We start from the raw sequence: 461,373 nt of genomic DNA, 5'->3' as shown, positions 1-461,373 counted from the left end.
CCAGCAAACGGATGGCATTGGTGAACCAAACGTTGGAATTTTCCCCGGTCTCACCGACCCATATGGGAACATTGTACTGGTCGCGGTAGCGGATCATGTAACTGATCGCCTGCTCGTTGTTGTAGTTCCAGTATTTGTGAAAGCTGAGCACCATGTTGCTGTCCCACGGCGGCAATACCCCATTGTAATTATTGCCCCAGCCATTGCCTTCAATGATCACGATATGCCGCTGATCGGTTTCGCGGATGGCTTTGGTGATCTCCATCATCAACCGGCGCAGGGGTTCGTTTTTCGTTTCTTTGATGCCGTTTTTGTCGTTCACCGGATCTTCGAACCCGAAGTTCGGTTCGTTGATGATATCATAAGCCGCAATCCAGGGCTCGTCCTTATAACGCGCCGCCACCTTGCGCCAGAAGGCAACCGTGGCTTGCTGATGGGCTTCATTTTCCCAGAGCGAGGGCTGGCTGCCGTCGCGGTCGGCGATGTTGAGATCGTTGCCCTGCCCGCCGGGGGCGGCGTGCAAATCCAGGATGAGGTACATCCGGTTGGCTTTACACCAGGCCAGCAGGCTGTCCGTAATCGTAAAACCTTTTTCCGTTTCATAGAGGCGGTAATGCATCGGCAGGCGCACAGAGTTGAAGCCCCAGGCTTTCATGGCATCGATATCTGCGCGGGTGGTATGATTGGCGAGCCAGGCCTCGTAAAATTCATCTGTTCTCTCTTTCCCGATCAGTTCCTCCATACGGGCACGGATTTTATGCTGTTGGCCCTGGCGGTACACTTTCAGCATATACCCTTCCTGCAGCATCCAGCCGCCGAGGCCTACGCCCCGCAGCAGTACGTTGTCTCCTTTTTCATTGACGATGCGCGTGCCGGCGGTCCTGAGGAAACCCTGGGCATGGGAAGATAAAAACACCAGCATGGCGGCTGCAAGGGACAAGATCGTTTTCATATACTGAGAACATGGAATTTTAAGGCTTCCAAAATAAACAAATTCCGTTTCCTTTCCCATAACCGGAAAGTTTGTCCGGAACCGGACAGTTTTTTTCTTATCGACCTCCGCAAGTTGCTGTAAACGAAGCAGATGAGTTTGGCACCCCGATTGAAACACTATGGCACATGGACAAAGAGATTTCCCCCGCCGAACTGAATCGCGCCAGAAGAAAGCGCCTCCTCATTGCGGCCGCCTGTGCGGTTGTGCTGATAGCCGGCTTTCTGATCTTCCGCTATGCCGTTAAACCATCCCTCAAGGCATCATCCTTTACCACCGCCGTGGTGGAAAAGGGAGATGTCGACAATACCATCAGCGCCACCGGCGAGATACTGCCGGAATTCGAAGAAGTGATCACCAGCCCTATCAACGCCTCCATCCGCGAAGTGCACCTCGATGCCGGCAACGCGGTGGCCAGCGGGCAGTCCATCCTTCAGCTCGACAAAACGGCCGCGCAAACGGAATACGAAAAAGGCAAATTCCAGCTGGAGTCCAAACTGAACAATCTCCGCAAACTGAAGCTCGAGCTCGGCAAAAGTTATTTCGACCTGCAATCGAACAACAGCATCAAACAGCTTCGCATCAACAGCCTGCGGGCCGATGTGGAAAACGCGCGCCGCCTCTTCAAAGCCGGCGGCGGCACCCGCGAGGACGTGGAGCAGGCCGAAATGGAACTGAAGGTGGCGGGCTTGGAAAAGGAGCAACTGGACAACGAGGTCAGGAGCAAACAACAAACCATGCAGGTGGAAATACGGGAATCCGAGATCGCCATCGCCATCCAGCGGCAGGAACTGCAAACCCTGCTCCGCAAGCTGGAACAGGCCAGCATCATAGCTACCCGCGGCGGTGTGGTGACCTGGGTGAACCGCAACATCGGCGCGGCCATCCGGGAAGGAGAAGAACTCGCCCGGATTGCCGACCTCCGCAGCTTCAAAGTGACCGGCAGCATTTCAGACACCTATCTCAGCCGGCTGTACAGCGGCATGCCCGTGCTGGTGCGGGTGAACAACGAAGACATCCGCGGCACCATCGCCACCATTCACCCCGCCGTGCAGAACGGCGTGGCCACTTTCGACATCACGCTCAGGGAGCGCAACCACAAAGCCCTGCGGCCCAAAATGAAAACGGATGTGTTCCTCGTTACCGCCACCGCCGGCAATGTGCTGCGGGTCAGCAACGGGCCCGCCTTCAAGGGCAGCGGTACGCAGGACATTTTTGTGGTGAGCAACGGCAAGGCCTACCGCCGCCGCGTGCATACCGGCATGAGCAATTTTGATTACGTGGAACTGAAAGACAATGTGCGGGCCGGCGAGGTGGTGATCACGTCCGATATGACCGAATACAAACACGCCAGGGAAATCGATATACAATGAGAACAGCACTGACCGGCATATGCATCATCATCGGCTGCTCCGCCAGCGGGCAGGACACACTCCGGCTGGGCCTCCGGCAGGTGGTGGACATGGCGAAAGCAGGTTCCATCGCCTCCAAACAGGCGGCTACCGTAAAGGAAACCAGATACTGGGAGTGGCGTACCTATCGCTCCAACTACCAGCCGCAGCTGGCGCTCAACGGCATTTTACCCGGCTACCGCAAAACGTTCGAAAGCGTGCGCCAGCCCAACGGTACCGTGGAATTCAAACCCGTGCACAATAACAACTCCTCGCTGAACCTGTCTTTCAGCCAGGGCATCACCGCCACCGGCGGAAAAATATACGGCGCCACGGAGCTGCAGCGGTTCGATGATTTCGACCGGAAAAACACGTCCTATAACGGCGTGCCCTACACGATCGGGTATTCGCAGCCGCTGTTCCAGTTCAACACCCTGAAGTGGGATAAAAAAATAGCACCCCTGAAATATGCCGAGAGCCGGCAGCAGTACATCGCAGACCTCGAAGTGGTGGCCGTTACAGCCAGCGGCTACTTCTTCGACCTGCTGCTGGCGCAGGTGAACTACCAGATCGCAGAGACCAATCTTGCCAATACCCGCCAGATCCAGCGCATTGCCGATGAAAAATATGCGCTGGGCAAAATCTCCCGCAACGAAATTCTCCAGTTGCAGCTGGAGTATCTGAAAGCGGAGAAGTCGGCCGGCAAGGCCCGCCGCGACATGGAGATCGCCATGCTCAACCTCCGCTCCTATACAGGGTTGCAGGAGGCCGGAAAAATTGCGCTGGATGTGCCGCCTGCGGAAATCAACATGCAGGTGTCGGCCGGCAAGGTACTGGAAGAAGCGTACGCCAATAACGCCGATGCCATCGCCTTTGTGCGGCGGCTGGTGGAAGCCAGGCGCGACGTGGCGCAAGCCAGGGGAAATACGGGATTGAATGCCACCCTCACCGCCAACCTCGGCGTTTCCAACAGTGCCGCTACCGTCCCCAAGATCTACCAAAGCCCTCAGCAACAACAGCTCCTGCAGCTGGAGTTTTCGGTGCCCATTCTCGACTGGGGCCGTTCCCGCTCCAGGACCAAAACGGCGGAAGCGAATATGAAGCTGGTGGAATACATGGTGGAACAGGACAAGCTCAACTTCGTGCATGCCATCACCACGCAGGTGACCCTTTTTGATATGATGAAGGGACAGGTGATACTCACCGCCGAGGCAGACAGCATCGCCACCGAAAAGTACCAGATCGCGCAGGAGCGTTATGTGCTGGGCAACCTGAGCATCACCGACCTGAGCATCGCCTTCCAGGAAAAGGACCAGGCGAAACGCGACTACGTGCTGGCGCTGCGCGACTTCTGGGGAGCCTATTATGAACTGCGCAGCATTTCCCTGTACGATTTTGAAAAGAACCAAAAGATCATTTATCCATAAATTCACCATATGATCCGCTTACAAAACATAGAAAAGGTATATCGTACCGACACGATAGAAACCCAGGCGCTGAACAACATCAGCCTCAACGTGGCCAAAGGCGAATTTTTGTCGATCATGGGGCCCTCCGGCTGCGGCAAAAGCACGCTGCTCAATATCATGGGCCTGCTCGACGCGCCAACCCGCGGCGACATCCGGATTGCGGAGAACAGCACGTCGCAATTGTCGGATAAAAAACTCGCGCAGTTCCGGAACCGGCAGATCGGGTTTATTTTCCAGAGTTATCATCTCATTTCCGACCTCCAGGTGCTCGACAACGTGGAGCTGCCCCTGCTCTACCGCAAGTCTACCGCCCGGGAAAGAAAGGAGCTGGCCAGCGCCGCGCTCGGTAAGGTGGGCCTCAGCAACCGCATCAAACACTTCCCCACGCAGCTTTCCGGCGGGCAGAAGCAGCGTGTGGCCATTGCGCGGGCCATCGTGGGCAAACCGCAGATCATCCTCGCGGATGAGCCCACCGGCAACCTCGACAGCGGCATGGGCAACGAAGTGATGGAAATACTGCTGCACCTCAACCGTACCGAAGGCACCACCATCGTAATGGTGACGCACGATGAGCAGATGGCCCGCAAAACGCACCGCCTCGTGCGGCTTTTCGACGGCGCACAGGTACAATAACCCTTTAAAAGTTCCTTATGCTTAAAAACTATTTTAAAATAGCCATCGCGGTGCTGCGAAGGAGGAAATTCTTCACTTTCATCAGCCTGTTCGGCATCAGTTTTACGCTGGCCATCCTGATCGTGCTCACGGCATTTTACGACCACCTGGTAAGCCCGGCCTACCCGGACCATCAGCGCAGCCGTTCCTTGTATCTCAACTCCATCGAACTGAACCACCGGAAAAAACAAAGCCACAACCAGGGGCCGCCGAGCTTGTATTTTATGAACAAATTCGTAGCCACGCTGAAAACGCCGGAGAAGGTAGCCATATCGTCCATCTTCGGGCCCACCAACACTTATGTGAACAACCGCAAACTGGTGATCAACGTCAAATACACCAACACCGCCTACTGGGAAGTGCAGGAATACGACTTCCTTGAAGGGAAACCCTATTCCATGCAGGATTTGGACGCGGGCAGCCGTGTAGCGGTTATTTCCAGAGAAACGAAGGAAAATTATTTCGGTGACGCGCCCACCGTAGTGGGCCGCTACATCAACACCAACAACGAGCAGTTCAGGGTGATCGGGGTGGTGGACAATGTGCCGAAAACCATGCTCTATTCCTATGCAGACATGTATCTGCCGTACACCCTTTCGAAAACCGAAATGGCCAACAAATCGTACAACAGCAACTTCACCGCCATCCTGCTGGCCCGTTCTGAAAAAGATCTGCCCGCCATCCAGTCAGAATTTGCAGCGATGATCCAGAAAGTGCCGCTCGACAGTGCGCAGTACGACGAGATCAAGGGCTCCGTGGATTCTTACGTCGCCAGCTTCACCCGTATTTTCAACGGCGGGGGCAGCAGCGCCGCAGCCGTACGGCGCCTGATCGTGTACGTGAGTATTTTTGTATTCCTCTTTATGCTGCTGCCCACCATCAATCTCGTAAACATCAACACCAGCCGCATCATGGAACGTTCTTCCGAGATCGGCGTGCGCAAGGCATTCGGCGCTTCGTCCGGTACGCTGGCCATCCAGTTCATCGTCGAAAACCTCATCCTCACCTTCCTGGGCGGGATCATCGGGGTACTGCTCAGCTGGGCCGTACTGTCGATCGTGAACGGCAGCAGGCTTATCCCGAACGCCCATCTCGGCATCAACTTCACCGTGCTGGGGGCCAGCGTGCTTGCCTGTATCGTATTCGGCCTGCTGTCCGGCGTATTTCCCGCCTGGCGCATGAGCCGCATGCAGGTTGTCACCGCCTTAAAAGCCAATTAAAACAACATCCCATGCTGAAACATCTCTTCAAACTCATATGGAATAAAAAGAAGCAGAACTTCCTGCTGATGACGGAAATATTTTTTTCTTTCCTCATCATGTTCGCCGTGTTCACGCTGGCCGTGTACAATTACCAGAACTACCGGCGCCCGATGGGCTTTACCTACGACGATGTATGGGCACTGAGCTACTACAGCAAAGACCGTAGCGACATGTCCGAAGATTCTCTCAACCTGTTTTACGAAACGCTGAAACAGGCCATCGGCAATGCGCCGGAAGTAGCGGCCGTTTCGTATGTCAGCAATAATAGTCCGTTCAGTATGTCGGAGAACAGTTCCACTATCAGCAGCGGCAAGCAAAACGTGATGACCGACCATTATTCCGGCGATGACGACTATCCCCGCGTGCTGCAGCCCGTACTGCTCAGCGGCCGCTGGTTCGGCCGGGAAGACGATGGCGCCAAGCTCGCTCCGGTCGTGATCAACCAGGCCCTGAAAGAAGAGTTTTTCCCGGGGGAGGACGCAATAGGGAAAGTGATGAAGGTAGGCGATCGCGAAGTGCGCATTACCGGGGTGGTGCAGAACATGAAAGACAAAGGCGATTACAAGTCCGTGCGGCCCGCCATTTACCAGCGCACGGGCAAAGGTTCCTACGCCTGGCTGAGCCGCATGCTGATCAAAGTAAAACCCGGCGCCGACGCCGGTTTTGAGAGCCGGTTGTACAAACAGGTGGCCGGTATCATGCAGGATGCCAACGTGGAAATCGAGCACCTCACCGAAAAACGCGTCGTAAAAAACAGCATCACGCTCATTCCGCTGATCATATTCGGCGTAATTGCGGGATTTCTGATCATCAACGTATCGCTGGGCCTGTTCGGGGTATTGTGGTACACTATCAGCAAACGCAAGGCCGAGATCGGGCTCCGGCGGGCCATGGGTGCCACCGGCGGGGCCATCACCAGGCAGGTGGTGAGCGAAACGATGGTGCTCACCAGCATTTCGGTAGTGACGGGGCTGATTTTCGCCGTGCAGTTCCCGTTGCTGAACGTGTTTTTTATGCCGAAGGGCGTTTACATCATCGCCATCGTGCTGGCGGCGCTGTTCATTTATGCGCTGGCGGTGCTCTGTGCCCTGTATCCCGGCAGGCAGGCCGCCAACATTTATCCGGCGGTGGCGCTGCATGAAGATTAATTAATCCTATTTTTACCTCGTATGATCCTGATTATCGACGATGATGTAGCTGTAAGAACCTCCCTGCTCCTGCTTTTGCGGCAGGAAGGGCACGAAGCCGCCGGTGTGCGGCTGCCGGATGAAGCGATGGCCTTCCTTGAAAAAACGCGGCCTTCGCTCATTCTGCTCGACCTGAATTTTTCCCTCGGCACGAGCGGGCAGGAAGGCATGGAACTGCTGCAGCGCATCCGGCGGCACGATGCCTCCATCCCCGTCATCCTCATCACCGGCTGGGGAAGCATCGCGCTGGCCGTGCAGGGCATGAAGCTCGGCGCGAACGACTTCATCACCAAACCCTGGAGCAACGACAATATGCTGCAATCCATCCGCACGCTGCTGGACCTGCAGGATAAAAAGACCAAACCCCTCTCCCGCCGCCAACTCGACGAAACCTATCAGTTCCATCATATTCTGGGCGACGACCCGGCGATGCTTCGCATCCTCGAAACCATCGGCCGCGTGGCCGATACCGACGCACCCGTGCTCATCATGGGCGAAAGCGGCACCGGCAAGGAGCTCATTGCAGAGGCCATTCACCAGAACAGCCGGCGGCACAACAAGCCGTTCATCAAAGTGAATCTCGGCGGTATTTCCACCACGCTGTTCGAAAGCGAAATGTTCGGGCATATGCGCGGTGCGTTCACCGATGCCCGCTTCGACCGGGTGGGGCGTTTCGAGCTGGCTAACAAAGGCACGATCTTCCTCGACGAGATCGGCGACCTGGATGCCGGCAGCCAGGTGAAACTGCTGCGGGTGCTGCAGGATAAAACATATGAAGTACTCGGCAGCAGCCGCACCAAAACCACCGATGTACGCGTGATCTGCGCCACCAACAAACCGCTCGGCGAAATGGCGGCGCTCGGCACTTTCCGTGAAGACCTGCTGTACCGCATCAACCTCATCACTATCCAGTTGCCGTCGCTGCGCGAAAGGCCCAAAGACATTCCCCTGCTGGTGAACGGCTTCATCCGTAACCTTCGTGAAATCTACAACCGGCCGGGCCTGTCGGTCACAAAAGCCGCCATCAAATGGCTGCAGCAGCTGCCCCTGCCCGGCAACATCCGGCAGCTGAAAAACCTGGTGGAAAGAACCATTCTCGTGAGCAAAAACGATGTGCTGGACGTGGACGATTTCAGCCGCCAGCTGGAGCTGTCGCCCGTCAAAAAAGGCAGCCTGCAGCTGCCAGGCGTAGGCCTGGTGACGCTGGAAGAGCTCGAAGTGGAAATGATCCGGAAAGCCATGCAGTTCCACCAGCACAGGATAGCCAAGGCCGCAGTGAGCCTCGGCCTCACCCGTAGCGCATTGTACCGCCGCCTTGAGAAATACAACATTCCTTATGATGAAACTGCGGACTAAATACATCCTGTTTGTGGGCATCCTGCACGGGCTGGCGCTCATGCTTTCCTATTACATTTTCCGGGAGAACATGGCGCTTTTCTTTTTCTCGGAAGTCGTCATCCTCCTTTCCCTGGTAGTGGCATGGCGGCTCTACGGACAGCTGCTGCAGCCGCTCAAAACGCTGATGCAGGGGATTGAAGCCATGCAGGATAAAGACTTTTCCGTGAAGTTCCGGAAAACCGGTTCACTGGAAATGGACCAGCTGATCGATGTATACAACCGGATGATGGACGAACTGCGGAAAGAAAGGACCCTGCAGGAACAGCAGCATTTTTTCCTGGAGAAACTCATCCAGACTTCTCCTACCGGCATCATCATCATGGACTTCGACGACCAGGTGGTGCAGGTGAACCCGAGGGCGGAACAGCTGCTGAAAAAAGACCGTTTCCTCGAACAGGTGCGGGCCCTGCGATCCGGCGAGTCCGGCATTCTCTCTTTTTCCGGTGTGGATGCTTACAAAGTGCAGAAGTCGCACTTCATCGACCGCGGCTTTCCCCGGCATTTTGTGATGATCGAAGAGCTTACCGGGGAGATCCTGAAAGCGGAGAAAAAGGTGTACGAAAAAGTGATCCGGATGATGGCCCATGAAGTGAACAACACCATCGGCCCCGTGAACTCCATCATTGCCTCCACGCTCAGGGCGCCCGCATCGCTCGACGTGCAGCATACGGAAGCGCTGGAAGTGGCCATTCACCGCAATCAGCACCTGAATACCTTTATGCGCAATTTCGCCGAACTGGTAAAACTGCCCGCTCCTTCGAAAAAACCGACGGACCTCGGCAGGGTGCTCTCGTCCGTCGTAAAACTGATGGAGCTCAAAGCGGCGGAACACGAGGTGCGGTTTGTGGCGGAACTGCCGCAGGAAGGGGAATTGATGCTCATGGCCGACGAATTGCAACTGGAACAGGCGCTCATCAATATCCTGAAAAACAGCATTGAAGCCATGGACGGCAAAGGCACCATCCACATCACCGCCACCCAACGGCAACTGGTGATCACGGACACCGGCAAAGGCATTCCGGCCGGAGAGGCTGCACATATCTTCTCTCCCTTTTACAGCACCAAACCGAATGGACAGGGCATCGGCCTTACCTTAGTGCGCGAAGTGCTGCTCAGCCACGGATGGGTATTTTCGCTGGAAACGGCAGCGCCCGGCGATACCCGCTTTACCATTCAATTCCCATAAAAAAACCGCCCCGTGTATTCCCGGGACGGCCGTTGATCATTCATTCAACTGTTGCTGAAAAAGTTCGCAGTGGCCGCAAAGATATTAATAATATTTAAAATACAATATACCCCATCGCCCGGCACGGTATTTTCGGGAGGAAAGGAAACATTGCGTCATGGAAACAACCGTCATCACCGTGTACATTGAGAACAAGCCCTACCGCTTCAACGTGGCCGTGGACCATGAAGAACAGAAAACCACCTATTATGTGGATGCGGAAGAGTCGGAAGACTATATTCCCCAAACCCTCGAATTCAACGAAAACGGGAAGGTGTCTGAAAAGTTTGCCTTAAAAACGGTGGAACAGGAACAGATTGCCCGCCTGGTGTGGCAGGAAATCATCAACAAGATGAAGCCGCAATAAAAACAATGTGGCGGATTCGCGCGATGTCCCCTTTAACTCAGCGGGCGGCATCCATTGTCACGAAATTGAAGAAACGGAAATAAAAGTAAAGGCCGGCCATCATCAGCCGGCCTTTTTCAACCTACTCCGTACCCCCGCCGAGGGCCCTGTACAGCTCAATAGTCCCCAGGAAAACGTCTTTCCTGTATTGAGCCAGTGCCAGTTCGGCTTCCAGCACACTTTTCTGGGTATTGATCACTTCCAGGTAATTCGCGTAGCCGGTGGCGAACAGGTCCCTGGCGGTAGATACGGCCTCTTTTAACACAAGTACTTCCTTTTCTTTGAGCGCAAACGCGGTCTCTGCGTTCTCCACGCGATGCAGCGACGTTACCACTTCCTGGTAGCCGTTAATGATGGCCTGCCGATAATCGTAAAAGGCGCTGACGCCTTCCGCCGTCGCGATGCCGTATTGCGCTTTTAATTGCTTTTTATTGAAAACGGGCGCGGTTACACCGCCCAGGATATTATATGCGATCGACGCCGGGTTAAACAGCAGCTCCGCCTTGAACGCATTGTAACCCAGCGCCGCGGTGAGGTTCAGCGAAGGCAGGAAAGCCGCTTTCGCCGCTTTTACGTCCGCTTTCGCCGCCTCCAGGCCCAGCATGGCCTGCTGCACATCCGGCCTGCGTTGCAGCATGGCGGCCGGGATGCCGGTTTTGATACCGGTGGCGAGGGGTGCGTCGAGCAACGAACTGCCGCGTGCAACAGGCTGCGGGAGCCTGCCGAGCAGGGTGTTCAGCTGGTTTTCCAGTTGTATCCGCTGCTGCTGCACACCATAAGCAAGACTGCGGGTATTGAGCAGCTGCGCCGTGAACTGCTGCACCGCCAGCGAATTGGCGCGGCCGGCCTCCTGCTGGATTTTGACCGTACCCACGGCGGCTTCCTGGAGGGCGATGTTCTGACGGATCACTTCCCACTCGTAATCGAGCGCCATGAGCTGATAATACATGCCGGCTACCTGCGCCGCCAGCTGGGTGTGCACAAGCCGAAGCCCTTCGCGGCCCGCCAGGTACCTTGCATATGCGGCCCGCTTTTTATGCTTCAGCCGGCCCCACAGGTCGATTTCCCAGGAACTTTGCACGCCGGCGAAATAGTCGGGCACCGGGCCGGGAATGCGCTGGTCTTTGTTGATATTGGGCGACAGGTTCGTGTCGTAGTTGCCGACCCCGTCGATGGTATAGTCGCCGAACTTGGTCACGCCTCCCCTGATCACAGCGTCGAGCGAAGGCAGCCAGGCTTTGGAGGCCATCGTGAGCTGCGCTTTGGCGACCTGCATGCGCTGCAGGGCCACCAGCGCATCGCGGTTATTGCGCATGGCGGTGTCGAGCAGGTTCCGTAAATGCGGGTCGGCAAAAAAGGTATTACGCGGGAGGCCGCCGATGCCGGCCGTGGTGTCCGCGGCGGGGCCTTCGAACGCGGCGGGTAATTGGGTTTGCTCCGGCAGCTGCAATTCTTTCGGCATGCCGCAGCCGGCGGTTGTCAATGCCACCAGCAGTACAACGGTATGCACCGGTTTTATTTTCATTTTCTTCTTTTTGACTTTCATCACGGCAAACAACACATATAACCCGGGGATCACGATCACCCCGAAGATGGTGCCGATCAACATACCGCCCGCGGCGGCCATACCGATGGAACGGTTACCCATGGCGCCCGCGCCGGTGGCGATACATAACGGGATAAGCCCGGCCACAAATGCAAACGACGTCATGAGGATGGGCCTTAAACGGCTCACCCCGCCTTCGATGGCGGCCTTCAGCACCGTCAGCCCCTGTTTCTGCCGCTGAATGGCGAACTCCACGATCAGGATGGCGTTTTTACCGAGCAGGCCGATGAGCATCACCAACGCCACCTGTGCATAGATGTTATTTTCGAGGCCGGCCACTTTCAGGGAAATGAACGCCCCGAAGATACCTGCAGGCAATGACAGCAACACCGGCAAAGGCAGGAGGAAACTTTCATACTGCGCGGCCAGCAACAGGTACACGAACAGCAGGCAGATGCCGAAAATGTATATGGCCTGGTTGCCGGAGAGCACCTGTTCCCTCGTCATGCCGCTCCATTCAAAACTGAAGCCGCGCGGCAGCACGGAGGCGGCCGTTTCCTCGATGGCTTTAATGGCCTCGCCGCTGCTGTAGCCGGGCGCGGCGTCGCCATTGATCATGGCCGAGGTGTACATATTGTAACGGGTGAGCTGTTCGGGGCCGTATACCCTTTCCAGCCTGATGAAGTTGGAATACGGCACCATTTCTCCCTGCTCGTTTTTTACATGCAGCTTCAGCACGTCTTCCGGCTGCGTGCGGAAGTTGGGTGAAGCCTGCACCATCACTTTATACATCTGCCCGAAGCGGATGAAGTTGGAGGCGTAAAAGCTGCCCAGCAGCGTTTGCAGGGTGCTCATGGCATTGTCGATGCTCACGCCTTTTTTCGCCGCCATGGCCTGATCCACATGTATCATGTATTGCGGGAACTCGGGGTCGAAGCTGGTGAAAGCGCTGCCGATTTCGGGGCGTTTGGTGAGCGCGGCAATGAACGCCCGCGTTACATCGGCGGTTTGCTGCAGATCGTCGGCCCCGGTGCGGTCGAGCACACGCAGCTCGAAACCGCTCGCGTTCCCGAAACCGGGTACGGTGGGCGGCGGGAAATATTCAATGCTGGCGTCTTTGATATGTTTCGTTTTTTCCTGCAATTCGGTGATCAGCTGGTCGACCGACTTTTCACGCTCATCCCAGGGCTTCAGATTGATCATGCCCATCCCGTAAGATGCGCCGGCCACATCGTTCACGAGACTGAAACCTGCGAGCGTGGACACGGATTCCACCGCCTCCATGCCGTCGGCGGTTTGCTGCACATCATCGAGCACGGCCGACGTTCTTTCCACCGTGGCCCCGTTCGGGGTGGTCACGTTCACGTAGATCATGCCCTGGTCTTCCATCGGGATGAAGCCGCCCGGCAGGATGGCCGAGGCGCCCCAGGTGAGGGCAAAGAAACCCACAAGGAGCACCAGCGTGAGGATGCGGCGCCCGGCGATGCGGCCTACAAAACGTTTGTAGCCGTTTTCTGTGGTGGTATACCCGCGGTTAAACGTATTGAAGAAACGCTGCAGCGGGTTTCGGCGCAGTTGCGCACCCGGGTCGTGCTTCAGCATCAGCGCGCACAACGCCGGTGTCAACGTCAGGGCGTTGATGCCCGAAATAATGATCGCAAAGGCGAGCGTGAGCGAGAACTGGCGGTAGAACACCCCCACGGGGCCGGACAAAAAGGCCACCGGGATAAATACGGCCGACATCACCAGCGTAATGGCCACCACCGCCCCGCTGATCTCTTTCATGGATGCCAGCGTGGCCTGCATGGCGGGCAGATGGGTTTCCATCATTTTGGCGTGCACCGCCTCCACGACGACGATGGCGTTATCTACGACAATACCGATCGACAGCACCAGGGCGAACAACGTCAACAGGTTCAGCGAAAAGCCCATCAGCTGCATAAACGCAAAGGTACCGATGAGCGCCACCGGAATGGCCAGCGTGGGAATGAGCGTGGAGCGGAAATCCTGCAAAAACAGGAACACCACGATGAACACCAGCACAAAGGCCTCGAACAGCGTAACCACCACTTTATTGATCGACGCGTTGAGGAAGCGCGACACGTCGTAGTTGAAGTTATAGGTCATGCCCGGCGGGAAAGAAGTTTGCTGCAACTCTTCCATCCGGAGCTTCACATTTTTGATTACCTCCTGCGCGTTGGAGCCGGGGCGCTGTTTGAGCATGATGGAGGCCGAGGGTTTGCCGTCGGTTTTCGACACCATACCGTAGGTGAGTGCGCCGAACTCCACATCCGCAATGTCTTTCAGGCGAAGAACGGAGCCGCTTTCGTCCGCACGGATGATGATGTCCGCATACTCTTCCGGTTTAAAAAACTTGCCGGTGTACCGCAGCACGTATTGCAGCATCTGCGGTGACTTATCGGAGCTTTCGCCGGTTTTGCCGGGCGCCGCCTCGATATTCTGTTTGCGGATAGCCTGCACCACTTCATCCGCCGATACGTTGTAGGCCAGCATCCGGTCGGGCTGCAGCCAAACGCGCATGGCGTATTCCTTCGCACCCATGATCTCGGCAAAACCAACGCCGTCAATCCTTTTCAGTTCTTTCAGCACATTGATGTCCGCGAAGTTGTAGATGAAGTTTTCGTCGAGCCCCGGGTCCTCGCTCATGATGTTGAGGTACAGGAGCATGCTGTTCACTTCCTTTTCGGTAGTCACCCCGGCCTTGATCACCTCTTCCGGCAATTCGTCGATGATGGTGGACACGCGGTTCTGCACGTTCACGGCAGCCTGGTCGGGATCCGTGCCTACTTTGAAGAAGACGGTAATGAGCGTAGTGCCGTTGTTGCTCGACACGGAGGTCATGTACGTCATGCCCGGTACGCCGTTGATGGCTCTTTCGAGCGGGATGGCCACGGCGTTGGCGCACACTTCGGCGTTGGCGCCGGTATATTTCGCCGTTACCGTCACAGACGGCGGCACGATATCAGGGAACTGGGTGACCGGCAGGCCAAGAAGCGCCAGCAGGCCCAGCAATACAATAAATAATGAGATCACCAGCGACAACACGGGCCGCCTGATAAAAGTATCCAGCATACTGTTTCAGATTCGTTTTACAATGAAAAATTCCGCACCGCCTACAAGGCCTTTACAGAGTCCACCTTTACCAGCAGCGGCCTTATCCGCATGCCTTCGCGGAGGTTGCGCACGCCTTCGTACACAACCTTTTCGCCCGGCTTCAGCCCGCCCTGTACGATGTAGGAGTGCTGAATGCGGGCCTGTGGCTCGAAACTTTTCATTTTAACATGATTGGCTGAATCCAGTATATACACATAGTTTTTGTCCTGCATCTCGAACACGGCCTTCTGCGGCAGCAGCAACGCGTTTTCGAGGTGGTTGGTGAGCACCACCTTGCCGCTTGCGCCATGCCTGAGGAGCTGCTTCGGGTTGGGGAACTTTGCCCGGAAAGCGATGGAGCCCGTGTTTTCCTCGAACTCGCTTTCCACCGTTTCTATTTTGCCGGCATAGGCATACGGGCTGCCGTCGGCCAGGGTGAGCTGCACCGCGCGGTCGTTATTGGACGCCTTGCTCCGGGAATATTCCAGGTATTCGGTTTCCGATACGTTGAAGTAGGCGTACATTTCAGCGATATCGCTGACGGTGGTGAGCAGGCTGCCTTCCGTTACGTAGCTGCCCGTTTTGAGGGGGATGCGGTCCATCACCCCATCAAACGGCGCGCGGATGCTGGTGTATGATAATTGCGTGGAAGCATTGCTGATTTCGGAACGGGCTTCCTCTATTCTCGCGTTGAATGCGGCGAGGCGGGCCTCCGCCACTTCCAGTTCCGTTTTGGCCAGTACTTTTTTATCGGTGAGCAGTTTCACGCGGTCTACCTCCAGCTGCGCGGCCTTGGCTTCGGCAATGGCGCTGCTGAGAGCAGCTTTGGCGCGGGCGAGGCCGGCCTGCAGTTCTTCATCGTTGAGGCTAAAGAGGAGCTGCCCTTTTGTAACACGCTGTCCCTCGTCTACATAAATTTTATTCAGGAAACCGTTGATGCGGGCGCGCACTTCCACGTTCCGTACGGCCTGTATGTCTGCCACATAGTGATGGTGCAGCACCGTGTCTGTAACGGTCAGCTGCACCACCGGGAATGATTGCACATCGTTTTCACTATTCACTGAGCCCCCTTTTGTAACACAGCCGCCGAGGGTGGCGGTCAATCCTAATATCGTAAGCGCGGTTAAATGACGCATGAGCACAATAGTATTTTGTGCGGCCGGGTTGGGCCGCAAAGGTGTAATAGAATAATTATCAGCACCGGTCAATGCCGGTACAGTACATGTTTGGGAAGGATGGAAACGGGTGGAAAGAGGTCAGCTCAAAACAGGGTATACCGGAAGAGGAAGGTGTAATAAGCCGGTAGAAATGCGTCCTGGTGCTGGTACACACCGGCTTTGTTTTCCTGTGCAATGAGCGCATGGGAATGATCGTACTGGAAATGTACGGCCCTGGCAGCGAAATTGAACTGCTGGCTGGAAGCGGTCTGGTAAAAGCGGAGCCTGCGGCGGCTTTGTGCGTTGCGGATGCTGGCCTGATCGTCCTCCGTACCCGCGGGGAGCAGTTGGGGAGGCAGGTGGAATGCATCCTGCAGATCGAGCAGCAACGGCGCGACCTGGCTGCGCTTCATACAGGCCTTCGCTTCCATCGACGCAGAAAGCCCCGGTATAAAGCCGGTTGCGTGCTGCACACAGATGAAGAAAAATAAGAACAGCACCTTTTGTAAGATGAGCCTGCCTGTTGTCATGTCAGTTAGCGAAAAATTAGATCCGATGCAAAGCTATAAGAACCAACGTAGAAATAAAAACAGGAAAATGACGAGCGGTAGTTTTTAACATTTTATTAAATCACCTCCGCGCGGTATTTTTTACCGGCAACCTGTGTAAAATCCTACACACGTCATACCGCAACTACGGCCATTTTTCCTGATAAACGCGTTCTTTACGCCCGGTACGGTTTTACCGGAACGGGCGGAAGACCCATAACCGATTCAGTGTGCAGGTTTCTTTTTCTCGAAACTATACAGGAGATAAAAGAGGGCCGGCAGAATGAACACGCTCCCGATCAGCAGTGCCCAGGCCAGCGCATCGATGGTTCTGTCCTGCCCCTGATGTTCGAGCAGCGACAGGTATCCCCCGCCCTTCATCAGCACAATATTTGGGAAATGCCGGTAAGTGGCGGCGAACAGGATCATCGTGATTTCAAAGCCGGCCATCAGCCGGATGAGGATGGGTTTTCCGTTTTCGAGGCCATACCAGAGAAAGGGCAAAGACAGGCTGGCGAGTGAAATGGCGAGAATACCACCGGGTTTCCCGAATATCCATTCAATCAGCGGCACCCCCTGTATGGAAGCGGCAATGAATACGAGCGCGCCGCACCCTACCGCAGCCACTATCATCCATTTGGCCTTCCTGGTAAAAAAGAGGCGGTCCTGCTCGTTGTTCGTTTCACCGATAATGAACACGGCTGCCAGAAAACCGCAAATGCTCACGGTAAAAAATCCTACCGTCACCGAAAACCAGTTCAGCCAGCTGAAAATGTAAGCCTCCACAAAATTCCCGGCCGCGGGGTCTACCTGGCCCGATACGGTGCTGGCGGCGATGATACCTAGAAAAAAAGGCGTGATCACACTGGAATAGATAAATATCCGGCTGTACACTTTTTGCAGATCGTCTTTTACGGCGTCGTAATTCCTGAACACAAAGGCCGTTCCTCTTGCGATAATGCCGAGCAACATGGCCGTGAGGGGAATATGCAGGTATACGGACATGGTGGTGTAAATCTTCGGGAAACCGACGAACAGGATCACGATGGTAATGATGAGCCACATGTGATTGGCTTCCCACACGGGGCCGATGGCCTGGTACATGGTCCTCCTGGTGCGGCTGCGGTTACCGGGCGAGGTGAAAAACTCAATGATGCCCGCCCCGAAATCGGCTCCTCCCAGCAGGAGATACAGCAGGATGGCCGTCCACAGATATATAATTACAACGTACAGCATCAGTTATATAATTTATCTACCATTTTGATCTGGCGGTACAGTAAAAAAGCAACGATGACGGATAACGAGATGTACACCGCCGTAAAGATGTAAAAGGAATAAACGATGCCCGGCATGGGCGTAACGGCGTCGGCTGTACGCATAATGCCGTTGATGATCCAGGGCTGGCGACCGACTTCGGTAACCGTCCACCCCGCTTCCACGGCGATGAACCCCATGGGCGTGGCGATCACAAACAGCTTCAGCAGCCAGCGGCCCCGCAGCCAGTTCCGTTTTTTCCAAAGGGCGATGAAATACAGCAGCGCAATCAACACCATGGCCATCCCCAGCCCTACCATGATCTGGAACGCGTAGTGGGTCACCGCTACCGGCGGACGGTCCTGCACAGGCACCTGGTCGAGCCCCTTTACCTCCGCGGAAAAATCACCATGCGCCAGGAAACTCAGCATCCGGGGGATGCGAAGGGCATAGTCGACTTCACCTGTTTTTTCATTGGGGATACCGCCGATGATCAGCGGTGCCTTTTCTTCCGTATGAAAATGCGCTTCCATTGCGGCCAGTTTGGCGGGCTGACGCTTCGCCACATCTTTGGCGGAGATATCGCCGCTGATGGGCTGCAAAACGGCTGCTACCGCACCGAAGATGGCGGCTATCCGGAAAGCGCGGGTATGAAAAGCCACGTTTTTGCCTTTCAGCATCATCAGCGCATGAATGCCGGCCACAGCGAACCCGGTGGCCACAAAGGCCGCCACGGACATGTGCAGCGCCTGCGAAAACCAGGCGTCGTTGAACATGGCTTTGATGGGGTCGATATTCAGGTATTCTCCGTTGACGTAGTCGAAGCCGCCCGGACTGTTCATCCAGGCATTGGCCGCCACTACGAGGATACCCGATACGAGGCCGCTGACACCTACCACTACGCCTGTTACCCAATGGAACCAGCGGTTGAAGCGGTCCCAGCCGTACAGGAAAAATCCCAGGGCGATGGCCTCAATAAAAAACGCCGTTCCCTCCAGCGAAAACGGCATTCCGAAAATGGGTCCGGCATGTTCCATAAACCGCGGCCAGAGCAATCCCAGTTCAAAGGACAACACCGTGCCCGATACGGCCCCAGTGGCAAAGAATATCGCGACGCCTTTGCTCCAGGCTTTGGTAATGTGTTTGTAAACCTCGTCGCCTGTTTTAAGCCATTTGTAGTGCGAAACGGCCATGAAGAAGGGCATAACCATGCCGATGCAGGCAAAAATGATATGAAAGCCCAGGGAAAGGGCCATTTGGGATCGAGCGGCGAAAAAATCATCCATATGACAAAAGTAATAAGATTGGGGGAAGATGATATGACGATTGTCAGCTCCGGCACCTGATTATGGTTAGGAAACGGTAAAGTATAATTTGTGGAATAAACACCACATTCCTTCCTCATGTAACGGCGACAGGGACGATGGCACGCAATTGGCCGTATATTTCCCAAACAGACCGGTATGAAAGAAACGCAAACACTGGTGGCCGAATCTACCGTAGCCATTGATACCACGCCTGCACAGGTATGGAAGGCCATTACCACTCCCGAGATCATTCACCGTTACCTGCTGGGCACCACTGTAAAGGGCGAGTGGCGGGAAGGCGGCTGGCTCACCTACGAAGGGGAATATGAAGGGAAAAAGTATAAAGACAAAGGTGAGATCCTGAAAATGGAACCGGAAAAGGTATTCCAGAGCAGCTTTCTCAGCGGCACGATGGAAGACAAACCGGAAAACTACCACCTCGTAACGTACAATATCTGGGAAAAAGACGGCCAGACGATGGTCACCCTTTCGCAGGACAACATCCACTCCGAAAAAGAGCTGGAGCATGCTTCGTCCACCTGGCAGAAAGTGCTGGAAAAACTGAAGGAAGTGCTGGAGGAGGAAGAGGTGTAGCGTAAATCGCCCGGTTTCCCTATTTTTATAGGTATGAAACCGATGCAGTTCCTCCTGTTTTTCTGCCTGCTGTTTACCGCCGCGTGCACGGAAAAAGAACCCGCGAAACCATCTTCCGGCGAAACGGTGCGCCTCACCAACGTGGCGTATGGCCAGCATGCCCGGCATAAAATGGATGTGGCATTACCTGCCAACCGCAGCGAACAGACGCCGGTTGTGGTGTTGATCCATGGCGGCGCCTGGATGGCGGGCAACAAGGAAGATATGAAGGGTTTCCAGGATTTCCTGCTGCAAAACGGCATTGCCAGCATATCCATCAACTACCGGTATGCAGACGCCAGTCTTCACTACGCCGCATTAATGGAAGACGTGCACAAAGCCGTCAGCTTATGCGCCGCCAACGCCGCCACATGGGGCATCCGCAATACCCGTTTCATCATCTGCGGCGCCAGCGCGGGCGCTCACCTGTCATTATTATACGGTTATAAATACGACAGCGGCGGGCGTATCAGCGGCATCATCTCGATGGCCGGGCCCACCGATCTCACCAATATCACCATGCTGAATTACGCGGCCTCCGTGGGCCTGGGCACCGCCATCTTCAATATCGTGGGCGCAGCCTACACCGGGAGCCAGCCCCTGGCGCCGCAATTCGCGGAAGCCAGCCCCGTTCACCAGCTGAAAAACATCCCCACCCTGCTCATTCACGGCACCGCCGATAACGTGGTATTATACAGCCAGGCGGAGATACTGACGGCCAAACTGCAGCAGCAGACGGTGACATATAAACTCGTCAGTCTTCCCAACGAAGGGCACGACCTTGGTCTTGGCAAACCCGCAGTCTTACAACTGGTTACAACAGAAATCATCAACTGGATAAACAAGTATGGCAAATAATCACAGCGAGCTCATCGGTATTACAACAGCATTCGTACAACAGGAACTGGCGGAAGCCGAAGGCGGCCACGACTGGTGGCACATTTACCGCGTATGGCAGCAGGCACGCCATATTGCGGCGGAAGAAAATGTGGACTTGGTGGTGGTGGAGCTCGCCGCGCTCCTGCACGATATTGCGGACCCCAAATTTCACGGCGGCGACGAAAGTATCGGCCCCGCGAAAGCCGCCGCGTTCATGCGCGCGCAGGCCGTGCCAGAAGAAACGGCATGGCACGTGGAAAACATCATCCGTTACATGTCGTTTAAAAATGCACTGGAGAAGCGCGTATTTTATTCTCCCGAAATGGGCGTGGTGCAGGATGCTGACCGGCTCGACGCGATGGGCGCCATCGGCATCGCCCGTGCATTCAACTATGGCGGGTTTAAGAACAGGGCGCTCTACGACCCTGCCGTGGCGCCTAACCTGCAGATGAGCAAAGAGGAATACAAACATTCCTCCGCCCCCACCATCAACCATTTCTACGAAAAACTGCTGCTGCTCAAAGACATGATGAACACCGCCACCGGCCGCAGACTGGCCGCGGAACGGCATGCGTACATGGAAACCTACCTTGAAAGGTTTTACAAAGAGTGGGAAGGCGAATGGTAGTTATTGACAGCTTTGCCGGAAAAATGCCTTAAATTTATCTACAGGGCCATTTAACCATAAGCTGATTGATATGAAGACATACTTCAGGCTGTTATCTTTTGCGAAACCGATCGGGAAATACGCCATACCATATATCATATTCACTTTTTTTGCCATTTTATTCGGCACACTCAATCTCGCCTTGCTGGCGCCTTTGCTCAACACGCTGTTCAGCCAGCACGACGCCACGGAAGTAGTTACCAAACCCAACAGCCCTTTCGATGTATTCCGGCTACTGAATTATTACTCCAGCCTGGCGCATCACCGCTACGGACTGGAGCGTACGCTGCTGTATGTGTGCATCACGATCGTGACCTCTGTGCTGCTGGGCAACATTTTCCGCTACCTCTCCGAACGGACGATGGAAGACCTGCGTATCAATACCCTGCTGAACCTCCGCCGCTCCGTATTCGACAATATCATGGGCCTTCACCTTGGCTTTTTCAACAACGAGCGGAAAGGTGAGATCATCTCCAAAGTAGCCTCAGACGTGCAGGTGGTGCAGTACACCGTTACGGGCACCCTGCAGGTGATCTTCAAAGAGCCGCTTACCCTCATCGTTTATCTCGTACTGTTATTTATCATTTCCTATAAGCTCACGCTGCTGTCGATGCTGGTGATACCGGTTTCGGGGCTGATCATCTCCCGGATCGTAAAAAGACTGAAGCAGCAGGCCATCGAGTCGCATATTTCATACGGTAATATGATCAGCTATCTTGATGAGGCGCTCGCCGGCGTCAAGATCATCAAGGCCTTCCGCGCCGAAAACTTTATCAAAAACAGGTTCAATAAAGAGAACGAGCACTACTCCAATATCGTGCGCGCCATGGCGCGACGGCAGCAGCTGGCTTCCCCGGTGTCTGAATTCATGGGCATCACCACCGTATCGCTGATCGTGCTGTATGGGGGCTCGTTGGTATTGTCCAACGAAGGGGGACTGAACGCCGCTGAATTCATTGCCTACATCGCGCTGTTTTCGCAGATCATGCGGCCCGCCAAGGCCATTTCCGGCGCTTTCAGCAGCATCCATTCCGGCATTGCCGCGGGGGAAAGGGTGCTGGCACTGATCGACGAAAAACCGCAGATCACCGATGCCAAAGACGCCAAACCCGCCAACGGATTCCATGAAAGCATCCGGTTCGACGATGTATCGTTCACCTACACCGGCGCCGATGTATTGCAGCATATCAGCCTGGAAATCCCCAAAGGCAAGTCTGTAGCGTTGGTGGGGCCTTCCGGGGGCGGCAAGTCTACCCTGATGGACCTTATCCCCCGTTTCATACAGCCCCGCGAGGGCCGGGTGCTGCTCGACGGGGTGGACATACGGTCGCTCACCACCGATTCCCTGCGCGCCCTGATGGGCATCGTAAACCAGGAATCCATTCTTTTCAACGATACGATTTTCAACAATATCGCTTTCGGGCAGCCCGGCGCCACGCAGGAACAGGTGGAAGCCGCCGCGCGTATCGCCAACGCGCACGAATTTATTATGGCCACCGAAAAAAAATATCAGACTAATATCGGGGATAAAGGCGTTAAATTATCCGGAGGGCAGCGGCAACGCATTTGCATCGCGCGCGCGGTACTCAGCAATCCGCCGATCATGCTGCTCGACGAGGCCACTTCGGCATTGGACACGGAGTCGGAAAAGATGGTGCAGGAGGCGTTGAATAACCTGATGAAAAACCGCACGTCTCTCGTCATCGCCCACCGCCTCAGCACGGTGCAGGACGCCGATCTGATCATCGTATTGGAAAAAGGCCGCATCATCGAGCAGGGCACGCACCAACAGCTGATGGTGGCGAACGGGCTTTATCGCAGGCTGATAGATATGCAGACTTTCAGTTCAAATTAAATTATTACCAATACGTTATCTGGAACGTTATATAGACAGTAGCAAGGAAAACACCATATTCGACAAACCGGAACAGGAACCAAAAGAACGGAAAATCGGGAACCGGCGCGCCAGTAGCGAGCGCGCGGTAAAATCACGCATGTAAATAAAATATAGACAGTAGCAACGAAAAACACCATATCGACAAACCGGAACAGGGAACCAAAAGAACGAAAATCGGGAACCGGCGCGCCAGTAGCCAGCGCGCGGTAAGATCACGCATGTAATAAAAGGCAACTAGAAACCGGACGCCTCCTGACCAGGGCGCCGCCATGACTTACATTGAAAAACGGAATAGAATGAAAAACAGGAATTTCACTGTGGGCATTCTCGTGTCCACTTACAACTGGCCGCTTGCACTCGAACTGATTTTTAAGAGCATCATGCAGCAAACCCATCAACCAGACGAGATACTGGTGGCCGACGATGGCTCCGGCCCGGAAACAGCTGCATTGATAGCGCAGTACCGGAGCATCTTCAACATCCCGCTCAAACACGCCTGGCAGGAAGACGCCGGGTTCCGCAAAAGCAAGATCCTCAACAAGGCCATCAAGCTGGCCGAATCCGACTATATCATTGAAATAGACGGAGATATTTTACTGCATCCCGGATTTATCGAAGACCATGTGCGGCACGCACGCCGAGGCATATTCGTGCAGGGCGCGCGCACGATGGTGAGCGAAAACAAAACCCGGGAGATCCTGGCGCACGGACGGACCGGCATCGGCTTCTTCAGCCGCGGCATCCGCAACCGTTTCAATTCGCTGCACCTGCCGTCGTTATCTTTCCTGATACGCGCCAACTCCCGCAGCTCGCAGAATATCAAGGGCTGCAACCTCGCCTTCTGGAAAGATGATTTCATCGCCATTAACGGCTACGACAATTTTTTTCATGGCTGGGGCTCGGAAGATTATGAATTTGCCGCCCGGCTGATCAACAACGGTATTCTGAAAAGAAGGCTGAAACTGGCGGCCGTTTGTTATCACCTGCATCACTCCTGCAATTCGAGGGAGCAACAGGTGGTGAATGAACGCCGGTACAGTGAAACGGTGGTGCGGCAGCTGACGGTGTGCTCCAACGGCTATGCCCAGGCCTGAGGCCTTACGACGGCGTGCGGCACATGGCCACCGCGATGGCCAGCACCGGGTATAACAGCCATTTGACCGTTCTGTAGGTGTTGGAATGATAGAAGTTGATTTTCTGGATGCGGCCGTCGTCGTGAAAACGTTCGCCGATACGGAAGAATTGCCCGCGCCGTAATTTCCCCCACAATACGCCGGTATCCTGCGCCAGCCGCAGCAACGCAGTGTAGTATACGGCAGCGGCGCTGCTGCCGGGGTATCTTTTCAGCACCTGTACGGCATTTGCGATCAGTTCGATGCATAACACACCGCCCATGAGCACCAGCACGGAAACGGTCCAGCCCGGCACTGGCAGCAACAGGCAAAGCAGCAGCAAGGTTTCGGGGGTGTTTAAAAAATCGTAGTAGGTGAACTGGGGATGCAGCGTTCCCAGCAGGCTGTTGCCGATGCCGTAGCGGAACGGCCTTTTGTAGCCCGGGCGGCCATTGTTCCACCAGGGATGCTCCACGGCCGCGCCCGGCACGCAATACAGCCGCTGGCCCTTATTGCGCGTCATCAGGTTCAGGAAAAAATCCACGTCCTCTCCCCCGCCCGATGCGGGAAAAGCGGAGGAAAAACGGATCTCGCCCATGGTGCGGCGCCGCACCATCACATTGGCCGTGGCCGCCCAGGCAAACGTGGGCCGGCGCTCCGCGATGCTGAATATGTCCATGGAACCGCTGGCCAGCACCGCCTCGCAAAACCGGGAGCAGGCCTCGGGAAACCGCACCAGGCCGATAAACCCGGTAGCGGTGGAGAAAGTTTTAATGGCATGCGCGTATGCTTCCAGCAACACTTCATCGGGCAACACATCATCGTCGAGCAGCAGCAGCCACTCACCGGACGAAGCGGCAATGCCCCGGTTGCGCGCCCCGGCGGCGCCCAGGTTTTTATCGTTGATGAGCAGAAAAACAGTCTGATTGTCCACCAGGCCGCGGATACTGTCCGGCACCGCCGCACCGGGATCGTCTATCACCAGGTAGAACCTGATATCCGTACCCGCAGGACGTTTCAGACGAAGCACCGGTAAAAGGTAACGTTCATCAGGCCGGAAGGATGGTATGATTACGTCTATGCTCGCTGTCATGGTGGATACTCAAGATAACTAAATCCTGTTGTTCCATGAAAACGAATTTTCGCTGCCCGCGTGGAATCTTGCGGCGGCGCTCCTGCGCCAGGGCAGCGGCGGGAGCAGGGCATACGGCAGATACCTTTTACCCGCCCGGGTCCCAGAAATCCGGTTCGCCCTGCCATCTTTTTTTCAGCTGTTTCCACCGCATCCTTATGTACATGCCCCATCCCATGTGCTGCCGGATGAGCTGGAGTTTGTCGTGCTTAAACGCCATATCATCGCTGGCCGCGGAAAACCCCGTCATATTATACCGCACGATGGTGAAGGGATGGAATTCTTTTTTAAACGCACCGTCGCCCCACAGCTGGATATTCAGCGCATAATCTGCATACACGCGGTATTTGAGATTGTAGCGGTATTTCTGAAAAGCGGCGGCAGGATAAAGAATGGCCTGGTGGTTCATGCAGTGTTTGGCGAGGCGGTACGGGCTGAATTTCCCGCTGAGCAACTCCATCGCCGGCGGCTGATCGCCATAGAACGGTTCGCTGTTGCCGTAATACACGGTGGATGGCTCTTTCAGCCGTATGGCCAATTCGCTGAACCCCGGCAACAGGCGGTCGTCGGCCCCCATAAAGTACAGCCATTTGCCGCGGGCCAGCCGGATGCCTTTGTTGAGCGCATCGTAAATACCTTCGTCGGGCTCGCTGATCCAGCGAAGCTTCGGCATGTTCAGCGATTGTAATATGTGTTGCGTGCCGTCGGTGCTGCCGCCGTCGATCACCCATACTTCCATATTCCGCACGGGTTGCGCCGCAATGGAAGCCAGGCAGGCCTCCAGCTCCGCACCGGCGTTGTAGGTGGCGATGATGATGCTGAGCAATGTCTGTTCTGTTGTAGCGTCCATTCCTGTTAAAATAAAAAACTTATCTTTAATAAGCGAAGCCGGAAAAACCTGTTCCTTAATAGTGCAAACCATATGCAGGCTTATATTGTTCAGTCGCCCATATTATTTCTCATTTTCAACCGCCCGGATTTAACGCAGCGCGTCTTTGAACAAATCAGGGCGGTGCGTCCCCCACGTTTATATATTGCGGCGGACGGGCCACGCGATGACCATGCAACGGATGCCATATTATGCGAACAGGCGCGGGCTGTGGAAAAGCAGGCAGACTGGCCCTGCACGGTGCGCACATTGTTCCGCGAACGCAACCTGGGCTGTAAGGAAGCAGTGTCCCAGGCCATTACCTGGTTTTTTGAGCACGAAGCGGAAGGCATTATTCTTGAGGACGATTGCCTGCCCGGCAGCAGTTTTTTCGGCTTCTGCGATGCACTGCTGCAAAAATACCGCCATGAAGATCGTGTGCGCATCATCACCGGCTCCAATATGCAGAACGGCCGGCAATGGGGCGATGCGAGCTACTATTTTTCGCGGTACGGCAATATCTGGGGATGGGCTACATGGCGGCGGGTGTGGGACCGGTACGATGCCGGGCTCTCGCAATATACGGAAGCAGATGCCGCGCGGCATCTGCGGAGAATTTTCGATGATCCGTTCCTGGTAGCCGCCTGGGAAAAAATATTCGCCAATCAGAAGGCCGGCAATATCGATACCTGGGATTACCAGTTGCAGTTCATCACTTTTTTCGAGAATGGCCTTTGCGCCACGCCGAACGTCAACCTGGTCAGCAATCTCGGTTTCCGCGCCGACGGCACGCATACTTTCGACCCGGCGAACCATGGCTCCGGCGTGCCGGTCGGGGAACTGACGATACGCACGCATCCCGCCGGGTTTACGCCCGAAACGGAGGCCGATTATTACTTCATGGCCAGGGAATACGACCTCGCACAGCAGTGGCGGCGGCACAGGAAGTGGAAAAACCGGATGAAAAGATGGATGAAAAGCCTGTTTCAATGAAAGTCAACTACGAAAAAGATTATTCGATTGTGATATGCGCCTACAATCCCGACGAACGGATTCTGACGAGGTGCCTGAAAGCCGTGGCTGCACTCGATACGGCCGGGCTCCAGACGGAAGTGATACTGACGGACAACAACAGCAGGATCCCGATACGGGACCTCTCCTACGTTAAGGCCTGCACGAAGGACTTGCCTTCCTTCCACCTGCTGGAAGTGCCCGAGCAGGGCGTTAAATATGCCCGCATGGCCGCGATTGAAAAAGCACGGGGAAAATTCATCGTATACATCGATTCCGACAACGAGCCAGCGCCGGATTATCTGCAGGAGCTCAAAAAACTGAATCACCGGTTCCCGCAGGTGGGCGCCTGGGGCCCTGGAGAAGTGAACGTTGAATTTATGGACGGTATAGACAAAAAGATCGAAGCCTACGCCCGGCATGTGTTCCAGGAAAGGCATGATACAACGGACGAGTTTGCCAACGAACGCGAATGGCAGCCGTGTTACCCATATGGCACCGGCCTCTGCACCTATACATTTTTACTGAAGGAATATATCGCGCTGGCCAGGCAGGGCGCATTTACCCAACCCGGGCGGCAGGGCGGCGCACTCACCAGCGGGGAAGATACGCAGATGGTGCTGCTCTGCATCCGCAAAGGTTATTCGGCAGGCGTGTCGCCTTCGCTGCGCCTGTCTCATCTCATTCCGCGAAGCCGCGCCAACCGGAAGTACCTGCAGCGGATCACCTGGGGCACCGGCATTTGTTACGAAACCTGCATGCTGGAGGTGTTCCCCGAGCGCAGGCCGCAGCTGCTGAAGCGGCTCATGTCGGAGTCCAAATTCAGCCGCCAGGCGTTGAAGCGGATGCTCAACGCCACCTGGCACCGCAACCCGATGAAACAGTTTGAACTGGTGCGTTTCCTCAGTCTCAATGCGGGCATCTACGCCGCGCTGGGCAAACCGCTGCCGGCAACGGTGGCCGGCGTCATCAAATTTCTGAACCTGGCATAAACGCATGGAAATAAAAGTATCCGTCATCATCTGCTGCTACAACAGCGCCGCCCGCCTACCACAAACACTGCGGCACCTCGCCGAACAGCAGGCGCCGCCGGGGTTTGCCTGGGAAATAATGGTGATCAATAATGCATCCACCGACAACACCGCGCAAACCGCGGAACAATGCTGGGCGGATTTCGGGCCCGCCGGAACGCCGCTCCGGGTGATCGACGAGCCGGTAGCGGGACAGATGCATGCCCGCAAAAGAGGCGCGCTGGAAGCCCGCTCGGAATGCCTCGTTTTCTGTGACGATGACAACTGGCTGAATGAAGTGTACGTAGCGCTCGCCTGGGAAATGATGCAGGGCGACCCATTATTCGGGGCCGGCGGCGGCATGAACGTACCGGTAACGGATGCGCCCGCCTACCCGGAGTGGTTTGAGGAGTACAAAGACAAATACGCGATCAGCATCCGCTTCGGCCCTTCGGGCGACGTAAGCCAGCGCGGCCTCGTACTGGGCGCAGGGCTCGTCACCCGCCGCTCGCTCTTCCTCGCCGTCAACGATGAAAAATATCCTTCGCTGCTCAATGGCCGCGATGGGCAGCACCTCAGCACGGGCGACGATTTCGAATACTGCAAACGCCTGCTGCTCTGGGGCTACAAACTGTACTACGACGAGCGCATGCAGCTGCAGCATTTTATTCCCGCGCAACGGCTCACCCTGCCCTACCGCGAAAAACTGATGGCGGGCATTGATGAAGCAGGCAGGGTGCTCGACGAATACGACCTCGCCATCCGCCTGCATCGGAAAAACAAAACAAAAAACCGCTGGCGGTTATTGCTGCTGGCGCCTTTCAGGATACTGCTCTGCCGAATGGGGCTGACAGACCGGGTGCTGGGCGACGAACGGCTGACGCTCTATTACCTGTGGCCGCAACATACGGAAAGCGGCACAACAAGAGCACGGATCAAAAAATTCATATACAGGCAATAACAAAAATTCAGCAGCATGTTCTTCAGGAAAAAACACCGGGAGCAGTCCCTCTTCAAAATATTTTCATTTTACAACCAGCACGTCAATCCCGATGTGCCGGTGTTCCAGAAAGCCGTGTTCGAAAAGTTCGGTTTCAGCATCAACCATGTATTCGATAAACGTTTCAGCCATGGTGACTTCCTCAACCACATGTGCCGGAATGTAACCGATACCGACTACCTCATCTGTTTCGACATCGACTGTATCCCCACCACGCCGCAGTGGATGCAGCTGCTGCTGAACGACCTGCTGGAGCCCCGCACCATCGTGGGCGCGGCGCAAACCGCCAACCACCTCCGCGATGCGAAAAACCTGTACGTATCACCGTTCTTCTTCGCCATTTCCACGGCATACCTGAAGGAGCTCAATTACCCCGACATGAACATGACCGCCGACATGGACGCCGGCCAAAACCTGACGGAGCGCATCCTCGCCGGTAACGGGCAGGTGAAATACTGGTGGCCGACGCATATCGAGGAAGAAAAATGGTACCTGCACCACCCCGAGCATAACAAATTCGGATTGGGCACTACCTATAACGACGCCATTTATCACGCCTTTTATTCCCGCGACAATATCTCGGCACGGTTCATTGAAAAATGCAGGGCGGTACTGGAGGGATAACATTTAAAGGGAGAGATCTGAAAGCCACTTCCGTTGCCGGCTCAGGCTGGTGAAGATATCTGAAAGCACATTCAGCCCCTGCATGCCTGCTTTACGACAAACATCAGTCTTTCAGGTGCAGAAACGTTCTGATATACCCGAGCATTTCCATTTTTTGCGCATCCGTGGCACCGTCCCACATATCGTTATGACGGGTGGCCGGCAGTTTCACCACCTGCATCCGGTACCGCGCCAGTTCTGTTGCGCCGGGGATTACGCCGCTATCCGCCGGCTGGTCGCTCGAGCGGAGGGATAAGATGCGGGGCCTTGATGCGCGTGGAAAGGGCATGCGGCGGTTGTCGAGAGAAATTACGTTGGCCACCAGTTGCGGATGTTCCCGCGCAAACAGCATGCTCATATCGCCGCCATTGGAATGGCCGATCAGTAGCATGTTTTTATAATCCAGGCCGGGCTGTTTTTCCTTCAGGTCGTTGATCACAAAAAGAATGCTCTCCGCGCCCCTTTTCCAGAAAGGCATCCTGACTTCATAGGGTTTGCCCGCGGTGGGCATAGCCGTATCGCCCGGGAGATCGTGCTGGATACTGATCACATAATAGCCGTTTGCAACAAGGTACTCCGCGATGAAGGCATATGCACCATACCCTCCGCCATACCCGTGGCTGATGATGGCGGGCCGTAGTTTGTCCGTTTGGCCGGCGCCGTAGATGAGCAGCGGGATGGGGCGCCGGCGGGCGGCATCATACAGACTGTCGGTTACCGGTACTGTTTTCTGCAGCTGGGCCGATGCTGTCAGGCAATTGAAAATAACAAAGGCAAGGAGGAAAAAGCGGCATGATTGCATGCATCGAAATTATAGGAAAAAACACATTCCGGTGCCTATTTTTTACAGTTGCGGCCAACCTGTCGTGATGGGTTGGAACACCCTGTTATCTTGCGCCGGATCCGGCTTTTCTTCCATTGCGCATCCGTCAGGCCCCCCATGCCCAGATTGTCCGGCGGCCTGTTAATCCTCCCGCAGCCGCTCATCGGTATAGGTGATGGCGGTTTTACCGTGTGGCGCGGGCACTCCGTTCCCGTCCACGCTTACGAACACGATCTTGTCGATGGTGAGGATGGTTTTGTGGGTGATTTTGTTCCGGACCTGGCAGGTAAGCGACAAAGAGGTGCGGCCGAAATGCGTGGCCTTGATGCCCAGTTCCACGATATCGCCCTGGCGGGCGGAGTTGATGAAGTTGATCTCCGACATGTATTTGGTCACGCAACGGTTGGTGCCCAGCTGGATGATGGCGTAAATGGCCGCTTCCTCGTCGATCCATCGCAGCAGGCTACCGCCGAACAGCGTGCCGTGCGCATTGAGGTCTTCCGGCTTCACCCATTTCCTGGTATAAAAATTCATTATATATGATTTGAATGCAGCGCAAAATTAGCTAAAAATTACGGGTGCGGCACCGGCCGGAAATGGCTTATCTTTGCAAAAATTTATTCATGGGAATTGCAGATAAACTCTTTCAGATGAAAAACGAAAAGGCAGCAGCGAACTTAAAAGCGGGACAGGAATTCCTGGCCGCCAACCAGCAGAAACCAGGCATCGTAACGCTCGACAGCGGCCTGCAATACGAAGTGCTGAAAGAAGGCGACGGGCCCAAACCCTCCGCCAGCAGCAAAGTAACCTGTCATTACCACGGCACCCTCATCGACGGCACCATATTCGACAGCTCCGTACAGCGCGGCCAGCCCGCCACTTTCCCCCTGAACATGGTGATCAAGGGCTGGACGGAAGGCCTGCAGCTGATGCCGCAGGGCAGCAAATGGCGCTTTTTCATCCCGCCGCACCTGGGCTACGGCGACCGTCAGGTGAGCGCGCAGATCGGCGCCAACAGCACCCTGATTTTCGATGTGGAACTGCTGGGGATCAGCTAAACCGTTTACGCCTCCTCACGGCGTATTGACCTTCGAACCATATGGCCCCGCCATTACATAAACAAACAGCCTGCGCTCCATGGGAACGCAGGCTGTTTGTTTTTTATGATCACCGCCGGGTTTATGCCGTGGCGGCTTCCTTGTTGTATTTGTTGCGGTATTCTATCGGCGAAAGGCCGGTCACGCGTTTGAATACGGTGCGGAAGGCTTTGGTGTCGGAATAGCCCACATCGTACATCAGTTCGTTCACGCTCTTGCGGCTGGTTTCGAGGGCCTTTTTGGCCGCTTCCATTTTCACGCGCTGAATGTATTCCACCACGGTGTTGGACGTCGCCTTTTTGAACCGGCGCTCCAGGTTGCGGCGGCCCAGGGCGAACATGGAAGCCAGCTGGTCGACCGTGATCTTTTCCTGCCAGTTTTTCTCGATGAACTCCTGCGCTTCCAGAATGGGCGTGTCTTCATGCTCTTTCTGCCCTTTGAAGATGATGAACGGCGACTGGCTGTAGCGGTCGGGGTCGATCATGAAGGTTTTGGAGATCAGCACCGCCACATCGCGGCCGGCGTATTTTTCGATCAGGTAAATGAGCAGGTTGAGGAACGAATACGCGCCGCCGCTGGTATAAATGCCGTCTTCTTCCGTCATGATGCGGTCGTCCACCACATTCACATCGGGGAACATCTGCCTGAAGTCGTTCACCATTTTCCAGTGGGTGGCGCATTGCCGGCCTTTCAGCAAGCCCGTGCCGGCCAGGAAAAAGGCGCCCACGCAGAAGGTGGCGATTTCAGCGCCGCCCTTGTACTGGTCGATTATCCAGGGGATGAATTCCTTATTCAGTTCCATTACAATATGCGGGGGATCCTGCGTGGCGGGAATGATGATCAGGTCCGTTTTTTTGACGTCTTTGATCAGCAGGTCCGGCGTAACGGTAAAAAGGCCGTTGCGCTGGGTGGCTTCTTCCGAAATGCCTACCAGCTGTACTTTAAAGAGGGGATCCCGGTCGAGGGAGGCCAGGCAGTTATTCACTTCGGAGAGGATGTGATAAGTGCCTTCCATGTTAACAAGGCTTGTATGCCCGCGTGGAACAAGAATGGATACGTGTTTCATATCGTAAATGTAAAACAATTTATTGTCGCAATCAACCCTTACAAATGCCGTTTTTGCACCACATCCTGCACCTTTTTCTCTTTTAGCCGGAAGTAACCGCCGGTGAGGCCGCCCATCGATGCGGCAGCCATGGATAACGGCAGCGCTGCGGCGGCATAGGCGGCGAAATGAACGGGACTGTCGATACAGATCAGCACGATGCCGAAGAAAATACCCAAAGGCCAGGGCCGGAACAAACGGTAACGGATACGGCGGACTTTTTCAACAGGCGCAACATACAGGAGAATGAGCGCGGCCAGGAAACTCACATAAAACGGCGCGGCCACGGTGAAGATCACGCCCGGCGTGTCCGGCCCTTCCCAGTCTACGGCGCATCGCATGATCCACCCGATGAGCAGGGGAACAACGATGCAGATCAATACCTGGGTTGTCCGGAGAATCGGTTTCATAGCGACTCTCAATGTAATGAAAATCCGTCACTCGTGCAGCTTCACCCATTCGTTCACCACTTTTTCCAGGGCTTTTTTCTTGGCCTTCACGTCTGCCATGTCTTTGAAATACGCCATGCGGCGGTCTTTGTAATCTCCTTCCAGCAGCCCGTCGCTGTCGTGGATCATCGCGCCGTCGTGAAACACGAACACCAGGTGCACATGTTTGGTGGCGCGGGTGTGAAAGGCGGCCATGTCCTTTTTGTAAAAGAAGCTGGGCGCATTCCATTTCACACGTTCGGCGATCTTTTTATTGGCCTTCATGATGATGGCCCGTACGGCTTCGATTTCGGGTTTCAGCGGATGCTCGAGATCTTTCAGCAGCGCATTGACTTTTTCAGTGTCGTTCATATGTGGCGGATGTGAGGTTTTTAATATCGCGCACCAGCTCCGGCAAACCGCTGCTGAAGAGGTGGCCCTGGTTTTCAAATACCCGGATTGTAGCCCAGCGCAGGTCTTCGCCGTAATGTTGCACATGTTCGAAGGGCACTACTTCGTCGTTCCGGCTATGGTACAAAAAAATCCGCGGAATCCGGGGCAGTTTGCCGGCGAAATTGTCCGTGAGCATGTATTCTTCCACCTGCCAGTCGGGACTGCCCCAATACGGCGCCGCCACAATGCACAGGCCGGCAATCGGCTTTTCACATTTTTCTTCGGACAGGAATTTGAGGATCACGGAACCGCCGAGCGAATGACCTACCAGCACCACCCCATCGTCCGCCTCGTCTATTTCCCTGCCGATCCGCTCTTTCCATAACGCGTAAACGGGAAATTCGGGGTCCGGCATCTGCGGGTACGATACGGCGTACCCCGGCCCCAATGCTTCCTGCAGGCTGCGCACCAGGTCGTTACTTCCTTCATGCGGCCCCTGCGGGCCGCCGCTGTGCAGGAACAATACTTGTTTTTTCTTCATAGTTACCCTCGGTTTAAGGAGGCCTGGCCTCCTGCCCTTCCAGGTACAAATTTAAACCGATGACGGGTGCTTTATGACGTGTATTTGCGGCAAAATGAGGGGTGATTCCGACAGGGGAATCCAGGGCGGTTTCCGGGCTTCATTTGACGGATAAAGCATACCGGAAGGTGCAGCAAGACCGGCCCGCCGGAGGTCAATTCGGAAGACCTGGCGAACAAAGGGCGCCATAAATAAATGATAATCAAATCAATACCACCACGATACCCGCTGAAACCGGCCATCCTTCAGTGATCCTTCGTCGATCCTTCGGTCAAACACCGTCAAATCCGCCAGGGTCGTGGTCACGGTAGGAGAATCGCTATAGGATCGCTATAGGATCACCGAAGGATCACAGGAGGATGACACATCTGTTCCAAACGCGTTTGCGTGTTCGTGTTGTACACTGAAAAGGGCCGGCGAGTTGGTTTCCAGTCACCCCGGACGAGGAAGCACGCGTATCTCACAGGAGGTTGCGCGGCTACGGTTTCGCATTGAAATAGTTATGCATGAACAGCAGCTGGTGCTGCACCGCGCCGGTCCAGTATACCCAGTTATGCGCCCCGGGACGAACGTAATAATCGTGGGGGATGTTGCGGTAACGCAGTTCTTCGTGCAGCTTTTCATTGACCTTGAAGAAAAAGTCCTCCGTTCCGCAGTCGATGATCAATGCCAGCGCATTGGGCGTGAGCAGGTGGAGCATATTGATGACCGTATGGCTCTCCCAGCGGGCGGGCTGTTGGGCGTATGTGCCGAGGCGTTTGGCCATGTCCCAGTTATTGGGGAACGGCCGGATGTCTACCCCGCCGCTCATGCTGCCTGCCGCCCCGAACACATCCTGGTGCCGGAGCGCCAGGTACAGCGCGCCGTGGCCGCCCATACTGAGACCGGTGATGGCCCTGCCTTTGCGATTGGCGATGGTTTTGTAATGACTGTCCACCCACGCCACCAGCTCCTTTGAAACATAGGTTTCGTATTGAAAGGCCGGATCTGCGGGACTGTCCCAGTACCAGCTGCTGAAGCCCCCGTCGGGACAAACGATCAGCATGTTGTACCGGTCCGCCGCTTCCTGCACACCGGTGGCTTTTTTCACCCAGCCGGCATAGTTGTCGCTGTACCCGTGCAACAGGTATACCACCGGGTAATTTTTGGAGGCATTGTAGCCTTCCGGTTTGATCACAACGGCTTTGATATTTTTTTTCATTGCCGCGCTGTAGGTTTCCACCGTGTCTGTCTGAAAAGCCAGGGCGGCCATGGTGTTGAAGAGGCCTGCGGCGGCCAGCAACAACGTCCTGCAATAATGTGGCATCCGTTTCATGCTGTGGACGGGATTGAGTTTATCCGCCCAAAATACATATTATTTGCCGTAGATGTTATAGTAGTTGTAATCCGTCATGGGTGCATCCGTGAATCCGAGGTTGCGCCCGATGGTCACGATCTGTCCGCGGTGATAAGTACTGTGGTTCATCACCTGCACCACATAGTCGAAACCCGGGAAGTTGCATTCGAACCAGGGGTTCACCACTTTCAGCGGGGCGCTGACAAAGTCTTCCGCGAGGCCGTTGATATAATCCGCCATTTCTTCCGAATGCGCCACGATGCCGTCGAGCACTTCTTCGAGCGAACCGTTGAACGGCTCCGCATGCGGGTTTTCTTCCTGGCGGAGCACTCCCAGCCAGTAGCGCTGCGTTTGCCAGATGTGCTGCAGGGTGAGCTGGATGGTAGGGAAGCTCGAAGGCACTTCCCTGGTAAGAAGCTCCGAGGGTTTGGTGCGCAGCCAGTTGACGAGGGTTTTATTGGCCCAGTGATTATAACTCGCGTAGTTGCGCGTCAGGTAAACGATGGAGGAGCCAGGGGCAGATACAGTTAAGTTTTCAGGTTGCATGAGTGTTGTTTTTTTTATTCTGATACAAAGTAACGCAGAAGAAATGACAGCCTTATGTCAGCAGTATGAAAAAAAAGTAAAAAGATATGCCCTCGGGGAGAATTGGCGATTTTTCGCGATATTCGGCAGGTATACATTTTTAACCCTGCAAATGAATACCATGAAAAAAGCGATCGCGGCCCTGTTGCTTTTAACTGCCTTCCCGTTGTTATCTTTCGCCCAGCAGGCGGATGCCGTGGTGGGCAACTGGCTCAACGAGGAAAAAGACGCCAAAGTGCAGATCTACCGCTCCGGCGATAAATACTTCGGGAAACTTGTATGGATAGCCCGCGCGTTTGAAGACGACGGCAAAACGCCCCGGAAAGACAGCAAAAACGCCGACGCCGGGTTACGCCAGCGGGGACTGATGAACCTCGTCATACTATCCGGCTTCGGATACGACGATGGCGAATGGACCGACGGCAAAATCTACGACCCCAAAAGCGGTAAAACCTACAGCAGCAAAATGAAGCTCAGCGGCCGGCAGCTGAACATCCGCGGATATGTGGGCGTGTCGATGTTCGGGCGAACCACGGTATGGACAAGGGCCGATTAAACCCTCTCCTCTCCGGGATGCGGGTAAAAAACTACAAACAATTGTGAAAATCCGGGTAGATAAGTTTTGATATTTTCAGGACTTTTATGCAAACGTTTTATTTCAACCAAAGTAGAAATTCCACAGACGAACCAAAGACCGCTGGTTTATTCCGTTATGAAAGAAAGGCCCCTATACAAAGGCCGGTGCTGCATTGTAGTTTCTCCTTTATTTACCAATTCGCCAGACCTGATTTGTTGATGCAAGGCAACGTGTGAGCAGTCTATTTTTTTGAAAAGTACTGCAAACGATTGCAAACAAACATGTGATTGTTTGCAGCGTCGTGTATCCCGATTGTACGTTATGGAAGTCACCTTTTAATCACCAAAATTTCACACAACCAGGCACACAATTTTCCAGGTTTTTTTATTCCGCTTGTCCGTGTAAACGTGCATCCGCGTTATGATTCCGCCGTTGCCGGATCCATTCTGCCATGAGGAAAAACGCCTGGGGATTTTAGAGACAAGAAAAAACATACAAATGAAAAGAACACTCACCATGTGCGTTTGTGGAGTGATGGGCCTTTTATTGCCCGTTACGCAACACGCGCGGGCTGCAGCACCGCACCCGGCGGCAAAAGCCGGCTCCCCTGCCCACGCAGTACGCTCCCTGCCTGTATCAGGCGCTCCACGTGAAATGCTGAAACTGAACAAAGAGGTTCGCGGCCAGGTTTCCGACAGTACCGGCGCCGCCATGCCCGGCGTTACCATCCTGGTAAAAGGCATGCCCAGTATCGGCACTACCACCGACATCAACGGCAAGTACATACTGGAGGTGCCGGACAATGCGGTAGTGCTTATCTACAGCATGATCGGCTTCACATCCAAAGAAGTGCCCATTAACGGCCGGAGCGTGATCAACGTATCATTGGCCCCCGCTAACAACCAGCTGGGTGAAACCGTGGTGGTGGCGTTCGGCAAACAGAAAAAAGAATCGGTGGTGGGCTCCATCACCACCATCAACCCGGCCGAGCTGAAGGTGCCCTCGAGCAACCTGACGACGGCGCTGGCCGGCCGCATCGCGGGCGTTATCGCTTACCAGCGCAGCGGCGAGCCGGGCATGGACAACGCGGAATTTTTCATCCGCGGCGCCACCACGTTCGGGTACAAAAAGGATCCGCTCATTCTCATCGACGGTATCGAATATACAACCACCGAGCTCGCCCGCCTGCAACCGGACGATATCGCCAGCTTCTCCATCATGAAAGACGCCACCGCCAACGCCCTCTACGGCGCCCGCGGCGCCAACGGCGTTATTCTCGTCACCACCAAGGAAGGGAAAGAAGGCAAACCCAGGCTGAACATCCGCCTGGAGAACTCCGTTTCCGCGCCCACCCGCAACGTGGAACTGGCAGACCCGGTGACGTATATGAAACTGAACAACGAAGCGGTGCTCACACGTAACCCGCTGGGCGTGCAGCCTTATCCGCAAAGCAAGATCGATAACACCATCAGCGGCCTCAACCCGGTGGTGTTCCCGCAAACGGACTGGCGCAATATGCTGTTCAAGGAACGCACCATGAACCAGCGCGGCAACTTCAGCGTAAGCGGCGGCGGGCAGATCGCCACCTATTACGTGTCCGGCAGCCTCAATAAAGACAACGGCATGCTGAACGTGGATAAACGCACCAACTTCAACAACAACATCGATCTTAAAACATATACCCTCCGTTCCAACGTCAACCTGAAGATCACCAAAACCACCAGCGCCATGGTGCGGCTGCACGGTACCTTCGACGACTACAACGGACCGATAGACGGGGGCGAGATCACCTATGCCAAGGTGATGCGCTCCAACCAGGTGAAATTCCCGGCTTATTATCCCGTAGATAAGGACCACGAGTTCACCAACCACATCATGTTCGGGAATGCGGACGAAGGCCAGCACCTCAACCCGTATGCGGACATGGTGCGCGGCTACAGGGAATCGAGCCGTTCGCTGATGCTGGCGCAGTTCGAGTTGAAACAGAACCTCGACTTCCTGGCCAAGGGCCTCTCCTTCCGGGCGATGATGAACACCAACCGCTCCGCGTCGTTCGACGTTGTGCGCGCCTACCGGCCGTTCCTCTACACCGTAGGCAGCTACGACCGCCCGAGCAATACCTATAAGATCTACAACATCAACCCGGAAACCGGCTCCGACTACCTGAGCTGGGAGCCTGGCGCCAAAAACGTGCACGCCACCTTCTATGTGGAATCGGCCGTGGATTACAGCCATTCTTTCAACAGCAAGCACAACGTGGCGGGCATGCTGATTTTCATCGCCCGCAATAGACTCGACGGCACCACCACCGCCAACCTGCAGCGTTCGCTGCCGGCGCGCAACCTGGGGCTCAGCGGCCGCTTCACCTATGCGTACGACAACCGTTATTTCCTCGAAGCCAACTTCGGTTACAACGGCTCCGAACGTTTCTACAAAACGGAGCGTTTCGGCTTCTTCCCCACCATCGGCGCGGCCTGGCTGGTGAGCAACGAAGACTACTTCGAGCCGTACCGCCGCGTGGTGAGCAAACTGAAGCTCCGCGCCAACTACGGCCTGGTGGGTAACGACGCCATCGGCAACGAGGAAGAGCGTTTCTTCTACCTGTCCAACGTAAACATGGACGCCGCCGCCAAAGGCGCCCGCTTCGGCACCGACGGCGGGTATTACCGCAACGGTATTGCCATCAGCCGGTACGATAACCGCGCCATCACCTGGGAAACGGCCAAAAACTCCACCTTCGGCGTGGAATTCAGCCTCTTCGGCAAGTTCGACGCGATCGTGGAATACTTCATCGAATCGCGGTACAACATCCTGATGCCCCGCGCATCCATCCCCAAATCGATGGGCCTGCAGGGCGAAACGCCACAGGCGAACGTAGGCCGCGCCAATTCCCGCTCGCTCGACGTTACGCTGGATTACAACGCCAACATCACGAAAGACTGGTACCTGGGCCTGCGCGGCAACTTCACCTATGCGCGCAATATCTACGAAGCCTACGAAGAGCCGATGTATAACGAGCCCTGGCGTTACAGGAAAGGCCATTCCACCGCCCAGAACTGGGGTTACATCGCCGAGCGCCTCTTCATCGACGACGAGGAGGTACGCAGCTCGCCGGAACAGCGTTTCGGCGGTTTCATCACCCGTGCGGGCGACATCAAGTTCCGCGATATCAACGGCGATAAGGTGATCGACGAACGCGACCAGGTGCCCATCGGATTCCCCGACCGCCCCGAGATCGTGTACGGTGCGGGCCTTACCACCAAATACAAAGGCATCGATTTCTCGCTGTTCATGCAGGGCTCGGCCCGCTCTTCCTTCTGGATCAATGTGGGACAAACCTCGCCCTTCTCCACCGGCGCATATACTGTGGGCAGCCGGTTTATTCCGGGTGAAACGCAGCTGCTGAAAGCATATGCCGATAATTACTGGTCGGAAGAAAACCGGAACCTCTACGCCCTCTGGCCGCGCCTGAGCCCGCAGATCAACACCAACAGCGCGCAGCAGAATACCTGGTTCATGCGCAACGGCGCGTTTCTCCGCCTCAAACAGGTGGAACTCGGCTATTCACTGCCCGCGCACCTGAACCGGCGTTTGCACATGCAGAACCTGCGGCTGTATGTGACCGGCACCAACCTTTTCACCTTCAGCAAATTCAAGCTCTGGGATATTGAAATGGCCGGCAGAGGTTTGGGATATCCCGTTCAGCGTGTATTTAACATCGGCCTCCAGGTTGGTTTCTAAAACAATTTAACTGTTGAAAAGATGAAAAAGATATATAAAAAATTGTACCTGCTGTTCGTCCTGGGAGCGCTCGGCGCCTGTAATTACCTGGATGTGGTGCCGGACAATATCGCCACGATAGAAAACGCATTCACCCTGCGTACTTCCGCTGAAAAATTCCTGTTCACCTGTTATTCGTACATGCCCATGCATGGGCATTTCAACGACAACCTCGGGTTTATGGCCGGCGACGAGATCTGGCACGACGATCCGCCGAGGGATATCCAGGTGACGTTCTTCAACATCGCCCGCGGGCAACAGAGCGTGGGCTCCCCGCTGGGCAACTACTGGTCCGGCGGCCAGCGCGGCGAAGCGCTTTTTGTGGGGCTGCGCGACTGCAATACCTTCCTCGCCAATGTGGACCGCGTGCGCGAGCTCACCATGTTTGAAAGGGAAAGATGGATAGCGGAAGTAAAATTCCTCAAGGCTTATTATCATTTTTATCTGTTCCGGATGTACGGCCCCATTCCGCTGATCAAAGAAAACCTGCCCATCGCCAGCGGGCCCGATCAGGTGCAGGTGAGCCGGCAGCCGGTAGACAGCTGCGTGAACTACATCGTATCGCTGCTCGACGAATGCATCAACAGCGAATATTTACCCGAAAGGATCAACGGCACCGAAGGCACGGAGCTGGGCAGAATCACCAAACCCATCGCCTACGCCCTGAAAGCGAAAGTGCTCATCACCGCCGCCAGCCCGTTGTTCAACGGCAACCCGGAGTACGCCACGTTCAGGAACAAGGGCGACAAGGCGGAGCTTCTCTTCCCGCAGGCCTACAGCGCGGAAAAGTGGCAGCGCGCCGCCACCGCCTGTAAAGAAGCCATCGATTTCTGTCATGAGATGGGATACGAACTGTACAGGTTCCCCGGCAACAGCGGTTATAAAGTCAACGATACCATCCAGAAACAGCTCGACTACCGCGCGGCGCTGACCTCCACCTATAACAACACCGAAGTGATCTGGGCCAACACCAACAGCATGGCTACCGATATGCAGCGCTGGAGCATGCCGCTGATCGCCAACGGCGTGAGCACGGCCGGGCCGAAAGGCATCCTTGCGCCTACCATCAAGACGGTGGAAATGTATTACAGCAAAAACGGCGTACCCATCCAGGAAGACGTGACGTACGATTTCAACCGCCGTTATAACCTGCGCAAGGCAGTACCCGCCGAAAGGTTCTGGGTGAAAGACAACGAGGAAACCGTGGCGCTGCACTTCGACCGCGAGCCGCGCTTTTACGCCAGCGTTTCGTTCGACCGCGGCACCTGGTTCGGCAACTGGGTGGACAACTACGATTGCACCAAGCCTCTCCTCTATCCCCAGCTGCGCGCCACGGAGTTCTCCGCCCGCCGCGCCATCAGTAACTATTCCGTGACCGGCTACGGCATCAAAAAACTCGTGAACATCGAAACCGTGTGCGCTACGGACGGCAACATGACCAATAACATCATCACCTATCCCTGGCCCGAAATCCGCCTTGCGGACATTTACCTGCTCTACGCCGAAGCGCTCAATGAAGTGAACGGGTACAGCGCCGCCACCACGGAGTACCTCAACAAGGTAAGGGCAAGGGCCGGCTTGAAGTCTGTAGAAGAATCCTGGAGCAACTTCTCCCGCGAGCCGCAGAAATACACCAACAAGGAAGGCCTGCGCGACATCATCCACCGCGAGCGCTGCATCGAGCTGGCTTTCGAGGGTAGCCGCTACTGGGACATCCGGCGCTGGAAAACGGCGCACATCGAGCTGAACCAGACCGTGAGGGGCTGGGACATCACCCAGAAATCAGCGCCTTCCTATTACAAAGACAGGCTGCTGTTCAACCAGCGGTTCCAGATCAGGGAATACCTCTGGCCCATTGAACTGAACGAAATCACCATCAATAAAAACCTTGTTCAGAATCCCGGTTGGTAATTCCTCAAAGATTTTGAATTCATTATGCAAAAACGTGCTATTATGAAACAGTTATTCCTCCTGCTCCTGCTGGCCGTGGCCATTTATGCCTGCAAGGAAGATACGTTCTCCCCGATTTCAAAAGACGACACCATTCCCAAGCAGGTCAGCAACCCCACGGCGCAACCGCTGCCTGGTGCGGCGAAGATCTCCTATGTGCTGCCCGACGATAAAAGCCTGGCGTATGTACGGGCCGAATATGAAGTGAACGGTCAGAAGAGGGAAACCAAATCATCGTTCTACCAGCGTTCCGTTTTACTGGAAGGTTTCGGTAACACGAACGAATATACGGTGAAGCTGTACAGCGTGAGTTACGGCGAAAAAGCCTCCGCCCCGGTAGAGATCAGGGTGAGGCCGCTTGAGCCCGCCATCGATACGGTGCGGCGTTCGCTGCAGATCGTGGAATCGTTCGGCGGCATCAATACGCGCTTCCAGAACCCGTACAACGCCAACATCATGATCGGCGTGCTTCGCTGGGACGAAGCCCAGAAAGAATGGGTAAGCATCGGCGCCAACTATACCGCCCTCGACTCCGGCAAATTTTCCGTGCGCGGCCAGAAAGCCGAGCCTATCAAATTCGGGATTTTTGTGCGCGACCGCTGGAACAATCATACCGATACCCTCCAGGTGGTAAAAACGCCGATTTACGAAGAGGAGCTCGACAAAGGCAAGATCAAGGACGGCCGCGGCAAAAACTGGCCCGTTCCCCAGCGCGAGCCCCTGCCCAAAAACGGCACGCCCGTCAAAGAGCCAACCAATTTATCGAGCTGGAAATTCGACGCCATGTTCGACGGCACCATCGGCAACAACGGCTTCCATACCACCGAAAACAAGGAGGTGCCCATCTGGATACCGATGGACCTTGGTGTAAAGGCGCGCCTCAGCCGCTACAAAATCTGGCAGCGCCAGAGCGGGTATATCTATAACCACGGCAATCCGCACCAATGGGAAATCTGGGGCACCAATACGCCCACGGACCCCAACAGCTGGATCCTGCTGGACGCACAGATCATGATCAAACCTTCCGGCCGGCCCACCCTCAACGACAACAGCACCGAAGACACCGAGGTGGCCGCCAACGGGCAGGAATACGAATTCCCCATCGATGCGCCGCCGGTACGGTACATCGCCTGGAAGCACATCGACAGCTGGGCATCCGTGGAAGGGTATTACGGCCACTTCCACCTGTCTGAAATGACCATCTGGGGCCAGATTAAATAACCATCAACTCAAGCATCATGCGACTAAGGACATATATTTTGGGCATCCTGGCCTGCGGCCTGTTTGCCTCGTGCGAAAAAATGAACGACCGGCACGAAGCGTACCTGAAAGACGGGGTGATCATCTACACGGCCAAGGTGGATTCCCTCAAGGCCTTCCCCGGCCGCAACCGCGTGGCCCTCAGCTGGCTGCTGGTATCCGACCCGAAAATCGACAAATGCCGCGTGTACTGGAACAGCGGGAGGGATTCCCTGAACGTGCCCGTGCAGCGCACCGGCGGGGTAGACACCATCCGGGTAACGCTCGACAATCTGCTGGAAAACATCTACACCTTTGAAGTGTATACGTACGACAATGCCGGGCATTCTTCCGTGAGAGAAAACGTCATCGGTACGGTGTACGGCGCCAACTACGTCGCTACCCTCTACAACAGGCCGCTGCGTACCGCGAAATACATCACCGCTTCCAAATCCGCGCAGATCGCGTGGTTCGGGATAAGCCCGCAGGCGGTTGCGGTGGATATCGAGTACACGCATATCAACGGCAGCACGGTGAGCAAGCGGGAGATAGCCGTAAGGCCGGACCCCTTCAAACCGGCCGCCTTCGCCGATACCACGTTGCTGCCCAACTATAAACAGGGCACCAATATCCGGTACAGGACCGCATTCAAACCGGTACCCACTGCCATCGACACGTTTTTTACCGTGTACGATACGCAGCCCGTTCAATAGACTGAGCGGCCACCCCGAACGGCGGCCGCTCCCCTGCTTATGTAACAGCACCCGAAACCGGCCTCCATGGCCGGTTTCTTCTTTTCCCGCCCCGCCCGTGACCGCTCCCGTTCACACGTTATGGCTACAATTCAAAGGCATTCCTCCACAATTCAACGGATAATTGATGGCGCCCCGGCAACGGGAGCGCACTTTTGCGTTAAATGCCATTTTGAATGAAACTTTTAATGAACCTAATCATCATGAGCGCGCTTTTCATACAGCCACTGTTTGCCCGGCAGCCGCTGGCCGGCGAGTTTAAACTGGTTAAACAGGCAGATAATATCTTCCTGTACGAACGCTGGATCGACGCGCCGGCCACAGGAAAAGTGAGGGAAATCAAAGCCGTGTTCCTCGTCAGAACGAATATCCCTTCCATCGTACGCCTGCTTAAGGATCCGGCGCGCGGCAAAGAATGGAACGCCAACGCCAAAGACTACCGGATCATGCCGCAGCCGGAAGAAAACCGGTGGATCAGTTATATCCAGTACGATATCCCCTGGCCCTTCGACGACCAGGACGCCTGCCTGGCTTTTCATTACCAGAACAACGAAGTGAGCTTCGAAAGCACGCAGAACGCCGCCTTCCCCGTGGCGGACGGCATGAGCCGCATCACGGGCACGCGGGGCAAATGGGTGATGGAAAACATGCATTCCGGCAACGTGAAAGTGACTTATTTCATCACCACCGACCGGAGCAAAAAGATCCCCCGCTGGGTGTCTGACCCCATCGTTCATAACAACCTGTTCAAAACCATGGCCCAGTTCAAAAAGCTGGCGGAACGGTAAGCTCGCCTAAGGATGGGTGATGAAAATGGGGACATTGAGCATGCGCATCATATTGCGGGCGTTACCGGGGTTAAAGAAACGGGAAAAGGTATTGCGGCCGTAAGCGCCCATCACGGCCACGCAGTCTTTTTTATCCTGCAGGTACCGCCTGATCTCCGCATCCGGCAGGCCGTTGAGCACCAGGAAGGTGACGTCGGTGAAATAAAAACGCAGGTAATCATTCAGCAGCTGCTCGTTCGGGATAATCGGGATGCCTTTTTCGGGGACATAGATCACGGTGGCCTTTTTGCCGTTGAGGTGCGGGAACAGCTGCATGAATTCGCGGATGGCGTATACGGAGGAGTAGCTCCCGTTGTAGGTGAACACCACTTCTTTAAAAAGCCCGGTTTCCGCCGGCAGCACCATCACGGGGCATTGCGCATCGGCCGGCACATCCTTGATGAAACCGGGCACATCCGCGTCGTACAGGTTGTTCAGCGACGTTTCCCGGTCAATGAGCAGCAGGTCCGCAAACCGGCTTTCCCTCACGATCTCTTTCAGGGCGATGCCCCTGCCCCGTTGCAGTTCCGCTTCTATCCCCCGTTCGCCGCACTCGCGCTGCAGCGCGGTGAGGTCTGGCAGCGGCGCATCCGGGGCGGGCGTGTTACGGCCGGACTCCCCATCCAGCAACAATACTTTTAGCCGCCCCTTCAACAGTCCCGTAACGTATTGAAAAGCATCCAGTTGCTCTTCCCTGAAATGCAACGCGTCAACAACGGCTACTATCCTTTTCATATAATTCGTGCAATGGTTTAATTCCACTGCCAAATTAGGTAGCCGCCTCCCCGTCAGCAATGATGCCCGACAAGGGTTGACGTGACGGTCATCATCAGTTCATCATCCGGCCCAGTTTACGGAGGTCGGTCAGGTGGATCTCGCCCTCCTTGATATCGATGAGTTTTTCGTCGCGGAAGTCGCCCAGCGTGCGGATCAGCGACTCTTTGGCCACCCCGGCCACGGCGGCCAGGTTATCGCGGCTGATGTCTATGCTGAAGTGGGCACTGTTGCCCGGGTTGTATTTGGTGTTCAGGAACAGCAGCGCGTCGGCCACTTTTTTCCGGAGGGAGTTATAGGCCACGCTCAGCAGTTGCCGCTCGTTGTCCGCGATGTTGCGGGCCAGCAGGTGCATGAACTTTTTCATGACGTCGATGCTGTTGAAGGCCAGCTCTTCGAAATCTTCCCGGGGAATGACGGCCAGCTCCGTTTCTTCGAGCGCTTCGGCGTTTTCCTTGTAAATCCCCGCTTCCAGCAGGGCGGTATATCCCAGGAAGTCGTTTTCGTTGTAGAGGCCGGTGATGATTTCCTTGCCGTCGTCGTTGCGCTTGCAGGTTTTCACCTTGCCTTTGAGGATGAAGAACAGGTAGGCGGGATGGTTGCCTTCGGAATAGATCACTTCTTTTTTCCGGTACCGGTTGATGTTGCGGCCTTCCTTGAGGTCTTCCAGCAGGTCTTTCCCGTTCACGGTATGCATCAGCGTATTGAGGCCGCTGAGATCTTTGGTCAGTTCCTGTTTGAGGCGGGTGGCTTTTTTCAGCCGGCCTTCGATGGCGTTGAGCAGCTCGATGGGGTCGAAGGGTTTGGTGATGTAATCGTCCGCACCCATTTCCATGCCCCTCCTTACCTCCGACCGTTCTGCGCGGGCGGTGAGGAAAATAAAGGGGATACTGCTCATTTCTTCGTTTTTGTTCAGCAGGTGCAGCACGCCGTACCCGTCGAGCACCGGCATGGTGATGTCGCATATCACCAGGTCCGGTTTATGTTCCATGGCCAGCTGCACGCCTTCTTTGCCGTTGGCGGCCGTCAGCACTTCGTAATTGGCCATTTCGAGAATTTCCGCGGTGTTGGCGCGGATGTCGGAATTGTCTTCTATGACTAGGATCTTTACAGGCATAAAAAAGTTATAGGTTGAACAGAACTGTAAATGTGGTACCCTTCCCCAGTTCGCTTTCACAGGTAATGCTGCCGTTCATGAGCTCGGCGTATTTGGCCACGATGTGCAGCCCGAGGCCGGTGCCCTGCACATCGTCCGCATTGCTGCCCCTGAAAAAGCGTTCGAACAGGTGCTGCTGGTCCTCTTTGGAAATACCCGCGCCCCTGTCCCGGATCTTTAAGCTGAATTGTTGCCCTGCGCACCGGGTATCGACCTGGATCAGCGTGCCGGACGGGGAAAACTTGATGGCGTTGGACAGCAGGTTCATCACGATGTGTTTGAGCAGCGCCGGGTCGAGGGACAGCTGCACATCGCCTTCGTGATGATATTCCACCAGTTGCTGCGCCTTGCGGAGGCCCTGCATTTCGGCAATGATATTGGTGACATGCTGTTTCACGTCGAAATCCGCATACCGCACCTGTATCTTCCCTTCCTCGATCTTGCCGACGGAAAGAAAATCATTCAGGATGTCTGTCAGCATATTGACGGAGGACACGATGCGCTGCGTATGTTTTTCGCGTTGTTCCTGCTCCTCGGCCCTTTTATACCGCGACACGAGGAAGGTGGACGACAGAATGGTGCTGAGCGGCGTCCGGAATTCGTGTGAAGCCAGCGATACGAAGCGGGACTTCAGTTCGTTGAGCTCCCGTTCTTTTTCGAGCGCCAGGCGCAGCTCGTTTTCCGCCTGTTTACGCTCCGAAATATCGATGGCGATGCCCAGGTAACCGCTGATGAGCCCATCGCCGTCGCGCAGGGCCGATACGGTGAGCGTAACGGGGAAACGGCTGCCGTCTTTGCCGAGGTACTGCCATTCCAACTCGCTGGGCAGGTTCTGGCGGGCTTTGGCCACGATGGTATCGAATCCGGGCAGCACTTCCTGTTTCAGCTGCGAAGAAAAGAGCGCGGCCCTTTCCGCCACTTCGCCCTCGTCGTGAAAAAGGGTCAGGCTGTGGCGGTTCACCACTTCTTCCGCCGTATACCCCAGCTGCTGCTGTGCGGTGGGGTTGAACAATTTGATAATGCCTTCATTGTCGGTGGCGATGATGATCGCTTCCGCGTGGTTCCAGATGCTGCTGAGAAAACCGTTGACGCGCTGCAGTTCGGAATCTTTCGCCTGCACCTCTTTCATCTGTTCGCCCAGCTTTTTGACGGTTTCCGAAAGCGATTCGGTGCGTTCCGCCACTTTCATCTCCAGCTCCGCGTTGAGGCGTTTCAATTCGTTTTCCGATTCCTTGCGGTAGGAAATGTCGCTCACAAACGCGATCACATAATCGCCGTTGCCGGTGTTGTATGCGCCCAGGCTTACCTCTACCGCAATTTCAACACCGTCTTTTTTCACGCCGAACAGTTCCAGCCCGGCGCCCATGGGACGACTGCGGGGCTGTGAATGGAATTTTTCACGATGGCCCACATGCCGGTGACCGAAACGGGCCGGTATCAGCTTCTCTACCAGCTGGCCCACCAGCTCTTCTTCCGCGTACCCGAACTGCGTCAGCAAAAAGGGATTCGTCAGCACGATCTTCCCGTGCGCATCCGTCACCAGGATACCGATGGTCGCATTTTTGAACAAAGCGTCAAAACTGATCAGACTTTGTGTTTCTTGCTGCTCCGCCATTGTTTTGTTAATCGTTAGTAAAGGTAAATCTAGTATTTTTTTATAACACGTGCCGGTTTGAACACGAGCGCTTAACAATAAAACAGCCGCATCGGCCATTTACGGCTGTTTTGCGCGGTGAAGGTACCCGGGGCCCCATGCCGGAAAAATGACGATCGTTATGCCTGAAACTGATTTTAATTGGTTAACATTGCAGTCCCACCAGCCCGGTGAGTGCTTCGAGTCATAGGCCGCATATCCATGAATGACGACCTTTATAACACAAACGAATTTGCATATGGCTTCCGCACATCCAACCACTCCGGGCGCAGGGAGGCGGCCGTGGATATTACCACGGACATTCACTCAGGCAGGCATTATTTATCCAGCGCACCGGCATTACCACATCCCGAAAAGTTACGGCCTGTTTATTGCTGGTAATTTATGATATTGATTTACCATTAAACCCTGTTTATATGCGCACGGAGCAATTTCAAATTAATGTGAACTATGATGGCAAAGACCTGCAATTACCCGTAAAAATTGCCAAGGAAGGCCTGTATTATGCCATCAGCGTGGAGGTAGACGGGGCGGAGATATACTTCTCCCACGACGGCCGCCATGGCCTCCGTCCATTATGCCATCGCGAAGATTTCGACCCCCAGTTCTTATATTTACTGGGAAAGGAAATCGAACACCAGAGCTAGTCATCCAACCATAAAAAACGGGCCTTAGCGGCCCGTTTTTATTTCTTTCACCAACACCATGGTACAATTGGCGGTAGACCGTATCCTGATCTCCTTTGCCGCCCGGTATTCAGGGTCGTCATAACACGCCAGGGCCGCCTCCTCCGACGGAAACTGTATCACGGCATTCATCGTCCGCGGCGTGCCTTCCACCGCCCTTCCTTCCGTATCCGCCGCCAGTACAACGGCCCCGTAGCGGTACATCACCGGCAATGCCGCCGGCGGGTAAGTACTGAACAGTTCCGGATCGGTAATGTCGTAACTGTTGACATAATAGACTTTCATCTTAATAAACGTATTCGGGTGGTGTAATCTGGTTGCAGCGAAGATAGGTAACCGCCTGCCCGCGGTGATGGGCGATGTGGTGCAACGTGCTGTGGAAGCCGTTTACAGCCGCCTCGTCCATTTTTTTGCCCTTGACGGATTGTTCCAGCGCCCAATACGCCTCCTCCAGGGCTGTGCGTATGGCTGTTTTACCGCGTTCCGGCGCCGGCGGCGCCCATTCCGTTTCTTCCATGCGGATATAATTCTGTTCCCACCAGTGAATGCCGTAGGCAATGTGGTGCATTAATTCCCCAAAATTCCACACCTGCTCCACAGGTTTGAACCCGTATTTTGAGGCAGGCATAGCGTCGGCTACGTCGAGGGTGAATTGCCGTGAAGTTTTTAAAGTCTCCAGCATTTGTGCGTTCATAAAATAAGCGGTTTGGTTACGGCACAAAATTACCGGGGCGGGCCGGCGGGGAACTAAGGAATCTTGCTCATTTTAAATGCGGGCGCAGCGGGCGATGGATGGATGGGACGGGCGGAAAGCGAGGCTGGTGCGGAGCATCGTCACCTGAAAAATGAGACATCGGTTTTTAATGCAGACGAAGTTCTTGCGCGGCGATAGTCCGAGGGCGAGCAGCGATACCGCTGGCGGAATGCGGCCACAAAATGCTCGGCGCTGTTGAAACCGCTGGCAAAGCCGATATCCGCCACCGGCTGAAAGGTGTTCTGCAACAGGATGGCGGCGTTTTTCAGGCGGATGGCCGTGAGGAACTGATGCGGCGAACAACCCGTAAAGGATTTGAAGATGCGGCTGAAATGAAAGGGGCTGATATGACAGTGCGCGGCCACTTCCTGTAACGAAACGTCCTGCACAAAGCGTTCGCTCATATAAGCCTTCGCTCTTTCCACGGTTACGAGATGGTTCTTTTTGAGGCGGTCGTTCAGCTTTTCGTTCGGGCGGTACAACGTAATGCTGCCCAGTACCTGCTGCGCCATTTCCAGCACCAGCTGGTCGATCTGCAGCTGGTTGCGCTGCCTGGCCTGCAACAATTGCAGGATGTGAAAATGGGTGTACTCCAGTTCAGGGGAAGCCTGCAGCAGGGTGGAATGAAGGTCGTTGCTGCGGAAGAAACGCGTGCGACCGTACAGTTCCCGGATCTCCCGGTAAGCGCCGTCCGAAAAATCGAAGATGGTGCATTCGTCGGGCACCGTGTGCACATGCGTGACGGTACGGTCGTAACCCGGCTTGGTGATGAGGAAGCAGCCGTTATAGGAATCCAGGGAATTGCGGAACACATTAAACAGGAAGTTCCCCGTTCTGACGAAACTGATGGTGAAGGTATCGGACTGTTCCGGCTTTGACGTATGGCATTCCGTACACCGGCATTTAAAATCCAGTATCCGGTACAGGCCCGATGTAAAAAGCGTATGGATATCAGCTTCCATGTATCAAAATTACAGAATATATCGCAGGATAATTTCCGCGGGCCTTACGGCTCAAAAACCAGCACGCTGCCTTTAAGGTGCTCCAGTTTGGTAAAAGCGGCGGTTTCGGTGAAACCCGCATCGAGCCACGGTTCTTTGCACTGCGGGTTGGCGTACAGCACTTTCAGGCGGCGCGGCCGGCGGTGAAGGGAGGCCATCACCTGCGCGATGAAAATGGCCATCATGTCGTCCGTAAAAGGATTGAACAAAAAGATGACGCCCACCGTGTCCGGCACGGCATAATCGCGCACGTTCATACAGATCACTTCGGCCGAGAGTGCCGGGTGCCGTGCCTGCAACTCGTCAACGAGGCGCATGGCCGCGGCGCAGAGGCGCGGGGAAAAATCAATGCCGGTTATTTTCGTGAAGCCATGCGCGGCGGCGATCGCCAGCACCCTTCCCTTGCCGCAGCCGACGTCTAAAAAATGGACGGAGATATCGGCGGGCTGCAACTGGCCGAACAACCAACCGGCGGAGTAATAATTCACCGGCTCGTACCAGGTGGCATGCCGGCGGTCGTCTTTGGAGAGCGCGTCTTTCAGATTGTACGTGCCGGTGGTGTGGATGCCGTACTGCCGCTCGCCGGCCATTTCGTGCCTGATCACGAACCAGGCCAGGTTAAAATTCCAATGCCAGCCGATATACAGGAAATAATAAAAATACAACATGGCAGCCATGGGTTTAACTGACCGAATATACTGTATTTCAACAAGATGAAGACCGCTACATACAAACCTCTGCGATTATTTGTATTTTACCGGTACAAATGCCGCCCCATGAACTTTCTCAATAAACTCTTCGGCAAAGCGCCCGTGCAAATCCGTACCTACGACGAATTCTGGAAATGGTTCGCCGCGCATGAAAAACAGTTCCATAAAACCGTCAGGAAAGGCGAACAGATCGAAACGCTTTTTTTTGACAAACTGAGCCCGGTACTGCACCAGCTGAATGAGAACTTTTATTGCCTCACCGGTATGTACGACGATGATACGGCGGAGCTGGTCATTTCCGCGGAAGGGGAAATCAAGGCATTTGTGTTTGCGGAAGACCTGGTTGCTGCCGCACCGCCAATGCGCGGCTGGCGGTTCACGGCCCTGAAACCGGCCATCGGCCTCGATACCGGCATCCGCATGAGCGGCTACGAGTTCAATGCCGGCAATATCAGTTTTTATAATAGCGGGGATGATGCATTTCCCGACGAAATCGACATCACCTTCGTGCACCAGGAGTACGACGAGGACAATAAGGACACCATCGGCAGCGGTATCCAGATATTTCTCGAAAACGCGCTCGGCGAACTGACGGCCAGCATGCAGATCGACAGCATGCGGTTTGGCGCGGCCAACGGCAACACCCTGATCCCCGTTGCTAAATTATCGGAATACCTTACCTGGCGCGAAGCGGAATTCGTAGAGAAATACAAAAACACCCAATGGGACGGCGACGGCGCTTTTTCGCTGCTGGAGGCGCAAGACGAATACAATATGCCCATTTTCGCAGCGCTCAACACCAGCCTGCTGCAGTGGCAGCACAAACCCTCCCACCCCTGGCTGCTGGTGCTGGAAATCGAATACGCCTATGATGAAAACGGCCTGCCGAACAATGCCGCGCTCGACTTATTGAACCAGCTGGAAGACGAACTGCTGGCCCGGCTCGAACCGGCCGGCGCGCCGCTTTACCTGGGCCGCAAAACAAACGGCGGTTCGCGCATGATATATTTCGCCTGCCGGGAATTCCGCGAAGTGTCCCGGCAAACAACCGCATTCATCCGCCAACACCCTGAGCATACCATCCATTACAGGATTTTCAAAGACAAATACTGGATGACGATGGATATGTTCGACATCTCCCCGTGAAGGGCATACGTCTGATGCCGTTTACAGTGCGGCTGCAACCTGGCGGATGATCGTGAATCAGTTCAACATTCCCCCATGAGCGCCCTCCGGGGCACCATATTTGTATTCTGGAACCCAAAAAACACCATGTATGAAAAGCATCAGGCGCAATATCTCCACCGGCATTCCCGCCATGCAGGCATATGCCAGGTTTGTACATGAACTGAACAACTGGTGGCCCCGGCAATATACCTGGGCGCAGGACAAACTCCAGCAGATTTCCATCGACGGCTGCCGCGGCGGCTTCTGCCACGAAACGGGGCCATACGGGTTCCGCTGCGACTGGGGCCGGGTGATCGACCTCGACGCGGGCGACCACATCGTCTTCAGCTGGCAGATCAGCCCCAAACGTACACCGGAACCGGACCCCGATAAAGCCAGCGAAGTCAGTGTGCGTTTTTTACCCGAAGCGGTGGAATTCGAGCACCGGTATTTTGAACGGCACGGCGAAGGCGCGGAGGAATATTTCAAAGGCATGGATTCCCCGGAAGGATGGGATTATATCCTGAAATGTTTCGCCGATTACTGCAAAGCCAAACCGGAAGTGCCGGATATCGAATAGCGTAGTTTACGCCAAGCCGCCATTGCCGTCACTGATAAAAGCCTGCCATGAAAAGACCCTACAAGAAAGCAGATCTTCCCGTATCGGACATTCGCCGCTTCCTGGAGCCGGGCCCTGTCGTGCTCGTCAGTTCGCACTACAAGGGCAAAAACAACATCATGACTATGGGCTGGCATACGGTGCTGGAGTTTTCCCCATCGCTGATCGGCTGTATGATCACGGCCGCCAATCACAGTTTCGGGATGATCCGCCAAAGCGGGGAATGCGTCATCAATATTCCTACGGCAGATATGATCGGCACCATCATCGGTATCGGCAACACCCACGGCACACGGGTCAACAAGTTTAGAAAATTCGGATTGACGGCAGAACCCGCTGCTACCGTAAAAGCGCCGCGGATCAAAGAATGTTACGCCAACTTCGAATGCCGGCTGGCAGACAGGAAGATGCTCGACGATTATAACTTTTTCATTTTGGAAGTATTGAAAGCGCAGGCCGCCACTTACCCCCGATACCCTAAAACCGTACATTACAGGGGCAATGGCGTGTTTATGATTTCAGGAAAACACGTGGCGTTCCCGGAGAAGTTCAAACGGGGGAATCTATAAACCGGCTCGCTTCCGGATTGTTCTCCGGACAACAGGGCGCGGCCCTGTCCCGTCATCCGCATTGCCCTGTTTCCCTCACATTATATTGTATAACTACTTCATGGCAACCATGAAACAACCGTAAGCATGGGTGTAAACTGCCCTGTTTCCCCATATTACATTATATACCCACTTCACCGCCCCCATGAAACAACCGTAGATGCACCGCAACCGCCTTTTCCCTGCGAAACAACCGCACTTTAGCCCAAATCCGGCCAAAATCACCAACGGCGGTCATTCCCCGGCTGACGGCCGTCACCGTTTTCCGTCCATGTACCATGTTCGTGTCAGGATGAGGCTCATCCAATCCTTTGACAGCCGTCCTTTTTTACGGCTCCCCACGGATCTATCTTTGTGTCATAATGATTGAGTGAAGTAAGTACGAACAACAAGACCATCACGGTCTCACACCACAAGTTAGGATTTTCCACACCCCGATTTCCGATGGTTCCTCCAAAAGAGCTGCGATAGCGGCAAGGGACCTTATTTTTTCAACACTTTTACAAGCCATTTCCATGAAAACAATTGCAATCTGCCTTGGTGCGGCCCTGATGACGTATGTCCTTTCAAGCTGTTCAAAAGAACCCCTCGAACTGAGGGAACCTCCGAAAGCCACAGCCATCGCTGCTGCGGCGCCCGATTCCGTATTCGCATTCGATAATAATATCAATAAAGACCTGCTGCTGGAAATGATCAACGCAGTGCGTGCGAAAGGTTGCAATTGCGGTAAAACTTACATGCCGCCCGTACCGCCCCTTACCTGGAACGAAAGGCTGGAAAAAGCGGCCTGGCTGCACAGCAAGGAGATGCGCGACAGCAGCTACATGAGCCATACCGGCAAAAACGGCAGCACTGCCGGCGACCGGATCAAAAAAATGGGATACTACTACAAAATGTACCGCGAAAACCTGGCGCTGGGCGTGTTGACGGAGAAAACCGTGATCGAGGGCTGGATGGGCAGCGAAACGCACTGCCTCTCCATGATGAACGCAGACATTAAAGAAACCGCCGTGGGCAAAGTGGCCAATTTCTGGACGCAGGAGCTCGCCGTCGCCAAATAGTTACCTATGAAAAACCTACAATCCGAACATCGATTATTCACCTAAACAATCTGCCTATGGTAGTATGAAAACTCAAAACAGGTACACCCCGATTTTTTAATAGTCGCGAAATATACACCTATATTGTACCTCCCTATCCCTGTGAAACCCTGTTTATCCTTATACTGGTCCTTAAGTTTCAATAGCGGGTGTACCTGTTTTTTTCCGGATTCGAACTGACTTTATTTTCCGCCCAGCTTGCCCGGGCTTATTCCAAACTTCTTTTTAAACTCGTTACTGAAATGTTGCAAAGTACTATAACCAGTCTCGTACGCTACTTCCGTAGCCGTTTTTCCGCCGCCCAGCAGGAGTTGCCGGGCCAGCGTCAGCCGGTAGTTTTTCAGGTAACCGAAAACGGTATTCCCGAACACTTCCTTAAACCCGGTCTTCAGTTTGTATTCATTCAGTCCCGCGATTCGTGCAAGCGCCGTTAGTGACGGAGGATGCTGGATATCGCACAGCAAGGCTTCGCGGGCCTGGTGCACTTTTCCGATCTCATCAGGCCGCAGGCCACGGGGTTTGTTTGCTGTGTTTTCCAACTGCTGGCACTGTAGTGCCAGCAGTTCCAGTGTTTTGGCCTGCAGGTAGAGATGCTGCCACCCGCCATCGTTGCGAAACTGCAGCATCTCGTCGATCAGCGTTTGCATACGCGGCGTAACCGGCAGGTTTTCTTTTTCCTCGTACGGCCTGCCTTCCACCCCCCTGGCCATTTGTCCCATAAGCGGTCCCGCATGGGCCGCTTGCGCCTGTATCGCATCGCTGCCGGCATATAACCCTTCATTCCTGCCTTTCCTGTACGCTGTATCCATAAAAATCCGTTTTACACAAGTTTTAATCCGTTTTCTGCAACCCGCTGCCGCCGGATTGTCGTCTCTTTGTACAAAATAGCAGCAGCGCGTCATCAACATAACGGCATTCAGGGACATTCCCCCTATGTCGCGGGTAATTTCGCGTTCCTTTAACATATATGCCATGCTTTACTTTGTGTTATATAAAATTCTGCGCTACCGCTATGCGGTGGTGCTGCAAAACCTCTCCCGCTCGTTTCCCGAAAGATCGTATGCAGACATCAGCCAGGTGGCGGCCGGCTTCTACCGCCACTTCTGCCGGATATTCCTTGAAATGGGCATGATGTTTTTCGTATCGGAACGGAAGATGAAAAACCGGGTCAGGGTCAAAAACCCGGAACTGCTGGAGCAATTCCATGCGAAGGGGCAGAACATCATCATCATGCTGGGGCATTACGGCAACTGGGAGAGCCTGAACATTCTGCCGCGTTATTTCAACTTTAACCTCTACGCCGTATACAAACCCCTCTCCAACGCTTTTTTCAACCGGGTGATGCAAAGGCTGCGGTCCCGGTTCGGGCTCCGCCTGCTGCCCATGCACAAGGTGGGCAGGCATATGCTCACGAAAAAAGCGCAGGCGGGCGCCTACATTCTTGTGTCTGACCAGTTTCCGCCCAATGAGGCGCATACGGTCCGTTTCCTGCACCAGCCCACCCGCGTCATCACCGGCGCGGAAAGGCTGGCCAAAACGACCGGTGCAACCGTGGTTTATGCATCGGTCAAAAAAACAGCGGGGCCCGCAGACTGGGAAATCTCGTTTCGCCTGATCTGCGATGCCCCCGCTGTTTCACTACCTTATGAAATCACGCACAAATTCACGGAATACCTGGAAGAAGACATCCGCGAAAACCCGCAGTACTGGCTGTGGACGCACCGCCGGTGGAAACAGCAGTAACACTGTGTGGACGAATTTCCGCACCTGCCCGGGCACATCCCCGCGGCAGCGCGGGAGGCGCGGTCAGGAACACATTTTGTGCGTTTTTCCCCGGAACAAAAATTACTACCATGAACACAAACCTTGCAAGACGGAACAGGTCATTCCCGGCCAACGACCCGTGGCGTGACTTCCTGAACCTGGAGAGTTTCTTCCCTGATTTTTCTTCCAAGCGTACCCAATTGCCGGCCGTAAATATTTCGGAAGATGAAAAAAGCTACCAGCTCGACGTGGTGGCGCCGGGTTTTAAAAAAGAAGACTTCAAAGTAAACGTGGAAGATGATACGCTGACCATCAGCGCGGAAACCCAACAGGAATCGACCGACAACGGCAAACAATACAGCCGCCGGGAATACAGCTACAACGCCTTCACCCGTTCTTTCCAGCTGCCGGACAATACGAAAGACGGAGAGATCAAGGCCAGCTATACGGACGGCGTATTAAAACTCACGATTCCGAAAAGCGAACAACAAACGAAAGCGACCAAGGAAATAAAAATAGGATAACAAAAAAGGCGCGCCCGAACCGGCAGTGGCGCGCATCAAAAAAAACGTGCAGCCGCGGGATGCAGCTGCACGTTTACTGTTTTTCAACCGACCTGTAGACTAATAACCGGGATTCTGTACCAGGTAACCCGGCAGAATGCTGGAGCCATCGATCTGGCTTTGGGGGATCGGGAAGATCCTTTTCTGTTTATCGGTGTTGTTCTTTTCCGTCCAGGTGCCTTCGTATTTACCGAAACGGATCATATCGGTGCGGCGCTGCGATTCCCAGTAGAATTCAAACCCTCTTTCGCGCAGCAGCAGATCGAGGTTGATGGTGGTGAGCGGCGCGGGCACGATGCGTGCGGTCCTGGAGGCCCTTACCGTGTTCACATCCGCCAGCGCGGTAGCGGCGGCATCACCTCTTCTGAGTTTGGCCTCGGCGCGCATCAGGTAAGCATCCGCCAAACGGAGGATCACGATGTCGTGCTCCCCGAAGTTACGGCCGCTCACGGAGGTTTTGCTGAATTCGTATTTGGACACGCGGTAGCCTGAATTATAGTTGCTGCCGGGCACGGTGAAGTCTACCTGCTCGGTGAAGTCAACAAGCAGCGTCGGTTTGCTGCGGGTATCGTGCACCAGCTTCCGCAATTTCATAAACCCGTTATCGCATTTCAGGAACACCCCGCCCTGGCGGACAAGGCCGTATTGCTGGCCGCGGAGGATGCCGCGGTTGATGTTGAACTTGGACGCTTCCACACAGGAATCGTTGGGATTGGTGTAAATGGAGAGGTTCTGCTTGAAGAAGCGGCCGTCTGCCTGTGCAGGGTCCAGCGGTGCGGTGGAATTGGCCCAGGCGCGGTAAAAGTCGGGCGTAATGGCCGGCCCGTCGGTGCCGTTGGCGCCGGTATAGGCGGGCAGCGGGAACATGTCGCCGGACAGGGAAAAATACGCCATACGGTTATGCCCGTTCAGATCCGCGCGCTGGTCTACCGCGAAGATCAGTTCCTTGTTGGTATGGTTCGCATCGTCGAAGAGGGCGAAATATTCGGGAGAAAGGCTGTACTGGCCGCTGGAGATGATCTTGTCGCAATACTCCACCACCTTGTCCATATCTTCCTTCTTGAAGTCGAAAGTGGCGGCATACCGGTCGCGGTACACGGCGGCGTTGAGATACAGGCGCGCCAGCAGGCCCCAAACGGCGCCCTTGGTGATGCGGCCCGGGCCCGTGGTGCTTTCCACAACGGGCTCAATAGCCAGCAGTTCGGATTTGATGTATTCCAGCGCTTCGGTGCCGCGCAGTATTTTGGATGTTTTTTCCGCATCCTCTTTCACGAACACCAGGCCGAACAGGTCGAAGGAAAGCATGGAATAATACGCCGCGATCCCCCTCGCCTCCGCCAGGAAGAGGGGCGCATTCGGGTCCTTATTGGTCTTTAACGCTTCCATAGCGGTGAATGCCCTCGAAATTCCCTGGAAGATGTGATTCCAGGTATTGCGCACATTCGGATCGGTGCTGGTGGTTTCGTGCCGGTGCAGGGACAAATAAATCCCGTTATCACCCCAGTCCGTACCGCCACGGTACGGAAGAATGGCTTCATCCGTGGAGATTTCCTGCAGCGCGAAATAGGTGGTGTGCTGCCAGATGTCCGGCAGCTTCGCGTAAGCGGCCGAGGTCACCCCTTCCGCCACTTCTTTTTCCGTCTGCTGCGTGATCAGTATTTCGTCGAGCACCTCTTCGTTGAGCTTCGTACAGCCGGAGGTCACCGCGATGCCTGCAAAAGCGAGGAGTATGTAGGATTGTATCTTTTTCATGTGTGTTAGCGCTTAGAATGAAACATTTAAACTGAAAAGCACGGATTTGGCTTTCGGATAACTCATGAAATCGATGCCGTAGGAGTATACGCCATTGATCTGTTTATCCGCGTTCACTTCCGGATCGTACCCGTCGTATTTGGTAGACACCCACAGGTTCTGGCCGGTTACAGCCAGGCGGAGCGTTTTGATGTAGTTGTTGATGCCCAGGGACCGTGTATTGAAATTGTATCCCAGCGTAACGTTGTTGAGGCGCAGGAAAGCGCCGTCTTTCAGGTAGCGGGTGCTCACGGGAGCGGCGTTGTTCACCGACTCTTCCGGGTATTTCAGCGCTTCGCGGGTAGCGTTCACATTCTTCGATAAACGCAGTTTGTAGAAATTGGCGTTCGCGGTGTTGTCGTAAATCTTGTTGCCGGCCACGCCGTTGAAGTTGAACGTCAGATCCAGTCCCTTGTAGTTCACGCCACCGTAAAAGCTGTACATTTTGTCGGGCAGCGCGGTACCGGCCGCGATACGGTCTTCGTCGCTCACGATGCCGTCTTTGTTCGTATCGCGGTAGGTGCTCAGGCCGTTGGCGTCGAAACCGCTCCATTCTTTCAGGAAGAAGGTGCCGATCGGTTCGCCATTCACATAACCGTTGATAGTGGCGGAGGTCAGGCCGGCGCCGGTAGCAGTGCCGGAAGGAATGACCTTGAACGGCGATTTTTTCACTTCATTGCTGATGAACGTCATATTGCCGCCCACATTGAAACCGAAGCCGGAAGAAAGCGTTTTCCGGTAGTCCAGGTCTATTTCCAGCCCCTTGTTGGTGATCGTCATGTCTTTCACGTTCGTCCAGTAGTCAGCCGTGGGCGAAACGGGGTCGGCGGCGATCACGAGCAGCAGGATGTTGCTGGAAATCTTGTGGAAATAATCCACCGTACCGGACAGCGAACCGTTCAGGAAACCGAAATCGATACCCACATCGGTTTGTTTGGATACTTCCCATTGAATGTCCGGGTTGGCGAGGCGGGCGAATGCCGTACCGGCGATAGCGGGACCGGTGGGATACAGCGGATAGCTGTAACCTCCGCCCACCTGCGAACGGTAGCGGGCCTGGGTGATCTTCGCGGGAATTTCCTGGTTGCCCGTCTGGCCCCAGCCTGCCCGCAGCTTCAGGTTGCTCACCACGGAAGAGCCTTTCAGGAAAGGTTCTTCAGATACGCGCCAGCCGAGGGAGAAAGACGGGAAATAACCGTACTTGTTATTGGCCCCGAACTTGGAAGAACCGTCCATGCGGAAGTTCACGGTAGCCAGGTACCTGCTGTCGTACTGGTATGTAATCCTTCCGAAGAAAGATTGCAGTTCATTCGTCTGCGCATACCCGCCCGGGGCGTTGGCGCCCAGGGTCAGCTCCTGCCCCAGCCCGGGGTTGTAGATGGGATCGATGGGGCCGATGGGGAATTTGTTGATGCTCGTGTTCCGGCCCTGGATGAACAGCTTCTGGTAAGAGTGGCCGGCCAGTGCGGACAGATTATGTACGCCGCTTTCGTAGTTGTACGTAATATAGTTTTCGATCAGTGTGTTCCTGTTATAGTTATACCAGGTTTCGAGGCGGCCGTCGCGCTGTGGAACCGCGTTGGCTTTGGACACGATGTCGCGGTTGCTGTTGGAGTGGTCTATGCCGAAGTTGAGTTTATACACCAGCCCCTTGATGATGCGGAGCGAGGGAGAGATATTCCCGGTGATGCGGGTGATGTTGCCCAGTTCATAATCCAGGTCGAAGTACATCAGCGGGTTGGTCAGGTTCTGGTATTTGGCCCACTTGCCATCCGGACCATATGCCGGGTAAGTGGGGTTGTTGCTGATCGCATCGCCGATCACCGAAGTAATGGGCGGGCGGAGATTTTTGGTATTGGTCACGCCGAGGTTCACATCCACCACCAGCCTGTCGTTATCCCAGAATTTCTGGGTGGCGTTGAAGCGGCCGGTATAGCGCGTCATTTCATTGTTCTTCATGATACCCTCCTGGCGCTGCATCCCGAACGAAGCGTAATACACCAGTTTCTCGGTGCCGCCGCTCAGGGCCGCGTTATGGTTCTGCGTAAAAGCGGTGCGGAACACTTCTTTCTGCCAGTCGGTATTGCCGCCCTTATCGTCGAGCGTGCCGCCGAGTTTGGGCACTTCCGTACGGAACTCCGCCGCCGTGAGCACGGGCAGCGCCCTTGCTATTCTGGAGAAGCCGATGTTGGAAGAAAGCTGCAGGTTGGAAGCGCCTGATTTTCCTTTTTTGGTGGTGATGAGTATCACGCCGTTCGCGCCGCGCGCACCGTAAATGGCGGTGGCCGACGCATCTTTCAGCACGTCGATGGACTCGATATCCTGCGGGTTGATGGAGTTCAGCGGATCTCCGCCGCCAGTGCTGGCGTTATCCAGCGGCAGCCCGTCGATCACGAACAAGGGCGTACTGCCCGTGCGGATACCACCCGGCCCGCGTACCGTTACGCCCAGCAAACCGCCCGGCTCACCGCTCACGGAGGTCACGTTCACGCCGGCCATTTTGCCCTGCAGCAATTCCTGCGGAGCGTTGATGATGCCTTTGTTGAATGCTTCCGCTTTCAGCGACTTCACCGAACCGGTCACATCTTTTTTCTGCTGGGTGCCGTACCCTACCACCACTACCTGCGTGAGGTCCGTAGCGGATGCCTGTAACGCAATATTCACCTGCGTTTTGCCCGCCAGCGCCACTTCCTGCGTTACATACCCGATGAAACTCACCACGAGTGAAGTGGCATTGTCCGGCGCAGCGAGTGAAAACTCGCCCTTTACATTCGTGCTGGTGGTTCTGGCGATCCCTTTGATGCCAACTGTGGCACCCGCCAGCAACTGGCCCGTGGCCGCATCCCGGACGGTGCCCGTGATGGTTTGCTGCTGCTGCACAGCCATGGCGGTACCGGGCGCATACGAGGCATAGGCGTGACCCTCGACGAAGAAAGTACCGCAAACGAGGGAAGCGACAACCACCGGCAGTTTACGCTTGTTGAGGTAAAATTTGTTCATGTAAAGCAATTGATTTGTTTACGTAATAAAGAAGACAAAGAAAACAACCCCTTGTTATCGGATCGTTATGTGGAATGAAAGGTATTGTTATGTTATTGTATCAGATTTCTGGTTGATATGCAAGTAATTATAACGGTAATTTAAAGGGTTTTATACACATGCGCGGCGATTTTTACGAAACCGTTTTCGCTGTATTTCATCGTCATCCGGCATGACCGTATTCCGCCGCTATCCCCCTCCTATAAAGCGTTTCAGCGACATTTAAAAATTTCCCGCGTACAATTCACAGACGCGCCGGACGGCTCGGCGTGTATTATATAATTGTTAACGCCCACACCGGGGTTTCGTTCGATTTGAAATGTTTTCGTTTGGTTAATTACACAGGTTTGTTTGTATTGTATGTATACGGGTAAATCATACATTGGGGTTGCGTGCGCCGATATATCAGCCCGCGTGCGGCTGCAAATATGTATACGCGATATCATTCACCGCGGTTGCGTGCTCCGATATATCAGCCCGCGTGCGGCTGCAAATATGTATACGCGATATCATTCACCGCGGTTGCATGCGCCGATATATCAGCCCGCGTGCGGCTGCAAATATGTATACGTGATATCATTCACCGCGGTTGCGTGCGCCGATATATCAGCCCGCGTGACGACAAAAAAGAAGGCCGGCCCTTTACAGGCCGGCCTCATTGACAGGATAAGTTTTCGCAGTCGGATCAACGCTCCCGTTTCCAGTAAACGCCCAGTCCGTCTATATCGATAATTTCTTCGGTAATGCCGTGCTTTTCGCGATAGTCGAGCACCGCTTTGCGGCAGCCTTCCACCGCGCCCCAGTCGTCGACGATCAGGAAGCCGCCTACGGACAATTTGGGATACAGGCTGTTCAGCGCGTCGATGGTGGATTCATACATATCACCGTCGAGGCGGGCTACCGCCAGCTGTTTGATCGGTGCGGTGGGCAGCGTGTCCTTGAACCAGCCTTTCAGGAATTTCACCTGGTTGTCGAGCAGGCCGTACTTCTTAAAGTTGTATTGCACGGATTCCAGGGGAATCGCCAGTTCTTTGTGGTATATGTGGTGTATGTCGCCCTTGTCCGCCTCATATTTCGCTTCGTCCGGCTTCGGCAGCCCCTCGAAAGAGTCGGCCACCCACACGGTACGGTCGGTCACGCCGAATGCATACAGGATGGCCCTCATGAAGATGGTGGCCCCCCCGCGCCAAACGCCGGTTTCGATCAGATCGCCGGGCACGTTGTTGCGGATGACTTCCTTCACGCAGTATTCGATGTTCTCCATCCGTTTCAAACCGATCATGCTGTCGGCGTTCACCGGCCAGTCGCGGCCCGTCAGGCGCTGATCAGGCGTGAATTTCACCTCTTTGCAAACGGCCATGCCGTATGATTTCATCCATTTATCCAGCACTCCCCAGACTTTCTTTTTGCCGAAGAGGGTCATTTTGGCGACCGGCAGATATTCACCTTTTTCAATCCGGTGCATATCTATCAGTACGTTTTTCATCAGATCGATGTACTTCTCGTTAATGGCTGTCATTCTTTTGAATTAGGGTGCTAAAATAACAAAGAAAAGATTAATTCAAAATTTGATGCTTATCACGGGGTTCCCCGGCAGACCCGGAATTTTATGGATATACGCCTCCCCTTCGGCATCTTGCCGTCCGTTGAGGGAAGCCTGCCGGCTGAACATCAATAGCCGGACAGGCGGGCACCGACCGGCGGGGTGCCGGTGCTGGCATCGCAGCGGCCGGTGCAGCCATCTCCCGTCATATCGCTATTCGTTAGCCGGCAGGATGGATTTTTTCACGTCCACCACGTAGGTATCCGACCATTTGTCCTGCCAGGGATAACAGGGATTACCGAGCGCGCTGAAAGCGTTGAACGGGATGGCGCGGATGATGCCTCGTTTGAATGCGGTGCCCATGCTGATGGTGCTGCCGTCTTCGTTCACCGCCCTGGTGCCCGTGAGCAGCTTGCCGAGCGTGCGCCCTTTAAAGACCGCTTCCACCGTGCCCATGTAGAGCCCGTACAAAAGCAGCGTCACCAGCCGGTCGAGCAGGTCCACGCCCGCAGAGGCATTCTCGAATACGTCGAAAAAAGTGGGATTGAAGATCACGATGATCAGGCTCAATGCAAAAATGAATGCATAAAAACTGGCAATGTCGATGAGATAATTGGCAAAGCGTTTTCCGCTGGAGGCCATTTCAAGATTCACGACGGCTTCGTCGGCAAGCAGGTGTTCCTGGGTAGATTCCATAGTAAAGGATATAGGTTAAAAAAAGTTCGCAGAGAAAAAATAATTCATTTATCCGACAACACATAACATCTTCCGCCCGATTTCCGGAGCGACGGCTGCGTTTTCACTATCCTCCGGCCCCGTCGTTTCCCACCCCGGATACCGGTCATGTACAGGGCCGTGCCAAAGTGCATGCACCGTAAAAGACGAACCTACAACGAACCTTCAACGAACCTACAACGTATCTTCCCTTTTGGGCGTAGGTTCGTCTTTCCCCCAGTGTAGGTTCGTTGTAGGTTCGTCTTTTACCCTCAGAATCTCCACTCAGATCAAATTTTTGTCCATTCGCGTACAATTTCCGGCCGGAAGCGGGCCTTCGGGATAACATGACGAACCCGGGGCGATTTTTGCCCGGATTCTGCACTCATGCACATTTTTTCTGCACTCATGCACATTTTGACCGGCTCAGGGCCGGTTGTACCGTTTTTCCCGGGTCTGGTCCCGGCAGGCCGTTAACCGCCCGGTTTCTGCCCTGTAGATGGCGGTGGCGGGGTTGCCCTGGCGTCAGCCGGATGTTTCCTGGTAAACAGCAACACGGCCAGTATGATGATGGCAACCGCCAATGCCGCTATCAGCAGCTTTTTACCCGGGCGCGGTTTTTCGCCCGTTGCCGGTGCCGGTATCGCTTCACCCGGAATTGTTTTTTGCGCCGCAGTTGCATGGATGGGCCGTTCGCCCATAGTATAGGCGTCCCTGATGGCCTGTTCCCGCTTTTTATACTCCTCTTCGAACATCCGCTCCAGCGCCACCTCCAACCGGCGCAAATCGGCTGCATTCATGCCCGACGAGCGGTAGTGGCGCAGCTTTTCATCATATGCTTTTCTTTTGCCCGCATCGGACAGCACGGCATAGGCTTCCAGGATCGATTTGAACCTTTCTTCGAAAAAACGCCGCCCGTTGTTTTTATCCGGGTGAAATCTGTGGGAGAGTTTTCTGAAAGCTGCTTTGATGTCGGCTTCGGTTGCATCCGGCGGAATACCGAGGATGTAATAATAGTCGCGCATGTTTATATATAGGGATATAATACTATGTAATTTACATGAAATCCATCAACATATAGCGAAAATCCTTTTTATTTGTGGGTTCCTGCCCAATCGGTATCTTTGAAATCATTCTAACCCCTTTATAATCAATAGTCGCCCCCGAGGCGTTTGTAACTTCAAAACTGCACATCATGACAAAATCAGTAACCGATTTGGTGAAAGAAGCCAAACAACAAATTGAGAACCTGACGCCGGAGCAGGTGAAAAATGAACTGGCGGCAGGCGCCAGGCTCATCGATATCAGGGAGAGCGAAGAGCTGGTGCAAAGCGGCCAGATCCCCGGTTCCGTACACGCTCCGCGGGGCATGCTGGAATTCTACGCGGACGCCACCCAGCCTTACCACAAACCGGAATTCGACAAAAACAGCCGGCTGATACTGCATTGTGCCGGAGGAGGCCGTTCCGCGCTGGCCGTGCAAACGCTGAAACAGATGGGATACGACAATGTAGCGCATCTCGACGGCGGCATCAAGGCCTGGAAAGAAGCCGGCCTGCCCACCCAATAAAACCGCCAACAGCACTGTTGTAATGATCCTATCAAAACCCGCTCAGGAAAGCGGGTTTTGCCATATTAAAATGCCCGGCGTGAAATTTGATCCGCCCCTGTACGCAAAAACCTGACTGATATGCAACGATTCGACCACCAATCCGGCACACACCTGCAGACGAACGGCGCTGAAATTTATTACGAAGTGCATGGCGGCAACGATCAGCCTGTGCTATTGCTGCTGCACGGCGGCTTTGGCAATATGGAAGACTTCAACAGCATATTGCCCTGGCTGGGGCCGAAGTATAAAACCATCGGTATCGACAGCCGCGGGCAGGGAAAGTCCACGCTCGGCGAAAAAGGGCTCACCTACGAGATGATCGCAAAAGATGTGGAGCAGGTACTGACGGCGCTCCAGGTGACTTCCCTGAGCATCCTCGGCTTCAGCGACGGTGGCATCGTGGCCTACCGGCTGGTACAGAACACGCCTTTTCATATCGAACGGGTGGTGACGGTCGGGGCCGACTGGCACGCGAGGAACCAGGAGCCGCTGCGGGAACGTTTCATGCAGATCACGCCGGACAGCTGGCGGGAAAAATTCCCCGAAACATACGAGGCCTACCAGGCCCTCAACCCCGCCCCTGATTTCGACCGGCTGACCGAAACGCTCGTGAGCATGTGGCTCGATCCCGGGGAGCACGGCTATCCCGGCGAATCCGTGACGGGCATTGCCTGCCCCCTCGTGATCATGCGCGGCGAAAAAGACCACCTGTTTTCTGCCGATAGCGCGGAGGCGCTGCGCAGGCGGGTGAAAAATGCGACACTGGTCACCGTGCCCGGCACCGGGCATATGCCGTTCGCAGAGCGGCCCGAAAGCTTTATGAAGGCATTGAACGGGTTTCTCTGATCGAAACAGCTACCGTTTGACTAACGGCCGGGAAACGTGACGAAAAAGATGAACTGGTTTCTCTGGTCGAAACAGATACCCTTTACCGGACGGCTCCGGAAACATGACAAAAGAGCTGAACGGATTTCCCTGATCGAAACAGCTACCGTTTGCCGAACGGCTCCGAAAAACAGAATGAAAGAGCCGAACGGATTTCTCTGATCGAAGCCGATACCGTTTGCCGCATTCCTACCGTGCATCCCGCTGACCGAAAGCGGTAAAACATACCAATGCGATGACGAAGCATTGGCGAAAGCGCGGAAAGCACTGTTTCCGCACGGGGAAACATCAAACATAAAAAGCCCCTGAAGCAGCAGCTCCAGGGGCTTTTTACCTGTTATGACAAATCTATTTTATTTTTTTAGCCAGCGCCTTTCCGGCCATGGCATACGCTTCGGAGATACGCTCGCCGGTATCGAAATCGTTGCCCCAGAAACTTCTGCCGGGCGATTTTTCGATGGTGGCTTTAGCGACTACCTTGCTTTTGTCGGCCGTCTCCACGATGGTGATCTCCCCGTCGATATAAGCGTTCTTTTTCATCACGCCCACGTTAAAACCCGGCTCGGTGAAGGTGGTATTGAAGATGATGGTGTACTTCGCCTTGTTAGCCAGCGTCATGTCCGCCGTTTTGGTGAACAGTTCGTCGAATTTGGGCTCGAACCGGTCTTTTCGGTCGGCCTCCCAGGCTTTGGCCCAGGTATCGCCGCGGCCGGATTCTTTCTTGTTCAGTTCTGCCGTTCTGCTTTTCACATATTCAGCTTCGGAATCGAATTTGCCCACTTTCATGTTGCTGTAGGAATACTCGATGTTGATGTCTTTTTCATTCTTCAGTACATCCAGGCTGCCATCAGTGACCCTGATGCGCTGGGCATGTACGTTGGCGGCCAGTGCGGTTGCGGCAGCCATCAGCATAATGGGGCGGAAAAACTTCATGTTACCTTGTTTTTTGGTGTTTACAATGCGCAAGTATAGGTATTTTTTCTAATACACAATCAATTTACCTGTCCCAGGTGTTATAACGCGCTGTTGAATCGTACGAACCGGCACATCCATCATACCTTTTACATCAGGATGTTGTGGATGGGCGCAATGGCCGGCGGCAGTTCCGTTTCGCCGAGCATTTCACGCAGATCGATCTCGATGGTGCGGCTCATGGAAGTGATGGGCGTGTCGTTCGCGCTGCCTTCAAAAGGATTTTCGGTGGATTCGCCCACCTGCTCGAGCCCCATGAACACCCAGCCCACCAGCACCGAAAAAGGCACCGTCAGCCAGACGCCCCAATGGCCCAGGCGGGAAAATTCATTGAGCAAACCGAAAGGCAGCAACCATATCAGCAGCTGGATGCAATAGGTGGCGATGCTGGAAAACTGGCGCGGGTAAGGAAAGTTTTTGATGCGCTCGCTCCTGCCCTGGTAATCATACAGGTCTTTGAGCACGTTGACCATTTCCACATAACACAATTCCGACAGCTGCCCGCCCTTTTGCAATTCTTTCAGTTGCGCCGACTGGAGGGCGATGAGCTGTGTGGCGCGGTTCTTTCTGGCAAGCACGTGGTTGATCTCTTCTTCGGACAGGTAAGCCGGCAATTCATCGGCGAGGCTGCTTTCCCATTCCGGCACTTTATAATGTTTCGCGTATTCGATGTTGTTGCTTCTTGTTTTCATATTCTCCCAGGTACGTGGCTCACGCAGCTGGAAGCGCAGGGCGGTAAGCCAGCCGATGTGCCGGTATACGAGTTGCCGGTGAATGTCTTTTTCGTTGCCGCCGCGCACATAATCTTTCACCATGATGCCCCAGGTGCGGCTGCTGTTCACGATGCTGCCCCAGATCTGGCGCGCTTCCCATGCGCGGTTATACACCTGTGTATTGCGGAAACCGACGATGAATGCCGCGGCTGTACCCACGAGCGCTACGGGCACCCAGGGAATGGCTATCCAGGTCCAGCCCAGCAACGAATATATCGCGGTGGGGATGGCTGCGATGAGCAGCAGTTTATAAATGTTCCGGCGGGTCCAGAGGAGGAACTCCGTGATGGTGTAGCTGCGGCCTACGTTCATATGTGTTGGAAGGATGGTTGTTGATGGGCTGAAAATAGAATTATTTTTCGGATAATCGGCGGGGCATGGTGCTTCACCCCCACCTCAAAAATGATTATTATTGCAATACGATGAAAAAGCCCTTCCTCCTGTTTTTGATGATATGGCCGGCTATCCTCCCTGCGCAGGAAAAAAAGCGCGCGCGGGACTATGGGGTGGTGATCGGTGTGATGCGGCCCGGACCGCTGAACAGCATCACCGATGTGGCCGGTGTTAAAGTGGGCCATACCACGCTCATCAAAGGAGATTCTGTCCGCACCGGTGTCACCGCCATTCTTCCACACGGCGGGAATATTTTCCAGGAAAAAGTGCCGGCCGCGGTTTATGTGGGCAACGGCTTCGGGAAACTGGCAGGCAGCACGCAGGTGAATGAACTGGGGAATATCGAAACGCCCATCGTGCTGACCAATACCCTCGGCGTACCCACCGCCATGAACGCGCTGATCGGTTATACCATGCAGCAAAGCGGGAATGAAAACGCGCAATCCGTGAACGCCGTGGTAGGCGAAACCAACGACGGTTACCTGAACGATATACGCGGCCGGCATGTAAAAGAAGAGGATGTGATCGCAGCGGTCGGCAACGCCCGCGGAGGCCCCGTGGAGGAAGGTGTTGCAGGCGCCGGCACCGGCACCATCTGCTTCGGGTTCAAAGGCGGCATCGGCACCGCCTCCCGCAAACTGCCCGCCAGCCTCGGCGGCTATACCGTAGGCGTGCTCGTGCAGAGTAATTTCGGAGGGGCGTTACAGGTAGACGGTGTGCCGGTAGGGGAACAATTAAAAAAATTCGACTTCAGCGACCGGCTGCTGCAGGATGTGGACGGCTCCTGCATGATCGTGGTAGCGACAGACGCGCCGCTCGATCACCGCAATCTTCTACGGCTGGCTAAAAGGGCCATGCTCGGGTTAGGGAAAACGGGCGGCATCGCCTCCAACGGCAGCGGCGATTACGTTATCGCATTTTCCGTTGCGGAGGGCTTGCGCATTCCTCACTCCGGCCAGTCGTCGACCGTCAGCCAGACCCTGCTGCAGAACGATGCGGTATCGCCCCTGTTCATGGCCGTGATTGAAGCGACCGAAGAAGCGATCATCAATTCGCTGTTCACCGCCCGGCATACTACAGGACGGAACGGCCGCCAGATGGAAGCGCTCCCGCTCAACAAAGTAATTCCCATTCTCCAACAGCACAACAGCATCCGGCCATGAGCACTTATGCCATCATCAACGGCGCCTTCGTGGCGGAAGAAGCAGCAAAGATCCTGGTCAGCGACCTCGCCGTGCAACGCGGTTACGGCATATTCGATTATTTCCGGATCACCGCTAACCGCCCCGGCTTCCTGGACGATCACCTCGACCGGTTTTACCATTCCGCGGCCTTCATGCACCTGCCGGTGGCGGAAGACCGGGCGCAGCTCAAACAACTGATTACAGGGCTGATCGAAAAGAACAACCTGCCCGATGCAGGCATCCGCCTTACTTTAACGGGCGGTTATTCGGACAACGGCTACACGCCCGCCCAGCCCAACCTGCTCATTACCCAGTCGCCGTTTATTTTCGATGCCGGCGCCTTTCACAAAGGGTTGCGCCTCATCACCCACGATTACCAGCGGCAACTACCGGAAGTAAAAACCATCGATTACCTGCAGGCCATCTACCTGCAGCCGCAGCTGAAAGCCCGCGGCGCGGACGATGTGCTGTACCACCAGCAGGGCGCGCTACGCGAGTGCCCCCGGGCCAACTTCTTCATCGTCACGAAACAGGGTGAAATACTCACACCCGCCAGCAACATCCTGAAAGGCATCACCCGCAAAAAAATACTGGCCTATACCGATCTGCCCGTGCGGGAAGCGGACCTTCAGCTGCAGGACCTCGACGACGCCGCCGAAGCCTTTATCAGCAGCACCACCAAAGAAGCGATGCCTGTGCTGCAAATAGACGGGAAACCGGTGGGCGACGGCAGGCCAGGCAAGATCACCACGGAGATTTTCACACGGCTGCTGACGGCCAGGAGGCACCAATAACGTCAGGCGGTTTTCTTCCGGTATAGTTCCTGCAGTTTCTTCAGCACTTCCGACGCGCTTTGGGAAATAGCCTCCACTCCTCCCGTTGCGGGCCGGTACAGGATGTTCCGGTCGCAGGGCCCGATGCTCAGTTTCCCGTTCTGCAGCTTGCCGAAAATGATCCACTCCTCCCCTTTGCCGATATACATATCGCAGCTGGAGCCTTTGGCCATCTCCAGTATCTGCGTGCGCTGCCGGCCTTTGAAAAGGCGCACGACCTTGAAGCGCAGCACGCCTGGCTGCCCGTTTCCGTTGAGCGTTTTATGGTCGCCGTCGTCGATGATCCTGACGCGGGCGATGAACTGGTAGTCTTTCAGTTGGGCGAGGCTGTCGAGCCGCGGCATCTCCCTGCATTTACAGGCCATTACGGGCTGCAGGCTTAACAGGGCGGCGGTGAGCAGGAGGAGATATTTCATGATGACGTATTTGTTTCAACAGGATGCCCGTAAGGTACGAATTCCATAAGGATGGTTATCTTTAACCGCATGAAAACGATCGACGGACTGGTGGATTGATCTCTTGCCGATTTTTGTTATCTTTAGTATAACTAAAACCACATCTTATGGCCAAATTTGTTATCACCCCAAGCTCCAACGGAGAGCACCGTTTCAAACTCAAGGCCGGCAACGGCGAAACCATTCTCGTCAGCGAAAGTTATACATCCAAATCCGCCTGTAAAAACGGGATTGAGTCCGTACGGACAAATTCCCAGGTGGACGAGCGTTACGAGAAACTGACCGCTAAAGACGGCCGGTATTATTTTAATCTGAAAGCAGCCAATGCACAGGTGATCGGCACCAGCGAAATGTACGACAGTTCGTCCGGCAGGGAAAACGGGATTGCATCCGTCAAAGCGAATGCACCCGGCGCTACGGTAGAAGAATAAAACGACGCGCAACATTTCGCCGTTCTCCCAGGGGAACGGCGTTTTTTTATCCCATACGGTTCCTGCCTTTCTGTTTCGAAGCAAACACCCTCCTGCATTACCGTTGAAACGGATAGCCGCCGGGCGGGTTTCTCCTGCTCATTCTCGTTGCGCTGATGAAATTTTATCCCCTCTTTCCGGTAACGTACACAATTCAGGTATAATTTCTCAAACTCCCTGCCTGCACACATAAAAGTGACAGGAAAAAGATCCTGCGGATTAATATTTTGATTATTTTCGGGTACGTTACCGGGCAACCCGGAAAATTCCCGGGATGTGAATGCGCGATGGTCTGTATGTCCCGCAATGCAGGGAGATACTCCTGTTCCCGTTCTCAGGTTACGGCAAATATGGTTCCGGTTGATTTTTTGCTATTTTCGGTACCAGATCATTCCTAACCGCAAATGCTATGAAGTCACCCAGAAAGGATCAAAAAGGACTGCAACTGCCGGGCATCAAAGAAATCGCCAGGCGGGCGAATGTATCGATTGCCACGGTAGACCGTGTGATCCATGACCGGCCGGGGCTGGCGCCGGGCACGAAAGAAAAAGTGCAGCAGATCATCCGTGAGCTGAACTACCAGCCCAACATCCACGCAAGGCGGCTTTCCCTGGCCAAACAGTTCAGGATCGCCACCCTGGTGCCCGCCAGCTCCAAAGAAACCAGTTTCTGGGAAGGGCCGCTGAAAGGCATCGATATGGCGGCCGCCGAAATCGGCCAGCTGGGCGTGGTGGTGGAAAAGTTCTTTTACGACCAGGATTCCATCCGCTCCTTCCGGCAGCAGGCGCAACTGGTGCTGAAAGCAAAACCGGACGGGCTGCTGTTCGCGCCTTCGTTCATGGAAGAGTCGATCGCGTTTGTGCAGAAGTGCCGGCAGCAGCATATCCCGTATGTGCTGATGGATTCCGACCTGCCGGATACGGACAGCCTGGCTTACATCGGCCCCAACCTGCAGGCCAGCGGCGGACTGGCGGCGCACCTGGTGAGTTACCTCATCGGTAAAGACGACAGTATTCTTATCGTGAATATTTCAAAGGAGCTCGACGACCAGCACCATCTGCTGAAAAAGGAAGAGGGGTTCAGGGACTATTTCCGGACCCACCGCTGGGATAACCAGATACTGAAGATCAACATCCATCAAACCGACCCGAAATCGATCGAAAAGGAGCTGGCGGCCGTATTCCGGCAGCAGCCCAACATCCGGGTGGTGTTTGTGACCAACTCCAGGGTATCGAATGTAGCGCCTTTCATCGGGCAGCTCGACCGGAAAGTGATACTCATGGGATACGATTTTGTGACCGAGAATATCGAGTATATCGAAAAAGGCGTGATCGATTTCCTGATCTGCCAGAAACCGCTGGAACAGGCGTATAAAGGGGTCATGACGCTTTACCGGCACCTGGCCGCAGGCGCGCCGGCAGAGAAGGTCACCTTTATGCCGATCGATATCATAACAAGGAAAAACTACAGCTTCTATAATTTTTGAGATGAACGGGGTATGCCCGTATTGTGTTGCAGGGAAACCGTTACGGCTTTCATGAGATGAATGGGTTGCGCCCGTATTGCATTGTGCAGACATTACAGCTTTCTATTTGAATTGAGCGGGAGACCTGTCTGTGCGGGAGAAATGACGGCGCTGCATGCGCATGAAAGCTCCTCTCCTGCCTGTACAGCCAACAACGATTTACAATTTTCAGGACGTGGGATATGAAAGTGCTTTTGGTCCAATTACGGTAACGTTACCGGATTACGAAAAGAAGATGCTGTTCCCGACATCACGGCATCTGTGCTTTATTGAATGACCAGCAGACCATGGCACCTTATTTACTTTGAAGGATCAGGCTTTAATCCAGGATGAAGGGCATCGTTTGCAGTAACTCCGGTAACGTTACCGGGAAATGAATGTACCCTTCACGCGCTAATATTTCTGAAAACCAAAATTTAATGCTCTATGGCCGTCAACGTTTCGTTGCGAACGGGTTGTTTTGGCTTCGCCACCCGCTCTCTTCTGCTCATCAAAAATCACCTGCTGCGGCAAAAGCTGCTCACAGCACTGTGCTGCCTGTTTTTCGCCGCCGGCACGGCTTCGGCGCAACCGGCCCCTGCCGCTAAAGACATCCCGGTAAAAGGCCTCGTGACCGGCGAAGGCGGCATACCATTGCCCGGCGTCACCATCGTGCTGAAATCAGGCAACCGCTCCGCGCTTACCAACGAAGCGGGCCGCTTCAGCATCAACGTTCCGCCCGACGGCATCCTGCTGTTTTCCTATACCGGCTACCAGCGAAAGGAAGTGTCCGTCAACAGCCAGGCGGAGCTCAACGTGCACCTCGAAACGGCCGTGCGAGCGCTGGAAACGGTGGTGGTAACGGCCCTTGGCCTCGAGCGCAAGAAAAGAACGCTTACCTACAGCACACAGGGCGTCAGCACGCAGGAACTGACCGAAGCGCGCGAGCTGAACATGATGAACGCACTGCAGGGAAAGGTGGCCGGGCTCAATATCAACTCCGGCTCCAGCGGCGTGGGCTCCCAGGCGAGGGTCACCCTGCGCGGCAACCGCTCCATCAGCGGCAACAGCCAGCCCCTGTATGTGATCGACGGCGTGGTGGTAAGGGCCAGTCCCGCCGACATCAACATGGACAACATCGCCTCCCTCAACGTACTGAAAGGCGCCAATGCCGCCGCGCTTTACGGCAGCGCGGGGCAGAACGGCGTGATCGTCATCGAAACCAAACGGGGGAAATCCGGTGTCAATGTGAGCGTCAATTCCACCTACATGGCCGAGCGCGCCATTCATTCCATCCCCTACCAGTATGCGTACGGCCAGGGCGTTTCCGGCAACTACCTCAAAACCTCCGAATCGTCGTGGGGTGGCAAGCTCGACGGGCGCGAAGTGGACACCTGGAGCCTCGACCCGGCCGATGCGGATAAAAAATACGCCTACAGCCCTCATCCGGACGCGCGGGAGAACATGTTCCGCACCGGCCGCAACTGGGCCACCAACGTGGCCGTGAGCGCAGGCAACGAAAAGGCGCGCACGCTGTTTTCCTACACCTATACCAACGGCGAAGGCATTCTGCCGGAAAACGCACTCACCCGCCATAACGCCGCGCTCCGCATCACCAACCAGCTTACGTCCAAACTGACCATGGACGTGAAACTCGATTACATGAAACAAAAGATCAGCAACCGCCTCGACGAAGGGGAATCCAGCTTCAACCCGCTGCGCCAAATGGCCACCATGCCCGCCAGCATCAGCGACGCGGCCGTGCGGAAATTCGAGTTCAAGGACCCGGTGCTCGGCGTTATGCGGCAGAACTACTGGAGCCCCGGCACCATCACGGGCGCCAACCCATACTGGACGCTCTACCGCAACCTGCGCTACAACAAAGCCGACCGGCTCATGGGGCTCGCCTCGCTCAGCTACCAGTTCTCCCCCGCCTTCCGCGCCACCGCCCGCGGGTCGTTCGACGGGGAAGCCACCGCCCTCGAAGAAAAATCCTACTACGGCACCTACCGCGACCCATCCGGCCGTTACGCCGTAGGGAAAGGCTCTTCCCTGCTCGTGAGCGGCGACGTGCTGCTGAGCTATACCAAAAAACTGCATGCGGACTGGGCCCTGACTGCCAATGCCGGGGCGGAGATCCGCCACACGAAAGACGACGCCCTCACCGCCAACACCGGCACGGGCATGAGCATTCCCAACTTCTTCGCGCTCTCCAACGTGGCCCTCGCGCCCGCAGCGGTGTATACGCCCGGCGTGGCCATGGAAACGCAATCGGTATACGCCAATGCGCAAATCGGCTGGAAAGACGCGCTGTTCCTGGAGCTGACGGGTCGCAACGACTGGAGCTCCACACTCGCCGCCAACAGCCGCTCGTATTTTTATCCCTCGGCCGGTATCAGCGCCCTTATCTCCGAACTGGCGCAACTGCCCGCCGCCATCACTTACCTGAAGGTGCGCGGCTCCTGGGCGCAGGTAGGCAACGGCGCCTCGCCCGGCCTGCTGCAACGGTATGCCGCCAGCGTGGCGGGCGGGAACACGGGTTACCTGTCGCTCAACACCACCCTGCCCAACAAAAACCTGAAACCGGAAATCACGCGTTCGCTGGAAGCGGGTCTGGAACTGCGTTTGCTGCACGACCGCATCGGCCTGGACGTGACCGCCTACCGCACCAACACCAGCAACCAGATATTTTTACAGGCGCTCCCCGTGGGCAGCGGCGCCCTGAATTTTTATACCAACGGCGGCGATGTGGAGAACCGCGGCATCGAAGTCATCCTCAACACCACGCCCGTTAAAACCGCCGACTTCACCTGGGACCTGAACCTCAACTTCGCCCGGAACACGAACACCGTGCGGGAACTGTCCGCCGACATTCCCACGCTCATCGTGGGCGGCGACACCTACATGCGGAATTTTGTGCTGGAAGAAGGGCAGCCCTTCGGGCAGATTTACGGAAAGGGTTTCGCGCGCGACAGCAAAGGCCGCATCACCGTCAGCGCCAACGGCCTGCCCATCACCACGCCCGGCAAAACGGTGCTGCTGGGCAATGTGAACCCGGACTGGACGGGTGGCGTAAGCGCCAGTTTCACGCTCAAAAACTGGTCCGCCGGCTTCGTGATCAGCCATAAACAGGGCGGCGACATCGCCTCCTTTACCGACGCCATCCTCTATGGTGAAGGCCTCGTGAAAGAAACGCTGCAGGGCCGCGAAGGCGGGCTCGTTTTCGGCAAAAACATCCTTTCGCAGTACCCCGCGTACAAGGCGGACGGTTCCGAAAACAACATCCCCGTTACCGCCCAGCAGCTGTGGCAATTCCTCGGCGGCCGCACCGCGCCGGTGGGTGAAATGTTCGTGCGTTCCGCCACCAATACACGCCTGCGCGAGTTTACGCTCGGTTACCAGCTTCCCGAAAAACTCTTCGCCAAAGGCCCGCTCGCAGCGGTGCAGGTGTCGCTCGTAGGCAGGAACCTGTTTTTCCTGCACCGCGCCGCCCCCGGCCTCGACCCGGACTACACCGAAGGCACCGGCACGATCTCGGAAGGTTTCCAGTCGTTCGCATTGCCCCCTTCCCGCGCATTCGGCGCCAACATCAAAATCAACTTTAAATAGAAGACGATGAAAAAGCATATCCAATCTCTCCTCATATGGCTGCTGCTCTGCCTGGCGGTTACGGGCTGCACCAAACGGTTCGACAAACTGAACACGCCGGAAAACCTTTTGCCGGAAGACGACATCTCTCCCGCCCTGATCGGACAGGCGTTTGCGTTTTCGCAGTACCACGGGCTTTGCGCCGTATATGTGGAAGTGGGGCAAACGTTGCATGCCGACATGTACGCCCAGTATTTCACGAGCGTGCCGGCCAGCTTCAGCACCGACCAGTTCGTGCCGAACGGCTCGTGGGTGGATCTGTTCTGGAAGGACTTTTATACAAAGGCCGCTCCGCAGCTGTTCCTCACCGAAAAAGTCACCGCGGAAAATAACCTCCCCGTAGCCAATGCCATCGCGAAAATATGGCGCGTGGTGCTGTACGGCAGGATGACCGATTATTTCGGGCCGGTGATCTATTCACATTTCGGGGAACAGAGCAACAGCGTGGCTTTCGACAGGCAGGAAGATATCTACGCGGATTTCTTCAAAACGCTCGACGAAGCGGCCGCCGTGCTGAAACAGCACCCCACAGCCAATGGCTTCGGCACGCACGACCAGGTATATGCCGGCAGCGCCGCCAGGTGGCTGAAGCTCGCCAATTCGATGCGGTTGCGCCTGGCGCTGCGCATCGCTTACGCCAACCCGTCTACCGCCAGAACGCAGGCGGAAAAAGCCGTCGCGGACGGCGTGATCACCACCAACGACGATAACGCCCACGTATTGTCCACCACCAACAGCGTGAATATATTATCGCGCATCACCTACCTGATCGACTTCCGCGCCAGCGCCACCATGATCAGCGCGCTCACCGGGTATAACGACCGGCGCATGCAGGAATACTTTTCCCCTTCCGTGACCGGCGGTAAATTCACCGGCCTGCGCAACGGGCTACCCGCCTCCGAAAGAGGCAGCCAGCTGGCCAATGTAACGTCGTTCGTTGGCGCCAAATGGCTCTCCCCCGACCGTAAAGGCACCCTCACCCCCAACCGTGTGCTGAGCGCCGCGGAAGTGGCCTTTCTGCGCGCGGAAGGTGCGCTCCGGGGCTGGAACATGGGCGGTACTGCGAAGGACCTGTACAACCAGGGCATCGCCCTCTCGCTGTCTGAACGTGTAGCCGCTACCGGTACGGAGATCACCGACTACCAGAACCGCACTACCACGCCCGCAGCGCTGGCGGACAAATGGAACAGCCCGGCCATGAGCGACATTCCCGTCAAATACGACGATGCAGGCAGTTTTGAGCGCCGCCTCGAACAGATCATCACCCAGAAATGGATCGCCCTTTACCCCGACGGCTGGGAAGCCTGGGCCGAAAGGAGAAGGACCGGTTACCCCAGAGGATATGCCATCATCGCTACCGAAAGCCCCAACATTCCGCGGACCGGGCTGGTGCGGAGAGTGACCTATCCGCCCGTGGAAATATCCACCAACCGGGCGGCGTATGATGCCGCAGTAGGCATGCTGGGCGGGCCGGACGAAAACTTCACGAGGCTCTGGTGGGATAAAAAACCGCTGGCGGAATATCCCGTTCCGACGAACTGATACGAAGCAGCCGGTGATCGATGATACCGGCTGCTTTATTATATTTGCATTCCTGTGGAATTCAACATACACGTTGCAGATCCATCACAGGTATGATCTGCAGGAAAAGATTGACCCAATGGAATTTCTCATCTGGTTATTGTTAGTACTGCTGGCGCTGGTTTTCGGCATTCAGTTGTAATAAAATGTCCGCCACGCAATGCGGCGGACATTCCTATTTAAAAGCGGCTATCGTTTAAAACAATGTCAAGGGCGTGCCGTTGGTATCTTCTTCCAGCTCCCGGTAAGCCACTTTGGTTTTAGGCGCCGGCGAGGCTTTAAAATCCTTCCCGATCGTATAGGCATCCATCATCTCGCTCCGCTGCTGGTGAACGGCGAGCTCGCGGATGCGTTCTTCGCTCATGTTCGTATGCATCAGCCATTCCTCGGCCAGTGCCGGCGGAAGGATAACGGGCATGCGTTTTTTGCTGTTGTGGATTTTCGATAACAGCTCGTTGGCGTCCGTGGTGACGATGGAAAAGGTATCGGTCATCTCTCCCGTTTCCTGATCCGTCCACGTTCTGCTGATACCGGCCAGGTAGAACACCGGCTGCTCCCGCATGTAGATGAAATGCGGGATGGAAATATGTGTTTTCAGGCGCTGCCCTTTTTTTCCCATCGGGTAATGATGCATCCATTCGTAGAAACCGTTGGCAGGCACCAGTACCCGTTTTTCGAGTGCCGCGCCGCGGAATATCTTCCGGGGCAGCAATAGTTCCTCTCCCCTGGCGTTCAGCAACGGGTTGGGCATTACGAACTGTCCCGACACGTCCTTATAGCCTTTCCGCATTTGTGCGGCGGCGGTGGCGTTGCTGATATAGCCGGGTAAAAAGCCCCAGTGCTGGGCGGTCACTTCGTAATCGTCTTTGCCTTCGGTTTTGGCGAGTACATTCACCTGCGGGAAATTGAGCCCGTCGATCACCGGCTCCAGCAATTCGGGATGATCTTCGAGGGAGAAAGTTCTGCCGGCCATGGGGTCGCGGCCCAGTTCGGGAAAGTCGGCACTGAAACTATAGCACATCGGCTTGTTTTTAATGCCGGCAAAATAGTGAAATTCCCGGGAAATGAGGCAGCAGTGGCAAGGAGGAAAACGTTATGGCATACACTTTGCGCCTTTGTTGGCATGTCGTTCCAACGCCGTCATATACAGATACTCTCGGCGCCGTCTATACTGGGATTGCGCCATTCGGGAGTAGAACTGCTGGCCCAAAGCCTGCTGCAGGCGGGGCTGGCGGAACAGCTGAACGACCAGTTGCCCGTCATACATGTCCCCACACTCAACGACCGGTACAACCCCAAAAGAGATCCGGTCACCCAATGCCTGAATCCCGGCACGCTCCGCGAGTTCTCCTTGCAGTTGGGAGCGGCTGTTGATGAAACGGTACAAAGAAACCGGTTTGTGCTTGTTTTAGGCGGCGATTGCAGTATCCTGCTGGGCATCCTGAGCGCCCTGCAGCCATACGGTCCTAACGGCCTCATTTTCATCGACGCGCATGCCGATTTCTACAGCCCGGAAACTTCCGTAACAGGCGAGACGGCTGATATGGACCTCGCGCTGGTCACCGGCCACGGCCCCTCCATTCTGACAGATATCAACGGCAGGGAACCGTATATACAGGAAAAAAACGTCATCCACATCGGCCAGCGCGACGAAGAAGAAACCATACTTTACGGTTCCCCGGACATCCGCGAAACAGCCATCCGCCGCTTCCCGCTCCAAACCATCCGCGAGCAGGGCATGACGGCCGTGACCACGCAGGTGCTCGGGCAGATAGATGCATCGCCCCTCAAAAACTACTGGATACATTTCGATATGGATGTACTGTCCGATGAATTGAACCCCGCTGTAGACTACCGGTTGCCGGGAGGGCTGCGGTTTGATGAGGTGGAGCATCTCCTCCGGCAATTGCTGCTCACCGGAAAAATCACCGGCATGAGCATCACCGTTTTCAATCCCCAGCTCGACGAGCACGGGCTCATTGCCGCGGCCATAACGGAAAGCCTCGGCCGTGCTTTCCCCTGAGCCGTTATTTGTACAGGTGCTGATCTTTCAGGTAGTCGATCCCGTTTTCTTTCAGGTAATCAATGCCCCATTCGCTCAGGAATGCCGTGAGCGGCGCAAGGGAACGGCCGCGTTCCGTGAGGGTGTATTCCACGCGGTAGGGTTTGGCCGACAGAACGTTTTTCATCAGCAGCCCATCCCCTTCCAGTTCCTTCAGCTGCTGCGCCAGCATCTTCTCCGACACGCCCGGCAGGTTTTCGCGCAGGTGACTGTAACTGCTTTTTTCAAACTGATGCAGGTGACCCAGTATCAGTATTTTCCATTTGCCGTTTACAAACGACAGGGACACATCGATGGGACAGGTATATGTTTTATCGCGGAGCGTGATCATGATCGGGCCTACTTTTCGGTAAGTTATTTTTTGCCGCCGCTAATTTCGATAACATTGCGGCAGTCAAATATACGAAAATGAAAACGCTCGCTTTTATGCTGATGATGCTCATCACCCACACCGCATTCGCTCAAAAAAACAATACCATGCCAGACAGCAGGACGCACTCCGTAGAGATCATCCGGTACAAAGTACCCGCAGACAAACACAAAGAATTCGAAGAAGCCTATGCCGCCGGCGGCAAACATTTACAGGAATCGCCGTATTGCCTGTTCTATGAAGTAGTGAAGGGCGTGGAGGAACCCGACCGCTACATCGTGCGCATTCACTGGACGTCCAAAGACGATCATGAGAAAGGATTCCGGCAGAGCGCTCCGTTTCGCAGTTTCTTTAATTACGTGCGGCCGTTTTTTGGTAACATCGAGGAGATGAAGCATTATGAGGAAACGGGGATTGGGTGGAGGAAGGGGAAATAGACGGCGTATTTACGGCAATGCCAAACCGGAGGGCTGCATCCCCTTTGAATGAAACCACGCGCGCACACAGCAACGATCGTTTGCAGTGTGCGTGCCGCTTCCGTGATTTTTTACGTTAACGATTATCAGGAGTTTTTGAGCAGGAGCAGGTCATTCAACAGATAACGCTCCATCAATCCGGCCGGTCTGCTACCCATCAACATAACAAAACTGCTATTGCTGATTGATACCGGAGCCCGAGTGCCGGGTGCCGGCACTGATATGGCAGGCGACTACATCATCACAACCCAATAAGGAGCTTGTACTCATATATATTGTTCAGCTAACTTCTTCAATTCAGTATTCCCCTGCCAGCCCTCGCTTTCAAGCATGGCAATAAGCAAATATTTTTTTGCCTCTGCCAAATTCGTAGCGACACCTATCACTACCGCATTTTTCCAGGGTCTTTTGTTTTCCGGCAACAAATATTCAAACCGATATTCACCAAAACTCGAGGCCAACACCTTTACATACCAGTCAGATTTCCAATCATCTTTTGGCAATATGACCAAGTCGTAATGCGAAGTCAGTCCCCAAAGCGCTGTTTCAACAAATAACTGGTCGATCATATCGATCAGGATTAACATTTGCTGACCACCTACTCCTGAATTGTCCTCTGATGAAACCTCAGTATAGAATTCTTTTAAGGATTTGCTTGTTTGGGCGGAACATCTACAGATCGGCATAGTGGAGATTATAATAGCAATTTACCTTTTTCATAACAAAAAAGGCCACCAGAAAACTGATGACCTTTAAAGCTTGTCGGGACGACTAGATTCGAACTAGCGACCCCTTGCACCCCATGCAAGTGCGCTACCGGGCTGCGCTACGTCCCGAAACCGGTACCGGCAGTTTTCACTGCCGCCGCTGCAACAAAGACGCTTCGTTTACAACGGGATGCAAATGTAAACATTAATTTCATTTTATGAAAAATTTGTGCACTTTTTTTAACAATCCCTCCAAAATTCCCTCCCGAAACGGGCATACGTATGAAAGCATAAATGCTTACATTTGCCCCTGATTGGGATAAAATTATACAATGCAGATTTTAATCAAAAGCGCAAAAATCATCGCTCCTCTCTCCCCTTTGCACGGGCAAACTCAGGATATCTTCATTCAGAACGGCGTCATCACCAATATTGCAGACAATATTGCTGCTGCGGACGGCGCCAAAGTGATCACCGGCAATAACCTGCACGTTTCCTCCGGGTGGATGGACGTTTTTGCACAATTCTGCGATCCGGGCCAGGAATACAAGGAAGATCTCAGCTCCGGCGCCAACGCCGCAGCCAAAGGCGGCTTCACCACCGTCATGATCGTCCCCAACACCCAGCCTGCCCTCCACACCAAAACCCAGATCGAATACGTGCTGAGCAAAACCCGCTACGGAGCCGTTACCGTGCTCCCCATCGGCGCCATCAGCAAAAACCTGGAAGGCACCTCCCTGGCGGAAATGTACGAAATGCGCCAAACGGGCGCCATCGCCTTCTCCGACGGCCTCAAACCGGTACAGGCCTCAGGCATCATGCTCAAAGCCCTCCAGTACGTGAAAGCCTTCAACGGCACCGTTATACAGCTGCCGGACGATACCAGCATTTCCGGCCACGGCCTCATGCACGAAGGCATCTTCTCCACCCAGCTGGGCATGCCGGGCAAACCGGCCATCGCGGAGGAGATCATGATCCGCCGCGACCTGGAACTGGCGAAATACACCGGCTCCAATATCCACTTCACCGCCGTCAGCACCCGCAAAAGCGTGGAGCTCATCGCCGCGGCCAAAGCGGACGGCATCAAGGTAACCTGCTCGGTGACACCCTACCACCTGCTGTTTACGGAAGCGGATATGGTCACCTACAACAGTTTCCTGAAGGTGAACCCGCCCCTCCGCTCGGCAGACGACGTGCAGGCGCTGAAAGACGCCATCAAATCCGGTATCGTGGACTGCATCGCCACGCACCACCAGCCGCAGGACTGGGACGCCAAACAGGTGGAGTTCGAATACGCCAAAAACGGCATGACCGGCCTCGAAAGCTGCTTCGGCGCACTGCGCAAAGCGCTGCCGGACGTTCCGCTGGACAGGCTCATCACCATGCTCACCACTTCCCCCCGCGCCATCTTCGGCCTGCCGGAAACGGCCATCGCCAAAGACGCCATCGCGGACCTCACCTGCTTCGAACCCGACGAAAAATATACGTTCACCGATCAGCATATCGGTTCCAAAAGCCGCAATACACCCTTTCTGGGAATGGAACTCACAGGTAAAGCAAAAGCAATCGTTCACAACAAACTACTATTCGAAAATCACTAAAACGATCTTCCTATGAAGAACAAGAACCATTTACCTTTCGCCCTTGTCGGCTCCCTGATCATCATCGTCCTGGCGTTTATCCAGTATTTTGCGGGAATCTCTTCCCAGAACGGCCTGTTCAAATGGCTACCCACACTCGTTTTGGCGGGTACCATCATCTGGGGCTGCATCAACTACAGCAAAATCAACGACGCCGATGTGACCTTCGGCGAAGTGTTCGGCAACGGGTTCCGTATCACGGCCATCATGACGCTGATCGCCATCGGCTTCATGCTGCTGTTCGTTACGCTGTTCCCGGATTATAAAGAAAGACTGATCGAAGAATCCATGCAGGCGGCTGCCTCCAGTGGTCGCGGCGGCTCGGAGGAGGATACGGAAAAAGCGATGGAAATGGTCCGCAAGAACTTCATGCTTTTCATGATAGCCGGCGGCCTGTTCATGTACCTGCTGATCGGCGTGGTTTCTTCCCTCGTTGGTGCAGCCGTAGCAAAAAAGAAAAAACAATAAATGCAGAATCTCGATATATCCGTAGTTGTTCCTTTAAAAAACGAAGAAGAGTCGCTGCCGGAGCTGGCCGCCTGGATTGCGCGCGTGATGGAAGAAAATAACTTCTCTTACGAAGTGTGGATGGTGGACGACGGCAGCACCGACGAATCGTGGAAGGTCATCCGGCGCCTCGCCGCTGAAAACCGCTGCATCAAAGGCATCAAATTCCAGCGCAACTACGGCAAATCCGCCGCCCTCAACGAAGGCTTCCGCAAAGCGCAGGGCCGCGTGATCATTACCATGGACGCGGATTTGCAGGATAGTCCCGACGAAATCCCCGGCCTTTACAGTATGATCGTCAACGACGGTTACGACCTCGTGAGCGGCTGGAAAAAAGTGCGGTACGACAATACCCTCACCAAAAACATTCCCTCCAAGCTCTTCAACTGGGCGACGGTGAAAATGAGCGGCATCAAGCTGCACGACTTCAACTGCGGCCTCAAATCGTACCGCAAGAAGGTGGTGAAAACCATCGAGGTCTACGGCGAAATGCACCGCTACATCCCCGTCATCGCCAAATGGAGCGGTTTCCGCAAGATCGGTGAAAAAGTGGTGGAGCACCGCAAACGCAAATACGGTACCACCAAGTTCGGGCTCGAACGTTTTCTGAACGGATTCCTCGACCTGGCCTCCATCACCTTTGTAGGCCGCTTCGGCAAACGCCCCATGCACTTCTTCGGGGCGCTGGGCACCCTGTTTTTTATATTCGGTTTCCTGATCGCGGGGTACCTCACCTTCGCGAAATTCTTTTTCATGCAATATAAAATGACGGAACGCCCGATCTTTTACCTCGCCCTGTTGTTGCTCATCATCGGCTCGCAGCTGTTCCTCACCGGCTTCCTCGCGGAAATGGTAGGCCGCAACGCGCCGGAACGGAACGCATACCTGGTGGAAGAAACGCTGGAAAATACATGATCCGCAACCAGAAAATAATTATCCTCGGTCCGGCCCACCCCTTGCGGGGCGGGCTGGCCGCTTTTAACGAGCGCCTGGCGGAACAGCTCACCGCACAGGGGAACGACGTGGAAATACACACCTTTTCGTTCCAGTATCCCGCGTTCATGTTCCCGGGCAAAACGCAGTACGCCACTGGCCCGGCCCCGGCAAATCTCCGCATCAAACGGAGCGTGCATTCCATGAACCCGCTCAACTGGTTCCGCACCGGCCGCGCCATCGCGAAGCAGCGCCCGGATATCGTGATCGTGGCGTTCTGGCTGCCGCTCATGGCCCCCAGCCTGGGCACCATCGCGAAAATGATCCGCAAAAACGGGCATTCCCGCATCATCGGGCTGGTACACAACCTCATCCCCCATGAAAAACGGCCGGGCGACGTGCCTTTTACCCGGTATTTCGTGCGGCAGTGCGATGCCTTCATCACCCTCAGCCGCGAAGTGGAAAACGACCTGAAACAGTTCACCAAAGCGCCGGTAGCCTTCGCCCCGCACCCGGTGTACGACAGCTTCGGCGACCCCGTGCCGCAGGAAACCGCCAGGAAACACCTGGGCCTCCACCCACAGCACCGCTACCTGCTGTTTTTCGGCTTCATCCGCGCCTACAAGGGGCTCGACCTGCTGCTGGAAGCCTTCGCAGACCCGCGGCTGCAGGCCATGGACAACCTGCACCTGCTGGTGGCGGGCGAGTTTTATGAAGACAAAAAGAAATACGAGCCCCTCCTCACACCCCGCGTACAGCTGATCGAAGATTTTATCCCGAATGAGGAGGTGAAATATTATTTCTCGGCGGCGGACCTGGTGGTGCAACCCTACAGAACGGCCACCCAAAGCGGCATCTCACAGATGGCCTATCATTTTGAGAAACCCATGCTGGTCACCAACGTGGGCGGCCTGCCGGAAATTGTGCCGGACGGCAAAGCGGGCTATGTTACGGAACCTTCGCCCAAAGCCATTGCGGACGGCATTCTGCGTTTCCTGGACCAACCCTCCGGCGTTTTCAGTAACTTTATACGGGAGCAGAAACAACTGTACTCCTGGGATCACTTTACGGACACGCTCGGTTCTCTGACACAATAATCGGCGCATTTTACTGTTATTGCACTATGAAGCACATTATTGCCATACTTTTTAGTTTTCTGACAATTACCGTTCACGCACAGCGCATCAGCAAACCCGCCATGGATACGCTGAACACCCTGCAGGACACGCTTCGCGAGCTCAGTTACAACATCATCCACGGCAAGGAAGAAACCGTGCGCGAGCGCACCAACGACGAGTTCATCCCCAAACTGGTGAAAGCGCTCAAGACAAAACACTCCTACTACTACCCTTTCGATTCCATCGCCACCATGGCCAAGGTATACCCGGCAGACAGCTCTTTCCGCATCCTTACCTGGCCGCTGGAAAAAGACAACAGCACCTTCCGGCATTATGGGGTGATCCAGATGAACACGAAAGACGGTTCGCTGAAAATATTCCCCCTCTTCGATAACTCGGATTTTTCGAAAAACACCGACACCGTCACCAACCACAAAGGCTGGTTCGGCTGCCTGTACTACGCCATGATACAGCGCCGCTATTTCAACGCCGAATATTACACGCTCTTCGGCTGGGACGCCAATTCGCAGACAAGCCAGAAAAAGGTCATGGAAATGCTCACCTTCAAAAACGGCGAGCCTGTGTTCGGCGGCCCCTACTTCAGCTTCGCGGAAGACACGGTGCGCAGGCCCACGCGCAACCGCTTCATCATCGAATACAAACGCGATGCGGTAGCTGCTCTCAACTTCAATGCCGAGATGGACATGGTGGTGTTCGACCATCTCATTTCCGAAACCGGCGAAGAGCATAAAAAATATACCTACGTGCCCGACCTCGACTTCGAAGGTTTCAAATGGAAGGCCGGCAAATGGGTGCACGTGGAGAAAGTGTTCCACGATGCGCTGCAGCTGGGGAAAGAGCCCATTGTTGCCCCCATCGACCGGAAACGGGTGGATATGAAGCGCCCCCGCACCGCCGAGGATATCATGGCGGAAGAGGCGGAAAAAGCGGCGCAGAAAGGCAAAAGGAAGAAAAAGGATTAGGGGCCGGGCAGCGGGATGGTGATTGGGCCGCCGTTGCGTCGCACTCTTCAACAATCGATCAATACCGGACTATATGCAAACTCCCCTCTGCAACAAAAAATACCAATTACAGAAATTCCCCGGCAAAGGCGGCTGGACGTACGCCCACATCCCGGAAGCCAGCAACGGCAAACGGAAAATATCCGTCTTCACCAAAGTATCGGGCACCATCGACGATTATGCCATCACCAACGCCACCCTCATGTCGATGGGCGAGCGCCGCTATTTTATCCCCGTCAACGCCGCCATCCGCAAACAGATCGGCAAAGAGGCGGGCGACTGGGTGAAGATCGTGCTGCATATCCAGGAAGCCGGCGCACCGGTGGCGGCGGATGAATTTACCACCTGTCTCAAAGACGAGCCCGCGGCCTGGGAGCATTACAAAACCTTCTCCAAAACCGAACAACAGGCCTGGATACGCTGGGTAAACGAGCCGGCGGAAGAAAAAACACGCGTGGAGCGCATCGCCGACGCCGTGACTAAAATTGCGAAGGGGAAGAAATTTTCCTGAACGGAGTTGCAGAAATGAATTGCGGGAAATTCACCGGCCTGGAGAGCCTGGATTTGCCTGCACATAAAAAATGCCGGGCTTTCACCCGGCATTGATCATTATCGTTAGTTAGTGCAATTCTCCCGGAGCACCGCCTGCTCGATCACAAAACCAGCATAAAAAATGCCGGGCTTTCACCCGGCATTAATCGTTATCGTTGGTTAGAATAATTCTCCCTGAACATTTCCTTCATCTTCCGGCGGCGCCTCTTCTTCCTCTTCATTCACCAGTTCCACGCTGACGAAGTCTTCCCCGGCTATCTTCGTGCCCACGGCCTTCCAGCCGGTCACTTCATATGCTTCGGCCAGCGAGATCTCCTCTTCCTCAGGGTCACGCTTTTTGCCGGTCCGCAGCACCACGATCGGGTCTGCCTGTGTAGTCACCAGTTCGAGGTAGTTGTTCGGCCCTTCCTTGATGAACAGGAACTTGTTGTTCAGCGTGGCCGTCTCGATTTTGAAACGTTTGACGTTGAACTGTTTTTTGTCCGCGTCGAAATAAATAGCCGTCACCAGCTTCTCGGGGCTGAACTTCTCAATATACACGGCGTCGTTCGATTCGTAACGGTTCGTGATCTCGTAGTTCGTCAGCTCGTAAGTGCCGTTTTTGTAGAACACGAGGATCTTGTCGTCCCCTTCGAACGAGCCTACATACAAACCGCGTTGTTCGGTGTTGAGGCGGCCCACCGTATCGTCGTACCAGATTTTGATACCGGATAAGGTGGATGCCCCGGCTTCCTTGAACTTCACGGATTTGATGGGATATTTTGTCACCACGTTGCCCATGGAGCCGCGGCCCTTGATGGGGATGGTTTCAAAGTAGAAGTCGAATTCCTTTTTCTTAGCGGGACAGTTCGGGCTCAGTTTCACCGTCACCACTTCGGCCTCACCGTTGGAGTTGGCAGTGAAATAATGCACCTTGGAGCCTTTATCGCTTTTGGTGAGGTTGTACTCCTTGTCGCGCGTAATACCGGTTACGTTGAAGCGTTTGGCCAGGCTGTAGCCGGTTTTACCGTCTACGTAAATCATGTTGTAGATCATGCGCTCGTCGCCTTTGCGGAACACATCCACATGGATGATGTCCTTGCCCACGAAGGTTTTGTCGGCCACCTTGGTCACCAGCATCACCCCGTCGCGGCGGAATACGATGATATTATCGAGGTCGGAGCAGTCGGCCACGAACTCGTCTTTTTTCAGCGAAGTGCCGATGAAGCCGTCCGCCCGGTTCACATACAGTTTGGTATTGGCGATGGCCACCTGCTGCACCTGGATGGTGTCGAACAGCTTGATCTCCGTTTTGCGCTCGCGGCCCTTGCCGTATTTCTTCAGCAGGGTTTCATAGTACTGCACGGCGAAGTCCACGAGGTTGGCGAGGTCGTGTTTGACCTGTTTGATGTCGGCCTCGATGGACTTGATCTGTTCGGTAAGTTCATTGATGTCGAGGCGGTAGATGCGGCGCACCGGTTTCTCCGTGAGTTTCAGGATGTCTTCTCGGAGAATTTCGCGGCGGAGTTGTTTCTTGTAAGGGGCAAAACCTTTATCGATGGCTACCAGTACGGTTTCCCAGTCTTTGTGCTTTTGCTCCAGTTCCTTGTATATCCCTTTTTCGAAGAAGATCTTTTCCAGCGAGGTGTAATGCCATTTGGCTTCCAGTTCGTCCAGTTTGATTTCCAGCTCGCGTTTGAGCAGGTCTTTGGTAAAGTCGGTGGCATGCCGGAGCAGGTCCGCAGCGCCGATGAAGCGCGGCTTGTCGTCGATGATCACGCAGGCGTTCGGGGAAATGGACACTTCGCAATCCGTGAAAGCGTAAAGCGCATCGATGGTGATGTCCGGGGAAATACCGGGCGCCAGCTGCACTTCGATTTCCACGTCTTTCGCCGTGCTGTCCACCACCTTCTTGATCTTGATCTTGCCGTTATCATTAGCCTTTACGATGGAGTCCATCAGGGCCGTGGTGGTCACGCCGTACGGCACGTCGCGGATGATGAGCGTCTTTTTGTCTTTCTCCTCGATGTGCGCGCGCACCCTCACTTTGCCGCCGCGGCGGCCGTCGTTATAGTTGGTCACGTCTACCATGCCGCCGGTCATGAAATCCGGGTACAGTTCGAATTTCTTGCCGCGCAGGTATTTGATGGACGCGTCTATCAGTTCGATGAAATTATGCGGTAATATTTTGGTGCTGAGGCCTACGGCAATCCCTTCGGCGCCTTGCGCCAGCAACAGCGGGAACTTCATGGGCAGCGCCAGGGGCTCGTTTTTCCGGCCGTCGTAGCTGAGCTGCCATTCGGTGGTCTTGGCATTGAAGGCTACGTCCAGTGCGAACTTGGAAAGGCGCGCCTCGATGTAACGGGCGGCGGCCGCATCGTCGCCTGTGCGCACATCGCCCCAGTTACCCTGGGTTTCGATCAGGAGGTCTTTCTGCCCCAGGTTCACGATCGCATCGCTGATGGACTGATCACCGTGAGGGTGGTACTGCATCGTTTGCCCGATCACATTGGCCACCTTGTTGAAACGGCCGTCGTCCATTTCTTTCATGGCGTGCAAAATACGCCGCTGTACAGGTTTAAGGCCGTCTTCCACGCCCGGAACGGCACGCTCCAGGATTACGTAAGAGGCATAGTCCAGGAACCAGTCCTTGTACTTTTCATCCACATGCTCCATCCCGTGCAGTGACTCGTCCGCTGATTCGTCGTTTATAGTACTCATATGATCCTTTAAAAAACTTTCGGTGTAATTGTGATTATCGCTTGCCTCTCAGAAAGTCATCGCGCCATACCCGCACGGAATCCATCCGCACATCTTCCATCGTGTTCAGCTCCATGAAAGAACAGTCGGTCACCGCCACCAGCTGGTGCCAGATGCGGATGGGGATTTCCACGCGCGCCGGTGCTTCCACTTCCACCGTTCTCAACACGGTTTCTTCGATGGGGCACCAGTGAATGGCCGCTTTGCCGCTCAGCAGGTACATGATCTCGGGATTCTTGTAATCGCTGGCGCCGGTATGGTAATGCTGGCCGCTGCTGCTGCCGGCGTTGCGGTAGCAGAGCACGAAGGTGCCGGTACGGAAGGTCTGCCATTCGTAATTCCGTCCTCTCTCGTCTTCCCCTCTCAGCTCGAGCGGTGTAATGATGATTTCTGACATATTCAACGCTTATTCGGCTACTTCTCCTTCGGGAGCATTCCCGCCGGGCAGTTTCACCTCGTAATCTTTCATGGTTTTCAGTTCGCCGCGGGCTTCGATTTTCCCTTCGCGCACCATTTCCTTCAGGCGCCAGTTCAGGTACTGGTCCATCACCGGGTATTTGAATTTCCCGGTTACCTGGCCAATCACCTTGTTCGCTTTCTGGAACTCCTGCGTAAGGGGCTGCAACAGGTCTTTATCATAAAAACCGGCTGCTTCGCCGCGTATCTTTTTGCCGCCTTCCAGCAGCCTTACACCGGCGTTTTCATTCATGAGGCGGCGCCATTCGTCGCCGTCCAGTTCAAACTCCGCCAGCGATACTTCCCGCGCCAGTTTTTTGGCCTTCAGGAATTCTTTCGGTAATATCTGGTGCAGGTGCGTGGGATAAAACACCGCGTTCTTTTCGTTCAGGAAAGGCAGGTTGTTCAGGTAGATGAGATGAATGCGGCCGGAGAAACGGTCCAGCTGGCTGATAAGCCAGTAATACCCGCAAACATCCGCGGCGTTCTGGCCTGCCCAGATCCATATCGTCAGTTCTTCTTCCTCGCGCAGGCGTGCTTTCAGCGCGCGCACGGGGTCTACGTCTTCCACCACGGTAGCCACCGTTTCCGCGGCGGGCTCCTGTTCAACGTCCAGCGCCACCTGTGTGCCGGCCGCGGCGGGTCCGGCGGCCTGCATGGTTGTCCACCACTCCTTGCGCGCCCTGCGGCCGTCCGGCGTGTCCAGTATAAACAACGGGCCTACCGATAAATCGTCGTCAAAACACATCATCTCGCCGTCCAGGTTCGGGTCCAGCTCAAAAGCGGCCTTCAGGTTGGCGGCGGACGCCTGGCCAAATACGATATGCAAAATCATTCCTTAACTCGCAATTTCTTCCGCCAGATCTTTTTCGTAGCGGAGGTTATTAATAATAAAATCCTGCCTGTGCTGGGTGTTCTTGCCCATGTAATACTCCAGTATTTTGGCTACCGGCATGTCTTTCGACGGGATGATGGGCGACTTGCGCATATCATCGCCGATGAACTGCCCGAACTCCTCGGGGGAAATCTCACCCAGGCCTTTGAATCGGGTAATCTCGGGCTTGTTGCCGAGTTTGCGCACCGCTTTCTGTTTTTCTTCCTCGCTGTAGCAGTAAATCGTTTCCTGTTTGTTGCGCACGCGGAACAGCGGCGTTTCGAGAATGTACACGTGCCCGTTTTTCACCAGGTCGGGGAAAAACTGCAGGAAGAACGTCAGCATCAGCAAACGGATGTGCATCCCGTCCACGTCCGCATCGGTGGCGATCACGATATTGTTGTACCGCAGCCCTTCGAGCCCTTCTTCGATGTTGAGGGCGTGCTGCAGCAGGTTGAACTCTTCATTTTCGTACACGATCTTTTTGGTAAGGCCGTAGCAGTTCAGCGGCTTGCCGCGCAGGCTGAACACCGCCTGCGTTTCCACGTTGCGCGACTTGGTGATGGAACCGCTCGCGGAATCACCTTCCGTAATGAAGATGGTGGTTTCTTTCTGGCGGCTTTCCATTTCTTCCTTGCCTTTGCCGGAATATTCCTCGTTCATGTGCACCCGGCAATCGCGCAGCTTTTTGTTGTGCAGGTTGGCTTTTTTGGCCCTGTCGTTCGCCAGTTTCTTGATACCGGCCAGTTCCTTCCTTTCGCGCTCGCTCTGTTCGATGCGTTTTTTCAGCGCATCGGCCACGGACGAGTTCCGGTGCAGGTAATCGTCGAGCTGCTTGCTGAGGAATTCCAGCACGAAGGCTTTCATCGACTGCCCGCCTTCCGATACCGTGAGTGAGCCCAGTTTGGTTTTGGTCTGGCTTTCGAACACCGGCTCCTGTACCCTTACGGCAATGGCCGCACAGATGGACGCGCGGATGTCGGTAGCGTCGTAGTCTTTTTTATAGAAGTCGCGCACGGTTTTCACGAAGGCCTCCCTGAACGCCGCCAGGTGCGTACCGCCCTGGGTGGTGTGCTGGCCGTTCACAAAGGAGTAATATTCTTCGCCGTACTGGTTTTCGTGGGTGATGGCCACCTCGATGTCGTCCCCTTTCAGGTGGATGATCGGGTAGCGCAGGTCGTCCGCCGTGGTTTTACGCTGCAACAGGTCGAGCAGGCCGTTTTTGGAAATATATTTCTGGCCGTTGAAGTTGATGGTCAGCCCGGCGTTGAGGAAACAGTAGTTCCAGATCTGGTTTTCCAGGAAGTCCGGGATATAATGGTAGTTCTTGAACACCGTATCATCCGGCACAAAAGTCACCAATGTACCGTTCGATTCTTTGGCATCGGCCTCGCGATGGTCTTTGGTGAGCACCCCCCGCTCGAATTCGGCGGCTTTGATGCGGCCGTCGCGGAAAGAGGACACTTTGAAGTAGCTCGACAGGGCATTCACCGCTTTGGTACCCACCCCGTTGAGGCCCACCGACTTCTGGAAGGCCTTACTGTCGTATTTCGCGCCGGTGTTGATCTTGCTCACCACGTCCACCACCTTGCCCAGGGGAATGCCCCGGCCATAGTCCCGCACCGTTACGCTATGCTCCGTCACTTTAATGTCGATCTGCTTGCCGAAGCCCATCATATGCTCGTCGATACAGTTGTCTACCACCTCTTTGATCAGGATATAGATGCCGTCGTCCATACTGCTGCCGTCCCCGAGTTTGCCGATGTACATCCCCGGGCGCAGCCGGATATGCTCCCGCCAGTCGAGCGAGCGGATCGATTCCTCGGTATAGGCATTAAACAGCTCTTTATTTTCTGCCATAGTTTGTCAATTAAAATTCAAAGCAAGTCCAACCAAATTAAACTTAAGAAAGCGCCGCTGGGGTTGAAGATCACCCGACCCCTTACTAAATCTTTTAGCAAAATTCGGTCGTTGGCAAAAATAAAGGATTCAACCAATATCCCAAGTAGATTTTATGCACCATACCTATTTAATTGATTTTGATGCCATTGTATATATAATTCACATTGCCCATGGCGCCATTTAACGCCCCGGCCCTCCCCAAAATCACACTTTCGTATAATAATACATTACAATAAAAGTCATATTTTCTTAGATAAATAGCGGATGAACTAGGTAACAAATAAATTTCCATTCAATTATTATTTTATATGATTAAATTATCTATATTTACATCCACATCCATGAGTAACCCGCCTGTGAAACTTAAAAATCTATCCTGATGAAAACGATGTTCTTTATACTGGTAATGGCAGTTTTGGTGGTAGCTTTCGTGGTAACTTTATTAATCGGACATGAGCAAAGGTCGATGTACCGCTTCAGGGATGTATGCATCCGGGTGGTACAGAAGTTCGACTCCTGGCAGATGCTTCGCTGAGGAGCGCTCTCCCCTCGTTTTTTTCCAGATTGAATTGATTCTAAATCCCTATACCTATGAAAACCGGCTTATTATTCAAACTGGCGTGCCTTTGCATTGCCTCTGTAGTGCTGATGGCACATTTTGCGCGTAAATACATGAAATCGCGCGTTGTGAAAGTTCGCTCTGCAGGCTGATGCCAGCACCACTGTGCGGAAGCATGGGGCTGACCGGAAAGGAGCACTTTCGGGTCAGCCCTTTTTTATGATCCGCTCAAAAGCACCGTTTGCAGCGCAATGGTTTTCTCTCCTCCCCTGAACTCCTCCTATATTTGCATTTTCCTACTGTTTATTTGCATATTTATTCTGATAGCCCCATAATACTTGCAAACCCCGCAAAAAAGGCTTACTTTGTCTAGACATACTAGCAACGCTACAGTACTTATTGTTTTCTTAAATAAAACCAAAGAGCGGACTTATTTCCACCGATATGAAAAGACATCTGTGCCTTGTACCACTTCTATTCTTCCTGGTTTTCGCCTGCAACCGGCCGGGCGCCCGGCAGAGCGCCGATAGCGGCAGGCTGCCGGACGAAGTGGATTATAATTTCCATATCCGTCCCATCCTGTCCGACAAGTGCTTCACCTGTCACGGCCCGGATGCGAACAAACGCGAAGCGGGCCTGCGCCTCGATATCGGCGACAGCGCCTTTAAAGCACTGCAAGAAACACCGGGAGCTTTTGCGTTCGTGCGCGGCAAGCCTCACCTTTCCGAAGTCTACAAAAGAATCATTTCGGAAGACACTTCCCTGCGCATGCCGCCCGTCAATTCCAACCTCCAGCTCACCGAAAGGGAAATAAAGCTGATCGAAAAGTGGATCAAACAGGGCGCGGAATATAAGCCTCACTGGGCCTTCGTTCCTCCCAGGGCGGGACAGCTGCCCGATGTAGGCGATGAAGACTGGCCACGCAATGAAATAGACCGCTTCATCCTCGAAGGCATGGAAAACGCCGGCCTGGAGCCTAACGAAGAAGCGGATAAAGAGCACCTGCTCAAACGTGCCTCGCTCGATATTACCGGGCTGCCGCCTTCCGTGGAGCTGACCGACCGCTTCCTCGCCGATGACCGTCCCGACGCATACGAGCGGATGGTAGACACCCTGCTCGCCATGCCGCAGTACGGCGAGAAAATGGCGATACACTGGATGGATGTGGCGCGGTATGCGGACTCGCATGGGTACCAGGACGATAACTACCGCAGCATGTGGCCCTGGCGCGACTGGGTGATACATGCCTTCAACACCAACATGCCCTACAGCACCTTCGTCACCTGGCAACTGGCGGGCGACCTCATGCCCGGCGCCACCCGCGAACAGTTGCTGGCCACCGGCTTCAACCGCAACCACAAGATCACGGAAGAAGGCGGGGTGATCGACGAAGAATACCGCGTGGAATACGTGAGCGACCGCACCAATACTTTCGGCAAGGCCTTCATCGGCGTTACCATCGAGTGCGCGAAGTGCCACGATCATAAATACGATCCTTTCTCACAGGAAGAATATTACAAACTCTACGCGTTCTTTAACAGCGTGAAGGAAGTAGGTCTCGAGTCCGTAGTGGGCGGTCCTGACACGTACGCCAAGAAACCCTACATGGAGATCTCGAACGATGAGGTGAAAAACATCCTCACTTTCATCAACAAACCCGATACCAACAAACTGATCGTGTCGGTGATGGGCGACCTCGACACCGCGCGCAAGTCGTATATCCTTCAGCGTGGGGTGTACGATAATCACGGCACCGAAGTGCTGCCCGGCACGCCCCGTTCCATCCTGGCATTCAAAGGGCGGCCCAACCGGCTGGGGCTGGCGGAGTGGCTCGTGAGCCCGCAGAATCCGCTCACCGCCCGCGTTTTCGTGAACCGTATGTGGCAGGAAGTGTTCGGCAGGGGCATCGTCAAAACGTCGGGCGACTTCGGTATGCAGGGCGAACTGCCTTCGCACCCGGCGCTGCTCGACTGGCTGGCCGTGGATTTCATGAAAAACGGCTGGAACGTGAAACGCCTGATGAAACAGATCGTGACCTCCGCTACTTACCGCCAGAGCGCGGTGGCCAGTAAAAAGAAACTGGCGCGCGACCCGGATAACATCTGGCTCTCCCGCGCACCGCGCCAGCGGCTGCCGGCGGAACTGGCGCGCGACCTTGTGCTGAGCAGCAGCGGGCTGCTCGTGAAAAAGATCGGCGGGCCCAGCGTGAAGCCTTACCAGCCGAAAGGTTTGTGGGAACTGGCCACCTCCGGCCGCGGACAGCTTTCAAGATACATACAGGACCATGGCGAAAGCCTCTACCGCCGCGGGTTATACACGTTCATCAAACGCACCGTGCCGCCGCCTTCGCTCATGATTTTCGACGGCAGCAACCGCGACCAGTGCGAGATCAAACGCACTTCCACCAACACGCCGCTGCAGGCGCTGGTGATGCTCAACGACCCGCAGGTGCTCGAAGCATCGAGGGTGCTGGCCACCAGGCTGCTGGCGGAAAAGACGGACCCGGTGGAAACGGCCTTCCGGCGTATCGTATGCCGCAAGCCCAACGCAAAAGAGCTCAGTGTATTGAAAGCATATTACAGTGAACAGCAACAGTATTTCCGGCAGCAGCCCGCTGCAGCGGAGAAACTGCTGAACAACGGCGAATACCCGCTCCCGGAAAAAGCGGACAAACAGGCCATCGCCGCGCTGATGCAGGTGGTGACCACGATTTACAACCTCGAAGAAACACTGGCGAAAACGTAAGCGCACCGCGCCTTACGCAACACAAAAAAGATTTAAAACAGCCGCAGACCGTGAAGGCATACCGGCGTTCACCTTCTGCAATCATCAGTACCGCATATGGACAAAGAAATTCTGGAACACGGCCTCAACATGAACCGCCGGCGCTTTCTCTCCCGCCTGAGCCTCGGCCTGGGCAGCGTGGCATTGGGCTCCCTGCTGATCCCCGACCTGTTCGGCGGCGGTGGCGGCGTGGAAGAAATGGGCCTGGCGCCGGGCATCCCCCACTTCGCGCCGAAAGCCAAAAGAGTGATTTATCTCTTCCAGAACGGCGCGCCTTCGCAGCTCGAATCGTTCGATTATAAACCCAAGCTGCGCGAAATGATGGGGCAGGAACTGCCGGCCTCCGTGCGGATGGGCCAGCGGCTCACGGGCATGACCTCGGGGCAGAGCTCCTTCCCGCTTGTGGGCTCGTACTACGATTTTCAGCAGTACGGCCAGGCCCGCGCCTGGGTAAGCGACCTGTTCCCGTACACCGCGAAAGTGGTGGACGACATCTGCATCGTGCGCTCCATGTTTACCGAAGCCATCAACCACGACCCCGCCCTCACTTTCTTCCAGACCGGCGCCCAGCAGGGCAACCGGCCAAGCATGGGCTCGTGGCTCAGTTACGGGCTGGGCAGCGAAAACAAGAACCTGCCGGCCTTCTGCGTGCTGCTCTCGCGCGGAAAAGGCAACGGCCAGGGTGTGTATTCCAAACTGTGGACGAACGGCTTCCTCGACAGCATTCACCAGGGCGTGCAGTTCAGCAGCGGCGAAAGCCCCGTGCTGTACCTCAACAATCCCGCGGGCATGGACTCTACGGGCCGCCGCAAAATGCTCGATAAACTCGCGGAGCTGAACCACCTCAATTACAGTGAGTTCGGCGACCCTGAAATCAATACCAAGATCCAGCAATACGAAATGGCCTACCGCATGCAGACGGCGGTACCGGATATCACCGATCTGTCGAAAGAATCCGACGATATTATCAAACTCTACGGCCCCAACTGTCTGGTGCCGGGCACGTTTGCTTCCAACTGCCTGCTGGCGCGCAAACTGTCCGAAAACGGCGTGCGTTTCGTGCAGCTCTATCACCAGGGCTGGGATCAGCATGGCAACCTGCCGAAGGAAATGGCCGGTCAGGCGATGGACGTGGATCAGGCATCCGCCGCACTGGTCACCGACCTCAAACAGCGCGGCCTGCTCGACGAAACGCTGGTGATCTGGGGCGGCGAATTCGGCCGCACCAACTACAGCCAGGGCAAACTCACCAAAGAGAATTACGGCCGCGATCACCATCCCCGCTGCTTCTCCATCTGGATGGCAGGCGGCGGCGTGAAACCCGGTATCGTATATGGCGAAACGGACGACTTCGGTTATAACATCACACAAAATCCCGTACACGTGCACGACTTCCAGGCCACGGTAATGCACCTGCTGGGCCTCGATCATGAAAAACTCATCTACAAACACCTCGGCCGCCGCTACCGCCTCACAGACGTGGCCGGCACCGTGGTGAAAGACCTTATCGCGTAAACAATGAACATCAAACGCCTGGCTGAAAATCTGCTGATTGCTGCAAATGTATTCATCCTCTTTATCCTCATTTTTTATCCGGGTCTTCACCTGCCCGCATGGGTGCAGGTAACGGGAAGGCTCCATCCGCTGCTGCTCCACTTTCCCATCGTGCTGCTGCTGCTGGCGCTGGTGCTCGACGGGATGATGCTCCGCAACCAGTACCTGCGCAACTATCAGCCGCTGATCAGCAACCTATGGCTGGCAGGCGCGCTCACCGCCGCCATTACGGCCATTTCGGGGCTGTTTTTGTCGGTCGAAGACGTGTACAGCGGCAGCATGCTCAGCTGGCATAAATGGACGGGCCTGGGCATCGTATGGCTTTCTTCATTGCTTTACATGGTCCGTTATTACAAACGGCCGGTGTTCATCGGCGGCAGCGTGCTGATGCTGGCGGGGCTGGCCATGGCCGGGCACTTCGGCGCCAACCTCACCCACGGCAGCGACTTCCTCCTCGCGCCCGTTACGCCGCCGCCGCAGAAAATCCAGATCCCGCTCGACCAGGCGCTGGTGTACGAGCACCTCGTCAAACCGATATTCGAACAGAAATGCGTAAGCTGCCACAACCCGGCCAAGGCCAAAGGTCAGCTGCTGATGGAAACACCGGCGCAATTGCTCAAAGGCGGTAAAACCGGCCTGTTGTTCGTTGCCGGCAATCCCGCCGCCAGCCTCATGCTGCAGCGCATCCACCTGCCCCTCGAAGAAAAGAAACACATGCCGCCGAAAAACAAAACGCAGCTGGAACCGGAAGAGATCGCCATCCTGCAACTGTGGATACGCGGCGGCGCAGACTTCAAACAAAAGGTGAGCGACCTCCCGGCGGGAGACAGTTTATACCTCCTGGCCGCACAACGCCTGCAGCCGGATGATGCCGGCGACCGGTACGACTTTGCGGCCGCCGACGAAAAAACGATCCAGAAACTCAATAACAATTATCGCGTGATATATCCCATCGCCCGGCATTCGCCGGCGCTGGTGGTGAACTTCTACAACCAGACGCAGTACTCCGCCAAATCGCTGGAAGAGCTGCTGCCGCTGAAAAAACAGATCATCGAGCTGCACCTGCAAAAGATGCCCGTACAGGATGCGGAATTGGCCATCATCAAACAATTCGAAAACCTGCGCAGGCTCAACCTGGATTTCACAGCCATCACCGGCAAAACGCTCGCCGGGCTGAATGCCCTGCCCCGCTTGCGTTCGCTGGCGGTATCGGGCACCCGCGTCACGGCGCAGCACCTCAAGCCGCTGGCGGCCAGTAAAAGCCTGAAAGAAGTTTATTGCTGGAATACGGACATTGCCGCGGGCGACTGGCAGCAGTTAGCCGCCATCAAAAACATCCGCTTCGAAAAAGGATATGTCGACGACGGCAGCGATTCGCTCCGCCTCAACCCGCCCGTGGTGGAAAACGAACAAACCATCTTCGCCAGCCAGATGACGCTGAAAATGCGCCATCCCATCCGCGGCACGGAGATACGGTATACGCTCGACGGGTCGGAGGTAGACAGCCTCAAATCACCCATATTCAAAGATTCGCTGCGCATCGACTCCTCATTCACCATCCGCGCCAAAGCTTACAAACCCGGCTGGTACGGCAGCGACGCCGTGAAGATGCGCTTCATGAAAACCACGTACCGGCCAGACAGTGCGGTACTGCTGCAACCGGCAAACGAAAAATATGTGGGAGACGGGCCCAAGACTTTCTCGGACCACCAGACGGGGAACTTTGATATCTCCAGCGGCAAATGGCTCGGTTTCCGGTACAACGACATGGAGCTGCTGATGACCTTCCGCCAGCCGGTGAAAATGAAACATGTAACACTCAACACCATGCGCCTCACGCGCAGCTACATCTTCCCGCCGGCCAGCATCGAAGTATGGGGCGGCACGGATCCCGGCAAGCTGCAGCTGCTGAAGAAGATCAGCCCGGCGCAGCCAGGGAAAAAAGACAACGACTCCCTCATGAACATCACCTGTACGTTCCCGGAGCAACAGCTGAGCTGCCTCAGGATCGTGGCGGTGCCCGTGGCGAAACTACCCCAGTGGCACGACGGGAAAGGCCAGAAAGCCTGGTTTTTTATAGACGAGATACTGCTGAACTGAACAATGCAATAAAAAAGAGGGGGCTTGTGAAAAAGCCCCCTCTTTCGTTGTATATGCACCGCCTAGCGGTTGAAGTATTTGTTGACCGCATCCGTGCGGCTGCGCACGTGCAGTTTTTCATAGATGTTGTGCACATGCCTGCGCACCGTTTCTATGCTGATAAAGAGGTTACCCGCAATTTCCTTGTACAGGAAACCTTTGGACAACTGGTCGAGAATTTCTTTTTCGCGGGAAGTGAGCGCTTCGAGCGCGGGGTTGGGCCGGGCCTGTTTCTGGAAGTAGGCCACCACCCTTCTGGCTATCTGCGAGCTCATCGGGGAACCGCCATCGTGCAGCTCACGGATGGCATCCAGCAAATCGCCGGGGGAGGTTTTCTTCAGGATATAGCCGCTGGCGCCGGCTTCGAGGGCCATGAAGATCTTGTCGTCGTCTTCATAAACCGTCAGCATCATGAATTGCATGTCGGGGTATTCGGCTTTCAAACGTGCTATACATTCAATTCCGTTAATTCCCGGCAAATTAAAATCCATCAACACTACATTGGGTAACAATTGTGGAACCTTTTCCAGGGCCATTTCCGCATTGTTGAAAGCGCCAATGCATGCATACCCTTCTGAGCCATTAATCAGCAGTTCCATGGCCGACCGGATATCATGATTGTCTTCAACAATAGCTACAGAGATGATATCCATGCTATTTTGCAGCTTTTTTTTCGAATATACCATCATTTCAATTTAAAGTCATAACACCAAAATGTTATAAAAATCAAATTTAAATTAATTTAATGGTATATCTAAGAAAACTGTTGTGCCGTTTTGTGAGATGATGTCCGCCTGACCGCCTACCTGCTGCATCCGCTTCTCGATGTTCTTGAGCCCGTTGCCGAACAGGCGCACCTTTTCGGGGTCGAAGCCCTTCCCGTTGTCCTTGATCATGATGGTCATATTCTTGAAAACTTTTACCTCGATGATCACTTCGGTGGCTTTGGAATGCTTCACAACGTTGTGGAGCGACTCCTTTACGGCCAGGTAAATATGCCGGCGGGTGCCGCCGCTGAGCTTGACGTTGGGGATATTGTCGGGAATGATGAAGTGATGCTCGATATGGGCGTGCTCCAGGAAGTCGGCAGCGAAGCTCCGCATGTACGCGATCAGGTTGGCCAGCGAGTCGTTCGAGGAGTTCATCGCCCAGATGATCTCGCTCATCTTGTCCACCAGTTCCCCCGCCGCCTCGGAAATACGTTCAATCTCCTTGGTCTGCCCCGGCTCCTTGATCTTCCGCTTGGCGATCTCGCTGAGCAGGCGGATGGTCGACAGCCCGGATCCCAGGTCGTCGTGCATGTCGCTCGAAATACGGGCCCGCTCCTGGTCTACCGCCTGTTCTTTCTCCAGCTTCAGCTTTTCGTTCCTGATTTTATAATCGAGATACAACGCGGAGAAATAATACGCGATGCCGAGGATTAATAACAGCAGTAAGAAGCGGAACCAGAGCGACTGCCAGAAGGGTATCTTGATGATGATCTGCAACGTGGTGGGCTCCATATTCCAGACCTCATCGTTATTGCAGGCTTTTACCTTGAACGTATAGTTGCCGGGCCGCAGGTTGGTATACCTCGCCACGCTCTGGTTACCGGCCATCAGCCAGTCTTCATCCACCCCCTCCAGCATGTACTGCACCTTATTCTTGAGCGGGTTGGTGAACTCCAGCGGCACGTATTCGATGGCGATCGTATTCTGGTTGTACGGCAGTTCCACCGTCCTGACCAGCGAAATGGCCGTATCGGACTTGAACGGTTTGTCGAGCACCTCCAGCCGCTTGATGATCACCTTCGGCATATGGGGGTTGTTTTTGAAGTTACGGGGATAAAAACCCGTTACCCCACGCACCCCGCCGAAAAACAGCTCGCCATCCATCGACTTGAAATAGGCGCCGGTATTGAATTCGTTCGACTGCAGCCCGTCCTCGAAATTGTACGTCACCAGGTTATTGGTGTTCTGGCGGATTTGGGTGATGCCCCTGTTGTGGCTCACCCAGATGCCGTCTTTATCGTCGAGCAGCACGGCGTACACATAATCGCTCGGCATGCCTTTGTAATCGAAACTGTTGTAATGCTCTTTTTTGCGGTACTGGTCGTCGAGGATCAGCAGCCCTTTATTGGTGGCCAGCAACAGCTGTTTGTGCGCGTTTTTGTTGATCGACTTGATCTCCAGGTTTTTCAGCGGCAGGGGGATCATCTCCCAGATGCTCCGGTCGGCTTTGCGCCAGTACAGGTGCGCTTTGGTGCCGACGTACTGGTTGCCCCAGAAGTCCTCGAAAAAGCAGGTGAGCTGTTCGTTGAGGAAGCGGTGCACGATGGCGGCCTTGTAGCCTTTTTCCGCTTCGGAGAACATGAGCAGGTACTCACCATAGTTGAAATAAGTTTCGCCGTTGGGGCGTTTGCTCACGAAGGGATAGATGTCTTCCTGCGGCGGCAGGCCCAGCGCCTGCACCCGCGGGGTGAGGTCTTTGAACTGTTCCGTTCTCACGTCGAACAGCCCGATGCTGCCCCTGACGAAGTGGAACCAGAGGTTGCCGTAATCTTCGCGGCAGATGCTGTGCAGGTTGTTGGCAGGGAATTTCTCCGGCGTAAGCTCGTTGGAGATGCGCTTGAGGTATTTGCCGCCCCTTTCGTAGATATCCAGCCCGTCGTGCAGCAGCCCCACATACAGGCGGCCGTCGTCGTGTTTGTACACGGCTTTCACCACGTTGTGGGAGATGCGCGGCGAGCGGTAGAGCGAAAACACCTTTTTGTTGGGCGCATATTTCTTCAGCCCGTCGCCGTCGGTGCCCACCCACATGTTATCGTTCCGGTCGCGGAACAGGCAGATGATCTTGTTGAACGAGTTGGTCTCGAACGTGTTGAAGCTCGTGATATGGTTGGTGATCTCGTGGCTGCCGATGTTGTACACCAGCACCCCGTCGTTCCCCCCTATCCAGGCGTTGCCGCGGTCGTCCAGCTCCACGGCGGTGGGCAGGAAAGGCTCTTGCAGCTCGTTGAAGCGCTGGTACGGCAGGTCGGTGTATTTGTTCCGCTTCGTGTCGAAAATGGTGATATGCCCGCTGCTGGCCAGCAGCAGGGAATCGGAGTTCAGTATTTTGATGATGGGCTTGTCTGACAAGGTAGGCAGGCAATAGGTGGTGAGGCGGGCGGTGTGGATGTCCATTTTCACCAGCTGCTCCTTTTCAAACACCATCCAGATATTGTTTTCGTGTTTGGTGATGGCCACCGGGCGCAGCTTTTTGCTCGTGAAGGCCGGCGGGTACAGGATGGTCTTTTTCAGTTCGTAAGTGATATTGTCGAGCACATACAGCCCTTTCAGCGGCCGCCACACCCAGAGGGTCTGCGTGGCCTGGTCTTCCCCCAGTATCTGGAATTTCGGGATAAAATCCCTTTCCGCCTCGTTGATATACGCCGTATCCACGAATACGTGCCGGAAATTGTTTTTGTATCGGTCGTACAGGCTGATGCCCAGGTTATGCGCCAGCAGCAGCTGCGCCCGCGAATCGCGGTAAAAGGAATAGCTGCGGGTGCCCAGCAGGCCGAAACTCTTGATCATTGCGCGGCCCTGCTGCGATACCGAGCTGTACAGCACCCGTTCTTCCATGGTGCCCGGGTCTACGCCGGGGCCCGCCGGGCTGTACCGGTATTCGTTGAACACGTACCCGTCGAAGCGGTTGATGCCGTCGAACGTCGATATCCAGAGAAATCCCTCCTCGTCCTGTATCACACCGCTGATGCTGCTTTGCGACAGGCCGTTTTCAACCCCGTAAGAATCAAAGTTATAGGTCCGTTCCTGCGCGGAGGCGGGTACAAGAATGGCGAGGAACCATAGGGTGAGGATGATGGTCTGATGAAATGTCGGGCGCATCAATTGGTTAATAGCGGTTTGCAAGTTTGCAGTAAATGCAAATATATAATTCTGTGGTACACTTTGTACTGATTTTATATTTTTCTTATTTAATATTGCCACAAACCGGTACAATATGAAATGGATATTGGCTCTTTTACTCCCTTTTTTGGCCGGCCAGGCCCTGGCGCAGACGCCTTACCGCCTCCGTGCCCTTACTGATGCACCCATTACCAGCATCCGCGGGCTGAGCGTGGTAGACGACGCCGTGCTCTGGGTATCGGGCACCGGCGGTAAAGCCGGCAGAAGCCTCAACGGGGGCAAAACCTGGGAATGGTTCACCATCCCCGGCTGCGACACCTGCGATTTCAGGGACGTGGAAGCCTTCAGCGCCGATAAAGCCATTGTGATGGGCATCGCCGAGCCCGCGCGTATCTATCTCACCACAGACGGCGGCGGCACCTGGAAACAGGTGTATTTCAACGCCGCCAAAGGCATGTTCCTCGACGGGATGGACTTCCAGTCCGGCAAAGCCGGCGTGGCCGTGGGCGACCCCATCGGGGGCCGTTTCACGCTCATCCGCACCGCCAACGGCGGCGACAGCTGGCAGCCCTTCGAAGGACCGGCCGCAGGCGAAGGCGAGGCCATTTTTGCCGCCAGCGGCACCACGTTGCGTGCGCTCCCCGGTGGCGACTATGCCTTCAGCAGCGGCGGGGCGCAAAGCCGGTTTTTCCGCTACAGCAAGGGCAAATGGAACATTTACACCATTCCCGCCATCCAGGGGCAGGCCAGCACGGGAATTTTCTCCTTCGCTTTCCGCGACGCGCGGTATGGGGTGGCCGTGGGGGGTGATTACCTCCGGATGAAAGAAACCCGGCAGAACTGCGTGATCACCGCCGACGGGGGCCGCACCTGGCAAGCGCCGCAGCAGGCGCCCGGCGGGTACCGATCCGCCGTGGAATTCATCGACGCGCAGCGGCTCGTGGCTACCGGCCCCACCGGTACCGATCTTTCCACGGACGGCGGCCAGACCTGGAATCTGCTGTCGACAGACGGATTTCACGCCGCCCGCAGGGCGAAAAAAGGAAAATTGATATATTTGGCGGGCAGTAAGGGTCGGATCGCAGTGCTGGAACCAGTTCAATAAGCATAAAAAAGGCGCCCTGGAAAGGAGCGCCTGTATTTTTAATACGCTTATTGTATCACAACCGGAACAATAGGTTAAAGCAAAAAGTACATGTACTGAAGTTAAGATTTCCCACTGCTATAATTTGTACAAAGTTCGCCAAGGCACTATTTTATTTTGTAAAAGGCGGAAATGAAGCAGTCAGTGCGGGGAAAAAAATATACACCTCCCCCCATTTTTTTATATATTTATTTGGAAGTGGCCCCGACGGGCCGCCATTATAGTACACAGAAAATCAGATCGGCACGATGCAAGTGGCAACAACATCGGGTAAATACTCGGTAAAACATTACCCGGACAAGATTCAGTCGTGGAAGAAGGAAGGAAATTATTTCTATTTCTATACCTCAGAGACCATACTTGAACTGCGGGTCATTTCAGATAAGATTGTGCGTTTCCGGTATGCGGCAGACGGCACTTTTCAGCGGGATTTTTCCTACGGCGTGAGCGAGAAACTGGAAGAGTCACCGGAGTATTTCGACATGCGCGAATGGCCTGACTCCTTCGAGATCATCACCACCGCCATCCGGGTGTTCGTAGCCCGCGAAAACCTCCGGATCACCATTACAGACATCGAAGGCCGTATCATCAACCAGGACGAAACCGGCTTTCACTGGCAATATTACCTGCAGAAAGGTGGCAAAATCGTGTACTGTACCAAACTGGTGCAGGAAGGCGAAGCGTTCTACGGGCTGGGCGACAAACCCACCGACCTGAACCTGCGGGGCAAACGGCTCGAAAACTTCGGTACCGATGCCTACGGCTACGCCAAAGACACCGATCCCCTCTACCGCAACATCCCCTTCTACTACGGTTTGCACAACGGTATCGGTTACGGTATCTTTTTCGATAATACCTTCCGTACCCTGTACGACTTCGGCAAGGAACGCGACGATGTGAGCAGCTTCTGGGCGCGGGGCGGCGAAATGAACTACTATTTCATTTACGGCCCCGAACTGCTGAAAGTGGCCGAATCCTACGCCCGCATCACCGGTACGGCCGAACTGCCCCCTCTCTGGGCCCTCGGCTACCACCAGTGCCGCTGGAGTTATTTCCCCGATACAAGAGTCAAAGAAATCGGCCAGGAATTCAGGAAACGCGGCATTCCCTGCGACGCCCTGTATCTCGACATCGACTATATGGAAGGTTTCCGCTGCTTCACCTGGAGCAAGGAACGTTTCCCCGATCCGAAAGGGCTGCTGCGGGAATTGTCCGCCGACGGCTTCAAAACCGTGGTGATCATCGACCCCGGCATCAAGGTAGACCCCGAATATCCCATCTACCAGGAACTGGTGCAGAAAGGATACGCCTGTAAAAGGGCCGACGGGGCGCCCATGGAGGGCGACGTATGGCCCGGTAAATGCGTGTTCCCCGACTTCACCGATCCCAAGGTACGCGAATGGTGGGCCGGGCTGTTCCGCAGCCTCGCCGAAAACGGCGTGCGTGGCGTTTGGAACGACATGAACGAGCCCGCCGTGTTCGAGCTCGGCACCTTCCCTGAAGACGTGCGCCACGATTACGACGGCGAAAACGTGAGCCACCGCAAGGCGCATAATGTATACGGCCACCTGATGAGCAAGGCCACCGCCACCGGCCTGAAAAGGCACCTGATGCCCAACCGGCCGTTCGTGATCACCCGCTCCGCCTATGCCGGCACCCAGCGCTGGAGCTCCGTATGGACGGGCGACAACATCGCATCCTGGGAACATCTCTGGCTCGCATCCGTACAATGCCAGCGGCTGGCCGTTTCCGGCCTTTCTTTCGCAGGCAGCGACATCGGCGGTTTCATCGGCGAGCCCGACGGCGAGCTGTACACCCGCTGGATCCAGCTGGGCACTTTCCACCCGCTGATGCGCACCCACTCCGCCAGCAACGAAACCGGCTTCGACCAGGAACCCTGGAGCTTCGGCCCCGAGTTCGAAGCCGTGGTAAAATCGTTTATCCAGCTCCGTTACCGGCTGCTGCCCTACCTCTACACCACCTTCTGGCAATACGCCGCCTACGGCACGCCCATGCTGCGCCCGCTTGCTTTCGTGGCCCAGCACGACGAAAACACCCACGACCTCAACCACGAGTTCATGATGGGCGACAGCCTGCTGATCAGCCATGTGAGCGAGGCCGGGATGAAAGAAAAATCCGTGTACCTGCCCGAAGGCACCTGGTACTATTACTTCAGCGACGAGCGCTTCACCGGCGGGCAGTCCGTTACCGTACCCACGCCGCTGGCCGAAATGCCGCTGTTCGTGAAAGGCGGCGCAGTAGTACCCCAGTACCCTGACCTGCAATATGTAGGCGAGAAAAAGATCATGGAAATGATCCTCCAGGTGTACTACGGCGAAGGCACCACCCACAGCATCCTCTACGAAGACGCCGGCGATCACTACGCCTACAAAACCGGCCAGTACAACCTGGTGCGCTTCAAACAAAGCTCCGAGCCCGCACAGTTCAGGCTGAAGAAAAAGTTCGTGGGCAAGTTCGAAGCCGACTACACCCACCACCGCCTACGCATACACGGCCTGCCTTTTGCGCCGAAAGAATACGTGGTGGACGGCGGTGAGGTGAGGCCCCTCCTACCCGAACACCTGAAAGGGAATGTGGTGGAGATCGCGCTGGAACGGAAGTTTGAAGAGATCGTTATCCGGTAGGATGACGTTGAAGGATAATTAAAAAGCCGCGGAGTGATTCGCGGCTTTTTTTGGTATTGATGTGCCTTTTTGTATATTTATCCATAGATATTCAGCCAACTTCTATTGGAAAGTTTTTTGATAAAGATGCCCACCATTGTACCCCCAAAAACTATCTTCATAAAATGCATATGGTTTAAAATATTTAGCGGGCATCTCCTCCGCAGACCAAGCATTGGTAAGCTCATTTTTCCAATACAAGTAATACTGGACACCGAGCCCGGCGCGTTCGCCCAACAGCAATACCAATTGGTTTCGATAAGAAAATAAATCAACAGGGTATTTATTCTTATCACCATATTGCATAATTGTCTCGAATTTACCGTCACCAAACTTATATACCATTGGTGTCTGGGTTAATTCACCTATTACGAGTACACTTTCCATATTTTGGCGAACAAACAGTGGTTTAAAGTCTCTTTCAGGAAAACCGAAGCTATCCACTCTACCATCCGACAGTGATAACCGTATCAATTTTTTTGTTGATTCATTAATACACCATAAAGCTTTGTTGAAAAAAACTAGTGTTCCATAGTCAATCAACACTTTCATTTCTTCCGACCAGGTAATACCATTATTCGCAGTTCTCCGCAATATCCAATAATTATCGTTTTTTCCTATCCCTAATATATAAACAGAACTATCTTCTGCAATGAAAATACTTTTTATATGACAATCTTTATAAGCGGCTATTTCCTTCCAACTACGTCCTTCATCCATAGAACAATAAATCTTCGCGGAATCATTAAATAATGCGGTTTCATTCTTGGTATTAATTCCCAATGCAACAAAAACTCGATTGTTTCCGACTGTGTAGCTTGTAAACTTTCCTTTTCCTATTGTTTTTCTCGTCCAATTTTTACCATTGTTCTCTGAGCGATAGATGCAGGCATCATAATTATTGAATCGCCTGCTGACGATATCACTATCGGTATACTTCGAACCAAGTATTAGTTGGTACGACTTATTAACTATCATAAAATCAAGAGACGCATTCTCCGTGTCAACCCCTGCTGTTTTTACAATATTCCATCCTGTTTTTTTCTCACTAGTCATGTTTGAGCAAGACAAAAGGAGTATTACTAAATTGATAAAATAACTCATTTTCATATTCATACTATCTATTCCCCTCCCAGCCAGGAATTTACAAGTTTCCATATCTGCTTGGGATCTGCGCCATGTTTCTCTGCATACAACCTAACCATCTTCGCTATCTCGGCTGCGTTCTTGCTTACCTGTGAGTGGGCCCCCGCACAGCATAAGATCAGTGCAGCCAGCAGGAAGAAAGATTTTTGCATAGGTATTATTGTTTCGATCTAACGGATGAATTGTTTTCGAGTTGTTGCAACCGTTTGGTCACGTCTTCCAGCTTTTTATGCAGGTCGATGATATAGAGGGTCTGTTCTTCTATTTTCTGCAGCAGTTTGCTGTCCATTTCCCCCAGTTCGATTCCTTCCCGCTGTACCTCTTTTGCGGAAGGGATGCCGGGCAGATGTTTGTTGTCGGAAATATATTTTTCCAGTGCGGGCAGGGGCATCAGCTGGTAATGATCCTCGAATACGAAGTCCGCCCAGGCGAGGGAAGTGACTCTTACCCTCCGCGCACCGATCGTTCCTTCTACCGCCAGTTTATACTCGCCGGGGTTATTCGTGCCGATGCCTACGTTGCCGGTAGAACTTTTTATGTACAGCCTGTCGGGGCCACCGGCGTATACTGTGAAATCGTTGCTGGCGTTGGAATTGATGCCAATGATCTCTCCATCTCCGTTCGTATGCTTCCAGGCAATTGAGCCGGTGTTAGGTAGAACCAGGGTATTATACGCATACGGTACCCCTATTCCTACACGCCCTCCAACATAAAAATCACCAAGCGGACTTGCATACGGCAGCTTAAAAAACCGGTTATTATCGAAATCGCATTTCAGGCCATGTGTGTTTGTCATGGCCAGATACCCGGAGGGCTCAGTGGTAGTGCTGCCCCAGTCCCCGCCCGTAAGCGGAGAATAGCCGGCAAACAGCCCTTCTGTTTTGTAAAAAATGGCGCCCCATTTATAGCTGGCGCGCACCCACACCGCATTGTTGAAAACATAAAACACCGCGGCCGAAGGATTGCCGGAAGTGCACCGGATTTCCACTCCGTCGAAGCGGCCGGTGACGGTGCCTTCGAATTTATCCACCCGCAGCCGGAAAGTGCCCTGCTGCTCAAAATAGTTAGCATCCCCCTGCACGGAAATATCAATAATGTTCGCATAACGGTCGGTATTGCCTTTTAACTCCACCACTTTGTAATAGAGGAAAGGATAAGGATCAACACCAGTATTCGTGCCGCCGATGATTGACCATGGCGTGGGGCCGTGGGCCTGGGCATACAGCAACGAAGGAAACATGAAAATGAAAAGAAGGATTAAGCGGGTCAAGGTAGAGGGTATCATCGTATCGGGTTTAATGGAAAACGAATTATGCGCTAAAAATGCGTCTTTTTAATGGAAATGCAAAATGAATCGCGGGCTTACTTGCATCTTACCGGCAAACAGGGCTCTGCAACCCGCCTGCCGCAACTTCCCGTCTTCCCACCCATCCCCCAAAAAATTTTGTCTCCAAATACATAAACCACTATATTTGTCTACAAAACTAGTAGACTGTTATATGACCAACCTGAACTGGATAGCTTTATCAATCGGCGGATTCCTGTTTTTCATTGGCCTGGAATATGTGATTTCCCGCAGAACGGGTAAAAATTACTTCCAGTTCGCCGAGTCAATAGCCAACCTGAACATCGGCGTCGCGGAACGCCTGCTGGATATTTTCGTGACGGGGCTGTTCTACTTTTTCTTTGATTACATCTACCGGAACTTTGCCCTCTGGCATTTTGAGCCGAAGTGGTACACCTGGTTCCTGCTTTTCCTGGCCACTGATTTCGTGTGGTACTGGTACCACCGCCTCGCCCACGAAGTGAACATCCTCTGGGCCGCGCACGTGGTGCATCACCAGAGCGAAGATTTTAACTACACCGTATCTGCAAGAATAACCGTTTTCCAGGCAGCGGCCCGCTCCCTTTTCTGGGCCGTGCTGCCCCTGGCGGGTTTCCCGCCGGCCATGATCACCTCGTTACTGCTGGTGCATGGGCTCTATCCATTTTTCATCCATACCCAAACCATCGGCAAACTGGGCATCCTGGAGTATTTTATGGTAACGCCCTCGCACCACCGGGTGCATCACAGTTCCAACGAGGCGTACCTCGACAAAAACTACGGCGACGTGCTCATCATCTGGGACAAGATGTTCGGCACCTTCACGCCGGAGCGCGATGAAGAGCCCTGTGTGTACGGCCTTACCAAACCGCTGAAGAGCCACAGTTTCCTCTGGCAACAGTTTCATTTTATGCTCGAGCTGCTGACGGCGTTCAGAAGAGCGGTAAGCTGGAAAGCGAGGTGGAAGGTTGTTTTCGGGAAACCGGACGATATCGATCCGGAGATCAGGGGACAACTGGAAGAAGTATGGCTGCGGAAAACAAAGGTGCGCAAACAGACGAAGTTCCAGCGCATCTATATCATCATCCAGACCATCATCAGCATCAGTCTGCTGTTCGTGGCCACGCTGCTGGAAGCATACATCCCGGTGGGCCTGAATGTGTTCATTGTATTATTCATTCTCATCAGCCTCGTCAACACCGGCGCCATCCTCGAGCAGAAGAAATGGTTCTTTTACCTCGAATACGCCCGCATGATGCTGATCGCCGTTACATTCCTGATCTACTTCCCGCACCTGTACGTATTTGCCAGTGTGCTGCTGTTCGCAGGACTGCTGACGTTCTATTTTTCCCGCATCGAAAAGTCACTGCACCGCCTGCTCTTTCAAAGGACCCGATGATACTGTCGTGTGGCCGAGTGGTTAGGTAAAGGCCTGCAAAGCCTTTCACGGTGGTTCGAATCCACCCGCGACTACTGGAATGGACAAACCGGAAAAATCGCCGGCTTGTCCATTTTTCTTTCGGAAGAACAGGAATTTATTGAGCATTGAAAAACGCTGATGCCCGAAAACTACTGGATCAACAAGCTCACGAAAGCATCAGCTGATTCTTTGGGCACACCAGTTTAGGGATCCTGTATTTGCACCCGGCAACAACATTGTTAAAAGAGCATGCCGGAGAGGTAATACCCCGCTCCCACCACCGCCATCGGCAAACCCGCTGCCACGAGGAAAACCGTTGGCCTGAAAACCGCCATATAGGTCAGTAGTTCCGCAGACTCCGGCTCGCCGGGTTTGAACACGATTTCCGCTTTATCCCCGACGGTAAATGCCGGCGGATCACTGGCGGTGGAATGCGTGTACAGGAATTCCACGTCGTTGCTGGCCCTGAACTTGAATACCGGCCGGAAACAATCGCCTTCGGAATCCCTCACCACCTGCAGCTCCGTTACGGTGCCGGTCACTCTCTCACAGTTACGCAGGAAAATCAATGATCGCCTGAACGTAAAGAAAGACAAGGTTAACAGGGTTAATCCCAATATCAGTAAAATGGTGTACCACATAATTGCATACGTTGACAACACAAACCTACATCAAAAAGCCTGCTTCTGCTGCTTTTCGATTGTTTTGCGCAAGGTTTACTGCTCTGTATGGCACGAAAAAAGCGTATCAAAAAACCGATACGATTTTTCCTTATGCCCCTTACAGGAACACTTTCATTATTTATCCTTCACACACCGGAAACCCAGGTTGTTACTGGCGCTGGTGATCTCACCTTTACCCCGGCTGCCTGCACGGTAGCGGATGCAGTACTGGTCGCTGCACAAAAATGAACCGCCTCGCTGTACCCGCTTCACCGCGCCGGGTTCGTCGGGGTCGAAACTGTCGGGCGGGCCTTTCGGGTTGAGGGTATCGCTGTGCTGGTAATAATCGGGACGGTAAAAATCCTCGCACCATTCCCATACGTTGCCGTCCATATCGTAGAGGCCGAACGCGTTGGGCGGGAAAGTTTTTACGGGCGATACGCCGGTGTAGCCGTCTTCGTTGGTATTGCCGGAAGGGAAGTTCCCCTGGAAAATATTCGCCGGCCATTTGCCGCCGGGTTTCAGTTCTTCGCCCCAGTAGAACTTCGTTTGCCGGCCGCCGGCGCGGGCGGCGTATTCCCATTCGGCTTCGGTGGGCAGCCTTTTGCCGGCCCACTTCGCGTACGCGGCGGCGTCTTTATAACTGATGTGCACCACGGGCTCGTTATCTTTTCCGGCGATGCTGCTGCCGCTCCCGAACGGATGCTGCCAGTTGGCCCCGGGCACGTACGCCCACCATTGCAGCGGGTTGTCGAGCGGCACGGGCTGTGGCGGCGGGGTGAATACGGCCGACGAAGGCACCAGTTTTTCTTTCGGCACATCGGGATAATCGGCCGGGTCTAGGGGCAGTTCGGAAACTGTCTGATAGCCGGTGGCTTTCACGAAGGCGGCGAATTGTGCGTTCGTCACTTCATGCTCGTCCATCCAGAAATCGCCTACGGTGACGCGATGCACCGGGCGACTGTCCGGGAACTCTTCCGAGCCCATCTCAAAACTGCCGCCTTTGATCAGCACCATACCGGCCGTAGTATCGCCGCCGGCCCTTGTGGCCACCGAATCCGCCTGTTGATTGCCTTTGCCTGTGGAAGCTTGCTGGCAGGCTGGTTGCGCCAGCAGCAGCGTTCCTCCTATGACCCATTGAAATACACGCATTATTGTTATGTTCTTACCGTGAAGCTACAAAGTTGCAGCGCTTCATTTTCAAAAATTTATATCCCCGGCTTCATTTATTGCCCGGCCGTTTTGAGCCGCACCAGCGGCAGCCCGTAACTCTTCCGCAACAATGCGGCCAGTTCCTTCACCTGCGCGGCGTACGCGGGGTCCTTCGCCAGGTTGGTGATCTCTCCTGCGTCCGCCTGGTGATCGTACAGTTCAACACCTGCCTTCCCGTCGGCCCATTCGGTGTAACGCCAGCGTTCCGTCCGCACGCTGCGGCCGATGGTGTCGGGGCCGCGCCGCACCTGCGTCAGTGCGGGTTTGTCCCACTTCGCCGCCGGGTTCTTCAACAACGGCGCAAGACTCCGGCCGTCGAGCGGCCTCGGCGGGGTGAGTTTCGACAGCTCCGCCAGCGTGGGATAAATATCGAGCAGCTCCACCGTACGAGCGGAGGCCTTGCCTTTGGCTGCTCCGGGTGCGGCGATGATCAGCGGAACGCGGGCGGATTTTTCGAAAAGGCTTTGTTTCATCCACTGGCCGTGCTCGCTCACATTATAACCATGGTCGCTCCACAGCACGATGATCGTATTGTCTGCCAGCTGCAAACGGTCGATGGCGTCGAGCAAACGGCCCACCTGCGCATCCATGAACGAAATGGATGCGTAATACGCACGTTTGGCTTCTTTCAGTTTATCGACAGGCAGCCCCCAGTTGGGCGGATTGGTGAACAGGGCGGCGGGCGGCACGTCTTCCAGGTCTTTTTCGATATCGCCGGCGATGGGGATGTCGTTCAGGTTGTACAGGTCGAAGTACTTCTTCGGCGCTACATAAGGACTGTGCGGCCGGAAGAAACCCACCGCCAGGAAAAACGGCTCGTTCTTTTTCTGCTCCAGCACTTTGATCGCCTCTTCAGCGATGAGGCCGTCGGTTTGTTCATTGTCCGCCCCATCGGCGGCATAATACGCCAGCGCGCTGCCCAGACCGCGGGCGGGCGTCAGGTTCACCACTTTGCTTTCTTCCGTTTTATCGCGGCCTTTGGGGTTGATGACGCGGCTCCACGACAGCGAATCGTCGAGCCCGTTGGTGCCGATCTGCCCGGGAACGCCGTAATGGAAGATCTTGCCTATCCGGATGGCCTCGTACCCGTTTTGTTTGTACAGCTGCGGCAGCGTCACCACGTCCGGCAAAATGCTGCGGAAATGCGTTCTCAGCTCGTAGATGCGCGTAACATCGGGGCGGTAGCCGGTGAGCAGCGACGAGCGGCTGGGACTGCACAGCGGGAACTGCGTGTACGCCCTGTCGAACCGCACCCCGCGCGCCGCGAGGCGGTCGATGTTCGGCGATTTCACCAGCTTTGAGCCGTAGGCGCCCAGGTCGTTGTTCAGGTCATCCACGGCGATGAACAGCACATTGGGTTTCTTTTGTGCGGCGGCCTGCATGGCAATGGCCAGCAGCCCCATAAAAAGTATCCGTTTCATGTGTTACAGTTTTGCGGTTTTCCTGCTGGCGGCGTTCGGTGCGTTCACCTTCGGCAGCCATTTGGCCAGGTCTGATTTAACGTTGTTGTATTGCGCGTCGCCGGCGAGGTTTTTCCATTCCTGCGGATCCTGGTCATGATCGTATAATTCTTCGGAGCCGTCTTCATACCGGATATAACGCCAGCGCTCCGACCGCACGGAATGATTGTTGAGCCCGTGCGTGGTAACAGCGGGGCGATCCCACACGGCCAGGGGATTTTTCAGCAGGGGCACCAGGCTGTTGCCTTCCAGCTCTTTTTTAACGGGCAACCGGCAGAGATCCACCAGCGTAGGGTAAATATCGAGCAGGCTCACCGTGCGGCCGGAGCTGGTGCCGGCTTTGGTAAAACCAGGCGCGAGCACGATGAACGGTACGCGCGCCGCTTCTTCCCACAGGGCGAACTTGCGCCAGTGTTCCTTCTCGCCGAGGTGCCAGCCATGATCGCCGAACAGTACGATGATCGTATTGCCTTTATACGGGCTTTTGTCAAGCGCATCGAGCAAACGGCCGATCTGCCCGTCGGTAAACGTAATGCTCGCCAGGTAGCCCTGGATGGCGTTTTTCCATTGGCCGCTCTTTTGGATAAAAGCATGGTCGCCGCCGGGTTTGGCGATGGCGACGCCCGCTGCGGGCACGTCCTGCAGGTCGTTGGCGGTCACTTTCGGCAGCTGTATGCTGTTAATCGGGTACTGGTCGAAGTACTGCTGCGGCACATACCAGGGCAGGTGCGGACGGGTGAAGCCCACGGCCAGGAAAAACGGCTTCTGCCTTTGCTGCCCTAAAAATGCGATGGCACGGTCCACGTTCTTGTAATCGCCCATGTCTTCATCCTTCGCCTTGACGGGGCTCCAGTCGAAGTGACCTTTTCCTACCACGGGTGCGCCGGGCGGTTCGGGGGATTTCTGCACTTTGTGATACACCGGCCAGGAGGCGGCATCGTTATAGACGTCGTGAAAGATCTTCCCGATGCCGGCTACTTCGTACCCGTTGGCGGTGAAATACTGGGGCAGGGTAACGGCGTTCGGTAAAGCGGGGCGCCAGGGCTGGTCGTTGTGATATACCCCGGAGGTCGACGGCCGGACGCCCGTGAGCAGGCTGGCGCGCGACGGGTTACAGGCTGGCGCGGAACAATACGCGCGGGTAAAGAGCTCGCCTTTCTTCGCCAGGCGGTCGAGGTTGGGTGTTTTAACACCGGGATAACCGCCGTAGGCGCCTATCCAGTCGTTGAGGTCGTCTACCGCGATGAACAGCACGTTCGGCTTCTGCTGCGCGGAGGCGGTGATGGAAGCTGCGAGTAACAGCAGCGTGAAAAGATTTTTATACATCGTTAATCTTCTTTGGCGATTTGAATTTTATGTGGTTCGAGGCCGGGCAGTATCACCTTCGGTTTGCCGGGGTCGCCGGGTTTCCAGGCGGGCAGTTTGGCGAACTCTGCGGTAAATGTTTTTCTCACCGCTTCCGCCTCTGCTCCCCCGCTTCCTTCCGGTAACGGCGCCGTCTCTTCCGGATCACGCTCCAGATCATAGAGCCTTCCGTCGCGGTAAAGTTTAAAACGGTGGTTGCGGAAAAATTCATTGGCATGTTTGTTCTCGCCGGCATTATGGAGCGGGCTGTAATGGGAGAATATCCATTTGCGGGGATGCCCCTTCTCTCCTTTGATCTGCGGCAGGAAACTCACCCCGTCGGTTTCCCAGGCGGCGGGCACCTGCTGGCCCGTGGCTTCGGCGATGGTGGCGAGCACGTCGGTGAAATCCACCAGGTCGTCGGTGACGTGTTTCCGGTTACGGCCGTTGCCCCAGTTAGCGATGAGCGGTACGTGATGGCCGCGGCTCAGGGTGAGGCCCTTCCCTCCTCTCACGGTAGTGCCGTCTTTCAGCGGCGTCACAATCGGCCGGCCGGTGCCGTTATCGCCGGTGAAGATGATGATGGTGTTCTCGTAGAGGCCGAGCTGTTTGAGTTTGTCGATGATACGCCCCACCTCTTTGTCGGCATAGGCCACCATGTCGCGGAAATTCGCCGTGTCTTTTTTATGCCGGCCGGCGACATCGGTTTCCCAGCTTTTGCTGTCCGGCGTGGGCAGGAAGGGATCATGCACCAGCGCCATGGGGTAATAGGCCAGGAAGCGGTTGTTTTTGTTCTGCTCGATGAACTGCAGCAGGTAATTGGTGAAAATATCCGGACCGTAATCATCGTCCGTCACAGGCAGGATGCGCCCGTCCTGTTCAACGAGGGGTTTGGCGTAACGCTCCCCTTTCGCGCGGCCGTACGTCAGCTGCCAGAGGCAATACTGGTCGAACCCGAAATGCGCAGGCAGTTTGTTGTTGTTACCTAGCTGCCATTTGCCGGCGATCGCCGTTTTGTAACCGGCCTGTTTCACCAGGTGGGCGAATGTTTTCTGCAGCGGGTCGAGGTAACCGAACTCCACGTAGTTGCGGTAATTGTATTTACCCGTCATGATCTGTACACGACTGGGCGTACACAGCGGCTGGGAAAACCCGTAATTGAACTGCAACCCCTCCTTGGCAAGGCGGTCGAGGTTCGGCGTGTTGTACGTGCCGCCGTAAGCGCCGAGGCATTCTTTGCCCATATCGTCGGCCAGTATCAGCACGATATTGGGCAGGTTGTTCTTTTGCTGCGCCTGTAGCGGCAAACATGCCATCAGCAGCAGGCAGATGATTTGGTAGTGTTTCATGATCCCCATCCTTTATTTTGTGAGAGTTTCGGGTTGACGTCCCTTTCCCGCTGCGGCACCGGCAGCAGGTAATGTTTTTCCTGTACGTTGGTTTTGCCGGCGGCGTTCAGCGCTTCGATCAGCCTGCCGGTACGCACCAGGTCGAACCAGCGCTGGAACTCGAACATCAGTTCGAGGCGGCGCTCGTCGTATACGGCCTTGCGGAAACCGGGCTGCGACAGGGAAGCCAGTGGCGCCAGCCCCGCCCTTGCGCGCACCCGGTTGATGGCGTCGTAAGCAGCCGTGGTAGGCCCGCTTTCTTCGTTCACCGCCTCCGCGTAAATCAGCAGCACCTCCGCAAAGCGGATGACCGGTACGTTCTGATTGGATTCCGTGGGATTGGTGATGGTGCCCGGGTCGAAGTATTTGTAAAACCTGGGCGGGAAGGTATAGGTTTGCCCATTGGTAGGGCTCACCAGTTTCGTGAAAAACGTCACGTCCCGCCGCTTATCGTTAGCGGCATACAATTCATAGGTACCTTTGGCCGGCTCGTCGGTACCGGCCGCGGCCACGCCGGGAATGCCCACCGGCGTGCAGGAAGAAGCCAGGCGGTTGCCCTGCCCGTTACCGCCTTTGCACTGGGCGGAGAAGATATGCTCTTTACCGTTTTTGGTGGCCACGTTAAACACGTCGGAGAAATTGGTGAAGAGATCGTACCCGTACGGCCCGCCGATCACTTCCTGCGCTTTGGCGGCCGCCTTTCCCCACTCCTTCCTGGTAAGGTATACTTTCGCGAGCACAGCCTTTGCCGCACCGCCCGTTGCCCTGCCCGCATTGGCGCTGTTATACGCCGGCGGCAGCCCCTGCGCATCGGTGAGGTCGGCAATCACCTGCCGGTACACGTCTTCCACCGGCGCACGGCTCACGTACAGGCTTTCTTTGGAAAGCGACGACACTTCGTGCAGCACCAGCGGCACCTCGCCCCACAGCCGCACCAGGTTAAAGTACAACAATCCCCGCAGGAATTTTGCCTCGTTGACCAGCCGCGCCCGCAGCTCCGAGTCCATCTCGATGTTGGGAATACGGTCGATGGCGATATTGGCGCTGTTGATGGCCACGTAATGCTCGCGCCATAGTTCACTCACCCGGTCGTTCGAAGTGGAATGCGTGAGCGACGACATCGCCCGCACATCGATATTGGTGACCCGCTGCCCGGCGATCACATCGTCTGTCTGTATTTCAAAACCAAGGTTGAACAGGCGGTTGTACATGGTAATCCCACCGTTGTTCAGCGCGCCGTTGTACACGCTGTTCACTGCGGCGATGGCGTCTTCCTGCGTGCGGTAAAACTGGTCCGTGACCAGTATCGAATCCGGCGCTTCAGTGAGTTTGGCGCAGCCGCTCAACGCAACTGCGAACGTATATAGTAAGAGATATTTTTTCATCGCAAATGATTTTGGAGATGCCCCCTGCGTCAGTAATATTTCATCATGGTTTTCATCAAAGTAATTTTCAACGGTGACGGATGTTTATCGCGGGCGGTACCCGCCTTTGGCTTGGATCAGTGCCCGCCATCTACCCCGCAACATCTTCGTCAGGTCGCTAAAAAGTAACATTCAGCCCGCCGGTGAACGACCTGGAATACGGGTACACCCCGTTGTCAATTCCCTGCGTCAGCGTGTTCTGTTCATTCCTGCTCACCTCCGGGTCGTAACCGCTGTACTGCGTCCACGTGAAAACGTTCTGTGCGGTGAAATAAAACTTCACCGCGCCGAGCCTGGCTTTGGAAGTAACGGAGCCCGGCAGCGTGTAACCCAGCGTGAGCGCTTTGAGGCGCAGATACGATGCGTCTTCCACAAACCGGTCTGAGTTCACGGAAGCGGGGTCTTCGTACGCCCGCGGAATAACGTTCGAGGGTTTCTCCGGCCGCCAGCGGTCGAGCGCCGAAACGGCCACGTTCTGCTGGCCGCTGAGGATTTCAAGCTGCTGCCGGTTCTGGTTGAATAACTGGTTGCCATACGAGCCCTGGAAAAACACATTCAATTCGACGCCTTTATACGCGAAATTGTTCGTTACGCCGCCAAGAAATTTGGGCTGCGCGTTTCCGATCACCCGGCGGTCGTCTGTTTCGGTGATCACGCCGTCGCCGTTGAAGTCGCGGTACAGCTGGTCGCCTGGTTTGTTTTTGGTGAGGTAAACGGGCAGTTTGCTCACGTCTTCCCCCGCCTGGATGATCCCGTTCGTCCGGAAACCGTAGAACGCGCCCAGCGGCTCGCCTGTCTGCGCAATGCTGGGGCCGGAGATGATGTAACCCACGCCATCGCCCAGGCTGATGATCTTGTTGCGGTTGATCGAAAACACGATGCCCGTATTCCAGCTGAAATCACCACGGATGTTGTCGGTGTTCAGTGAGATCTCCAGCCCCCTGTTCGACGCCGACCCGAAATTCTGCAACGCCGTGCTCTGCCCGGTGGTAAACGGAATGGGCACGCTCAGCAAGAGGTTGGTGGTCTTTTTGTAATACGCGTCTACGGCCAGGGTGATGCGGTTGTGAAAAAGCGACAGGTCGATGCCCGCATCATATTGCGCGGTGGTTTCCCAGCTCAGGTCGGGGTTGCCGATGCGGTTGGGCGTAAAACCCACCACGGTGTTGCCGCCAAAGAAGTAGTTGTTGTTCGCCAGTGTGGAAAGCGACTGGTACTGCCCGATTTCCTGGTTGCCCGTAAGCCCCGCGCTGATGCGGAATTTCAGGTTATCCACCGCATCCGGCAGCCGGATGAACTTTTCCTTGCTGATGATCCAGCCGAAGGCCGCGGAAGGGAAATAACCCCATTTGTTGTTCTTCCCGAACCTGGACGAACCATCCGCACGGCCGGTGACGGTGAAGAGATATTTGTCATCGAGGGTATAGTTGATCCTGCCCAGGAATGATTGCAAAGCCCATTCCGCGGAACCGGAGCCCGGCTGGCGGAAAACGGAGCCGCTGCCCAGGTCGTTGTACCTGAGCAGGTCGGTCACAAACCCTTCCGACGAAGCCGTTACGCTTTCACTGCGGAAAGCCTGCTGCGTAAAACCCGCCAGAATATTCAGCGAATGGCGCTTGCCGATCTGTTTGACATAGTTCAGCGTGTTTTCATTCAGCCAGGTAGCGGCCGTCTTCGTGCCCACCGTAGCCACGCTGTTGGCGGTGGAATTGGCGCCCTTGTACAGGGACGACGGGATAAAATAATTCTGTTTGTTGTGGATGATATCCGCCCCCACAGACACCCGCGCCGTGAGGTTCTCCAGTATCTTGTATTCCCCGTACGCATTGCCCAGCACGCGGTAAGTGTTCGTGTTGTTCGTTTCCTGCACGAGCGTGGCCACGGGGTTACCCAGCGGCGTTTCAAACTCGCTCTGGTAGGTGTATCTGCCTTTCGCATCGTACACCGGTATCACCGGCGGCATCAGCAGCAGCGCTCTTACGATGCTGTTGTCCGCCACCTGCGCGCGTGTTCTGCTGGCCGTAAAACTGATGCCGGTTTTAAAGCGCGTGTTGATGTTACGGTCAAAGTTGAGGCGGGCGGAATACCGCTCGAAATCCGTGTTCAGCAATACTCCCTCCTGTTTAAAATAGTTGCCGGAGATGGCGTACTTCGTTTTTTCGTCCCCACCGGAAATGGTCAGCTGGTGGCTCTGCATCGGCGCGGTTCTGAGCGCCGCCCTTTGCCAGTCGGTGCCCTGCGGCAATGCGGCGATCTGCGCCTCCGTATAGTAAGGCGTTTTACCGGCGTTCACACGGGCTTCGTTCTTGAGCCGCGCCCATTCGCGGGCATCGGTGAGCACGTCGACGGTGTTGGTCACTTCCTGCACACCATAATAACCGTCGTAGTTCACGGTATTCCGGCCCGCCTTCCCTTTTCGGGTGGTGATGATCACCACGCCGTTGGCGCCGCGGGAGCCGTAGATGGCGGTAGCGGAAGCGTCTTTCAATACGTCGATCGATTCGATATCGCCGGGATTCAGGCTGGCCAGCGCGTTGATCGACGGCCCGTTGGTAACGCCCGCGTCCGCATGCGCGTTGTTGCTGTAAACCGGAAACCCGTCTATCACATACAGCGGCTCGTTACCGCCCGTGATACTGTTGCCGCCGCGGATGCGGATGCTCACGGAACTGCCCGGCTGCCCGGAGCTTTGTGTGACCTGCACGCCGGCCACGGAACCCTGCAGCACCCGCTCGAACGAACTGACCTGGCTTCGGAGCGCCTGCGCCGGCACCGACGCCACGGAGCCGGTGAGATCGCTTTTTTTCTGGGTGCCGTACCCTACCACCACCACATCGCTCAGCTGCGTCTGCGCAGGTGATAACGGAATCTCCACGTGACCGCCGTTGACCGTCAGTTCCACCGGCTGGTACCCCACGGAACTGATGATGAGGATATACGGGAACTTCTGCCCCGTTACAAAATTGAAGTTGCCGTGCTCGTCGGCCGATACGCCATGCGTGGTGCCTTTGATCTTGACCGCCGCACCGGGCACCGGTTCCTTTGTAGTACGGTCCGTGACCCGGCCGCTTAAAGTAGAATTGATGATAGGTTTTACGGGCGTTTGGGATAAGAGCTGGAATGGTGACGCCAGGATGGCCCATAGCACGGCCACCAGTAATTTTTTCATTACATTTGCTTTAAGTATAAATAATAAGACAAGCATCCGGTGAGTAATCACCGATGCAGGTTGATCGCCGGTCTCGTTGTTTATGCGTTGGCCAGGCTGCTGTAACAGTCCTGGCTTTTTTTATGCGCGGCACAGCTGTAACTCCACCACGCATCCCGCATCACGTTTTTTGCCTAGGGACCGGAACGGCAAGCCAGGCCCGCTTTTCGGGGCAAGTCTGAATAGCACATAAATTGCGTTGCATGTTAAGAAGAAAAAGTTTCAATACTGCCCGGCCGGCCAACACCGGCTGATGGAAGATACTGTAGCTGAATAAAGATGTAATCGTGTCATGGTTGATCGGTTATAATGATTGGCACACGCAGACACTCTCCGCAAAAACGATATTGGGTGTAAATGTAAAACAATTAGTCTACAAAACAAGTAGACTTAAAGAAAATACCTCAAATTAGTAACAAAAGGGCCGGCTGCCGGCTCCTTGCACCTGCTCGATGCAACACGCTTCATGCTGCAATATGTATATGGCACTACGGTAACGGCATTCCGGATGTTAGCCCGGGCATACATCCAACATGACAGGCGCAAAAAAACCGGGAATAAAAATTCCCGGCCTTTCTATCATCCAAAATCTAAATAACGCTTATGATAAAGGGTATTCTCAGAATTTGTCGAACCACAGCCTCGTTTCCACCTCATCGCCGCCGATGTCGTGCGAGCCCTTTTCGTAGTTCTTGCGGTTGATGTTCTGTTCGTCCACAGAATATTTCACGCGCAGCGGAATGTCGCTCACGGCCTCGTGGGCTGCCTCCAGCTGCGGATAATCGAGCCTTCTCCATTCGAGCCACGCATCCACCCCACGGTTCACAAAGGCGATCCATTTCTGTACGCCGATGTATTTTTTCCACTCGGCGGCCACATATTTCACGCCGGGTTTGGCGAGATGCACGGCCGCGTCGCCGGCGGTAAGGCCCCAGGCGATAAAGGAAGCTTCCACGGCTTTGTTGTAATGCGCTTCTGCGGTGCCCCCCACGGCAAACCCGCGGGCTACGGCTTCGGCGAGGAGAAACTCGGTTTCGGCGTAATCGATGAGCACTCCGGGATTGTCCGCTGCGGCGATGATGGGGCCGATGTGCGAGAAGTCTTCGTAATCAGACAGCACACCCGGCGCACCGCCTACATACACACCGGCTACGTTCGGGGTGAAGTATTTCTGCAGGCGCGGATCCGTTTTGGCTTTCAGGCTATCTACGATGGTTCTGCAGGCCACGAAGTCGTTCCGCCCGCTCTGCACCACATCCGTCCATACGGGATTGTTATTCGGGGGCGATGAGAGGAAACGGTACAGCGCGCTTTCCGCCGCACTGCCGATCACGCCGGCCTGCGCGGCTTCTTCGGCAAAGGTTTTGGCCTTCGCCGCATCGGCATCCGCCAGCGTCATGGCCAGCTTCAGTTTGAGGGTGTTGGCCAGTTTCTTCCAGCGGTTGATGTTGCTGCCGTACAGCACATCGGCATCGCCAAACCCGCCGGCGGCGGTGTTCAGCGCGGCAGACGCGTCGGTGAGGCGTTTGATGAGGTCGAGGTAGATGGTGTTGGCGTCGTCGTATTTCGGGAAGGCGGATTCGATGTTGAGCGCTTCGGAATACGGCACGTTGCCGTACGTCGTCACCACGTAATGCCAGGCAGCCACTTCCATGATGTCGATCATCGCCGCCTGGTTCTTTTGCGCGGCGGGGTCGGCGGTGTATTTCGGGATGAGGTCGCGCGCGGCCTCCAGGTTGCCGAGCACATCGGTATAAAAACCGTCCCACCAGTGTTTGTTCAGTTCCCGCTCGTCAAAGTTGTAGCGGCTTTCGTCGGCATACGTGGTTTGCTGCCAGTACTGCACCACAAACCGGTAGCCGCTGGTATTGACGTCCGACGTGGTGAGCAGCTCCACCAGCTCCTTCTGCCCGTAAGTGAAAAGGGCGTACGAAGGCGCATCCGTCGGGTTCTTCACGTCTTTGTTCAGGTCTGTCAGGTCGCGCGTGCAGGATGCGGCGGCCAGCAGCGCCAGGATATATATACACTTCTTCATCTGCTAGAATTTAAATTTAAGATTGAAGGTAACCGTGCGGGTCGTGGGATACGCCGCGGCCTGGTATCCCTGCAGGTTGCCGGCGCCCAGGTTGTCTTCCGGGTCGGCATACGGGATGTTTTTGTGGATGATCCAGAGGTTGCGGCCTATCAGCGACAGGTCGACGCCCTTGAACGCTTTCATGCGGCTGAGCAGCGGCTGCGGCAGCGAATAGGTGAGCACCATTTCGCGCAGCTTCACGTAACTGCCGTCGTACACGAACGCCTTCTGCGGAGTGGTGCTGGTGCCGAACGCCACTTCGTAGGTGTTCTCCACATATTGGGTGTTGGGCTTGCCGTCTGCCGTTACGCCGGGCAGGATCACACCACCGCCTTCATCCACGGGGCTGCGCGTGGGCTTGCCTTTCGCATTGAGACCGGCGGTTTCGGGATAGAGGCCGGTGGAAAGGCCGTAGTACATATCGAGACTGAAAATATCGCCTCCTTTACGCATGTCCACGAGGAAACTGAAGCTCAGGTTCTTGTAGCGGAAGTGGTTATTGATGCCGCCGATCCAGTCGGGGTTGGGGTCGCCGATTTCCGCGTTCAGGTTGGGCGTGAGCAGGTACAGCCCGTCGTCGCCCACGGTACGCTGGCCGTTGGTATAGATAAAATCGCGGCCGCGGATCATCCCGTACGGGCGGCCTTTGGTGGCATTGAGCGTGATATTCCCCTGGAAGCCGGTGCCGATGCTGAAATTCTCCGCATCGCCATACAGCGCGAGCACCAGGTTATTGTTCTTCGACCAGTTGGCCTGTACGTTCCAGGCAAAGTCGGGCGTTTTCACCGGCACCAGGCTCAGCGTGGCTTCCCAGCCTTTGTTCTCCACCGTGCCGGCGTTGAGGTATTTGTAACTGTAGCCCGTGGTGCGGGAAACGTTCACCGGCATGATCTGGTCGATGGTGCGGGTGCGGTAATACGTGAGGTCCACGCCTATCCGGCTGTTGAGGAAACTCATCTCCACGCCGGCTTCGATACTGTTGGTACGTTCCGGCTTCAGGGAGCCGTTATTTTTCGAAGTGGAAATGCGGTATTGGGGCCGCGAGCCGAAAGGCGATTCACCCACGTACACGTCGTTCACGATGCCGATCGGCGCGTCGCTGCCTACCTGGGCTACGTTCGCACGCAGTTTGCCGTGCGAGAACCAGCGCAGGTCCGAGAGCAGCTTCGTGAAGGTGAAGCCCAGCGAACCGGAAGGATAATAATACACGTTGTTGCCGTCGGGCAGCGTGGAAGAAGCATCGCGCCGGACAGTCCCGTCGAGTGTAATCATGTCGTTCCAGGAAAGCGTCACACCGCTGAAGATGCCCTGCACCTCGCGCCTGCCCACGTATTCATACGGCGTTTCGGGTGCGTTCAGGGAATTGGTGAGGGAATACACCCGGTCGGAAATCAGGCCCCCGTTGGTTTCGGCGAAGATCGTCTGTGATTTCTGCTTGCGGATGTTGCCGCCCAGCAGCGCTTTGAAATTCAGTTTGTCAGTCAAATCCTTGTCCATATTCAGCAACAGATCGTAGTTGTTTTCGAGGAAAGAAGCATTGGTGCGTTTGTAGGTAGACACACCGGTGCTGCCGAGATTGACGCGCTCTTCCCGCAGTTCGTCATACGTATCGAGCGAAGCGCGGGCCAGCAGGTTCAGCCAGGGCGCGATCTTGTAATTGACGTGCACATTGCCGAAATAACGGCTGCGGGCGTCGGTTTCGTAGTTCTCGTAAATGCTCCAGTACGGATTGTTCCAGTAGTACGGGGTAAGATCGCTGGGGGAATGATAGTTCCAGGTGGCGTTCCGTTTGTTGCGGAAATACGCCGCGCGCTGCTCTTTGATATCGACGTTCGTCTGCCACCACTGCCGGAAAGAAGTCATGATGTTACGGCCGTAATCGCCGTCGTATCCCGTACCATAACGGCCCTTTCCTTCGATGTGGGAATAGTTGGTCATGGCGCCGACGGTGATCTTGTCAGACAGGTTGAGCGTACCGGAAAAGTTCACCAGGTTTTTGGTGATTTTGCTGTTCTCGATGATGCCGCGGTCGTCGTTGCGGGTATAGCCGACTTTGAAGGTACCCTTATCGGAACCGCCGTCCGCAAAGGCGCTGAAGTTGGTGGATACGCCGGGTCGGAAGAAATGACTGGCATCGTGCGCGGCGGCGGTCCAGGGGCGGGCTTTGCGGTAAGTAGGCGACGTGCTGTCGAACGCATCCCATTGGTACACCATCAGGTTGGGATCGAAGGGCATGCCGAACGAAGCGTCGGCGTCGAGGCGGGCTACACGGTCTGGCGTGCCGTCGCCGTTGACGTCGCGGTTGAACCAGTGCGATTCATAACCGGCGCCGTATTCGTTCTGGTATTTGGGGAAAGTGCTTTTAACGAGCGTTGCTACGCCCACACCGGTGTTGACGGTAATGCCGAGGCCTCTTTTTCCTTTTTTTGTCGTAACCAGCACCACGCCGTTGGCGCCTTGCGAGCCGTACAGAGCGGTGGCCGCGGCGCCTTTGAGTACGCTGATGCTTTCAATATCGTCGGGGTTGATATCTGCTGCGGCGCTGCCATAATCATAGCCGCCGAAGCCGAGGCGTTGCAGGCTGTTACCCAAACCGCTGGTGTGGCGGGCGCCGCTCTGGTTGTTGTAAGGCACGCCGTCGATTACGAACAGCGCGGTGTTGTCGTTGGTGATGGAGCGGATGCCACGCAGCTGCACGTTGGTGGAGCCGCCCAGCACGTTGTTCTGCTGGATGCTCAGACCGGCGATCTTGCCGGAGAGGCCCTGCATGAAGTTGGGCGCGCGCACCCGGGCGATCTCTTCTCCCGAGATCTGCTGGATGGCGTACGACGTCTGGTTCCGCCGCCTGTTCACACCCAAAGCGGCCACCACCACTTCCGTGAGCTGGCTTTCGCTTTTGGGGAGCTTCAGCGAAAAACCGGCGCCCACATTCCTGGCGGGCACTTCGGTGCGGTTGTACCCTATCATGGAAAACACCAGTACGTCGTTGTCTTTGGCCTGGACCCTGAAGGCGCCGGCGGCATCGGTGAAACCGCCGCCTGTGGAGCCTTTGATCTGCACCGACACCCGTTCCAGCGGCATGCCGGCTTCATCGGTCACCAGACCGGATCGGGGCTTTTCCTGGGCGTGCAGGGACGTCACGCATATGAGCAGGAAAAACAATAGTAGTTTTCGTTTCATAAGCTATATTTTGGTTTATCCGGCAATAAACACGCAATACAGCAATGAGACGCAGGGGGACACGCCGGAGTGTGATATTATCCGGCTCAACTGTAGGAATTGATTCTTTAATTTTTAGTCGGCCAGGCTGGGATTGGGCAGGGCAGCGGCATTGGCGGAACGGGAATCGACGAGCAGCAGTTTTTCGAGCACGCCATGCAACACGCTAATTTCCACAGGCTTGCGGATGTAACCGTCCATGCCCATCGAAATATACTCCTGCTCCTGCTCTTTAAACGCATCGGACGATACGGCTACGATGGGGATATGTTTCAGCAGCTTTTCCTGCCGGAGGTTAAAAAACGTTTCGCGCCCGCTCATCACGGGCATGTGCAGATCCATGAGAATCACGTCGGGCTGCATGTCCCGCACCAGCTCTATGCCTTCCAGGCCGTTGATGGCGAACCGCACCTGTGTGATGCCGATCCTGGCCAGGAAGTGTTTCATGATCGTATGGTCGATCACGTTATCGTCCATCACCACTATTTTAATATGCGAAGGCAGGGGCGCTATTTCGGTGGCGGTATGCACCCGCGCCTCGCTGCTGATCTGCAGCGGCAATGCGATGAGGAAGTTGCTGCCTTCGCCCTGCTGGCTGCTTACCTGTATGCTGCCGCCCATCAGTTCCACTTTTCTTTTGGCGATGGCCAGGCCGAGGCCGCTGCCGCCAAACTGCCGGTACATATCCCGGTCGCCCTGTTCGAACGGCTGGAAGATGGCGGCGAGCTGCTCTGAGGGAATGCCGCGTCCTTCGTCGCATACCTGGATGAACATGCTGTGCAGGTTATGGAAACAGCGTACGCGGATGTTTTTTTCGGCGGGGGTGAATTTGATGGAATTGGACAGGATGTTGTTGATCACCTGCCCCAGCATCAGTTTGTCGCTGACGATCATTTCCGGGAAACGGCTGTCTATTTCGAGGTGGATGAACACGGATTTTTTACTGGCGATGCTCTGGTAAATATTCACGGTATTGAGCAGCCAGTCGCGCAGGGAAAATGCGCCCATCTTCACTTCATCCGTTTTGCCGGCTTCGATTTTGGCCAGCTCCAGCACGCTGTTCACCAGTTCGAGGATGTTGTGGCTGGTGGCGTGGAGGTTTTTGGCCATCTGGCGGATGCGCTCTTCCGGGTCGGGCTGGCCGAGCGCTTCGTTCAGCATCTCGCTGATGCCCATGATGGTGTTAAGGGGGGTGCGAATTTCGTGGCTCAGTTCGCTGATGAACTGCGTTTTGGCGTCGTTGGCCGTTTGCAGGGCAATCGTGCGCTCATGCACTAGGTCTTCCATTTCGCCGCTGTACCGCGCCAGCTCCATGCGCTGGTTCATGACTTCGTTGCGGCTGCGGAGGAGGGCGGTGTTGCGGCTGCGAAGGGTCCGCAGCAGGTCCATGATATTACGCTGGTATAAACTGATGGCGAGATAATTCAAAAAGAGCACCACGGGCATCACCATCCAGCGGTAAAGGTTCTGCGTCTGGGCCGATAACGGCAACGGTTCAACGAGATGGAAATAATAAATGAACTCGAGCACCACCAGGCAGATAATGGGCATCGATACACAGATAATGCGCTGCAGCTTCTCCTGCGGGCGCCAGATCAGCAGGGCCACGCTCATGAGGAAAACGGCCAGCAGCTGCACTTCGGTAACACGCCCCAGGATGGCGCCGTAGTACAGGATGATGACGATAAAGATGCCCAGCAGGCCGATCCGCGATGCGTTGAAATAGCCTTTATAGTTCAGCCATATCATGCTGAAAAAAGCCGGGCAGAATATGCCTACGGCCGGAACCAGGATGAGCAGGGAATGTACGAGCAAATAGAATGAGATGCCGTATACCGTTACCAGTATGCCGGTGGCAAAGCTGACGATGTTGACCACCCTGATCCTCCGGGCTTCTTCTTTACTGGCGGTACGCAATATGCCCAACTTGTAAATGTGCTGTAGCCTGGCGCGGAATGTTTGGGATATTAAACTCGGCATCACGAATAGGTTTATTTAAACAAACGGACTGATATGATGACCACTCTTACAATAAAGACACGGTTTTCCAGTCACGGTCAGGGAATTCTTGGTTTTGGTTGAACAGCGGCTCCTTTCATGCCTCCTATATGCTTAGTGCCTCTATCTAAATGTAAGGAATCCTGTCCTAATTTGCTAAAAAGATATATACGTTGCTGGGGCCGTTTCCGGTTTTTGTTTCACCCTGGTATTATACGGGTTTTATCGTATTCGTTACCAGTGTATAATACTTGTGCAACGGTTATAAATGAAAAAAACTTACCCTTTGCCTTTCTTCTTTTTAGCGCCGGGGGCTTGTTGTTCATGGGGCAGCGGGGCGGCGTTGCGGGGCTTGCCGGCCGGGGCTGAAGTGCTCAGTTCACCACGCTCATAGGTTTCGCGCATCATGGAGCCGTCTTCATCATACACCCGCCATTCGCCGTGTTTCACGGAATGGCCTTTGCGGGTTACTTCCACGAGGTTTTCCTCGCTGGTAACGGGGTCTACCACCGTCACCGTATCTTTCTGGCCTTCCAGGTCCACGGCTATCATGTTGCCCACTGCGCTGATTTTGCCGTCGGGGTAATAATACTTGCACAAACCATCCAGTGCGCCGTGTTTAAATGTTTCTTCCGCAATCACATCGCCGTTGGCGTTGTATTTTTTCCAGACGCCCTCCTTCCGGTCGTTGACATACCGGCCTTCCCAGGAATAACCGGGCTCGCCGCGCACGCCTTCCACCTGTTCCACCCAGGGGCCCTGTTTGCGTTTTTTGGCGTCCACGCTGTTACCCCCGGACTGTGCGGCCGCAGTAAGCGCAATAAATGAGCAGAGAATCAATGAGATGAGTGTTTTCACAGGAACTAAAGGATTTAATGGTTATTCACAATTTACAATTTTTTCCGCAATGGAAGGGGCCCCGTAAAATCGGGGCCCCGTTTGTATTGTTTCAGGTTGCAAGATTACTTCTTCAGAGTAATCGTAGGAACTTTGGTGTCTTTGTTGCGTTCGACCTTGATGTTGGTAATGGTCGTGTCTCGGTAACCATTGCCGGCATTTACATACAGGCTGTACGTGCCCACTTTCAGACCGCGGATTTTGAATTCGCCCTGGCGGCCCGGTAATGCGTACATGGAATCAAGACTGTTGTATACCGTCACCACTGCTTCAGCATCGGTGGGCAGAATCCTGCCGGATACGGAACCGGTGGTTTTCAATGTCCACACGTGGATGAACGGCACGAGGATGAACTTGCCACGGCTTACCTGGATGATGGAACGTTGTATGTCGAAATCGAGCCACAGTTGCAGGTTATCGGGAGAAATTTCATCCCATTCGTGATGTCTTACTTTGATCAGTATTTTCACCTGTCCGCCGATGGAACGGAGCGGATAACTTACGCTGTCTTTTACGAGAGAGTTGTTGGGGCCCACGGTGATACGGATGGCCTTGATGCGGCCTTTGGCGATCACGCCGGCGGCAAGACTGGTATCTACACCGTTACGGAGTTTCAGCAGATCGTATACACCGGGTTTAACGGCGAGGGAATCCCATATGTCGCAGTCATCGTCCTTATCTCTTCCACGGCCTCTGTCTTCCCACCAGCCGCAACGGTCGCGGTCGTCCCAGCGGTCGTCGTCGTCATCGTCGTCGCTTTTACAGGTGTCGATCAGTACTTCCACTTTCCGGATATCGATGAGCACCTGGTCGAACACGCCGGGCCCATCCGTCAGTTTGATGCTCACGCGCTGTTTGCCGTCAGGCACTTCGCCCGGTTCGGCAGAACTGTTTTTTGTACAGGCGTACATAATGAAGGAGAGGGCACCCAGGAGCACGACGGGCAAGCCCCACTTGCGGAACACTTTTTTCATAATAAAGACTGGTTTTAAGATTAGTTACTCGTTTTTCAACTATGGAATAATAATCAGATCAAATGGTAATTGAAACGCAGAATCACATGTCCTTATTGCACCGTTCAGGTTAGATGGGAAATACCGGAGAAGGTTTAAACAGCCGTTAGAATTTTTTTCATGCCGTGAAATATGGTCCGGGGTTGTATCTGCAATTTTCATTCCAAAGCCCGGGCCGAAGCTTTGCAGGGAAAGGCTTTCATGCGAAACGGGCCCTCGCCGGGGCCCGTTGCATTGCTTTGTTAATGGGAATTTATTTTTTCCTGCTTTTGAAAATGGCCGCGCCTAAAGGCGGCAGCCGCAGGATGAGATCGTAAGGTTTGCCGAAGCGGCCCGTTACGGGTTTGAGGATGCCGGTATTGACCACGCCGCTGCCGTAAAAGCGCGCTTCGTCGCTGTTGAGCACCTCCTTGAAATTGAGGTCCCAGGGGATGCCGATGGGATAGGCTTCATGGGCCACGGGCGTCATGTTCAGCGCCACGAGTATCACTTCACCGTTTTCCCCTTTGCGGGCGTACACGATGATGCTGTTGTCGTGGTCCGCCAGGTGCACCCATTCAAAACTGTTGGCGTCGAACTGCGTGGCATACAGGGCGGGCTCGCCGGTGTAGAGTTTATTAGCGGCCTTCACGAATTCCTGCAGGCCCTGGTGCGTAGGATGCTGCAACAGGTGCCAGCCCAGCTCGGTTTTATAATTCCATTCTTTCGTATCGCCGAACTCCCCTCCCATGAATAATAACTTGGTGCCGGGATGGGTAAACATGTAGCTGTACATCAGCCGCAGGTTGGCAAACTGCTGCCAGTCGTCGCCGGGCATTTTATAGATCAGCGGGCTCTTGCCGTGCACCACTTCATCGTGGCTGAGCGGCAGCATGAAGTTTTCGCTGAAGGCGTACATGATGCTGAAAGTGATCTGGTTCTGGTACCACTTGCGGAAGAGGGGATCCTTTTTGAAGTAGTCGAGCGTATCGTTCATCCAGCCCATCATCCACTTCATCCCGAAACCCAGGCCGCCCATGAATACGGGGCGGGACACGCCGTAGAACGAGGTCGATTCCTCCGCGATGGTCTGCACGTCCGGGAAGCGGCTGTAAATGGTGGTATTGAGCTCTTTGAGGAAAGCGATGGCTTCGAGGTTTTCATTCCCGCCATGGGCATTGGGCTCCCAGGCGCCCGCCTTCCGCGAATAATCGAGATGGATCATGGAGGCCACCGCATCCACCCGCAGGCCGTCGATATGGAATTTATCGAGCCAGAACAGGGCGTTGCTGAGCAGGAAGGATTTGACCTCGTTGCGGGCATAGTTAAACACATAACTGTTCCAGTCCGGGTGAAACCCTTTCCGCATATCGGCGTATTCGTAACAGTGCGAACCGTCGAAACGGTAGAGGCCATGGTCGTCGTAAGGAAAGTGGGAAGGCACCCAGTCGAGTATCACCCCGATGCCGGCGTGATGGAACGCGTCCACCATGGCCATGAATTCCTGGGGCGTACCGTACCGGGCGGTGGGGGCATAAAACCCCGTGAGCTGGTAGCCCCACGACCCGTCGAAGGGATGCTCCATGATGGGCATCAGTTCCACATGCGTGAACCCCATTTCTTTCACATAGGGCACCAGCATGGCTGTTATCTCCTTGTAGGAATAAAAGACTTCGTGATTCTCCGGGTCCGGCCGGCGCCACGAGCCCAGGTGCACTTCATACACTGAAAACGGGCTGCGGAGGCTGTTCTTGGCGGCTCTTTTCTTCATCCAGGCCGCATCTTTCCATTTGTAGGTGAGATGGGTGGTGACGGACGCCGTTTTCGGCCTTACCTCCCAATGGTTGGCAAATGGGTCGCCCTTGCGGAGCTCTTCCCCGGAATTGGAGCGGATAAAGTATTTATACAGCTGCCGGTCCTTGAGATGGGGAATAAACCCTTCCCAGATACCGGATTTGTCCCAGCGGGGGTACAGGGTATGACTGTACTGGTTCCAGCCGTTGAAGTCGCCGATCACCGACACAAAAGCCGCGTTGGGCGCCCAAACGGCGAAATAGGTACCCTCCACCCCTTCGTAGGTAAGGCCGTGCGACCCGAACTTTTCATACAGACGGTCGTGCGACCCTTCCTGGAACAGCTGTATATCCCGGGCGGAGAACAATGAAAAAGGTTCTACGGGCTTTAATGTACGGAACGGCTCTTCATCCTGTGGAATGCTCTTTTTTAGCTTTTGGCGGGTTGTGGTCATACCTGTTTGGGCTGGTGATTTTTTTCAAGATAAAAAAAATAACCCGCAAACTGTCGTCTGCGGGTTAAAATTATAATATCTGAAGCGGTGCTTAGCGTTTTCCGCGGAAACCACCGCCACCGGATTTGGAGAACTCGCGGCGGGGACGGAACCCTCCGTCTTCGCTGCCTGTCCAGGTTTTACGGGGACGGTCGGCATAAGAGCGACCGCCGCCACCACCACCGGTACGGCGCTTGTCACCGTCCTGTGAGGTTTCGATCCTTACGGAGCGGCCGTTGTATTCCACTTTTTTGAAGCTGTTCTGCACTTTTTCCACCACGTCGTTTTCCACTTCGAAGAAGGAATAAACGCCTTTCAGGTCGATACGGCCGATCATGTTGCCACGCAGGCCGGTATTGTCGCAGATAAAGCGCAGCATGTCGCCGCGGGTGAAATTGTCAACAGAGCCCAGGTTGATGAACAGGCGGCTGAATTTGCCGTTGCGGGCGGTGCGGCCGAAGTCTTCGCTGCCGCGGCGCTCTTCCTTCACGTTCAGGTCCGGAGCGTCCTGGTAGTATTCCAGGAACTCGTTGAACTCGAGGGAGGCGAAGCGGCGGATCAGTTCTTCCTTGCTCAGGTCTGCAAACTCTTCGTATATGCGGGTCAGATAGGGGTCTATCTGCTCTTCGTTTACCACTACGTTATGCACTTTATGTACGAGGGCGAACAATTGTTTTTCGCATACGGCGAATCCGTCCGGCACTTCCGCCTTCACGAATTTCTTGCCGCCGAGCACACGCTCTATCTGGCGGATCTTGCCGATGTCGCGGCCGCCGATGATGGCGATGGATACGCCGGAACGGCCCGCGCGGGCGGTACGGCCTGAACGGTGGGTGTAGTTCTCCACGTCGTCGGGCAGGTCGTAGTTGATCACGTGCGTTACGTTATCCACGTCGATACCGCGTGCGGCCACATCTGTAGCCACCAGCACCTGGATGGATTTTTCACGGAAACGTTTCATCACCTTGTCGCGCTGCTGCTGGGTGAGGTCACCGTGCAGGGCGTCGGCGTTGTAACCGTCGCGGATGAGGCTTTCGGCGATTTCCTGAGACTCGATCTTGGTACGGGTGAAGATGATGCCGAAGATGTCCGGGTTGAAGTCCACGATGCGTTTCAGCGCTGCGTACTTGTCGCGGGGGCGCACTACATAATATTCGTGCTCGATATTGACGTTACCGCTGTTTTTGCTGCCTACGGTCAGTTCGAAGGGATCGTCCATGTATTTCTGGGCGATGCGGCGAACTTCCGCGGGCATGGTGGCGGAAAACAGCCAGGTTGTTTTTTCTTCGGGGGTATTGGAAAGAATGCTGTTGATATCTTCCTGGAAACCCATGTTGAGCATTTCATCCGCTTCGTCGAGCACGGCATAGCGTACTTTTTCGAAGTTGATGGCGCCGCGCTCGATGATGTCGAGCAGGCGGCCCGGGGTGGCTACCACGATGTGCACGCCGCGTTTCAGTTCACGCAGCTGCAGGCCGATGGCAGTACCACCGTACACGGCTACGATGCTCACGTCGCCGAGGTATTTGGAGAAATTTTTCAGGTCGTTGGTAATCTGGAGGCACAGCTCACGCGTGGGGCACAGGATGAGTGCCTGCGGCTGGCGCAATTTTACATCGAGCTGATGCAGCAGCGGCAAACCAAATGCCGCCGTTTTACCGGTACCGGTTTGTGCCAGGCCCACAAAATCGCGGTCTCCGCCGAGGAGTACCGGAATAGCTTTTTCCTGGATGGGTGTAGGGGAAACAAAGCCGAGGTCTGTTACGCCTTTCAGCAGATTCTCCTGAAGTCCTAATGATTCGAATGTTGTCATTTAATTTTTTTCGGTGGCCCGCTTGTTTTTTTAACAGGCCGGGTGATCAATTGCCGGTTGTTTTAAACCAGCTCTCCTTCCAAGTCATAGTCGAACGCCTTGGTTATTTTAACCTGTACAAAATCGCCGGGTTTCAACTTCCTGTCTGTGTTAATGATCACCTCATTATCCACCTCCACCGAATCGAACTCCGTACGGCCCAGGTAACGGCCGGATTCTTTCTTATCAACGATTACTTTGAATACTTTTCCAACTTTCTCCTGGTTCTTCTCCAGGGAAATTTCCTGCTGCGTTTCCATGATGTCCTGCGCGCGCCTTTCTTTTTCTTCGGCCGGGATGTTGTCTTCCAGGTCGTAAGCCGAGGTGTTTTCCTCGTGGCTGTAGGTGAACACGCCTACCCTGTCGAACCGTACCTCTTCGAGGAAACGTTTCACGTCTTCCACGTCTTCTTCCGTTTCACCGGGGAAACCGGCGATGAGGGTGGTACGCAGGCAGATGCCGGGCACTTTTTCGCGGATGGTCTGCACCAGGTCGAAGATCTCGCGGCGGGTGATCTGGCGTTTCATGGCCTTGAGCATGGGGTCCGCGATGTGCTGCAGCGGCATGTCGAGGTACTTGCAGATATTATCCCGCTCCCGCATCACATCCAGTATTTCGAGGGGAAACTTGGTGGGATAGGCATAGTGCAGGCGAATCCATTCGAGGCCTTTCACATCGGCCAGGGCATTGAGCAGGTCGGCGAGGCGGCGCTGTTTGTACAGGTCCAGGCCATAATAGGTCAGTTCCTGTGCGATCAGCATGATTTCCTTCACCCCGCTCTTCACCAGTTTCTCCGCTTCCGCCACCAGTTGCTCGATGGGTTTGGAAACGTGCTGGCCGCGCATCAGGGGAATGGCGCAGAATGCGCAGGTACGGTTACAGCCTTCCGAGATTTTCAGATAGGCGTAGTGCGAAGGGGTGCTGAGCAACCTTTCACCTACGAGTTCCGCCTTATAGTCCGCATCGAATTTTTTGAGGATGAGGGGCAGTTCCATGGTACCGAACCAGGCGTCCACGCCGGGTATTTCTTTCTCAAGGTCACCACGGTAGCGCTCACTCAGGCAACCGGTCACGAACACCTTGTCGAGGCGGCCCCTGTTCTTGAGCTCCACCTGGTCGAGGATGGTATTGATGGATTCTTCTTTGGCCTTATCGATAAAACCGCAGGTGTTCACCACCACGATATTGTGATCGCGTTTGGCGTTTTCATGCACCACATCGATGTCGTTGGCTTTCAGCTGGCCGCTTAAAACCTCCGAATCAACCATGTTCTTCGAACAACCCAGCGTAATAATATTAACCTTGTCCTTCTTTAAAGTTCTTGTCTTCAAATAGCAATTTTTAAGTTGATCCCGGTTGCCCGGAATTTGCCACGAAGACGCGCAGACACGCTTTGAATTTACAGCAGGCAGCTGTTGTTGAGTGACTATGAGTCTTTGTGGAGTCTCTTGAGAAGGTGCAAAGTTAACGAATTATATTGAAAATATGTGTATTAACATATAATTAATCAATACTGGCGGCCGTTACCTGCCACTTCGAGCTGTTTCATGGCCCTTTCCGCGCGCTGGCGGGCTACTTTGCGTTTGTAGTGATACCACCATTGCGGCGCCATCCTGATCATCAGGTTGTTCATGCTCCGCAGGCCGGCGATGTGGTAAAGGCCGTTGAGTTTGCCGGCGAGGGTATGGTCGAGGGCGCGCAGGCTCATGGCGAAGCCGCCGTCCAGGTACTCCATATGGTGCCAGTAGCCGCCCGGCATGAACATGGTGTCGCCGTGCTCGAGGATGGTGGAATAACCCCGTGCGTACTGGAGCGCGGGGTAGTTGGCTTCGTCGAGCTGCTCTTTCCAGTTCACGAAACTGGCCGCGCTCTCCACGGTGAGGGGCATACGGTAAATGAGCTTCGACTGGTTGTTCTCCAGCAGCAGCACCCTTTTACGGCCAACGAACTGGGTATGGAAGATGTGGCTGAGATCGATGTCGTAATGCATATGGGCTATGGAACCCTCTCCGCCCACGAACAGCATCGGGTATTTTTTGAGGAACCCTTTGGCGAATTCGTCGGGCCAGGTGAAATCGTCAACCAGCTGCGGGGCATGCTGGAAGATATTGAACAGGAAGATCCGGAGTTTGACCGGCCCCTGCTGGATCATGTCGAGATAGTCCCCGAAACGGATGTAATCGTCTGCGCCGTTGACGAGGGTTTTCGCCCCTGCCCTTTCGTTATTGTAAACTCCTACGGTTTTATCGCCCACGATGGATTTGAAGTAATCCCAGGTCCATTTGTCGCGTGCAGGCCAGGCTTTGGACAATCCTGTAATGATCAAGGGTTTGCGAGGTTCGAAGTATTGTGTCCTGAAGTCTTCCGCTGAAATGTGCTCAACTCGATCTATGGATTGTATTTTCATAAAAACGAATTGTTTTCGGGTGAAACAATAAGGTACTATCATCAAATTTAAGGAATTGCTGCAATAGATGCACAGCGTGCGTAAAAGGTTGATAAATAGTTCGGTATTGGTGCCAGGCAGCTAATAGCAGACGCTATTTCCGACGCTTGTTCCCGGATTTTCTAACATTGTCCGGTACTTTTTTGGCATCAACATTCAGCTTCCGTTGTACCTTTTTCACATCCTCTTCGGGAGGCAATTGCTCCGGTCTTACCCCTCTTTCCTGCAACATCTTTCTTACAGCAAGATTGTTATCAACGTGCTCATCGGAAATCTCCTCCTCGGCGCCAAGGTCTTTTTCGATAACGTTGTGACTGGTGAGCTCGGTGGCAAAGTCTTTGGCCTTGCTGGTAAGGGTAGGCAAAAAGTCAGCCAGGGGGCTGCTTTCCGGAACATTAAACTTCTTTTTAATATCGGTGGTATTAAATCCACCAAAAAGCGCTTGTCCCCTTTGCTCCGGATCAGGGCAAAACCGCGTTCGTCCACTCCCCGTTCATAAATGATACCTGACAACTTTTCTCGGATTTGGACAGCTTCTCTCTTGCAGCCACTCTGGCAATATCCATCAGTCGCTGCTCAATGATTTCCTGCTTTCTTGTTTGTACTGCGAAATTGGTTTGCGCGAAAGCAATTTCTGCTTTTGCGGAATCGCCATTCTGGGCCACCAGGTAACATGCATAACGGGACAGCGCCATGTCTTCAATTTGCCGTTGTGCGCCCCTGGCGAGTTCGATCATTTTCCCGATATCGGCAAAATGATCAGAAACCTTACCCCCAGAGGTTATACAAGCTTTCTTCGCTTTCTCCAGTACGTTGAGAAAGTTATCCCATTTGGAATAGCCGAGAATGTCCTGTAATTCCCGGGCACTCCGCATTCAATGCCCCGATACTCATAACAGGCTTGTTCAAATCGCGCAAATAGTTGTTGAATTTGTTCTTTCTTCATCAAACAATGGTTTTAAAGGTTAACAGACAATTGCATTAAATATATTAAAAAAGGCGAAACAGGGCATCGCCATCAAAAAAGCCGGAAGCAAAACTTCCGGCTCTCAATATGGTATCTTCAGAATCAATCATTTAAGCTGAACAGTGTATCCACGAATTCTTCGCGGTCAAACACCTGCAGATCTTCCATTTTTTCGCCGATACCGATGTATTTTACCGGTATTTTGAACTGGTTCGCGATCGCCAGTACCACGCCGCCTTTGGCGGTACCATCGAGTTTGGTGATGGCCAGGGAGGTCACTTCCGTAGCCGCGGTGAACTGGCGGGCCTGTTCGAGCGCGTTCTGGCCGGTGGAGCCGTCGAGCACCAGCAGCACCTCATGAGGGGCATCGGGGATGACCTTGTTCATGACGCGTTTGATTTTGGTGAGCTCGTCCATGAGGTGGAGCTTGTTATGAAGACGGCCGGCCGTATCGATGATGATCACATCGGTTTCGCGGGCTACCCCGCTTTGCACGGTGTCGAAAGCCACCGCAGCCGGGTCAGAGCCCATTTGCTGCTTCACGATGGGCACGCCCACCCTTTCGCTCCAGATGGTCAGCTGATCTACCGCGGCGGCCCGGAAGGTATCCGCAGCGCCCAGCAGCACCGATTTGCCGGCTTTTTTGAAGTTGTAGGCCAGTTTACCGATGGTAGTGGTTTTGCCCACCCCGTTCACTCCTACCACCATGATCACGTAGGGCTTTTTACCGGCCGGTACGTCGAAATCGCGGAAACCACTGTCTGGCGCATCCACGAGAATGGCTGCCACTTCTTCTTGCAGTATCCGGTTTAATTCACTGGTGTTCAGATATTTATCTTTAGCAACGCGTGCTTCGATTTTGCTGATGATCCGCACCGTGGTGTCTACGCCCACGTCGGCGGATACGAGCGCTTCTTCCAGGTTGTCCAGCACTTCTGCGTCTACGGTGGACTTACCGGCGATGGCGCGGCCGATTTTGGAGAGGAAACTTTCTTTTGTTTTCTGAAGGCCCTGATCCAGACTTTCCTTCTTTTCCCGTGAAAAGAGCTTATTAAAAAAACCCATACAAAGTCAATTACAATGTGATTTAGCCATCCGGAGGCGGTTAACTGCCTGTTTCCGGAAGCAGGTTACAAATGTAGCGTTATTCAGGATTTGACGGGTAAAAATATTCGCCCCTGCCATCGCCTCCGCCAAACCGCCAAACGCGATGCAGAATACGCGCAATCCCTTGATACCATTGGGTTTGAGCAGGGATAAAGTACCTGTTAAGTACCTATAAGGCACCTTTGAGCTATCTGTATAGAAGGTACCTTATACGTACTCCATAGGTACTTAACAGGTACTTCATAGGTACTTAAACCCCCTTGAAACACAGACACAGTAAGGATTTCGACCGATTTCGCCGCGCCTGGGGACTTTACGGGGAGGAAACAGGATTTGCTGCACTGACCCTGCGGTTCGATACAACAGGCACTTTACAGTGCCTGTAATTGACGCTGGCAGGGCTCACTGGCTCAAATGATATTGGCTTTCCTTTTGCGCTGCCACACTATTGAGTAGGCCCTGTTTTTTCGACCCCTGGTCAGGTGCCGGGTAGTCAAAGGGCACGTGGGGGCGTAACCGGCTATCGGTGTGTATGCTTTGGGGGGCGGCAGCCGCGGGCTGCCTGGGTAGTCACCAAGCCCTGCCACCCTATACCCACCCTTAAATGCCGGATGCCGCCCCAAATGGACGGCGTCCCGCGAATATTTCCCGGCGCAACCGGCAGATAGCTGTAAAACTCCCGCCATTCTCCAAAACACAAAAAGCCGTCCGCATTGCGAACAGCTTTATTGCAGTATGATTAGTAAAGCCGAATTACTTCTGGGTCATGTACTCCTGCACTTTGTCTTTGTGCACGATTGCTTCCTTGAAGGTATAAGCGCCTGATTTGGGAGAACGTACAGCTCTGATCACTTTCGTCCACACTTTCGCCTCAGCGGCTGCTTTCGTATCTTTTACTTTCGCGTTTTTAGAAGCCTGTTTTGCCATCTTGTATAGAATTAATCGTTAATTGTAAAGTGTCAATCATTCAGAGCTAACCGTAACCTGAACGATTAACAGCCCCGCAACTAACTGACCTTATTTAATTTCTTTGTGTACAGTCACCTTTCTCAGGATAGGATTGTACTTTTTCAGCTCCAGACGCTCCGGAGTGTTCTTTTTGTTTTTGTTGCTGATGTAGCGGGAAGTACCCGGCTGGCCGGAATTTTTATGCTCCGTGCACTCCAGAATTACCTGCACCCTGTTACCTTTCTTTGCCATTTTGTATTCTTATTAAGTGATCCTTAACGAATTAGATGTCTTTGTTACCTTCAGCGCGCAGCTCTTTCACTACGGCATACAGGCCACGTTTGTTAATGGTTCTCAGACCATCGGCGGACACTTTCAAAGTGATCCAACGGTCTTCCTCAGCCAAAAAGAAACGCTTGGTTTGCAGATTGGGCAGAAACCTTCTTTTTGTCTTGATGTTCGAAAAAGATACATGATGACCTGTAATTGGTTTTTTCCCTGTCACCTGACATACTCTTGCCATGTTCTAAAAATTTTGGACTGCAAAAGTCGCACTATTTTACGTAATTATCAAATTATGGGAAGTGTTTTTATTCACATAATTTATTTGATGTCTAATTTTATGGACACTCCACTACTCACAGCAGCACCCCCAGGCTCCTGATCACCGCGCCCAGCCTCACCGCATCGAGGATCCGCTGCTGTTCGGTGCCGTGCTTTAAAAGCGCCTCCTCATGAGAGCTCACGCACATTTCACAACCGTTCAGGGCAGACACCACCAGGCTCACCAGCTCGAAAAACTCCTTCCCGATCGCCGGATTGGCCATAATGCTCATCCGGATACCCGCCGGCGCCGTGGTGTAAAACTCCTTGCCCACGAAGTGGCGGAAACGGTAATACACGTTGTTGGCGTTCATCAGCGAGGTGCAGCTCACCACGTCGGCCACTTCCTTGTCGGTAGCGCCCGCCGCCAGCGCCAGCTGCTCAAAACCGCCCTGCAGGCCGGCCAGCTTCTCGTTCACGGCCACCGCCAGGCCCAGCAGGTACGCTTCCTTTTTGGTCAGGGTACCGGCGTCGATGGCGTTGGTCACGTTGATTTTCAGATCTTTCAGGTAACGGGCGTCCGTAGCGGCCAGCGCAGCCAGTTTACCGGGCACGTCCTGCGTGGGCATCCCCACCGCCTGCAGCAGCTGCTGGGCGGTTTCCTGTGTATTCGTTGCAAACATGTTGAATCTTTTTGTGTTGTGTACGGGGTAAAAACAAAAGGGGCCGGAAAAGGCCCCTCCTGCTTCAATGTCATTATGCGTTCAGGGTCGCTTCGCCTTTCTGCCAGTTGCAGGGGCACAGCTCGTCTGTCTGCAGCGCGTCGATCACGCGGATAACTTCCTTCACGTTACGGCCTACGCTCAGGTCATATACGGAAGTCCAGCGAACGATACCCTGGGGATCCACCACGAAAGTAGCACGGTAAGCGATCTTTTCGTCGGATTGCAGGATGCCGAGCTCTTCGGCGAGGCTTTTTGAAGTGTCTGCCAGCATGGGGAACTGCAGGCCGCGGAGATCGTCGTGATCTTTCCTCCAGGCGAGGTGCACAAATTCAGAGTCGGTGGAAGCACCGATCAGGATAGCGTCGCGGTCGGCGAAATCCTGGTAGTGTTTGTTGAATTCAGCAATTTCGGTAGGACAAACAAACGTAAAATCCTTGGGCCACCAGAACATCACCATCCATTTGCCGGAGTTTTTGATCTCTTCGGAAGAGATTTCATAAAACTCTTTCCCTTTTTCGATTGAAACAACTGCCTTTTTTGCAAACTCAGGGAATTGCGCCCCTACGGATAAAACTGCATTTTTCATGATCTATTTCGATTTTTATTGATTTAATGCTAAGCTGTTTAGTAAAGCCGCCGCAAAGTTCATCATCAAAAAGGGATAAATCAAATAGATTTATCGACACTAGATATCAATTTACTCTATACTGTTTCAATTTATTATAGACACCACTTCCCGCAAACCCGCTGCCAGCGTGAAACTCCTTATTTTGCTGGTGTTTTGACTGCTGAAATACACAATTTTTTAACGATTCCGCGTAACCTTTTGGCACGTTATTTAGTTATATATGTAGCAAGTAAAAAACAGGACAGGATATGAAACTGAGAAATGTACTTTTAGCGATTCTTACGGTTGGCCTTGCTTTGATTCCGTTTATCAAAAACAGCATCAACAAACAAGATGAATTCGATGCTACGCAGGATTTATTCATCTAGTTTCGGCGGTTCATGCGGCAGCTAAGGGCCGGACATGACCGCAGCGGGTTCCATTGTACCGTAATTGAAAATTGTTCTCCCCCGGAGAATGGTTGGATTTGTTTTGCTGCCACTGGCCTGATATCGCAGTGGCGCATCACCCGGGATGCTTTCCCCTTTTAAAAACGCGTTTTTTAATACATAAAAAGGCTGCATGATCGCTCATGCAGCCTTTTTTTATGCCCGCAGACCCGGGCAAAACTTCGTCAATCCCTTAGCTGTACTGTATTTCATACATTTCCGGCCGGCCGGAAATGTATGCCCGCTCCCCACACCTTCCGCTTACAACGCCCTCCCACGGCGGTTTTCAGACCCCTGGTGAACAACGCGTCGGCAGGGGGTCACCAGGGTGATCAACGAACCTTCAACGAAGGATCAACGAACCTCCAACGAAGGATCAACTTTTCGGTGATCCTTCGTTTATCTCCCAGGGAAGCTTCGTTGAAGCTTCGTTCAAACTCAGGTATTCTCGTTAATCAGGTCTTTCAGGCTTCTTACCCCGATCATTTTGGCGGAGGTATAGCCTTCGGCATAGGGCACGCCTACCATTTTACCCAGCATTTTAGCCCGGTAGAGCACGCTGTCGAAGAATTCGGGGGAAGAGATGTATGTCTGCGGCTCATGGTCCTGTGCGGCCAGGAACTGCGTTTTAAAGCATTTGATGGCTTCGATCTTCTTGTCCATCACCGGGGTGATGTCTACCACGAAATCGGGCTCATGGTAACGGTCCTGCAGGAAGTGGAACACCTGCTTGGGGCGCCAGGCCTGCTGCGGCTTTCCGTCGTCGCCCAGGGTTTCGATTTTCCGCAGCCCCGCCAGGAAGCAGCTGTCTGCGATCAGTTTGGCGGCGCGGCCATGGTCGGGGTGCCGGTCGTCGATGGCGTTGGCCAGCACGATATCGGGCCGGAACCGCCGGATGGCGCGGATAACGGCCAGCTGGTCTTCCCGCGTGTTCTGGAAAAAGCCGTCGGCCAGTTTGAGGTTCACCCGCACGTCGAGCCCCATCAGGGCGCAGGCGTCGGCGGCTTCCACGAGGCGGCCTTCGGGGGTGCCGCGGGTACCCAGTTCTCCCTGTGTCAGGTCAGCAATGCCTACCTTCATTCCCTGCAACGCATGTACCATCAGGGTGCCGGCGCACGATAGTTCCACATCGTCGGGATGGGCCGCAATGGCCAGTATATCCAGTTTCATTCGTTTGTGATTAATTTTTAAACAGGCGAACGGCCTTGCAACGGCATCATTCGTGATTCGCCCGGCAAAGTTCGGGGTTACGGTGGGATGTACCAAATCGGAGGGGCAACATCTAATTGAAGCGGTTATACAGCTGGATCTCCTGTACGATCAGCTCGATATCCTTGTCGTCCTGGATGTTGAATTCGCTCTTCAGGTTACCGCCGAAGAAAAAGGCCACGGTCTGGTACATGCGGGCGTTAAAGCCGCCCCTCAGTTCCTTGATGATCTCATAGCAGTTTTCCCCGGTTTCGCGGTGGATGAGCTTCATGAGCACCTTGCCCTGGTAAATGGAGAGGTCTTCGAGTTTATTGCCGAACTGTTCCTTGAGCTCTTTTTCCTTGGTGGCGAGGTAGGCCTTCCGCTGTTTTTTATCGGGCATTTTGTCCAGCTCCCGGCCCACGTCTTTCAGCACGCGGCTGGCGGTGACGGCGTAGGGATAGGTCACGTAAACAGCATTGCGCAACCGCGTCCAGCGGGCGCGTTCTTTCCGCAGGCGCCTGGGCAGCCGGTCCACAACTTCCACGATAGACAGGGTGATGGAGGGGATGGTGTCCGTTCCGTAAATCACTGCCCGGACAGCCACAGAATCTGCGCCCGTGCGCTGCTGGGCGGCAGCGGTAAAGTGAAGGCACAGCAGGCTTAAAACGGCAATGGTCAGAAAACGAAACATACGAGTTTGAATAAAACCAAGGTACGAATTAGTTCCGATTTGCGGATATTTCCTTCCACCATCCGGTGATGGCGGCTTCCACCCCCGGCACATCGCCCGACGTAATGCTGGAGCCGATCACATGAGCGCCGGCATTGGGAATGGCCACCGCCCGCTTCAGTTTTTCGGGCGTACCCAGGGCACGGTGCATATCGAGGATGGCGGATACTTTGACCGTCGGGTCCTGCTCCTTCTCATTTTTGTAATAATACAGGTTGAGCACGGGCTGGCGCACCTTTTTGAACAACGTGGGGCGCATGGTGTGATCCACCAGGTTCTCCAGTTCCACAACGGCTTCGAGGCGGTATTTGGTATACCAGTACCGGGCTTTTTCCGGGTTTTCGGGCACGTATTCGTTGTATTTGCTGCCTTTCACCAGCCGGGCCATATAAATGCCCCAGGGCTCGTCGAGCAGCCCGATCATGGCCTCGTTGATGGCGATGTTGGGGGAAAGGTTGACGACGGCCGCCACGTCTTTCGGGAACTCGGCGGCGAGCAGCAGGGCCAGCGTGCCGCCGGTGGAGGTGCCTACAAGTATCACCTTGTTGCCCAGCTTTTTACCGATGGCGAGCGCTTCTTTGGCGTCGCGCCAGAGGCCGGCGGAGGTCATGCCCAGGAGGGCTTCGCTGGTATCGAGGCCGTGGCCGTCGAGCCGGCTGAGGTACAGGTTATACCCGAACTGCCGGGCGAAATCCTGGTGCACCGGGTCGCCTTCCTTGGCGCTGGCGGAAAAACCATGGAGGTATACGATGCTGTAAGGCGTTTTGCGGTGCTGGGAATCGGCCCATACGATACGGGCCTCGTTATTCGGCCGCACCCGGAAACCGGCTTCTTTCTGCGCCACATACCCGCTCAGTGCAGCCGCTCCATCGGGTACCGGCGGCAGCGCGCCGCCCAGCTGCGGAGCGGCGGGCCGTGGGCCCAGCAGGTACAGGACGCTAAAAAGCACCAGTACCATCAATATTATTCGGAAAATACGGCGCATCAAGGGGGAAATTTACCTGCAATATAACAAAAGGGCGGCCCGAACAGGCCGCCCTTCCATATTATTTTTATTTAACTTATCTGCGGAGGCGCTGACGGATGCTCATCACAAAACCGACGATCATCACCAGGATGCCTATCCACAACACGTTGATATACGGGAATACCAGGGCTTTCATCACCACGTAATCCATCGGCGCCTGGGTTTCCTTCACTTCCAGCTCCACCTTGTTCTCGTTCGGCAGGATCTTCGTGAAACGCACCGCGAGCGACAGCGGGGCCAGGGTATCCGGGATGTTGCTCTGGAAACTGCTGTCGCGGATGAAATACACGGGCTGCATGTTGAAGTCGCCGTTGCTCTTCGTGTGCACATACAGCTGCGCCCCCACGGCAATATCGCCCGGCTCCGGCTTGTAGTTTTTCTGCTGCGGCGAGGTTTTCAGCGCCGTCAGCACCATGAAGCCTTTGGAGAAGTAGATCGTATCGCCCTGCGCGATGGTGTGCGGGGTGTACGGCAGGCTGTCGGTCACCACGTCTTTCCGCGGCACGGCGGTGATGTAGGTGAATATGTCTTTGGTAAGATAATGTTTGGAATCCGGGTTCGGCGTGATGCCCTCCTGCCCTTTCACTTCCAGGAACGCGTCCGGGTACAGCGTGAAACGTTCGGTGGGCTCGTCTTCCAGACGGGCTTTTTTCTCGTAGTCCATGATGAAGTGGGTCTTGGACTTGTCCACCGCCGACACGGAATCGCCGCGGTAGGTCACGAAATAAGGCCCCATCTGCACGGGCAGCCCCTTGGGCAGCATCACGTTTTCGCGGGAATTCTGGCCGCTTTCCTTGGTGAAATAACCGTTGAGCACGCCCATCGTGTCTACCGACAGCACCTCCATCTTCGCGGACGAGATCAGGATGCCCAGCAGCACCAGCCCGAAGCCGATATGTGCTACGGAAGCACCGGCGGCTTTGGCCTTGCCTTTCAGCACGGTGAGGATGTACCCGGAGTTGCCGACGATGGCGTAGATGGCGGCGAACAGCATCAGGTAGATCGCTACCAGGAAGCCGGCGCCGTAGTTGGAATAGTTGATGCGGCCCACCCAGGCGATCAGCACGGTCAGCGCCACGGAAATGAGCGTGGGCCAGCCGAGTTTTTTCATCACGGTGCCTTTGGGCGTGTCTTTATACTTCAGGAACTGCACCACGGCGGTAAGCAGCCCTACGATAATGGCGATCCAGATCTGGATCTGGTTATAATAGAATACCGGTTCGGTGGGCGGTGCGAAATCCTGCAGGTTGAACAGCTTTTTCAGGCCGAACAGGTCGAGCAGCTTGTTCCATACCGGAATGGAGGTGATAAAGGTGATCTGCAGGCCGGAAACCAGCAGTACCAGCGAACCGACGAACATCCAGAACTCGCGGGAGTAGGTGCTTTCTTCCTTCACCACTTTCGGTATCTCTTTGTTCCTTTTGATAAGCAGCCAGAACGAGGGGATGGTGAACAGGCCCAGCAGCACGAGCAGCTGGCCGCTCATCCCCATGTCCGTAAACGAGTGCACGGAGGTTTGCCCCAGTACGCCGCTTTTGGTCAGGAAGGTGGAATACAGGATGAATACGAAGGAAATGATAAAGAAAAAGAAGGTGATGCGCAGCGCATGCCCGGAGCTGCGGTAGGCCAGCAGGGTATGTATGCCGGCGATGAGGGTGAGCCAGGGCACGAGGGAAGCGTTTTCCACGGGGTCCCAGGCCCAGTAGCCGCCGAAGGTGAGCGATTCGTACGCCCAGGCGGCGCCCATCATGATGCCCGTACCGAGCATCATGGCGGCGAACAGCGCCCAGGGCAGGGCGGGTTTCACCCATTCGCCGTACTTGCGCGTCCAGAGGCCGGCAATGGCGTACGCGAAGGGAACGATCACGGAAGCGAAACCCAGGAACAGCACCGGCGGGTGGATCACCATCCAGTAGTTCTTGAGCAGGGCGTTGAGGCCGTTACCGTCCACGAACTGCTGGAATTGCAGGTAGTTCGGGTTCTGGAACACCGGCGTATCGGGCATATCCTGCCGCATGAGGATGAAGGGGGTGCTGCCGAGTTTGTAGTCGAACAGGTAAATCCCCAGCAGCATGGCGGCCAGGCAGGCCTGTGCGAACGAGATCACCGCCAGTACGGGGGCTTCCCATTTTTTGGCGGTAAAGATCAGGATGCAGCCGAGCACGCTGTGCCATACGCTCCAGAGCAGCGTACTGCCCTCCTGCCCTTCCCAGAAGCAGCTCAGGAGGTATTTCACCTCCAGGTCGCGGGAAGAGTGCTGCCAGGCGTATTTGTATTCGAACAGGTGATTGGAGATGATGTAATACAGGATGCCGAACACGGCGATCACCGAAGCGGTCTGCACAAAAAACGCCCAGCGGGCCATTTTGAGCCACGACGCTTTTTTGAGCTCCTCTTTCTGCTGCACGCTGCTGAAAAACGCAACCGTGGCCACGAGGGAGGCCACAAATGCCAGGATGGTGAAGAAATGCCCTAGCTGGCCGGGAAGTAAATGCTCCCCTACATATTTAATATTTTCCAAAATTATGTTCCGTAAGTTGTTGTGAAATCAGCTTATATCTCTTTCTGCGCGCTGTAGGCGGTTTGTTCGTCTTTATACTTGGAAGGGCACTTCATGAGGATTTTGTCGCAATGGAACTCCGTTCCCACCATTTTGCCCGTCAGTACCAGTTCGGTGGATTTTTCGAAGTCGGTGGGGCGGGTGCCGTTGAATACCACTTTGGTGACTTCGCCACTTTTATCTTTCATGAAAAAGCTGAAATAATTGGCATCTTTCGCAGGGTCGTAAACAACCGCTTTATCCTTATCCAGCGCGCCGATCACGTGAATCTTCTTCCCTTCTTTCTTACGCGCGGTAGCGAACGTTTCATAGGTACTGAAATCCCCCACCATCATTACCATCCCGGCTACGCAAACAGCTATAACGACGAGTAAAATGATACTTGTTTTCTTCATCCTTACCAGATTATTTAGTTAACAAAGGTAGCCAAAAAAATGGATGGGTACGGCTGATATTCGTCAGGTTTCCCCCCTGTTACATGAACGGCCGGCAGACGCAACAGCCGTGGCGGGGAAATCTTCATCCCCCGGCTTCAGGGCCCCGGATTCCGATTTTTACCGTTACCTTTGCGCCGAAATAAGCAAAGTATTGAATCATCATGGCTGATCTTTCGAATTTTGATCCCAACTCGCCGGGGTTATTGTCCAACAATATCTTTGGGCTTCCCTTCAGCGAGGAGGACGCGCGCCTGGTACTCTTGCCGGTGCCCTGGGAAGTGACGGTGTCGTACACGCATGGTACGGCACGGGGACCGGAGCATATTTTCAAAGCTTCGCTGCAGGTGGACCTTTATGATGCCGATGTCAAAAACGGCTGGCGCGAAGGATTTTACATGCGGGATTGCGACAAACAGCTGCTGTTGCGCAGCGACTACCTCCGCAAGGAAGCGGAACTGTACCTGAAGTTCCTCTCCGAAGGGGGCGACGTGAACGAGAACGATTTCCTCCGCCGCTCGGTAGACGATGTGAACCGCGGCACCCAGAAAATGAACGAATGGGTGTACCAGCAAACCAGCGAGCTGCTGCAACGCGGCAAACTGGTGGGCCTCGTGGGCGGCGACCACAGCACGCCGCTGGGCTATTTCAAAGCCATCGGCGAGCATAAAGGCGATTACGGCATCCTGCAGATCGATGCGCATGCGGACCTCCGCAACAGCTATGAAGGGTTCAAATACTCCCACGCTTCCATCATGTACAACGCGCTGGCGGAAGTGCCGCAGATCACCAAACTCGTACAGGTGGGCGTGCGCGACTACTGCGAGGAAGAACTGGCCTACATCCGCGACAGCAACGGGCGGGTGACCACCTTCTTCGACCAGGACATGAAAGAAAGGACGTTCGAAGGCGAATCGTGGAAGAGCATCTGCGACGACATCATCGCCCAATTACCGCAACAGGTGTACATCAGTTTCGATATTGACGGCCTCGATCCCAAGCTGTGCCCCCATACCGGCACACCCGTGGCCGGAGGGCTCGAAGGCCCCCAGGTGTTTTACCTGTTCAGGAGGATACTCGAAAGCGGCAGGAAGCTGATCGGTTTCGATCTCGTGGAAGTAAGCGCAGGACTGGATGAGTGGGATGCCAACGTAGGCGCCCGCATGCTTTTTAAGTTGTGTAACCTGATGGTGAAATAATCATGTACAAATTCCGGATACTACATCCCAACGCTATGACCCGCCTGCGTTTGCAGCCGGTCATGCATGGCATGATCGGGATACTTTTCCTGTTCAACGTGATCGGCACGTATAAAATGGAGGATCCCAACTGGCTCATTGCGTTCCTGTTCGTGGCCATGGGCCTGATCAGTATTGCGTTTCCCTTCCTGATGCGGCGGATGCGCAAGTTTTCCGAAGCCAATACCGTACTGCGCATGCTGCAGGCATTCACCATGCTCAGCGGCTGCCTGTACTTTTTATCGCACATGCAGCCCATCGTAGGGTTCACGCTGCTGCTGGCAGGCCTCGGCGTGGGGTATATCGGCTATGCCGAATACAGGATCCTGCAACCTTCATATGTTACGTTCGACACCACCGGCATTACGCTGCCTACCGTGTTCGGCACGCGCCGCATCGGCTGGAACGAAATGAAAAACGTAATTTTGCGGAACGACCTGCTGACGCTCGACTTTAAAAACAATAAAATACTGCAGCTGGAAGTGCTGGATGATATTTCCACCACCAAAGCCGCAGAGATGAACAACTTTTTCCAAACACGCATACAATGAACGTATCTCCATACATACTCTATTCAGACGGCCAGGGAAACATCTTTGAAGACACGTCGCTTTACGTGACGGGCCGCAGCGGCTGGGACGCCCTGCCGATCCCTGACGACGAATGGATAGAACTGCCCGAAGGCGGCAACCTGTACGAGTTGCCCGGCCGCCGCGGCATCGGTATCGATGTGGAAACGGGCGAAATGCGCCTTTGCGAAAAAGGATGGGCGGTAGCGGCCTTCATTCCGCCCGCGCATACCGGCTTTTACCTCGCCGCGTACGAAACCGCGCCCGATGCGCCCACCCTCCCGCTGTTCTGCTACACCGCCGCAGGCTGGCATAACGACAAGTTTTACGTGCCGGCCACCCGCATCGAGCAGGACATCCGCCAGGAATGCGCCGGCTTCAGCGACACGAAAGTGAAAAGCGGTGTCACCACCCTCCTGGAAGCCTACCCGCACAACCGCCTCGTACAGCACCTGGCCAATAACTGCGCGCTCACCTATCATTGCCCCGCCGCGCGGAACTATTTCATGGGCCGCTGGGAGTGCCCCGTGCCCTCTTCTCCCGCCTGCAACGCCAATTGCATCGGTTGCATTTCGTTCCAGCCGGAAGATGAAACGATCGTATCCACGCAGGACAGGCTGACGTTCAAACCCACGGCCGCGGAGATCGTGGAGTTCACCGTGCCGCATCTCGAAACGGCGCCCTTCCCCATCGTGAGCTTCGGCCAGGGTTGCGAAGGCGAGCCCCTGCTGATGTGGGAAACCATCCGCGAGTCGATTCTCGAAATACGCAAACACACTTCCAAAGGAAGCATCAATATCAACACCAACGGCAGCAAACCCAACGCCGTCAGGGAATTGTGCAAGGCGGGGCTCAACAGCATCCGCGTGAGCCTCAACTCCGTGCGCGAGCACATCTACACACCGTACTACCGCCCGAACAATTACACGTTCGCAGACATCGTGGAAAGCATCAAAGTGGTGCGCGAGCACGGCGGATGGGCGTCCATCAACTATTTCGTGTTCCCGGGCATGACGGACAGCGTGGAGGAATACGAAGCCCTGCGCCAGCTCATCAAAGAAACCGGACTGAGCATGATCCAGTGGCGGAATTTCAACATCGATCCGGACTGGTACCTGGGCAAGGTAGGCGTTACCGAAACCGGCGACTGCCTGGGCATGAAACAGATGCTGGAGCTGCTGCGCGAGGAATTCCCCGATCTGAAATTCGGTTATTTTAACCCGCCGATGGAACGGATGCTGGGGAATTATGAAGAGGACTTTGCACACGCCTGAATAACCACCTGAAACCGAGGAACGACACAAAACAGATACCCGCCACAATGTACCACCAGGCGGTGTAACCCATGTGTTTCACCACGAATGCGCCCAGCGTAGGCGCAATCACATGCGACGCGCTGTAGGCCACCATGTACAGCCCGGCGTACTGGCCGCGGTTATGGTCCTGGCTGCGGCGTATCCAGAAATTGTTCATGAACGGCATGCTCGTCATTTCCGCGAAGGAGAAGAATATGATATAGATAAATGCGGCGGCCGTCACCGGCGGGAAGACATTGAACACGAGGTAGGCCGCGCCCATCAATAGCACCCCGATGCCGATGTAATACACGTCGGGCCGTTTGTTTTCCAGCTTGTACACCAGTATCATTTCCATGGCGGCGATCATCAGGCCGTTGACGCCCAGCGCGATACCGATGAGGCGCTCGCTCATGTGCAGCTGGTCTTTAAAGAACACGCCCACGATCGTGAACATCTGGAACAGGCAGATGGCGTGCAGCAGCACGAGGAACACAAAAAAGAGATAGTTCCAGTCGCGGTACGCCGAATCGAGTTTTCTGACCGCCGCGGTCTTCTCTTCCTTTTTCTTCACAAACTTCACCGGAGGCAGGAACACCCGCATCAGCAGGCCCGCCGCGATGCACACCAATCCGTCGGTCCAGAACAGCCACTTGTAGCTGATGGCCGCCAGGATGCCACCCAGTGCCGGGCCCACGGCCCAGCCGAGGTTGGTGGCCAGCCGGATGAGGGAATAGGCACGCAGGCGGGTGGCCGGATCGCTGTAATAAGAGATGGAAGCGGCATTGGCCGGGCGGAACGACTCGCCGATCATGCCCTGGAAAAAAATGGTGACGGCCAGGGCCGGGAACGTGCGCATCTGGCCCAGCACGAGGAACATCGCCCCGTTCAGCACGAGGCTCCAGAACTGGACGGGGTAAAAACCGATGGTATCGGCCAGTTTGCCCCCCAGCAGCGAGCCGCAGATGGCGCCCACACCGAACAGGGTCATGATGATGCCCGCCTGTTCGAGCGGCAGATGCAATTCGAAGGTCAGGTAGATCGTTAAGAAGGGGATCACCATGTTGCCGCTGCGGTTGATCAGCAACACGACGGCCAGCCACCATACGGAGCTGGAAATACCGCCATAGGCGTTTTTGTATAATGCAATGGTTTTGTTCAGCATAAGTCCGGATTTGCAAGCTATACCGGTTGCGCACAACTTCCAAAAGGAATATTACCAGTGACGCACGCCGGTGACCAACCGCATTGGCCATTTGGTGCAGTTTTTGCCCCTGGAAAGTGACGCGTGGGCGCCGTTCATATAATCGAGGAACGGGGTATTTAAAAAATATTAACTTTGGAATCAAGATGGAGGAACAAAAACAGCAGAAAAATTTTAAAGCGGCGGGCATTACCGTCGCCGTGCATGCGTTACTGTTAGTAGGCCTGTTCATGGTCAGTTTTTCCGCGCCGCCACCGCTTCCCGACCAGGACCTTGGTATGGAAGTGAACCTGGGCACGTCCGACGACGGCATGGGCGATGAGCAGCCGCTCAACCCCAACCCGCCGGCCGCCAGCGAACCGGCTCCGTCCGTTCCTCAAAACACGCCCGCTCCCGCCGAAGAGCAGGGCAACACCCAGGAGCTGGCCACCCAGAACGAAGAGGAGGCCCCCGAGGTGAAAACACCGCCCAAACCGGCGCCCAAACCCAAAGAAATCGCCAAAACCGTAGAAACCAAAACGGAGAAAACGCCGAGGAAACCCAAGGCCGAAGCTCCTCCCGCACCCGTTGCCCCGCAACGGCCCAAGGCGGTTTTTACCGGCGGCACTTCCAATAATGCCAACAGCGGCAACAGCGCCAACGGCAGCAATAATTCCACCGGCGAAGGCAATACCGGCAGGCCCGGCGACCGCGGCGTGATCGGCGGCGACCCGAATGCCACCGGCTATACCGGCACTCCCGGGGCCGGCAGGGGCGCGTCCGACTTCCGTTTGAGGGGCCGGAACCTCGTGAACAGGCCCGCCGTGAGCTGGGATGGCAACGAAACCGGCTATGTGGCCGTCAACATTAAAGTAGACCGTGAAGGAAATGTAGTGAGTGCGACCTATACCTTAAAAAACTCAACCATTAACAATCCGAAAGCCATACAGATTGCCATTGAAGCGGCGAAAAGGATCAAATACAACGCCAGCACGGATGCGCCGGAAGAACAGTTCGGGCCTATCCGTTTTTACTTCAAAGCGCAGTAAGGAGAATATTCTCCCGGTTTTCCCGTTATTTAAAACTAATCTGCCGACTATTCTATGTATTTCAGCAAGAGGCTTTTACTGTTAATAGCGGGAATCAGCGCTGCCATTACATCGCATGCGCAAAGTTTTCCGGGATATCACACCAGCCATTACGCCGGCATACATGGCGTGCCCTTCAACCCCGCCAGCGCAGCCGGCAGCCGTTACCGCTGGGATGTCAACATCGTTGGCGCCGATGCCCGGGCCGGCAATACCTACATCAAATTCGAAAAATCATCGCTGATGGCGGGCGATTCCCTCCGCCGCTGGCGTGATTATTTCCCCGACACCAATGCCACCCGCAAACAATACGGCTGGGGCAGCGCGGATATCATGATGCCCTCCGGGCTGTATTCGATCGACGAAAAACAATCCGTCGCTTTCGTGTGGCGCGTGCGCGGCTCCGCTTCCGGCGGTGGCGTGGAAGCGGCTACGGCCAACTTCTTCGGTATCGACTACCCGAACCCGAAATATAACAACCGCACCGTAGCAGACAGTTATGGCGGCGGCATGGGCCACTGGTGGAACGAATTCGGCCTTACCTACGCGAGGGTGATCCGGGACCGGGGCGATCACCGCATAAAAGCCGGCATCACCCTGAAATACCTAGCGGGCCAGGCATCCGTATACGCCGTGGGGCGCGACGGAGCGATCTTCCTCAAGAACCAGAATACCATCGACATCAACCGCGGCACGCTGCATTATGCCTATAACGCCGAACTGGACACGAACAGCGACAGCTGGCAATCGCTCTACAGCCCCTTTCAGAACCCCGGCATCGGGGCAGACATCGGGGTGATCTATGAATGGCGGCCCGACAACGACGGTTTCGGCAGTATTTATGAAGGCGGCGACTGGAACCCCGACGCAGATACCTGGAAAGCCCGCCTGGGCATATCGGTAGTGGATATCGGCGGTATCCGGTACGACAAATCGCTCTACAGCGCCGACCTCGACATGCGGGCGCAGAACTTCCCCGCCAACATGCTGGGAAAACGCAAGGAAGAAAGCATCCGGCAGTATGCCAACCGCATCGCCAATACTTTCACCCCGCTCGACACGGACAGCACCTATTTTATGAACCTGCCCACCGCGGTGAACCTGATGGGCGACTATAATATCGACGGCCGCTTTTTTGTGAGCGCCAGCGCCACCATTGCACTGACCGGCGGCACCAAAGACGATCATAAAACCAGCGCCCTCACCTGGATGACGGTGACGCCCCGGTATGAAACGCGGCACCTGGGCGCTTACCTGCCCGTGTCCGTGAACCGGTACGGCCAGGTAGACGCGGGCGTGGCGCTGCGGGCGGGCCCGCTGGTGATCGGCTCCTCCAGCCTCTTCAACACACTTTTCCAGAGCCGCATCAATCGTGCGGATGTATTCGTAGCTTTGCGCGTAATCCCGATCCGTTTTTCGAAGTGGAGCTGGGATAAGGGCGGCGACGGCATTTTCCGCAGACGCAAAAGCAACGTAGGCTGCCCTGATATTTAGCAAGGCACCATGAACTACCAGCAAACCATCGAATATCTGTATAGCCAGCTGCCCATGTTCAGCAAGCAGGGCGCTGCCGCATTGAAACACGACCTGCTCAACATCCGTGAGCTCTGCACCATACTGGAGCATCCCGAAAACAAATTCCCCACCGTGCACATCGCCGGCACCAACGGCAAAGGCTCTACCAGTCACATGCTCAGCGCCGTGCTGCAGAACGCGGGTTATAAAACCGGTCTTTACACTTCCCCGCACCTGTACGATTTCAGGGAACGCATCCGGATCAACGGCGAGATGATCTCCGAAGAAGCCGTGGTGGAATTCGTACAGCGCCTCCGCGCCAAAATCGACACCATCCAGCCGTCTTTCTTCGAACTGACGGTGGCCATGGCCTTCGAATATTTCGCGCATGAGAAAGTAGACATCGCCATCATCGAAACCGGCCTGGGCGGCCGCCTCGACAGTACCAACGTGATCACGCCCCTCGTGTCGGTGATCACCAACATCAGCTACGACCACATGAACATCCTGGGCGATACGCTCCAGCAGATCGCCTTCGAAAAAGCCGGCATCATCAAACCCGACGTGCCCGTGGTGATCAGCGAAACCCAGCCCGAAGCCGCGCCCGTGTTTTTCGATGCGGCCGACCAGCGCCTCTCTCCCATCTTCTTTGCAGACCAGGAGTGGCAGGTGCTTTCATCCGTATCGCACCCGGATGCGCTGGAAATAACGGTGGCGCATACACTGAGCGGCGACACCCACACCTACCGGCTCGACCTGCCCGGCCACTACCAGGAAAAAAACCTGCTCGGCGTGCTGTCTACCCTGCGCATCCTGGAACAGGCGGGCTTCAAAACGGGCGATGTCGCGGAAGCGCTCGCAAACGTGCGCGGGCTCACGGGCCTGGGCGGAAGGTGGCAGGTGGTGCAGCAGGCGCCCTATACCGTGCTGGATGTGGGGCACAATGAGGCCGGCATCCGGGCCATCCTGGAACAATTGTCGCTGGTGGAATACAAACGCCTCCACATCGTGACCGGGTTCGTGAAAGATAAAGACGTGCCGGCGGCCCTGCAGTTATTGCCGAAGGATGCGCAATACTATTTCACCCGCGCGCAGATCCCCCGCGCGCTGCCGGAAACGGAACTGTACGCCCTCGCTGTTGAAGCGGGCTTGCAGGGTAAAGCCTATGAAAACGTACCGGAAGCCTACCGCGCCGCGCTTGCGCAGGCGGACAAGGAAGATATGGTGCTGGTATGCGGGTCCGTGTTTATCGTGGGGGAAGTGCCCCTGTAACGGGCTGCACCGACAAGGGAAGTTGCACCCCGCCCGTCTTTCAATATGGATTGTTGAAAAATGGCGCTACGCCGCCCGGTGAATGCGGCTATTTATCACTCTCCCCTGTTCATATCGGCCCGCAATTCCTTTATTTTCTCCAGCCCGTAATGCAAACAGCTCACATGCAGGGCCTGTACAAACTGGTGCTCCTTCAGCATCTGTTCAACTTCGTTCACATCTTTCAGCAGCACTTCAATTTCTTCGTTGGCGTCGAGCTGCTGCGCCTGTACGTATTTGCCGCCGGTGGCAAGGAACATGTGCGTGAGATTGGTGCTGGTGGAGGGATTGTGTGACACGGCGCCGAGGCTGTAAAACTGCTCGAACGCATAGCCCGTTTCTTCCAGCAGTTCGCGGCGCGCGGCATCCAGCGGCACCGGGTCTTCCGGGTCTATCACCCCGCCGGGGATTTCAAGCAGCACCGTGCCGAAGGCATGCCGGTACTGGCGGATGAGTATCACCTGGTGGTCGGCCGTTACGGCCATCACGCACACCCAATCCGGGTATTCCAGTACATAATACGGGTTCACCGTTACACCCGCCGGCGTTTCGCAGATATCGCGGCGGAGGGTTAACCAGGGTTCTTTGTAGAGATATTCGGAGTTGACGAGTTTCCAGTCCATTGATTCTGATAAGTTTGATGGGCGGAGCCACGGGTGATCTGTTTACAGCCAGCCTTCCCTTTCTTTGAGCCTTTCGATGTGGGCGAGGTGGTGAAGGCCGTGCCAGGAATAATTGGCGAGGTGTTTCGATAGCGTGTACTGCGCGTTATTGCCGGGATGGAAAAAGGTACGGTCCCAGTCCTTCGCCTCCAGGTGCTCCAGCACGGCCACCCAGCGGGTATGCAGCGCATGCAGCAGGGTGATGGACACATTGATGGGCACATGCTGCACATCGGGCAACTCGGCCCAGGCGGTTTCGTCGTACGGCTTGATGGTGGGATTGTTTTCCGTCAGCGCCAGCTTCACGCGGGTGAAGCCGTTGATGTGGGAGTCCGCCAGATGGTGCACTACCTGCGCCACCGTCCAGCCTCCGGGCCGGTAAGGCGTTTGCAGCTGGTGGGCGTCGAGGTGCTGCACCGCCAGTTCGATCAGCGTGGGCAGGTGGCGGATGTCGTTGATGAACTTCTTCCGCATTTCGGCGTTGACCAGTACCGGCGTCTGAAAACGGCCGATAGGATAGCGTAAATCTTCCATGGCAAACAGTTTTATATTACTCTTCCCGCAGGTCTTTCCCTGTCAGGTGAATGAATACGTCTTCGAGATTCGCCTTCTTCACTTCTTTTTTTCTTTCAAAACCGCGGGCCACCAGCTGGTCGATCAGGGCGTCCGGGGTGTCCAGCGCAATGATGCGGCCACTGTCTACGATCGCGCAACGGTCGCACAGGAACTCCGCTTCATCCATGTAATGCGTGGTGATCACCACGGTGGTGCCCTGCGCCCGCACATGCTGGATGAGCGTCCACAGGTTGCGCCGCGCCTGGGGGTCGAGGCCCGTGGTGGGCTCGTCCAGGAAAATGATGCGGGGTTTGTTGATGAGCGTGGTGGCGATGGAGAAGCGCTGTTTCTGGCCGCCGGAGAGGGCTTTGAACTTCTCCGTGGCTTTGTCTTCCAGGTTAAATTCCTTCAGCAGCGCCATCCCGTCTACCGGCTGGTTATACAGCCCGGCGAAGAGCCGGATCAGCTCCAGCAGGTTCAGCCCCGGGTAATAACCGGAGGTCTGCAGCTGCACGCCGATGATCTTTTTGATCGCCTCGGGCTCCTCGTCGAGGTTCATGCCGTCCACGATCACCGTGCCGGCCGTTTTCCGGCGCAGGGTTTCTATGATTTCCAGGGTGGTCGATTTACCGGCGCCGTTAGGGCCCAGCAGGCCGAACACCTCGTTTTCGTACACATCAAAACTAATCCCTTTCACAGCGGTGAAGTCACCATACTGTTTCACCAGGTCCTTCACCTCAATGATCTTGCGTTTTTCCATGCGGCCAAATTACCTAAAAAGCATAAAAAAAGAGCGTCTCTTTTAACGGAGACGCCCTTTTCCTGAATTTAAAAGGTCGTTAAGCAGTTATTTTGAAGCGGTAGTCTGCGGCTTGCTGATAAATATCTGGGTGAAGTACACGATGTTGCCCTTTCCCCTGGCGGTGCCTATGCCGATCAGGTTAAAGTTGCCCAGCATGTTCTTGCGGTGCCCGGGGCTTTTGATCCATCCGTCCACCACGGCTTCGGCGCTGAGGTTGCCATAGGCCACGTTTTCAGCGGCGCCGCTCACACGGCCGAGTTTTTTGGAAATATCGTCTATCCTGTCTTCAAAACCGTTGTGCCCGAAGCCGGTGCGGCCATTGGCCATGGCTTTACTGTGGCTGCGCGCCTCCACGCTGATGGTTTCATTCAGTTTGAGTGCCGGCAGGCCTTTGCTTTTGCGGAACTTGTTGACATAATAGAGGATATCTTCTTCCACGTCGCCCGTGTTTTTAACGGTGGCGGCGGGTGCGGAAGATGAGCCGCCCGATACGGCTTTGCTGCAGGCCGATGCCTGGGTGCCCATTAATACGGCGGCGGAAAGGAAAAGGATCTTACAATAGTGCTGGTTAAACATGTTTCTACAAACGTTTTTTTAATACGGAAAATTGTATAATCCAATATCGCGCCAAAGTCAGCTGATTTCCCGCTGGATGGCTTCCACCATTTTTTTGGAACCGATGAAGATCGGTATGCGCTGATGCAGCTCGTCCGGCTTGATGTCGAGCAAACGGCGGCTCCCGTCGGCAATGGCGGCCCCTCCTGCCTTTTCCATGAGGAACGACATGGGATTGCATTCATAACATAAACGCAAACGGCCATTGGTATATTTTCCGAAGGCGGGGTACATGAACACGCCGCCCTGCACCAGCGTGCGGTGGATTTCGGATACCATACAGCCCACGAAGCGGTGGCGGTACACTTTATCGCCCGCATTCCGGGCCATAAAGAGATCGATCGCCCTTTGTATGTTCTGTTCGTAGAGATAATAATAACCCATGTTCACGGAGAAGATGTCGCTTTCCTCCGGCACCCGCATATTGGGATGCGAGAGGCAGAACTCCCCGATGCTGGGGTCTAGGGTGAATCCCTGCACGCTTCTGCGGGTGGCGTACACCAGCATGGTGGAGGAGCCGTAGATGATATACCCCGCGGCGATCTGCATGATGCCCGGCTGGAGGAAGTCTTCCAGCGTGCACGACTGGCCGTTGGGCGACAGGCGGCGGTATACGGAGAAAATGGTGCCGATGGACACGTTTACGTCGATATTGCCCGAACCGTCGAGCGGGTCCATCAGCACAACATATTTGGAATTCCTGGAAAGGTCGTCGTCGAACGAAATAAAATCTTCATTCTCTTCGGAGGCCACACCACAGCAGTAGATGCTGGTGCGGAGGGAGTTGATGAGCTGGTCGTTCGCAAACTCGTCGAGTTTTTTCACGGATTCGCCCTGAACATTCGTTTTGCCCGCTTCGCCAAGGATGTCGGCAATACCTGCCTTGTTCACTTCCACATTCACTCTTTTGGCGGCGAGGCCGATATCGCGCAGCAGGCCGGAGAGCTGGCCGGTAGCGCCGGGGTAGTTTCTCAATTCCTGGATGGTAAATTCATCCAGCGTCATCACCCGTTGGTTCATTTTCATATACGTGTTGGTTAAGGTGGGCTAAATTAAGCTAAACAGGGTTATTTTAAGGAAATTGTCATTTTCGGGTAAATTCATTTTTAAACAAATCTAAAGTTGCCGTACTTTGCCGAGTATTTTTTAACAGAAGTCGATTCTCCGTATGAAGGTTTTCAAATTTGGCGGCGCAAGTTTAGAAACTATTGAGCGCATTCAGCAGGTAGGCAATATTATCCAGTCTTATCCGGGCGAGAAATTGCTCGTGGTGATCTCCGCCATGGGCAAAACCACCAACGAACTGGAAAAGGTGACCCAGAACTACTTCATGCGCAAGCGTGAAATCGCTTCCCAGCTGCTGTACAACGTGGAGCAGCAGCACCTCGCCGTGGCGGAAACCCTCCTGGGCACCAAAGAGCACCCGCTCTTTACCCAGCTGCAGCAATTCTTTACGGAAGCCGAATGGACGCTGGGAGAAAAGCCCATCCGCCCCTACGACTATTATTACGACCAGATCGTGGGGCTGGGCGAACTGCTCAGCACCGCCATCGTCAGCGCTTATTTCAACCAGGCGGGCATCACCAATGTGTGGCTTGATGTGCGCGACGTGTTCCGCACCGACGATAACTTCCGCGACGCTAATATCGACTGGGAGGTGACGCAGAAACAGGTGAACGAAAAAGTGCTGCCGCTGTTCAATGCGGTCGACATCGTGATCGCCCAGGGCTTCATCGGCAGCACCGACCAGAACGAGAGCGTGACCCTCGGCCGCGAGGGCAGCGACTTCTCCGCCGCCGTGTTCGCCAACCTGCTGAACGCCGAAAGCCAGACCATCTGGAAGGACGTGGAAGGCCTGAAAAACGCCGACCCGAAGATCTTCCCCAATACGATCAATATCCCGGAAATAGCCTTCAATGAAGTGATCGAAATGGCTTACTACGGCGCGCAGGTGATCCATCCCAAAACCATCAAACCGCTGCAGAACAAGCAGATCCCGCTGTACGTGAAGTGTTTCCTGAATAAGGACCTGCCCGGCACCGTTATCCGCGAAGATGCGGACAACCGCAAGTTACCGCCGATCATCGTGCTGAAAAGGAACCAGGTACTGATCACCATCACGTCGCGCGACTTCGGTTTCATCACCGAGGATAAGATCAGCGATATCTACGAGATATTCCATGCCAATAAAATCAAGATCAATCTCACCCAGAACGCCGCGATCAGCTTCTCCTGCTGCATCGACAACAATCCTGAAAAGATAGAACTGCTCATTAAAGCCCTGCACGGCGGTTTCAAGATTTCCTATAACGAAGGGCTCGAGCTGCTGACCGTCCGGCATTACCAGAACGGTTTGCTGGAAGAACTGACCAAAGGCCGCAAGATATTGCTGGAGCAGCGGTCGGACAGTACGGTGCAACTGGTGATGAAGTAAGGGTGGTGTGCTTTGGCACTGACTGGGAATAAAAGGTCATTCGTGGTATCCTCCCCGTCTGCAATCGAAAAGGCCATTTAGTGACCCCCTTCGCCCGTCAGTAAAGGAAAAGTCACCTGGCTGAATCCTTCGCCGGCGCGGCCAGCGCATAAGGCCGGTTGAACAGTTCCTGGCTGACGGAGAACTGCTCGGCCAGTTTGCGGATGTTTTCCTTGGACAGCCCTCTCCGGCGGTGCAGGATATCCGATACCAGGCTGGTACTGACGCCCAGTGCGGTGGCCAGGTCTACCGATTTCATTTTGTGGTCTTTCATCAGGAAACGGAGCGACTCAATAGGATCCGCTTCTGTAAAAGTGTTGTGATCACGGTCGTATTTCTCGATCAGCACCTGCAACAATTCCATCACATCCCGCTCGGCGGTGCTTTTTTTGTTCAGCATCACCAGCTTTTCCAGCAGGCCCGCATACCGGTGGTATTGTGCAATTGTTTTGATCACTTTGTACTTGAGTGGTTCCATCATGTTTGATTTAATATTCGGCAATGGTGTACTGCCTCCCCTCTTTGCAAAGGGCGGTGTATTGGCTGTGCGTGCCGATCCATGAGATAAAAAGGTGAATTTCCCGCTCTCCGAAAACATAGTGGCAGATCATGCGGTAATTATTGCCGCCAATATCAAATACCACGCGACTACTGCCGTTGCCCAGCAGATCCGCCGAGCCGAATGTTTTCAGGATATCGGCGGGGCATGCCCAGGAAGCGTTCTTAACAATGGACAGCCATGCCCCTGAAAGGCGCCCTGGCGGAAGGATAAATACGTTTAAACCCTTCGATCGATTCCTTCCTGATCAAATGTATCTTCATACATGCTGACTTTTCAAAGTTATAAATAATTCGCAAAACGCGAACTTTTTACAAAACTTTTTTCCCGCCGGCATCCGCAGATATATACATCCAGATCAAAAAAAGGTACAGAGCGCACCTTATGATGAATCTACCGGAAATAAGGCATCCCGCCAAATCCCCTTTTCAAACATTTCAAAAACGTTTGTTTTACTTTCATTTTATTATAAAATCTAGAAAATTGTTTTTACTTTTAAGCCGCTACAGTGAATAAAAGGAGTTCCACATCAGCCAAAGTCATAGGACCGGTATTGCCGGAATCCCTGTAGGAAGCAACAGATATTGTATTATTCAGCCATATCAGCATGTCATGAGTCACATTGGTACACGTAAAAGCGCATTTACAGGCAGGTTTCACTCTCTTAACAATTGCTTAAAGGTAACTTAACCTTCAAGGGAATGCAATCCTTTGCATTTCTTCTCATCTTGCGGGCGCATTTCTGAAAGGAGAATTAGCGTCTACACCTGACAGGCCGACTTACCGGTCTGAACGGGATTACTATTTCCGGGTTTAACATGTTCACCTATAAAATCGACATCGTATGTTCGCAAAACAATCGTTTAAAGTCTGGCTATGGCTGCTGATGCTGCTTCCCGCGGCGGCAACGGCCCAACAGCAGGATGCTACGCTCACCGGCGTGGTGACCAGCGCAGCCGGAGAATTACTCCCCGGCGTTTCCGTGGAAGTGAAAACCGCGGCCGGTCAGAGAAAGGGCGCCGCCAGTGATGCAAAGGGGGTATTTACCGTGCAGGGATTACCCGTAGGCGCACCTTTAACTGTTACGTTTTCTTTCATTGGATTTGAGCCCCATGTATTAAATAACCAGGTTTTGAAAGCCGGCAGCAACAATCTGAAGGTGCAGCTGAAAGAAGGCAATCAGAATCTGAATGAACTGGTGGTAGTGGGTTACGGCACCCAGAAGAAGGTGAACCTGACCGGCGCCATCGCCCAGGTAGACGCCAAAACACTGGAAAGCCGCCCCGTGGCCAACGTTACCCAGGCGCTCCAGGGCGCCGTGCCGGGCCTGAACATCACCTTCACCGACGGCCGCCCCGGCTCCAACGGACGCTTTAACATCCGCGGCAACAACCCGCTCAGCTCCGGCGCCACCCCGCTGGTACTGATCGACGGCGTACCGGGCTCCATGAACAACGTGAACCCGCGCGACATCGAGACCGTAACCATCCTCAAGGATGCGGCCGCATCGGCCATCTACGGCGCCCGCGCCGCTTTCGGCGTTATCCTCGTAACCACCAAAGCCGCCAAAAAAGGCAAGCTGACCGTGAATTACGGCAATAACTTCTCGTCTGCCCGCTCCACCGTGAGCACCGACTTCATGACCGATGGTTACACCGCCGCCATGATGAACGACGAAGCTTTCCGCGTATCTACCGGTAACACCTATACGCGTTACACACCGGAAGATTACGAAGAACTGAAAAAACGCCAGACCGACAAATCGCTGCCTTCCGTGGTGGTATCCAACCGCAACGGCCGCGACCAGTACGTTTATTACGGCAATACCGACTGGTGGAAAGAAATGTTCTTCGACGCACAGCCCGCCATGGAGCATAGCCTCAGCGTATCAGGCGGTTCGGAGAAAGTGGACTTCATGCTCTCCGGCCGTATGTACAACCGCAAAGGGATGATGCGCATCAACCGCGACGAGTACAACTCCTATAACCTGCGCACCAAACTGACCGTAAGGGCCACCGACTGGCTGACGTTCACCAACAACACACAATTCAGCATCGCCAAATACACCTACCCGGGATGGGGCGTAAACAGCAACTTCGTGTCCATCACCGTACACGCACTGCCCTCCTATGTGCCTAAAAACCCGGACGGTACGGCCACTTACATCACCGCACTGAACAACTACCAGATCGGCGACGGTATTTATGCGGACCTGCTGTACGGCAAATCCAAAGGCATCGAGCGCTGGAACGAACTGATGAGCACCTGGGGTGCCACCATCAAACTGAGCAAACATGTGAACCTGTACGCCAACTACACGTTTACGCTCAACCCTGCCAGGGACAACGATGCGGCGACCAACACCACCATCCGCCAGGCGGCCGCCCCCTACTCCATCTACCCGGGCGTGATCAGCAAACTGCCGCGCGCCGACTTCCTGCGGGAAGAGACCAATAACGACATGTACCACGTGGCCAACGCCTACGGCGAATTCGCGAAAGATTTCAGCGGCCACAACGTGAAGTTCATGGCGGGCTACAACCAGGAGCTGAAACAATTCAAACGCATCACGTCCGAGCGCGGCGACCTGCTGTCCGAAGACCTGAACGACATCAGCCTCGGTTCCGGCAACTACGTACTGGGCGGTGCGCAGAGCGAATGGGCCCTGCTGGGTTTCTTTGCCCGCGCCAACTACGACTATAAAGGCAAATATCTCTTTGAAGCCAACGGCCGCTACGACGGTACTTCCCGTTTCCCGAAAGGCCAGCGCTTCGGTTTCTTCCCCTCCGTATCCGCCGGCTGGCGCGTGAGCGAAGAAGCGTTCTTCGAGCCGCTGAAAAAGACCGTGAACGACCTGAAGTTCCGCGCTTCCTACGGCTCGCTGGGCAACCAGATCACCACCTCCTCCTACCCGTACATTCCCGTACTGAGCAGGGGTACGCTCGACTGGATTGCCGCCGGAAAAAAACTCGAATACCTCACCGCGCCCGGCGCCATTTCTCCGGACCTTACCTGGGAAAAAACCGCCTCCATCAACTACGGCGTAGACGTATCGCTGTTCAAAAGCAAACTGAACGTCAACTTCGATTATTACATCCGCGATACGAAAGACATGCTGACCAAAGGCATGACGCTGCCCGCCGTATTCGGCACCGCGGAACCGAAAGAGAACGCGGCCGACCTCCGCACCCGCGGTTTTGAGCTGAACATCACCTATACCAACCAGTTCCAGGTTGCCGGCAAACCGCTCGTGTACACCGTGGGCGGTAACCTGAGCGACTTCTCCACCGTGATCACCAAATTCGACAACCCGAGCCAGCTGCTCAGCGACTACTACGTAGGTCAGCGCTATGGCGATATGTGGGGTTATATGACCGCCGGTTATTTCAACTCCGACGAAGAAGCCGCCGCATGGTCTGCCAAAGTTGACCAGAAACTGGTAGGCTCCAACATCGTAGGCGCCGCCGGCGAATGGAACAGGCTGCGTGCAGGCGACCTGAAATTCCAGGACCTCAATAACGACGGCGTGATTTCCCCGGGTAAAAACACCGTGGCCGATCATGGCGACCTCGTGCATCTCGGCAACAACCAGATCCGTTTCCCGTATGGCTTTACCGGCAGCGCGAGCTGGAACGGCTTCGACGTATCTTTCTTCTTCCAGGGCATCGGCAAAAAGAACTGGTACCCAGGCGCCAACGCGGATAAATTCTGGGGCCCTTACAGCCGCCCGTATTATTCCTTCGTGCCGCGCGATTTCGAAGAAAAGATCTGGAGCCCTGAAAAAGGCCAGTCGGCCTACTTCCCCCGCCTGCGCGGTTATATCGCGCTCAACGGGAACAACCCGCTCACCAATACGAACGACAAGTACATGCAGGACCTCGCTTATCTCCGTCTGAAAAACCTCACCATCGGTTATTCGCTGCCCGACAACCTGCTGAAGCGCTTCCGCCTCAGCCGTTGCCGCTTCTACGTGAGTGGGGACAACCTGGCCACCTGGACCAAACTGGAAACCAAATACATTGATCCCGAGCAGGCTGCGGCAGACGCCAACGGCCGTGTGTATCCATTTGCGAAAACATACTCCGCCGGTCTGGACCTGTCTTTCTAACCATTAAACAGCAATTGAAATGAAAAAGTATATTTCCATAGCATTACTCGCCGGAGGCAGCCTGTTCGCGGGTTGCAGCAAGTTCATGGACCGCAAGCCGGTTTCTGATATTGCACCCGACCAGTTTTTCAACAACGAAAAAGAGCTGAGGGTTTATCTCAATTCCTTCTACAGCGCCTTTCCCTCCGCGGAAGGGGTGTACAACGAGGATATCGACAACATCGTCAAATCCTCGATGGGCGACAACATCACCGGCAAGCGCACCGTTCCCGTGACGGGCGGCAACTGGAGCTGGGGAGAACTGCGCAAGATCAATTTTTTCCTCGAAAACTATAACCGGGTGATGCCTGAGCAGCAGGCCGCCAAATTTGCCGCGGTGGCGAAATTCTTCCGGGCTTATTTTTATTTCGATAAGGTGCAGCGCTTCGGGGACGTGCCCTGGTACAGCACCACCGTGCAGCAGAAAGACGAGGCCGCACTGAAGAAAGCCAGGGACAAACGGACGCTGATCGTGGATTCCATCCTGGCCGACATCGACTATGCCATCGCAAAAATCGACAACGAGGTACCCAGCACGGAAATGGTGACCAAATTCACCGCCCTTGCGTTAAAGAGCCGTATCTGCCTTTTCGAGGGCACTTTCCGGAAATACCATCCTGAAATGAACCTCCCCGGCTGGGAAGCGCTGCTGCAGAAATCCGTGGAAGCATCCGAAGCCCTGATCGCCAGCGGCAAATACAAGATTTACACTTCCACGCCTTCGAAAGCGTACCTCGAATTGTTCGCGTCCATCGCGCCGATCAAAGACGAGATCATCCTCGCCCGCAACTTCAGCAACGAACTGCAGGTATGGCATAACGTGAACTACTACACGATCACGTCTTCCTACGGCAAACCAGGCCTGGAAAAGCAACTGGTGAACAGTTACCTGATGGCAGACGGCAGCCGATTTACGGACATCAGCCGTTACGACACCATCACGTTCTACAACGAAACCCAGAACCGCGACCCGCGCCTTTCGCAGACCATCCGTACACCGGGTTATTCCCGCATCGGCACCACCAACAAACTGCCGCCGGACTTCGGGGCGAGCGTAACCGGTTACCAGCTGATCAAATTCGTGACCGACCTGTCTTTCGACTCCTTCAACCGTTCCATCAACTCCATGCCCGTGTTCAGGTACGCCGAGGTGCTGCTGAACCTGGCGGAAGCCAAAGCGGAACTGGGTGCGATCACACAGGCCGACCTGGATAAAACCATCAAGCCGCTCCGCGACCGCGTGGGCATGCCGAACATGAACCTGGCCGCCGCCAATGCCACCCCGGATCCATACCTGGCAGCGCAATACCCCAACCTCTCCGGCGCCAATAAAGGCGTTATCCTGGAAATCCGCCGCGAAAGAAGGGTTGAGCTGGTAATGGAAAGCTACCGCTGGAACGACCTGATGCGCTGGAAAGAAGGCAAAGCCATGCTCCGCCAGTTCAAAGGCATGTATTTCCCCGGTATCGGCCAGTACGACCTCGACCGCAACGGCAAAATCGACGTGCATATCTATGAAGGCACCAAACCTTCGCCCGCAGTAAGCGGCGTGCAGTACTTCAAGCTGGGCACCGAAATCGACCTGGAAAACGGCGCGGCCGGCGGTAATGTGATCATCAACCGCAACATCACCAAAGTGTTCGATGAAACACGGGATTATCTCCAACCTATTCCCATCCAGGAAAGGCTGCTGAACCCGAACCTCACACAGAACCCGAACTGGAACGATGGTTTATAATACAACGATTTCCATCCGGGAAAGGCTACCGGACCCGAACTGGAGCAATGAATTATAACACAACGATTCGATACAAACGTAAAAGGGCGTCCTGGTCATCAGGGCGCCCTTTTTTATTGATTTCCGACCGCCGGATATATTCACCCATATGCAGCGGAATGCAATGTTTTCTACGGCCGCTTGTACCGTTGCATAATACAGCGGGAGAAAGCACCGTCTATTTTATTCTTACGGGATCAGCCGGTTTCGGCACCGGTTTCACACTTTTCGTTTTCAGTTCTTCCAGCAGTACCTGCACCCCTCTTTCCAGCTGCGGGTCGCGGCCGGCGATGACGTCTGCGGGCGTTTGCTCCACATCTATGTCGGCATGCGTGCCTTCATTCTCGATGATCCAGTTACCTTTCGTATCGTAAATACCGAAGCTCGGGGAAGTCACATAACCGCCGTCCATCAACGTGGGATAGCCGCTGATGCCCACCAGGATGCCCATGGTGCGTTTGCCGATCAGCTTGCCCAGTTTCTTCTGCTGAAACATCCAGGGCATCATATCGCCGCCGGAACCTGCGTATTCGTTGATGAGCATGGCTTTGGGACCATAGATGCCGTTGCCGGGCGTAGTGAAGCTGCGGCCGTTGCGCACGCCCCAGTAGCTGAGCACTTCACGGTCGAGGATGTCGATCACATAATCCGCCACGGAACCGCCGCCGTTAAAACGCTCATCGAGCAGCAGGGCCTGTTTGTCGGTTTGTGCGTAGAAGTAGCGGTTGAAGGAGGTATACCCTTCCATGCCCGTATTCAGCATGTACACGTAAGCGATTTTGCCGTTGCTGAGCTGGTCTACTTTTTTACGGTTACCTTCAATCCAGTCGGTTTTACGCAGTTCGTATTCTGCGGGGCCATCGATCGGCTCCACCACTACTTCGCGGGCGCCCGATTCGGAAGGCTGGCTGTTGACTTTCAGCACGATCTGGCGGCCTACGGTATGCTGCAGCAGGGCATGAATATTCTCCTTCGCCGTGAGGGGGCGGCCGTTCACAGCCAGGATGTAATCACCTTCTTTGATGTTCAGTCCGGGTACGGCCAGCGGCGCTTTCAGCTGCGGGTTCCAGGCCAGCGTGCTGTAGATTTTCGAGAGGCGGTAGCGGTTCTGGTGCATCTCAAAGTCGGCACCCAGCATACCGGTGGCCACGTTCGGGCCGGAAGGGATATCGCCCATGCCCACATAGTTGTGGCCCACTACCATTTCACTCATCATCTCGTTGAGCAGGTAGTTCAGATCGGCACGATTGCTCACGTGCGGCAGCAACGCGGCATATTTCTTTTTGTTCGCATCCCAGTCTACCCCGTGCATGTTTTTCACGTAGAAGAAATCCTTTTCGATCTTGTACACTTCATCGAAAATCTGGTTCCACTCGGCCACCGGATCGATGTACACACTCACGTTGGATACGTCCACTTTGCCGTCGCCGGGGTTCGGCTTGCGGTCTGCGGGCACAATGTTGTAGGCGCCGGACGACAGGAGCAGTATTTTCTTCGCATCCGCGCTTACGATATACATGTTGGCTTTGGCGAAGGTTTCATTTTTACGTTCTTTCAGGTCATAATACTTTAGTTCGCCGTCCATCATGTAAAACAGTTTGTCTTTCACCTGGCCGTTCAGCGCGCGGTAGTTACCCGCGGGCAACGGCAGGGCGATGATGCGCTGCTGGATGCCGTCTACGTCGATCCGTGCGGTGGCAGGGGCCGCAGCCGGCTTGCTGGTGTCTTTTTTCTTTTCCGGTTCCGCGCCTTTCACCGTTTCTTCATCGCTTTCCGGTGTGAAGATCGTGGGGGTGTTTTTATCCAGCATCACGGCGTAGATGTTGAACGCCATCTGCTTCCCGTAGGTCTGCATGTGCAGGCCGCTGAGCGCCATGCCGCTGTTGGTGCTGCCTGCGAAGAAGAGGTATTTGCCGTCCGCGCTGAAAGTGGGATTGCCGGCATCGCCCATCCCGTCCGTCACGGCCGTGCTTTTGCCGCTTTCCAGGCTATAGAGATACACGGCGTCGAAGCTGTTCTCCTGGAGTTTGATGTAGGATATCCATTTGGAATCCGGCGACCATACCGGTGCGAACACGTTGGTGTTGCCGGAAGGAATCGACCCGTTGCTGTTGGTGTCGACGTGCACGACTTTCTTCGTTTGTACGTCGACGTAATACAGGTTGAAATGCGCATCGCTGAAAGCGATCTTTTTGCTGTCCGGCGACCAGGTGAGGCCGAAGTAATACACCGTTTTACCCAGTTCGATTTCGATGGGCTCCTTTTCCGCTTTCTGATCGCGGAGGATCAGTTTATAGTTACCATCTTTATCGGACAGGTAAGAGATCCATTTCCCGTCGGGCGACCATCCCGGTTCCCTTTCGTGTGTGCCCGGCGAGCTGGAGATATTCCGCACATCGCCTTTTTCTTTCGGGATGGAGAAGATTTCCCCCCTGCCCTGCACCAGCAGCCTTACGCCGGTAGGCGACAGGTTGACGCGCTCGAAATTCTGGATCTTTTCGTACCGCGGGCGTTTGGAAGGAATGTCCGCGCGGATGCTCACCTGCAAGTCCGTTACCGCGGCCGTGGCCGGGTTCAGCAGGTGGATGGTGGCCGCCTGTTCGAACGCCAGCGTTTTACCGTCGCCGGTAAGCGTCTTCACGTCGTCGGTTTTATATTTCGTGACCTGCGTTACCTGTTTGCTATCCGTATCATACCGGAAGATGTTCATGGTATGATTGCGGTCGCTCAGGAAATACACGCTTTTCCCTATCCATACCGGTCTTATGTTGTTCGAGTTGGCCGCGGGGATTTCTTCGATCTGGTGGGTGCTGTTATTGAATATCCATATTTTGGGCATGTACCCGCCGCGGTAGCGTTTGAAGGGACGGTACACCGTGGCTCCTTCCGTGGGGTCTGGGTTCTTGATGTAAGCGGTGTATTTTCCGTCGGGTGAAACGGCGCCCTGTGTAGCTTCCGGTATTTTCGCATGCACCACCGGCAATTCGCCTTTGGTGCTGACACTGAACAGCTGCAGGGTGCGGCCGGTGGGCGATAGTGCGCCGGAGGCGAAGAGGATATGATCGTTGTCTACCCAGCCTCTCAGCACATCGCGGGACGGGTGCCAGGTGAGGCGCTGCGGGTCGCCGCCTTCCACGGAGATCATATAAACGTCGGTGTTACCGTCGTAGTTGCCCGTAAAAGCAATCCATTTCCCATCGGGCGAAAAATACGGGTCCTGTTCGACGCCCGGGTGAACGGTGAGGCGCAGCGGCTGCGAGCCGTCGCGGTTCGCCAGCCAGATGTCGCCGGCGTACATAAAAGCGATGTGCTTTTCGCTCACGGCCGGGTTCCTCAGCAATTTAGTTTCGGGTTGGGCCTGTACGGATATAGGACCGAGGGCCATGCAGGCGCCTGCGGTAAGGCCTAATAATTGATGCATCATAAGCGGTTATTGGGTTTTGTGCAACCAAAAGTGGCAATGTTGCAAAATAGGGCAAAACGGGGGAATCCGGGCCGGAAATCTGTATAAGCGGCCTGATCAGTTAAAAATAAATCCATATGCATCTACGGCTTATCCCATCGTCAGCACCATATCCCGGATAACCGCGATGAGCGACGAGGGATAAATCCCCAGCCAGAGCAAAAGCAGCATCAGCCCGGTTAACGCAAAAATCCCGAAGAAAGGTAGAGGTTTCCGCTGCGGAGCGTCGAGTGGCTGAAACATCATCGCCACAATGCGGATATAATAGAACAGACCAATTACGCTGTTAATGACGAGCAGTACCAGGAGCAGCCACAACCCGGCGTCGACGCCGGCCGCGACGATGTAAAATTTCCCGATGAAGCCGGCGGTGAGGGGGATGCCGGCGAGCGACAACATCATGCCCGTAAAGATGGCCGCCAGCCAGGGCTGCCGCCAGAACAGGCCACGGAAATCTTCCAGGTCTTCCGCATCCCGCACTTTATCCGACAGCAGCGCCAGCACGCCAAAAGCACCGATGCTGGTGATCACATACGCCACGAGGTAAAACATCACAGCCTCCTGCCCTGCCGCCTGCCCCGCCAGGAACGCGATGAGGATGTATCCCATATGCGCGATGGAAGAATAGGCCAGCAGGCGCTTTACATTCTGCTGCAGCAAGGCGAGCCAGTTACCGGCAAACATGCTCGCCATGGCGATGATGGCAATTACCCACCAGAGTATCGTGTATTCGTACCCGTCTATATCGCGGTAAAAACGCATGAGCAGCACCAGCATGCTGCCTTTGGACACGGTGGCGATATAAGCGGCCACCGGCAGCGGAGCGCCTTCGTAAATGTCCGGCGTCCACATATGAAAGGGAACGATGCCAAGTTTAAATCCGACACCGATCAGCATGAGCCCGAAACCGGCCACCACACCCACCGGCACACTGCCTGCCGTGGCCAGGTACCGGCCGATGCCGGTGAAATCCATCCGCCCGCTTTCCGCATACACGAGCGCCATGCCGAATAACAGGAAGGCAGAAGAGAGCGCGGCCAGCAGCAGGTATTTGATACCGGCCTCATCGGACCGCTCGCGGGCCCGCAGGTAGGCAATCAGCCCGTACAGGCTGATGCTCATCGTTTCCAGACCGAGGAACAGCGAAATAAAATGCTGGCTCACCACCAGCACGATCCCCCCTACCGTCGCCAGCAACAGGAGGATGTAATATTCTTCCTTGCGCTCTTCGCGCTGCTCGAAATAACTATAGGATAAAAACAGTACGCTCAAACCGGCTACCAGTATCAGTCCCGTATTGAACAGGGCGAACGCGTCCACCACGAAAAGCGGCGCTATCACATACGGCAGTTGCCCGGGATGGAGGAACAGCGCGCCGAACGCCAGTATAAAAGCCAGCACGGTAAAGGCGTGCATCACCCGGTGGTTTCTTTTGATGGCCACCAGCAACATGGCGATAACAGCGGATGCGCTGATGATCAGTAACGGTAGTATGCTTAAAAAGTCGGTGGCAGACATAGCTTGTTATTTTAACGGATGATGAACGGCTACCGCCGGCACGGCGGCAGGTTTGGCGGTGTTGATCACGGGCTGCGGATACACGCCCAGCCAGATGATCACGATCACCAGCGGTACGAACATGATCACTTCCCGGAAACTCAGATCGGGCAGCCGGTATTCGCGCAACGACACGCCGAAAAACACTTTCTGCATGATGCGCAGGGAATATACGGTAGCCACTACCAGCCCGATGGTGGCGGCGATGGTGATCCAGGGGTGCGACTGCCAGCTGCCGGCCAGTATCAGGAACTCGGCGATAAAATTACCGAGGCCCGGCAGGCCCAGCGAAGCCATGACGAATATCATCGCCACCACGCCCATGCCCGGCAGGGCCGGCCAGAGGCCGCCCATTTTTTCGAGCTCGCGGGTATGCAGGCGGTCGTACAGCGAACCGGCGATCATGAACAAAGCGCCCGTGCTGATGCCGTGGGTGATCATCTGCATCACCACGCCCTGGTAGGCCAGTTCATTGAAAGCAAAAGCGCCCACCAGCACAAAACCCATGTGGCTTACACTGGTATAGGCCACGAGGCGTTTAAAGTCCGTTTGCGCATAGGCGAGTTTGCCGCCGTACAAAATGCCGATGGCGCCCAGCAGCATGATCCATGGTGCAAAAAACTGCGAGGCTTCGGGGAAGAGGGGCAATACAAAGCGGAGAATACCGTAAGCACCCGTTTTCAGGAGCAGGCCCGCCAGCACCACCGAACCTGCGGTAGGCGCTTCGGTATGCGCATCCGGCAGCCAGGTATGGAACGGGAAAGCCGGCAGTTTTACGATGAAGGCGATGAGGAAACCCAACATCAGCCAGCGCCCCATTTCCTGCGACATCGGGGTGTTGAGCAATTCGAAATAACTGAACGTGAACGTGCCGGTGTTCTGGCCATGCACGAAATATAATCCCAATATGGCGAGCAGCATCAGCAGGCCGCCGGCCTGTGTGAATATGAAAAACTTCAGCGCGGCATACAGCCGGTTGCTGTGGCCCCAGATGCCGATGAGGAAATACATGGGTATCAGCATCACTTCCCAGAAGAAATAAAACAGGAAGAGGTCCATCGTCAGGAACACACCGGTAATGCCTGCCAGCACAAACAACAGGTTGAAATAGAAGAAACCCGCACGTTCTTTGATTTCGTTCCACGACACCAGCACGGACAATACACCAAGGAAAAACGTGAGCACCACCATCAGCAGGCTGAGCCCGTCCATGGCCAGAGAGAAGCTGATGCCGAAGCGCGGCATCCAGGGCTGTACAAAGGTGACGTACCAGCCGTCGCTGCCAGCCGTCTGTAACCAGTACCCCGCTGCCAGTGCCAGGTCGAACACCATCACCATCAACGCGATCCACCGCGGCAGCATTTTATGGGCGGCCGCTGACAGCCAGGCTGCGAATGCGCCAACAACCGGAATGAGAATGAAGAGAAAGAGGATCATGCGTAAACGGTTTAAAATTAAACAGTGTATTGCCGCCAGATGATCACGGAAAGGATCAGGACCGCGCCCATCACAATGCCCATGATATACCAGCGCAGAATGCCGCTCTGTGTGGCGGACATCATGCGGTGGAAATACCGCATTGCCGCCGCCAGGCCCGTGTACAGTTTATCGATCGCGTCTTTGCGGTTGAGGCGCGCCAGCTGTACGAACGGCTGCACAAACAGTACGTCGTACGCCACGTCGAAGCCCCAGCCGTTTTTCAGGAATGTTTTGACTTCTTTCGGGAAAGGAACGGTCAGCGTGCGCCATACGATGTAAATGCCGGTGAACGACAGCAAAGCCGCAACGGCCTGCGAGCCCCATTCCATCGCCACGCTGCCGTGCTCCGTGACTACGGCGGGCAGCACGGGCGAAAGGAAATCGCTGAGCAGGGTCACATGCCCCAGTGTATGCGGCAGTTCGATAAAACCGGCCAGCGTAGACAAAGCGGCGAGGATGTATAACGGCACCATCATATTCCATCCTGGATGATGGTGCACATGCGTTTTTTCTTTGCCGAAGAATACCAGCAATACCATGCGCGCCGTATACATGGCCGTGATGAAAGCCCCCACCACCGATACTATCCAGTACCCGGCATTTCCCTGTGCGGCAGTACCGGCCAGCCATACGATCTGGTCTTTGCTGTAAAAGCCCGCCGTTACGAAAGGAACGGCGGCCAGGGAAGCGGAGCCGATGAGGAACACCCAGAACACGCCGGGCAGGCTTTTCCGCAGGCCGCCCATTTTAAACATGTCCTGCTCATGATGCAGCGCCACGATGATGGCGCCTGCTCCGAGGAATAACAGGGCTTTGAAAAACGCGTGGGTGATGAAATGGAAGATGGCGGCCGACCACGCGCCCACGCCCAATGCGAGGAACATATACCCGATCTGGCTGATGGTGGAATACGCCAGCACTCTTTTGATATCGGTCTGCACAAACGCGCTGACGCCCGCCAGTATCAGCGTCACACCACCCACGATGGCTACGGTGGCCTGCGCCGCGGGCGAGAGCGTAAACAGGATATTCGTGCGGGCAATGAGGTATACACCCGCCGTTACCATGGTAGCGGCATGGATGAGCGCGCTCACCGGCGTAGGACCGGCCATGGCGTCGGGCAGCCAGGTTTGCAGCGGCAGTTGCGCGCTTTTGCCCACGGCGCCGCCGAGCAGTAAAAAGGCGATGGTCACTACCGTGGCATCGCCGGTGCTCCAGAGCGAGGGCGCTTTGGACAATATGTCGGTGAGCTGGAGGCTGCCGGTGTGCTGCACCAGCAGGAATAACGCGATGGCCATGGCGGTGTCGCCCACACGGGTAACGATAAACGCCTTCCGTGCGGCCGCGCCGTTGGCGGGGTCTTTATACCAGAAACCGATGAGCAGGTAACTGCACAGGCCCACGCCTTCCCAGCCGAAGTACAGCAGCAGCAGGTTATCGGCCAGCACGAGCATCAGCATCGCGCCCACGAAGAGGTTCATACAGGCGAAGAAACGGGCGAAGTCCGGGTCGTCCGCCATATAGCCGGTGGAATAAATATGGATGAGGAAACCGACGAATGTGATGACAAAAATGAACGCCAGCGACAACGCATCGAGGTGCAGGGTGATGCCGATCTGGAAGGTGCCCACGGTCAGCCAGTTCCACAGGGGCAGGTTGAACTGCTGCGTGCCGCTGCCGATAAACTCAATACCGGCCAGGATGGTGACCAGCGCAGCGATGCCGATGCTGCCGCAACCGATGGCGGCTACGCCTGCCTTCCCGATCTTCCTGGAAAGCAGCACCAGTAACAGGGCGCCCAGAAAGGGCATGGCCGGTACCAGGTAAATCCAGTTCATAACATTACATTTAAGTTATCCGTTCATTTTACTGGCTTCGTCACTGTCGAGCGTTTTGAGCTGATGATAGAGCTGTAATATCAATGCCAGGCCCACCGACACTTCCGCCGCCGCCATGGCGAGGATAAACATGAACATCACCTGCCCTTCCGGCTGCCCCCAGCGTGAGGCGGCCACGATGAATGCCAGGCCCGCCGCATTGAGCATGATTTCGACAGACACCAGCATAAAAATGATGTTGCGCCGGATGAGCATGCTCACCAGTCCCAATACGAACAATATGCCTGCAAGCACCAGGCCTGCTGTAGTGGATATTATCATTGTGCGGTTCTTTCAAGGAATCGATGGGTGATTTTTTTCTTCTGCCGGCCGAGGTGATAAGCACCTACGATGCCCGCCATCAGCAGCATGCCGGCCAGTTCAACGGCCAGCACATAGGGCCCGAACAGGCTTTTCCCCACGGCTTTCGGGTCCACCATCACGATCTCACCCGCCGGCAATACCGGCGGCTGCAGGATGAGGTAACCCAGCTCTATGAGCAGCACCGCGCAAAGCACGGCCGGGCCGATCCATATGCGCGGGCTCAGCCAGTGCCGCTCGTCTCCCGCGGTCTGCGGGCCGAGATTGAGCATCATCACAAAAAATATCATCAGCACCATGATAGCGCCGGCATAGATGATCACTTCCAGCGCGGCCATGAACGGCGCGCCGTACAGGAAAAATATCACAGCCACGCTCAGCAGCGATACGATGAGGTACAGCAGCGCGTGCATGATATTGTAGCGCGTGATCACCATGATGGTGGAAAATATGGCCACACCGGCGGCGATATAGAATGCAGGTCCCATAATGCGGCGTTTTAAGGCAGGAGGCTTTTGATGTCTACCGGCGGTTCTTCTTTCTGCGCGTCGCCCTTGTCTTTCCCGGCGATAGACATACCGGCCACCTTGTAATAATTATAACCGGGGTATTTCCCCTCGCTGTTGATCAGCAGCGCTTCCTTCTCATACACGAGGTTCTGGCGGTCGTATTCGGCCATTTCGAAATCGGGTATGAGCTGGATGGCGTAAGTAGGACAGGCTTCTTCACAAAAACCGCAGAATATGCAGCGGGAAAAATTGATGCGGAAAAAGCTGGGGTACCTTCTTCCGTCCGGCGCTTCGGCTGCCTGCAGCGAGATGCAGTCTACCGGGCAGGCCGCCGCGCAGAGGTAGCATCCCACGCAGCGCTCCCCGCCATCAGGGTCGCGGGTAAGCACGATGCGGCCGCGCCAGCGGGCCGGCAATGGCGCTTTTTCTTCCGGGTACTGGAAGGTTTCCCTTTTGTGAAAAGCGTGAAGGAATACCAGCCACATGCTTCTGATTAAACTGAACATAATGCGTGTTTTTCTATGACTTTATAACAGCTGCCTATGCAGATTTCATACTCAGTACGATCGCCGCCGTGACCAGCAGGTTCAGGAGCGACAGCGGGAACAATACTTTCCATCCGTATTCCATCAGCTGGTCGTAGCGCGGCCTCGGCATGGAGGCGCGCAGCAGGATGAACAGCGCGATGAACACGAAGGTTTTCAGCACGAACCATACCACGCCCGGCAGAAACGCGGGGCCCAGCCAGCCGCCGAAATACAGCGTCACCAGCATCGACGAAATGAGCGTAACGCCGAGGTACTCGCCGATGAAAAACATCCCGAATTTCATCCCGGAATATTCGGCATGAAAACCGGCCACCAGCTCACTTTCCGCTTCGGGAATATCGAAGGGCAGGCGGTGCGTTTCCGCAATGCCCGCAATGAGAAATATCACGAACCCCAAAAACTGTGGAACGATGAACCACATGCCCCGCTGCGCTTCCACCACCTCGCGGAGGTTAAAGCTGCCGCTCAGTATCACCACGCCCATCAGCGCCATGCCCATGAACACTTCGTAGCTGATCATCTGCGAAGCCCCCCGCATCGCCCCGAGCAACGCATATTTGTTGTTGGACGCCCATCCGCCGAGCACGATGCTGTATACGCCGAGCGACGACATGGCCAGGAAAAACAGCAGCCCGATATTGAGATCGGCCACCATGATGTCAGGCCCGAAAGGGATTACGGTAAAGCTCATCAGCACGCTGATCACCACCACGGCAGGCGCAAATACGAATACGACTTTATCGGCGAAGGGGGGTATCCAGTCTTCCTTGAAAAACAGCTTCAGCGTATCCGCCAGCACAATCAGGATGCCGAAGGGGCCCGCGCGGTTGGGGCCGTAACGGTCCTGCCAGAGCGCCAGCAACCTGCGTTCGAGCCATATGAGGCCGGCCGCCGTGTTGAGCAGCACGAATAAAACGCCTCCTATAATCCACCAGTAGTTCATAACACCTGTTTTAAGTGGTTGAAGGAACCTCGCTGTTATTGAACCGGATACACTGCGGCAGGTCGATGATCTGCGAGCCGGGCAGCCCGGCGTTCATCGCCGCAATGCCGCGCGGCAGCCAGTTGTTGGGCACGGCCGACAACAGGTAGGCGTGCCCCTGTATATGAAAATTCACCCAGCTGCCGGGCGTAATGTCCCATGCATGAAGGTCTTCCGGGTTCATGTAAATGCAGAAAAAGTCCTGCGCCCGCGATGCGATGCCGGGCGTATGCATGCTCAGTTCGTCGGAGCCGAAAATGCTGAATACCGGCATTACGTGCAGGTGGCCGGGCATGGGCAGGTACGGCTGCGGCGTTTCCGTAAAGAATGGAATGCTGCCGTTGACATGCGGCTCGAGCAGGCGTTTGCCCGGGTCGCCGCCGTGCAGGTGACCGCCTATTTCGGACTGGTACTTGTTGACAGACTGCACGGAGTTCCATCCCGGCGTCCAGAAGAATGGAATCAGCGGCGCGGGCGCTTCTCCCCGGAAACCTTCCATGGTAAAAGACAGCGGCGTATCCTCGTCTTCCGGCGGTTTGGGCTCGCTTACGTTTTCATTGGCCAGCATCGCCGTGCGGCCGCTGTAGCGGTGCGGTTCGCGGGGAATTTTCTGCCCGGCCATCCTGAAATCCGCGGTCGGCGCCAGGTGCGCCACGGCGGCCAGCGCGGGAATGGTGGTGGTCATCGCCCACACCACATCGTCGAGCAAATGAAGGCCATGCAGCCGTTCTACACCCGCTTTTTCGGCGATCTGCAAAAACCAGCGCCAGCTTTCCTGTATCTCCCCTTTCGGCACATATACCTGGTAATACCGTTGCGCGCGGCCTTCGTTGTTCACGATGGTGCCGTCCGCCTCCGCAAAGGTGCCCACCGGCAGCAGCACGGTGGCTTTTTCGGCGGTGGGGTTATATAGATGATCGGCCAGTATCACGTCTTTCGCATGCCGGAAAATCTCGTCTATCACATGTTTGTCCGCGCGCCGGTAGAGATCGTTCTCCAGCACGATCACCGTATCGGCTTCGCCGTTTTTGAGCGCATCCACCGCGGAATCGAGGCGGTGGCCGCCGAGCATTTCGAGGCCGAGGCTGTTGCATTCCGGCAGGGTGAGGCTCAGCATGGGCTGTGCGCCGCCCTGCATCAACGCCCAGCTGATATTGGCGGCCGCTTTCATCAAATGGTCGTAGCCTGTGCCGTAACCACCGATGATCAGCGGGCGTTTCGCCGCTTTGAGCGCGGCAGTGATCTGGTCTACCAGCGCCTGTTCCGTATCGTTCAGGTTTTTGACTTCCGTTACCGGCGCACCCAGCTGCCGGCTAACGGCGTAAGCTATACGGGCGAGGTTCTCCGGCGCATCGCGGTGGATGCCCGTGGCCAGCTCGTCGAGTTTGGTGGGGAACGTATGGAGGATGAAAAGCGGGCCTTTCGTTTCCTGCATGGCTTCTCTCAGCGCTGCATCATGCCACGCGGCGAGATGCACCTGCTCCATGGCCTCGTGCATGGGCACCTGCCTTACCGCCTGCCGCACGGCCAACGCCAGCATCGGCGCGGTATTGGTGAGGTCTTCACCCAGTATCAGCACCATGTCCGCCTGTTCGGCCTCGTGCAGCGATGGGGTGCGCACCGGCCCGTCGCGCAGGATCTTCAACGCGATGTTGGTATGATCGTGATCGGTGTCTGACATGCCGAGGTAAAAATGTTCCGCGCCTACCAGCTGCCGCAACACGAAGTTCGATTCGAGGCTGGCGCGGGGGGAACCGATACCGATGGTTTTGCCGTTGCGGAGTTTGGCGGCTACTTCCTGGATGATGTACTCGCGGGAAGAGGTCCCGTTGTGATGCGGCCGGATGGCGGGATGCACGATGCGCTGATCGCTGTTGACGAACTCATACCCGTACCGCCCGCGGTCGCACAGGAAATAGCCGTTCACATCGCCGTTGTAACGGTTCACGATCTGGCGGATAGAGCCATACCGCTCGCCGGCGCTGATATTGCAGCCCAGGGAGCAGCCCTGGCAAACAGACGGCGCATAGGTCATGTCCCATTTGCGGGTATAATGCGATTTGAGAGTTTTGTCGGTGAACACACCGGTAGGACAAACTTCCGCCAGGTTGCCGCTGAACTCGCTTTCCAGCGTGCCGCTCTGCTGCCGGCCGAAATATACATGGTTGTGGGCCGCGAACACGTTCAGGTCTTTTCCGCCGGCATAATCCTTATAAAAACGCACACAGCGGTAACACTGGATGCAGCGGTTCATTTCGTGGTTGAGGAAGGGGCCGAGGTCCTGGTTGTTGTACGTGCGTTTGGTGAAGCGATAATCGCGGTAGCTGTGGCCCGTCATCACCGTCATGTCCTGCAAATGGCAGGAGCCGCCTTCGTCGCACACCGCGCAATCGTGCGGGTGGTTGGTCATCAGCCAGCCGATCACATGTTCGCGAAAAGAGGTGGCGTCTTTATCTTCCACGGATATCCGCATTTTGTCGCGCACGGGCTCCATACAACTCATGACTATCCTGCCTTTGGTGTCGTCTTCGTCTTTAAAGCTCTTGATGGCACACTGGCGGCAGGCTCCCACGGAGCCAAGGGACGGATGCCAGCAGAAGTAAGGCAGGTTCAGGCCCAGCTGCAGACAAACCTCCAGCAGGTTCTTCCCGTCTTTTACCTCGTAGGGTTTGTTGTCTATGAATATCGTAGCCATAATGAAATATTCAGTTGAGGGTGTCGCTTCTTCCGTTGTTGTTTATGCCGAAACCGCCGCATTGTTTCCTTCAATCATGATACGGGCACTTCTTGTGTTTGATATGCTGTTCGAAATCTTCCTTGAAATATTTCAGCGCGCTTTGCAGCGGCTCCATGGCGCCGGGGGCCAGCGCGCAGAACGTGTTGCCGGGGCCCAGCAGCGTGGCGTGCGAGGCCAGCAGCGCCAGGTCTTCTTCCCTGCCCTTCCCCTGTTCGATGGCCCACAGGAGTTTCTCCGTCCACGGCAGGCCTTCGCGGCAGGGCGTGCAGAAACCGCAGCTCTCCTGCGAAAAAAAGTGCTCGAGGTTGTGCACGAAACCAACGGGGCAGGTACGGTCGTCGAGCACCACCATGGTGCCCGTACCGAGACGGCTGCCGGCGGCGGCCACACCGGTAAAATCCATCTGCACATCCATATGCTCTTCCACGAGAAAATCGGTAGAGGCCCCACCCGGTAATACCCCGCGAAAGCGGTAACCGTTTTGCATGCCGCCCGCATGCTCTTCAATGAGTTCACGCATGGTAACGCCCATCGGCAGTTCCCAGGCGCCCGGTTTATTGACCCGGCCGCTTACACCGTAAATTTTGGTACCGCCGTCCGCAGTGCGGCTGAGCGACTGGAACCAGGCAACGCCGTGATTGACGATGTGCGGGATATAACTGAGTGTTTCAACATTATTGACGATCGTAGGCCGGCCGAACAATCCGCTCACCTGCGGGAAGGGCGGTTTGGCGCGGGGCGTGGCGCGTTTGCCCTCGAGTGAATTGAGCAGCGCCGTTTCTTCGCCGCACATGTACCGGCCCACACCGGTGTGCAGGTGCATCTCCAGGGAATAATCCGTGCCGAGGATGTTTTTGCCGAGATAACCGGCATCGTAGGCTTCCGCGATAGCTTTGCGGATCTCCACCGCCGCCTGTTTGTACGCCCAGCGCAGGAACACGAAGGATTCGGTGGCCTGGATCGCGTATGCCGACACGATCATGCCTTCGATGAGCTGGTGGGGATTACCTTCGAGCAGCCAGCGGTCTTTGAACGTGCCGGGCTCCATTTCGTCGGCGTTGGCCACGAGGTATTTGGGCCCGGGCACATCCATGGGCACGAAGCTCCACTTCATGCCGGTGCTGAATCCCGCTCCTCCCCGGCCGCGCATATTCGCTTCCTTCACCAGCGCCGTCACGTCTTTCGGCTCCATGTGCCGCACGGCTTTGCGCACAGCCTGGTAACCGCCGACGGCTTCGTACTGGCGCAGGCCCAGTGGCGGAAAGGTGATATGTTGTGTTAAGGGACGTTCCATGATCAGGTATATTTAGCAAGAATGGCTTCCAGGTCGTCCGCACTCAGATCACGGTACAGATCATCGTCTACCATGAGGGCAGGCGCATGATCGCAGGTACCGAGGCAGGGATTGGGCAATAACGTGAAGCGGCCATCCGGCGTGGTTTGACCGTATTGTATGCCAAGCAGCTGCACCAGCTGCTGATGCAGCGCGCGGAGGCCCATCACATAACAGCTGATGCTGTCGCACAGCAGAATGATATGACGGCCAACGGGCTGGCGGAAAATGAGATTGTAAAATGTCGCTACGCTGTCTACCTCCTCGGGGCTCATCTCGAGGATATCCGCTACATCGCGGATGCCTTCGTCAGACACCCACCGGCGATGCCCCTGTACGATCTTCAACGCCTCTATGCAGGCCGCCTTTTTCACCGGCACCTGCCGGATCTCGTGTTCGATTTGTTCCTTTTCTGCAATGGTGAGCATAGTCTGTTCTGTTTTAACGGTCAATGTCGGCCAGCACGTAATCCATCGCGCCGAGTATGGATAACAGGTCGGCTACGGTGTAACCGCGACTGATATACGGGATCATCTGCATGTGCGCGAACGACGGGGTGCGGACGCGGACGCGGTACGGCGAGGTGTTGCCGTCGCTCGTAACGTAATAACTGTTCCAGCCCTTCGTCGCTTCCGTGATCACGAGCGATTCCCCCGCCGGCATTACCGGGCCCCAGCTGACGTTGAGGAAGTGATGGATGAGGGTTTCGATGTCTTCCATCGTAAACTGTTTCAGCGGCGGCGTGGTAAGCGGATGATCGGATTTGTAAGGGCCTTCGGGCATGTTGTTCAGGCATTGCTCGACGATGCGGAGGCTCTGCCACATTTCGTTCACGCGCACCTGGGCACGGGCGTAACAATCCCCGTTCTCCGCCACGGGAATGTCGAATTCGTAATTTTCATAGCCGCTGTAAGGCTGCTTTTTACGCATATCCCAGGCGAGGCCACAGGCGCGAAGGCCGGGGCCGGTTACGCCCCAGTCGATCGCCTCTTCCTGCGTAAACACGCCGATACCAACGGTGCGCGCTTTAAACAGGCTGTTGCGCATCACCATCTTATCGTATTCTTTCAGTTTTTTCGGGAAATAGCTCACAAACTCACGCACCAGCTTGTCCCAGCCCCTTGGCAGGTCCTGCGCCACGCCGCCGATGCGGAACCAGTTGGGATGCATGCGGCCACCACAGATGGCTTCGATGATCTCGAAGATGCGTTCGCGATCGGTGAACATATAAAACACAGGGCTCAGCTGGCCCACGTCCTGCGCGAAGGTGCCGTACCACACGAGGTGGCTCGCGATACGGAACAGCTCACAGAGCATCACGCGGATCACTTCCGCGCGTTGCGGTATTTTGATGCCGGCCAGTTTTTCGACAGACAGCAGGTAGGCCAGGTTGTTGTTGACGCCGCCGAGGTAATCGATACGGTCGGTGTAAGGAATGTAGGTATGCCAGCTCTGGCGCTCGCCCATTTTTTCCGCGCCGCGGTGGTGGAAGCCGATATCCGGCACCGCATCCACGATGTCTTCCCCGTCGAGCTGCAGGATGATGCGGAGCACGCCGTGGGTGCCGGGGTGCTGGGGGCCGATGTTGAGGAACATGTAATCGGAATCTTCGCTCTGCCGCTGGAGGCCCCATTCTTCAGGGTTGAACTGGAGCGCGGCCTGCTCCCTGTCTTCCTTCTCGTCAAAGAGCCGGAAAGGTCCCATTTCGGTGGCCCGTGCGGGATGCTCCTTGCGGAGCGGGTGCCCCTCCCAGGTGGTCGGCATGAGGATACGTTTGAGCAAAGGGTGGCCGTCGAAGCGGATGCCGAACATATCGTACACTTCGCGTTCGTACCAGTTGGCGGCGGGCCATAAATGCGTGATGCTGGGGGTCACGGGGTATTCTCCGCGGAGCACTACTTTGAGGCGGATTAACGCGTTACGCTCGAAAGAAAAGAGATGATAAACAAGGGTAAAATCGCCGGTGCCGTTGTACTTACTTTTTAAGGCACGCTCATCGATGGCCGTGAGGTCATAGAGCATGCGGTAAGGTTGTTCCACATCACTGCGGAGGTACTCCAATACGGCAATAATCTTCCCTTGCGGCGTCCAGATGGTGGGCGTCTCATCCCGGGTGAGCTGTTCGTGGAAAATATTCTCACCGAAGCGGGAGCAGAGGGTTTGAAAGATGCTCGCAGGCATGATAACAGTTTTAATTGTATCAATGCGCCATGCTGCCTAGCTTTTCCAAGCTTTTAATCCCTTGCTGTAATGAGCTCTTGTATCAGTTTGACCGTTATGGTGTTAATTACAATTTTTCTCCGGGTTCCTGCAAACGCACGATGGCTTCCTTTTCCACGGCAATCCACTGTTGCTGGTCTTTCGCCGTATGTGCCGCAGGGTGTATGAACCTTTTGCGGAAACGGGCGGCGGCATTGCTTAGAATGCTGCGGCCGTGGCCGAAACAGGCGATATCGAAATCGAACGTGGCGAGGCGTTCCAGGCTATGCCGGGCTTCCACCAGGTTTTCGTAAAAACAGGCGTAACTCAGCCCGAACATATTGTCCGCCGCATCGGCGGCGAACATCACGTTTTTCTGGCCGGGCAGAAAGAACGCGAGCTGACCGGGACTATGCCCCGGGATGTGGATGACATGCATGCCGCCCGCCATGGGCAGCCAGTCGCCGTCTTCCATCAGTTCGTCGGCATTGGCCGGGGGTATTTCGCTGGAGGCTTTTTTGACGAAGAGGTTGTAAAGCGTTTTGTTCAGGAAGCTGGTAAACACGGGTTCCGGTGGTTTGGGGATGAAACCTTCGGCCAGGTGGGGCGCTTCCGCAGCATGCATCCATACTTTGGCGGGCGTTGCCCGTTTCAGTTCCGCTACGCTGCCTGCGTGGTCCGGGTGGGCATGGGTGAGCAGGATGTGCTGGATATCTTCAGGAGCACGGCCTATTTCGCGAACGGCCGCCAGTATTTTACCCGTACTGCCGGGAGCGCCCGTGTCGATCAGCGTCAGCGCATCGTCTTCCACGATGAACGCATTCACCATCCCTAACGGCAGCTCATAAACGTTTGCTGTGATTCTCCTGATTTTCATAGATGCCTTTGATTTTAGTTATATCTCGTCGGTTGTTTTGAAATCGGTCATATTGTTTCGCTTCTCCTTATGCACTTCCTGCATCGAAATTTTCTCCGGTTTGATCACGCCCTGGTCCCCGATGGTCCAGCTGAGGGGGCGTTTTTCCTTGCCCACGGACTGCTGCAGCAGCACCAGACCGTGCATGAACGCATCGGGCCGGGGCGGGCAACCGGGTACATATACATCTACCGGGAGAAACTTGTCGACGCCCTGCACTACGCTGTAAATATCGTACATCCCGCCGGAATTGGCGCAGGAGCCCATCGAAATCACCCAGCGGGGTTCCATCATCTGTTCATAGAGGCGTTTGATGATGGGCGCCATCTTGATGAACACGGTGCCGGCGATGATCATCACGTCCGCTTCGCGGGGCGTGCCCCGTATCACTTCCGCGCCGAAGCGGGCGAGGTCGTACTTGGGCGTCATGCCGGTAGCCATTTCCACGAAGCAGCACGAAAGACCGAAGTGGAAAGGCCACATGGAGTTTTTGCGGCCCCATGCCACCAGGCGCTCCACAGACGTCAGCATTACGCTCTGCCCCACGGACTCTTCCATGGAAAAATTGCCGGAATGCTGCGGCGCGGCTTCTTTCGGTTCAGTTAACCACCACTTCATCGGGTATATGTTTTATGGTTTGTTCTTTCCGCATCTTTTTGTAGGCCCGCAGGATCTTTTTACCGTCGGGCCCGAAGTCGAGCGCCCCGTTGCGCCATTCGTAAATGAGCACTACGAGAAGTATAAAAATAAAAACGGCGGCGCCGATAAAGCCCGCCCACCCCAGCTCATCGAAAGCGATGGCCCAGGAGATCACGAACACCGTTTCGATGTCGAAGATCACAAATAACATGGCTACAAGATAAAACTGGGATGGAAAGCGCATTCGCGCAGAGCCGGTAGACAGGATGCCGGCTTCGTAGGCTTCACCCGTGGAACGGTCGTTGTGGCGCTGCCCCAATACGTAGGACAGGCCCAATATGGCAGTCACCAGTACCAGTACGATGGCTCCAAATACAAGGAAAGGCCAGGCAGGGTTCATGGCAGTTCGTTTTATTGTTTGCAGTGATGTGATGCTGTTCTCCGATCAATTGTTTTATTGCAGTGCAACACGAGACGATACCGTTCTTCCGTATAAACAATAAAACAAACAGGCAATACAACCGCCTTTGAATAATGGCTCAGCTGTACAACATAGCGTACAGGCCCTTTTCAAACCAGTTATTGCCGGATACCGGAAAATGCCTTTTAATTGTAGTGCCAGGCTAGTGATGAGTGCCGTGAATATAGCATTCGAGGTTTTCGATGATGTGTTTTTGCTCGTCCATGATGTACTTTACTACGTCACCAATGGAAATGAGACCGATCAGCCGCCCGTTATCGTCTACTACCGGCAGGTGCCTGATTCTTTTATCAGTCATCTTGCACATGCAGTTTTCAATCGTTTCGTCTTCTGTAACAGTAATTGGATGCTCCGTCATTATCTCACGGATAGTTGTTTCTTTGGAAGCGCGTCCTTTCAGGATCACCCTTCTCGCATAGTCACGCTCGGAAAATATTCCCAGGAAGCGCTCTCCCTCGTCGACTACGACAAGGGCGCCAACGTTCCGGTCTACCAGTACTTTAAGGGCTTCATAAACGGTACTGTCCGGATGTACGGAATAAACTGCATGACCTTTGCCCACCAAGATATTTCTGACTCTCCCCATGGTAAGCTGTATTAAGTGTTAAACAATACGAGTGTGGAATCACTACTTTAAGTTACTTTTTTTTATCGGGAATAGCAAACAGTAAAAAGGAAAAAGCCCCGAAGAACTTTTTCCTTTTCACTGCCGGCGTTATAATTTAACGCTTTACAATTGATATTTTTTACTCCATTGTTTTCTCCCCTGTTATTGTCGCTGCAGTGGTCTGATGCTGGTCGAACACGATGATTTCGTTTTCTCCTTTTTTCAGCCATGTAGCGGGACAGTACAACCGTTTCTGCGGGCCGATTTCCCAGTAGCGGCCGAGGTTGTGGCCGTTCACCCATACGATGCCCTTTTTGTAGCCGGTCATATCGATGAAGGTATCCCCTGTCGCATCCAGCTGAAAACGCCCTTTGAAATACTGCGCACGTTTGTCGGGCGAGGCTTTGGAAGGGGTCAGTTTCGTCACGGCCTCTTCCGTCATCGGCAGGCCGTATACGTCCCAGTTCATAAGCGTCATGCCGTTCAGGGTAACGCGGTCGGTAATGCCTTTACGGTCTATGAGGTATTGCGCGAAGTTGATGCGGCCCATGCCTTCCACAAGAATTTCCAGCACGGGATCTTTCACTTCGGTCTTCGGCAGGTCGATGGTACGCTCGCCCAGCCTGCGGTCGAGCTTGCCGATGTATTGCCCGTTGAGATAGATGGTCGCGTAATCGTGCAGGTCGGTGATGGTGAGCTTGCCGCTTTTATGACCGATGAGCGTGGTTTTATAGAGCATGAAACCGTAATCCTGTCCGTATGCTTCGAACGTTTTCGGCTGTACCGACGCCACCGGCTGCGGCAGGTGCTCCCAGATGCTGGTAAGCGGTTGCAGCTGCACCGCCGGGAAGCTGATCACGGGCATGGCGGCCGGTATTTTCGGGAGTTTTTTCCCTTTGGGGAGGTACGACGCGATGAGGTTGCGCAGCGCCATGTATTTGGCCGTGGTGTCGCCGCGCTCGTTGATGGGCGCGTCGTAATCGTAGCTCGTCAGATCGGGCTCATAGCCTTTGCCGCCGGAGTTGGCGCCGGCCGTGAAACCGAAGTTCGTGCCACCATGTATCACGTAGAAGTTGAAGGACTTTTTATTGTCCATCAGGTATTTGATCTCCTTCACGATACCGGGAATGCCGGGCCTCGCCCACTTTTCGCCCCAGTGGGTGAGCCAGCCGGGATACGACTCGCTGCTGAAAGAAGGAACATTGGGATTCTGTCTGGCAGCGGCCGCGAAGTCGGCGTCGGACCCGCCTGAATCAAGGCCGATGGCCGCACCGGGGATCGAGCCCGCTTCCAGCATATGGGCGGTGGGGCCGTCGGCCGTGTAATACGGTACGTCGATGCCGTTGTCGTCCCACAATTGTTTCAAACGGAGGAGGTAATTCTTATCGTTGCCGAAGCTGCCGTATTCGTTTTCCACCTGCACCATCAGGATAGGCCCGCCTTTGGTCACCTGCAGGTCTTTCACTTCTTTGGCCAGCGCCTTCACATACCGTTCCACCGCCGCCATGTACCGCGGATCCATACAGCGCACCTTGATATCAGGGATGCGCAGCAGGTAAGGCGGCAGGCCGCCGAATTCCCATTCCGCACAAACGTAAGGGCCCGGCCGGAACAGCACCCACATGCCTTCTTCCTGGCAGATGCGCACGAACTCCGCGATGTTGCGGTTGTCGGTGGCGAAGTCGAACGTGCCTTCCGTTTTTTCGTGGTAGTTCCAGAAGATGTACGCCGCAATGGTATTACAGCCCATCGCTTTGGTCATCTGGATGCGGTGACGCCAGTATTCTTTCGGGATGCGGGCAGGGTGCATTTCCCCGCTGATGATCTGGTAAGGTTTGCCGTCGAGCAGAAACTCCGACTGGCCCAATGTAAACGTGTGCGCTTTTTTAACGGCCTGTGCCTGTGAAACATAACAACACAGCGCCAGACCGGCGGTGAGGAGTAGCTTTTTCATACAAACTTTAATGACATGTTTAAGTACGTAAACCTACTGAATATTGTGCTATTTTCTGCGGGGAGAACTGCCTTCAACGAAAAAAGCGGAACCAACGGCTCCGCTTTTCAAATGGCTGCAACTGTTTTCCGACGGCTGCCGGCGCAGGATTATTTTTTGGCTTTTATGTTCAGCGCAATATCAACTTCCTGGGAAATCATCCAGTCTTTCGGATTGCCTTCGGTACCGTAAGTGAGGCCCCAGTCCTGGCGGTTGATGGTAAATTTGGATTCAACGGTTGTTTCATCGCCGCTGAAAGTCACTTTCGCAGGGAAAGTCACGTTCACGGTTTTGTCCTTGATGGTAAGGTTACCGCTGATGGTATTGGTGGCGCCTTCCACTACGCTCTTGGTGGTGGCTGCGTCAAAGGCGGTAACGCCGGTGATCTCGAACTTTGCCGTGGGGTATTTTTCCACTTCAAAAAAGTCGGCCGTCTTCAGGTGACCGTCCAGGTCGGTTGATTTTTTACCGCCGGAGCTGGCCGGATCTACGGAAGCAGAGTCGGTGGTGAGGGAAGCAACGTCGATGGTAAAGGTACCGCCGGTAATAGCGTTGTTTTCAACAGCCAGTGTGCCGGAGCCTTTCAAAGTGCCAAACCGGGGGTTCAGGCCGCCTTTATGGTACCCTGTCCATTTCAGCGTGCTTTGGGCCGCATCTACGGTATAGGTGGCGCCTTTTTGCTCCGCTACCTGCTGCTCTGAGGCAGTAGCGGCTTTATCGCCCGTAGAGCCTCCGCATGAGATTAAAAAAAATACAGCCGCAAGGGGCGCAATAGACAGCTTTTTCATTGTCGATGAATTAAAATTTTTGGTTTGGTGAAAAATCACGGGGCAAAATTAATGAACTGTAGTATACAAAAGCCATCAGTTTCCTTTTGGAAACTAGTTTCCTATTGGAAAGGGCGGTATATTTCCTAATTTTGTACCGGAATTTTGCCACATGAAAAAACACGCGGAAGTAAATGGCAGCGGATGTTGCAAAGCAAGGATCACGGCCATCAATGATACGATGGACGTCTTGTCCGGCAAATGGAAGTTTCACATCCTCGGCACGCTGCTTCAAACGGAAAAGATCCGGTTTATGGACCTGCTGCGGGAAGTGGAGGGCATCGGCGCCAAAATGCTGTCGAAGGAATTGCAGGACATGGAGGTCAACAGGCTGGTCAGCCGTACGGTGCTCAACACCAAACCTATCACGGTGGTGTATGAAGTAACGCCGCTGGGCCAAACGCTCAAACCTATTATCGACGAAATGGCCAAATGGGGCATTGCTTACAGGGAATCGTTGCTGAAAGGCAAATCATGATCATTGCATTATATCGCGCGAAATACCGCTAAGACACCATCCCCCACCCCGCTATGCACAAAGCAATACACGGGCCGCTGGTTCCCGGCATGTACGTCTAATCACAGCGCACAAAAACAATACCCGGGCCGCATCTTCCAGCAACCCGGGTAACAATGTTCCGCCGTGTTTAACGGCTTGATATCATCAGATATTATTCTTCTTCAATTCGCTCACCGCATAATCTGCCGCACGCGCCGTCAACGCCATGTAGGTGATGGACGGGTTCTGGCAGGCGGAAGATGTCATGCACGCGCCGTCTGTGATGAACACGTTCTTCACCGCATGCACCTGGTTAAAACCATTGAGCACGGAGGTTTTCGGGTCGCGGCCCATGCGCGCGGTGCCCATTTCGTGGATGCAATGGCCCGGAGGCGGCATATCGTCGCTGCCGCCCACGTTTTGCAGGCCTGCGGCTTCGAGCATTTCCTTCGCGCTTTCAAGCATGTCTTTACGCATCGCCATTTCATTCTCACGGAAATTGCAATCAATATCGAGCGTAGGCAGGCCATACACGTCTTTTTTCTCTTTATTGAGGCGCACGGTGTTGTCTTCGTAGGGCAGGTGCTCGCCCCAGGCGCCAATCCACATCCCCCAGTTACCGGGCTCCAGCTGACCGTCTTTAAACGCGGCGCCGATGCCGTCCATCTGGCCCGCACGGCCACGGCTTGCGCCGCCCTGGTAACCGAAACCGCGCACGTAATCTTTGCGGCGCGTGCTGTCGCTGATGTTGCGGAAACGCGGGATGTAAATACCGTTGGCCCTTCTGCCGTACACGTATTGGTCCTGCAGCCCGTCGAACGAGCCCCCCGCGCCTACGCCGAAGTGGTGGTCCATCAGGTTGCGGCCCACCTGGTCGCTGTCGTTCCCCAGCCCCGTCGGGAAGCGATTGCTGACGGAGTTGAGCAGTATGGCGGTAGTGCCTAATGTGGATGCATTGATGAAAATGATCCTGGCGTAGTATTCCATCACCTGTTTGGTTTCCGCATCCATGATGCGTACGCCTTTGGCTTTTTGCGTGCTTTCGTCGTAGATCACTTCGAGTACGATGGAATACGGGCGGAGGGTGAGATTGCCCGTTTTCGCGGCCGCCGGCAGCGTTACGCCGTTGCTGCTGAAATACCCGGTGAACGGGCATCCGCGGGCGCAAAGGTCGCGGTACTGGCAGGGACCGCGGTCGTGCAGCCCCTTGGTGAGATGCGCGGCACGGCCAATCGTCATGATACGGTCCTTGTATTTTTCTTTGATGCGCGCCGCCACGTGTTTTTCGAGTGCGTTCATTTCCATCGGCGGCAGGAACTCGCCGTCAGGCAGTTGGGGCAAACCTTCCGCCTGCCCGCTCACGCCGGCGAATTTTTCCACGTAGCTGTACCAGGGCGCAATGTCTTTGTAACGGATGGGCCAGTCTACGCCGTGCCCGTCTTTGGCGTTCGCTTCAAAATCGATGTCGCTCCAGCGGTACACCTGCCGGCCCCACATGAGCGAGCGGCCGCCAACGTGGTTGCCGCGCAGCCAGTTGAAGGGTTTTATTTCGTTGTACGGATTTTCCTTGTCGTTCACCCAGAAGTGCTGGGTGGTTTCGTCGAAAGCGTAGCAGCGGCTCTGGATGGGATGTTTTTCTTTCATCTCATTGGTCTGCCAGCCACGATGCTCCACTTCCCAGGGAGCAAGATTGGCGGTCGTATAGTCTTTCACGTGCTCCACGTTCCTGCCTCTTTCCAGCACGATGGTTTTGAGCCCCTTTTCGCACAGTTCCTTCGCGGCCCAGCCGCCGCTGATGCCGGAGCCCACGACAATGGCGTCATAGGTGTTCTGTTGGTCTGCTTTGATGTTCAGGTTCATCTGTTTTCAATTTTATGGGCGGCTAAGCGCGGGTTAAAAGAAAAGAGCCGCAGCAAACAGCGCGGCTCTTTCGTAAATGGTATTATCAAGCCGTTATGATCAGATATTGCCTTTCTTCAGTTCTTTCACGGCGTAGTCCGCAGCGCGGGCTGTGAGGGCCATGTAAGTGAGGGAAGGGTTCACGCAGGAAGCGGAGGTCATGGCGGCGCCGTCGGTTACGAACACGTTCTTCACGGCGTGCATCTGGTTCCAGCCGTTGAGCACGGACGTTTTCGGGTCTCGGCCCATCCGCGCGGTGCCCATTTCGTGGATGGCCATACCGGGATATGAGCCCCTGTCGTATGTTTTCACATCCTTGATACCGGCAGCTTCCAGCATTTCGGCAGCATCGTTCATCATGTCTTTCCGCATCTTCATTTCGTTCTCCTTGAACTCGGCGTGGAAGCGCAGCACCGGCTGGCCCCATGCGTCTTTCACGGATGTATCGAGCGCCACGTAGTTGTCTTCGTAAGGCAGGCACTCCCCGAAACCGCCGATGCCCATGCTCCACTGGCCGGGCTCGGTAAGCATTTCCTTGAAGTCTTTGCCCACACCCAGTTCAGCCACGCCCCTGCTCCATCCGGAACGGCTCGCGCCGCCCTGGTAGCCGAAGCCGCGCAGGTAATCGCGTTTGTCGTTGCCGATGTTGCGGAAACGGGGAATGTAGATGCCGTTCGCACGTCGGCCGTAGAAGTATTTATCATCGTACCCTTCCGCGATGCCGGACGCGCCGTTGCGGAAGTGGTGGTCCATCAGGTATTTGCCCAGCACCCCGCTGTCGTTGCCGAGCCCGTTGGGGAAGCGGCTGGAAGTGGAGTTGAGCATCACGAAAGTAGAACCCAGGGTGGAGCCGTTGATGAAGATGATCTTCGCATGGTATTCCACCATTTGTTTGCTCACCTTGTCGATCACACGAACGCCGGTGGCTTTGCCCAGCTTCTCGTCGTAGATCACGGAGTTCACGATGGAATCGGGACGCAGCGTCAGGTTGCCGGTTGCCATGGCGGCGGGCAGGGTCGACGACTGCGTGCTGAAATAAGCGCCGAAGGGACAGCCCCTGCTGCACAGGTTGCGGTACTGGCAGTTGGTACGGCCGGGCAGCGGTTGCGTGATGTTGGCCACACGGCCGATGGTCATGATACGGCCTTTGAATGCCGCTTCGATCCTCGCCTTTACATCTTTTTCCACGCAGTTCATTTCCATGGCAGGCATGAACTGCCCGTCCGGAAGATGCGGCAGCCCTTCTTTCTGGCCGCTGATGCCGGCGAAGCGCTCCACGTAATCGTACCAGGGCGCGATGTCGCTGTAGCGGATAGGCCAGTCTACGGCAATACCGTCCTTGGCGTTGGCTTCGAAGTCGAGGTCGCTGAGGCGGTAACTCTGGCGGCCCCACATGATCGACTTGCCGCCTACGATATCGGGACGGTACCAGTCGAAGCGTTTATCTTCCTTGTAAGGGCTATCACTGTCTTTGATCCAGTATTTTTCGTTGTGCTCGCTGTACGGGTAATCGCGCTGCAGCTTTTCGTGCGTTTTTTTCTGTTCTTCGGTGATCCGGCCGCGGTGGGCGAATTCCCAGGGATCTTTGTTGGCGGTTTCGTACTGGCCGTGTTTGAGGTCTTTACCACGGTCGAGCATCAACACTTTGAGGCCTTTTTCGGTCAGCTCTTTGGCAGCCCAGCCGCCGCTGACACCGGAACCGATCACGATGGCATCATACGTGTTCTGGTCCTGCGCTTTTATATTCAGGTTCATTACTGTTACGTTTAAGAAGTTGGAAAAATTAAGCCCATGCCTTGTCGCCTTTTTTATAAGGCACACAACCTTCGTACTTTCCGGGTACTTTCACGTAGCGCAGCGCTTTGGTGGCGCCGGGCTCGGACGTAAAGTAGCCCAGCAGCGTGAGCTCCTTCAGGTACTGGAAATAATGCACAGGGTCACCTTCCTTTTTGTCTTTGCGTTTGTTGTAGTCCACCCGCTCCTTATCGATGGCGGTCAGCAATTCGGTGCGCTGCTCCGGCGTAATGTCGACAAACCCTTTGGAGAAGCGTTTTTTGCTCTCGTCGTTGATTTTGTCGAGGCCGTCGGTGAAAACTTTCTGGGCTTTTTCATCGTAGCAGTCGCCCACCATTACCAGTATAAACTCATCCACCTTGGCCGCTTTGGCGCCGGGCGTAGACGTTTCCGGAATGATTGTTTCGGCGATCTCAGCCAGCAAAGCCTTGGTTTCAGGCGTTTGCAGCGTATAGTTCTTGGGCCCGGAGCTACAACCCTCCAGTGCCGCTAACGTGGAAGCGGAAAGCGCTGTTCCCATAAGGATAGCCACATTCCTGATAGCGTCTCTTCTGTTCATAATTTGGTAAGTTGATTTGACCTTCCCGGTAAGTTTCGAAAAAAAATCGAGAATCCAAAATAATTTGCCCCCCGGAGAACATTAATGTGTAAAATTAACACGAAGCAGGCCTAAAACAGAAAGAGACGCCAATATTTGCGTCTCTTTCTGTTTGGATAATATTTTTTAAGCTTAGTTGCCGGAGGCGGTTTTACCCTGCGCCAGGTGCGGCGCGTTTTGCTGCGGCGAGGTGTACACGTATTTGCCCTGGCCGTTCACCATCACCACCGGCAGTTTGCGGTGTTTTTCGAAGTAGTCGTACGCGGCTTTCAGGTTCAGCCAGAATTTCTGCGATTCGTTATCGGCCAGCGATACGCTGCCGAGGTAATCCATCGAGCGGGAATTGCCGAAGCGCACCGGGAACACATGCACGGGAATAAAATCCTGTCCGTTGTTTTTGGCATGCACGGCCAGCAGGTATACTTCTTCGATAAAATCGTCGGTCAGCGGGATACACCCGATGGTCAGGCAGCTGCCGTGGATATAAATATCGCCGCCGGGCTTTTTCTGGTCGCTGAGGATTTTATCGGAATAGTTCGGATAGTTGATACCAAGTGAAAGGTGGAAGCTGCTGTTGGGGTTAAAATCGTTGATATAATAGAACCCTTCCGGCACCTGGCGGTCGCCTTCTTTCCTTTTCGGCCCCATCCGGCCGGATAGCGAACAAACGCGGTAGGTCTTCAGCAGTTTGAAAGTATCGGTCACGTTGTTACGCACCCAGATCTCCAGCTCGCTGTCGAGCTTGAAGGAACGGATGTATATCTGTTTTGCCGGATAAGCGATGCCTTTTTTCGCAAACTCCTGTTTAATGTTTTCTTCTTTCTCACGGAACGCTACGCCTACCCTCGGGAACATTTTCTGGTTATCGAGGAACGACTGTTGAGCCTGAACATTCATAGCGGCCATGAGGGATAAAATGCCAATAATAATACGCTTCATATACTGATACTTTCCTAAAAATTATACCAGGAAATAATATGCCAGGTAGAATAATACAAATGCAAAAACAACATATAATATCGACCCGACCTTCCTGTTTGCAATACGCAAAATATAATGCTGCTGGCCTGCGAACACCAGGTAGGCGGTCAATAACTGAAAAAGTCCTGCCAAAATGAATAAATACCCGAATAATTCTCTTAAATCCATAAATATTAACGTCAAATTTAACGATTTTAGTGGGTAAAGCGGCCCAAAACAGGGTAAAAATTTGATTTTTAAACGGCCGTAAGGGCCTATTCCAGCGCCGGGACCGCCACAGGCCGATCATTTGACACCAACGTGTGAGCCCTCTCCTCCCACCTTTCCGCTATCGATTTTTTACTATTTTGTATCGCATGATCAGACTTTGTTTCACCATCGCCGCAGCCGGGATGGTTTTCAGTCAGGCCACCCCTTCCCCCGGCCTCCCTCCCGCTACCAACAGCACCGCCTATCAACTGGTATGGGCCGATGAATTCAATACGGACGGCAGGCCCGATCCCGCCAAATGGGACTATGAGCACGGCTTTGTCCGCAACCGGGAACCGCAGTGGTACCAGCCGGAGAATGCCTCCTGCAAAAACGGCTTACTGATCATTGAAGCCCGCAGGGAGAAACATAAAAACCCCGGCTACGAGGCCGGCAGCACAGACTGGCGGCGCAACCGCGAGTATGCGGAATATACCTCCTCCTGCCTCATCACAAAGGGGAAATACGACTTCCGCTACGGCAAAGTAGTGATGCGCGCCAAAATAGATGTGCGCAAAGGCATGTGGCCCGCCTTCTGGATGCTGGGCAGCAACCGCGGCCCCATGCACTGGCCGGCTTGCGGCGAGGTAGACATCATGGAGTTTTACCGCGGCCACCTGCTGGCCAACGCCTGCTGGGAAGGCAGTAAAGAACCGGCCTGGGATATGCAGCAATGGCCCGTGGATAAATGGGGCGGCGAAACCTGGGCGGCGGCTTTTCACGAATGGGTGCTGGAATGGAACGAACAGCAAATGGTGATTTCGGTAGACGGCCTCGAGCTCAATACCATCGACCTCACCCAAACCACGAATCAAAAACAAGGGAACAACCCCTTCCACGAAAACTTCTACCTCCTGCTCAATGTAGCCCTCGGGCAGAGCGGCGAAGAAATCCCCGACAGCCACCTGCCGTCACAGATGCTCGTGGATTATGTGCGGGTGTTCCAGAAAAAATAAGATCTCTATAAACGTAAAAAAGGACCGGATCGCACCGGTCCTTTTTTTTATGCAAGGCATTGCGGGGCAAAGAATAATCTGCGCCTGCATCATCAGCAAAAACTGTTGCGACCGGCTCCTTCCCCGCCAATGCATCCCGGCTTTTTACAAAACGCCAGCCGGTCAGTTCGGATACGAATCGGCCGGGATGGAGATCGTCGTATTCAGCGAAGGCGACGGCCCGCTGAGCAGGGTCAGCAGCACATCACCGTCGGGCGTTACCGTGGCCACCCAGCTTCGGCCGGATTCGCTGAAAAAATTGTATTCGCCCGCCGTGGGCAGGCAGCCGCCGGAAATAGTGGCGATGCGGGTGTAAGACCAGGGGCCGGAATGATTCGTATTCTTCACCACCAGGTTGCTGTACGTGGTCGTGGCGCCGTTGGAAGCGATACTGCCGCTGATCAGTTCCCAGTTGGGCACGGCGTTAAAGGAACAGGCACGGAGCAAAGGGGCAAACGAGGAAAAACACAGCAGGGCCACAGCCATGGCTGCAAGGGACAACATTCTTTTCATAACTACGGGTTTTGATTTGGGTAATAAAGGGTTTAAACCTGAAAATGTTCACTGTCTGCAAAAGCACGGGATAACAGTAAGATACAAAAGTCCGGGCAAAAAAACACCCGGAAAAATCCGGGCGTATTGATCGATTCGTGTAGTTGTTGTAACGTTCAGTCGTCTGAGATTATAAATTTCCCCGCAGCGCCTGTTCCCTTTCAATGGATTCGAACAGCGCCTTGAAGTTGCCTTTACCGAAAGATTTTGCGCCTTTGCGCTGGATGATCTCGAAAAACACGGTGGGCCTGTCCTGCAGCGGTTTGGTGAAGATCTGCAGCAGGTACCCCTCGTCGTCGCGGTCTACCAGGATGCCCAGTTTTTGCAGGGGCTGGATGTCTTCGTCGATCTTGCCGACGCGCTCGAGCAGGGTTTGATAATAAGAATCGGGGACGGTCAGGAACTCGATGCCCCTCTTCTGCAATTCGCTCACGGTGTGCACGATGTCGTTGGTGGCGATGGCCACGTGCTGTACGCCGGGCGCACCGTAATACTCGAGGTATTCCTCGATCTGTGATTTTTTCTTGCCTTCGGCCGGTTCGTTGATGGGAAATTTGATGCGCCCGTTGCCGTTGCTCATCACCTTGCTCATCAGCGCGGAATATTCGGTGGAAATATCCTTGTCGTCGAACGACACCAGGTTGTGGAAGCCCATCGTTCTGGCGTAGAAGTCCACCCAGGTGTTCATTTCATTCCAGCCCACGTTGCCCACGCAATGATCTACGTACTGCAGGCCCGTTTCTTCGGGATTGTAGCTGCTCTTCCACTCGCGGTAGCCGGGCAGGAACAGTCCTTTGTAGTTTTTCCTTTCCACGAAGATGTGCACGGTATCCCCATAGGTGTGGATGCCGCTGCGCACCACCTCGCCGTGCTCGTCTTTTTCGACAACCGGTTCCATGTAGGGTTTGGCGCCCCTTTTCACCGTTTCCTCGAAAGCCAGGCGGGCATCGTCCACCCAGATGGCCAGTACCTTCACCCCGTCGCCGTGCGCATCGATGTGCCGGGCAATATCGTTGCCGGGGCGCAGCGGCGTGGTGAGCACAAAACGGAGTTTGTTCTGCACCAGTACGTAAGAGGCGCGGTCTTTCACACCGGTTTCAGGGCCGGCGTAGGCGAGCGACTGAAAACCGAATGCCGTTTTGTAAAAATGCGCCGCCTGCTTGGCGTTCCCTACGTAAAACTCCACGTAGTCGGTGCCGTTCAGCGGCAGAAAATCCTGCTGGTTTTGCGCAGGCCTGGGTATTACGACTGCACTGTTCATAATGGTAAGATTGTTTTGGTAATGATGGTTTTTGAACGATTGTTTGGTGTTGATGTTGTTGTATCCTTCATCGCCTTACACTAACTGCAAAGCGTATAAATGTTTATTGATAAAATCGATTTCTTCCGGCGCCAGTTGTACGTCGATGGCTTTGGCGTTCTGCACGGCCTGTTCCGCGTTGCGCGCGCCTACCAGGGCCACGGTGATGCCGGGGCGTTCGATGGTCCAGCGGATAACGAGCTGCGCCAGGGTGGCGTTTTTCTTTTCCGCCAGCGGTTTGATCAGTGCCAGGAAGGCATTGATGCGGGCGATGTTATCGGGCTGGTAGAACTTTGTGCCTGGGCGGTGATCGCCTTCGCCGAAGGCATGGCCCGGTTTGATCTTGCCGGTGAGGATGCCGCGCTGCAGCGGGCTGTAGGCGAGGATGCCTTTTTTGTTGTCGATGCAATACGGCACCACTTCCTTTTCGATGGTCCTTTCCACCATGCTGAACGGCACCTGGTTGGAGGCGAGTTTCACCACACTGTCCGCCCGCTTCATCTGCTCAACGTTGTAATTGCAAACGCCGGCGGCGCGTATCTTGCCCTGTTCCTGCAACCGCAGCACCGCTTCGAAGGTTTCTTCGATGGGGGTGGTTTCGTCGGCCCAGTGGATCTGATACAGGTCGATATAGTCCGTGCGCAGGCGGCGGAGGCTGTCTTCGCACTCGCGTATCACGCTTTCTTTACCGGAATATTTATAGATATCGATGTCCTGGTTGCTATTGTTTTTGCTTTTGAAATAAAACTGGCCTTTGGTGCCTTCCCAGGTAAGGCCGAATTTGGTGAGGATCTGTACTTTGTCCCGGGCGATGCCCTGCAAGGCTTCCCCCACGATTTCCTCGCTGGTGCCCTGGCCGTAAATGGGTGCCGTGTCGATCGAGGTTACACCCTGATCGATCGATGCGCGGATGGCTTCGGTAGCGTCTTTTCGCTCCGCGCCGCCCCACATCCATCCGCCGATAGCCCAGGCGCCGAATGTGATGGCCGATACCTGCAGGTTGCTTTCTCCTAATTGTCTGTATTCCATGCTTGTTATATTGGTATAAGATTTATTCCGCCCAGCTCATCACGTATTGTTTGTCTTCGATGTCCAGCGCCTGCCGTGTGATCTGCAGGGGATGGAAGGTATCCACCATCACCGCGAGCTCTTTCGTTTCTTTGGCGCCGAGGCTTTTCTCCACCGCGCCGGGATGCGGCCCGTGCGGGATGCCGGCCGGGTGCAGCGTGATCATGCCGCGGGTCACGTGTTTACGGCTCATAAAATCGCCGTCCACATAATACAGCACCTCATCGCTGTCGATGTTGCTGTGGTTGTACGGGGCGGGTACGGCCAGCGGGTGGTAATCGAACAGGCGCGGGCAAAAAGAACATACCACGAAGTTGTGGCCTTCGAATGTCTGGTGCACCGGCGGCGGCTGGTGCACGCGCCCGGTGATGGGCTCGAAATCGTGGATGGATAACGCGAAGGGATACTCGCAGCCGTCCCAGCCCACCACATCGAAGGGGTGATGGCCGTAATGGATGGGATACATGATGCCCTTCTTTTTGATGAGGATGATGAAGTCGCCCGCCCGGTCGATCGTTTCAAGGTCTTTCGGCTGCCGGATGTCGCGCTCGCAGAACGGCGAATTCTCCAGCAGCTGCCCGTAGGGGCTCAGGTACCGTTTCGGGAAACGGATAGGACTGAACGATTCCACGATGAACAGCCGGTTCTGCGTATTCGAAAACTCCAGCTGGTAGATGGTGCCGCGCGGGATCAGGAGATAATCGCCATACCCGAATTCCAGGCGGCCGTATTGTGTATGCAGGATGCCGCTGCCTTCGTGCACGAACAGCAGTTCGTCCGCATCCGCGTTTTTATAGAAATAGTCTTTTGTGCTTTGCTGCGGCGCCGCCAGTGAAATATGGCAGTCGCTGTTCACCAGCACCGGTTTGCGGCTTTTCAGATAATCCGCCTCCGGCTGGATAGAAAAGCCCTGGAAGCTGCGGTGTTTCAGCATCTTTTCTTCCGCCACTTCCGGCATCACGGCATACGGCTCCCCTACTTTCACGATTTCAGTGGGCGGGTGGCAGTGATACAATAAGGAATAGTGCGAAGAAAAACCCTCCGTCGAAAAAAGCTGTTCGGAATACAGTTGGCCATCGGGCTTACGGAACTGCGTATGCCGCTTGTGCGGAATCTGCCCGAGTGTATGGTAGTGAGGCATAATAACGTTTTGAATACAACAAATAACTGCCCGAATGGATGCAGGAAAAAGGTAACAAGATTGTTATAAAAGGGAGGACGGACGGGTTACAACGTCGAATCCATGGCCAGGGTGGCCATGAGGAAGCAATAATTGCTCTGGTTTTTATATGTCAGCGAGGAATGCATGATGAAAACCTGCGTTAAAATTAGGGTATTTTTTGAAACAGCGATACAATTTTTTGTAATTTGACTGCAACCCAATACCTGTATTATGTGGAAACGCCTCTACCATGCCTTTTCCGGAACCCTGGAGTTATGCAACCGCTACTATAAAGAATGGAGCGGCGCCAGTCTCGTTTTCAGCCGTGTTTTCCTGGTGCTGGGCGCCGTTTTTTCATTTATTATCTTTTTTGGCCTTGCCGTTGTATTTGAGCCCGAATGGCTGAATATCCCCGGAGAAGGCTACACCCTGATGGGCTCGATAGAACATGCGGTCAACCTGGGTTTCGGCATCCTGTTTATGAGTGCGGGCATACTGGCTGGCTGCATCCGCCCTCAGTTGAAGAATGGCAGGCCGTTCACTTCTTTTGAATCCATATCGAAATCCATCCCGGGAGCAACCTGGAATCTGTACCTGGTAGCGGTCCTCACTGTCACCGTTATTTACTACTTCAACCAAGAAATAAGCTTTAACCGGTTCAGACCTGGCGAAGAAGAGAGCGCCGGTGTTTTCAGGAATATCAGCGCAAGCGCGTTCAAACCCTGGTTAAGCAATATTGCGGACGTTACCTATTCGTTGTTATTATGTTTTTTTGCCGGAATGCTGTATTTCAGAACCAGCCGCCTGCCGGTTTCAATAATATACCGTCCTGCATTCTTCACGCTGCTCGTCGCCGGGTACGCCTGCCATCTGCTCATTGGCTCGGCCTACCTGGTTATATACAAGCTGCTGCTGCAGCCCGTGCTCATATTGACGGGCAATATATGGGTAAATTTCACCATCACAACGGTAGTGAGAGCGTTTATCTATGTAAATGCCGTACTATTCGTGAGTTTTCTCGTTTACAGGATATTCACGCAGGATGAAGACGTCCTCGATATCGGAGAGGAATAGAACGAGTCCCGATGCCTGCATCCCGTCCGCTGAATGATGCTTTTGGGGCCCAAAACACCTCTCGCCTGGCATTTGACCTTTTTCGGCCATCCCCCGAAACCCGCCATCCTCCTCCGATCCTTCACCCATCCTCCTGTGATCCTCCTGTCAAACACCTTCAAATCCGCCAGGGTCGTGAACAGCACAGGAGAATCACAGGACAATGACAGGACAAACACAGGAGGATCACAGGAGGATGGCAGGAGGATAAGACACCCCTCCGTTTAGAAATTTTCTAATTTTTTACAATACCGTTTGTATTTTCGTTTTAAATTTTGCACCTTTGTAATGCAAAAGTCATAAAAACGATAGTGCGTATACACAATTCACATATTATCCGTAATGCTTCCATCTCCACCGGAGCTGCCCGCACTATTACGACCACCACGATTACAACCCCATCGCGGGGTTAATTTTCTCATATCGTCCACCGGCCAGGTAACTGGTACTCTTCAGGCAAGGTTGCCTCATCTTCTGATTCAATATTTCCATTCATGCAAGTTTTAAAATTCGGCGGTACTTCCGTAGGCAGTACCCAGGCCATAGAACAGGTTTGCCAGATCGTCGCCAACTATAAACGCAAAGGAACCCTCGCGCTGGTGGTATCCGCCATGAGCGGCACCACCGACAAACTGATACAATGCGGCCAGCTGGCCGGCCTCCAGCAGGAACAATACAAAAGTTTATTGCAGGAGATCGAAGACCGCCACCTCGATACCATCCGCGGCCTCTTCCCTATCACCATGCAAAGCAGCCTGCTGAGCCAGGTGAAAAAACAGCTCAACCAGCTGGAAAGCCTGTGCGACGGCATTTTTCAGGTAGGCGAGCTGAGCGCGCGCTCCCTCGACAAGATCATGAGCTTCGGTGAACTGTTATCGTCCTGGATGATCGCGGAGAAACTCAAACAGCTGGGTATTTCCGCCGCATGGAAAGACAGCCGCGAGCTGATCGCCACCGACGCGCAGTTCGGGCACGCCCTCGTAGACTTCGATACCACCGACCACCAGGTTACCAGTTACTTCCAGCATCAGAACGCCGCCGTAGTGGTATTGCCGGGATTCATCGCCGCATCCGCCGGCAAGGAAACCACCACCCTCGGCCGCGGCGGCTCCGATTATACCGCCGCCATCGTGGCCGCAGCCATGGACGCCAGCGTACTTGAAATATGGACCGACGTGAGCGGTATGATGACCGCCGACCCGCGCCTCGTGCCGCAGGCCATTCCCATCCCCCGCATTTCTTATGAAGAGGCCATGGAACTGTCGCACTTCGGCGCCAAAGTGATCTATCCGCCCACCATTCAACCGGTGATGAACCGCCGCATTCCCATCTGGATCAAAAACACTTTCGCGGCGGACGATTACGGCACGCTGATACAGGACAACGGCGAAAAAACCTTCCCGGTGACCGGCATTTCCGGCATCCAGAAAATAGCGCTGCTCACCCTCGAAGGCAGCGGCATGGTGGGTATTCCCGGCTTTTCCAAACGCCTCTTCGACGCCCTGCTCCGCGAAAAAGTAAACGTCATCCTCATCACCCAAAGCTCGTCCGAGCATTCCATTACCGTAGGCGTGCATGAAGACGATATGCTGAAAGCCAAGGTGGGCATCGACAGCGAGTTCGTGCAGGAAATACACGACAAGCGCATCGAGCCCCTCATCGTGGAAAAAGACCTTGCTATCGTAGCGGTAGTGGGCGATAACATGAAGAACCACCACGGCATGAGCGGCAAGCTGTTCGGCGCACTGGGCCGCAACGCCATCAACGTGCGCGCCATCGCACAGGGCAGCACCGAAAAGAACATCTCCGCCGTGATCAGCAAAAACGACGTGCGCAAAGCGCTCAACGTGATACACGAGGTGTTCTTCGAAACCGAAACCCGCCAGATCAACGTGTTCGTGGCCGGCACCGGCAACGTGGGCGGCAAGCTCCTGGAACAGCTGCAATTGCAGCAGGCTTACCTGCTCAAGGAACTCGGCCTTCAGGTGCGCATCATCGCCCTGGCCAACAGCCGCAAAATGCGGTTTTCCGAAAGCGGCATCCAGCTCGATAACTGGAAAGAAGAACTGGAAGCCGGACATGAGATGGACCTGGAACAGTTCATGCAGCGCGTGCAAAGCATGAACCTGCGCAACAGCGTGTTCGTGGACAATACCGCCAGCGAAACCGTTGCAGGCGTTTACAGTACTTTCCTGCAGCATGGCATTTCGGTGGTGACCTGTAACAAGATCGCCTGCTCGTCCGAGTATAACAATTATAAAAAACTGAAAGACCTCGCCCGCAAGTTCAACGCGTCGTTCCTCTTTGAAACCAACGTAGGCGCAGGCCTGCCGGTGATCAACACACTAAACGACCTCATCCGCAGCGGCGACAAGGTGCAGACCATCGAAGCCGTGCTGAGCGGCAGCCTCAACTTCGTGTTCAACCATTTCGTGAACGGCGCCAGCTTCCGCGAAGTGGTGAAAGCGGCGCAGGACGAAGGGTATACCGAGCCGGACCCGCGCATCGACCTGAGCGGGAAAGACGTGATGCGCAAGATCCTCATCCTCGCCCGTGAAAGCGGCGCCGTGCTGGAGATGGACGATATCACCAATCATTCTTTCCTGCCCGCCGGCAGCCTCGACGTGAAAGACGTTCCGGCTTTCTACGAGCAGCTCAGCGTGCATGCGGACCATTTCAACAACCTGCTGAAAGCGGCCGCCGAAAAGGGCGAGCGCCTCAAATTCGTGGCGCGGTACCATAACGGCGAGGCATCTGTAGGCCTGCAGTCGGTAGGCCCCCAGCACCCGTTTTACCAGCTGGAAGGAAAAGACAACATCGTGCTGTTTACCACCAGCCGTTATTCCGCGCAGCCTTTGATCGTGAAAGGCGCCGGCGCCGGCGCGGACGTTACCGCCTCCGGCATATTTGCAGACATTATCAGAACCGTTCGATAAAAACCATATGAGCCAACAACACAAAAAATCCGTGAAGGTATTTGCGCCCGCCACTGTGGCCAATGTAGCCTGCGGTTTTGACATCATAGGCCTGGCCCTCGACGGGGTGGGCGACGAAATGGAGCTCCGCCTCGGCGATACGCCCGGCGTGCGCATCACCGCCATCGAAGGCGCCGACCTTCCGCTGGAAGCCGCGCAGAACGTGGCCGGCGTAGCCCTGCTGGCCATGCTGCAGGAATACGGGCAGCCGGAAACGGGCATCGAAGTGGTGATACGCAAGCGCATCCAGCCCGGCAGCGGCATCGGTTCCAGCGCAGCCAGCGCGGCCGGCGCGGTAGCCGGCGCCAACATATTGCTCGGCAACCACTTTTCCCCCGAAGAACTGGTGCCCTTTGCCATGGAAGGCGAACGCCTCGCCTGCGGCACACCGCATGCGGACAATGTGGCCCCCGCCATCATGGGCGGCTTCACCCTCGTGCGCAGCTACCAGCCGCTGGACGTGATCCGCCTGCATACGCCGGCCGATCTGTGGGTAACCGTTATCCATCCGCAGATCGAGGTAAAAACTTCCGACGCCCGCGGCATCCTCAAACAGCAGGTGCTGCTGAAAGACGCCATCCGCCAGTGGGGCAACGTAGGCGCACTCGTGGCCGGCCTCTACCGCGAAGACTACCAGCTCATCAGCCGTTCCCTCGAAGACGTGATCGTGGAGCCTATCCGCGCCATCCTGATACCCGCTTTTTACGACCTGAAACTGCGGTGCAGGGAAGCGGGCGCGCTCGGCGGCGGCATCTCCGGCAGCGGGCCTTCCGTGTTCATGCTCAGTAAAGGCGAAGAAAACGCCCGCAACGTGGCGGCCATGATGGAACAGATTTACGCCCCGCTGGGTGTGGATTATAAAATTTATGTGTCCCGGATAAGCACTTCCGGTGTAAAAGAAATGTAACATGCAGTACTACAGCTTACAGAACCACCAGCACCAGGTTTCGTTCCGGGAAGCCGTCATCCGCGGCCTCGCGCCCGATAAAGGCCTGTACTTCCCCGTGGAGATACCCAAACTGGGCAAGGCGAATTTTATAGAGCGGCTGGAAGAATACGACCCGCTGTACATTGCCTGTAAAGTCATACAGCCTTTCGTGGGCGACGACATCCCGGAGCACCACCTCAAACAGATCATCCGCGACACCCTGTCGTTTCCCTTCCCGCTGCGCGAAGTGGAGGAAAACGTGTATGCACTGGAGTTATTCCACGGGCCTACCCTCGCGTTCAAGGATGTGGGCGCCCGTTTTATGGCCGGCTGCCTGGGTTATTTCCGCCGTGGCGACGAACAACCCGTCACCGTGCTGGTAGCCACTTCCGGCGATACCGGCGGCGCCGTGGCGGCGGGCTTTTACGACGTGCCGGGCGTGGAAGTGGTGATCCTCTACCCTTCCGGCAAAGTGAGCGAGCTGCAGGAAAAACAGCTCACCACCCTGGGCCGCAACATCCGTGCGCTGGAAATAAACGGCAGCTTCGACGATTGCCAGCGGATGGTCAAAACCGCTTTCCTCGACGATGAGTTGCAGGCCCACCGCCCCCTCACTTCCGCCAATTCCATCAACGTGGCCCGCTGGCTGCCGCAGATGTTTTATTATTTTATGGCGTACCGCAAGGTAAAACAGTGGAAAAAAGAAGCCGTGATATCCGTGCCCAGCGGCAACTTCGGCAATATCTGCGCCGGCATGATGGCCGCTGCCATGGGCCTGCCCGTAGCGCACTTCATCGCTTCCACCAACGTCAACGACACCGTGCCGCGCTTCTTCCGGAACGGCGAATACGAGCCGCTGGCCGCCATCCCCACCCTGTCTAACGCCATGGATGTGGCGGACCCCAGCAATTTCGTGCGCATCCTCCAGCTGTTCGCGCAAAACGAGCGCGCGCTGAAAGCCAGCCTTACCGCCTACAGCTTCACCGATGCCGAAACCGTGGCCGTCATGGAAAAAGTGTTCGCCGAGCGCCAGTACCTGCTGGAACCGCACGGCGCCGTGGGCTACCTCGGGCTTAAAAAATACATGCAGCAGCATCCCGGCCATACCGGCATCTTCCTCGAAACGGCACACCCCGTGAAATTCACGAACGTGATGCCCGACAGCCTGAAAGAGAAAGTGGAGGTGCCCGCCCGCGTGCAGCAACTGTTCAGCCTGGAAAAAAAATCGGTGCGGATGGATGCCGATTACAATAAAATGAAGGCCTGGCTCATGCAGGCGGATTGAAGTTTCTTTTATATGTTTGCGGGTAATGAAATACTTACCCGCTTTATGGATATTACTGGTGTTTTTTGCGTCCTGCCAGCCCGCTGTGCAGGAGCAAAAAAACACCATCCCCGATACCGACTCCCTCGCCACCGCCATCAACAATATCAAAGCCGATCTGCAGGTAAAACCCGGCGATCCGGAACTGCGCCTCTACCTTGCCAATGCGCTGGCCGAGCACGGCGAATATGCCGCGGCCGACAGTGTGGCGGCCCTGCTGGAGCAGGACAGCGCCCAGGGTTTCCAGGCGCATTACGTGCGCGCCTTCATCGCCCTGCAACAGAAAGATACCGCCGCATCCATCCGCCACCTCTCCGCCGTCATCACGCTCAAAGGCAAAGCCAGCGAATACGAGGCCGTGATGATGAACGCCGACCTGCAGCTGGCGAAAGGCGCCGCCAAAGACGCCTTGCCATACTACCAGCTTGCCGGCACGATCGATTCCGCATCGGCGGAAGCGCTGTACGGAACGGGGAAATGTTTCGAACAGCTCCACAATCCGGCGAAAGCGGCTGCCGCCTACCAGCAGGCCATCCTCCGCAACCCTGCGTACAGCCCCGCTTATATTGCGCTGGGGTTGCAGGAAGAAGCGAAAGGCCGCGCGGAAGCCGCGCTGCATTATTTTAACCAGGCGGCCAAAGCGGATCCGACGGACGCCGACGCATTTTATCATCGCGGCAGAACCCTGCTGGCGGCCGGCAACCGCCCCGCCGGTCTCGACGACCTCACCAAAGCGCTCTCGTTCCGGAAAAACTTCCCGGCCGCAAAAGCCTTGCTCGATTCCGCGGTGGCCAACAATATTCAGTAAGTTTGCATAGCATAAATCATCAGCCCTTGGAAAAGAAAACACCTGTTATCGCACCCTCCCTGCTTGCCGCCAATTTTCTCGAACTGGGAAAGGAAGTAGACATGATCAATCACAGCGAGGCCGCCTGGCTGCACCTCGACGTGATGGACGGCCGCTTTGTGCCCAACATCAGTTTCGGCCTGCCGGTGATCGCGCAGCTGTCCAAAGTCTGCAAAAAGGTCTGTGATGTGCACCTGATGATCGAAGAACCTGAAAAGTATGCGGCGGATTTCGCTAAAGCGGGCGCTCAGATCCTGTCCGTGCATATAGAGGCCTGCCGCCACCTGCACCGCAACATCCAGCAGATAAAGGGGCTGGGCATGAAGGCGGGCGTGGCCGTGAACCCGCATACGCCCATTCACCTTCTCGAAGATATCATCGGCGACGTGGACGTGGTGCTGCTCATGAGCGTGAACCCCGGCTTCGGCGGCCAGCACTATATCGAACATACATACACGAAAATAAGGCAGGTGAGGAAAATGATCGATGAATCGGGCTCGAAGGCCCTCATCGAAATAGACGGCGGCGTAACCCTCGGCAATGCGGCCGCCATCGTGGAAGCGGGCGCCGACGTACTGGTGGCCGGCAGTTCCGTATTCGGCGCCAAAGACCCCATCGCCGCCATCAGCGCACTGAAAAACGTGATTACTTCGCCAGCTGTAAAATAACGTCCTTGCTCAGCGGTTTGGTGAGATAACCGTCCACAAAAGAGAAAGCGTTGACCCGCTCCCGGTCTTTTTCATCGATAGAGGAAGTCAATACGTACACCCTGATTTTACCGGGCAGTTTGTCGCGCACCGCAGCAAACGCTTCCAGGAATTCCCAGCCATCCATCACCGGCATGTTCAGATCGAGCAGGATGAGGTCGGGAAGTGCCATGGGGTCGTGCAGGTTGGAGCTGATATAGTCCAGCGCATCCTGTGCGTCGGAAAACCGGCTCACGGATTCGGATATGTTCAGTCGCTGCAGCATGATCTCGGTGATCTGCTGGTGAATGGGGTCGTCGTCGACTATAAAGATCGAGCGTAACGGCTTCATAGAGTTTCTATTCGGGTCTGAAGGTAATGATAAATTTGGTTCCTTGCCCCAGACTGCTTTCGGCGGTGATGTTACCGCCCATCGCTTCAATCTGGCTTTTGGTGATAAAAAGTCCTATTCCTTTCGCATCCCTGTTTTTATGAAATGTTTTTCTGAACCCGAATAATTTGTTCCCGTACCGTTCCATGTCGATGCCGATACCGTTGTCTTCCGCCGTCAGCACCACCCCTCCGTCGCACACCTTGCTCCTGAAATGCACGGTGGCCTTGCGTTCCGGCGAACGGTACTTGATCGCGTTGGTCAGCAGGTTCTGCAGGATGCTGTCGAGGTAGATGCGGGGATACTCCAGGTCCGGCGCCTCCGTGAAATCCGTGGTGATGCGGATGCCGCTGGTTTCGATGTCTACGAACAGGATGTCTTTCACCTTCTGCAGCCGGTCCGAAAAAGCCAGACGTTCCCGTTCCACGTTGAGGTCTTTCCGTATCTGCACGATCTCTATCAGGTCGTTCAGCGTTTCGTCGATGTTGCGGATCACTTCCCCGAACATGTTGCGGTACAGCTCTTTTTCCTCCTCCCCGTCCGTTTCATGCATGATCTGCATGAGCGCCTTCAGGTTCGCGATAGGCGCGCGCAGGTTGTGGGACGTGATGTGCGCGAAATCCTCGAGCTGTTTGTTCTGGTTCACGAGGTACTTGTTCAGCGACGAAAGCTGGTCGTTGGCCTTGCGCAGCTCCCGCTGCATCTTTTTACTGTCGGTGATGTTGCGGGTGAAGATCGAGATGTTCCCGTCCTGCATCGGCGCCAGCAGGAATTCGTACCATTTGTCCGGCGCGGGCAGGTAGTTGGAAAACGATACGGGCGCCTGCAGCTCCATGCACTGCTGCACGCGCGCATGGAAGGTGGAGCCCACCAGCATGGGGAACACTTCAAAAATGTTCCGGCCGATCACCTTGCCGTGGTCCACGATTTCCTGGGCCTTGCGGTTGATGAAGTTCACCTTGCCGTCTTTATCCATCACGGCGTACCCCATATCGATCGTGTCGAAAAAGAGCCGCATCAGCTCGGTGTTGCGCGTGAGCTGGTGTTTGATCTTGTATTGTTCGGTGATGTCCTGTATCACCCCGTAAATGCGGATGATGCGGCCGTTGCGGTATTCCGGTTTACCGATGATGCGGGCCTGCAGCAGGTTGTTGCGGGCGGTGTGCACGGTCACCTGCAGGTCGAAGGCCTTGCCGCGCTCCATACAGGCTTTGAAGGCCTGTTCGATCTTGATGCGCGATACTTCCGTGAAGAACGACAGCGCCTTTTCCATGGTCATGGCGGCGTAGGGCGGCAGTTCGTGGATTTTGTACGTCTGCGCGCTCCACCGCATGTTGCGGGTGAGCATGTCCACTTCCCAGCCCCCGATCTTGCCGATCTCACCGGTCTGCGTCAGGAACTCGTGCGTTTTGTTGTTTTCCAGCTCCTGGCGTTTCTTTTCCGTGATGTCGTTCACCAGCGCCACCACGATCTGGTCTTTGTCTACCGGGTCTTCCACGGGGAACATGGTGAGGTCGAGGAACACTTCCCCTTCGTGGCTGCCCGGGTGGGGCGGCAGGAAGTCGATTTTCTTTTCCAGCCGCACCATTTTGCCGTGCTGCAGCACCTGGGCGAAGAGGCGGTCGAGCTCAAACAGCTTTGAAAACGCGTCGTGATTGAGGCTTCCCCCCATGCCCTGGCCGGGCGCTTCGTGGTGGAAAAAGCGGCGCTGCGTCTGGTTCACCCGGCGGATGAACCCGAAGCTGTCGAACTGGATATATCCTACCGGCAGATGCTCCACGATGGCCTGCAGCATACGCTCGCTTTTTTCGAGGCTGAGCTGGGCCAGCTTCCGGTCGGTGATTTCGTTGAGGGTGAGGAACAGGCAGGATACCTCCCCCTTGCCGTCGAGCACGGGGAAGCCGGTGGTTTCGTAATACAGGGGCTGGATGCGGGTCACGTTCCCGTACACCACTTCGCGGTACTGCAGGTACATTTCCTTTTTGACCGGCGTTTTGAGGCGCTTCACTTCCGCCAGCAGGTCGTTCAGGCCGTTGCGGGCATTGATGGGGTCCGCAAAGACATTATAGGGCTGACCGTTGACGGCCGGGTGATCGCTGCCCAGGATGCGGCGCTGGGCTTCGTTCATATTCCGGTGGCTGCCTTCCGGCGTCAGTTCGTGGAGGCCCAGGGGGAGGTTTTCCAGCACGCTGCGGAAAAACCGTTCGTTTTCGCGGGCTTCCACTTCCTGCTGTACGTTCCGGATGATCATCAGCACCATTTCCGTACGGCCGTTTTCGCAGCAGAGCGGGCTGAAACTCACCTGGTAATGGACCAGGGGGCTCCCGAACGCCAAAGTGATATTGAAACGCTCGCCGGTAAGGGCGCGTTGACAGTTAAGCAGCAATAGTTCGGCGAGACGGGGATGAGCGTCACAGATGACGTGCAGGCTGTCCCCCTCCTTCAGTTCGACTCCCAGGTGTTGTTGATGGTCTTCTGCGAAGGCGCGGTTGACGGAAACGAGCCGGAGCTGCGGGTCGAAAACGACCACCGGGTCCGGCAGGGCCTCCACTACCTGGTGTAGCAGGGCATTGTTCATGGAACGCTTCAATTTGGCATAGGCACTTGGATGCCGCCAAAAATAACAATTATATTATACAAAATCATGTTATCAATGGGAGATTCGCAGTATTTCAAAAAATTCACACGGGTATTCTTGGGGAGCGTGCCTACTTTAAATATCTTTGGACCAGGAAACAAACAGACCATTTTTTACGTTAAATTATAGCAGGTTAAAAATCAAGTAACAGGATGAAAGTATTAATACTCATGGGCTCCGAGAGCGACAAACCCGTAATGCAGGAATCTCAGAATTATTTACAGTTTTTCGGTATTGAAAGTGAACTGATCGTGGCATCCGCCCACCGCAACCCGGACAAGGTGCGTGAGCTGGTGATCAACGCACAGCCCCAGGGGTATGGTGTGATTATTGCGGCAGCTGGTATGGCGGCAGCCTTACCGGGTGTTGTATCGGCTTACACCTCCCTTCCCGTACTGGGTGTTCCCCTCGACGGTGGACTGCCCGGAGGCATCGACGCCCTTTATTCAATTGTACAAATGCCCGCCGGCCTGCCTGTTGGCACCCTGGCAGTAGGAAAGGCCGGCGCCAGGAACGCAGCAGTACTGGCCGCACGTATACTCGCTCTCAGCGACGCAAAGGTTGCCGAACGCGTAGAAGCGTTCAAACAGAACGGATACCGGATTTAGGACATCTTTTCCCGGGCGGGCTCCCGCCCGGTTCATCATGTTCAGATCCGAAATGCAGAAACTTAAATCGAACCGCACTTGACAGAATCGATCATTAACCTTGAGAATGTGAACCCCATTGAATTTTTCGGGGTGAACAACGGAAAACTGGACTTGTTGAAAAAGAAGTTCCCATTGTTGAAAATCTTAAGCCGGGGCACGCAGATCAAGCTGTCCGGCGCCCCTGAAGAGGTGGCCACGGCGAAAGAAAAAATAGGGCAGATTGTCAGTTACCTGGAACGGAACGGCCACCTCAGCGAAAATTATTTCGAGCAGATACTGGGTGACGAAGAAGGAACAGGCATCGACCATTTTAAAGACCGTAACCCGAACGAGGTGCTGGTATTCGGCCCCAACGGACGAACGGTAAGGGCGAAAACGGCCAACCAGAAAAAGATGGTGGCCCTGGCGGATAAAAACGACATCGTTTTCGCCATCGGCCCTGCCGGTACCGGTAAAACCTATACCGCGGTGGCCCTGGCCGTAAGAGCCCTCAAAAACAAGGCTGTCAGAAAGATCATTTTAACCCGCCCCGCGGTGGAAGCCGGCGAAAGCCTCGGTTTCCTGCCCGGCGATCTGAAGGAAAAGATCGATCCCTACCTGCGCCCCCTGTACGATGCGCTGGACGACATGATCCCGGCCGACAAGCTCAGTTATTTCATGACCAACCGCATCATCGAGATCGCCCCGCTGGCTTACATGCGCGGCCGTACGCTGGACAATGCCTTTATTCTCCTGGATGAGGCGCAGAACTCCACCGACCTCCAGATGAAGATGTTCCTGACCCGTATCGGGTCGTCCGCCAAGGCCATCATTACCGGCGACCTTACCCAGATCGACCTGCCCAAAAACCAGAAAAGCGGGCTGGGCAAAGCCACCCGTATTCTCCGGAATATCGACGGTATCGGGTACCTGGAACTGGACGAGGAAGATGTGGTTCGGCACAGGCTGGTAAAGGCCATCATCAAGGCTTACGACGCAAACAAGGAAGAGCACAATTAACAGTATATTAACAGCCGTTATTGTAAGTTGCGCAATTGAGCGATTCCTGCTAATTTTGATAATGACAATTAACTTTAACCTATCAACCACATGAGCTATTACAGGCGAATTGTATTTTTGGTGTGCGTTTCGGGGGCGATCATCTTCAGCGGCTGTAAAAAACGGCCTGAACCGCAGGAGGTGGCCCTCGAATTCATGCACGCCATCCAGGAATCGAACTTCGAACGTGCCAAGGAATATGCTACCAAAGAATCCCAACAGGTTATACTGCTGTACTCCATTTTTGACGGCAAGCGCAACGAAAACGAGCGCGAAAAAATCAAGAACGCCCAGCTGGAAGTAGTAGATCATAAAGAAGAGGGCGACAAAGCCACGGTAACCATTCTCAATTCTTCCGCCAGCCAGCAGGAAACCCTGCAACTGGTCAAAGAAAGCGGACAGTGGAAAATATCCCTGACACTCGAAAGCATCCTTCCTACCTATGTAGCGCCCGGCGCAATGGACATGAACAATATGGCGCCGGCCGCCACGGATTCTACAGCTGCTAAATGACTATATGCCACGCACATTTTAACGGTAAAGCATACTGCATTTCACATTTTTTATAGCAATTCCGGGGTTTGTTCCTTAATTTTGCCGCCGTCAGCAAACCGGGCAGGGCATTCCTGATCAAACCGACAAGCTCCTGCAAGGCCCTGCTGTACGAGATTGTATACTTTTTTAAATGAAGATTGAATGACGACAACGAATCCCTGGCACAACGTGAGCCCCGGTGATAACGCCCCGCATGTAGTGACCGGTATTATTGAAATACCGAAAGGCTCCCGTGCCAAATACGAGCTGGATAAGGAAAGCGGATTGCTGAAACTCGACCGTGTATTGTATTCTTCCGTATACTACCCGGCCAACTACGGTTTTATTCCGAAAACGTATTGCGATGACAATGACCCGCTGGACATTCTCATCCTCTCCCAGATAGACTGCGTGCCCCTCTGCATCATGGACGCCAAAGTGATCGGCGTTATGCAGATGATCGACGGCGGCGAAGCGGACGACAAGATCATTGCCGTGGCCGCACACGACATGAGCGTGAACCACATCAACGACATCTCCGAACTGCCCCCGCACTTCATCGACGAGATGCGCCACTTCTTCGAAGAATACAAAAAACTGGAAAACAAAACCGTAAAGGTGGAAGAGTTCCAGAACAAGGCAAAGGCGGAACAGATCATCATCGACGCTTTCAAATTGTACGACACCACTTTCGGCGGTAAACAATAATCGCTGAACAGACCATATTCCGAAGCCCCGGCACTTTGCCGGGGCTTCGTCGTTTCCCCCTTTGCCGGAAAGTATCAGGCGATTCAGACAAAACTGTTGGCATACGGCACAGACGTAATGCAAACAAGCCTGTTTGCATCCCGGATGGACCAGCAAATTCAATGAGTTGTTTCACCCTGACCGGCTTGGGCGAACTGCATAAATCCGGGTCGTGTTTGCACCAAAAAGGCTGTAAACCCTGTTCAGGACATGGGCAACCCATGTCAAACTTCCCGAATAGCGGTGTAAATCTATAGCCGGATAAGCCACCCTATTGATGAAACCCCGGCGAACCTCACCTCTTCGATACCCTTCCGATAGGGATACGTTACCCCTATAAGAGGTAACGTATAGGTGGCGTATAGATGGCGTATGGGTGGCGTATGGGTATCGATCCTCTAATGAAACCCTTTGTGGTGGCCTGATCAGCGCCTGTTTTCCGGCCATTTTCTGCCTGTTTCACAATAATTCCGTGCTGGAGGCGGCTCAGAAGAAGCGTTTGATGAGCCGCAGCTGATGGGTCCGCAGGCCGGTATCGGCGTTGACAATACCCTGATGGTCAATCGGATCGATGCGGACCTTGCCGGCGGAATGGATGATCCGGTGGCCGTTGAGCAACAGGCCCACGTGGGTAATACGGCCGGCTTCGTTGTCGAAAAAAGCCAGGTCGCCGGGTTGCGCTTCCTGCAGGAGGCTTACGTCCGTTCCCTGGGTGGCCTGCTGGTAGGCGTCCCGCAGCAGGGAAATGCCGAGGATTTTATACACGGATTGTGTAAATCCGGAGCAATCGATCCCGAAAACGCTTTTTCCGCCCCATAAATAGGCTGTATTCAGAAACTGCTGCGCTATATCCTGCCAGGCCGCTTGGGGCGAAACAGGCGGCTGCCAGGGTGCAATACCGGCCACGGGCGTTACCTGCCAGTTGCCCCATTGCGGATCGCCCAGTTTCAGCAGGCAGCCGTAAGGGATGTGCATCGGCTGCCGGTTGATGGTCAGCTCCCCTGTCCACCCTGTAACTATATGCGTGGGCGGCGCGTTAAAAATTGCAGGGGTGATGGTTTCCAGGTGGGAATTGGTGACCCAGCCCTCGTACCCGTCCGCCTGGAGGCGCACCCTGATCCAGCCCTCCGCATTAACTGTTTCGGTTTCAACACATTCTCCGAACAGCGCCTGGGAAATAATCTCGCTGCGGTGGGCCGGTTCCGCCCGCATGGGCATCACGGGCACGGTTACAATTGCGAATGGCATGTTAATTGTTTAAATAATATGACTTGTGGATGAACTTTTGCCACGAAAATGCGTAAATATAATGTAATAAGCTTATGCACCTTTTGCTAAATAACCTGAACGACAAAGAGCTCCTCCTGCGCATCCGCAAGCTGCAGGACCGGGAGGCGGCGGGCGTATTGCTCAGCCGGTACAGCCACTTGCTGGTGGCGGTGAGCCTGCCCCGGTTGTCGTCCGAAAAAACGGCAGAAGAAGCGTTTCCCGCGTTAACCCGCCAACTTTTTACACGCCTGCAATCCGCCTACGGCAAAGTCAGCGAAACCATTTATGAAATGGTGCAGTATTACTTCCACAAAGGCGGCAAAACGGCCTACCCTTATCAGCCAACGACGCCCGCCGCCATCCAGCGGCTGGAAACCCGGGTAGAGCTGGCCGGTAACAACCCGATAGAAAAAAATGCCATTGCAGCGCGGCTTGAAAAAGCATTCGAAGCCCTCGCGGCCGACGAGCGGCAACTGGTTACCCGTTTTTACCTGGAGCACCGCCCCCTGCAGGAACTGGCGAGGGCGCAACATACAACGACCGATAAGATCAGGAATAGTCTGAAGCATGTGCGGAAGAAAATAGCTACTCATTTGATGGACGAGGCTTATGAATAATGATACTCCGAGGCAAGAACGGATCTTGAAGATCTTTACCCCTGTGCGCTGTGTGAACAGGGACCAGCTGCTGCGTTACCAGCGCGGCCAGATGACTGATGTGGAAAAACACCTCATCGAGCAACACCTCGTGGAATGCGATCTGTGCCACGATGCGGTGCTGGCATTGGAAAATCCGAAACATCACGAACCGTTTGAAAGGCTCAGCCACCAGCTCAGCCTGTTCATCCAACGCGAATACGAGTCGCCGGTAAAACAGCAGAAGCAGCAGGTAAAACCCGCCCGCCAGGTGATGAGCCGGGAAAGCCTGCTGTCGTACTTCTGGGTGATCATGTTCCTCGTGATCGGCGGCGGCAGTATATTCCTGTTACAGGAGCACCTGAAAAACAGGCCCGCGCTGGCCACCATCCCAGTGCGCGCCGCCAATGCGCTGACCGTGCCGCCTGCTCCGCAAACGGCTGCCACCGTTGTAACGGAAACACCGCCCGAAAAAACACCCGTTATCCAGACGCAATACAGCACCCGCGATACCACCCGGCGGCATGTTGCGTTAAGCGCAAAAGACTCCGCCCTGCTGAAAAAGAAACCGGCCAGAGACAGCATCCGCAAGGCGATAACGGACTCGAATACACGCGTTGCGCTGAAGGCGCCGCAGCCGCCCGTGGCCAAAGACACGCCTAAAGCCAAAGAGGAAAAACTGGCGGTGAACACCACCCCCATCCAGCAGGAAAAAGAAGAAGAAAAAGCCCCTCCCAAAGAGGAGAAAAAGGAAGAAGCGCCCAAACCCGCCCCCGTTTCCGGGGATGAAGCCCTGTACCGCTCCGCCGTACAAAGGCAGCAGGAAGGCGATGTGAACGAGGCCATCAGCCAGTTCAAAAAACTGTCGGATAACGATAAGTACTCCGAACGCGCCAAATACCAGCTGGCACTGCTCTACCGCAGCAAAGGCCAGAACGGGAAAGCCCGCCGCCTTTTCCGGGAGATCGTCAAAATGGACGGCAACCTCAAACCCCAGGCACAGGCCGCGCTCAATAACATGAATTAATTTTATGGAATCGGCGTGAAGCTGCATCTTAACAGTTGAACGCTATCTTTACACTGTGAACTATCCCAGCGAACAACAACTAACGGACCAGGACCTGTTGCAACGGTATAAAACCGATGGCAACAGCAAATGGATAGGCATTCTTTTCGACCGATACGCTATACTGCTACTGGGCCTGTGCATGAAGTACCTGAAGAATGAAGAAGACGCCCGCGACAGCGTGCAGCAGATATTCCTCAAAGTATTGTCAGACATCCATAAACACGATGTGGTGTATTTCAAAGCCTGGATTTACCAGGTGGCAAGGAACCATTCCCTGATGCAGCTGCGGCATCATAAAGAAGTGGAACTGAAAGAGAACCACATGCCCGGCACCGCCGAAATCGAAGACCATTCCGGTCATGTGCAGAAAGACCTGCTGCTCGAAAACATGCAGGCGGCCATGGGCATGCTGAACGAAGAACAGCGCCGCTGCGTGCAATTGTTTTACCTCGACAAAAAAAGCTACCAGGAAATCGCGGACGAAACGGGGTACAGCCTGTTACAGGTTAAAAGTTACATCCAGAACGGAAAACGCAACCTGAAATTATTATTGGAAAAGTACAGTAAAAATAAACGCTAACTTGCATTAGCGAAAGCATAATTATGAACGATCATTTCGCCGACATCTTCACCGAAACCGCCTGCCCCTCGCAGGACCAGCTGCTGGCTTACGTAGAAGGCAAGCTCAGTCCCGCCGAGCGCCACAACGTGGAGCTGCACCTGCAGGACTGCGACCTGTGCAGCGAAGCGGTAGAAGGTTTATCGGCCATTCAGGAGAAAGACAAGATACCCGGCTGGCTGCGGGAAGCCAAATGGAACGTGCTGAAGAAACTGCGCCGCAAAAACCACAAACGCCGGAAGCAGGATTTTTATTTGTTCATCGGCATCGTGGCGCTGGTGATTATCCTGCTGGCGATAGGGTTGTACTGGGCGTATCATTTTTCGCGGTAGCATTTCAATGGGGAACATGAATTCGCAGATTACGAACTGGCTAAATCAACGATTCTCCCCCTTCGGTGACGATTTTACCTATGAAGTCTGAAAAGGATCCTGCAACAGTATGATAAGTATTTCCCCAATCGTAAATACATATGATATTGTTGCCCCCTCTACTATTTGACAGCTTAATAGCCCAATAACAGCTATTGACGTTATAGTCGCCAAATATGAAAAAAGAATCGGCGTTGGGAAGTGACCAGTTATTCGAAGGGTTTACAATTTTATTTTCTGCCGACGCACTTGAGTCATATAAGCAGCTTTTTTCAAGCGCATCTTTGATGTTGGTTGACAGGGCTTCCTTCAGGCTTGCAAGCCTGGTCAGTGGAATTATCCTGTGCAGTGGCCAAAGATTTGACAGTCCCCACATCTCTCCCTCGCGAAATCCATTCATTGTAGTCAGATAAAGCCCAAAGTCATGTGGAATCTTTACATTGTTTTGGGATTCAAATGCAGTAATCTGATATTTATCAACAGGCGGGTTAGCAGCGATTCCATTATTTTTTAGAATATTCTGAAAGTCGGTAAGACAATTCATGGAAAGCGTCTTTAATATTCGGTTAGCTTAGTTTTCCCCCAACTTCCTTCCATTCACCACCACATGCAAAAAAAGGGGTTTCAATCTCTTCGTGATTACCCCGGGGCTGCAATGACGGAGTCAGCAACCATGTTCAATATCCGCTTCAATACAAATGTTTATCCCCCTTCCCTTCCCATAATTTAAACACTTCCCTTGCCGATTCGGTAGGCATGGGGATGAAAGGGATTTTTTTATCGTGGTGAGGCACTTCTATTTCGCGGTAAATGAACGAGTCGTCGAATGCGATGGCGGCGGCTTCTTCTTTGGTATTGGCGAAGAACACCCTTTGGGGGCGGGCCCAGTAGATGGCGCCGAGGCACATCGGGCAGGGCTCGCAGGAAGTGAATATTTCGCAGTCCGTCAGCTGGAAAGTCCGCAGTTTCGTGCAGGCGTTACGGATAGCCACCACTTCCGCGTGGGCCGTGGGGTCGTTGTGCGCCAGAACCTGGTTCCAGCCCTCCCCCACGATCTCGTCGCCCTGCACCACAATCGCGCCGAAGGGGCCGCCGTCGCCGCCCTGCATGCCTTTCTTCGACAATTCGACGGCCATCGCCATAAACTTCTTTTCTCTTTCTCCGATCTGGTACATAACAATGCTTTTTTGTATAACGGTCCATACAAAAGTATTGTTTTATACGCACAATGCCCCTGGCCCTGCGCCCCGCAAACGCGGAGCGCAGAGAGGAAGCATCACCGTACAGGCAAAGGCGCAGGGCAGGCCGCCCCACGCCCCTCCTGCAGGCCTTTTAACCCCCATTTCCTAACATCACAACAACCCAAGATAAGAGGATAATTACATTAAACAAAGTTTTAATTCGTTTGGTTTGACAACCGGTTGGTTATGATCATCTTGGAAGCATAAAAAAACCCGGATGAAGACTCATCCGGGTGTTTACCTGTAACTGTATATCGTCGTATTTAGAATAGAAAGGTTAAGTATTCCTGATCACTACCACCCCGTCGAACACATCCACGAGTACGGGTTTGGTTTTGTCGATTTCGCCGCCGAGTATCTTTTTACTGAGCAGGTTCACGATCTGTTTCTGAATCAGGCGCTTCAGCGGTCTTGCACCAAACTGCGGATCGTAACCCTGTTCTGCCAGGTAATCCAGCGCATAATCAGAGAATTCCAATATCATGCCATTTTTAGCTACCAGCTCCCTCAGTTGTTGTAATTGTATGTTAATTATTCCGCGTACTTCGGAGCGCATCAACGGCTGGAACATAATCACTTCGTCCACCCGGTTCAGGAACTCGGGACGGATGGTCTGTTTCAGCAGGCCCATCACTTCTTCCTTGGTGGCATCCACTATTTCATCGCGGTTGCCTTCATTGATTTTCTCGAAGTTTTCCTGGATAATGTGACTACCCATGTTGCTGGTCATGATAATGATGGTGTTCTTGAAATTCACCACACGGCCTTTATTATCGGTAAGGCGTCCATCGTCGAGCACCTGCAGCAGGATGTTGAACACATCCGGGTGCGCTTTTTCGATCTCGTCGAGCAGCACCACGCTGTAAGGCTTGCGGCGCACGGCTTCGGTGAGCTGGCCACCCTCATCGTATCCCACATAACCCGGAGGCGCGCCTACAAGACGGCTCACCGCGTGTTTTTCCTGGTATTCGCTCATGTCTATCCGCGTCATCATGCTTTCATCGTCGAAGAGGTAATCCGCCAGCGCTTTGGCCAGTTCCGTTTTACCCACACCGGTGGTACCGAGGAAGATGAAGGAACCGATCGGCCGCCGGGGATCGTGCAGGCCGGCGCGACTTCTGCGGATGGCGTCCGCCACGGCCACGATTGCTTCGTCCTGCCCCACTACGCGCTTATGCAGCTCGTCTTCGAGGTGCAGGAGCTTTTCCCTTTCGCTTTGCAGCATCCTCGTTACGGGGATACCGGTAGCTTTTGCCACGTTTTCGGCAATATCTTCCGCATCTACTTCTTCTTTTAACAATCTCTTATGACTGGCGGAGTGGCTGCTCAGTTCGGCCGTGAGTTCGGCCACGTTTTTTTCCTGTTCCTTGATTTTGCCGTAGCGTATTTCGGCTACTTTTCCGAAGTCGCCGTTACGTTCGGCCTGTTCGGCCTCCAGTTTCAGGTCTTCGATGGCGGCTTTGGCGTTCTGCACTTTATCGACCAGCTCTTTTTCCTGCTGCCATTTCGATTTGAAGGTGTTACGCTCTTCGCTCAGGCGGGCGATTTCGGCGCCCAGTTCGCGGAGCTTCTCTTCGTCGTTTTCACGCTTGATGGCTTCCCTTTCGATTTCCAGCTGGCGGATGCGGCGCTCGAGCTCATCCAGCTCTTCGGGCATGGAGTTCATTTCGAGGCGCAGTTTGGCCGCGCTTTCGTCGATCAGGTCGATGGCCTTGTCCGGCAGAAAACGGTCGGTGATATAGCGGTGCGATAATTCCACGGCCGCGATGATCGCTTCGTCGCGGATCAGTACATGGTGGTGGTTCTCATATCTTTCCTTGAGGCCGCGCAGGATGCTGATGGCGTCTTCCACGCTGGGCTCGTCGATCAGCACTTTCTGGAAGCGGCGCTCCAGGGCTTTATCTTTTTCAAAGTATTTCTGGTATTCGTTGAGGGTGGTGGCGCCGATGGCACGCAGTTCCCCTCTGGCCAGTGCGGGTTTCAGGATGTTGGCGGCATCCATCGCCCCTTCCATGGCGCCGGCGCCGATGAGGGTGTGAATCTCGTCGATAAACAGGATGATATCCCCGTTGCTTTCGCTCACTTCCTTCACCACGGCCTTGAGCCTTTCTTCGAACTCGCCGCGGTATTTGGCGCCGGCCATCAGTGCGCCCATATCGAGGGCGTAGATGATCTTGTTATGCAGGTTGTCCGGCACGTCGCCGTTGATGATACGGTGCGCCAGGCCTTCCGCGATGGCGGTTTTACCTACGCCGGGCTCACCCACCAGTATCGGGTTGTTTTTGGAGCGGCGGGAAAGGATGTGCAGCGTTCTGCGGATTTCCTCGTCGCGCCCGATCACCGGGTCCAGTTTACCGGCACGCGCCAGTTCGTTGAGGTTCTTGGAGTATTTTTCGAGGCTGTTATATTGTGCGTCGGCCGTTTGTGAATTAACGGTGCCGCCTTTACGAAGTTCGGTGATGGCCGCTTTAAGGCCTTTTTCGGTTAATCCGGCGGCTTTCAGCAGTTTGGCGGAATCGTCGCTGCCGCCCAGCAGGCCGAGCAGGATATGCTCCACGCTCACGAATTCGTCTTTAAATTCCTTGATGCTGGAACCGGCGCGGAGCAGGGCGTTATTGGCCTCGCGGCTCAATACCTGGCCGCCTTCGCCGGAACCGATGGTAGCGTACTGCTGCAGCTGTTCGTTGAGTTTCCCGTCGATAAAACCGGTGTTGACACCGTTTTTCTTCAGCAGGTATTCAATGCTGTTATCGTCGTCCTGCAGCAGCGCTTTCAGAATATGGCCCGTTTCAATCGCCTGGTTGCGGTGATTGAACGCCAGCTGCTGCGCCTGTTGCAGCGTTTCCTGTGATTTTATGGTGAAATTGTTCAGGTTCATATATCTTCTTTTGTCTCTTTTAGGTTAACGATTGGATTTTTGATTTGTTCAGGTTGTGCAAATGTCGAACCAGCCCCTTTACAGCCGTTAATATGGCAGAAAAGGGCCGCCGGGCCTGCATTATTTTCAGTTAACATATAAATAATCTGCTATTTTGTCTTTTTGTCCCTCCCGGTAATGAACTTAAGCTGATTATTCCCTGTTATATAGGTCTGTTGTAAGTCATTCTATAAATGCATCATCAATTCAATCACCTCCAAAACCTACCACTATGGCATTCGACCTGCTTGACACGCTGAAAAACCTCTTTAACAACGATTTTTCACGGACAGCAGCTACCCAGCTGGGAGAAAGTGAAGGCAACGTGCAGAAAGCGCTGGGCGGTATTATTCCCACCGTATTGACCGGGCTGTTGAACAAGGCCTCTACGCCCGGGGAAGCGGGCAATTTACTGGGGCTGATCAAGGATGCGGCTTCCGGCAACTTCTCCAACCTGGGCAACCTCGCAGGGGCTTTGCCCGCCGGGTTGCTGGCCAAAGGCGCAGACATCCTGCGGTCGCTGTTCGGCAACAAAGCCGGGGATATTACCAATGCGATCGCTTCTTATGCAGGCATCAAGCCCCAAAGCGCCGAAACGCTGCTGCAAACCGCCGCTCCGGCTTCGCTGGGGGTGATCGGCCAGCAGGTCGACAGTGGTCCGGGGCTGCTGGGTTTCCTGAACAGCCAGAAAGATAAAATCCTGGCCGCCGTTCCTTCCGGGCTGGGCCTCGCCGGCCTGCTGGGCGCCGGCAGCCTGGGCGACATCGGCAACAAGCTGAGCGGGCTTATTTCCGGCATCGGCGGCGGGGTGAAACATACCGCCAACTCCGTAAGCCACGCCGCCGAAAAAACAGGCGGTAACCGCTGGCTGTGGATACTCATCGCCGTCATCGCGCTCATCCTGCTGCTCTGGTTCCTGCTGCGCGGCTGCGGCAACCAGCCCGGCGGGCATGCGGTGACGGATTCCGTAACGGTGTCGCATATGGAAGACACGGCCATCTCCCATGTGACCGAGCCGGCCACCACACCCACGGTTACACGCGAATCCATCAAGGTGACGCTGCCGGACGGTACGGTGCTCGACGCGTATAAAGGCGGTATCGAAGACCAGCTCGTGACCTTCCTGAAAGACCCCAGCACCCAGGGCGGGAAAGACCAGTGGTTCGACTTCGATAACCTCAACTTCAAAACCGGCAGCGCGGAACTGACCGAAGAAAGCCAGGCACAGGTGAAAAACCTCGTGGCCATCCTCAACGCTTTCCCGAAAACAAAAATCAAAATCGGCGGATATACCGATGCCGTGGGCGACCCCAAGGCCAACCAGAAACTGTCGCAGCAACGCGCGGAATCCGTAGTCAGCGCATTGACGGCGGCACACGTGAAACCGGTGCAGCTATTGGGTGCGGAAGGATATGGATCTGAATTTGCAAAAGCGCCGGCCGATGCCCCTGACGAAGAAAGGAAAAAAGACAGGAGAATATCCGTGAGCGTACGCGAGAAATAAGTAATCAGTCAATAAAAAAAGGGTGTATCAAAACCGATACACCCTTTTTTTATTCCGCTTTGACGAACACGATGCGGTTGCGGTCCGCCTTGTAAATATCGTTGTAAAACTTTGCCAGCTTTTCGTATTCCGTGGCCGGGAATACCCCGTCGTTCTTTTCCATCACCCGTACATATGTGATCTGGTTCCCGTTCACCGTGGCTTTGGCCGAATACCTGCCGTACTTTTCTTCCAGCTTCACCTCCTGAAAGATGGACTCCAGTTTATAACCTTCCGGAATGGTGAGCTGCACGGTGTCCACATCTTTCCAGGGATAACTGAGCTGGATGGGCGACAGCCGTTTCTTTTCGGGATCGAGCTTGGTGCCGCTGCGGTTGAGCACGTTGGGCGTTACGAAAATGCGTTTGCCGCTCACGGACGCGTAGCTGCTGGCCGTGATATCGAGCACCTCCCCCATTTCCGGCACCACGCCGGCGGCGGATTTGGCGGTGTAGTTGTATTTGGCGATATCGTAGCTCGGCAGATTGAACATCCTTTTCAGGGATTCCAGCTGTTTTTCGGGTTTCAGGTTGTTGACGAGTTTGTGGCACCAGTCCTGCTGCAGCCCCGTATACACCGTCTGCACCTGCCCGCTCATGTCGCCGGCAGGGTTGATGCTCGCTTTGATGTTGCGCAGCTGCTGGTTCTGCTGCATGGCGTACCGTGGCGTGCGGGCCAGTTTGCCGCCCGTTTCGTCGATCAGCAGCACCGCCCGGTTGCAGGTAAAATCGCTCAGGTAGCCCGCCGGCAGCGTCTGGCTGGTGCATTCGAGCCAGGTCGTGTCTTTCCCCAGCGGCACGCAGAGGATGATGTGGTTGAACTGGTTCATGCTGAAATCTTCGATGATATCGGGCGCATCGTCGCCGGAGCGTACGATGGTATAATGCGAACGGATGCCCGCTTCCTTCAGCAGCGAGAACATATAGTTGCTCAGGGCCTTGCAATCGCCGTAGCCTTTGTTGGCCACATAGGCCGCATCGAAGGTCTGCCAGCCGCCCACGCCCAGCTGGATGCTGATGTAACGGGTATTCTTCTGCAGGTACTGATAAAGCGTCCTGATTTTCTCTTCCGGGGTTTTAAGCCCGTCGGTGAGGGCGTGCACTTCCGCTTTCACTTTATCCGGCAACTGGTCGCGGCCGGCGTTGAGGGTGAGGATGAACTTCCCGAAATCGTTCCAGGTGTTCATGTTACCGGTGTAGCTGCCGTACGAAAAGTCGCTGGGGGCGGTAAACACCGCGGTGGTGCGCTGCTGGATGGGCAACGTCATGCTTTCCGGCTCCAGGGCCGCCAGGTTGCGTACTTCCCAGGTAAAGGTCTTGTCGCCCTTATTAACGGCCTGTACAGGCTCTCCTTTGTAGTTGAACTGGCGGTAGCGGAGTTTGTAATCCTCCGGCACGGTTACCGACAGGCGGCTTTGTTCCACCGCGAAACCTTCGTCGGGCTGGGGCAGCCAGCCGGGTAAAAAGGCGGTGAAGCTGCGCGAGGTTTCCACTTCATACTCCACGGTGTAAGGATAGATCCGGTGGTGAAAGTCGTGCGTTTTGACGCGGCTGTCGTCCATCAGGCTCTCTCCCACCGCGCTCAGGTCGGTCACTTCGCTTTTCTTCAGTTTGCGCACCACGTTGCCCTGCGCATCGTACAAGACGCCGCTGATGTCGCGGATGTCTTTGTCTTTATCATAAAACTCATGAAAACCGGCATGTTCTTCCCCGTTTTCGTCGAGAATGGTAAGCACTCTTTTTTCGATGACGCGGAGGTCTTTCAGGCTGTGCATCTTAACGGTGATTTCCTCCAGCCGGGTAACCACATGGGCATTTTTCAGCAGGTCCGCCGGAATGGCGCTTACCGGGTATTTCGGGTCGCCGGCATAGGCGGTGGCGCTGAGCAGCAACAGGCAAAGGCTTCTTTTGATCATCTTCAGCTTTTTTTCTTTAAAACAATCTGTTCCGCATGTTTTTTCACGATCACGTCGTAGAATTCGCGCAGGCTGTCGTATTCCTCCGGCAGGTAATTGGCGCGGGTGAGTTTCACGCGGGAACGCAGCTGGATCATATTCCCGGTTTGCTGTACGAGGAACTGGAACAGCCCTTCGCCGTCGTTGTATTTAACGATGGTGGACTTGGGAATTTCTTCCACCGTATAGTTGTCCGGCAGCTGGATGCTGAGGGTGAAATTCGCATCAGGCACGGCCGGCATCTCAACGGGATAGGCGCGTACGGCCGATTTGAAAGGGTTGCTGCGCAGCGACTCGGAGAACATCGGGTGCAGGTAAATCATTCCGTTATCTGAGTCTGTGTTTAGCGTAAAATCATATTCCACGAGCACGGGCTCGGCATAATCTTTCAGTTTGTCGATTTTACCGTTTTTCAGGTTGATGTCGGTAGAGTACCCTTTGGCGATGTCTTTAAAATAGGTTTCTTCGCCTTTCTCCTTGATTTTCGCGCGCAGGTCGTACGATTCAAAATAGGTGGGTTGCTGCTGGAAGTGGCCCGTCAGCACACCTTTCTCATCGGGAGCAATAAAGATCCCGGTCACTTTGTATTCTCTCAGTGAATCCGCTTCAAATGCCAGGGCGCCCGCATCGACTGTTACCAGTCTCGCATGGCCGTTGTAACACGAAGCGTGCAGTTTACCGAACCCGAGATAAGGGCGGGTGGCGTCGAGCGTATATTCCGCACCGTCTGCCTGTACGCTGGCGATGGTATAATTAAACCGCGATGCGATAGGATACAGCGCGTATACTTTACCGTGATTACGGGTGCTCAGCAGCACCGGCGCCGCCTGCAAACCGGCTTGCCGCAGCATCGCCACCAGCACGAGGTTGATCTCCGTCACCGAGCCGCTTTTTTTGGTGAAGGTGGTTTTCAGGGACTGGTCCGCATAGCGGATGGAATAATCCGTGCAGGTGAAGTTATCGCGCACGTAGGCGAAGACCTTTTCCGCTTTCTCCTTTTCGGTAGCAGCGCCGGCCGTCAATGTCTTTACTTCATCGCTCATGAAGTTGTTGTTTTTATCGAGCGCCGCGCCGTAATATTCGGCCTTCATCATCGTTTCCATAAACTTCGGCCAGGTATTCATGTGGTTGCGCACCGGCTGGTTCGGGAACCGTTCCGCCGCCAGCTGGAATTCGATATAACAAACGTGATTGGACAGAGTAGTCACAAAACCTTCTTCTTTCAGCGGCGCCACATCCTTCATGACCCAGCGGTGGCGGGTAACACCGGGATTGACGGACACCGTTTCGGAACGCCCGGTGCTGGAGCCATACGGCCCGTCTGCAGCCATCCGGAAAGAAAAGTTCTTGCGGCTGTTTTCGCTGTCTTTGATATGGAACGGATGATAACCCTGGCTGAGGAAGATATATTCGTAATATTCCGGCAGGGTGATCTCATATTCACTCCACAGTACGGGATGCTCGGCGTCCTGGAAAGCCCAGGGCCGCAGGCGGGAAAAGAATTCGGAATTGATGGTGTAGGAAAATTCAATGATCGACCCTTCTTTCACGGCCGGCAGGGTGAATTTTTTCAGCACGGTGTTTTCGTCGTATTTGTCGGTAAACACACCCTTGCTCTCGAGTTTGGTTTCCACCACTTTGCCGTCTTCCAGGTTGTAGGTCACCGCTTTCAGGTTGCTGACTCGCTCTTCGCGTGAGCCTTCCTGGTGGAGGTAAATGGAGACATTAGCTTCGTCGTAGCCGTTTTTATTCAGGATGTGAATCCTTTTGTACCGTTTGTACACCTGGATGAACCAGTCGGTGCCGGATTCAAAGGAAGAAGAGCCGATATCGGCTACGATGACGGCGCTGGTGCCGGTGTCGATCTTGTATGCATCGGTTTTAAAATCTTCGGGTGTGATTTTCCCGAAACGGGCTGAACTTTTGTCCTGGGCAACGGCGCAAAGGGACAAACAGAAGGCTCCAAACAGCAGGGTGTAAGTTTTAATCTGCATTGAAAGGTATTGAGGGATTCGAAACTAGGCCTAAAAGTATACATTTTTATGACACATAGGTGTAACTTGCACACAAATGCAGCTTTTAGAGAAAAATACGCGGTTGGTCAAAGAAAAGGCCCGTGCCCTGGGCTTTGACCATTGCGGCATCGCCAAAGCGGAGGAGTTAACCGAAGACGCCTTCCGGCTGGAGCAATGGCTCAACAAAGGCATGCACGGCAATATGGGGTATATGGCCAACTACTTCGACAAGCGGATAGACCCCCGCAAGCTGGTAGAGGGCGCCCAAAGCGTGATCACGCTGCTGCTGAACTACTATCCTTCCGCCACCCAGCAGCCGGACGCGCCGAAGATTGCCAAATACGCATATGGCGCTGATTATCACGAGGTCATACGCGGCAAGCTGAACGAATTCCTGGCCGAACTGCGCGGTTTCCTGGGCGATATCCAGGGCCGTGGTTTCGTGGACTCCGCCCCCGTACTGGAACGCAGCTGGGCGCAGCGGAGCGGCCTCGGGTGGATCGGCAAAAACGGGAACCTCATCCATAAACAGGCCGGTTCCTTCTTCTTTATCGCCACCCTGATCGTAGACGTGCCCCTGCTCTACGATGCCCCTACCGGCGACTATTGCGGCAGCTGCACCCGCTGCCTCGACGCCTGCCCCACCGGCGCATTGGTATCGCCAACAGTGGTAGACGGCAGCCGGTGTATTTCCTATTACACCATCGAACTGAAAGACGCCCTTATCCCCGGGCAGATGGAAGGAAAATTCGACAACTGGATGTTCGGCTGCGATATCTGCCAGGATGTTTGCCCCTGGAACCGCTTTTCTTCTCCCAATACCACGTTTACACCCATACCCGAAGTGCTCGATTTCACCACCGCCCAATGGGAAGAACTGACGGAAGAGGAATTCAAACGCATCTTCCGGCATTCACCCCTGAAGCGGAGCAAATACGCGGGAATACGGCGGAACCTGAAGTTTCTGCAGGGGTAGCCCGGCGTTTTACCGGACAGGCCAGGGATTCCCGAAAATGAAATAAATTCACCGGGCGCGGCGCCCGACGAGGACTGGAAATGTGATCAACCGTCTCACTAACATTTCACGCCATGAACAAAAAGCATCTCATTTTAGCCGGGTTCGTTCTTCTTAAATTCATTTTGCATTACTCGCTGATCGGCCCGGAATACGAGCTCCACCGTGATGAATTCCTTTACCTCGACCAGGCGCGCCACCCGGCCTGGGGATACATTTCCGTTCCGCCGCTCACCGCCTGGCTCTCCCGGATCGTAGGCCTGCTGGGCAATGGTATTTTCTGGGTAAAGTTCTTCCCCGCACTTTTCGGCGCGCTGACCATGGTGGTAGTCTGGAAAGCCATCGAATCACTGAAAGGAAACCTCTTCGCTTTAATATTAGGCGCTACCGGGGTGCTGTTTTCCGTGCTGTTGAGGTTAAACATCCTGTACCAGCCCAACTCGCTGGACGTGTTATGCTGGACGGCATTTTATTACGCGCTGATACGCTACATCCAGAACGAACATCCCAGGTGGTTATACATCGGCGCCGTGGTGTTCGCCATCGGGTTCCTGAACAAATACAACGTCGTATTCCAGCTCATCGGGCTACTGCCGGCCATTCTGCTGACGGAGCACCGGCGGATTTTCACGAACAGGCATTTTTATTTCGCCATTCTTACAGGGCTCGTGCTGATCGCGCCCAACCTCGTCTGGCAATATTCGAACAACTTCCCCGTGGTGTGGCACATGAAGGAACTGGCCAAAACGCAGCTGGTGAATGTGGACCGGGTAGACTTTCTGAAAACGCAGTTGCTGTTTTTTTTGGGGGCGCTGTTCATCATCCTGGCCGGGCTCTATGCTTTATGGGCTTACGCTCCCTTCCGGAAATACCGGCTTTTCTTTTGGGCATTGGTGTTCACATTGGCCACTTTTATCTATTTCAAGGCGAAGGATTATTACGCGATCGGCCTCTATCCGGTTTACATCGCGTTCGGCGCGGCATACCTCGGCGTACTGTTGCAGGAAGGCTGGAAACGATACCTGCAGCCGGTAGCCGTCGCCATACCGGTGCTGCTTTTCCTGCCCATGTACAGCGTGGTATTCCCGAATAAAAGTCCCGCTTATATCGAACAAAACGGCGACCGCTACAAAGCCCTTGGCCTGCTGCGCTGGGAAGACGGGAAGGACCACTCCCTCCCGCAGGACTTCGCGGATATGCAGGGCTGGAAAGAGCTGGCGCAGAAAGTGGCGAAGGTGCATGCCGCCTACCCCGACCCCGGCAATACGCTTGTGCTTTGCGATAACTACGGTCAGGCCGGCGCGATCAATTATTATACGAACGGGAAAGTGCGCGCCGTTTCCTTCAACGCGGATTATGTAGAATGGTTCGAGCTGAGCCGTCCCTACCGCAATCTCGTGCGGGTAATCTCTTACGATGAAGTGGAACAGGAGTTACGGGACATCAGCCCGTATTTCGATACCGTTGTAGTGGCGGATTCGCTCACGAACCGCTTCGCCCGGGAGCGCGGCACCACGATTGTAGCGTTCAGCGGCGCGAAGGTGGATGTGAATGCGAAGATCAGGGAAGAAGTGGCCGAGGTGAAGAAGCGTTGAATACGACAATCCACGATGAAGGTCTTTAAAGATGATGAGCCCCAGTACATTACAATAGACGGCTGAGTACGCAAACGAAATACCGCTACCGCCTCAACAACCCGATCACCGCATCGTCTCCCTTCACCGCATAAGCCGGCCGCGGATGCCGGGCATCGAATACAGCCAGCTCATCCCGCGTCTGAATCGTGACAGAATCCTCGTTTACCACGCCGGCGGTGTCCGTTACCGGTTTCAATGAAAGCCCGAGGTGTTTGGCCAGGAACGCATAAGCGCCTTTTCGTTTTGAGAATCCGTAGTCGTGTCCCTCATCGGGGAGATGGAGATTTTCGATGTTCCTTTCGCGGCCGTACAAACGGTAAACGCTCCGTATGTAGGGGTATTCGACGCCAGGGGTATTCTTTGTCCAGTCTTTTCCATCGGAGATCAGCAGCATTGGTTTGGGTGCGAAAAGCGCGGCGATCTCCACATTGCTGGTTTGATGATCTTTGCTTTTGTGCACCGGCATCCCGCTTTCGCAAATGCATCCTCCGAAAAAGTGTGCAGACACCATCACCACCGGCACCGACACCGCAATACGGTCGTCTGTCGCAGCCAGCAGGAACGTCTGCGTACCGCCGCCGGACTCCCCCGTCATTGCGATCCGTTTTTTATCCACTTCGGGTAATGAGCTGAGGAAGTCCAGCGCCCGTTTGCTGTTGTGGAGCTGAAGCGCCACGCCTTGCGGGTGTTTGTGCGAGCATTGGTCGGATTCCCCCACCCCGATCATATCATACACGAACACGATCGCCCCCATCCGTGCGAGGGTCGCACAACGCTTCTGTACCCCTTCGGTGAAGCGGGGAGGTTCTTTGGCGTGGCCATGCGGCGACAGTACGGCAGGATACGACTTCCGCCTGGCCGTGGGTTTGTAAAGATTGCCCGTGACGAAGAAACCCGGCATGCTTTCTATAGCGACGTTCTCAACGGTGTAGCCGTCGAACGTTTTTTTGCTGCGGATAATGGGCTTCAGGGGCGCATCACCGGGGAAACGGTTCATCCCCGCCCCTTCCAGGATGCCGCGCCGGATGCGGGCGGCCCGCTGCTCCCAGGTTTGCCGGTTGTGCCAGGTAGCGGCCGCTTTTTCAAGTGCGGCCTTTCCTTCGGCTTCTGTGTAATAGTTGCCGCGGCACAACAGGGTGGTGTCGATCTGTGCGCCGGCGGAGAACCAGGCAGATAAGATACAGACGGAGAGGATGGATATCGTTTTCATAGCGGGGCGTATCATTCACCCAAGATACAATGAAAGTTCGGGAGATCATATGCTGTGCGCCGGCCGCCGTCTCCGGAAAAATAATTATACTTGCCGGTCGGTCGTTCATAAAAGAATCATACCGGCTCAAATAATGGTTCGAAACGGAATACCTGCATGCTTCAAGCTCCTCCCGGTAAAAGCTGCCCTGATAATCGTGTGTGCCTTCATCCTGCATCCAGGGAACGGTTGGGCACAAACGGCCCTTACACGGCAGCAGGCGGAGGAAGACATTGATTTTTACGTCCGTACGGTGAAGGCATCTCACTACCAGCCTTTCCTGCACATCACGGAGAAAGCGTATGATAACCGGATTGCAGCCATCAAACATTCCATGGGCGATTCCATCGGTATCCGTGACTTCGTATCCCTGTTTTACCAGGTTACGGCGCTGCTGGGCGACGCCCATAGCACGCCCGTACCGGGGCAACCGGTGTTCAGGGAAGAATTCGGGAAGGAACAGTTTTTTCCTTACCGGTTGCTGGCCAACAGTCACCAATTGTATGTACCGGCCAGTCTCGCAAAGGACCTCGGTATTCCCGCCGGTGCGGCGATCACGGATATCAACGGCGAAAATATCAATACACTTTTCCGGCAGGCGGAAGCCGGCATAGCGGGATTGCCGTCTTTCCGTGAAGAAGCGGCGGGCAGGCTCTTCAGCTATTTCCTGTTTCTCAGGAACATCCGCCCCCCCTTCGTGCTGGGCTACAAAAACAGAAACGGCATGGCGGGAAAAAGCGCCCCCATCGCAGGCGTCACATTTAAAAAAGCCTTATCGGCGTCCATGCCGCATATCGTTCAGCCGTATACCCACCAGATCCTGCAACAAAAACTGGGGTACATCGATATCCGGAGCCTGAGTGGCGACATAGATCAATTCAGGGCTTTCCTCGACACCAGTTTCCGGCAGTTCAACGAAGCCGGTATCCAGCACCTCGCCATCGACCTCCGGCAAAACAGCGGAGGGAACACCGACCTGGGCGATTTGCTGTTCAGCTATATCAGCGATAAAAAATATACCTGGGGCACCAAACACTGGAAAATCAGCCAGCCATATAAAGACCAGTTGAAAGCGGGTGGCGACACCACCTCAGCCTACCTGCAAAAAACCAACGGCGCTGTATGGGCCAGCGAAAACAGCTGCCTCCCAAAAGAAAATCCCTTCGGGAACAACATTCGATTCAAAGGAAAAATTTACTTCATCACGGGCCCGTTCACCTTTTCCAGTGCGATGGCCGTTGCGGACGTTGTTAAGACCTACGGGCTCGGCACTATCGTGGGCCAGCCTACGGGAGAAAATGTAAAAGACTTTGGAGAAGCGTTTGTAATAACACTGCCGAACAGCAAAATCAGGATACAGTCTACCACTTCACTCAGTACAGGAGCGGATTGCCATCGGAAGAAAAACGGGCCGGTTCAACCGGATGTTATGGCGGGGAATACGCTGCAGGATGATATTTCAGGCAGAGACAAGACGGTGGAGTACATTCTGGGGACTATTCGCTAGCGGGCTTCGGCATAAATGGCGTGCGGGGCTTTCACCCCGCACACGTGTTTATTTATCTTCCAGCCCCTTTCCGTCAAGGATTTGCTGCATATATTTCTCTACCCTGGATATCCGGGTTTTGGATTGTTTGGCCGAAGAAAAATAAAGCAGGTACCCTCTCTGCCGTCCCGGTGTCAATCCCTCGAAAGCGGTTTTCAATGCGGGCATTTTATCCAGCCTCTCCTGGAACTCTTCCGGAACATTGAACTCCGCCGTCTTTTTCATCTTCACCGTCAGCCCGGCTTCTTCCACCGAAATGGCTTCATACACATAGGTCTTCAGCACAGGCGCCATACTGACGATTTCCTTGAGGCCGGTAAACCTGATCTGGCGCGCCGCCTGTACATTTTCCGTTTGCTGGATTAAAATACCCTCGGTATCGTTCAGCAGGGCGCCCTTGAAAAACAGCAGCGCGCAGTAATCGTTAAACGAGTGTATCAAAACGATGTTGCTGCCCTGGTGGGTGTAACAGGGCACACCCCATTTCAGCTCTTCCGTAAGCCCGCAGGCCAGCATGATCTTTCTCAATTGCTCCAGTTCTTTCTGCCACTTTTTGGCTTTGTCGAAGAAGAAATCAACTGCAGGATTCATGGTTATTGGTTTTTAACGTTCAACAAAACGAGTTTCCTTTCGGCCGGCCTGAAATACCAGGATAAAATCGTGAGGGCCAGCAGCAGCACGGACGGGAACATTTCACCCGGGGTCCCGGCCGCAATGTGCGAAAAGATCGCTCCGGTCATGGAAAAGAAGAAACCGGCATAGGCCCATTCTTTCAGCAGCGGATACCGGGGAATCAATATCGCCACCACACCCAGGATTTTCCAGATACCCAGGATGGCCAGGAAATAGGTGGGATAACCAAGGCGTACGATAAACTCCATTTCAGACTCCTTATTCAGCACCTGTACAATCCCGGTCGACAACATGCCCAATGAAAGCCAGATGGTGGCGATCCAATAGATGATTTTATTTCTTTTTGACATGGTACATTATTTTAGTTTGCCAACAATTTTTTGTAAAAGATCATGTGCCATATTGATGCCGTACGCAAACGGCAGTTTCAGCATTTCGTTCCTGTCCGCCACCGACCGGTACACGATCTGCATACTCAGTTTGCTGGTGTCGTCCGTTAATTTTTCAAACTCGAGGAACTCCAGCTGAACGGGATACGGCGTATTCTCCATCTGGAACGTCCGTATGATTTTCTGGTTGGGAACAAACTCATGAATGGTCCCATTGGCGCGGAACACCACGTTCCCCTGCGGGTCTTTGGTTTCGTACTGCCAGCCGCCGTGCTGTTTGTTCTCGAGTTTCAGCACTTTCGTGCCCATCCACTGTTCAACGATTTCGGGATCTTCATAAGCTTTAAAGAGCAGTTCCAGCGGCAGGTCGAATTCCCGGGTCACCAGGATGTCGTGTTTGCCTTCTTCAGCATTTAGTTTGGTTTTTCGTTCCATATAGATGTTATTTTTTAGGTTTATACTTTTTCATGATGTCTTCCAGTTTGTTAAACCGGTCGTCCCACATTTTGCGAAACGGTTCGAGGAAGTCTGCTATCTCTTTCATTTTATGGGGGTTTAAGTGATAAATCATTTCCCTGCCGTTTTGCTCCTGTTTCAGCAGTTCGCATTCGGTGAGTATCTGGAGGTGCTTTGAAACCGTCGGCCGGGCCGTGTCGAAGTTTGCGGCAATTGCACCTGCCGTCATGGATTGTGATGCTACCAACAGCAGGATGGCCCTCCTGGTCGGGTCTGCGATAGCCTGGAAAACGTCGCGTCTCAGATTCATTGTGTAGCTATTTGACTACAAATATATGTGTAGTTACTTAACTACGCAAATTTATTTTTGAGAATGACCAAATACACCCCTATAATGTCCATCTCCCACCCCTCAGGAGCAGTATTTGGACAGTATCTTTGGAACATATCCTCACCCCTTTAAACAAATCTATGGCAGACATCCGGCACAAACTGGTCATCAGGGCATCACCAGAATAAGTATATAAAGCTGTTACAACACAGGAAGGCATCGAATCGTGGTGGTGCAAACAGACAACGGAGAAACCGGCGTCAGGGTTCACTAATGTGTTGGTTTTCGGGGAATTCAGGAACGAAATGAAGGTAATCACCCTGTCGCCCAACGGAAAAGGCGGAATGGGAGTGTATCGCCTCCATAGAAGAGCGGATCGGGACCAGCATATCTTTCGCCCCTGGAAGAAAAAAACGGGCACACCGTTTTACGGTTTCCGCACGGAGGCTGGAGGCGGTGACGGATACGTTCGCCGGTTGCAGTTATGACCGGGCGATATTTATGAAAAGTCTGAAATCCTTTTGCGAAACAGACACGGGAGAGCCTCGTTAAGCAAACCTCATTCACCCAAAAAAACATTAACAATGATCAAAGAACAAAAAAAGACGTTAACAACCGCGGAAGTAGCCGCACGGTTCCATGAGCTGGCACAGCAGGAGAAATGGTTCGAGATCCAGGATGAATTTTTCGCGGAAAACGTAAAAAGCATCGACCCCTCCCATTCCCCGTATTTCGGGTATGCGGAAGGCAAAGCGGAGGTTCGAAAAAAAGGGGAAGATTTTGTTGGCCGTATAGAGGCGGCACACAGCCTTTATACCTCCGAACCGCTTGTGACCGGCAATCATTTTGCAGTGGTGCGGGAGAAGGACATCACCGTACGGCCGCACGGGAGAATACAGATCAAACAGATCATGCTGTATGAAGTGAAAGACGGGCAGATCATATCGGAGCAATTCTTCTATTGAGCCGTCAGCATTCGGAATAGTCGGACGTGAAGGTGCCATTAACGGCGTACAACGTATCGATGGGAATATCGATCATGCCTTCCTTTGCGTCCAGCTGCACCCAATGCTTCCCGTCTTTCTCGTAAAGTGATTTGATAAAGCCGTTGGCGCGCGTTACGCCATTGTCTTCGTAAAGAATGCCCGCTTCCTGGTTGTTCCGGAAAATATCTTCCAGCAGGTTTTGAAAGGAGCCTTTGGGAGGGAGGGTTTGCCGGGTGTCCATGGTTGTAATTTTGCAGTAAAGTTACGGAAAACCGCCAAGACCATCCGGCAGTGCTGCAGCTGATATCTTTGTGAAATAAAAAAGATAGCCATAACAGCTATCTTTTTTTTATTTGCGATGTTTCACCGGCTCTTATATAGCATCCGGGATTTCGGGCTCTACCAGCCTGGTCAGCTTGTCCAGCGACTCCTGCCAGCCCAGATAACACATTTCCGCGGGTATTACGGCGGGAATTCCTTCCTGGGTAACCTTTAATTCCGTGCCTACCATGGTTTTCCGAAGCCACACTGTCGTAACCATTTCACCGGGCAGGTTGGGATCATCGAATTGATCGGTATACTTGAGGAACTCATTGGGTTTGATCTCCACATACTTTCCGCCGAAAGAATGGCTGCTGCCGGTGGAAAAATTCTGAAACGACATTTTATACGTGCCGCCAGGCTTTACGTTCATTTCATGAACCGTGCACAAAAACCCGTATGGCGGAATCCAGGAAGCAATGGCGAGGGCTTCGGTGAATGCACGGTATACCTTTTCCGGAGATGCTTTAAGCACCCTGTGTAATGAAACGCTATTCTCAGACATAAAATATTTTTTTTGGTTTCCTACTCATCTGGCTTTTCGGTTCCGCCCGTTTTGTAGTGGTGGCTGCTCCACCTGAAGATTAACTTCAGCCCTACAAAGATGGGGTGAAAATTTGATGCGCATGGTGGGTGGATCCGACAATCTGGGGGCTATTTGCGACTAGGCGGGGAAATGCAAATAACAGTTAATTCCGGGATGACTTTCCTTTGGGGACACTTCTCAACGATTGTTTAACCCGGCAGGTGACAAATACATATTAGTTAATTGTATTTTTTCTTTCTACTTTATTATATTTGGGGAATCGCCAAAATCAATAAAAATTACGGATCATGAATAGAAGAAGTTTCCTTAAAAACACAGCAGCCGGAAGTCTGGCTTTTTTACTGCCGCTCAGGTCGCTGGCATTCGGCTCCGACAAGAAATTGAGGATCGCACAGGTAGGCCTGGGCGCAATGGGCGTTAATGATCTGAAAAGCATAGCCTCCCACCCTTCTGTAGATGTGGTTGCGCTTTGTGATGTTGACGCCAGTAAGCTGACGGCCATCAAGGCGAAATACCCTAACGCCAAAATATTTTCGGACTACAGGGAAATGTTCAGGAGTATGGGAGGGGATATCGACGCCGTTGTCGTTTCAACCCCCGATCACGCGCATGCGCCCGTATCACTGATGGCGATGGAGATGAATAAAAATGTCTATTGCCAGAAGCCGCTTACACACTATATTTCAGAGTCCCGTAAAATGGAGGCAGTAGCCGCCGAGAAGAAACTGATCACACAAATGGGCATCCAGGTGCACTCTTTCTATGATTACAAACTGGCTACCATTCTCATTCAAAAAGGAATTATCGGAAAGGTAAAAAAAGTAATCGCATGGTCGCCAAAAGTATGGGGCTATGATGGCCCGGTGCCCGAAGGAAGCGATCCCGTGCCTGAAGGGCTGGATTGGAACCTGTGGCTGGGTACGGCCAAAGAACGGCCTTATAAAAAAGAATTCTATCATCCGGGCAACTGGCGCCGCTGTGTTGACTATGGTTGCGGCACTTTAGGAGATATGGGCGTTCACATCTTCGACACTCCGTACAATGCGTTGAAGTTAGGGGTTCCTTTAACGGTGAAAAATGAATGTCGTCAGCCCAACGACTTTGGGCATGCCGAAAAAAATCATGTGACTTACGTTTTCCCCGGAACGGAATATACCGCCAAAACCCTGGAGTGGGTTTGGTATGACGGCAAAGGAGCGCCGGAACTGCAGGACGAGCTGACGCTGCCCGGTGGAGAAGCGCTGCCTGATCAGGGAGCCATGTTTATCGGTGAAAATGGCCAACGCTTACTGCTCCCCCATTTCATGCAGCTGCCCAAATTGATTGTCAACAATAAATACGAAAAAATAAACCTTAACAAATTCGACCCCGGTGGAAAAGCCGGTAAACCCACTGTCAGCTACGATATTGAGGGAGATAAACACTATCACGAATTTGTAGACGCCTGTCTCGGCAAATCTAAATGCAGCGCGCCGTTCTCTTATGCGGCGAAACTTACGGAAGTAATTCTACTCGGCGTTATCGCAGCGCGCTTCCCGAACCAAACGCTTAACTGGGATGGCGAAAATGCCCGCTTCAAAGAAGACGAAGCGAATAAATATCTATCGGGCGAATACCGGACTTTCTAGGAATAGAGACGCTCACGGTTCCGGAAAGTCTGATATTATTCAACACAGTTTATTGCAACTCGCTTTAATAGCAAGTCAATTGAATAAAGAAAAAGCCCCGGCAATAGCCGGGGCTTTTTTATACCAGTTTTGTCGGGATGACTGGATTCGAACTTGCGACCTTTCCAATCATCCCAATACACCATAACTAACTATTTTTCAAACTTTTATACCCTCAACTCTTGTTCATCTTCCACTTGGGTGCCAAAGTGGGTGTATAAATGGGTGCCAAAGCCCCTTACTTGTATGAACTGATACAATCATTGAGCTTGCCTACAACATATTCTGCTATTTCCAGTATCCTGTCCCTTTCTGCCCTGGTGAGGTTAGCATATTTAAGGCTGGATACCTTTCTGTAATAAGTAGCAGCTGAAAAATCACAATCCAGGCAAACCCTGTCTTTAAAAGCCTTGCCAGCATTTTCAAAGTGTTTGTGCAGATTTTCCAGCATACTCATGCTGCTGGGTTCTTCTTGGAAATCCATTTCTGAGCTGTTTAGTTGTAATGCAATTCTTCGAAGATGCCCAGGAGGGTGTCTTCTTTTGTGTAATTCTCCCTCAAAATAGAGGTGGTGCCCCAAAAGTTGCAGCCATATCCCCTGAAAACTACTTCCCCCAGGTTAATCAGCTCATCTCCCATCCAGTGAGGCACCAGGAGCCATTCAAAGATGTACCTTTCCTTGGGAGCTGCTTTGTCCAGGACTTCCCTTTCCTGTTTGAGCTTATCAACCCTCTCCTGGAGCTGCTTTGCCTTGTTTTCGTCCAGAGTGTGAAGGATTTCCTTCTGCAAAATGGAAATTTCCCTGTCCTTTCGCATCAACAGGTCTTTCAACAGCAGGCATGTGCCTCTGTGGTTCTTACCATCTATCAGCACATCATATACCAGGGGATTGTGGATGAAAGAGTGGAGGGATTCATCATTGCTCAGCAAAAAGCTGTTTACAAGATAGGTTTGATCTGCCAGGATAGCCATTTTGCAGAAATCCTGGAATTTGGCTAATTGATCTTCTGCCATTGTAAAAATATTTAATTGGTTAAAAAAAAGTTACCCACCCTATCAAGAGGTAAGGTGGGTAAGGTGAATTTTAAAGAGAAATTAAACTGCTGTGAATTCCTCCAATAATTGGAGTAGCAGCTTGTTTAGGGACTGAAGTTGTTGAATCAGGCTCTTAGAGGATATTCCCACCTGATTTGTTGATGCTGATTTTTGTCCATGAATTACCTGCAACAGGCTATCTACATCGAAGGAAAAGAAATCCCCAAGAGTAAGGTTATATATAGCCAAAAGCTTCTCCAGCCTGAAAAGGGGAATCCTGGTTGCATCCTGCTCTAGAGCAAGATATGTGGAGTGCCCTATTTCTAGCTGGTCAGCAATGTAAGCTTGGGTGTAATTATGAATTAGCCTCAGCAGGTAAAGTTTTCTGCCAATGTCTTGCATGATAAAATGAATTTGAATGTATGCTAGTTCAGAAACCAGCTGGTTTGGTGATTATCCAGGGCTTGCCTGATTTCCTCTGTGAATTGGAATGCATTTAATGACCTGTCCAGGAAAGTGTCGATGTAGGAACTTTTATTGGCTCCTGTGAATAGGTTATACAACCTCCAGAGATTGATGCTACCATCCTCATTTCTGCAAAAACTATCATCCCTGTAATAATCCCTGCAAACTGTGCTGAGCTGGGTATCCCCAAACATCAGGGGGGATATCCCACTCTTCAGGCCAGGTGGCAGATAATTGTAAAGTTTGCACTTCCCTATCAAGTGGACAAACTGCTGCTCAGAAATATCATATTGGGTAAAATTCCTGAGTTTTTGGATGTGCTGCGCAGCATTGTACTGACTGAACAGGGAGTATATAGCATTTTTTAACTGACCTGCATTTTTTACTTTCAGGTCTGCCATATAGCCATCAGTCCATACACATAGGTTCGTGCAAACCTTGTTCTGGAAGCCAATGAATACCTTGAAATGCTCATCAGCCCCCTTCCTGGCATATAAATTTTCCAAGTTATAGGCTTTTACGCCTCCCAGGGTAAGGGTAAGCTTATTGCCCTCAACATTGTCTGTGATGCTGGGAACTTCTATCACAAAAGCCATCCTTTCGTAATACAGGGTTTTTTCATGTTCCAGAAGGTCTTTTGCAGCCTTTTCTTTAGCTTCTGGCACTCTGCCCTTAATGGGATGGCTAAGCCTGATGCTGGGGCTTAAAATTGATTCCCCTGTGAAAATCTCACTTGCTACCTGAGCTGACAGGTCTATAAAATCACTGTGGCTGATTAAAGGTTCATTGCATTTTGTAAAGCAAGGGATAGTATGTTCTTTCCTGATCTGCGAAAGGGTAAATTCCTCTGTATTGGCCTGTAGGAATGGTTTTGAGGTAGAGGCTTCTTCAAAATCAATATAAGTTCCCTGCTGAGAGGGAGGATTTAAAATAGCTTGTTCCATTTTTTGAACTTTTAGCAAAAAGGAAAGGCAAAGCCTTTGTAGCTCTGCCTTTCATCTGTTCTGGTGAATAAACTAATAGGAATAGGGTAGGCTTCAAGGAACATATTCATACTGATGCGAAAGAGAAATGATTTCCCCTGTACCTGGCACCCTGTATTCATATGCTGAGCATTCTTTTTTAACAATATTCCCTGCCATTTCCTTTCCTATCATCAGCTTGGCTGTTATTTCGTCGAAAGTGGAGGGAACAAAGCACTTTTTTGCAGTGACATAAAACCTGCCTGTTTCTTTGGACTGAATAATTTCAGCATCTCCAATAAGTTCCAGGGAAATAAACAATTTCCCCTCTGCATTTACATGCATCTGATAATTTTTGATGGTGACCATGAGTTAAGGTTTTGATAGTTAAATATTCCAGGTGAAAAAGGTGGGGGATACCCTGAACCTTGGAATTAAGGGAGGGATATTAACGAGGGGTGGGGTTTACTTGTGTGCATTTATGCTATATAATTATTTATGTTTAAAATTTTGGTGTTGGAAAATTTTGTGGAAAAGCATGTAGGATAGGGTAGGTAACTATTTATCCATATTCTATATTGCAATAAAATATAACTTAGATTTCAAACAAACCTTACCATGATTCCTGATAATTTGTTTAAATCCCTTTGTCATTGCTGCGATGGATATGACAAATTCTTATATGGGCAGACAATAGAGGCAGGCTATAAACCTGATTATGTTTTAAGAAAGGGGGATGATTTTATTATTCTTGAAAGCGAGAATACATCAAGTAGAAAAACATTTATTGGTGGCCTTATAAAAGCTGCACATTATTTAACAGGTGAAAGGACAGGGATTCTTGTGTTCATTATGGTTCCCAAAAACAACACATCAACAACTTCCATTGCTGCCCAACTAAAGACCTATTTTTCATGGATTAAGGACAAAACTAACCTGCGAAAAGTTTATGTTATTGCTGCTGGGCAATATTATCAAAGTGAGAATGTGCTAAAAATTGAAGATGCTGATTTTAATCATTATGCCATCCAGGTTTAGCTGAATTATTCAAACAGGAACAGGTCTGATGCAGGAACTTCTAGTGCTGTGGCAATTGCAGCCACATGACTAATAGAAGTATTGATAGTGCCCCTCTCAATCCTTCCAATCTGGGATAACTCAAAACCAGCTTTAAAAGCAAGTTCTTCCTGGCTCACTTTCTTGGACTTCCTCAGTTCTTTGAGCCTTAGCCCAAATTTTTTGATAAAATCCTCATCCCTGTAGTAGTTATTAGCCACAAGGCAAAGAGAAGCCTTGCAGTAAAGAATTATTAGAGCAAATTTGCGCTATTTTATCAATTTTGCTATATATTAGATCATAAATTCTTACATCTATGAAAAAAATCTCAATCATTCTGATGGTCACCCTGTCATTTTGGGCCTGTAAGAAAGATGGTAACAATGATTCCCCTTCCAACCTCAAGAACACTGTCACCTATACAACAAATGGCAAAACCTATACAGTAAGTGAGGGTAATTCCAATACAGGAAACCCACCTGTTACTTTTGTGGATTGCTTTATAAGTAAATCAACAGACTTTACAAGGTTCTGGCTACATGTTGAGGGGGATAACCTGCCCTTTAATCTTTTCATTGACGCATTTGATGCACCTCCTTCTGGCATAGGAACTTTTATACCTAAATATGTGGATTGGAATATACAGGAGAAATTCTCTGATGGGCAACCTTATAAAATTACTGCTGGAGCCATCAAAATATCAGAAGCAAGTAACACTAAGATTGAAGGAACTTATAGTCTCAAGCTAGACAATAGTTCTGGCACAAAGAATATCACTGGAACTTTTAGCATTAATCAACCTGTTCAATAACTAATCACTTTTATCTACATTTTACATGTTCAGACTAATGTATCAACTTCAGCACCTAAAATTACTAATTGAGGTTCAAAAAAAGAATGAAGATACAGCCATCATAATAATTGACAGACCTGTGCCACAAAAAGGGCCATTATCAAATGTAATATTTAAGCAGGAGATTTCTCTTACAGAATTAAAACATGATCTTCGTAAATTACTTCCAGCCAGTCTTGATGGTAATGTGCAGGAAGATTTAACTCGAAGGCTTGTTGAAACTATTGGAGATCATTGCAGCCAATTTGGAAGGATTTTACCCAATGATTTAATGACCTACATTGCAGCGCACTTTTTGATAATAGAAGCCCTGCATGTTGCTCAAGGACTACCTCTACTTTCAAAACAAGAGAAGCAACAGTCCTTCGCAGTTACTTACAATTTTGTGCTGGATATACTCCCCCATGAGCTTAGAATTGGCCATAGCTATATGTGAGTTCAATTCTTTGGTGGCTGTATATTCTTGAAATAGTAGGATTTATTGGTTATAAGTTGAAAAGTAAAAATAGGTTGGATTGAATAAATTAATTCCCATTTATTCTTGCCAGCATAGAATTATAATGCAAACTATCAACATGCTTTACCAAATCTAGTACTACAGGTACTAGTTTTTCAGTCTCTCCAAACAGATTGTCATTGTACCCTCTTATACTAGCTCCATGATCTGCCCTATGTGAATAGTGGTTTACAAACTTTCTAACTTTTGCTATTTCGCTGAATCCAACTATTTCGTCAAAGCACTTGTCCAGTTTCTTTCGACCAAACTTAAAAGTCAAAAAAGATTCTAGCAATTGTCTGCATAAATTGGCTATAGTGTGTGTATGATAGTATGATTTGTCGTTTGATTCATTGTATTTCTTGATCTCAGAAAAAATAAAATGATATTCTGAGCCAAATTGCTTTAGAACATATTCTGCATCTTCGATTATCGCAGCCCTGCTATCATTATAATTGATGTTTTTTAGACAGTATACTTTTTTTAAATCCTTAACCTCGAACCATTCATTTATAAGAGAGAAAAAATTAAAATTATGAGTAAGAATAAAAAGCTGTCCTATCTTACTTGGAAGATCTTTTTCTGATAAGAACTCTTCTTTAATAAAATGAGCAGCATTAAACAGATGATTACTATCAAAACTTGATATTGGGTCATCCAAAACAATAATTGATTCTTGTAAATCTGTTGGCTCCTTCTCCTGCAACTTTGATATAAAATATACAAATGCAATTGCAGTTCTTTCACCCTCACTTAGATGCTTAGCCAATTCTTTTTTGCCTGATCTTATTATTCTGTATCCACCTTGATCTGGAAGGTATTCGAGCAAAATATCATTTCTCCCAAGAAATTTGAACAAGTTTTCGTTAAACTGTTCAGCGCCCATAACTGCATTAACTAATACCTTCTCCAGTTCTAGAATTTCCTTATTTGCCAAATCAAGCTTTTGGCGCGTTTCAATAGATTCTCTGTCAAATTTTTCAATTTCATTCAAGCTGTTGAAATATTCATTGTTGGAGAGGGCTTCACTTACATAATGCAATTCTAACTTCTGCTGACTTTCTTTTAGGATTTTTGAGTAATTCTCTGTTTTGCTATTGCAGGATTTCAGCACCAAAATCAACTTGTTGACACTGTTGTTAAACGTAGCAAGCACAGAGGTAGTATTATTAGTCTCCAGAGATAGTATTTCAAATGGATTGCCAAGCTTTATACTCATAGTATCTGACCAGTATTTCAACTTACTATCAACTTCTTCAAGTGCTTTCTTTAATTCTCCTATAACGCCTTTGTACTCCTCCTTATATTCATCATATAAATGATCTTCAAGAGGAACTGAAAAGTGAAAACCTTGTTTAATATTTTCTATAAAATTTAATCCATCTGTTACTTTTGTTTTCAAAGAAACATAATCTGCACTAAAATGCTCATTTAGAGTATTTATTCTTTCTTTAGATAGACTGTTGCCACAAAACGCACAAACTCCATTTTCCTTTTTTGCATGTAATTTTAAACCCTCCTCTACCCATTTATTAAGCTGCTCGTCCTTTACCAACTGTTCTATCTGGTTGGCTACTATATTAGTTTGCACAACTGCGTTCAACCTAGCCTCAAATTCAACCAGTTTTTCTATGCTAGGTAACTCAAAGTTTAGGGGAACAATTTCTTTTACCTCTGGCTTAACTGCCATGATGACTTTACTTAACTCTGCATCTGTAAGAACCGATGTAGCATTTATTCGTTGTCTATGTAAGTCGATTAAGGCTGATAGTTTAGTTCTGTCATAGTTGAAATAGTAGGTATCCTTTGTGTCAATAACTTTAAATGAGTTTTTAATCCCTCTTGCAATATCAGAAAGAAACTTTTCGTTTGTTTTTCTTCCTTCCCTTACCTTATTTTCAGCATTCAGTAGTCTGTCAACGAGATTCTTTTTCTCTAAGTTTAAGTCTTTGAGTTTTGCTTTTTCTTCTATTCTCTCTTTGGATACCAGGAGAATACTTTTAGCTCCTTGCTCCTCAAAGTTAATATTCTCTGCAACGAAATATTTATTAAAGACGTTTAATTTCAGTGAATTGTTTGAAAATGATGGGCCATTTATTAGCTTTTGTTTGTCAACTAATTCAATTTCAAATTTGGCATCCAAATGTTCATCTGGAATAGACTTTTTTTCAACATACTGAAGTAGTCTAGAAAATGTACTTTTTCCACTCCCATTCCAGCCATAGAATAAATTATACTTTGAGAAATCTGACAATAAGGAGGACTTTGTGAAATTCTGAAATATACAGAAATCATGAATTTTGTTGACGCATTTAATCATAAGTAAGAGAGTTTATTTGGTGCCACTATGATTCGATATTTTAAAATAATATTCTTACTGGGGATTTTAAGCTAGCTTAATCACTGTTGCAATATAATATAACTATAGGTTAATAATTTGTTATCACATATCTCAGTTCCTCAAACATGCTTGTATGGTAGTATGTAGCTTCAGTCAATAGAAAATGATGAGAACAGATCTTAGTTACATGTTATCATCGAACTAATACAGCAAAATCAAAATTACATTATGCAAAATATTACAGTAAAGCAACCGCTTGAAATTTTTTTTAATGCTATTGGCAAGTAATTCGCTCTGGTATAAATTTGTAATTCGATTTTAAAAAATGGGCAAGTTCCAGCGATGGAATTTCGTTCAGGTGACATAAGATATTTCACTTCTAAAAAGCAAAAAAAATGGAAAAATTATTAAACATTCAATCATCTTTTAAGGAGGTGATTTTCAAATTACTATTACTGAATGACAGTACAATCATTTTACATTCCTGAGAACATAGATATAGATGATATTCTTAGGAAAAATCCAATCAATCACATAGATGGCTTTAACAGAGATAAGCTACTCTACATTTTACATCTTCTTGCAGAAATCCCCTCAAATAGCAAGGATTTAACTAACGAGGAAGGCTATGTACCTATTAACGCTGAAATCCTGAGGCGATGGATTGGCAAGGGGTATTCAGATTATCTAACCTACTTACAGGAAGCTGGCATTGTAGAATCAGACAACCATTTTATTACAGGGATAAAATCCAGAGGGTACAGATTTTGCGTCAAGTACCAACAGCCTCTAAAATCAATCCCTGTAACAAATTTAACTCTGCTCAAAAAGATGGCGAATAACAGGGAGGTTGATAAGGTTGAAGATGAAATAATTGCACAAACCACTACATCTTCTAAAATTGATCTTTCTACTATTGCCAGAAAATATAAGCCCATTGAGAAATGGTACCAGTCTGGGGGCTTAAAAATTAACGATAAACTGGCACATGCTTACAATGCAGAAATATACCTGCAAAAAAAAGAAAGACAGATCAAAATGGGATAAAACTATTGTGAGCAAAGGGATAAAATGGAAAAACCCTTATATGCAGTATCTTGGCACCCATTTGAATATTGAGAAGATAAGGAGAGGCTTATTTAACCCACATTTCGACCAAAATGTATTCAGGTATCATTCTACACTGACAGCCTGCAAAAGAGAAATCAGGAATGCCATTAATTACGATGGAGAACAGTTAGTTGCCATTGATTTATCTAATAGCCAACCTACTTTGCTCACTTTGTTACTAGACGACGAATTCTGGACAAATGAGGCGAAGGGAGGAAAATTAAATTCTTCAGATATTCCTTATTTATTCATAACTCCAATATTTACCAACCATAATAACTTCACCAATTCCATTACTCTGTGTAAAAATGCCCAGAATAATAGAATAAAGGAGGGAGATGAAATGTGGAATTATTATAGAATGGTAAGTAGTGGAAATTTTTATTCTGAATTTCGCCAACTACTAAATGACAAACTGGGATTAGATTTTACAAGCAATGAAGAAGTGAAGCCCATACTGTTCACTGTGCTGTTTACAGATAACAGATTCATTGGACAGGAAGAAGCTGCACCTAAAAGAATTTTCAGGGATATATTCCCTAAGATATACGAGATCACAGCTTCTATCAAAAGGGCTAAAGCTGAAAATCTGCCTATCCTACTGCAAAGGATTGAAAGTTACATCATGTACTATCGTATAGTGGCAAGAATTAGGCAAGAAAAGCCATATCTGCCAATTTTCACCTTGCATGATTCCATTGTAACATTGAAAGAGTACGAGGAATATGTAGAAACTGTAATGAAGGAAGAATTTGGCAAATGCCTGGGATTTACACCTCATTTTAAGAGAGATTATTGGAATGAGGGTGCATTAAAAAAAATTGCTTAAACTGGAAAATGGGTGCAGGAAACTATCTCCTGCACCTATTTTATAAACCTTCTTGTAGCTCTTATTATATTGTAAATCATGTAGGAAGATGAAACTCTCATCAGCAGATCAATTGCAACCCATCCACCATGAAACATTTCTTTATCAAATGGCCTAATAGGATTAATTAAATAGAAGTAGCTATTAAACCCCTCCCAGAATGCTGTACTTGAAAATACACTCAACGAAAACTGGAATCCTTTAAAAACATCATTAAATAAGAGAATAGAAAATAGAATTGTATGCCCTGAAAAAATAAATATTAGTGGGCGCCCTAAACTTTGCCCAAAGTTACTGGTTAAGTGACTGAGAAAAATTATTGATTTCGTAGAAAAATTTCTCAGCCAGCTCAATGTCTCAAAATACATTCCCATTTCCAGAGAATGGAATTTCTGTTCATTAATAACATCACCCTGCTTTGACATTGCATACTTCAATTGCCTGAAAGTTTCTCTGCTTTTCAGACTAAATATTCTATTTCCATTTCTTCCATCGCTTTCATTTGGAAGAGCTGATCCAAATACATTCTTAGACCACATTACATTATTAAATGCACAGTCAACCAAATTAACTTCATCAAAAACCACTGCATTAAACTCACTGAAATCAACTGAGCTTATCTCAGCTTTACCAAGTTGCGAATTGCTAACTAACACATTACCTTTTTCGCTATAGGGCTTGATGTTAGACAACTTGAACCTCTTCTCGTTTACAAAAAGCCCTATTACTAATTGACTAATTTTGATATCGTGTATAAACAGTGATAAATCTCTCGCTGTACCTGAAATATTTACAGCTTCAACAAGCTGCCCACATCCATCTACAAATATATCACCTTTTATTTTGCTCGCCTCTATCTTCAATATATTAACTACACCTTCCAATGTGATATCTAAGTTGGAAAAAATCCCTCCTGATATTGTTAATCTGTGTGATCGCGATATACTCCAATTACTACTTCCAAAATCACCCTTTGTTAATGATATCGTATCCACCTGTGATTTGAGAATAAAAAGCCCAGCATGAAATGTAGGATTTCCCAAATTCCCAATGGTTCCCTTTACAAAACAATTAATGAGCGTGAATTTCTTATGAAAAATTGCATCATAAAAACAAATCCCCTGAGTAAATATGCATTTATTAAAAACAACTTCACCTGCATATTCAGCTTTAAATGGAATATCAGTGTCAAGATCAAATATTTTCTTTTCAATAAATATTGAACCTATTCTGCCAACTGATTTTAAAATATTTACTTTAGCAAATCCAACCCAATCATTTACAACTTCAAACTCTTTCAGTTCATCTTGGGAAAACATTTGTTTGTCACTCATATCGGGATAATTAAAAGAGGGGGCGAGCCCCCCTATAAACAATGTTATAATTTACATAAAATTCCAATTATAAAAAGTATTATTAGACCTAAAATAATTTTTGATATTGGATTATGGCAAACATGCACATATTTTTTTGAAAATAAAAAAGGGCTGCAAAGATCACCTACACTCCAACAAATAAGCACCAGCACAATAATCGACCAGACCATTAAAACACTATTCATTGGATTCAGTTTTTAGGTTACCAGACAACTTTACCTTCAACTCCTGCATATCCTTCGCAATCTTCGAATCCATCACCTTAGCATAGACTTGCGTAGTTTTCAAATTAGTATGCCCAAGCATTTTCGATACAGTATCAATAGGCACCCCATTATTCAGCGCCACACTCGTAGCAAAACTGTGCCTAGCAAGGTGGGTGGTTAAATTTTTGCTAATTCCAGCCAATTCCTGTATAACTTTCAAATAATCATTCATCTTCTGGTTAGAGAGAACAGGAAACACAGGGCTATACTTTTCACCATCATTCAAATATTTCCCCAGCACATCCAAAGCAGGCTCCAGCAGGGGAATGGAAAATGAAATGTTGGTTTTCTGCCTTCTCATTTTAATCCACAACTCCCCTTCCTGCATAGGCTGAATATCAGCAGGTCTGAGCCTTTTAACATCACTGTATGCTAGGCCAGTAAAACACTGAAAAATGAACACATCCCTTACCTGATCTATTACGCTCCTGCTGATGGGCAAATTTTTAATCTTGATAATTTCCTCCCAGCTCAATACCTGCTTTTCCACTGGCTTAAATTGCAAACTGAAAGTTGCTGTAGGGTTGGACTTGATATACCCTGCCCTAAGGGCATAGTTAATAATCTTTTTAAGCCTTTGTATATGCTTATTCGCCCCATTGGAGGTACAGGGCTTTTCTGTGGTCAGGAAGGTATAATAGGCTTCGCAAAACTTGTAATTCACCTCCAGCAGAGGTATATCCTTTATTGCACAGAAAGCAGGTACAAATTCCTTCAGGTAGCTGAGGGTGGTTTTGTAGTTTTTATAGCTCCCAAAGGAAAACTTTATCCCCACCAGCTTTTCAAACTGATGGTTATGTTCTTCTGTTACTGCAATCAATCCCTTCTGCCTGTCTATCCTGTTGCCATTTAATGCCTCTTTCAGAGAAAGGATGCTTAGGGTGACATCTGCGATTTGTAGCCTGGAATATGTCTGGTAAATTTTAGTTTTGAAAGATTCCAGAAACTGGTTTAACTCTTTATTGAATGGGCTAGAAGTTTTTGCGCATTGCTTACTGTTCATCCATTGCTGGGGGTCAATACTCCTGTTGGTGGAAATTTCAGCTTTCTGCCCATTCAGGAAGATTTTTGCAAAGATGGGAACCAGCCCCTTTTTGTTGGTTTTATTGGTTTTTAGTACGAGCTGTACTTTAAAAGTATTCAATTCCATAGTGCCTGTTTAAAGGCACCCAAATGAAAAATGAAGCTGGGAAAGGATTACAAAGGAAAAATGGGTGTCAGACTTGGTGTACGAATGGGTATCAGACAAGCTCAAAAATTACAGCAGAAAGAACAGGCTTAATAATTTGCAAAAAATCATAATAACCTTATCTATCCTGCATTTCACTAAATTAAAAAAGCCTGCTTATTCAGCAGACTTCTTCAATAATCTTTAACTGTCGGGATGACTGGATTCGAACCAGCGGCCTCTTCGTCCCGAACGAAGCGCGCTACCGGGCTGCGCTACATCCCGAATGGGGTGCAAATTTAATCTTTAACCTGAAAGATTCAAAAAAATCTTCGCTTTTTTGTGAATAACCGGCCGGGGACCGACCTGCGCGCCGTTCCCCCCATTACGACCAACCCTCTCCGAACAATCCGCCGCAAATGGAATCTCACCCGCAGTTTGTCAATACCTGCCCATCATTCATCAAACGAAATTCCCCAACAGAACAGCCGTCGGTTACTTCGCACCCTAAACACATATTTTTTTCATGAAACCTGCGTACTGTTATTTACTGCTGACCTGTCTCATCCCCGTCATCGCATCCGCCCAATCGGGCCCTTCATCGCTCACCGGTCCGGGGATTGCTTTCCAGGCCGACTACCTGCCTGCCGCCCATTACATCCGGCCGGAAGACAGTATTAAAACTGCCTCCACTACCGCCACCCGGCGTTATTCTTTCGGCGCAGCCTTCGATCTCCGCAAACGGGTAGACACTGCCAGTGGCAAATTCAGGTCGTGGGGCCTGGGTGTGGAAGCCAGCTACATGCAATTCTCCAATAAACAATATGAAAAGACCATCTTGCCGGATGAATTATTCGGGGCCGGCATCGCGCTCCGGCACTACCGCAGCATCAACCGCAAATGGTCGGTGATGGGCGTACTGGCGGCGGGCGTGTATACGGACCTGGAAGCGATCGACGGCAACGACATATTCCTCAATGGCGGCGTCATCTTCATCAACCAGCTCAACCGCCGCTTCTCCTACGGCTTCGGGGCCGTGCTCAGCAACACTTTCGGCACCCCCATGGTGCTGCCGGCCGTTCTGGTGAAATGGACGCCCGCCGGCAAATTCAACGTACAGGTAGCCATCCCTGAAGGCATCAGCGCCTCCTATCGCGTGAACGGCTTCCTTGAAACAGGGTTGGGCCTGCGGCTCAACGGTAATTCGTACGACGTGGAAAGCCGCGTGTCGTCCAAACGCCTGATGGGCTACCGGGAAATGACACTGGGGCTCGAAAATACCTTTCACCTCACCAAACATGTCAGCTTCAGCCTCTCGGGCGGTTACGCCCTGCTGCGAAGCGCCGACTACCGCCACAAACGCCTTTCAGAAATGTTCTCCACGCAGCCCGAGCACCGCCTCGCAGCCAATTGGTTCGCCAGCGCAGGATTCCGCGTGAACTTCAAACCTTAACATTTTTTATCATCATTATTTACTGACTTTTGCCCGATAAATGTTGCACATGCAGGAAGAAAAAACGTTGAAATGGTGGCCTTTGCAGGTATTCGTGTGGACGCTGCTGACCCTGAGCCTCTTTATGCAGGTCATGATCCAGTCGCCGATGGGGTTCTACCGTTCGGTGCTGTACACCTCGCTGATCATCGGCACCGCCATCCCGTTCACACTGCTGCTAAGCGACGTGTTGTTGCCGGTGTTCATCAGGCGCCGCCAGCTGGCGCGCTTCGTGGGCATCGGGCTGTTGGCCTGTAGTGTGATGGGCCTGCTCTTCGCCCTGATCGACCGTTATTTTGACCCGGAAGAGATGTCGTTGATCGCCCGGTGGTTTTCCATGCTCACCAGCGCCCTGCTGATCACCGGCAGCATATGCGGCATCCGGTTCTACCGGGAGCATGCCACCATCGACAAAAAACACCGTACCCTGCAAAATGCGCATCTCGAAGCGGAATTGCAACTGCTGCGCGACCAGGTGAACCCGCATTTCCTTTTCAACGTCATGAACAGCATCCATGTGCTGATGAAAAAAGACGTACAGCAGGCATCGTCCGTGCTGCTGAAATTCTCGGACATGCTGCGCCACCAGTTGTATGACAGCGGCAAAGCGTACATCCCGCTGAATGACGAGATCGGCTATCTGAAAAATTACGTGAATGTGGAAATGACGCGCTGGGGCAGCGACGTCACAGCGGAATGCCGGTGGCCGGAAGCGCCGGGCAACCGGTTGATTGCTCCCTTCCTGCTGTCCCCCTTCATCGAGAACGCATTCAAGTTCGTTTCGCGCGACCGTTATGACGGCAACTTCGTAAAGATCGACTCCGCGCTGCACGGGCAACTGCTGACGATGGAAGTGACCAACACCTTCGACCATCAGCAACAGACGCCCGGGCTTCCGACATCCGGCGGCATCGGGCTCAGGAACGTGCAAAAAAGGCTCTCACTGCTCTACCCCGGCCGCCACAACCTGAAAATCTCGCAGCAAGAACATCTGTTTTCCATCAAATTATCTATCCAACTCGGCGACATATGAAAAAGATGAAATGCATCATTGTAGACGACGAAGCCCTCGCCCGTGAAGGCATGGAGCAACTGGCCGCCGACATGGATTTTCTCGAAGTGACCGGCAGCTATAAAAACGCCATCTTCGCACAGAATGCGCTGATGCAGCAACAGGTGGACCTCATGTTCCTCGACATCAATATGCCGCGCCTCTCGGGTCTCTCCTTTCTCGAAGCGCTGCCCAATCCCCCGACCACCATCATCACCACTGCCTATCCGGACTATGCGCTGGAAGGTTTCCGGTTGAGCGTGCTTGACTACCTGCTTAAACCCATATCCCCGGAGCGCTTCATCAAAGCCGTCCATAAGGCACGCGATTACTTTTTGCTGCAACAGGTGCCCGCGCCGGATTACATCTTCCTGAAACAGAACCAGGTGTATGAAAAAGTGATGCTATCAGACATCCTGTACCTCGAAGGCATGCAGAACTATGTGATCGTGCACACCGCCGTCAAAAAGATCATCATCCACATTACGTTCAGAGCCGTGGAAGAAAGCCTGCCAGCCCACACGTTCATCCGGGTACACAAATCTTTCATCGTCAACATGAATTGCATCCAGGCCATCGAAGGCAACATCATCCGCCTACATAGCCGCGAAGTCCCCCTGGGCCGCACGCTGCGCGATGAAGTGATGGAGAAGGTGGTGAACCGGGTGCTGCTGTCGAAAGATGGAAGAAGACCGCAGCATTAGTCTGCCCGTTTCCTTTCTTCGTCGTTGCCGCCGCTTCGCTTCCGGATATCGAGGTTACTGTTCCCGAACTGGTAGGTGAGCGACAAACGGAAATACCGGCTGCTGTTGTTCTGGCTGTATTCCTGCCGGATGGAGTTGACGACGGAATTATAATCTTTCAGGTAAGCGGTATTGAAAACATCGTTTACAAACGCGGCCAGCTGCAGGCGGTTGTTCAGCATGCTGTGTTTAATGCCGATATTGAACCTCATCCGGTAGCCGATCTCGTACAGCCCTTTTTTGAACGGCGAACTGTACAGGAAGTCGACCTGCAGTTTGGTAGCACGGCTGAGGGAAAAGGCGTTGACGGTATTGAAATACAGCTGCTCGCCGTTCAGCGGCACGGCATCAATCCCGTGGAACCACGTCCTGGAGCTCAGCAGATACAGGTCGTTGCTGCTTTCCCACCAGGGCGTGATATTGCCGGTATAGTTCTCCCCTATCCCGAACGCGTATTCCTTGTAATAATTCTCCCGAATAACGGTTTGGGTATTGGTGGCGCGGTCGGCCTTGAATATCACCCCGAAGCCGTTGCTGGTGATATGCAGGAATGCATTCGTCCGGAATTTTCCCTTGTATGTGTAGGCCACCTCAAGATTGTCGTTGAGCGCCGGTTGCAGGAACGGGTTGCCCTCGGAATAGCTTTTACTGTTCAGGTAAGAGCGGTACGGGTTCAGGTCGCGGAAACCCGGCCGGGTGATACGGCGGCCATAGTTCAGCACCCACCCGTGATCGTCGTTCATTTTATAGGAGAAGGATAAGGACGGGAACAGTTTGAGGTAACTGTTAACGTACCAGCCGGGCTTGGGTGGCGAATGCCCTTCCGTTGTTGTGTGCTCAAGCCGCAGGCCCAGCTGAAGGCTGATATGAGCATTGAATGTTTTGCTGCCGGAGGCGTATGCTGCCTGGTTATATTCCCGGTAATCGAACCGGTTGGAGCGCTCCTGCTCCCACACCGGCCGGCCGCTGATGGTGTTGTAATAGTCTCCGCCGGATTTGCTGGTTATAAAACTGAGCTTTGCCCCGTAGTTTAGCCGGAACGCCTTCATGGGGTAATCGAAATCCACCGTTGCGCTGGTGTTATAGATATGCTGTTCCGAAACATTGCGGGCCATTTGCCCCGTCAGCAGGAAAGCCATCTCCGAAGAATACGATGATGCCGCGAACTGGTTGTCGATGCCCGACCGGTACACGAAACGGTCGAGATCGAAGGAAAACCGCCGGCCCTGGGTATCCAGCTTCGCAATGAGATGCGCATTCAGCGTATGGCTGGTATTGCCGATATCGTTCTGCCCGCGGTTGATGAGGTAAGATGCCACGCTGCCTGCCTCATCGTGTATGGCAATCGTCGCCACATCCGACCGGTCCGGGTTGTTGTGCTGACCGGCGTACTGGACACCGGCGGATATGTTATCGGTAAAATCATAATCCACGGCAACGCTCCCGTTCAGGTTCTCCTGTTTTTCCTTCCCGTCAATCCCCAGTTGCCAGAGACCTTTCACGTAATAAGTCTTTAATTCCTCCCGGGTTTTCAGGTACCCGGTTTTTCCCCCGATGGAGGCGGCCAGCCGGAGTTTATTCCGCTGGTAGAGGAAACTGTTCCGCAGCGAATAAAAAGCATAGGCGTTCTGGTCGTAACTCAGCACCGTGGTGTTTTTCCAGGCGTTGGCGGCGCCTTTTTTCAGGTTGATATTGATAAGCCCGCCTGCCCCGGCCGCATCGTACCGTGCGGGTGGATTGGTGATGATCTCGATGTTTTTGATATCGGCGGCGCTGATGGACGACAGGTAGGCGGCGAGGTCTTCCCCCGTCAGCTCGATCATCCGGCCGTTGATCATCACCCGGCTGGCGCCTTTGCCCAGCATGGAAATCACGTTGTGCTGCACCAGCACGCCCGGCGCAGCGCCGAGTGCGTTGAGGGCGTTCCCCCCCACGGCGGCGATACTGTTTTCGACATTAAAGATGAGGCGGTCGGGTTGCTGCTCCACCAGCTTTCTTCCACCGGTGATCACCACCTCCCTCAGCCGGCCCTCCTGTTCTTTCAGCGTCACGATGCCCAGTGAAGTGTCTTTTTCCAATTGCAGGGTGCGCTCCCAGGGCGCCAGGCCCACATAACTTATCCTGACGGTATACCGGCCGCTTTTCACCGCCAACCGGAAGCTGCCGTTCTCCTGCGTCAGCGCCCCCTGTTCCACCTTCCCGGCGGTATTGAGGAGCACCACATTCGCAAAAGCAGCGGGAGCGGCATTGTGCTGCACCATGCCGGAAAGGTTCACCTGTGCATGCGCCCAACACGGGAACGTACACATCCAAAAAATTACAAATCTGCCCATAATTCGATGTTATGGGCACAAAGGTGCGATACCCCCTCCGGGGAGGCGGACGACTTCATAAAATCGAACCGTTTTGATGCCGGTAATTGGGTACGACTTTCCGAAAAAAGCGTTCGACTTTTCTCAATTACCTGATAACGAGCTGTTTCGGTATTGCGTCGGTGTGGTATTCGTATGCTTTTTAAAAGCCGTATTGAACGACGATTTGGAGTTAAAACCTACTTCATATAAGATTTCCTGTACATTCAGCGCCTGCTTCGTGGAGCTGCTCAGCAGTTTTTTGGCCTTCTCGATCCGGTACCCGTTGATAAAATCGAAGAAGTGCTGGTTGAGGTGATGGTTGATGAGCAACGACAATTCCCGCATGGGCATGTTCATCCGCGCGGCCAGTTCCTGTATGGTGAGGTCCGGTTCAAGATAAGGTTCCGCCTGCTCCATATAGGCCTTCAGCATGGCGATTTTCTCTTCCGTCCCGGATGGTTTTACGCTTTCCGGTTCCGGCAACATTTCCCTGACCAGCGGCAGCGTGGAATCCACGCCCCTGAAAAGCTCGGGCTGGTAAAGAGCTTTCAGCACAAACCAGCACATCACGATCAGGGCCGTGATGGCGCCGAACAGCAGTGCCCAGGTAATGGCATTTTCATCATCGGTCGTCCACTGGAAAAGCATCCGCAAAAAAACGATCACATGCACTACCGTGGTTATCACCACCAGCTGGAACAGCCATTTGTAAGACACGATCGACGGGCCGGTATAGTTTTCAAGAAAGATATTCCTCGATTTTTTCAGCGTCAGGAAGATCGCCGTGATGTAAAACACGGACTGCAGTTCGAGCACCACCCGCTTCACCTGTACCTGTGGCATGCTGCCATAGTGCTCGAAATAATACGTTTTGGCCGCCTGCCCGGCCAGGTAATACTCCTGTACCACCGCAAGGTTGCTGATCACAAAAGGCAACAGGTGCAGCAGGTGAACGGGCCGCAGCCTGAAATCCGAATAACAGACAGACAGCACGTACAGGTAAAACAGCGGCATGGAAAGCAGGGAGGTCTGGGTGCGGAGCATCTCCCAGTTGTTGTACGCATCGAGGAAGCGGTAGATAAAAAATCCGCTGAAGTCGAGGCCGGCCACGAAGATATACAGGGCAAACAGCACATTGCTCAGTTTATGCTTCGTTTTGACGGTGAGCAGGAAGAGCCCCATCAAAAAGCAGATAAAAACCGTCACAAAACCAATGATGCCGATTAAACTGAGCCTGTCCATGCAGCTGGTGAATTTTTGCGCTAAAATAGAGCATCCCGGCTAAAATCTCAGTTTCCTGTCGCCAGCCGTGTGATTTCTTTGGCGAGGGTTTTCTTTCCGGAGGCGGATTTGGTAAGCTGGATGGCTTTGCGGTAATGGGCGACGGCTTTTGCAACGTCCGTATCCGCATACAGGTACCCGAGCAGGGCGTGATAGTCGCCCGTGCCTTCGAGCTGCAATTTTTCCGCTTCCGCGATAGCCGGCCCGTTGCCGTACACTTTGGCAAAGGCGAATGTGCGGTTGAGGGCGGTCATAGGCGAATAGGCCATCACGATCAGTTCGTTGTACAACCCCAGGATGTGCTCCCATTTTTTATCAGACGAAGGCGTGGTATGCCAGTAGGCGATACCTGCCTCGAGGTGGTACTTCGACACTTCGTGGCCGGAACAGGCATTCACCAGGTAGTGATTGCCTTTATCAATCAGTTCGCGGCTCCAGCGCTCCTTATCCTGCTGCTCGAACAATATCGCTTCACCCGCCTCATCTTCCCGCGCGTCGAGCCGGGAGCTCTGGTAACACATCAGTGCCAGCAGTGCATTGGCCTGCGGCGTGCAGGTGAGGGGGTTTTCTGTGAGCACCAGCGTCAGCCGCATAGCTTCCGAGCACAGATCTTTCCGGATGGCGCGGTTGCCGGATTTTGAAAAATATCCTTCGTTGAATAAAAGATAAAGCGTTTGCAGTACCGCGTCGAGGCGGGCGGTAATCGCCGCTTCCCGTAAAGGCCCCGTATGGAACTGTATATCGCGCAACACGGCCCTGGCCCGCAGCAGCCGCTTTTTGATGGTTTCGGTTTTGGCAAGGAAGGCATCGGCAATCTCCTCCACACTGAAACCGCAGAGCACCTGCAATGCCAGGCAGATCTGGGATTCGGTGGAATTGGCCGCGTCACATACGGCAAAGATCATGGCCAGCTGGCCGTCCGCGATCGTTTGGGTGTCAAATTCAAAGGCGGGAGCTTCTTCAGCGGCCTCGGGCCTGATAGCGCCTTTTACCTGCGTTTCGAAAACGGATAGCCGTTTCAGGTAGTCTTTCGTTTTATTTTTGGCGACGGTATATAGCCAGGCCGTCGGGTTTTCGGGAATACCTTTTTCAGTCCATACTTCGGTGGCTTTGAGGAAGGTTTCGCTGACGATGTCCTCCGCGGTTTCCATATGCTGCAGCCCAAAATGACGGCATAAAACGGCCGTCATCTTGGTATACTCCAATCTGAATAAATGCGGGATCAGCCCGCTCGTAGCTTCCCCCTCGCCCATACTTACACGTGTTTATCGTCCGGCGTCAGCACGGCACGCACTTCAATGCTGCCTCCCGTTTTGAAAGTCGGGTTCTGCCTGGCGATTTCCACCGCTTCCTCGATGCTGGCAGCTTTAATGATCAGATAGCCGCTGATGAATTCCTTGATCTCGGTGTATGGTCCGTCGGTCACCACATTACCGGGTTTCACGGTTTTTGCCTGGCTGGCGGACAAACGGTTCCCTTTATCCACGAGCTTCTGCTGCGCGGCCACGCCAGCCATCCAGCTCATCCTTTCCTGCATCGTTTCGGGAGAAGGATTCTCGTGCGGATTGGTGCTGTTCCTGAAAATTAATACGAACTCTTTCATGATAACAAATTTATGGTTTCATCAGCATAACGACCGAAAGTATTGCATGGGGACAAAAACGGCGATTTTTTCACTAACTTTCCTGCAATATCATTGACTGTATGCCCTGGTTCGACCGCTGGATTGCCATTTTCACCCTCATCGCGCTCCGTTACTTCATTATCGCGGGCGTTGCGTTCCTGCTGTGTTATGTATTCCTCCGCAGGCGTATTCTGCTCAGGAAAATCCAGCAGCGTTTTCCGAAAAACAGCGATTATGCCCGGGAAATACTATTCTCCTTCCTCACCATCCTGCTTTTTTCACTGGGCGTTATGGTGGTGCTCCGTAAGCCGGTAGTGGATTATACTTTTTATTACCGCAACATCGCCGATTATGGCATGGTATGGTTCATCGCCGCCTTCCCCATTATGTTTTTCATACACGACACCTACTTTTACTGGATGCACCGCTTCATGCACTGGAAACCTGTTTTCCCTGCGGTGCATAAAGTCCACCATCTCTCTACCAACCCCTCGCCCTGGGCCGCCTTTGCCTTTCACCCGCTGGAAGCCGTCATCGAAATCGGCATTTTGCCCGTGCTGGTATTTACCATGCCCCTCACCTATCCGCACCTCATTTCATTATTTGTGGTACAAATGGTCTACAATGTGTATGGCCACCTCGGCTGGGAACTGTACCCGCGCTGGTTCGCACGAAACCGCATCGGCAAATGGATCAATACATCGTTTAACCATAATCAGCATCACCAGTTTTTTAAGGGAAACTACGGGCTGTACTTCCTGTGGTGGGACCGGTGGATGGGCACCATCCGGAAAGACTATGAAGAAAAATATGAAACCGTGGCGCATCGCTGATCAAAACGCCTTGAATGCTTATGAGATTTGTTTACCTGCTGCTGCCGGCATGCCTGCTGGCCGTTTTTACCAACCTGCGCGCGCAGGACGCCAACTATTGGTCGGCCGGCTACGGACCGGCGGGTTATTTTATGCCGGGCTCCGTAATTGCCCAGAACCGCGATAGCGGTGTGCTGTTTTATAACCCCGCCCTGCTCGTGAACACAGCCGGAAGCACCTCCTCCCTAAGCGGCACCATTTACCAGTGGCAATCGATATTTATGAAAGACGGGCTCGGCACGGGGCTGCATCTCCGTTCGCAGGGCACGAGCATCGTGCCGATGGTGGCTTCCCACGCGGTACCGTTCATTAAAAAGAAGCTGCCCTTCACGTTGGCCTATGCCATCGTACATACACCGGTGATCGACTATGGCGTATCGCAGCAAAAAGATGTGGTGCAGGATGTGCTGAACAATAGCTACAGTCCGGGAGCGGAAACCTTTATCGGTCAGTACAAATCCGCCAACAGGGTAGATCATACCTCCTTTCAGCTGGCGGACGGTATGCGGTTGAACAAACGCATTTCGGTGGGCCTCACTGCCGAAGCCTTCGTTCGCAAACAAAGTACCACGGTCGATTACGTCGGGCGGGCCATTATGAACCCTGCCGGCCCCGATACGGTGCTGGCGCCCATCACCACCGTGTCTGAAAACTACACCGCGTCTTATCACCAGGCCGGTTTCCGGGTACGCGCCGGGTTGGCCTGGGAACTGTCGCCCAGTCACCATGTCGGTTTCCTGGTGACTACGCCCACCTGGAAAGTCAACGGGAAAGGCACGATCATATCGAATGTGGAAATCAGCAACCTGATGGTCACTCCCGCGCAGGCCATCAATATACTGGCCAGCACACGGCAGAGCAGCCTGAAGACCAACTGGAAAAACCCGCTGAGTATCGCCGCCGGCTATACGTATATGCACCAGCGAGGGCAGCTTTACATCTGCGCCGAATACTTCGCCCCGGTAAAAGCTTACCAGGTGCTAAAACCCAAACCCGCAGCTTTCATCCGGCCGGATACCGGCAGCAGTAATGCGGCCGCCTCCATGCTGCAGCTCAACGACGAAAGGCGCGGTGTGCTGAATGTGGGAATAGGCGCTAGTTACAGGATAATGGGCTCCACGCTCATTTTCGCGAGCCTGCGTACGGATTTCACGTATGACAAGGGTATCAATGGTGACGTCCGCACCGTTACCGAGGGCTATAAAGTCAACACCACCGACTGGGACATGTATCATGCACAGGTGGGTGTAAGCATGCGTAAGAAGCGGTACCACGTGCGGGCAGGATTGCTGCTTTCCTACGGCAGCACCGGCCGGTACGACCAGACCATCAACCTCGATCACCCGGACGAAGACAATTTCCTGCTCGGGGACCCGCAGCCGGTTAACGCCCGTACGATTCAAGCCGGGGCGCTCATATCATATATCCATAATTTTTAACGGCAGCGAATTTCCGCCATACTATACATCCATCGCAATGACGATGGCGGGTCATCACCAATCAGTTCAGCTGATCATGGACGGCCAGGCGGTCATCGCAGGGAAACACCGTAGCTGAGGCAACACCTCTTTCTTAACCCGATGAAATCAAAATCCCGTTGCCGGCAAACGGTACTGTCGCTGGTATTTGCGGTATTGTTTGCGAAACGTCATCGCTCAGGCATCCCCCTTTCTTAACCCGATGAAATCAAAATCCCGTCGCCGTTGCCGGCAAACGGTACTGTTGCTGATATTTGCGGTATTGTTTGCGGTAAGCACGATTGCGCTTCAAACCCACGGCCGTCATCACCCCACGTTTCTGCACGTTGATCCAGTAGTTGAAGATAAAACGCTCCTGGTCGCGGGGGTAAAAGATCAGGGAAGGTTTCGTGACGCGAGAAGGAATCAGCAGGTTTACCAGCCAGGTTTCCAGGGCCGGCACCAGCCGCCATTTGCCGGGGTGGCGCCTGCTCCCGATTTTCACGCGGAGGTTGCTGTAATAAAAGTGCATCTGCCCGAAAGCGGCATAGGTATTGCCTTCCCAGGTGCTGTAAACCGTATCTATCTGTCCGCTCACAACCTTTACATTCCCGTGCGGCATTGCACTGCCGGCCAGTTCCGGCAAGCTGGCGGGCGCCACACCGAGGCTGGCGGCGAACCCCGCAAGACTGTCGCCGTACGATTCCACATAAGTCAGGTGCCGCACGTTGCCGCTGAATACGTTGGCCGATGCGTTTACATACAATGAATCATTACCGTCAAATCGGTTCCCCAGGCGAAGAATGGTACCCGACAGGTTTGTTAACGGTATTTCGCTCCAGCCTTTCGATTTGGGCGTACGTTCCGCATATGTGACTTTACTGCCTGCAATCTGAATGGTATCTACCCGGAAGGGAAACCTGATGTTGCGCACCAGCGTGGTGGGCATGAATTTTTCCACCCCGTGCTGAAAAGGCAGCAGCTTGTCTCTCGACACATGCAGGTCCGCGCTATCCAGCTCCACCCTGCCGATGTGCACCATCGAATCGCTGATGGCGGTAGGAAACAGGGTGACCGTTCCACCGTTCAATGTCATATAATTGCCCTGCCATTTTTCTTTTTGGAACGTCGCTTCCCTGTCCAGCACCGGCAGCATGAACATATCTTTCAACCGCAGCGCGTTGCCTGTCCACTCAAATGAACCTGCTCCTGCATTGAGTTTGTCGTTACCGTAATGGAGCTTGCGGCCCGATGCGGCAAGATGCGCTGCCACTTGCTGCCAGTTGATGGCCTCACCCTCCCGAAACGTCATCAGCATCCGCGGAACGCTGCCAGACAATGCTTCGGCACTTACCTGTGCGCCCCCTTTGCTGAAATGAAAGACCCCATCACGCCAGTCCAGCACCGCATGCGCGGAGAAAGCGCCCTGCTGCATCGCACCTTCCCGCAGTTCCAGCCGGGCAAAGGGCAGCTGCAATTGTACCCCGGTTTGCTGCAGCCGGGTGTCAGACAGCGAAGCAGCGGCGGAGTGGAACGTAATGCGATGTGCTGCCGAGTGCGCGTCTTTGATGCGCAGTTGCAAGGTTGTATTAAGATGAACGGAGTCCTTTTCCTTGATACCGGTGTAGCTGATGTGCGTATGGTTGATTTGAATATCACCGGCGTGAATGTCCGGCGTCGGATGTGCGGCCGCCGTCTTTGGTTGCCGGCCATTTTCCACATCGAGATCCGTTGGTTGCATGGTACGAGCGCTCGTTACGGCTACGGAGGTGCGGGTTGATTGCGGATTTACCGGTTCCCCCCCTGCAGGCTGCGGCTTTGGGGCACCTACGGTTTGCCCGTATGTGGTATTGGCCGGTTGCAGGCCTTTATTGCCCATCCCTGCCATGGCTGCACCATCCGTCCGTTTCCGCGCAATCACGTCCACCGTTGCGCTGTCTGCGTAGAGATACGGGATGTTTAATGATGAGATGGCGGATGAGTGAAGCGGGAGTTTAAACCGGAGCAAAGGCAAATGCACTTTCACATCGTCTTTTTCAAACCGGATCCCGTGCAGCACATTCTCCCGGTTGCTGTGCAGCGTTCCGGCACCCGCGGTGAGCAGCCAGGCCGGGCGTTTCACCGCGAGTTCCGACAACTGTACGGACGCATTGCTCCAGGCAAAATGATCGCTGGCGCTTTGCAGCTGCTGTAATACCAGCGCCTTCCCGTTTATCCGTGTGCTGCCCTGCTCCGAAGCCTGCGTCAGCGAAAACTGGTTGGCCTGCACGTTGGCGATGCGGATGACGGGCAGCGGACGAGCGGGCTTTTTTGCAGCGCCCTGCCGGATGTTCGCCACGATGCTGCCGGCGCGCAGCTGCGCTACCTGGATGTCGCCGGTTTGCTGGAGCACATCCCAGTCGAACACTTCCCAGAAAATATCTTTTATCGCGATATGCGAACCATTGGGCAGGTGCGCATCGATGGATTCGCCCCAGTTCCGCCGCGTCACGCCGTCGAAGCGGTAATTACGGGCAGATATCCGCGCGCCTTTTGATTGCAGTTCCATATGCCCCACGCGAAGGTCGGGGATGGCGTGCTTTACGTCCACGAGCGAATCGCTGTGAAAAAGCCGGTTCAGCAGAACGTGCGCATTGATGTCATGCACCTGTAACGCCGCTCCCTGCTCTCCTCCCGCCTTGAAGCCCAGTTCACCGTTGCGCAGCCGGAAATGCTCCACATGTACCATCTCGCTGATGCCATGCAGCGTCTGGTAAAAGATGTCCATCTTTTTTTGATCGCCCGCAACAGGCGCTTTTTTCGGCGCACGGGCATGTTGCTGATGTACGGTAATAACGGGACTGACCAGTTCCGCCTCGTCGGCGTGAAGATGTTTCCGGAGCAGGGACTCGAAATTCACGTTCTTCAGCCGCAACGCCGGCGCTGTGGCCGTCACCGTTTTGGCGGCGCGGTTCTTGTCCGTGGGCGAATAGTGCACCCCGGAAAATAAAATCCCGTCCCGCTCCACGGTAAACTCGTCGATGCGCATCTGGTATAAACTGTCGCGCGAATAAAAAACGAGCTGCTTCAAATCCATCCGGATACTGTCCAGCTGCAGCGGGTCCTGTGCGCCCGGTGTCACCCGCAGGTTGTAGATGCGCAGGTTACTGTTGCGGCTGGCCGCCTGGCGGCCCGTGAGATGCACATCTGCATCCACGACGTTGATAAAACCGATCTGCACATACCGGAACGGCATGCGGCTGGCCGCCATCGCGGTATCCTTCGGCGCGCCGTGGCGGCCGTGCGGCACCGTTAGCACCGGGCGCACGCAGGTGAGGGTATCGATCAGCAAACGGTTGTGCTGGTATAGCGCCGGCAGGTGCCGTGAATTAAAAAACAAACGGTCGGCCTGCAACTGCAGCCCTCCTTTACCCGAAGTGTCCTGTTCCTGGTAATCCACACTGTCTATTTCCAGGCGCTGGCCTTTACTGTCGAAGCGCAGGGAACTGAAACGCACTTCCTGCCTTCGTTTCGGCAATACCCAATGCTGGCGCCCAAGGAAAAACACCACCCGGTCAGAACCGAAAAAGCGGCTATCGTCATTGTTCACTTCCCTGAAATTCTGCACATACAGGTTGATATCGTTAACGCGCAGCGCGGGCGCATTGTCCGGGAGGTATTCGCACACCGCGCCCTTCATGGTGAAAGAGCGGGCGTTGAAATGCATGAGTGTTTTTTCGAGGATATCCAGGATGTCCGTTCCTTTAAATTCCTTTCTCCGCGCGGCTCTCCGCCGCACGTTCATTTTGACGTGCGGCGCGATGAAGGCAATGCTGTCTGCGATCACTTTTTTGTTCACCAGCACGTCTGTCCACGACGCCAGCGAAAAATACATTTCCGGGATATGGATGTCGTAAGCCGCCGCATCATCCCGCGGATCGAGGCAGCGTACGGACGACTTCCGCAGGGTGATGGCCATTTTCCGGAACGACACTTCCGCGCTGCCCGCATCAAAGGCATACCGCCCTTTGGTTTGCATTTTGACGGCGTAGCGCAGGCTTTCCTTGAAACGGTACGTGAGAACGTAGTAGAACAGCGCGATGCAGACCGCCACCACTGCCACCACAAAAACCGATATACGTTTGAGCGCTCTTTTCAAAACGGTGATTTATATGAATTCTCCGGCCCCGGCGGTTTCCGTAGTGCCGGGTTTGTCTGCCTTCCGTTCCAGCCAGGAGGTAAAAATTGTATAGAATACGGCCATGATGATGGCGCCTTTGAACATGCCGGTAAATCCCCATGCCGCGAGCCCACCCACCACGCCAATGAACAGCACCAGGAAAGGCAGCCTGCCGCCGCTTTTGGCGATCAGGATGGGTTTGAGCACCGCGTCCACCACCAGCACCAGCGCGCCGTATACCGCCGCAAATACCGCCGTACCCGTATGCCCGTTGATGGCCAGTAAAATGACGGCCGGCAGCCATACCAGCAAAGGCCCTACCTGTATCAGCACAAGGAAGAACACAATGGCCGCCAGCAAAATCGGGAACTGGAGATGGGCGATCAGGAAACCGATCCACGAAATGAACGCGGCAATGAACGCCGTGCCCATCACGCCGATAGACACGCCCCTGATGGCGTTATTGGTCGCATCGAGCAGCGCCATCCCGTCGCGCGTGCCCAGCAGGTGCCCCAGCGCCACTTTCAGCGGCCGGATCACTTTCTCCCCGCCGGCCAGCAGGATTGCGGATATGATGATGCCTACAATGAATTGCAGCGCCGTGCCCAGCACGCCCGCGCCCCCGGTGAGAATGCGGTGAAGGGCGGCCCTGATCTGATGTTCGTATCCCATCAGCGCTTCCTGCGGGTTTTCGCGGAGATGTTGCCAGAAGGTCGTTGCGGAATCCCCGATCACCGGCAGCTGTGTTACCTGCGGCGGTAACGGCGGCAGGCCATGCGTTTTGATCTCCGTATAAAAATTCAGCACATCTTTCATGTGTTTGCCCAGCGCACCCACCATGTACACTACCGGTATGGCAATGAGGAGGATCAATACAAGGGCATAGATCGTGGCGGCCAGCTTCCGGCGTTTGCCCAGCGCTTTGGCGAGGCGTTCATACGGCGAGGCGAAGGATACAGAGAAAATAAGCGCGAAGGTAAACACCCCGAAAAAGACCCTGAGCACATCATACACCGCAAAGATGAGGGCCAGGAGCAATAGCAGCACCAGGATGGTTTCGATGATGCTTCGGGAGTTATTGGGCAGGGTAAAACGCATATGGATCCGGTAATTGTAAATAAAAATAACAAATTTTGGCTGTGATGTGGTTAATTATCAATGATCTGAAGGTTTTGCCGGATATCATACTCAACACATAGGTGGTGGATGACTTTACTTTCCCAGTCCACTTTTTACTATACTTGCAATCGGATGCCAACCTCAGCGCCGCGATCTGTAATTCCTGACTATGAAAAAACAAATTATCAAAACGAACTACCTTGAAACAATTGATTGGTTCCAGGGTAGTATTGTGGACTGGAGAAGTGCCGGACAGCAATATAAGCCGGATGGTACCCGCAACGATCTCCTGGCATACACTTACTCCACCTTTGACGGTGTCATTGCATCTGAAAACGGAACCTACGTGTTCTTATATAAAAGACTGGGCACCAAAGGGCTCTTGCTGAAAAACGGCATCCTGTTGCGCGAAATCAACCGCAGTTACTATTTTTCGGATTCTTACGAATACCCGGCGGCCTTTATTACATTCGAAAACCGGACTTACCTGGCCCATTGCCCGTTGAAATATTGCCGGCTGGATTTTGAAGATGTTGAAACGGGTGAACTCGTCACCGATAGCCCCGATCGCCATCCTGGCGATACTTTCCACTCGAGGTTGCTGATTAGCCCGGATAAAAAGTTCCTGATGGTACGCGGCTGGGAATGGCATCCGGTCAACACCATTGCTCTATACAACATCGAAGCATGTTTTAATAACCCTGCATTACTGGATAACCGTCTGGTCGAGCCGGCTGTCGGGATAGATGTAAACGTAGCGGCATTTTTGGATGGTGAGAATATACTGATTGGCTCCACCGAAAGCGAGCCTTTTGATGATGAAGCCGTACCCATTTTACCGGAAAATCATATCGCCATATGGAACCATCTGGAGAACACGATTTCTCCGGCGGTGAAAGTACAGGGGCCATTCGGAAATGTATTCCCGATCAACAGCACAAAAGCATGGGACTTGTTTCGATATCCCAAGATCATCGACATCGAAACCGGGGAAGTATTACATACAATGGAAGATATCGACTCCGGCAAACAAAATTCTTCCTTCATATCACAGGAAAATGCGACCAACCCGCAAATTTGTTTTGACAGCGCCACCTCAAAAATAGCTATCCGGCAGAATGGCGAAACCATCATTGTGCTGGCGCCGGAAGAATGACGCCTTAAACAAATAACAAAAAACAATCATCCATGCATTCTAAACAGCTTTACCCTCCCCGTAATCCCACTTTCGCCATCTTCTGCCCAAAATTCCTCCCCACACCCCAACTTTTCCCCATCTTTCTTATTAATATTTATAATTTTGCCGGTGCTTAACGAATAGTCCATGTTGAAACAGTCCGGCAACCAGAAAGATATATACACCCGTGAAGTGATCACGCGCTTTGAGTTGTATAACAGTTTATTTTTAACCCTGCCGTTTTACCAGGTAAAAGATACCGGCATTTTACTGCCGTTTTTCACCTCCCATTGCGAAAAAGGCGTCGCCAAACTGAAGTCGCCGGCCGAGATCATCGAAACCTTCTTCAAAGAAAGGGCCCCGGAAATCGACGAAAGGGAGCAGATCAACCGCCTCTTCCGCTTTATCCAGTACATCGAAAGGCAGGTGGTGCTCTTCGACGCCATTGAAGACTCTTCGTTCAGCAAACTGAGCCGTACCGACGGCAACGGCACCCTCCAGGGCCTCGTGCAGCAGATCGCGCAGGACGACGAGGTGCGGGACAAGATCAGCGAAAAACTGCGGAATTTCTCCCTCCGCCTCGTGCTCACAGCCCACCCCACCCAGTTTTACCCCGGCACGGTGCTCACCATCATGACGGACCTCATCGAGGCCCTGAAAATCAACGACATCAACGCCATCAACTTATTACTGCAGCAGCTGGGCAAAACGCCCTTCTTCAATAAAACCTCGCCCACGCCCGTGGATGAGGCCCTGAGCCTGATGTGGTTCGTGGAACACGTGTTCTACAACGCGCTGGCCGATATCCAGACCCGCCTCAACGAAGAATTCGACCTCGGCGACGTGCTGGCCGGCATTTTCGAACTGGGCTTCTGGCCCGGCGGCGACCGTGACGGCAACCCGAACGTTAATACGGACACCACCCGCACGGTAGCCGCGGCACTGCGCCAAACGGTGTTCCGATGCTATTACCGCGACTACCGGGCACTGAAACGCCGCATCACCTTCCGCGGCATCGAAGAGCCGATGAACGCCCTCGGCCGCATCATGTACGACAATGCCTTCAATCCCCGGCCCAACGCGCCGGACCTCCAGGAGGAAATGGCAGGATTGCTGCAAAATATCAAAGACACCCTCGTCAAAGACCACGACGGCCTGTTCGTGAACCTCGTAGACGACCTGTCACTGAAAATCCGCCTCTTCGGCTGCTATTTCGCCCGGCTCGACATCCGGCAAGACAGCCGGGTGCTGCGCAACGTGTTCCGCTTCGGCCTCAACCAGCCCGAACTGAACAATGGCCTGCCCGCGGAAGAATATGCCGGTTTGTCCGAAGAAGAAAAACTGCGGCTCATCAGTTTCAATGAAGTGGACTTCCCCTGCGCCGAAGCACCCGTTCCCGGCGTAGATCCCATGATCAACGATACCCTCTGCACCATCCGCCTGATGCGCAGCATCCAGCAGCAGAACGGGGAAATGGCCAGCCACCGCTTTATTATCAGCAACTGCCAGCAGGCTTCGGACATTCTGCAGCTGATGAACCTGTTTTTATGGTGCGGCTGGACGAAAGACGACCTCACCGTCGACTTCCTACCGCTTTTCGAAACCATCAACGACCTGAAACATGCGGCCGGCGTAATGGAGCAGCTCTACACCCACCCTGTGTACAAAGAGCACCTCAGGCGCCGCGGCAACCGCCAGATGATCATGCTCGGCTTTTCAGACAGCACCAAAGACGGCGGTTACCTGATGGCGAATTGGTCTATTTACCAGGCCAAGGTGGAACTGACGGCCATCACCCGCAAATACGACATCGACCTCACTTTCTTCGACGGCCGCGGCGGCCCTCCCTCGCGCGGCGGCGGCAAAACCCACCGCTTCTATGCGGCGATGGGAGAAGAAGTGGCCAACGACCATATACAGCTCACCATCCAGGGCCAGACCGTGAGCTCGCTCTACGGTTCGGTGGAAACCGCCAAGTTCAACATCGAACAGCTGGTAAACGCCGGCGTGGCGGCCGTACTGCACCCGGACCAGCGCGATGTGCTCGACTATAAAGAAAAAGAGCTGATCACCACCATGGCCGAAGAAAGTTTCGGCCGGTTCGTGGCGCTTCGCGAGCACCCGCTGTTTACCGAATACCTCGAGAACCTCAGCCCGCTGAAACTGTTGTCCAACATCAACATCAGCAGCCGGCCCACCAAACGCAACGCCGGCGCGGCGCTCAAGCTGGAAGACCTTCGGGCCATCAGTTTCGTGACCGCCTGGAGCCAGCTCAAACAAAGCGTGCCCGCATTCTACGGCGTAGGCTCTGCCCTGCGCGCGGTGAAAGAAGGCGGCAAATGGTCTTGCGCGGCGGAACTGTACAAAACGTCCGGTTTCTTCAAAACCATGATCGATAACTGCATCATGTCCATGTCCAAATCGGACTTCCGCATCACGGCGCACCTGCAGCACGATGAGCACTACGGCGCCTTCTGGACCCTGCTGAAAAATGAGTACGACCTCACCAAGGCCATGCTGCTCGAGCTCACCGGCAATAAGGAACTGATGCAGGAATTCCCCGTGGAGAAAAACTCCATCGCGCTGCGCGAGCGCATCATGCTCCCGCTCGTGGTGCTGCAGCATTACGCCTTGCAGCGTTCCAAATCCACCAGCGACGCGGAACTGAAAAGCGTATATGAAAAACTGGTGATACGGACGGTGTATGGCATCGTGAACGCAGGCAGGAATCTTGTGTAAAAGGCAAATAAGCCTTATCTTGTTGATTCAGCTTCAATTAACCAGTTATTATGTATAGAAAACTTATTGTGTGCGGCCTCAGTTGTTTATTGCTGTCGGCTTCCGCTGTAGTTGCATCAGACAACGACAAATTACCGCTTCATACACAAACCATGCAGGATCAGAAAGCACTGATTGGCCGTTGGGACATCACGGTGGATGAAAACGGCAAAAGCAGCCCTTCGTGGCTGGAAGTAAAACTCTCCGGCTACCGTACGCTGGTGGGCTATTTTGTAGGTTCTTCCGGCAGCGCCCGCCCCGTGGCGAAAGTCAATTTCAATAACGGCAAGTTCAGCTTCACCCTTCCCCCGCAGTGGGAAAGCGGCGACAAAGACTTCGTGATCGAAGGCGAACTGGCGGGTGAAGGCATCCAGGGGACCATTACCACCAGCGAAGGCAAAAAATACAACTGGAAAGGCATAAAAGCGCCTTACCTGAAACGTACGGCGGCACCGGTCTGGGGCAAACCCATCAACCTGTTCAACGGCAAAGACCTCAACGGCTGGAAAGCAGTTGGCGCGGCCAACCAGTGGGAAGTCAAAAACGGCATCCTCACCAGCCCGAAATCCGGCGCCAACCTGATTTCAGAGCAGGAGTTCACCGACTTCAAACTGCAGGTGGAATTCCGTTACAAAAAAGGCAGCAACAGCGGCGTGTATTTAAGAGGACGGTATGAAGTGCAGATCGAAGACAGCCCGAAAGACGCGCACCCCTCCAGCGTACTGTACAGCGGTGTGTATGGCTTCCTCGCTCCTTCAGAGATCAACGCTCTCGGCCCCGATCAGTGGCAGCGCTATGAAATCACGCTGGTAGGCCGTATGGTGACCGTTGTAGCCAACGGCAAAACGGTGATCAGTAACCAGGAAATCCCCGGCATCACCGGCGGCGCCCTCAACAGCAACGAAGGCGACCCGGGCCCCATCTATATCCAGGGCGACCATGGTCCGATAGAGTTCAGGAAAATCGTGATCACCCCGGCGAAATAAAATTCAAAAAATATTACGCATAACAAAAGGGCCAGACGAGTGTCTGGCCCTTTTTATTTTTAGTTTCAATGTGTATCGTACGTTGAAGGGAGGTCGAATTCGCACAATGCCTGTAGCGGATACGCTTGCCTAAAATCCTGATAAACAATAGCCGCACCATATATTGTCGCTTACAAAAGCACGATCCCTCTCACCGAAAAAACGCTCCATGCTGCAATGCTGCAATATCCTTCGGGTTGCAAAGACGTCTTTTCCCTTTATCGAAAACGTTCTAAAATATCCTGCAGCTTGAAGGCGCAATCCCTATCACCGAAAAAACGCTCCATGCTGCAATGTCCTTCGGGGTGTAAAGCATCTTCTCCCTCTATCGAAAACGTTCTAAAATATTCTACCGGCTTGTAAAGACGCAATCCCTCTCACCGAAAAAACGCTCCATGCTGCAATGTCCTTCGGGGTGTAAATGCGCCTTCTCCTGCTATCGAAAACCTTCTCAATAAAATATCCTGCCGCTTTGCAAAGACGCAATTACCCCTGCTTGCGCAGATATTTAGTGAGGATGACGATTGTCTGTCCTTCGATTTTCCCTTCGATCTGTTCCGTGTTGTCCGGCACAAGGCGGATGTTCTTCACCACGGTGCCCAGTTTGGCGTTGAGGGTGGAACCTTTTACATCGAGCGATTTGGTGAGCACCACGGTATCGCCGTTTTGCAGTACGGTGCCGTTGCTGTCTTTATGCAGATCTACCGAGCCGTCGCTTTCGTGATCGCCGGTGGATTTGGCCCAGGCGAGGTTTTCGTCGGTGAGGTACATCATATCCAGGCTGTCCGCCGCCCAGCTTTCATTACGCAGGCGGTTGAGCATGCGCCAGGCTACTACCTGCACACCCGGCACTTCGCTCCACATGGCTTCCGTGAGGCAGCTCCAGTGCGCGTTGTCGAGTTCTTCTTTTTTATTGATCTGTGCGGTACATTTGTCGCAGATGTAGATGTTGCGCTCCGCATAGCTGCCGGCTTCGGGCGGCACCTCGTACACTTTCAATGTACCGGTGGCCTTGCATAATTCACATTGGTTGCCGCTTCGCTGCAGCAGTTGCTCTTCCAGTTTCATAAATCGCGTTTAAACGGCGGCAAAGATAAGCTTTCCCTGCGCTTTTCCCGAAATCCCCCATTCTCACACGTAGAAACTATCAACGGATATCACCGCCATCCCGCTTCATTTTCCCCGAAATCCCCCATCCCACACGCAGAAACTGTTGGCAGATATCACCTCTATCCCACTTACTTTCCCGAAATCCCCCATCCACACACGCATAAACTGTTGGCAGATATTACCTCCACCCCGCTTCACTTTCCCCCGAAATCCAACATAGCATGCACTGCCACTACCCGGAGATATTACATGATACGCACAACCGGATTTGCTTATAGCGGGCATCAGGCGAAATAACTATTCAAGAGTGATGACATGCCTGCCACCTCCCATCCGGTACTAAAACTTCCGGATGATAGCCTATCCCAGGTAACGCGCCGGGTCCTCCCCTTCCGGGTTTCGCAATCCCACCGCTTCCAGGTGCTGCTGCAACCATTTCCCGCCTAATACACGGTCTTCTTCCGACGCCTGGCCGGTTACGAGGGTGAGCCCCACCCGTCTGCCGCTCCATTCAAAAAGGGTCTTTTCCTCGCCAATACGCCACACCGCGATACGCCCGGTGCGGATAAGCAGCCGCGAATCCCAGGTCACATAATAAGGCTGGTCGTAGATGTGATCTCCCGGAATGGCCACCGGCTCCGGAACGGGCGGTTTTTCGTTATCCCTGTCCTTCTCTTTGACGGCCCCTGCCACCAGCGTCAGGTGCTCGCCGAACAACGTGAACCAGAGCCGCTGCACCTCGTGGATATATTCCAGGGCACCCACTTTCGGCACCCCTTCAAATTGCACCAGCCAGCGGTTCAGTGTGCCGGGCTTCAGGTACAGGGTGATGCCCTGCCATGATTTATAACTCGCACCGGTGGTAATGTTCCGGGAAAAACCCAGCTTCCACAACCGGATACCATCAATCGGAATGGGATCGATCTCCCGCGCAAATGCGGCCATCTGCAGAAAATGTTCCTCCCGCACCTGCGTTACCTTCCCCTTCCGGTAAAACAGCCCTCCCAGGGCTATCTGTTCCAATTCCACTGCCATTGTAAGGTAATTTACAATCGCAAAATACTAAATTTTTTAGCAATTTACCAAACATTTGTACCGGCGGCTACCTGTAAAAAAAAACGGCCCCGCATCACTGCGGAGCCGCTATCAGTCAGTTTTTATCCCAGCCTGGAGGCAGCCATTTGTTGCCACCCGGGCCATCACCGCCCTCGCCATCGTCACCCTCTTCCCGCTCTCCCGGCGGCAGATCGCTGATCTCTTCCCGGATGAGGTCGAGGTACTCCGGCGGCTGGTCTTCGAAAATATCTTCGCCGTCCAGCATGTAGGCGCGCATAAAATGTTCCTTGGCTTCGTCGAGCTGCTTCCATTCAAAATACACCTGCCCGATGCTGAACCAGATGTACGGGTTCGCAATACCGTCGGGCGCTTTAAGGGCCTGCTGGTATGCATTCATCGCATTCGGAAGGTCTTCCCGGTTAAAATGCGCATCGCCCATGGCAGTATACAGCCACGTCGCGGCTTCCCAATCCAGCTTGGGCTCGGGCAGCAGGTCGATGGCCTGCTGGTATTGGTTCAATGCGGCACTGAACTGCTCGTTCTCCGCAAAGTCATCGCCCTTTTCGGAGAGCTCCATAATGCGGTCATATATTTCTTCCGTCAGTTCCATCTTATTTGTTGCCGGTGTATTTAGCCGGATTTTTAAAGAAAGTGATATATTTTTTATCCTGCTCTTCGAAGCAGCGGCCTTTCGTTTTATCGTTGGCGATACGGAAGTTTTCCAGCGCTTTTTCGGGCTCCCCTGCTTCGTAGTACACCTTGCCTTTGAGGAATTCCCAGTCGCCCATGATATCTTTGTTCTTCAGGTAATTCCCCAGGTCTTCCACCCATTTTTTCGCATTCGGGTAATCCTGGATCTTCAGGTAGTTTTCCACCATCCATTCTATTACGCTCGACGCATCGCCATAATCTTTTTTCGGTTCGGGAATCATGGCGAGGCAGCGTTCATACTTTTCGAAGGAGGATTTGTATTTCTTCTTGACAAAATCTTCATACGCTTCGTCGCTCAGGGCATCAAATTCATCATAAACGGAATCCGGGAGGTCAAGATACTTTTCAATTGCCATAGTGATGTTTTTTTCCGGGTGTTTTTCAATGTTACCGTCGGAACGGCGGTAAATAGGTTTTTCCTAACGAAGCACCGTCACTGCGGTTATAACTTCTGTGTTCAAGATAATAATTTTTTGAATCGAGCATCCACTCGCGCACTTCTTTTCCTTTGGGTTTGTAGCCTTTTTTGCGGGCCACCTTGTTCCACCAGTCCACCGCATCCCGTTTGTGCGCCATGTCCGCTTTGTCGAGGTCGTACCATTTGCCGTCCTTTTTGGACTTGAACTGCTTTTTGCCGTTCTTGATCCTCGCGGTGGGCGGCCGGGTCTTCTTCATCCGCTCAAACACTTCGCGGCCCGTTTTACTGCCTTTGCCGGGTGTACGGCCCAGGTAGCGGAGGCGGGCGCTCACTTTCTTCACCACGGCCCTTACACAAACGCCGCCGGCGTTATGCACCAGTATTTCCTGGTCGCCCACAAAATAGGTGTGCGCACCGGTTACTTCAAAGTTATAGACTTTCCAGCTGTTTTCGTTCGCTTCGTCCGCACTGCCGATGTCTTCCAGCTGATGGCCGGCGCCGGTCTGCAACAGCGATGCGGGCGCGTTCTCCCTGTTGTAATGGAACTCTACCGCCATTACCACCACCTGCTTGCCATCCCGGCGCTGCAGGGTATTGCCGGGCTCCAGCAGGCCGGCCTCTTTCCAGGCGCCGTCCGCATAAAACGGATGGTCCGCAGTAGTGGTGATCTTTTCCGTGCCGGCATGGATGGTGACGAGCATATGCACGTTCCTTTCCCAAACGTAGCTGATGGCGTGCAGAGAGGTTTCCCCGGTTGTTTCGTTGTAGGCCCACACTTCGTCGCCCGCGCGGAGATCTTCGATGTTTTTATGCCCGTTCCGCACAGCCACCGGTGTACCGGCAGGGAAACACGCGAACACGCAGAGCCGCCCTTTGGAGAGGCTGCGCATAGACAGTTTGCTGATCATTTCAGCCGCCTGTTTGGCGCCGGCCTCCAGCGCTTCTTTGCCCGCTTTTTTGGCGAGTTGTTTCGCTCCCGCCTTGATGGCCTGCCGGGCGCCGATCTTCAGCGCGGTACTACCCGCCAGTGAAGCGCCGCCGGTAAACGGAGCGCCCACCACGCCCACCACATCCAGGGCCAGGAAACCGACGTCGAGCAGGGCCATGCCCCAATTGCCCTCGCTGATATTCTTGGCCATGCTTACAATGGGCCCTACTACCGGCACACAGTCAACGATGAACTCCCCGGCTTTTTTCCACCAGGGTTTATTTTTCTCCTCCTGTTCCTTGTCGTATGCTTTTTTCACATCATCCCGCATGCCGTTGAGCTGTTCCTCTTCTTCAGGCGAAAGGGGCACCTGGCCGCTGGTCTGGAATTTGATCTTGCCGCCCACGCTGCATTTGATGCAGCTTTTGCCGATGAGCGTCTGTTGCCCTTTCACCTTTACGGGATAAGTATCTTCCCAGGTGGTGGGTACCGGCACACAGGGTTTCTGTGTTTTTTTACAGACAACGAAGTTGGGGATATTGGTGAGGGGTATTTTGTCCAGGGCGGTAGATACCTTACAGCTGTTGATCTTCACCGTCTGGTTATACGTAGGCGTGAAGAGGCCCGGGGCGCTGCCTTCTTCGCACTCTATCATGGCTTTATACGTGATATACTCGCGTGGTTCCATCCTGGCTGCTGGTTTAAATGATATCTGTATCCGGTGATCCCACCCTGATGGTGCCGCCGCCGTTTACCGTTACGTCCGCTCCGAACATCGAAGCCAGGGTGCTGCCGATGATATTGGCCGCGGCGGTAACGCTTTCCACCGTAACGTCGGTGTTGCCGCTGATCAGGATGCCTTTCGCCGTGGCGGTGAAATTGATGTCTTCCGTATCGGCCGTTCCTGAAATGCTTTTCTTGGCACTGATGGTAACGGTACCTTCGCCGCCGCCGCCTTCGCCGGGCTGGGCGTTGATGGCAACGGTATTGCCGGCGTTCAGCACAAAGTCTTTGGTGTTGATCGTGAAAGACACAGGAGCATTGAGGGTCACCGATCCGTCGCCGTGCATGGTCAGCACACCGCCGCTGGGATCCTTCACCACCACGCTGCCGTCGCCATCGTTGAGGGTAACGGAGCTGCCGCTGCGGGTAGAAAGGCTTTTGACGTTATTGGACGCACCGCCGCCGGTGCCCGTTTTACCATGAAACACACTGCCGATCACGATCGGCCGGGCGATGTTGCCTTCTTCAAAAGCCACCACCACCTGGTCGCCCTTTTCCGGCACAAACCTGAAGCCCCTGTTGGTGCTCACTTTCTCGGAACTGCCGGCATTGGGTGATACCACGCGCAGCCATTCGGAGGCATCGTTGCAGTTACATTCCCATTTGAATTTCACTTTCACGCGGCCCTGCCCTTTCGGGTCTTCGTTGTCTTCCACCATCGCCAGCTGCATATCCGCGAGCGGCTTATCGTACTGGCGGACGGGAATGCGTTCGGCATCGGCTACGATGCCCTCGAACGTATTGTGATAGTGCCCTACCCCGTCTACATGATGATACACAGCGGTGACGAGGAAGCGGCCGAGCTGCTGCACGTTGAAGCTCATCGACTCTTTCACGCTCATGCTGATGTCGGCTATTTTTCCCAGGCCCACCTGCGGGTTGTCGCCGCTGGCGGTAATCTGGAGGAGATCTGCGATGTTGGATTTTTCTTCGTTGGCCACGAAGGTTTCGATTTCCTGGCGGGTATCCACCCGCACCTGGAGCGGCTGCGAATAGACTTTGCTGTACAGCTCGTTGGAGGCATTCACGGCATGCGCCAGGTCCGGCTGGCCGGAAGGCGCGGCTTTGGCTTCGGCTTTGAAGAGCTCGTCTTCTTTCGGGCTGTAAAAGAATTTGCGGCTCTTGAGCGGCGCCACCTGCATGGCGTATTGCAGGGCGTGCACGTCGCGGCCGTAGACGAGTTTCACTTCTTCCTGTTTATCGGGTTTGCCGAACTGCAATTTCACGCCGTCGTAAAAAAACCATTCGTGATATTCGGCGGAAAGGCGGTTCAGGAACTCGTAATCGCTTTCGCGGTATTGGATCAGGTAATCGATGGGCTCTTTGCGGGCGGGGTTCAGCTGCAGGTTGAGATCGTTGGCCGGCGCGTCTTCCGTGGCTTTGCGGATGATGGCAGACAGGTCCTTGTTCAGGTACGAGCCCAGGTCGGGGCCGCGGTCGATGAGGATGCTGGGGCTATACCCGCTCACGATAAGCGTGCCGTGGTAACCATGGCTTTGCGACAGTTCCACCTTGGTGACTTTACCGGTGAATTGCTGCTCACCCGCCGCCAGTTTGCCGAACTGTACGGAAATGTTTTTGCCCATGTAGTTCCTGCCTTTCTCCAGCGAGATGAGGCCGGGCTCGCCCATCTCATCGTGATTGAAGCGCAGCTCAAAATAGTGGTGGGCGTTAAACCGCTGCTCCAGCGTAAAGGATGAAAAATGAAGGATGGGCGTGCCTTCAATGTTGATATTGACAATCAGTTTACCTTCCATGGATTGATCACTTTTTGCATCATTGTAAAAAATCAGCCTTTTACGGGCCACTTGGCGTAATAGCTGAGCGCTTTATATTGTCCTTTCACTTTGCCGAACACAAATGCGAAATAACTTTCTGTTGACCGGCCTTCTTCCGCATACTGCAGGTACACTTCATACATCCTGGTACCGGCGTCGGTATGGCGTTTGAGGCGGAGATAATAATCGTCTTTGGTATCGCCAGCTATTTCCGCGATTGCTTCCCCTTCCGCACGGGGCAGCAGGCGCACAACGTCCGGGTGGAATATCTGGTCTGCATACTCGCCGTATTCTTTTTCCGCTACCTGGTTGAAACGCTCGTTCGTCGCAGGGTCCTTCATATGCGCGATGTCATCGTTCCGCCAGATGTTGCCTGTCTGGAAAGGAAAAAACAGCATGCCTTCCAGTTTCTTTTTATCCTTTTGTTTCACCGCTTCACTGAACGCATCGAAAAAGGCGTCGAATTGTTCTTCATCTCCGGCGGCAGGCGGCTGTTGCGCTATCTGCGCTGCCGTGAGCGGCCGGGCAGTGTCCTGCGCGGTGCCGACGGAGCTTTTTGATTTACAGGCGACGCCCCATATGAGGCACAGCAGTAAAAAATATCTGTATGGTCCTTTCATCAAAATCTTGGTAAATAAATCAGTCCTCTTTGTTCCATTCTTTTCAGCAGTACCGCCGCCCCGATCTGGGCGGAAACGGCATTCGAGTCGTATTTGAAGTCTCTCACATACTTACCTTTCGTATAGTGGTTAGAGTAACTCCAGAGGTATGGCGTATTGCCTTTTTTGTTTTTGTGATACCCGAAGCCGTTGTAGGCTTCCAGTGTGTACAGCACCTCCGGCAGCGTCCAGTTTTGCTTTTTGTCGAATTGTTTGAGCCTCATCGCGTCTACTGCGCTCACTTCCCAGGTAAATGGCGGTTTACCGGCATTTTTGGGCCGGTTGGGCGGATGCTTCACGGTGTAGCCCGTGAGGGGATCGCCATTGTGCAGGTGTTTCGAAAAATCCGAGCTGCACTCCAGGTAGTGTATCACCGCGATCATGGCCCAGGGCACGCGCCCCGACCCGGCGTTGAAGAAATCCGGGTTCGTGCGGAAGCCGATATTGAAGGGGTTCCGGAAATCGAACACATTGGTGTTGGGTGAACGGTTGAACAGGTCCTGGAAGAAGAACCCGGACGGTTGCTGCACCTGCGGCTGTGGACTGTAAAAATCCCGCGGCTGGAAAAAGGAAATGCCGCCCAATGCCGGGGTACGGGACAGGCCGAAGAGCTGCCTTCCCTGCAGGGTGGCCACTACGGTTTCATAGCGCGCACGGTTGGCGAGGATCTTGTCATCGATCACCTTATCGATCTCTCCCAGCTTTTCTTTTTTTAACTCGCAGGTATCAAACAGCTGGATGTATTCCGCGTTGGTGGGACCGGGCCTGGGGGCCGGGCCACCCGGCTTTGTGCGCGTTTTTCCCTTGGGCTTGCGTTTGGGCTTGTCCTTCGGTTGCACGGTGGCGCCGGTATGTGTTTGCATTGTCATTTACTGCTGTATCCGGATACAATGATAGGTGTGCCGCCTTGGTGAAGGCAGCACACCGGTGTTGAGTATATTGGCCGTCATCGGTTTATTTAGGCCAGTCGTTATGATGTTCTGCGTTCCCCATTTTGAGGGTCTGGGCAGAGATCACGAAACTGAGCGTCATGGGATGGTTGCCCACCACATTGATGCCTTCGTTGTATTGAATGATAAAGCCGTTGCTGAAGGTCAGTTCTTTCATCTTCGCGTCTTCATCCGTTTTTTTGATGATGATTTTACCTGCAAAGGGTTTGAACTGGCTGTTCACCATGGATTCGATCACGGACGTATCTTCCGTCGATTCGATTTCCACGTGAATGGTGCCGCCGTACACACCTGATGAAGGGCGGCCTTTTGCGTCCACATCCCGGTTGAGGGAAAAACTGCATTGCAGTACATCATACTCCTTGCTGCCTAACTGCAGCTTTGCTTGAAATGCCATAGTGGTCTGAATTTAGATCGTCAGAAAGTGTTTTCCGGGGCGGCATGCAGAAAGTTTCGCATACGCGGATGCAAAGCCTGTGCGGCCGGCCGGGGAAAAATGCAATAATAATCGGGACTAGGCTTTGGCGTCCGGCCAGTCGTTCACATGCTCTGCATTGCCCAGTTTCATTTTGCGCGCAGAGATGGTGAAGCGGAGCTTCATGGGGTCGGATCCGATAACATTGAGGCCTTCAGAGTATTTAACAATGAAAGCGCCCTCAAATGCCACTTCTTTCATTTTGGCGTCCTCATCGGTTTTTTTGATGAGCACCGTGCCGGAGAAAGGTTTGAACTGGCTGTTTACCATCGCTTCAATAATGGAAGTATCCTCCGTGGATTCTACCTCTACATCGATGGTGCCGCCGTAAACGCCTGAGGAGGGGCGGCCTTTGTGATCAACATCCCTGTTCAGGGTGTAGCTGCAGCTCAGTACGTCGTACTGCTTTCCTGCCATGTTTAGTTTTGCATTGAATGCCATGTGAATTAATATTTATAGGTCAACGAAAAAAAAGACGGGTATATGGTTACTTTACCTGAGATGGTTTCCTTACTGGCAGTGATTGAGCTGTTGATCTGTAGGTTCTTCTTTACCGGGTGTATTCTTCCAAACAATTATCAGGAGCTAAAATAAATCAAATTCTGTCATCGCATGTTTTCAGCTTGTTAAATTTTACATGAATTTTTCCCCAAAGGCCTGCATCTTCGCTATCCATTTTTTTGCGTAATCATTTTCCGGCGAATGCACGTATCCGATCGTACAGGTACGCACCGGGCTGATCCTGCAACGTTCCAGCACGCTGCGTTTGATGGCATGGTACGTAGGCTTCTTGGTCAGCTGCCATTCCTTCCAGCTTTCTTCATCGAGTACCGACACAATTCGTGCCGATTTTCCGGGATACACGCCCAGGCCTTTCGCCTGTTTATCCGCCATGCCCTGCAAGGGCGGCAGGAAAAGCCGGTCGAAGAAACCGGACAGCCGGGCGGGGATGGAGCTGTGGTTCACCGTGCAGAACAGCACGATGTGGCTGGCCCACTGCACCCGTTCGAGCGCCATCAGCAAATCTGGCTCCAGCGGCGTGATCTGGTTGGAGAACTGTTTGTTGGAATTGAACTTCAGATCCATGATGTACAATTCCTTCACGGCAGCTCCTACCGATTCCGCTCCCTGGCGGTATGCCTTCGCAAACTCGTGGTTAATGCCTGCCTTTTCCGCGTCGCCGTGTAATATTAACAGATGCTTCATGTTATACTTGCCTTGTACAAATATAACATTCGGCGGTTCAAATCAAAACAGGCCTATTTCTGGGCGGCGTATTCGGTGTTCCAGGTGGTATGCTCATCTTCGCCCTTGTACCCGTCGAGTTTCACCACGAAGCTCTTGGCGGGGAAATAAGGGGTGATGTGGATATCCAGGTGGATGCGGTCTTTCTGCACCTCATCCCTTTCGAAACGCATGATCTTGAACCGTTCGATGAGGCGGTCGGGCCCCTGGATACTGTCGAGGAACTTCACGATCTGCTCGCGCAGGTCTTTTTCGGTTTTGGTATTCCAGTTTTCGAACGCCCGCCTGTTGAGGAAGTCGAACAGCACTTTGGTCACGTAATCGAACACCCTCACCACCGAATACGTCTGCAGGCCGATATTATCGCCGTTGAACAGGGTTTTGGCGGAAAAGGCCATCACCTTGCCGTATTCGTTCACCATGGGTACGAGGCCCAGCCTTTCGAGCTGGGAGATCTCGCTCTTTTTGAGACCGAAACGCACGCCGTCGGCCTCGTTCATGGCGCCGTGTTTTTTACCGGCGGTCACCTGGCTCATAAGGGTGTAATACATTTTACCGGCCAGCGCGGCGGATCCGGGCACATACAGGTCGTCTTCCTCCCCGGCGTCTTCCACTTTCCCGCGGCCCACGAGCCAGTTACAGGTCATGATCACGTTGGAACGGTACGCGTCTGCGCTGGTGAGATTGGCGGCGGTGAACAGGTCGATCACATCGTCCGGCTGGTCGAGGTTCAGGAAGTCCGTCACCAGCATGGTTTTATTGTTGTGCGCGATTTTCGCCCAGCGCTCCACCACCTTGTTGGATCCCAGGTAACCGGGAATCACCAGCAGGGAGTAGTTATCGCGCAGGTCGAGGCGGTCGTAATTACGTTTGAATTCTTCGGCTACGTGCTCGATGAACCGGGGGTTATCGAGGTCGGTGAGCTGTTCCATCGAGGCATTCAGAATGGCCACGTTGGTCAGCTTGTCGCTTTCCGTGTTTTTGAAAAACAGGTGCACGGTGCGGTAAGCCTGCTCCAGGTCGCGCGTGGCGTCGAGGGCAACACCGATATTCTTTTTCAGCAAGGCTTCGCTTTCATCGGCCTTCTGCTGGCATTCGTCTTTCAGTTCGCTGAGGCTGCCGCCTTTTTTGAGCAGTTCCTGCCAGAGCTGGATCTTCTTGAGCAGTTCTTTCCTTTCGGCGGTTTTATCCTGGTCTGTCAGGAAGATCTTCTTCCTTGCTTTCCGCTCCGGGTTGAGGTTCTGCAGGCCGTCCACGATGGCTTCGAGGAAATCGAATCCGCCGACTTTTACAAGCCGCTGCAGGTTTTCTTCCAATGGTTGCAGGGAGGTTTCCGCGGGGGCGTTATGTTGCAGACCGGGCTCGTGTTGCCGGGCATCCTGCAGTTTTTCATTTTGTGCTGACATGAAGTACGGTTTATAGCTATTCAGCAGCGAACAGCGGTATTAATAGTATATGGTCAATAGATCAACAAAATCAACTGGCGTATCAGATATGCTGCTGTAATTCTTTCGCAAGGTTCTCCAACGCGGCTGCAAATGCCTGGCGGGTTTCGGGGTTCTCCAGGGTTGCTTTCAGCGTTTTATTCGTTTTGAGCTGGCGGATGATGTTGAGATATACATCGTTTTCCAGCTTCAGGGTTCCGAGAGTGGCGCTCTGCTGCACCATGCTCTTCACCGAAAAGTCGCCCAGGTGCTGGAACTGCAGCGTTTCATCCTTCGATGATCCGTCTTCGTTCTCGAAGCTGACGCCTACGTTCGGTTTAAAATGGCGGAATACGTCATCCACTGTTTTAAGGCCTTCCACGATTTCCGGTTTGACAGGTTCCGAGTCGGTTAACTGCTGAACAAACAAAGTCTTGTTGGGTGATATATCGGTGATGGCTTCTGAAACATCCACCTTCCGCTCGTTTCCGCCGATTTCATAATTAAACATATCTGAGACTTTTTATGAGATGATAGATTAACAACTGTTCGGGTATTATAAAAATAAGGCTTTTACGCCAATTCAATATTAAATTTTTCAATCCGGTCCGATGTGCCAGCTCAGCTCTCCGGAGCCCTCGCCGAGGCTTACGGAGATGGTCTGCCCCGCCCCCAGTTCCCCGGCGATGATGTGCCGCGAAATGGGCCTTCGCAGTTTGTTCCGTATCACGCCGGTGATCTGCCGCGCGCCATACCGGGGCGTAAACCCGCTCAGGGCCAGGGCCCGACGCGCCTCACCGGATATCTCCAGCGTGATGTGCTGCCGCGCCAATGCCTCCAGCAGGCTCTTCAGCTGGATGTCGAAGATCTTCACCACATTGTCTTCCGTAATAGGGCCAAACGGCACGATCTCGGATAAACGGGCGAGGAACTCGGGCCGGAAGTGCCGCGTCATCAGCTCCATCAGCTGCGCCGGCTCCGGCATCCGCCCCTGGCCAAACTGCTCGGAGATCCACTCGCTGCCGATGTTGGAGGTGAACAGGATGAGCGCGTTGGAAAAATCGCCCTCCTTCCCCAGCCTGTCGTGGATGATGCCTTCGTCCATGATCTGCAGGAAAATATCGAATACGGAGGGATGGGCCTTTTCGATCTCGTCAAACAACAGTACGGCGTACGGCTGTTGCCGTATCTTGTTCACCAGCAGGCCGCCTTCCTCGTACCCCACATAGCCCGGCGGCGCGCCATACAGCAACGCGGCGGAATGCTCTTCCTTGAACTCGCTCATATCGAACCGGATCATCGCCTTTTCGTCGTTGAACAAAAATTCGGCGATCGATTTGGCCAGCTCCGTTTTGCCGGTACCGGTAGGCCCCAGCAGGAAGAACGACCCGATGGGCTGCCCCTTCTTCCCCAGCCCGCTCCGCGATTCGAGAATGGCGGCGGAAAGGGCTTTCAGGGCATGGTCCTGCCCCACCACGCGTTGTTTGAGGTGGGCTTCCATGTTCATCAGTTTCTCCTTCTCGCCGGCCTGTATCTTGCCGATGGGGATGCCGGTTTTGAAAGAGATCACCGCGGCCGCATCCTGCCGCCCGGCTTCTTCGATCGTGACGGCGGCCAATGCCCGCAGCTGCTCCAGCGTTTCTTCGAGGTAGGCTTTGGTGATATCGCCGTCCGGGGGCGGCGCATCGAGGCGGCCCAGCAACACCGGGCTCAGGCGCCGCCGGAAATTATCGTGCACGCGTTCGAGGTCGCTTTCCTCCTCCACCTGCCGGCGCAGCTCTTCGAGCTCACGCACGGAAGTGTCGTTCATCATCTTGATGGCGGCCATGGTCCGGTCGAGCAAATCGAACGCGGCATCTGGCAGCCGCCGGTCTTTCATGTACCGCCTCGCCAGGCGCACACATTCTTCCACCGTGCCTTCCTGTACCTTGAGCTGGTGGTGCCGCTCGTACAGCGCCAGCTGGCAGTGCAGCATCCGCGCAGCCGTAGCGTCGTCGGGCTCGGGCACCTGCACCACCTCGAAGCGGCGGCTGAAGGCTTTTTCTGGCTCTATGAGCTTGCGGTATTCTTCGATGGTGGTGGCGCCGATCACGGTGATGTCGCCACGCGCCAGCTCGGGTTTGAGCAGGTTGCCCGCCCCGCTGCCGATGGAGCCCTTGGGGTCGAGCAGACTGTGAATTTCATCAATAAAGAGTATCACCTTGCCGGATCGTTTGATGTCGGCGATAATGCTTTTAAGGCGGTCTTCGATTTCTCCTTTATAGGAAGCGCCTGCGATGAGGCTGCCGGTGTCGAGCTCCATGATGGCGGCATCTTTGAGCACGGCCGGCGCGTCGCCGTTCACGATCTGCTGCGCCAGCCCGTCTACCAGCGCGGTTTTGCCCACGCCGGCATCGCCGGTGATGATCACATTCGGCTTGGAACGGCGGCAGAGCACCTCCATCACCATGCGCAGCTCCATATCCCGGCCGATGATGGGATCCTGCTGGCCGTTGCGGGCTTCGGCCGTTCTGTCGATGCAGTACTTCGCCAGCGCCCCGGCGCCGCGCGTTTCTTCGGCGGGCTCCTTCGCGTGGCCATTGGTATGCAGCGGCGGCGGTTCGCTGAGGTAAGCGCTGATGAGCTCGCGCTCCTTCAGGGGGAAAGACTTCATCTGGTCGGCCGGGAAACCGATGTTGGGCTTGCTGAGCGCAGTGAGCACGCATACGGGCGTGATCAGGTCCAGCCCCATCTTCAGCCGTACGTCGTCGGCTTCTTCCAGCACATCGGTCACTTCAGGGGTGCCGTTCACGTCGGCCGACAGGGCATGCACATTGGGATATTCATCGAGCCTTACTTCGGCCCACTCCTGCAGGTAGCCGGCATCTTTGTCGATAGCCTGCAGGAAAGGGCGCAACCCGGTTTCTTTATGCAGCAGCCCGGCCAGCAGGTGCGGCGGGCCATAACTGGCGTGCCTGCGTTCGCGGGCCAGCGACTGCGCCACGTGCATGGCATGTTTTACGGATTCACTGAGGTTCAGAAAGTTCATGGTCATTCGTTTTCTTTTGCGGCGGCCACCGTGGGTACGGGTTGATTGCCACCATACTTCCAGTCGTTCTGAACGATATAGAAATACGGCCTTCCGTTGGAAATAAAATAGTCGCCGGTCTGCAGCTGCACTTTCAGCACCTGGTTGCAGCGGCGGAGGTACGCCACCAGCTCTTCAAACTCCCCCTGCTGCATGCCGTTGCGGATGCCCTTCACGGTTTGCCCGTTCAGCGGGCCCAGGTCTACCGGCATACCGGTAGCGCTTTCCAGGTATTGGGGCAGCTTCATGTTTTTGATGGTGGCTTTGGTATGGGCGCCTTTCCATTGGGTAGCGCCGTAAGCCACGTAACTTTTAAACAACAGTTTGCGGAAATTTTTCCCATCCTGTTGCAGATTATCGCCAGCGAGGCGCGATAAGAGATCAGTGAGCTGCAGCATTTCATCATGGCTGAGCATAATGGCGAACTGCACGGGCGCGCCGTTATCGGTGATGCCCTCCTTCACGTTCACGTCGAAATAATATTTGAAGGCGTTATGGGGCAGGTGCTCGCCGAAGTCGCGCGGGATGCTGACGCCGGGCTGGTTGATGCTGTTCATCACGGGCTCGGTGATCTTTTCGCGCAGGCGGCCGGAGGTCATGAACACACTGTCGAGCGAGGTGATGATCTGCCGGTTGTCTGTATACACTTCCTGCAGGAAGCGGTTGAGGGCCACCATCATTTCGCGGTTGGTTTTCACCGCGCCCCTGCCGGGGAACACGATGGCACCGGGAATGAGGCTGCCTTCGGGGTAGTTGAGATAATATGAAACGGAATCGGTGTAAGCCGTGTTGAACTGCTGCGTCACGGCGAGGCCCTCGCCTTTCACCATCCGCAGCTTCTTGCTTTCGGCCTGCTGCTGCGCGGCTTTCTCGAGCAGCTCGCGCGATTCGAGCACGAAGTTATTGAAAGCAGGATCGAACTTGTTATACACCTGGAACACCAGCATGCGCGCATCTGTTTCCACCAGCCCGCGGATGAGCTGGGGCTCGGCCGTAAGCGACGTGCCCTTGATATTGCCCGTGCTGCCGGCCACGATGATGATATTGGTTTGCATGGGGTATTTCTTCAGCACGTTGATGGCGGCCTGCAAACCTTCGTAATATGGCTGGTCGGTGACGGTACCGGCGCACTGCTGCGTAATGGCGGCCTGCTTGTTGATGAAATCCACGATGCGGCTGTAGTTACCGGTCGGCTCGAAGGTGTTCATCCCCTTGTTCTGGTAACACCCGTCGGCGCCGCGGTACACCACCGCCCCGAAGCGGTATTCGTAACCGGCAAAAGATTTTTTGCCGAACACGTCGGCGAAATTCTGGATGGTATTGGTAATGCCGGGCAGGTAATTTTTCATGGGACTGCCCCCATCCACCACAAACATCACGTTCACACGGTTGCCGAAGCGGCGCAGGCGCAGGTAGTTGTTGTAGTCGATGCGGGTGCCTTTGATATTGATGACGGTGTTGGACGATTTGTCGAACACATTATTGGCCACGGAAGAAAAGAACGGATGCGTTTTGACGCCCAGCCCTTTGTGCTGCATCACGGGAATGGCGCGGAATACGGGGTTGCCCACGGGCAGCAGCGGGTCGTATTCGAAATTGCCGCCGGTGGTTTTCTGGGGCGTGAGTTTGCCGCTGAGATACCGCGCCGCGGCGGAGTCTTCATCGTGCCCGGATACGCGGCTGGTGCCCACATACAGCCGGCTGCCCCAGAGGTGCACGGCATCGGCCGATACCCAGCCCGCCATCACGGCGGCGGCGCTGTCTGCCGTCAGCTGGCTGGCATGGCCTACCAGGGCTTTGCGGCCGTCTTCGGAAAATTTATAAATGTACACGAGGTCGTGCAGCTTCAATTTTTCCCTGGAAGGCACCTGCAGTTCGGGAGAATTGAACACCACCACGGAATCGTGGCTGAAGTAAAATTCAGGCCGCGCGATAGGGTCGCCGCCGTTGATGATGGTAACGGCTTTGATGGGGAAGTTGGTCCGTTCGTCGGTAAGCGCCTTCTGCCACATGAGCACCTTGTTGCGCGCCACCCAGCCATAACTCACGGCCTTGCGCTTGTCCTGCACCTTGGTGCCTTTGAGGATGGAGGGATCGTATTTCACCAGGCGCAGATATCCTTCTTTTTCATCGCTGACAAAAAAGGGCTGCATGAAGTTCAGCTTTTTGAATACCAGCGAGCCGCCAGGCGTGGTAGTGGTATAACTGTCTTCCCGGTCGGAGAATACGATCCAGGCGGTCGATTCGTTTTTGCCGGAGGGGTCTTTGGTCTGCGGGGTCGGGTACCGGAAGTTGGACGGCATTTTGGCTATGCGCTTGCCGGCATAGAACTGTGCCTTCAGGGGAAGGCTGCATACTACGGATAACAAAATGAATACTCCTCTCATCGCTTATAGGCTGTTTAGATGTTAAGACCGGCGGTGCTGCTTTACCTGCACCAGGCTTACGCATTTGGAAGGCGAAAGGGTGAGGCTCACTTCATCGATCACCACGTTTTTACTGAACGTGAGGCCGATGCAGTAGGAATAAAAATCGGTGTTCTTCCTTCCTGTTTCATCTTCCGCCTGGGCTGTCGTTTTTTCCCCGTTACAGAGGTATTTCCTGACGAGGTAATAATAATGCGTATTAAAATTCGCGCCGTTGGCGATGGCCTGCAGGCGTGTTTTAAAATCGTCCATCAGCGCCTGCCCGCCTGCATTGGGGTCTACCAGCCCGATGTCGGTCAGCGGTTCGGTGATGTTGAGCACGTAATACACGGGCACGGTGCTTTTGTCTGTGCGCAGCGTAACGGTGTAACGCCCGGGCATGCGGTAGGTGTAATAGGCGTTGCGGCCTTTTACGTCCACGCGGCCGGTTTCACCGAAGGCCCATTCGAAAATATTGGCGTCGCCTTCTGCCTCGAGGCGCAGCTGCATGCCGGTAACGCCGGCGGTGGGCCCGGAAATCCGGATGCTGTCGGCCAGCACCAGTGGCACCGTATCTTTCACCACTACCGCGAACTGCTGCTGCATATCGCCGTCTACCGTGAGGCGCACGAGGTAGGTGCCGGCTTCCCTGAACCGGTAATACCCGCTCTGTTCTTTCGATTTGTTGCCGTCGCCGAACTCCCAGCTCCATTTGCTGGCCCCGGGCGTATTATCCGTATATACCAGGTTTTCGTTGAGGAAAATCTCGTTCTTCAGCAGGTGGGCATTGATCTGCGGGTTGCTGAAGAAAAGTTTGATCAGCAGAAATACCACGGCCAGCAAAAGCACGGCCAGTGCGATATAAAGATAAACCCGGTTGCGGTTGTCCGAGCGGATGGCGTTATTCCTGGTGGTTCCTTCCATTGATAGAATATGTTCGTCTTTAGGTGCTTAGTTGGGCTGATTCCGGTTGCGGTTCAGGATCGCTTCCTGGATGCCGCGCTGCGACAGTTTACACTGGTCCAGGTCGTCCTGCAGCTTTTTGATGTTGCGGTAATTGCCGCGCAGTTCCTTTTTATCGTAAAACAGTATTTCGAGTAATTGCGCTTCCTGGTTGAAGGTTTTGTATTTCAGGTCGTGCGCCCTTCGCTGGTAAGCCGCTTTCACGCTGCCGATGGCGTTGAGGATGTCGGACTCCAGGAACAGCGCGGTAACGCCGGGGTCAAATTCCATGATTCTTTTGTAGGTAGAATCCACTACGGGTTGCACTTCGTCTACTACGCGGGCGAACTGTTGTTCTTCCTGCATTCTTTGTGCCAGTTTTTCCTTGATGGCGCCGGTGCGTAAATCGCGCGTGCCGAAGAGCAGCCAGCTGAGAAGGCTGACGGCAACGAGGGTGAGCACCAGCAGGAACAGGAATTGTTCCTGTCTTTCCTTAATACTTAAATGGGCCATATGGTATCGCTATCGGGCTTAAAATCGGTTGAGGTTGTTCACGGCTTTACGGGTGGCCTTGCTGCATGCATCGAGCTGCTGGCGGAGGCTTTCGGAGCTGAAGCGGGTTTGCGAAAGGGAGTCTTTCAAACCGGCCAGCACCACCACGTGGCGCGTCATTTTCTGATACAGTTCACTGCCGGGCGCCGCCCCGTCGCCGGCGTTCTCCTCCAGCAGGCCGCGCACGCGGTTATTTTCGGATTGTACGCCGTTGATCAGCAGCGCCTGGTTGCTCAGCACCTGCGCGTCGGCGTTCACATACTGGCTGAATGCCCGCAGCTTGAACAGCATCTGGTCGAAGCGCGCAGCCACCTCCTCCCGCTGGTACGCCAGCTGGTCGTAACGCCGCACTTCTTCCGCCAGCAGCTTCAGTTCATGACGGTTGGCCGAAAAAAAACAGGCCACACACACCACCACGAGCAATATCAGCGCAACGAAATAAGCAATGAAATTAAAATACCCCTTGTTCAGTTCATGCTGATTGATCGGCTTCATACGGATCCATGGTTTCAGGCTTTAGATACGGTCACATATTTTGGGTAACCGGGTTATACTACAACGTTTATGTATTAATAAAATAATGGTTCTTCTCTGGTTACTAACAATTCTTCTGTTTACGCCGGGGCTCTTCTGCAAAGGTTTACCACATATTATTTCGAGGATATATGTGAAAACCCGTCGAGCGAATATACAAACAAATATTATGCTGGAAAATGAATTTATCGCGAATTTATTTAGTTTTGATAGTGACGTTAACCGGCAGCCATGAGTACCTCGTTCTATAAAAAACCTTTCAACTTCTCCCGTTTGTTTTCCAACCAGCCCCTGGAAACCTGCGATGCGGGCATCTCCATCAGTCAGCATATCGAGTTGATCATTTTTTCCCGCTTCGGCGAGCACCGCTTCAATCCGGCGTTCGGTTGCGAGGTGTGGGAGCTCGACTTCGAGCTGATCGTGAACCAGGCGATGTGGGAAGACAAAATGAGCCAGTCGGTGAAACGCGCCGTGCGGGACCAGGAGAAGCGGCTGTACGAAGTGGACGCATTCATCAACGTGTCCGACGTGGAGAAGGTGTTCCCCCTGCGGCGGATGACGGAGATCAAAAAGAAGGTCGATATTACGGTGACAGGCCGGCTCACGGCCACCGGCGAAAATTATGTATTTGCAACGGCTTTGTTCCTGAGCCCGTTATCATCTGAATAAAGGTTATGCAATACCCGGTACATTACACTTCGAAGGAAGACATCAAGGCGCGGCTGCTGCAAAGCGCGGCCGACTTCTGGGGCATCCGTTCCGCCGCGGAGCTGGATCCCATGGTGCGGCTGCTGATAGAGGCGTTGAGCGGCGAGCTGTACAATCTCGCCAACGACCTGCGCAATACGGAAAACCGCCTGCTCAACAAACTGGCGGCCCTGCTCACGCCGGACCTGCTCACCACGCCCCTGCCCGCCCATGCGCTTATGCAGGCCTACCCGGCGGATGCAACGGAGCTTTTATCCGATCAGAAACATTTTATCTATAGCCCGCGCAAACAGGCGGCAGGCAATACACCCGGACAGGAAGTGTTCTTCACGCCCGCCGTGCCCGTGCAGGCGCACGATGCGGCAGTGCTTTACATGGCTACCGGCAACCGCCTCTATCACTATGATCCACAGCGCGGAAAAATATTACAGGCGGCCGCAGCGGGCGGCGCTTACCTGCCGCCGCAAACACTGTGGCTCGGCATCCGCATCCATCCGGGCATTACGGCGCTGGAACAGTTCCCTTTGTATTTCAACTGGCCGCACTTTGCGTTCGATCATGAATGGTATAAACTGCTGGCGCTCTGCGATGCCGCCATCAACGGGCACAGCATCCCGCTCACCGGCGGTTTCCCTTACGATGCCGACGCGCTGCAACCGGCCCAGGGCACGCTGAACAAAACGCTGGCATTCGATATCATGCCCGTGCTGGTGCGCGATGTGATGGAATACTACCAGGACCATTTCCTCACCCTGTCCATCCGCCCGCATGAGCACGAAAAACTGCGTTATCCCGCGCCGTTCGAAAAAGTGTTCGGCGCGCAGGACCTCGGCCGGCTGCAGGATCCGGTGCTGTGGCTACAGCTCACATTCCCGGCGGCCATCCAGCAACCGCTGCTCGACAATATGGAAGTGTACACCAACGCCTTCCCCGTCGTGAACCGCCGCCTCCACAAAATCAAACACCGCTTTAAAGGCATCGGCAACATCATCCCCGTCAAACCCGAGCCGCACGAATTTTTCCTGAGTGTGCAGCAGCTGACCGACAGCCGGGGCAAACATTACCATCCCGTTTCGTACAACGAAAGCGAAACGCAGGGCCAGGATGCTTATTCCGTGCGGCACGGCGGCGCAGAGCGGTTCGACAGCCGCAACGCCCGCGAAATGATCACGTACCTGTTCGAACTGTTGCGCGACGAAAGCGCGGCGTTCTCCGCATACGGTTACGACTTCCTGACGGACGTGCTGCAGAGCCTCCAGCAGAACATCGCGCTGGTGGAACAGAAAGCCCGGCACAGTTTGACGGACATGACGGAATCCACCCGCTACGTGATCGTGAAACCGCAGCACCCCACCGAAGTGATGTACCTCGATTACTGGACCACGCAAAGCGAAGCCGCCCACCAGCTCCGCAGCGGCCTGCCCCTGGTGCAGTTCGAAGGCGCGGGCGTGCGCGCGGAATCGTTACTGCTGCTGACCCGGCCCTTCGGCGCACGGAAAGCAGCCGACCAGGGTAACCTGCTGCAGGCGTACAAATACGCCCTCATGACGCGCGACCGCATCGTGACCGAAGACGACATTAAAAATTTCTGTAAATACGAACTGGGGCAAAGAGCCGCGGAGATTCAGGTGAAACGCGGCGTAATGGCCTCCCCTCACCCGAAGGAAGGCCTCAAAAAAACGACGGACATCCACATCCGGCAGGCCCTCAATCATGCATACACCACCGAAGAATGGGAATTGACGAGCCGGCAGCTGCTGCATAAACTGAAAACACGCAGCAGCATCCTCACACATTACCGGCTGATCCTGCAATAAGGGTATGCGCCTAATAGAGGATGCACCGCAAATGACCGGTTAAACCTGCCATAGCGAAACCATGCGCGGTATGCGCCTAATCGAAGATGCCTGATAAACTACCGGCCGATCCTGCCATAGCGAAACCATACGCTAATCAAGGATGCTCCACGAATTGCGGACTTTGATCTGCTCCACCATTTTTTCTTCCGCCACCACGATGTTGCCTTTAGGCTGGCCGATGAATTCGAGGCTGCTGAGTTTGTTGAGCAGCGCCGCCAGCACCTGCATGCATTCGCTCACCTGCTCCATGGAGCGGTGGATGTTGTAATGATCGTACACCACATCGATGGTGCGCAGCAACAGGTCCTCGAAGTTGCCGGGCGTCACGTCCTTCCACTCGTAAAAATATTTGAGCATCTCTTCTTTTTCTTTCGCGCCGGAATAGTGCAGCGTGGAATAAAAGAGGTGCGCCATGTTGGAAAAACAGCTTACCAGCATCACCGGCGGCTGCTGGTGCATCATGTTGCGGTAACTGAAGAAGATCTGCGCGATATAGTCGAGCAGGCGCTCGCAGAGCATTTTGATATTGAGGGCAAGGGTAAGTTTATTGTCGCGCGCCGCCACCTTTTCGATGATGCGCAGGCTGCTGATCTGTATTTCATTGAGCAGGGCGCTGAAGCGCTCGTAATAACGTATCAGCCCGGGATGGCTCACGATCGCCGCGGAGGGCGGGATGTACTGGCCGTTGACGGACACGCGCCCGTTTTCGCGGGTGATCTGCCCGATCACGAGGTGGTTCAGCCCCATTTCGCCGGCTTCCACCTGGCTGGCCGGCAGTATCGAAAGGTCGTATTGTACGCCGGCGTAAGGATGGCGCGGCGGCGTTTCCCCGGCGTCTGGCGTGCCCGCGGGCACCCGCTCGTAAGGGTTCGCGCCCAGCACGATGCTGTAATGCTGCGCCTGGTTGTCTTTTTCCTCTTCTCCTGTAAAAGCGAACTGTTTCACCAGCTGATCGTCATACCCGTCCGGCACGAAATGAATGCGCACGCCGCCCGCGGTGATGGCGCTGCACTGGCGCAGCCGCACTTCCACCTGGCCGATGCGCTCGCTGATCTCGAAGTCGCACGACAGCCGCTGGCCGCGGAACGGTGGCAACAGGCCGAAATCGTAGTTACGGAGGAACAGGGAGGCCGTATCGCGCAGGGAATCGGTGAAATGATTGTCGGTATCGATAAACTGGCGGCGGGAAATCTTCATACCGTCTACCCAATTCACAGCGGGGTGCTTTACAGGAAATAACATAACAATACTTTTTCAGTGTGTACAAATGGGCGGCGCGCTTAAAGGATCACCACCCTGTCTTCCCCGCCGGCAGCCTGCTCCAGGCGGGTCACTCTACGGGCAAAAATAGTATACCTTTCTTTTACCTGGTTCTTGTCCACCGTCAGCGCCGGGTCGATGAACCGTTTTCTTTTGAAGAACGAAGGCTTCAGGTAGAATATCCAGCCGAAAGGCTCCCCTTCAGGTGATTGATAATGAATACCGTTGCGGGGGAACTTCAGGTTATAATCGTCGATGAATTTTTTGAACCATACGCCGAAGCTCATGTCCGGCGGCGCTTTCACCTTCACTTTCAGCGGTGAGGGGTCGCTGGCCCCTTTAAACAGCTGTACCTCCAGCACTTTCAATTTATCGAGATCCACATCGTAGAGGTCGAGCCGCGGCTCATGTTCCGGGTAATACCATACGGTATAGATTTCGGAGGGGATGCTGATGAGCGACATATAAGCCCACCAGAACACGGGCGGCACAAAGAACGCCAGTACCGAGGTGGCGGCCAGCCAGCCGTAGCGGAGGCCGTTGAGCCAGTTGAAGGCCAGCTGGTAGAGATATACGCCCAGCAGGGCCGTGATCAGGCCCATGAGCAGCAGCATGCCTTTGCGGTGCTCGAGGGCTTCGGGCAGGTGCCTGGACAGCAGGAAAACGCCCAGAACGCCCATTAACAGGTATGCCAGCTGCCCGAAGAGGTAGCCCCAGGGCATGAATTCCAGTTTTAAAGCGCCCAGCAGCCCGGGCAGGCCAAGCGCGAGCCCTGTCAATAAGAGCACCACCACGAGGCGGCGGTTACCCATGATGCGGTTCTTCTTATTCAATACCACCATCACGGCGGCGAGTATCGCAGCTACCAGCGGGAATAAAATGTAACTGACGAAGGTAGATTTTACATCCATAGAAATATATGGTCACAACAATTAACAGGAAAAATATGTAATTATTCCAAACATTATACCAGTAAAGGGTTAAATTTCCGGTACATTCAAATTTAAGCGAATTATCAGATTATGGAGGAAATGGGCGCATTTAATCTCAATAATTTTGACACCGACTACAAAGCCGCCGTGCTGGCGGCCGAACTGGTGGAGTCCGGGTTCGACATCAACAACCTCTTCATCTGGCCGGCGGGCAACAGCCGGCGCAACTTCTCCCGCGACGTGCAGTCGGTGGAGTGGCATCACCTCGAACATGCCCATAAATCGCTCCTCTGCATCAAAACCAGCCGGGAAGGACTGTACGATATGCTGCCCGAAGGGCTTTTCCATCAGCCGGTGCCCTACTCTTCCACCCGCAGCACCGAAGAGATCATCGACCAGATCAAACGGTACAAGGAAGAAGAGAAACAGGCCCGCAGGTTTTTCCTGCCGCTCGAAGCGGAGCTGAACCTCTTCCGCGTGCTCATCGAACTGCGCGAGAATAAAATCGACAAAAAGAATATTTACGACGACCTCATCCGGATCTTCCACCCGGGCTGGGAAATATTTTCGCTGCTCGACCAGCAGCAGGCCAACATCTTCCTGCACATGCTGCCGTTCCTGCACGAAGCCAAAAGCGACCTCACCAAACTGGAGCACCTGCTCTCACTGCTGTTGCAGATGCCTGCGCGCATCGCCTTCGAACCGGCCGGCCCGCTGAAGGCGGAAACAGCCGCCCGCATGGGTGAAGCCGCCCTGGGCGTCGACACCATTTGCGGTGAATATTTCGACGAGGGCGATGAAGCCATGATCATCCACATCGGCCCCGTAAGCCCGCACATGGCCCTGCAGCTCTTCCCCGGCGAACGCCTCGAAAAGATCGTGCGCTGGCTCGTGGCCTACTTCGTGCCCGCGGAAACCACCGTACACCTGCAAACGGACATTCTCCCCGAACAGCGCGCGCTCGTGCTCGATGAAGCGGCGGTGCTCGGATATACCGCGTTTATTTAAGGCATTCCAAAATCCATACACATGAGCAAATTGTACGCACTCGTAATTTTATCCCTGATCAGTTTTACCGCGGCCGCGCAAAAACCGGCATACGACAAAGCGCTGGCGGACTCACTGGGCGCAGACGACTACGGCATGAAAATGTACGTGCTCGTCATCCTGAAATCAGGCTCCAACACCACTACCGACAAGAAGGTCACCGACAGCCTTTTCCGCGGGCACATGAACAACATCGGCCGCCTCGCGGCGGAAGGCAAGCTGGTGGTAGCCGGGCCGATGAAGAAAAACGACAAATCCTATCGCGGCATCTTCATCCTGAACGCGAAAACGGTGGAAGAAGGCCGGGCTTTGCTTGAAACGGATCCCGCCGTGCAGGCGAAGATCTTCGATACGGAAATCTATGAATGGTACGGCTCCGCGGCGTTGCCGACCTATCTGCCGAATCACGACAGGGTCTCGAAAAAATCGCATTAAAACAAAAAAGCTGGTCGGATTGACCAGCTTTTTTGTTTATCACGGGTGTGTGCATTCATGGAAACTGTCGCCCGCCGGGTAGCTGAAGGTATTGACCAGCCGCCAGCGCGCTTTATACAAACCGAGCGCGGTATTCTTGTACACGAGCGCCCCGTTGATGTCGATGATCTGGTCCGTGCGCCAGGTTTCCCCGCCTGCGCCGGTAGCCCTTGCCAGGATGGTGGGATAACCCGTAGGCCCGGATGAAACCGACTTCACGGCGCTCAACGTTTTGGCCAGCGTAAACGCGCCGGTGGTCACATTGAATTTGTAAATGTAACTGGAGTTCGTCAGCCAGAGGTCGGTGGTGCTGCCGTGTACGGGGAACAGGTCGTGCGCATTGCCCTGCGGCATGGTGTACGTGGATTTGAGGGTGAGCCTCGGCGTGGCGCAGCTGTTGTTGTAGGTAAACACTTTCAGCTGGTTTTTACCGGCGGCGTACAACACTTTACGCGTGTTGTCCCACACCACGTTGTGCACGTCTTCGAACAGAACTTTACCGCCCTGTGCGGATTCGTCGTTGATATACGAATCGACGGTGAAAATGAGCAGGTAGCCGCCGGTAGTGGAAGCGGTCACCACGTTGCCATTGGGCAGCAGTTCGGCGGAGTGGGTATTCCCGCCCGCGTAATCGTACCAGATGGCTTTTTTCGACGATACGCTGATGAGCGCCACGCCGCCACCGGAAGCGGTAGCGAGGATGTAGGCGCCGTTATACACCAGCTTGGCGTCGCTGAGGTTGGAGAACCAGCCCTGCGCGCCCGTGCGGATCATGGCGTACGAAGCAGTGGCTTTCCATTCCCAGGTGATGGCATTGCCATTGGCCACGTCGACCATAATAATGCGGGCATTTTTCTGATCGCAGATGATCATTTCGCGGGGCGTGGCGGCGGCTGTTTCCACAGCGGCTTTTGTATCAGGAACGGGTACGCCGGCATTGGCCGGATCGGTGGTGTCGCGCTTGCAGGCCATGGCAAGCAATAATGAGGCGGCAACAAATAGTGATTTCATGTGTGGACGTTTTGTGGATGTTTGATTTATAGGGTGGATGATTCTGGATGCAAATTAGACATACTGCCACATCGACGGGAACGTACCCAATTTAATCATTAAAAATTAATATTTCAATTTTTTTACAAGCCTCTTTTCCCTTCCACCCAGTACGGCTGGGTGAGGATGCGCCCGTTGTCCACCCCCCTTTCCCGCAGCAGCTTCCGGCAGGCCTGTATGGAGCGCGCATTGCCGGTGAGGTAATACATGCTTTCCCCAGCCACGGCGCCCTTAGCGAAATGTGTATCCAGCGCAGCGGCCATGGCCGCAGGGTTTTCTTTGGCGATATACGGCAGCTGCAGCATGGCGGCGGCGTCCCGGTTGTCTCCATCCAGCTCGAGCAGGCCGGCGAACGCCTGCTGCCGTATGCCGGCTTCCTGACGGATGGCCTGGAACAGGCCGAGCGACGTTTCATCACCGAATACAAAATGCGCCGCGGCGGGCCGGAACATCTTCCGGCCGCGGGGCATCAGCATCCTGATGGCCTGCCCTACTTCAAGGCGGCTTGCAAACAGGCTGCCGGGGCCTTTGCCGTGCAGGTGAAACACGATATCGAATGTATCATCGTCCACCATCACGGGCGTATAGTTCCGGTAATCCAGCGCGTTCACCCGGAAGGCGACGGCATACCCGATGTAATAATGCATGGCCTCACAATATCCTTCGAACCGTACTTTCTTCACGGCGGGCGCGGGATATGATATCGCCACCACTTTCACTTCCAGGAATTTCGACGCCAGCAGGGTCTCCACCGCGTCGTTCATCCATTTTGGCAATCTTGGCATATACTGATGTTTTTTGACTGCAAAACAACACCATATCCAAAGGCGTAACAATGGCGTATCGGAAGGAAAGATTGGACTATTTGCGGTATGCTTTCCGGTAAGCCAGGGGCGGCATGCCGGCGGTTCTGGTAAAACTCCTTGAAAAATAGGTATGATCGTCGAACCCCAGGTCGTCCGATATCTGTTTGACGGTATGATCGGTGTAGTGCAGCAGGCGGCGCGCTTCCGTCATCACTTCTTCCTGTATCCAGTAGCTGACCGGCATGCCGGTGACGGCTTTGACGGCTTCGTTGAGGTATGAGGGGGAAATATTCAATGCGGCGGCATATGCGGCGGGCTTTTTCATCTGCCGGAAACTCGCAGCCAGCAATGTTTTGAACTGACGGGTGATAATACCGGTGCGCGACGTTGTGTCGTCCGCCAGGCGGTTCTCTTCCGAAAAAATGCCGGCGAACAGACCGATGTACGCGTCGATCAGCGAGCGCAGCACGGCATGCTGAAAGCGGTCCTCTCCCAACACCTGGTGCAGGTCGTGTACCAGCTGTATGCACGACCGCAGCCGGTGCGCCGCCGCATCGTCGATGGCGACCAGTTGCTGGCGCCCTTCAAAGGCGGGCCTGAACTGTTCGCCGACCAGCGCGTTATCCAACGCAAGGAACCAAACAACGGCACTTTCCACCACCACGCCGTAGTGCACCTGCCCCGGCAGGATGCAGAAGATACCGCGCCCCTGCACGTGCACTTCCTTGAAATCGACTACCATCGTGCCTTCGCCGCTTTCCTGGAATATAAAAATATAATGATCGTCGCGGTGCGCGGTGTTGAAGGGGATTTCCTCCGTTCCCAGCTCCGTGAGGCGTTTGATCTCGATGCCGGCTTTGGCGCCGGCATCGAGCGAATAGAAAGGAATATCGGTCTTTTTTTTCGCCATGGCGACGAAGTTACGGATACATTCTCAATCGTAATGTCCCATGGCTTTGTACACCTTGCCTTCTTCGTTGAGGGTAAAAAACTCCGCCGCTTTTTTACCGGCGATGCTGGTGTAATAAATGATGATGGTGTTCACGCAGGAAAATGTTTCGATCAGCCCGAAATGAAGATCGGGATATTTCACCATGGCCTTGCGCCAGTAGTCCCCTACTTTGTCTTTCCCCTTCAAGGTGCCGGACGGCTCGATGCCCATGGCTACGATGAACGGGCTGCTCATTTCAAAATCGTCTGTGTAGTGGCTGAGCACCCTGTCGAGGTCGTGGGCATTCCAGGCGCTCACCCATTCGTGTGCAAAATCTAAAGCCTGCTGGCGCGTAATCATAGTCAGTTTTTTATGCGAAGATAGTGGCGGGTGCAATGCAGGAGTAGGACAAAAAGCTCAATCTGAAAACGCCGCGCCCGGCGTTACGCCAAAGCGCTGCCTGTACCGGCGGATGAAATACGACACATCCTGGAACCCGCTGGCAAAGCAGGCTTCCGCCACCGGCCGGTGTTTATGCTGTAACAGGTACCGCGCCCTTTCGAGCCGCCTGTCGATCATCCATTGCAGCGGGCTGGCGCCGGTATGCCGGTGGAACCAGCGTTTGAAGGTGCTCAGGCTCATGTACTGCTCCGCGGCCAGTTCCTTCAGCGGCAGGTTGTCCGTTACCCTGCAGGCCAGCGGCGCCAGGGGGCTCTCCTCTTCCCTGTTATGCAGCGTCATGTTCACGCTGATGAACGCTTCTTTCCTGACGGGGATATCGGAATAGATGATGGCGTTTTTCGGGATGTACAAGGCATCGCCGGCCCGCATTTCGTGTTTGTAACCGTTGAGGAACACCACCTTCCGGCCCTGCTTCACGCAGGTGATGGCCGCGTGCGGCATGAAAAATTCGTCTTCCGAAGGTTTGTCGTACCGGCAATGCGCGATGTGCACGCCTTCCTGCGCGTACAACAAATTCACATGGGCCTTTTTACGGTTGAAGTTTTCGAACTGCACGATCATAGGGACTATTGTTTCAGGAATTGAAAAGAGCCCGCGTCCATCACGAGGCGGTTACCGTTCAGGGAGGCTTTCAGTATGGCCGTTCTGCGCGGCCCTACTTTCGTCAGCGAATAATGCGTGTGGAACACATACTGCAGCCCGCCGTTGTTGTCCCTGAAAAAATCGCCATGGCCGGTGCCATGCTGGCTGATCATGTTTTTATGCAGGACGGGATTGCCGCTGTATTTCTCCCAGGGGCCGAGCGGGCTTTTGCTGGTGGCGTATCCCACGGCGTAGTCCGGGTGCCGGAAATCATTGGCGGTATATACAAGGTAATACAGCCCGTTATGTTTGAATACGGAAGGGCCTTCCGTAACGGGCCATTTCGTGTTGGCGGTGTTTTCCCACTGATCCGTGGCGATGATGCTTTCCCGGAGCGTTTCCGGCCTGATGGCCGCGAGGTCGTCCGTCATCTCCGCCACAAAAATCTTGTTGCCGCCTGTGAGGCGCACATGGTAGAGGTATATCTTCCCTTCATCCATGAACACAAAGGGATCGATCTGCCTCACCGGCGCGGCCAGCGGTTCTTTGACCCGCTGCGTGAAAGGCCCCAGCGGATCGGTGGCCACCGCCACGGCGATGCTTTCATTGGCCACATACGCCATGTAAAACGAATCGCGGTATTGAAACACCTGCGGCGCCCAGAAACCTGCGGTGCCGAAAGCATCCCCTTTCTTCAGGGCGTATCCGCCGTTTTTGGCGGAGAGCGTCCATTGCGCCAGGCCGGTGGACGTGTAAACCTGAAACCCCTCTCCCGCGCGCCCCTCCACGGTCCCGTACAGGTAATACATGCCGTTATGCAGGAAAATGGCGGGGTCGGCGAGGTGAACGGCGCCGGAGTCCTGCGCCTTGGCCAGCATGGTGCATATGCAGAGCAGTGATAGGAAGATGTGTTTCATGATGTATTCGAAAAGTACTCATTATCCCCGAAAATAAAAAGGCGCTGTCCGTAAACAGCGCCCCGGTTATACGGATTGGTTAATTACCAGCCTTTGATGGCGCCTCCCCTGAATGCGTCGGCGGCCGCTTTTTCCACCTCGGCGCTCTGGTACGCCTGCACGAACTTCTTCACTTTTTCTTCGTTTTTGTTGTTTTCCCTGGCCACTACCACGTTCACGTAAGGCGACTCCTTATCTTCCACGAACAGCCCGTCGCGGCCCGGCACCAGGTTGGCCTGCGCGGCGAAGGTGTTGTTGATGATGGCGATGGTCACATCGTCGTCGTCGAGCGCGCGGGGCAATTGCGGCGCTTCGAGTTCGAGGATTTTCAATGCTTTGGGGTTATCGGTGATGTCGGTCACTTTCGGTAAAAGACCGGTGCCTTCTTTCAGCGTGAGCAGACCGTTCCTTTGCAGCAGCAGCAACGAGCGCCCGCCGTTGGTGGGGTCGTTGGGTATCACGATGGTGCTGCCGGGCTGCAGATCCGCCAGCGATCTGATCTTTTTGGAATACCCGGCGATGGGATACACGAAGGTATTGCCCACCACGGCGAGTTGATAACCGCGCTGGCGGCTTTGTTCCTGGAGATAAGGTTTGTGCTGGTACACGTTGATGTCGATGTCTCCCTGGTTCAGCGCCTCATTGGGGATCACGTAATCGTTGAACGCCACCAGCTCCACTTCCAGCCCGTATTTTTCTTTGGCTACCTTTTGCGCCACCTGGGCCACCTGGAATTCGGGGCCGGACGATACGCCGACTTTCACGAAGTTCGGGTCGTTCTTTTTTGCGCCGCCGCAGCTCCACAACGCCGTGAGGACCAGCAGCAGGAACGGTAATCTTGTTGTGTGTGTCATATGTTGGTTTTTGAAAGCCTTAACGATGGTTCACGCGGCGGGCGATGGCGTCGCCGGTAAACTGGATGAGGAATACGAGCAGCACGAGCAGCACCAGCACGATGTTCATGATCACGGCATCGTACCCGATATACCCGTACTGGTAGCCGATCTGCCCGAGCCCGCCCGCTCCTACCGCGCCGCCCATGGCGGAATATCCCACGAGCATAATGAGCGTGATGGCCGCGCAGTTCACCAGCGACGGCAATGCTTCGGGCAGCAATACCTTGTACACGATCTGGAACGGCGAGGCGCCCATGGCCCTTGCCGCCTCGATCAGGCCGTTGGGCACTTCGATCAGGCTGTTTTCCACCATGCGGGCAATGAAAGGCGCCGCCCCGATGCTTAAAGGCACCAGTGCCGCGCTCACGCCGATGGAGGTGCCCACGACGGCACGGGTGAAAGGAATCATCCATACGATGAGGATGATAAAAGGAATGGAACGGAACACGTTCACGATGACCGACAGCGTGCGGTTCACGGCGCGGTTTTCGAGCACCTGCCCCGTACGGGTCATGAACAGCATCACCCCGGCGGGCAGCCCCAGCAGGAAGCCGAAGAAGCCGGATACGAAGGTCATCACGATGGTTTCCCACGTGCCTTTGAGCAATAATAAAATAACGGGATCAGACATAACCTGCGATTTCTACCTGAATATGTTTGTCTTTGAAATACTGGATGGCATCGGCAAATGCGTCGCGGTTGCCGGTGAGTTTGACGAGCATCACGCCGTAGCTGATGCTGCCGGCATGGTCCATCTGCGCGCTGATGATGCTGGCGCCGATATTGAAGCGGCGGGCCGCGTCGGACAATACCGGCTCGTCTACCGTTTTGCCCGTGAGCGCCAGGCGCAGCAGCGGCTGACCATTGCCGGTATCGTGCGCCTGGAGGCGCTGCCGGTACACGGCGGGAATCTCCACGTGCAGCGACGAAGCGATGAACTGCCGGGCCAGTCCGGTTTTGGGATGCGCGAACACTTCCGCCACCGTGCCCTGTTCGATGAGCTGCCCTTCGCTGATCACCGCCACGTTATCACAAATCGATTTCACTACTTCCATTTCGTGGGTGATGAGCAGCATGGTGATGTGCAGCTCTTCGTTGATGCGTTTCAGCAACTGGAGGATAGACCGCGTGGTGCCGGGATCCAGTGCGCTGGTGGCCTCGTCGCAGAGCAGCACCTTCGGGTTGCCGGCCAGCGTGCGGGCGATGGCGACGCGCTGTTTCTGCCCGCCGGACAAACTGGCCGGGTAATCGTTCGCTTTCTCCGACAGCCCCACGAGCCCCAGCAGTTCGGTTACCCGCTGCTGCACCGCGGCGCGCGGCATATTGACGAGCTCCAGCGGGAACGCCACGTTCTGCGCCACCGTGCGGGACGAGAGCAGGTTAAAATGCTGGAAGATCATACCGATCTGCTTTCTTTCCTTCGCCAGTTCCGCGGCGGAAAGTAACGTCAGGTCGCGGCCATTCACGATCACCTGCCCCGCCGTAGGCCTCTCCAGCAGGTTGACGCAGCGGATCAGCGTGCTTTTGCCGGCGCCGGATGCGCCCACCACGCCGAATATTTTCCCCTGCGGCACCGTGAGGTCCACATCGCGCAGCGCGGTGATCTCGCGGTTTTGCTGGTAAAACTTTTTGGTAATGCCTTTTAATTCAATCATAGCTGATGTTGTAACAAAAAAAGCCTTTTCATGTTCCCATGGAAAGACTTCTACATACGCGGGCACAAAGATAGGGGCTTTTGTCTACAAAACCGCTAGACTTTTAAAATAACTGCCGGGAACGCTCACGACTATCAACCAATCATTTTACACTTCGACACACTCCAATGCCATCGGGAAAAGAATGCTGTCCCGGTTCCGAACGCCTCAAAACCGCAGTGCCCGGGGAATATCACAACCCACTCATTATCAACCCAAACGAGGCGCCCAATATCCGAAACAGGCAAAAATGCCTGAAAAAACCTGGGCTAAACATGCTACCACAAAGGATTTCATTCAAGGAACGATACCCTTACGCCACCTGTTCGCCATCTATAAGCCACCTATACGTTACCTCCTATAGGGGTAACGTATCCGTATCGGAAGGGTAGCGAAGACCTATAGAGCCGCAGGGAAAACGCTTTGGTGTAGCGGGAAAAGGGTATGGCACGGCGAATGTTTCATGCAGGTTACGGGGGATTCCCCTTCTTTTCGGGGAGCCTGTTTTCGTTTTCTTACAAGGCCGGCGGCGCACCGGGGAATAATTTTGGGGCATTAAAACAAACGAATATGACTACCACGAAACTACCGGCCATACTGGTTTCCGGCGCTACCGGCACCATCGGTTCCGCACTCGCGAAGCTGCTTGCAGAAAAAGGCACCCCCTTCCGCGCCCTCGTGCGCCCCACCGGTGCCACGCCGCACATCCCGGGTGCGGAGGTCGTCGAAGGCGATTTAAACGACCAAAAGAGCCTCAAAAACGCCCTATCGGGCATCGAGCGAGCCTTCCTCCTCACCAACTCAAGCCCGGAGGCGGAATCGCTTCAAATTGCGTTCGTCGATGCGGCGAAGGCGGCGGGTGTGCAGCACATTGTCAAACTTTCTCAATACGCTGCGCACAGGGATTCGCCGGTGCGTTTCCTCCGGTACCACGCGGCGGTGGAAGAAAAAATACTGGCTTCCGGCATGGCATACACGTTCCTGCGGCCCAATCTTTTCATGCAGGGATTGCTGGGTTTTCGCGAGCCCATCATGCAACAGGGAAAATTCTTCGCCACCATCGGCGAGGCGCCGGTGAGCCTCGTGGATATCCGCGACATTGCCGAAGTGGCCGCCGCTGCGCTCACCAATCCCGTACATGAAAACAGAATCTATACCCTCACCGGCCCGCAGGCCATCACGCACCGGCAGATCGCAGCCACCCTGTCTGCCGCACTGGGCCGCGATATCCAGTACATCGACGTACCGCCGGATGCAATGCACCAGGCGCTCATCGCGGCCGGCTTCCCTGAATGGCAGGCAGCAGGACTGATCGAAGACTACGCGCATTACGGGCGTGGCGAGGCGGCGGAAGTATCGGGCGATATCGAAGCGGTAACGGGCAGGGCTGCACGGGATTTCAACAGGTTCGTGGAAGACTATGCGGAAGCATTCCTGCCGGAGGTATTAACGAAGCGGTAAAAAATAACAAGCCACCCGGCACGCTCGCTTTCCGGGCGCGCCAGGTGGCCTGTTCAGCTTGATCCGTTTTTAGTCCGTCACAATGAACCTGACGTTCATGATCTGCCTGTCAGAACGGATGTTGCAGATATAGATGCCGGGCACCAAACCATCCGTCGGGATGTCGCCGCCGGATTCCATGCGCCCTGTCCATACCTGTTTCCCTTGCATGTTGAATACCCTCACGGCTATCTTTTCCGCTTTGCCGGATACCACGCGCACCGGTTGTCCTCTCCTGATCAGTGTGGGATACAGGGAAATTCCGTCCGCAAGTTTGCTCTCCGCCGGATTCTTCGTATACAGTTGCAGCGCTGTGGCGGGAGACAGCCTGCTGCCCGCGATCGGCCTTTCCATGGTTGCGTCCGGGAGCTGCCAGCCTACGGCCAGGTTATCGCCGCCACCGCCTTCTTTATGCACCGCTTCGATGTAGTACCGCTTGCCGGCTACTAATGGAACGGCGGCCGACTGCTGGGTGGAAAGTTTCGTCCATTCCCGCACGCCGGCGTAGTTATTGGCAATATAGGCGATGCGGGTTTTGTTGGCCGGGTTATCGTCCGTGCTGAGGTAGAGATCACTATCGTCGTCGCTGGCGATCCAGAACGTGTAATTACCGGTTTGCGGCGCGCAGATATATCCCCTGATACGGCTCACGTAACTGTCGCCCGCGTTGGTGGGGCCTTCGAAAATAGTCGGCTGACTGATGCTGTCCGGCGCCTGCGTGAAGTCGAATGAAGACAGCGTTACGTTACCGCGGTTACTCCAGCGTTCCCGCAGGATGTTGCCGGTAGCGGAACAAGCCGTAGCCAGCGGGCACCCCGTAAGGCCGATTTCAGCGGCGGACACATAAGGCGTGGCGTTGGAGGTCAGCACGCGGAAGCGTACGTAGCGGCCGTTTTTGGCGGTGAACGTCGCTGTTTTTTCCGCAGTGGTGGCGGCAAAGGTGCCGGTAGCCACGGCTGCGCCCCAGTTGGCGGGATCGTTGCTGACATATATTTCATAGTTCCTGGCAATGCCGTTGGTCCCGCCGTCCTGGCGCGGCAGGTATTGCAGGCTGCTCAACGCATAGGTCGTTCCGAGATCGATCTGTATCTCATGCGGCAACGGGTCGCTGCCACCGCTCCACTTCGTGTGCCAGAAAGTAGTGGTGTTGCCGTCTATGGCATGAATGGCGCGGCCGTTATTGGCGCCTTCCCCGGTTGTTTCCTGGCTGCTGAAGGAGTAGACGGTCCAGGCCGCTTTACTGATGGGAGCCGGCGTGGTGCAGGAAGCGGTTGCATCCCTGTAATACGCGCCCGCGGGGATGGCCTGCCTGGCGATGCCGGGGCCGGCATAGCTGACCGCCAGGCTTTCCGCACCGGTGGCTTCAAAGTATTTGATGGTGACCGCGTGTTTGCCAGCCTTCAGACCGATGGTGCCGGATTTTTCCGTGGCGCCGTGAAGCCCGTCGTGGTCCACCACCAGCGTGCTGCCGATGTATAACCGGCTGCCGTCGTCGGAGTTGAGGTAAAAGGTGTAGATGCCGTCTGTCGGCACATCCACATACCCCTTGAATTCAAAACCGAAATTATCGTTCCTGTTGCGGGGCGCCAGGTCCGGCTGGGTGACCGTTCCCGTTTCAGCAGCGGTGAGCGCGTTGAAATCCGGCAGCGCCGTCCAGGTGCCTTCAAAGTAGCGGTAGTTCAGGCCGGTTGCCGGGTTCAGCGGGTTCTCCGGCGTGCGCAGCAGGAAGCTGCAGTTGCCTGTAACGGTGATGAAATTCGTATAGGTCTGCGTGTTAGCCGCGCCGCCGGGATTGGTCACCGTGAGCGTTACATTGTAGTTGCCGGCGTTTTTGTAGGTCACCACAGGATTAACGGCGTTGGAAGTATCCGGTGTGCCGCCGGGAAACGACCAGGCAAACGTAGCGCCTGCCTTGTTGACGGAATAACTGGAGAACCGGAATTGCGGAATTTCCATGGCGCCGCAATTGGCGGTGCGTTTGTCCACCGTGATTTGTGCTTTCACGGCAGACGATTCATAAAAAGGCGTTTCCCAGATGCCGGTACCGTAGGAGGCTGCGCGCAGTTTCTCATCGCGGTAAAAAGGAATGGATTTCGTGAGGTCGAAAATGACCGGTATGCCGTTGCCATATGGCGTCCAGTCGCCAAGGGCATCGTTGCGATAGTGGATGCCCTTGTTTTTGGTGTAAAGGTAAACCCCGCCGTTCGTGCCCAGCTGGTGAACGATGCCACGCAGTTCATCATCCACGGCAGTGGTGGTGAGATTGGTCCAGCTGCCGCCGCCATTGGTGGTGCGGTATACCCGCTGCCCTGTTTTCCCGTAGCGGAACGCAATCCACAGTTCGTCGGCGCTGTTGCCGCTCAGGGTAAACGACATCCGCTGCTGATCTGTCAGCGGCAGCGTCACCTCCGCCCAGCTGACGCCGGCATTGGTGCTTTTCCAGAGTTTGCCGGCGGAGCCGACTTTCTGAAAAGCGAATATCACATCGGGATTGACGCGGGATATTTCGATCCACCGGATGGGATCGTTGGTGGCGGTGCCAAAGGTGTATAACACGTTGAACACGCTGCCACCATCCACGCTTTTGTAAATCTTGTTCTGGTAACCGGTGAATACGGTATTGTAACAACGCGGGTCAAAGGCCAGCGTGGAACTTTCCACCGCGCCGTAGCTTTCGTTGGGATCGATGTTCATTCCGAAGTTGCCGAGGGAGCCTTCCATGGTGGTGGGCAGGATGCGCCCGTTCACATCGGAAAAATACGTTTTCCGGTTTTCCGCCGGGTTGACGTATCCCGTTGGCGATTCCGCTCCTCCCAGCCGCAGGAACTTCCTGTCAGGATAGTCCTGGAAATACCCGCCGTTACCGGTGTGGTATTTACCGCCCACCATCACGTCTTCGTTCCATCCCTGCCCGAAACCCCAGAACTCACCCGCATAGATGCCGTAGTTGATCGCCACGTGGTTATTGGTGGTGAAGAAATCGGTGGAATAATTGATGCCGCCGTCTGTCGTCAGCCAGGTTTCTTCGCTGGAAGCGCCGGTGTTGTACACCTTGATGGTCTGCACGTCGGGGTGGATGCCGCTGATACTGCCGGCGTACCCGCCGACCGTTTTATATCCCGCGGCGCCATTGTCTGAACGGTAAAGACTGAGCCCTCCTATCAGCACCTTGTTGGAGTCCAGCGTTGAAGCGGCGATCCAGGTGTTGTAGAGGATCTGGTTGTACCCTCCGGCAGGCTCCCAGGGGAAGTTCATCAGGTTGGGACGTTTGCGGGTGCCGTCCGGGTTCTCGGTGTTATCGTAGGGCGCGCCCAGGTAGTTCTGCGGCAGCGTCCAGGTTTCGCCGGCGTCGCTGCTGACGTAGGTGCCGATAAATCCGTTGAACGCGCGGGTGGAGGGACTGGCGGCGCTGCCCACCAGCAGGGCGTACACCTTGTTAGGCGCGGCGGGCGTTACGGCCAGCCGTCCGCCAGGGTTGTCTTCACCGGCGCCGATGCTGAACCAGCCCGTGCTCTTGAGGGTGAAGGAGGCGCCGCTGTTGGTGGACTTGTAAAACTGCGTGAGCTTGGACGCGGCGTTATACACCAACGCGAAAATAACCGAAGAATCGTTCGCCTTGGCGGTTACGTTCCAGGAGCTGCCCGCCTGTACCAGCGAAAATGAATTGCCGTTGTCCGTAGAGCGGTAGATCCCGTTCTGCGCGGCTACCAGCATGTTCGACGAGGTGCCAACGAAATTGATGTCGCGCACTTCGCCCATGCCGGTGCCCACGGTACTGTAGGTGCTGCCGCCATCCGTGCTTTTGTACAGGTTGCCGTTGCCGCCAAAAAAGAATACATCCGGGTTGGCGGGATGCACCTTCACCGTTTTGGCGGTAGACATGTTGAGGTTGGGCGTAATGAAGGTCCAGGTCTGCCCTTTGTTGGTTGTTTTGTACATCCCGCCGCCTTCCGCGCCGCAATACGCGATCTGGGGGTTGGAGAGCGAACGGTCGAACGAATAGATGTTGGCGTGCCATGAAACGGGCTTGTTGGTGTTGGGCGCCCCGCCTTCATCTATGAAGTACGTTTCGTTGGGCCCGGCAAAAGTCCATGCCGATACGCCGGAAACCGCAGCGGCGGCGGCTACCCGGGCGTTTTCCTCCCTGGCCTGCCGCGACCGGAACAGCCGGGCTTTCTCTTCCAGCGCAGCGTTCGTAGGATAAACGGCGAACCCTTTTTCATTGACGAATTTGTCGACATACGCGCGCCAGTGTTTGTAATACTGGGTATGCGTGGTTTTGACGAAAGGATGTTCCCGGAAGTAAGCTTCATATGCCTTGTCCACCTCCCAGACGTTAGGGTCGTCCGCGTACATGAGTTTGGCCCAGTGCGGAAGCGAGGGATCGTTGACGTTCTGTTTAACACCGGGGAACTGGGCGTTAACAACAGGGCATGCGAATAGTACAAACAAAAACAGTAGCAATAGTTTTTTCATCGATTTAGGTTTGAGTGACAATGGAACGTGCAATATATCAGGTAGAAATTAAGCAGGGAAACAGCAGTTAGTATGTATGCGGGAGGGAAAATACAAAAGGCAGACAACCGCCGGTTACCGGGAAGATCAAATGTAAATTATTCGTAAAATGAATAAATGGTATTGTTTTTACTGATTTAATTGTTAGATTATTATTTGTGCAAAGGTTTGCCATGTGCTCAAACAAAAAACAGCGGCCCTGTTTCAGACCGCTGCTTCCTGCAACTAATATTGATGATGAAGTCGATAGCTCTCATTTACTTTTATCCATCGACGCCGCAATATTATCGGAGGAAAGAAAATCGACCATCTCTTTCTTTTAGGTTGGTGATCACTTCGATAGTTCCATTTACTTTATCCATAGCTGCCGCCGCATTATCAGAGAAAGAGAATGGACGTCTCTTTCTTTGAGTTTGGTGATCACTTCGATAGTTCCATTTACTTTATCCATCGCTGCCGCCGCATTATCAGAGAAAGAAGATGGGCCATCTCTTCTTTGAGATGGCCCATCTTCTTATTGTTTCGTGATCTGCCTGATAAAATCGACTTCCGTTTGCCGGTACGGTTCCCCGTTTTTCCGGAAAATATCATGGAACCAAAGCTCCGGCTCGGCGGTGTACTGTTTGGTCCAGGTATCCCAGGGATAATTGGTTTGCGACTTGCCTTCGATGAAGCCCCAGTTATAGGCCGCCACTTTATGTTTTTTAAAGATGGGCAGGATGCTTTCGAAAGTGCTGTTGCGCGGCCGCGCCATGTATTCGGTACAGATGAGCGGTTTCTGATAGCGTTTCAGCTGCGCGATGCGTTTTTCCACTTCCGTGCTGTCGTCGTACGTGTGGAACGAGATCACGTCAGATTCGGCGATCATTAACCGTTCGATGGGTTTCAGCGTGGAATCGGCTTCCCAGTTACCGGCCCATACCCCGCTGGTCAGCGGTTGTACCGGCGCTGCGGCGCGCGCCCAGGCGAATACCTTGCCCAGCAGCGGCAATACGTAATCCACTTTGTTTTTCAGTTCGACGGGACCGTATGCACTTACATTGGGATTATCCGGCTCGTTCCATACATCCCAGCACACCACGCGCGGATCGTTGGCGAATTTCTTCACCGTTTCCGTTACGTATTTTTCCAGGCGGGGATATTGGGTGCTATCCTGAAGCACTTTGATACCCGGGCTCTGCACCCAGCCGGAGTTGTGCACATGCGGTCTGGGATCGCGCTGTTTACCGGCTACGGGATTCGGGTCCCATACGGAATCGAACAGCACGAACATGATGCGGATTTTGTGTTTGTCAGCGATCTGCAGGAATTGCTCCATGCGTTTGAAGTACCCCTCCGGGTCCTGCTGGTGCAGCAGGTCGTGCAGGAACACGCGCATGGTATTCATACCGATGCCTGCGGCCAGGCCCAGTTCGCGGTCGACGGCGGCGGTATCGAAGGTTTCGGCCTGCCACATTTCCAGCTGGTTAATGGCCGAGCCGGTGATGTAGTTGGCCCCTACGAGCCATCCCTGTTTTGCGTACCATTCATTGGCTTTGGCGGCGTCCCAGACACCTGTTTGAGCGGTTTCCGTTTCTTTTGTTTGAGGCTGCCCGCAGCTGAAAAGAGCGGCTGCAGACAAGGCAACGAGGAATTGTTTATACATAATTTACGTTTAGGTGATTGCGTGGACGCATCCAATATAGAAACATATCCCTGCATATCCAAGTCAAAACAAAAGGAGCGTTCCCCCCGGAACGCTCCCCCTTTTTGACTCCTGTACCTTACTCAAAAAGTATTATAACGAAGCGCGGTAGCGCTGCAATGCCTCTGCGAAATAATAATCCGCATATACCAGGGGCACATCGATCTCGCTTTTATGCGGGATGCTGCCCACGCTGTGCATCAGCACGAAGTTACCGTTACCGCCGGCCGGCGCCCTGTAAGCGGGGCTCCCGAGCGTACGCAGCATCCGGATAGCCGCCTTGCGGTACTTCTGTTCTTTGCCTTTTACATAACCGCTCAGCTCGAACAACGCGGAAGCGGTGATGGCGGCGGCGGAAGCGTCGCGGTATCTGGTGGTCACTTTCAGGGCGTTGGAATTCACGCCGGGCTCGTACCCTTTTTCACCGGCATTAAAGTCCCAGTACGGCACTTTATCCGCCGGCAGGTTTTTATGATCGAGGAAAAAGTCTGCCATGCCCTCCGCCGTTTTGAGGAAGCGGGGATCTTTCGTTTCGCGGTACACCATGGTAAAACCATAGATGCCCCATGCCTGTCCCCTCGCCCAGGTGGAATTGTCCGCATACCCCTGCGCGGTTTCGCGGCCTTCCACTTTACCGGTCAGCGAATCGTAACACACCACATGATAAGAACTGTAATCTTTCCGGATCTGGTTCTTCATGGCCGTGGCCGCATGGGTCACCGCGATGTGGCGGAAGCTGGTGTCGCCGGTTTCGCGGGCCGCGAAAAACAGCAGCTCCAGGTTCATCATGTTGTCGATGATCACCGGGTAATAATACCGCTTGTCGCCGTGCCAGGATTTAAACTGGTTCCACGATTTGATGCTGCCGGTCACAGGGCTGAAACGCGTGCTCAGGGAGCGGGCGCTCTGGATCAGGATGTCGCGGTACGCTTTGTTGCCGGTGAGGCGGTAAGCGTTCCCGTAGCTGCAATACACCATAAAACCGAGGTCGTGGTGTTGGGTAAAATCCTTCAGCGGCTCCAGCTTCTCCGTCCAGGCCACGGCTTCCTGCTGCAGCGCAGGGTCTTTGCTGTACTCATACGCATACCAGAGGCTGCCGGGGAAAAAACCGGGCGTCCAGTCGTACATGTTCGTCGTGGTCATTTTGCCGGAGGCATCGGTGGTGCGCGGGAAAGCGAGCTTGTTCCGCGTTTCCGTTTCCTTCAGCATGAACTTCAGCTGCTGCTGCACGAAAGAAAAATTGCTGTTGACAAATCCCTCGTCTTTCCTGTCTGCCGTAAAAGCCAGCAGGCTAACCAGCACAATGGAATACAATACAGTTCTCATATTTATGGTATCACTTTAATGATTAATTCGTGCGTGGTGCTCTTTTCTTCATCGAGCGTGTGGTTAAAGGCCACAAAAGTAGCTTTATATACGCCGGGTGCGGCATACTTGTAGGCGTATTCCGTTTTTGCGGGTTCGTTGATGCTCTTGATGCCCACGCTCACATCGGGCGCCAGGCGGCCGGCGTACATGGGCTTGCTGATGATCCAGCTGGTGTTGGAAGGCGCGGTTGCCCCGCCACCCGTGATTTTAAGATCGCTTGCCGTGGCCGTCCAGCGGGCTGCTGCGGGCGTCCATACATTGCCGTAACGCGTCCAGTACGATGCGTCGTTGGCCAGCGAGGCGGCGGTGTAAGCCATTCCGTCTACCGTATTCCGCACGAAGAAGTTCGTGATCGTCCACGTACGCTGGGTGCTGCCCGTTACGCCGGTGTATTTGAAAGCGATGAAGAGCGAATCTTTTTCATTGGCCATCAGCCCGTTCAGGCTGATCGCCCCGGAAGACACCACGGTGGCGCTGGTGGCGAGTCTGGCTTTGGCCGTGATGTCGGTCCACGCGGCCCCCACCACCGACGCGGAATCGAAAGCCGTCAGTTTGTTGGTGGCCAGTACCTGTAAGGTGTTGGTCTGGGTGCCGAATTCTGCTTTGGAATCAAACGACAGTTCCAGCGTCCCCAGCGTCCACGATACCTGGCGGTTGGCGTACTTCTTCCCGTTTTCGCCGGAATAAAAGGCGATGTTGCCCGCATTCCCCGCAAAGAGGAAGCGGGTGGTATCGCCCAGTTTGTAGGTAAACGTATCTGCCACGAGTTTGGACCGGTCGAGGCTCACCGAAAAGGTGGGGTTGTCCACCTCCATGTTTTTGCTGCAGGATGCGGCCATCATGCCCAGGCCTGCCGTTATAATGATGATGTGTTTTTTCATGTGTGCTGTTTTAAGGGATGATTGAATGCTTGCACGATTACCATCCCGGGTTTTGCACCAGGTCGCGGTTAAGGTTCAGTTCATACGTCGGTTTGGGCAGCAGCACGTGCCTTGCGCTGATGTTCTGCAGGCCCTGCAAACCGTTGGCGTTGCCGCTGGCCAGCCCTGCGCCGTTGGCGGCGGCCCAGGCGGCGAACGTCTGCATGTCGCCCACAAAATTGCCCCAGCGGATAAGGTCCGCTTTGCGGAGCGCTTCAAAACACAGCTCCCGCATCCTTTCGTCGCGGATGGCCAGCTGGAAGGCTTCGCGGCTGAAGCCGGCCGGCAGGTCGGCTTCCGTACCGGTCGTGATAGCGGCGGTGGCCGTTGCAACTGTACCCGCGTAAGTAAATACCGCGCCGGTTACCGCCGCGCTGGAAGCGCCCGATGTATGCGTGGGCGGCGTGCTGGTAGCGGTACCTGCGGTAGTCACGGTATAAAGATTACCGCCGTTGGCGATCTGCTGGTTGGCCGTATAGGCGGTACCGGCAGACCATGCGGTGCCGATCACCACGGTGGGCGCGGAAGAATAATAAGAGCCGGCCGTGAGCGCGCCGGGGCTGCTCAGGTAGATGCCGGTCACTTTACCGCCGGCGATCACCGCGGTGGCAGTAGCGCCTGCGCCACCTCCTCCCGTAATCGTCACCACGGGCGCTACCGTATAACCGGTACCCTGGTTCACCACGGTAACGGACTTCACCACGTTGCCATTCTGGATACCGTATGCTCTTTTCCTCACCTGGTTGATATACGTATAGGCGTTACCGGGCCCGTTCACAAAATTCTCCGCTTCGGCACGCATCAGCAGCACATCGGAATAACGGATCACCGGCCAGTTGATGTTGTAAGTACCACCTACCCCGTTGGTATTTCGGATGGACTGCGGGCAATACTCCCGCCTGAACTTGCCGGCGCTCAGCTGCCATACGTTCACACGCGCCTGTTTGGCGCGCGGCGTGCCGCCATAGATAAAGTTGGCGCAGTTCCAGTCGCGGCGCACATCAGGCGACGACTTAAATGGTGTGGCGGTGTTGGACGCGTCGGCCTCGTAGGTTTCGAACAGTTTGCGCGTGGGCCATACCCAGGCGGCGGCGGAATAAGACGTAGGATCCGTAGCCACGAGGCCGGACTGGATACCCACGAAGTTGCCGATGTCGTTCCCGGATTTGTTGACCACACCCGCAGCTGCGCCGGCGGAGCCGATCTCCCAGATATTTTCTTTCACGTCGTACAGATCCTGGCTGAGGTTGATGAACACCTGCCGGTAATCGGGATGGAGGGCATGCAGGCCGGAATTGATCACCTTGTCGGTGTACGTGATCACGTCCGCATACTTCGTCATATCGTTTTGCGGATAACCGGCCCAGTAGAGGTACACTCTCGCCAGTACGGCCTGCACGGCGGTTTGCGTCACCACGTCGTTATACCCGAGTTTGCTGGAGGTATGCCCGGCCAGGAGCGTTTCCGCTTCTTTCATGTCTTTCACGATCTGCTCGTACACGCCTTTCTGCGGCGTGGCGGGCATGTTCACTTCGTTGATCGCCAGTGAGCGCAGCACCAGCGGCACATCGCCGTAGTTGCTGGTGAGCAGGAAATAAAAATAGCCGCGCAGGAACAGGGCCTGCCCTTTGATGATGTTGCGGCGGGCTTCGTCCACGCTGGCTTTGTCGATATTCTCCAGCAGCGAGTTGAGGTTGCCGATGCCTACGTAACAATAGCGCCAGATGCCGGCCACATGCACGAGGGATGCGTCGTAATTATACCGCAGGCCGCGGGCGTCGCCGTCGGCGCCACGGTTGGAGAGCAGCTCGTCGGTGCCGGACACAAAGTTGAAGCCCATCACCTGTGCATACAGCTCAGGCCGCATCAGGTCGCCATACACCCCGTTCAGGGCCTGCTGCAACTGTGCTTCGGTTTTATAATAAGCATCCGGGCTATAAAAATCGGTCTGTTTGGTGTCGAGGAATTTTTTACAGGAAGTCAGCCCTGCCATTGCCAAACACGCTATGATGCAAATTCGTTTCATTCCGGTAATGATTTTAATGTTCAATGTCGGACGGAACCCGGTGTGATACCCGGTTTACCGTCGTGGATGTTGCGTTGATCAGAAAGTTACATTCAGGCCCACTACATAACTCAGGGAGTGCGGGTACACGGCGTAGTCGAAACCGGGTGTGAGGTTGGTATGACGGCCGCTCACCTCGGGATCCTTGCCGGAGTAATTCGTCCAGGTATACAGGTTCTGCGCGGATGCATATACGCGCATGTTCTGTATCCTGGCGCGGCGCAGCAATTCCTTCGTTACGTTATACCCCAGCGATACCGTGCGCAGCTTCAGGTACGAGCCGTCTTCCACCACACGGGAAGAATACGCCGCATTACCCATCCCGCCTGCGCGGAACATGGAGTTGCTGGGATTGTCGGGCGTCCAGCGGTTGGCGTAGCTGGCGAACTGGTTCAGGTTCGGGTTGTTGACGATGCCGCCTTCGAACACATAACGGTTGGCATTGATGATGTCGTTGCCGTACGACCATTGCAATAATATATTCAGATCGAAATTGCGGTAGCGGAAATCGTTGCTGAAACCGCCGGTGTGTTTGGGCAGGCCGCTGCCGATGATGGTGTAGTCCTGGTTGTTCACCTGGAGGTCGCCGTTCAGGTCTTTGTATTTGATATCACCCGGGCGCACGGCGTTACGGGCGGAACCGTTCGTAGTAACGTCCGGCTTCAGCTGGTAGGTGCCGTTGGGCATCACGTCGAAGTCGGAGAACTGGTACACGCCGTCGAACACAAGGCCGTACATCTCACCCAACGGACGCCCGATCACGGAAATGTACGGGAACAGGCCGGAGTAAGTGGTGTTAAAGAAAGTGCCGGATCCGCTGAGAATGGAATTCTGCCCTTCTGTTAACGCCAGTATTTTATTGCGGTTGAAGCTGATGTTGAAGTTGCTGTTCCAGCTGAACTGCCGGTTATCGACGATCACGCCGGTAACGGTGAATTCCAGCCCCTTGTTTTCGAGCCTGCCTACGTTTTTCACGCCGGTGGAGCTTTCAACGCCCTGCATGTACGGCAGCGCGGCACTGAGCAGCAGGTCGCGCGTGGTACGCTGGTATGCATCCACCGTGAGGGTGAGGCGGTTCTTGAGGAAAGCCAGGTCGAGGCCGAGGTTGGTCTGATCGTTGGTTTCCCAGCGCAGGTTGTTGTTGCCGGAAGAAGTGATCACACCGCCCAGGGTGGTGGGCGCATTGCCGGCGGAATACCAGTAATGCAGGTTGGTAAACTGCAGCTGCGACATGTAGGCGAAGTCCCCCACCCGGTTATTGCCGGAAGAACCGTACCCTACGCGCAGTTTGGCGTCCGACACGAACTTCAGGTCTTTCATGAACTGCTCGCTGCTGAAACGCCAGGCTACTGACGCAGAGGGGAAATACCCCCATTTGTTGCCGGGCGCGAATTTGGAGGAGCCGTCCGCACGGATGGAAGCCGTCACCAGGTATTTACCCATGTAATCGTAATTCACGCGCGCCAGCAGGGAGGCCATCGTCCAGCGGCTGCTCCAGGAGGTAAGCGAAGTGTTCGCGGCCGGCGCCTGGTCTATCGCATCGAGGCCCAGTTCTTCGTTGGGGATCTGCGTGGCGGTGAGGCGGCGGTCGGCGTTTCTTGCCCCCTGCGCTTCAAACACGCCCAGCGCGGTGAAGTTGTGTTTTTTGGAAAACTGCTTCCGGTAGGTGAGCATGTTCTCGCTCCGCCAGATCGAAGAAGGCTGGTTCCAGATCGCGCCGTTCACGCCGCTGGAGCTCCATTTGCTGCCGGACTGGGTCCTGGAGTTGTTGAAAATATTGGTTTCGTTGCTCAGGGTGTTGATACCGCCGGATATGCGCAGCGACAACGATTTTGAAAGGGCGTACTCCGCATAGGCGTTAGCCAGCAGGGTATTCCTTTTATTAATGGTGATCTGGTTGCGGATGTTCTGCAACGGGTTCACGCGATAGTCCTGGTTGTTGGCCAGCTCGTTGGTGGGATCATAAAACTCGTCCACGAGGCTCACCGCGCTGTCGCGGCCTGACAGGCTGGTGGTAGGCCTGGCGCCCCATACGGAATACAGCGTGGTGGCGGAGGCGTAGAAGTTGGTGGCCGATACCGGGATGCCGTACGACTCGTTATACGCATAGTTTACGTTGATGCCCACCTTCAGTTTGCTGTTCACCGTCTGGTCGAGCGTAAAACGGCCCTGGTAGCGTTTGAAGCCACCGTTGATGATGATGCCTTTCTGGTTGTTGAAGTTGCCGGAGAGGGAGTACCGTGTTTTGTCGTTGCCGCCTCTCACGGAAATGTCGTGGTTCTGGTTCTGGCCGGTCTGGTAAATGTAGTCCTGGAAGTCCGTGCCCTGTACGTTTTTATAATCCTCCAGCTTGATGCCTTTGGCCAGGTAGATGGAATCGCGGATGCCGGGGTTGATTTCCCCTACGTACCGCACGAATTCATACGGGCTCATCAGTTCCACCTTTTCCGGCACCTGCTGCCAGCCGTAATACCCGTTGTAGGTGACCTGCGGCGGCCCTGTTTTGCCTTTTTTGGTGGTGATGAGGATAACCCCGTTGGAACCGCGGGCGCCGTAAATGGCGGTGGCGGAGGCGTCTTTCAGCACGTCGATGCTTTCGATGTCTGCCGGGCTGATGGCGTTGGCGTTGGAAGCTTCCGTGGGAAACCCGTCGATCACGTAAAGCGGCGAGTTATCCTGTGTAATGGAGCCCGCCCCGCGGATCACGATGTTGGCGATGGAGCCCGGCTGCCCGTCGTTGCTCGCTACGGCCACACCCGCCACACGGCCGGCCAGGGCTTCGTCGAACGACTTCACCGGCGCCTTCTCGAAGTCCTTCATGTTCACGCTGCCCACGGCGCCGGTCAGGTCTTTCCGTTTCTGGGTGGCGTAGCCTACCACCACCACGTCGCTGAGTTGGCCCGCTTTTTCTTTCAGCACCACGTTATATGCGGCGCGATCGTTCACGGTCGTCTCCACTCTTTCAAACCCGATGAAGGTAAATACGAGGATGGCGCCCGGGGTGGCCTGGAGGGAAAATTTGCCGGCGGCGTCGGTACTGGCGCCGGCCTTACCGTTTTTTACCGTCACGGTGACGCCCTGTAATGGTTGTCCGCTTTCGTCTTTGACGGTTCCCGTCACCGCTTTTTGCTGGGCCGAAAGCATTAAAGGAAAGAGTAGCACCCAAATTGTCCCCAAAAAATACTTTAAGGCATAACGGGAATTTTCAACATCAATTTTCAAACGCATAACAATGATTTTGGTGGAATAGGTGGAATTTCAAATCACATGTTCACAAATATTAGGATCGGGGGGAAGAACAGGGGGTGATAATTATAAATGATTGGGGTGAATTTTATAAACCACCGTTTAATAGACTGATTTTCAACATCATGGGAAAATAATAATTGGAAAATTCCCCCTCCTCCGCGCCGCACATTCTTATCTAATGCTTATATTGGGGCCATGTTTTTTCCACGGCGGGTGTTTATCTGGATATGCATGTTGCTGGCTTTTCAACGGGCCGGGGGGCAAAGCATTGCTTTTAACCACCTGACGATCGAAAACGGGCTGTCACATAACTCGGTGCTTTCGATTGCGCAGGATAAACGGGGGTTTATGTGGTTCGGCACGCGGTACGGGCTGAACCGGTACGACGGACAGCGATTCCGGATTTACCGCAACGAACGGAACGACAGCACCTCCATCCCCGAGCACCAGGTGCTTTATATTTTACCCGACAGCAAAGGCAACCTCTGGATCGGCAGTACCCGCGGGCTGGCCCGCTACCTGCCAGAAAAAGATGCTTTTGAACGGATCAGCCTGCGCCAGGCCAACGTACAGCCGGGCGTCACCTTTATATATGAAGACAGAAAAGGCCGCCTCTGGATAGGCACTTATTATGGGCTCTTCCTTAAAACCGGCAGCGGCTTCCGGCATTTCATGCGGGAGGCCGACAGCAGCACATTGGCCGGCAACAGTATCCGCTGCGTATTCGAAGACAGCCGGGGCGCCATCTGGGTGGGCACCACCACCGGCCTCAACCGCCTTACCGAACAAAACGGGCAGTTCAGTTTCGAAAGTTTCCGGCAGGGCGACGGCCTTACGTCCGGTTACATCACCGCCATCGCGGAAGACCGGCAGGGCCGCCTGTGGCTGGGCACACAAACCAACGGCATCAGCCTGTATGATCCCATCCGGCAAACCTTCAGCGCGCTTGCCGGCCCGAAACCCGTCAACCCCAACGTCCGCCGTATCATTACCGACAAGGCCGGCAAAATGTGGATCGGTACGCAGGAAGGCCTGAGCGTGATAGACCCGGCCAGCTTCAGCGGCGCCAACTACCAGCATAATCCCGGCAACAAAAAGAGCCTCAGCCAGAATTCCATCCACGCCCTTTTTCAAGACAACAACGGATCCGTCTGGATCGGCACCTATTTCGGCGGCGTGAACATGATACACTCTTCCGGCACCGCCTTCAGCACCATCCAGAGCCATCCGCCGCAGCCCGGCCTCAGCAACAACGTGGTGAGCGGGATGCTGGAAGACGAGCATCATAACCTGTGGATAGGCACCGAAGGCGGCGGCCTCAATTATTATAACCGCAGCACCAACACTTTCCGGGTATACCGGCATGAAGCAGGCAGGCCCGGCAGCATCGGTTCCAACCTGGTGAAAATGGTGTATGAAGACAAAGACCGCAACATATGGGCGGGCACGCACGGTGGCGGGCTGAACCTCCTGCAGCCGGGCGGCACCTTCAAACAGTTTTTCTTCAACCAGAACGACCCCGGCACACTGACGCTGGAGGTCACCAGCCTGCTGGAGGATTCCGGAAACCGCTTCTGGGTAGGCTGCAATTCCGGGCTTTTCGTGACGCGGCGGCAGGGCAACGAGCTCATCCCTATCCCGGATACGAACCTGAAGGCCTTGCCCCCTTACGTCCGGAGCCTGATGGAAGACAGCCGGCGGCGCATCCTCATCGGCACTTCCGAAGGCCTGTTCGTGTATGAAAACAACCAGCTCCGGCAGCTGCGGGGCGGTTATATCAATTCCGTGACGACGGACAGCCGCGGCAATTACTGGGTGGGGCTGTATTACGGCGGCATGGCCTGCTTCGACAAGAACCTGCAGCAAACGGCGCTATACACCGAAAAAGACGGGCTGCCCAACAGCAACGTCATCGGCATACTCGAAGACCGGCAGCAGCACCTCTGGATCAGTACCGATAACGGCCTGGTGAAGTTCGACCCCGCCACCAAAAAATTCCAGACTTACACCACCAGCGACGGCATCGCCGGCAACGACTTCAACTATAATGCGCTGCTGAAAGACAGCCGGGGAGAGTTTTTCTTCGGCGGATTCAACGGCATCACCAGTTTTTTCCCGGAAAAGATCGCCGCCAATACTTACTCCGCGCCCATGGTATTCACCGGCCTGCGCCTCTTCAACAAACCGGTGGGCATCGGCGGTGAGGAGCGGTTGCTGCGGCAGGATATCGGCTTCACGCCTTCACTCCGTTTCCGTCCCAACCAGGAAGTGTTCACGCTCGAGTTCGCTTTATTGAATTACATCCGGAGCAACAAAAACCGTTATGCCTATCAACTCGAAGGCGTCGACCGCGACTGGATAGAGACCACCACACCGGCCGTCACTTATACCAACCTCGCCGCCGGCAGTTATACTTTCTGGGTGAAGGGCGCCAATAACGACGGGGTATGGAGCGAGCCCGTGCGCATGGAGATCACCATATTGCCGCCTTTCTGGCGTACGTGGTGGGCTTATTGTATTTATGCCCTGCTTGCGGCCGGCATTTTCTTTTTCGTCACCCGTTATTTCTTTTTGCAGGCACTGTTGAAGAAAGAGGAAGACCTCCATCAGGTGAAGCTCAACTTCTTCACGAACGTGTCGCACGAGATACGCACCCACCTTACCCTGCTGATGGCGCCGGTGGAAAAGATGATCAGCATGCTGCCCACTGGCGACCAGCTGCAGCAGCCGCTCGGACAGGTGCGCAACAACGCCAACCGCCTGTTGCGGCTGGTGAGCGAACTGATGGATTTCCGGAAAGCGGAAACCAGCCACCTGGTGCTGCACGTGGAAGAACAGGACCTCATCCCCTTCCTCGCCGGCATCTGCGAAAACTTCCGGGAGCTGAGCCTCAGCCGGCAGATCAAAATTTCGTTCAGTCATGATATGGCGCAGGCCCTGTTGTATTTCGACCGGGAGCAGCTCGACAAGGTATTCTTCAACCTGTTGAGCAACGCCATCAAATTCACGCCGGACGGCGGGCGCGTGAGCATGCACGTGGCGCGCGGGAAGGGCTCCTATATTGTTACCGTCACCGATAACGGGCGGGGCATTGCGCCGGAATACCTGCCGAAACTGTTCACCAACTTCTTCCAGGTAGCGGATCACGGCCTGCAGAATACCGGCTACGGCATCGGGCTGGCATTGTCGCGCAACATTGTCGAACTGCATCACGGCAGCTTGTCGGCCGAAAGCGATCCGCCGGAAGCAGGAAAAGAAGGCCGGACCTGTTTTACCGTTACGCTGGCCGAGGGCCGGCAGCATTTTGCCGGTACGCCGCATGTGGTGGGCGCTGCACCCGTTCGCCGCGCTGCTACAGCCGGTGAAACGGACGTGATGACGGCGACCGTTGCCGCCGCCCCGGTAACCGCACCCGGCGGTAACCGGTTCACCATCCATATCATCGAAGACAATCCCGAACTGCGCGAGCTGGTGCGGGAAACGTTCAACCGGCAGTACGAGGTGCTCGAAAGCGAGAACGGCGCTGCCGGGCTGGCATTGGCCGCCGAACAAATCCCCGACCTGGTGATCAGCGACGTGATGATGCCCGAAATGGACGGCCTGCAACTGTGCCATGCCCTCAAAACCGACGAGCGCACCAGCCATATCCCCGTCATCCTGCTCACGGCCAAAAGCTCCCAGTCAGACCAGGTGAGCGGCCTGGAAACCGGGGCCGACCTTTACCTCACCAAACCCTTCAGCACCCGCGTGCTGGAACTGAACGTGCGCAACCTGCTGGCGTCCCGCGAAAAGATGCGGGAGAAGTTCAGCCGGCAGCTGCAGACCACCGAGCCGCCCGTGGTGGCCGATGCCGTGCCCAATACCCTCGACAGCGCTTTCCTCGAAAAGGTGATGCAGCTGGTGGACGAGCATATGGACGACCCGGAATTCGGGGTAGACATGCTTTCCCGGAAGGTGGCCATGAGCCAGCCCGTGCTTTATAAAAAGCTGAAAGCCGTGACCGATATGTCGGTCAACGATTTTGTAAAGTCGCTCCGCCTGAAAAAAGCCGCCGAGCTCATCCGTACACGGCGCCATACCGTATACGAGGTGGCGTATATGGTGGGGTATAACGACCGGAAGTATTTCAGCCGGGAGTTCAAGAAACAGTTCGGCAAAACCCCGTCCGAGTTCGCCGGCGAGCCATAATTATAAAAATCCCCCCATTTATTTAGGATATTCTCCCCTGCTGCCCGTATAGGTCAGTTAGATTTGTAATGACACGGTGTTGTATGTTCCACGCGCTTTTCTTCCACCAAAATCATCAGTTATGAAGAACTCGTTACTCTTTTTTGTGTTCTTAGTCCTGAGCACCGGCCCGTTAAAGGCACAAACAGAATTCACCACGATCATGGACCGCGTCAAGGCCGATTTACTGGCCAGCGCGCCCGGCGTCACCACCCTCGACAACGGCGTAACATCCACCCTGGCCACCCTGCAAACCAACGGGTCCTGGCCCGACATCAGTTACGCTTACAGTTCCACCACCTATACGGCCGATCAGCACGTTATCCGGGTCAAGAACTTCGCCCTGGCCTATTGCCACTCCGGCAGCACCCATTACCAGAGCACCACCGTGTTTAACGCCATCGTCAGCGCCCTGGGGTACTGGGACACGGCCGACCCGCAGAGCTGGAACTGGTATCATAACCAGATCTCCAACCCGCAGATGCTGGGCGAGATCATGATACTGCTGTACAACACGCCGCAAACGCTGCCCGCTACCCTGCGCAGCAACCTGCTGTCGCAAATGAACCGGGGCAACCCCGCCGCCCAGACCGGCGCCAACAAACTCGATGTGGCCACCCACTTCATCTACCGCGCCTGCCTCACGGCCGACACCACCCTGATGCAGACCGGCGTAACAGAGGCCTTCCAGCCCATTTCCTACACGACGGCCGAGGGCATACAGTACGACCTGTCGTACCAGCAGCACGGCCCGCAACTGTACGTGTTCGGGTATGGCTCCGTACTGGTCGGCGGCGAGATCAAAGTAGCGCATTACCTGCGCCAAACGTCCTACGCCCTGTCCGGCACCAAACTCTCCCTTTTCAGCAACTTCGTGCGTAACGGCTACCTGCAATCGATGCGGGGAAAGTACATCGACTTCAGCGTGAACGGGCGCAGCATCAGCCGGGTCAACAACCTTTCGCAAAGCGGGGTGAACAGCCAGCTCGGCAAACTCAAACAGCTCGACACCGCGTATATAACGGCGTACGACCAGGCGATAGCCCGCATCCAGGGCACACAGCCGCCGTCGTACATGATCACGCCCACGCATACCCAGTACTGGCATTCCGATTATACGGTGCATCACCGGCCGGGGTATTTCTTCGGGCTCCGGAATGTGTCGCCCCGTACGTCCAAATCCGAAAACGGGAACGGCGAGAACCTGAAAGGGTATTACCTGTCCGAAGGCGCCACCAACATCGCTATCAATGGCAACGAATATTACAACATCCAGCCGGTGTGGGACTGGAGCCGTATACCTGGCACCACGGTGCCTTATATCACTACGTTTCCGCTGCGTGCGGCCTGGGGCGGCAACTACGGCACCGCCGCCTTCTCCGGTGGGGTGACCGATTCCCTGTACGGCGCCACCGCCCTTGCGTTCAACGATTACAATACGCAGGCGCGGAAGGCGTGGTTCTTCTTTGACAATGAGGTGGTTTGCCTCGGCGCGAACATTACCTCCACCGCCACGCAGCCCATCAACACCACGGTGAACCAGTGCCTGCTCAACGGCACGGTAACGGTGCTTGACAACGGCACACAAAGCAATGTATCCGCCGGCACTTACAGCTACAACAACACCCTCAAATGGATATCGCATAACGGCGTCGGTTATTATTTCCCGGCCGGCGGCAACGTGCAGTTGAGCACCGTGGCGCAGAGCGGTACCTGGAAGAGCATCAACAACGGCGGCACCACCACCACACAGACCATGAACGTGTTCCAGCTCTGGTTCAATCACGGCACGCAGCCCACCGGCGGCAGCTATGCCTATTATGTGATCCCTGGCGCGAACATGCCGCAGTACGACACTACCGCCATCCGCATCGAACAGAACAACGCCAACGTACAGGCCGTGCGGCACAAGGGGCTCAATATCTGGCAGATCGTATTTTACCAGGCGGGCACCTTCGCCACCGATTCCGTTTCGGTGACCGTAGACCGTGCCTGCGTGCTGATGCTGAAACAGGTAGGCAGCACGAACGTGCAGGTGTCGGTGGCAGACCCGGCGCAGTCGTCCGCGCCGGTGAACGTATACCTCACACTGCCCAACATCCCGCAAACCCGCCATCTTTCCTGTACCATGCCTTCCGGCAATTATGCAGGCTCCAGTGCGGCGTTTACCGTGAACCTGTCCACACCCGTTTATTCCGCCAGCCCCGTTCCCGCCGTGGCGGACGCATACGTTCGCAACGGCACCTATGCCGCCAACAATTACGGCACGGCCACTTCGCTCGTCATCAAAAAAGACGGCACCGGCTATAACCGGGAGGTGTTTTTCAAGTTCGACGTATCCGCGCTCCCGGCTCTTACCAGCCAGGTGAAACTGCGGCTGTACGTGAATTACGCCAACACCGGCGTGGCCAACGTACCGTGGATTGCGCAATACGTGAGTAACAACAGCTGGACCGAAACAGGCATCAACTTCAACAACATGCCGATCGTCACCTCCAACGTGGATACCACCAACGGTGCGGGCGTGGGCAATTACGTGGAGTGGGATGTCACCAATGTGGCGCTCGCGCAGCAGCAGGGCGACGGGTTCCTGACGCTGAAGATCGTTGCCAATGCTACCGGCAGCACAACGGACGCTTCTTTCAGTTCCCGTGAAAGCGGCACCGTGGAGCAGCGCCCGGCGCTCCAGGTCACGACAGACTCCGGTCTTCTTTCAAAAATGCCCACGCAGGAAACCGTGGTGGAAGATGGGGTCCGCGTATTCCCCAATCCCGCCAGCGCGTTCATCCGCGTGGAAACGGCATCCGTCTATCACAAAGCCGAGCTCAGGGATGCCACCGGTAAAATCATCCGGGCCGAAACCCTCGACGGTAAACGGCAGTTCGAGATCAACCTCCAGGCTGTAAAAAGCGGCGTGTACATTTTACAACTCAGCGGAGCGCAAGGGAAGGCAACAAAAAAAGTGATCAAACTATAACCATACCCTGTAACAAACCGTGTCAAAAAATGAACAGGCCCTTTCCCGGGCCTGTTTTTTTTATGTTGCGCGCGCCGTCAAACCCGCTGCAGCGCGGAGGTACGCCCATGCCCCTGTTCATTCCTGCGCCGGCCGTCCCGGCAGGCGGCGAATGTGAACGATAGTTCGTATATTGCTGACTTTCCCTTTTTTGTAATGAAGTACCCGGTGTTACCCGCAGGAAAGACCTGCCACCCTATTTTCCGGTTACTCCTGTGGTCCTTATGAAAATACCCGGAACTGCGATATGAAAAGTTATCCCCCTATTAAGCTGGTGATTGCGGATAGCCAGGACATTTTCCGGGAAGGCCTTGTTCAGATGCTGGCGGGCGAGCCCGGGATAGATGTGGCGGGCGCAACGTCCGGCGGCCACGAGCTCCCTTCCCTGTTGCAGGCATCTCATCCAGACATTTTACTGGCAGACGCAACGCTCCCGTTCCACAACGGCCATACGCTGGTCGAATATGTACAGTCGTCTTTCCCCGCGGTGAATATCATCGTGCTATCGCTGCAGGAAGAAGTCGATCATGCTGTGGCCATGCTGAGGGCCGGCATCCAGGGTTACCTGATCAAAACGGCGCCGCTGGCTGAGATACTGGAGGCCATCCGCACGGTGCATAACAAGCAGCCGTATTACAGCCGTGCCGTTTCCGGCAAACTGCTACAGCTGGCGGCGCAGGGTTTGCTGGGGCCGCAAACCATCGCGTTCAGCGAAAAGGAAACGGCGATCATCCGGCTCACCTGTGAAGATCTGAGCGCCAAGGAAATCGCGGCGCGGCTGCGATTGAGCAGCAGAACCGTGGAAGCGTACCGGCTGCGCATCATGGAAAAGATGAATGTCAAAGGCACCGCCGGCATGGTCATCTACGCGATCAGGCACCACATTTGTTCCCTGTAAACATACCACGTAATATTACGCAGCTCTCATCGTAGATTTACCATTTCCTTCTGTCTGTTGCTGCATTAATTTAGAACGCTCAATTGATCCTTCAAATCCTATTACACATGGCAACACAGTACCCCTACACGCAGTCGGCAAACCTCGTCAACAGCGTGACCACCAACACCGTAGTATCCCTGAATGGCGGCATGCAGGTAGCCCAGATCAGTTTCAACAATCCTTCCGGCCTGTTGGGACAAATCACTTTATCTCCTGTACAACCCACTGCGAACAACATCGAATTCAAACGCGGCAACCAGGTTGTGTTCATCCAGACGATCAGCTTCCGTGCGGCCTTCGGGTTCGAGACCGGGCAGGTTACCTGTGAGGGCGAGGCTACCGACCAGGACGGGAAAAACAAAACTCCTTTTAATGCACAGATCGCCAGCTGGTCCAATTAAGACCGGTACAGGCAGATCGTAACCGGACATTTTTCATGAAAACAGCGCTGCTCCTGCTGTGTCTGTTACCGGCGGTGCTCACGCATGCGCAAACGGGCAAACGAGCAGTGAATGACACGACCTGTTTTCCCCGGGCATTCATGCAGCCCGGCCAATGCAAAAACCGCCAGCTGGGCGACCTGCTGGTGGGTTTTGCACTGGACAGCACGGGTACCGTTGTGACCTGCGTGCTGCTGCTCGCTACGCAACCCGTGGGCGTTTGCACGTTAACCGCCACCAATAACAGTTACCAGTTCAACGTAAAACTGGGCAACAGCTATTCAAACGGCTATATCACTTTAAACCTGGAAGCGTCTGGCGGAGCCAGCACGCTTACCGGTAACTTCCTCTATTCGGTAGAAGCGAACAACACCCGGTTCACATTCCAGGGCGCACTAACGGCCTGGTATGTACGAGCCATAAATCCCTGATCTGCCATGAGTACGTTTGCCTTCAGCAATGCATCTTCCGGCAATGCATCATTGTACCTGATTCCAGCAGACAACGGCTGGGGCGCTTTTGTACTGGCCCAAAACACCAGCGCCAACCCTTCGCTCACACTGGCCGAAACGGCCGCCCTGAAAGGGTTCTATCTCTTTGCAGCTGCCGGCCCCACCATCACGGCGGATGCGCTGGTGCAAAACGTGTGGGCCTACATGGCCGGCATCACACAACCCTTCCCGCCCACCAATGCCATACTCTGGCTGTTGCAGCCCGACAACGCGCTCGGCGACAGCAATGTGGCCGGGCTATTTCTCCTGCAACAGGGCGGCGGGTTTTCGGTGTTGCGGCAATTCAATTTCCATTTCGGGGGTAATTATGCTTCCCTGTTCATCAATAACCAGAACGTCAATATCAGGATCGACGATACCAACAACCGCTTCCAGCTCAGCGGCCCCGACCAGGCGCAGGCGATTGCGCTGCGGGCAGACCAGATCAACTCCAATACAAAAGTGCAGCCGCCACCGTTAGACATTCCCTTCACCGGCCCCGGCATGGGCTGCATGCGTTTTGTGATCGGGCTGAACAGCGCCACCGATTTCACGGCCTTCGATACCGCCATCAAATACTTCTACCCGGACAAAAAGAAGTTGCAGCTGGCCATGCAGAATTACCCGCTGTTCCCCAACGGCAACCTCAACGACCTCGTTCTTTGCCAGGCCAGTATTTACCCGCCTGATCTGCTGAACACTACGGTCACTTACCTGGCGCTCACCGGGCAAACGCTGAACACCGGCACACAACAGCAACGCCCCACCATCCTGCCCGCCTTTTTTACGACCGACTACGGCTACCCGCTGATGCTGCAACCTTTCGTGTTGATGGAAACCATCAACGGCAGCGCCAACTTCCCCACCGCCGGCAGCGCGCTGCTCGTATTCACACAAAGGACCACCACGGTGCCGGGGGCTGTGTGGTACATGTCGCCCGCCGGGCAGTACACCCTTGCCATTGATGCGGCGTATGCCGATTACCGCGACAGCGCCGGGCAAATGCGTCTGCTCTGTGGCCTTGCAGGTACAGAGTCCATCAGCTTCACACCGCAGGTCAGCGGCAGTACCGGCGATTTCATCTGTTTCTACCCCGGCCATGCGGCCTACGCGCTGCAATTCCCGGTGACGCCTGCCGGCAATACCGCCGGCGGTGCGCAGGTGCGGCCGCTGCTGGATGAAACCTACCTCACGGCGTGGGCGGGCATCGTGCAGGGCAACACCACCAATGCGGCCGTGGTTTACCACGCCCAACCGCAGGGCGCAGCGCTGTTCGCTGCGGGGCAGGATGTATTTGCATCGGATAAACAATTGCTGGGGTACCTGACGCCGGATGCGGGTATTCTTTCCAACTCCTCGCCTGCCGTATGTTTTCCGCTGGCGGCTTACAGCAACGAAGCGGCGGCTACCGAAGCAGGCGCGTTTGAGGCGCAAATTCTCAGTCCTGCCCGGAAATCCGCCATCGGTGTAGCCGCGCAGGCGCAATTGAGAAAAATAGAGCGAAAAAACGATCAAAACATCATTCCGTCCACCAGTCCGCAGGGTTTCTATATCGAGATCGATCAAAACACCGGCGCCTGGACCCTGCTGCAACTCGCCAGCAACCAGTTCCTGGAAAACGACGGGCAGCTGTCTCCCGTGTACCGTATGGCCTTTAAGAACCTGCCCGTAGTGCTGCAAACGGCTTTCCAGTCGAACCAGCTGTTCCTCGTCATTTCCTATAACCCCATCAAGGATGGCGTACCGGTGCTGGGAGAATTCGAGAACGAGATGTACATCGAAGGCTGGCCGTTCATTCTCCGTGTGCCGGACAAAAACACTTTCGGGCAGTACAACAACGTGATCATCTTCAAATTCCGCAGCGGCACGCTGCTCGACAACGTGCAAAATCCGCAGCTGTGGACCATGCCGGAGGAGTTCAACAACACGGCAGACAACGGCATCCCCAACCTCGGCATGTGGCTGCAGCAATACATACAGGACGGCATCGACCAGTATGTTATCAACCACGATGAAGACTACTATAAATTCTACTCCATCGCCACCGACCCGATGTGGCAGGGTGTGATATCGCTGGGTGTGGACATCGACCTGCAGGAGTTCCCGCCGGATTTACAGGGCCTGCTGGCCGGTATCGACCTCGCCCGTTTCAAGGCGCATCACTTCGGCATAGACATGAACGTGGTACAGAACGACGGCGGCGTATTGTCCATGCTCCCCACCAGCTCGCTGTTCGGGCTCATCGATTATAAAGACGCGGTGTTCGCCGCACTGGGCAGCAATGTTACCGTCTACGAGCAACAGGTGGCCATCAACCAGTCGGTGGAATATTCCTTTGTGGTGCTACTCCTCAAAATCGCTTTTACCAATTCCAAGATCCGCAACTTCAACAGTTACATTGCGCTGACGGTGAACCGGCTGTTCGGTGAGGTGGTGAACAGCGACAATCGCCAGAACCTGCTGGTATTGCAGGGCGCGTATGAAAACCACGACGGCATTCCGTCCTACACCTTCAACGCCGGCGGTGACCATCTGCTTTACCTGAACAGCACCGTTGTGCAGGATGTGGAAATACTAAAATCCAGTTTCAGCACTTCCAGTCCGCAGCAGGGCGCGCAGAACGTGGAGGCGGTATTCTCTTTCTGGGGATACCTCAACTTCTTCGAACTACAGGGATTTGATTTATTGTCGTTCGGCAACGAGCCCGGCGAAACGCCCAACAACCGGGGTATTTCATTTTCCAACATGTACCTGCACCTGAGTTTCCCGCTGGACACGCCTACCACGCAAACCTACACATTCGATGTGGGGCAGATCGCGTTCGACATCGGGCAGAGCTCGGCGCGCAACGACAGCCTGTACCGGCACTTCCCGCTGCAGCTGACGGGCATGGCCACGGGGAATAAAGACAATACGCCCGACAAGCAGGGCTATCTGAATGTGCTGTTGCCCACGCTGCAACAACAGCAGGGCATCAGCGACGACTGGTACGGATTATTGTTTTCGCTGAACATGGGCACACCCGGCGCGCTCGCCAGTGCGGCAGGGTTCAACACCACTTTCATGGCCGGCTGGAAAGCAGGTGCCACCGGCGCTTCCGCCGCCATGAAACTCCCCGGCGTCAACCCGCAGGCCCCATCTTTCAGTTTGCAGGGCGTACTGAAGCTAGACATCGGCACCATTACCCTCAGCCTCGCCACGGGCAGTAGTCCCGGTAACATGCAATACCTCATGCGGATCAACAAAATCGTATTGAAGCTGCTGAGCCTGTCGTTTCCATCCAATGCCAACATCGGCTTTTTCCTGTTCGGCAATCCCGACGACCAGGCGCCACCCGAGAGCTTGGGATGGTATGCGGCTTATGCTGCCAAATAAAGCGGTCTTAAAACAAACATTATGTGCGGCGGTAAAAAAACACTGGAAACGTTATCGCAGGGGAGCGCAAGCGCTTCCACGGTGAACTTCGATGCCTCCATGCTGAGGCTGAACACGTTCCTGCAAAAACTGAACACCGCGAACGAGGAGATTCGCATATGGGTGCCAGCCACCAGTAATTTCGGGAACCAGACCAGCACCATTATGATCATGTACCGCCTGATCAGCATGGGCGCGTTGAACCTGCGCATCATCTGGGTAGACCAGGACCCTGACGGGCCGGGCGTTGCATGGAGAAAACTGCAGATATTGATCCTGGGGCTGCCCGATACGCCGCCCACCGTTTTCCAGATCGGCAATGCGAATGTGTACTTTTCCGAACAGGCGGGCTTCAATCCTACCACGGTGGTAAGGCTGGGCATTACCGGCGGCTGGGACGGCAATTCGGCCGCCATCTGCACCAAGCTGCAAACCTCGAATTTCTGCTGCCTGCAGCCGTATCTATGGAGCGGCGCACAGCTTGCCCAGGGCACCAACGTGATGTACGTCGGCGGGCCGGATATGCCCGTCACCCTGAACTTCCCCAACGGAGTGGATATTACCAGGAAGGCGTATTATGTTCCTCCTCCGGCGCTGACCACCAACGACTGGCTGCTTTTCAAACAATTGTATCCCAGGCAGGAAGGCTGCATCAGGGCCATCGATGATCTGCTGGACAGGGGTATCGCCGAAATGATGCCCATTTATTTTTCCCCCGGCAGGCCATTGGCCCGCTTCCCGGATATATTCTTCAACGTGATCTGCGGCATCATTTTCCGGAACAAGGCATTGGGGTTGACGAAACCTACCATCATTCCCATGCTGGCCGGTACCGACCCCGGCGATTACAACCGGTTGCGCCTGCTGCTGCAGGGCTCGTTGTTCAATCCGTCCGGTACGCGGCTGGACGGCAGAACATTGCCGAAGCGCTATGAATACCTGTCCACCAACGGCTATCTGACCGCATTCAAGAGAGTGCTGCTGCTTGATACGGACGACAACTGCATCGGGCGGAACATTACGCTCTTTGCCACCAGCGGCAGTTATGATGTGATCGTGGCCGCGATCAGGCGGGAGCCGAAAGTGGTGTTCGACTATGTGTTCAGCCGCACCACCCTGCTGAATGTGCTCGAAGGCATGTCTACCGCCAGCCTTGTGCTGAACCTGGGCACACCGTTTTTTCATCTTCAGTCGAACCAGACCGTCAACATTTACCGGTTGCCGCCTCCGCAGCAGAACGTCACACCGTTTTCCAACTTCTGCAATAATCATTCTGACGTACTGGGCTACACCCAGCGGATGTGGGAAGGTATCCTCAACGATCCGCAACTGGGACCGGACTTCCTGCCTTCCGGCGTACTGGGGCGTTTCATCAACACCGCGGTGACGCCGTTTACATTTACGTCTTTCAATTTCCTGTTAATGAAATCCTTCTTCAGCAACCAGCAAAACGACAAACTACTGGCCGGGCTGTTCTGCATACTCGAGTATGCGGATAGCTGAACAATCCTAAATCCCGACGATGCCTTTTATTCAATTCATAAAACAACTACTCACGAACGTGAACGACGTTTTTGCCGGAGGATTCCAGCAAAAGCTCACCCTTATCCGCAACTTCCTTTCCGACCAGCAGGAAAACGCGATTATCCGCCTGTTTGTGCCGGCGGTGAGCGGCGTGGGGCACCAGGCCACATCGGTAAACATGCTGTACCGCCTGATATCGCTCGGCTTTCAGCAAACCGTACAGGTGATTTACGACGATTCCGACGATAACACGGGCAACAAGCTCAAACGGCTCATCCCGGGCTTTAACCCGGCCACCAATGCGCCCGTCGTCATCAACAACGCCACGTTGACCTTTTACACGCTCGAATTCTTTGAAACCAATCCCAACAACTTCCCCGAACTCGGTTTCGGATTCACCGGCGGTTATGATAACGACAGCGTCAACCTGGCGGACAAGGTGAACGTAACGTTCTTCCTGAAACTGCAACCGTTTGAATGGAGCAAACAAAATGCCGTGCAACGGAAAAGTTCCTTACGGAATACCTGGCCGGTACTGGAGCAGCAGCAGGCTTTGGGGAATATCACCTACCGGAAGCGCGGCTACTTCCTCCCCGCACCGCAACTGACGCATCAGGACCTCATTGACCTGAACAGTACATTCCCCGGTAAACAGCAGCCTTACCAGGATGTACTGGCCGTTACCACCGGCCATAACGCCAACGTGAATTTATTGCCGGTATATGGTATCGGCGACAATGCAGATTTTCCCGGTTTTGTGGAAGCTGATCCCAGCATCCGGCCGGAGAGCGTACTGCTCAACCTTATCTGCGCCGTGGCGGACAGGCAGCAAACCTCCAACGTTCAGCGGTTGCGGCGGTCCGCCATCATCCTGGTAGCCGCCACCATCAGTCCCGGCCCATATCAGAACCTTGCATCTTTTCTCAGCGGCAACGCAGACAATATGGCCGCCCTGAACGGCTACATCAACGGTAACCAGATCCCGCAACGCGTGTCGGTACTGGCCTATACTGCGCCAACGCTCCAGCAGGCGATCAATGCGCTTCCGAACGCGAACAATCATATCCTGGTGATCAATATGGGCGGGCTGACCATCGCTACGTTCAACTATCTCTACAGTTGCAGTACGCTGCCGTGTGTATTTGAAGGTAAGGGAACCGCCAACCTGGTAATGAACCTCAACATGCCGTACCTCAACGTGATCAAATCAACTACTACCTATCCCACCCTGCCGCTGCATGCACAGCAGTCACCAATGTCCGTGCTGGCAACGCGCAGGGCCAAATGTATGAACACGGCAGCCGGATTGTTAAACACTGCGCTCGCCGGCCAGGCGGTCGTCAACAGTGTAACCGAAGTGAGCCAGCAGATAGAAGATTCTTACGACAACACCACCCAGATGTACCAATACTTTGCGGGCCTGAGCGCCTTTTTTCATAACGAGGAGGAAGACAAACTGATACTCGGTTTGCTTTTTTTCCTCGGGTATGTGAACACGCAGAACTAATTCCATCATTCGCTTAATAACCGATATGTTATGACGCCGCAGCAATTGCAACAACTGTACGAAGGATTCCAGCAACAGGTGAACAGCCAGGATCAGCTGCCGTTTATTTCGGCCGCCGCCACCCTGCAGCTGCCTGGTATCGCCAGCGCCTATACGCAGATTGTGCCGGACAAACAACTGATCATCGACAAGGCGGCGCTCAGCATGCCGGATGCCGATACCATCCTGATCAAAGGCACCACGGATTCGTTCACGTTCGCTGCCGCTCCTTCCGAAATCCGGCTGCACCTCAACCAGAGCATCCTGTACGCACAACTGGACCTGGCGCCTGTAGGCCAGCAGTTGGGCCTGCCGGGCGTGGACTGGTTTGCCGTGAAGGATCCTGCCTTCATGGTGACGGCGCCGGAATCGCCTTTGCCGGTGACGGGTTGGGTCAGCGGAAAGATTGAAGCAGGTACTACGCTGGAAGTAAGGATGGCCTTTCCCATCGTCGATAACAAATGGCTGTTCCAGGGTAACTTTCTCGATCCCTATCCCAGCATCTCCAATTTCTTCCAGCTGGTGGGCGGCGTGAACCTGACCACGTTGTTACCGCAGCCTTTCAGCACCCTCACCGACCTGGGGTTGAAAGAGATCGATATCCTCTACGATGCAACGGCGTCCTCCATCAGTTATTTCGGGCTTACCATCAGCACCTCTCCCACTTATCAATGGCAGCTGCTGCCGAAGCTGGCCGTGACCGGCATCAGCATCGCATGTTTTGTGACCGCCCCCGGCGACCCCGCAAACCGCACCGTGTCGTTTACCATCACCGGTAATTTCACCATCGGACCGGCGGGTTCCAATACGCTGACCGTTTCCGCTACCGTTCCGAACTTTGTAGCAAGCGTAACGCTGACCGAGGGCGAGATACAGCTCGGCGACCTGGTGACGATGTTCCTCCCCGATGTTACGCTCGACCTGCAATCGGCCATCACCAGCTTCAGCATGCAGGTGGCGCCTTCGTCACAGAGTTACAGCATCAGTTGCGGCGTGAAGGCCGACTGGACCTTCCTCACCGTCAACAATGATTTTTCGCTGACGCTGACGGCGCTGGCGTTGATGATCAGCAGCCAGCAGGGCAGCACTACGGGTCAGTTCAGCGGCACCTTCCACATCGGCCCCAAACTGCCCGACCAGGGCGTAGACCTCACCGTATTTGCCGGCTACGACGGCAGCGGCTGGAGTTACGGCGCCAAAACCGGCGCGGACCAGCAGATATCGCTCATCGACATTGCATTCACCTTCCTGAAACCCTTCGGCATGGAAAACCTGCCGTCGTGGGTGAACGGCGTGGGCCTGAGCGTCAGCAACCTCTACCTCACCGCCAATGTGCCCAACAGCAGCACCGGCAAGCCCGCCACCTACAATACGGGCGGCTCAGTGCTGTGGACGCTGAACTATAACAGTTTTAACCTGAACCTCAAAGCCAGCGTAGACATTGTTTACAGCAACGGCAAAACATCCGGCACCATCGCCGGAGAAGCGCTGTTCCTCGGGATGCTGTTCAAAGTGGGCTACAAGTTCGGCACGCCGGACACGGAAGTGTACCTGGAATGGGAAGGCATCGTTTGCAAGTACGTGCACGACAGTGTGAAGAACCAGGACATCATTACCATTACGTTCGGCAGCATGTCGCTCGGCGATATCATCACCCACCTGATCGCCTCCTTCGACCCCGGCTTCACTTTGTCTGCGCCGTGGAAGGTATTGAACAGCATCAGCCTCAACGGGCTGTCGCTGCAGTACGTCCGCAACCTGAACGATACGTCGAAAGACAGCATGCAGGTGATTTACCAGAGCAACATCGACCTCGGGTTCCTGAAAGTGAGCGCCGTGACGCTTACCAAAGACGAGACCGGTGTGTACCTCGGATTCGAAGGCAGTTTCCTCGGCATGAAAATCGACAGCGGCAATCCGGACACGGCGCCGCTGGCAGGCAAGGGCAGCGAGGTGCGCAACATGCCGGGCGTACCGGGCATGGGCGACCAGTTCTTCAACCTGCACTTCCTCGGCATGGGGCAGCACGTCGCTTTCACCCAGCCGCAGAACATCAACAATATCCAGACGGCCATCACCGTGATGCGGTCCGCTTTTTCCGATACCAACAGCCAGCCTAACACCGTGCCCATCAAACCCAACGGCGCGGGTGCGCTCAGTTTCGACCAGAACAGTCACTGGCTGATGGGGGCCGATTTCACCGTCGCCAAGTTTTACCGCCTCGCCGCCGTGTTCAACGACCCGGAACTGTACGGCATGATGATCTCCGTCGATAAAACGGCGGAGTATTTCGGCAACCTGTATTTCGAGATTTTGTACAAAAAAGTCAACGACAGCATCGGTGTTTATCAGATAGACCTGCAGCTGCCCGATGAATTCAGGCATCTTGAATTCGGCGAGGTGTCCATCACCCTGCCGCTGATCGGGATCAAGATCTACACCAACGGCAACTTTTACCTCGACTTCGGTTTCCCCGCCAGCATCACCGACTTCTCCCGTTCCTTTACCGTGCAGGTATTTCCTTTTATCGGGGCGGGCGGATTCTATTTCGGTTACCTGAGCGGCGCTACCGCCACCAATATACCCACTACCCAATGCGGCATCTTCAACCCCGTGATATCTTTCGGGCTGGGGCTGCAACTGGGCGTGGGCAAAACGGTCGACGAGGGCATTCTGAAAGCCGGGCTGTACCTCACCGCCGTGGGCATCTTCCAGGGTGTGCTGGCATTTTTCAGGCCCACGAAGGGCTTGAAAAGGGCCAATGGCGAACCGCTGACGGACGACATCTACTACAAGCTGCAGGGCACATTCGGGCTGGTTGGGCATATTTACGGGGAAGTGAACTTCGCGATCATTTCCGCGCGCGTGGATATCCTCGCGTATGTGTACGTGAGCATCACCATCGAAAGCTACATGGAAATACCCATTACTTTCGAAGCCGGCGTATCCGTTTCGCTGAAGGTGACCATCAATCTGGGCCTGTTCAAGATCAGGATATCGCTCAGTTTCAAGGCAATGGTCAAAGCCGCGTTTGTCATCGGCGAAAACCATACACAGGACGCGATGTGGAACCAGTGCGTACTCCCGCCCGCCGCCAAACGCCGCCGTTTGCTGGATACGCCGGTAACGCTCTGCTGGCAACCGGTAACGCCGGATACCGGCACCACTTACCTGCTGGACCTCTATTTCATCCCGCAGCTCACGCTCTCCGGGGATGGCACGCCCGGCCCGCAGTACAGCGCCATGTTTTACATCGATACGGCGGACGCGGGAATTGCCAATACTGTCAATGGCGTGAAAGCGCTGGCCACGGGTACATTGTACTGGTGCATCAGCGCATTGCTCACCAATGGCAAAACGGATATCAAACTGAGCTGGCTGAATGAACAGGAAGTGACGGCCGACCAGCTGGCGCTGCTGCTCTGTTATTTCTCCAACCGGCCCGATAACGTGGCGCCTTTCAACTACCAGAACAGCAAACAGTATGACATCCTGAGTTTCCTGAAAACATTCTTCTCCATAAAGATTACCGCCGCCGACCCGGCCACCCAGCAGGATCTGCAGGCGGCCGTGTTCCCGGCATTGCCCGCGCTGCAATTGCAGACCGATTACAAAGGCACCAAAGGCCCGCTGGTGAATTTCGCCACGCAGAGCATGACGGGCGACTCCCATTACGTGACCGATATCACCGCCCTGCTCCGCATGCTGAGCATCGACGCGGAGAACGCGCTGACGGCCGCTTACTACGGTAACGACTGCACGCAGGTAAGCGACCCCAACTATGAAGTGCAGCCCAACCTGAGCATGCCCACGTTTATGTTCACGGATTTTATTGCGCTGGTAGCGAAATCGGTATTGCAGGATGCGCTCGATTACATGCAGGACAACGATAAGACGACGATGAAAGCGGTGGATCTCGTCAACGCCGTGATCACCGAAGCGAATACCAGTGAAATAGGCGGCATGGCTTCGCGCTTCCTGCTGCACGGCCTGCGCCTCCCCGCACCGCCGGATGCGTCTGCCGGGGCGATCACGCCGCTCTACCTGCTTACGGGGCAACAATTCCCCCTGCCGGCCAATCTCGCGAAAGACGAAGCCTACTCCGTGCTGCTGACCAAACAGGCGGCCGACACCTGGATCACCTTCAACGGCGTTACCGGCGATACGCTCACGGTGACCATCAATAACGATGAGATCCAGCGCATCAACGACATGCGCAACATCGTACTGCAACCTTCGCTGCAGGCAGGTTCCCCGTCGGCCATCGTTAACTACACCGATGCGCCGCAGTCTTTTACGCTGAACAGTCCCGCCCAATGGCATTACCCCGGGGAATATTTCCCCGGCCTGCAAAACCCGCCCGTATTGTGGCTGGTGCCGGCCAACCTGACGGCCGTATTCGCCGCGCATGCCGGCCAGGCGCTGCCCTTCTCCATACAGACCATCACCCCGGAAGGCAGCACCAACAAAAAAGGGACGGTTTCGCAATACCGCTGGGGCACCGCCATCACCATTACCGCGCAGAAAATAACGGCGGGCTTGGCGCCAGGTACACCGCTGGCAGGCAACATGTTCAACCTCACCGGCGCCGACGATGCCGGCGTGATATTGCTGCAGGACCTGCTGACTTACATCCAGGACCAGCAGCATGGCAGTGATGCGTTTATCGACCAGGTGCAGCTGCTCTTCCAGCCCAACCCTGTCGATACAAGCACGGGCGGTTTCGTGTCTGCAGCCAACGGCGCGGTGCAGTTCGCCATCGTACAGGCAAACCTGAGCACGGAAACACATCCATCCATGATGGCGGCCAAAGCCGTGGCGGCAACGGGTTACAATACGCTGAATACGCCGGGCAACTTCGTCCAGCTGCTGTGGGAAAACAGCATCGTGCGCTCAGGCGGGTATTATGTTTATTATCGTGCGGACGACGGCAGCGGCCTGCCGGACTACCTGTTCAATGAAGACGGCACCGCCATGCTCACATTGGTGATCACGTACAAAACCCTGCCGGTAGAATCGTTCGTAAACAGTGTGATTACCGGCGACGGGATCGACACCTCCAAAACCAGCGTATACGCGCAAAGCGCCAACATCATCACCCGTATTGCGAGCATTCCGGCGGGCACCGTCGGTTACTCTGTGCTGCGCAACAATCCCGGGGAATACAACCCCGCCAAGTTACCGCCGACGATCGCGGAAGACCAGGTGTACCTGCAAAACCAGTTCAATCTGCTGGGCGCCTTGCTGCCGGGTATCAGCGCTTACCAGAACCTGCTGCCCACCGGCCCGGCCGATTCGCTCGACGATCAGCAGATCGCCGACCTGCGCGCCGGCAAAACGCTCGACCTGCCGGAAGACACCTGGAACTATTCCGCGGTGATCCCTTACTACAAATACGTGCAGGCGTCCGGCACCGATAAGGACTATCCCAACCCCTACGCCGGGACCGGCACCACGGTGCAGATGCAGCTCAACTGGCAGGATATGTTCGGCAACATGCCCATGAGCAACGTATCGCCCTTGACGTTAGGCATGGCATTGCTGTACACCGACCAGATCGCGGCCGTATCGCAATGGCCGTCGATGAGCGTGTATTATCAGTTCGGCAACCCGGACGGCACGCCGGAAATACAGCTCAGTTTCTGTTTCGACACCTCCCGCTACAAAGGCGACAGCGCCAAAGACCGGGCATCCATCGACCTCCAGACCTACATGCGGTTGTATTACCAGCTGGGCGCCGATATGGCGATGTATTTCAACTGCTCCATCGATGGCACGGAAGCCGCTCCCGGAGGCAGCAAAAGAACGATCGATGTCGGCAGGCTGAGCAGCGAACTGGTACAGCCAATCATCGCGTACCTGAAAGGCATTCTGGCCGGTAGCAGTGTTTCCGGCGTGCCGGTACCGTATACGCTCACTTCAGCGGTGCAGCCTTCCACGATTGCCGCCTATTCGGACACCTTCCCGCTCACCCTGTCGGTAACCATGGAACGCACGGCCCATGTTGATCCCGCCTTTGCGCAAACGCCGGGCGTGGCCAGTGCCGGTACTACGGTGCCACCGCAGTCGCAGGGCGTGCCGTGCGGACAAACCGCGGATACCGACTCCGGCTACCTCTCCCTTACGCCCTTTGCCCAGTTGTTTGAAGCCGCGTTTAAAGACCAGCCCACAAAAGGCATTCTGCTGAAAGTAGCTGCCGGTACACAACAGGCCGGCCCGGACAACCTGCCTGCGTTGTGGGTGGTGCGGATGGATAGTACCGGGGCCAGCGGCATCCGGTATACGTTCGATAACAGTGCCGTGTTTTATTACGCGCCCATCCCGCTGGCCAATACGCTGCTCACTTTCAATGCCGGCATATCGCCTTACAGCAGCGGGAAAGCATATCCTTCCGGGGCGGCGGTGACGCAGCATTTCAGCAGCATCGACCTCGACAGCTGGGGACTGCAGTTCCTCGAAGCGGCAGACGCCTTCCTGAGCCCCGCCTATGCGGTGCCGGCCTTTTTGCTGGACAATGGGGTTACGCTGCAGAAGGTGCTGGATCAGAAACAGCAACTGGCGGAAGCGATAGAAGGAACGATCGATTATATCATCACGCCCGGCAGCACGGCGAAAGCCAACATCGGCAATGCGCAGGACAAATGGAAACAACTCACGCTGATTGCGCTGGCGAACGCCTATCGTTATACGGCGGCGGTACAAACACCGGTGACGATCAACTCCGGCTGGGAAGGCAGCAACAATCAGCCGCCCGAAGCGCCGTACGTACCGCAACTCTATGGTTCCATGAAAGGCACCGATCCGTCGCTGCCCATCACGGATCCCGCCAGCACCGAGTATACGCTTTCCACCGCCAAGGTGCCGCTCGGCAATGGCCCTTCGTGGTTGACGTACATGTTCGAAGCGCGGGATATGGCCGCCAGCCGCAGTTTCTCATTCAAACAGATGCGTTACAACGTCAGCCATATCGAGCGCGACATTCATACCGTACCGGGCATCACCGGCTACCTCGCGTCATCGTGGCTCACCTTCATCATACCGCTCGACCCGCTGATGGGAGACATCGGCCCGGTAGACATTCCCGTGCCGCTGCGGGCCTATCCCACCCCGCCGTCGATCCTTTCACAGGCATCCGAATACCCGGTGAACGACGGAGCGGTGCCGCCTATCACCATTCCGCAGGTGAGAACATGGAACTACCGGTACACGTACCAGAACCTCTCCGCCGCGCAGGATACCATTCATACGCAGGTGCAGTTCAACGTACCGCTCTCGAATGTGGCCGCGAGAAGAAAAGCCCTCGATGATACGCCCACGCTCGACCAGGCGCTGGCGCAGTTCATGGCGGTGTACGACGCCATTCACGCCGACTTCCTGACCTACCTGCTGCCATTGACCGCGCAGGACGTCCAAGACAATAACAGCACCGCACAGGCCGCCAACAATGCCGTGCAGGCGTTTTTGACCATCGTGTCCGGTGTGGCTACGGCATGGAGCAACTGGAACCAGGTGAACCCGCGCAAGGCGGTCAAAAGGTCCAATGCCGCCCGCCAGTTGCCGCTGGCAGACGTGACCCTGTCGTATATCATCACCGAAAGCGCCCAGACCGATACGGAACGTTTGCTCGTGACCGTGATCGCCGATGCCGGCAATCCCCTGGCGATGATGCCTGCAGTAGATATCGATGGGTACACCGCCGAAGCGGTTAGCGGTGCGGACAATACGTACGTGTATAAAAACAAGGATGGCGATTACCTCCTGTTTGCGGACCGCAATACGGAGCCCGACCGGACGGTGCGCATGACCCCGCTGGACATCCTGCAATTGCAGAACAGCTGGGCCGGCGCCAGCGTGATACGCAACCAGTATTTGTTGCAGGATCGTGATGGGCAGTGGCTGCCGACCAACCCGAGGTTCATCTATCAAACACCGTGGATACGGTTCTACGACCGGCTGATCCCGCTGCTGAGCAGCAACCAGGCGGTAGATGTGTCTACCATCAACAGCAACATATTCCCCGCACCACAGGTGCGCACGATGCTGGACAACATAACCCAGCTGTTCGCCGCGCTCATGCAGGATGTGAGCGCCGATCTGCTGATCAAGTTCCATGCGGAATACCAGTACACGATGGCGAATGCCGCCTTCAACGTGCAATTGCCGGTGTTGTTGCTGCCCAGCGCTACCGTTACGGCCAAAGATCATGGCGCGGCCATGGCGGCTATTATCGCCGGCGCACTCGATCTGTGGCTGAAAGGGCATGATCCGGAAAGCAACGCCGGGCAATTCACTTTCGCGTTGACGGTATTTTCGGACGACAATAGCCGGCCCGTGCTGCAGGTGCCGTTGTACCTGCTGCTGAGCAATTTGTCTGACTGATGGAGTGATAACAGCTAACTGCCGAAGCGTTCGGTGATGTGTTTATCGAGCCATTCGTGATGATCGGGATGGGCGATGTTCATCAGCGCCCGTGCTCGTTGCCGGAGGTTTTTGCCGAACAGGTCGGCTACCCCGAACTCCGTGACCACATACCGCACATGCGCCCGCGTGGTCACCACGCCCGCGCCCTCCTTGAGGAACGGCACTATTTTCGACGCGCCGCTTTTGGTGATGGCGTTGAGTGCGATGATGGGCTTGCCGCCTTCCGATAAAGCTGCGCCCCGCATGAAATCCATCTGGCCGCCTACGCCGGAATACTGGTAAGTGCCGATGGAATCTGCACAGATCTGGCCGGTGATATCGATTTCGATGGCGGAGTTGATGGCCACCGCCCTGGGATTGGTACGGATCACCTTGGTATCGTTCACATAGTCGATATCGAGAAAGGCCACCATGGGATTATCGTCTACAAAATCATAGAGTTTACGGGTGCCGATGGCAAAGCCGGTCACGATTTTGCCGCGGTGTTTGTTTTTGTATTTGTTGGTCACGATGCCTTTTTCCACGAGGGGAATCACGCCATCGGAAAACATTTCCGTGTGGATGCCGAGGTCTTTGTGATTATGCAGGCACGAAAGCACCGCGTCAGGGATAGCGCCGATGCCCATTTGCAGGGTGGAGCGGTCTTCGATCAATTCCGCACAATAACGCCCGATCGTCAGCGCCGTTTCGCTGATCTGCCGCTGGTAGCTCACTTCCGGCAATTCCTGGCGGCTTTCCACGAAAGCATTGATCCGGCTCACATGAATGATGCCGTCGCCATGTGTGCGCGGCATGCGCGGGTTCACCTGCGCGATGACGTGGCGGGCGTATTTTACCGCGGAGCGGGCAATGTCTACCGAAGTACCGAACGTACAGTAGCCATGTTTATCGGGCGGCGACACATGCACCAGCGCCACATCCACCGGCAGCACGCCCTTTTCGAACAGCTGGGGAATATCGCTGAGGAAAATGGGCACGTAGTCGCCATGCGGACTGTTCACCAAATCCCGTACATTTTTCGATACGAACAGGGAATTCATAAAAAAGCTGCGGCCGAAATCCGGATTATTAAAAGCCGCATCGCCCAGGGTGGTGATGCTCACCAGTTCTACATTCCTTAATTCCGGGCCGCGTTTGAACAGGGCATCCAGCAGGGCGAGCGGGGTTGCCGCGCTGCCGTGAATAAAAACGCGCTGGCCGCTTTGGACCACCTTTACTGCTTCTTCCGCCGATTGATAATGCATGGGTGCTGACGATTTTATTTTATAATATACGATTTATAAAATTACCCTGCCCGGCGGGCACGAAAGATGACGGCCGTCATCGCCGGGCCTAATCCACAACAAGACGTGCGGCGGATAAGTTCAGGAAAACAGTGCGGCCCGCCGGTATTGCACCAGCGGGCCGCGGCCTTTTATCCCGAAAAATATGTTAAGCGATGGCGAAGTCCGATGAATACCCTTTATCGTGCTGCACGCGGTTGTATTTTTTCCAGAAAAAATACGGGACGCACATGATGCCCAGGATGATCAGCGGAAAGGTGGTTTCGAAGGCGCCGAATCCGGCAAATGCCCACGATACAGAGGCCGCCAGGAAATTAAAGGTAAATCCCGCGTAGGCCCATTCCTTGATCAGGCGGAATCTGTTCTGCAGGATGGCCACGGCTCCCAGTAATTTGGCGCCGCCCACGATGCTCAGGAAATACACCGGGTAACCCAGCATGCCCATTGCGTCTATCCCTGCCTGCTGGCGGGTAACGCCGGCGATGCCGTCCGCGATCATCAATAATGCGAAAATGCCGGTGGCGATCCAATACGTTATTCTAATTGTTTTCGGTTTCATGGTAATCTTTTTTAGTGTTTGTGTTGATGGTACAAACTTAGGATCAATCCATGAACGCGATGGTCGGTGTTCGCGACATTCCAGGGGGGTGATTCTGACATTTTCCGTTTCCCCGGTAACCGCCATTAATTAATAACACCTAACCGCACAAATTGCCGCCGGCACCTTGTCAGACGGGTGCTCCACTTCGATCACCAGCCTGCGGGTATGCAGCGGGGCGGCCAATTGAATACGGTTGTAAGCCTGGTAGTTGTCCGTTTTTTCCGCCAGGATGTTGCCCGCCTCGTCTTTCACCCGGTACTTCCTGACGCAGAAAGGCATCGCTGTTTCGGGGTGCGTCATCAATACCGATTCCATGGGATGATCATAGTCCGTGTCGAAGAACAGCTCGATGTCGCTGATGGCTTTCGGCTCGTTCCACGACAAGGTGAGGGCGGGCTTCGGGTCGTCCCAGCCGGCCACCCAGGCATTCGGTTGCGAAACGGGCCTTTCCAGGCCGTTGCGCACGTTCTCGGGGCTGAACATCTTCAGACCTTCCGCTACTTTAAAGTCCACATTATGGCCTTCCGGGCGGCGCCGCGGGCACCAGAACTCGAACGCATCCATGCCGATATCTTCCGGCGGAGTTTGTTTTCCGTAGTTGGATACTGCTTTGTTGACCGTGTTAAAAACAGACAAGATGCCCGTGACGCGTTTGTCGGTGAAGTGGAGCAGCACAGCCGGGTTCTTGAAGAAGGTAACGAATGCATATCCGGCTGCTTTCATCTCCGCGTTGAATTGCAGGCGGAGGCAGTTTCTGCCGGGGTGCAGCTGTATCGTTTGCCGGGCGAGGGTTTCGTCCGGGGTATGATTGCCGTTTTTGCCGCTGACGCGCAATTCCACTTCCAGTGTGGTGTTGCCCGTTGCTTCCGCGTGGAAAGCCATTTCCGGCACTTTGCCAGCGGCCAGCGGGATCATCTGCGCCACGGAAATCTCCAGCGGCTTGAGCAGGGGCTGCCCGGGGAACTCGTTCAGCACCAGCTCGCTGCTGGCCGTAATAGTGGCGGTTGCAGCATGATCGAGCGGGGACTGGTAGCGCAGGCCCGGGATGTACTGGCCGGTACGGAGGAGGCGCAGCTGCAGTTCTTTCGTATAGCCTTTGCGGATAATGTCGGCGGGGAGCAGCCCGTTTTCCTTACAGAGCACCGCCGCCATGGCCGCCGCCTGCGTTACATGGGCAGCAGTGGCCATCACGCGGGTGGAGCCGTACGCCACGTGCGACGCGCTGATGGTGCGGCCGCCCAGGAGCAGGTTGTTGATGTTGCGGCTGTACAGGGAGCGGTACGGTATCTGGTAGATGCCCTTGCTGTGCCACTGGTTGCAGCCCGGTTTTTCACTGAACACACCGTCGGCCGGGTGCAGATCGATCGACCAGCCGCCGAAGGCCACGGCATCTTCATGTTCGCGCTGTTCCACAATGTCCTGCTGGCGCATCATGTAATCCCCCTCGAAGCGGCGGCTTTCGCGTTTGCCGGGTATCATGCCCACCCATTCCAGCGTGAGGTTTTCCGCTTCGGGAAACTCACCGGAGTTTTTGATGTGGTTCCATACGCCGTAGACTACTTTCCAGAGCTCCCATTTGATGGTTTCCGTGTCGTGCACGGTATCGAGCCGGCCGCCATATTCAATCCACCAGAGCTTGCAGCCGTATTCCTTCGCGTTGAAGCTGCGATAGCGGGGCACTTTCGTAATATCATCCAGCGCAAAGGCGGGCGGGGTGAACGTTACAGGACGGCCGGTGTCCTTGCTGTAGAAATACAGGCTGTGGCCCAGCAGTTCGCCATATTCTTCAGAGGGGGCAAACAGCTCCCCGAGTTCTTCTTTTTTCTCGGCGCCCATCCGGAATGCAGCGCCGGCCAGGAAACCCACCACCCCGTCGCCGGAAGCGTCGATGAACAACGGCGCACTGAGGAGATATTCCGTCTGGTTCTGGCTACAGAACGCTTTTAACGCACTGATTTCGGCGTCGTTCTTTTTCTGCACCTCATATACCGTGGTATTGAGCAGCAGGGTGATATTGGGCTCCTGCGCCACTTTATCGAGCAGGATCATATCGAAGATCACCGGGTTGCCTTCGGGGTTTCGGTAGGTGTTTTCCACGAGTATTTCGTCTACCAGCCCGCCTTCCCGGGCCCAACGGTTATTATTGCCCATGTGCGAGGTGGCGCCGAGGATCCACAGTCTCACTTCACTGCTGGCGTTTCCGCCGAGCACAGATCTGTCCTGCACCAACACTACTTTCAGTCCCTGGCGCGCGGCGGTAATGGCGGCGCATACGCCGGAGAGGCCGCCACCGGTGATCACGAGGTCAACAACAATGTTTTTTTCCGGGAATGAACGGCGCCCGGTCGCTTCCAGCTTTATCATATGAGTCTTTTAATTGCCTATGGTTATTTTTTCACTTGTTACAACGGAGCCATCCGGCCTGGTGAGTGTCAGCCGGCATTGCAGCGGGTACGCCCGCTGCAGGGGCACGGTGAACTCGAACGGGTAGGCGGTATCGTGCAGCGCCTGCTCTTTGCCGGCCGCATCGGTATAATGCAGGCGCACACTGCGCCACTGATTATCATCGTCTTCCAGGTACACGAACAGCCGCCGCCCATATGCGCCCAGCTTAAACAGCAGGGCTTTGGCCCGGCCCGTCGGGATTTCCGCGTAGTCGTTCCCGTTATCCTTCGCCGTTGCCAGTATCTTATCCTGGAACTGTACAACGGGCGTTACGTTTTCCACCGCAAACACCGCGATGCCGTTCGGCGGTACGGTGAAGCGGAAAGTATTCCCCTTCCCTGCCGCCTTCACGCCGTTGAGCGGTGTGATGCGCGTTCCGTCACCAGTTTTTACCAACGCGGGGTTCAGTGTGATACCGCTCTCCGCTGCCGCCGCGCTCTGGTTCGTAAATGCCAGCAACAACCGGTTGCCTTTGCGTGCGGCAATGTAATTCAGTTCCTTGCTGGTGGCAGACAACAGCTTTGCCGGCATCCACAGCTGTGCGCCCTCGACGTTATAAAACTTACCGGGCGCGCTGCCGTACAACTTGTTCTGCAGGTACGCGTACCCTTCGATGTATTCCGCCGGGAAGCTGATCTGTCCGCGACTTTTCACGAACGCATCCGTCACGAGGTAATCGATCAGCATCGACGCCATCGGCAGGATGTGGTTATAGTGGAATGAATTGACGCTTTGTGCTTTATGGTCGTGCAGCGGAAAGTTTTCCTGCTCATAGGCGGTGGTCCTTTCCGTGTTGATATGATAACCGGGAAAGCTCCTGTACCGCCCTACCACCGCCGCTTTCGCAACGTTCATCAGGAAGGTGTCCTTCGCATAATACCCGATGCGGAGCATCCAGGGTGCATAGTTGGTCATAAAGATGCCGCGGTGGCCGGTGGACGTACCGGAAGACTCCGGGGTCAGGCCGATTTCCGACAAACGCCACGCCGGCGCCTGTTCTTCAGGATAATACATCTGCGCATGGCCTTTCGAACGCAGGTACCAGTACATCGGCGCTTTGCCGCCTTTGTTCACGGTGATACTGCTGTCCGGTATCTTCGGGCCCATCCACGTAAACATGGTGTAATTCCTCGCACCCTGAACGGCCGCGTTAAGATAGGCCGTATCGCCCGTCAGCTCGTACAGCTGGCTTAGTTCAATCCAGCGGTTCGTGTAGGCCGGCCAGAAAAAGAAACTGCCTGCGAACGGATCGTTGAATGCCGTTTGCGGCTGCCGCACCCGCTGCCGCAGGTATTCGTCTGCCTTCGTTCTGGCGGCGGCGAGATATGCCTGTTTGCCGGTGGCTTTATAGAGATGCATGGCGTTTATCCAGCTGGCGCCTTTTTCTTTCACGTCGAGGTTACGTACGCGCTCCGTGTTGTATTCCCGCTCCATCATGCGCAGGTAAAAGGAATTGGATTGACCGAATACGGCATAAAGGGCGCCCAGCTCGGAAAGCGGCGCTACCGGACCTTTCAGGCGGCGGGAGGGGCTTTGTATTTTCTGCAGGCTGTCGAGGCTGAAGAGGAATTTCTCCCGGCTGAGCATAAACTCCGTGAGCGGATAGGCCCGTTTTTCGAACATCACCGAATCGTCACGCACCAGGGCCAATTCCAGCGGGTTGAGGCTCGATACGTTTTTTACGGCGCCCGGTACATCGGTAGAATAGGCGAACCCTTTGAGACTGTCTACAAACCAGGCGTAGTGCGTCATCGCATAGGCCGTCATATTATCCAGCACCGTGTTGAGCGAAGCAATATCGTTGCGGCGGTAGTCGCGGAAACCGAATATCTTTTGCGCGATATGCTGGTAAGTATGGGTGATATCCTGCGGTTCGGCAACCAGTTGCATGGAAAAAGAGAACACATCGCCTTTGCTCATGTGCGAACCGGCGCCACCGGGGATGGGCGCATACACCTGCGGCTGCAGCTTACCTTCTTCGTTTCTAACAGCAACACCGAACTGGCTGTTGGGCAGCATGGGCAAAGGTTGGAAGGGCAGATGTTCCGGCGAGGCGAGTACGCCCAGCGTATTGCGGCCGTCGTTCACCATGGTGAGCGGCAGCGGCGCCATGAATGCCGGGGTGAGATACGCCGCATCAGGCACCCGTTTCTCCTGCCAGATGAGCGGCTGCCAGAGGCCGGCAACCTGTTCTTTCGTGAAAGCAGGCGCGCCGGTGTAACCGATGCTGTAATAGCCACTCTTGCCCGGCCTGAAGGTAAAATGCAATACGGGGTATGGTTTCGCTGAAAGCGCCACGTAAGCGCTCAGCGAACCATCGGTATATGGATATGAAAAAAATACAGTGTCTTTATTTTGCCGGAAACCGTTCGCCTGCAGTGATACACTTTCGCCCGCGTTGTAAATACTGGCCGTGCGCCACTCGCTTTTCGCGCGCAGAATCCGGTCGTCGAATCCGTCGCCGGCCACCGAGGCATTGACTTTCTTTTGAATGAAATCCGCTTTGCTGCTGTCTGTCACTTTCCAGGTGAGCACATTGTATTCTACTTTACGGATGCCGGCCGGTTTAAGCGCCATCGCGGGATCGGCGGCATTATACAGGATCCGGAAAGCGGGCGTAAATGTGTAGGTACGACCAGCCGATGTAATCTTAACTCCTTCGCTGCCGGACGACACGCGTACCTGCGCCTGTGCGCCAAGGCTCAGCAACAAAAGACAGGTTATCATACGTGGAGATCCGTTTTTCATAAAGTGCGTTTCCAACTGAAAGTCAAATTTAATACTGCGCGTACAGCATTGTCATACAAACCATGTCCTCAACAAGGTGGGAACATTCCCAATTTATGGGAGCATTCCCAACCATTGTTGTCACCGGTTTCCGTTTAACTGCAGCGTTCCTTTAATGAGTATCCTGCCGAGGTACAATACCGTCTGGTCGTACTTCTCGGGATGCTTCGTAATATCGTCCACCTGTTCCGGACCCAGTATGGTGCGCTTATCTGCTTTCCGGCCCGATAGGCGGATGGTGACGGTGTAATCGCCGGAGGGCAGCGTAAAAAACTGGTGCTGGCCGCGGTAACGGTTGTTGCAATACACGTTGAAACGGTTCACGGGCAGGCTGTCGCCTTCCGCCAGCCGGTACACCTGCGTGCCCGGCACCAGGGGCGGCTGCACCTGCATCGACTTGCCGTTCACTTCGATGGTGACCTGCCCTGCTTCCGGTCCGCCCACATCAAAAATGCCGAAGCCGGTTCCCCTGAAGCGGAACGTGAAAGATTCACCGGGCGTGGATGCTTTTTCGATTTGGGGGAACCAGGGCGCAAACTGTTGGATGATCACCGGTTCCCAGCCTTTGCTGAAAACAGCGATGTCGCGCGGCGCATACATGCCCGCATCCTCCCAATTATCTGCAAAAACCGGCGCGGGCAACTGTTTGTTGCCGCCGGTGGGTTTTTCCTTCTTGATTTTCTCCATCCCTCTCGCAATGGCGGCCGCATACAAATTGCCGCCGGCATCGAGGGGGTGCACACCATCTGTCGAAAAAAGGATATGACCGGCCGTATCGCCGGCTGCTCCTTTCCACAACAGGCGCCCCTGCTGCTCCAGCATGGAGGCTTCCATACCGAGATGAATGGACGGCACGCCGTAATGCGCGGCGATCTTCTCCAGACCCGCCACATTCTCTGGCACCTTCCCTGCTGCGTATATTTTTGTATGTGCACCGGTGATGGTATAAATCAGGCAAACTTCCGCCCCGCTTTTTTTCACCTGCCGCACGATGCCTTCCATGCCTTCCGCATAGGCGCCGTTCACGGCGAATTCCACGAACACCAGGTCGGGGCGGTGTTGCAGCAATTGTTCTTTCACGCGGCAGGCGCCAAGGTCGGTGCCGGTACCGGACACGCCGGCATTCAGTGCTTTGATATCGGTTCCCGGATACATGGCCTGTATATACCGCAGCGTTTGCGGGCGGTAACCGGCGTTGCCCTGGGTAATACTGCCGCCGATGAAGCCGATCAGCAACGGTTTACCGGCCGCCGCTTTTTTGAAGAACGCAGGCAACCCGTTGCGCGGGGCACATTCCTTTTCGTTGTAAAATGCACCGGGGCTCACCAGTGCGGTATTGGCCGCGGGCTGGAAGTACAACGGCGACGCCCCTGCCTGCGAAGCGGCAATCAGATCGTTATTGCCCTGCGCCAACGCAGCGCCGGATGCCAGCAACAGCATGATGCTCCCGATTATCCTTGTGTGGCTCATGGTGATGTGTTTCTGCAATGTCAGAGTATCAGGTTCTTTTCAAATGTTCTGCCGTCTTTCGTTGTCACCACCACTTTCACGTTCGCCTCCTCTCCTGCCTGCAACGGGTGGAACGACCATTCAAACGGGTACGCCGTCAGCGTGTCTTCACTGTGGTTCATGTTGACGGTTACTTTTGCGCCGTCGGACAAGGTGGATTCGAGATAACCGTATATCGAATCCCAGCCGAAAGGCGAACGGATACGGAAAACGTAGCACATACCGATGCCCGGCCCGAAATCGACCGACTGCATCCCTTCTTTCAGCACGCTGATTTTCGCCGGGGCTCTTTTACCGTTCAGCGGAAAGCTCACTGCCGCAAATCCTTTTGCGCCCACGTTTACCGTCACTTTGCGGCCTGTCACAGCCGATTCGGTCTGATAAGCCGTGGGGGCGGCATTGTCCGCCACCGGCGCTTCGTTGCCGAGGGTGATGTTGCACGACAATGCTTCATCCGCTTCACTCGTCAGCAATATCCAGAAACGTTTATCCGATACGGCCGTCACGTAATTGACGGCGGGGTTATCGATGGTGACCAGGCCGCGCTTCAGCCAGAGGCTCACACCGGCGTCGTCCATCACCGTCCCTTTTCCTGCCCCGAAAATCCGGTTGTTGAACCATACGAAACCATCCTGCTTGGCATAAGGAAAGCGCACTTTCCCGCCGCTTCGCTGCATGATTTCCGTTACCAGGTAATCCATCGTAAAAGCGAGATGGGGCGGAATATGATGATAGTAGATGGAGCTGACGTCCGGGCCTTTGTACGGGAAATCCGGCTGCATGGTGATGTCTGTGAAGCCGGTGGCGTAATAACCCGGGTAGTTCGTAAACCGGCCGATCACCGCATTGCGGGCGTAGGTTTCAAATATCTTCCGCGGCGCCTGCGCGTGCAGCCGCAACAGGTGCGGCGCCCAGTTGCTCATGAATACATGCCGTACCAGCTTACCCGGATCAAAAAATGTGAAAGGCTGTTCGAATCCCAAACCCACCGGCGACACCAGCGATTCGGGCACTTTTTTCTCCGGTGCATCACCGGCACGGCGCGGGAACCCGAGCCGGTACCGGACGCCACCTTTCCACCACATGGTGGTATTGCCTTCGTACACGTTACCGGGGTGAATGGTTTGCAGCGTGTCCTTGATGGCCGGGTAACTGCGCACGCCGGCCAGCGTATGGAATGCGGCATCAGCAGCGGCTTTGAGATAGGCCGTATTGCCGGTGGCGTCAAAGAGATCGGTGAAATCCCACCAGTAGGCGTAAAACGATGTATTGTAAAATGGCTGTTTGCTGAGCGGCACCGTCTTGGTCCCATGCACTTCACTACTGATGAACGCATCCGCATGAGCAGCCGCGGCGTCCAGCCAGCTGCGCTGGCCGGTGAGGCGGTATGCGGCCAGTTCCTGCGTCCATGCGGGAATGACCACCGAATACCCTTTCGCATCGCGGATGCTATTGTTGGGCAGGGCTATTTTTTTCAGCCAGGGATTGGTTTCCCCCAGCAGCCGGTACAAACCTTCATAATACGCTGTGGTATACTGGGAACCATAAGGGCTCAGGGTGCCGGCCTTTTTGCTCATGCCTTTCTGTGCCCAGCGGAAACCGCTGCGGCTGAGGGTATATTCAATCGTCGGCAATGCGCGGCGGATGTAAAAATCCTCATCACGGCCCAGGATGGCCGTGGCTACCACCGCTAACGGGGCCGACTGCACGACGGTAGGCGCAGCATGGGGATCGGCTTCGATATCATAAAATCCTTTCAGCGCAGGCGCCCAGCCGGCGGCCGTGTCGTTGCGCAGGAGATCGGTGATATTGAACATCGTTTCCGTCAGCGACAATTGCTGGCGGCGATAGTCTTTCACCGCATAAATGCTGTCTGAAATATACTCCAGCGCATCGTTCCAGCCGGAGGGCATCGCGCCCACGGCGAAAGAACGCTGCAGCGACTGGCCGGCGGCGAGTTTAGCATCCTTCAACCCCGGCACCGGCGATAGCGCAACCGGCTGTACCTCGTTCCGTTCATTTTTGATGCCGAACCCCATCACCGATGTTGCCGACATGGCCCAGTCGAGCGGAAAACCTTCCCGCACGCCCGTGATGAAAGTCGTCAACGGCTGTTCCTTCAGTTCCGCCATGGCCAATGGCTGCGGCATCATGGCCGAAGCTAATATCATCGGCTGCTCCGGTATCCGCTGATACTGGAACATCGGCGGCAGCTGGATCTCAGCCACCCTTTGCGGCGCCATGCCCTGGAAGGCGGTAACGACCAGGCTATAATAGGCCGCTTTCGGCGCGGTATATTGGAGGTTCAGCTGGAGATGGCGATGGCCGGGCAATAATTCCCAGGTGCCTTTGATGGTTTGCCCGTCACGCGACTGGTACGTCACCACCAAACGGTGCTTCCCGGCGGGCTCCGCCGCCGTTGCCTGAAAGGCCGTGAGGGTGCCGGACAAAAAAGGATTGCGCAGGTTCTCAGGCTCCATGATGGTATAGTTTTTTCCCCTGCAGGTAAAATTGCTGAAGCCCAGCGAACCGTTCCAGCCCGGAAAAAAACCACCGAAGGTGATCTGCGGGTTATCGGCGCTGAGCAATAATAAGCGGTGCTCTTCCATGCCTTCACGGAGGTATTGCCAGCTGCCGGATTGTTTCACCGCCGTGCGGGCGGCGAGATGCCCTGCTTTGACAAACTCCAGTTTCAGGAATTCGTTTTCCAGGGTAGCCGCTACCGCCGCACCTTCAGGAATTTTCACCACCGGTGTGGCGGGTTGCGGTGCTGGTGTGGTGGATATGGAGAGATGTGCTGTCTTATACGGCTGCAGGTTGGCGGTAGCCGGATCGATGTTTTCCGCCGTGAGGAAAACGGCATCCACCCTGGCGAAGTTGCCGCGGGAATCGCGCAGCTGAATGACGTTCTCGCCGGTATCAAGCCGGGCGATGCCGGCCTTTTCCCAGTGGTAACCTTCTTTGCCGTGTTTGCCGGATTCGTTTTCCATGGGCACGTCGTTCACCAGTACGCGGAACAAACGGGTACCGGGCCTATCGGCCGGGTAGTCGATGGTGCGCGCCCAAACGGTGTAAGTGCCGGGTGTTGCTATCCTGATCATGGTGAGCGCATCGGCGGCCTTCACGCCTCCCGACAACACCCGCAAAATCTGCTGACCGGACACCTCCACCCCGGGCGGCTTTTCGGCTATCCAGCCGCCGCGGATGCGGAAGTCTTCCGCTTCTATGAAATAACTGCGTTGCGCGGCCGCCGGCATCATGCCCGCAGCGACCAACAACATCCATATCAGGAGCCCTTTCATCTGTTACCGGAGATTTATTTCAACAACCTGTATACCATAGGGTTTGATGTGCACCGCGATGTCCGTTGCAGCGTTTGCGGGTGTTACCGGAACAGCGGCGTAATGAGCTTTCACGGTAGTGCGCAGCGCCTGGTGGTGGTTATTCAGGAGTATGAAGAATAGCTTTTTCTGTTTTTCGCTGATAGCGCAGTAATAATCGAGGTAAGGCGAATCCGTCTGCAGCAGTCCCTGCCGGAGCATCAACTGCGCGGGCGTGCCGTTCACCATGCCCGGCGCAAAGCCGTACGACTGGTGCGGGCCTACTTTCGGCGTGATGAAACCACGCGGAAATTTCACCTTACCGCCGGAGCGCAATTCCGCTTCGGCCAGCAGGTAATCCGTAATCCACCCGATCTGCCACCAGGCATGATGGGGGTATGGACCGGCGCCTTTGTTCATCACATCCCAATAATAAGACGCCACACCGGTGGCGGGGTCTACGAATGCATCGCGGCCCAGCGCCGCGGCACGCGCCATATGCAGGAAGAGCGAATCTTTCGTGATTGTGAACATGCGCACAAACAAGCCGGCATGGCTCGCCAGCAGAATAGGGCCGCGTTTATTGGCGCTGCCAAAGGTGCCGCCGTGTTCGAAACTGAGGCCGGCCTGGCTGATCTCCCAGTCTTTTCTTTCCACGCCGTTCACCGTTTTGACGGCATTGTCGGGAATGGGATGCGTGTACACGGACGTGGTGTAAAACCTGGCGGTTTTAATAGCGGCGGCGCGGTATTTTTCCTGTCCTGTCAGTTCAAACAATTCAAGCAATGCCTGAACACTCTGGCCGGTGGCGAAGTCCGGCACAAACCGGGTATCGCCGCACACGCCCAGGAAACTCCCCTTATCCACCGCATGCTGTATGTACCAATCGGCGCCCTTTTTCGCAGCCGCAAGGTATTTAGGCTGTTTTAATATTTTGTAAGCAATCAGCAACCCGTAGAACGTAGGCCGGAGGTCTTCCACTTCGCGGAACATCGGCGCCTGCGTGGCATGGTCGTATGCCACCTGCCAGTTACCGCTGCTGCCCATCCAGCCCAGCAAACGATCTGCCGCCGCCGTCAATACATGTTTCATGGCCGTATCGGCGGGATTGAAGAGCAGGATATTCCCCGCATCCATCAGCACGTAATAGGTGGTGCCGATGGGCTCCACGTAAGGCCCCCATTCTTCCGTGAACCGCTTGCTTTTCGACAGGTAGTATTGTCCCGCAGCAGCGCCGCGGAAGAATCCCCCTGTAGTGGTCTGCTGCTGCAGTTTAAAATTACGGGCGAAGGGTAGCCGTGTTTCTTTTAATACCGGGTCGTTCGTAATGGAAGCCAGCATCCACATCGCGCCGTAATCAGAATTCTTCATGGCATCTTTCTCCGAGCCGTATACGCCGCCGAGATATGCCTGGGCGCCTATTTTCATGCCGTTAAAGTCCTCCGTGCGCCAAAGCGACGTGGAATCGCTGATCACATACTGATGCATCGCCAGGATGCGGTCGGTCAGCGAACGGCGGGTTTCTTTCAGCGCCAGGAAATCCGGGAAGCGGTAAATGTCGTTGATGGCATGTTTGTATACGGTGTACCAATTGGCGGGCTGCAGGGAATAACGGAAAGAAAACTCCACCGTTTCACCCTTCTTCAAAGCAGACCCTTCCTGCCCCAGCACGGGATGGTAGAGCGTGGGCGACAGCTGCCCTTTGCGGTTCATCAGGGAAAGCCCCAACCGCCAGGCGTCCTGCGTTTTGGTATTGGTAGCCCAGGGATCGCGGCCGGTGCCCGGTTCCGGGATAACGGCCATGGTTACACGGTTCTTGCCTTCGATAAAAGGCGACAGCGTAGACGCCGCCCTTTCCCGCACAAGCAACGGTTTTTCAGGGATACCCTGCATATACACCGCCGCCTTCACAAAATCTTTCTCTATAAAGTTGCTCTGGTAATAACCGGGAATACCGGCCCAGGCGAAACTGTTTTCCGGGTAAACCGCCAGCGTGGGGGTGGCCACGGAAAAATAGCCGTCGGCCTTCGCTTTGAGCGTAATCCGTACTTGCACATCTGTAGAATACAGCGTGTCCAGCATCCACATAGCGGTGATTTCCGCGCGATTGTTTTCCGCAGAAAACACCTGTGCGCGGGAATGAACGTCCCTGGCCGCAGAAGGATAAAAATGCCAGGCCTCACCGGCGGTATTGAGCTGCACCGGACTGGTGAGCTCCTTCCAGAGGGGAATGACGTAATGATATTTTTTTTCGGGGAAATCGATCTGTGCTCCTTTGGCATCATATACCGGGATGGGCTCCGTGGCAGATGGTTTCTCTGCCGAATACAACACGGTATATTCGCCGCTCGTATGCGGCAACGGCAACCAGCGGCCGCCCTGCTTCACGGCGAGGCCTTTCAGCTGGTACCCCTTCTCCGAATGTTCCCAGCGTAATTGCACACCCCTGCTTTCCACAGTGATCTGTGCCGAGGCAGTCCATCCTGTCAATACCAATGCCAACAGGGCGAATAATCTCCGCCCTGCTGCCGATGCAATCAGCTGTTTGGTGCTACGCACCACCTTACTTTTTTCAATACAACTTTCAACAGTATGAAAAATTCGTTCTTTCATCACCCATCCTTTTTCGATAAAACCTTCAGCAGCCGTTTCCGGTTTGCACATTCTTGCAATGAAACCTCCGGCCATCATATTTAAGTTCCTCCCATCCATCAAGCTGCCTTTTTCCGTGAAGCCCTCAGCGGGATGAGCGCCAGTAAAAGAATAACCGTCGCAATCACCGCTACCAGCACGGCGCTGCCGGCGGCGAAGAAACAAAGCACATATAGCAGCAGGGCAATAAACGCCAGCGAGAAAGCGATCACTTTCAACCCGAAAATATTCTGCTGGTGAATGGCCAGCGCTTCTTCCGGATCGGGCGCAAGCCGCTCGATTTTCCTTTCGGCCCGCACCTGCTGCAGGTGCAGGTATTCTTCGCTGATGGAGCCGCGCATGCGGGCGTAAATTTCGTAGGCCACCAGCATTAAAAACGGCAGCCCCACGCCTACCAGCATTTCATCGGCTCGGCTGAGCCTGATGTCGGACGTGAACGGTAAAATGATCTTGAATAATAAATTCGCCGCCAGGCTGATGATGGTGATCAGCAACGTGGCCCTGCCGTTCAGCCGTTTGGAGAACAGCGCCCAGATGGGCGGCGCCAGCAATGGTCCGCCGGTAATGGCGCCGATGCTCAGGGTAAACTCCACGATGCCGCCGATATACGGTACGATCAGTGCAATCCCGATCATGCCCAGCCCGAAGAACCACGACGATAAACGGGCCACGAACATCAGTTTTTTATCGGAAGCGCCGGGGTTGATGCGGCCTTTGTAAATATCGTTGGTGAATACCGCGGACACTACATTCAACGCCGTATTGGCGGAAGCGGACGTGGAAAAATACATGCCCGTCAGGATCAATCCCATCAATCCCGCCGGCAGCACATGCTTGCACACCATCAGGTAGGCGTTTTCCGCATCCAGCCCCTGCAGTGAAGGATTGATCAGTTTATACAGCATGGGCGGCAGCATCCATAAAACGGGACTGATGATATACAGCCCGGCGAAGAGGTAAGCCACTTTGGAAGCCGACTTTGGCGTGTCCACGCTGGTATAGCGCTGCACGAACGTCCAGTTGCCGCCGATGTAAAAAATATGGTATAACGCAAAGGCTAAAATGAAACCCCAGGTATACTCCCCGTTCACCACGCTGAAAAAACCTTCCGGCGAAAAGTGGAGGAACTGGTCCAGCCCGCCCGCGGCGTCGAATGCGAGGGGAATGATGATCAATACGGCGGCGGTCAGTATCACGAATTGCAGGATGTCTGTCACCATCACCGCCCACAGCCCGCCCACGGCGGTGTAGGCGATCATGAAGAGGCCCAGCACCACGGTGCTCGGCATGAGCGGAAAACCGAGTGAAGAGCTCACGAGCTTGGCCACGGAATACAACACGGATCCTTTGATCAGCAGCGACACCAGCATAAAGATATAGATGTACGATTGCTGTACGCCGGCGCCCAGCCGTTCGCGGATAAACTCCGCGGCGGTGAGGTTGCCCGTGGCCTTCCATTTCGGTGCGATGTAGAGACCCGTTACCAGGCCGCCGATGCACATCGTCCATTGAATGGTGACCGCCACCCAGCCGTATTTGTAGGCAATGGAGCCCCAGGCCACGAAGGTGCCTGCGGAGAAAAAGCTCATAAACAGGGAAAGGCCGCCGATAAACCAGGGCACCGCCTCTCCCGCTGCAAAAAACGATTTCAGGTTACGGCCCGTTCTTGAAAAAGAAAAACCCACCAGCATGATAAATACCGAGAAAACAACAATTACCGACGTATCAATCGCAACATTCATAATTCTGCCTATGGTGTAATGGTTAATGTAACTTCGCGGGTCAGGCGTTTTTCGCCGTTGTACCGCACGTTCGACGCATCGAATACAACTTTATAGGTGCCGGGTTTCTTGTACACGTAGGCGTATTCATTCATCACGCCGCTCACGTTTTTCAGCCCCGCTCCTGCATCGGGCGCGATCTGCCAGGGATTGAAACCCTTGCTGATCACCCAGTCTTCATTGTCGTCAGCCGTAGCGTTGCCGCCGAACATCAGCAGCTGCGCCGTGGTGATGCTCCATACGGCCGCAGGATTCTTAAAATCCACCTGCTGCCAGCCGCCCGTGGCCATCACGGCCAGCGGGGTCACCACGCCGTCGTCAGACACGTTCGTGGCACTGAAGGTACGTATCACCCAGCGGTTTTGCCCCTGTGTTTTTTTGGTATCGGTGTAACGAAACGCCACGTAAACCATGGCGGAATCCTTTTGCGGCCGCGCAAACTCTTTCAGGCTCAGGAGGCCGGAAGGCGTATTGTCTGCGCCGGTGGAGAATTTGGCGCGACTGCTGATATCCGTCCACGTAGCCGCCTGAATGTCGGCCGCCGTGGCTTTACCGTTGTAGTTGTTGGATACGAGCAGTTGCAGGTTGGGATAGATCACCCCGAACTGCACCCAACTGCCGAATTCAATCCGGAGGTCGTTCGCGGCGCTGGTGCGTTTCCGGAACTCGTAATTGCGGCCCGGTTCGCCGGAAAAGAACGAGATGTTGTCCGGGTTGCCCGTGAAGATGAATTTTACCGTGTCGCCCACTTTGTAAGTCAGGGAGCTGGTGTGCACCTGGAAGTCGGGCATCGACACTTTGTCTTTTTTACAGGCCGCCAGCAGCATGGCCGCAGCCAGTGTATAGAATACCTTACGCATGTTTACCAGTTCGGATTTTGAACGATCAGGCGGTTCACCGTCAGTTCTGTGTTAGGAATAGGGAACACCAGGTTCCTGGGCGTGATATTTTTAGCGGCATTGGCTGCATATTTGAGGCCGGAAGGCGCTGTGGCGGTGATTTCCGCGGCAAGCGACTGCATTTTGGACAAATAGAGCCCCCAGCGGATCAGGTCGTGTTTGCGCATGGCTTCAAACGACAGCTCACGGGCGCGCTCATCCTGGATGTACGCGAGGAACGCCGCTTTATCCATGCCTGCCGGCGCATCCACCGCGGCATCCGGTGTGCCCAGCGGCTTGCCGTAGCCCCTTCTTCTCACCATGTTCAACGCGTTGTAAGCCGCAGCGCTGGGCCCGTTCACTTCATTCTCGGCTTCCGCCTTCATCAGCAGCACATCCGCATAACGGATAACGGGGAAGTTGGTGGAGTTGTAGCTCCGGTTTTTCGGCGTGGACATTTCATATTCCCGGCGCCATTTCCCGCAGGTGCGATCATAGATCTGCGCGGCGGTGTAGTTCGATTTGGTGGTTACGCCGTTGGTGGTGACATAGCGGTAAGGTGCGATGGCCCAGTCGCGGCGCAGATCCGTAGCGGCATAGAGACTGAACAGCCGCGCGGTGGGATGCACGCTGCCGCCGCTATACCCGATCTTGTCGTCCGGGCATTCCAGGCCGTTCTCGATACCCACGGCGCCGGCCAGTTGCGCATTGCCCAGCTGGTTGCCATACATGCCCACTTCCCAGATGCACTCCTGCAAGTCGTATTTATCCTGCGAGTGATTGATAAAAATCTGTTTGTAGTCCGGGCTGAGGGAATGGCGGCCGGAATTGATCACCTTGTCGGCATATTCCAGCGCATCCTTGTAACGCGCTGTTTCCTTCAGCGGCTCCCCTGCCATGGTGAGGTACACCCTCGCCAGGATGGCCTGTACGGCGGTTTGGGTAACGGTTTCGTTGTAAGTATACCCGTTGATGTCGCTCACGAGTTTCTCCGCTTCCAGCATGTCTTTCAGGATCTGGGTGTATACTTCCTTCACGGTGGAGCGGGGCAGGAAGGCCTCATTCGGTGATTTGGTAGACACGAGTTTCAGCGGTACACCGCCAAAGTTGTCCACCAGCAGGAAATAATAATACCCTCGCAGGAACAGCGCTTCCCCTTTGATGACATTCCGTTTGGTTTCGTCCATCTTCGGCTTGTTGATGTTCTCGAGCAGGAGGTTCGCCCGGTCGATGCCCTGGTAGGCCGTTTCCCAGAAACGCCCGATGTCCAGCTGGCCCGCGTCGAATTCCATCACGCGGATGTTGTTGATAGTGATGCTTTTGAAGAAGAACTCATCGCTGATAGACAGGTAGGTAAACAGGCCACGGGAATACATGCGCCCGAAGTTGTCGATCAGCCGGTTGTACACCCCGTTCAGCGCGCGGCGCAGGTCGGCTTCCGTATTGTAATAGTTTTCCGGCGTCACAAAGTCTTCCGGTTCCGTTTCCAGGAACTTGTTACAGGCGCTCATGGTAGAGGCGGCCAGTAATAAGCATATAAGGATGCGTTTCATCATAACAATTTATTTTTCAGTGGCCGGATGGAATCTCGCAGAACATACCCGGTTTCATCCACACCACTTTTTAAACATTAAAAAGTAAGATCGAGCCCCAGGGTAAGCGTGCGCGCTTTCGGATAGGCAGACCAGTCGAAGCCCGGCGTGAGGGCCGAATGGCGGACAGACACTTCCGGATCGAGGCCGGTGTAGTTCGTCCACGTGTACAGGTTCTGCGCAGCCGCGTATACCCGCAGCGTTTTGATATGCGCCCTTCTCAGGATGCTCGCCGGCAGGGTGTAACCCAGCGCCACCGTTTTCAGGCGGAGGTATGAGCCATCCTCGATGGTGCGGGACGAATAGACCTGCGGGCCCTGGCCGCCTACGCGGTACAGCTCGTTGGTCTGATTCTCGGGCGTCCAGCGTTTTTCGAACGATTTGAACATGTTGAGGTAGTGCCGCACCACGTCGCCGCCTTCGAATTCGATGCGGTTAGCGTTCAGCAGATCGTTCCCGTAGCTCCACTGGAAAAATACGTTCAGGTCGAAACCGCCGTAGGTGAAGTTGTTCGAGAAACCGCCCGTGTGTTTCGGGTTGGGATTGCCGATGATGGTGAGGTCGTTGTTATCCACCTGCCCGTCGTTATTAATGTCTTTGTATTTGATATGGCCCGGCGTGATATTGGCGCGAGGCATGGTATTGTTGGGCACATCGTCTCTCAGCACATAACTCCCGTTGGGCAGTTTGTTGAAATCGCTGTACTGGTACACCCCGTCGAAGAGGAACCCGTAAAACTGCGCGATCGGCTGGCCGGGGATGGCGATGTAGGGGAAAGCGTTGTTGAAGTTGCCCCAGGTGATGCGGGTGGCCATGCTCGGCTCTCCGTCGTTCAGCTGCAGCACCTTGTTGCGGTTGAAGGCGATGTTGAAGTTGCTCGACCAGGTGAATTTTTTCCCCTGCACGTTCACCGTGTTCAGGGTGAATTCGAGCCCTTCGTTCGATACGCGGCCTACGTTCCGGAAACCGCTCAGGTAACCGGTTGAGCCCGGCAGCGTGGCCAGCAGCAACAGGTCGCGCGTATTCTTTTTGTAATAGTCGGTGGTGAGGGTGATGCGGTTTTTGAGGAACCCGAGGTCGAGGCCGATGTCTGTCTGCGCGGTGGTTTCCCATTTCAGCTTCCTGTTGCCCAGGTTGCCGGGGATGAGACCCGCTTCGAGGTTGTTGCCGTAGGAATACCCGGAATACACGAACGTCTGCAGCGACGAGAGGTACGCAAAATCCAGCACGCGGTTATTGCCGGTAAGGCCGTAGCCTGCGCGCAGTTTGGCGTCAGACAGCCAGTTGAACTGCTTCATGAACGGTTCCTCGATGATCCGCCAGGCCAGCGCACCGGAGGGGAACGAGGCCCATTTGTTGCCGTTTGCGAATTTGGAGGAGCCGTCGGCGCGGAACGATACCGTCAGCAGGTATTTCGAATTGTAACCGTAGTTCACGCGGCCGAGGAACGACATCAGCGCATTGCTCGACTTTTCGTTGGGCGAAGCCGTTACAGTACCTTCATCGAGGCCGCTCATACCCAGCGCCTCGTTGGGCACCTGCGTGGAGCTGAAACCGAAACGGTAGCTCGATATTTTTTGCAGCGTCACCCCTCCTACCACATTCAGGTTGTGTTTTTTATTGAAAGTGCGCACATAACTGAGCGTGTTTTCGTTCAGCAGGTTATTGATCTCCTGGTTGTCGACCGAGCCGTTCACCCCCAGCGCGCTGCTCTTGGGATTGCCCAGGCGCGTGTTGGAGTTATTGAACAATTCGCGGCGGATGTTGATTTTCGTAAGGCCGCCCGTGATCCGCAGCGTGAAGTACTTCAGCGGTTTGAACTCCGCGTAGGCATTCGCGATGAGGGTATTGTTGAAAGAAGGGTTGTATTCGTTTTTGGTGGAAATGATCGGGTTGATGCGCCACTCGGCGAGCGGGTCCACGTTCGGGTCGAACGGCTCGTCGATCAGCGACGCGTCGTTCGTGGAATCACCGGTTACCGGGCGGAAACCCCATACGCTGTACATCAGGCTGGATGTGGGGCCGCTGGCGGGACCGCTGGTCGTTGAATTCGCGAAAGTGCCGAAGGTTTTGGTGCCGGTATAATTGACGTTGATGCCGGCTTTTACCTTGTTGCTGATCGTCTGGTCGATGGACGCGCGGCCCTGGTAACGGCGGAAACCGCTGTTGATGATGATACCGTCCTGCGACAGGATGGAACCGGAGAGCGAATACTTCGTTTTATCCGTACCGCCGCGCAGCGACAGGTTGTGGTTGTGCACGAAGGCGTTGCGGAACACGAGGTCCTGCCAGTTCACGCCTTTCACATTGCGGTAGCTTTCCAGCGTTTTCCCGTCTTTCAGGTAGATGGGCGTATACATGCCGGGGTTCATTTCCAGCTGGTATTTCACGAACTCGTAGGGTTCCATCATTTCCTGCTGGCGGATGTTCTGCATCACGCCCATCCAGGTCTGGTAATTGACCACCGGTGCGCCGAGTTTGCCCTGCTTGGTGGTGATCATGATCACCCCGTTGGCGCCGCGGGCGCCGTAAATGGCCGTGGCCGAAGCGTCTTTCAGCACTTCGATGGAGGCGATGTCCGCCGGGTTGATCACGTTATTGTCCGGGCTTTCCATGGGAAATCCGTCCACCACGTACAGTGGGGAGTTCTCCTGCGTAACCGAGTTGTTGCCGCGGATAACGATCTGGAGACCTGCGCCCGGCTGGCCGTCGGTCGAGGATACCTGTACACCCGCCACCCTGCCTGCCAGCGCCTGTTCGAAGCTGGCAACCGGGGCCTTTTCCATGTCGGCCATCTTCACTTCCCCTACGCTGCCCGTTACGTCTTTTCTTTTCACGGTACCGTAACCGATTACGACTACGTCGTTCAGGCCCTTAATGGACGGTTCCAGTTTGGTGTTGTAAACGGTGGCGCCCGGTGCGAGGCGCGCTTCCTTGGTATGGAAGCCCACGAAAGAAAAAACGAGCACAGGGCTGGGCGTTTGCGGGATGCGGATGGAATACACCCCTACGTCGTTGGTCATGGCCTGGGCTTTGCCGCCTTTCAGGAGAATGGTTACTCCCGGGAGCGGCTCTCCCTCCATGTCCGTAATTTTCCCGGTGATGGTTCTGTCCGGGCTGGTGGAATTTTGTGCATAGGCGGTACGGATAAACGCAATACACAACGATAGCATTAAAAAGATCTTGACATTCATACAACCAACGTGTTTTAAATTGAACTATGCGTGCAGTGCAGAAATACCGGAACACTCCATAAACGTGGCATAAATATGCTCCGGCGAGCCGGTGAGGAGCAACAGCTTTTTCATACGTGTGAATTTAATTGATTGCCAAAGATTAAAACTTAACAGCTATATAACGCAGAAAAAAGTGCCCGGAATAAAATGGGAACATTCCCATTTTGCGGGAATGTTCCCATCAATCGAAATAATTCGTTTCTTAGCAGCATGAAAAGGCACCAGATCACCATTATCGACATTGCGAAGGAGCTGAATCTCTCCAAATCCACCGTTTCGCGGGCATTGACGGGGCATAAGAGCGTGAAGCCGGAAACCCGGCAGGCCGTGCTGGAGCTGGCCGAAAAGCTCGACTATCAGCGGAATATGCTGGCCATCAGCCTCATCACGAAAAAGACCAATACCATCGGCATCATCGTGCCCGAATTCAACAGTTCCTACTTTCCCACGGCCATCATCGGCGCGCAGGAGGTGGCCAGCAAGGCCGGGTATTCCACGGTGATCTGCCAGAGCGATGAAAGTTATGAAACGGAAGTAGCCAATACGAAAGTGATGCTGGCCAACCAGGTAGACGGCATCCTGGTGTCGATCACCAAAGAAACGCGCAACTATGATCACCTGAAAATATTCCAGCGGAAGGGAATTCCCATTGTTTTTTTCAACCGGGTGTGCGATGAGATGGACGTGCCGAAAGTGATCGTGGACGATTACGATGGTTCTTTCCGTGCGGTGAGTTACCTGATCGAGTCTGGCAGGAAGCGCATCGCCCACCTGGCCGGCCCCTCTTCCCTGAAAATTTCCGAAAAGCGGCTGAACGGCTATAAGGCGGCGTTGCGCAAACACAACATCCCGCAGGATGAGGAGCTGATGATCACATACGACCTTAATATCGACAAGGTGAAAATTTACGTGAACCACCTGCTGAACCTCGACAATCCGCCCGACGCGATTTTCGCCGTCAACGACCCTACAGCGATCGAAACCATCCAGGTGATCCGCAAAAGAGGGCTGCGGGTGCCGGAAGACATCGCAGTGGTCGGTTTCAGCAACGATTTCGTGTCCGGCCTCATCGATCCGCCGCTTACCACGGTATCGCAGCCCGTCCGCGAAATCGGGCGCACGGCGGCGCAATTGCTGATCGACCAGATCAACCGCGAGGTGTCTGACTGGAAGTCCATCATCCGCGTATTAAAAACGGAACTGGTGATACGCAAATCGAGCTAGGCTTACAATGCATTGATTTTCCTGAGCGCCAACCCCGGTGCTATCCTCGACAGCAGGTATAACAATTTCACGCCCGCCACCCTTATTTCCGGTTTGTCTTTTTCCAGCCCGCACAGCATTTCCGCCACCGCCTTTTCTACGGGGATGGCGATGGCCGGCGGGTTCCCTTCATGCCAGGGCGTATTCATGGCCGGCAGCATCACTTCAAAGATTTTTACGGGCAAACCCGCCGCCTGCAGGCGCAATACCTGCGTGAAGGCGTGCAGCGCCGCTTTGGTAGCGTTGTAGAACGGGTAAGCCGCCTTGGGCGCATATACAAGGCCGGTAGTGATGTTCACTACGGCCGGTTGCCTGTTTTCCGTCAGCAGTGGGATCAGCATTTTGATGAGGCGGATGGGACCCAGCACATTGGTCGAGAACTCCTGCTCTCCCATTTCCAGGATGCCCGGTTCCGTCAAAAACTGTTTGCGGTGCACGATGGCCGCGTTATTCACCAGGATGTTACAGTCGGGGTGGTTGGCGGCTACCCATTCGCACAATCGCCTGCAATCGTTAGCGTCCGCGATGTTGCAGCGGAAAATATGCGCCTGTGGCAATTGCCGCTTTGCTGCCGCCAGTTTTTCTTCCGAGCGCCCGCAGATGAGCACGCGGTTGCCTTTTTCCAGCAATACGGCGGCGAGTGCTAGGCCTGCTCCCGAACTGCCGCCGGTAATCAGTACCGTGTTTCCATGTAGTTGCATACGAATGTTACTTTGCCCCAAAGGGACAACATTCGCCACAGGGAAACATTAACCTATGTTAAGACGCTTATTTTTTCCGCAGGCGGCTGAGCGACACGGGAGAGATGCCGAGATAAGAAGCGATCAGGTGCTGGGCCACCCGCTTTTCAAGCCCGGGGAATTCGGCGCGGAAAAGGTCGTACCGTTTCCCGGCATCAAGCAGCAGCAGGTCGCGCTCCCGGTTTTCTTTGACGGAAAAGGCATGCTCCAGCATCCTGATGAGCAACCGGCTCCAGCAGGCGTGGCCCTGAAGCAGCTGTAACCATCCTGCGTAATCCAGTTCGAGGATGTCGCTGTCTTCCAGCGCTTCTATGAACATACGGGAAGGCTGCCGCGCGATCATGGAAGAGTAGGCTGCGATAAAATGCTGTTCCGGCATGAAATTCTTCGTGTATTCCCTCCCCTCTCCATCTACATACAGATACCGGAACAGGCCTTTGCCGACAAATGCAAATTTGCGGGGTATCTGTCCTTCGTGTATAAAATAATCGCCCTTACGGACAGAGACAGCTTTCCCCAAATCCAGCAATTTTTCCGCCTCCGCAGGCGGCACCGTAACAATAGAGCGGATATATTGAATGAGCATGTTTTCCATAACGCGGGCAGGTAGGGTTGTAAGTTAGGACTTTCTGAAAAAATAAAGGCGGTAAGAATACCGCCCTTCCAAATTTTTAACCATATCCTATGAAAAACCGATATAAAGATAAGCCGTGAAGTAGCAGGGTAAAATGATATTCCGTGAATGCTGGAAAATACCAAGGGAACGCGGGAAATTGTGTGTTCTGAAGTAGTGATGCAGTGTATGCCTGACCGAAGGAAAAAAACAAGGGCGGTAAGAATACCGCCCTTCAATATTTTTAACCATATCCTATGAAAAACCGATGTAAAGATAAGCCGCAAATAACCGGTGCAAAGCGGTATTCCGTGAACGCTATAAAATATCAGGGGAACGTGCGGAATTGTGTATTATAATGTTTGTAATGTGGTGATGGAGTGCTGCGGGTGGAAAGGCAAAAAAACAAGGGCGGTAAGAATACCGCCCTTCAATATTTTTAACCATATCCTATGAAAAACCGATGTAAAGATAAGCCTGTAAATAACCGGTACAAAGCGGTATTCCGTGAACGATATAAAATATCAGGGGAACGTGCGGAATTGTGTATTGGAATGTTGTAATGCGATGATGGAGTGTTACGCGCGGAAAGGCGGAGAAAAAACAAGGGCGGTAAGAATACCGCCCTTCAATATTTTTAACCATATCCTATGAAAAACCGATGTAAAGATAAGCCTGTAAATAACCGGTACAAAGCGGTATTCCGTGAACGCTATAAAATACTCCGTAAACGCTGTCCCGGTGGTCTCGATTAACCAGCCCTTAACAAGCAGACGGCCGTAATTGCCCCGCGGATGGGCATTTGCGGCGATTTAAGCCTTTTCACCGGTAAAAGCCAGCCGCATATACGTTTTTACTTCGTCGTTCACGTCATCCGGATGGTACATCCGGAAATGGTGATTGAACTGATGCTGATCGCCAGGCACTTGCGCAATTTTCTGGAAACAGAGATTGTCGTTATAAGGCTTTTTAAACGGGAATACCACATGCACGAAGTTTTTGCCCAGCTGAGTAACGTAGGCGATCCTTTTCTGTGCATTTGCTACCCCAATCATGGTTTTCGCCGGAAATAGCTGTACGTCACCGATTCTGCCGAATTCAGCCACAAAATGATCGAACAGGGCGAGGGTTGTGGCTGATTTACCGGCCAGCATGGCGTGCAGTGCGTTATTGTCGGGCGTTTCGTTGATTGGCATATATCGCTTACATTTGAGATGACGGCATACCATGCAATATCAGTAAATACTTCTATTTTCCAGCACTGTCGGTTTTGTTCTATTTTCCCCGTTCCCCTCCTCCTAATTTTGTTAAAAAAAAATACCATGATAGCCATTACCGGAGCCAGCGGCCACTTAGGCAAAGCCACCATCGGATTTCTGATCAACAAGATCGACCCTGCCAACATCATCGCCGTGGTAAGGGATCCTGAAAAAATGAAAGATTTTCCCGGCATACAGGTACGGGTAGCCGACTACGACGATGCCGCCTCGCTGCGCGATGCGCTGAGCGGTGTAAAAACGCTGCTGCAGATCTCGTCCGCCAGCTACGGCGACCATGCCACGCAACAGGAGAAAAACGTGGTGGATGCCGCCAGTGGAGCGGGCGTGCAACACATCGTGTACACCAGCACCGTCAACCCCGGCAGCCAGCCTATCTTCTTCGGTTCGCAGACCAATCAGCACACGGAAAACGCCATCCGGGCATCCGGCATCACCTATACGTTTTTCCGCAACAGCATGTACATGGAAACCATTCCCCAGTTTATCGGCAGCGCGATGGAAGACGGGCAGATCTTCTACCCTGCCGGCGAAGGCAAGGTCAGCTTCGTTGCCCGTACCGACATCGCCGAAGCGCTTGCCAATGTGCTGGCAGCCGGTGAAAAACACGCCAACGCAGCATACGACATCACCGGTACCGGTGCGTACTCTTTCAGCGACATCGCCACGCTGCTGGCATCCGAAAAAGGTTTACCCGCCAGCTACACCGACATCCCCGCCAGCGCTTTCCGCGACGAACTGGTCAAACTGGAAATGCCGCCTATTGCAGTGGATTTCTACATCAGCATGGCAGACAGCGTAAAAGCAGGAGAATTCGCACATGTAGACGGCGCACTGGAAGGACTGCTGCAACGGAAAAGGGTGGTGTTGAAAGACTATGTGAGAAGTTTGTAACCGCTAAGCGGAATAACCTGAAAACAAATGCTGTAACAGACCTGGTACCAGTGAACAAAAAAGCGGCGCTTCCCCACCGGAAGCGCCGCTTCATTTTAAAACAATCGTTAAGCCTCGCGATAAATACACCCGATCGCCACCAGCGCCGTAGCTGCAATGGCAGACACCGTGCGCACCGTATTGAAACTGTTCCAGCGCGCTTCAAATCCTGCCCTGCGCGCTGCGATTTCGGAAAGGGAAGCGGATTGGGTATTGAAAGCGTCCAGCGCTTCGTTCAGCGGTACATTCACAGCCACCGTTACACCGAACACCCCTACTGCATACACCAGTGTGGCCGCGGCAAGGCACCAGAAACGTACGGTGAGCGGCTGCCCGTAATGCAGGTAAGTGCTGAGGGGCAATAATAACAACGTTCCCATGAACCCCACATAGAACACCGGGTTCAGGATGGCGCGGTTGATGTGCTGCATGGAGCGGATATACTCCGCATCGCTCAGGCGGCCGAGACCGGGGCTCACAGAGCAGGAATACGCATAAAAAAGGCCGGCCATCAATGCAGAGGCCACGGAGGTGAGTGCTAAAACAAGATTTACGAACATATAGCGGTCAAATGAATGGTTATTAAACACGACAAATGTACCCACACTACGCCTGTCAAAATAGAACAAACCCGACAGGCATTGGGGTTACTTCAGTTCGGTGAAGTTTTCAAGCAATTCTACCGACTGCTTGCGGAGCTGATGCGGGGAAAAACCGGCAAACTCCCGGAATGAACGGATAAAATGAGACTGATCGGCGTAATCGTTATCGAAGGCCAGGTCGGACAATTTGCAGAAGTCGTTGTTCCGCAGCTGGCTCAGGGAGGCCTGGAAGCGGCTGATACGGGCGAACAGTTTGGGAGAAACGCCCACGTATTGTTTGAATTTCCGCTCGAAGCTCCTTTCGGATAACTGCAGCTGTTCCTGCAGCTGCTTCATGGGCACGCTGCCTTTCGACTGGATGATATGACTGAGGGCATGCTGGATGGCGGCATCTTCAAAACGGCTGTTTTCCCGGATTTGCTGCATGAGGAACGTGCAGAGGATGGCCATGCGATCCTGCGCGGAGGGTGCGGCGGAAAGACGCTCGGCCAGGGGGAATCCTTCCTTCTGCGCCAGCAGGTCCAGGTCCATGCAGGTATCGGTCAGTTCCCCGGCGTTCAGCCCGAAAATCGCAGGCAGCGCGTTGGGATAAAAGAAAATGCCGATGGTGCTGAAAGCGCCGGCCAGGCGTATCTCCGCATACTTCGTAGCCGGACCGTATACAAAAATGCCGGGCAATGCCTTGTTGTTCTGGTACATCACGCCGAGGTCGGGATGCTGGAAGATCAGGCCGGGGCAACCGTCGGCCATGGTTCTGAAAGATTTGGAAGGAATGTCCGCGCCTGCGCCCTCCAGTACCCAGAAGTAGCGGATGTGGTTTTTCAGTGCGTCTGGCGGCGGTATTTGCCTGAACTCCATTTTGCGGGTTTAGTATGGCAAATATACTTGGAAAATACCGGTAAATAACGGATTTTAACGCAACGGAAATCAATGCCATGCAAACCCATCTCACCGATATACAGGTACAACAGTTTATCCGCGACGGTTATACACGGATAGATCATGCCTTCCCCCGCGAAACAGCCATGGAAGCGCAGGCCATCTTATGGAAAGAAACGGGCTGCGACCCTGCCAATCCCGCCACATGGACGCAGCCGGTCGTCAGGCTGGGCTATTACGGACAGGAGCCGTTCCGGCAGGCCGTGAACACACCGCTGCTTCGCAATGCATTCGACCAGCTGGCAGGCGAAGGCAACTGGTACCCGCGGGGCGACCTCGGGACCTTCCCGGTACGGTTCCCCAGCGCCGAAAACCCGGGCGATGACGGCTGGCATGTAGACGCGAGTTTCCCCGGAGATGACCCCGCTGATTTTTTTGCATACCGCGTTAACGTGTATTCGAAAATGAGGGCTTTACTGATGCTGTTCCTTTTTTCCGATGTGGAAGCCGCCGACGCGCCCACGCGCATCCGCGCAGGGTCGCATCTCGACATCGCCCGGTTGCTGCAGCCATACGGTGAGGCAGGCCTGGGTTTTATGGAACTTGCGGGCATGCTGGATGTTTCGGCGCACCGCCCGGAGGTATCCGCCACGGGTGAAGCCGGCACGGTTTATCTCTGCCATCCCTTCCTGGTGCATGCCGCACAGCCGCATCACGGCAGCCGTCCGCGCTTCCTCGCGCAGCCGCCGCTGGTGGCCAGAAAGGACTTTATCATCGAAGGAAAAAATGGTGCGTACAATCCTGTGGAACAAGCCATCCGTTTAGGATTGGGCATACATCCATGAAACGCTATTTATCGAGGTGATTTTTGAGCGAAGTACCGATAATTTCCGTCCAGCCCTGCACGAAGCTGTTCTTCGCAAAGTCTTTGTTGTCTTGGGGGAAACTGTCGAGCCCTTCGTGCGTCAGTTTCAGACGGGTGGTTTTCCCTTCGGGGAACAACTCAAAGGTCACCACCGAATAACCCGGATAGTTTTCGTACACCCAGCTGTAAGCCAGTTTCCTGTTCACTTCCGCCGCCAGCACCTTGCATTTGTGCAGGTACTGCTGCTCCTCGCTGCCGCCGTAAAACTGGAATTCAAACCCGACCTCCGGCCGGAACTCCGCGAGGTCGAAATACCATTCGCGCATCTGGTCTTTGTCTGTAATGGCCTGCCAGACTTTCTCCACCGGCGCCTGAAAAGTTCTTTCAATCGTAAATGGTGCTGTTTCCATGTTCAATGATTTGGGTATTAAGAAACCGTTTGGTTACAAATATAAAAGAAACCATCTGGTTACACAAAATATTCTTTATACCGCATCTCCTTTCAACCGGTAACCACAGATTTTCAACCCGGCTCTCTCCAACGTGCGCTGCGAGATACGGTTGCTGATGTTGCAGCGCGCCGCAGGCACCCGCTGGCGGGCATAGGCTTCCCGTTTCAATTCCTGCACGATATAACTGCCGTATCCGTTGCCGCGGAAAGGTTCTTTCACATCCATGTAGATGTCTGCGTACGGGTAGTTGTAATTCAGCATCAGTCCGCCGGTCGCCACTATCCGGCCCTCCTGCTCCAGCAGGTATTCATTGTCGCCGGCGGATTCGTCGGCAGAAGTAACTTCCCGAAAAGTCACATCCGGCTGCTGCAAACCGGTAGTTACATCATCTTCGAACAGGATGGCCTCCGCGCGGATATTGGCGGTGTGCGAAAAGAGCATCAGCGAGAGGAGCGCATCGTTGCTTTGCGCCTCTACGTAAACGGCGCCGCACTGCGCACGGAACGCCAGGAATATTTCATGCACCAGGCGCCGGTAGGGCGGCAGCAGGTAAAATTCGAAAATCGTATCCCGGTCTTCCCGCCGGTCGGTGCCCCAAACGGCGCCGTAGCCCGCAGGCTCCCCGGCTACCGTGAACAGGTAGCTGTCTGCCCAGCCGTAATCGTGGCATTTATTGCAGATGAATTGCCGGTTCAGCTCATGGAGAAATAACGTGCGGAATGCCCGGATATCGTCCGGGGCGGCGCGGCGGATGCTGATGTCCATAACGGGGATTTATGTCCGAATTTACCGATTCCCGCCGGGAATTCAACGGATGAACCCGTTACCATTTCCGCTGCTGGAAGTTCAGGCCCTGCCCGTCTTCCACATAAGATTTGAGGCTGAAGAGGAACATCGCCCAGTTGTAATTGCAGCTGCGGTAGCAGCGCGACACTTCCCGCCAGTTGAGGTGCCTGAAATCCACCGTGGTCACGCCGTTCTTCTCCGACAGATCAAACAGCACGGAGGTGCCGCCCCACTCGGGATCTGCGTCGGATATACATTTCCACAGGATGTGTTTGTTTTCTTCCAGTTCTGCTACTTCCATTTTGGTGGCGTAGTTGTCATTGAAGTCGAATTCGTTCACCGCACCCAATCCCGGGCGCACGATCAGTTTGTTGGTCCAGACCGCGCCCAGCCCTTCCTGCGTGGTCAGGGCTTCATACACTTTGGCGGCGGGGGCATTGATGAATTGGAGTTGTTCGATGTGAAACATGGTTACCTGATTTTGACATGAAATTACACCGAAAAATTAATTTTTCAAGGAAAACATTACGTTCAGCATAGATCATTGGTACAGAGTCAGTTAAATGGCCATTGGGGTTCGTCAAATGGTCAACGGGAACTGCCGCCCCGTAATTTCATCGTATCTTGCGTATGCAAAAAATATCCGCCATGCAACAACTTTCAGCCGATATCACACTCGAAAATGATGCCGTACTGCTGCGGCCACTGACGGCAGCGGACTTACCGCATCTGCTTCCCTTCTCCCTTCATGAACCGGAGCTATGGAAGCATTCCCTCGCAACGGCCGCCGGCGAAGAAAACCTGGCCACCTACATCGAACAGGCGGTTGACGCACGCAGGGCCGGCAGGGAATACCCGTTTATCGTGTTCGACAAAAAACAACAGGCATATGCAGGGTCCACGCGCTTTTACGATATCCAGCCCACCCACCAGACACTGCAGTTGGGTTACACCTGGTATGGTAAACAGTTCCAGGGAACCGGCCTGAATAAACACTGCAAATACCTGCTGCTTCAATTCGCCTTTGAAACGTTAGGTGTGGAAAGAGTGGAATTCCGCGCAGACAGTACCAACGAAAAAAGTATCGCCGCCATGAAAAGCATTGGTTGTACGGTGGAAGGAATTTTACGCAGTCACATGCCGCGTGTAAGCGGCGGCCGTCGCGACAGCATCGTGCTCAGCATCCTCAAAGATGAGTGGAACGGGCATGTGAAGGAAATGCTGGCAGGGAAACTGCGGTGATGCCCCGGCTACGGCTACATGTGCGCGCATCATCCTGAAATGTAACGACGACGGGAACTGTCCGTCTTCTCCTTCAATCGCCGGCACATACGATACGCTCCGATGTGCATGCATTAAATCATTACATCAATACCAAAGGGCCTTCTGCAAAAAACAGGAGGCCCTTTGGTTATATAAAACATTCCGTCAAAATCCCAGCGGTGGTTTGTTCGCTTCCACCGGCCATCCGGGGTTCTGGTAAATGGGCGACGTCTTCACATCGTTGTTCTCCGAAGTAATCAGGAAATGCTGCATCGCGATGGGACTGAAATAATGCGCCATCGTCCACCGGTACCCCGTAAACGCCAGTACCGTCGGGGTTTTCTGGTAGATGCGCAGGTATGGGCTCAGGGCCGGGTCCGATACGGTGCTTCTGTCGCCGATGTTATAGGTAAGCGTGGAAGCCTTATACCAGTTTTTGATAGGCCCCCATAATTTGAAGCCTTCCACATGGTACGGCGTGGCGCTCATCTGGTCGAGCGCGCGCCAACGTTTCAGGTCCATATTCCGCAGGCCCTCTCCCATCAGTTCGCAGCTCCGTTCGCGGCGGATGTTGTACAGTGTTTTATCGACCATCACTCCGGCGGAATACACCCCCCAGTCGTTCGCCGCTTCTTTGGCGAGATCGGTGGCCGCAATGGTTTTCTGGAAATCGGGATCGATGCCCGCCCGTTTCCGGATGGCTTCCCAGTAAGCTTTCGCGGTACCGTCTACCGTTCCGGTTTTTTCATAGCTGGCTTCCATGTAGTTGAAGTAGGCTTCCGTTCCCCGCAGCGCAATGCTGCCCACGTCGCCGCGCCCGTTGCCGAGCTGGGCGCCGTCGTACACGTTGCCTTTCCGGCTCATATAGCCGGTCACGTTATCGTGGTTGCCGATCAGGTTCAGGATGTCGGGATATGTTACAATCGGCGTGGCATGCGTGCCCAGCGACGAAGGTTTCAGGATGTTGATCTGGCCCGGTTGCGCCAGGAACAGCCAGAGGCGGCCGTCACGGTTCTGCCGCACGAGCTGGATGGAATCGTCGCCCGCGTAGCCGGAGCCGGGCGCATAAATCGGCAGGCCGTTCGCCATGAGGAAACGGTCTACGTACCCGCGCGTGAATCCCCATCCGTGCGCCGCCTGGATGGTGTTCGGAATGCCGTTGCTCACCCCCAGTCCCAGGTCATAATCGCGCCACAGCAACACCTCGCTGAAGCCGGACAAATCCGTTGCGCTGAACATCCGGCAATAAGGATTGGCCTCGCTGGCCACCGCAAAGTCTTCATTCGTCGTTTCTTTCCGCAACACCATCGAGTTCGTTACCAGCGGCACAGCGTCCGCCACCGCTTTAGCCGCATCCATCGCCTGTGTCAGAAAAAAATCGATCTCTCCTTCGATGCTGCCCGACTGGAAAGCATACGAAGCATTGTAGTCTTTTGTTTTGCCCGGCCAGTCGGGGCCGTTGGGCACGAAAGCCGTGCCTTTGAAATATTTCAGGAAAGTGCCTTCATACAGCGCCACCCTCGATTTCAGCAACTGTGCGCAGCTTTTCGATAACCGGTTTTTCCCGCCCGTGGGCGCGGTGGCGCCCATCAGCAAAATGGCCGAATCGAGGTCCGATAAGATGAAGCGGGCCACTTCAGTTTGCGGCGCACGTTTGCTGGCTTCGGTCAGCATTTGTTTATCATCTTTCAGCGTGGTTTTTACGATCGGGAAATCGCCGAGCGATTGCAGTTTATCGAAATAAGCCCAGGCCCGGAGGTAATACATTTCGCCGATATAGTGTTTGATGTTGCCCGCATTACCGGTGATGGTGCCGGCGGCGAGGCGGGGCAGCACGGTTTCCAGGAAATAGTTGCACTGGAAGATACCGGTGAAAGACCATGCGCCACCCGATTGCGCCACACGCCATTGCCCCGGCGTGTATTTGGCGTCGTACGCCCTTCTGGCCCCCACGTCGGTATGTGCGTCGCCGTCGAATGTCCCGAATATCGGCAGGCCTTCGTATTGTTTGATGGCATACGCCGCCAGCTGTGATTCTTCCACGAGGTAATTGTCCGGCGTCACTTTCGACGGCGGCGGCACCTCCAGCATGTTTTTGTTACAGGCGCCCAGCAGCACCACCAGTCCGGCTGCGATGAATATGTTGCGTGTTTTCATTTTTTCAGAATTGAGACAGGGTTAAAAAGTTACATTCAGGCCCGCGGCGTATACTTTAAACAAAGGATACACATTCCCGCCATACCCGCCATCCACCGTTTCCGGGTCGAACATGGTCGACATTTTGGTGATGGTGAAGAGGTTCTCGCCAGACACATACGCCCGCAGTTTTTGTATGCCTATTCTGCGTGTGATGGCAGCCGGCAGCGTGTATCCCACCTGGAGGTTCTTCAACCGCAGGTACGCCGCATTTTGCAGATACCGCGTTTGCGCCACCTGGTTTTTCGTGCTGATCAGCGGGCGGGGATAATAGCCGTCGAGGTTCAGGCCCAGCGGATGATTGGGATCGTCGCGGAAATAATCCGCATGTTCTTTCAGGCCTACGGAGGCGTAAATACTGGAAGATGCGCCCCAGAAATAATAGCTGTTCTGGAAATAATCGCGTTTCAGCACACCCTGGAAAAACGCCCTGAAATCGACGCCCTTCCAGTCTGCCCCCACTTCCGCACCAATCAGGTACCGCGGGGAGTTGTTGCCGATCAGCACCAGATCGCCGTGATCGGTTTCCGTGTTGGCGCCGTTGGAAATTTTGCCATCGCCGTTCACGTCCGCGAACATCAGGTCGCCCGCTTTCCAGTTATTGCCGAGCGCGTTCTGGCCGCCACCGGGTAATGACTTCAGGTGATCGTCCATCTGCTGTTGTGTTTTGGCGATGCCGATCGTCTGGTATCCCCAGATCTCTCCCATCATATGCCCGGCGATGTAGGTGCTCAGGCTGCGGGTGGGATTGGGATACCGGGTGATTTTTGTTTTCGCGTCAGACAGTGTGAGGCGCAGGTTGTAACCCAGCCCGTTTTTCAGCTGGTCTCTCCAGTTCATTTCCAGCTCCCATCCTTTGGTAACAAGATCCGTGTTGTTCGCGCGCGGCACATCAGTGCCCAGTATCACCGGCAATTCAGGCGCGGGTCCGATCATGTTCAGGGTAAGACGGTTGTAATATTCAGCAGTAACGGTGAGCCTGTTGCCCAGGAAAGCCGCATCCACTCCCACGTTCCAGGTGCGTATTTTTTCCCAGGAAAGGTTGGAGCTGATCAGGCCCGGGGCGGAAGCCGTATTGGGCCGTCCGCCGTTCACCAGCCAGACGCCGTTCGAATTGCCTGTGGGCATCGTTACATAGGTGGGGTACCAGTCCGTCGTATTCTGGTTACCCAGTTCGCCCACCGAGCCGCGTATTTTAAACAGGTTCACATATTTTTCCAGTGGCAGCCAGAATGCTTCCTTGTCGAGGTTCCACCCTGCCGATACCGAAGGCGAATACAGCCAGCGCATATCCGAGCGGAAGCGGGAAGAGCCGTCGTACCGCAGGTTTGCTTCCAGCAGGTATTTTCCTTTGTAATCGTAGTTCAGGCGGCCGAAGTAGCCCTGTGTAGCCCACTTCTGGTTGTTGCCGCCAACGCTGGGCGGCACGGGTTTGCCGGTGGCGTCGTTGCCGGAAGTCAGGTCCAGCACGGGCAACATCGGTACGATGAGACCGTCGCGCTGCGCCATGAACCATCTGGTTTTTGTCTCTTCCGTTTGCATGCCGGCCAGTACTTTGAAGTTATGTGAACCCAACTGCCGTGTGTATTCTGTATACACATTGGTGTTGAGGTAGTTGGTGCGGCCCGCTTCTTCATGTACGTGCGAGCCGGATTTGTACACGTAAGGATTGCCCGCTACATCGTGATTGGACAGCTGCTGGATGTCCCAGTGGTAAAACTGGTTGTTCACGCTGTAGTTCAGGTCCGCAAAGATCTTCCACCCTGCCAGCGGCTCGATGGTGAGTTTCAGCTGCTGCGAATTGGCGTCGTATTGTTTCGCGCCGCGGCCGCCTTCCTGGAGGCCCAGTGCCGGCGAGGGCGAATCGTAGAGGAATCCGTTGTTGTCGTACAGCGGCAGCATCGGCCAGCCCTGCGTACCGATCAGCTGGTTAAGGCTGTTGGTCATGGTACTGGGCCGTTCGAACTCCTCGCGGCTGAAACGCTGAATGAACGTGAGCGACGCCCAATCGGTGAGTTTCGCGTTGATCCTTGCCGTGATGTTGTAGCGTTTGAATTTGTCGCCGCCGAAACGCATGAAGCCGATTTCGTCGAGGTAATTACCGGAGAGGAAATAGGTGATGTTTTCTTTTCCGCCGCTGGCGCTCAGGGAATATTCCTGGGCGGGCGACTGGCTTTTATAGAGCGCCTTGTACCAGTCGATGTTATCGTTGCCTTCATAATAGCCGTCGGCCCAGAGGTTCGGCTGGCCCGGCCTGGGAATGATCGTGGTCTTGATTTTCCCGTCCATATAATCCCGGATGCGCTGCATGCGCGCGGGCGTAAAATAAACGCCCTGTCCCGAGTTCACGCTGGCGTCGTTGAAGTAAGTAGCGAAGGTATAGGAGTCGAGCATTCTGGGGAGCAATACCGGGCGGGAGGAGCGGTAATTGGCGGCTGCGTTCAATATCGTTTTGCCCGCCTTGCCTTGTCTGGTGGTGATGAGGATAACCCCGAACGGCGCGCGCGAGCCGTAAATGGAGGACGCCGCCGCATCTTTCAGTACCGAGATGTTATCGATATCCTGCGGGCTGATGGCGTTGATATCCCCTTCCATCCCGTCTATCAGGATCAGTGGCGCCGCACTGGAGCCCTGCCCGATGGTGCCCACCCCGCGGATATTGATGCTGGGACGGTTTTCCATACTGCCCGCCAGTGCGCCGCTTTGCGTGATATTCAGGCCGGGCGATACACCCTGCAATGCCTGCGCCACGTTGGCGACCGGCCTTGTTTCCAGCGCTTTTGCACTGATAGTGGACACCGCGCCCGTAAGGTTTGTTTTTTTCTGTGTGCCGTAGCCTACCACAACAGCCGCTTCGAGGTTCTGCGCGGAGGCAGCCATTACTACGTCTATCACGGTTCTTTTGTTGACGTTGATTTCCTGCTCCTGCATACCGAGGAATTTAAAGAGCAGCGTTTTCGCCCCTTCCGGTACTTTCAGCTGGTATACGCCCTCCGCATTCGTTACCGCGCCATGACTGGTGCCTTTGACCACCACGGTAACGCCGGGCAGCGGCTGCCCTGTTTCGTCGGTGACTTTGCCCCGGAGGGTTTCCTCCTGGGCGGCAGCGGTGCCCGCGGAGGCGAGGAAAAGCACAACCAGGAACAGCCTGGCCATACGCTGGAGGACGGCCCGCAGAGGGGCACGGGGCACAACAGCGGCGTTGCATCCGGAGGTTCTGCCATGCAAAAGAACGATCATTGTTTTGTAGTTTAAGTGATGATATACGTGGATTGAAGACGCGACGGAACATGCCGGTGGCACTTCCCTGGTGAAACATAACTGGTGGAATAAACCCGATTATAATAATGGTAACAGCTTATCTATACAACTCACGAACAACCGCGTGCACTCTCAGCCTGCGGTTGTTATCTGCGTTCAGTGGGTATAAATTTATTGTGGGGAGGGGGTTTGTGAAATGGATAAAACGGTTATAAAAATGGATAATATTATGATGAAAAAAGCCACGTTGGTCACGTGGCTTTTTTCATTTGTTATGTTTCCGTTCAGTATTCAAAAAACTCCGGCACCAGCCGCTTCGCTGCCTCCCGCACGCCGCTCACTTCTTCCTCCGCGATCCACCGGTACGGCCAGCGCAACCGCGTGCCCACATCCGCCCAGCCGCCAACCGCAGCCAGCAGCTTGTCGACCGCCTGGTTGGAATAACCCTGCTGCGTGATGTACGGCACGATGTGCTCCGTCATGAACCGCTGGATGCGTGTTTCCAGTTCAAGCGCGGCGTCCATGGCGGTGTGCATGCTGTCGTACCATTGCTGCGCTACGGCCGGGTGCAGGCAGGCTACGTTGGAATACGCGCCGTGCGCGCCGGCCTTTACGCCGGTGGCGAGATGGTGGCCGGGAATGAAAACCGACAGCTCAGGGTTTTGTCCCAGCATGTCGCGGTACCAGGCTGCGTCGCCGCCGGGCACTTTACATCCGGCCAGGTGGATGCCCGCTTCGCGGATGGTTTTGAAATCCGCGGGCGTCAGCCGTTTTTTGGCGTGGGGCGGATTGTAAAGTACGAGCGGTGTGCCTACAGCCGCCTCCTCCATTTTGCGGAGGAATACGATGACCTCTTCCATCGATGGCGGAAACCAGTCGGGCAGTATCACCTGTATCGCCGAAGGCTGCCAGGCCAGGCTTCTTTTCAGCCGCTCCAGCGAGAGCTGCGGGCTCATGTGGCTGCAGCCTACCTGGAAAGGCATGCCGGCGCGATTGCATTTGGCGGCCAGCAGGCTGTTGACCGCGTCGAATTCGTTTTCGGTCTGATTGTAAAATTCTCCGGCAGTGCCGTTGGAATAAATCCCGTCAACTTTCATGGCAATGAGCTGGTCTATTTCGTCGCCCAGCCTGCTCAGGCTGATGCTGTCGTCTGCATCTACGGGCAATAACAAGGTTGCCCAGTTGCCGCGAATCTGATGACTTTGTAATGGAATCATGGTTCTGTTGTGCCGTTTAATATCCAGGGAAGGTTGAATTTGTGAAACTCGATCGATTTGTTGCTGGTGCTGCTCGCATGTACGTCTTCATTGATTTCGATCAGTGCGCCTACGTGATAATCCGATGTTTTGATCATGCTGGAATACCCGCCTTTGGCGACGGTGATGGACGCATAGTCGCAGGTGTTCCAGTCGTAGATGGGCCTGCTTTTGGCCCAGGTGGCGCCGTCGTCGTAACTGATGCGCACGGTCATATTGCAACGTTTGTCGGTCGTATTGGGATTGAGGAAGATGATGCGGTGCGGCGTGTCGGTGTTGTACCGGATCATCGAGCCTTCGCATTTGGGATCGTTGAGTGTATTGTCGACCGTCCATGCGGCAAATCCGCCCGCGATGGTGCCCACCGATTTGCGGCGGCGCTTGGCGGCGTTCCACAGCGTGGTGCCCGGCCGGTCGTTGCGCAGCAGGCTGCCGTTCATCAGCTCCACGATGGTGCCTTCGTCGGTACCGCCGGGAATGAGCTGGTACTGCCAGGTTTGCCCGTGATCGTCGCTGTAGATATTACGGCCGAACGCCGGGATGATGAGGCGGCCCGGTGTGTTCACCACCGTCTGTATGCCGATGCCGGGGCCCATGGCGTCCCAGGTGTAATTGGGCGGCAGCAATGTGTTGCTCATGTCCTGCGGAACAGACCAGGTAGCGCCGTGATCGTCGCTGTAAGACGAAAACACCCGCCGGTCGCCCCAGGCCGTAATATCGCTCCAGGCCTGTTTATTGGCATCGTTCCACGACATGAACACCCATACCCGGCCGTTGGTGCCGTAGTTCCAGTCGTACACCGCCGTGGGATTTCCCCAGGTGCCGTTGCCGCTGCCCACCACTTCGCCGAGGGCCGACCAGGTGGAGCCATTGTTGGTGGAGCGTTTGAACACCACGTTGATGTCGCCCCAGTCGCTCGGGCTCCATCGCCTGCCTTCCGCAAACGCGATGAGGGTGCCGTTTTTGGTTTTGACGATGGAAGGAATGCGGAAAGAATGATAAATGCTTTCGTTGCCGCCGTTGAAGAGCAACATGCTCGTGTGGTTCGGTGCGGCCGCCGCCTGTACACTGGTGGCGCTTTTCGTTTCGGGGACGCCTGTTTCGGAAGGCTGGGCAGGTTTGCTGCAGGCAATGTGCAGGAACCATGCGGAGAGAACAATGCAACTTTTCATGATACGTGGATTTTGGTTATTGTGGATATGTTCTACATATTAAAAATAGGATAGTCAAATCACATTGCCAAATTATGCGGTATTTTTAAGGAAATTATCGGTGTATGATTGTGTTGCTGGTATTATTGACGGCATTCGGCATCGCGCTGCTGGCGCTGAAAGCGATTACGAAAGTCTGGAATCCCTGGCTGAGCGGGTGCATCGCCATGTGTGTGATGCTCTGTTTTACGGCCATGGGGCATTTCGTGTACCTAGAGGGCATGCAGATGATGCTGCCGGAGGCAGTGCCTTTCAAACGGGAGCTGATCATCCTCACCGGCCTGCTGGAAATTGCGGGCGGAATTGGATTATTGTTCCAGCGTTACCGCCGCTGGGCCGCTATTTTGCTGATCATCTTTTTTGTACTGGTATTGCCGGCCAATATTTACGCGGCGCTGCACCATATCGACTATCAAAACGCCACTACGGGCGGCAAAGGCCCGGGCTATCTGTGGCTGCGGGTTCCCCTGCAGCTGGTGCTGATCGGGTGGGTGTGGTTCTTCGGCCTGCGGGCCAACCGCACGTCGCAGGCGAATTAGGCTTGCTTGCCTGTAATGCCCGACCAGTATGATTTTTCAAGCTATACTATTACCTGAACACGCGTTATTTTCCTGCCTGATACCGGAGCGGGTAAACCACATCGCGCATTGATGACGTATGGAAAATCATCCCGCACGCATCTTATTGCAAACACACCCCCATGCGCTGCCTCCTTTTTCTGTTGCTGCCGCTGTCAGCCTTTTCCCAAACACCTACGGTCCATGTTATCGTAGCGCTTTGCGACAATGCCAACCAGGGCATCGTAAAAGTGCCCGCCAGAATCGGCAACGGGCAGGACCCCGCCAATAACCTCTACTGGGGTTGCGGTTACGGCGTCAAGACATTCCTGAAAAAACAGCCGGAATGGCAATTCCTGCGCCTCATCCAGCACCCGAAGCCATACATACCCGAACGTATCATATTCAAACACCGCACCACGGGGGTGCACCTGGTGGCGGACGCTTATGACGGCGCCTATATGAAAACGGCGTTGACGGACTTCCTGCAGTACGCCGGCGGCCATCAAAAACACCGCATCGAAAACATCCCCGCGGGCGGCGAAGCAAGATTAATTTGTTTTGTAGGACATAATGGCCTGATGGACTTTTCCCTGGCCCAATTTCCCCGCAAAACGGATACGCTGAAAAGGGAGGTCGCCATCTTCGCCTGCGCCAGCCGCCCCTACTTTTACGATGCCATCCGGCAAACGGGCGCCACGCCGCTCATCTGGACCACCCACCTCCTCTCGCCCGAGGCTTATACACTCGACGCCATGCTCGACAGCTGGCTGAAAAAAGAACCGCACGCAGTCACGCACGAAAAGGTAGCACAAGCCTATCACCAATATCAGCGCTGCGGCCTGAAAGGCGCCCGGCGATTGTTCGCTACGGGGTGGTGACGCTTTGATGTATCGTTAAAAACAAACAGCCTCCATAAGATGCAGCGGCCGGCGATTGTTCGCTACGGGGTGGTGATGTTTTAATACATCGTTAAAAACAAACTGAAGCATCCGCCCGCGACCTCCCCGCCACGCACCGGACGGCCACCTGGCATTGATGGCATTCGTGGCAATCCGGCACCGGAATACAACGCCGGCGCTTGCAATACGCCCGTAATATCCTTATCTTGTACCCGTATTTATCCCATGCCCATGCCGAGAGCCTTGCTGATAACCGGCTTGTTGCTGTTGCACATCTTTGCAAAAGCGCAAGCGCCGGTGTTTACGGTATATGAAGACAAGAGCCGAGAAATGCAGGCTCCTGCCGTGTATGCGGCCTTCCAGGAAGGCAGGTTCAAACCGCTGCCCTCCGCTTTTCTCAATCCCGGCTTCACCACCTCGATATTCTGGATAGCGCTGACCGGCGTGCCGCCCGGCCAGGACTGGTGCCTGGTAGCAGACAATGCGCACATCAACCACCTCGAGCTGTATGCCGTTGCAGGTGCTCCCCGGCTGCTGCACATCACCGGCGATTTCCATCCTTTTGCGCAGCGCCCCCTCGTGCACAATACATTCGTTTTTCCGCTGCAGCCGGTAGCTCCGCTCTACCTGCTGAAAGTCGAGAAACACCACGAGTCGCTGCAGGCGCCGCTGTACCTCCGCACGCGGGAACAATTGCAGCAGCAACAGGTAACGGATGCGCTCGCGAATGGCATATTCACCGGTATCATCGTCCTTATCATTTTATTCGGCTGTTTCCTTTTTTGCACCACCCGTGATGCGGTGTACGGCTGGTACGCGATTTACGTGACCAGCGTGCTGCTCTGGATATGGGCCAACAAAGGGCTGGGCTTCCATTACATCTGGCCCGGTTCCTCCTTTTTCCCCAGCCGCTCGCGGCCTTTGTTCGTGTTCCTGAACCTCATACTCGCCCTGCAATTCATCACCGCGTACACCGGCATCCGCAGGAGCTGGCCCATCCGCCTGTTCCAGGGTGTGTGGCTGGTGTTTGTCGTGCTGGTGCTCTGGCCCGTGCCGTACACCCGTTTCGTGGAAGCCAGCATGCGCATCCAGCAGGCGCTGCCATTGTTTTCAATGGCGGCCGTGCTGTTCGTCACTTATACGCTTGTCCGCAAGGCCCTGCAAAAAAACAGGGCCGCGCTCATTTACCTGGTGGCCAACGTGATGCTGCTGGTATTCGTCGTGCTCGAAAACCTGTACCATCTCGGGAAGGTGCAGCTACCCTCCTTCGTGGCGCATTACGGCATCTTCACCGGCGTGGCGCTGGAAATGATCATCATTACGTTCGGGCTGGCGGCACGTTTTTCGAGCTACCGGAAAGAAAAGGAAGCGGCGCTGGTGGCTTTGAACCGGCAACAGAAAGCACTGACGGATACCATCGTAACAGTGGAAGAAAAAGAAAGAAAAGCCCTCGCCGACCGCCTGCACGACGAACTGGGCGCCATGCTGGCGCTGACCTCGCTGCAGGTGAATGCGGGAAAAACAGAACAGGCAGCCGGACTGCTGCAGGAAATCAGCCACACCGTGCGCACCATCAGCCACCAGCTCACACCCGTCGCCATGGAAAAATACGGGTTCCGGCATGCCGTGGAAGACATGGTGCAGCAGGCGAATGCATCGGGTCAGATCCATATCGAGCTGATCATCATCGGGTTTACGGAAGACCGGCAACGGCCGCTCAACTTCCTGCACACGCTCTATCGGCTCGTACAGGAGCTGCTGCAGAACATCCTGAAACATGCCGGCGCCGCCAATGTGCTCATCCAGCTGATTGAGCACGACGACAGCTGCTCGCTGATGGTGGAAGACAACGGGAAAGGCATGCCGCCGGAACGGGCAGCGCCGGGGCTTTTGCGCAGCGTGCACGCCAAGGTGGGCTACCTCGAAGGACATATGAACATCGACAGTACGCCCGGCAAAGGCACCATCATCGACATCACTTTACCCTTACCTGAAAAATTGAATAGCTGAATATGCCTATCCGCTTACTGATCGCAGACGATCACCAGTTGCTCATCGATGGCCTGACGGCCGTGCTGCAGGAAAACCCGGAATGGGAAATACTCGAGCCGGTGAACAACGGCCGCGCATTGCTCAGCAGGCTGGCGGAAACGCCGGTCGACTTTTTACTGCTCGACCTGAATATGCCGCAGATAGACGGCATCCGTGCACTGGAACTGATCCGGAAAGAATACCGGCACCTGAAAATACTTGTGCTCACCAATTACAACCAGCCGCAACTGCTGGCGGAAGTAAAGAAGCTGGGCGCCGACGGCTACATGCTCAAAAACGCCACGGCCGCCGCGCTGAAAAGCGCCATCGCCGGCATGCTGGAAGGCCGGCCTTACTTCGAGGAGCTGCTGCCCGCGCAGACGCAGTTGCCGCCTTATTTCCTGGATGAGTTCATGAAAAAATACCATCTCACCAAAAGAGAAGTGGAGATCATCAAAATGGTGGGCAGTGAATTGACGAGTAAGGAGATCGGGGACCAGTTGTGTATTTCGGAGCTGACGGTGAACACACACCGGAAAAACATCCTGCGGAAGCTGGAACTGAAGAACACCACCGGCCTGCTGAACTTCGCGAAACAGCACGGGATACTGTAAGCGCGCTATAGCCGCTTCAGTGCTTCCATACACACGCGGCTGTTGTGGTTGGGCGTTTTCCACATGCCCACTTTTTCCTCATCCATCACCGTTCTGTCTTTACGCACACCCCAGAACCATTCGCCGTTTTTACGGTCGCGGAGGTGATCGCAGACAAACTGCCACACCTGGTTCGCAGACTCCAGGTAAGCCGGGTTTGCACTGAGCTGCCAGGCATTGATGAGGCCGGTGATGGCCTCGGCCTGCGGCCACCAGAGTTTTTCCATAACGAGGTGCTGGTTATCGGGCGCAAATTCGTTCCAGAACCCACCGTCGGTATCCTGGCCGGCTTTGGCGGCTTCCACCAGCTGGATAGCCAGCACCGCCGACTTTTCCTGCATGGCTTCATCGCCGATCGCTTTGGCCGCCGCGGGTAATAACCAGCTGGCCTGCATATCGTAACCGTAAGAAACCGTATTGCTTTTGACCAGCCAGTCTTCTTCAAAAAACAGCTGCAGATGCCCTGTTTTTTTATCCACGATCTTTTCGTGGAACACCACCAGCAGGTCGCGGATGTGCGTTTTCAGTCCCTCGTCGGGCCAGATGGAATACAGGTTCACATAAGCGTCGAGTATCTGGAGATGGGTGTTGGCGGATTTTTTTTCATTCGCGTCGCGGGTGAACATGCGCAGGTCGCTGATCTCTTTCCAGTCGCGGCTGAAGGCCTGCAGGTATCCGCCGCACACACAATCGTAGCCGTATAACTGGAGCAGGCTGTAGAGGCCGGTAGCCCTGTCTTTCGCCACCTGGTGCTGCGACACTTTGTAATATTCGCTGAACGCGTCGATCACGCGGGCGATGGCATACACCTGTTTTTTGGTTTCGACGGGGTTGCCGGTATAGTCCACGCTCCACACCACGCCGCCGTATTCCTTGTCTAAAAAGTATTCCGCAATATAAGAGAAAGCCCGGTGCGCGGCCTGCAGGTACGGCGCATGCTGGGTGGCCTGGTAGGCGGCCGAGAAGGCGCGCAGGATCCCCGCATTCAACACCGCGCCTTTGACGGCGAACGGGTCGGGCCGGTTGTCGTTGAACAGCTTGCCGTAAAAACCGCCGAATTTTTCATCCATGCTGTGCTGCAGCCAGAAATCGAGAATCGCGTTCAATTCCGCCTGCAATGCCTGTCTGAGTTGTTCCTGCATGATTGTCTTATTTGCTTTGGACATACTGCCCTCAGTTCATACTGCCCAGCCAGATCTCTTTCACGGGTGAGGTATTATCGAGGCCGCCAAGTATCCAGATCGTTCTGCCGCTGGTAAAGGCGTCGTAATAAGCGCGTTTGGGAAAATCTGCGGGCAGGGACCGGGAATCTTTCGGGTCGGTGATCTGTTTCCAGTTCACGCCGTCGTCTTCGGATACCCACAGGTCGCCGTACGTATTGGCGCCGTTGGTGCCGCCGACGAGCAGCAGCTGGCTTTTGTTCACCAGGATCTTGTACCCCTCCCGTGCGGGCGGTGGGGTTACCGTTGCCACCTGTTTCCATTCCAGCCCGTTTTCCGTGTACCAGATATCGTTGAGGTATTGTTTGTTGTTGTCCGCACCGCCGGCGAGATATATCCGGTTTTTGTAGAGGAACACGGCGGGGTTGGAACGTGCCGGGAATGCCGCGGCGGCCACTCTCTTCGTCCACACCAGTCCGTCCACGCTGCTCCATACATCGTTCAGCGCCTTGCCGCTCACGGCGGGGTTGCCATTGGCGGGGTATTCGTTCCCGCCGATGACCCAAAGCGCGTCGCCGGCGACTACCGCGTTGAGGCGTTCCCGGGGGCTCCAGCGCGTGGAGGGGTCGGCAGCATCGGAGCGCGTCCATGCCTGCCCGTCGGAAGTGCTCCAGATCGTGTTCAGCACCGCATCTTTCCGCAGTCCTCCCAGCAGCCAGAGCTTTTCTTTAAAAGCAACCAGGCGGCCGTGAGCGGCCAGGGGAATGGAATCCTTTTTATCGTCCGCGGCCCTTACGCGCGTCCAGGCATTGCCGTCGCCGGTAAAATAAAGGCCCCAGGTATTGGGTGTACTGCTGTTGAGGGTGAATGCCGCCGAATATACGCGGCCGAGAAACACCGCGGTGCTGGCGTCCTGGAAAGCGCCGAAACCTTCGGCAGAGAGCCGCCGCCAGGTTACCGCCTTTGGATCCAGCGTGAGCAGGATACTTGCGGTATAATTATGCATGGTTTTACCGTCTTCCGCCACCACCGTGTAAACCACCGGTTTGGAGAAATCATTCACCGTTACGCCGGATTCCTGCACCACATCCCCTATTTTCAGAGTGGCGCCGGGCGGCAGTGTGAATGTCGCTTTCAGGGCCGTCAGGTCGGTCGTGTAATGTACGCTGTCGGGGTTGTACACCGAACGGTTAAACTGGTTAATGATAAACGGTTTGGCCAGCGACGGAATGCTGAATTCCAGTATGCCCGCCATCTTGCTTTGCCTTTCTTCCTTGGTGCAGGAGGAACTGAGAAAAAAACCGATTAAAAGGGTACAAATAACATTAAAATTCTTCCGGTGCATAGTTCTGTCTTTCTGTTCCGCGCGGGAATAAACACAGCGGCGGAATCACCCGCCACCGGCAATAAAGATAGATCATTTTCGGAAGCGGTCAGTTAATATTCGCCTTCATCCGCGCCACGGCCAGCTTCCGGTCGGATTCCAGTTCCTTGATGAAGGGCAGGTCGTCCTGTATATACAGGCGTGTGCTGAGTTCCAGGTAATTGTCGAGCTGAAAGAACATCGCCGCGCGGGTACCGCCCAGCAGGTTGATCATCCGGCGGTAAAAGCGGGTTTGCAGGGCCACGAATTCCTTGTCGTTCCGGATGATGTTTTTGGTCAGCGAATTCATCATCGGTTCGTCGAGCGAGGTGTATTTTTCGTTGTACACCTTCAGCAGCGCGATGCGTTCCTGGATATACGGATCTTTTTCGGCTTCGTACTGGGTCAGCGCTTCGAGGAAGATGGCCCTTTCGCCGCGGGATACTTTGAGATAGTTGCAGAACAGGTCTTCGCGGCTGCGGCCGAAGAGGCTGTGAACGATGTCTTTTTCAGGATGCCGCGGCGCAGCGGTGCTGTCTTGCGCCATAACGGGCACGCAGGTAACGAAAGCTCCCAACAGACATAACCATTGAAAATGTCTCATAACATCAAGATTTATGCGTATGCACGCAGTGAGTGGATACACTACCGGAGTGAGGTGCTGTTGTTATGTTTAAGGGCTGCTGCTTTAGTGATCGGCCGGTGATGCCGGGGTTGTTAATCGGATAACGCGGCGCAGGGTTCAATTGTTGTGACGAAGCAAAAATATAATCACTATCTTTGCCCCCTCATTACGCAAAAATTACAACGCCTTGCGCCATGTAACAGGTTCGACATATTAACCATCGATTCACCGGGCACTCCCATCCGCCCGGTCAGGGATTTTATTGTTGCATCTAAACAAAAGTTATATGGCTATCTCAGAAAAATACGGCCGTACCTACCATTACCCTTTTTCGCCCGGGACCAGCAGCGACGACAGGATTCAGCATGATTATTGGGCGCATCTTTCAAAGATTCCCCAGCTCGTGCATACGGAAAAACTCGACGGGGAAAACAACTGCCTCTCGCGGCACGGGGTGTTTGCGCGCTCGCATGCGGCGCCCACCGTTTCACCGTGGACCGAAAGCATCCGCCGATTCTGGCAGCTGGTGAAAAACGACCTCGGCGACCTCGAAATATTCGGGGAAAACCTCTATGCGGTGCACTCTCTCCGGTACCGGCAACTCCCCGCCCACTTCTTCGTGTTCGGGGTCAGGGAACTGGGCCGCTGGCTGAGCTGGGAGGAAACGAAATTCTACGCCGCCATGCTCGGCCTGCCCACGGTACCGGAACTGGGGATATGCGCCCCGCCCGCCTCGCAGCAGGTATTCGAGCACGACGTACTGGCCATCGTCAAAGGGCCCGGGGCTTTCGCCCCCTGCGACGCCCACAGCGGAACACCGGCCACCATGGAAGGCATCGTTACCCGCAATGTAAACGGATACGGCGTGGAGGATTTTTCCCGCAACGTATTCAAATATGTAAGAAAAGGGCACGTTCAGACGGACCAGCACTGGACCCGCAACTGGCAACGCGCCCCGTTAAATCATGAAGGAGGACATTATGTGGACCATCAGTGAAAATAAAACCTGGACATACCTCGAAGAACGATTCCCCTGGGTGCAGGTCATGCAGGAAGTTCCGCAGGACCGCATCCATCACGCCGAGGGCAACGTAGCCGTACATACGCAGATGGTGCTGCGCGCGCTCGAAGAAGACACCGCCTGGCAAAACCTCGCCGCGCTGGACCGGGAAACCCTCTGGGCGGCCGCCCTGCTGCACGACGTGGAAAAAGCCAGCACCACGGTAACGGAGGCCGACGGCCGCATCACCTCGAAGGGGCACGCACGGAAAGGCGCGCAAACCGCCGGGCGTATCCTGTACCGCGACACTCCCACGCCTTTCGCCATCCGCGAGGCGGTATGCGGTTTGGTGCGGCACCACAGCCTGCCGCTGTGGCTGCTCGAGAAGCGCGATCCGCTGAAAACGCTCATACAGGCCAGCCTGGAAGTGAACACCGAATGGCTTGCCATACTGGCGCGGGCCGACGTGCGCGGCCGCATTGCGACGGACATACCGGATTTGTTATACCGTGTCGATTGTTTCGAAGAGTTCTGCAAGGAGCACGCCTGCTGGGGCGCCACCCGCCCCTTCGCTTCCGGCGAGGCGCTGCTGCACTACCTCGAAAAAGAAGACGCACACGCGGACTATGTGCCTTTCGAACAGCAGCAGCCGAAGGTGGTGCTGATGAGCGGCCTCCCCGGCGCGGGCAAGGACACGTTCATCAAAAAACATTACCCGGACTGGCCGGTGGTGTCGCTCGACGGCATCCGCGGGCAACGCAACATCGTGCACGGGGATAAGACCGGCAATGGCCAGGCCATCCAGGCCGCGAAGGAACTGGCGCGCCAATACCTGCGCAAAAAACAGCCTTTTGTGTGGAATGCCACCAACATCACGCGGCAGATGCGCGCCCAGCTTATCAGCCTGTTCCGCGACTATAAAGCGCATGTAACGCTCGTGTATCTCGAAGTGCCGTATGCGCAGCTCACCGCGCAGAACAGAAACCGCGAAGCGGCGGTGCCCGCGGCGGCGCTCGACAAACTGGTGAACAAGCTCGAAGTGCCGGCCAGGTGGGAAGCGCAGGAAGTGATATATGTTACGGGTCAGCCCGCAAAAACACTTTCCTGATATCGAATTTCAGATCTATGAATCCCAGGAACTTCCCGTTCCTGGGGTCATATTTTATCTCCACCGGCAGGTACAGATCGTTGGCCAGCCGGATGCTGAATGTAAAATTGGCCAGCAGGTTACTGGCGGTTTCACCGGCGTAGGCGCCCTGTAAAATATTGCGGTACTCCAGTGAGCCCAGCACCTCCACGATGGAGTTTTTCCGGTCGCGGGTTTTGAGCAGCACCTTGTTGAGGCCCGCTTTCACACTGAACGATTGCCGGCGCAGGTTCTTCAAAGCCACCGTATCCTTCGCGGCGTTAAAGAACGCGCCGCTGTAAAAGTCCCAGTTCTTTTCCCTGTCTTTTTTAAACCCGGTGCCGACCAGGAATTCCGCTTTGGCATCCAGCGTGCTCCACGATTTGTCTGCATAGTTGCCGTCGAAGCCCACGGTGAACAACGGCCCCGCTTTGATGTCGTGCTCCAGTTTGCGGTAGGCGCTGTCGAGCGCCCGCTGGTTCTCTATGGCGCCGTCGAGCACCGCGTCCGGCACGATGCCCTGCAGCAGGCGGAGGTTTTGCCTGACGTTAAAACTGTCTATCCGGTTCAGCTGTTCCTGCGTGAGCGTATTGGCGTTCACGGCGGTTTCCATGGCTACCAGCAAACCTTCGTACCCATCCACGTACCGTTTGATCACCGCCCATTGCTTCGCGTGTTTTTTCACGCTGAGCTCGCGCCCGTTGACCACCGCCCAGGTGAACGACGGCGTCACGGCGGTGATGCGGTTATCGTCGCCCATCGTGATGCCCGCGCCGATGGCGAGGTTGCGGCCCCATTTGTAGCGGCTGTAATTGGTATCGATGGCGATGGTGGAATCGAACAGTTTGAAGAGGCCGTACACGGTGGTGGACACCTTCAGCCCCGCATCGTTTTGCGACAGGATGCCGCTTTTCAGCAGGGCCTGGTATTTATCCACGAAGATGTTGGTGCGGATCGATTTCACATGGGTGGAGGGATCCGCCGCTTCCAGCACTTTCTTTTGCAGCACATCCTGCTGCACCTGCGCGTGCGCGCAAAAAAAGGCCGCCAGCAGGCAGGCCATCAGGTAAATATGTTTCATGCAACGGTGAGTCTGAAGTTTTTAATGAACTGGCGCTCGGTGATCACATGCCGGACCAGTTCTCCCCCGGTGTCCGAGACGGCCTTCACCACGATGGTGGAATCCGTGTCCGAAGGGTCCTGTATGCCCGCTACGCCCATGTAATAAATACGGGGCTCAAGGTCGAGCGACAAGGTGGAGGAACGTTCGATTCTGTGGGTCTGGCCGGCGATGCGCAGGATGACATAAAATCCGTCGCCGTCCATCATGGATATGCTGAGTTTTATTTTGGGCATTGGATATGGGTTATTTAGGTTGTAACAGGTACAAAGGTATAAGTATTTTATTTTATTTGATGCGCCGAAAATTAGACGTTTCCAATAAAAAGCAGGGTTTCCATGTCTTTTATTCATTAAACGCGCGGATAACCATAATTACGTTCAATCCAACATGGCTGATAGCGGGTTTGGGCGGGCTTTTCAGCCATTTCAGCCGTAATAGTTTATTCCCTACATTTGCCGTTGATTTAAACGAGACCAACATGCGGAAAGGATTTATTATCAGTGCGATCATCGGCATCATCGGCAGTTTTTTACTGGGCTATTACGCCAGCCCCTGGTGGTATGTGTTGCTGGCCATTGTTGTGGCGCTTTTTATCATGGGCATTAACGACATGCGGCAGACGCGCCACTCCATCATGCGCACCTACCCGGTATTCGGCCGGATGCGTTACTGGATGGAAGCGCTGCGGCCCAAAATGTACCAGTATTTCGTGGAGTCCGACATCGACGGGCGGCCCATCAACCGGATAGACCGGTCTACCATTTACCAGCGCGCCAAACAGGAAATGGACACCATGCCCTTCGGTACGCAGCTGGATGTGTATGAAGAAGGATATGAGTGGATGAGCCATTCCATTTCCCCGAAAGATTTTCACAAGCTCGATCATAACCCGCGCGTGACGATCGGCAATAAGGACTGTAAACAGCCTTATTCCGCCAGCATCTTCAACGTGTCGGCCATGAGCTTCGGCTCGCTGAGCAGCAACGCCATCGAGGCGCTGAATGCGGGCGCCAGAATCGGGAACTTCGCGCACAATACCGGCGAAGGCGGCATCAGTCCGTATCACCTCAAACATAACGGCGACATCATCTGGCAGGTAGGCACCGGATACTTCGGCTGCCGCGACGAAGAAGGGAAATTTTCCCCCGAGCTGTTCACGCAGACGGCGTCGGCCCCGCAGATCAAAATGATAGAGCTGAAACTGTCGCAGGGCGCCAAACCCGGGCACGGCGGTATTCTGCCGGCCAAAAAGAACACGCCCGAAATCGCGGCCATCCGGCACGTGAAGCCGCATACCACCATTTATTCCCCGCCCTATCACAGCGCGTTCAGCACGCCGCGCGAGCTCGTGCAGTTCCTGCACCAGATGCGCCAGCTCTCCGGCGGCAAACCGGTGGGCATGAAACTGTGCATCGGGCGGAAAAGCGAGTTTATCGGCATCTGTAAAGCGATGATCGAGCTAGACACCTATCCCGATTTCATCACCGTAGACGGCGGCGAAGGCGGCACCGGCGCGGCGCCGCAGGAGTTCTCCAACCACGTGGGCGCTCCCCTGCTCGACGGCCTCGCGTTCGTGCACAACATGCTGACAGGCTTCAACATCCGCCATCACATCAAGATCATCGCCTCCGGCAAGATCCTCTCCGGCTTCCACCTGCTGCGGGCCGTAGCCCTCGGCGCCGACGCCTGCAACAGCGCCCGCGCGATGATGATGGCCCTCGGCTGCATCCAGGCGCTGCAGTGCAACTCGAACAAATGCCCCACCGGTGTGGCCACCCAAGACCCCGCCCTGGCCATCGGCCTGGTGGTGGCCGATAAAAAACAGCGTGTCGCCAATTACCACGAAGACACCGTGAAAACCTTCGTGGAGCTGATGGGCGCCGCCGGCATCGACGATTACAAAAAACTCACCCGTTCGCATATTTACCGCCGCGTATTCATGAACGAAGTGCGGACGCTGGAGGACATTTTCCCCAGCCTGGAGCCCAGCTGCATGCTGGTCAACAAAATCCCCGAACGGTATAAGCAGGATTTCGAAATGGCGCATGCCGACCGGTGGTATTAATGACACTTTACGATAAAACAAGGGCGCACCGGTGACGGTGCGCTTTTTTTATGCCCGATTGCCAGCGCCCGGCGTTCCGCACCATTCCCCTTTACGGAACAGATGAACCTGGTCGCCCTTTTCATCCTTCGCTGTAAAAATCCTCCTTACCCCGCAGGCAAAATGTGCACGAGTGCAGAAAAAATGTGCATGAGTGCAGAATATGGTTAAAATCGACCAAGCCCGCCCTTTTTATCCCGCACTGTAAATGTCCCTCTTACCCCGCAGGCAAAATGTGCACGAGTGGAGAAAAAATGTGCATGAGTGCAGAATATGGATAAAATCGCCCCTGGCCGTGATGATGCCTCCACCGGACAGCAAATTGTACGCGAATGGACAAAAATTTGATCTGAGTGGAGATTCTGAGGGTAAAAGACGAACCTACAACGAACCTACACTAGGGGAATAACGAACCTACGCCCAAAAGGGAAGATTCGTTGTAGGTTCGTTGAAGGTTCGTTGTAGCTTCGTCTTTCTCCCAGTCAGAACTTTGGCACGACCAGGGCAGCCCCGGCTTTTTACCCACCCGCTGCCGGGTGGTTTTGCCGAACAGAGGTATTTTCACCCGGCAGGCGCCTGCACAAAGTGTTTTTGTTAACTTTATCGTATGCACCCCGACGACATCCTGCGGCAACGCTTATACAACCAGCAAATCGCGCTACCGGCTTTTGAACGGCCCGAAGACATCGTGCAGTGGCTCACCGCGATGCAGGCCCAGGAATACGCCCGGGCCAAATGGGCCATTGCCCTCCGTGGCGTAGGGCTCAACGACCGGGCGGTGGAACAGGCCTTCAACGACGGCAAAATTCTCCGTACCCACCTGATGCGGCCTACCTGGCATTTCGTACACCCGGCGGATATCCGGTGGATGCTGCTGCTCACCGCCCCGCGGGTACACCAGGCCAATGCGTATTACTACAAGCAGCTGGAGCTGGACGCCAAAACGATGGACCGCTGCAACAAGGTGATCTCCAAAGCATTAACGGGTCAGTTCCTGACCCGCGCGGCGTTGAAAACGGCGCTTGAAAAAGCGAAGATCAATGCCGACGGGTTGCGGCTGGCCTATATCGTGATGTATGCCGAGCTGGAAGGTGTGCTATGCAGCGGACCGCGCCAGGGCAAACAATTCACCTACGCCCTGCTCGAAGAACGGGCGCCTGCCGTGAAGAAACTGAACCGTAAGGAAGCCCTGCGCCTTTTCGCCGAACGTTACTTCACCAGTCGCGGCCCGGCCACCGTGAAGGATTTTTCCTACTGGAGCGGCCTTACGATGAAAGAAGCGCAGGAAGGCGCGGCCTCCCTGCCTCCTGCGTTCGAAAAAGAGAACGATCTGATTTTCAAGCCAGTAACCATCCCGGCCGGTAAAAAACTGCAAACCACCTTCCTCATGCCCGATTACGACGAATACGGGATGAGCTATAAGGACCGCAGCGCCATGCTGACCGATGGCGGGGTGCCGGCGTGGGACCGGTACATCGTATGCGAAGGGAAACCCGCCGGTGGCTGGCGGAAGCTGGAAGGCGCGGACCTGGAAACGGAACTGTTCGTCCCGCTCCCGAAAACTAAAATGGCGGCGGTGGACAGGGCCATTGAAAAATTCCAGGCATTCCTGGGCTGAACCACGCCCCTCCCGTCCACCCGGCATTTCTCCAATCCACTCATCACAGCCCGTTTGGAATTTCCAGAAATATATAATATATTCATTATACTAATATGTCTTTTTAGTATGAAAGTGAATGAGCGATTTAACTGGGCAGTGGAGATGCTGCATGTTCACCCGGACGACCATATTCTTGAAATCGGCTGCGGGCATGGTATTGCCGTTTCGCTCATTGCCCCGGAGCTGAAATCGGGCTCCATTACGGCCATCGATGTTTCCCAGACCATGATCGACAGGGCCATGAAACGCAACGAAAACAACGAGGCCACCTTCATCACCGGCGCGCTCGGGGCGGCAGACCTGCCCGAGCAGCAGTTCGACAAGGTGTTTGCTTTCAATGTGAACGTTTTTCACAAAGACCCCGTGAAGGAACTGCAGTTCATCCGCCGCTGCCTGGCGCCGAACGGCGCGTTGTATGTATTTCATCAGCCGCCGCCGACAGACAACGTGCAGGTGGCGCAATACTTTGCAGACGCCATTTCCGCGCAGCTGAAAAAGAACGATTTCAAGGTGAAAGACGTGCTGCTGAAAAAACTCGCGCCCAGTCCCTGCGTATGCGTGATTTCAGAGCCCGCCGCCCGGTAATCCGCCGCGCCGGTATGTTTTTAACGGCATGAGCGTTCATTTCTCTACCTTTGTACCCTTTAGTACAAGTTGCAGCGCATGAAATTCGAACAATACCGCATCGCCGAAGAAATCAAGAGAAGCCTCGAAGACCTTGGATTCAAACGCCCTACAGACATTCAATACAAGGCCATCCCCTCCATCCTGAAGGGGGACGACGTGCTGGCCATCGCACAGACCGGCACCGGCAAAACGGCCGCTTTCGCCATTCCCATCCTGCAACTGATGCACCAGCAAAGCCACTCCCGTTCCAAGGGGGCCGTGAAGTGCCTCGTGATGGTGCCCACGCGCGAACTGGCCATCCAGATCTCGGATGTGTTCAAACAGCTGGGCAAACATACGCGGGTCGATATCATGGGTCTTTTCGGCGGGGTGGAGCAGGACAAACAGATCAAGAAGCTCGAAGAGGGCGTAGACGTGCTGATAGCCACTCCCGGCCGCATGTTCGACCTGATCAGCCAGGGGCATCTCGACCTGAGCCATGTGCAGACGCTCATCCTCGACGAGGCGGACCATATGCTCGACCTCGGGTTCATCCGCGACATCCGCGACGTGATCAAACGTCTCCCCCGCCGGCACCAGACCCTCTTTTTCTCCGCCACCATCGACGAAGAGATCAAGGACCTGGCGTATTCCATCGTACGCAATCCCATCCGCATACAGATATCGCCGGAAGACCCGGTGTCCAGAAACGTGAGCCACTCCGTGGCCTACGTGGAAATGGACGACAAACGTTTTTTCCTCGAACGGCTCGTGCGTGAATTCCCGGAGAACAAGATACTCGTGTTCGTGCGCACCAAAGTGAGAGCGGAGCGCGTGGCGGCGGCCATGGAAAGGGTGAATATCAAAACCCTCATCATGCATGGCGGCAAGGAACAGCAGGATCGCCTCGCCGTGATGGAGGAGTTCCGGAAAGGTGAAGTGAAGGTGCTGATCACCACCGACGTGAACGCCCGCGGTATCGACATTCCCAACGTGGAATACGTGGTGAACTACGACCTGCCCGACGACCCGGAAAACTATGTGCACCGTGTGGGCCGTACAGGCCGCGGCGTGCAGAAAGGCCAGGCCGTTACGTTCTGCAGCAAGGAAGAAAAACCCATCCTCGACGACATCCAGAAGTACCTGGGCAAAGAGATCACGCTGATGAAGATCAACAAGGATGACTATCGCGAAACCATCAGTTTTTCGGAAGAAGTACCCAATGAAAACGTACAGCTGCTCATCGCCCAGCACGAAGCAGCCATGAAAGCGGCTAAACGAAAAAAGAAAAAGAAATAAAGTTTTTGGGTATTTTTAGGCAACACGACGATTGCCTTTATGACTACTCTTTTTTTACGCAAAGCCGCCGCGGCTGCTTTTTTAACCGTATCGTTCCTTTCAGCCCGGGCCCAGGAATGGAAACCGCTGTTCAACGGCAAAGACCTGAACGACTGGTATGTGAAGATCCACCACCACCCGGTAGGCGACAACTTCGGGAATACCTTCCGGGCCGAAGACGGCATCGTGAAAGTGCGGTACGATCAGTACGGCGATTTCAACAACCAGTACGGCCATCTCTATTACAAACAACCTTTTTCGAACTATCATCTCAAACTCGAATACCGCTTTACCGGCGAATGGATGAAAAGCGCCCCCTCCTACACGGTGTTAAACAGCGGCGTGATGTATCATTCGCAGGACCCGCGCACCATGCCGGTGGAACAGGACTGGCCCATTTCCGTGGAAATGCAGTTCCTGGCCGGGCTGGGCGACGGCCAGCCGCGCCCCACGGGCAACATGTGCTCTCCGGGCACGCACATCGTGTATAAAGGCAAGCTCGACACGCGGCATTGCATCAATTCCAGTTCCAAAACATACGATAAGGATGAATGGGTAAAGGCGGAGCTCATCGTGTACGGCGACTCCCTCATCACCCACATCATCAACGGCGATACCGTACTGCAATATTCCAAACCCCAGATCGGCGGGCCGGTGGTGAACAACTTCGACCCGAAACAGAAACCAGACGGCAAGGTGCTGTCGGCCGGCTTCATCGCCCTCCAGAGCGAAGGCCAGCCGATCGATTTCCGGAATATCCTGATCAGGGAACTGAAACCCTAACGGCAGACACAGATTTTTTTGAGACGCGGAAATCCTGCTGACATACTGCTGTCATGCCCCTGGTTTAGTTTTACCATATCATTAAACCTAAAAATATAGCTGTATGTACACTGTCAAACCCTTTTCTATTGATGTTCCTCAAACCGTTCTCGACGACCTGCAACAACGCCTGCAACGTACCCGCTGGGCCGACGCCCCTGAAAACCCCGGATGGAATTACGGCACCAACCCGGATACGTTGAAAGACCTGGTGCAATACTGGGCCACGTCGTACGACTGGCGCAAGCAGGAAGCGGCGCTGAACCGGTTTCCTCATTTCACCACCGAAATCGACGGCATCAACATCCACTTCATTCATGTGAAAGGCAAGGGAAAAAACCCGAAACCGCTGTTGCTCGTGCACGGCTGGCCGGATAGCTTTTACCGGTACTACAAGGTCATTCCCATGCTTACGCAGGGCGAGCCTTCGTACGACCTGGTGATCCCTTCCATCGCCGGTTTCGGTTTTTCCGATCACGTGGCGCTGAACCCCGACCAGCATGCCGGCATCTTCAACAAGCTGATGCAGGACGTACTGGGATATTCCACTTATTACGCCGGCGGCGGCGACCTGGGCACGGGCATCGTCAAATCCCTCGCCAACATCTTCCCCCAGGCCGTGAAGGCCATCCATCTGACGGACGTGGGGTACGGCACGGGGATGGAAGACTGGTCGCAGATGTCGGCACCGGAACAGGAGTTCGGGAAATTCCTGCAGCACTGGTGGTATACGGAGGGCGCGTACAACATGCTGCATTCCACCAAACCGCAAACGCTGGCGTTCGCCCTGAACGATTCACCGGTGGGCCTCGCATCGTGGATACTGGAAAAATTCAATGCCTGGACGGATAACGGCGGCAACGTGGAAAACGCGGTCAGCAAAGACGAGCTGCTCACCAACATCATGATCTACTGGGTGACGCAAACCATCAACAGCAGCATGCGCACCTATCTCGAGGGCTCTCGGGCCCTTTATACCACCCCTGGCGGCCTGGCATCGTACAAACGCGTGGAAGTTCCCACGGGTGTGGCCAGCTTCCCCGGTGAGGCGCCTATTCCCAAAGAATGGGCGGAGCGCTGGGTCAACGTGAAACGCTTCTCCAAAATGCCCAAAGGCGGGCACTTCGCCCCGCTGGAACAGCCCGATGCCTGGGTGGGAGAACTGAATGCGTTTTTTGAAACTGTCTGAATGAATTGATATATTTGGGGAAGGGAGGCGTTCAAACACGCCTCCCTTTTAATGATGATCGTTCAATTCCTTAACAAGCTCGCACCCTTCATTTACTTCACCTGGCCTGTGATATTCATCATCCGTTTTATCCTGAATTACCATATCTATGAATTAATCGGGAAAGAGGAAATGGGAGGCACCAGCCTCGAGCGGCAATATCGCGGGGAAGACAATATGCTGGCGCTCTTCACTTTCCGGTGGTCCGCCGATTTCATGGAAGACGACGACCCTGATATTACCCGGCTGATGCGCACCAGCAACATCCTCAACATCGCTTTCATCATCCATACCGTTCTTGTAGTGGCCCTGTGGATGTTCCTGTATGGGAGAAAATAGCGCCTTACACTTTCACATGCAAAAACAGGTTTACCCCTTCCGCTTCACTGCCCACGTGTACTGCCTTCCGGGGCGCGCCCGCGGCTATAGCCATCTCGGTTAGCGCTTCCGCGGAACGGTGGTGGAGGTACCAGTCGCCGATCAGCTCCATAAAATTCTGCGTGGGGTTCTGATCGCTGAAGTTGCCGATGATCACTTCGCCGCCGGGTTTGGTCCACCCCATGAACTTGCGCAGCAATTTGATAAAGATCTCATCTTCAAAATAATCGAACAGCCCGGCGCTCCACACGATGTCGTGCTGCCTGTCTGCCGTATAACGGAATATATTCTGGTGCTCGAACTGCACCTGCGCGGCGTGCGCTTCGTTCAGTTCCTTCGCGTAGCTGATGGCGTTGATGTCGGCTTCCACGCATACCGTATGCAGGCGTTGCGGATCGATCTCCCCGTATACTTCCGCGAGGTCGCGGGCGGGGCCGCTGGCCACGTTGAGCAGTTGCAGCGAGGGTTTCCGGCGGAGGGCCTGGGTGATGGTGCGGATGAAATAATCCTTGCGGTTGCGAACGGCTTTACAGGCGGGTTGTTCGTGCCAGAAGCTGTCCCACTTTTCGTAACGCGCATCGGCCGACACCTGTTCGCGGTAGATCTTGTCGATGATGAGGAAGTCGCCCGCATAGCCGAAAGGTTTCGACCGCACGTGGCCGAGGATCGTATTGTCCATACTGTCTCCTCCGAAGCCGCTTTGCAGGGCGTCGAGCGTTTCGGCGGGAATGTTGCCCGCTTTGAATTCGGTGGTGATGGTTTCGAATACGCGGTTGAGCGTTTCGTACTGCGGCGCTTCGGGGCCGCCATTCTCGATGATTTCCCGCAGGAAAGCCATGGGTTCTTTGTTCAGTTGCATTTGGGGTTCGGTTTTTACGTGAATATTCGTGTTAACGGTGTAAAATTCCGGCGTTCCTCCAACAGGCAACTACGTGGTTTAACAGGAACTGTAATCCACTTAACGGATACCGCGCCATACGATCGGTTAACTCAAACGGCGCATACATTAACTTGGCGTGGCGGGCCTTTTCCGCCGCTTTATTTTCGTACCGTCAAACAACCCCATCACCATGAAACATATCGGTATCATCGGCGCCGGCCTCAGCGGCCTCGCCACTGCAAAAGCGTTCCTCCGGCAAGGTTACCGCGTTACGGTCATCGAAAAAGCCAAAGCCATCGGCGGCGTATGGGAGCTCAGCCGTTCCTATCTCGGCGTGGCCACGCAAACCACCCGCGACGAATATGCCTTTTCGGATTTTCCCATGCCTTCCTCCTATCCCCAATGGCCTACCGGCGCACAGGTACAGCGGTACCTTGAAGATTACGCGGCTTACTTCAATGTTACACCGCACATCCGTTTCCAGACCACCGTGACCCACCTCGAGTACCAGGACGGGCTGTGGCAAATGGACGTGTACGACGCCGTGAACGATGAAACGGCCACCCTCCTGTTCGACTATGTAGCCGTTTGCACCGGCACCTTTCATAAACCGCACCTGCCGGCATTCAAAGGCATGGACACCTTTACCGGCCGCATCCTGCATTCCAGCCAGGTAAACGACCCGGCCATCCTCGAGCATCAATCCGTAGCCGTGGTGGGCTTCGCCAAGTCCGCCACCGACATCGCCACGCTGGCCGCCGATCTCGGCCGCGAGTGCCACCTGCTGTACCGCAAGGCGCAGTGGAAAGTGCCGCGTTTTTTCGGCAACCTGGTCAATATGCGTTACCTGCTCTTCTCCCGGTTTTCGGAAGCGTTCTTTAACGCGCCGTACAAAACCCCTTTCCAGAAGTTCCTGCACAGCGCCGGCAGGCCCATGGTGTGGGCGCAATGGCGAGGGCTGGAGCTGCTGCTTAAAAAACAGTTCAAGCTGAAAGCCTGCGGCATGGTGCCGCAGCACCGCATCGAAGACCAGATCAGCTGCAGCCTGGGCGTTGCGCCGGAAGGGTTTTATGAAAAGGTAAAGAGCGGACAGATCCGGGCGCAGCAAACGGAAATTGACAGGATCGACGGGCCGGCCGTGCACCTCGTGAACGGCAACGTAATTCACCCCGACGTGATCGTGTGCGGCACCGGTTTCAGCCAGAGCCTGCCTTTCCTGGAAGCCAAATACCGCGATGTGCTGCTCGGGCCCGGCGGCGGCTACCGGCTGTTCCGCAACATCCTGCACCCGCAGGTGCCGCAGCTGGCGTTCATCGGTTTCAACTCCAGCCTGTTCACCACCCTCACATCCGAAATTGCCGCCAACTGGTTTGTGCGTTATGTGGAGGGCACCCTGCAACTGCCGGCAGCGGCGGAGATCCAGCGCGACATCACCTATATGCAGGACTGGCGCTACTCCGGAAGGCCCATTGCCGCCGAGTTCAGCGGCACCTGCGTGGCGCCTTTCAACTTCATGCACCTCGACCAGCTGATGCGCGATATGGGCCTGCCTGTGACCGCCACCAGGTGGATGCCGTATGAATTTTTCAAACCGATTAACCCGAAAGATTATCGTATTTTGCTGCAAAGAGCAACCAAAAAAGTGCCCGTCCCCCCGAAACCTGTGCAACGGACGGCCGACATCATCCGATAAAAACGCATGAAAACCTCAGCAATCATAGCAGCACTGGAGGAAAAAGTGAAAAACCTGGAAGCGGAAAACGCTGCCCTCAAACGAAGCGCGCATGCCCACGAAGGCGAGGGCATGATGCACACCGGCGGGCCTTCGGTAAAAGTGCCCGATGAGATGGCGCCTTTATTCCGCAAGGCCGAAGAAAACGTGCGGCAGTACTTCTCCGATTTTAAATGGGACCCGTCCAAAGCCGTGATCGAGATCAGCGACGAAAGATATGTGCTGGTGAGGGCTTCGGCGCTGTCGAAAGACTTTCTCGACAGCATCCTGAAATTATATGCAGACCGTGGCGAACAGGAAGCTTTCAGCATCGGCCGGAACTTCCTGTTCGATATTTCCCACGCCCTCGGCCTCAACGACGCGCGGGCTTTTCATGCCAAAATGAACCTCAGCAACCCGCTGGCCAGGCTGAGCGCCGGGCCGGTGCATTTCGCCTATACGGGCTGGGCTTACGTGGACATTCTTCCCGAAAGCAACCCCACGCCCGACGACAATTTTTATTTACACTATCATCATCCTTTTTCCTTTGAAGCCGACGCCTGGATACGGGCCGGCGAAAAATCAAAAAATCCCGTGTGCATCATGAACGGCGGGTATTCTTCCGGCTGGTGCGAGCAGAGCTTCGGCGTACCGCTCACGGCCGTGGAGGTAACCTGCCGCGCACAGGGGCACGAGCAGTGCACCTTCATCATGTCGCCGCCCCATAAGATAGAGCAGCACATCCAGCAGTACGCCAAAAAACACCGCAAATACAACATCAAAAAATCGCCGCCGGAAATCCCCACGTTCTTCCTCCGCAAAACGGTGGAAGAACAGATGGAGAAAGCCCGCGTGCTGGCCGAAGAATCGTCCAGGGCGAAGTCCGATTTCGTGGCCAATATGAGCCACGAACTGAGAACGCCGCTGAGCGCCATCCTGGGATATACGGACCTGCTGAAGAAAACGAAGCTCGACCCGATGCAGCACGATTACCTCGAAGCCATCTACGCTTCGGGGAGCAACCTGCTGTCGACCATCAACGACATCATGGACCTCAGCAAGCTCGACGCCCGGAAGATCAGTTTCGAGTCCGTGGCCATTCAGCTGCCCGATCTGCTGCAGAGCATCGAGCTGATGCTCGCGTCGCGCATCGGGCATAAAAAGCTGCAATACATTTCCAGCGTCGATAAAACACTGCACCAGCCGCTGCTGGGCGACAGCGTGCGGCTCACGCAGATACTGCTCAACATCATCGGTAACGCCATCAAGTTCACCGAAAAAGGCAAGATCACCATCCGCTGCGAAGCCGAGCAGGAAAACGCGCAGGGCGTGCAGGTGCTGTTCCGCATCAGCGATACCGGCATCGGTATTGCGGCCGACAAACAGCACCTCGTATTCGAGCGGTTCACGCAGGCCGATACCGCCATCACCCGCAAATACGGCGGCACGGGGCTGGGGCTTGCCATTACGCGTGAGCTGGTGGAGCTGCAGGGCGGTTCCATCACCCTGAAAAGCGAGGAGAAAAAAGGCACCGAATTCACCGTGCGGCTGCCCTTCCTGAAGGCAGAAGCGCCCGCGGAAGGCCGGGAGCGGCCCGCCGGGCTGATCAACGGGCAGGGAATGCATGTGCTGGTGGTGGAAGACAATGTGCTGAACCAGAAAATGACGCGCATCATGCTGCAGCATAACGGCTTCCGCGTAAGCGTGGCCGGCAACGGGCTGAAGGCGGTGAGTTTCCTGAAAAAGAACAAGGTCGACCTCATCCTCATGGATCTGCAGATACCCGGCATGGACGGTTACCTCACCACCGAAAAGATCCGCCGGAGCCTGCAACTCAACACCCCCGTCATCGCCATTACCGCGCATGCCTTCAGCGGCGAGCGCGAGAAGTGCCTGGCCGCCGGGATGAACGACTACCTGCCCAAACCTTTCCGCGAGCACGAGCTGATGCAGGCCATCGCCGCCGCGCGGCAGCAGAAGCTCATCGACCTTTCTTTCCTGAAAGAACAAACGCATAACAACGCCGCCTTCATCAAAGACATGGTGAGCACCTTCCTCAAACAAACGCCCAAAGACCTCAACGCGCTGCAGAAAGCCCTTTCCAAAGGCGACGAAGCGGCCGTGTATAAAATCGCGCATACCCTCCGTACATCGGTGGGGTATTTCGGGTTACAGCAATATATCGGGAGCGACCTGCTGCATATCGAGCAGCACAGAACGGCGGAAGAGAGCCGCTTTCAGCATATCAGGAATATCTGCGAGGAAGCGATGCAGGAATTGCGGCAGCTTACACCATCCGCTTTGTCATCAGCATCATGAATTCATCTTTCTTTTTCGGGGAAATGGCCACCAGCGCCTCGTCGCTCATCACGGCATAACCGCCGTCCGTTTTCACCCAGCGCTTCACATCCTTCAGGTTGATCATGTATGAATTATGTATCCGGAAAAAGCCGTGCTCGGTGAGACAGAGCTCATATTCCTTGAGATTCTTGCTCACCATGATCTGGCGGCCGTCGCGGAGGTAAAAGATCGTATACGGGCCTTTGGCTTCGAGGCGGATGATGTGCGACAGCGGGATGAAATCGACGCCTTCGGATGTGGAGAGGCTGATGGAGAAGTCTTCTCCCGCCGGCTTGCGGAAGTTCTGGAGCAGCATTTCCAGGCGGCCGTCGTCGGCCCGCGTTTCCATGGTTTTCACCGCTTTGGCCACGGCCAGTTCCAGTTCCTGGAGATTGATCGGTTTCAGCAGGTAATCCACCGCGCTGAATTTGATGGCTTTGATGGCGTAATGATCGAAGGCGGTGGTGAAGATGACGTGAAAATTGTGGTGGTTGACTTTCTGCAGTACGTCGAAGCCCGTGCCTGTTTGCATTTCGATATCCATGAACACAAGGCGGGGATATTTGGCGTTGATGAAAGCCACTGCTTCATCCACATTCGAGGCCGTACCGGCCAGTTCGAGCTGTGGACAAAACTCACGGACGAGGTTGGACAAAAAATCGCGGCTCAGCACTTCGTCCTCGACGATTAAAGCCTTGTATTTCATTACATGGGGATTGAGGTGAGAACAATATAAGGAATATTTATGTGATGGTCAGCACCGCTTTGTTCACCCACCCGTTTTCACTTTTGACGCTGCGGCGGTATGCGAGGCTGATCTGCCGTACGTTCTGCTGGTTGTAGAGCTGGATGCGCTTGTTGAGCATATCCCTTTTATCGTCCGGTTCCTGTGCGCGGGCGAAACTGATCCCGTTATCTGTGACCTCTACCATCAATCCGTTTTCGTGGGCCTTGAGCGCCACCGTAATTCTTCCCTGCTCCTGTTGTCCGAGATTCAGTACACCCTTGTACAGTGCGTCTTCCAGTAGGCTATGTGTCAAAAAAGGCGGTATATCTTCCAGCCAGAGTGCTTCCGGCAGGTCAATTTCGTAAGTGAACCTGTCCGGGAAGCGCGATTGCTCGAGGATCAGGTAATCGTTGATGAGGTCCGCCTCATCGCGGAGGGTGATGCAGATATCGTCTCCATGCTGGATCATTTTCCGGAGAAAGGAAGCGAACCGGCTCACATACTGGAGGGCCATCCGCTTGTCGTCCGCATTGATAAAATACTGCACGGCGTTCAGGGAATTAAACAGGAAGTGGGGGTTCATCCGGGCCTGCAGGATCTTGAGCTTGATCATCAGGTTGAGCTGATCCAGCTGGTCGCGCTGCCGGTTGAGCTGCTCCTGCTGTTCCCGTATCCGGAGGCGGAGGTTTTTCCGGGCGATGTATCCGAAGGCCAGGGCCGCCATGAGCAGCACGATCGCCCCGGTCATCCACCAGGTTTGCACGGGCACCAGCAGGAATGTGCCGCCGGCGGCCGTTTTCCCCGCAAAGATGAATGGTTGAATATCCGGCCACACTGCCTCTACCGGTCCCGTTTTCCCCTCACTTACCATCGCGCACATCCCCCTGAAAGTTCCGGCCGAGGCTATCGTTCCTCCTATCCACCCGAATATTCTAACCATTACTCTGCTTTGCCCAAAGGTGGCGGAAAAAACAACCGTGTGGACCGGTGACTTAACGGATGGGGGGAATTACTTAACGAAAACGGATAAACCATCCCGGAAAAAGCAACAGGCCTTTGTCCGTAATAGTTTATCCGTTACACTTTGACAAAACGTTAACCGCATCAATGGGGATTGTTGGTGCGCGTTTTATCCGGTGACCGTCACTGCTTCCTGTACGCCGAAAAATTTTGCAACGTCGTCCCAGGTATCATAGCGGTTGTAATCCTGGTAGTTGATATTGTGAGGGGCGGTGAACAACAGGCGTTCGCCGTCGAAATACCGCAGGTTCTTGTCGTAGTCGTCGATCATATAATCGGCCCGCACGATGGTTTTCAGGCCGCAGAAAACGATGTTTTTCCAGCTGATGAAAGGGAAATGCTCCGCCAGCCATTCGATTTTTTCGCTGAGTGACTGCGGGAATTCCACGGCGGCAGAAACGATGAACACTTCATAGTTTTCCATGAGCCGGCGGATAACCTCCTGGCTGCCGGGCATCACGGGCGCCGTGCGGAAAAAACCGGGGGTGTGCAAAAAATGATGCACAATGCCTTCCTGCGGGAAACCGGTGGTTTCCGGCAAACCCATCAATCGTTCCTTTTCCACCTTTTCGCCGGTGCGTTCATAGTACCAGTCGATGTAATGCTGGTTCAGGTCGGCCATCACCCCATCCATGTCAATTGCGATTCTCTTTTTTGCCATATTCTGCTATTTGTTGCAAAGTTATGCAATATCATTTAAACTTCCATGACTAAAATGGCAAAATATTACTTAATATTGCATAAAACCGCAAACATGTTAAGAGAAGAGCGCCTCGATTACATTCTGAAAAAGCTGAAAACCGACCAGAAAGTGCTGCAGGCGGAGCTGAGCACAGACCTCCAGGTATCGGAGGATACGGTGCGCCGCGACCTGGAATCGCTGGCGCAGGACGGGCTGCTCATCAAGGTGCGGGGCGGCGCCATTCCCCACTCCCCCAACCCGTATTCTTTTACCGAGCGTATCCTGCTGCATGAGCAGGACAAACAGCTGATGGCGCAGAAAGCACTGTCGCTTCTCAAAGACGGGCAAACCATCGTGCTCGACGGCGGCACCTCCACCCTCGTGCTGGCGAAACTCTTCCCCGCCCATCTCAAACTCACCGTGGTGACCAACAGCGTGCCCATCGTTGCGCAGCTGATCGAACATCCCGGCGTGGAAGTGATCTTCACCGGGGGCAGGATCTTTAAAGATTCCCGCGTGGCCAGCGGCCTCGATACCATCCGGATGATCCGCCGCATACGGGCCGACCTTTGTTTCCTCGGCGTCTGCAGCCTGCACCCTGTTGTGGGCGTAACGGGCCTCGACCTCGAAGAAACGGAAGTAAAAACCGCCATGGTGGAATCCGCCAACCGCGTGGTGGCCATCGGCACCAGCGATAAAATGGGCACGGCGGAACCGTTCAAAGTCTGCGAAATGACGGACATCGACACCATCATCACCGACAAACCCGGTGACGCGGCCCTCCAGCCTTACATCGACCTGGGCATCCAGGTGATCTAGGCGATGTCGTTCGATTTTTCAGGCAGGTTGCCCTTCGATTCCATTTCCACCTGTTCCACCCACACGGCATAATCGTTCGGGTAAATACGCGCGCCCGTGTGCTGTACGTACTGGCGGGTGAACTCCGCGCCGAAATACAATATGGCAGCGGAATAATACACCCACACGAGCAATATCACGATTGAACCGGCCGCGCCATATGTGCTGCTGATGTTGCTGTTGCCGAGATAAAAACCGATGGCCGCCTTGCCCAGCATGAACAATACCGCGGTGGTGATCGCTCCTACCCACACATGCCCCCATTTCACTTTTGCATCGGGCAGCACCTTGAAGATAACGGCAAATAAAGCGGTGATGGTAGCGAAGGTCACCACCAGGTTGATGATGTAGACGACTACCACCGCCACGTCCGGAAATTCCGCGGTGAGGCGGCCGATCAGCACCTCGATTATCCCATGTATCACCAACGATACGACCATCACAAAACCAAGACTGATCACCATCGAGAACGACAGCAAACGGGTCAGCAGGATCTTGACGATGCCGGTACCTACCTTAGGCTTGGCTTTCAGCCGCCAGATGAGGTTGATGGAATCCTGTATTTCGGAGAATACGCCTGTGGCGCCGATGATAAGGGTCACAAAACCGATCACGGTAGACCAGCCGAAATCGCGGGAAAGCGTGGAGTTCTTAACGATGTCCTGCACCTGTTGTGCGGCGGCCGGCCCCATCATCCCGCGGAGCTGCCCGTACAGGTCGCCTTCCAGCGCTTCCCTCCCCAGGAAGATGTCGCTGAAATACAACACGATGATCAGCATGGGGGCAATGGAAAACACCGTGGAATATGCGAGGGACGCGCTCAGCTTCAGCACCTTGTCGTCCATAAAATCACTTGCCGCACATTTGAAAAGGCCCCACCAATGTTTTATGGGTTGTTTCATAACAGCCGTTACACAAAAACCCGGCCACGTGAAACAAGCGTAGCGGTGCAAAATCTGACCGGTAAACAGCCACAGGAGCTGCGTGCTGCAATTATTCCTGAAAAGAAGGGAGAGCATCCCGCACCAGTCTATCGATGACACCCATCCACCGGATCGTCTGACTGCCTGAATTACCCCTAAAGGGTAACCTGCAATAACCATTCTGCCGGTCACGGCTATCATCACAACATCTTAATACATAAAAACAGAAGAGGGCGCCTGCAATAAACGTTCTGCTGGTAACGGTAATCATCACAACACCTTCATGCTAAAAAACAAAAGATAGCGCATGCAATAAACGTTCTGCTGGTCACGGCAACCATCACAACACCCCGGTGCATACAACAGAAGAGGGGCGCCTGTAATCAGGCGCCCCTATCTGCTCAATTTAATAACCAAATTCCTGGGCTAACACGTTGTCACATAGAAACTAAATCCCTTTCCCGAAATCGGGACTGTTTTTATCGAACCACAAACGCTGCGTGCTGAGTGCGGGCACTCCCCTGTCGCCAGGCGTGAAACCCTGTTCCTGCTGGGCTTTCTGCCAGTTTTCGTTATTGGTGCCCAGCGGTGGTTCTTCCAGCGGATAGCGGCGCGGGATGGGTTCATTCCACGCATTGCGCGGATAATAGGTGGATGTATTTTTCGGATAACCGGTCCTTCTGACGAATGTGAACGCCTCGGTGGGCAGGCGGTAAAAATTCAGGTACTGCTGGATGTAGATGCGCTCCAGGTTGTTCACACCGTTGAATTTTACGTTCACATGGTTCTGGTAAGCGGCTATCTCCGCGTCCCCGTTGCCGGTGAAGCCGGTGGTGGACTCTGCGGCGATGGCGATCTTGTTCATCGTCTGCATGGATGCGGCAATGCCCCTGTTGTACCAGTCCGCTGCCGAGCCTTTGGTATCAAAACCAACGCCGTGTCCTTTCTGGATGAACTCTGCGATGTAGAAGCAGGTTTCAGCCCAGGTCACCATATAATCGAGCATGCGGCCGTTGCTGTTGCTGAAAGTGCCGTAACGCGGCGCAAAGAAACGTTTGTTGATGTTGCCGATCAGGCGGTATTTATTGTCGCCGCCGGCATCGAAGGTGGTTTTGTAGAAGGTGGCGACAGCCGGGTCGGTAGTCCAGTCGGCGGGGCCGCCCTGGAACATCACCAGCGGATCGTTCACGTTGATGAAAGCGGGCAGCGTTTTGCCGTATTTGGCCAGCGTGTCTTTAAAGGATCCCACCAGGTCGTTGGGACTGAAATAGATCTTCAGGCGCGGGTCGTTGGTGGATTTGAGGAAATTGATGATCGAAGAGGTGCCGAAGCGGGGGCTGCGGTAATCGATATCGTTGCCGATGGGATTGTGTTGTGGTTTATTATACACAAATTGGGCAATATCGCTGTCGATGAAACCGGCCGGGCTTTGCATCACCTCCTTGAATATACGTTTCGTGGCATTCACGTCCTGCCCTTCGTACCGTGCAGCGATGCGCAGCTTGAGAGTATTGGCCAGCTTGGCCCAGTTCTGCCAGGCGTTGGCGTAATAGAAATCGGAGGCCCCTAAATTCACCTGGCCCGCGGCGTCCGCGCTGAGGGCGTCGGCCGCTTCGGTGAGCTCTTTCAGCCAGGTATCGTACAGCGTTTTCTGATTGTCGTACACGGGTTTGTACTGCGCTTCCGTTCTGCCCAGGATGGCCTGTGTGTAAGGCATGGAACCGTTCATGTCAGTCACCTTCAGCGCGTGCAGGATCTGCAGCACATAGGTCACGGCCCTGATGTTGCGGTACCGGTCCTTGTCGGTTTTGGCATCGATCTGTTTCCGGATCTCGAACAGGTTGGGCAGCACCCTGTTGTACAATACGCCGTAGCGGCTGTTGATGTTGGTCGACAACTCATAGGGGTCCGTGGTGAGATGCTGCGAAAAGCGGAGCAGCTGCTCCAGGTTTTCCCATATCCATTCCGTGCCCTGGTAACTTTCTATATTTTCCGCGGAATAGGCAAAAAGCGCGTTGATATCCGGCGAGGTCACCACGCTGGGATCGGTATTGATCTCCGCAAAGTCTTTTTTGCACGAAACGCATACAACCGCGGCGATGACTATATACAGGCTTAATTTCTTCATAACAATATCATTTAAAATTGATTAAAACCCTGCCCTGATGGTAAACCCGAAAGAGCGTACCATGGGCGGAACAAAACCTTCCTCTTTATTCACACTCGTTCTGTTGGAATTGTTGGAGGCAGGGTTGATATTATTGGGTAAAGAATTATAGAGATAAAACAGGTCGCGGCCGATGATGCTCACGCCCAGGTTGGTGAGGTGCAGTTTGGCGGCGACGCTTTGCGGCAGCGTATAATTCAGCGCCAGCTGGCGCAGCGATACCCAGGAGTTTTCCACTACCCAGTAATCGCCCACCGCGGTGGAGAACGATCCGTAACGGTAGTTGAACTGCGGCAGGTGCGTGGGCTCCACATATCCTTTATCGTAGGCTTCGCGGAAAGTCATCCCGCTGACATCCACCTCTGTTCCATCGGGCTGCGTGATCTTCTGACCGTTGTCGAACACCCCCTCAGGGAGGATACCGTCGTCGTAAGTCTGGTTATCGTACCGGCTGGTCCATTCGATGCCGCCATGTTCCTTATCCCTTCCCTGTAAAGATGATTTGAAGATGCCGGTATGGGTGCCGTACCGCAGGGTATGCATCACCATATCGCCACCGATCTTGGCATCAATGAGAAAGTTGAGCGAAAAGTTTTTGTAACGGAAAGTGTTGTCCCAGCTGCCGCGGAAATCGGGGTTGATGTCGCCCACATCTTTCCATTCGTTGCTGCGCTTGGGGAAGGCCGCCCTGGCATCGGAGCGCCAGGCGAGCACCACCTTGCCGTTGTTGGGATGGTCTTTCGGGTTGCCGCTGGCATCCACCGCCTGGTAAGATTTGGAGTGGATACGGGTGCGGATAACACCGTATGCGCCGCCCACTTTGGCGTAGGGAATCTGGTCGTTGCCGCCCAGCCCTTCGTCGTCGAGCGCATAATACTCACGGTCGCCGTACAGTTCCACGATCTTGTTGCGGTTGCGGGTATAGGTCAGCACGGTGTTCCAGTCGAAGCTCTTCGTTTTGACAGGCGTGGCGTTGAGGGCGATTTCGACGCCGGAGTTCTGGATGTTGCCGGCATTGATCATCAGGCTGTTCACACCGGATTCCGCGGCGGCAGGAATACGGATGGCCTGGTTGAAAGTATTGTCGCGGTAAAGGGTCACGTCGATGCCCAGCCTGTCTTGCAGGAAGCGCAGATCCAGCCCCGCTTCCACGGCTCTTTTATTCAGCGGCTTGATGTTTTTGTCTACTACGAACGACTGCCCGCTGGGATCCATGAAGTAGGTCAGCAGCGGTGTGTTGCCGCCGTTGGCTTCGCTGTAGCCCTGGAGTTTGAAACCGGGGTTGATGAGGAACGGATCCAGATCGCCGCCCAGCCAGGCCACGTTGCTGCGCAGTTTACCGAAGGAGATAAACGACGGCATTTTGAACGTTTCCGTGAATATCCACGACAGGCTCACGGCCGGGTAGTTGTAGAAATTGTTGCCTTCGCCGTTGGCGTAGGTGAGCGCAGACGACCAGTCGCCGCGCCAGGTGGCCTGCATGTAAAGCTGGTCTTTATACGCGAGGTCGGCGCTGGCGTATATGGAGTTGATGGTTTTCCTTGTTTTCACACCGCCTTCGGAGAATTGCGGTTTCTGTGAGTTGCCGAGGAAATAGTTGCCCGGGAAGATGAGGCCGCCCGCTGTTTCGGAGTAGTTGTGCGAAACATTGAAGCGCTGCGTTTCACCGCCGATGTAACCGTTCAGCGACAGGTCTTTGCTGAGCTGTTTGGTCACCAGGCCCATCCATTTGAAGAAATAGCTCTGTTTGTTGGAGTGGCCCAGGCCGTATTTACCGCCGCTGGTATTGTCCGCGCCGGTGAAGTTGTATCCCTGGCCCAGTTCCTTGGTTTCCTTCTTGATGGCGAGGTTGCTGAAGTTACCTTCCAGCTGCAGTTTCAGCCAGCTGTTGAGGGTCGCCGTGATGGTGAGGCGGCCGCGGAACATCTGTTCGTCCTGCAGGTAGTTATTTTCATAGATGCGGAACCAGTAGTCGGCGCCGGGTACGAAGTTCGTTTCGGCCGGATCGTACGGTTTGGGCACGCCGCCCAGGGTGCTGGTATATTTGGCGCGCTGCATCCAGTATTTGGTGTCGTAGTTGCGCGGGAAGATCCAGATAAAGTTATTCAGGCCCAGCGCAGGCGGGTTCTCACCGTTGAGGGTGGTATAGTCCGCTCCTGCATCCAGCGCGATGAAGCTGGTGAGGTTGTGGGTGGCGCGCAGGGAGAAGGCGTTTTTGTCCATCTTGTTGCGCAGGTTGAACCCTTCGGCCTGGTTGCGGGAATAAGACAAACGGAAGGATGATTTTTCCGTTGCCCCGTCGAGCGCCACGTTGGTGATGTAGCCCACACCCGTCTGGAATGCGTCGAGATAGTTGTTGGGTGCGGCTTTATATTCCGTCCAGGTGCCGTCGTAGTTCAGCACGCGCTGATTCGCAAAGCGGGGGCCCCAGTTTTCGAGCTCGCGGTTCTTTTGCGGATCGATGTATGGCTCTCCGGCGGCGTTGGTGGGGAATACTTTCGTTTGCCAGTTCTGGTTGGGTTTATATCCCGGGTCGCGGGTATCGGTAAAAAATGCGCCTACCGTACCGCCGCCGTATTCGTTCTGGAAGTCGGGCCCGCGGTAAGGGTCCTGTATGTTGATGGATTGTGATACGCTCACGCCCCATCCTTTTTTCGCGCGGCCTTTTTTGGTGGTGATGAGCACCACGCCGTTGATGGCGCGGGCGCCGTACAATGCGGCGGCAGCGGAACCTTTCAGTACGGATACGCTTTCAAACTCTTCCATGTTCAGGTTCTTCAGGTCGTTCCCGAAATCGCGGCCCTGCCCGTTGAAGGCGTCGTTATCGAGGATCACCCCGTCGATCACGAAGATGGGCTGGTTGTTCGTATTCAGCGTGGAGTTACCGCGGATGAGGATACGGGAGTTGCCGAACAGCCCGCCGGAGCCCTGGTCGATATTGATACCCGCCGCTTTACCCTGGAGGGCGTTGATCGGGTTCACTTCGTTGGTGGCCGCCATATCGGCGCCTTTCACTTCCGTTACGGAGTAGCCCAGCGCGCGTTTCTCCTTGCGTACACCGAGGGCCGTCACCACCACTTCTTTCAGTTCTTTTTTGGATTCCTGCAGCACCACGTCGTACGCGGCATTGCCGCCCACGGTCACTTCCTGCGTTTCGAAGCCGATAGCGGTAAACACCAGCACGGCGCCTTCGTCGGCTTCTATTTCATAGCGGCCGTCCGCATTGGTGATAGTGCCTTTGGCGGTACCTTTCACCGCTACCGTTACACCCGGTACGGTGGCGCCGTCGGCCGTTTTCACCTGGCCCGTTACCTTTTTGAAAACGGCATTCTCCAGCATGTCGCTGCTGATCACCATTTTCATCCCGTCTTTTTTGAGAATGATCTGGTTGCCCACTACTTCGTAGGTCACTTTGTAAGGAGCGAGCAATACTTCGAGCACGTCGCCCAGGCGGGTGTCCGATACTTCGATGCTCACTTTGTTGTTCAGCGGGATGGTCTGAGAGGCGTATGCAAATTTAACGGCAGCCGTCTGCTCAATTTTGCCCAGTACGTTTTTGAGCACTTTGTTATTCATGGCCAGGGAGATCTTCTTATCGAGCACTCCCTGTGCTCCTGTACCGGCGGCTAAAACGGTGCCCGCCAGGCACAGCAACAGGCATGACTTTAACAGCGCTACCCGCATTGTAAAAAGGAAGGTATTCATACGCGTTTCTTTTGGTTGACTGTAGAATTGTTCACTATTATAATATCCAGGGCATCAGTTGCAGCCCTGCGCTTTTACATAAATTACATTCCCGTGCGTCTCGAACGTTGCCCCCAGCACTTTGCAGACGATCTGCAGTTTGTCGTATAAAGATTCCTGCTCCAGCGATACGGTCACCATACATCTGGCGAGCAGGTTGCGGTCGTATTGAATGTCTACTGTATACATAGCCGCCAGTGAATCGAGCACCTGCGTTACCGGGGCTTCATCGAAATTCAGCGTTACATGGCTTGTTACGGGGTTCTGGAGCAGCATCGCGTCCACCACCACCGTTTTATTGAGCGTGTTTGCTTTCCTGTTAAACACCACCTGTTCGTTGGGCAGGAGGATAAATTCTTCGTCCACATCCCGCTGCTGCCTCGACACGGCCACTTTCCCGGATTTAACCGCTACCGTGATCTTATCATGCCCAGTTACCCGGAAGCTGGTGCCCAGCACTTTGGTCACGATGCCGCCGCTGTACACCAGGAACGGCCGCTGTGCGTCTTTCGTCACTTCAAAAAAGGCCTCGCCTTCGAGGTGTACCTCCCTTTTATCGCCGTGCAGCAGGTTGCTGTAAGCCAGCGTGCTGTTTTGGCCGAGGGTGATGCGGGTACCGTCTGTCAGATATACGGTTTTCGGGGCCTTTCCGTTGTTTTTAGCCGTAATATTCACGGAATTGACCTTCTGCACCACCAGGCCGCCCTCGCCTCCCCTGTTGCCCGATAATCCGTACCAGAGGCCGGCGGCCCCCAGTATGATCGCCACCGCGGCCGCAGCGGCATATTTGCGCCAGCTGATGCGGCGAACGGGGGCTTCCATTTGCAGCTGTACCGCATGCCATACCTCATCCGCCAGTTCGCGGTGGCCGGGGTGCACCTGCTCTGCCGCGTGCAGGCTGCGGATGAATTCCACCAGGGCCTGCCTGTCCGGCTGCTGTTTTACCCAGCTTTCCCAATAGGCGTTCTCCACAGTCTCCCGGGACGTCGCCCAGCGGATAAATTCATCGTTCTGCAGCAATGCTTCCAGTTCCTCGTGCGAATAAGACATACGGTAAAAAAATTAAGCGCTTTTAAACAAGTGTATCAATTGGTGCCCGGATACTCACCCGCCGGCAACTTTTTTTTAAAAAAAGAGAAAAATGAGAGAAAAAAGCCCAGCATCGAGGTGTTGGCGCAGGTGTATGATGGCCCGGTGCAGGAGATTGGTGGCCGACTGGTAGTTGACCGACATGATTTCGGCCGCTTCTTCGGTTGTGCAGGCATGGAAAAAACGGAGGTTGATCACCTCCTGCTGGCGCGGCGGCAGGCGGTTGATGGCCAGGCGCACCTGTTCATGCCGGCTGGTAGCCGTTTCCCTTTCCAGCATGGTGGTTTCCGCGTTCTGCGGATCAGCCTGGTCGGGCACATCGGAATAATAACGGGTACGCACCTTGTGGTTGCGAAGCAGTTTGTAACGGAGCGCTTTCAGCAGGTAACCTTTTACGGAGCGTACGGAAGCGAGGTTCGACCGCCCTTTCCATAGTTCTACAAACAGATCCTGGATGGCGTCTTTCACCACATGTTGTTCACCGCTGATACGCATCCCATAGGCAATCAGCTGGTGTATATGCTCCCGGTACAAGCGCGCAAAGGCCTGCCGGTCGCCTTTTATAAAGTCCTCCCAGGCCGATTGGTCGGCTGCGGCTGACAGATCATTCTGAGGCATGCTATAGTAGCTGAATACGTGGAGGTAAGGTAGAAAATATTATTTAAACTTTGGGTTAACCGGGCTGTTAATGAAGATAAATATTAAAGTGGCGGCGGCCGGCATAAATCCGGCGGACTTGAAAATTTGACAATTAACCATACACAAATTACGGCTGAAGCCAATACATTCGTAATCCTAACTATCTCAATAATTGACAATAAATCATATCAGCATGAAAGTGAAGCAAATTACGTTCGCGGCACGCCCGTCCGGGCTGCCCGATGTATCGGTGTTCAGGTTCGACGAAGTGGAGCTGCCTCCGCTGCAGGAAGGGGATGTGCACCTGAAAGGGCTGTATTATTCGGTAGATCCTTATATGCGTGGCCGTATGAACGACGTGAAGTCGTATTCTCCGCCGTTCCGGCTGGAGCAGCCGATGGAAGGCGGCGTGGTGGCGGAAGTGGTGGAGAGCAAAGACAGCCGCTTCCGGCCCGGCGATACGGTGCTCGGCCCCTACCTGCCCTGGGCGCAGGAGTTTGTGATCGGCGGTGACAAATTCCAGAAAATAGATACGAGCCTCGCTCCGCCGAGCTATTTCCTCGGCATCCTGGGCATGCCCGGCTTAACGGCTTACTTCGGGCTGCTCGACATCGGCAAACCCAAAGCCGGCGAAACTCTCGTGGTATCGGGCGCCGCCGGAGCGGTGGGCCTGGTAGTGGGGCAACTGGGCAAACAACTGGGCTGCCGCGTGGTGGGCATTGCCGGCACAGACGATAAGATCAGGATGCTGAAGGAGGAATACGGGTTTGATGAGGCGGTGAACTACCACACGCCCGACCTCGCCGCCGAAATCGGGAAAGCCTGTCCCGACGGGATCGATATCTATTTCGATAACGTAGGTGGTAAAGTGACCGATGCCGTGTTCAAACATCTCAACTTCTTCGCCCGCATCCCGCTTTGCGGGCAGATCTCCTCGTACAACGCCACATCGGAACCGGTGGGCCCGCGTATACAGCCGGTAATGCTGACGCTCAGCATTCTCATGCAGGGTTTCATTGTACGTAATTATGGCGCCCGTTTCGCAGAAGGCATTCAATACCTCGCCCCGCTGGTAAAATCAGGCAAGCTGAAGTTTACGGAAACGGTGGTGGAGGGTTTTGAAAAACTGCCAGACGCCCTGCTTGGACTGTTTGCCGGGAAAAATACGGGGAAGATGATCGTGAAGGCGTGAAGATGTGAAGGGAGGGTTGATGCCTTGCCGGGATTGTTCACCACGAAAATCCGGTGAAGATGATCATCCAGACATGAAAGGCGATGCTCCGGCGATCAAACGAAATGAGGTTTCCGGGGCATATGGATAAACATTTAAGCAGGAAGGGCTTCCCCGAACGGAAGCCCTTCCTGCTTTTATTGTCCGCCCAGCGGCGCTTCCACGCCGAGCAGATGTTTCACAAAAAACTGGTATCGCTTCATCCGCCCGTACGGCCCGCCATCGCTGTGGCCCATGCCGGGAACGGCGAGAAAATCGAAGTCTTTCCGCGCGCGGATCAATGCATCCACCACCCGGTAGGTGGATTCGGGCGGTACGTTGGTATCGGCCTCGCCCACGATCAACAGCAGTTTGCCCTGCAGTTTATGCGCATGCGTGATGTTGGATTGCGCATCGTAGTGCGGGCCTACGGGGTAGCCCATCCACTGTTCGTTCCACCACTGTTTGTCGATGCGGTTATCGTGACAGCCGCAGGCCGACACGGCCGCTTTGTAAAACTCCGGGTGGAACAGCAGGCCGCCGAGCGCGTTCTGGCCGCCGGCCGAAGTGCCGTAGAGCCCTACCCTGCCGGTGTCTACGTAAGGATATTTTTTGGCCAGCGCTTTCATCCATAAGATGCGATCGGGAAAACCGGCATCCGCGATGTTTTTCCAGCACACGTCGTGAAAAGCCTTGGAACGGTTGGCCGTGCCCATGCCGTCTATCTGCACCACAATGAATCCCAGTTCCGCCAGGTACTGCATGTCCCTGAAATTACCGGTGAACGATTTGGGCACAAAAGCATCGTGGGGGCCGGCGTAGATGTTTTCGATGATGGGATACTTTTTCGAGGTATCAAAATTGGAGGGGCGGCATACGATGCCCCAGATATCCGTTTTACCGTCGCGGCCTTTGGCGGTGAAACTCTCCACGGGTGCGATGCCGGTGGCGAAATACTCCGTAACGTCGGCCCGCTCCAGTTCCATGATTTTCCTGCCCGTAGCGGTACTGCGCAGTTCCGTAACATGCGGTACGCCGATCTGCGAATAGGTATCGATATAATATTTCTTATCCGGGCTGTAAGTCACAAAATGATGGCCTTTTTCAGGCGTCAGCTGCACGAGTTTCTTACCGTTAAAACCGATACGGTAATGATGGATGTGATACGGGTCTTCTCCTGCATGCATCCCGTTCGCACGGAACCAGACCTCCCGCTTCTGTACGTCCACGCTGTCGATGTCCCGCACCACCCATTCTCCTGCCGTCACCGGGTTTTTAACACGCCCGGTCAATGCATCCACCAGGTAGAGGTGCCGCCATCCGTCTTTCTCGGACGTCCAGAGGATCTCATCGGTATCAGGAAGGTACTTCGTAAAAATGCGCGCTTCCTGGATGAAGGTATTGCTTCGTTCGTCCACAACAGTGCGCGTAGCAGCCGTTTGTGCGTCCACTTCGATGATGCGGAAACGCTGATGGCCGCGGTCCACCTTTTCGTACATGAAATAACGGGCGTCTTTCCGCCAGTGAAGGCGGGGCGCGTCGAAGAAGTCGATGATCTCCGTATTGACCTTTACCGCGCCGGGTTTCCCCACGGTCAGCAGGTGCATTTCGTAGGTCGTGAACGGATCACCGGGCTGTTTGTAGAGCTGCGACCGCAGCTGCCCGCGTGTGCCGCCCATGCTGGTGAGGATGTAGTACACCGAAGAGTCCGCCACCGGCGTAACGCGGTAACAAACGAGGTATTTACTGTCCGGCGACCAGGCCAGCGAGCCGTAAGGTTTTGCGGGAGTGCCGTCGGTGGTATATTGCAGCGTATCGCCGCGGCCGGTGTGCCGCAGGTAGATATTGCCTTTGTCGATCAGCGCCACCCACTGGTTATCGGGCGAGCGGCGGCGTGTCTCGAAACTTTCCCAGCGCCCCGGCCGGTAATTGCGGCGTGGCGGAGGTGGCTTCGGCAGACTGTCCGCCCGCTGCAGCGTGTAGTCGTGCAGGTTGCAGCGCCAGTATTTGCCGTCCGTTTCAAAACGCACTTCTTTGCCGTCTGCGCTGAACGTCATTGCGGGGATCACCAGCCGCCGGCCGTCGTACGTGTCGCCGGTAGCCTTGCCGAGCGCTCCGGCCAGTTGCTGCGCATCGAAGGCAGGGCGTTTGGTGCCGGATGCGGCATCGGCCAGGATATATTCCTTCGCGCCTCCCTTCCCTTCGTTACAATACCAGAAGGTACGGCCATCGGCCGACCAGTGGGCGTTCACGCCGGTTTTGTAAATCTTGTTCTGGGAGTTCTGCTCCAGCGCCCTGGAGCTGCCGAAGCGTTTGAGCACTTCGTCTTTATCCGGCCAGAAGGGCGTTTGCTGGGCCGCTGCCGCCAAAGGCGCCAGCAGCAGCAGCGCCCAAACTTTTCGCATCATTATTTTACGCCAAATTGATAAATCGTGGTTTGTGTATACTTCTCACCCGGTTTCAGGATCACGTTCGGGAACGCGGGCTGGTTGGGAGAATCGGGAAAATGCTGCGCTTCGAGGCAAAGCCCGGCGTTTTTTCCGTACACGGCGCCGTTGCGGGTGTGCTGCAGCTTGCCGTCGAGGAAATTACCGGTATAGAACTGCACGCCCGGCTCGGAAGTGGAAAAGGTCATCACACGGCCGGTAGACGGGTCGTAGAGCGAGCCACGCACCTTCATCTCCGCTTTATCGAACACATAGTTGTGGTCATACCCGCCGGTCACATTCGCGATATCCTGCCCTACGGGTTTGGCCGTGGTAAAGTCCATCGGCGTGCCTTTCACCGGTTCGATTTTCCCGGTGGGGATCAGCTGTGCATCCACCGGCGTGAAGCTCGGCGCATCCAGCTGCAGCACATGGTTGAGGATGGTCGGCTCTTTGCCGGCAGACAGGTTGAAGTAGGTATGCTGGGTGAGGTTGATGGGCGTGGGTTTATCCGTGGTGGCCACGTATTCTATTTTCAGGGCGTTGTCGGCCGTGAGGGTATAGATCACTTTGGCCTGGAGGGTGCCGGGGTAGCCTTCTTCACCGTCGGGACTGGTATATTCCAGCAGCAGGCTGCTGTCGCCGGGCAGAGGCGTTACCTGCCAGAGGGCTTTATCGAAACCTTTGAGGCCTCCGTGCAGGGAGTTGCCGTTGTTGTTGGCGGCCAGTTTGTATTCCGCCGAATCGATTTTGAACGTCGCTTTGGCGATGCGGTTGGCATAACGGCCCACCAGGGTGCCGAAATAGGGATTGCCCTTTTGCCGGTAACCCGCCAGCGAATCATAACTGAGCACTACGTTGCCGGGTTTGCCTTCTTTGTCCGGCGTGATGATGTCCGTGATAATCCCCCCGTAATTGATCAACTTAACGACCATGCCGTGCTGGTTGGCCAGTGTGTACTGTGAAACAGGTTTACCGTCGACTTCTCCGTAAGGCTGCACCTGTACGGGCGTTGTTTTAACGGAATCTGCCGATGCGTCTTTCTGTGGGCCCGGGTTATTACAGCCGGCGCCTGCCATCAGGCTGCCTGTAACGATTGTCATAACAGTAGCGGTTTTTTTTAACATGAGGAAGCAAGTTTTATTTTTCACGTGGATTGTCGTTTAAATATCTGGAATTAATCCGGGATTTTCCAGTAAAAAGTCAAAATGACAATTATACTTTTACGATATTAGTACCCTATTTCACGAGAAAACTGATCAATTTGAAAATCAATCACTACGCAGGCAAAAACAGGATGTTGCTCGCGGTAGACTGCATCATATTCGGATTCGATGGCACGGAGCTGAAACTATTGCTCATCAAAAGGGGATTTGAACCGGAAAAGGGCCGCTGGAGCCTGATGGGCGGTATCGTGCAGCCTTCGGAGAACCTGGAGAACGCGGCAGCCAGGATCCTGAAGGAATTAACGGGCCTGGAGGACGTGTATATGGAACAGCTGCATGTGTTCGGCGAAGTACACCGCGACCCTGTGGAAAGAACGGTGTCTGTCGCGTATTCCAGCCTGATCGACATCAACCAGTACAAAAAGCAGCTGAACAACGACTATCACCCGGAATGGTTCCCGCTGAAAAAAATACCCTCCCTCATATTCGACCACCGCGAAATGGTGGAGCTGGCCAAACAGAAGCTGCGCTACAAAGCCGCCTTCCACCCCATCGTGTTCGAGATGCTGCCGGAAAAATTCACCCTCCCGCAGCTGCAAAGCCTGTACGAGGGCATCTACGGTTCGCTGCTCGACAAACGGAATTTTTCGCGGAAGGTATTGTCAACCGGCCTGCTCATCAAGCAGAAAGACAAGGAAAAACTCAGCTCCAAACGCGGCGCTTATTATTACAAACTCGACAAAAGGAAATACCAGACGAAGTTCAACGCCTTCCTCAATTTCATTCCCAATCCTAATAATGTAAATTAACGGCCCGCCTATAGCTTGTAGAACCGCCATTTGGAAGTAAAATCCTTACCCGGCGGCTGGTTCAGCAGAATGGCGCGCACCATTTCCACGGGCATGGCGTTTTCGTGGAGGATGGCGTCGTGGAACTGGCGGTAGCTCATCTTGCCGCTGTCTACCAGTTCTTTCTTGAGCGCTTCAAACTGCAACCCACCGATCATGTACGCGACCTGGTACAGCGGCCCGTAGCCGCCGGTGAAGGAGCGGCGCACTTCCCCTTCCGCGTTGGCGCGTTCGTGGTTCACCCGGTCTACCAGGAAATCGATGCATTGCTGCGGCGTCCATTTGCCGGTATGGTAACTGAGGGAAAAGATGATGCGGGCGCAGCGGTGCATGCGCCAGAACAGCATCCCGATGCGGTCTTCCGGCGAATTAGGGAATTTGAGGTCCCAGAGCAGGCGTTCCCAGTAAAGCGCCCATCCCTCCGTCCAGAACGGCGTGCCGAAATTGCGGTAAGCCCTGTAGCGGTCGTTCATGAATTGCTGGAGGGCATGGCCGGCCAGCAGCTCGTGGTGCACGGTGGCGCGGGAAAAATGCGGGTTGTTGCCGCGCATGCTCATCATTTTATCGTCGTGGCTCATGGTGTTGGTGGGATAGGCGATGATGAACTCCTCCCCGCCCAAAAAGAATGGCGCCACCCGCTGGCGTTCCGGCGACATCATGCTCATGCGCCAGGTTTCTTCCGCCAGCTCCGGCAGGGTGATGAGGTTATGCTGTTTGAGGAAAGCCACCGATTCGTTGTAGAGTTTCATCATGGCCTGCGGCTGCCGGGCGGGCGGCACATAGGTGTTTTTCACCTTTTCCTGCGCGGCCTTCCAGTTATCCCCGAAACCCATTTCCCGCGAGGCCTTGAGCATTTCCGCGTCGCACCAGGCAAATTCCCTGTTGGCGATATCGATCAGTTCTTCCGGCGTATAAGGAATCATTTCCTGCTGCAATTGCCGGATGATCTCCTCGCGGCCGATGGGGTTGCCGATGATGCCGCTGCCGTCGTCCTGTTGCGATACCGCGCTTTTTCCCTTTCCGGTAAACTGGGCGGCATAGTCGTTCAGCAGGCTGTCGAGCTGCTTGTAAGGCGCGGGCACCCACCAGTTAAAGAGCGGGTCGTAGCCTGTATAAAAATCAAATGCGCTTTTGAGTGAGGCCTGCAGCCCCTTCGCTACGCCGGCTGCCCTGCGGCTGAGCGGCAGGGGGAGGCCGTTTTCTTTCTGCAGGTTGGCTTTCTGCTGCTGCAGCTCTTTGGCTATGCTGTTGAGCGTGGCTGCCGTCTTTTCCGCATCAGGCGCCGTTCCGCGGCGGCGGAGCCTTTCGATATCGTAGATTTTCGCGGCGAAGGGGAACCATTTTTCCACCTGCGCATATTCATCCTTTTCTTCCCGCAGCCGGTACAGCTCCGCGTCGAGATTTCGTTTGAACAACACGTAATCCACCTTTGCGCCGACGGGGAGTTTGCCGAAATCGAGCGCGGCCAGCTTCTGCAGGTATGCCTGCTGGAGCCGCTCCATTCTTTCCCGGCGCTCGGGCGTGTTGCGGATGGCATAAAAGCGGCTCAGGGTGCCCAGGTCGGCACTGTAATGCACCATGAGGTTATTGACTTCGCTGGATTGCAGGTAAAGGTCCGTTGTTTGCGCGCTGGCGGTGAAACTGAGCATCAGCAGGGTGGCGATGCCGCGGAAGATTCTGGTCATATGTGCAGGTGGTTAAACTTTCCCAATGTAATAAAAAAAGGTGTACCCGTTACGGATACACCTTTGCTGATATAAGATCATTCTAGTGAACGTTGAGCTGCTTGGACTCTCCTTTTTTCTCCACGCCGATCACACCGGTGTTGCCGCCGCCTTTCAGCGTCAGTTCAACCGGGGCGTTGGTTTTCCATGCGCCGCGGGTGAAATCCGGAATATCGATGCTGTTGGAGCGTTTCTGGATCGATTTTTCGCTCAGCGGTACGATGCAGCTCCATGCGGCAGCGTCGTATACGTCCTGGTCGAGCGGCAATCCGTTGCGGAGGCAGTCGATCAGGCGCCAGTCCATCATAAAGTCCATACCGCCGTGGCCGCCCACCTGTTTGGCCAGTTCGCCGATATGTTTGATGATCTCGGGCGTGTATTGTTCGTAGAGTTTTTTCAGTTCTTCTTCCTTGATCCACGAGTGACCGAAAGCGATACGCTCGGGGCTGGGCCATTTGGAAGCCACGCCTTTGGTGCCGCTCACGAGGTGGATACGGGAATACGGGCGCGGCGAGGTTACGTCGTGCTGTATCATGAGGGTTTTGCCCTTGTTCGTTTTGATGGTGGTGGTGCTCATGTTGCCACGGTACGGTTTGCCTACAAACTCGTTGTAGAAAGGATCCGCAGCCGCTTTTTCTTTCGCCATGGCGCCCATCATGAAATCGTTGCTGGCCATGGTCACGAGGTAATCCATTTTATCGCCGCGGTTGATGTTCATGCACTGTGCGATGGGGCCCAGACCGTGGGTCGGGTACAGGTTCGCGTTGTGCTTGGCGTTTGCGCGCAGGCGCCACATGTTCTGGTAACCGGTTTTGGAGAAGTTGAGGTCGCGCAGATCGTGGATGTATGCGCCTTCCGCATGCACCAGTTCTCCGAACAGGCCCTGGCGCGACATGTTGAGGGTCAGCATTTCAAAGAAATCGTAGCAGCAGTTCTCCAGCATCATACAATGCTTTTTGGTCCTTTCCGACGTTTCCACCAGTTTCCAGCAGTCTTCCAGCGTGAGGGCCACCGGCACTTCGGATGCGGCGTGGCAGCCGTGCTCCATGGCGTACAGCGCCATCGGCGTATGCAGGTGCCAGGGCGTAGTGATATATACCAGGTCGAGCTTTTCGTTGTCGATCATCTGCTTCCAGCCGTTTTCGCCGGAATATTCTTTCGCCGCAGGCCTTCCCGCTTTCGCCACGATCTTGTTGGATTTGGTGGCGCGCTCGGGCAGCAGGTCGCAGAGGGCTACGATCTCCACGCCGTCGATAAACGACATGCGCTGCACCGCACCGGGGCCGCGCATACCCTGACCGATAAAGCCGATACGGACCTTGTCGATTTTCGGGGCTGCGTAACCGCTCATGTTGAAGCGTTGCGATTTCTGCGATTGTTCCAGGGCCACTTTCAGTTCTTCATCGGACGGAACCGCGGGCGTGGAAGCAAAAGAGGGCAGGCCCACAGCAAGGGCGCCTGAGCCTACGGCCAGCTGGCGTAGGAAGTTTCTTCTATTTGAACTCATATTCTTTTGTGGTTGAGCTGTAGATACAATAAAGAGCTGCTAAAAATAATAAAGATTTCCACTTTATCCCGTTTTTTTTCAGCGAACGGTCGCCGGCATCGACAAACGGGCGGGATATACTGACATAGGGTTGTCATTCCCCCTTCTTTACTTTACATTACCATAAAACCAGACATCATGCAGATAGCCCCCTCTCCCGGTTCCTCTCCCCTGGATTTCGATTTCCTGATAGGTCGCTGGAACATCCGCAACAGGCGCCTGAAAACCCGCCTGGACAATTGTACCGAATGGCTGGAATTCGATGCGACCGACGATGTGATGAAAATCCTGCTCGGGACCGGCAACATCGGCCAGTTTCACACCAGCGTGCATAACAAACCGTACGCGGGCCTCTCGCTCCGGCTGTTCAACCCGGCCACCCGCCTCTGGAGCATTTACTGGGCCAACGGCGATACGGGCGTCCTCGACATCCCCGTGGTGGGAAGCTTCGACGGCCCCATCGGCAAATTCTATTCAAAAGACGAATTGAACGGGCATCCCATTGATGTGGAGTTCACCTGGGACGCCACCAACCCGGAGGAGCCCGTCTGGAGCCAGGCGTTTTCGCCCGATGGCGGCCATACCTGGGAAACGAACTGGTATATGTACCACCGGCGGTAAATGGCGGGCTCCTGATCGCGGCAAGTCGCTAAAACGCACGGTATCAATATACATCACAAATCCTGCGGAAGAACAGCCAGTTTCCCGCTGCCGGAGCGTTGACTACAGGAGCGCCAGGTTGCCGCCGCTTTCCAGTTCGTACGGCGCATGGCCGGCTTTGAAGATACGCGCGCTGAGGCCTCCCTGCAGGGTGATCTCCGTACCGTTCACTGCTATCCAGCCGCCTTCGCGCAGCCCTACTACCGGTATGTTACTTTGCGTGTGGAACTCGCGGATGCGGGTTTCCCGGGTTTCGCCCATGTGCTGGGTACCTGGCACAGGATCGAGGTAATGCGGGTTGAGATTGAACGGTACCAGGCCCATCGTCTGGAAACTGGGCGGGTACACAATGGGCATGTCGTTGGTGGTTTGCATGTTGACGCCGCCGATATTGCTGCCCGCGCTGGTGCCGAGATAAGGTTTGCCTTTTTCCACTTCCGCGTTGAGCGCTTCCATCAGCCCCAGCTCGTGCAGTTGTTTGACGAGCAGGAAGGTGTTGCCGCCGCCCGTGAAAAATCCTTCCGCATGAAGCAGCGCCTGGGCGGGGTCTTCAAAAGTGTGCAATCCTTTCACGCCGATGCCGATGGCGCCAAACGCTTCCGCGGCGCGGCCGGTGTACTCGTCGTGCGAGATGCCGCCGGGGCGGGCGTATGGAATGAAAACGATCTCTTTGATGCCGGTGAACAGCTGTTGCATCACCGGTTTCAGGTAAGCGAGGTATTCCTGGCCGAACAAGGTGGAGGTACTGGCTAAAACAATCTTTCTCATACCCAAAAGTAATAAACTCCCCCAATAAGGAGGAGTTTACACATCGGGGCTTCCAACCAGGCTGAAATGGCGGTTAGGGAAGAATGAAGCACGATTCCCGCGGGGGTGATGTTATAATGGTAGCAACACTTACATGAATAGAAGATCGTCCCCCTTTACCGCCGGCAACACCGCCCTTTCGAACTTCGCAAAAAGCTGCGGCAGGGCGCTGTCGTCTTTACCTTCCAGCCTTTGCAGCACGGCCTGTTGTGCCAGCAGGCTGATGCGGAACACAGGGGCTCCCATCACCAGCACCGGCTGCTCCAGCGGATGGTACCATAGGTATTGCTGCGGCCACTCGTGAAACCGTTGCGAGGCCACCCTGAAAAAGTAGGCGCCGGCGTGAACGGCCAGCCATTGTTTCCATTCTCCGGACAATGCGCTGTAACGGGCTTCAGACAGGATCACATCCAGTATGCCCAGGCTACCGGGCTGATAATTCAGCCGGTAACCGAAACGCTCTTTGTAAAAGGCGATGAATTCTTCCGCCCGCCGCTCTACCAGGGTCGCTAATGCAATGGAAGGCCGGGTGTATTTATCTCGGTTACGGAAAAAGCGGAAGAACAGCATGCTGCATGTTTATATAGATGGGCTTACGATAGCTTTGCCCTGATAGCCGATGCCACTTCCTGCTCCAGTTTGTTCCAGGGGGCCACCAGCAGCAGGCGGGTCACGAAGTTGCCGAAGACCACCCTGTCGAGCACATAGTTCGGCACGACGCCGTCCACATCCACGATCTGCTTCTTTTCATCCGGCACCACGCAAATACCGAGCATACCTGTTTTTTTAACCAGTACGCATTGCGTGCCCTTGAAATTGATCGACCAGCGGTCGTGAATGATGGAGCATTCATATTTGCCGCCCAACGCATCCTTGATGGCGTTGTGCAGTTCGATCAACGTAGGTACGTTGCTGTTATATTTGATTGTCATGATAAACGGGTTTAATAGACCATTGTCTTGAAGTTGCCTTTCTCGTCGTAAATCAGCTGGAAGTCGGTGCCGCCGTTTTTGGGCTCTACCGTGATGGTGAGGCGCAGTGCGTCATCCGGGCCCTTGATCCGGCTGGGCATGGAATAATGGACGGAACTCACCACGAGGTCTTTCATCTGCTTTTCCTTTTCCACCTTGGCGATGGAAGCTTTTACCAGTTCGGGCACTTTTTGCATGTCCTGCACCTGCTGGAGGGTGAACATGAAGTCTTTCGGTTTGGCCTCGCCTTCGATTTCGAGGGTGATCTCGGATTTGTCTTCCCAGATGCCCTTGAGTTTCATTCTTTCCATGAGTTTGTTGGAGTTGACGTCGCCGCCGGAAGCGATCACGCTGGTGCCCACGCCGTCCGCATAACTGAGCAGGATGCTGGTGTAACCGGCATTATCGCCGAATTTGCTTTTCAGTTCACTTGCAATGGAAGCCACATCTTTGCTGTCTTCGAATTCGCGGCCACCGGCTCCGAAATACTGGCACGATGCCAGGGTGAAGGCCACGAGGGCCATGCAGAGCAGTTTTTTCATGAGGGGATGATTTGGTTTATTGTTGGCACAAACATACACCGGCCGGGCAACCGGCAGGGCCTACAATACAAAAGCGCCCGGATATTTTTGAAATCCGTGCGCTTTATGGAAATATGTGCTAAAGGAGGGAGATTGTGGCGTGTTCCAGCCTGTTACAAAGGGCAGGGCATTCCCCGTGAGGCGTCATTTCTTCCGGAAGGGAATGTCCATTTCCACCCGCAGCCCGTGGCTGTTCTCCGTTTTTTTGTCCGTGATCTGGAGGGTGGCGGGATGGCCGGTTTGTTTACTGAGCATCGACAGGCGCTCCTGTGTGATGAGGGTGCTGAGCGACTGTTTTTCCACCTCGGCCACAACCGGCTGCAGGCCGCTGCCGTTGTCTTCGATCACACAATGCAGCGTATGCTGGCGGCGGTCGATGCGCACTGTAATGAGCCCCCCCTGCTCTACCCTGCGCAGGCCGTGCAGGATGGCGTTTTCCACGAAGGGCTGCAACAGCATCGGCGGGATCAGCAGGCCGTCGTCTTCATAATGGTCATATACTTCGATCCGGAAATCGAAAGTGCCTTCAAAACGCATGACTTGCAGGCTGAGATAGCTCTCCAGCGCCACCAGTTCATCTTTCAGCGGCACGATGCTTTCGCGGGCGTTTTCGAGGCTGATACGCACGAGGCGCGCGAATTTATTGAGGTATTTGATCGACTTCTCTTTTTCGTCTCCACGGATAAAACTCTGCAGTACGCTCAGGGTATTGAATATAAAATGCGGCTCCATCTGGCTGCGCAGCAAACGCTGCCGCAGCGCTTCTTCGCGGAGCTGCAACTGCATCGCCCGCCGGCGCCAGAGCAGCACGCCCAGCAGGGCCAGCAATACGGCGGCCACAACGATCGCCACGATGATCACCTGTTGCTGCCGGCGAATCTGGCGGTTCACCCGGTTCTCGAATGCCAGCGCGGAAATCTCGTCGTCTTTGGCTTTCACGGCATACTGCGTTTCCAGTTCACGCGCCTGCAGGGCCAGCGAAGAATCGAGCTCGGCGCCGAAACTTTTGTACGCGCTGTCGAGCGAAGCATACGCGGCCTTATAATTCCCCTGCGCCTCGAAGTTGGTGGAACGGCGGTTCCAGGCGCGGGTGATGACGTTCTGGTCCTGCTCCTTACGCGCCAGGGCCAGCGCGGTATCGATGTACACATCCGCGGCGCCGTATTGTTTCATTTTGCTGTAGGTGACAGCCAGGTTGAGGTAAGATTCCCCGTCGAGATCGTCCAGCTCCCGGCTGATGGCCATGCCTTTCAGCTGGTATTGCAGCCCTTCTTCCTGCTTCCCGTCGTCGACCAGCAGCAGGCCGAGATTTTCGGCGCGAACGGCTTCGAAGTAAGGATTGGAGAAACTCGTATCGCGTTCCATCTCTTTGAAGAAAAGGATGGCGGAATCGTTATGGCCCGCGTCCGCATAATATTTCGAAATACTGTTCGCCAGTACCGTTTTCAGCTTCGGTTGGGTGCAGCGCTCATACCCTTCGAACAGGTAACGGCGGATGGCGGGCGCATCGCCGATTTCCGTATAGATTTCGCTGAGGCGGAAACAGATGATGGGCAGGCCCGGCGTATCGACTTTATGCGCCAGGTAATAGGCGTCGCGGGCATAATGCAGCGCGCTGTCGTATTGCTGCTGGTCCTTCAGCAGATCGGCCAGCTGCACCTTCGCGCCGAGCACCTGTTTCTGCGTGGTATCTTTCTGCAGGGCAAGGGCCATCGACAGGTCGATGTAATACCGCGCACTGTCCGGCTGCTCCTGCATGTTCAGCTGCACACCTTTGAAGCGGTACCAGCTGCAGGTGAGGCGGTAATCGTCGAGCTGCTGCACCAGTGGCAGGAGGCTGTCGAGTTTGATGCCTGCTTCGCGCGGGCGGTGGTCGTGAAAAAAGGGATTGATATCCGACTTCATGTAAGCCATGATCGAGTCGGCCTGCATTTTCTGCACGGGGGCGCTTTGCTGCGTGCACGCCGCAGCCAGGAGCAGCAGCAGGATAACGGGGATACGTTGCATGCCAAAAAGTTAACGGTTACCGGTAAGGTATTCCACCACAAAATCCTTTCTGCGGGTGGAAACGGGAATTTCTACATGGTTGCGGAGGATCAGGTAGCCGTCTTTATGATACCGGTCGATGAATCGGTGGTTCACCAGGTACGACTGATGGGGCCGCAAAAACCAGGTATCGGGCAACAGTTCCTCATATTCCTTGATGGATTTGGATACGACAATTTTGCGCCCGTCGGCTAAAAAGAAGGTGGTGTACCCCGCATCGCTCTGGCAGTAGATAATTTCTTCAAAAGCAACGATCTGGAGATACTGTTGCGACCGCAGTACGATGCGGTGCTGGAGCCCTCCGCCCTGCTTCAGCTGGTCGCGCGCAACGGCCACCTGTTCCGGCGCCGCCTGCTGCATGCGGGCCACACGGGCCAGCGCCAGCTGCAGTTCTTCTTCATCCACCGGCTTGAGCAGGTAGTCGAGCGCGCCGTATTTGATGGCTTTAATGGCAAAATCCTGGTGGGCGGTGATGAAGATCACCTTGCAGGCCGGGGCCATATCGTGCAGGATATCAAAGCCGGTGCCGTCCCCGAGGGAAATGTCGAGCAGCAGCAGGTCGGGCTGCGTGGCCGGTATCAATACCTTCGCCTCCTGGATGCTGCCGCAAACGCCTACCACCACAAAACCGGGTTGCAGCTGCATGAGTGCCTGAAGGTCTTTCCGGATGGCCGGTTCGTCGTCAATGATGACTACTCTGATCACGGGAGTTGATTTTAGAACAATAGGATGCCTGGTTTCAGACCGCTAAAATATTCTTTTTGGCGACATGGCGGTAATCCGGCCCCCGTTCATTTAGGCGGGGATTGATTATATTGCAACCCTTAACTGGTAAACCATGTCAATTTCAAGTCAGGCCGAACTGCTGGGTATGCAGAAAGCAAGCGAGGCGGTGGCCGTTACACTGCGCAAAATGAGGGAATACGCCCGTCCGGGCATGTCTACCGCGGAGCTGGACGCATACGGCTTTGCCCTGCTCGAGGCTTTCGGTGCAAGATCCGCCCCGAAGCTGACGTACGACTTCCCCGGCTATACCTGCATCAGCGTAAACAACGAAATTGCACATGGCATCCCCAGCCGCAAAACCATTTTACAGGATGGCGACCTGGTGAACGTGGACGTGTCCGCCGAACTGGACGGTTTCTGGGCCGATAACGGGGGCTCTTTTGTACTGGGAGAAGACCGCCATCAGCATCAGAAACTGGTGGACGCTTCCCGCAGCATCCTGCAAACGGCGATCATGCACATCCGCGACGGAGTGAAAATCAATGTGATCGGCGGGCTGATCGAAGCCGAAGCCCGGAAACGCGGCTACCGCGTCATCAAAAACCTCAACGGGCATGGCATCGGCCGCGGCCTGCACGAGGCGCCGCATTCCATCGCCAATTACTACGACAAACATAACCGCGCCAAGTTCCGCAAGAACCTCGTAGTGGCCATCGAAACCTTTATCTCCACCAGAACCGACTGGGCTTATGAAAACGGTGACGGCTGGACGCTGGCCTCCCGCGACGGCAGCTTCGTAGCACAGCATGAGCATACCATTGTGGTGACCGACGGCCTGCCGGTGATACTCACCAAAGAAAACGGTATCTGGGAATAAAGGACGATTCCGGTCGGCGTAATCCGCATTGCCATACCTGTGCGCCTTACTATCGTGCCCCGGCCCCTTCAGGATAATATCATACACAAACTCGTTAAAATACTATGCAATAAAGTGCAAACGATTGCATAACTTAGATATATCGCTGTAAAAAAAGAAGAACCTCGATCCCGTAGCAACTGATACATTTTCCACAGTAATTTTTTACCTGACATCTGCCGAATTCGACCAAAGAGAGCTTTCAAGGTGAAGACCCGCCATGACTGCCGTGAATGGCCTGTGCGCTGAAATCAAACTATCCGAGCTATTTGTTAACGCACATAAAAAACCCACCCCGTTATGATGAAAACTGCTGTACACAACAAAATCAGACAGCTAACCCTATTGCTGCTGGTTACTTTACTCCTTCCGCTCATGCAATCGTATGCACAAACCCTGCCTGCCAACTTCCAGCGCGTACTGGTGACCGGCGGGCTGACAGGGCCCACATCGTTTGCCCAACTGCCGGACGGCAGGATACTGATCTGCCAGCAAAACGGACAGCTGCGCGTGTTCAAAAACGGCTCACTGCTGGCTACGCCGGCGGTGTCGCTGTCGGTGAGCACCAGCGGCGAGCGCGGCCTCATCGGCATTGCGGTAGACCCGGCTTTTGCCACCAACAAGTACATTTATCTCTATTACACCTCGTCGTCAGGCCCACACAACCGGGTGAGCCGCTTTACCATGAACGGCGACCTGGCGCAGTCGGAGCTGGCCATCCTCGACATGCCCACCCTCAGCGCCATTTACCACAACGGCGGCGGGCTGGCTTTCGACAACACCGGCAAACTGCTCGTGTCGACCGGGGATAACAAGGTAGGAAGCAACGCCTCCAACCTCGATCACTATCACGGCAAGGTGCTGCGTATCAATACCGACGGCTCGGTGCCCACGGGCAATCCCTTTTCCGGCGGCGCGCAGCGGAGCCGTGTGTGGGCGTACGGGTTGCGCAATCCTTTCACGCTGAACGTAGACCCCGGCACAGGTAAAATTTATGTGAACGACGTGGGCGAAGCCACCTGGGAAGAAATCAACGACGCTTCCGTAGGCGGCCGCAATTTCGGCTGGCCGTCCAAAGAAGGGATGTGCACCAGCGGCTGCACCGGCCTCACCAACCCCGTATACGTTTACCAGACCAACCGTAACGACCCGCCGGCAACCGGCCAGGGATGCGCCATCAACGGCGGCGCGTTCCTGCATGGGGCCATCAGCAACTGGCCGGCCACCTATCATGGCAAATACTTTTTCCTCGACTACTGCGGTACCTGGATAGATTACATCAATCCCGCATCGGCCTCCCCTACCCGCAACGGCTTCGGCACCGGGCTCAGCGACGGCCTCACCACCATGAAACAGGGCATCGACGGAGATCTGTATTTTTTAAGAAGGGGCAACAACTCCCTCTATAAAATCGTGTACAACGGCAACTCCGCACCGGTGATCACCGCACAGCCGCAAAACATCACCGTGCCGCAGGGACAGAACGCCACCTTCAGCGTTACGGCCTCCGGCACGCCAGCGCCCACGTACCAGTGGCGCAAAGGCACCACCAATATCTCCGGCGCCACATCGGCTACCTACACCATCACCAACGTACAGGCTTCGCACGCAGGCAGCTATAATGTAGTGGTGACGAACAGTGCGGGCAGCGTTACGAGCAACAACGCCACCCTGACCGTGACCGCACCCAACACCCTGCCGGTTGCCACCATCACCAGTCCGGCCAACGGCGGCAGCTTCCGCGCGGGCGATAACATCAGCTTCACCGGTACGGCCACCGATACGGAAGACGGCACCCTGCCGGCCAGCGCGTACACCTGGTGGGTAGATTTCCATCATGCCAACCACACGCATCCCGGCCCGGAAATCAACGACGGCGTCACCAGCGGCTCTTTCCCGATTTCGGTGGAAGGCCATACGGAAACGGATATCTGGTACCGCCTGTACCTCGAAGTGACGGATTCACAGGGCGGGAAAGACACTACCTACGTGGAGATTTTCCCGGTGACATCCAACCTCACCCTGCAGACCGTTCCTTCCGGCTTACAGCTCACGCTGAACGATATTCCGTTCACCACACCGTCTACCCAGGAATCATTGTCCGGCATGGTGCGGCCCATGAAAGCCCCCAGCCCGCAAACGCTCAACGGCACCACGTACCTGTTCGACTTCTGGGCACACGGCGGCGCGCGTGAGCAGAACATCACCGTCACCGACAACGACGCTACTTATACGGCGCATTATAAAGTGGCCTCCGCACCGGTGAACTTCACTCCGATACATGATGCGTATGTGCGCGACGGAACGAATGCCGGCATCACGCATGGCGTCACCGATTCCAGCGTGCTCATCACCAAGGTATCGCCCACCGGCCAGCTCAACAACGCACGGGAATCGTACCTGATGTTCGACCTTACGTCCGTAACCAGCCCGGTTGCAGCCGTGGTGCTCAGGGTGTATGGCAAGGTGGACCTCACTACCGTGCCCTCCGTTGGCGTAGGCGCGTATTCCGTAGCCAATACCACATGGACCGAAAACACCCTCACCTGGAACAACAAACCGGCTACCGGCGCCAATCCGCTGGCGACCGTGACGGTGACCAATGCGGCCTACGCATATTATGATTTCGATGTTACGGCCTACGTGCAGGCGGAAAAAGCAGCCGGCAGAAACCGGGTGGCCTTTGCGCTGAAGAGCCAGGTAGCGCACGATCCGCGTGTGTTCTGGAATTCCAGTGAGGCCACCTCCAACCCGCCTTTGCTGTCGGTGATCACCGATGCGGGCGGCAACCTGAACCCTACGGCCAGCATCACCTCGCCGGCAAACGGGGCCAGCTTCACCGCACCGGCCAACATCACCATCACAGCTACGGCAGCGGATGCGGACGGCACCGTGTCGAAAGTGGAATTCTTCAATGGCGCCAGCAAACTGGGTGAGGCCACTACAGCGCCTTACACCTTTGCCTGGAACAATGTGCCCGCCGGCAGCTACAGCCTCACGGCCAAAGCCACCGACGACGATAATGCCACCGGCACTTCCGCCGCGGTGAACATCACCGTCACCGGCGCACCGGGTTGCGAACCGGTAACCGCCAGCGCAGACGATGGCAACGTTGCCGCGAACGTGCTGGACGACAATCTCGCCACCCGCTGGTCCGCGCAGGGCGACGGACAGTGGATAGCCTTCTGCCTGGGCACGGTACAAACCGTTACCGGCGTACAAATCGCGTTCTATAACGGTAATGTGCGCTCTTCCAACTTCGACATCCAGACGAGCACCAACGGCAGCACCTGGACCAACGTGGCCACCGGCCTGAGCAGCAGCGGCACTTCGCTGAACCTCGAAACGTTCAGCATACCGTCTACCAGCACACAGTACATCCGCATCCTCGGCCACGGCAACTCCGTGAACCTGTGGAACAGCTACACCGAAGTGAAATTCGTTACCGGCGGCGGTTCTACGGAAACGGCCCTCCCCGCTGTGCATGATGCGTATGTACGCAACGGCACCGCCGCTACCGTCACCCACGGCACCACGGACCCGAACCAGCTGATCGTGAAACTGAACAGCAACCCGGATGCGGGCAACGACCGGCAGACCTATCTCACCTTCAATACCAGCAGTATTACCGGCACGGTGACCAATGTGAAGATCCGTCTGTACGGCGCGCTGACCGACAACCGGAACAGCAACGTGCCGCTCGGCGCACATTCCGTGGCCACCACCAGCTGGACGGAAAGCACGCTCACCTGGAACAACAAACCGGCGGCAAGCGGAACGGCGCTTGTGTCTACCACCATCACCGATTCAATCAAACGCTTCTACACCTGGGATGTGACCAGTTATGTGGCCGCAGAAAAAGCAGCAGGCCGCCATACCGTGTCGTTCGCCATTATCAGCTCGCTGGCTACCAACCCGATCCTTTCCTTTAACTCGAAAGAAACCGGCAGCAACGCACCGCAGCTGATCGTCACCCACGGCAGCGGGCTGGCGGGCCAGGCCATTGCGGCGAAAGGACAGGACGTGGACATGACCGAAACGTCCCCCGGACTGCACACGTTCCCCAACCCCTTCAGGGACAATATAACAGTAACGTACACACTGAAACGTGAAGGACGCGTGCAACTGGCATTGTTCGACCTCAGCGGCAGGCAGGTAGCCATACTGGCGGATGCCGTGCAACCCGCAGGGCAGCACAGGGCGAACTACAAGGCTGGACAGCTTTCATCCGGCTTATACGTACTCAAACTCACGCACAACAACAAGGTCATCACGAAAAAACTGATGAAGGAATAAATCGTTCAAAACCAGCAGGGCACATCGTCCTGCTGGTTTTTTAAATTTCACACTATGAGAAAACTTACACTTTTATTATTGCTTTTATCCAACGCAGTATGGGCCACAGATCGTTTCGTGACCAACATGACGCAGCTGAACGCTGCTATCGGCGCTTCGGCGCCGGGCGACAACATTATTCTCCAGAACGGTACCTGGAATAATGCCGCCATCACTTTCAGTTCTTCCGGCACGGCCGCCAGCCCCATTACGATGCGGGCGGAAACGGCGGGTAGCGTAACATTCACCGGCAATTCCACCCTGAACGTCACGGGTACCTACCTCGTGGTGAAAGGTTTCCGGTGGACGAACGGCACCGTGACGGGCAATGTGGTGACTATCCGCGGCGGCAACAACCGCATTACGCAGTGCGCCATCATCAATTTTAATTCCGGCGCCAAGTGGATCGTGCTCGACGGTTTACGCGGGCGGGTAGACCATTGCCATTTCGAAGGCAAAAACACGGCCGACCCCACCATGCAGATCGAAGTGCGCGACCAGACGCCGGACTATCACGTGGTGGAATACAATCACTTTGCCCGGCGCGACCCACTCGGCGCCAACGGCGGCGAAACCGTGCGGAACGGTTACAGCGGGCAAATGGACAACATCTCGCGCACCCTGTTCCAGTACAACCTGTTACAGGAGTGCAACGGCGAAAACGAGATCATTTCCAACAAAAGCGCCGAGAACCTTTACCGGTACAACACGTTCCGTCGCTCCAAAGGGCAGTTCTGTTTCCGGCATGGCGACCGCAATATCCTGTACGCCAACTTCTTCCTCGGTGAAGGCGTGGCGCAAACAGGCGGCGTGCGGGTGATCGGTTCGCAGAACTACATCGTCAACAACTACTTCCACGGCCTGGATGCGGCCAACAGCACCGGCGACGCGGTGATCATCCTCCAGAAGGGGGAGAGTTATCCCGCCGGTGAGGTGCGTTACAACCCCCAGATCGTGGGCTGCGTGATCGCTTACAATACGGTGGCCGATTTCATCAGCGGCAAGGCGCTCGACGTGAATAACGGCAGCAGGCCGCTTTCCCCCACGGGCGTAAAAGTCGCCAACAATATTTTCGCGGACGCCGATCAGTCGCTTATCGCCAACAACCTCACCGGCTCCGAAACCTGGATGGGCAATATAGCCAACGGTACCCTGGGCATTAGCAATCCCGGCGGGATTACCATGGCCAACCCGCAATTTGAAACCATCGGCAGCTGGCGGATTGGCGCCACCAGCCCGGCCATCGACGCCGGCGTGGGGGGCTGGGGCGGCATCATCGCCCTTTCCGGCCTCGATGTGGACGTGACCGTTTCCAAAGACATTGATGGGCAGACCCGCACCTCTCTGAAGGATGTCGGTTGCGATGAGCGTGTAACCGGTACCGTGATCAACCGACCGCTCAATCCTTCAGATGTGGGCCCGGCATTCCTGGGCGGCCCTCCCGACCCGGACGAGCCCGGCCCCATCGTCAACCTGGCGCTCAACAAGCCCGTTACATACAGCAGCCAGCCGCAGGCGGAAAACCCCGCCAGCGCCGCGGTAGACGGCAATACGGCCACCCGCTGGTCGGCCAGCGTGTACCCGCAATGGATAGAAGTGGACCTCGGCGCGGTGTACGACATCAGTAAAACGGAAGTGGTGTGTATGGATGACCGGGCTTACCAGTTTAACGTGCAGGTGAAAACCACCAGCACCGGCACTTACACCCAGGTGGTAGACCGCAGTGCGAATACCACGCCCGGATCGATCGCCGCACCCATCACCAATACCTTCGGTCCCGTGAACGCGCGCTACGTACGCATGACCGTTACCGGCGCCAGTGGCTACACCGGTACCTGGGCCAGCATCATCGAGTTCAGGATGTTCGGCAGCGCCACTCCCCTGGCGCCGCTGGGCCTTGCGTATAAAAAGGCAACCGAACCAGCGAAAGAGTTGCAGCTTAGCGTGTATCCGAACCCGGTAGTATCGCCCAGCCCGGTGATACGGTATACGCTTACCGAAGCCGCACCCGTGCAGCTGGTGGTGTACAATATGGCCGGCCAGGCGGAAGTGCTCACCGACGCCTTCCAGCAAGCCGGCGAATACAGCCGCACCTGGAATGCAGGCGGCAAATCTAATGGGGTATACATCGTGAAACTAAAAGCGGGTAACCGCGAGAAGCAGTTCAGGCTTTTACTGAACAAATAAACCAACGTGTTATTCATATGCCTGGAGGCCGGTCTTTTACCGGCCTCATGCATTATAAAATTCCGCTTCCATTCCTTATCTTGAATGTATTAAATCCCTCTTATGACCGTTTCCCAACGCATTGCTTCCATTGACATCACCCGCGCCATTACCATGCTGATGATGATTTTTGTGAACGACCTGTGGACGCTGCATGATATTCCCGCCTGGCTGGAGCACACCGCCGCTAACGACGACGGGATGGGCCTGGCGGACACGGTATTCCCCGCCTTTCTTTTTATCGTGGGCATGAGCATTCCGTACGCCATTGCGAGCCGGATTAAAAAAGGCGACAACCGGTTGCGGCTGGTGCGGCATGTGCTGGAACGGTCGGTGGCCCTGCTGGTGATGGGCCTGTTCCTCGTAAACGGCGAATACATCAACGGGCCGCTCACGGGCATCGGCAAAGGCGGCTGGAATGTGCTGTCGTGCATCTGCTTCATACTGATCTGGAATCAATACCCGCAGCGGTTTCCGCGGCTGGCCGTGAATATCCTCAAAGGCGTGGGCATCGTTGCCCTTGCGCTGCTCGCGTACATCTACCGCGGCGGCGAAGCCGGCATCACGTTCTCCACGCACTGGTGGGGCATCCTGGGGCTGATCGGCTGGGCCTACCTCGTTACCGCGCTCATTTACGTGCTGGGGCGCGGCAGCCTGACCGTGAACTTTGTTGCCTGGGTGATTTTTATTGGATGCAGCATGCTGGCCCATGGTGGCGTCACCAGCAGCGGCAGCATCCTCCGCACCCTCCTCGACCCGCTGGAAGACGGCGCCATGCCCACGCTGGTACTGGCCGGCGTGATCGTATCGCAGTTATTCCGCCAATACGCCGCGGCCGGCAAGTGGCAGGCGGTGACAGCCGTATTGTCCGCGATTGCCGTTGTATGGCTGGCTGCGGGCTTTGTTACGCGCCCGGTCTGGGGCATCTCGAAAATACTCGCCACGCCCAGCTGGGTACTGATTTGCAGCGGCATCACCACCTTCCTGTTCATCGCCATCTACTGGCTCTGCGACCTGAAAAACAAGGCATCCTGGTTCGACATCATCCGGCCCGCCGGTTCCGATACGCTCCTGTGTTACCTCGTACCGTATTTCGTATATGCGTTGATGGGAGCCGCCGGGCTTTTCGGGGTGATACAGCTGGGCGGCATCGTGGGACTGTTCAAGTCACTGCTGTTTGCCATTGTTGTTATCCAGATCGCCCGCGGTCTCACCAAAGCAGGAATCCGTTTGAAACTGTAACTTTGCCGCAGTACAAACCCTGTTACATCCATGTTAGAAATTTCGAACGACTATTTACAGGTGCGTTTCAGCGCACACGGTGCGGAGCTGCAAAGCATTATCAGGAAAGACTACCAGCTGGAATACCTCTGGAGCGGAGACCCCGCTTTCTGGGGCAAAAAGAGCCCGGTGCTGTTCCCCATCGTAGGCGGGTTGAAAAACAACACCTACCGGTATAAAGGCCGCGAATACCAGCTCGGCAGGCACGGTTTTGCCCGCGACATGACGTTTACCGTCACCCTGCATACGGCCACCAGTATTAATTTTTCATTAAGAGACAGCGAAGAAACCCTGCGTAATTACCCTTTCCCGTTCAACCTGAACATCCGGTACACCGTGCAGGATGCCACCCTGCTGGTGAACTACGAGGTGCAGAATATGGGCGACGATATGATGTACTTTTCCATCGGGGCGCACCCGGCTTTCAGGGTGCCGCTGGAACAGGATACTATTTATGAAGATTATGCGCTGCATTTCAACGAAACTGAAACCGCAGGCGTATGGCCGCTTTCACCAGGCGGACAGATTGAAGCGGCTCCCCTGCCCTATCTCGAGCAAACCAGACAGCTGCCGCTGAAAAAATCATTGTTTTATAAAGACGCACTCGTTTTCAAAAACCTGGCATCCACTTCCATTGCCATCCGCAGCCATAAAACGGCGCATGGTGTGGACGTATCGTTTCCCGGCTTTCCGTACATGGGCATCTGGAGCGCGAAGGATGCGGACTTTGTGTGCATAGAGCCCTGGTGCGGGATTGCGGACACCGTGAACGCCAGCGGGGAGCTGACGGAGAAGGAAGGCATCCTGGAGTTGCGGCCGGACGAACTGTTCCAGAAACAATGGTCGGCCCTGTTCTTTTAAATCAGCACTTGATCGTTTTCTTTTTTTTCACTCCTCCCGGCCTGTTCCGGGAGGCTTTGATATAATCTTCCGCGCCCGGCACCTTGCAGGCCGTACCGTTCATATCCACGCTGACGGTGCCTATTTTACGCGCCGTTTCCACCGCTTTCTGTTCAAGTGCGCCGACGTAGGTACCGACGCCGATCACAAACCCGTTCATCGTATACCGCACCCGGTTGGGGGCTTTGTGGATGTCTTTTTCCACCCGCTTCAGTAATTTTTCCAGCATGGGCAGGTCGAGGGCCGCATCCTCCTTCATCGACACGATGCCGCCGAGGGTATTCCATCCGCTGGTGGCGATTTTTTCGTTCCCTGCATCTATCCATTGCAGCGCCAGCTTCCAGCCTTCGGGATGCTCCGCCGTTACCCAGGGCACGGTGTATTCCGCAATGCCGTGCGAATCGGATGTTTTCACCCAATGTTCGAGTTGTTGCGCGGTCATTTTCGCACCGTCGGCCATGAGGCCGGCGAGGTACTGGGCATCATAAATGCCGGTATCGTACAACTGCATGGCCAGCGCCTGGTCGTTCTTTATTTTCTTCAGGATGATTTTGAGGTCGGCCACCTTTGCGCCGTAAATGTTAACGGCGCCGTGTTTCATGAGCGTGTTGCGGGTCTGTTCGCTGCTGGCTGACCGGATGGCGTCCAGCACTTGTTGTAACGTCATGGTAAAGGAGTTTACGGGATAAATGTACGGCTAATCCTCGATCAGGATCCCCATTTTGCCCATGCGGTAGTCGCGCATGGCTTCCAGCACTTCCGTTTCGGTATTCATCACAAAAGGGCCGTTGGCCGCGATCTTTTCGTTCAGCGGCTGGCCGGAAGCAATGAACACCAGGCTGTCTGCGTCCGCCTTCAGGCCGATGCCCTCGCCGTCGTCGTTGAATACCACGGCATGATAGGTGGTGTAAACGCTTCCGCCCGTTACTTCCACCACGCCGTGGACCACGTAGATGAACGCGTGGTGGCCGGCGGGTAAGGCGAACTCATATTCGCCGCCGGCTTTGAATTCCGCCATGAAGGTATTCACCGGCGTAAGCGCCGGCACCGGGCCTTTGACGCCGTTCAGTTCACCGGCGATCACCCGGATCTGCACAAGGCCGGCCGTGTCTTTTACCACCGGCGTATCTTCCGCGTGCAGGGCGAAATAAGCAGGCTGGTCCATTTTCCGGCTGGCGGGAGAGTTCACCCACAGCTGCAGCATTTCCTGTTCGGCACCTTTTTCCAGGATGCCTTCAGGCGGCCGTTCGCTGTGAATGATGCCGCGGCCGGCATGCATCCATTGCGTGCCCCCGGCCCATACCACGCTGTTGTTACCCCTCGAATCGCGGTGATGCACGCCGCCTTTGATGATGAAGGTAACAGGCGAAAAACCGCGGTGCGGATGCGGGTCTACACCGGTATGGCGCAGCGGGCGGTCGTCGGGCACCTTCCATTGCAGGTGGTGCAGCAGCAGGAAGGGATCCACACGGTCGGCATGCACCGACGGAAAAGGCTGGCGCACGGGCACTTCGCCCATCTCCTTCAGATCGGCATACAGCACATGTTTTACACTGCGGTATCGATTCATGTGATAAGTAATTATTCCCCTGCGAGACTGCGCTTGAAAGCTTTGAATTCTTCGCGCAGGTCTACGAACAGGCGGTCGAAGGTATCCATGTCTTCCTGGAGTTTGTTATGCAGCATGTGCAGCTGCGCATCGCTGCCGTCGTTTTCAGACATCATTTTATCGCCTTTGATCACCATTTGCAGCTGATCGTTCACCACTTCTTTCTGGCGGATGAGGGCGTTCTGAAAGTGCTCGATTTTCACTTGCTGCTCGGCGTTGAGAGATTGCCGTGTCAGCTCGGTGAGCTCTTCCTGCAGGGATTTGATTTCCTTTTCACTCAGCAGCAGGTCTTTTTTCCACTCCTGGTGGAGCTTGTGCAGTTTGTCGAAATTTTCTATGGGCATAAGACGTGTTATATTATTCAGAGATTAATGCCATGGGCGAGTATTCTTTTCCATTCGGGATGTTTCCGCAGATATGCAGTCACATGCGGGCTGAGGGGCACCATCTTCAGCTTCTGCTCGTCGAGTATCTGCAACACTCTTTCGATCAGCGCCTCTCCCACACCTTCTTCCGCCAGCGGCTGCGGCACCTCCATATGCGTCAGGAAAATCTTTTTCCCGCCGAACATATATTCCAGCTTCGCTACCTGGCCGCCTACCTTCGCTTCATATTGCCGGGCATTCACGTTGTCGGTTATTTCCAACAGCTTCGCTTCCATAAAAATCTGGGTTTTTAACAGTAAAGAATACACGAACGTACTCCGGCTGTTACGGTTTTTCCTGTAAGACCAAATCCTATGCCGGTATTCAATAAAACACAAAGTTACGGATTTGGTTTTGCTCCCGAATCATTAGGGTAATGATGTATGTTTTGTTTTAGTCATGTACATTTGCTGCATGCAAAAAACATTGAGTGAGCGCGACCAGGCCGTCATCTGGCACCCGTATACCCAGATGCAGACGGCCCCGGCGCCGGTAGGCATTGTGCGGGGCGAGGGCGCCCTGTTGTACGACGAAGCGGGGAACAGCCATCTCGACGCGACGTCCAGCTGGTGGGTAAACATTCACGGGCATGCGCATCCCTACATCACCGAAAAACTGGCGCAGCAGGCCGCGCAGCTGCATCATTGCATCTTCGCGGGTTATACGCACGAACCGGCCGTGCAGCTGGCGGAAAAACTGCTGCCCATTCTGCCGGGGCAGCAGCAGAAACTTTTTTATTCGGACAATGGCTCCACCGCCGTGGAGGTAGCCATGAAAATGAGCATCCAGTACTGGCATAACAAAGGCGAAAAACGCAACCGCCTGCTGGCGTTCCGCAACGCTTATCACGGCGATACGTTCGGGGCGATGAGCGTGAGCGCGCGCAGTGTGTTCACACGGGCGTTTGACGATTACCTCTTTACGGTGAGTTTCCTCGACCTGCCCGAGCCCGGCAACATCGACCGCCTGCTGGCGGATATCGATGCGGTGGCCAGGGACACCGCCGCCTTCATATTCGAGCCCCTTATCCAGGGGGCCGGCGGTATGGTGATGTACGATGCCGCGCTGCTCGACCGCCTGCTGCAGCATTGCCGCTCGCGGAACATCCTGCTGATCGCCGACGAGATCATGACCGGCTTCGGCAGAACGGGCACCAACTTCGCCATGGAACAGGTCACCACGGCGCCGGATATGATCACCCTCTCCAAAGGACTGACCGGCGGCACCATTGCCATGGGCATCACCACCTGTACCAACGATATCTACAACGCCTTTTTGTCGTCAGACAAGATGAAGACCCTCTTCCACGGCCATTCCTTCACGGCCAACCCGCTCAGCTGCGCCATCGCCCTGGCCAGCCTCGATCTCTTCCTGCGGCCCGAATGCCGGGAAAACCGGGAACGCATCGCGGCCAGGCACCGGCAGTTCGCCATCGAACTGGCTTACCATGACGATGTCAAAAACGTGCGCACACTGGGCACCATCGTAGCCTTTGAAGTGATCACCGGTGAAGCCGACAGTTATATCAACGACCTCTCCGGCTTCCTCCGCTCCTTTTTTGCCGAAAAACGGGTAATGCTGCGGCCGCTGGGCAACACCCTTTATATCCTGCCTCCCTATTGTATCACCGATGCGCAGCTTGATGAAGTGTACACCAGTATCATGGACATGCTGGCGGCGTACGGGGAAAAGTGGGGATAAACGCCGTGTTAAAAAATCGGATTTGTATGAACGTCGAAGTATACACCAGTATCGTGGACATACTGGCGGCGTACGGTGAAAAATGGGGATAAGCACCGGGTTAAAAAAATATCAGATTTGCATGAACCTCGAAGTTCACAAACGAGAATGAGAGTCAGGAGGCCAAATGGAAGATATTGTGTTAGGTATCATTTAAATCCGCTGGTTTACAAGCATTTGCAATTTTTCCCTGGAAAAGGAGACCATTTTCCGGCAGGCATATCAACAGATTGATAAGCAATACTTTAGCAAAGCATCTCCAAAGCATCTCCGGGGATGCGCCGTAGATGCAGCATAGATGAAGCATAGATGAAGCGTAGATACCCCTGTCTGCAATCATGTTGCAATTTCAGGAAGGTTTCGTGCCACCGGGAACAAATCGCCGGGCATCAAGGTGTTATTTAAACCTGGAGGGCCTCCTCAAAAATAACCAGCCGTCCTGGAAAACGAATAGACATCCCAGCACGCAGCCCGCAATAAAAAGGGGCTGCATCGTAATGGATACAGCCCCTTTTCCATTTTACCGGAATAATTTTAGAATGTCAGCGGTACGCTGATTTTCGTATCGTCCCACTCCATTACCATTGCGCCTTTCGGGAATGAGAAAGTCAGTTTTTCCACGGTAGCGGCGGTTTTCTGACGGGGTACTTTTACTTCCGCTACATTTTTTTCCTTGTTTTTGTCGTACTCAAAAGCGCCGGATTGAGCGGGCACGCTGTTGAGGATAACGGTGAATTCCTTTTCGCCCGGAATGGTGAAAAGGGAATAGGTGCCGGCCTTTACTTTTTTACCGCCGAAAGTGGCGTCCTTTTTAAAAGTAATGTCGGTGGATTTGTTGGCACCGGTGCGCCATACTTTGCCATATGCTTCCAGGCCGGGGAAGATGTTGCGGCCTTTTTTGGAAGGCTGACCGTAAGCGATTTCCACGTTTTCGCCGGACGCGGTAACGCGCGGGCTTTTAGGCGGATTCTGCGCCACTACGGCACTTGCAGTGAATAAGAAGGCCAGGCCCAATAACATGCTTTTCATAAAAAATAGGATTTGATTTTTATTGATATTGGAAAAATACGCTCTTCCCTTCACAATTATCATACCGCTCACATAAAAATCAGTTTTTCTCGCAGATATTGCGGAGTTTGTTCAGCCCTTCTTCCATAGAAGCGCCGTACATGCGGTCCATGAGGAATCCCCGCAATTTCCACCAGGGCGTCATGCCCACCTTCGTTTCGAATCGCCAGAGGATGGCGGTGCCTTTGCCGTCGGTAGTGGGTTTCAGTTCGATATAGCCCGTCACGGGTTTCATGGCGGGGTGGGTCATGTTATAGGTGATGCCCTTCAGGCTGTCTGCCGCTATCACCTCTACCCGCCCGGAGGCGGTGCTGCCGGTGGTATTGCTCCAGGTGTACCAGGCGCCCAGGCCGGCCGCGGGTTTGGAATATTGTTGCAGCATGTTGCCGCCGCCGCGATAGGAAGGGTCCCACGGGTTCCATGAAGGCCATGTTTCGAGGTTGCTCACCTCGGCATATACTTCTTCCAGGGGAGCGTTGATAGAGCCCGAACGCTCCAGCCGTGCGGTAGAGGGGAACATGAGGGATAAGAGGAAAACCAGTGAGCTCAGTATGACCGCTGCGGCCAGTAACATTTTAACGAATCGCATATCGAATTATCGAAAAGGAAGCAAATTCCTTCCTTTTTCCCATTGTTTTAGTGATTGATCCTTTCTTTTTTCATGGCCGCTTCACATACCCGTTTGAGATTGGTGAGCCCTTTTTCAAAATCGGGCCCCACCCATTTGTCCATCATCCGGCCCATGAGCCTGCGCATGGGGTTTTGACCCATGTCCGCCTCCATGCCCCAGGTAATGCGGGTGCCATCGGCCACCGGTTCGAACCGGAACCAGCTTTTGGCACTGCCCTGCCGCATGAAGTTCATTTCAGTGGCAAGATACTCATTCGGGCGCGATTCCATGATGAAAAGGCTGCCCTTCCCCACGTTCCGGTGCCGGCTCCGCCAGACATAACCCGCCCCCGCGCCGGTATCGGTGACCGTATACTTCAATTCCATCGCCGGGTCGTACGCATGCCAGGGCGACCATTCCGGCCACTTCCGCAAAGCATTCACGTACGGGAAAATAATGGAAGCCGGTGCTTCGGTTACCAGGGAGCGCTGCACCCTTACACGGGAAGGCAAATAAAGGGAGAAAATAAAAAACCCCAGCACGAGCACAGCCAAAGCTCCCAACAAAATGAACAAGGCTTGTTGCATAAGGAGTGTTTTTAGTTAGAGGAGGACATTTAAGTTACGCCTATTCCGGCAAAATTCCCGCTATTCCCATCGGAAAACTTTTATAGCCACGGCGTAGGCCACTATGCCCCAGACGATCAGGATCAGCAGCTGAGGGCCGAGGTGCCAGAGGTGAAGCCCCTCAAAAGCCACCTTGCGCAACGCATCGTTGAGATATGTTAACGGCAGTATCTTGCAAACCGGCTGCAGCCAGGCAGGAAATACGTCTACGGAAAAGAAGGTGCCGGCCAGCAGAAATTGCGGGAGCGTGACAATATTGGCCAGCGGCGGAATGGTGCTTTCCGTTTTGGCGATGCCGCTCACAATGAACCCGAACCCCATGAATATGATCAGCCCGAACAAACATAACACCAGCATTTCGAGGAAAGTGGCGAACCCGTTGATGAGCGTGAAACCAAAGAAAAAATAGCCGATGCCGATGATGATCACCGAGCCGAACGACTGGAACAGCAAACGGCTGAGGGCTTCCCCTAAAATGATGTACATCCGGTTGATCGGCGTGGCAAAAAAACGTTTCAGCACCAGCGTTTGCCGGAGGCTGAAAAACAGGAAGGCCGTACCGAACACCGCCGCACTGAGCAGCGAAAAGCCCAGCTGGCCGGGTAAAATGAAGTCGATGGACTTATACGCCCTGCCGGGCACCACTTCCGGCGTGATGCTGGCTACCGACCGGCGGGGATACACCACGTCGTTCACCTCGTTGAGGCGGGTATGCAGGATGTTGAGGAGGAGCCCCGCCCCATCGCCGCTGGCGGTGGATGTTTTAACATGGATATCGTAATGCGGCAGTGGCGCCTGGCCGCCGTTATCGATGCGAAGAATGGCCGTGAGCCTGCCTTTTCGCAGGTCGTCTTCCATCTGTTCCTGCGGCATGGTGGCCGTGGTCACCAGCCGCAGCCCGCCGCTGTTGCGGAGGCCTTTATAAACGGAGTTGGTGGTATCAGATGCCGGATCGATGCCTACTTTCAGGGATACGCCTCTGCCGCCGATAAAACCGAATACGAGTATAAAAACCAGGGGGAAAGCCAAACTGAACACAACTGCCGACGGGCTTCTGAACATGCCCCGGATGCTGGCCCGGGTAATCGCCCACATTGCTTTCCACTGATTATATTTTCCTGCCATACGTTCCCTTTAAAGGCAGTAAAGGTAATATTCCGTTCCGAATAAGGAAAGCCGCCCCCAATAAATAAAGCCCCGCTTGCCGGGGCTTTATCGTACTCGGAATCCATGGGGCCTCACAAACCATCGAGCGCGGTAATTTCCGTTTGCAGGGCGCTCTGCGTGGTTTCAGCCAGCGTGAGCGTTTCTGCGTGGTTCGCCGCAATGGTGATATCTTTTTTCACGAAATAGAATTTGCCGTCTTTGATGGAAAATGCCAGCAGCCTGCCTTCCGCGCCCACGGGCATCGCGTTGTCGTAACTCTTCACTTTGCTGGCGCCGTCCGGGGTATAGATCTGCGACACCACGTTGCCGCCTTTGGCGATGAAGAACACGAAGGTTTCGCCCTGCATGGCTCTGAAGCTGGCCATGGCGCCGGGGTTATTGGCAACGGTGATTCTCATGGTGGTTTTGGGATTGGTCCACTGCCAGTAAATATCGCAGTTCACCCAGCCGAGGCTGCCGAAGTTGAAAATGAATTTAAAATCCTGCCCTTTCACTTCGCGTTGTGCGCCCTGGGGCGGCGCCTGCCAGGCGAACTGGTTGCCCTGCACGGTATCGGCTCCTACCCAGAGTTGCGTGCCACCATCGCGCTTCGTAGGCACTTCCACCTGGATGGGAACGGCGAGTTGTTTGTCTACCGACTGACCATTGGCCTTGACGTCGAGGAAGAAAGACCCGTCTGACTGCAACGGAGCACCGGAAATATGATTGGTATTGGCGCCGAAGAGCACCAGCTGACTGCGTTTTAACAATTCAACCGCGTTTACCGTCACACTCCCGGATACGGGCGTGCCGTTTTTGGTGAGGGAGCCGGCGGGGAAGGTTATTTTGATACCGCCTTCCAGGGTGATGGATTTAGGCAGCGCAGAGGCGTCGAAGGTGAATGACTGCTGTTGCGGACCGGTTTTTTCGAGGAAGTCGCGGGTATTGCGAACCTGGTCCGCCGGGGCGGGCTCGTTGTTCTTTTTACAGGCGGTCAGCAATGCGGCAGCGGCGATGATCCATGCAGTAAAACGTTGCGTTTTCATGAGATTATAGTTTAGATGATGCCTACTCTTTTTGGGCTTTTCGGCGTCCGCCATTTGCATGTTTACAGGAAGATCAGCGGCCGGAAGATTTTGTTACCCCCCTTTCTGAAAAAAATTTTAAAAAAAAGAGGCACCCACTTCACCCTATTCTTCAATAACTGGTAGTTAACAATTTTACCCTGGCGGGCAATTGGGCATTTTATTAAGTTGCGTTAAACATGACGGCCACAGCCTCAGCTGCAATATCCAAACCGTATCGGGGCAACGCAAAACTCAACCAAATGGCAAATCAGCAAATTCAGTCGGCCACTGTTTCTCAACCGGCCAATGTCGAAAAGATGTGCAACTGTTACGATGACATTCTGAACGAACTGCAGGACTTCGACCCGTTCAGCGCATCACAGATCATCTGCAACGTCATCAATGAACATATCAAACGCCTCAGCAGCGTGATCAAACATCATAATGAAATAGCGGAGTCCGCGGAGAAAAGCATGGAAGCCCTGGCCGACGGCTTACGCCGCCTCCGGCTGCAGGCGCAGAAAGTGGTGGATGATACCCGCAATTCGGTGATCAGGTTATCGCCGGAAGATAAAGACCCGGTATATACCGACGAAGGTTAACGGTTTCTATTTATGTGCTAATTTTTATTTTCCAGAAAGAAAAAACTTCACAAAGCGGGTGGTTTCTTCCATCTGCTCATTGACTGTTTTGATCTCGCCCACAAGGGTATTGGCATCTTTCCATTTGATGATCACCGGGCCCCAATTATCCAGCATCCCGCTATGAATTTCCACGGGCCCGTCTTTCCGTACTTCAAACAATTCAAAACCATTGTCGGTAAACTGCGCCACCAGGTCGGCGTTGGACGCGATGAAATATTTTTTGTCGGGAGAAAACTGCGGCACACCGATGGTCTGGATCACTTCCCCGTCACGGGCGCTGACCAGGTCATACGAAAACCATTCATACCCGTTATGCAGCACCAGCCAGTGTTGTGTTTCCGGCAGATAGGCCTGGAATATGAATTGCGCGTAGTCGTCGTTGTCGCTATGATTGTTGACGAGGATTTTTTGCCCCCCGTTTTCCAGTGAAAAGATGAGCGAATCGCCGGAGCGCTGCACCCTTGAGGGAACGCGCGCCAGGTTCACCGCCTCGCTGGTATCGGGCACCAGGGCCGGCACCGCATCGAACTCGCTCTGCCCGATATCGGTAAACCGGAACAGGCGGCCGCCGATGGTCACGGTGTCCGTCGGAGATACCGTTGCTGTGGCCGCAGGCGCGGCGCTGACGGTTACTACGGAATCTTTGACGGCCTGTGTGGCCCCGCCGGGTTGCTGCTGGCAGGCAGCGAAAGTTAAAACGAGAAAAACCGGGAGCATCTGCTTCATAGGTACCTGCTGTTATTTGGTTTTGGCCGGTAAAAATAAGAAAAGTACGGCTTCGCGGCATCCCTGTTTTCCGGGAGGTGGCGTATTGCATGTCGAAACCGCCCTCAAAACACCGGGGGCCGGCTGAAAAACAAAGATGTTTTTCAGCCGGCCCCCGGTTATCATATGCTGTTCAGAATATTATTCGATCACGAGGTTATACGGCAGCTTGGCCTGTACTTCGCCCGTCAGCTGCTTGAGTTTGCGGATGGTCTGGTAAAGCTCGTAGTGGTCGCCCAGCTCGTCTTTCACGAAGCTGCTGCGCACTTCCCCACCCAGCGTTTTCATCAGCTTTTCGTACGGGTCTTTCATTTTGGGGTACGTGGTTATTTTGGTCTCCGGCACGTTGGCGAGGCGAGCCGCGCAGGCGATCGCATCCTGGATGCCTCCCAAACGGTCTACCAGCCCCATTTTCTGCGCCTGTATGCCGGTCCACACCCTGCCCTGCGCAATACTGTCTACCACTGCGGCGCCCAGCTTACGGCCTTCGGTCACCCGTTGTTTGAAGTTGGCGTAAATCGTATCCACACCGCGCTGGATGATGGCTTTTTCCTTGTCCGTCAAAGGACGGCTGGCATCGCCGATGTCGGCATACTGGGCCGTTTTCACCCCGTCGAAGGTGATGCCCAGTTTGTTATTGAAAAACCCTTTCATGTTCGGCAGTATGGCAAACACGCCGATGGAGCCTGTGAGGGTATTGGGCTCGGCGAAAATAGAATCGGCCATGCAGGAAATATAATACCCGCCCGAAGCAGCATAATCGCCCATGCTCACTACCACCGGTTTGCTTTTGCGGGCCAGGCTCAGTTCGCGCCAGATGCTTTCGGACGCAAGGGCGCTGCCGCCCGGTGAGTTCACCCGGAACACGATGGCTTTAATGTCTTTGTCCTGCCGCACTTCGCGGATCACCTTGATGTAATCTTCGCTGGCAATGCCCACGGGTTCATCGTTATGGCCGCTGGTGATGTCGCCCTCCGCGTAGATCACCGCTATGTTGGCGTTGATCTCGTAGAGGCTGGTGGCTTTATCATAGCTGTTGAGCGACACGAAGTTCACTTTATCCTCGCCTTTCAGGTTCAGCAGGCGTTTGATTTCGTCCATCACCTGGTCGTTATACTTCAGGGCGTCCACCAGTTTATACTTTTCCGCATCGGCAGGCGCCTGGATGAGGCCCTGGTTGGCATATTCATGCAGGGTGGCGGTATCCAGCTTGCGCGATGCGCCGACTTTCTGGAGGAATTCGCCGTACAGCTCGTTGAGGAAAGCGGTGGTCTGGATGCGGTTGGCTTCCGTCATTTTCGTTTCGCGCAACGGTTCCGTGGCGCTTTTGAATTTGCCGTTGTAGAAGATCTGCGGTTCGATTTCCAGTTTTTCGAGCGTGCCTTTCAGGTACATCATCGTCATGGAAAAACCCGTGAAATCGATCATGCCTTTGGGGTGCAGGTATACTTTATCGGCTGCGGAAGCCACGTAATAGGCATTTTGCGACATCGTTTCCGCGTAGGCGAGCACGAACTTTTTGCTCAGGCGGAACTTCGTAATGGCGCGGCGCAGCTCTTCGCTGGCGGCAAAACCGTTGCCATTATTTTGCGCTTTGATGTAGATACCTTTCACATTATCGTCTGCCGCAGCTTTGTCGAGCAGCCGCACCACATCGAAGAGGCCAGGCTGGCGGACCGGCCTGCCGGACACCAAAGCGGTCAGGGCATCGTCTTCCCGGCGCTGTTCGTTCAGCGATTCGCTGAGGTCTACCACCAGCACCGCGTTGGAACCTACCACTACTTTATCGCCGGAGGAGGCCACCCGGGCAATCAACATCAGTATGAAGAGGAAAGCGACGACGGAAAAAACGATCAGGGCCACAAAGGAAGCGAGGAAAAATTTCAGGAAACTACGCATGTTTGTTTTGTTAGTTTAGAAGTTGGTGACGGCGGATGATACCGGTCCCAAAATGCAAAATCTTCATTAATTTTTTCAAAAATACGGAATATGGCTACTTTTGGGCCGTCAAAATACATGAATACTGCAATATTACTTATAGGTGGCAATATCGGGGACCGGCCCAAAAACCTGCAAATGGCGGCTACGCTCATTGCAGCACGTGCCGGCCGGATCATCCGTGAATCGGCCCTTTATGAAACGGCCCCCTGGGGAGACGTGCAGCAGCCCGATTACCTGAACCAGGGGCTGCAGATCGAAACCGAAATGGCCGCGCCGGAGCTGCTCGACACACTTTTACAGGTGGAAAAGGAGATCGGCCGTGTCAGGCGCATGAAATGGGGCGCCAGGGTGATCGATATCGACCTGATCTTTTTCAACAACGAAGTCATTACCCTGCCCCATCTGAAGGTACCGCATCCCCAGATGCAGAACCGCCGGTTTGTGCTGGCTCCGCTTGGAGACATCATCCCGGATTGGGTACACCCTATTTTACAACTCACTGTGGCCCAGTTGCTCGACGCCTGTGCAGATCCCCTGCCCGCTCAAAAGTTAGCTGCCGCCACCCCCTGAATATGCGCTACCAGTTCATTACCATAGAAGGCAACATCGGCGCGGGCAAAACCACCCTCGCCCTCAAACTCGCGGAACAATTGCAGGCCCGGCTCATCCTGGAAGAATTTGCAGACAACCCCTTCCTGCCCAAATTTTACGAGCAACCCGACCAATATGCATTCCCGTTGGAACTGTTCTTTATGGCCGAGCGGTACAAACAGCTGAAGGAAGTGCTCGCCGCCCAGGACCTGTTCACCCGGTACACCGTCAGCGATTACCTTTTCGTGAAAAGCCTGCTGTTTGCCAAAATGAACCTGCAGGAAGATGAGTTTTCCTTATTCCAGAAGCTGTTCGAGATCATCAATCCGCAGCTTGCGCAACCCGACCTGCTGATATTCCTCAATGCCCCGGTCGATCTCCTTCAAAAGAACATCCGCAAGCGCAACCGCAGTTACGAGCAGCAGATACCCGACAGCTACCTGCTGAAGGTGCACGACATGTACATGCAATACCTCCGGCAGCATGCCGTGCGCACGCTCATGATCGATACCACCAAAATGGATTTCCTGCGCAGCGAAAACGACTACAATGCCCTGCTCGCCGCGCTCGACAGGGAAATTCCGCCGGGTGTGACTTACCTCTGAGCATCCTCGCCGAATGGAGTATTTTGTACAAAGGTTTTGAGTCGAATATCCGCCGCGAACGGTGATGGGCTTCCTGTTCTTTCATCACAGCAACGGATACATTCCCCTTATCAGAGGTGAATAATGAGGATTTTGGTCGAATATCCACCGTGAGCGCGGATGGGCTTCCTGTTCTTTCATCACAGCAACGGATACATTCCTCTTATCAGAGGTGAATAATGAGGATTTTGGTCGAATATCCACCGTGAGCGCAGATGGGCTTCCTGTTCTTTCATCACAGCAACGGATACATTCCCCTTATCGGAGGTGAATAATGAGGATTTTGGTCGAATATCCACCGTGAGCGCGGATGGGCTTCCTGTTCTTTCATCACAGCAACGGATACATTCCCCTTTACCTGTGAAGGGGGCCTTGTACATGGAGCATTGGGTTGAATATCGGCCGATACGTTGATGGCTTCCGTTCTTTCGTAACAGCGAAGGAACGCATCCTCCCTCCCCTATGGAGCGTACCTGATGCATCAGGCGTAACGGGTATCATGCCGCGCAATCTTTATACATACGAAAACGGCCGGGCAAGCCCGGCCGTTTCAATGGAATAACTCGCAGTAATTAGGCGGCTTCTATCACCGGATCTACAAATGAGGTCAGCAGTGAAACTGCCAGGGGGCCCGCCAATGGAAGCGTCATGGCAAATCCTTTGGTGAGTACATAAGCACCTTTGGCCAGTGTGAGCAGGTTATTGACATAACCGCCACCCTGGATGTCTGTCATTGCCGCGAGATCTAATTCTTCGCAGCCAAAATGTTTGTGCTCCATAGAATATGATTTTGATTGACTATAAAGATACCCCAAAGCCCATCCTGCACAGCTTGCCATTTTGTTCATTTTGAAAATCCATTGTTCAGCCTGTTCATTCAGCCGGTTAAAAATAAATTAACGCGGTATAGGGGCGCAGTCTCCTTCGTCAGTCTTATTAGCAGAAACCACAAAAACAGCATATTATGAAAACATTCTTACTGGCTATCCTCACCATCTTGTTTGTGCATGTAGCCCAGGCACAGCAGATAGAGTCCCTTTCTGACATGAAGAAATCAGGCCGCGCCTCGAAAATCGGCGCGTACGGCGCCCTCCAGGGCAAACTGTCCATCATGGACGGACGGCTGGCGGTATTGCCCGGCGGTTACGGCGGCATATTCCTCGATAAAAAATTCCTGATCGGCGGCGGCTCCTACTCCCTGGCCAACCGGCTGCGGGTAGACGGCAACAACAGCCGT

The 461,373-nt window shown here is 54.6% G+C and carries 376 protein-coding genes and 3 tRNA genes (2 of these 379 cut by a window edge); 146 read left to right on the top strand and 233 right to left on the bottom strand.

The features are described 5' to 3' along the window. Window positions 1-952, bottom strand: partial view of a cellulase family glycosylhydrolase gene (locus tag EGT74_RS26625; protein ID WP_123849647.1) — the 5' portion only. 722 nt of this gene lie to the left of the window's left edge; 952 of the gene's 1,674 nt are visible here — the first part of the coding sequence; it begins with the start codon at window positions 950-952; its stop codon lies beyond the left edge, outside the window. 167 nt (window positions 953-1,119) lie between these two features. Here EGT74_RS26625 and EGT74_RS26620 point away from each other — a divergent pair, with 167 nt between their 5' ends. From EGT74_RS26620 to EGT74_RS26585, 8 genes are all read left to right on the top strand, one after another. Beyond that, on the top strand, window positions 1,120-2,364 hold the full coding sequence (locus EGT74_RS26620) for an efflux RND transporter periplasmic adaptor subunit (RefSeq protein WP_123849646.1): 1,245 nt from the start codon (window positions 1,120-1,122) through the stop codon (window positions 2,362-2,364). After that, window positions 2,361-3,809, top strand: a complete 1,449-nt coding sequence (locus EGT74_RS26615; RefSeq protein ID WP_123849645.1) for a TolC family protein — start codon at window positions 2,361-2,363, stop codon at window positions 3,807-3,809. Before EGT74_RS26620 ends, EGT74_RS26615 begins: the two co-directional genes overlap by 4 nt. A 9-nt stretch (window positions 3,810-3,818) precedes the next feature. Continuing rightward, a complete protein-coding gene (locus EGT74_RS26610) occupies window positions 3,819-4,484 on the top strand; it encodes an ABC transporter ATP-binding protein (RefSeq protein WP_123849644.1) in 666 nt (221 codons plus the stop codon). Between the two features lie 17 nt (window positions 4,485-4,501). Beyond that, on the top strand, window positions 4,502-5,743 hold the full coding sequence (locus tag EGT74_RS26605) for an ABC transporter permease (protein WP_123849643.1): 1,242 nt from the start codon (window positions 4,502-4,504) through the stop codon (window positions 5,741-5,743). 11 nt (window positions 5,744-5,754) lie between these two features. Next, complete coding sequence (locus EGT74_RS26600; protein WP_123849642.1) at window positions 5,755-6,933, top strand: ABC transporter permease; 1,179 nt, start codon at window positions 5,755-5,757, stop codon at window positions 6,931-6,933. 21 nt (window positions 6,934-6,954) lie between these two features. Further along, a complete protein-coding gene (locus tag EGT74_RS26595) occupies window positions 6,955-8,328 on the top strand; it encodes a sigma-54-dependent transcriptional regulator (RefSeq protein ID WP_123849641.1) in 1,374 nt (457 codons plus the stop codon). Continuing rightward, on the top strand, window positions 8,309-9,556 hold the full coding sequence (locus tag EGT74_RS26590; RefSeq protein WP_246008314.1) for a sensor histidine kinase: 1,248 nt from the start codon (window positions 8,309-8,311) through the stop codon (window positions 9,554-9,556). The genes EGT74_RS26595 and EGT74_RS26590 overlap by 20 nt, the downstream gene beginning before the upstream one ends. Before the next feature lie 157 nt (window positions 9,557-9,713). Then, complete coding sequence (locus EGT74_RS26585) at window positions 9,714-9,962, top strand: PD-(D/E)XK nuclease family protein (RefSeq protein ID WP_123849640.1); 249 nt, start codon at window positions 9,714-9,716, stop codon at window positions 9,960-9,962. A 121-nt stretch (window positions 9,963-10,083) separates the two neighbouring features. Here the strand turns inward: EGT74_RS26585 and EGT74_RS26580 are convergent, their stop codons facing one another. From EGT74_RS26580 to EGT74_RS26560, 5 genes are all read right to left on the bottom strand, one after another. Beyond that, window positions 10,084-14,640: an efflux RND transporter permease subunit gene (locus tag EGT74_RS26580; RefSeq protein WP_123849639.1), complete on the bottom strand. Its 4,557-nt coding sequence runs from the start codon at window positions 14,638-14,640 to the stop codon at window positions 10,084-10,086. Between the two features lie 41 nt (window positions 14,641-14,681). Next, entirely contained in the window at window positions 14,682-15,797 is a 1,116-nt protein-coding gene (locus tag EGT74_RS26575) for an efflux RND transporter periplasmic adaptor subunit (RefSeq protein ID WP_123849638.1), read from the bottom strand. Between the two features lie 125 nt (window positions 15,798-15,922). Beyond that, window positions 15,923-16,348, bottom strand: a complete 426-nt coding sequence (locus EGT74_RS26570; RefSeq protein WP_123849637.1) for a hypothetical protein — start codon at window positions 16,346-16,348, stop codon at window positions 15,923-15,925. A gap of 243 nt (window positions 16,349-16,591) precedes the next feature. Then, complete coding sequence (locus EGT74_RS26565) at window positions 16,592-17,602, bottom strand: cytochrome d ubiquinol oxidase subunit II (RefSeq protein ID WP_123849636.1); 1,011 nt, start codon at window positions 17,600-17,602, stop codon at window positions 16,592-16,594. After that, complete coding sequence (locus EGT74_RS26560; protein ID WP_123849635.1) at window positions 17,602-18,906, bottom strand: cytochrome ubiquinol oxidase subunit I; 1,305 nt, start codon at window positions 18,904-18,906, stop codon at window positions 17,602-17,604. Before EGT74_RS26560 ends, EGT74_RS26565 begins: the two co-directional genes overlap by 1 nt. 177 nt (window positions 18,907-19,083) lie before the next feature. Here EGT74_RS26560 and EGT74_RS26555 point away from each other — a divergent pair, with 177 nt between their 5' ends. The 5 genes from EGT74_RS26555 to EGT74_RS26535 all read left to right on the top strand — a co-directional run bounded on the left by EGT74_RS26555 (window position 19,084) and on the right by EGT74_RS26535 (window position 24,097). After that, on the top strand, window positions 19,084-19,521 hold the full coding sequence (locus tag EGT74_RS26555; RefSeq protein WP_123849634.1) for an SRPBCC family protein: 438 nt from the start codon (window positions 19,084-19,086) through the stop codon (window positions 19,519-19,521). A 33-nt stretch (window positions 19,522-19,554) separates the two neighbouring features. After that, entirely contained in the window at window positions 19,555-20,418 is an 864-nt protein-coding gene (locus EGT74_RS26550; RefSeq protein ID WP_123849633.1) for an alpha/beta hydrolase, read from the top strand. Further along, complete coding sequence (locus EGT74_RS26545) at window positions 20,408-21,067, top strand: HD domain-containing protein (RefSeq protein ID WP_123849632.1); 660 nt, start codon at window positions 20,408-20,410, stop codon at window positions 21,065-21,067. The genes EGT74_RS26550 and EGT74_RS26545 overlap by 11 nt, the downstream gene beginning before the upstream one ends. 70 nt (window positions 21,068-21,137) lie before the next feature. After that, window positions 21,138-22,961, top strand: a complete 1,824-nt coding sequence (locus tag EGT74_RS26540; RefSeq protein ID WP_123849631.1) for an ABC transporter ATP-binding protein — start codon at window positions 21,138-21,140, stop codon at window positions 22,959-22,961. Between the two features lie 338 nt (window positions 22,962-23,299). Beyond that, on the top strand, window positions 23,300-24,097 hold the full coding sequence (locus EGT74_RS26535; RefSeq protein ID WP_123849630.1) for a glycosyltransferase family 2 protein: 798 nt from the start codon (window positions 23,300-23,302) through the stop codon (window positions 24,095-24,097). Window positions 24,098-24,101: 4 nt separating this feature from the next. Here the strand turns inward: EGT74_RS26535 and EGT74_RS26530 are convergent, their stop codons facing one another. Then, complete coding sequence (locus EGT74_RS26530; RefSeq protein WP_123849629.1) at window positions 24,102-25,208, bottom strand: glycosyltransferase family 2 protein; 1,107 nt, start codon at window positions 25,206-25,208, stop codon at window positions 24,102-24,104. 127 nt (window positions 25,209-25,335) lie between these two features. Next, window positions 25,336-26,097: a glycosyltransferase family 2 protein gene (locus tag EGT74_RS26525; RefSeq protein ID WP_158618314.1), complete on the bottom strand. Its 762-nt coding sequence runs from the start codon at window positions 26,095-26,097 to the stop codon at window positions 25,336-25,338. A gap of 249 nt (window positions 26,098-26,346) precedes the next feature. Here EGT74_RS26525 and EGT74_RS26520 point away from each other — a divergent pair, with 249 nt between their 5' ends. Genes EGT74_RS26520 through EGT74_RS26505 form a run of 4 tightly spaced genes read left to right on the top strand, consistent with a single transcriptional unit; the run spans window position 26,347 to window position 29,760 of the window. Continuing rightward, complete coding sequence (locus EGT74_RS26520) at window positions 26,347-27,108, top strand: hypothetical protein (RefSeq protein WP_220392975.1); 762 nt, start codon at window positions 26,347-26,349, stop codon at window positions 27,106-27,108. Next, window positions 27,105-28,118 (top strand): glycosyltransferase, encoded by a 1,014-nt coding sequence (locus EGT74_RS26515; protein ID WP_158618313.1) that lies wholly within the window; start codon window positions 27,105-27,107, stop codon window positions 28,116-28,118. The genes EGT74_RS26520 and EGT74_RS26515 overlap by 4 nt, the downstream gene beginning before the upstream one ends. A gap of 4 nt (window positions 28,119-28,122) precedes the next feature. Further along, window positions 28,123-29,097, top strand: a complete 975-nt coding sequence (locus tag EGT74_RS26510; protein ID WP_123849625.1) for a glycosyltransferase — start codon at window positions 28,123-28,125, stop codon at window positions 29,095-29,097. Window positions 29,098-29,112: 15 nt separating this feature from the next. Further along, on the top strand, window positions 29,113-29,760 hold the full coding sequence (locus EGT74_RS26505) for a hypothetical protein (RefSeq protein WP_123849624.1): 648 nt from the start codon (window positions 29,113-29,115) through the stop codon (window positions 29,758-29,760). 103 nt (window positions 29,761-29,863) lie between these two features. On the opposite strand, the gene EGT74_RS26500 is transcribed toward EGT74_RS26505, so the two are convergent. Both EGT74_RS26500 and EGT74_RS26495 read right to left on the bottom strand, forming a co-directional pair. Further along, a complete protein-coding gene (locus tag EGT74_RS26500) occupies window positions 29,864-30,601 on the bottom strand; it encodes an alpha/beta fold hydrolase (RefSeq protein ID WP_123849623.1) in 738 nt (245 codons plus the stop codon). Between the two features lie 162 nt (window positions 30,602-30,763). Then, window positions 30,764-31,156 carry an acyl-CoA thioesterase gene (locus tag EGT74_RS26495; RefSeq protein WP_123849622.1) on the bottom strand — a complete coding sequence of 131 codons (393 nt, stop codon included), beginning with the start codon at window positions 31,154-31,156 and terminating at the stop codon, window positions 30,764-30,766. Window positions 31,157-31,218: 62 nt separating this feature from the next. Between EGT74_RS26495 and EGT74_RS26490 the strand changes: the two genes are divergently transcribed. Then, the gene (locus EGT74_RS26490) at window positions 31,219-31,680 is read left to right on the top strand and encodes an FKBP-type peptidyl-prolyl cis-trans isomerase (protein WP_317126731.1); all 462 of its coding nucleotides are present in this window, start codon (window positions 31,219-31,221) and stop codon (window positions 31,678-31,680) included. Between the two features lie 121 nt (window positions 31,681-31,801). Here the strand turns inward: EGT74_RS26490 and EGT74_RS26485 are convergent, their stop codons facing one another. The 6 genes from EGT74_RS26485 to EGT74_RS26460 all read right to left on the bottom strand — a co-directional run bounded on the left by EGT74_RS26485 (window position 31,802) and on the right by EGT74_RS26460 (window position 36,107). Next, entirely contained in the window at window positions 31,802-32,785 is a 984-nt protein-coding gene (locus EGT74_RS26485) for a GlxA family transcriptional regulator (RefSeq protein ID WP_123849620.1), read from the bottom strand. Between the two features lie 38 nt (window positions 32,786-32,823). Next, a complete protein-coding gene (locus tag EGT74_RS26480; RefSeq protein ID WP_123849619.1) occupies window positions 32,824-33,234 on the bottom strand; it encodes a hypothetical protein in 411 nt (136 codons plus the stop codon). Between the two features lie 27 nt (window positions 33,235-33,261). Further along, a complete protein-coding gene (locus EGT74_RS26475; RefSeq protein ID WP_123849618.1) occupies window positions 33,262-33,624 on the bottom strand; it encodes a DUF1801 domain-containing protein in 363 nt (120 codons plus the stop codon). After that, window positions 33,611-34,186 (bottom strand): RBBP9/YdeN family alpha/beta hydrolase, encoded by a 576-nt coding sequence (locus tag EGT74_RS26470; RefSeq protein ID WP_123849617.1) that lies wholly within the window; start codon window positions 34,184-34,186, stop codon window positions 33,611-33,613. Before EGT74_RS26470 ends, EGT74_RS26475 begins: the two co-directional genes overlap by 14 nt. 517 nt (window positions 34,187-34,703) lie before the next feature. Next, the gene (locus EGT74_RS26465; RefSeq protein ID WP_123849616.1) at window positions 34,704-35,540 is read right to left on the bottom strand and encodes an alpha/beta hydrolase; all 837 of its coding nucleotides are present in this window, start codon (window positions 35,538-35,540) and stop codon (window positions 34,704-34,706) included. Between the two features lie 39 nt (window positions 35,541-35,579). Next, the gene (locus EGT74_RS26460; protein ID WP_123849615.1) at window positions 35,580-36,107 is read right to left on the bottom strand and encodes a DinB family protein; all 528 of its coding nucleotides are present in this window, start codon (window positions 36,105-36,107) and stop codon (window positions 35,580-35,582) included. 160 nt (window positions 36,108-36,267) lie between these two features. Between EGT74_RS26460 and EGT74_RS26455 the strand changes: the two genes are divergently transcribed. From EGT74_RS26455 to EGT74_RS26430, 6 genes are all read left to right on the top strand, one after another. Then, the gene (locus EGT74_RS26455) at window positions 36,268-36,702 is read left to right on the top strand and encodes a DUF2147 domain-containing protein (RefSeq protein ID WP_123849614.1); all 435 of its coding nucleotides are present in this window, start codon (window positions 36,268-36,270) and stop codon (window positions 36,700-36,702) included. A 519-nt stretch (window positions 36,703-37,221) separates the two neighbouring features. Then, complete coding sequence (locus EGT74_RS26450) at window positions 37,222-40,464, top strand: SusC/RagA family TonB-linked outer membrane protein (protein ID WP_246008311.1); 3,243 nt, start codon at window positions 37,222-37,224, stop codon at window positions 40,462-40,464. A gap of 21 nt (window positions 40,465-40,485) precedes the next feature. Continuing rightward, on the top strand, window positions 40,486-42,414 hold the full coding sequence (locus tag EGT74_RS26445; protein WP_123849613.1) for a RagB/SusD family nutrient uptake outer membrane protein: 1,929 nt from the start codon (window positions 40,486-40,488) through the stop codon (window positions 42,412-42,414). Between the two features lie 42 nt (window positions 42,415-42,456). Continuing rightward, window positions 42,457-43,674, top strand: coding sequence for a DUF5000 domain-containing lipoprotein (locus EGT74_RS26440; RefSeq protein ID WP_123849612.1), 1,218 nt, complete (start codon window positions 42,457-42,459; stop codon window positions 43,672-43,674). A gap of 17 nt (window positions 43,675-43,691) precedes the next feature. Beyond that, a complete protein-coding gene (locus EGT74_RS26435; protein ID WP_123849611.1) occupies window positions 43,692-44,405 on the top strand; it encodes a DUF4998 domain-containing protein in 714 nt (237 codons plus the stop codon). A gap of 227 nt (window positions 44,406-44,632) precedes the next feature. Then, window positions 44,633-45,232 (top strand): SRPBCC family protein, encoded by a 600-nt coding sequence (locus tag EGT74_RS26430; RefSeq protein WP_123849610.1) that lies wholly within the window; start codon window positions 44,633-44,635, stop codon window positions 45,230-45,232. 6 nt (window positions 45,233-45,238) lie between these two features. Here the strand turns inward: EGT74_RS26430 and EGT74_RS26425 are convergent, their stop codons facing one another. The 3 genes from EGT74_RS26425 to EGT74_RS26415 all read right to left on the bottom strand — a co-directional run bounded on the left by EGT74_RS26425 (window position 45,239) and on the right by EGT74_RS26415 (window position 48,816). Continuing rightward, the gene (locus EGT74_RS26425) at window positions 45,239-46,006 is read right to left on the bottom strand and encodes a universal stress protein (protein WP_123849609.1); all 768 of its coding nucleotides are present in this window, start codon (window positions 46,004-46,006) and stop codon (window positions 45,239-45,241) included. 94 nt (window positions 46,007-46,100) lie between these two features. Beyond that, window positions 46,101-47,162, bottom strand: a complete 1,062-nt coding sequence (locus EGT74_RS26420) for a response regulator (protein WP_123849608.1) — start codon at window positions 47,160-47,162, stop codon at window positions 46,101-46,103. 7 nt (window positions 47,163-47,169) lie between these two features. Beyond that, window positions 47,170-48,816 (bottom strand): sensor histidine kinase, encoded by a 1,647-nt coding sequence (locus EGT74_RS26415; RefSeq protein ID WP_158618312.1) that lies wholly within the window; start codon window positions 48,814-48,816, stop codon window positions 47,170-47,172. Window positions 48,817-49,271: 455 nt separating this feature from the next. Here EGT74_RS26415 and EGT74_RS26410 point away from each other — a divergent pair, with 455 nt between their 5' ends. Continuing rightward, a complete protein-coding gene (locus EGT74_RS26410) occupies window positions 49,272-49,502 on the top strand; it encodes a hypothetical protein (protein WP_123849606.1) in 231 nt (76 codons plus the stop codon). Window positions 49,503-49,526: 24 nt separating this feature from the next. Here the strand turns inward: EGT74_RS26410 and EGT74_RS26405 are convergent, their stop codons facing one another. The 4 genes from EGT74_RS26405 to EGT74_RS26390 form a co-directional block, all read right to left on the bottom strand. Next, window positions 49,527-49,826 (bottom strand): DUF1330 domain-containing protein, encoded by a 300-nt coding sequence (locus EGT74_RS26405; protein WP_123849605.1) that lies wholly within the window; start codon window positions 49,824-49,826, stop codon window positions 49,527-49,529. A 1-nt stretch (window position 49,827) separates the two neighbouring features. After that, window positions 49,828-50,235 (bottom strand): DinB family protein, encoded by a 408-nt coding sequence (locus tag EGT74_RS26400; protein WP_123849604.1) that lies wholly within the window; start codon window positions 50,233-50,235, stop codon window positions 49,828-49,830. A gap of 140 nt (window positions 50,236-50,375) precedes the next feature. Next, window positions 50,376-51,257, bottom strand: a complete 882-nt coding sequence (locus tag EGT74_RS26395) for an AraC family transcriptional regulator (protein ID WP_123849603.1) — start codon at window positions 51,255-51,257, stop codon at window positions 50,376-50,378. A 44-nt stretch (window positions 51,258-51,301) separates the two neighbouring features. Then, a complete protein-coding gene (locus EGT74_RS26390) occupies window positions 51,302-51,964 on the bottom strand; it encodes a class I SAM-dependent methyltransferase (RefSeq protein ID WP_158618311.1) in 663 nt (220 codons plus the stop codon). 108 nt (window positions 51,965-52,072) lie between these two features. On the opposite strand from EGT74_RS26390, the gene EGT74_RS26385 reads away from it, so the two are divergent. The 4 genes from EGT74_RS26385 (at window position 52,073) to EGT74_RS26370 (ending at window position 55,461) form a co-directional block, all read left to right on the top strand. Continuing rightward, a complete protein-coding gene (locus EGT74_RS26385; RefSeq protein WP_158618310.1) occupies window positions 52,073-53,152 on the top strand; it encodes a DUF695 domain-containing protein in 1,080 nt (359 codons plus the stop codon). Window positions 53,153-53,282: 130 nt separating this feature from the next. Further along, a complete protein-coding gene (locus EGT74_RS26380) occupies window positions 53,283-53,753 on the top strand; it encodes an SRPBCC family protein (protein ID WP_123849600.1) in 471 nt (156 codons plus the stop codon). Window positions 53,754-53,800: 47 nt separating this feature from the next. After that, a complete protein-coding gene (locus EGT74_RS26375) occupies window positions 53,801-54,361 on the top strand; it encodes a flavin reductase family protein (protein ID WP_123849599.1) in 561 nt (186 codons plus the stop codon). 554 nt (window positions 54,362-54,915) lie between these two features. Then, window positions 54,916-55,461 (top strand): CAP domain-containing protein, encoded by a 546-nt coding sequence (locus EGT74_RS26370; RefSeq protein ID WP_123849598.1) that lies wholly within the window; start codon window positions 54,916-54,918, stop codon window positions 55,459-55,461. A gap of 221 nt (window positions 55,462-55,682) precedes the next feature. Here EGT74_RS26370 and EGT74_RS26365 read toward each other — a convergent pair whose 3' ends face one another. Then, complete coding sequence (locus EGT74_RS26365) at window positions 55,683-56,309, bottom strand: AraC family transcriptional regulator (RefSeq protein WP_158618309.1); 627 nt, start codon at window positions 56,307-56,309, stop codon at window positions 55,683-55,685. A 163-nt stretch (window positions 56,310-56,472) separates the two neighbouring features. Here EGT74_RS26365 and EGT74_RS26360 point away from each other — a divergent pair, with 163 nt between their 5' ends. Together EGT74_RS26360 and EGT74_RS26355 are read left to right on the top strand one after the other, a co-directional pair. Continuing rightward, on the top strand, window positions 56,473-57,243 hold the full coding sequence (locus tag EGT74_RS26360; protein WP_158618308.1) for a lysophospholipid acyltransferase family protein: 771 nt from the start codon (window positions 56,473-56,475) through the stop codon (window positions 57,241-57,243). 110 nt (window positions 57,244-57,353) lie between these two features. Further along, window positions 57,354-57,788, top strand: a complete 435-nt coding sequence (locus EGT74_RS26355) for an Hsp20/alpha crystallin family protein (protein ID WP_123849595.1) — start codon at window positions 57,354-57,356, stop codon at window positions 57,786-57,788. 99 nt (window positions 57,789-57,887) lie between these two features. On the opposite strand, the gene EGT74_RS26350 is transcribed toward EGT74_RS26355, so the two are convergent. From EGT74_RS26350 to EGT74_RS26330, 5 genes are all read right to left on the bottom strand, one after another. Then, entirely contained in the window at window positions 57,888-59,579 is a 1,692-nt protein-coding gene (locus EGT74_RS26350) for a RagB/SusD family nutrient uptake outer membrane protein (RefSeq protein WP_123849594.1), read from the bottom strand. A gap of 12 nt (window positions 59,580-59,591) precedes the next feature. Continuing rightward, complete coding sequence (locus tag EGT74_RS26345) at window positions 59,592-62,618, bottom strand: SusC/RagA family TonB-linked outer membrane protein (RefSeq protein ID WP_123849593.1); 3,027 nt, start codon at window positions 62,616-62,618, stop codon at window positions 59,592-59,594. Between the two features lie 724 nt (window positions 62,619-63,342). Next, a complete protein-coding gene (locus EGT74_RS26340; protein WP_123849592.1) occupies window positions 63,343-64,176 on the bottom strand; it encodes a TylF/MycF family methyltransferase in 834 nt (277 codons plus the stop codon). Between the two features lie 237 nt (window positions 64,177-64,413). Beyond that, window positions 64,414-64,896, bottom strand: a complete 483-nt coding sequence (locus EGT74_RS26335) for an RDD family protein (protein ID WP_123849591.1) — start codon at window positions 64,894-64,896, stop codon at window positions 64,414-64,416. Between the two features lie 491 nt (window positions 64,897-65,387). Then, on the bottom strand, window positions 65,388-65,939 hold the full coding sequence (locus tag EGT74_RS26330; RefSeq protein ID WP_123849590.1) for a J domain-containing protein: 552 nt from the start codon (window positions 65,937-65,939) through the stop codon (window positions 65,388-65,390). Window positions 65,940-66,109: 170 nt separating this feature from the next. On the opposite strand from EGT74_RS26330, the gene EGT74_RS26325 reads away from it, so the two are divergent. Together EGT74_RS26325 and EGT74_RS26320 are read left to right on the top strand one after the other, a co-directional pair. Beyond that, complete coding sequence (locus EGT74_RS26325; RefSeq protein ID WP_123849589.1) at window positions 66,110-66,484, top strand: rhodanese-like domain-containing protein; 375 nt, start codon at window positions 66,110-66,112, stop codon at window positions 66,482-66,484. Between the two features lie 120 nt (window positions 66,485-66,604). Next, window positions 66,605-67,372 carry an alpha/beta fold hydrolase gene (locus EGT74_RS26320; protein WP_123849588.1) on the top strand — a complete coding sequence of 256 codons (768 nt, stop codon included), beginning with the start codon at window positions 66,605-66,607 and terminating at the stop codon, window positions 67,370-67,372. Between the two features lie 387 nt (window positions 67,373-67,759). Here EGT74_RS26320 and EGT74_RS26315 read toward each other — a convergent pair whose 3' ends face one another. Together EGT74_RS26315 and EGT74_RS26310 are read right to left on the bottom strand one after the other, a co-directional pair. Then, window positions 67,760-68,344, bottom strand: a complete 585-nt coding sequence (locus EGT74_RS26315) for a hypothetical protein (protein ID WP_246008310.1) — start codon at window positions 68,342-68,344, stop codon at window positions 67,760-67,762. A 128-nt stretch (window positions 68,345-68,472) separates the two neighbouring features. Next, window positions 68,473-69,468: a bestrophin family protein gene (locus EGT74_RS26310; RefSeq protein ID WP_123849587.1), complete on the bottom strand. Its 996-nt coding sequence runs from the start codon at window positions 69,466-69,468 to the stop codon at window positions 68,473-68,475. 65 nt (window positions 69,469-69,533) lie between these two features. Between EGT74_RS26310 and EGT74_RS26305 the strand changes: the two genes are divergently transcribed. Both EGT74_RS26305 and EGT74_RS26300 read left to right on the top strand, forming a co-directional pair. After that, window positions 69,534-70,712, top strand: a complete 1,179-nt coding sequence (locus EGT74_RS26305; RefSeq protein ID WP_246008309.1) for a DmpA family aminopeptidase — start codon at window positions 69,534-69,536, stop codon at window positions 70,710-70,712. Next, entirely contained in the window at window positions 70,709-71,527 is an 819-nt protein-coding gene (locus EGT74_RS26300; protein ID WP_123849586.1) for an aminotransferase class IV, read from the top strand. Before EGT74_RS26305 ends, EGT74_RS26300 begins: the two co-directional genes overlap by 4 nt. A gap of 2 nt (window positions 71,528-71,529) precedes the next feature. Here the strand turns inward: EGT74_RS26300 and EGT74_RS26295 are convergent, their stop codons facing one another. Beyond that, complete coding sequence (locus EGT74_RS26295) at window positions 71,530-71,982, bottom strand: hypothetical protein (protein WP_123849585.1); 453 nt, start codon at window positions 71,980-71,982, stop codon at window positions 71,530-71,532. Between the two features lie 146 nt (window positions 71,983-72,128). Here EGT74_RS26295 and EGT74_RS26290 point away from each other — a divergent pair, with 146 nt between their 5' ends. From EGT74_RS26290 to EGT74_RS26275, 4 genes are all read left to right on the top strand, one after another. Further along, a complete protein-coding gene (locus EGT74_RS26290) occupies window positions 72,129-72,452 on the top strand; it encodes a YegP family protein (RefSeq protein WP_123849584.1) in 324 nt (107 codons plus the stop codon). A 448-nt stretch (window positions 72,453-72,900) separates the two neighbouring features. Beyond that, window positions 72,901-73,977, top strand: coding sequence for a LacI family DNA-binding transcriptional regulator (locus EGT74_RS26285; RefSeq protein ID WP_123849583.1), 1,077 nt, complete (start codon window positions 72,901-72,903; stop codon window positions 73,975-73,977). 465 nt (window positions 73,978-74,442) lie between these two features. Then, entirely contained in the window at window positions 74,443-77,604 is a 3,162-nt protein-coding gene (locus tag EGT74_RS26280; protein ID WP_123849582.1) for a SusC/RagA family TonB-linked outer membrane protein, read from the top strand. 6 nt (window positions 77,605-77,610) lie between these two features. Next, complete coding sequence (locus tag EGT74_RS26275; protein WP_123849581.1) at window positions 77,611-79,185, top strand: SusD/RagB family nutrient-binding outer membrane lipoprotein; 1,575 nt, start codon at window positions 77,611-77,613, stop codon at window positions 79,183-79,185. Between the two features lie 235 nt (window positions 79,186-79,420). Here the strand turns inward: EGT74_RS26275 and EGT74_RS26270 are convergent, their stop codons facing one another. After that, window positions 79,421-80,245 carry an SOS response-associated peptidase gene (locus tag EGT74_RS26270; RefSeq protein ID WP_123849580.1) on the bottom strand — a complete coding sequence of 275 codons (825 nt, stop codon included), beginning with the start codon at window positions 80,243-80,245 and terminating at the stop codon, window positions 79,421-79,423. 102 nt (window positions 80,246-80,347) lie between these two features. Here EGT74_RS26270 and EGT74_RS26265 point away from each other — a divergent pair, with 102 nt between their 5' ends. After that, window positions 80,348-81,247 carry an arginase family protein gene (locus EGT74_RS26265; RefSeq protein ID WP_158618307.1) on the top strand — a complete coding sequence of 300 codons (900 nt, stop codon included), beginning with the start codon at window positions 80,348-80,350 and terminating at the stop codon, window positions 81,245-81,247. 4 nt (window positions 81,248-81,251) lie between these two features. Here the strand turns inward: EGT74_RS26265 and EGT74_RS26260 are convergent, their stop codons facing one another. Next, a complete protein-coding gene (locus EGT74_RS26260) occupies window positions 81,252-81,617 on the bottom strand; it encodes a winged helix-turn-helix transcriptional regulator (protein ID WP_123849578.1) in 366 nt (121 codons plus the stop codon). 77 nt (window positions 81,618-81,694) lie between these two features. On the opposite strand from EGT74_RS26260, the gene EGT74_RS26255 reads away from it, so the two are divergent. After that, complete coding sequence (locus EGT74_RS26255; protein WP_220392974.1) at window positions 81,695-82,093, top strand: antibiotic biosynthesis monooxygenase family protein; 399 nt, start codon at window positions 81,695-81,697, stop codon at window positions 82,091-82,093. Between the two features lie 305 nt (window positions 82,094-82,398). On the opposite strand, the gene EGT74_RS26250 is transcribed toward EGT74_RS26255, so the two are convergent. Further along, complete coding sequence (locus EGT74_RS26250; RefSeq protein ID WP_123849577.1) at window positions 82,399-82,701, bottom strand: hypothetical protein; 303 nt, start codon at window positions 82,699-82,701, stop codon at window positions 82,399-82,401. A 193-nt stretch (window positions 82,702-82,894) separates the two neighbouring features. Then, window positions 82,895-82,968, bottom strand: a tRNA-Pro gene (locus EGT74_RS26245). Window positions 82,969-83,171: 203 nt separating this feature from the next. On the opposite strand from EGT74_RS26245, the gene EGT74_RS26240 reads away from it, so the two are divergent. From EGT74_RS26240 to EGT74_RS26215, 6 genes are all read left to right on the top strand, one after another. Continuing rightward, entirely contained in the window at window positions 83,172-84,440 is a 1,269-nt protein-coding gene (locus EGT74_RS26240) for a dihydroorotase (RefSeq protein WP_123849576.1), read from the top strand. 12 nt (window positions 84,441-84,452) lie between these two features. Next, on the top strand, window positions 84,453-84,947 hold the full coding sequence (locus EGT74_RS26235) for a DUF4199 domain-containing protein (RefSeq protein ID WP_123849575.1): 495 nt from the start codon (window positions 84,453-84,455) through the stop codon (window positions 84,945-84,947). Next, window positions 84,948-85,901, top strand: coding sequence for a glycosyltransferase family 2 protein (locus EGT74_RS26230; protein WP_123849574.1), 954 nt, complete (start codon window positions 84,948-84,950; stop codon window positions 85,899-85,901). Next, the gene (locus EGT74_RS26225) at window positions 85,898-87,016 is read left to right on the top strand and encodes a glycosyltransferase (protein ID WP_123849573.1); all 1,119 of its coding nucleotides are present in this window, start codon (window positions 85,898-85,900) and stop codon (window positions 87,014-87,016) included. Before EGT74_RS26230 ends, EGT74_RS26225 begins: the two co-directional genes overlap by 4 nt. 26 nt (window positions 87,017-87,042) lie before the next feature. Further along, window positions 87,043-88,020 carry a hypothetical protein gene (locus tag EGT74_RS26220; RefSeq protein WP_123849572.1) on the top strand — a complete coding sequence of 326 codons (978 nt, stop codon included), beginning with the start codon at window positions 87,043-87,045 and terminating at the stop codon, window positions 88,018-88,020. A gap of 73 nt (window positions 88,021-88,093) precedes the next feature. Further along, entirely contained in the window at window positions 88,094-88,570 is a 477-nt protein-coding gene (locus EGT74_RS26215) for a YdeI/OmpD-associated family protein (RefSeq protein ID WP_123849571.1), read from the top strand. 200 nt (window positions 88,571-88,770) lie between these two features. On the opposite strand, the gene EGT74_RS26210 is transcribed toward EGT74_RS26215, so the two are convergent. Genes EGT74_RS26210 through EGT74_RS26195 form a run of 4 tightly spaced genes read right to left on the bottom strand, consistent with a single transcriptional unit; the run spans window position 88,771 to window position 94,540 of the window. Beyond that, complete coding sequence (locus EGT74_RS26210; protein ID WP_123849570.1) at window positions 88,771-91,311, bottom strand: DNA gyrase/topoisomerase IV subunit A; 2,541 nt, start codon at window positions 91,309-91,311, stop codon at window positions 88,771-88,773. A gap of 34 nt (window positions 91,312-91,345) precedes the next feature. Further along, window positions 91,346-91,747 (bottom strand): hypothetical protein, encoded by a 402-nt coding sequence (locus tag EGT74_RS26205; protein ID WP_123849569.1) that lies wholly within the window; start codon window positions 91,745-91,747, stop codon window positions 91,346-91,348. Window positions 91,748-91,756: 9 nt separating this feature from the next. After that, complete coding sequence (locus EGT74_RS26200; RefSeq protein ID WP_158618306.1) at window positions 91,757-92,635, bottom strand: DUF1835 domain-containing protein; 879 nt, start codon at window positions 92,633-92,635, stop codon at window positions 91,757-91,759. 9 nt (window positions 92,636-92,644) lie between these two features. Continuing rightward, window positions 92,645-94,540: a DNA topoisomerase IV subunit B gene (locus EGT74_RS26195; RefSeq protein WP_123849567.1), complete on the bottom strand. Its 1,896-nt coding sequence runs from the start codon at window positions 94,538-94,540 to the stop codon at window positions 92,645-92,647. 421 nt (window positions 94,541-94,961) lie between these two features. Between EGT74_RS26195 and EGT74_RS26995 the strand changes: the two genes are divergently transcribed. The 4 genes from EGT74_RS26995 (at window position 94,962) to EGT74_RS26180 (ending at window position 101,579) form a co-directional block, all read left to right on the top strand. Further along, window positions 94,962-95,117, top strand: coding sequence for a hypothetical protein (locus EGT74_RS26995; protein ID WP_158618305.1), 156 nt, complete (start codon window positions 94,962-94,964; stop codon window positions 95,115-95,117). A gap of 468 nt (window positions 95,118-95,585) precedes the next feature. Continuing rightward, entirely contained in the window at window positions 95,586-97,886 is a 2,301-nt protein-coding gene (locus EGT74_RS26190; RefSeq protein WP_123849566.1) for a PSD1 and planctomycete cytochrome C domain-containing protein, read from the top strand. Window positions 97,887-97,982: 96 nt separating this feature from the next. Beyond that, window positions 97,983-99,440, top strand: a complete 1,458-nt coding sequence (locus tag EGT74_RS26185; protein ID WP_123849565.1) for a DUF1501 domain-containing protein — start codon at window positions 97,983-97,985, stop codon at window positions 99,438-99,440. 3 nt (window positions 99,441-99,443) lie between these two features. Continuing rightward, window positions 99,444-101,579, top strand: a complete 2,136-nt coding sequence (locus EGT74_RS26180) for a c-type cytochrome domain-containing protein (RefSeq protein WP_123849564.1) — start codon at window positions 99,444-99,446, stop codon at window positions 101,577-101,579. Window positions 101,580-101,641: 62 nt separating this feature from the next. Here EGT74_RS26180 and EGT74_RS26175 read toward each other — a convergent pair whose 3' ends face one another. Next, a complete protein-coding gene (locus EGT74_RS26175; RefSeq protein WP_232825997.1) occupies window positions 101,642-102,271 on the bottom strand; it encodes a response regulator in 630 nt (209 codons plus the stop codon). 84 nt (window positions 102,272-102,355) lie between these two features. Next, complete coding sequence (locus EGT74_RS26170) at window positions 102,356-105,487, bottom strand: ligand-binding sensor domain-containing protein (RefSeq protein WP_123849563.1); 3,132 nt, start codon at window positions 105,485-105,487, stop codon at window positions 102,356-102,358. Window positions 105,488-105,602: 115 nt separating this feature from the next. On the opposite strand from EGT74_RS26170, the gene EGT74_RS26165 reads away from it, so the two are divergent. Together EGT74_RS26165 and EGT74_RS26160 are read left to right on the top strand one after the other, a co-directional pair. Further along, complete coding sequence (locus EGT74_RS26165; RefSeq protein ID WP_123849562.1) at window positions 105,603-106,613, top strand: WD40/YVTN/BNR-like repeat-containing protein; 1,011 nt, start codon at window positions 105,603-105,605, stop codon at window positions 106,611-106,613. Window positions 106,614-106,900: 287 nt separating this feature from the next. Continuing rightward, complete coding sequence (locus EGT74_RS26160) at window positions 106,901-109,297, top strand: glycoside hydrolase family 31 protein (RefSeq protein ID WP_123849561.1); 2,397 nt, start codon at window positions 106,901-106,903, stop codon at window positions 109,295-109,297. 102 nt (window positions 109,298-109,399) lie between these two features. On the opposite strand, the gene EGT74_RS26155 is transcribed toward EGT74_RS26160, so the two are convergent. Continuing rightward, the gene (locus EGT74_RS26155) at window positions 109,400-110,392 is read right to left on the bottom strand and encodes a WD40/YVTN/BNR-like repeat-containing protein (RefSeq protein ID WP_123849560.1); all 993 of its coding nucleotides are present in this window, start codon (window positions 110,390-110,392) and stop codon (window positions 109,400-109,402) included. A gap of 247 nt (window positions 110,393-110,639) precedes the next feature. Further along, the gene (locus EGT74_RS26150) at window positions 110,640-111,722 is read right to left on the bottom strand and encodes a hypothetical protein (protein ID WP_158618304.1); all 1,083 of its coding nucleotides are present in this window, start codon (window positions 111,720-111,722) and stop codon (window positions 110,640-110,642) included. 232 nt (window positions 111,723-111,954) lie between these two features. Here EGT74_RS26150 and EGT74_RS26145 point away from each other — a divergent pair, with 232 nt between their 5' ends. Then, window positions 111,955-113,205: a sterol desaturase family protein gene (locus EGT74_RS26145; protein WP_246008308.1), complete on the top strand. Its 1,251-nt coding sequence runs from the start codon at window positions 111,955-111,957 to the stop codon at window positions 113,203-113,205. Window positions 113,206-113,209: 4 nt separating this feature from the next. Then, window positions 113,210-113,279 (top strand) — tRNA-Cys (locus EGT74_RS26140). Between the two features lie 186 nt (window positions 113,280-113,465). Here the strand turns inward: EGT74_RS26140 and EGT74_RS26135 are convergent. The 29 genes from EGT74_RS26135 to EGT74_RS26000 form a co-directional block, all read right to left on the bottom strand. Continuing rightward, window positions 113,466-113,867: a DUF3592 domain-containing protein gene (locus tag EGT74_RS26135; protein WP_123849558.1), complete on the bottom strand. Its 402-nt coding sequence runs from the start codon at window positions 113,865-113,867 to the stop codon at window positions 113,466-113,468. Window positions 113,868-114,023: 156 nt separating this feature from the next. Then, on the bottom strand, window positions 114,024-115,040 hold the full coding sequence (locus EGT74_RS26130) for a formylglycine-generating enzyme family protein (protein ID WP_123849557.1): 1,017 nt from the start codon (window positions 115,038-115,040) through the stop codon (window positions 114,024-114,026). 74 nt (window positions 115,041-115,114) lie between these two features. Beyond that, window positions 115,115-116,521 carry a sulfatase gene (locus EGT74_RS26125; protein ID WP_123849556.1) on the bottom strand — a complete coding sequence of 469 codons (1,407 nt, stop codon included), beginning with the start codon at window positions 116,519-116,521 and terminating at the stop codon, window positions 115,115-115,117. A gap of 3 nt (window positions 116,522-116,524) precedes the next feature. Then, on the bottom strand, window positions 116,525-117,886 hold the full coding sequence (locus EGT74_RS26120; RefSeq protein ID WP_123849555.1) for a sulfatase: 1,362 nt from the start codon (window positions 117,884-117,886) through the stop codon (window positions 116,525-116,527). Between the two features lie 2 nt (window positions 117,887-117,888). Further along, on the bottom strand, window positions 117,889-119,253 hold the full coding sequence (locus EGT74_RS26115) for a sulfatase-like hydrolase/transferase (protein ID WP_220392973.1): 1,365 nt from the start codon (window positions 119,251-119,253) through the stop codon (window positions 117,889-117,891). Next, complete coding sequence (locus tag EGT74_RS26110) at window positions 119,250-120,677, bottom strand: RagB/SusD family nutrient uptake outer membrane protein (RefSeq protein WP_123849553.1); 1,428 nt, start codon at window positions 120,675-120,677, stop codon at window positions 119,250-119,252. Before EGT74_RS26110 ends, EGT74_RS26115 begins: the two co-directional genes overlap by 4 nt. A gap of 157 nt (window positions 120,678-120,834) precedes the next feature. Further along, entirely contained in the window at window positions 120,835-123,885 is a 3,051-nt protein-coding gene (locus tag EGT74_RS26105; RefSeq protein ID WP_123849552.1) for a SusC/RagA family TonB-linked outer membrane protein, read from the bottom strand. 658 nt (window positions 123,886-124,543) lie between these two features. Then, window positions 124,544-125,959 (bottom strand): SusD/RagB family nutrient-binding outer membrane lipoprotein, encoded by a 1,416-nt coding sequence (locus EGT74_RS26100; protein WP_123849551.1) that lies wholly within the window; start codon window positions 125,957-125,959, stop codon window positions 124,544-124,546. A gap of 3 nt (window positions 125,960-125,962) precedes the next feature. Then, window positions 125,963-129,178, bottom strand: a complete 3,216-nt coding sequence (locus EGT74_RS26095; protein WP_123849550.1) for a SusC/RagA family TonB-linked outer membrane protein — start codon at window positions 129,176-129,178, stop codon at window positions 125,963-125,965. Between the two features lie 114 nt (window positions 129,179-129,292). Continuing rightward, on the bottom strand, window positions 129,293-131,197 hold the full coding sequence (locus EGT74_RS26090; RefSeq protein WP_123849549.1) for an ATP-binding protein: 1,905 nt from the start codon (window positions 131,195-131,197) through the stop codon (window positions 129,293-129,295). Window positions 131,198-131,494: 297 nt separating this feature from the next. After that, a complete protein-coding gene (locus EGT74_RS26085; protein ID WP_123849548.1) occupies window positions 131,495-132,073 on the bottom strand; it encodes a toxin-antitoxin system YwqK family antitoxin in 579 nt (192 codons plus the stop codon). 104 nt (window positions 132,074-132,177) lie between these two features. Continuing rightward, window positions 132,178-133,086, bottom strand: a complete 909-nt coding sequence (locus EGT74_RS26080) for a DUF4382 domain-containing protein (RefSeq protein WP_123849547.1) — start codon at window positions 133,084-133,086, stop codon at window positions 132,178-132,180. Window positions 133,087-133,378: 292 nt separating this feature from the next. Further along, complete coding sequence (glgB, locus tag EGT74_RS26075; RefSeq protein ID WP_123849546.1) at window positions 133,379-135,352, bottom strand: 1,4-alpha-glucan branching protein GlgB; 1,974 nt, start codon at window positions 135,350-135,352, stop codon at window positions 133,379-133,381. A 91-nt stretch (window positions 135,353-135,443) separates the two neighbouring features. Further along, window positions 135,444-137,204 carry a DEAD/DEAH box helicase gene (locus EGT74_RS26070; RefSeq protein ID WP_123849545.1) on the bottom strand — a complete coding sequence of 587 codons (1,761 nt, stop codon included), beginning with the start codon at window positions 137,202-137,204 and terminating at the stop codon, window positions 135,444-135,446. Between the two features lie 62 nt (window positions 137,205-137,266). Next, window positions 137,267-138,574 (bottom strand): 30S ribosomal protein S12 methylthiotransferase RimO, encoded by a 1,308-nt coding sequence (rimO, locus tag EGT74_RS26065; protein WP_123849544.1) that lies wholly within the window; start codon window positions 138,572-138,574, stop codon window positions 137,267-137,269. 176 nt (window positions 138,575-138,750) lie between these two features. Next, window positions 138,751-139,650 (bottom strand): cupin-like domain-containing protein, encoded by a 900-nt coding sequence (locus EGT74_RS26060; protein WP_123849543.1) that lies wholly within the window; start codon window positions 139,648-139,650, stop codon window positions 138,751-138,753. A gap of 133 nt (window positions 139,651-139,783) precedes the next feature. Beyond that, complete coding sequence (locus EGT74_RS27240; RefSeq protein WP_246008307.1) at window positions 139,784-140,053, bottom strand: hypothetical protein; 270 nt, start codon at window positions 140,051-140,053, stop codon at window positions 139,784-139,786. Between the two features lie 97 nt (window positions 140,054-140,150). Next, complete coding sequence (locus EGT74_RS27235; RefSeq protein ID WP_246008306.1) at window positions 140,151-140,564, bottom strand: BRO family protein; 414 nt, start codon at window positions 140,562-140,564, stop codon at window positions 140,151-140,153. Window positions 140,565-140,758: 194 nt separating this feature from the next. Next, window positions 140,759-141,721: a signal recognition particle-docking protein FtsY gene (gene ftsY / locus EGT74_RS26050; RefSeq protein ID WP_123849542.1), complete on the bottom strand. Its 963-nt coding sequence runs from the start codon at window positions 141,719-141,721 to the stop codon at window positions 140,759-140,761. Window positions 141,722-142,516: 795 nt separating this feature from the next. Next, the gene (locus EGT74_RS26045; protein ID WP_123849541.1) at window positions 142,517-142,690 is read right to left on the bottom strand and encodes a DUF4295 family protein; all 174 of its coding nucleotides are present in this window, start codon (window positions 142,688-142,690) and stop codon (window positions 142,517-142,519) included. Window positions 142,691-142,780: 90 nt separating this feature from the next. Beyond that, a complete protein-coding gene (rpmG, locus tag EGT74_RS26040) occupies window positions 142,781-142,963 on the bottom strand; it encodes a 50S ribosomal protein L33 (protein WP_074238941.1) in 183 nt (60 codons plus the stop codon). Between the two features lie 31 nt (window positions 142,964-142,994). Further along, the gene (rpmB, locus tag EGT74_RS26035; RefSeq protein ID WP_119079658.1) at window positions 142,995-143,234 is read right to left on the bottom strand and encodes a 50S ribosomal protein L28; all 240 of its coding nucleotides are present in this window, start codon (window positions 143,232-143,234) and stop codon (window positions 142,995-142,997) included. A gap of 115 nt (window positions 143,235-143,349) precedes the next feature. Beyond that, window positions 143,350-143,937 (bottom strand): carboxymuconolactone decarboxylase family protein, encoded by a 588-nt coding sequence (locus EGT74_RS26030; RefSeq protein WP_123849540.1) that lies wholly within the window; start codon window positions 143,935-143,937, stop codon window positions 143,350-143,352. Window positions 143,938-144,010: 73 nt separating this feature from the next. Beyond that, window positions 144,011-144,565, bottom strand: a complete 555-nt coding sequence (locus EGT74_RS26025) for a peroxiredoxin (protein ID WP_123849539.1) — start codon at window positions 144,563-144,565, stop codon at window positions 144,011-144,013. Window positions 144,566-145,473: 908 nt separating this feature from the next. After that, a complete protein-coding gene (gene bshB1, locus EGT74_RS26020; RefSeq protein WP_123849538.1) occupies window positions 145,474-146,205 on the bottom strand; it encodes a bacillithiol biosynthesis deacetylase BshB1 in 732 nt (243 codons plus the stop codon). A 112-nt stretch (window positions 146,206-146,317) separates the two neighbouring features. Further along, a complete protein-coding gene (locus EGT74_RS26015) occupies window positions 146,318-146,917 on the bottom strand; it encodes a DUF4294 domain-containing protein (protein ID WP_123849537.1) in 600 nt (199 codons plus the stop codon). A gap of 28 nt (window positions 146,918-146,945) precedes the next feature. After that, window positions 146,946-147,941 carry an alpha/beta hydrolase gene (locus EGT74_RS26010; protein ID WP_123849536.1) on the bottom strand — a complete coding sequence of 332 codons (996 nt, stop codon included), beginning with the start codon at window positions 147,939-147,941 and terminating at the stop codon, window positions 146,946-146,948. Window positions 147,942-148,017: 76 nt separating this feature from the next. Next, window positions 148,018-150,504, bottom strand: a complete 2,487-nt coding sequence (gene ccsA, locus EGT74_RS26005; protein ID WP_246008305.1) for a cytochrome c biogenesis protein CcsA — start codon at window positions 150,502-150,504, stop codon at window positions 148,018-148,020. Window positions 150,505-150,536: 32 nt separating this feature from the next. Continuing rightward, window positions 150,537-150,938, bottom strand: a complete 402-nt coding sequence (locus EGT74_RS26000; RefSeq protein ID WP_123849535.1) for a cytochrome c maturation protein CcmE domain-containing protein — start codon at window positions 150,936-150,938, stop codon at window positions 150,537-150,539. A gap of 203 nt (window positions 150,939-151,141) precedes the next feature. On the opposite strand from EGT74_RS26000, the gene EGT74_RS25995 reads away from it, so the two are divergent. Genes EGT74_RS25995 through EGT74_RS25985 form a run of 3 tightly spaced genes read left to right on the top strand, consistent with a single transcriptional unit; the run spans window position 151,142 to window position 154,058 of the window. Further along, complete coding sequence (locus EGT74_RS25995; protein WP_123849534.1) at window positions 151,142-152,176, top strand: agmatinase family protein; 1,035 nt, start codon at window positions 151,142-151,144, stop codon at window positions 152,174-152,176. Window positions 152,177-152,178: 2 nt separating this feature from the next. Continuing rightward, window positions 152,179-152,766, top strand: a complete 588-nt coding sequence (locus tag EGT74_RS25990) for a hypothetical protein (RefSeq protein WP_123849533.1) — start codon at window positions 152,179-152,181, stop codon at window positions 152,764-152,766. Next, window positions 152,763-154,058 carry a radical SAM protein gene (locus EGT74_RS25985; RefSeq protein WP_123849532.1) on the top strand — a complete coding sequence of 432 codons (1,296 nt, stop codon included), beginning with the start codon at window positions 152,763-152,765 and terminating at the stop codon, window positions 154,056-154,058. The genes EGT74_RS25990 and EGT74_RS25985 overlap by 4 nt, the downstream gene beginning before the upstream one ends. Here EGT74_RS25985 and EGT74_RS25980 read toward each other — a convergent pair. Then, a complete protein-coding gene (locus tag EGT74_RS25980; RefSeq protein WP_123849531.1) occupies window positions 154,000-155,244 on the bottom strand; it encodes an MFS transporter in 1,245 nt (414 codons plus the stop codon). The two genes, EGT74_RS25985 and EGT74_RS25980, sit on opposite strands and share 59 nt — an antisense overlap. A 185-nt stretch (window positions 155,245-155,429) precedes the next feature. Here EGT74_RS25980 and EGT74_RS25975 point away from each other — a divergent pair, with 185 nt between their 5' ends. The 3 genes from EGT74_RS25975 to EGT74_RS25965 are packed head-to-tail and all read left to right on the top strand — an operon-like array spanning window position 155,430 to window position 159,137. Then, on the top strand, window positions 155,430-156,311 hold the full coding sequence (locus EGT74_RS25975; protein ID WP_123849530.1) for a hypothetical protein: 882 nt from the start codon (window positions 155,430-155,432) through the stop codon (window positions 156,309-156,311). A 54-nt stretch (window positions 156,312-156,365) separates the two neighbouring features. Then, window positions 156,366-157,844: a DUF5723 family protein gene (locus EGT74_RS25970; protein ID WP_123849529.1), complete on the top strand. Its 1,479-nt coding sequence runs from the start codon at window positions 156,366-156,368 to the stop codon at window positions 157,842-157,844. Window positions 157,845-157,853: 9 nt separating this feature from the next. Then, window positions 157,854-159,137, top strand: a complete 1,284-nt coding sequence (locus tag EGT74_RS25965) for a bifunctional folylpolyglutamate synthase/dihydrofolate synthase (protein WP_123849528.1) — start codon at window positions 157,854-157,856, stop codon at window positions 159,135-159,137. 95 nt (window positions 159,138-159,232) lie between these two features. Here EGT74_RS25965 and EGT74_RS25960 read toward each other — a convergent pair whose 3' ends face one another. The 5 genes from EGT74_RS25960 to fbp all read right to left on the bottom strand — a co-directional run bounded on the left by EGT74_RS25960 (window position 159,233) and on the right by fbp (window position 162,836). Next, the gene (locus tag EGT74_RS25960) at window positions 159,233-159,799 is read right to left on the bottom strand and encodes an NUDIX hydrolase (protein WP_123849527.1); all 567 of its coding nucleotides are present in this window, start codon (window positions 159,797-159,799) and stop codon (window positions 159,233-159,235) included. A gap of 42 nt (window positions 159,800-159,841) precedes the next feature. Continuing rightward, window positions 159,842-160,372: a YfiT family bacillithiol transferase gene (locus EGT74_RS25955; RefSeq protein ID WP_123849526.1), complete on the bottom strand. Its 531-nt coding sequence runs from the start codon at window positions 160,370-160,372 to the stop codon at window positions 159,842-159,844. A gap of 16 nt (window positions 160,373-160,388) precedes the next feature. Continuing rightward, window positions 160,389-161,153 (bottom strand): ABC transporter ATP-binding protein, encoded by a 765-nt coding sequence (locus EGT74_RS25950; RefSeq protein WP_123849525.1) that lies wholly within the window; start codon window positions 161,151-161,153, stop codon window positions 160,389-160,391. An 87-nt stretch (window positions 161,154-161,240) separates the two neighbouring features. Continuing rightward, window positions 161,241-161,771, bottom strand: a complete 531-nt coding sequence (locus EGT74_RS25945; RefSeq protein WP_123849524.1) for a CAP domain-containing protein — start codon at window positions 161,769-161,771, stop codon at window positions 161,241-161,243. 57 nt (window positions 161,772-161,828) lie between these two features. Next, window positions 161,829-162,836 carry a class 1 fructose-bisphosphatase gene (fbp, locus tag EGT74_RS25940; RefSeq protein WP_246008304.1) on the bottom strand — a complete coding sequence of 336 codons (1,008 nt, stop codon included), beginning with the start codon at window positions 162,834-162,836 and terminating at the stop codon, window positions 161,829-161,831. Window positions 162,837-162,978: 142 nt separating this feature from the next. Between fbp and EGT74_RS25935 the strand changes: the two genes are divergently transcribed. After that, a complete protein-coding gene (locus EGT74_RS25935; RefSeq protein WP_123849523.1) occupies window positions 162,979-164,244 on the top strand; it encodes an aspartate kinase in 1,266 nt (421 codons plus the stop codon). 112 nt (window positions 164,245-164,356) lie between these two features. Here EGT74_RS25935 and EGT74_RS25930 read toward each other — a convergent pair whose 3' ends face one another. Together EGT74_RS25930 and EGT74_RS27420 are read right to left on the bottom strand one after the other, a co-directional pair. Next, entirely contained in the window at window positions 164,357-164,764 is a 408-nt protein-coding gene (locus tag EGT74_RS25930; RefSeq protein WP_220392972.1) for a helix-turn-helix domain-containing protein, read from the bottom strand. A gap of 7 nt (window positions 164,765-164,771) precedes the next feature. Then, window positions 164,772-164,975 carry a type II toxin-antitoxin system HigB family toxin gene (locus EGT74_RS27420; RefSeq protein WP_394338040.1) on the bottom strand — a complete coding sequence of 68 codons (204 nt, stop codon included), beginning with the start codon at window positions 164,973-164,975 and terminating at the stop codon, window positions 164,772-164,774. A gap of 711 nt (window positions 164,976-165,686) precedes the next feature. On the opposite strand from EGT74_RS27420, the gene EGT74_RS25920 reads away from it, so the two are divergent. Next, window positions 165,687-168,950: a SusC/RagA family TonB-linked outer membrane protein gene (locus EGT74_RS25920; RefSeq protein ID WP_220392971.1), complete on the top strand. Its 3,264-nt coding sequence runs from the start codon at window positions 165,687-165,689 to the stop codon at window positions 168,948-168,950. Window positions 168,951-168,969: 19 nt separating this feature from the next. After that, window positions 168,970-170,727: a RagB/SusD family nutrient uptake outer membrane protein gene (locus EGT74_RS25915; RefSeq protein WP_123849522.1), complete on the top strand. Its 1,758-nt coding sequence runs from the start codon at window positions 168,970-168,972 to the stop codon at window positions 170,725-170,727. A gap of 217 nt (window positions 170,728-170,944) precedes the next feature. Here the strand turns inward: EGT74_RS25915 and EGT74_RS25910 are convergent, their stop codons facing one another. From EGT74_RS25910 to EGT74_RS25825, 18 genes are all read right to left on the bottom strand, one after another. Then, the gene (locus EGT74_RS25910; protein WP_123849521.1) at window positions 170,945-174,190 is read right to left on the bottom strand and encodes a S41 family peptidase; all 3,246 of its coding nucleotides are present in this window, start codon (window positions 174,188-174,190) and stop codon (window positions 170,945-170,947) included. Window positions 174,191-174,319: 129 nt separating this feature from the next. After that, window positions 174,320-175,747, bottom strand: a complete 1,428-nt coding sequence (locus EGT74_RS25905) for an NADH-quinone oxidoreductase subunit N (protein WP_123849520.1) — start codon at window positions 175,745-175,747, stop codon at window positions 174,320-174,322. 6 nt (window positions 175,748-175,753) lie between these two features. Further along, the gene (gene nuoM, locus EGT74_RS25900; protein ID WP_123849519.1) at window positions 175,754-177,223 is read right to left on the bottom strand and encodes an NADH-quinone oxidoreductase subunit M; all 1,470 of its coding nucleotides are present in this window, start codon (window positions 177,221-177,223) and stop codon (window positions 175,754-175,756) included. Window positions 177,224-177,240: 17 nt separating this feature from the next. Beyond that, window positions 177,241-179,103, bottom strand: a complete 1,863-nt coding sequence (nuoL, locus tag EGT74_RS25895; RefSeq protein ID WP_123849518.1) for an NADH-quinone oxidoreductase subunit L — start codon at window positions 179,101-179,103, stop codon at window positions 177,241-177,243. 15 nt (window positions 179,104-179,118) lie between these two features. Continuing rightward, entirely contained in the window at window positions 179,119-179,424 is a 306-nt protein-coding gene (nuoK, locus tag EGT74_RS25890) for an NADH-quinone oxidoreductase subunit NuoK (RefSeq protein WP_123849517.1), read from the bottom strand. Beyond that, window positions 179,421-179,951, bottom strand: coding sequence for an NADH-quinone oxidoreductase subunit J (gene nuoJ / locus EGT74_RS25885; RefSeq protein WP_123849516.1), 531 nt, complete (start codon window positions 179,949-179,951; stop codon window positions 179,421-179,423). The genes nuoK and nuoJ overlap by 4 nt, the downstream gene beginning before the upstream one ends. Window positions 179,952-179,962: 11 nt before the next feature. Continuing rightward, window positions 179,963-180,478: an NADH-quinone oxidoreductase subunit NuoI gene (gene nuoI, locus EGT74_RS25880; protein ID WP_123849515.1), complete on the bottom strand. Its 516-nt coding sequence runs from the start codon at window positions 180,476-180,478 to the stop codon at window positions 179,963-179,965. A gap of 34 nt (window positions 180,479-180,512) precedes the next feature. Beyond that, window positions 180,513-181,463 carry an NADH-quinone oxidoreductase subunit NuoH gene (gene nuoH, locus EGT74_RS25875; protein ID WP_123849514.1) on the bottom strand — a complete coding sequence of 317 codons (951 nt, stop codon included), beginning with the start codon at window positions 181,461-181,463 and terminating at the stop codon, window positions 180,513-180,515. Between the two features lie 10 nt (window positions 181,464-181,473). Next, window positions 181,474-184,197: an NADH-quinone oxidoreductase subunit NuoG gene (gene nuoG / locus EGT74_RS25870; protein WP_123849513.1), complete on the bottom strand. Its 2,724-nt coding sequence runs from the start codon at window positions 184,195-184,197 to the stop codon at window positions 181,474-181,476. Between the two features lie 70 nt (window positions 184,198-184,267). Then, on the bottom strand, window positions 184,268-185,533 hold the full coding sequence (gene nuoF / locus EGT74_RS25865; RefSeq protein ID WP_123849512.1) for an NADH-quinone oxidoreductase subunit NuoF: 1,266 nt from the start codon (window positions 185,531-185,533) through the stop codon (window positions 184,268-184,270). Between the two features lie 2 nt (window positions 185,534-185,535). Further along, entirely contained in the window at window positions 185,536-186,000 is a 465-nt protein-coding gene (gene nuoE, locus EGT74_RS25860; protein WP_123849511.1) for an NADH-quinone oxidoreductase subunit NuoE, read from the bottom strand. Between the two features lie 13 nt (window positions 186,001-186,013). Beyond that, the gene (nuoC, locus tag EGT74_RS25855; protein WP_123849510.1) at window positions 186,014-187,753 is read right to left on the bottom strand and encodes an NADH-quinone oxidoreductase subunit C/D; all 1,740 of its coding nucleotides are present in this window, start codon (window positions 187,751-187,753) and stop codon (window positions 186,014-186,016) included. A 106-nt stretch (window positions 187,754-187,859) separates the two neighbouring features. Beyond that, window positions 187,860-188,648: an MBL fold metallo-hydrolase gene (locus EGT74_RS25850; protein WP_123849509.1), complete on the bottom strand. Its 789-nt coding sequence runs from the start codon at window positions 188,646-188,648 to the stop codon at window positions 187,860-187,862. A gap of 18 nt (window positions 188,649-188,666) precedes the next feature. Next, window positions 188,667-189,305, bottom strand: a complete 639-nt coding sequence (locus tag EGT74_RS25845; protein WP_123849508.1) for an NADH-quinone oxidoreductase subunit B — start codon at window positions 189,303-189,305, stop codon at window positions 188,667-188,669. Continuing rightward, window positions 189,286-189,726 carry an NADH-quinone oxidoreductase subunit A gene (locus EGT74_RS25840; RefSeq protein ID WP_123849507.1) on the bottom strand — a complete coding sequence of 147 codons (441 nt, stop codon included), beginning with the start codon at window positions 189,724-189,726 and terminating at the stop codon, window positions 189,286-189,288. The genes EGT74_RS25845 and EGT74_RS25840 overlap by 20 nt, the downstream gene beginning before the upstream one ends. A 223-nt stretch (window positions 189,727-189,949) precedes the next feature. Next, a complete protein-coding gene (locus tag EGT74_RS25835) occupies window positions 189,950-190,393 on the bottom strand; it encodes a CBS domain-containing protein (RefSeq protein WP_123849506.1) in 444 nt (147 codons plus the stop codon). Window positions 190,394-190,553: 160 nt separating this feature from the next. After that, a complete protein-coding gene (locus EGT74_RS25830; RefSeq protein ID WP_123849505.1) occupies window positions 190,554-192,368 on the bottom strand; it encodes a glycoside hydrolase family 35 protein in 1,815 nt (604 codons plus the stop codon). Window positions 192,369-192,517: 149 nt separating this feature from the next. Further along, on the bottom strand, window positions 192,518-193,195 hold the full coding sequence (locus EGT74_RS25825) for a YceI family protein (protein ID WP_123849504.1): 678 nt from the start codon (window positions 193,193-193,195) through the stop codon (window positions 192,518-192,520). A gap of 151 nt (window positions 193,196-193,346) precedes the next feature. On the opposite strand from EGT74_RS25825, the gene EGT74_RS25820 reads away from it, so the two are divergent. Beyond that, complete coding sequence (locus EGT74_RS25820) at window positions 193,347-193,712, top strand: winged helix-turn-helix transcriptional regulator (protein WP_123849503.1); 366 nt, start codon at window positions 193,347-193,349, stop codon at window positions 193,710-193,712. 186 nt (window positions 193,713-193,898) lie between these two features. Here EGT74_RS25820 and EGT74_RS25815 read toward each other — a convergent pair whose 3' ends face one another. From EGT74_RS25815 to EGT74_RS25800, 4 genes are all read right to left on the bottom strand, one after another. Beyond that, window positions 193,899-195,593, bottom strand: a complete 1,695-nt coding sequence (locus EGT74_RS25815) for a GMC oxidoreductase (RefSeq protein ID WP_123849502.1) — start codon at window positions 195,591-195,593, stop codon at window positions 193,899-193,901. A 99-nt stretch (window positions 195,594-195,692) separates the two neighbouring features. Continuing rightward, window positions 195,693-197,387: a GMC oxidoreductase gene (locus EGT74_RS25810; RefSeq protein ID WP_123849501.1), complete on the bottom strand. Its 1,695-nt coding sequence runs from the start codon at window positions 197,385-197,387 to the stop codon at window positions 195,693-195,695. Between the two features lie 28 nt (window positions 197,388-197,415). After that, on the bottom strand, window positions 197,416-197,985 hold the full coding sequence (locus EGT74_RS25805) for a gluconate 2-dehydrogenase subunit 3 family protein (RefSeq protein WP_123849500.1): 570 nt from the start codon (window positions 197,983-197,985) through the stop codon (window positions 197,416-197,418). 171 nt (window positions 197,986-198,156) lie between these two features. Beyond that, the gene (locus EGT74_RS25800) at window positions 198,157-198,963 is read right to left on the bottom strand and encodes a L,D-transpeptidase family protein (RefSeq protein WP_123849499.1); all 807 of its coding nucleotides are present in this window, start codon (window positions 198,961-198,963) and stop codon (window positions 198,157-198,159) included. A gap of 398 nt (window positions 198,964-199,361) precedes the next feature. Between EGT74_RS25800 and EGT74_RS25795 the strand changes: the two genes are divergently transcribed. Next, window positions 199,362-200,210: a glycoside hydrolase family 16 protein gene (locus tag EGT74_RS25795; RefSeq protein WP_220392970.1), complete on the top strand. Its 849-nt coding sequence runs from the start codon at window positions 199,362-199,364 to the stop codon at window positions 200,208-200,210. Window positions 200,211-200,372: 162 nt separating this feature from the next. Here the strand turns inward: EGT74_RS25795 and EGT74_RS25790 are convergent, their stop codons facing one another. The 4 genes from EGT74_RS25790 to EGT74_RS25775 form a co-directional block, all read right to left on the bottom strand. After that, a complete protein-coding gene (locus EGT74_RS25790) occupies window positions 200,373-200,762 on the bottom strand; it encodes a hypothetical protein (RefSeq protein WP_123849498.1) in 390 nt (129 codons plus the stop codon). 169 nt (window positions 200,763-200,931) lie between these two features. Continuing rightward, window positions 200,932-202,062 carry a 4-hydroxyphenylpyruvate dioxygenase gene (gene hppD, locus EGT74_RS25785; protein ID WP_123849497.1) on the bottom strand — a complete coding sequence of 377 codons (1,131 nt, stop codon included), beginning with the start codon at window positions 202,060-202,062 and terminating at the stop codon, window positions 200,932-200,934. A 75-nt stretch (window positions 202,063-202,137) separates the two neighbouring features. After that, the gene (locus tag EGT74_RS25780; RefSeq protein WP_123849496.1) at window positions 202,138-203,130 is read right to left on the bottom strand and encodes an aldo/keto reductase; all 993 of its coding nucleotides are present in this window, start codon (window positions 203,128-203,130) and stop codon (window positions 202,138-202,140) included. Window positions 203,131-203,152: 22 nt separating this feature from the next. After that, window positions 203,153-204,310: a homogentisate 1,2-dioxygenase gene (locus EGT74_RS25775; protein WP_123849495.1), complete on the bottom strand. Its 1,158-nt coding sequence runs from the start codon at window positions 204,308-204,310 to the stop codon at window positions 203,153-203,155. A 252-nt stretch (window positions 204,311-204,562) separates the two neighbouring features. On the opposite strand from EGT74_RS25775, the gene EGT74_RS25770 reads away from it, so the two are divergent. From EGT74_RS25770 to rpe, 6 genes are all read left to right on the top strand, one after another. Next, complete coding sequence (locus EGT74_RS25770; RefSeq protein WP_123849494.1) at window positions 204,563-205,405, top strand: hypothetical protein; 843 nt, start codon at window positions 204,563-204,565, stop codon at window positions 205,403-205,405. Window positions 205,406-205,938: 533 nt separating this feature from the next. Further along, a complete protein-coding gene (gene thrA / locus EGT74_RS25765; protein ID WP_123849493.1) occupies window positions 205,939-208,380 on the top strand; it encodes a bifunctional aspartate kinase/homoserine dehydrogenase I in 2,442 nt (813 codons plus the stop codon). 7 nt (window positions 208,381-208,387) lie between these two features. Further along, on the top strand, window positions 208,388-209,326 hold the full coding sequence (locus EGT74_RS25760; protein WP_123849492.1) for a homoserine kinase: 939 nt from the start codon (window positions 208,388-208,390) through the stop codon (window positions 209,324-209,326). A gap of 1 nt (window position 209,327) precedes the next feature. Then, window positions 209,328-210,632, top strand: coding sequence for a threonine synthase (gene thrC / locus EGT74_RS25755; protein WP_123849491.1), 1,305 nt, complete (start codon window positions 209,328-209,330; stop codon window positions 210,630-210,632). A 25-nt stretch (window positions 210,633-210,657) separates the two neighbouring features. Continuing rightward, complete coding sequence (locus EGT74_RS25750; protein ID WP_123849490.1) at window positions 210,658-211,479, top strand: tetratricopeptide repeat protein; 822 nt, start codon at window positions 210,658-210,660, stop codon at window positions 211,477-211,479. A gap of 26 nt (window positions 211,480-211,505) precedes the next feature. Further along, the gene (rpe, locus tag EGT74_RS25745; protein WP_123849489.1) at window positions 211,506-212,186 is read left to right on the top strand and encodes a ribulose-phosphate 3-epimerase; all 681 of its coding nucleotides are present in this window, start codon (window positions 211,506-211,508) and stop codon (window positions 212,184-212,186) included. Here rpe and EGT74_RS25740 read toward each other — a convergent pair. Together EGT74_RS25740 and EGT74_RS25735 are read right to left on the bottom strand one after the other, a co-directional pair. Then, window positions 212,164-212,556: a response regulator gene (locus EGT74_RS25740; RefSeq protein ID WP_123849488.1), complete on the bottom strand. Its 393-nt coding sequence runs from the start codon at window positions 212,554-212,556 to the stop codon at window positions 212,164-212,166. The genes rpe and EGT74_RS25740 overlap by 23 nt on opposite strands. A gap of 7 nt (window positions 212,557-212,563) precedes the next feature. Continuing rightward, a complete protein-coding gene (locus EGT74_RS25735; RefSeq protein WP_123849487.1) occupies window positions 212,564-215,173 on the bottom strand; it encodes a PAS domain-containing protein in 2,610 nt (869 codons plus the stop codon). Window positions 215,174-215,385: 212 nt separating this feature from the next. On the opposite strand from EGT74_RS25735, the gene purE reads away from it, so the two are divergent. The 4 genes from purE to EGT74_RS25715 all read left to right on the top strand — a co-directional run bounded on the left by purE (window position 215,386) and on the right by EGT74_RS25715 (window position 218,163). Further along, a complete protein-coding gene (gene purE / locus EGT74_RS25730; protein WP_123849486.1) occupies window positions 215,386-215,841 on the top strand; it encodes a 5-(carboxyamino)imidazole ribonucleotide mutase in 456 nt (151 codons plus the stop codon). A gap of 78 nt (window positions 215,842-215,919) precedes the next feature. Continuing rightward, window positions 215,920-216,882 carry a PhoH family protein gene (locus EGT74_RS25725; protein WP_123849485.1) on the top strand — a complete coding sequence of 321 codons (963 nt, stop codon included), beginning with the start codon at window positions 215,920-215,922 and terminating at the stop codon, window positions 216,880-216,882. Window positions 216,883-216,972: 90 nt separating this feature from the next. Next, window positions 216,973-217,434, top strand: coding sequence for a DUF4878 domain-containing protein (locus tag EGT74_RS25720; RefSeq protein ID WP_123849484.1), 462 nt, complete (start codon window positions 216,973-216,975; stop codon window positions 217,432-217,434). A 183-nt stretch (window positions 217,435-217,617) separates the two neighbouring features. Continuing rightward, the gene (locus EGT74_RS25715) at window positions 217,618-218,163 is read left to right on the top strand and encodes an inorganic diphosphatase (protein ID WP_123849483.1); all 546 of its coding nucleotides are present in this window, start codon (window positions 217,618-217,620) and stop codon (window positions 218,161-218,163) included. A 525-nt stretch (window positions 218,164-218,688) separates the two neighbouring features. Here EGT74_RS25715 and EGT74_RS25710 read toward each other — a convergent pair. Then, the gene (locus EGT74_RS25710) at window positions 218,689-219,450 is read right to left on the bottom strand and encodes a C40 family peptidase (protein WP_123849482.1); all 762 of its coding nucleotides are present in this window, start codon (window positions 219,448-219,450) and stop codon (window positions 218,689-218,691) included. 74 nt (window positions 219,451-219,524) lie between these two features. Between EGT74_RS25710 and EGT74_RS25705 the strand changes: the two genes are divergently transcribed. From EGT74_RS25705 to EGT74_RS25690, 4 genes are read left to right on the top strand one after another with little or no spacing between them, the layout of a single operon-like run. Beyond that, a complete protein-coding gene (locus tag EGT74_RS25705; protein WP_123849481.1) occupies window positions 219,525-220,088 on the top strand; it encodes a sigma-70 RNA polymerase sigma factor region 4 domain-containing protein in 564 nt (187 codons plus the stop codon). 25 nt (window positions 220,089-220,113) lie between these two features. Beyond that, window positions 220,114-221,133 (top strand): tetratricopeptide repeat protein, encoded by a 1,020-nt coding sequence (locus EGT74_RS25700; protein WP_158618303.1) that lies wholly within the window; start codon window positions 220,114-220,116, stop codon window positions 221,131-221,133. Between the two features lie 55 nt (window positions 221,134-221,188). Next, window positions 221,189-221,755 carry an RNA polymerase sigma factor gene (locus EGT74_RS25695; protein WP_123849479.1) on the top strand — a complete coding sequence of 189 codons (567 nt, stop codon included), beginning with the start codon at window positions 221,189-221,191 and terminating at the stop codon, window positions 221,753-221,755. Window positions 221,756-221,778: 23 nt separating this feature from the next. Beyond that, window positions 221,779-222,126 carry an anti-sigma factor family protein gene (locus EGT74_RS25690; protein ID WP_123849478.1) on the top strand — a complete coding sequence of 116 codons (348 nt, stop codon included), beginning with the start codon at window positions 221,779-221,781 and terminating at the stop codon, window positions 222,124-222,126. 40 nt (window positions 222,127-222,166) lie between these two features. Here the strand turns inward: EGT74_RS25690 and EGT74_RS25685 are convergent, their stop codons facing one another. The 4 genes from EGT74_RS25685 to EGT74_RS26990 form a co-directional block, all read right to left on the bottom strand. Continuing rightward, window positions 222,167-222,709 (bottom strand): SMI1/KNR4 family protein, encoded by a 543-nt coding sequence (locus tag EGT74_RS25685; RefSeq protein ID WP_123849477.1) that lies wholly within the window; start codon window positions 222,707-222,709, stop codon window positions 222,167-222,169. Window positions 222,710-222,854: 145 nt separating this feature from the next. Next, entirely contained in the window at window positions 222,855-223,340 is a 486-nt protein-coding gene (locus EGT74_RS25680; protein WP_123849476.1) for a nucleoside deaminase, read from the bottom strand. Between the two features lie 343 nt (window positions 223,341-223,683). After that, on the bottom strand, window positions 223,684-226,284 hold the full coding sequence (clpB, locus tag EGT74_RS25675; RefSeq protein ID WP_123849475.1) for an ATP-dependent chaperone ClpB: 2,601 nt from the start codon (window positions 226,282-226,284) through the stop codon (window positions 223,684-223,686). Then, window positions 226,281-226,421: a hypothetical protein gene (locus EGT74_RS26990; RefSeq protein WP_158618302.1), complete on the bottom strand. Its 141-nt coding sequence runs from the start codon at window positions 226,419-226,421 to the stop codon at window positions 226,281-226,283. Before EGT74_RS26990 ends, clpB begins: the two co-directional genes overlap by 4 nt. A 134-nt stretch (window positions 226,422-226,555) precedes the next feature. Between EGT74_RS26990 and EGT74_RS25670 the strand changes: the two genes are divergently transcribed. Continuing rightward, entirely contained in the window at window positions 226,556-227,827 is a 1,272-nt protein-coding gene (locus tag EGT74_RS25670) for an OmpA family protein (RefSeq protein WP_123849474.1), read from the top strand. 49 nt (window positions 227,828-227,876) lie between these two features. Here EGT74_RS25670 and EGT74_RS25665 read toward each other — a convergent pair whose 3' ends face one another. Continuing rightward, entirely contained in the window at window positions 227,877-229,781 is a 1,905-nt protein-coding gene (locus tag EGT74_RS25665; RefSeq protein WP_123849473.1) for a DUF3857 domain-containing transglutaminase family protein, read from the bottom strand. A 2-nt stretch (window positions 229,782-229,783) separates the two neighbouring features. Continuing rightward, window positions 229,784-231,814, bottom strand: a complete 2,031-nt coding sequence (locus EGT74_RS25660; RefSeq protein ID WP_123849472.1) for a DUF3857 domain-containing protein — start codon at window positions 231,812-231,814, stop codon at window positions 229,784-229,786. A gap of 103 nt (window positions 231,815-231,917) precedes the next feature. Between EGT74_RS25660 and queG the strand changes: the two genes are divergently transcribed. Further along, window positions 231,918-232,811 (top strand): tRNA epoxyqueuosine(34) reductase QueG, encoded by an 894-nt coding sequence (gene queG / locus EGT74_RS25655; RefSeq protein ID WP_246008303.1) that lies wholly within the window; start codon window positions 231,918-231,920, stop codon window positions 232,809-232,811. A 113-nt stretch (window positions 232,812-232,924) separates the two neighbouring features. Beyond that, a complete protein-coding gene (locus tag EGT74_RS25650) occupies window positions 232,925-234,445 on the top strand; it encodes an ArnT family glycosyltransferase (protein ID WP_123849470.1) in 1,521 nt (506 codons plus the stop codon). Window positions 234,446-234,530: 85 nt separating this feature from the next. Here EGT74_RS25650 and EGT74_RS25645 read toward each other — a convergent pair whose 3' ends face one another. Then, the gene (locus tag EGT74_RS25645) at window positions 234,531-235,697 is read right to left on the bottom strand and encodes an alpha/beta hydrolase family protein (protein ID WP_123849469.1); all 1,167 of its coding nucleotides are present in this window, start codon (window positions 235,695-235,697) and stop codon (window positions 234,531-234,533) included. Window positions 235,698-235,893: 196 nt separating this feature from the next. Between EGT74_RS25645 and EGT74_RS25640 the strand changes: the two genes are divergently transcribed. After that, window positions 235,894-237,243 carry a S41 family peptidase gene (locus tag EGT74_RS25640; protein WP_158618301.1) on the top strand — a complete coding sequence of 450 codons (1,350 nt, stop codon included), beginning with the start codon at window positions 235,894-235,896 and terminating at the stop codon, window positions 237,241-237,243. Between the two features lie 48 nt (window positions 237,244-237,291). On the opposite strand, the gene EGT74_RS25635 is transcribed toward EGT74_RS25640, so the two are convergent. The 4 genes from EGT74_RS25635 to EGT74_RS25620 are packed head-to-tail and all read right to left on the bottom strand — an operon-like array spanning window position 237,292 to window position 239,070. Next, entirely contained in the window at window positions 237,292-237,873 is a 582-nt protein-coding gene (locus EGT74_RS25635) for a YdeI/OmpD-associated family protein (protein WP_123849467.1), read from the bottom strand. Window positions 237,874-237,875: 2 nt separating this feature from the next. After that, on the bottom strand, window positions 237,876-238,265 hold the full coding sequence (locus tag EGT74_RS25630) for a DoxX family protein (protein WP_123849466.1): 390 nt from the start codon (window positions 238,263-238,265) through the stop codon (window positions 237,876-237,878). Between the two features lie 6 nt (window positions 238,266-238,271). Continuing rightward, complete coding sequence (locus EGT74_RS25625; RefSeq protein WP_123849465.1) at window positions 238,272-238,739, bottom strand: SRPBCC family protein; 468 nt, start codon at window positions 238,737-238,739, stop codon at window positions 238,272-238,274. A gap of 7 nt (window positions 238,740-238,746) precedes the next feature. Continuing rightward, window positions 238,747-239,070 (bottom strand): ArsR/SmtB family transcription factor, encoded by a 324-nt coding sequence (locus EGT74_RS25620; RefSeq protein WP_123849464.1) that lies wholly within the window; start codon window positions 239,068-239,070, stop codon window positions 238,747-238,749. 605 nt (window positions 239,071-239,675) lie between these two features. Here EGT74_RS25620 and EGT74_RS25610 point away from each other — a divergent pair. After that, the gene (locus EGT74_RS25610; RefSeq protein WP_246008302.1) at window positions 239,676-240,056 is read left to right on the top strand and encodes a nuclear transport factor 2 family protein; all 381 of its coding nucleotides are present in this window, start codon (window positions 239,676-239,678) and stop codon (window positions 240,054-240,056) included. 4 nt (window positions 240,057-240,060) lie between these two features. Here the strand turns inward: EGT74_RS25610 and EGT74_RS25605 are convergent, their stop codons facing one another. Together EGT74_RS25605 and EGT74_RS25600 are read right to left on the bottom strand one after the other, a co-directional pair. Further along, window positions 240,061-240,318, bottom strand: coding sequence for a hypothetical protein (locus tag EGT74_RS25605; protein WP_123849463.1), 258 nt, complete (start codon window positions 240,316-240,318; stop codon window positions 240,061-240,063). A 132-nt stretch (window positions 240,319-240,450) separates the two neighbouring features. Then, a complete protein-coding gene (locus tag EGT74_RS25600) occupies window positions 240,451-240,903 on the bottom strand; it encodes an SRPBCC family protein (protein ID WP_123849462.1) in 453 nt (150 codons plus the stop codon). 329 nt (window positions 240,904-241,232) lie between these two features. Here EGT74_RS25600 and EGT74_RS25595 point away from each other — a divergent pair, with 329 nt between their 5' ends. After that, window positions 241,233-242,573, top strand: coding sequence for a Gfo/Idh/MocA family protein (locus EGT74_RS25595; RefSeq protein WP_123849461.1), 1,341 nt, complete (start codon window positions 241,233-241,235; stop codon window positions 242,571-242,573). A gap of 277 nt (window positions 242,574-242,850) precedes the next feature. Here the strand turns inward: EGT74_RS25595 and EGT74_RS25590 are convergent, their stop codons facing one another. The 5 genes from EGT74_RS25590 to EGT74_RS25570 all read right to left on the bottom strand — a co-directional run bounded on the left by EGT74_RS25590 (window position 242,851) and on the right by EGT74_RS25570 (window position 245,443). After that, window positions 242,851-243,096 (bottom strand): hypothetical protein, encoded by a 246-nt coding sequence (locus EGT74_RS25590; protein ID WP_123849460.1) that lies wholly within the window; start codon window positions 243,094-243,096, stop codon window positions 242,851-242,853. Window positions 243,097-243,107: 11 nt separating this feature from the next. Further along, complete coding sequence (locus EGT74_RS25585; RefSeq protein ID WP_123849459.1) at window positions 243,108-243,626, bottom strand: hypothetical protein; 519 nt, start codon at window positions 243,624-243,626, stop codon at window positions 243,108-243,110. Between the two features lie 81 nt (window positions 243,627-243,707). Continuing rightward, window positions 243,708-244,049, bottom strand: a complete 342-nt coding sequence (locus tag EGT74_RS25580) for a helix-turn-helix domain-containing protein (RefSeq protein ID WP_123849458.1) — start codon at window positions 244,047-244,049, stop codon at window positions 243,708-243,710. A gap of 23 nt (window positions 244,050-244,072) precedes the next feature. Continuing rightward, window positions 244,073-245,056: a DUF3871 family protein gene (locus EGT74_RS25575; protein WP_123849457.1), complete on the bottom strand. Its 984-nt coding sequence runs from the start codon at window positions 245,054-245,056 to the stop codon at window positions 244,073-244,075. A gap of 93 nt (window positions 245,057-245,149) precedes the next feature. Next, window positions 245,150-245,443, bottom strand: coding sequence for a hypothetical protein (locus EGT74_RS25570; RefSeq protein ID WP_123849456.1), 294 nt, complete (start codon window positions 245,441-245,443; stop codon window positions 245,150-245,152). A gap of 249 nt (window positions 245,444-245,692) precedes the next feature. Between EGT74_RS25570 and EGT74_RS25565 the strand changes: the two genes are divergently transcribed. Further along, entirely contained in the window at window positions 245,693-246,112 is a 420-nt protein-coding gene (locus EGT74_RS25565) for a hypothetical protein (RefSeq protein ID WP_123849455.1), read from the top strand. A gap of 5 nt (window positions 246,113-246,117) precedes the next feature. On the opposite strand, the gene EGT74_RS25560 is transcribed toward EGT74_RS25565, so the two are convergent. Continuing rightward, window positions 246,118-246,351 carry a helix-turn-helix domain-containing protein gene (locus EGT74_RS25560; RefSeq protein WP_181954777.1) on the bottom strand — a complete coding sequence of 78 codons (234 nt, stop codon included), beginning with the start codon at window positions 246,349-246,351 and terminating at the stop codon, window positions 246,118-246,120. A gap of 95 nt (window positions 246,352-246,446) precedes the next feature. Here EGT74_RS25560 and EGT74_RS25555 point away from each other — a divergent pair, with 95 nt between their 5' ends. Further along, window positions 246,447-246,941: a hypothetical protein gene (locus tag EGT74_RS25555; RefSeq protein WP_123849454.1), complete on the top strand. Its 495-nt coding sequence runs from the start codon at window positions 246,447-246,449 to the stop codon at window positions 246,939-246,941. 37 nt (window positions 246,942-246,978) lie between these two features. Continuing rightward, a complete protein-coding gene (locus tag EGT74_RS25550) occupies window positions 246,979-247,419 on the top strand; it encodes a hypothetical protein (RefSeq protein WP_123849453.1) in 441 nt (146 codons plus the stop codon). A gap of 88 nt (window positions 247,420-247,507) precedes the next feature. Here EGT74_RS25550 and EGT74_RS25545 read toward each other — a convergent pair whose 3' ends face one another. Then, window positions 247,508-249,799, bottom strand: a complete 2,292-nt coding sequence (locus EGT74_RS25545) for an AAA family ATPase (RefSeq protein WP_123849452.1) — start codon at window positions 249,797-249,799, stop codon at window positions 247,508-247,510. A 480-nt stretch (window positions 249,800-250,279) separates the two neighbouring features. On the opposite strand from EGT74_RS25545, the gene EGT74_RS25540 reads away from it, so the two are divergent. Further along, entirely contained in the window at window positions 250,280-250,867 is a 588-nt protein-coding gene (locus tag EGT74_RS25540) for a hypothetical protein (protein ID WP_123849451.1), read from the top strand. Then, complete coding sequence (locus tag EGT74_RS25535; protein ID WP_158618299.1) at window positions 250,809-251,759, top strand: hypothetical protein; 951 nt, start codon at window positions 250,809-250,811, stop codon at window positions 251,757-251,759. Before EGT74_RS25540 ends, EGT74_RS25535 begins: the two co-directional genes overlap by 59 nt. A gap of 35 nt (window positions 251,760-251,794) precedes the next feature. Here EGT74_RS25535 and EGT74_RS25530 read toward each other — a convergent pair whose 3' ends face one another. From EGT74_RS25530 to EGT74_RS25520, 3 genes are all read right to left on the bottom strand, one after another. Beyond that, window positions 251,795-253,132 carry a hypothetical protein gene (locus EGT74_RS25530; RefSeq protein WP_123849449.1) on the bottom strand — a complete coding sequence of 446 codons (1,338 nt, stop codon included), beginning with the start codon at window positions 253,130-253,132 and terminating at the stop codon, window positions 251,795-251,797. A 219-nt stretch (window positions 253,133-253,351) separates the two neighbouring features. Further along, on the bottom strand, window positions 253,352-254,590 hold the full coding sequence (locus tag EGT74_RS25525) for a site-specific integrase (RefSeq protein ID WP_123849448.1): 1,239 nt from the start codon (window positions 254,588-254,590) through the stop codon (window positions 253,352-253,354). Window positions 254,591-254,819: 229 nt separating this feature from the next. Continuing rightward, window positions 254,820-254,893, bottom strand: a tRNA-Pro gene (locus EGT74_RS25520). 241 nt (window positions 254,894-255,134) lie between these two features. Between EGT74_RS25520 and EGT74_RS25515 the strand changes: the two genes are divergently transcribed. The 3 genes from EGT74_RS25515 to EGT74_RS25505 are packed head-to-tail and all read left to right on the top strand — an operon-like array spanning window position 255,135 to window position 257,855. Further along, window positions 255,135-256,061: a DUF6268 family outer membrane beta-barrel protein gene (locus EGT74_RS25515; RefSeq protein ID WP_123849447.1), complete on the top strand. Its 927-nt coding sequence runs from the start codon at window positions 255,135-255,137 to the stop codon at window positions 256,059-256,061. 49 nt (window positions 256,062-256,110) lie between these two features. Then, window positions 256,111-257,133: a sensor histidine kinase gene (locus tag EGT74_RS25510; RefSeq protein ID WP_158618298.1), complete on the top strand. Its 1,023-nt coding sequence runs from the start codon at window positions 256,111-256,113 to the stop codon at window positions 257,131-257,133. Further along, window positions 257,130-257,855: a LytR/AlgR family response regulator transcription factor gene (locus tag EGT74_RS25505; RefSeq protein ID WP_123849445.1), complete on the top strand. Its 726-nt coding sequence runs from the start codon at window positions 257,130-257,132 to the stop codon at window positions 257,853-257,855. Before EGT74_RS25510 ends, EGT74_RS25505 begins: the two co-directional genes overlap by 4 nt. Here EGT74_RS25505 and EGT74_RS25500 read toward each other — a convergent pair. The 4 genes from EGT74_RS25500 to EGT74_RS25485 all read right to left on the bottom strand — a co-directional run bounded on the left by EGT74_RS25500 (window position 257,852) and on the right by EGT74_RS25485 (window position 263,132). Continuing rightward, window positions 257,852-260,155, bottom strand: coding sequence for an outer membrane beta-barrel family protein (locus EGT74_RS25500; RefSeq protein ID WP_158618297.1), 2,304 nt, complete (start codon window positions 260,153-260,155; stop codon window positions 257,852-257,854). The genes EGT74_RS25505 and EGT74_RS25500 overlap by 4 nt on opposite strands. Window positions 260,156-260,350: 195 nt before the next feature. Further along, a complete protein-coding gene (locus EGT74_RS25495; RefSeq protein WP_123849443.1) occupies window positions 260,351-261,490 on the bottom strand; it encodes a helix-turn-helix domain-containing protein in 1,140 nt (379 codons plus the stop codon). A gap of 47 nt (window positions 261,491-261,537) precedes the next feature. Beyond that, complete coding sequence (locus EGT74_RS25490; protein ID WP_262697201.1) at window positions 261,538-262,719, bottom strand: RNA polymerase sigma factor; 1,182 nt, start codon at window positions 262,717-262,719, stop codon at window positions 261,538-261,540. 65 nt (window positions 262,720-262,784) lie between these two features. Then, complete coding sequence (locus EGT74_RS25485; RefSeq protein WP_123849441.1) at window positions 262,785-263,132, bottom strand: YciI family protein; 348 nt, start codon at window positions 263,130-263,132, stop codon at window positions 262,785-262,787. 101 nt (window positions 263,133-263,233) lie between these two features. Here EGT74_RS25485 and EGT74_RS25480 point away from each other — a divergent pair, with 101 nt between their 5' ends. Together EGT74_RS25480 and EGT74_RS25475 are read left to right on the top strand one after the other, a co-directional pair. Next, window positions 263,234-263,986 carry a sterol desaturase family protein gene (locus EGT74_RS25480; protein WP_123849440.1) on the top strand — a complete coding sequence of 251 codons (753 nt, stop codon included), beginning with the start codon at window positions 263,234-263,236 and terminating at the stop codon, window positions 263,984-263,986. A gap of 20 nt (window positions 263,987-264,006) precedes the next feature. Then, a complete protein-coding gene (locus EGT74_RS25475) occupies window positions 264,007-265,464 on the top strand; it encodes a hypothetical protein (protein WP_123849439.1) in 1,458 nt (485 codons plus the stop codon). A gap of 247 nt (window positions 265,465-265,711) precedes the next feature. On the opposite strand, the gene EGT74_RS25470 is transcribed toward EGT74_RS25475, so the two are convergent. Both EGT74_RS25470 and EGT74_RS25465 read right to left on the bottom strand, forming a co-directional pair. After that, the gene (locus EGT74_RS25470) at window positions 265,712-269,620 is read right to left on the bottom strand and encodes a hypothetical protein (RefSeq protein ID WP_123849438.1); all 3,909 of its coding nucleotides are present in this window, start codon (window positions 269,618-269,620) and stop codon (window positions 265,712-265,714) included. 9 nt (window positions 269,621-269,629) lie between these two features. Next, window positions 269,630-270,739: an AI-2E family transporter gene (locus EGT74_RS25465; protein WP_123849437.1), complete on the bottom strand. Its 1,110-nt coding sequence runs from the start codon at window positions 270,737-270,739 to the stop codon at window positions 269,630-269,632. A gap of 190 nt (window positions 270,740-270,929) precedes the next feature. Here EGT74_RS25465 and EGT74_RS25460 point away from each other — a divergent pair, with 190 nt between their 5' ends. From EGT74_RS25460 to EGT74_RS25450, 3 genes are all read left to right on the top strand, one after another. Further along, window positions 270,930-271,916: a hypothetical protein gene (locus tag EGT74_RS25460; RefSeq protein WP_123849436.1), complete on the top strand. Its 987-nt coding sequence runs from the start codon at window positions 270,930-270,932 to the stop codon at window positions 271,914-271,916. Between the two features lie 168 nt (window positions 271,917-272,084). Then, on the top strand, window positions 272,085-274,676 hold the full coding sequence (locus EGT74_RS25455) for a phosphoenolpyruvate carboxylase (protein ID WP_123849435.1): 2,592 nt from the start codon (window positions 272,085-272,087) through the stop codon (window positions 274,674-274,676). Between the two features lie 50 nt (window positions 274,677-274,726). Continuing rightward, window positions 274,727-275,701, top strand: coding sequence for a 3-keto-disaccharide hydrolase (locus EGT74_RS25450; protein ID WP_123849434.1), 975 nt, complete (start codon window positions 274,727-274,729; stop codon window positions 275,699-275,701). A 525-nt stretch (window positions 275,702-276,226) separates the two neighbouring features. Here the strand turns inward: EGT74_RS25450 and EGT74_RS25445 are convergent. The 18 genes from EGT74_RS25445 to EGT74_RS25360 form a co-directional block, all read right to left on the bottom strand. Beyond that, the gene (locus tag EGT74_RS25445; protein ID WP_123849433.1) at window positions 276,227-276,808 is read right to left on the bottom strand and encodes a PhnA domain-containing protein; all 582 of its coding nucleotides are present in this window, start codon (window positions 276,806-276,808) and stop codon (window positions 276,227-276,229) included. 402 nt (window positions 276,809-277,210) lie between these two features. Then, entirely contained in the window at window positions 277,211-277,885 is a 675-nt protein-coding gene (locus EGT74_RS25440; RefSeq protein ID WP_123849432.1) for a hypothetical protein, read from the bottom strand. Between the two features lie 115 nt (window positions 277,886-278,000). Beyond that, a complete protein-coding gene (locus EGT74_RS25435; protein ID WP_123849431.1) occupies window positions 278,001-278,516 on the bottom strand; it encodes a tetratricopeptide repeat protein in 516 nt (171 codons plus the stop codon). 1 nt (window position 278,517) lies between these two features. Beyond that, the gene (locus EGT74_RS25430; protein WP_123849430.1) at window positions 278,518-278,973 is read right to left on the bottom strand and encodes a hypothetical protein; all 456 of its coding nucleotides are present in this window, start codon (window positions 278,971-278,973) and stop codon (window positions 278,518-278,520) included. Between the two features lie 31 nt (window positions 278,974-279,004). Beyond that, window positions 279,005-280,651 carry a polymorphic toxin-type HINT domain-containing protein gene (locus EGT74_RS25425; protein WP_123849429.1) on the bottom strand — a complete coding sequence of 549 codons (1,647 nt, stop codon included), beginning with the start codon at window positions 280,649-280,651 and terminating at the stop codon, window positions 279,005-279,007. A gap of 13 nt (window positions 280,652-280,664) precedes the next feature. Further along, on the bottom strand, window positions 280,665-282,503 hold the full coding sequence (locus EGT74_RS25420) for a type VI secretion system Vgr family protein (protein WP_123849428.1): 1,839 nt from the start codon (window positions 282,501-282,503) through the stop codon (window positions 280,665-280,667). A 32-nt stretch (window positions 282,504-282,535) separates the two neighbouring features. Next, entirely contained in the window at window positions 282,536-283,144 is a 609-nt protein-coding gene (locus tag EGT74_RS25415) for a hypothetical protein (protein WP_123849427.1), read from the bottom strand. Continuing rightward, window positions 283,144-284,046: a hypothetical protein gene (locus tag EGT74_RS25410; RefSeq protein ID WP_123849426.1), complete on the bottom strand. Its 903-nt coding sequence runs from the start codon at window positions 284,044-284,046 to the stop codon at window positions 283,144-283,146. The genes EGT74_RS25415 and EGT74_RS25410 overlap by 1 nt, the downstream gene beginning before the upstream one ends. A gap of 91 nt (window positions 284,047-284,137) precedes the next feature. Then, window positions 284,138-284,530, bottom strand: coding sequence for a type VI secretion system tube protein TssD (tssD, locus tag EGT74_RS25405; protein ID WP_123849425.1), 393 nt, complete (start codon window positions 284,528-284,530; stop codon window positions 284,138-284,140). Window positions 284,531-284,647: 117 nt separating this feature from the next. Next, window positions 284,648-285,049: a type VI secretion system tube protein TssD gene (gene tssD / locus EGT74_RS25400; RefSeq protein ID WP_123849424.1), complete on the bottom strand. Its 402-nt coding sequence runs from the start codon at window positions 285,047-285,049 to the stop codon at window positions 284,648-284,650. Window positions 285,050-285,241: 192 nt separating this feature from the next. Next, window positions 285,242-285,814 (bottom strand): NAD(P)H-dependent oxidoreductase, encoded by a 573-nt coding sequence (locus tag EGT74_RS25395; RefSeq protein WP_123849423.1) that lies wholly within the window; start codon window positions 285,812-285,814, stop codon window positions 285,242-285,244. 53 nt (window positions 285,815-285,867) lie between these two features. Beyond that, complete coding sequence (locus EGT74_RS25390; RefSeq protein WP_123849422.1) at window positions 285,868-287,259, bottom strand: DUF5458 family protein; 1,392 nt, start codon at window positions 287,257-287,259, stop codon at window positions 285,868-285,870. A gap of 82 nt (window positions 287,260-287,341) precedes the next feature. Further along, window positions 287,342-287,788 carry a type VI secretion system contractile sheath small subunit gene (locus tag EGT74_RS25385; protein ID WP_123849421.1) on the bottom strand — a complete coding sequence of 149 codons (447 nt, stop codon included), beginning with the start codon at window positions 287,786-287,788 and terminating at the stop codon, window positions 287,342-287,344. A gap of 87 nt (window positions 287,789-287,875) precedes the next feature. Next, window positions 287,876-290,305, bottom strand: coding sequence for an ATP-dependent Clp protease ATP-binding subunit (locus EGT74_RS25380; RefSeq protein WP_123849420.1), 2,430 nt, complete (start codon window positions 290,303-290,305; stop codon window positions 287,876-287,878). Window positions 290,306-290,307: 2 nt separating this feature from the next. Then, entirely contained in the window at window positions 290,308-292,731 is a 2,424-nt protein-coding gene (gene tssR, locus EGT74_RS25375; RefSeq protein ID WP_123849419.1) for a type VI secretion system protein TssR domain-containing protein, read from the bottom strand. A gap of 21 nt (window positions 292,732-292,752) precedes the next feature. After that, window positions 292,753-293,673: a PKD domain-containing protein gene (locus EGT74_RS25370; RefSeq protein WP_123849418.1), complete on the bottom strand. Its 921-nt coding sequence runs from the start codon at window positions 293,671-293,673 to the stop codon at window positions 292,753-292,755. A 27-nt stretch (window positions 293,674-293,700) separates the two neighbouring features. Further along, window positions 293,701-294,204 carry a type VI secretion system TssO gene (gene tssO / locus EGT74_RS25365; RefSeq protein ID WP_123849417.1) on the bottom strand — a complete coding sequence of 168 codons (504 nt, stop codon included), beginning with the start codon at window positions 294,202-294,204 and terminating at the stop codon, window positions 293,701-293,703. Between the two features lie 18 nt (window positions 294,205-294,222). After that, a complete protein-coding gene (locus EGT74_RS25360; protein ID WP_123849416.1) occupies window positions 294,223-294,738 on the bottom strand; it encodes a hypothetical protein in 516 nt (171 codons plus the stop codon). A gap of 270 nt (window positions 294,739-295,008) precedes the next feature. Here EGT74_RS25360 and EGT74_RS25355 point away from each other — a divergent pair, with 270 nt between their 5' ends. Together EGT74_RS25355 and EGT74_RS25350 are read left to right on the top strand one after the other, a co-directional pair. After that, window positions 295,009-295,446 carry a GPW/gp25 family protein gene (locus EGT74_RS25355; protein WP_123849415.1) on the top strand — a complete coding sequence of 146 codons (438 nt, stop codon included), beginning with the start codon at window positions 295,009-295,011 and terminating at the stop codon, window positions 295,444-295,446. Window positions 295,447-295,451: 5 nt separating this feature from the next. Beyond that, complete coding sequence (locus EGT74_RS25350; protein WP_123849414.1) at window positions 295,452-297,302, top strand: type VI secretion system baseplate subunit TssF; 1,851 nt, start codon at window positions 295,452-295,454, stop codon at window positions 297,300-297,302. A gap of 132 nt (window positions 297,303-297,434) precedes the next feature. Here the strand turns inward: EGT74_RS25350 and EGT74_RS25345 are convergent, their stop codons facing one another. Further along, window positions 297,435-298,586, bottom strand: a complete 1,152-nt coding sequence (locus EGT74_RS25345; protein ID WP_123849413.1) for a hypothetical protein — start codon at window positions 298,584-298,586, stop codon at window positions 297,435-297,437. A 38-nt stretch (window positions 298,587-298,624) separates the two neighbouring features. After that, a complete protein-coding gene (locus EGT74_RS25340) occupies window positions 298,625-299,515 on the bottom strand; it encodes a TssN family type VI secretion system protein (protein ID WP_123849412.1) in 891 nt (296 codons plus the stop codon). A 111-nt stretch (window positions 299,516-299,626) separates the two neighbouring features. On the opposite strand from EGT74_RS25340, the gene EGT74_RS25335 reads away from it, so the two are divergent. Continuing rightward, window positions 299,627-300,544, top strand: a complete 918-nt coding sequence (locus EGT74_RS25335; protein ID WP_123849411.1) for a type VI secretion system baseplate subunit TssG — start codon at window positions 299,627-299,629, stop codon at window positions 300,542-300,544. Window positions 300,545-300,565: 21 nt separating this feature from the next. Further along, window positions 300,566-301,018, top strand: coding sequence for a YciI family protein (locus EGT74_RS25330; protein WP_123849410.1), 453 nt, complete (start codon window positions 300,566-300,568; stop codon window positions 301,016-301,018). Window positions 301,019-301,057: 39 nt separating this feature from the next. On the opposite strand, the gene EGT74_RS25325 is transcribed toward EGT74_RS25330, so the two are convergent. From EGT74_RS25325 to metN, 9 genes are all read right to left on the bottom strand, one after another. Further along, window positions 301,058-302,068, bottom strand: a complete 1,011-nt coding sequence (locus EGT74_RS25325) for a DUF6528 family protein (RefSeq protein WP_123849409.1) — start codon at window positions 302,066-302,068, stop codon at window positions 301,058-301,060. A 122-nt stretch (window positions 302,069-302,190) separates the two neighbouring features. Further along, window positions 302,191-302,892, bottom strand: a complete 702-nt coding sequence (locus EGT74_RS25320) for a siderophore-interacting protein (protein ID WP_123849408.1) — start codon at window positions 302,890-302,892, stop codon at window positions 302,191-302,193. Window positions 302,893-302,968: 76 nt separating this feature from the next. Then, on the bottom strand, window positions 302,969-303,823 hold the full coding sequence (locus EGT74_RS25315) for a helix-turn-helix domain-containing protein (protein ID WP_123849407.1): 855 nt from the start codon (window positions 303,821-303,823) through the stop codon (window positions 302,969-302,971). Window positions 303,824-303,847: 24 nt separating this feature from the next. Further along, window positions 303,848-304,204 carry a nuclear transport factor 2 family protein gene (locus tag EGT74_RS25310; RefSeq protein ID WP_123849406.1) on the bottom strand — a complete coding sequence of 119 codons (357 nt, stop codon included), beginning with the start codon at window positions 304,202-304,204 and terminating at the stop codon, window positions 303,848-303,850. A gap of 57 nt (window positions 304,205-304,261) precedes the next feature. Continuing rightward, window positions 304,262-304,867 (bottom strand): AraC family transcriptional regulator, encoded by a 606-nt coding sequence (locus EGT74_RS25305; RefSeq protein ID WP_123849405.1) that lies wholly within the window; start codon window positions 304,865-304,867, stop codon window positions 304,262-304,264. A 5-nt stretch (window positions 304,868-304,872) separates the two neighbouring features. Continuing rightward, the gene (locus EGT74_RS25300) at window positions 304,873-305,805 is read right to left on the bottom strand and encodes a glycoside hydrolase family 43 protein (protein WP_123849404.1); all 933 of its coding nucleotides are present in this window, start codon (window positions 305,803-305,805) and stop codon (window positions 304,873-304,875) included. 83 nt (window positions 305,806-305,888) lie between these two features. After that, the gene (metQ, locus tag EGT74_RS25295; protein ID WP_123849403.1) at window positions 305,889-306,698 is read right to left on the bottom strand and encodes a methionine ABC transporter substrate-binding lipoprotein MetQ; all 810 of its coding nucleotides are present in this window, start codon (window positions 306,696-306,698) and stop codon (window positions 305,889-305,891) included. Window positions 306,699-306,717: 19 nt separating this feature from the next. Next, on the bottom strand, window positions 306,718-307,371 hold the full coding sequence (gene metI / locus EGT74_RS25290; RefSeq protein WP_123849402.1) for a methionine ABC transporter permease MetI: 654 nt from the start codon (window positions 307,369-307,371) through the stop codon (window positions 306,718-306,720). Continuing rightward, entirely contained in the window at window positions 307,364-308,395 is a 1,032-nt protein-coding gene (gene metN / locus EGT74_RS25285; protein WP_123849401.1) for a methionine ABC transporter ATP-binding protein MetN, read from the bottom strand. Before metN ends, metI begins: the two co-directional genes overlap by 8 nt. Window positions 308,396-309,004: 609 nt before the next feature. Between metN and EGT74_RS25280 the strand changes: the two genes are divergently transcribed. Further along, window positions 309,005-309,895: an SDR family oxidoreductase gene (locus EGT74_RS25280; protein WP_123849400.1), complete on the top strand. Its 891-nt coding sequence runs from the start codon at window positions 309,005-309,007 to the stop codon at window positions 309,893-309,895. Window positions 309,896-309,964: 69 nt separating this feature from the next. Here the strand turns inward: EGT74_RS25280 and EGT74_RS25275 are convergent, their stop codons facing one another. The 6 genes from EGT74_RS25275 to EGT74_RS25250 form a co-directional block, all read right to left on the bottom strand. After that, window positions 309,965-314,410: a PA14 domain-containing protein gene (locus EGT74_RS25275; protein WP_123849399.1), complete on the bottom strand. Its 4,446-nt coding sequence runs from the start codon at window positions 314,408-314,410 to the stop codon at window positions 309,965-309,967. A gap of 553 nt (window positions 314,411-314,963) precedes the next feature. Then, window positions 314,964-316,094, bottom strand: a complete 1,131-nt coding sequence (locus EGT74_RS25270) for a cellulase family glycosylhydrolase (protein WP_123849398.1) — start codon at window positions 316,092-316,094, stop codon at window positions 314,964-314,966. 132 nt (window positions 316,095-316,226) lie between these two features. Then, window positions 316,227-317,459 carry a glycoside hydrolase family 88 protein gene (locus tag EGT74_RS25265; protein WP_123849397.1) on the bottom strand — a complete coding sequence of 411 codons (1,233 nt, stop codon included), beginning with the start codon at window positions 317,457-317,459 and terminating at the stop codon, window positions 316,227-316,229. A 2-nt stretch (window positions 317,460-317,461) separates the two neighbouring features. Further along, window positions 317,462-318,382 (bottom strand): DUF5017 domain-containing protein, encoded by a 921-nt coding sequence (locus tag EGT74_RS25260; protein ID WP_123849396.1) that lies wholly within the window; start codon window positions 318,380-318,382, stop codon window positions 317,462-317,464. Between the two features lie 37 nt (window positions 318,383-318,419). Further along, window positions 318,420-320,447: a RagB/SusD family nutrient uptake outer membrane protein gene (locus EGT74_RS25255; RefSeq protein WP_123849395.1), complete on the bottom strand. Its 2,028-nt coding sequence runs from the start codon at window positions 320,445-320,447 to the stop codon at window positions 318,420-318,422. 78 nt (window positions 320,448-320,525) lie between these two features. Next, window positions 320,526-323,630, bottom strand: a complete 3,105-nt coding sequence (locus EGT74_RS25250) for a SusC/RagA family TonB-linked outer membrane protein (protein WP_123849394.1) — start codon at window positions 323,628-323,630, stop codon at window positions 320,526-320,528. 336 nt (window positions 323,631-323,966) lie between these two features. Here EGT74_RS25250 and EGT74_RS25245 point away from each other — a divergent pair, with 336 nt between their 5' ends. From EGT74_RS25245 to EGT74_RS25205, 9 genes are all read left to right on the top strand, one after another. Then, window positions 323,967-327,923 (top strand): hybrid sensor histidine kinase/response regulator transcription factor, encoded by a 3,957-nt coding sequence (locus EGT74_RS25245; RefSeq protein WP_158618296.1) that lies wholly within the window; start codon window positions 323,967-323,969, stop codon window positions 327,921-327,923. A 121-nt stretch (window positions 327,924-328,044) separates the two neighbouring features. Continuing rightward, window positions 328,045-330,939: a polysaccharide lyase family 8 super-sandwich domain-containing protein gene (locus EGT74_RS25240; protein ID WP_123849392.1), complete on the top strand. Its 2,895-nt coding sequence runs from the start codon at window positions 328,045-328,047 to the stop codon at window positions 330,937-330,939. A 286-nt stretch (window positions 330,940-331,225) separates the two neighbouring features. Next, the gene (locus EGT74_RS25235; RefSeq protein ID WP_123849391.1) at window positions 331,226-331,876 is read left to right on the top strand and encodes a response regulator transcription factor; all 651 of its coding nucleotides are present in this window, start codon (window positions 331,226-331,228) and stop codon (window positions 331,874-331,876) included. 107 nt (window positions 331,877-331,983) lie between these two features. Continuing rightward, window positions 331,984-332,319, top strand: a complete 336-nt coding sequence (locus EGT74_RS25230) for a hypothetical protein (RefSeq protein WP_123849390.1) — start codon at window positions 331,984-331,986, stop codon at window positions 332,317-332,319. Window positions 332,320-332,354: 35 nt separating this feature from the next. Further along, on the top strand, window positions 332,355-332,789 hold the full coding sequence (locus EGT74_RS25225) for a hypothetical protein (RefSeq protein ID WP_123849389.1): 435 nt from the start codon (window positions 332,355-332,357) through the stop codon (window positions 332,787-332,789). Between the two features lie 6 nt (window positions 332,790-332,795). Continuing rightward, a complete protein-coding gene (locus EGT74_RS25220) occupies window positions 332,796-336,224 on the top strand; it encodes a hypothetical protein (RefSeq protein WP_123849388.1) in 3,429 nt (1,142 codons plus the stop codon). A 21-nt stretch (window positions 336,225-336,245) separates the two neighbouring features. Continuing rightward, window positions 336,246-337,766, top strand: coding sequence for a hypothetical protein (locus EGT74_RS25215; protein ID WP_123849387.1), 1,521 nt, complete (start codon window positions 336,246-336,248; stop codon window positions 337,764-337,766). A 19-nt stretch (window positions 337,767-337,785) separates the two neighbouring features. Continuing rightward, a complete protein-coding gene (locus tag EGT74_RS25210; protein ID WP_123849386.1) occupies window positions 337,786-339,294 on the top strand; it encodes a hypothetical protein in 1,509 nt (502 codons plus the stop codon). A 30-nt stretch (window positions 339,295-339,324) separates the two neighbouring features. Further along, a complete protein-coding gene (locus tag EGT74_RS25205; RefSeq protein WP_123849385.1) occupies window positions 339,325-347,712 on the top strand; it encodes a hypothetical protein in 8,388 nt (2,795 codons plus the stop codon). 14 nt (window positions 347,713-347,726) lie between these two features. On the opposite strand, the gene EGT74_RS25200 is transcribed toward EGT74_RS25205, so the two are convergent. From EGT74_RS25200 to EGT74_RS25150, 11 genes are all read right to left on the bottom strand, one after another. Then, entirely contained in the window at window positions 347,727-348,998 is a 1,272-nt protein-coding gene (locus tag EGT74_RS25200) for an acetyl-CoA hydrolase/transferase family protein (RefSeq protein WP_123849384.1), read from the bottom strand. Between the two features lie 187 nt (window positions 348,999-349,185). Next, window positions 349,186-349,596 carry a DoxX family protein gene (locus EGT74_RS25195; protein WP_123849383.1) on the bottom strand — a complete coding sequence of 137 codons (411 nt, stop codon included), beginning with the start codon at window positions 349,594-349,596 and terminating at the stop codon, window positions 349,186-349,188. A gap of 129 nt (window positions 349,597-349,725) precedes the next feature. After that, a complete protein-coding gene (locus EGT74_RS25190) occupies window positions 349,726-352,002 on the bottom strand; it encodes an FAD-dependent oxidoreductase (protein ID WP_123849382.1) in 2,277 nt (758 codons plus the stop codon). Window positions 352,003-352,011: 9 nt separating this feature from the next. Then, a complete protein-coding gene (locus EGT74_RS25185; RefSeq protein WP_123849381.1) occupies window positions 352,012-354,810 on the bottom strand; it encodes a hypothetical protein in 2,799 nt (932 codons plus the stop codon). Between the two features lie 141 nt (window positions 354,811-354,951). Continuing rightward, the gene (locus tag EGT74_RS25180; RefSeq protein ID WP_123849380.1) at window positions 354,952-356,340 is read right to left on the bottom strand and encodes an SGNH/GDSL hydrolase family protein; all 1,389 of its coding nucleotides are present in this window, start codon (window positions 356,338-356,340) and stop codon (window positions 354,952-354,954) included. Window positions 356,341-356,360: 20 nt separating this feature from the next. Then, window positions 356,361-359,681 carry a hypothetical protein gene (locus EGT74_RS25175; protein WP_123849379.1) on the bottom strand — a complete coding sequence of 1,107 codons (3,321 nt, stop codon included), beginning with the start codon at window positions 359,679-359,681 and terminating at the stop codon, window positions 356,361-356,363. Window positions 359,682-359,684: 3 nt separating this feature from the next. Continuing rightward, entirely contained in the window at window positions 359,685-362,258 is a 2,574-nt protein-coding gene (locus EGT74_RS25170; RefSeq protein WP_246008299.1) for a glycerophosphoryl diester phosphodiesterase, read from the bottom strand. A gap of 152 nt (window positions 362,259-362,410) precedes the next feature. After that, window positions 362,411-364,093, bottom strand: a complete 1,683-nt coding sequence (locus EGT74_RS25165) for a sodium:solute symporter family protein (protein ID WP_123849378.1) — start codon at window positions 364,091-364,093, stop codon at window positions 362,411-362,413. Between the two features lie 8 nt (window positions 364,094-364,101). Then, entirely contained in the window at window positions 364,102-364,992 is an 891-nt protein-coding gene (locus EGT74_RS25160) for a DUF5017 domain-containing protein (RefSeq protein WP_123849377.1), read from the bottom strand. A gap of 2 nt (window positions 364,993-364,994) precedes the next feature. Beyond that, window positions 364,995-366,566, bottom strand: a complete 1,572-nt coding sequence (locus EGT74_RS25155; RefSeq protein ID WP_220392969.1) for a RagB/SusD family nutrient uptake outer membrane protein — start codon at window positions 366,564-366,566, stop codon at window positions 364,995-364,997. Between the two features lie 74 nt (window positions 366,567-366,640). After that, complete coding sequence (locus EGT74_RS25150) at window positions 366,641-369,796, bottom strand: SusC/RagA family TonB-linked outer membrane protein (protein WP_123849376.1); 3,156 nt, start codon at window positions 369,794-369,796, stop codon at window positions 366,641-366,643. A 252-nt stretch (window positions 369,797-370,048) separates the two neighbouring features. Between EGT74_RS25150 and EGT74_RS25145 the strand changes: the two genes are divergently transcribed. Next, window positions 370,049-371,062, top strand: a complete 1,014-nt coding sequence (locus tag EGT74_RS25145) for a LacI family DNA-binding transcriptional regulator (protein ID WP_123849375.1) — start codon at window positions 370,049-370,051, stop codon at window positions 371,060-371,062. Window positions 371,063-371,064: 2 nt separating this feature from the next. Here the strand turns inward: EGT74_RS25145 and EGT74_RS25140 are convergent, their stop codons facing one another. The 3 genes from EGT74_RS25140 to EGT74_RS25130 form a co-directional block, all read right to left on the bottom strand. After that, entirely contained in the window at window positions 371,065-371,802 is a 738-nt protein-coding gene (locus EGT74_RS25140; protein WP_123849374.1) for an SDR family oxidoreductase, read from the bottom strand. A 67-nt stretch (window positions 371,803-371,869) separates the two neighbouring features. Beyond that, entirely contained in the window at window positions 371,870-372,427 is a 558-nt protein-coding gene (locus EGT74_RS25135; RefSeq protein WP_220392968.1) for a Crp/Fnr family transcriptional regulator, read from the bottom strand. A gap of 839 nt (window positions 372,428-373,266) precedes the next feature. After that, window positions 373,267-373,650, bottom strand: coding sequence for a DUF5655 domain-containing protein (locus EGT74_RS25130; RefSeq protein WP_123849372.1), 384 nt, complete (start codon window positions 373,648-373,650; stop codon window positions 373,267-373,269). A gap of 126 nt (window positions 373,651-373,776) precedes the next feature. Here EGT74_RS25130 and EGT74_RS25125 point away from each other — a divergent pair, with 126 nt between their 5' ends. After that, window positions 373,777-374,625 (top strand): SDR family oxidoreductase, encoded by an 849-nt coding sequence (locus EGT74_RS25125; protein WP_123849371.1) that lies wholly within the window; start codon window positions 373,777-373,779, stop codon window positions 374,623-374,625. Window positions 374,626-374,732: 107 nt separating this feature from the next. Here the strand turns inward: EGT74_RS25125 and EGT74_RS25120 are convergent, their stop codons facing one another. After that, complete coding sequence (locus EGT74_RS25120) at window positions 374,733-375,224, bottom strand: anthrone oxygenase family protein (protein WP_123849370.1); 492 nt, start codon at window positions 375,222-375,224, stop codon at window positions 374,733-374,735. Between the two features lie 87 nt (window positions 375,225-375,311). Beyond that, window positions 375,312-376,124: a helix-turn-helix transcriptional regulator gene (locus EGT74_RS25115; RefSeq protein ID WP_123849369.1), complete on the bottom strand. Its 813-nt coding sequence runs from the start codon at window positions 376,122-376,124 to the stop codon at window positions 375,312-375,314. 77 nt (window positions 376,125-376,201) lie between these two features. Between EGT74_RS25115 and EGT74_RS25110 the strand changes: the two genes are divergently transcribed. Beyond that, window positions 376,202-376,990 (top strand): phytanoyl-CoA dioxygenase family protein, encoded by a 789-nt coding sequence (locus tag EGT74_RS25110; protein ID WP_123849368.1) that lies wholly within the window; start codon window positions 376,202-376,204, stop codon window positions 376,988-376,990. Between the two features lie 4 nt (window positions 376,991-376,994). On the opposite strand, the gene EGT74_RS25105 is transcribed toward EGT74_RS25110, so the two are convergent. From EGT74_RS25105 to EGT74_RS25095, 3 genes are all read right to left on the bottom strand, one after another. After that, window positions 376,995-377,420: an SRPBCC family protein gene (locus EGT74_RS25105; protein WP_123849367.1), complete on the bottom strand. Its 426-nt coding sequence runs from the start codon at window positions 377,418-377,420 to the stop codon at window positions 376,995-376,997. 75 nt (window positions 377,421-377,495) lie between these two features. Beyond that, window positions 377,496-378,227: a GNAT family N-acetyltransferase gene (locus EGT74_RS25100; RefSeq protein ID WP_123849366.1), complete on the bottom strand. Its 732-nt coding sequence runs from the start codon at window positions 378,225-378,227 to the stop codon at window positions 377,496-377,498. A 58-nt stretch (window positions 378,228-378,285) separates the two neighbouring features. Then, window positions 378,286-378,717 carry an SRPBCC family protein gene (locus tag EGT74_RS25095; protein ID WP_123849365.1) on the bottom strand — a complete coding sequence of 144 codons (432 nt, stop codon included), beginning with the start codon at window positions 378,715-378,717 and terminating at the stop codon, window positions 378,286-378,288. 179 nt (window positions 378,718-378,896) lie between these two features. Between EGT74_RS25095 and EGT74_RS25090 the strand changes: the two genes are divergently transcribed. Next, the gene (locus EGT74_RS25090; protein WP_220392967.1) at window positions 378,897-379,490 is read left to right on the top strand and encodes a GNAT family N-acetyltransferase; all 594 of its coding nucleotides are present in this window, start codon (window positions 378,897-378,899) and stop codon (window positions 379,488-379,490) included. Between the two features lie 186 nt (window positions 379,491-379,676). Here EGT74_RS25090 and EGT74_RS25085 read toward each other — a convergent pair whose 3' ends face one another. The 4 genes from EGT74_RS25085 to EGT74_RS25070 all read right to left on the bottom strand — a co-directional run bounded on the left by EGT74_RS25085 (window position 379,677) and on the right by EGT74_RS25070 (window position 387,396). Further along, entirely contained in the window at window positions 379,677-381,668 is a 1,992-nt protein-coding gene (locus EGT74_RS25085) for a RagB/SusD family nutrient uptake outer membrane protein (RefSeq protein ID WP_123849363.1), read from the bottom strand. Window positions 381,669-381,689: 21 nt separating this feature from the next. Next, the gene (locus EGT74_RS25080; protein ID WP_220392966.1) at window positions 381,690-384,947 is read right to left on the bottom strand and encodes a SusC/RagA family TonB-linked outer membrane protein; all 3,258 of its coding nucleotides are present in this window, start codon (window positions 384,945-384,947) and stop codon (window positions 381,690-381,692) included. A gap of 305 nt (window positions 384,948-385,252) precedes the next feature. Beyond that, complete coding sequence (locus EGT74_RS25075; protein ID WP_123849362.1) at window positions 385,253-386,185, bottom strand: dihydrodipicolinate synthase family protein; 933 nt, start codon at window positions 386,183-386,185, stop codon at window positions 385,253-385,255. Beyond that, window positions 386,182-387,396 carry a sialidase family protein gene (locus EGT74_RS25070; RefSeq protein ID WP_123849361.1) on the bottom strand — a complete coding sequence of 405 codons (1,215 nt, stop codon included), beginning with the start codon at window positions 387,394-387,396 and terminating at the stop codon, window positions 386,182-386,184. Before EGT74_RS25070 ends, EGT74_RS25075 begins: the two co-directional genes overlap by 4 nt. A 104-nt stretch (window positions 387,397-387,500) precedes the next feature. Here EGT74_RS25070 and EGT74_RS25065 point away from each other — a divergent pair, with 104 nt between their 5' ends. The 4 genes from EGT74_RS25065 to EGT74_RS25050 all read left to right on the top strand — a co-directional run bounded on the left by EGT74_RS25065 (window position 387,501) and on the right by EGT74_RS25050 (window position 391,539). Beyond that, a complete protein-coding gene (locus EGT74_RS25065; protein WP_123849360.1) occupies window positions 387,501-387,974 on the top strand; it encodes a DoxX family protein in 474 nt (157 codons plus the stop codon). Between the two features lie 161 nt (window positions 387,975-388,135). Next, a complete protein-coding gene (locus EGT74_RS25060) occupies window positions 388,136-388,873 on the top strand; it encodes a hypothetical protein (RefSeq protein WP_123849359.1) in 738 nt (245 codons plus the stop codon). Between the two features lie 252 nt (window positions 388,874-389,125). Beyond that, the gene (locus EGT74_RS25055; RefSeq protein ID WP_158618295.1) at window positions 389,126-390,904 is read left to right on the top strand and encodes a sensor histidine kinase; all 1,779 of its coding nucleotides are present in this window, start codon (window positions 389,126-389,128) and stop codon (window positions 390,902-390,904) included. 2 nt (window positions 390,905-390,906) lie between these two features. Further along, window positions 390,907-391,539 carry a response regulator gene (locus EGT74_RS25050; protein ID WP_123849357.1) on the top strand — a complete coding sequence of 211 codons (633 nt, stop codon included), beginning with the start codon at window positions 390,907-390,909 and terminating at the stop codon, window positions 391,537-391,539. Window positions 391,540-391,544: 5 nt separating this feature from the next. Here EGT74_RS25050 and EGT74_RS25045 read toward each other — a convergent pair whose 3' ends face one another. The 3 genes from EGT74_RS25045 to EGT74_RS25035 form a co-directional block, all read right to left on the bottom strand. Next, complete coding sequence (locus tag EGT74_RS25045; protein ID WP_123849356.1) at window positions 391,545-392,720, bottom strand: AGE family epimerase/isomerase; 1,176 nt, start codon at window positions 392,718-392,720, stop codon at window positions 391,545-391,547. A gap of 31 nt (window positions 392,721-392,751) precedes the next feature. Further along, entirely contained in the window at window positions 392,752-393,993 is a 1,242-nt protein-coding gene (locus tag EGT74_RS25040) for a Kelch repeat-containing protein (protein ID WP_123849355.1), read from the bottom strand. Between the two features lie 178 nt (window positions 393,994-394,171). Then, complete coding sequence (locus tag EGT74_RS25035; protein ID WP_123849354.1) at window positions 394,172-394,705, bottom strand: hypothetical protein; 534 nt, start codon at window positions 394,703-394,705, stop codon at window positions 394,172-394,174. Between the two features lie 307 nt (window positions 394,706-395,012). Here EGT74_RS25035 and EGT74_RS25030 point away from each other — a divergent pair, with 307 nt between their 5' ends. Both EGT74_RS25030 and EGT74_RS25025 read left to right on the top strand, forming a co-directional pair. Continuing rightward, complete coding sequence (locus EGT74_RS25030; RefSeq protein WP_123849353.1) at window positions 395,013-395,723, top strand: RNA ligase family protein; 711 nt, start codon at window positions 395,013-395,015, stop codon at window positions 395,721-395,723. After that, a complete protein-coding gene (locus EGT74_RS25025; protein WP_246008298.1) occupies window positions 395,692-396,834 on the top strand; it encodes an AAA family ATPase in 1,143 nt (380 codons plus the stop codon). Before EGT74_RS25030 ends, EGT74_RS25025 begins: the two co-directional genes overlap by 32 nt. Here EGT74_RS25025 and EGT74_RS25020 read toward each other — a convergent pair. Then, the gene (locus EGT74_RS25020; RefSeq protein ID WP_123849352.1) at window positions 396,803-397,933 is read right to left on the bottom strand and encodes a hypothetical protein; all 1,131 of its coding nucleotides are present in this window, start codon (window positions 397,931-397,933) and stop codon (window positions 396,803-396,805) included. The two genes, EGT74_RS25025 and EGT74_RS25020, sit on opposite strands and share 32 nt — an antisense overlap. After that, the gene (locus EGT74_RS25015) at window positions 397,930-398,208 is read right to left on the bottom strand and encodes a hypothetical protein (protein ID WP_123849351.1); all 279 of its coding nucleotides are present in this window, start codon (window positions 398,206-398,208) and stop codon (window positions 397,930-397,932) included. The genes EGT74_RS25020 and EGT74_RS25015 overlap by 4 nt, the downstream gene beginning before the upstream one ends. A gap of 245 nt (window positions 398,209-398,453) precedes the next feature. On the opposite strand from EGT74_RS25015, the gene EGT74_RS25010 reads away from it, so the two are divergent. From EGT74_RS25010 to EGT74_RS24980, 7 genes are all read left to right on the top strand, one after another. Then, entirely contained in the window at window positions 398,454-400,040 is a 1,587-nt protein-coding gene (locus EGT74_RS25010) for an FMN-binding glutamate synthase family protein (RefSeq protein ID WP_123849350.1), read from the top strand. A gap of 646 nt (window positions 400,041-400,686) precedes the next feature. Then, a complete protein-coding gene (locus EGT74_RS25005; RefSeq protein WP_123849349.1) occupies window positions 400,687-401,697 on the top strand; it encodes a winged helix DNA-binding domain-containing protein in 1,011 nt (336 codons plus the stop codon). Between the two features lie 108 nt (window positions 401,698-401,805). Then, a complete protein-coding gene (locus EGT74_RS25000; RefSeq protein WP_123849348.1) occupies window positions 401,806-402,324 on the top strand; it encodes a class I SAM-dependent methyltransferase in 519 nt (172 codons plus the stop codon). 78 nt (window positions 402,325-402,402) lie between these two features. Next, a complete protein-coding gene (locus tag EGT74_RS24995) occupies window positions 402,403-403,644 on the top strand; it encodes a DEAD/DEAH box helicase (protein ID WP_123849347.1) in 1,242 nt (413 codons plus the stop codon). A 39-nt stretch (window positions 403,645-403,683) separates the two neighbouring features. Beyond that, entirely contained in the window at window positions 403,684-404,466 is a 783-nt protein-coding gene (locus tag EGT74_RS24990) for a 3-keto-disaccharide hydrolase (protein ID WP_123849346.1), read from the top strand. Window positions 404,467-404,569: 103 nt separating this feature from the next. Further along, window positions 404,570-405,694 carry an epoxide hydrolase family protein gene (locus EGT74_RS24985; RefSeq protein ID WP_123849345.1) on the top strand — a complete coding sequence of 375 codons (1,125 nt, stop codon included), beginning with the start codon at window positions 404,570-404,572 and terminating at the stop codon, window positions 405,692-405,694. A gap of 51 nt (window positions 405,695-405,745) precedes the next feature. Continuing rightward, on the top strand, window positions 405,746-406,072 hold the full coding sequence (locus EGT74_RS24980) for a hypothetical protein (protein ID WP_123849344.1): 327 nt from the start codon (window positions 405,746-405,748) through the stop codon (window positions 406,070-406,072). Between the two features lie 4 nt (window positions 406,073-406,076). On the opposite strand, the gene EGT74_RS24975 is transcribed toward EGT74_RS24980, so the two are convergent. After that, window positions 406,077-406,970, bottom strand: a complete 894-nt coding sequence (locus EGT74_RS24975) for a class I SAM-dependent methyltransferase (RefSeq protein ID WP_123849343.1) — start codon at window positions 406,968-406,970, stop codon at window positions 406,077-406,079. 211 nt (window positions 406,971-407,181) lie between these two features. Between EGT74_RS24975 and EGT74_RS24970 the strand changes: the two genes are divergently transcribed. Then, window positions 407,182-408,684: a flavin-containing monooxygenase gene (locus tag EGT74_RS24970; protein ID WP_123849342.1), complete on the top strand. Its 1,503-nt coding sequence runs from the start codon at window positions 407,182-407,184 to the stop codon at window positions 408,682-408,684. Between the two features lie 6 nt (window positions 408,685-408,690). Then, window positions 408,691-411,021 (top strand): ATP-binding protein, encoded by a 2,331-nt coding sequence (locus EGT74_RS24965; protein WP_123849341.1) that lies wholly within the window; start codon window positions 408,691-408,693, stop codon window positions 411,019-411,021. Here the strand turns inward: EGT74_RS24965 and EGT74_RS24960 are convergent. From EGT74_RS24960 to EGT74_RS24950, 3 genes are all read right to left on the bottom strand, one after another. Next, window positions 410,990-411,748 carry a LytR/AlgR family response regulator transcription factor gene (locus EGT74_RS24960; RefSeq protein ID WP_123849340.1) on the bottom strand — a complete coding sequence of 253 codons (759 nt, stop codon included), beginning with the start codon at window positions 411,746-411,748 and terminating at the stop codon, window positions 410,990-410,992. The genes EGT74_RS24965 and EGT74_RS24960 overlap by 32 nt on opposite strands. Before the next feature lie 37 nt (window positions 411,749-411,785). Continuing rightward, window positions 411,786-412,709 (bottom strand): sensor histidine kinase, encoded by a 924-nt coding sequence (locus tag EGT74_RS24955; RefSeq protein ID WP_123849339.1) that lies wholly within the window; start codon window positions 412,707-412,709, stop codon window positions 411,786-411,788. Window positions 412,710-412,898: 189 nt separating this feature from the next. Further along, a complete protein-coding gene (locus EGT74_RS24950; protein WP_123849338.1) occupies window positions 412,899-413,450 on the bottom strand; it encodes a 5' nucleotidase, NT5C type in 552 nt (183 codons plus the stop codon). A 93-nt stretch (window positions 413,451-413,543) separates the two neighbouring features. Here EGT74_RS24950 and EGT74_RS24945 point away from each other — a divergent pair, with 93 nt between their 5' ends. Next, window positions 413,544-414,290, top strand: a complete 747-nt coding sequence (locus tag EGT74_RS24945; protein ID WP_123849337.1) for a DeoR/GlpR family DNA-binding transcription regulator — start codon at window positions 413,544-413,546, stop codon at window positions 414,288-414,290. Here the strand turns inward: EGT74_RS24945 and EGT74_RS24940 are convergent. From EGT74_RS24940 to EGT74_RS24920, 5 genes are all read right to left on the bottom strand, one after another. Further along, window positions 414,287-415,231 carry a YihY/virulence factor BrkB family protein gene (locus tag EGT74_RS24940; protein ID WP_123849336.1) on the bottom strand — a complete coding sequence of 315 codons (945 nt, stop codon included), beginning with the start codon at window positions 415,229-415,231 and terminating at the stop codon, window positions 414,287-414,289. The two genes, EGT74_RS24945 and EGT74_RS24940, sit on opposite strands and share 4 nt — an antisense overlap. 469 nt (window positions 415,232-415,700) lie before the next feature. Then, on the bottom strand, window positions 415,701-417,380 hold the full coding sequence (locus tag EGT74_RS24935) for a SusD/RagB family nutrient-binding outer membrane lipoprotein (protein ID WP_123849335.1): 1,680 nt from the start codon (window positions 417,378-417,380) through the stop codon (window positions 415,701-415,703). A gap of 21 nt (window positions 417,381-417,401) precedes the next feature. Beyond that, window positions 417,402-421,124, bottom strand: a complete 3,723-nt coding sequence (locus EGT74_RS24930) for a SusC/RagA family TonB-linked outer membrane protein (RefSeq protein WP_123849334.1) — start codon at window positions 421,122-421,124, stop codon at window positions 417,402-417,404. 54 nt (window positions 421,125-421,178) lie between these two features. After that, window positions 421,179-422,213 carry a FecR family protein gene (locus EGT74_RS24925; protein WP_123849333.1) on the bottom strand — a complete coding sequence of 345 codons (1,035 nt, stop codon included), beginning with the start codon at window positions 422,211-422,213 and terminating at the stop codon, window positions 421,179-421,181. Window positions 422,214-422,288: 75 nt separating this feature from the next. After that, window positions 422,289-422,870 (bottom strand): RNA polymerase sigma factor, encoded by a 582-nt coding sequence (locus EGT74_RS24920; RefSeq protein ID WP_123849332.1) that lies wholly within the window; start codon window positions 422,868-422,870, stop codon window positions 422,289-422,291. Window positions 422,871-423,084: 214 nt separating this feature from the next. On the opposite strand from EGT74_RS24920, the gene EGT74_RS24915 reads away from it, so the two are divergent. Then, window positions 423,085-424,083, top strand: coding sequence for an NADP-dependent oxidoreductase (locus EGT74_RS24915; protein WP_123849331.1), 999 nt, complete (start codon window positions 423,085-423,087; stop codon window positions 424,081-424,083). A gap of 176 nt (window positions 424,084-424,259) precedes the next feature. Here the strand turns inward: EGT74_RS24915 and EGT74_RS24910 are convergent, their stop codons facing one another. Then, window positions 424,260-426,509 carry a S9 family peptidase gene (locus EGT74_RS24910; RefSeq protein ID WP_123849330.1) on the bottom strand — a complete coding sequence of 750 codons (2,250 nt, stop codon included), beginning with the start codon at window positions 426,507-426,509 and terminating at the stop codon, window positions 424,260-424,262. Continuing rightward, window positions 426,509-427,630 (bottom strand): aldose epimerase family protein, encoded by a 1,122-nt coding sequence (locus EGT74_RS24905; RefSeq protein WP_220392965.1) that lies wholly within the window; start codon window positions 427,628-427,630, stop codon window positions 426,509-426,511. Before EGT74_RS24905 ends, EGT74_RS24910 begins: the two co-directional genes overlap by 1 nt. Window positions 427,631-427,791: 161 nt before the next feature. On the opposite strand from EGT74_RS24905, the gene EGT74_RS24900 reads away from it, so the two are divergent. Next, entirely contained in the window at window positions 427,792-428,502 is a 711-nt protein-coding gene (locus EGT74_RS24900; RefSeq protein ID WP_317126730.1) for an NUDIX hydrolase, read from the top strand. A gap of 8 nt (window positions 428,503-428,510) precedes the next feature. On the opposite strand, the gene EGT74_RS24895 is transcribed toward EGT74_RS24900, so the two are convergent. Further along, entirely contained in the window at window positions 428,511-430,226 is a 1,716-nt protein-coding gene (locus EGT74_RS24895; protein WP_181954776.1) for a DUF885 family protein, read from the bottom strand. 82 nt (window positions 430,227-430,308) lie between these two features. Continuing rightward, a complete protein-coding gene (locus EGT74_RS24890) occupies window positions 430,309-431,772 on the bottom strand; it encodes a Gfo/Idh/MocA family protein (protein WP_123849328.1) in 1,464 nt (487 codons plus the stop codon). 177 nt (window positions 431,773-431,949) lie between these two features. On the opposite strand from EGT74_RS24890, the gene EGT74_RS24885 reads away from it, so the two are divergent. Then, window positions 431,950-432,432, top strand: a complete 483-nt coding sequence (locus EGT74_RS24885; protein ID WP_220392964.1) for a hypothetical protein — start codon at window positions 431,950-431,952, stop codon at window positions 432,430-432,432. 102 nt (window positions 432,433-432,534) lie between these two features. Here EGT74_RS24885 and pepE read toward each other — a convergent pair whose 3' ends face one another. The 6 genes from pepE to EGT74_RS24855 all read right to left on the bottom strand — a co-directional run bounded on the left by pepE (window position 432,535) and on the right by EGT74_RS24855 (window position 437,581). Then, the gene (gene pepE, locus EGT74_RS24880) at window positions 432,535-433,239 is read right to left on the bottom strand and encodes a dipeptidase PepE (RefSeq protein WP_123849327.1); all 705 of its coding nucleotides are present in this window, start codon (window positions 433,237-433,239) and stop codon (window positions 432,535-432,537) included. Window positions 433,240-433,368: 129 nt separating this feature from the next. Then, window positions 433,369-433,848: a hypothetical protein gene (locus EGT74_RS24875; protein ID WP_123849326.1), complete on the bottom strand. Its 480-nt coding sequence runs from the start codon at window positions 433,846-433,848 to the stop codon at window positions 433,369-433,371. Between the two features lie 23 nt (window positions 433,849-433,871). After that, window positions 433,872-434,210, bottom strand: a complete 339-nt coding sequence (locus EGT74_RS24870) for a hypothetical protein (RefSeq protein ID WP_123849325.1) — start codon at window positions 434,208-434,210, stop codon at window positions 433,872-433,874. An 11-nt stretch (window positions 434,211-434,221) separates the two neighbouring features. Beyond that, complete coding sequence (locus EGT74_RS24865; protein ID WP_123849324.1) at window positions 434,222-434,791, bottom strand: hypothetical protein; 570 nt, start codon at window positions 434,789-434,791, stop codon at window positions 434,222-434,224. Between the two features lie 183 nt (window positions 434,792-434,974). Further along, window positions 434,975-436,837 carry a tetratricopeptide repeat-containing sensor histidine kinase gene (locus EGT74_RS24860; RefSeq protein WP_123849323.1) on the bottom strand — a complete coding sequence of 621 codons (1,863 nt, stop codon included), beginning with the start codon at window positions 436,835-436,837 and terminating at the stop codon, window positions 434,975-434,977. Between the two features lie 9 nt (window positions 436,838-436,846). Then, the gene (locus EGT74_RS24855) at window positions 436,847-437,581 is read right to left on the bottom strand and encodes a LytR/AlgR family response regulator transcription factor (protein WP_246008297.1); all 735 of its coding nucleotides are present in this window, start codon (window positions 437,579-437,581) and stop codon (window positions 436,847-436,849) included. Between the two features lie 133 nt (window positions 437,582-437,714). On the opposite strand from EGT74_RS24855, the gene map reads away from it, so the two are divergent. The 5 genes from map to EGT74_RS24830 all read left to right on the top strand — a co-directional run bounded on the left by map (window position 437,715) and on the right by EGT74_RS24830 (window position 447,221). After that, window positions 437,715-438,479, top strand: a complete 765-nt coding sequence (gene map, locus EGT74_RS24850) for a type I methionyl aminopeptidase (protein ID WP_123849322.1) — start codon at window positions 437,715-437,717, stop codon at window positions 438,477-438,479. Window positions 438,480-438,818: 339 nt separating this feature from the next. Next, window positions 438,819-442,814 (top strand): CBM96 family carbohydrate-binding protein, encoded by a 3,996-nt coding sequence (locus EGT74_RS24845; RefSeq protein WP_123849321.1) that lies wholly within the window; start codon window positions 438,819-438,821, stop codon window positions 442,812-442,814. A 54-nt stretch (window positions 442,815-442,868) separates the two neighbouring features. Continuing rightward, the gene (locus EGT74_RS24840; protein WP_123849320.1) at window positions 442,869-445,040 is read left to right on the top strand and encodes a chondroitinase-B domain-containing protein; all 2,172 of its coding nucleotides are present in this window, start codon (window positions 442,869-442,871) and stop codon (window positions 445,038-445,040) included. 102 nt (window positions 445,041-445,142) lie between these two features. Then, on the top strand, window positions 445,143-446,321 hold the full coding sequence (locus EGT74_RS24835; RefSeq protein ID WP_123849319.1) for a heparan-alpha-glucosaminide N-acetyltransferase domain-containing protein: 1,179 nt from the start codon (window positions 445,143-445,145) through the stop codon (window positions 446,319-446,321). A 30-nt stretch (window positions 446,322-446,351) separates the two neighbouring features. Further along, entirely contained in the window at window positions 446,352-447,221 is an 870-nt protein-coding gene (locus tag EGT74_RS24830) for an aldose 1-epimerase family protein (RefSeq protein ID WP_123849318.1), read from the top strand. Between the two features lies 1 nt (window position 447,222). On the opposite strand, the gene EGT74_RS24825 is transcribed toward EGT74_RS24830, so the two are convergent. From EGT74_RS24825 to EGT74_RS24810, 4 genes are read right to left on the bottom strand one after another with little or no spacing between them, the layout of a single operon-like run. Then, complete coding sequence (locus tag EGT74_RS24825) at window positions 447,223-447,927, bottom strand: DNA alkylation repair protein (RefSeq protein ID WP_123849317.1); 705 nt, start codon at window positions 447,925-447,927, stop codon at window positions 447,223-447,225. A 30-nt stretch (window positions 447,928-447,957) separates the two neighbouring features. Beyond that, on the bottom strand, window positions 447,958-448,830 hold the full coding sequence (locus tag EGT74_RS24820; RefSeq protein WP_123849316.1) for a pirin family protein: 873 nt from the start codon (window positions 448,828-448,830) through the stop codon (window positions 447,958-447,960). Window positions 448,831-448,841: 11 nt separating this feature from the next. Further along, window positions 448,842-449,213: a hypothetical protein gene (locus EGT74_RS24815; RefSeq protein ID WP_123849315.1), complete on the bottom strand. Its 372-nt coding sequence runs from the start codon at window positions 449,211-449,213 to the stop codon at window positions 448,842-448,844. A 17-nt stretch (window positions 449,214-449,230) separates the two neighbouring features. Beyond that, a complete protein-coding gene (locus EGT74_RS24810; protein WP_123849314.1) occupies window positions 449,231-449,530 on the bottom strand; it encodes a GNAT family N-acetyltransferase in 300 nt (99 codons plus the stop codon). Window positions 449,531-449,708: 178 nt separating this feature from the next. On the opposite strand from EGT74_RS24810, the gene bioA reads away from it, so the two are divergent. After that, window positions 449,709-450,995, top strand: a complete 1,287-nt coding sequence (bioA, locus tag EGT74_RS24805) for an adenosylmethionine--8-amino-7-oxononanoate transaminase (RefSeq protein WP_123849313.1) — start codon at window positions 449,709-449,711, stop codon at window positions 450,993-450,995. Window positions 450,996-451,568: 573 nt separating this feature from the next. Here bioA and EGT74_RS24800 read toward each other — a convergent pair. The 5 genes from EGT74_RS24800 to EGT74_RS24780 form a co-directional block, all read right to left on the bottom strand. Next, window positions 451,569-452,063: a DUF2911 domain-containing protein gene (locus tag EGT74_RS24800; RefSeq protein WP_123849312.1), complete on the bottom strand. Its 495-nt coding sequence runs from the start codon at window positions 452,061-452,063 to the stop codon at window positions 451,569-451,571. A gap of 79 nt (window positions 452,064-452,142) precedes the next feature. Beyond that, on the bottom strand, window positions 452,143-452,691 hold the full coding sequence (locus EGT74_RS24795; protein WP_123849311.1) for an SRPBCC family protein: 549 nt from the start codon (window positions 452,689-452,691) through the stop codon (window positions 452,143-452,145). A gap of 47 nt (window positions 452,692-452,738) precedes the next feature. Continuing rightward, entirely contained in the window at window positions 452,739-453,299 is a 561-nt protein-coding gene (locus tag EGT74_RS24790; protein ID WP_123849310.1) for an SRPBCC family protein, read from the bottom strand. A 60-nt stretch (window positions 453,300-453,359) separates the two neighbouring features. Then, window positions 453,360-454,463, bottom strand: coding sequence for an ABC transporter permease (locus EGT74_RS24785; protein WP_123849309.1), 1,104 nt, complete (start codon window positions 454,461-454,463; stop codon window positions 453,360-453,362). 113 nt (window positions 454,464-454,576) lie between these two features. Next, window positions 454,577-455,530 (bottom strand): hypothetical protein, encoded by a 954-nt coding sequence (locus EGT74_RS24780; protein WP_123849308.1) that lies wholly within the window; start codon window positions 455,528-455,530, stop codon window positions 454,577-454,579. 281 nt (window positions 455,531-455,811) lie between these two features. Between EGT74_RS24780 and EGT74_RS24775 the strand changes: the two genes are divergently transcribed. Next, the gene (locus tag EGT74_RS24775) at window positions 455,812-456,153 is read left to right on the top strand and encodes a hypothetical protein (protein WP_123849307.1); all 342 of its coding nucleotides are present in this window, start codon (window positions 455,812-455,814) and stop codon (window positions 456,151-456,153) included. 24 nt (window positions 456,154-456,177) lie between these two features. Here EGT74_RS24775 and EGT74_RS24770 read toward each other — a convergent pair whose 3' ends face one another. Both EGT74_RS24770 and sppA read right to left on the bottom strand, forming a co-directional pair. Beyond that, on the bottom strand, window positions 456,178-456,921 hold the full coding sequence (locus EGT74_RS24770) for a hypothetical protein (RefSeq protein ID WP_123849306.1): 744 nt from the start codon (window positions 456,919-456,921) through the stop codon (window positions 456,178-456,180). A gap of 180 nt (window positions 456,922-457,101) precedes the next feature. Continuing rightward, a complete protein-coding gene (sppA, locus tag EGT74_RS24765; RefSeq protein ID WP_123849305.1) occupies window positions 457,102-458,859 on the bottom strand; it encodes a signal peptide peptidase SppA in 1,758 nt (585 codons plus the stop codon). 117 nt (window positions 458,860-458,976) lie between these two features. On the opposite strand from sppA, the gene folK reads away from it, so the two are divergent. Then, entirely contained in the window at window positions 458,977-459,471 is a 495-nt protein-coding gene (gene folK, locus EGT74_RS24760) for a 2-amino-4-hydroxy-6-hydroxymethyldihydropteridine diphosphokinase (protein WP_123849304.1), read from the top strand. 2 nt (window positions 459,472-459,473) lie between these two features. Then, window positions 459,474-460,097, top strand: coding sequence for a deoxynucleoside kinase (locus EGT74_RS24755; protein ID WP_123849303.1), 624 nt, complete (start codon window positions 459,474-459,476; stop codon window positions 460,095-460,097). A 611-nt stretch (window positions 460,098-460,708) separates the two neighbouring features. Here EGT74_RS24755 and EGT74_RS24750 read toward each other — a convergent pair. Beyond that, a complete protein-coding gene (locus EGT74_RS24750) occupies window positions 460,709-460,915 on the bottom strand; it encodes a hypothetical protein (RefSeq protein ID WP_123849302.1) in 207 nt (68 codons plus the stop codon). 185 nt (window positions 460,916-461,100) lie between these two features. Between EGT74_RS24750 and EGT74_RS24745 the strand changes: the two genes are divergently transcribed. Then, window positions 461,101-461,373 carry the start of a hypothetical protein gene (locus EGT74_RS24745; RefSeq protein WP_123849301.1) on the top strand. The gene runs 339 nt beyond the window's last position, so 273 of the gene's 612 nt are visible here — the first part of the coding sequence; the start codon lies at window positions 461,101-461,103; its stop codon lies off the right edge, out of view.

This window comes from Chitinophaga lutea (genome assembly GCF_003813775.1).
GTDB classification, from domain to species: Bacteria; Bacteroidota; Bacteroidia; order Chitinophagales; family Chitinophagaceae; genus Chitinophaga; species Chitinophaga lutea.
The sequence above is the reverse complement of the archived record's forward strand: the minus strand, read 5'-3'. Positions and strand labels throughout refer to the sequence as shown.

What these genes read in the sequence shown, in the direction of transcription:
- EGT74_RS25590 (WP_123849460.1), bottom strand. Translation starts at nt 243,096, where the DNA reads ATGGATTTCCAAGAAGAACCCAGCAGCATGAGTATGCTGGAAAATCTG.
- EGT74_RS25650 (WP_123849470.1), top strand. Translation starts at nt 232,925, where the DNA reads ATGAACAAAAAGCATCTCATTTTAGCCGGGTTCGTTCTTCTTAAATTC.
- nuoI (WP_123849515.1), bottom strand. Translation starts at nt 180,478, where the DNA reads ATGTTCAGTTTAATCAGAAGCATGTGGCTGGTATTCCTTCACGCTTTT.
- EGT74_RS26100 (WP_123849551.1), bottom strand. Translation starts at nt 125,959, where the DNA reads ATGAAGAAGTGTATATATATCCTGGCGCTGCTGGCCGCCGCATCCTGC.
- EGT74_RS25000 (WP_123849348.1), top strand. Translation starts at nt 401,806, where the DNA reads ATGAAAGTGAATGAGCGATTTAACTGGGCAGTGGAGATGCTGCATGTT.
- EGT74_RS26090 (WP_123849549.1), bottom strand. Translation starts at nt 131,197, where the DNA reads ATGCCGAGTTTAATATCCCAAACATTCCGCGCCAGGCTACAGCACATT.
- EGT74_RS25320 (WP_123849408.1), bottom strand. Translation starts at nt 302,892, where the DNA reads ATGCCAAGATTGCCAAAATGGATGAACGACGCGGTGGAGACCCTGCTG.
- EGT74_RS25100 (WP_123849366.1), bottom strand. Translation starts at nt 378,227, where the DNA reads ATGGACATCAGCATCCGCCGCGCCGCCCCGGACGATATCCGGGCATTC.
- EGT74_RS26195 (WP_123849567.1), bottom strand. Translation starts at nt 94,540, where the DNA reads ATGGCAGAAAATAAAGAGCTGTTTAATGCCTATACCGAGGAATCGATC.
- EGT74_RS25120 (WP_123849370.1), bottom strand. Translation starts at nt 375,224, where the DNA reads ATGTTCGTAAATCTTGTTTTAGCACTCACCTCCGTGGCCTCTGCATTG.
- EGT74_RS25915 (WP_123849522.1), top strand. Translation starts at nt 168,970, where the DNA reads ATGAAAAAGTATATTTCCATAGCATTACTCGCCGGAGGCAGCCTGTTC.
- EGT74_RS26190 (WP_123849566.1), top strand. Translation starts at nt 95,586, where the DNA reads ATGAAAAGACATCTGTGCCTTGTACCACTTCTATTCTTCCTGGTTTTC.
- EGT74_RS26115 (WP_220392973.1), bottom strand. Translation starts at nt 119,253, where the DNA reads ATGAAACACTACCAAATCATCTGCCTGCTGCTGATGGCATGTTTGCCG.
- EGT74_RS26375 (WP_123849599.1), top strand. Translation starts at nt 53,801, where the DNA reads ATGAAAAGACCCTACAAGAAAGCAGATCTTCCCGTATCGGACATTCGC.
- EGT74_RS26450 (WP_246008311.1), top strand. Translation starts at nt 37,222, where the DNA reads ATGAAAAGAACACTCACCATGTGCGTTTGTGGAGTGATGGGCCTTTTA.
- EGT74_RS25205 (WP_123849385.1), top strand. Translation starts at nt 339,325, where the DNA reads ATGACGCCGCAGCAATTGCAACAACTGTACGAAGGATTCCAGCAACAG.
- EGT74_RS25370 (WP_123849418.1), bottom strand. Translation starts at nt 293,673, where the DNA reads ATGGAAGGAACCACCAGGAATAACGCCATCCGCTCGGACAACCGCAAC.
- EGT74_RS24785 (WP_123849309.1), bottom strand. Translation starts at nt 454,463, where the DNA reads ATGGCAGGAAAATATAATCAGTGGAAAGCAATGTGGGCGATTACCCGG.
- EGT74_RS26605 (WP_123849643.1), top strand. Translation starts at nt 4,502, where the DNA reads ATGCTTAAAAACTATTTTAAAATAGCCATCGCGGTGCTGCGAAGGAGG.
- EGT74_RS25635 (WP_123849467.1), bottom strand. Translation starts at nt 237,873, where the DNA reads ATGAATCCTGCAGTTGATTTCTTCTTCGACAAAGCCAAAAAGTGGCAG.
- EGT74_RS25135 (WP_220392968.1), bottom strand. Translation starts at nt 372,427, where the DNA reads ATGCTCATTCAATATATCCGCTCTATTGTTACGGTGCCGCCTGCGGAG.
- EGT74_RS25680 (WP_123849476.1), bottom strand. Translation starts at nt 223,340, where the DNA reads ATGTACCAGATCGGAGAAAGAGAAAAGAAGTTTATGGCGATGGCCGTC.
- EGT74_RS26455 (WP_123849614.1), top strand. Translation starts at nt 36,268, where the DNA reads ATGAAAAAAGCGATCGCGGCCCTGTTGCTTTTAACTGCCTTCCCGTTG.
- EGT74_RS24995 (WP_123849347.1), top strand. Translation starts at nt 402,403, where the DNA reads ATGAAATTCGAACAATACCGCATCGCCGAAGAAATCAAGAGAAGCCTC.
- EGT74_RS26170 (WP_123849563.1), bottom strand. Translation starts at nt 105,487, where the DNA reads ATGCGCCCGACATTTCATCAGACCATCATCCTCACCCTATGGTTCCTC.
- EGT74_RS25735 (WP_123849487.1), bottom strand. Translation starts at nt 215,173, where the DNA reads ATGAACAATGCCCTGCTACACCAGGTAGTGGAGGCCCTGCCGGACCCG.
- EGT74_RS25530 (WP_123849449.1), bottom strand. Translation starts at nt 253,132, where the DNA reads ATGAGTGACAAACAAATGTTTTCCCAAGATGAACTGAAAGAGTTTGAA.
- EGT74_RS26475 (WP_123849618.1), bottom strand. Translation starts at nt 33,624, where the DNA reads ATGAACGACACTGAAAAAGTCAATGCGCTGCTGAAAGATCTCGAGCAT.
- EGT74_RS25250 (WP_123849394.1), bottom strand. Translation starts at nt 323,630, where the DNA reads ATGCTTTCGGCCCAGCAAAAAGCGGTGACGGGAACCGTCAAAGACGAA.
- EGT74_RS26360 (WP_158618308.1), top strand. Translation starts at nt 56,473, where the DNA reads ATGCTTTACTTTGTGTTATATAAAATTCTGCGCTACCGCTATGCGGTG.
- EGT74_RS24870 (WP_123849325.1), bottom strand. Translation starts at nt 434,210, where the DNA reads ATGACAATCAAATATAACAGCAACGTACCTACGTTGATCGAACTGCAC.
- EGT74_RS25160 (WP_123849377.1), bottom strand. Translation starts at nt 364,992, where the DNA reads ATGCGTAAGGTATTCTATACACTGGCTGCGGCCATGCTGCTGGCGGCC.
- EGT74_RS26160 (WP_123849561.1), top strand. Translation starts at nt 106,901, where the DNA reads ATGCAAGTGGCAACAACATCGGGTAAATACTCGGTAAAACATTACCCG.
- EGT74_RS25185 (WP_123849381.1), bottom strand. Translation starts at nt 354,810, where the DNA reads ATGATAACCTGTCTTTTGTTGCTGAGCCTTGGCGCACAGGCGCAGGTA.
- EGT74_RS25815 (WP_123849502.1), bottom strand. Translation starts at nt 195,593, where the DNA reads ATGAACCTGAACATCAAAGCAGACCAACAGAACACCTATGACGCCATT.
- EGT74_RS25115 (WP_123849369.1), bottom strand. Translation starts at nt 376,124, where the DNA reads ATGGAGTTCAGGCAAATACCGCCGCCAGACGCACTGAAAAACCACATC.
- EGT74_RS25235 (WP_123849391.1), top strand. Translation starts at nt 331,226, where the DNA reads ATGAAAAGTTATCCCCCTATTAAGCTGGTGATTGCGGATAGCCAGGAC.
- EGT74_RS25670 (WP_123849474.1), top strand. Translation starts at nt 226,556, where the DNA reads ATGGCATTCGACCTGCTTGACACGCTGAAAAACCTCTTTAACAACGAT.
- EGT74_RS24810 (WP_123849314.1), bottom strand. Translation starts at nt 449,530, where the DNA reads ATGGAAGCGAAGCTGTTGGAAATAACCGACAACGTGAATGCCCGGCAA.
- EGT74_RS25345 (WP_123849413.1), bottom strand. Translation starts at nt 298,586, where the DNA reads ATGTTATTTCCTGTAAAGCACCCCGCTGTGAATTGGGTAGACGGTATG.
- EGT74_RS26565 (WP_123849636.1), bottom strand. Translation starts at nt 17,602, where the DNA reads ATGCTGTACGTTGTAATTATATATCTGTGGACGGCCATCCTGCTGTAT.
- EGT74_RS26240 (WP_123849576.1), top strand. Translation starts at nt 83,172, where the DNA reads ATGCAGATTTTAATCAAAAGCGCAAAAATCATCGCTCCTCTCTCCCCT.
- EGT74_RS26260 (WP_123849578.1), bottom strand. Translation starts at nt 81,617, where the DNA reads ATGATCACGCTCCGCGATAAAACATATACCTGTCCCATCGATGTGTCC.
- EGT74_RS26125 (WP_123849556.1), bottom strand. Translation starts at nt 116,521, where the DNA reads ATGAAACGGATACTTTTTATGGGGCTGCTGGCCATTGCCATGCAGGCC.
- EGT74_RS26155 (WP_123849560.1), bottom strand. Translation starts at nt 110,392, where the DNA reads ATGACTAGTGAGAAAAAAACAGGATGGAATATTGTAAAAACAGCAGGG.
- EGT74_RS26355 (WP_123849595.1), top strand. Translation starts at nt 57,354, where the DNA reads ATGAACACAAACCTTGCAAGACGGAACAGGTCATTCCCGGCCAACGAC.
- EGT74_RS26575 (WP_123849638.1), bottom strand. Translation starts at nt 15,797, where the DNA reads ATGCGTCATTTAACCGCGCTTACGATATTAGGATTGACCGCCACCCTC.
- EGT74_RS25270 (WP_123849398.1), bottom strand. Translation starts at nt 316,094, where the DNA reads ATGTATAAACAATTCCTCGTTGCCTTGTCTGCAGCCGCTCTTTTCAGC.
- EGT74_RS24770 (WP_123849306.1), bottom strand. Translation starts at nt 456,921, where the DNA reads ATGAAGCAGATGCTCCCGGTTTTTCTCGTTTTAACTTTCGCTGCCTGC.
- EGT74_RS25965 (WP_123849528.1), top strand. Translation starts at nt 157,854, where the DNA reads ATGAACTACCAGCAAACCATCGAATATCTGTATAGCCAGCTGCCCATG.
- EGT74_RS25030 (WP_123849353.1), top strand. Translation starts at nt 395,013, where the DNA reads ATGGCTATCTCAGAAAAATACGGCCGTACCTACCATTACCCTTTTTCG.
- EGT74_RS25310 (WP_123849406.1), bottom strand. Translation starts at nt 304,204, where the DNA reads ATGATTACGCGCCAGCAGGCTTTAGATTTTGCACACGAATGGGTGAGC.
- EGT74_RS25905 (WP_123849520.1), bottom strand. Translation starts at nt 175,747, where the DNA reads ATGTCTGCCACCGACTTTTTAAGCATACTACCGTTACTGATCATCAGC.
- EGT74_RS25425 (WP_123849429.1), bottom strand. Translation starts at nt 280,651, where the DNA reads ATGGAACCACGCGAGTATATCACGTATAAAGCCATGATAGAGTGCGAA.
- EGT74_RS26500 (WP_123849623.1), bottom strand. Translation starts at nt 30,601, where the DNA reads ATGCAATCATGCCGCTTTTTCCTCCTTGCCTTTGTTATTTTCAATTGC.
- EGT74_RS26335 (WP_123849591.1), bottom strand. Translation starts at nt 64,896, where the DNA reads ATGGAATCTACCCAGGAACACCTGCTTGCCGACGAAGCCGTCGTGAAT.
- EGT74_RS26465 (WP_123849616.1), bottom strand. Translation starts at nt 35,540, where the DNA reads ATGAAACGGATGCCACATTATTGCAGGACGTTGTTGCTGGCCGCCGCA.
- EGT74_RS26275 (WP_123849581.1), top strand. Translation starts at nt 77,611, where the DNA reads ATGAAAAAGCATATCCAATCTCTCCTCATATGGCTGCTGCTCTGCCTG.
- EGT74_RS25225 (WP_123849389.1), top strand. Translation starts at nt 332,355, where the DNA reads ATGAAAACAGCGCTGCTCCTGCTGTGTCTGTTACCGGCGGTGCTCACG.
- EGT74_RS25090 (WP_220392967.1), top strand. Translation starts at nt 378,897, where the DNA reads ATGCAACAACTTTCAGCCGATATCACACTCGAAAATGATGCCGTACTG.
- EGT74_RS24985 (WP_123849345.1), top strand. Translation starts at nt 404,570, where the DNA reads ATGTACACTGTCAAACCCTTTTCTATTGATGTTCCTCAAACCGTTCTC.
- EGT74_RS25390 (WP_123849422.1), bottom strand. Translation starts at nt 287,259, where the DNA reads ATGTCAGCACAAAATGAAAAACTGCAGGATGCCCGGCAACACGAGCCC.
- glgB (WP_123849546.1), bottom strand. Translation starts at nt 135,352, where the DNA reads ATGACCACAACCCGCCAAAAGCTAAAAAAGAGCATTCCACAGGATGAA.
- EGT74_RS26530 (WP_123849629.1), bottom strand. Translation starts at nt 25,208, where the DNA reads ATGACAGCGAGCATAGACGTAATCATACCATCCTTCCGGCCTGATGAA.
- EGT74_RS26030 (WP_123849540.1), bottom strand. Translation starts at nt 143,937, where the DNA reads ATGTTTGCAACGAATACACAGGAAACCGCCCAGCAGCTGCTGCAGGCG.
- EGT74_RS25175 (WP_123849379.1), bottom strand. Translation starts at nt 359,681, where the DNA reads ATGAAAGGGCTCCTGATATGGATGTTGTTGGTCGCTGCGGGCATGATG.
- EGT74_RS24795 (WP_123849311.1), bottom strand. Translation starts at nt 452,691, where the DNA reads ATGCGATTCGTTAAAATGTTACTGGCCGCAGCGGTCATACTGAGCTCA.
- EGT74_RS26415 (WP_158618312.1), bottom strand. Translation starts at nt 48,816, where the DNA reads ATGGCGGAGCAGCAAGAAACACAAAGTCTGATCAGTTTTGACGCTTTG.
- EGT74_RS25430 (WP_123849430.1), bottom strand. Translation starts at nt 278,973, where the DNA reads ATGGCAATTGAAAAGTATCTTGACCTCCCGGATTCCGTTTATGATGAA.
- EGT74_RS26210 (WP_123849570.1), bottom strand. Translation starts at nt 91,311, where the DNA reads ATGAGTACTATAAACGACGAATCAGCGGACGAGTCACTGCACGGGATG.
- EGT74_RS25570 (WP_123849456.1), bottom strand. Translation starts at nt 245,443, where the DNA reads ATGGTCACCATCAAAAATTATCAGATGCATGTAAATGCAGAGGGGAAA.
- EGT74_RS25720 (WP_123849484.1), top strand. Translation starts at nt 216,973, where the DNA reads ATGAGCTATTACAGGCGAATTGTATTTTTGGTGTGCGTTTCGGGGGCG.
- EGT74_RS25840 (WP_123849507.1), bottom strand. Translation starts at nt 189,726, where the DNA reads ATGAACCCTGCCTGGCCTTTCCTTGTATTTGGAGCCATCGTACTGGTA.
- EGT74_RS25145 (WP_123849375.1), top strand. Translation starts at nt 370,049, where the DNA reads ATGAAAAGGCACCAGATCACCATTATCGACATTGCGAAGGAGCTGAAT.
- EGT74_RS26175 (WP_232825997.1), bottom strand. Translation starts at nt 102,271, where the DNA reads ATGGATATCATCTCTGTAGCTATTGTTGAAGACAATCATGATATCCGG.
- EGT74_RS24830 (WP_123849318.1), top strand. Translation starts at nt 446,352, where the DNA reads ATGTTAGAAATTTCGAACGACTATTTACAGGTGCGTTTCAGCGCACAC.
- EGT74_RS25180 (WP_123849380.1), bottom strand. Translation starts at nt 356,340, where the DNA reads ATGAGCCACACAAGGATAATCGGGAGCATCATGCTGTTGCTGGCATCC.
- EGT74_RS26600 (WP_123849642.1), top strand. Translation starts at nt 5,755, where the DNA reads ATGCTGAAACATCTCTTCAAACTCATATGGAATAAAAAGAAGCAGAAC.
- EGT74_RS26550 (WP_123849633.1), top strand. Translation starts at nt 19,555, where the DNA reads ATGAAACCGATGCAGTTCCTCCTGTTTTTCTGCCTGCTGTTTACCGCC.
- EGT74_RS25385 (WP_123849421.1), bottom strand. Translation starts at nt 287,788, where the DNA reads ATGTTTAATTATGAAATCGGCGGAAACGAGCGGAAGGTGGATGTTTCA.
- EGT74_RS26410 (WP_123849606.1), top strand. Translation starts at nt 49,272, where the DNA reads ATGCGCACGGAGCAATTTCAAATTAATGTGAACTATGATGGCAAAGAC.
- EGT74_RS24840 (WP_123849320.1), top strand. Translation starts at nt 442,869, where the DNA reads ATGAGAAAACTTACACTTTTATTATTGCTTTTATCCAACGCAGTATGG.
- EGT74_RS25010 (WP_123849350.1), top strand. Translation starts at nt 398,454, where the DNA reads ATGCGGAAAGGATTTATTATCAGTGCGATCATCGGCATCATCGGCAGT.
- EGT74_RS25255 (WP_123849395.1), bottom strand. Translation starts at nt 320,447, where the DNA reads ATGAAACGAATTTGCATCATAGCGTGTTTGGCAATGGCAGGGCTGACT.
- EGT74_RS24980 (WP_123849344.1), top strand. Translation starts at nt 405,746, where the DNA reads ATGATGATCGTTCAATTCCTTAACAAGCTCGCACCCTTCATTTACTTC.
- EGT74_RS26225 (WP_123849573.1), top strand. Translation starts at nt 85,898, where the DNA reads ATGATCCGCAACCAGAAAATAATTATCCTCGGTCCGGCCCACCCCTTG.
- EGT74_RS25435 (WP_123849431.1), bottom strand. Translation starts at nt 278,516, where the DNA reads ATGGAACTGACGGAAGAAATATATGACCGCATTATGGAGCTCTCCGAA.
- nuoC (WP_123849510.1), bottom strand. Translation starts at nt 187,753, where the DNA reads ATGCCTGCGAGCATCTTTCAAACCCTCTGCTCCCGCTTCGGTGAGAAT.
- EGT74_RS25450 (WP_123849434.1), top strand. Translation starts at nt 274,727, where the DNA reads ATGTATAGAAAACTTATTGTGTGCGGCCTCAGTTGTTTATTGCTGTCG.
- EGT74_RS25195 (WP_123849383.1), bottom strand. Translation starts at nt 349,596, where the DNA reads ATGAAACCGAAAACAATTAGAATAACGTATTGGATCGCCACCGGCATT.
- EGT74_RS24875 (WP_123849326.1), bottom strand. Translation starts at nt 433,848, where the DNA reads ATGCTGTTCTTCCGCTTTTTCCGTAACCGAGATAAATACACCCGGCCT.
- EGT74_RS26235 (WP_123849575.1), top strand. Translation starts at nt 84,453, where the DNA reads ATGAAGAACAAGAACCATTTACCTTTCGCCCTTGTCGGCTCCCTGATC.
- EGT74_RS26620 (WP_123849646.1), top strand. Translation starts at nt 1,120, where the DNA reads ATGGACAAAGAGATTTCCCCCGCCGAACTGAATCGCGCCAGAAGAAAG.
- EGT74_RS25325 (WP_123849409.1), bottom strand. Translation starts at nt 302,068, where the DNA reads ATGAAATCACTATTTGTTGCCGCCTCATTATTGCTTGCCATGGCCTGC.
- EGT74_RS26000 (WP_123849535.1), bottom strand. Translation starts at nt 150,938, where the DNA reads ATGAAGAAAACAAGTATCATTTTACTCGTCGTTATAGCTGTTTGCGTA.
- EGT74_RS26250 (WP_123849577.1), bottom strand. Translation starts at nt 82,701, where the DNA reads ATGATCGACCAGTTATTTGTTGAAACAGCGCTTTGGGGACTGACTTCG.
- EGT74_RS26025 (WP_123849539.1), bottom strand. Translation starts at nt 144,565, where the DNA reads ATGAAAAATGCAGTTTTATCCGTAGGGGCGCAATTCCCTGAGTTTGCA.
- EGT74_RS25020 (WP_123849352.1), bottom strand. Translation starts at nt 397,933, where the DNA reads ATGAAACATATTTACCTGATGGCCTGCCTGCTGGCGGCCTTTTTTTGC.
- EGT74_RS25330 (WP_123849410.1), top strand. Translation starts at nt 300,566, where the DNA reads ATGAGCAAATTGTACGCACTCGTAATTTTATCCCTGATCAGTTTTACC.
- bshB1 (WP_123849538.1), bottom strand. Translation starts at nt 146,205, where the DNA reads ATGAAACTGGATATACTGGCCATTGCGGCCCATCCCGACGATGTGGAA.
- EGT74_RS26610 (WP_123849644.1), top strand. Translation starts at nt 3,819, where the DNA reads ATGATCCGCTTACAAAACATAGAAAAGGTATATCGTACCGACACGATA.
- EGT74_RS25395 (WP_123849423.1), bottom strand. Translation starts at nt 285,814, where the DNA reads ATGAAGCATCTGTTAATATTACACGGCGACGCGGAAAAGGCAGGCATT.
- EGT74_RS24965 (WP_123849341.1), top strand. Translation starts at nt 408,691, where the DNA reads ATGAAAACCTCAGCAATCATAGCAGCACTGGAGGAAAAAGTGAAAAAC.
- EGT74_RS25140 (WP_123849374.1), bottom strand. Translation starts at nt 371,802, where the DNA reads ATGCAACTACATGGAAACACGGTACTGATTACCGGCGGCAGTTCGGGA.
- EGT74_RS26560 (WP_123849635.1), bottom strand. Translation starts at nt 18,906, where the DNA reads ATGGATGATTTTTTCGCCGCTCGATCCCAAATGGCCCTTTCCCTGGGC.
- EGT74_RS25420 (WP_123849428.1), bottom strand. Translation starts at nt 282,503, where the DNA reads ATGGAAGGTAAACTGATTGTCAATATCAACATTGAAGGCACGCCCATC.
- EGT74_RS26310 (WP_123849587.1), bottom strand. Translation starts at nt 69,468, where the DNA reads ATGAACGTAGGCCGCAGCTACACCATCACGGAGTTCCTCCTCTGGACC.
- EGT74_RS26440 (WP_123849612.1), top strand. Translation starts at nt 42,457, where the DNA reads ATGAAACAGTTATTCCTCCTGCTCCTGCTGGCCGTGGCCATTTATGCC.
- nuoK (WP_123849517.1), bottom strand. Translation starts at nt 179,424, where the DNA reads ATGATAATATCCACTACAGCAGGCCTGGTGCTTGCAGGCATATTGTTC.
- EGT74_RS25505 (WP_123849445.1), top strand. Translation starts at nt 257,130, where the DNA reads ATGAAAAAGATGAAATGCATCATTGTAGACGACGAAGCCCTCGCCCGT.
- EGT74_RS25605 (WP_123849463.1), bottom strand. Translation starts at nt 240,318, where the DNA reads ATGGACACCCGGCAAACCCTCCCTCCCAAAGGCTCCTTTCAAAACCTG.
- tssO (WP_123849417.1), bottom strand. Translation starts at nt 294,204, where the DNA reads ATGGCCCATTTAAGTATTAAGGAAAGACAGGAACAATTCCTGTTCCTG.
- EGT74_RS25790 (WP_123849498.1), bottom strand. Translation starts at nt 200,762, where the DNA reads ATGAAAAGAATGTTGTCCCTTGCAGCCATGGCTGTGGCCCTGCTGTGT.
- EGT74_RS25005 (WP_123849349.1), top strand. Translation starts at nt 400,687, where the DNA reads ATGCACCCCGACGACATCCTGCGGCAACGCTTATACAACCAGCAAATC.
- EGT74_RS25990 (WP_123849533.1), top strand. Translation starts at nt 152,179, where the DNA reads ATGTACAAATTCCGGATACTACATCCCAACGCTATGACCCGCCTGCGT.
- EGT74_RS25975 (WP_123849530.1), top strand. Translation starts at nt 155,430, where the DNA reads ATGGAGGAACAAAAACAGCAGAAAAATTTTAAAGCGGCGGGCATTACC.
- EGT74_RS26390 (WP_158618311.1), bottom strand. Translation starts at nt 51,964, where the DNA reads ATGTTGTATTTTTATTATTTCCTGTATATCGGCTGGCATTGGAATTTT.
- EGT74_RS25300 (WP_123849404.1), bottom strand. Translation starts at nt 305,805, where the DNA reads ATGAAACACATCTTCCTATCACTGCTCTGCATATGCACCATGCTGGCC.
- EGT74_RS26080 (WP_123849547.1), bottom strand. Translation starts at nt 133,086, where the DNA reads ATGAAAAAAGTGTTCCGCAAGTGGGGCTTGCCCGTCGTGCTCCTGGGT.
- EGT74_RS25770 (WP_123849494.1), top strand. Translation starts at nt 204,563, where the DNA reads ATGTGGAAACGCCTCTACCATGCCTTTTCCGGAACCCTGGAGTTATGC.
- EGT74_RS26615 (WP_123849645.1), top strand. Translation starts at nt 2,361, where the DNA reads ATGAGAACAGCACTGACCGGCATATGCATCATCATCGGCTGCTCCGCC.
- EGT74_RS25315 (WP_123849407.1), bottom strand. Translation starts at nt 303,823, where the DNA reads ATGGCGAAAAAAAAGACCGATATTCCTTTCTATTCGCTCGATGCCGGC.
- EGT74_RS25610 (WP_246008302.1), top strand. Translation starts at nt 239,676, where the DNA reads ATGATCAAAGAACAAAAAAAGACGTTAACAACCGCGGAAGTAGCCGCA.
- rpmG (WP_074238941.1), bottom strand. Translation starts at nt 142,963, where the DNA reads ATGGCAAAGAAAGGTAACAGGGTGCAGGTAATTCTGGAGTGCACGGAG.
- EGT74_RS24950 (WP_123849338.1), bottom strand. Translation starts at nt 413,450, where the DNA reads ATGGCAAAAAAGAGAATCGCAATTGACATGGATGGGGTGATGGCCGAC.
- EGT74_RS24955 (WP_123849339.1), bottom strand. Translation starts at nt 412,709, where the DNA reads ATGGTTAGAATATTCGGGTGGATAGGAGGAACGATAGCCTCGGCCGGA.
- EGT74_RS26300 (WP_123849586.1), top strand. Translation starts at nt 70,709, where the DNA reads ATGAGCACTTATGCCATCATCAACGGCGCCTTCGTGGCGGAAGAAGCA.
- EGT74_RS25080 (WP_220392966.1), bottom strand. Translation starts at nt 384,947, where the DNA reads ATGATCGTTCTTTTGCATGGCAGAACCTCCGGATGCAACGCCGCTGTT.
- EGT74_RS25540 (WP_123849451.1), top strand. Translation starts at nt 250,280, where the DNA reads ATGACAGTACAATCATTTTACATTCCTGAGAACATAGATATAGATGAT.
- EGT74_RS25620 (WP_123849464.1), bottom strand. Translation starts at nt 239,070, where the DNA reads ATGAATCTGAGACGCGACGTTTTCCAGGCTATCGCAGACCCGACCAGG.
- EGT74_RS25810 (WP_123849501.1), bottom strand. Translation starts at nt 197,387, where the DNA reads ATGAACCTGAATATAAAAGCGCAGGACCAGAACACGTATGATGCCATC.
- EGT74_RS25850 (WP_123849509.1), bottom strand. Translation starts at nt 188,648, where the DNA reads ATGAAAATCAGGAGAATCACAGCAAACGTTTATGAGCTGCCGTTAGGG.
- ftsY (WP_123849542.1), bottom strand. Translation starts at nt 141,721, where the DNA reads ATGGGTTTTTTTAATAAGCTCTTTTCACGGGAAAAGAAGGAAAGTCTG.
- EGT74_RS26535 (WP_123849630.1), top strand. Translation starts at nt 23,300, where the DNA reads ATGAAAAACAGGAATTTCACTGTGGGCATTCTCGTGTCCACTTACAAC.
- EGT74_RS25845 (WP_123849508.1), bottom strand. Translation starts at nt 189,305, where the DNA reads ATGAAGTGGTGGTTAACTGAACCGAAAGAAGCCGCGCCGCAGCATTCC.
- EGT74_RS26330 (WP_123849590.1), bottom strand. Translation starts at nt 65,939, where the DNA reads ATGCGCGACTATTATTACATCCTCGGTATTCCGCCGGATGCAACCGAA.
- EGT74_RS25465 (WP_123849437.1), bottom strand. Translation starts at nt 270,739, where the DNA reads ATGCGTTTTACCCTGCCCAATAACTCCCGAAGCATCATCGAAACCATC.
- EGT74_RS26220 (WP_123849572.1), top strand. Translation starts at nt 87,043, where the DNA reads ATGAAGCACATTATTGCCATACTTTTTAGTTTTCTGACAATTACCGTT.
- EGT74_RS25215 (WP_123849387.1), top strand. Translation starts at nt 336,246, where the DNA reads ATGTGCGGCGGTAAAAAAACACTGGAAACGTTATCGCAGGGGAGCGCA.
- EGT74_RS26295 (WP_123849585.1), bottom strand. Translation starts at nt 71,982, where the DNA reads ATGAAATATCTCCTCCTGCTCACCGCCGCCCTGTTAAGCCTGCAGCCC.
- EGT74_RS25995 (WP_123849534.1), top strand. Translation starts at nt 151,142, where the DNA reads ATGGCTGATCTTTCGAATTTTGATCCCAACTCGCCGGGGTTATTGTCC.
- EGT74_RS25065 (WP_123849360.1), top strand. Translation starts at nt 387,501, where the DNA reads ATGATTGTGTTGCTGGTATTATTGACGGCATTCGGCATCGCGCTGCTG.
- EGT74_RS25565 (WP_123849455.1), top strand. Translation starts at nt 245,693, where the DNA reads ATGATTCCTGATAATTTGTTTAAATCCCTTTGTCATTGCTGCGATGGA.
- EGT74_RS26480 (WP_123849619.1), bottom strand. Translation starts at nt 33,234, where the DNA reads ATGAAACCGATTCTCCGGACAACCCAGGTATTGATCTGCATCGTTGTT.
- EGT74_RS26490 (WP_317126731.1), top strand. Translation starts at nt 31,219, where the DNA reads ATGGCTTATCTTTGCAAAAATTTATTCATGGGAATTGCAGATAAACTC.
- EGT74_RS26580 (WP_123849639.1), bottom strand. Translation starts at nt 14,640, where the DNA reads ATGCTGGATACTTTTATCAGGCGGCCCGTGTTGTCGCTGGTGATCTCA.
- EGT74_RS25955 (WP_123849526.1), bottom strand. Translation starts at nt 160,372, where the DNA reads ATGGAAGATTTACGCTATCCTATCGGCCGTTTTCAGACGCCGGTACTG.
- EGT74_RS25740 (WP_123849488.1), bottom strand. Translation starts at nt 212,556, where the DNA reads ATGAAGCCGTTACGCTCGATCTTTATAGTCGACGACGACCCCATTCAC.
- EGT74_RS26010 (WP_123849536.1), bottom strand. Translation starts at nt 147,941, where the DNA reads ATGCGCCGTATTTTCCGAATAATATTGATGGTACTGGTGCTTTTTAGC.
- EGT74_RS26385 (WP_158618310.1), top strand. Translation starts at nt 52,073, where the DNA reads ATGAACTTTCTCAATAAACTCTTCGGCAAAGCGCCCGTGCAAATCCGT.
- EGT74_RS26435 (WP_123849611.1), top strand. Translation starts at nt 43,692, where the DNA reads ATGCGACTAAGGACATATATTTTGGGCATCCTGGCCTGCGGCCTGTTT.
- EGT74_RS27235 (WP_246008306.1), bottom strand. Translation starts at nt 140,564, where the DNA reads ATGCGGAGTGCCCGGGAATTACAGGACATTCTCGGCTATTCCAAATGG.
- EGT74_RS26365 (WP_158618309.1), bottom strand. Translation starts at nt 56,309, where the DNA reads ATGGATACAGCGTACAGGAAAGGCAGGAATGAAGGGTTATATGCCGGC.
- EGT74_RS26555 (WP_123849634.1), top strand. Translation starts at nt 19,084, where the DNA reads ATGAAAGAAACGCAAACACTGGTGGCCGAATCTACCGTAGCCATTGAT.
- EGT74_RS25690 (WP_123849478.1), top strand. Translation starts at nt 221,779, where the DNA reads ATGAACGATCATTTCGCCGACATCTTCACCGAAACCGCCTGCCCCTCG.
- EGT74_RS25460 (WP_123849436.1), top strand. Translation starts at nt 270,930, where the DNA reads ATGAAAAAACAAATTATCAAAACGAACTACCTTGAAACAATTGATTGG.
- metN (WP_123849401.1), bottom strand. Translation starts at nt 308,395, where the DNA reads ATGATTGAATTAAAAGGCATTACCAAAAAGTTTTACCAGCAAAACCGC.
- EGT74_RS25645 (WP_123849469.1), bottom strand. Translation starts at nt 235,697, where the DNA reads ATGAAAACGATATCCATCCTCTCCGTCTGTATCTTATCTGCCTGGTTC.
- EGT74_RS25070 (WP_123849361.1), bottom strand. Translation starts at nt 387,396, where the DNA reads ATGAAAAGTTGCATTGTTCTCTCCGCATGGTTCCTGCACATTGCCTGC.
- EGT74_RS25920 (WP_220392971.1), top strand. Translation starts at nt 165,687, where the DNA reads ATGTTCGCAAAACAATCGTTTAAAGTCTGGCTATGGCTGCTGATGCTG.
- EGT74_RS25265 (WP_123849397.1), bottom strand. Translation starts at nt 317,459, where the DNA reads ATGAGAACTGTATTGTATTCCATTGTGCTGGTTAGCCTGCTGGCTTTT.
- EGT74_RS25040 (WP_123849355.1), bottom strand. Translation starts at nt 393,993, where the DNA reads ATGGCGGGCATACTGGAATTCAGCATTCCGTCGCTGGCCAAACCGTTT.
- EGT74_RS25780 (WP_123849496.1), bottom strand. Translation starts at nt 203,130, where the DNA reads ATGGAATACAGACAATTAGGAGAAAGCAACCTGCAGGTATCGGCCATC.
- EGT74_RS25155 (WP_220392969.1), bottom strand. Translation starts at nt 366,566, where the DNA reads ATGATGAAACGCATCCTTATATGCTTATTACTGGCCGCCTCTACCATG.
- EGT74_RS26505 (WP_123849624.1), top strand. Translation starts at nt 29,113, where the DNA reads ATGTTCTTCAGGAAAAAACACCGGGAGCAGTCCCTCTTCAAAATATTT.
- EGT74_RS25550 (WP_123849453.1), top strand. Translation starts at nt 246,979, where the DNA reads ATGTATCAACTTCAGCACCTAAAATTACTAATTGAGGTTCAAAAAAAG.
- EGT74_RS25535 (WP_158618299.1), top strand. Translation starts at nt 250,809, where the DNA reads ATGCTTACAATGCAGAAATATACCTGCAAAAAAAAGAAAGACAGATCA.
- EGT74_RS26590 (WP_246008314.1), top strand. Translation starts at nt 8,309, where the DNA reads ATGATGAAACTGCGGACTAAATACATCCTGTTTGTGGGCATCCTGCAC.
- metI (WP_123849402.1), bottom strand. Translation starts at nt 307,371, where the DNA reads ATGTCTGATCCCGTTATTTTATTATTGCTCAAAGGCACGTGGGAAACC.
- EGT74_RS26570 (WP_123849637.1), bottom strand. Translation starts at nt 16,348, where the DNA reads ATGACAACAGGCAGGCTCATCTTACAAAAGGTGCTGTTCTTATTTTTC.
- EGT74_RS26110 (WP_123849553.1), bottom strand. Translation starts at nt 120,677, where the DNA reads ATGAAAAAATATCTCTTACTATATACGTTCGCAGTTGCGTTGAGCGGC.
- EGT74_RS25050 (WP_123849357.1), top strand. Translation starts at nt 390,907, where the DNA reads ATGCCTATCCGCTTACTGATCGCAGACGATCACCAGTTGCTCATCGAT.
- EGT74_RS24910 (WP_123849330.1), bottom strand. Translation starts at nt 426,509, where the DNA reads ATGATGCGAAAAGTTTGGGCGCTGCTGCTGCTGGCGCCTTTGGCGGCA.
- hppD (WP_123849497.1), bottom strand. Translation starts at nt 202,062, where the DNA reads ATGAACAGTGCAGTCGTAATACCCAGGCCTGCGCAAAACCAGCAGGAT.
- EGT74_RS25035 (WP_123849354.1), bottom strand. Translation starts at nt 394,705, where the DNA reads ATGAGACATTTTCAATGGTTATGTCTGTTGGGAGCTTTCGTTACCTGC.
- EGT74_RS24905 (WP_220392965.1), bottom strand. Translation starts at nt 427,630, where the DNA reads ATGACAATCGTTACAGGCAGCCTGATGGCAGGCGCCGGCTGTAATAAC.
- EGT74_RS25600 (WP_123849462.1), bottom strand. Translation starts at nt 240,903, where the DNA reads ATGTCTGAGAATAGCGTTTCATTACACAGGGTGCTTAAAGCATCTCCG.
- EGT74_RS25715 (WP_123849483.1), top strand. Translation starts at nt 217,618, where the DNA reads ATGACGACAACGAATCCCTGGCACAACGTGAGCCCCGGTGATAACGCC.
- EGT74_RS26995 (WP_158618305.1), top strand. Translation starts at nt 94,962, where the DNA reads ATGAAAACGATGTTCTTTATACTGGTAATGGCAGTTTTGGTGGTAGCT.
- EGT74_RS24845 (WP_123849321.1), top strand. Translation starts at nt 438,819, where the DNA reads ATGATGAAAACTGCTGTACACAACAAAATCAGACAGCTAACCCTATTG.
- EGT74_RS25950 (WP_123849525.1), bottom strand. Translation starts at nt 161,153, where the DNA reads ATGGAAAAACGCAAGATCATTGAGGTGAAGGACCTGGTGAAACAGTAT.
- EGT74_RS25820 (WP_123849503.1), top strand. Translation starts at nt 193,347, where the DNA reads ATGAAAAAACACGCGGAAGTAAATGGCAGCGGATGTTGCAAAGCAAGG.
- EGT74_RS25545 (WP_123849452.1), bottom strand. Translation starts at nt 249,799, where the DNA reads ATGATTAAATGCGTCAACAAAATTCATGATTTCTGTATATTTCAGAAT.
- EGT74_RS25190 (WP_123849382.1), bottom strand. Translation starts at nt 352,002, where the DNA reads ATGATAAAGCTGGAAGCGACCGGGCGCCGTTCATTCCCGGAAAAAAAC.
- purE (WP_123849486.1), top strand. Translation starts at nt 215,386, where the DNA reads ATGAAAGTATTAATACTCATGGGCTCCGAGAGCGACAAACCCGTAATG.
- EGT74_RS26130 (WP_123849557.1), bottom strand. Translation starts at nt 115,040, where the DNA reads ATGCGTGTATTTCAATGGGTCATAGGAGGAACGCTGCTGCTGGCGCAA.
- EGT74_RS25105 (WP_123849367.1), bottom strand. Translation starts at nt 377,420, where the DNA reads ATGGAAACAGCACCATTTACGATTGAAAGAACTTTTCAGGCGCCGGTG.
- EGT74_RS26405 (WP_123849605.1), bottom strand. Translation starts at nt 49,826, where the DNA reads ATGAAAGTCTATTATGTCAACAGTTACGACATTACCGATCCGGAACTG.
- EGT74_RS25165 (WP_123849378.1), bottom strand. Translation starts at nt 364,093, where the DNA reads ATGAATGTTGCGATTGATACGTCGGTAATTGTTGTTTTCTCGGTATTT.
- EGT74_RS25335 (WP_123849411.1), top strand. Translation starts at nt 299,627, where the DNA reads ATGGAGGAAATGGGCGCATTTAATCTCAATAATTTTGACACCGACTAC.
- EGT74_RS25085 (WP_123849363.1), bottom strand. Translation starts at nt 381,668, where the DNA reads ATGAAAACACGCAACATATTCATCGCAGCCGGACTGGTGGTGCTGCTG.
- EGT74_RS24970 (WP_123849342.1), top strand. Translation starts at nt 407,182, where the DNA reads ATGAAACATATCGGTATCATCGGCGCCGGCCTCAGCGGCCTCGCCACT.
- EGT74_RS24825 (WP_123849317.1), bottom strand. Translation starts at nt 447,927, where the DNA reads ATGACGTTACAACAAGTGCTGGACGCCATCCGGTCAGCCAGCAGCGAA.
- EGT74_RS25230 (WP_123849390.1), top strand. Translation starts at nt 331,984, where the DNA reads ATGGCAACACAGTACCCCTACACGCAGTCGGCAAACCTCGTCAACAGC.
- EGT74_RS25525 (WP_123849448.1), bottom strand. Translation starts at nt 254,590, where the DNA reads ATGGAATTGAATACTTTTAAAGTACAGCTCGTACTAAAAACCAATAAA.
- EGT74_RS25970 (WP_123849529.1), top strand. Translation starts at nt 156,366, where the DNA reads ATGTATTTCAGCAAGAGGCTTTTACTGTTAATAGCGGGAATCAGCGCT.
- EGT74_RS26540 (WP_123849631.1), top strand. Translation starts at nt 21,138, where the DNA reads ATGAAGACATACTTCAGGCTGTTATCTTTTGCGAAACCGATCGGGAAA.
- EGT74_RS25150 (WP_123849376.1), bottom strand. Translation starts at nt 369,796, where the DNA reads ATGAATGTCAAGATCTTTTTAATGCTATCGTTGTGTATTGCGTTTATC.
- EGT74_RS25945 (WP_123849524.1), bottom strand. Translation starts at nt 161,771, where the DNA reads ATGTTTAACCAGCACTATTGTAAGATCCTTTTCCTTTCCGCCGCCGTA.
- EGT74_RS24920 (WP_123849332.1), bottom strand. Translation starts at nt 422,870, where the DNA reads ATGCCTCAGAATGATCTGTCAGCCGCAGCCGACCAATCGGCCTGGGAG.
- nuoH (WP_123849514.1), bottom strand. Translation starts at nt 181,463, where the DNA reads ATGAACTACTGGTGGATTATAGGAGGCGTTTTATTCGTGCTGCTCAAC.
- bioA (WP_123849313.1), top strand. Translation starts at nt 449,709, where the DNA reads ATGCAAAAAACATTGAGTGAGCGCGACCAGGCCGTCATCTGGCACCCG.
- EGT74_RS25075 (WP_123849362.1), bottom strand. Translation starts at nt 386,185, where the DNA reads ATGATTCCATTACAAAGTCATCAGATTCGCGGCAACTGGGCAACCTTG.
- EGT74_RS25355 (WP_123849415.1), top strand. Translation starts at nt 295,009, where the DNA reads ATGAGTACCTCGTTCTATAAAAAACCTTTCAACTTCTCCCGTTTGTTT.
- EGT74_RS24800 (WP_123849312.1), bottom strand. Translation starts at nt 452,063, where the DNA reads ATGAAAAGCATGTTATTGGGCCTGGCCTTCTTATTCACTGCAAGTGCC.
- EGT74_RS26305 (WP_246008309.1), top strand. Translation starts at nt 69,534, where the DNA reads ATGGTGCTTCACCCCCACCTCAAAAATGATTATTATTGCAATACGATG.
- EGT74_RS25500 (WP_158618297.1), bottom strand. Translation starts at nt 260,155, where the DNA reads ATGGTGCAGCACAATGCCGCTCCCGCTGCTTTTGCGAATGTGGTGCTC.
- EGT74_RS25515 (WP_123849447.1), top strand. Translation starts at nt 255,135, where the DNA reads ATGAAACCTGCGTACTGTTATTTACTGCTGACCTGTCTCATCCCCGTC.
- EGT74_RS25490 (WP_262697201.1), bottom strand. Translation starts at nt 262,719, where the DNA reads ATGACGGCCGTTTTATGCCGTCATTTTGGGCTGCAGCATATGGAAACC.
- EGT74_RS26485 (WP_123849620.1), bottom strand. Translation starts at nt 32,785, where the DNA reads ATGAAACACGTATCCATTCTTGTTCCACGCGGGCATACAAGCCTTGTT.
- EGT74_RS26525 (WP_158618314.1), bottom strand. Translation starts at nt 26,097, where the DNA reads ATGGACGCTACAACAGAACAGACATTGCTCAGCATCATCATCGCCACC.
- EGT74_RS25775 (WP_123849495.1), bottom strand. Translation starts at nt 204,310, where the DNA reads ATGCCTCACTACCATACACTCGGGCAGATTCCGCACAAGCGGCATACG.
- EGT74_RS25015 (WP_123849351.1), bottom strand. Translation starts at nt 398,208, where the DNA reads ATGCCCAAAATAAAACTCAGCATATCCATGATGGACGGCGACGGATTT.
- EGT74_RS25575 (WP_123849457.1), bottom strand. Translation starts at nt 245,056, where the DNA reads ATGGAACAAGCTATTTTAAATCCTCCCTCTCAGCAGGGAACTTATATT.
- EGT74_RS26395 (WP_123849603.1), bottom strand. Translation starts at nt 51,257, where the DNA reads ATGGAAGCTGATATCCATACGCTTTTTACATCGGGCCTGTACCGGATA.
- EGT74_RS24750 (WP_123849302.1), bottom strand. Translation starts at nt 460,915, where the DNA reads ATGGAGCACAAACATTTTGGCTGCGAAGAATTAGATCTCGCGGCAATG.
- EGT74_RS26185 (WP_123849565.1), top strand. Translation starts at nt 97,983, where the DNA reads ATGGACAAAGAAATTCTGGAACACGGCCTCAACATGAACCGCCGGCGC.
- EGT74_RS25210 (WP_123849386.1), top strand. Translation starts at nt 337,786, where the DNA reads ATGCCTTTTATTCAATTCATAAAACAACTACTCACGAACGTGAACGAC.
- EGT74_RS24930 (WP_123849334.1), bottom strand. Translation starts at nt 421,124, where the DNA reads ATGAATACCTTCCTTTTTACAATGCGGGTAGCGCTGTTAAAGTCATGC.
- EGT74_RS24815 (WP_123849315.1), bottom strand. Translation starts at nt 449,213, where the DNA reads ATGCCCATAGAAAATTTCGACAAACTGCACAAGCTCCACCAGGAGTGG.
- EGT74_RS25930 (WP_220392972.1), bottom strand. Translation starts at nt 164,764, where the DNA reads ATGATGGAACCACTCAAGTACAAAGTGATCAAAACAATTGCACAATAC.
- EGT74_RS25110 (WP_123849368.1), top strand. Translation starts at nt 376,202, where the DNA reads ATGCAAACCCATCTCACCGATATACAGGTACAACAGTTTATCCGCGAC.
- map (WP_123849322.1), top strand. Translation starts at nt 437,715, where the DNA reads ATGTCAATTTCAAGTCAGGCCGAACTGCTGGGTATGCAGAAAGCAAGC.
- EGT74_RS25360 (WP_123849416.1), bottom strand. Translation starts at nt 294,738, where the DNA reads ATGAAGCCGATCAATCAGCATGAACTGAACAAGGGGTATTTTAATTTC.
- EGT74_RS25440 (WP_123849432.1), bottom strand. Translation starts at nt 277,885, where the DNA reads ATGGCAGTGGAATTGGAACAGATAGCCCTGGGAGGGCTGTTTTACCGG.
- EGT74_RS25260 (WP_123849396.1), bottom strand. Translation starts at nt 318,382, where the DNA reads ATGAAAAAACACATCATCATTATAACGGCAGGCCTGGGCATGATGGCC.
- EGT74_RS26430 (WP_123849610.1), top strand. Translation starts at nt 44,633, where the DNA reads ATGAACCTAATCATCATGAGCGCGCTTTTCATACAGCCACTGTTTGCC.
- EGT74_RS25475 (WP_123849439.1), top strand. Translation starts at nt 264,007, where the DNA reads ATGAGATTTGTTTACCTGCTGCTGCCGGCATGCCTGCTGGCCGTTTTT.
- EGT74_RS25625 (WP_123849465.1), bottom strand. Translation starts at nt 238,739, where the DNA reads ATGGAACGAAAAACCAAACTAAATGCTGAAGAAGGCAAACACGACATC.
- EGT74_RS24940 (WP_123849336.1), bottom strand. Translation starts at nt 415,231, where the DNA reads ATGAAACAACCCATAAAACATTGGTGGGGCCTTTTCAAATGTGCGGCA.
- fbp (WP_246008304.1), bottom strand. Translation starts at nt 162,836, where the DNA reads ATGAAAATGAACCAACGGGTGATGACGCTGGATGAATTTACCATCCAG.
- EGT74_RS26400 (WP_123849604.1), bottom strand. Translation starts at nt 50,235, where the DNA reads ATGAACGCACAAATGCTGGAGACTTTAAAAACTTCACGGCAATTCACC.
- EGT74_RS26120 (WP_123849555.1), bottom strand. Translation starts at nt 117,886, where the DNA reads ATGTATAAAAATCTTTTCACGCTGCTGTTACTCGCAGCTTCCATCACC.
- EGT74_RS25595 (WP_123849461.1), top strand. Translation starts at nt 241,233, where the DNA reads ATGAATAGAAGAAGTTTCCTTAAAAACACAGCAGCCGGAAGTCTGGCT.
- EGT74_RS25510 (WP_158618298.1), top strand. Translation starts at nt 256,111, where the DNA reads ATGCAGGAAGAAAAAACGTTGAAATGGTGGCCTTTGCAGGTATTCGTG.
- EGT74_RS26265 (WP_158618307.1), top strand. Translation starts at nt 80,348, where the DNA reads ATGTCGTTCCAACGCCGTCATATACAGATACTCTCGGCGCCGTCTATA.
- EGT74_RS25580 (WP_123849458.1), bottom strand. Translation starts at nt 244,049, where the DNA reads ATGCAAGACATTGGCAGAAAACTTTACCTGCTGAGGCTAATTCATAAT.
- nuoF (WP_123849512.1), bottom strand. Translation starts at nt 185,533, where the DNA reads ATGGAACGTCCCTTAACACAACATATCACCTTTCCGCCACTGGGCCTG.
- nuoJ (WP_123849516.1), bottom strand. Translation starts at nt 179,951, where the DNA reads ATGGGACCTGCATTCTATATCGCCGCCGGTGTGGCCATATTTTCCACC.
- EGT74_RS26165 (WP_123849562.1), top strand. Translation starts at nt 105,603, where the DNA reads ATGAAATGGATATTGGCTCTTTTACTCCCTTTTTTGGCCGGCCAGGCC.
- EGT74_RS24755 (WP_123849303.1), top strand. Translation starts at nt 459,474, where the DNA reads ATGCGCTACCAGTTCATTACCATAGAAGGCAACATCGGCGCGGGCAAA.
- EGT74_RS26290 (WP_123849584.1), top strand. Translation starts at nt 72,129, where the DNA reads ATGGCCAAATTTGTTATCACCCCAAGCTCCAACGGAGAGCACCGTTTC.
- EGT74_RS24790 (WP_123849310.1), bottom strand. Translation starts at nt 453,299, where the DNA reads ATGCAACAAGCCTTGTTCATTTTGTTGGGAGCTTTGGCTGTGCTCGTG.
- EGT74_RS25025 (WP_246008298.1), top strand. Translation starts at nt 395,692, where the DNA reads ATGAAGGAGGACATTATGTGGACCATCAGTGAAAATAAAACCTGGACA.
- EGT74_RS26425 (WP_123849609.1), bottom strand. Translation starts at nt 46,006, where the DNA reads ATGAAAAGGATAGTAGCCGTTGTTGACGCGTTGCATTTCAGGGAAGAG.
- rpmB (WP_119079658.1), bottom strand. Translation starts at nt 143,234, where the DNA reads ATGGCAAGAGTATGTCAGGTGACAGGGAAAAAACCAATTACAGGTCAT.
- EGT74_RS25095 (WP_123849365.1), bottom strand. Translation starts at nt 378,717, where the DNA reads ATGTTTCACATCGAACAACTCCAATTCATCAATGCCCCCGCCGCCAAA.
- EGT74_RS25795 (WP_220392970.1), top strand. Translation starts at nt 199,362, where the DNA reads ATGATCAGACTTTGTTTCACCATCGCCGCAGCCGGGATGGTTTTCAGT.
- EGT74_RS25340 (WP_123849412.1), bottom strand. Translation starts at nt 299,515, where the DNA reads ATGGATGTAAAATCTACCTTCGTCAGTTACATTTTATTCCCGCTGGTA.
- pepE (WP_123849327.1), bottom strand. Translation starts at nt 433,239, where the DNA reads ATGAGAAAGATTGTTTTAGCCAGTACCTCCACCTTGTTCGGCCAGGAA.
- EGT74_RS25630 (WP_123849466.1), bottom strand. Translation starts at nt 238,265, where the DNA reads ATGTCAAAAAGAAATAAAATCATCTATTGGATCGCCACCATCTGGCTT.
- EGT74_RS26495 (WP_123849622.1), bottom strand. Translation starts at nt 31,156, where the DNA reads ATGAATTTTTATACCAGGAAATGGGTGAAGCCGGAAGACCTCAATGCG.
- EGT74_RS26585 (WP_123849640.1), top strand. Translation starts at nt 9,714, where the DNA reads ATGGAAACAACCGTCATCACCGTGTACATTGAGAACAAGCCCTACCGC.
- EGT74_RS26205 (WP_123849569.1), bottom strand. Translation starts at nt 91,747, where the DNA reads ATGTCAGAAATCATCATTACACCGCTCGAGCTGAGAGGGGAAGACGAG.
- EGT74_RS26015 (WP_123849537.1), bottom strand. Translation starts at nt 146,917, where the DNA reads ATGTTTCGTTTTCTGACCATTGCCGTTTTAAGCCTGCTGTGCCTTCAC.
- EGT74_RS25350 (WP_123849414.1), top strand. Translation starts at nt 295,452, where the DNA reads ATGCAATACCCGGTACATTACACTTCGAAGGAAGACATCAAGGCGCGG.
- EGT74_RS24885 (WP_220392964.1), top strand. Translation starts at nt 431,950, where the DNA reads ATGCAGATAGCCCCCTCTCCCGGTTCCTCTCCCCTGGATTTCGATTTC.
- EGT74_RS25685 (WP_123849477.1), bottom strand. Translation starts at nt 222,709, where the DNA reads ATGAATTGTCTTACCGACTTTCAGAATATTCTAAAAAATAATGGAATC.
- EGT74_RS25410 (WP_123849426.1), bottom strand. Translation starts at nt 284,046, where the DNA reads ATGCAAACACATACCGGCGCCACCGTGCAACCGAAGGACAAGCCCAAA.
- EGT74_RS24915 (WP_123849331.1), top strand. Translation starts at nt 423,085, where the DNA reads ATGAAAGTGAAGCAAATTACGTTCGCGGCACGCCCGTCCGGGCTGCCC.
- metQ (WP_123849403.1), bottom strand. Translation starts at nt 306,698, where the DNA reads ATGACACACACAACAAGATTACCGTTCCTGCTGCTGGTCCTCACGGCG.
- EGT74_RS24780 (WP_123849308.1), bottom strand. Translation starts at nt 455,530, where the DNA reads ATGAAAACGCAACGTTTTACTGCATGGATCATCGCCGCTGCCGCATTG.
- EGT74_RS26230 (WP_123849574.1), top strand. Translation starts at nt 84,948, where the DNA reads ATGCAGAATCTCGATATATCCGTAGTTGTTCCTTTAAAAAACGAAGAA.
- EGT74_RS26285 (WP_123849583.1), top strand. Translation starts at nt 72,901, where the DNA reads ATGAAGTCACCCAGAAAGGATCAAAAAGGACTGCAACTGCCGGGCATC.
- EGT74_RS26150 (WP_158618304.1), bottom strand. Translation starts at nt 111,722, where the DNA reads ATGTTTCCTTCGTTGCTGTATGCCCAGGCCCACGGCCCCACGCCATGG.
- EGT74_RS25665 (WP_123849473.1), bottom strand. Translation starts at nt 229,781, where the DNA reads ATGATCAAAAGAAGCCTTTGCCTGTTGCTGCTCAGCGCCACCGCCTAT.
- EGT74_RS25200 (WP_123849384.1), bottom strand. Translation starts at nt 348,998, where the DNA reads ATGCATTATCAATCGGCGGAAGAAGCAGTAAAGGTGGTCCAAAGCGGC.
- EGT74_RS26470 (WP_123849617.1), bottom strand. Translation starts at nt 34,186, where the DNA reads ATGAAGAAAAAACAAGTATTGTTCCTGCACAGCGGCGGCCCGCAGGGG.
- EGT74_RS26380 (WP_123849600.1), top strand. Translation starts at nt 53,283, where the DNA reads ATGAAAAGCATCAGGCGCAATATCTCCACCGGCATTCCCGCCATGCAG.
- EGT74_RS24895 (WP_181954776.1), bottom strand. Translation starts at nt 430,226, where the DNA reads ATGACCAGAATCTTCCGCGGCATCGCCACCCTGCTGATGCTCAGTTTC.
- EGT74_RS25280 (WP_123849400.1), top strand. Translation starts at nt 309,005, where the DNA reads ATGACTACCACGAAACTACCGGCCATACTGGTTTCCGGCGCTACCGGC.
- EGT74_RS26350 (WP_123849594.1), bottom strand. Translation starts at nt 59,579, where the DNA reads ATGAAAAAGATACAATCCTACATACTCCTCGCTTTTGCAGGCATCGCG.
- tssD (WP_123849425.1), bottom strand. Translation starts at nt 284,530, where the DNA reads ATGGCATTTCAAGCAAAGCTGCAGTTAGGCAGCAAGGAGTATGATGTA.
- EGT74_RS25555 (WP_123849454.1), top strand. Translation starts at nt 246,447, where the DNA reads ATGAAAAAAATCTCAATCATTCTGATGGTCACCCTGTCATTTTGGGCC.
- EGT74_RS25805 (WP_123849500.1), bottom strand. Translation starts at nt 197,985, where the DNA reads ATGAACAGAAGAGACGCTATCAGGAATGTGGCTATCCTTATGGGAACA.
- EGT74_RS26135 (WP_123849558.1), bottom strand. Translation starts at nt 113,867, where the DNA reads ATGTGGTACACCATTTTACTGATATTGGGATTAACCCTGTTAACCTTG.
- EGT74_RS25660 (WP_123849472.1), bottom strand. Translation starts at nt 231,814, where the DNA reads ATGCAGATTAAAACTTACACCCTGCTGTTTGGAGCCTTCTGTTTGTCC.
- EGT74_RS26595 (WP_123849641.1), top strand. Translation starts at nt 6,955, where the DNA reads ATGATCCTGATTATCGACGATGATGTAGCTGTAAGAACCTCCCTGCTC.
- EGT74_RS25060 (WP_123849359.1), top strand. Translation starts at nt 388,136, where the DNA reads ATGCGCTGCCTCCTTTTTCTGTTGCTGCCGCTGTCAGCCTTTTCCCAA.
- EGT74_RS26420 (WP_123849608.1), bottom strand. Translation starts at nt 47,162, where the DNA reads ATGCCTGTAAAGATCCTAGTCATAGAAGACAATTCCGACATCCGCGCC.
- EGT74_RS25710 (WP_123849482.1), bottom strand. Translation starts at nt 219,450, where the DNA reads ATGCCATTCGCAATTGTAACCGTGCCCGTGATGCCCATGCGGGCGGAA.
- EGT74_RS25495 (WP_123849443.1), bottom strand. Translation starts at nt 261,490, where the DNA reads ATGGACAGGCTCAGTTTAATCGGCATCATTGGTTTTGTGACGGTTTTT.
- EGT74_RS26545 (WP_123849632.1), top strand. Translation starts at nt 20,408, where the DNA reads ATGGCAAATAATCACAGCGAGCTCATCGGTATTACAACAGCATTCGTA.
- EGT74_RS25485 (WP_123849441.1), bottom strand. Translation starts at nt 263,132, where the DNA reads ATGAAAGAGTTCGTATTAATTTTCAGGAACAGCACCAATCCGCACGAG.
- EGT74_RS25830 (WP_123849505.1), bottom strand. Translation starts at nt 192,368, where the DNA reads ATGAAAAAGCTACTCCTCACCGCCGGTCTGGCGCTGTGTTGTTATGTT.
- EGT74_RS25305 (WP_123849405.1), bottom strand. Translation starts at nt 304,867, where the DNA reads ATGATCGTGCAGTTCGAAAACTTCAACCGTAAAAAGGCCCATGTGAAT.
- EGT74_RS25125 (WP_123849371.1), top strand. Translation starts at nt 373,777, where the DNA reads ATGATAGCCATTACCGGAGCCAGCGGCCACTTAGGCAAAGCCACCATC.
- EGT74_RS25415 (WP_123849427.1), bottom strand. Translation starts at nt 283,144, where the DNA reads ATGAAAGGACCATACAGATATTTTTTACTGCTGTGCCTCATATGGGGC.
- EGT74_RS26215 (WP_123849571.1), top strand. Translation starts at nt 88,094, where the DNA reads ATGCAAACTCCCCTCTGCAACAAAAAATACCAATTACAGAAATTCCCC.
- EGT74_RS26315 (WP_246008310.1), bottom strand. Translation starts at nt 68,344, where the DNA reads ATGAAGTTTTTCCGCCCCATTATGCTGATGGCTGCCGCAACCGCACTG.
- EGT74_RS25800 (WP_123849499.1), bottom strand. Translation starts at nt 198,963, where the DNA reads ATGAAGCGTATTATTATTGGCATTTTATCCCTCATGGCCGCTATGAAT.
- thrA (WP_123849493.1), top strand. Translation starts at nt 205,939, where the DNA reads ATGCAAGTTTTAAAATTCGGCGGTACTTCCGTAGGCAGTACCCAGGCC.
- tssD (WP_123849424.1), bottom strand. Translation starts at nt 285,049, where the DNA reads ATGGCATTCAATGCAAAACTAAACATGGCAGGAAAGCAGTACGACGTA.
- EGT74_RS25825 (WP_123849504.1), bottom strand. Translation starts at nt 193,195, where the DNA reads ATGAAAAAGCTGTCTATTGCGCCCCTTGCGGCTGTATTTTTTTTAATC.
- EGT74_RS25055 (WP_158618295.1), top strand. Translation starts at nt 389,126, where the DNA reads ATGCCGAGAGCCTTGCTGATAACCGGCTTGTTGCTGTTGCACATCTTT.
- EGT74_RS26340 (WP_123849592.1), bottom strand. Translation starts at nt 64,176, where the DNA reads ATGACAGCCATTAACGAGAAGTACATCGATCTGATGAAAAACGTACTG.
- EGT74_RS25705 (WP_123849481.1), top strand. Translation starts at nt 219,525, where the DNA reads ATGCACCTTTTGCTAAATAACCTGAACGACAAAGAGCTCCTCCTGCGC.
- EGT74_RS26180 (WP_123849564.1), top strand. Translation starts at nt 99,444, where the DNA reads ATGAACATCAAACGCCTGGCTGAAAATCTGCTGATTGCTGCAAATGTA.
- EGT74_RS25240 (WP_123849392.1), top strand. Translation starts at nt 328,045, where the DNA reads ATGAAGAACTCGTTACTCTTTTTTGTGTTCTTAGTCCTGAGCACCGGC.
- EGT74_RS24990 (WP_123849346.1), top strand. Translation starts at nt 403,684, where the DNA reads ATGACTACTCTTTTTTTACGCAAAGCCGCCGCGGCTGCTTTTTTAACC.
- EGT74_RS26460 (WP_123849615.1), bottom strand. Translation starts at nt 36,107, where the DNA reads ATGCAACCTGAAAACTTAACTGTATCTGCCCCTGGCTCCTCCATCGTT.
- EGT74_RS25760 (WP_123849492.1), top strand. Translation starts at nt 208,388, where the DNA reads ATGAGCCAACAACACAAAAAATCCGTGAAGGTATTTGCGCCCGCCACT.
- EGT74_RS25220 (WP_123849388.1), top strand. Translation starts at nt 332,796, where the DNA reads ATGAGTACGTTTGCCTTCAGCAATGCATCTTCCGGCAATGCATCATTG.
- EGT74_RS26370 (WP_123849598.1), top strand. Translation starts at nt 54,916, where the DNA reads ATGAAAACAATTGCAATCTGCCTTGGTGCGGCCCTGATGACGTATGTC.
- EGT74_RS26060 (WP_123849543.1), bottom strand. Translation starts at nt 139,650, where the DNA reads ATGAAAATACAATCCATAGATCGAGTTGAGCACATTTCAGCGGAAGAC.
- EGT74_RS25585 (WP_123849459.1), bottom strand. Translation starts at nt 243,626, where the DNA reads ATGGCAGAAGATCAATTAGCCAAATTCCAGGATTTCTGCAAAATGGCT.
- EGT74_RS26325 (WP_123849589.1), top strand. Translation starts at nt 66,110, where the DNA reads ATGACAAAATCAGTAACCGATTTGGTGAAAGAAGCCAAACAACAAATT.
- EGT74_RS25445 (WP_123849433.1), bottom strand. Translation starts at nt 276,808, where the DNA reads ATGAAACTGGAAGAGCAACTGCTGCAGCGAAGCGGCAACCAATGTGAA.
- EGT74_RS26510 (WP_123849625.1), top strand. Translation starts at nt 28,123, where the DNA reads ATGGAAATAAAAGTATCCGTCATCATCTGCTGCTACAACAGCGCCGCC.
- EGT74_RS24775 (WP_123849307.1), top strand. Translation starts at nt 455,812, where the DNA reads ATGGCAAATCAGCAAATTCAGTCGGCCACTGTTTCTCAACCGGCCAAT.
- nuoM (WP_123849519.1), bottom strand. Translation starts at nt 177,223, where the DNA reads ATGATCCTCTTTCTCTTCATTCTCATTCCGGTTGTTGGCGCATTCGCA.
- thrC (WP_123849491.1), top strand. Translation starts at nt 209,328, where the DNA reads ATGCAGTACTACAGCTTACAGAACCACCAGCACCAGGTTTCGTTCCGG.
- EGT74_RS24860 (WP_123849323.1), bottom strand. Translation starts at nt 436,837, where the DNA reads ATGCAACGTATCCCCGTTATCCTGCTGCTGCTCCTGGCTGCGGCGTGC.
- EGT74_RS24945 (WP_123849337.1), top strand. Translation starts at nt 413,544, where the DNA reads ATGTTAAGAGAAGAGCGCCTCGATTACATTCTGAAAAAGCTGAAAACC.
- EGT74_RS26445 (WP_123849613.1), top strand. Translation starts at nt 40,486, where the DNA reads ATGAAAAAGATATATAAAAAATTGTACCTGCTGTTCGTCCTGGGAGCG.
- EGT74_RS24865 (WP_123849324.1), bottom strand. Translation starts at nt 434,791, where the DNA reads ATGAAAAAACTGCTCTGCATGGCCCTCGTGGCCTTCACCCTGGCATCG.
- EGT74_RS26255 (WP_220392974.1), top strand. Translation starts at nt 81,695, where the DNA reads ATGAAAACGCTCGCTTTTATGCTGATGATGCTCATCACCCACACCGCA.
- EGT74_RS26070 (WP_123849545.1), bottom strand. Translation starts at nt 137,204, where the DNA reads ATGACAACATTCGAATCATTAGGACTTCAGGAGAATCTGCTGAAAGGC.
- clpB (WP_123849475.1), bottom strand. Translation starts at nt 226,284, where the DNA reads ATGAACCTGAACAATTTCACCATAAAATCACAGGAAACGCTGCAACAG.
- EGT74_RS24960 (WP_123849340.1), bottom strand. Translation starts at nt 411,748, where the DNA reads ATGAAATACAAGGCTTTAATCGTCGAGGACGAAGTGCTGAGCCGCGAT.
- EGT74_RS24925 (WP_123849333.1), bottom strand. Translation starts at nt 422,213, where the DNA reads ATGTCTTATTCGCACGAGGAACTGGAAGCATTGCTGCAGAACGATGAA.
- EGT74_RS25245 (WP_158618296.1), top strand. Translation starts at nt 323,967, where the DNA reads ATGTTGCTGGCTTTTCAACGGGCCGGGGGGCAAAGCATTGCTTTTAAC.
- EGT74_RS26045 (WP_123849541.1), bottom strand. Translation starts at nt 142,690, where the DNA reads ATGGCAAAACAGGCTTCTAAAAACGCGAAAGTAAAAGATACGAAAGCA.
- tssR (WP_123849419.1), bottom strand. Translation starts at nt 292,731, where the DNA reads ATGAGAGGAGTATTCATTTTGTTATCCGTAGTATGCAGCCTTCCCCTG.
- EGT74_RS24820 (WP_123849316.1), bottom strand. Translation starts at nt 448,830, where the DNA reads ATGAATCGATACCGCAGTGTAAAACATGTGCTGTATGCCGATCTGAAG.
- EGT74_RS26280 (WP_123849582.1), top strand. Translation starts at nt 74,443, where the DNA reads ATGGCCGTCAACGTTTCGTTGCGAACGGGTTGTTTTGGCTTCGCCACC.
- EGT74_RS25130 (WP_123849372.1), bottom strand. Translation starts at nt 373,650, where the DNA reads ATGCCAATCAACGAAACGCCCGACAATAACGCACTGCACGCCATGCTG.
- EGT74_RS25980 (WP_123849531.1), bottom strand. Translation starts at nt 155,244, where the DNA reads ATGCTGAACAAAACCATTGCATTATACAAAAACGCCTATGGCGGTATT.
- EGT74_RS26320 (WP_123849588.1), top strand. Translation starts at nt 66,605, where the DNA reads ATGCAACGATTCGACCACCAATCCGGCACACACCTGCAGACGAACGGC.
- EGT74_RS25455 (WP_123849435.1), top strand. Translation starts at nt 272,085, where the DNA reads ATGTTGAAACAGTCCGGCAACCAGAAAGATATATACACCCGTGAAGTG.
- EGT74_RS26105 (WP_123849552.1), bottom strand. Translation starts at nt 123,885, where the DNA reads ATGAAAAAATTACTGGTGGCCGTGCTATGGGCCATCCTGGCGTCACCA.
- EGT74_RS25045 (WP_123849356.1), bottom strand. Translation starts at nt 392,720, where the DNA reads ATGCAGGAACAACTCAGACAGGCATTGCAGGCGGAATTGAACGCGATT.
- EGT74_RS26095 (WP_123849550.1), bottom strand. Translation starts at nt 129,178, where the DNA reads ATGAAACGAAAACTACTATTGTTTTTCCTGCTCATATGCGTGACGTCC.
- EGT74_RS25480 (WP_123849440.1), top strand. Translation starts at nt 263,234, where the DNA reads ATGCCCTGGTTCGACCGCTGGATTGCCATTTTCACCCTCATCGCGCTC.
- EGT74_RS25910 (WP_123849521.1), bottom strand. Translation starts at nt 174,190, where the DNA reads ATGATGCATCAATTATTAGGCCTTACCGCAGGCGCCTGCATGGCCCTC.
- EGT74_RS25750 (WP_123849490.1), top strand. Translation starts at nt 210,658, where the DNA reads ATGAAATACTTACCCGCTTTATGGATATTACTGGTGTTTTTTGCGTCC.
- folK (WP_123849304.1), top strand. Translation starts at nt 458,977, where the DNA reads ATGAATACTGCAATATTACTTATAGGTGGCAATATCGGGGACCGGCCC.
- EGT74_RS26345 (WP_123849593.1), bottom strand. Translation starts at nt 62,618, where the DNA reads ATGAACAAATTTTACCTCAACAAGCGTAAACTGCCGGTGGTTGTCGCT.
- EGT74_RS26515 (WP_158618313.1), top strand. Translation starts at nt 27,105, where the DNA reads ATGAAAGTCAACTACGAAAAAGATTATTCGATTGTGATATGCGCCTAC.
- sppA (WP_123849305.1), bottom strand. Translation starts at nt 458,859, where the DNA reads ATGCGTAGTTTCCTGAAATTTTTCCTCGCTTCCTTTGTGGCCCTGATC.
- EGT74_RS25380 (WP_123849420.1), bottom strand. Translation starts at nt 290,305, where the DNA reads ATGAACTTTCTGAACCTCAGTGAATCCGTAAAACATGCCATGCACGTG.
- EGT74_RS25835 (WP_123849506.1), bottom strand. Translation starts at nt 190,393, where the DNA reads ATGGGGAGAGTCAGAAATATCTTGGTGGGCAAAGGTCATGCAGTTTAT.
- EGT74_RS26270 (WP_123849580.1), bottom strand. Translation starts at nt 80,245, where the DNA reads ATGTGCTATAGTTTCAGTGCCGACTTTCCCGAACTGGGCCGCGACCCC.
- EGT74_RS25275 (WP_123849399.1), bottom strand. Translation starts at nt 314,410, where the DNA reads ATGAAAAAACTATTGCTACTGTTTTTGTTTGTACTATTCGCATGCCCT.
- nuoE (WP_123849511.1), bottom strand. Translation starts at nt 186,000, where the DNA reads ATGCTCACCATTGCAGAAAAGGAACAAATCGAACACGAGATCCGGCAG.
- EGT74_RS24975 (WP_123849343.1), bottom strand. Translation starts at nt 406,970, where the DNA reads ATGCAACTGAACAAAGAACCCATGGCTTTCCTGCGGGAAATCATCGAG.
- EGT74_RS24935 (WP_123849335.1), bottom strand. Translation starts at nt 417,380, where the DNA reads ATGAAGAAATTAAGCCTGTATATAGTCATCGCCGCGGTTGTATGCGTT.
- EGT74_RS24835 (WP_123849319.1), top strand. Translation starts at nt 445,143, where the DNA reads ATGACCGTTTCCCAACGCATTGCTTCCATTGACATCACCCGCGCCATT.
- EGT74_RS25985 (WP_123849532.1), top strand. Translation starts at nt 152,763, where the DNA reads ATGAACGTATCTCCATACATACTCTATTCAGACGGCCAGGGAAACATC.
- nuoG (WP_123849513.1), bottom strand. Translation starts at nt 184,197, where the DNA reads ATGGCTACGATATTCATAGACAACAAACCCTACGAGGTAAAAGACGGG.
- EGT74_RS25960 (WP_123849527.1), bottom strand. Translation starts at nt 159,799, where the DNA reads ATGGACTGGAAACTCGTCAACTCCGAATATCTCTACAAAGAACCCTGG.
- EGT74_RS24890 (WP_123849328.1), bottom strand. Translation starts at nt 431,772, where the DNA reads ATGAGTTCAAATAGAAGAAACTTCCTACGCCAGCTGGCCGTAGGCTCA.
- nuoL (WP_123849518.1), bottom strand. Translation starts at nt 179,103, where the DNA reads ATGAACTGGATTTACCTGGTACCGGCCATGCCCTTTCTGGGCGCCCTG.
- EGT74_RS26990 (WP_158618302.1), bottom strand. Translation starts at nt 226,421, where the DNA reads ATGTTAACTGAAAATAATGCAGGCCCGGCGGCCCTTTTCTGCCATATT.
- EGT74_RS25935 (WP_123849523.1), top strand. Translation starts at nt 162,979, where the DNA reads ATGAAGGTTTTCAAATTTGGCGGCGCAAGTTTAGAAACTATTGAGCGC.